This window comes from Hahnella aquatica (SeqCode), assembly GCF_965194505.1.
GTDB classification, from domain to species: Bacteria; Pseudomonadota; Gammaproteobacteria; order Burkholderiales; family Burkholderiaceae_A; genus Hahnella; species Hahnella aquatica.
In genome coordinates, this window is sequence record NZ_OZ239144.1 from 1389633 (window position 1) to 1834640 (window position 445008).

Here is a 445008-nt window from a genome sequence, read left to right on the forward strand (position 1 = left end):
TGCCGCTGCCCTACTCCAGCTTCCGAGGCCCCAAGGAGGCCCCCGGCGCAGTGCTTCCCATGGCGCAGCTCGAGGCGCTCTTGTCTCCTCTGGGGATCGGGCCCTCCGATGCCTTGGTGCTGGCCGGCTCCGGTTCGGATGCCACCGAGTTTGGCGGTGTGGCCCGCATCTACTGGACGCTGAAGGCCGCAGGCTTCAAAGACCTGGCCGTGCTCGATGGTGGACTCGGGGCCTGGATGACGGCCAAACTCCCCCTGGAGACCGGCGAGGCGAAGAAGCGGCGCCCCCAGGCCTTGGCAGGCAGCCTGCGCTACAACGAGCAACTGCTGGTGTCCACAGCCCAGGCACAGAAACTTGCCGCACAGCCCGCGGGCCAGCGGCCTGTCTTTGTCGATGCACGGCCAGAAGACTTCTTCCTGGGCCAGATGCGCCACGCCTCGGCCGCCCGATGGGGCACGATCGCGCAGGCCAAATGGCTCGACTCCGAGGAATGGTTCGTGCCCAACACGGGTCGGCTCCTCACCAAAGAGAAGCTCTTGGCCGTGGCCAAGCGCGAGGGTCTCCTGCAGCAGCCCACCGTGCAGTTTTGCAACACGGGCCATTGGGCTGCCACCAACTGGTTTGTCCTCTCAGAGGTGCTCGGCCAAGCTAACACGCTCATGTATGCCGAGTCGGTGGTGGGCTGGAGCCAGGCCGGACTGCCGATGGACAACGAGCCCAGCCGCGCCACGGCGCTGCTGTGGCAAGCCAAAGGAACCGGCATTCAACGCTAGTCACCCATGACCCGATTGCGAAAACCCAGCCTGGTGCTGCTGGGCCTTATTGGTGTGCTGGTGGTGGTCTTCCTGGCGGGGCTGCAGGCAGGCCTTCTGGTCCTCATCGGCATTGGCTTTGGCCTCATCCTTCAGGCCTGCCGATTCGGCTTCACCTCCGGCTGGCGACACTTTATTCTGCGACGTGAGGCGGCTGGCATCACTGGCCAGATGCTGCTCATGGCCGTGGCCTCCGCAGTGGCCCTGCCGCTGCTGAGCCTCTACCCCACTGAAATCTTTGGTGCCGTCGCCCCGATCAGTTGGAGTCTGCTGCTTGGCGCCTTCGTCTTTGGTGTGGCCATGCAGGTGGCAGACGGCTGCGGATCGGGAAGCCTGAACCGGGCCGGCGCAGGGGCTGCCTTGTCATGGGTGGTGCTGCCGACCTTCATTGCGGGCAGCTTCATTGGTGCCTCCCACCAGCCGGCCTGGCTTGCACTGGGCGGGCCCTTGGATGCCCTGAGCAGCGACCCGGGCCAGGGCTTCTCGGTCGACTTCCTTCAGCAGTGGGGACTGGGGCCATCCCTGGTCGTCACGCTGGCCGGCTGCGCGCTGGTCGTGTGGCTGGCCTGGCGGGCCCAAGACCGAGCCCAGCATCGCAACCTCGGGGCGGCGCTCTCCAACAAGCTGGTGGCCCACTGGCTCTTGGGGGGGCTACTGCTCGCACTGCTCTATGGCGTTCACCTGATCGTGGCTGGGCAGCCGTGGGGCATTGTCTACGGACTGGGTCTCTGGGGTGCCAAGGCCGCAGTCAGCCTGGGGCTCGACCTCGGCGCCGACCCATTCTGGTCTGCCCCCGCCCACGCACAGCGACTCATCGAGCCCATCCTCTGGGACATCACCTCGCTCACCAACATTGGCCTGCTCTTTGGTGCCATGGCCGCGGCCCGTTGGAGCATGCGCGCCACAACATCTCAAGGCGCTCGCCTTCAGTGGCACCAATGGATTGCAGGCGCACTGGCCGGCCTGATCATGGGCTACAGCGCAAGGCTCGCATTCGGCTGCAACATCGGCGGCTTTCTGGGTGGCGTGGCCTCCGCAAGCCTGCACGGGTGGGTCTGGTTTGCGATGGCCTACCTGGGTTCGATTCTCGGTGTTCGCCTCCGTTTGAAATTGGACATGCCATGAGGGGTGCCACATGAAACTCGCCAGTACCCTGCTCTTCTGGGCACTCCTGATTGGCCTGGTGGGCCTGGATTTCAGTCAGACCCAACGCACTCGGGTGGAGCCACCGCTGATCATGCTCGGCAGTGGTCAGGCCTCCAGTGGTGGGCACTGCTCTGGCCGCTGACACCACCTGCCCGCTCTGCACCGGGCCTGGGGGTCACATGGTGGAGCAGGCCACGGACTGGCGTGTGGTCCGCGTCGAGGACCAAGGCCTGCCTGGCTTTCACCGCCTCATCTGTTCAACCCATGTTCAAGAATGGCATGCCCTCAGCGCGGCCCAGCGGCTCGACATCTCCGAGGCCCTGGCCCGATGGGAGTCCTCGCTCATGGCGCGGTGGCAGCCCGACAAGTTCAACCTGGCGAGCTTTGGCAATGTCGTGCCCCACCTGCATTGGCACCTCATGCCACGCTGGCGGACGGACCCCTGGTGGCCTCAGCCGATCTGGGGTCCCAGACAGGCCGCCACCCATCGGACGTTGGAGTCGGCATCCATCACCCTCGCGATCGATGACTGGTCTGCACTGGGCACGGCCTGCGGAGCCGTTCGACAGGCCGTCTTCGTGGCGGAGCAGGGTGTGGCCGCAGAGGATGAGTGGGACGAACTCGATGCGGTCTGTCGACACCTGCTCATCGCAAATGCCCGAGGCCCCCTGGCCACAGGCCGACTGCTCTCCTTGGGCGATGGCCGCGCGCGCATCGGTCGCATGGCGGTGATGCGACCCCATCGCAAACATGGACTGGGGCGCATCGCACTCGAAGCCCTCGTCGAGGAGGCCAGGCGACTGGAGTTTGGAGAAATCATTCTTCATGCCCAGACCCATGCCCTGGGCTTTTATGGGTACTGCGGCTTCGAAGCGCAGGGGCCTGAATTCGACGAGTGCGGCATGCCGCACCGAGAGATGAGGATGCGGCTCTAAGGCTCTGCGTGGCTTGCGCGTTGAAGACGGTCCATCACCGCCTCCCAGTCGCGCGTCTGAGGGGGACACTCCAGCCAGATCTCGTCAAATCCATCCTGGTCCCAATCGTTCAAGCGTGCATAGAGCTGCTGCCCATAGGCCTGCGGCTGCGCAGGTGCGCGCAGAACTTCAACGGACACGTCTGCAGGGATTCGCGCAAACAAAGGAGCGCCAGCATCTGCTGCGTCCTCTGATAGCCACCAGACTGCAATCCGTCTGGATGCACCTTGCATGTCATTCATGCGCTCTTGCATCTCCCCGCGAGACATTAGCCAAAGCGGTGTGCGTGGCGCGTAGTGCGAGGCGAGGCTTCCAGAGACCCGCGGGGCGGCCGCTTGAATGCCTGTTTTCGTATCGGCCAGGCGAACCACCGCCTCGATGGCCTCTCGGGGAATGCCGCCGGGCCGCAGCAGTCGTGGCGGGCTCACGGTACAGTCGACAATCGTGCTCTCCAGGCCCACGGCCGAGTCCCCACCATCGAGCACGGCATCCTGGGGCCCCATGCGGGACTCAAGCCCACGAACAACATCCTGCGCGCGCGTGGGACTCACGGCACCGAAGACATTCGCCGAGGGCGCCGCAAGCCAGCCACTGCCCCCGGCCGCCGCAAAGCGGGCCAGGAGCGCCAGGGCCACCGGATGGTTCGGCACCCGCAGGCCAACGGTGTCCTGCCCTCCGGTCACCTCTGACAGGGCGAGCGGCGAGGCCGGCAGAATCAAAGTCAGCGGCCCGGGCCAGAAGGCTGCAGCCAATGCGTGGGCCGCCTCGCTCCACGCCGAGGCCAGGGGCGTGGCCTGTGCCAAGGAGGCCGCATGCACGATGAGCGGATGCCCCTTGGGCCTGCCCTTGACCTCAAAGATGCGAGCCACGGCATTGGGATTACCGGCATCAGCGCCCAGGCCATAGACCGTCTCGGTGGGAAAGGCCACCAGACCACCTGCCTTCAGAAGCTCAACCGCTCGGTCCAACGCTGTGGCCGAGAGCCGCTGCATCAGTCGAGCCGCTCGGTGATGTGGCCCATTTTTCGTCCAGGCCGAGGGTCACTCTTGCCGTAGAGGTGCAGCACCGCATCATGCCCCGATGTCAGGGCTGGCCAATTGGGCGTGACCACGGGGCCATCGGGGCCGTTTGGAAACCAAAGGTCTCCGAGCAGGTTGGTCATGCGCACCGGAAACCTCAGGCCCGTGTTCCCCAAGGGCATGCCTGTGCAGATGCGCACCTGCTGTTCAAACTGGCTCGTCTCACAAGCCTCGATGGTGTAGTGGGCAGAGTTGTGAGGCCGCGGGGCCATCTCATTGGCCACGAGCTGCCCGTCCTCGAGCACAAAAAACTCCACACACAAGACACCCACATACTGCATGGCCTGGGCAATCGACTGGGCCGCATCCTGGGCGGCCTGAGCGATGTCTGGAGAGACATCGGCCGGCACGGTGGTGGTGTGCAGGATGCCGTTGCGATGCACGTTCTCCGCCAAGGGAAAGACAGCCAGCTCGCCACTGGCCGATCGCGCCAGAATGACCGACACCTCTTGCCGAAGGGCAAGCCGCTTCTCGAGCACACAGGCCACACGGCCAAAGGCCTCAAAGGCCTTGCTCGCCTCTTGTGCAGAGACCACGGTCTGCTGGCCTTTTCCGTCGTAGCCAAGCCGACTGGTCTTCAAGATGCCGGGAAATGCATCCGGCGGCAGGGCCAACGCCTCCTGCCCAGAGCGCACAGGCCAGTGGGGCGCCACGGCCACACCGGCCGATGCAATGAAGGCCTTCTCCACCAGGCGGTCCTGTGCCCGCTCGACGCAGTCGGCCGCAGGCATGGTCTGGCCGTGCTGCGCCAGAAAGCGCAGGGCCTGAGCCGGCACATTTTCAAACTCGGTGGTGAAGACGCTCGCCCTGGCGGCGAACTGGGCCAGTGCGGTGGGGTCTTGGTAATCACCAATCACATGGTCATCGGCCAACTGGCCCGCCGGGCCCTGCGGGTCTGGGTCGAGCACGACCACGGTATGCCCCAGGCGGTGCGCAGCCTGAATCATCATCCGGCCCAACTGACCGCCACCGAGGAGTCCAATCTGCATGGGTGGGCGACTAGTTCACGGGCGCTGGTGCGCGGCCCAGGCTGGCATTCATGGAATGCGCCGCAGCCGTTTGTTGCAGACGGAACTGTTCGAGTCGATCTCGGAGCACATCGTCCTGGGTGGCCAAGGTGGCAATCAGGTGGAGTGCTGCATTGGCTGCACCGGCCTCGCCAATGGCGAAGGTGGCCACGGGAATGCCCTTGGGCATCTGAACGATGGAATAGAGTGAGTCCTCGCCCCGCAGGTATTTAGAAGGCACCGGCACGCCGAAGACGGGCACCGTGGTCTTGGCCGCCAGCATGCCCGGCAGGTGGGCAGCCCCACCAGCACCGGCAATGATGCCGCGAAGTCCGCGGGCATGGGCGGTCTCGGCGTAGCCATAGAGGGCATCGGGCATGCGATGGGCCGAGACCACACGGGCCTCGTGCGGAATGCCAAAGCGGTCGAGCATCTCCACGGCGTGTCTCATGATCTCCCAGTCGGACTGAGAGCCCATGACCACGCCCACCACAGGCATGCGCACCCCGGCAATTCGAAAGAGTGCCTCTCGGTACTTGGCTGCGGTCTTGGCCACCACATCGACGGGCAAGGCCGGCGCGGGCGCCGTCTTGCCCCAGTCGAGGGTCTCAAGGTAGTCGCGCACGAACTGCTTGTCGAAGCTCGGCGGGCTGATGCCTTCCTGGTATTGGTCAACGGGCCAGAACCGGGAGGAGTCGGCGGTGAGCACCTCATCCATCAGGTGCAGCACACCGTCTTCGTCGAGCCCGAATTCAAACTTGGTGTCGGCCACGATGATGCCCTGCTCCAAGGCGTAGGCTGCGGCCTCGTTGTAGAGGGCCAGGCTGATGCGACGAATCTCGTGGGCATGCTTCTCGCCAATGCTCGCCACCACCTGCTCAAACGAAATGTTCTCGTCGTGGGCGCCAGCCTCGGCCTTGTGGGCCGGCGTGAAGATGGGCTCGGGCAGTCGTGCGGCCATCGAGAGCCCCTTGGGCAGTGCAATGCCACAGACTGCGCCGGTGGCCTGGTAATCCTTCCAGCCGCCACCAATCAGGTAGCCACGCACCACGGCCTCGACGGGAAGTGGCTTGAGCCGCTTGGCCACCACGGCCCGGCCCCGCACCTGCTCCACCTCATGTTCCTGCACCACCGTCTCGGGGTCGATGCCCGTGAGGTGGTTGGGCACGATGTGGGCCAACTTCGCGAACCAGAACTCACTCATGCGGTTGAGCACCACGCCCTTCTCTGGAATGGGCTCGTTCATGACCACATCGAATGCGGAGAGGCGGTCGGAGGCCACCATGAGCAGCTTGTCCTCACCCACGGCATAGAGGTCTCGAACCTTTCCTCGGCCCAGCAGGGGTAGCGAGGTCAGGCTGGTCTCGAAGACCGCCGTCATTGAACGATCTGAGCCAACTGGCCCGCCTTGTATCGGGCCGCCATGTCCACCATGCTCATCGCCTTGATCCTGCTCGCCTGACCCGCGCAGCCGAACTGTTCGTACCGCGCCTTGCAAATGACTTTGGCCGCTTCGCGGGCCGGCTTGAGGTAGTCGCGCGGATCGAAGTGCGATGGGTTCTGGGCCATGTGGCGGCGGATGGCTGCGGTCATGGCCAGACGAATGTCGGTGTCGATGTTGATCTTGCGCACGCCGTGCCCAATGGCCTTCTGAATTTCCTCCACCGGCACGCCATAGGTTTCTTTCAGGTCGCCGCCGTGGGCGCGAATCTCCTCGAGCAGGTCTTGGGGCACCGAGGACGACCCATGCATGACCAGGTGAGTGTTGGGGATGCGACGATTGATCTCTCGAATACGGTCGATGGCGAGGATGTCACCCGTGGGCTTGCGCGTGAACTTGTAAGCTCCATGACTCGTGCCAATGGCAATGGCCAGGGCATCGAGCTGGGTCTGACGAACGAAGTCTGCGGCCTGCTCTGGATCGGTGAGGAGCTGGTCAGCCGTCATGGTGGCTTCGGTGCCATGGCCGTCTTCCTTGTCGCCGCGCATGGTCTCCAGCGACCCGAGGCAGCCGAGTTCACCCTCCACCGAGACGCCCTTGGCATGGGCCATGGCCACCACTGTCTTGGTCACTTCCACGTTGTAGTCGTAGCTGGCAATGGTCTTGCCGTCGGCCTCCAGCGAGCCATCCATCATGACGCTGGAAAAGCCAAGGCTCATGGCGCCCTGGCAGACCTCTGGGCTCTGGCCGTGGTCTTGGTGCATGACAATCGGCAGGTGCGGGTAGCTCTCGACGGCAGCCTCAATCAGGTGCCGCAGGAAGGCCTCTCCGGCGTACTTCCGCGCGCCCGCACTGGCCTGCATGATCACCGGGGCATCCACGGCATCGGCCGCCGCCAGAATGGCCTGGACCTGTTCCAGGTTGTTCACGTTAAAGGCGGGAATGCCGTAACCGTGCTCGGCGGCGTGGTCGAGCAACTGCCGCAGGGACACCAAGGCCATCTTTGAACTCCTTTGGGCGAAAGACGCCCATTTTCGCCCAGCTTGGCGGCTTCGCCAAACTAGGAGTCGGCCCGCTCCAGCAGGGCTGCAACCGCCGGAAGGGTCTTGCCTTCCAGGAACTCCAGGAAGGCGCCACCGCCCGTGGAAATGTAGTCGATCTGGTTGGCGATGTTGTACTTGGCAATGGCCGCCAGCGTGTCGCCACCGCCGGCAATCGAGAAGGCTGGCGAGTGCGCAATGGCCGAGGCCAGGGTGCGGGTGCCACCCGAAAACTGCTCGATCTCAAAGACACCCAGGGGGCCATTCCAGACCACGGTGCCTGCGTTGGCAATGACGCCAGCCAGCCGGGCCGCTGTGCGGGGGCCAATGTCGAGAATCATGTCGTCCACCGCGCACTGGTGGGCCAACACCTTGTTGGCCCGGGCCTGGGCGGAGAACTCGTTGGCCGTCACGATGTCTTCTGGAATGGGCACCTCGGCACCGCGGGCCCGCATGACGGCCATGATCTGGCGCGCCTCATCGAGCAGGTCCATCTCGGCCAATGATTTCCCAATCGGAAGCCCCGCCGCCGCCATGAAGGTGTTGGCAATGCCACCACCCACAATGAGTTGATCCACCTTCTGGGCCAAGGAGCGCAGGATGGTGAGCTTGGTGGACACCTTCGAGCCCGCCACAATGGCCACCAGGGGCCGGCGGGGCGCCTCGAGGGCCTTGCCCAGGGCATCGAGCTCGGCCGCCATGAGCGGGCCGGCACAGGCGATCTTTGCAAATCGCGCCAGCCCGTGGGTGGTCGCCTCTGCGCGGTGGGCGGTACCAAAGGCATCGTTTACATAGATGTCGCACAGCGCCGCCATTCTCTTGGCCAGCCCGTCGTCGTCCTTCTTCTCGCCCACATTCACACGACAGTTTTCCAGCATGACGATCTCACCTGCAGCCACCGAGAACGGTTGATCGAGCCAGTTGCTGACGAGAGGCACCTTGCGGTCGAGAAGCTCGGCCAGTCGCAGTGCGATCGGGGCCAAGGAATCCTCCGCCCGCAGCTCACCCTCATTGGGGCGGCCCAGGTGAGAGGTGACCATGACCGCTGCACCCGCCTTCAATGCATGCTCAATGGCCGGCACCGAGGCACGGATGCGGGTGTCGTCTGTGATGCGCCCAGTGTCGTCCTGGGGCACGTTCAAATCCGCACGAATGAAGACCCGCCGGCCAGCCAGCGGGAGGTCGGTCATGCGCTTGAACTTCATGAGGACTTGGCCGACATCATGGCCACGGCCGTGTCGAGCATGCGGTTGGAGAAGCCCCACTCGTTGTCGTACCAGGACAAGACCTTGATGAGCCGGCCGTCGGGCGAGACGCGGGTCTGGGTGGCATCAAAAACACTGGAGTGGGCATCGTGGTTGAAGTCCACCGAGACCAGGGGCGCGGTGTTGTAGCCCAGCACGCCCTTCAAGGGCCCTTCGCTGGCGGCCTTCAGGAGCGCATTGACCTCGTCGATGGAGGTGGCCCGGGCGGCATGAAAAGTGAGGTCGACCACGGAAACATTGATGGTGGGCACCCGCATGGCGTAGCCATCGAGTTTGCCGTTGAGGTCGGGCAGCACCAAGCCCACGGCGGCGGCGGCACCCGTCTTGGTCGGGATCATGGACATCGTGGCCGAACGGGCCCGACGCAGGTCCTCGTGATAAACATCTGTTAAGACTTGGTCGTTGGTGTAGGCATGGATGGTGGTCATGAGTCCAGACTCCATGCCAAGTGCCTCATGCAGCACCTTGGCCACCGGGGCCAGGCAGTTGGTGGTGCAGGAGGCGTTCGAGACCACGGTGTGGCTCGACCGCAGGCTGCTGTGGTTCACGCCAAAGACCACGGTGGCATCCACATCCTTGCCGCCTGGGGCGGAGATCAGAACCTTCTTGGCGCCACCGGCCAGGTGGGCGGAGGCCTTCTCCTTGCTCGTGAAAAAGCCCGTGCACTCCATGACAAGGTCGACACCGAGATCCTTCCAGGGCAGTTCGGCCGGGTTGCGATTGGCCAGGACTCGGATGCGATCCCCATTGACCACCATGGCATCGGCATCCACGGCCACCTGCCCCGGGAACCGGCCGTGGGCCGTGTCGTAACGGGTGAGGTGTGCATTGGTCTCGGGATTGCCCAGGTCGTTGATGGCCACGATCTCAATGTCGTGCCGCTTGCCGCCCTCGTAGTGGGCCCTCAGAACATTGCGCCCAATGCGGCCATAGCCATTGATGGCAACCCTTACGGTCATGTGATGTCTCCTGTGTTGAAACGCTGGTGATGAAATGGGCAGATTGTGTTGGGGCGATCAGCCTTCGAGCACCAATTGTGCCGTTTTCACCACGGCCTCTGGGGTGAGCTCGAAATGCTTGAAGAGGGCGCCAGCCGGCGCGGACTCGCCAAAGCGATCCAGGCCCACCACGGCCGCTGGCTGGTACTTCCACCAGAGGTCGGTCACGCCAGCCTCCACGGCCACGCGTGGAATGTCCTGCGGGAGCACCTGGGCCTTGTAGGCCGCAGGCTGCTGGTCGAACACCGTGGTCGATGGGATGGACACCACCCGGACCCGAACCTTTTGGGCGCGCAGCCGGGCCGTGGCCTCCATGGCCAGGCTCACCTCGGAGCCGGTGGCCATGATGACGATCTGCGGACGGGGGTCGGAGGTGAGCACATAGCCGCCCTTGGCGATGTCGCGGGCCTGCGCCGTGTCACGCACCTGCGGGGGCAGCCCCTGCCGGGAGAGCAACAAGGCCGAGGGACCATGGACATTGGCCAGTGCGGACTGCCAGGCCACGGCCGTCTCCACGGCATCGGCCGGACGCCAGACCTGGAGGTTTGGAATGAGCCTCAAGGCCGCAGGATGCTCCACCGGCTGGTGGGTTGGGCCGTCCTCACCCAGCCCGATCGAATCGTGGGTGAAGACGTGGATGACCTGTCGCCGCATCAGGGCTGCCATGCGAATCGCATTGCGGCTGTAGTCGGAGAAGGTGAGGAAGGTTGCGCAATAGGGAATGAAGCCACCGTGCAGGGCAATGCCATTGCAGATGGCGGCCATGCCGAATTCACGCACGCCGTAGCTGATGTGCTGGCCCTGCGTGAGGCCGCCCTGCTCGTCGACGGACAAGACCGAGACGCCCTTCCAATTCGTGAGGTTGCTGCCGGTGAGGTCGGCCGAACCACCCAAGAGGCCTGGCAGCCTTGGGCCGATGTCATCGAGCACCATCTGCGAGGCCTTGCGGCTCGCCACGTTGGGCGCCGATGCACACAGGGATGCAATCAGCGCGGCATTCTTCTGATCGAAGTCGGCCGGCCGTTGGCCCGCAAGCCGGGCCTCGAAGTCGGCCGCCTCCTGGGGGAAGGCCTTGCGATAGGCGGCGAGCCGGTTCTCCCAGAGGGACTGTGCAGCCTGCCCTCTGGCCTTGGCATCCCAGGCCTGATAGATGTCCTGCGGAATCTCAAAGGGCGCATGCGGCCAGTCCATGGCCGCACGCGTGAGCCGAATCTCCTCCTCGCCGAGGGCCTCGCCATGGGCCTTCGCACTGCCCGCCCGATTCGGTGAGCCCTTGCCAATCTGCGTCTTGCAAATGATGAGCGTGGGGGCGAGCCGGCCATTGCGACCAGCCTCCGCCCACTCCTTGGCCGTGGCAATGGCCAGGCTCACCGCCTGCGTATCGTGGCCATCGATGGGCCCCAGCACATTCCAGCCATACGATTCAAAACGGGCTCGCGTGTCGTCTCGGAACCAGCCCCTGACATCCCCATCGATGGAAATGCCGTTGTCGTCGTAGAGGGCGATCAGCTTGGAGAGGCCCCAGACGCCCGCAAGGCTGCAGACCTCGTGGCTGATGCCCTCCATGAGGCAGCCATCGCCCAGAAATACGAAGGTGCGATGGTCGACCACGGTATGGCCGGGCCGATTGAACTCTGCAGCCAGCAGCCGCTCGGCCAGGGCCATGCCCACCGCATTGGAGATGCCCTGGCCCAGGGGGCCGGTGGTGGTCTCCACGCCGGGGGTGACATCGACCTCTGGGTGGCCCGGCGTTTTGGAATGAAGCTGCCGAAACTGGCGCAATTCGGACATGGGAAGGTCATAGCCCGACAGGTGCAGCAGGGCATAGAGCAGCATGGAGCCGTGCCCGTTGGAGACCACGAAGCGGTCGCGATCCGCCCAGGACGGGTTGGCAGGATTGTGTCGAAGGTGGTCCCTCCACAGCGCAACCGCCATGTCGGCCATGCCCATGGGCATGCCGGGATGGCCTGAGTTGGCCTGTTGGACGGCGTCCATGGCCAGGGCGCGGATTGCGTTGGCCATCTGCTGTGGGGAGGCGTTCATGCGCTGACTTTCTTCGAGAATCGACAGAGAATGGGGATTCTACCGAGACACAACCCTTCAGCATGCGTTGAAGTTTTTGAATCTTTGGTTCAAGTTTTACTTATCTTTAGGCCGCTTCCATGCGCATTCGACTCCACCAGCCGGGCCTTGCGCCCGGGCCGCTGTGCCTTGACCCAGACAACAGCCATCACCTGATCAAGGTGCTGCGGGCCACAACAGGCACCGTGGTGACCCTGTTCGACGGCCAAGGCCTGGAGGCCGAGGCGGTGGTCGCCGACCCCAACCCCAGGCAATGCCTGGTCACGGTCTCCACCATCGAAGCCATCAGCCGAGAGTCTCCAACGCCATCTCGGCTCATCCAAGCCTTGTGCCTGGGCGATAAGATGGACTGGGTGGTGGAGAAGGCCACAGAACTCGGTGTTCAAGCCATTCAGCCGGTGCAGGCGGCGCGCAGTCAATTGCGGCTCGAGGGTGATCGGGCCGAGAAGCGTCTGCTGCATTGGCGACGAATTGCGGCCGCCGCGGCGGCGCAGTCGGGTCGCAACCAGGTGCCCACGGTGCATCCCATCCTGCGCCTGGATGCAGCGCTGGCCGAGTTCGCAGCCGCGCCGGCACCTCAGACGGGCTGGCTGCTCGACCCGTTCGCGCAGCAGACTCTTACCCAGGCGCCCCTCACAGGCGGCCTCACGATTGCGATCGGTCCTGAGGCCGGCTGGACAGACGATGAGGAGCAAACGGCCGGTGCACATGGCTTCGTGGGCGTTCGCTGCGGCCCGCGCATCCTGAGAACAGAGACCGCGGCCGCCGTGGTGCTCGCGGCCGTCGCGGCCAGAACCGGCGAGTTCTAGACCCGCAAGACCTGCCTAGCCTTGAGCCGCGCCACCATCGCCGGCGCTGGAACCCGCATTGGCCTGCACCACCGCAATGGCGGTCATGTTCACCAGCCGGCGCACGGTTGCAGAGGCCGTGAGCACGTGAACCGGCGCGGCGCATCCCATGAGAATCGGGCCGATGGCCACATTGTTGCCGGCTGCACGCTTCAAGAGGTTGTATGAGATGTTGGCCGACTCCATGCTCGGGAGCACGAGCAAATTGGCGTCGCCCTGCAGGGTGGAGTTGGGCATCAGGGCCTTGCGGAGTTCGGCATCGAGTGCCACATCGCCGTGCATTTCACCGTCGACATTGAGCGAGGGCTCCCGCTCTCGAACCAAATGCAGGACATCCCGCATCTTGCAGGCGGAGTCTGAGTTTCCACTTCCGAAGTTGCTGTGCGAGAGCAAGGCCACCCGCGGCTCCAGACCAAGGGAGCGCATGGTCTGCGCGGCCGCCATCGTGATCTCGGCCAGCGCCTCGGCCGAAGGATTCTCATTCACGTGGGTGTCGACCAGCGCAATGGTTCGATGCTGCAGGATCAGGATGTTCATGGCGGCATAGACGCTCGCACCTGCAACCCGACCAAGCACTTGGTTCACATAATGAAGGTGAAGGCTGTGGGTGCCAAAGGTGCCGCAGATCATGGCATCCGCATGCCCTTTGCGAATCATCATCGCGCCAATGAGGGTGTGCCGTCGGCGCATCTCAATCTGGGCATACTGCGCCGTGACGCCACTGCGCTCGGTCATCTGGTGATAGGTCTCCCAGTATTCGCGATAGCGATCGTCCTGCTCCGGATTCACCACCGTGAAGTCTTCACCGGGATGCATGCGCAGGCCGAACCGCTCGATGCGCTTCTCGATGACGGCAGGGCGGCCAATCAGAATCGGGGCGGCCAGGCCTTCATCCAGAACCACCTGCACCGCGCGCAGCACGCGCTCCTCCTCGCCTTCGGCAAAGACCACGCGGCGCTTCTCGGCCCGACGGGCTGCGGTGAGCAGCGGCTTCATGAAGTTGCCAGAGTGGTAGACAAACTCCTGAAGGCGGTCGACATAGGCACCCATGTCTGAGAGCGGTCGGCTGGCCACGCCATCGTCCATGGCCGCCTGGGCCACGGCCGGCGCAATCTTCACAATGAGACGGGGGTCGAAGGGCTTGGGAATGAGGTATTCCGGGCCAAAGGAGATGCCCTCGGTGCCGTAGGCGGCCGTGACCACCTCCGACTGCTCGGCCCGGGCGAGCTCAGCCATTGCACGCACGGCGGCGAGTTCCATTCCTCGGGTGATGGTGGTGGCCCCCACATCCAGTGCGCCGCGAAAGATGAACGGAAAGCACAGCACATTGTTCACCTGATTCGGGTAGTCGGTTCGACCCGTGGCGATCACCGCATCCTGACGAACGCTCTTCACCAGTTCAGGAAGGATTTCCGGCTCGGGGTTGGCCAGGGCAAAGATGATGGGCCTGGGCGCCATCTTGGCCACCATCTCGGGCTTGAGCACACCACCGGCCGACAGGCCCAGGAACACGTCTGCATCGCCGATGACATCGGCGAGTTGCCGTGCACTGGTGGGCTGACAGAAACGGGCCTTCTCTGGATCCATGAGCTCGGTGCGCCCCTCGTAGACCACGCCCTTGATGTCGGTGACCCAGATGTTCTCTTTGGGCATGCCAAGGTCGAGCAGTAAATCCAGGCAGGCCAAGGCCGCTGCACCCGCGCCGGACACCACCAGCTTGACCTTGCCGATCTCCTTGCCCACCACGGCCATTCCATTGACCAGGGCCGCCGCCACCACAATGGCCGTTCCGTGCTGGTCGTCATGGAAGACAGGAATCTTCATGCGCTCGCGAAGCTTGCGCTCGATGTAGAAGCAGTCGGGTGCCTTGATGTCCTCCAGGTTGATGCCACCAAAGGTCGGCTCCAAGGCCGCCACGGCATCCACGATCTTGTCGAGGTCTCGCTCGGCCAGTTCAATGTCGAAGACATCGATGCCCGCGAACTTCTTGAAGAGCACCCCCTTGCCTTCCATGACCGGCTTGGCCGCAAGAGGGCCAATGTCGCCCAGGCCGAGCACCGCCGTGCCGTTGGTCACCACGCCCACCAGGTTCCCACGGGCCGTGTACTTAAAGGCATTCATGGGGTCTTGCGCAATCTCTAAACACGCTGCGGCCACCCCGGGGGAATAGGCCAGGGCCAGGTCACGCTGGTTCGTGAGCTGCTTGGTGGGCTGGATGGAGATCTTCCCCGGCGTGGGGAACTCGTGGTAATCGAGGGCTTGCTGTCGGAGGATGGGATCCATGAATGGCCTAAATGGGTGATGTGGCGAAATTATGAGCCCAGCCAGGCTTTCGCAATGGCCTGCGCGGCAGTAATGGGGGTTCGGCCCGCAAGGTCCTGAATCTGATGGCGACAAGAAAATCCGTCGGCCACGATCCAGGCATCGGCTGGGGCCGAGGCCACTGCAGGCACCAGGCTTGCCTGGGCCATGGCCTTGGAGACCTCCTGGTGTTGGGGGTCGTAGCCAAAGGCGCCCGCCATGCCGCAGCAGCTCGACTCAATCGGGTGCACCTCAAAGCCCACGGAGCGCAGCGTCTCGATGGTGGGGCTCCAGGCCCCGAGCGCCTTCTGATGGCAATGGCCATGCACGTAGACCGCGCGACCATCCCCCACGGCCGGTGGCTTGAGATGGCCCTGGGCCAGCTCCGACATCCACCAGGACTCGAAGAGTTTTGCCTGACGCCCCAGTTGCTCGGCGCGCGGGCCGAGGTTCATGGTCTGCCACTCATCCTGAAAGCCAAGGACGCAGGAGGGCTCCACGCCCACCACCGGCACACCACTGGCCAGCACCGGGGCCAGTGCATCCAGAACCGCCACGGCCCGACGACGCGCGCCGTCAATATCGCCCACCGACAGGGCCGTGCGACCACAGCACAGCGGCTTGGCCGCGGCCGCACCTGAGAGCGCGACGCGATAGCCCGCCTGACGCATGAGCTGCCCAAGGGCCATCAGGGCCTCTGGCGAATAGGCTGAGTTGAAGGTGTCGGCCCAGAGCACCACATCACAGGCCTCCAGGCTCGCCCAAACGCCTGCGGCGGCATCGTCCTGGGCCTGCTGACGAAATGAAGCAGAGGCCCACTCTGGCAGTGGCCGAGTCGCCGCCACACCCGTGATGGGCTCCAAAAGGCGGGCCAGCCACGGCCACTGGTTGCGGAGGTTCAGCATCGCGCCCAAGGCCGGCGTGCGGTGCACCCGTTGGGCCAGATCGGGGAGGCTTGCGACCAGACGGTCGCGAAAGGCAAAGCCATGGCGAAGCCCCCGCTGATGGGCGGCCTCAATCTTCATGCGGGCCATGTCCACCCCCGTGGGGCACTCACGCTTGCAGGCCTTGCAGCCCACGCAGAGGTCCATGGCCTCGGCGACCTCGGGGCCTGCCAGGTCGTTCGGAAGTTGGCCACTCAAGGCCAGCCGCAGGGTGTTGGCTCGGCCACGAACCGAGTGGACCTCCTCACGCGTCACCCGATAGCTCGGACACATCACACCCGCATCGAATTTTCGGCAGTGGCCATTGTTGTTGCACATCTCCACAGCCTTGGAGAGACCGCCCGAAGGGTCCTCGCCCGATCCAGGAGGACCAATCTGAATGCCCATGGTGCCGGGGTCACCCCGCACGGATGGATCGTTTTGCACATCCCAGGCCGACCAGTCCAGCCCCGTCTTCAAGGGCATGACCCGATAGTTCGGCGGGAATCGAAAGAGGCTGCGGTCGTCCATGCGCGTGGCGCGGACAATCTTGCCGGGGTTGAGCCGATGATTTGGATCGAAGGCGTCCTTGACGGCCTCGAAGGCCCTCGTGATGTCCGGGCCAAACTGCCAGCCCACCCACTCACTCCGCACGAGGCCATCCCCATGCTCGCCCGAGAAGGCTCCCTTGAACTTGCGCACCAGGGCGGCGGCCTCCTCTGCGATGGCGCGCATCTTCTCAGCCCCATTCCGACGCATGTCCAGAATGGGCCGAACATGCAGCGTGCCCACCGAGGCGTGGGCATACCAGGTGCCCTGGGTGCCGTGACGAGCAAAGACCTCCGAGAGGCTGGCCGTGTAATCCGCCAGGTGTTCCAACGGCACTGCGCAGTCTTCAATGAAGGACACCGGCTTGCCGTCGCCCTTCAGGGACATCATGATGTTGAGGCCCGCCTTGCGGACCTCCCAGAGGGCTGCCTGCCGCTTGGGGTCTCTCATGGAGACCACCGAGCCGGGCAGGCCCAGGTCTCCCATGAGTTCCTCCAGGGCCATGAGGTCTCGGCCAAGCCGCTCGAGGTCCTCGCCGGCAAACTCCACCAGCAAGAGGGCATCGGTCTCACGCCCGCCCACGTTCACCAGGGCATCCTGAATCACGGGGGCAAAAACAGGGTTCACGCGGCAGAGCTCAATCATGGTGCGGTCCACCAATTCAACCGCCACCGGCTTGAGCACCACAATCGATGGGGTCACCTCCATCGCCTTTTGAAAGGTCGGAAAGTTCACAACGCCCAGCACCTTGGCCCTGGGAATGGGCGCAAGTGCCAGCCGGATGGACTCAAACGTGGCCAAGGTGCCCTCCGATCCCACCAGCAGATGGGCCAGATTGACGCGGCCGTCGGGGGTGTAAGGCCGTTCACTCTGAGGATCGAAGATGTCCAGGTTGTAGCCGCCCACGCGGCGCATCACCTTGGGCCAGAGGGCCCGAATCTCGGGCGCGACCTGCTGTGCAATCTCATGAAGCCTGGAGACGAGCGCCCGAAGACGCTGGCTGTTCAACTGCATCTCGGCGCCATCGCCGAAGGCCGCAAACCGGGCCAAAGTGCCGTCGTCCAGGATGGCGTCGATCGCCCGCACGTTGTGGACCATGTTCCCGTAATACAACGAGCGAGAGCCGCAGGAGTTATTGCCCGCCATGCCGCCAATCGTGCATTGAGCGGCTGTGGAGACATCCACCGGAAACCAGACACCGTGAGGCTTGAGCGCCTGATTGAGGTGATCCAGGACCATGCCGGGCTCCACCGTCACCTCGCCTGCCTCCAGGTTCAGGGAGAGCATCTTTCGCAGGTGCCGGCTGGTGTCGATGACCAGCGCCTCGCCCACGGTCTGTCCGCACTGCGAGGTGCCGCCACCGCGGCTGAGGACCGGCACGCCGGCGTCGCGGGCGACATCCAGGGCCAGGCGAAGGTCGAGGCTGGTCTCGGGCACCACCACCCCCACCGGCATGCGCTGATAGATAGAGGCATCGGTCGCATAACGGCCCCGAGAGGCAGCATCGAAGAGGACTTCGCCGCGCACCTCTTTGCGGAGTCGATCGGCGAGGCCACCTCGGCGCAAAGCACCCGCCGCACCCCCTTGAAGCACCATCCGACGGGACGGTTTTTCGAGAGACGACGGGGAATCAGCGGGCTTCATGGGGGGTGACTGGTCCATGTCGGAAAGATTACAATGGTAGATTGACTTTAAGTCCTCTCCAACGTGAACCCTTCAGCGTGAACTCCCCCGCCATGCAACGCGACTTTCCCCCTGCCATCAACCCTCGGTCCAGCCTCAACCGCGTGGGCCAAGGTCGGCACTTCCTGCAAATTCCTGGCCCCTCCAATGTGCCCGACCGGGTGCTGCGGGCCATCGATTTCCCCACCATCGACCATCGCGGACCGGAGTTCCAGGCGCTGGCCTTGCGGGTGCTGGAGGGGGTTCGTCCCCTCTTTGGCACCAAAGGTCCTGTCGTGATCTACCCTGCCTCGGGCACCGCGGCCTGGGAGGCCGCCCTGGTCAACACCATGAACCCGGGCGACAAAATACTCATGTTCGAGGCAGGCCATTTCGCGGGCCTTTGGCTCAAAATGGCCAATCGCCTGGGCCTTCGCCCAGAGGTCATCAAAGGCGACTGGAGCTTCGGCGTCCAGCCAGGCCTCATCGAGGCACGCCTCAAAGCGGACATCGCGCACGACATCAAGGCGGTCTGCGTGGTTCACAACGAAACCTCCACTGGGGTCACGTCCGACATCGGCGCGGTTCGCAAGGCGATGGACGCGGCCGGCCATCCAGCGCTTCTGCTCGTCGACACCATCTCGGCACTCGGCAGTGTGGAATTCAGGCAGGACGAATGGGGCGTGGATGTCAGCGTGGCGAGCTCCCAGAAGGGGCTCATGCTGCCCCCAGGCCTGGGCTTCAACGCGGTGAGCCAGAAGGCCCTTGCTGCCAGCGAGAAGGCCACCATGCCGCGCGCCTTCTGGGCCTGGGATGACATCCTCGAGGCAAACAAGAAGGGGTTCTGGCCCAGCACACCGAACACCAACCTGCTCTACGGCCTGGCCGAGGCCCTCGATATGTTCAACGAGGAAGGCCTTCCACAGGTATTCGCCCGCCACAAGCGGCATTCCATGGCTGCACGGGCTGCGGTGGCGGCCTGGGGCCTCGAGCTCGTCTGCCAGGCGCCTGATCTTCACAGCCCGGTGCTCACAGCGGTGCGCATGCCGATGGGCGCCGATGGCAGCCATGTCGACGCAGACCACCTCCGCCAGATCGCCCTCACGCAGTCCAACATGTCGCTTGGCATGGGCCTGGGCCAGCTCGCGGGCAAGGTCTTTCGAATTGGCCACCTCGGCGACTTCAACGACCTCAGCCTCTTGGGCGCGCTCGGTGGCGTCGAGATGGCACTGTCTGCGGCGGGGGTCCCCCACCAGCCGGGGGGTGTTCAAGCGGCGATGGCTTCTTTGACAACTTCTCGCCAGACGGCCCGTTAACTAGGCGAGCACCCGCCCCTGGGCGGCGGCGTATAGCCGCTCACGCATGCGCAACACCTTCTCTGGGTATTGGGTTTGGCCCGTAGGGCCCATGCCGACATAGGCCGACAGCGCAGCCTCAATGGTCTTGTAGCGGTCGAGGTACTCCCGCAGGATGCCGGCACCGACATCAATATTCGCCCAAGGATTGAGCGCGGCATCGGTGCCACCGTGGCGCTGGAACCGGTCCCGGTGAACCTCCGGCATCACCTGCATCAGGCCTTGGGCCCCCACCTTGCTCTCAGCCAGGGGGTTGAAGCTCGATTCCACCGCGATCACGGCCAACAGCAAGTATGGGTCCAGCCGATGCGTGGCCGCACTGGCGTAGGCCGCGAGAACAATTTGCTCCACCGCCGCCACAGACACGCGATGCTTGCGCGCAATCCATCGGGCCGCACGCCCTTGTTGCGGCGTGAGGTTGTTCACCCCAATGTAGAAGAGGGACTGGGCGGGTTCGGCGGTAAAGGCCTGCACCACGATCTGCGACCAGCCAACCACGCGTTCACGCCCAGACGCCGTGAGCACCGTCGAGAGCGCCAGCAGGACAGCCACGACCACGCCGAGCCCCCGGCGCTCCAGGAAGTCTTTTGGGTTCGGACCGGCCATGACAGGCTGTGGCTTCATGGGGTTCAGACAACCTCCTCCTCAGAGGGTTTCAACAATCCACTTTACGAGTGCATCCAAGGCAGGGGCCGCCTCTCGTGCCTTCGGATCGTTGATGATCGCTGAAAAGGCCACCCAATGACCAGCCTCGGTGAGCGCATATCCGGAGTAGGCCCTCACCTCGTCCAGAGAACCAGTCTTCACCCAGGCCCTCCCAAGCACGACACCATCCCTCAGCCTGCGCCGCATCGTGCCCTCCAGGCCCGCCGCCGGCAGGGTCTCAATCCACTCCGCGGCGCCGGGGCCGCGCAGGGCCTCCACCAAGAGCCGAGTCAGACTCTGCGGTGCGATTCGACTCCTACGGCTCAGGCCCGAGCCGTTGTCCATCACCAACTCTGGAAAGCCCAGGTTCTGGCTGGACAGCCAAGACCGGATTCGCTGCTCAGCGTCGGCCCGGGTGCCCGGCCCGCCCGTCTCTGCCGACAGGTTCAGGTAGAGGTTGCGAGCCATGGGGTTGTTGCTCAGCTTGTTGATGTCGGCCACCAGTTCTTGCAAGGGCCGTGGTGAAACCCACTCCAGCAGTGAACGCGCCTCGGCGGGGGTCGGACCCTCGCGAACTCGGCCCTGAAAACGCCCCCCCGCCGCTCGCCAGGTGGCCGAAAACAAGCGATGCGCAAACTGCAGGTGGTCATAGACCGCCACATAGGCCTCGAAGCCCGGGCAGCCCCGGCCCAAGCGCCCCTGAACCTCCAGTAGATTCGTCTTCGTGATGATTTGAATCTGGTTGCGTGAACAATCCCCACGCACCTGCTTGACCGCTGTGTTCAGACGCAGTCCGGTCAGGGCCGGCTCGATCTCACCCGTCAGGCGGCCATTGGCCGAGCGCGACAGACGGACCTTCACGGCCTTGAAATTAAGCATGGCCGCGTGCGGGGTGACGTTGTAGGGCTTGAATCCCATGCCATCGAAGGCGTTGGGGTCGCCCGCGGGCTCCGCAAAGCGTGTGCCATCGAGCACCAGATCGCCCTCGATGTGCTGAATTCCAGCCGCCCTCAGTTGAGACACGATGGCCTGAAGGTCCTCCTGAACCAGCTTCGGATCGCCGCCCCCCTTCACATACACGGAGCCCTTGAGGCGCCCGTTGTGAATCGTCCCGGTGGTCAGAAAGGTCGTCCGATGCCGATAATCGGGGCCTAGAATCGACCAAGCCGCCCGGGTGGTGATGAGCTTCTCGGTCGAGGCCGGGTTCATGGGCTCGCCAGATCGATGGCCCAACCAGCGCACCACATTGGGATTTTCACGGGTGTTGAGCACGGCCACCGAGATGCCAATGGCCCGTTCTGGGACCCCTCGGTCGGTGAAAAAGGACAAGGGCAACTGGCTGGAGGAGCTGGAAATATAGGTTTCTGCATATGAGTGTGCGCAAACACACATCATTAGGCCGGAACCCAACACCCCCCAATACCCTCGAAGCACCTGTAACACGATCGCATCACTCTCAGTGTTATTGTCATGCCCGACGGTTCATCCGTTGGGCTTCCCAAGAGGACATCATGGCACTAGAAAAAAACGAAAACTACTTTGAGCTCTCCGACGAGAACGACCGGGCCTCGGCCATCGAGGCTCAGTTCAACGAGGACGCCCTGGAGATGGCCCGCCGCAAGATCGCCCCAGAGACCAACCCCGACTTCGACGGCACCCACTGCATCGACTGCGGCGAGAAGATCATGGCCGCCCGCCTCAAGCTCGGCAAGATTCGCTGCATCGACTGCCAGACCCTGCTCGAAAAACAGTCCCGTTTCGTGACGGGCTGACCCCCCCCTTGAAAAGGGGCCTTTGTGCCCCTATCATTAGCACTCGAATGCGATGAGTGCTAACAGCGCTCTCGCCAACTCTTTTCACCAACCTTTTTTGATGGAGCAAATCCGAATGAAATTGCGTCCCTTGCACGACCGTCTCGTGGTCAAGCGTCTGGATCTGGAGCGAACCACCGCGTCTGGCATCGTGATTCCTGACAATGCGGCCGAAAAACCCGACCAAGGCGAAGTCCTCGCCGTGGGCAACGGCAAGATCCAGGAAGACGGCAAACAGCGCCCCCTCGATGTCAAGGTGGGCAACCGCGTCTTGTTCGGCAAATACGCCGGCCAGACTGTCAAGGTCGACGGAGAGGAACTCTTGGTTCTTCGCGAAGACGACGTCATGGCCGTGATCGAGTAATCACTCGAACCATACAACCCGAATACGAAGGAGAACGTTCAAATGGCAGCAAAACAAGTGATGTTTGGTGATGAAGCCCGTCAAAAGATGGTCAACGGGATCAACATCCTGGCCAACGCAGTCAAGGTCACCCTTGGCCCCAAAGGCCGCAATGTGGTGCTCGAGCGCTCCTTTGGCGCACCGAGCGTGACCAAGGACGGCGTGTCCGTGGCCAAAGAAATCGAACTCAAAGACAAGTTCGAAAACATGGGCGCTCAGATGGTCAAGGAAGTGGCCTCGAAGACCGCTGACAATGCCGGCGACGGCACCACCACCGCAACCGTGCTGGCCCAGGCCGTGGTTCGCGAGGGCATGAAGTATGTCGCCGCAGGCATGAACCCCATGGACCTCAAGCGCGGCATCGACAAGGCCACCACGGCCATCGTGGCCGAGCTCGCCAAGATCTCCAAGCCCTGCACCACCGCCAAGGAAATCGCCCAGGTGGGTTCCATCTCGGCCAACTCCGATGCAGAAATCGGTGAAATCATCTCCAAGGCCATGGAACGTGTTGGTAAAGAAGGCGTGATCACCGTGGAAGACGGCAAGTCACTCCAGAACGAGCTCGATGTGGTCGAGGGCATGCAGTTCGACCGCGGCTACCTCTCGCCTTACTTCATCAACAACCCCGAGAAGCAGGTCGCCGTGCTCGAGAACCCGTTTATCCTCCTGCACGACAAAAAGGTCTCCAACATCCGTGACCTTCTCCCAGTGCTGGAGCAGGTCGCCAAGTCTGGTCGCCCCTTGCTGATCGTCGCGGAGGATGTGGAGGGCGAGGCCCTGGCCACCCTGGTGGTCAACAACATCCGCGGCATCCTCAAGACCGTCGCCGTCAAGGCCCCCGGCTTCGGCGATCGCCGCAAGGCCATGCTCGAAGACATGGCCATCCTCACGGGCGGTGAAGTCATCTCTGAAGAGACCGGCATGACCCTCGAGAAGGCCACCCTTGCGCAGCTCGGCCAGGCCAAGACGGTGGAGATCGCCAAGGAGAACACCACCATCATCGACGGCGCAGGCGACAAGAAGAACATCGGTGCCCGGGTCAAGCAGATCCGCACTCAGATCGAGGAGGCCACCAGTGACTACGACAAAGAGAAGCTGCAGGAGCGCGTGGCGAAACTCGCCGGCGGTGTTGCAGTCATCCGTGTCGGTGCAGCCACCGAGGTCGAGATGAAGGAGAAGAAGGCTCGCGTCGAAGACGCTCTGCATGCCACCCGCGCGGCTGTGGAAGAAGGAATCGTCGCCGGCGGTGGCGTGGCTCTCCTGCGTGCACGGGCCAATGCCAAGGTCAAGGGCGACAACCCCGACCAGGAGGCCGGCATCAAGATCGTGATGCGCGCGGTGGAAGAACCCCTGCGTCAGATCGTGGCCAACTGCGGTGATGAGCCCAGCGTCGTGGTCAACAAGGTGCTCGAGCTCAAGGGCTCCAACGGCTACAACGCAGCCTCAAGCGAGTACGGCGACATGCTTGAAATGGGCGTGGTCGATCCCACCAAGGTGACGCGTACAGCCCTGCAAAACGCTGCATCCGTGGCCAGCCTGATGCTCACCACCGACTGCATGATCGGTGAGGCACCCGACGACAAGCCAGCCGGTGGCGGCATGCCCGGCGGCATGGGCGGCATGGGTGGCATGGGCGGCATGGACATGTAAGAGGAGGGTCGCCTCCTGCACTCCAAACCCGGGCCCTCGCGCCCGGGTTTTTTTTGTTGGCGTGTCACAATTCATGCCTATGCAATTCATCGATCGGTGTGAGGCCGCCTGGGCCGAAAACGGGAGCCTGCTCTGTGTGGGCCTCGACCCCGAGCCCAAACAATTTCCAAAGCCACTGCAGGGCAGCCCCACCCTGGAGGCCGTCGAGACCTTCTGCCTCGAGATTGCAGCCGCCACAGCGCCTTACTGCTGCGCCTTCAAGCCTCAGATCGCACACTTTGCGGCGCTCGGCGGCGAGCCTGTGCTCGAGCGAGTCTGCAAGTCCATTCGGTCTGCATTCCCGCAGCACCTGCTCATCCTGGACGCAAAGCGGGGAGACATTGGGTCGACCGCCCAGCACTACGCCACTGAAGCCTTTGACCGCTACGCGGCCGATGCGGTCACGGTGAACCCCTACATGGGCTCAGACAGCCTTGCCCCGTACCTGGCCCATGCCGGCAAAGGCATCTTCGTGCTGTGTCGCACGAGCAACCCCGGTGGCGATGAGCTTCAAATGCAAACTCTCCCCTCTGGCGAGCGGGTCTTTGAACACGTGGCCAGGCTTGCCGCAGAACAATGGAACCAGCATGGCCAGGTCGGGCTGGTAGTGGGTGCGACCTATCCCCATGAGGTTGGAATCGTTCGGCAGCTGGCCCCCAAGTTGCCCCTGCTGGTGCCGGGCGTGGGGGCCCAAGGTGGCGACCTGGTGAGAACCGTCGCCCAGGCTGCTACCGCAAGCGGTGGGCTCTTCTTGAACAGCTCTCGCGCCATCCTTTATGCGAGTGCAGACCACGACTGGCGTGAGGCTGCCAAGCAGGCCGCCCGGCAAACACACCAGGCCATACAGGACGCCCGTGCACAGACCAACCATTGAGCCGGTGCAGGGCCAATCGGGCGCCTGGGCGCTGCTTCAAAAAGAAATCAGGCGGTTCACCAAGGTGTCCGTCCAAACCGTTCTCGCACCGGTGGTCTCATCCCTCTTGTTTCTCGCCATTTTTGCCTTCCTGCTCGAGGGCCGACTCGAGCCCTTTCCGGGTGTGGGCTACAGCGCCTTCCTCGTGCCGGGCCTCGTGATGATGACCCTGCAGCAGAATGCATTCGCAAACACGAGTTCCAGCCTGACCCAGAGCAAGATCACCGGCACCCTCATTTTTCTCATGCTCTCACCATTGAAGCCATGGGAATGGCTGGTGGGCTACCTGGGCGGTGCGGTGGCCCGAGGCCTGGCCTGCGGCGCGGTGGTCTGGCTGGCCAGCATGCCCTTCATTCAGGTGAGCGTGACCCACTGGGGCTGGGTGCTGCTCTTCGGGCTGCTGGCCTGTCTGATCATGGGCGCGCTTGGGCTGCTGGCTGCCCTGTATGCCGAGAAGTGGGATCACGTCTCCGCCTTCCAGAACTTCCTCATCAATCCGCTCACGTTTCTCGCGGGCGTCTTCTACTCCATTCATGCGCTGCCCCCAATCTGGCAAGCCATCTCGCACTTCAATCCATTCTTCTATCTGATTGATGGTTTCCGATATGGTGTCTTTGCCCAGTCGGATGTCTCTCCGTGGCTGAGCCTCTGGGTCTGCGGCATTTTCTGCACCGTGCTGCTCGCCCTGTGCCAATTTCTCATTGCCATCGGCTGGCGCATTCGGCCATAAAGAAAACGGCCCCGAAGGGCCGTTTCCATCCGAACGCAAAACCAATTACTTCTTGGGTGCTTCTTTGCACTCTTTCTTGTCTTTGTTTTCGGCCTTCTTGCAGTCGACCTTTGCAGGCTCAGCCTTGGCAGGAGCGGCAGGTGCTTGAGCCACTGCTGCACCGGAGAAGGCAACCATCGCGGCCATCACAGCCATCGAAATCTTTTTCATATTTTCCTCGTTGTGATTTAAGAGTGAACTCAGTTCAACGAGCGCAGTCTATTCAATTCACAGTAGGTTGTGTGCTGTCTATTGTGTGAAATAGGTACGCGGCAAATATTTAGGCAAGTGAAAGCCAGGCCGCACCCAAGACGCCTGCAGAATCCCCCAGCGCATGTCGTCGAATGGGTGTCTCACAAACGCCTCCAAAAACCTGCTGAGCAATGCCCTCCGACAAGGCCTGCGGCAGCCAGTCCAGGTTCGACAACCCACCGCCCAGAACGACCACGTCAGGGTCGAGTGTCGTCACCAGTCGAGCCAGCCCTGTGGTGAGCGCATGGAGCATGGACGACCTGCAGGCCAGCGCATGCGGATCCGTCAGGTCTGCAAGAATCGAGTGGGCCGGGCGTGACTGGCCCGTGGATGCTTGGTACCGCGCCTCAATGCCACTGCCCGAGGCCAACATCTCCAGGCAGCCGACCCCACCGCACCAGCAACGCGGGCCGGCTGGGTCCACGCTGACATGACCCCACTCACCGGCAAGCCGGTTGCGGCCAACGTGCACAACGCCATCAATGACCAGACCACCCCCGCAGCCCGTGCCGAGGATCACGCCGAACACGGTCCTGAATCCCTGTCCTGCACCGGCCCGGGTCTCTGCCAGGGCAAAGCAGTTCGCATCGTTCTCCACCCGAACCGGTTGGCCCATGGCCAAGGACACCTGCCCTTGAAGGTCGAAGCCGTTGAGGCACTGGGTATTGGAATTGCGCAACAGGCCGGTGCGAGTTGAGAGGGACCCAGGCGTTCCCAGACCAATCGAGTGTGGCGCCTGGGAATGCGGCAGGCACTGCCGCGCACGATTCACCAGTGCGGTCATGGCCAGCAGAATTGCCTGTGGCCCTTCTTTCGCGGGCGTGGGCACACGGTCCCGAAACAGAACGCCGTCATCGGCGTCCAACAGAACCACCTCTGTCTTGGTGCCGCCGAGGTCGATTCCGATTCGAAACATGGACCCCATTGTAAGATCGGCCCATGCCCTTGTCCCATCTCATGCTCGTGCTCGTGATCATGGGCTTCTGGGGAACCAACTTCGTCGTGCAGTACTGGGCCGTGCACCTGGTGCCACCCACCCTCTTTGCGACCCTTCGGTTTGCGGCCGTGGCCTTTCCCCTCATCCTGCTGCTGCCGCGCCCGAATGTGCCCTGGCGACTCCTCATCGGCTATGCGGCCACGTCCTTCACCATTCAGTTCACGCTGCTGTTCCTGGCCCTTCGATGGGGCATGCCACCCGGTCTCGCCTCCTTGGTCATGCAGAGCCAGGTCCTCTTCACCGTGCTGCTCGTGGTCCTGCTGGGGGCCGAACGGCCAAGACGGCTGCAGTGGGCAGGCATTGTCCTGGGGGCGGCAGGCATGCTGCTTGTCGCGCAGGGGCTCGAGGATGGCGCCACGCTCGTGGCCTTTCTCATGACCCTCTGCGCAGCATTGTTCTGGAGCATCGGCAACCTGTTCACCAAAGAAATGGGCTCGGTGCGGGCCGGAGAACTCGTGGTCTGGGGGTCTGCCCTCGGGGCCATTGGCCTGCTGCCCATTTCACTCTGGCTCGATGGACCGCAGGCCTGGGGCGATGCCGTGGGCATGCTCCTGCAGGGGCATCCCACCCTCTGGGCATGCCTGCTCTTTAATGCCTATGGGGCCAGCGTGATTGGATACGGTGGCTGGGCCTGGCTGCTGAGTCGGCACCCCGCCACCCATGTGGTGCCCTTCACCCTCTTGGTGCCTTTCTTCGGCATGGGTTCGGCCGCCATCCTCCTGGGTGAGGCCCTGCCCGAGGGCGCCTGGCCCGGGGTGGCATTGGTGCTGCTGGGCCTGCTGCTCATTCAACTGCCCAAAACTGTTGTTGGGCGAGTGTTCGGTAAAGCTCACTAGTCTCCATCAGTTCGGCATGGCGGCCACTGGCCACGAGCTGGCCTTGGTCCAAGACCAGAATGCGATCGGCCCGTCGCACCGTGGAGAGCCGATGGGCAATCACCAACGCCGTACGACCCGGCAGCAGCCGCTCGAGGGCCTGCTGGACCGCTCGTTCTGAGACAGTGTCGAGTGCCGAGGTTGCCTCATCGAGCAGCAACAAGGGCGGGTTGCGCAGCACCGCACGTGCAATGGCGATGCGTTGGCGCTGCCCACCCGACAGGCGCAGGCCTCGCTCACCCAAGAAGGTCTGGTAGCCAGACGGCAGGGCTCGAATGAATTCATCGGCGTGGGCGGCGCGGGCCGCGGCCACCACCTCCTCATCGCTTGCATCGAGCCGCCCGTATCGGATGTTGCCCATCGCATCGTCCGAAAAAATAACGGGGTCTTGGGGCACCCAGCCAATGGCCTGACGAATGGCGAAGCCTCCCCAGTCCTGGGCTGGCCGGCCATTGAAGCGAATGCAGCCTTGGCTGGGCTGATAGAAGCCCAGCAGAAGCGAAAAAATGGTGGTCTTCCCCGCGCCCGAGGGCCCGACCAAGGCCCAGGTCTCGCCGGCCGGAATCTCAAAATTCAGACCAGACACGGCAGCATCTCGTGGACGAGACGGATATGAGAACGACACAGACTCAAAGGTCACCCCCACCACATCGCCGAGGGCCACCGAGGACTGCGATGCCCTGGCCTTCACCGTTTCAACACCATCGTCGCGTTCCATCAAGGAGACCAGCCGCTCGGTTGCGCCCACTGCACGCTGCAGGTCACCCCAGCCCTCGGCCAGTGCGGCAATCGAGCCTGCCGTGAGCACGGCATACAGAACAAACTGGGCCAACTCCCCCGCCGACATGGTGCCGGCCACCACCTCGCGCGCACCGAGCCAGAGCACAAAAACAATGACCAGAAAGGCCAGGACAATCGCCACAAAGGTCAGCGAAGATCGACCACGAATTCGCCGCAGGGCCGTTTCAAAGGCCGATTCCACGGCCAGTCCATAGCGCCGGCCCTCATAGGGCTCGCGGCCCAAGGACTGCACGGTGGTCATGGCGTTCAGGATCTCGCCCGCCAAAGCACTCGTGTCCGCCACCTTGTCCTGGCTCACCTTGGACATCTTCCGAACCCACCGGCCCAAGGCCAACACCGGCAGCACCACACCCAGCAGAAGCAGCACCATGAGCCCTGCCAGCATGGGGCTGGTGACCAGCATCATGGAGACCCCTCCCACCAGCAGCACGCTGCTGCGCAGGGCCATGGAGACACTGGTGCCCACCAGTGTCTGAACCAGCGTGGTGTCCGCCGTGAGCCGGGAGAGCACCTCGCCGGTCTGAAGGGTCTCGAAGTACGTGGGCGGGCGGCTCAGCACCGCGTCGTAGACCTTCTTGCGCAGGTCGGCCACCACACGCTCGCCGAGCCAAGACATGAAATAAAAGCGGCCCGCCGTGGCGGCAGCCAGAAACACCGACAAGGCCATGAGCACGGCAAAGGGCTCCGTCAAGCCCTCGAGTCCCGAGTCGATCAGCCCCCGAAAGGCCAGTGGCACCGAGAGCGTGGCGGCAGCGGCCAGCCCCAAGAAGAGAAAGGCCAGGGCCCATCGACCCCGATAGGCCATGGCCAAGTGGGCGACGGGTCGGAGTTGCTCGAGGGTGGAGCGGGGTGTGGATTGGGATGCAGGGGACATGGCGTCGCCCATAATACGGGGGTCACCGCTTCAAAGGATGCCCAATGCCCTACACCGCCGAGATCAGTCGCTCCAACCCAACCGCCTTCCTATTCCTGATCGATCAGTCCGGATCCATGGGTGAGCCCGTGGGGAAAACCAATCTCAGCCGGGCCGAGTTCTTGTGTGATGCCCTCAACCGGGTGGTGATGAACCTGATTGCTCGGTCATCGAAATCCGAGGGCGTTCGAAACTACTTTGAGCTGGGCGCCATCGGCTACGGCGGTCAGGGTGTTCACAATGCCTTGAAGGGGTCGTTCTCTCACCAGGTCTTTCACCCCATTTCATCCTTTGAGCGCTCTCCACTCGCGGTCGAAGACCGTGTTCAGAGAATCCCAGACGGCGCGGGCGGTGTCATCGACCAGCGGGTGAAATTTCCCATTTGGTTTCGGCCCATGGCCGATGGCGGCACGCCCATGCGCAAGGCCCTGCGAATGGCCGCAGAAGAACTGGCCAACTGGTGCGACGCCCATCCCGACTCCTATCCACCCACGGTGCTCCATGTCACCGATGGCGAGCCCACCGACGGTGACCCAGAGCCCATGGCCGAACAGATTCGTCACATCGGCACCGAGGATGGTGACATTCTCTTTTTCAATCTTCACACCAGCGATGGCAAGGCCGGGCCCATCCAATTCGGCAACAACGAGCACGAGATCAAAGACCCCTACGGGAAAAGTCTCTTTCGAATGTCGAGTGCACTGCCCCGGCTCGTGGCCGATGCCGCCCGGGAGAAGGGCTACATCGTGGAGGATGGCGCACGTGGCTTCTTCTTTAATGTCGAACCCGTCGAGATCGTGGAGTTTTTCGACATCGGCACACGGGCCTCCTCCCAGTCCTTGATGCTTCGGTAAGGGGGCCTCGGCCAGGCCATCATGCGGATCCTTCGGTCCATCAGCCTGCCCAAGGAGGCTGATTACGCGGCCTCGAATGATGATGTCTTCTTCGCAGCACCCGGCGGGCTCTCCGTGGCCATGAGTGACGGCGCCAGCGAGTCGTACGACTCTCGGGGCTGGGGCCGCATGCTCTGTGAGACCTTCAATGCCCAGTTCGAGGGCGGTGGCGATCAGCCGCTCGAAGACGACGCCGTTCGAGCCATGGTCGTCACGGCCAGGCGAGGCTTCCTCGCCTCCTTTGAAGACAAGCCCTTGTCGTGGTCTCAGCAGGCCTCATTCGACCGTGGAAATTTCGCAAGTCTGCTCGGCATCTACGAGGGGCCAAGCCTGCTCACCATCCTGGCCATTGGAGACTCCATTGCGGTCTGGCGAGAAACCAGTGGCGCCATTCGAAGCCATGCCCTCTCGGACCCAGCGGAATTCAAGCGACACCCCGTGCTGCTCTCGAGCGACAGCCGCGGCGATGCCGTTGTCTTTGAGCGAGAACGTGCACGATGGTCTGCCATTCAAATCCCAAAGGCAAAGATCGCAGGCGGGCGACTTTACCTCATGACCGACGCCATTGGTGCCGTCGTCACATCCGCCATCCAGGCCGGTCGATGGCCCGAGGCCGAACGACAGCTCTGTCAGTCCGAGCTAGACTTCAAGTACTGGGTCTCACAGCAGCGCATGGCAAAAGCCATGCGGCCAGATGACACCACCCTTGCCGTGATCACCACCCGATGAAACTGCCCAACCTCGAGCAATACCTGCGTGCCCTGCAACTGCCCGCCAGCCGCATCTTCACCGACCCCGTGCTCAAGGCCGGAAGAATTGAGACCAATGCCCTGGGCACGCCTCGGGCGCGTTCAGGAAACTTTGCACTGGTCTTCCGAATCGATTCCGGCGATCAGAGCCTGGCCATTCGATGCTTCACTCGAACCTCTCGGGAGATCGCCGCACGCTATGCCGCCATCTCCAATCTCACCCAGCGGCTGCGGCTGCCCGGTCAGCCCAGTGTCTTTCTGCCCTTTGAGTACCAGGCCAATGGCATTCTGGTCGAGGGCCAACACTTTCCCATCGTCAAGATGGGCTGGTCTGGCGGCAGAAGCCTGGGTGACTTCCTCTCGGAGCACCACCTCGACAAGGCCCGCCTTCGTCTGCTGCGCGACTCGCTTGCGAGACTCGCAGCCTTCTTAGATGCCAACGGCGTGGCCCACGGCGACATCCAGCCCGGCAATGTCATGGTCAGCGACGACGCGCGACAACTCTGGCTGATCGACTACGACGGCATGTATGTGCCCGAGCTGGAAGGCTTTGATGCGGCTGAGCTCGGCCATGTGAACTTCCAGCACCCCTTGCGCAACGAGCAGCACTTCAACGATCAGCTCGACCGCTTCTCCTTCATTCTGCTCGACACCGCACTGGCAGTCCTCATTGAGGAGCCCACCCTGTGGGAGCGCACCTACAGCGATGAGGAAGGCATCGTCTTTCGGGCGGGAGACCTCGCCCAGCCCCTGCAGTCTCAGACCTTTGCACTCACCGTGAAGATGCCCGCCGTCGCGTCCCGGGTTCGAGCCTTGGCGGAGATCTGCATGGGCCCGTTTCAGAGCATTCCACGCCTGACCGACTTCCAGGAGCAGTTTGCGGCCAGCACCGCCCCCAGCCAAGCGACTGCACCAAGGCCGGAACGGGTCTTCGAGCCCGAACAGCGTGCGGCCCGCGCAGCGGCCGATGCAGCGCCCATCAGTCCGCCGGTGTATGTGGGCTCCTACGAGGTGGTGCCTGCATCGAGTTTTGTCAAAGTGAGCCAGCAGGTGGGCAAACGCGTGGAACTCATTGGCAAGGTGGTCGATGTCCGTTCTGGCAAGTCGAGCTTTCAGGGGAAACCAGCCCTGCGGCCCTACATTTATGTGGACTTCAGCGAGCTCTCGACGGGCCGCGTGGTTCGGATCAAGATGCTTCCCGAGTTCCTGGAAGCCCATGCCACCAAGCAGGCCCAACTGCCCAGCACACGCTGGCTCGGAAAGTGGGTCACGATCTCAGAGGTTATTCAGCCAGTGCAGTACATCAAGCACCCCGCCTTTGCCGGGGGCATTGGCGAGGCGTCGGTCTGCCCAAATCATCCGGGTCAACTGCGGCTCATCTCCGAGGAAGAGGCCCGCTTTCGACTCGCATCCAACAACCAGGCGGCCAGGGCCAGGCTCAAGACCCGGGCCGTCTCCACCCGCGCTCCCAGCGCAAGCCCCCGTGGCACGCGGGTGGCCGCAAACAAGAACATGAGCATTCTGGAGCGCCTCAAGAACCTCTGAGGCCCCTGGGTGACCAGGCCCAGCCACAGCCCCATCGCCATTGGGTTGTTGTAAAATCTTGGTCTTCGGGTGATGTAGCTCAGTCGGTTAGAGCGTGGCACTCATAACGCCAAGGTCGCTGGTTCGATCCCAGCCATCACCACCACCCATCCCACACGCCCCAGGCCGTCAGGCGCAATCACCAGGTCACCCGGGTCAGCATGTAGGCCGCCAGGCAGAGCAGCAGGTAAGCAAACCAGCGCCGAAGGGTTGGCACATCGGTGCGGTGGGCTACACGGGCACCCCATGGCGCCGTGAACACCGAGGCACTGGCGAGCGAGGCCAATGCAGGCAGATAGATGTACCCCACCGACCCCACCGGCAGGTTCGCGACCGACTGACCAGCCAGGATGTAGCCCACCAGCCCGCCCAGGGCGATGGGAACGGCCAGGCCCGCCGATGTCGCCACCGCATGGTGCATCGAGATATTGCACCAAGTAAGAAATGGAATGGTGAGAAAGCCACCCCCTGCACCGAGCAGGCTCGAAATAAAGCCAATGCCGGCGCCCACGAGACCCAGCCCCAGCCGACCGGGCACATCGCGGCCTGGCTTGGGCTTCTTGCCCTTGAGCATCTGCCAGGCTGAGTAGCCCACGAATAGACCGAAGAAGCCCGCCAAAAAGGAGTCCCTCAAGGCACCCGCCGCACTGGCCCCCAGGAAGGTTCCAACGAATGCGCCCCCGCCCATGGCCCAGAGCAGATCCAGCCGAACCGCCCCATGCTGATGATGGGCACGCACCGATGAGATCGAGGTGAAGAGGTTCACAGCCAGCGAGGTTGCAATGGCGATCTTGATGACCTCGCCAGGCGGAAAATCGCGTGCCTCGAAGAGCATCACCATGAAGGGCACCATGGTCATTCCTCCGCCGATGCCCAATAGGCCTGCGAGGAAGCCCACCAGGCCGCCAACAGCCAACAAACTACTGATCAGAACAATGTCCATCGCGCCCCTTGCTGCTGCAACTGCATCATAAGCCTGGGCCCAAATGGGCTAAAATGCGGGGTTATGCAGATCAGCATCATTCCAAAGTCAGGGCGCCGCTGTTTGCACATCAGCCTTGTGGGCTGGCGGTTCAAACTGGCCATTGCCTTTGTGCTGCTTCTGGCCGTTGGCTTGCTGCGTGTGGGGTTTGGAATTGCCACGTCTGACGGCAGCAGCAGTGCGGTTCTGAGTTGGTGGAACCTCGGCCGAGAAGAGGCCGTCGCCAAGGAACTTGGCGCGCTGCGGGCCAAGATCGACCTTCTCGAATCAACACTGTCTGCCATGGAAGGCGACATTCCAAAGCCCTCCAAAGATGCCGGTCCAAGGCCGATTGCCCCTGCAGTTGCGCCGGCCAGGGCGGAGCCCGCCAAGGCCCAGCCAGGCGCGGCAGAGGCATTACAGGCCGATGTACCCGGCCAGATCGAATCCCTCCAGAACCGCATGCAGAAAATCAACCTCTCGCTTGAGCGCGTCATGTCGCACCGAGAGTCGCTGGCCATCAACCTCATCATGGGCGATGCCGTCCTGCCCATCCATGCACCGCAGACGTCGGGCTTTGGCCGCCGAATGGACCCCTTCGATGGAAACCCGGCCTTTCACCGCGGCATCGACTTCCTTGCGCCAGCCGGCACGCCGGTCTATGCCCTCAGTGCAGGCGTGGTGGAATGGATCGGCCCGCTTGGCGGCTATGGCAACGCGGTGGTCATTCGGCACAACGACCGCATCTCCAGCCTGTATGCCCACCTCGAGGGCATTGAGGTCACCACCGGCATGGCCATCCTCACGGGCAATCGCATTGCGCGGGTTGGCTCCACCGGTCGCTCCACGGGGAACCACCTCCATTTCGAGATCGAGATCGATGGTCGGGTCGTCAACCCCCGCCCCATCCTGGATCGGGTCCGAGCAAAAACTGTCACGGCCATGGCCATTCAGTAGGGGGTAGACCGTGCTCGAACCGAAGAAAAACCCCCTCATCGATGAGCCCCTCATTGCCACCTCGGCCAAGACCTTTGAGCGCGTTCGTCTGATCTACACCGTTCTCATCAGCCTGTCGGTGATCGCCCTGGTGGCCTGGCTATGGCTGCTCAGCTCCTTTGGCGAGAACATCTACGATGAGACCTGGTGGCGTCAGGCCATCTCCAAGCTCGCCAGCCAGCAGGTGGAATCATCCATCTCCAGCGAGCAGTCCAGCCAGCTCAACGATCGCGTCAAGGAGGTCACCTCCGAGAACGCAGACATTCAGTCCAAGCTGCAAAACCTCGAGCGCCTCATCCAGGCCACCCAGACCGATGTCTGGACCCGCAAGTTTGTGGCCTGGCGCGCCCCCGGAAGCGACACCATTCAGTATGAGGTGCTGATCTCAAACCCCTACCCCAAGAAGAAGCCAGACCCGGGTTCGAAAATCAAGATTCAGGTGAGGGGCCTCGACCGGCTCGACCCCTTCCTGCCTGAGGTCGGCATTCAAGAGTCTGTCCAACGCTTTAAGCTCTCGCAGCACAACATCAGCGCGCCGGAGATCGCCGAAGCCGTCAAGGGGCGATTGACCTCCAGTATCTCTCGCTATGCCGTGCTCATGGTGCTTCCAAACGAAGATCCCATGCAGACCGAAGTCGTGATCATCCCCATCACAGAACGCTCTAACTGAGGCACGGAGTCACCCATGTTCTCCCGCTCGAGTCGCACCCCCATCCAGACGGAAACGCTGGCCACACTCATTGACGCCAGCGTCTCCATCACGGGAGAGGTTCGATTCGAGAAGAGCGCTCGAATCGACGGCACGGTCACCGGCGATGTCACGGGCTCCAAAACCAAGGGCGGCACCCTCATCATCGGCGCCACGGCTGTGATCAAAGGCAACGTCTGTTGCCACAGCGTGGTGGTGCTCGGCCGCATCGAGGGTGACATCGATTCTTCACAACTGGAAATTCGATCCGGCGCCACCCTGCTTGGCGACATCTTCTACGATGTGATCGAGATCCACCAAGGGTCGTCCATCAATGGCCGTATGGTGCGCCGAGAAGGTACCGACCCAAAGGCTGCGGCGGCTACTTCTCCGACTGAATCGACGACAGGAAACGCGCCAAGGCCGGGCTGAGCGGCGGCTGTGACTTGCCCACTGGCGGGCGAGGAGATCCGGGCGCTGCATTCTTGGCCCTGGACGCCGGTGCGGCTGAAACCGTCTGGGCCTGATCATTGCGCAGGTCGGTGCTGGCTGCGGAAGACTGTGACCTTGGCCCCGCGCCTTGCGTGAGGTGCTTCGACAACACACTGTTGTAGCTGCTGAGCGGCTTTTGCACCGGCCTCACCAGGCCGCCAAGGGTCTTGCGCTGCTGATGAATCTCGTCGGCCCGACGGATGCCATCTGCAAACTTCAGGAAGTTGTCCCGCACAGACCCCTCCAGGAAGATCATGAAATTCTTGCGGAACAGGTCTCGAATCAAGACATCGTCAAACATGGGCGGCGCCAGCATGAAGGGCACGTTGAACCGGGCCTGACCAAATGCATGGTCGAGTACCTGCTCCGATTTGATTCGAGAGGGGCAGATGACCAAGGTGGGCACCGCATTGTGCTGGCGATTTTTCTGGTCGAAGACCCAGCCGTTGCGCTCCACAAATCCCGTGGTCGCCGCGAGTTCGATCTCTGAAACACCGGATGGCACCAAGACCAGGTCAAATCCCAACAGAAACTCTGGATCGGTGTGGGCCGTCCAGGTGAGGTCTGCGATCACCACATCGTAGCTCTCTGTGGCACGCCGCAGCAGGGTGCGGGCATTCAAGAGCCAGCGGCGCCCGCCGGCCTCATCAATGGGGTGGTGCTGTGTGGTGACCCCAATTTCTTTTGCATCCGACAGCCAAGTGCTCGACGACCCGTGTGGGTCATAATCGAGCAAAATGGTGCTGCGGCTTTGAATGACTTGAAACCAGGCCGCGAGATTGACAGAGATGGTGCTCTTGCCCACACCACCTTTCTGACTCACGACGATGATCTTGGTTGCAGCCATGCGCTCCGAAGTAAAAAAGGTATTTGAAATCAGGGTTTAGAGTAGATTTTTATACAGAATACTTGAAAAAAGCAAGATGCGAGAAAGCTTCCAATCCCCCGCCGTCTTCCGCCGAGAAGATTACACGCCCGCGTCGCACGCGATCATCGCCGTTGAATTGACGTTTCGCCTACACCTGGATGTCACCAAGGTGCGGGCCGACATCCAGCTCATCTCCAACAGCGGGGAGTCCGAAGACCTCGTCCTTGCAGGCGACGGGCTGGACTTCCAGGCCGCATGGCTCGATGGCGAGCCACTTCTGGCCGGCGACATCGACGTGGGCCCGAACCACTTCAAATGCCCGCAACTGAAGGCCGGCACCCTCTCCATCGAGACGCTCGTCTATCCCAGCCGAAACACCGAGCTCATGGGCCTGTATGCGAGCCAGTCCGGGCTCTACACGCAGTGTGAGTCCGAGGGCTTTCGGCGGATCACCTATTTTCTCGATCGTCCGGATGTGCTGAGCATTTACACAGTCGTGCTCGAGGCCCCAATCGACCTCTTTCCCACCCTGCTGTCCAACGGAAACCTGGTGGAGGAGACCTGCCGCAACGGCATTCGGCGTTGTGTCTGGCACGACCCCTTCCCCAAGCCGAGCTACCTGTTTGCGCTGGTCGCCGCCAACCTGCAATCCATTGACACCGAGGTGATGAGCCATAGCGGCCAGCCCAAGCTGCTGCAGGTCTACACCCAGGCGGCCGACCTCTCTCGGGCCAACTTTGCACTCGAGAGCCTGCGACGTGCCATGCAGTGGGATGAAAGGCGCTTTGGCCTCGAACTTGACCTCGAGCGGTTCATGATTGTGGCCGTGCCCGACTTCAACTCCGGGGCCATGGAGAACAAGGGCCTGAACCTCTTCAACACGAAGTACGTTCTGGCAGACCCCGACACCGCGACCGACCGAGACTTCGAGCTGGTCGAGGCCGTGATCGGGCATGAATACTTCCACAACTGGACTGGCAATCGCATCACCTGCCGCGACTGGTTTCAGCTCACCCTCAAGGAGGGGCTCACCGTCTTCCGTGATCAAGAGTTCTCTGCCGACATGCTCGCCGATGGGCTCACACCAGAGCAGGCTTTGAGCAGCCGGGCAGTGAAGCGAATTGAGGATGTTCGAACCCTTCGCGCCCATCAGTTTCCGGAAGACGCGGGCCCCATGGCCCATCCCATTCGGCCTGCCCAGTACCAGGAGATCCGAAACTTCTACACGGCAACCGTCTACGAAAAGGGTGCCGAGGTCATCCGCATGCTGCAGACCATGCTCGGACGAGCGGGCTTTGAGAAGGGCATGCGTCTCTACATCGAGCGGCACGACGGTCGGGCGGCCACCTGCGAAGACTTTGTCTCTTCCATTCTAGATGCCAACGACCGGCAAGACTGGTTCGAGCCTTTCATGCGCTGGTACGACACCCTGGGAACCCCCCGCATTCAGGTCGAGGAGCGCTGGAATCCAGAGACCGCGGAGTTAAGGCTGCGCATTCGTCAAAGCCTTGATGCCCGATCCCATCAACAGGCGCCATTGATCATGCCGATTGGCTTTGGCCTATTGTCGGCCCAGCGGCCGGGCGCCACCGTTGGGGGAGTGCCGGCTGTGCTGATCCTCGACGACCTCGAGAAGGACTTCACCTTTCACATTCCGTCCGAGAAGGGCGGCCAGAAGCCCTGGCTCTCCCTGCTGCGAGATTTCTCTGCGCCCGTCATTCTGGAGCGAGACTTCGATGCAGAGGCCATCGCCCACGCCGTTCAGCACGAGTCCGACCCATTCAATCGCTGGGATGCCTGTCAGCAACTCATGATGGCCAGCCTGCTTCCGTCGCCGCTCGTCCAAATCGACGCGGTGGCCGAGGTGCTACAGACCGTGCTCGTGCACCCTGACCTGTCCGATGCCTTCAAGGCCCTGGCCCTCAGCATACCGAGCGATGCGGTCGTGGCGGAGGCTTGGGCACAGATGCATGCGCCGGTCGACCCCAGCCTGATTCGCTCGCGCTCGATCACACTTCAGGCCTGCCTGGCGACATCCTGGGCCCCACTCTGGAAGGCGCTCGACGACCGGCTCGATGACCCCTCGGCCCAGGGGCCCTATCAGCCCAATGCCATGGGTGCCGGCCAACGCAGCCTGCGCCATCTGGCCCAGACCATGGCCAGCATCCATGCGCCCCAGCCCGCGCGGTCCGATCGCCTGCTCCAGCGCTTCCATCAGGCGAGCAACATGACCAGTCGAATGGCCGCGCTCACCGCCCTCATCAGCCTGGGCGGGCCGCAGGCCGACGAGGCCTTGGAGGCCTTCGCCACCCGTTATCAGTCCAATGCCCTGGTGCTCGACAAGTGGTTCACCGTTCAGGTCTCCACACCGCGCATGGCCGATCCCCAGGCCAATGAGGTCCTCAGTCGGGTGCAGTCGCTCCTGCAAAGCGACCGATTCGACCGCGCCAATCCAAATCGGGTGCGGGCTCTGCTGGGAGCCTTTTTCATGCAAAGCCTTGCAGGCCTGCACCGGCCTGATGGCGAGGGCTATGCCCTCTGGGCCGATGAACTGGCCAAGCTCGACCGCCTCAATGCGCAACTCACCTCTCGGCTGGCCCGCTCCCTCGATCGGTGGCGCGTATTTGAGCCCGGACGGCGTGCCCAGATGCAGGCCGCCATCGAGCGTTTATACGCCACGCCGGGCCTGTCCCCAGACACCGCAGAGGTCTGCCAGCGCTTCTTAGAGTCGGAGTAGGTCGGCTGCCTGCTGGGCGGCCACGCGGCCTTCATCGGTCTGGATCACCCAGACCTCGGCATTTGAACCCTCGGCGTGAATCGAGCCTGAGCCCTCGAGCGCTGAATGTCGATTCGCATCTATGTCCACACCCAGATGCGCAAGTCGAGCACACACGTGCTTGCGCAGGGCTGCATCGTGCTCTCCAATGCCACCCGTGAAGACCAGGGCATCCAGACCACCCAACAGGGCTGTCAGCCCACCGATCTCACGCACCACACGATGCTCAAAGAGTTTGATCGCCTCCTGGGCGTGCGGGTTGTCAGATGCGCGAAGGCTGCGCATGTCAGACGACACGCCGGAGACGCCCAGCAGCCCGGACTCCCGATAGAGCATGTGCTCCAGGCGGTTGACATCCCAGCCCTCTCGCAAGAGGGCCAGCAGGACACCTGCATCCAATGCACCCGACCGGGTGCCCATCATCAGGCCGTCGAGGGCTGAGAAGCCCATCGTGGTGGCCACGCTCTGGCCATCAACCATGGCGCAGAGGCTCGCCCCATTTCCCAGATGGGCCATGACCACACGGCCATGGGCCTTCTCGGACCGGCCCTGCAGTTCGGTGCGCAAGAAGTCATACGAAAGCCCATGAAAGCCAAACCGGCGGATGCCCCGATCGTGCAGGGCCCTCGGAATGGCAAATCGTCGCTCCTCGGGCCAGAGGCTCACGTGGAAGGCCGTGTCGAAGCAGGCCACCTGTGGCGTGTTGGGGAAGGCGGCCATGCAGGCCTTCGCACCCCGAATGTTGTGCGGCTGGTGAAGCGGTGCCAGGTCTGAAAAAGTCTCCAGGGTGGAGAGGACACCCGCATCGAGCAGCGCAGGGCCGTCGAAGACTCCACCGCCGTGCACCACCCGGTGGGCAATGGCCCGAATGGGCCTGCCGCCAAGCTGCTGCTGCAGGTCTTGTGCAAGTCGTCCAAGGGCAGCATCGAGCGCATCCAAGCCGTCCACCAGACCCTTGGAATGGGCCACGCCCACCCGGCCATCTTGAAGGTCATAGGCCGCGTACTTGAGGGTCGACGAGCCGATGTTAACGGCAAGAATCACGGGCGTTGCGCGCGGTAGGCGTGGGCGACAATCTGGGCCAAGAGGGCAGATGCCATGCGGGTCTGGGCCGTGTCAGCCCGACTCGTCAGTGCGATGGGCACTCGGGCGCCCAGCACAATTCCACTGCCCGATGCGCCTGCCAGGTACTCCAATTGCTTGGCCAGCATGTTGCCCGACTCCAAGTCGGGCACCAGGAGAATGTCGCTGTCTCCGGCCACCGAAGACGAGATGCCCTTGATGCGCACAGCCTCTGGCGAAATGGCATTGTCAAACGCCAGCGGCCCATCCATGAGGGCACCAGTGATCTGCCCTCGGTCGAGCATCTTGCAGAGCGCAGCCGCGTCAATCGTGGAGCGCATGTCTGGGTTGATGGTCTCGACGGTCGAGAGAATGGCCACCTTGGGGCACGGATTCCCAAGCATGTGGGCCAGTTCAATGGCGTTCTGCACAATGTCAGCCTTTTGCATGAGCGTGGGCTCGATATTGAGCGCCGCATCGGTGATGAACAGCGGCTTGGAATAGAGGGGCACATCGAAACGAAAGACATGGCTCATGCGCCGTTTGGTGCGCAGGCTGGGCTTCTCCAGCACCGCTCGAATGAGTTCATCGGTGTGGAGACTGCCCTTCATCAGCGCCTCCACCTCGCCAAAATCAGCCATAACGGCTGCGCGATCCGCCGCGGCATGACTGTGCAGGACCGACTCCACGACATGGCCCGAGAGGTCGATTCCAAACTCCTCGGCCAGGCTCCGCAGCCGGCGCTCCGGTGCCACAAAGACTGGATGAATCATGCCAGCCTGCGCCGCGAGAATGGCACCACGCAGGGAACCCTCATCGCAGGGGTGCACCACCGCACACCGCACAGGCTCCATGCCCTTGGCCAGGCTCAAAAGATCCTCGAGCCGATCGACTGGCTCGAGCAGTCGAAACCGCGGCGCATCGGCCAGTGGCCCGACGTGCTTGGCCGTGGGGGCGAGCACCGAGGCCTCGCCGTCCAACACGGTCTTGCCATGCTGGTTCACCACACGACAGGCCAACTGCACAGTGCCCTTCTCGTCATTCATGGCGAGCACCTCCACAGAGGCCGTGACCGTGTCTCCCACAAATACCGGCTTCATGAAACGGAAGGTCTGACCCAGGTAGATGGTGCCCGGCCCTGGGAAACGCGTTCCCAGAATGGTGGAGATGATCGAGCCCGTCCACATGCCGTGGCCCACGACCTGCTTCATCACGGACTGGCTCGCAAAAACGGGATCGAGGTGGGCGGGGTTGGTGTCTCCGGACACGGCCGCAAAGGCACGAATATCGTCTGCGGTGAGGGTTCGTGACAACGACACCTGCTGGCCCACTCGAATCTCTGCGTAGGTGGTGTTCTCGATCTGTTCTTTGGTCATGTCGTTCTCAGGCCATCATGTTGTAGCCGGCGTCCACATAAATGGTCTGGCCGGTCATGCCCGATGAGGCTGGGCTGCAGAGGAAGGTCGTCAGTGCTGATACTTCCTCAAGGCTCACCAGGCGGCCGAGTGGGCTCTTCTTGGCAGCCTCCGCCATGAGTTTGTCGAAATCCTGCAGGCCGGAGGCAGCCCGTGTGGGAACGGGCCCCGGCGAGATGGCATGCACACGAATGCCCCGGGCGCCCAACTCAAAGGCCATGTATCGCACCATGGATTCCAGGGCGGCCTTCACCGGGCCCATCAGCCCATAATTGGGAACCACCTCATTCGCACCGTGATAGGTCATGGTGATCAGGCTGCCACCACCCGACATGTGCGGCGCCACGAGCCGGCCCAGTTCTGCAAAGGAGTGGCAGGAGATGCTCATGGCCTTCTCAAAGCCTTCGCGTGAACTGTCAGTGACACGGCCGTGCAGGTCTTCGAGCGGCGCCCAGGCGATGGAATGCACCACAAAATCCAGGCCGCCCAACTGGCCAACGGCCTGCGCCACGGTGGCCTCGAGGCTGCCATCCTCGGCCACATTGCAGGTCAGCAGGGGCACCCCAAGGGGCTCCGTCACTGGGCTGGCGAAGGACTTGGCCTTCTCATTGAGGCAGGTGGCCACCAGCCGAGCACCTTGCGCATGCAGGCCCCGGACAACCGCCGCCGCAATGCTGTGTTCATTGGCCACGCCCACCACCAGGCCTCTGAGGCCGGTGAGGTCACAGAATGCAGACATGTCGACTCCCTAAAAAGAATTGGTTCGGCAGCACCAGACCGACGCCACAGGCTGGAGGTTACAGGCGCAGGGCTAGAGCCGTGATGTGACGAGCGATTTCCAGAAACGCGCCCCCAGTGGAATGAGCTGGTCGTTGAAGTCGTAGCTGGGGTTGTGCAGGGCGCACGGGCCGAGGCCATGGCCTGTGAGGCGGTGCTCACCCGAGAGGTCGCCGTTGCCCAGAAAAATATAACTGCCCGGCCGCTCCAGCAGCATGTAGGCGAAGTCTTCAGCGCCCATGGTGGGTTCCACCGGGAAGATCACCTGCTCCGAGCCCACCAGATCCCGGGCCACGGCGGCCACACAAGCGGTGGCCTCGGGATGGTTAATGGTGGGCGGATACTGACGATCGAAGGTGAGCTGCGCCTGGGCCCCGAAGGCGGCCGGGAGCTGACTACAAATTCTCGCAAGGCCAGCTTCCACCACATCCAGCGCCGCAAGGCTGAAGGTTCTCACCGTGCCACGCAGCAGGCACTGGTCTGGAATGACATTCACCGCCTCGCCCGCCTGCACCTGCGTGATGGACACCACCACGGGCTCCACGGGCTTGGAGGTGCGGGTGACCACCGACTGGAAGGCCTGGATCAGGTGACTTGCCACCAGCACGGGGTCGACCCCCAGGTGTGGCATGGCCGCATGGGCCCCCTTGCCCTTGACCAGCACCTCGATTTGATTCGAGGAGGCCATCATCGGCCCTGCATTTAGGCCAAAGGTGCCTTCCGGAAGGCCCGGCCAGTTGTGAATGGCATAGACCTCATCGCAGTCGAACCGATCAAACAGGCCATCATCGATCATGGCCTTCGCACCGCCACCACCCTCTTCGGCTGGCTGAAAAATCAAGTGAACTGTGCCCACGAAATCGTCTCGTGCATCACAGATGAGCTTGGCGCCTGCGAGCAGCATGGCCGTGTGGCCATCGTGGCCGCAGGCATGCATCTTTCCAGGGTGTCGGCTCGCATGCTCAAAGACATTCTTTTCCGACATCGGCAGGGCATCCATGTCCGCACGAAGGCCAATCGCACGACAGTCGCCGGCGGGGCCCCTGCCGCGGCCACGCACCACGCCCACCACGCCAGTGCCCCCAATGCCCACATGCACCTCATCCACAGACATCTTCCGCAGGGCGTCGGCCACGACCTCGGCCGTGCGATGCTCCTCAAACTTGAGTTCGGGGTGTGCGTGGATGTCTCTTCGGATGCGCACAAAACCATCGAAGAGGGAGTCGGACTCAGATTGGCGCCACATCGCCCAATTATCTACCAGCCGGCAGAACGCACCGAAACAATGTCCCCTCACTCGAGGATGAGACGAGACGAAGTTCTCCCCCACAGGCCACGGCAGCCCGCTCGGCCAGCGAGAGGCCCAGGCCCGTGCCCTGGATGGCCCCCACGTTCTGACCCCGAGAGAATGGTCGAAACAGCGCCGCCTGCAGTTCCACAGGAATGCCGATGCCGCGGTCTTGCACCTCCACGACCACACGCGCCCCATCGGGCTCGGTCTGCCAGCGAACCTCGATGGGCTGGCCCGCGCCATATTTAAGGGCGTTGCTCAACAGATTTCGAAGGATGAGTTCAAGCCAAATGGGATCGGCCCAGACCTGTGTGCTCCCATCGCCCCGAAGGAGTACCTGATCTCTGGTGCGACCTTCCGCCGTGCAGACCCAGGCCAGCAGGTCATCGAGCATCTCCGCGAGCACCACGTTCCGCGGGCTCGCCTCGTGCTCCCCCGACTCCAGTTGATTGAACTGAAGGGCCTCCGACAAGATCTGCTGAATGCGCCCCACCGCATCGTGCAGGTTTGAGAAGTACTGGTCCACCCGGTCGGCCATGGCCGGCGTGGCCGGCCGCGTGCAGGCCTGCAAGAGGTCTGCGCCGGTGGTCAGAACACTCAAGGGTGTTCTGAGTTCGTGGCTCAAGATTCGAATGATTCGGCTCCTGAAATCGGCCACCTCCTGCTGCTGCATGGCCAGTCGCCGTGCACCCTCCTCTGTGGCCTCAAGTCGGGCGTCGTAGACGGTGGCCAGCAGACCCGCCACATTGACCAGCATCAGCATGAGAAAAATCACCACACCCAGCCAGGCGTTCTCTGCCAGGCTTGCATAGAGGCCAGGCTCTGCGATCTCCAGGGTGGCCGTGAGGCAGACACTCTGCTCTGCAAAACGAGTCCCCGACATGGCCAGGTAGTGCATGCCGGAGGCGCCCAGGCCCAGGGCCAGTCCAACCGCCAGCAGACGGGCAAAACCAATCTTGCGTCCTGCCCGAGCAGACCACCTCAGAATTCGAAAGGCCAACAGGCTCAGGCCATAGGCCAGCAGAAAGGCCGCCAGAACGCTGCCAGGACTGTAGCTTGGCCGCGGCGAGATGGTCAGGGCGAGCATGCCCAGGTAGTGCATGGCCACGATGCCAGCGGCGGTGAGCAACGGAGCGGCGAACCCCAGCCAACGGGGCCCTTGCTGCCGCAGGCTTGCCCCCAATAGGCCCAAACTTGCCGCCATGGCCGGTAAGAATGAAAATGCCGTCATGCCAACATCAAAGGACAGCCCAATCGGCACTTGCAGGGCGAGCATGCCAATGAAGTGCATCGACCAGATCCCAGTGGCCAGAGACAATGCCGCACCCCCAGCCCAGAGCGCTCGCAGCCGGCCCGTGGCGCTCGCAGCCCGCAGGGTCATGGCAACCGCCGTCATCCCAGAGGTCGTGACGGCCAGCACCGAGAGGAACACCAGCCCAAACTGGTGGCTAAACACCATCATTTAAACCACCTCCCACAGCCATGCGAATTCTCATTGTTGAAGACGACGCCAACCTTCGCCCCCTGGAGCGTGACCTGCTGGAATCGATGGGCCATGAAGTGGACGAGGCCACCAACGCCGACGATGCCCTGGCCATGCTCCAAGGCGACCCCGACATCGAGCTCGTCCTGCTCGACCTCGGCCTGCCGCCCGCACCCCAAGACATCACCGAGGGCATTCGCTTCCTGAGTGAGGCCATGCGCTGGAACCACACCATCAAGGTGATCGTCGTGTCGGGCCAGAGCCACCCAGATGCCCTCATGCGCTGCGTGGAGTGCGGTGCATTCGACATCCTGGCCAAGCCCTTTCGGCGCCAGGCCGTCGAGACTGCACTCGCCCGCGCCCTGCTCTACAGCACAGCGAGCAAACAGCTGCGCGATCATGGCAAGAAGTACCCCGTCACCGTGGTGGCCGATGCCACCTCCGAGGAAGGCCTCAAGCTCGCGCGCGAGGAGGTGATGGTCAAGATCATCCGTTCGGTCCTGGTTGAAACCAATTTCAATGTGTCTGAAACTGCTCGCCGGCTCAACATCACCCGCGAGCACCTGTACTACTTCATGAAAAAGTACGGCATCGAGCGCCCCCCTGACCAGCACTGATTTTTAGGCCGTCAAACTTCCTGACATCAGACGTGCAGCGGTCTCGCGGCCAGACCCGCTGACCATCAGAGTCTCATCCGAAGCCATGCCAGCCCGGCACGGCCCCACAAGGAGAGACCATGACCTTTCGTTCACACATTCAATCCGCCCTGGCCCTGACGCTGGTGGCCGCCTCCATCTCCACCGCGCAGGCCGAAACCGCCAGCAGTAGTTTTCAAGTGGGCATGGAGGTCACCGCGACCTGCTCCATCACAGCGGCCGACATGACATTCAGTGGCATCACGACGGGCACTACGTCGCAGAAGGATGCAGCCGCAGACATCTCCGTTAATTGTTCCCAAGGTGCGCCTTACGCCATATCCCTGAGCGACGGTTCAAACTTCTCTGGAGGTCGACGCCTGAAGAGTGGAAACAGCTTCATCAACTATTCACTGTTCATGGACGTGAATCGCTCATCCAACTGGACCACCAGTAACACCCTTGACTTCGTCGGCTCCGGCACCACCCAAGTACACACCGTCTACGGCCGCATTCCATCGGGCCAGTCGGTGCCCAACATGGGCAGCTATGCCGACACCATCGTTGCCACCGTGAGCTACTGATGACCACCGGCCGCCAGAATCAGACCGCCTGGGGCTGGCGGTCTGGATTGCTGCTCTCGCTCCACCTGCTGCTGCCCTCGGTCGCCCATGCGGCCCTGGCTGTCACGCCACCCCAACTCCATCCCGATGAGACCGGCATCGTGGTCACCGAGGTGCAATCGAGCCTCGCGGGTCCGTCGAAGTGGTCTGTCCGCATGGTGCGCTGGCCGGCCGATGGCTCAGACCCCACCCCCGTCGAGGCCCGCATTTCACCCCGCTTCTTCAGCCTGGCCCCTGGAGGCCGGCAGATGATTCGTGCGCAAGTGCGCGATCGAAGCATCTACCACCGCCTACTGGTCGAGCAAATTCCCGAGGGTGAGGCCACCGGCCAGGGGCTCGCCTTCCGGTTTCGTTTCAGCCTTCCCGTCTATCGCCAGGCGCAAGAGCCACAGCCACTCGCACCAGCCATCCCACTGGTGGCGGGCTGTCACGCCTTTGAGAACCCCGCCTCACTGGCGGTTCGGCTCATCCTCTCACCGGATGTCCAGGGTCCTCAGACCCTCCTGCCAGGCGAGCGGGCCGAACTCTGCCGCCGCGCCCAGACTGCCTCACATCCCTGATGAGCAGACCATCCTCCGCCAGCCGTGTGGGCTGGTGGTGGCCTCCTGCGCTCACGGTCTGCCTTGCGCTCACAAGCCTTGCGGGCCTGAGGTCTGTCCAGGCCGCACCGCCTGAAACCCTCGACGAGCCGCAGTTGTTGGCGGTGGAAATCAATGGTGTTCAGATCAGTCGGGGCGCATGGGTGATGGCCGCGCGGGACCAGACCTGCTGGGTTCAGGCCGGACTGCTGTCGTCCATGGTCGACCCCGCACATGTCGAACAACACACCCTGCAGGGCGAGGCCTTCGAACGGGTGTCAGCCGACGCCGTGACCTGCGAGGTTCAAGCGGAAAGCGCTCTGGCGCAATGGCGTGTTCCAGCCCATCTCCTTCGGCAGCAGCCCCTGCGACTCGGGTCAGCCCCCGATTCGCCCTTGTCTTACGAGACCATCCCGAGCCTCGCCATAGACCTCCTCAGCGCGTCGGGTCGTTGGGGCCTGGGCCTCACCGCCAGCCACGGGCTCACACAGTTTCAGTGGCAAGAGGCGGGGCTCTCGGCCCAATGGTCTCTGGATCAACTCACACCCAGTGGCGCACAAGTCTCGCTCGGCCACCTGTCTCTCACCGAGGGACTGCTGGGCACGCCCGCCGTTCGCCAGGCCCTTCGCATCACCAGCCGGGCGCGCTTTCTTCGTCAGCACGCCACCGCCCATGCGGAGCTGCTGCTCAGCCATCCCAGTCGAATTCGCATGCTCGACGCCAACGGGCTGCAGGTCTATGCCACCAGCTTGTTGCGGCCTGGCCGCCTCCTCGTCGAGGGCTTCGGCGTGGGCCAGCACCCCGGCATCATGACCATCGAGGTCACGGGTCTGGATGGCCAACGGTCTCAGCTGCTCGTGCCCTGGGTGGGCAGCCCCCTGCTGCTTGCGCCATCGGAGCAAGTCTGGGAGCTTCAAGCCCATGCAACGGGTGCGGAGGGACATGTCCAACGCGGTCTGGGTGTTCACGAGACGCTGCGGCTCGGAGGCTCCCTTCAGGGCAGTGACCCGACCGCGCATGCCACCGTGTCGAGCCGTCGTTGGGCGGGATGGCTGGTGTCCTCCGGCCTTGGTGCCCGGTGCGCATCCCATTGCAGCGGCGAGGCCATGGCCCAGGTGCAATGGCAGCCGACACGCCAGTGGTCGATCAGCTCCGACTGGCGACACCTTCACCAAAGCAGGGGCCTTGGCGGCACACTCACCCATCAAATGGGGGCCTGGGGAAGCCTGCAGTTGCAGTGGAGCCAGGCGGCCGAACGGCTTCAAAGCCTCTCATGGACACGGCGCCTGCCTGGGCTTTCTCAGTTTCAGGTGCAGGTTCGAGACGCGCCGTTGCGCCTTGGTGGTCGGGCGCTTTTGCTCTCCATGGTGATTCCCTTCGATGACCGTCGCTCGGTTCAGGTACTCACCGAGAAGAATGAGGCCAATGGCCTCCAGCACCAGGTGGCATTTCGTCAACGTGCCAGCGGATTGCAGGGCGAATCGCTCGGTCTTGTTCGCCGATCCGGACGACTGCCGAGCCAGGAACTGCTGCTACGAAGCGAACGCTCTGAATACGACCTGCAGGTCTCTGCGCGGCAAACCGCAGACCAGCCCGTTGCAGTGGCTTATCAAGCATCGAGCCGTGTGTGGGTCACTGGCCAGGGCATTCACCTCGGACGCGTCGGTGAGCAAAACCTCCTGCTCCACGACATTGGCACGCCGGGCATACCAGTTCGGCAGCGTGGCCGTGGCCATCAGATCAGCAACGCTCGGGGGGTGGCCAGCTTCCCCAATGTGCCCGCATACAGCCGCGCTGAATTCGAGGTGGACCAGCGCCGTCTTCCATTGGGGATGGTGGCCTCGGGGCAGGCCAGCCATCTGATGACCCTGTCGCGTCGTGCCTATCGGCTTCAAACCCACGTGGCCGTGGAAACGCCGCCGAGCCTGCGGCTTCCTCACATGCCCCAACGAGACAACCCGATCCTGCAGGTGACCGATGCCAACGGCCGCCCAGTGGACTTCACAGCCGATGGGCACCTGGACTGGACAGACCAGACCAGGGGGCCACTGCGCATTCAGTTCAAAGACGGCAGCCTCTCATGCCACCGCCAGCCGGGCCTTGACACCCTGGACTGCACACCAGCCCTTAGATTGCCGCGCCCATCATTTGATTTGGAAGCCACAGTGCCAAGTCAGGAACGAACGCCAGGATGACCATGGACAGCATCATGAGCAGCACAAAGGGCATCGAGCCAATGAGAATATCCTTGATGGACACATTGGGCACCACACCCTTCAAGACATAAAGGTTCAGTCCGACGGGCGGAGTAATTAATCCGATCTCCATGTTAATGGTGAGCATCACTGCAAACCAGATGAGGTCGAAGTTGTTGGCCTCCAGAACCGGCGTGAGGATCGGCATGACCATAAGGATGATGGCCACTGGTGGCAGGAACATGCCCGCAATCAGCAAGAAGAAATTGATGGCCAGCATCAAGACCCACCGGTTGAGGCCAAGGTCGACCAGCCACTGGGCAGCCGTCTGGGTCACGTACAAGAGCGACATCATGTAGGAGAAGGCTGCGGCGGCTGCGATGATCAGCAGAATCATCGTCGACTCACGCACCGTCTCCCTGAAGATACGCCACTGAGACTCTTTCGTGCGGGCCTTGTAGATCACCACCACCAACGCCATGGCCAGGGCAGCCGAGATGGCGGCCACCTCGGAGGGCGTGGCGATGCCGCCATACATGGCATAGCCAATCATGATCACAATCATGATGAAGGGAGAGACTCGGCCCAGCCCCTCAAACTTCTCCTTCAGGGAATAACGGCGGGCCGCCAAGGCGCGGGCAGCGGCAGTGCCCGTTGGGCCGGTGATGAGGCTCGCCACCCAGGCATAGACTGCAAACATCACCACGAGCATGATCCCGGGAATGACTCCAGCCAGGAAGAGGCGGCCAATTGAGGTCTCGGTGGCAATGCCATAGAGAATCATGGTGATCGATGGCGGGATGAGAATCCCCAGGGTTCCGCCGGCACAGACCGAGCCGGTGGCCAGCCGCACAGGAATGCCGCGCTGGATCATCTCCGGAACGCCCGCCTTGCCGATCGCAGCCGCTGTGGCCGGGCTTGAGCCACTGATGGCACTAAAGAGGCCACAGGCCAAAATATTCGCAATCACCAAGCCCCCGGGCACGCGATCGAGCCAGCGGTGCAGCGACTCATAAATGTCTCTCCCCGCATTGGTGCTGCCGATGGCCGAGCCCAGAAGAATAAAGAGCGGGATGGTGAGCAGGGCAAAGGATGCGAGCTCGTCGATCATCACCAAGGGAATGTTGGCCAGGCTCGCCACACCATCAAAGGCCACCAAAAAGCCAGCAGCCACCAGGGTCAGACCCCAGGCAATCGGCAGGCCCGAGAACAAGACCACCAGGGTGACGAGGAGGATCAGACCCCCAATCTGCAGTTCATTCATGTGGGCTGCTCCTGCAGTTCTGGGCGAAAGAAGACCATGATCTCCGCCACATACTGGGCCGATGTTAAAAAGAATCCGATCGGCATGGTGGCGTAGAGCGGCCACTTATAAGGCGCCCAAACACTCTCCGTGCGCTCACCCTTCATGAACGAATCCATTGTGAATTCAAGGCCCAGGGTGCCCAAGAAAAGGGTGGCTGCAAGGCCAACCACCAAGGTGATGCCCACGAGGGTTCTTGCTGCCGATGGCGGGAGGTACACCGAGAGGAGATCCACCCCCACATGCCCCTTGGTCTTCAAGGTGTAAGGACTTGCCAGGAAGAGAGAACAGACCATGAGGAAGACACTGAGTTCCAACTCCCAAGACGTGGAGTACCCCAGGGTGCGGTAGAGCACCATCCAACAAATCACGATGGCCGCGACCGCCAGGAGAACAGCGGCCATGAGGGCCATGGCATCGCAGACCCGACTCATCCCTTGCACGTAACGTTTCATGCTCACCCACCCGTCAGAGGGCAAAAAAAAACCGGGTGCCTCGACCTAGGGGCACCCGGCAGTTCAGGTCATTACTTCTTGGCGGCTGCCTTGAGCAGTTCGTCCATGAGGCCTTTGGCCGTGGGCGAGATGGCCGCGTACTCGGGGTATGCAGTCTTCTTGGCCAGGGCGACCCAGGCATCGAACTCTTGCTTGGTCATCTCCCGCGACGTGCCGCCCGCCTTCACATACGCCTCCGCCATTTTCGATGTGGCCTCGCGCTGAACCGTCAAGAAGAATGCGTCGGACTTCTCGGCCGCCTCTTCGAAGATCTTCTTCTGCTTGGGGGTGAGCTTGTCCCAAGCCTGCTTGGACATCACCAACGGCTGAAGCAGCATCCACAGGGCACTGTCGCCACCCACGGTGGCGTGCTTGGTCTGCTCGTAGAGGCGCATCGACACGAAGGTCTCGGCGGATGTGAGGGTACCCGTGAGCACACCGGACTGCAGACCGGAGTAGATCTCGGACGAGGCCATTGCTGTCACGGAGGCACCAGCCGCCTTCAGCATGGATTCAAAGGTGGGGTCGGCCGCGCGAAGCTTCTGACCTTTCACCGAGTCGGGACCCGTCACAGGGCCAGACTTCGTGGCAAAGCCGCCTGGCGTCCACCACCAGGTGATGATGCGAAAGCCGTTCTTCTCGGAGAGGTCTTGCATCTTCTTGTAATAGCCGGTCTTCTTGAGTTCCATCGCGAAGTCGAGGTTCGGAATGGTGCCCGGCAGAATCACGGCCGAGAATTCCTTGGCCTTGCCCACGGCATAGGACATGGGGAAGATCGACATCTCGAGGGTGCCGTTCTGGAGTGCATCGAGCTGGGCGACCGGCTTGATGCCAAGCGACTGGGCGGGGTAGATGCGGAATTTGATGTAGGGATCGGCCTTCTCAACCTCTTGCACAAACAGCCGTGCAGCACGGTCGCGGCCATCGACGTTGGCCTTCCACTGGTGAGAGATCTTGATCTCCATGGCCTGGGCCTGAAGGCTGACGCCAGACAGACCCATGGCGGCTGCGAGGCCAACCAGGGCGAAAGGCCTTGCAACGGATTTAAACAATTGCTTCATGCGGAGTCTCCTTGTTTTTCTGGGGTCTTGAGCCCCTGATCATCTCGAACCTTTTGGCGCAGCGCATCAGGGAAACCCCTTCCTCGCGCGGATCCAGTCTCTCAGAATCAGCCACGACCAACAAATGGCATGTTCGTCGCAAGAATGGTCATGCTCTGAATATTTGCGGACAAGGGCAACGCCGCCATGTGCCGCACCGCCTCGGCCACATGAGACATGTCCATGAGCGGCTCGGCCTTGCGCGTGCCGTCGGCCTGCAAGGCGCCCGCTCCAAATCCCGAGGTCATCTCGGATGCGGCATTTCCAATGTCGATCTGCGAGCAGGCAATCGAGAAGGCCCGACCATCGAGCGAGAGCTGCTTGGTCAGGCCAGTGATGGCGTGCTTGGTGGTGGTATAGCCCACCGACTGAGGGCGCGGAGCATGGGCAGAGATGGATCCGTTGTTAATGATGCGCCCCCCTTGAGGCGACTGTCGACGCATCTGGCCAAAGGCGGCGCGCGCGCAATAAAAGGCGCCGTGCAGGTTCACATTCACCGACTGCTGCCAGGCCTCAATGGGCATCTCATCGATCAATGCGCCGGGCGGGAAAATACCCGCATTGTTAAAGAGCAGGTCGAGCCGGCCGTGCTGGGCGACCACCGCTGCAAAGAGCCTTTCGACATCAGCCGGCACCGAGACATCGGCGCTCACCACCGACGCCTTGGGGTGGGCCTGCGCGGTGTCGACCAACGGGGCCTCGCGCCGACCGGTGAGCACCACCGACCAGCCGTCCTCCAAGAGGGCTCGCGCGCAGGCGCGTCCGATGCCACTGCCCGCGCCCGTCACCAGGGCAATTCCGCGACTGTGTTGAGTCATGATTTACTGATCCCTTTCTTCACTTTTTTACGCAACATGACGACCCACGCACCATACGCCATCCTCTACCTGCATGGCTTTCGAAGTTCTCCCGCCTCGAGCAAGGCCGTGCAACTCAGCTCCTGGCTGGCCGAAAAGGGCGTGCCCTACGCCTGCCCAGCGCTCGACATTCATCCCAGGCGCGCCATGGCGCAAGCCCTCGAGGCCGTCGAGGCGGTCCGCGCCAGGGGCCAGCGGCCAAGGCTCATCGGCAGCTCCTTGGGTGGCTTCTACGCCAGTTGCCTCATGGAAACGCACCCGGCTCGCGAGGAATTCAAAACCTGTCTGATCAATCCGGCCTGCTACCCCGGCCGTGACCTGGCCGGTCAGGTTGGGCGGCACAAGGCTTGGCACAGCGATGACTGGCTCGAGTTCACGGCCGATGACGTGACCGATCTCACCGACATGGCCGTGGCCTTGAGCAGCCCAGAGCGTTATCTGCTCGTGGCCGCCACCGGCGACGAACTTCTGGACTGGCGCGAAATGGTGGACCACTACCCCGGCGCCCAGCATCGCGTCGTTCAAGGCTCGGACCATGGCCTCTCAGACTTCGCCGACCACTGGCCCTGCATTCAGGATTTCCTGCTGAGCGACTAGGCCTTGGGAAAGGGCACACGCCGCAGCAGCACCAGGCCCACCACAAAGAAGAGGCCCGTCACCAGAATGGCCAGCCGATGGTCATTCCCAGTGAGCCAGGTGGTGAGACCATAGGCCAGAGGGCCCATCACCGCCGCAAGGTTCACCGCCACACCCCAGTCGCCAAAGGCCTCGGCCTGGTGGTCGCGTGGTGAGAGTGCGCCCACCACCGCACGGGCACCGCTCTGCGTGGCGCCCATCGCCAGGCCCGCCAGATTCGCAGCCACCCAGAAGTGGGCCTCGGTCTCACCAAAGGCTGCAACCAGCACCATGACGATCCAGAGCACGAGGGCTCCGGAGAGGCTGCGCCGATGGCCCAACCGGTCTTGGAGCCAGCCAAAGGCGGCCGCCCCAATGCTGGCCGTGATGTTGACCACCAGCAGCAGTGCGATGGTCTGGGCCATGCCAAAGCCCATGGCCTGCTGTGCATAAATGGCCGCCAAGGTGATCACCGCCGACACCCCAGACTGGTAAAACACCACGGCCCATAAAAACTGCCGAAGGGCGCGGCCATGCGCGCCATGTCCCGAGGGATCCACTTGGGCATGCCTGCCGCGAAGCAAACGGCCCCAGGCACCTCGCCAGTCCACCTGCGCCGCCGGCTCACGCTCCTTGAGCACGGCCAAGGCTGGCAGGCCCACCAGCCAGAAGACCAGGGCCGTGATGGCCAACGACCCCGCCATGAGGTCCTGGGCCGTGGGCTGCCCCACGACACCCTGGGCCACCGAAGAGACCCAGACCAAGGAGAGCCCCAGGGTGAGCAGGCCCCCGAGATACCCCCAGGCCCACCCCCATCCCGAGAGTCGGCCAAGTGCGCCCGGGCCCGCCAGGCTGCGCATAAAACCCGCACTCAGGTCTTGGTGGGTGGCATAGGCCACATTCGAGACCAGCAGCAAGGCCGCCGCGAGCCAAAGGTCGCCCGGCCCGCATTGGGTCAGGCCCAGGGTGGCGGCGCCACAGAGCAGGGTGGCCACCAGCAGCAGAGGCCGCTTGGCACGGTGGGCATCGGCATAGGCCCCAAGAAAGGGGGCACTGAACATGACCACGAGGTAACTGGCCGAGAGCACCAAAGTCCAGACCAGTGTGGCATGGGCCACGTCATCCATCACCACGGAGACAAAGTAGGCGTTAAAGACAGCGGTGAGCACGACCGTGGTGTAGCCAGAATTGGCGAAATCCAGGCTGGCCCAGGCGAAAACCTCTCGCCGGGTCACGGGTGGATCAGGCAGAATGCTTGATTGCGAGTTCATCCTGGCGTGCTCTTCTCTAAGTGTGAACAAATAAGCGTGAACAACAAGCGTTGACCACCAAACTCTACATCCGCACCTTCGGGTGCCAAATGAACGAATACGACTCGGCCAAAATGGCCGACGTGCTGGCGGCTGCCGAGGGGTTGGAGCCCACTGACACGCCGGAAGACGCCGATGTCATCCTGTTCAATACCTGCTCGGTGCGCGAAAAAGCCCAAGAGAAAGTCTTCTCCGACCTCGGCCGGGCCCGAGACCTCAAGAAGCGCAAGCCCGGACTGATCATCGGCGTGGGGGGTTGCGTGGCCAGCCAAGAGGGCGAGTCGATCGTTCGCCGTGCACCCTACGTCGACCTGGTCTTTGGCCCCCAGACCCTGCATCGCCTGCCAGACCTCATCGCGGCCCGGCGCGCCTCTGGTCGGCCCCAGGTCGACATCTCTTTTCCCGAGATTGAAAAGTTCGACAACCTGCCGCCTGCCCGCATCGAGGGCCCCTGCGCATTTGTCTCCATCATGGAGGGCTGCAGCAAGTACTGCAGCTTCTGCGTGGTGCCCTACACCCGGGGCACGGAGGTCTCCAGGCCCACGGTGGATGTGCTCGCAGAGGTGGCCGAGCTCGCAGCGCAGGGCGTGAAAGAGGTCACGCTGCTGGGCCAAAACGTGAACGCCTTTCTCGACCACCAGGCCAAAATCGACTTCACCGGCCTGCTCGAACTCGTCAGTGAGATCGACGGCATTGAGCGCATCCGCTTCACCACCTCCCACCCCAAGGAATTCAGTCCGCGTCTCATCGAGGCCTTCGGCCGACTGCCAAAGCTCGCAGACCATGTGCACCTGCCGGTGCAGTCGGGCAGCGACCGCATCCTTGCGGCCATGAAGCGGGGCTACACCGCCCTGGAGTACAAGAGCATCATTCGGCGACTGCGGGCAGTGCGGCCTGGCCTGGCCTTGTCCACCGACTTCATCGTGGGCTTTCCCGGCGAGACCGAGGACGACTTCCAGGCGAGCATGGCCCTCATCGCCGCCTGCGGCTTTGAGAGCGCCTACTCCTTCATCTACAGCCCAAGGCCCGGCACACCCGCGGCCGACCTTGCAGACGACACGCCGGCAGCCGAGAAGCTCACCCGCCTGCAAACGCTTCAGGCCGCCATCGACCAGAACGGCCAGGCCCTTCAGGCCGCCATGGTGGGCACGCAACAGCAGGTGCTCATCGAGGGGCCTGCCAAGAAGAATCCATCGGAGTGGATGGGCCGCACCCCCAACAACCTGGTGGTGAACATCGAGGGGCATTCGCGGCTGGTGGGCCAGATCATCCCGGTGCAAATCACCCAGGCCTATGCCCACAGCCTTCGGGGCCAGGCCCTCTGATGCCCAGGCCCAGCATCAGCAAGCGTCGTCTAAGCCTGCTCGAGGGAGACAACACCCAGCTGGCCAACCTCTGTGGCCCCATGGAACAAAACCTTCGCAGCATCGAGACCAGCCTGGACATCACCATCCGTCGGCGGGGCACGGTCTTTGAGATCAGTGGCACCGATGCCCCGAGTGTCGAGGCTGGCACCAGCCTGCTCGAGCGGCTGGCCCAGCAGGCGGAGCAGCCACTGGCCATCAAGGATGTGCAGCTGGCCGTGGTCGAACAACGTCGGCCCAGCCTGGCCGCCGCCGACGAGGACAGCCACGAGGCTGGTGTCCCCATGCTTCGCACCCGCAAGCACGACCTGCGGGGCCGAACGCCCACACAGCGGGCCTACCTGCAGGCCATTCAGTCCAACGACATCAGCTTTGGGCTTGGGCCAGCCGGCACCGGCAAGACTTTTCTCGCCGTGGCCTGCGCCGTCGATGCCCTGGAGCGCGACCTCGTTCAGCGGCTCATTCTCACGCGCCCTGCTGTGGAGGCGGGCGAGCGGCTCGGCTTTCTGCCTGGCGACCTCTCCCAAAAAGTAGACCCCTACCTGCGCCCCCTCTACGACGCCCTCTACGACCTCATGGGCCTGGACCGTGTCACCAAGCTCTTCGACCGACAAGTCATTGAAGTGGCGCCACTCGCCTACATGCGTGGCCGCACGCTCAACCATGCCTTTGTCATTCTCGATGAGGCGCAGAACACCACCTGCGAGCAGATGAAGATGTTCCTCACGCGCATTGGGTTTGGCAGCAAGGCCGTGATCACCGGAGACCCCTCGCAGGTGGACCTCCCCAAGGCCCAGGCCAGTGGCCTGGTCGATGCACAGCGGGTCTTGTCTGATGTGCGCGGCATTTCATTCACACAATTCAGCAGTCGGGATGTGGTCCGGCATCCCCTGGTGGCCCGCATCGTAGAGGCCTATGACGCCGCGTCTTAGGCTGCACCTCACCGACCCCGACAGCCTTCCACTCTCGCGGCCTCGCATTCGCAGACTGCTGCTCGCAAGCCTCGATGCCACCTGCCAGAGCGCCGAGATCACCGTGGCCACCGTCGGCCGAGCCCAAGGCCGCCAGCTCAATCGGGACTACCGTGGCCAAGACCACGCCACCAACATCCTCACCTTTGCGCTCGAGCCCCTGCCCCACCTGCAGGCCGACCTGGTCCTCTGCATGCCCGTGGTTGTCGAGGAGGCCAAGCAGCAGGGCAAGCCCTTGGTGCATCACCTGGCCCACCTGCTCGTGCATGGTGCGCTGCACGCCTGTGGACTCGATCACCAGGCCGATGATGAGGCCGAGGACATGGAGGCCTTGGAGCGCCGCATTCTGATGCGGTTTCGGATTCCAGACCCCTATGGCACACTGTTGCCTGTTGCAACTTCCCATGCCCCTGCATGAACGAACCAGACCCTAGGCCCTCGGGCCTGAGTCAATTTTTCAAGCGCCTGGTCGATCGCCTCCTGAGGCGAACCGATGAAAAAGAAGAGCTTCTCGAGCAACTCCGAGAGGCCGAGGCCCACGATGTCATCGATGCCGATGCCGTCTCCATGATGGAGGGCGTGCTGCAGGTCTCCGACCTGTCTGTTCGCGACCTCATGGTGCCGCGGGCCCAGATGGATGTCATCGACATCAACGACAGCCTTGACGACATCATTGCCCTTGTCATCGAGCGGGCCCACTCTCGCTTTCCTGTCACCGATGGCAAGAAGGACAACGTCATCGGCGTGCTGCTGGCCAAGGACCTGCTCAAGGTCTTGGCCGAAGAGAGCCGCGACCTGCGAGGCCTGCTGCGGCCAGCGGTCTATGTGCCGGAATCCAAGCGTCTCAATGTCATGCTGCGAGACTTCCGGCTCAACCGAAATCACATTGCCATCGTGGTCGATGAATATGGCGGTGTGGCGGGGCTCATCACCATCGAGGATGTCCTCGAACAGATTGTTGGCGACATCGAAGACGAACACGACATCGATGAGGACGAGGACAACATCGTCGCCCTGCCACATGAGTCGGGCCAATTCCGCGTCAAGGCCATCACCAGCCTCGAGCAATTCAATGAATTCTTCGAGCTGCAACTCGAGAGCGAGCAGTCCGACACCATCGGCGGCCTGGTCACCGACCACCTCGGCCGTGTGCCACACAAGGGCGAGACCATTCTGATCCACGGCCTCTCCTTTGACATTCAACGGGCAGATGCCCGAACCGTGCAGGTGATGCTGGTCAAGCGGTCCACAGACGAATCGACCGACTCGGACAATGGATCAGACCCTGCTGGGCTGGCTCACTAGCCTCTCCTCTCTGTTGGTCCTGGCCTTGCTGCTGCACCTCTGGCAGCGGCCGGAGCACTGGGGGCCAAGGCTCGGTGCAGGCCTGCTCATCCTGCTGTGCCTGCTCGGCTTTCACTGGATCTTCATCAGCCTGCACCGCTACGGGGAGATGCCGGCCGCGGTGGCGGCCATCGCCACCTTCCTGCTGGCCTTCTATGTGGCCGGCTATGGTCTTTTGGCTGGCTGGCTCATTCGAAGACACCGCCTCGCACCCTTGTCCATCGCAGGCCTCATCACCCTGCTCGAGTGGCTGCGCGGCGAACTCTTCACCGGCTTTCCGTGGCTCAACTGGGGCTACCAGCAGATCGACAGCCCGCTCTCGGGCTACGCAGCCCTGGGGGGCGTCTATGCGGTGGTGTTGGTCACCGCCCTGTGCGCCGCCTGGATTGCCCAGTGGCGCGCACTGGGCCTCATGGGGGTGGCGGGCCTGCACCTGCTGGGGGTCTACCTGGGCACCCTGACCCACACCAGCCCCGAGGGCCAGCCCATCCAGGTGGCCCTGGTGCAGTCGGCCGTGCCCCAGCAAATGAAGTTCGACCCGGCCCACTCGGCGCAGCTGGAGGCTGCCCAACTGCAGATGGCCCTGGAGGCCAGCCGCACCGGCAGCGCGCTGGTGGTGCTGCCCGAGACAGCCTTCATTCGGCCCTGGTCTGCCCTCTCGGCCGAGACCCGGCTTCGGCTCCGAGAGATCTCGGTCTCCAGTGGCAGTGTGATCATCCTCGGGCTTCCGCTGCAAGACCCCGACGGCTGGCGCAACAGTGCCATTGGCCTCTATCCCGGCGCCGGCCTTCGACTCGATGGCTTTGAGGCGCGCTACGACAAGGCCCACCTGGTGCCCTTTGGTGAGTTCATTCCCTGGGGCTTCCGATGGTTTGTCGACCTCATGAAGATGCCCCTGGGTGACTTCACACGCGGACTGCCGGTTCAGGCCCCCATGCCGGTGGAAGGCCAGCGCATCGGCGTGAACATTTGCTTCGAAGACCTCTTTGGCGAGGAGATCATTGGGCCGCTGGATCCGCGCATTCCAGCCGAGCGCCAGCCCACCATCCTGCTCAACATGAGCAACCTGGCCTGGTTCGGCAACACCAACGCCCTGCCGCAGCACCTGGCCATTGCACGCATGCGAAGCCTTGAGACCGGGCGGCCCAGCATCCGAGCCACCAACACCGGCATGACGGCCGCCATCGATCATCGCGGTCGGGTGCAGGAGGTCTTGCCACCCATGGCCCCAGGCGTGCTGGTGGCCCGCGTGCAGGGCATGACCGGCCAGACCCCCTACAGCCGGGTGGGCAACCTGCCTGTGGTGCTGCTGGCTGCAGCCCTTTTGCTTTTGGGCTTGCGGGTGAGAAGCACCGCTAAAATGCGGCCATGAAGACCTTTCAAGATGTCATCCTGACCCTGCAGGCCTACTGGGCCAACCAGGGCTGCGCCCTGCTCCAGCCCATCGACCTCGAGGTTGGTGCGGGCACATCCCACACCGCCACGTTCTTAAGGGCGCTGGGGCCCGAGCCCTGGCGTGCGGCCTATGTGCAGCCATCGCGGCGGCCCAAGGATGGCCGCTACGGCGAGAACCCCAACCGCCTGCAGCACTACTACCAGTTTCAGGTGGTGCTCAAGCCCTCTCCTGCAGACATCCTCGAGCTCTACCTTGACTCGCTGCGCGCACTCGGCATCGACCCCAACACCCATGACATTCGCTTTGTCGAGGACGACTGGGAGAACCCCACGCTGGGGGCCTGGGGCCTGGGCTGGGAGGTCTGGCTCAATGGCATGGAGGTCACGCAGTTCACCTACTTCCAGCAGGTCGGTGGCATCGACTGCAGCCCTATCACGGGCGAGATCACCTACGGCCTGGAGCGGCTGGCCATGTACCTGCAGGGGGTCGAGAACGTCTACGACCTCACCTGGACGCAATGGCAGCAAGAGGGCCGCAGCCGCCGCATCAGCTATGGCGATGTCTACCACCAGAACGAGGTGGAGCAGTCGCGCTACAACTTCGAGGCCAGCAATGCGGCCGTGCTGCTCAGCCGGTTCGGCGAGCACGAGGCCGATGCCGCGCGCCTGCTCGAAGAAGGCCTGCCCTTGCCCGCCTATGAGCAAATTCTCAAGGCCGCCCACAGCTTCAATCTGCTCGATGCCCGCGGTGCCATCTCGGTGACCGAACGAGCGCAGTATATCGCCCGCATTCGCAACCTCTCTCGACAGGTTGCGCAGGCCTATGTCACCTCCCGAGAGCAACTGGGCTTTCCCATGTGCGAGGCCCCGTCGGCCAAGGCCGCCTGATCATGCCCACCGCCTCCACCACCCCCAGTCCGCGGCCTCTGCTGGTCGAACTCTTCACCGAGGAACTCCCTCCCAAGGCCCTGCGCGCGCTGGGAGACGCCTTCTCTCAGGGCATGCACCAGCAACTCATGAAGGCAGGGCTCTTATCCACCGACTGCACCGTGCGGGGCTTTGCAAGCCCCCGACGCCTGGGGGTGCTGCTCACGCAGGTGATCGACCAGGGCCTCACGCAGGCACGGCGCGAGAAGCTGCTGCCCGTGGGCATTGGGCTGGATGCGCAAGGCCAGCCGCTGCCCCCGCTCACGAAGAAACTTGCATCGTTCGGGCTCACGCTCGGAGAGAACCTCACGCTTGCAGACCTTCAAAGAGAACACGACGGCAAACAAGAGGTGCTCTGGGTCGACACCCAGGTGGCCGGGGCCCGGCTGCTCGAGGCCGCCCAGTCGGCACTCGAGGCCAGCATCGCAGGCCTGCCCATCCCCAAGCTCATGCGCTACCCGCGGCCCGGTCAGACCCAGGAGGAGGTTCGCTTCGTGCGCCCGGCCCACCGCCTGATGGCCCTCCATGGCGATGCGGTGCTTCCAATTCATGCCTTGGGCCTGCAGGCCGATCGCCTGACCGAGGGCCATCGGTTTCACTGCGATGGCCCGTTGTCTGTTGCATCCGCCGATGCCTATGAAGCCCTGCTTGAGCGCGAGGGGCATGTGGTGCCGAACTTCGAGGCTCGCCGTCAACGGCTCACCGAGGGCCTGAAGGCCGCTGCCGGAGGCGACACGGTGATCATGCCCGATGCCCTCATTGACGAGGTCAACAGCCTGGTGGAGTGGCCCGTGGTCTTGCAGGCGGAATTCGACAAAGCCTTTCTGTCGGTGCCGCAGGAGTGCCTCATCCTCACCATGCAGCAGAATCAGAAGTACTTCGCCTGCACGGGGCCCGATGGCCGGCTGCTGCACCGGTTCTTGCTGGTCTCGAACCTCGCCTCCAAAGACCCCGCCGTGGTCCGGCAGGGCAACGAGCGGGTGCTGCGTGCCCGGCTCTCCGATGCAAAGTTCTTCTTCGATCAAGACCGCAAGCGTCCGCTAGAAGCCCGGCTCGCCGGCCTCTCGCAGGTGGTCTATCACAACAAGATTGGCAGCCAGGCCGAACGGGTCGCGCGACTCTGCACCCTCGCAGGCCAATGGGCCGAGGCAGTGGGGGCTGCACCACAGGCCGCCAGGCGGGCCGCAAAGCTCGCCAAGGCCGACCTGCTCACCGACATGGTCGGCGAGTTCCCAGAGCTGCAGGGTGTGATTGGCCGCTACTACGCGCAGCACGATGGAGAGCCCGAGGCCATCGCCGATGCCATCGAGGGGCACTATCACCCGCGCTTTGCCGGCGACAGCCTGCCCGGCAATGCCGAGGGCCTGGCCGTGGCCCTGGCCGACAAGCTCGAAACCATCGTGGGCATCTGGGGCATTGGCCTGCTGCCCACCGGAGAGAAAGACCCCTTTGCCCTTCGGCGGGCAGCCCTTGGTGTGGTGCGTATTCTCGTGGAAGCCCGTGTGCCCGCTTCGCTGTCGCAGCTGCTGCAAGACACAGCAGCAGCCTTTGGGCCGGCAGCACCACCCGCCGAGACACTCGCTGACATTGCGGCCTTCATCACGGATCGAGCCCGTGGCTACCTGCGTGACCAAGGCTTTGATGCGGCCGCCATTGAGGCGGTGCTCGCCGAGTGCCCCAACCAGCTCGACCAGTGGTGCCCCAGGCTCGAGGCGCTGGCCCTGTTCATGAAGAGCCCCGCCGCACCGGCGCTCGCCGCAGCCAACAAGCGCATTGGCAATATTCTGAAGAAGGCGCCTGCTGCCCACCGTGCACTCGAGGAGGGCCGCCTGATCGAGCCCGCCGAGCAGCAACTGGCCAAGGCGCTTGCCCAGACCGGGCCTGCTGCTGCTGCCCACACCCTCGCAGGTCGTTATGCCGATGCCCTGGAGGGCCTGGCAGTTCTCAAGCAGCCCGTAGATGATTTCTTCGACAAGGTCATGGTCAATGCCGAAGACCCCGCTGTGCGCGAGAACCGGCTGGCCTTGCTCTCGGCCCTGCATCGGGCCATGAACCAGGTGGCAGACCTCTCACGGCTGGCCACATGACCGAACGCCAGGCTGCATCGACCCCACCCCTGGTCATCCTCGACCGCGACGGCGTCATCAATCACGACTCCGACGACCACATCAAGAGCCCCGATGAATGGCAGCCCATCGCAGGCAGCCTGGAGGCCATCACGCAGCTCCACCACGAGGGCTGGCGCATTTTCGTGGCCACCAATCAATCGGGCCTCGCCCGTGGTCTCTTCGACCTCTCCATGCTTCACCGGATTCACCAGAAAATGCGCGAAGGCCTCTCAGAGATGGGCAGCCAGGTGGACGGCATTTTCTTCTGCCCGCATGGGCCGGATGCGGGCTGTCGTTGCCGCAAGCCCGCCACGGGCCTGCTCGAAGACATCGCTGCGCGGCTCGACCAGTCCCTCGCGGGCGTGCCCCTCATCGGCGACTCGCATCGCGACCTGGCGGCCGCCGCTGCCGTGGGTGCGCGTCCCATGCTGGTGCTCACAGGCAAAGGCCATGGCACGCTGTCGGCCCACCAGAGCGGTGCAAAGGCGCTGCCTCCAGGCACCCATGTCTTCGAAGACCTCGCCCATGCGGTGTCGCACCTGCTCCACCAGACCCCTGCCCTGCCTGGCCCATGAGGCTTCTGCGGTCGTTCGTCTTTGGCCTCTTCCAGGCGGCAAGCCTGCTGGTCTGGGGCAGCCTCTTTCTGCTGCTGGCGCCTTTTTTATCCGATCACGCACGCTACCGACTGGCCATGCGGTGGCCGGGCATGGTGATCTGGGCTGCACGCCGGCTGCTCGGCATTCAGTGGCGCCTCGAGGGCCAAGAGCACCTCGAGGCGGCGCGTGGCCAGCCCATGATCGTCTGCTCCAAGCACCAGTCGGCCTGGGAGACCCTCTTTCTTCCGAGCCACATGCCGGTGCCGCTCTGCTTTGTCTTTAAGAAGGAACTCTTGAAGATCCCCTTTTTCGGCTGGAGCATTGCACTTTTGCCGATGATTCATGTCGACCGCGCGCAAGGCCGGCAGGCCTTCGAGCAGATTCAATCGCAGGCATCCCAACGGCTCGACCAAGGGTTCTGGATCACCTTCTTTCCAGAGGGCACCCGCACCCGGCCCGGTCAACGCGTGAAGTACAAAACGGGTGCTGCGCGGCTGGCCTGCAGCCTTGGCCTGCCCATCCTGCCCATCGCCCTCAATGCAGGCACCGTCTGGCCTCGCAACGCCTGGATCAAGCGGCCCGGTTGCATCACGGTGCGTGTGGGCGCGCCCATTCCCACCGACGGCCAGACCCCCGAGGCCGTCATGCAGACCGTCCAGACCTGGATCGACGAGCAGTCTGATGCACTCCATTGACATTCAAGGCGAGCAGCTGACCTGGAGCCTCACGCGCTCCAAGCGCAAGACCGTGGGCATGGTCTTCGACGCTGGCACCATCCGTGTGCGAGCCCCTCGCTGGGTCACGCTGGCCGAGATCGAGACCATCCTTCAGAGCAAGCACCGCTGGGTCAAGGCCCGGCTGCTGGAATGGCGGCATGCGGAGCAGCATCGCCTGGAGCCTGCTGAACAATGGTGCGATGGCGCCCAGGTTCAGTTCCTCGGCCAGGCCTGCTCACTGCGCCTGCTGCCCGAGATTGGCACCGTGACATGGTCGGCCCAATGTGCCGACATTCTGCTGCCCTTGTCGGCCAGTGCCTCGCCCGAGCAAGTCAAGGACATGACCCACAGCTGGATGCAGCAGCAGGCCAAGGCCATTCTGCAGGAGCGCTTAGAGACTCTGGCCGAGCGGTCCCAATGCCGGTTCACGCGGTTCTCGCTCTCCCATGCCAAGACCCGCTGGGGAAGCTGCACAGTCGATGGCCACATTCGCCTGAACTGGCGACTCATTCGCTTCAGCCTGGCGGTGATCGACTATGTGGTGGCCCACGAACTGGCCCACCTGCGCACCATGGACCACAGCCCTGGCTTCTGGGCGGAGGTCGGTGAAATCCTCCCCGGCTTTGAGGAGGGCAAGGCCCTCATCCGGCGTGCTCCACTCGAGCCGCCTTCCATACGGCCGGCCTAGATCACCAGCTGATTGGCCAGCGCCACAAACGAGGCCACCGAGACCTCCTCTGGCCGCTGCGTGGGCCGCACACCTGCGGCCTCCAGATCAAGGCGGTCTAAATAACCCAACAAGGTGTTGCGAATCATCTTGCGCCGGGTGGAGAAGGCTGCGGCCACCAGGGCCTCGTAGACGGCCCAGTCCTTCACCAGGACCTGCTCCGAGGGCAGCGGCCACATGAGCACCACGGCGGACTCCACCGCAGGTGCTGGCGAGAAGGCCGCGGGGGGCACATGCATGAGCGTGGTCATCTCGTACCGGGCCTGCAGCATCACCGACAGCCGGCCATAGCGCTTGGAGCCATGGAGGGCCACCATGCGCTCGACCACCTCCTGCTGGAGCATGAAGGTCTGGTCCAGCACACAGTGGGCCAGTGGCAGCAGCATGAAGAGAATGGGGCTCGAGATGTTGTAGGGCAGGTTGCCAACGATTCGCAGTGGCCCACCCAGTTGTGCCGACAGGGCGGCGAAGTCCACCGTGAGGACATCCTGCTCGAGCAGCGACAGGCCCTCGCCGAATCGGGCCTGCAGCATTGGGATGAGGTCACGGTCGATCTCAATGGCCGTGATGCTGCCGGCCCCCGAGACCAGGCCCGAGGTCAGTGCGCCGCGGCCGGGGCCAATCTCGACCAGCCGATCACCCGGCTGTGGGCGAACCGCCTCCAGAATGCGGGCCACCACATGACGGTCTTGAAGAAAGTTTTGGCCAAATCGCTTCTTGGCGCCGGCCTTCGTGTCAGCTGTCGTCGCGCTTGATCTCGACATAGCTGTTGGCCCGAATCTCTCGGGTCCAATCATCCACGGCGTCGGCCAGCTTGCGATCGCGCAGCGACAGACGTGCGATGAGGCGCAGGCGATCCTCGGTGAGGGGCTCCTGCTTGCGATCGAGTACTTCGATCAAGTGAAAGCCAAAGACGGTTCGAACAGGCTCGCTCACCTGCCCTCGGGCCAGGCCCAGGGCGGCCCTTTCAAACTCTGGCACCAGGTCGCCTGGGTAGGCCCAGTCGAGCTGCCCACCCTTGGCGGCCGAGCCAGGGTCTTGGGAGAAGTCTTTGGCCAGTTGCTCGAAGGCTTCCCCCAGGCCCAGGCGGCGACGCAGTTCTTGAAGCCGCCGAGTGGCCGTCTGCTCAGATGTTTGTGCGTCCACACGAATCAAGATGTGGCGCGCGCGAAAGACATCAACCACCTGGCTTCGAATGCTGCTGCGACGGTCTTCCAGTCGCAGGATGTGAAAGCCCCCGGGGCTCTGAAAGGGGCCAGTCCACTGACCCGGCTGGAGCTTCTCCACGGCCTTTAGGAAAATGGTGGGCAGCCGCTCGGCCGCGCGCCAGCCGAGGTCGCCGCCGTTGGGGCCATCGGGCGAGAGCGACAGTTCACGGGCCACCGCGGCGAAGTCCTCTCCGCCTTGGAGCCGCTGGGCCACCGCCTTGGCCTTGGCCTCAGAGTCCAACAAAATTTGCGAGACCCGCCACTCTTCAGAACGGCTCAGGCTGGCACCCTGAGCGGCCAAGAAGGCATCGATCTCTGCCTCGGAGACCGTGAGGCGGTTGTCGACCTCGCGCTCACGCAGTCGGGTGAGTAGGATCTCCTCCCGAATGTCTTGTCGAAAACGCTCGAAGGCAATTCCCTCGGACTGCAGCTGGGCCGAGAGGCCCTGAACAGACATGCCATTCTGCTCGGCAATCCGGGCAATGGCTCGGTTGAGTGTGATGTCATCCACCGACAGCCCCACCTGCGTGGCCCGCTGAAGCAGGGCCAGATCGTTGACCATGCGGTCGAGCACCTGTTCGCGGAGCCTGCTTTCCGGCGGTGCGGGCTGCTTGGCCTTGGCCATCGCCTGCCGGGCCTGGGCAAGCCTTCGCTGCACCTCAGACTCGAGAATGATCTCGTTGTTCACGACCGCCGCAACCCGCTCGAGCAAGACGGGTTGCCGGGCAGCCGGCTGGGCCATTGCAGCGCCAGTCCACAGCAGCAGACTCACTGCAGCCATCCATCGGGGTCCAAGCCTGTTGTGCATCGAGCGCCTCTTCTCTGTCTATCGGAAGTTGTCGAACTTGGCCGGCAACGGGGTGAGTTGGTTGATCATCCGGTAATTGGGAATGCTTTGCTTTAAGGCCGAGAGCGGATCCGTTCCAACCTTGGCAATGCCATTGAGTTCAACTTGGAAAAAGATTCGATTGTCTCGGCGGTCTGCGCCGGTCACATAACGCTGCACCACGGCCCGAGCCACCCAGCAGCCCCCATCGTATTCCACACCAGCCAGGGCCTCAATCAGGCCTGGTTGTTGGGTGCTGTCGGTGGTCTGCCGCTTCTGGATGGAGTGGTTGTAGCGGCCCACGGCATACCAGTCTCGAACAATGGGGGTCTGGAAGGCCAGGTCGACGGTGTTGATGGAGTTGCGCGTGAACCGGTAGGACAGGCTGACCGACTGGCCCAACTTGGGCTCGTACACCGTGCTGGCCGATGCCCCCTGCCAGCGTCTCAGGCTGCGTGTGTACTGCCCCAAGACATCCATGCGCCAAGACTTTGTAAGCCGTGCTGCCGACTCCAGGAGGATGTCAGATTCTTTGTCGGTTCGGAGCGATCCACCGGGCAGCGTGACCCGCTGGGCGCTCAGGTAGTGGGTTTGCGCCAGGGTGGCCCGAAAGAGTTCCTCGCCCGAGGACTGGCCCAGGTATCGGGTGGTCAGGGCTGCGGTCACCTGGTTCTGATCTGAAATTCGATCATGGCCGGTGAAGGACATTCCTGAGAGCAATTGCGAGAGGTTCACTCCCACGCTGCCCGAGTCGAAGACTGGATAACGGCTCTGATCGCGGTAAGGCGTGTAGGTGTAGGACAGTGTGGGCTCGAGGGTCTGCAGCAGGGAGGCCTCACCCCAGGAGGTGTCGCGCTCGAGGGTCATCTTGGTGGTGAGACTCGCCGTGGGCAGCACCCGGGAATACGACTCGGTCTGGGTACCAGTGTCGCCTACGTTGTTGGCATAAGCCCCGAGCGAACTCGACGACACCCGATACTTGTCGAGGGTACGGCTTGCACTGCCCTGGCTGCCTTGGCTGTAGTGCGTGGCATGCAGGCCAATCTTCGGCGTGACATCGAGAAAGGACAGCATCATTGGTGAGGTCACCGCGCCAGTCAGCACAAATCGGTTGCCCTCGGCCAGGGTGGGATGCCGGAATGCAGCGGCCTCCGCATAGCTGCTCCAATCGATCAACGGCCCGGCAGTGCCGCCCACTTGAATGGCCCGCTCGGTTCGGCTGGCAGCCACCTTGGGCATCCAAGAGTAAGGTGCAAGCACGGGCGCAGCCCGGTCCTGCAGCAACTGATATTCCTGGGCGGCCGCGGTCACAGCCCAGCCATACTGGTTGCTGGTGAGCGACAAGGTGGCCGGAAGGGTTCGCTGCGAGGCGGCCAGCAAGGAGCCACCGAAGTCTGCAAAGTAATCGTCGTCCGACACCCGAGTGATGTTGAGGCCCATGGAGAGGTTCGGGGCCAGACGGGTGGTGTGCACCAGGCTGCCCAAGGACCGAGACCGCCCCGCCACGCGATCGTGCGGCAGCGACTCCACCCCCACCACGCCAAGGTGGCGGTCACTCAGGTACCGAAACTCTGCTCCCAGTTGCACACCGCGCCGAGGCACCAGCTTGGGATAAAGGGTCATGTCGCGGTTCGGGGCGATATTCCAATAAAACGGCACGGTGAGTTCAAGGCCCAGGCGCGACGAATACGAGTACGAGGCCGGCAGGAGCCCTGTGCGTCGGCGGTCGGAGATGGCAAAGGAGATGTCGCCCATGTTGACCAGGGGCACGCCACCCCAGGTGAGCACAGCCCCTTGCGCATCGGCCACCTCACGAATCTGATCCACCAGCATGGTGCGCGCCTGTACCGTCCAGGCGGGACGATCCTTCGGGCAGGTCGTGTAGAGGGTGTCGATCAGGCGAGTGGCCTTGGGCTGCAGGAATTCGGCTGCCTTGGCCTGGCCACGGCCATTGATGGCCGAGATCTCGTAGGTCACATCCTCAAAGCGGCCCTGCATGGTCGAGAGCTTGAGGTCGAGCTTGGGGCCGGTGAAGAGTTCGCCCTCTCGGAAGAGTTGAACATTTCCCTCGGCTCGGATGCGATTGGGCACCAAATCGAAATCGATGCGATCAGCCTTGAGCGAGGTGCCCAGTTGCCGCATCTCTGCCCTGTTGACCAGCGTGATGGTGTCTTCGACCTGGCCATCGACGGTCTCCCCAAAAAAATACATCGGGGTCTCACTGTCGGTGAGGCCCACCCTCGCAGGGGCCTGAAGAGAGAGCCGCGGATCCACCCGGAGGCCTTGGCCGACATCTGCCCGGAGGGAGCATTCAGCAGCAAAGCTGGTTCCTGTGATGGCACCCATGAGCAGGGGCAGAACAAGGCGCATGTTCTATTATAGGAACGAAGCGTCTCCTCACATCTTTGCCCATGTCCCCCACCCCTGATCCGCGCCGCCTGGCTGCAGCCGACTGGCTCACGCAGTTTGCGCACCTCGACGTCGCAGGCCTCGCCCCAGCCTCAGCCGATGCGTCCTTCCGGCGTTACTTTCGCGTGGCCGATGCCGGTGGCGGCAGCTGCATTCTCATGGACGCACCACCCGAGCTCGAGCCCCTAGACGCCTTTTTGAGTGTGGCCAATCTCTTCGAAAAGGCGGGCCTTCGCGTGCCTCGACGCCTGGCGGTCTCGCAGGCGCAGGGCTTTCTGCTGCTCGAGGACTTTGGCAGTGAACCCTACCTGCCGCACCTCACGCCGAGCACCGCCCGGCCGCTCTACCAGTCGGCCTGGCAGGCCTTGGTTCGGCTGCAGGCCTGGGGGATCACGCAGCCCGCGGGAACCCTGGGGCTGCCCGCCTACAGTCGCACCAAGCTCCTGGACGAGATGGGCCTCTTCCAGACCTGGTATGTCGAGACCCATCTGGGCCAGACACTCTCTGCCGATGAAGCCCAGACGCTGAACCAGACCATGGCACGCCTGGCGGACCGAGCCCTCGCGCAGACGCAGGTCATCGTGCACCGTGATTTCCACAGCCGAAACCTGATGGTGCTGCCCGAGACGCTCACCCCGGATGGACAGCCCGGCATCCTCGACTTCCAAGATGCCGTGGTGGGCCCCTTGAGCTACGACCTGGTCTCACTGCTGCGAGACGCCTATGTGGTCTGGAATGAGGCCGAGCAGATTGACTGGGCGATTCGTTATTGGGAGGACGCCCGCCACGCGGGCATTGCCGTGCCATCCGACTTCGCCGAGTTCTGGGAGGACTTTGAATGGATGGGCCTGCAGCGCCAGTTGAAGGTCTTGGGCATCTTCGCTCGCCTCGCCCACCGAGACGGTAAAGAGAATTACCTCGAAGACATTCCCGCCGTGCTCGCCTACGCCACCAAGGCAGCCCACCGCTACCATGAGCTCGCCGGGCTCGCCCATCTGCTCGACCGACTGGGGAATGTCTCTCCCACGGCATTGACGCAACCATGAAGGCCATGATCCTGGCGGCTGGGCGCGGCGAGCGCATGCGCCCACTCACCGACCACACCCCCAAGCCCTTGTTGTTGGCGGGCGGCAAGCCCCTCGTGGTCTGGCACCTGGAGCGGCTCGCCCAGGCGGGATTCTCCGAGGTGGTGATCAACCTCGCCCACCTGGGTGAGCAGATCGAGTCGGCGCTTGGGTCGGGTGAGGCCTGGGGACTTCAGATTCGCTACAGCCATGAGCCCGCGGGCGCGCTCGAGACCGCGGGTGGCATCGCCACGGCCCAGCCCTGGGGGAAGACCAGAGCGCCTTTTTTACTCATCAATGGCGATGTCTTCTCCGACTGGGATGTCTCCGAGGCCCGAAAAATGGCGCAGGCCTCAGACAACACCCTGGGCCACCTGGTCTTGGTGCCGAGCCCAGCCCATCACCCGCAGGGTGATTTCGGGCTGCAGCCCGATGGCCAGGTCTGCCCGCGCGATGCCGCAGCCACGAGGCTCACCTACTCGGGCATGGCCGTGCTCTGGCCGGCCCTCTTCGACCACACACCAGCCCATGCACGCGCGCCGCTGGCCCCCCTGCTGCACGAGGCCATGGCCCAGGGCCGACTACGAGGCAGCCTGCACGCAGGCCAATGGATGGATGTGGGAACGCCTGAGCGGCTGGCCGCGCTTGACCACACCCTCGCAAGGGGGGGACCATCCCACTCATGAGCCTTGCACCACACCTGCTGCCCCTTCCCGTCTCTGGACCACCCCATGGGGAGCAGCATCGACGACGCCGAGACGCGCTCGCCCAGGCGGTGCTGCGGGCCAATGGCCAGGCCAGTGCAGTGGTGATCCTCTCCAGTGGCACGGAGATCATTCGCAACCGAGACAACCCATTCGCATTCCGCTTCAACAGCGACTTCTACTACCTCACGGGCTTTCCGGAGCCCGAGGCCTGGCTGGTGATGGTCATCAGCAGCCAGGGCGATCATCAAGACCTTCTCTTTTGCCGACCACGCGACCCAGAGCGGGAGATCTGGGATGGTGTTCGGGTCGGGCCCGAGCGCGCGGCCGAGCAGTTCGGCATGGATGCGGCCCATCCGGTGGCGCAGCTTGATGACACCCTTCGGCCCCACCTCAAGAACTGCAGCACCCTGGTGCTGCCACTGGCCGCCTCATCCGAGCTCGACCAACGCACCCGCAGCTGGATGGACCAGGCCCGAGCCCAGGCCCGTGGCGGTGTGGTCGCACCCCATCAGTTTCTCGATGCCGGCGATCTCGTGGCGGGACTGCGGCTCATCAAGGACGCGGCCGAGTTGGAGACCATGGCCAAGGCTGCAGGCATCTCTGCGGCGGCCCATGTTCGGGCCATGCGGACCACCCGGCCCGGCATGGCCGAGTATGAAGTGGAGGCCGGCCTCATTGCCGACTTCCGCCGCGAGGGTGCGCAGTCGGTGGCCTATGGCTCGATTGTGGCCAGCGGCCCGCACAGCTGCATCCTGCATCACCGTGCCGGCGACAGACGCATGCGAGCAGGCGAGATGCTGCTCATCGACGCAGGCTGTGAGCTCGATGGCTATGCGAGCGACATCACCCGAACCTTTCCTGTCTCGGGCCGATTCACCAGCGCTCAGCGCGACTGCTATGCCTTGGTGCTGGCGGCACAAGAGGCCGCGGTCGAGGCCACGCGACCTGGTGCGGCCTTCACCGACCCGCACGAGGCGGCTGTGAAGGTCCTGGCCCAGGGCATGATCGACCTGCATCTGCTGCCTGCACAAAGCATGGAGGCCGCCATCGAGTCGGGCGCCTATCGCCGTTTCTACATGCACCGCACCGGCCATTGGCTCGGGCTCGATGTGCATGATGTGGGCGACTATCGTCAGCCCCTGGCCGCAGGCATGGTGCTCACCATCGAACCTGGCCTCTACATCCAGCCGGCCGACGACGTTGCCGAAGATTTCTGGAACGTGGGCATTCGAATTGAAGACGATGCGGTGGTCACCGCCACCGGCTGCGAACTCATCACACGCGGGGTCCCCGTGGCAATCGATGCCATTGAAGACCTCATGACCCACATCACCTCATGAGCCGGCCCGCCTTGCAATTGGGGCCCCATCGGCTCCAGAACCGGGTCTTCATTGCCCCCATGGCGGGCGTCACCGACCGGCCCTTTCGGCAGCTCTGCAAGCAGCTTGGTGCCGACTATGCCGTGGGCGAGATGGCAGCCTCCAATGCCCTGCTCTGGGCCACGGAAAAAACCAGTCGACGCATCAACCACGATGGTGAGCCCTCGCCCAAGGCCATTCAGATCGCAGGCGCCGACCCCGACATGCTGGCCCAGGCCGCCCAGTTCAATGTGGCGAGGGGCGCTGAGGTCATCGACATCAACATGGGCTGCCCGGCCAAGAAGGTCTGCCACAAGGCTGCGGGCTCCGCCCTGCTGCAAGACGAGCCCTTGGTTCGAGACATCCTGGAGCACGTCGTGTCCGCAGTGCGGGCTGTGGCCGGCGACCGTGTGCCCGTGACCCTGAAGATTCGAACCGGCTGGGACCATGCGCATCGCAATGCGCCGAGCATCGCGGCCATGGCCGAGGACATTGGCGTGGCCATGCTCACCGTGCATGGCCGAACCCGGGCCGACAAGTTCATGGGCGCGGCCGAATACGACACCATTGCCGAGGTGAAATCGCGCGTGCGCATTCCGGTGGTGGCCAATGGCGACATCACCACGCCAGAGAAGGCCGCGGCCGTGCTGCGGCACACCGGTGCCGACGCGGTCATGATTGGCCGAGCGGCCCAAGGCCGGCCCTGGATCAGCCGGCAGATCCACCACTATTTAGAGACAGGCGAACAACTGCCCGACCCCACCGACGCCGACATCCACGGCTGGCTGCGTGGCCACCTGCTCGACCACTATGCCTTCTACGGCGAAGAGCGTGGCGTGCGCTCGGCACGCAAGCACATCGGCTGGTATCTGCGAGGCCTGCCGGGCAGCAAGGCCTTTCGGCAGTTGATCCTCGCGGCCGAGACGCCCGAGTCCCAACTGGCAGAGGTGGCCGCATTTTTCGAGGAGGCGCTGGCAGCATGAGGGCATCACCACCGCCAAAGCTTGAGGACGCCCTGGTGGCGAACCTCGACATCTATTTCGAGAACCTCGGCGCTCAGAAGCCCCACGCCCTCTACGACATGGTGGTCGAGGCCATGGAGCGCCCCCTCATTCGTTACGCCCTGGCCCGTTGCGACAGCAATCTGAGCAAGACCGCAGAGATGCTCGGCCTCTCGCGCAACACCCTGCGCAAGAAAATGACCCAACACCGCATTGAGATCTGAGGACACCGCATGCCCAACCTGCCAGCAGATGCCCTGACCAGCCCACGTCCGAACCGCCTGGCCGTGCGCCGTGCACTGCTCTCGGTGTCAGACAAGACCGGCGTGGTCGACTTCGCCAAGGCGCTTCATCAAAAAGGCATTCAGCTCATCTCCACCGGTGGTACCGCACAGGCCCTGCAGGCAGCTGGCCTGCCCGTCACCCCGGTGGAGGACATCACGCGCTTCCCAGAAATGCTCGATGGCCGGGTCAAGACGCTGCACCCCGCCGTGCACGGCGGCCTGCTGGCCCGCCGGGATCGTGAGGCGCACCTGCAGGCACTCGCCGCCGCGGGATTCGAGCCCATCGACCTGCTCGTGGTCAATCTCTATCCATTCGTGGCCACACTCGCCAAGCCGCAGGTGGGCTACCAGGAAGTCATCGAGAACATCGACATCGGCGGGCCGGCCATGCTGCGGGCCGCCGCCAAGAACCATGATGGCGTGGCCGTGGTGGTCGACCCACACGACTACCACTGCCTGCTCGAAGAGTTAAGCACCGATGCGCATCTTGGGTTTGCCACGCGGCAGGCACTGGCAGCCAAGGCCTTTGCCCACACTGCGGCCTACGACGGTGCCATTGCCAACTTCCTCACTGGCCTTGCGCCACTGGATGCCTCCGCGGCCAGGCCCGACAACACCGTCGAGCCACAGGCTCCCCAGTCCGCAAGTGCCCTGCCCAGAATTTTCAGCCTGCAGGTCGTTCATCGACAGACCATGCGCTACGGTGAGAACCCGCACCAAGCGGCGGCCTTCTATGCCGACCCACGCGCACCCGAGGGCTGCCTGGCCGGCTACACGCAATTGCAGGGCAAGGAACTCTCCTTTAACAACCTGGCCGATGCCGATGCGGCCTGGTCTTGCGTGCGAAGCCTGTCGGGCCCAGCCTGCGTCATCGTCAAGCATGCGAACCCATGTGGGGTGGCCCTGGGGGCCCACGCAGAGGAGGCGTATCGCAGGGCCTTCGCCACCGACCCCACCTCCGCCTTTGGCGGCATTCTTGCCTTCAATGTGGCCCTCGATGCGGCTGCGGCCCAGGCCATCTCTGGCCAATTTGCAGAGGTGATCATCGCGCCGCAGTTCAGCCCAGAAGCGCTGTCTGTCTTTGCGGCCAAGCAGAACCTTCGCCTGCTCACCGTGCCCCTGGGCAAGGACACGGCGATCGCCAGTGGCCTTGACATCAAGCGCGTGAGTGGCGGCTTGTTGCTCCAAACCCCAGATCGCAACACCCTCTCGGCAGCAGACCTGCAGTGCGTCACCCACAAGAAGCCCACGGCCGAGCAGGTCCAAGACCTGCTCTTTGCATGGAAGGTCGCCACCTGGGTCAAGAGCAATGCCATTGTCTTTTGCAGCAGCGGCCAGACCCTCGGGGTGGGCGCTGGCCAGATGAGTCGGCTCGACTCCGCCCGCATTGCCACCATCAAGGCCGAGCATGCGGGCCTGTCGCTCCAGGGGTCTGTGGTGGCCTCCGATGCCTTCTTCCCCTTTCGAGACGGCCTCGATGTGGTGGCCGAGGCGGGCGCGGTGGCCGTGGTGCAGCCCGGCGGGTCTGTTCGGGATGACGAGGTGATCGCCGCCGCCAACGAGCGCGGCATTGCCATGGTCACCACCAGCATGCGCCACTTCCGACACTGATTCATGCGGCTCATCGGCATCGACCCCGGCCTGCGCCGGACTGGCTTTGGTGTCGTGGAGATCGTGAGCCGTCAGAAGGCCATCTACCTGGGCAGCGGTGTCATTCGACCGCCCACCGACCGGCCCGAGCCGGAGCGCCTGGGCCTGCTCTATGCAGGCATGCAGTCCGTGCTCGCCCAGTACGAGCCCACGGCGGCCGTCATCGAGCAGGTCTTCGTGAATGTGAACCCGAGGTCCACCCTCTCCCTGGGGCAGGCCCGCGGTGTGGCCATAGCAGCCCTGGCGGCTGCATCGCTGCCCGTCTCTGAACTCACCCCCTTGAAGATCAAGCAGTCCATCGTGGGCACCGGCCGCGCGACCAAGGAGCAGGTGGCCCACATGGTCTGCCGCCTGTTGGGCCTTGCCCAGCCGCCGAGCGCCGATGCTGCCGACGCATTGGCCTGCGCACTGGCCTTCTGGCATGCTCAACGCCCATGATCAGTCAACTGCGCGGCACCCTCATTGGCCTGCAGCCCCCGAGCGTCATCCTCGATGTCCAGGGTGTGGGCTACGAGGTCGAGGCCCCCATGAGCACCATCTACAACCTGCCGGCCGTGGGCCAGCCGCTCAGCCTGCTCACCCACCTGGTGGTGCGGGAGGATGCCCAGCTGCTCTATGGCTTTAAGACCGAGGCCGAGCGGCATGCCTTTCGACTGCTCATCAAGATCTCGGGCATTGGTCCGCGCATTGGGCTGGCCGTGCTCTCCGGCCTCACCGTCGATCAACTCTCGCAGGCCATCAGCCTGCAAGACCCTGCCAGCCTGACGCGCGTTCCCGGCATTGGGAAGAAAACAGCCGAGCGGCTGGTGCTCGAACTCAAGGGCAAGCTTGCCCCCGCCCTGCCCAGCCCAGGGCTGTCGGGCAGGCCAGACACCACCGCGGAAGTGCTTCGCGCACTTGGCGCCTTGGGCTACTCGGAGAAAGAAGCCATGGCCGCCTGCCAGGCCCTGCCCGAGGATGCCACCGTCTCCGATGGCATTCGCCTGGCCCTAAAGCAGCTCTCACGCCTGTAGTCGAGGGTCACAGGTCGCCCGGTACACTTAGGGGCATGATCGAACACGACACCGATCGCCTCATCAGCCCCGAGCCTGCAGGTCAGCAAGAAGAAAGCCTGGAGCGGGCGCTGCGCCCCCTGTGGCTCAAGGAATACATCGGCCAGGGCAAGGTGAAGGATCAGCTCCAGATCTTCATCGAGGCGGCCCGCCAGCGGCAAGAGGCGCTCGATCACACCCTGCTCTTTGGCCCGCCGGGCCTGGGAAAGACCACCCTGGCCCACATCCTGGCCCGAGAGATGGGCGTGAACCTTCGGCAGACCTCGGGCCCCGTGCTCGAGCGGGCTGGTGACCTGGCAGCCCTGCTCACCAACCTCGAGCGAAACGACATCCTCTTCATTGATGAGATCCATCGGCTGAGCCCCGTGGTGGAAGAGATCCTCTACCCGGCCCTAGAGGATTACCAGATCGACATCATGATCGGCGAGGGGCCGGCCGCGCGCTCCATCAAGCTCGACCTGCAGCCCTTTACCCTGGTGGGCGCCACCACGCGGGCCGGCATGCTCACCAACCCGTTGCGAGACCGCTTCGGCATCGTGGCGAGGCTTGAGTTCTACAACACCGAAGACCTCACCATCATCGTCCATCGCTCGGCTGCGCTGCTGAAGGTCGCACTCAGCGACGATGGTGCGCAAGAGATCGCGCGCCGAGCCAGGGGAACGCCTCGGATCGCCAACCGACTCCTGCGCCGCGTTCGGGACTACGCACAGGTCAAGGGTGCCGCAGAGGTCAATGCCAAGGTGGCCGATGCCGCCCTGGCCATGCTCGAAGTCGATCAACAAGGCTTCGACCTCATGGACCAGAAGCTCCTCGAGGCCATCCTCGACAAGTTTGGCGGTGGCCCGGTGGGCATCGACAACCTGGCTGCCGCCATTGGGGAATCCAAAGACACCATCGAGGATGTCCTGGAGCCCTACCTCATTCAGCAGGGCTTTCTACAACGCACGCCCCGCGGCCGAATGGCCACAGCCAGTGCATGGGCCCACTTTGGCCGTCCTGCACCGGCCACCCCCTCCAATGCATCACTCTTTTCACCGTCACCGAAGGAATGACCATGGCCGCGCCCACCGCCGACCTCTCCGTTGCCACCCTTGTCCTGCAGGCGAGCCTGCCCGTTCAGCTCGTCATGGCCCTGCTGGTCTTCATGTCGATTGCCTCTTGGACCGTGATCTTTCGCAAGCTCATGGCCATTCGTCAGGCCAAACGCCAGGCTGAAGAGTTCGAGAAAGCATTCTGGTCGGGCGGTGAGCTCATGGCCCTCTACGAGCGCGTGGGACAAGGCGCCTACGGTTTTGGGCTGGCGAAAGTGTTTGAGGCAGGCATGCGTGAGTTCCTCAAGCTGCGCCAGCAGGCCAAGGCCGATCCAAGCCTCATGCTCGAAGGCGCAAGGCGCGCCATGCGGGCCAACAACCAACGAGAGTTCGACGGCCTGGAGCATGGCCTTCCATTCCTCGCAACGGTGGGATCGGTGAGCCCCTACATCGGCCTCTTCGGAACGGTCTGGGGAATCATGCATGCCTTCACCGGGCTGGCCAACATTCAGCAGGCCACGCTGGCCAGCGTGGCGCCCGGCATTGCCGAGGCCCTCATTGCCACGGCCATTGGCCTGTTCGCAGCCATTCCCGCGGTGGTGGCCTACAACCGATTCGCCACCGACCTCGATCGACTCTCCATGCGCTTTGAGAGCTTCATGGAAGAGTTCTCCAACATCCTGCATCGGCAGCACTGACATGGCCGGCCCAAGCCCTGGCGGACGCCGTCGCCGCATGATGAGTGAGATCAATGTGGTGCCCTACATCGATGTCACCCTGGTGCTGCTCATCATCTTCATGGTGACGGCCCCCATGATTGTCACCGGCAGCATCGACCTGCCCCGAGTGGGCCAGTCGGCCCAGCAGCCTGCAGTGGCCATCGAGGTGGTCATTCGCAAGGACGGCAGCCATGCCGTGCGCAAACGTGAGCAAGGTGCCAAAGAGGAGCGCGTGACCCGCTCTGAACTCCCCGATGCCGTTCGCAAACTCATGCAAGAGCCCGGAGCCCCCGTCATCATCCTGGCCGAGCGGGAGGTGCGCTACGACACCGTGGTGCAGGCCTTGAATGCCCTTCAGGCCGATGGCATCGGCCGAGTGGGCCTGGCTGTGCGGCAAGAGTAGGCCAGCCCCAGCCACGCCCATGAGCAGTCTGGCCCACCCACCTCCTTTCGCTCGGACAAGTCGGCCCGGCGAGGCCGCGCAGTCGGCCGTCTCGTTCGCTGCAGCCATGGGCATCCACCTGCTGCTGGCCGCCGCCTTGGTGGTGTCCATCGACTGGCGCACCGCGGACCTCGAGGTGGTCCAGGCAGAACTCTGGTCGAGCCTGCCCGCCGAGCGAGCGCCTACCCCGCAGGCCGAGACACCCCCACCAACACCAGCGCCCATCAAGCCAGCACCGCCGGTACCCCAGCCCACGCCACCTGTGCCGGCGCCCGACATCTCGTTGAAGAAGGCCAAGGAGGAGGCAGCCAAGCGGGAGGCTGCAAAGCGGGAAGCTACAAAGGCGCAGGAGGCCAAACAGCGTGAAGAGGCCAACAAGCGTGCTCAGGCAGAGAAGGCTGCCCAACGACAGCGCGAAGCCCTGCGTCAGGCCGAACTCGATCGCATCAACAAAAGCCTGGGCCTCGATGCCAAGGCCAAGGCGAGCAGCCAAGGGAAAGATGTCGCCTCCAAAGCCGGTGTGGCGGGCGGTGCCGAGCAAGGCGTACGCTCGGGCCTGCTGGCAGGCTACCAGGACGCCATTCGCGCCAAGATCCGGTCTCGCATTCTGGGCTTCGACCCCGCTCGAGCGCCGACCAACCCCGAGGTGATCTACATCGTGGAGCAATTGCCCACCGGACAGATCAGCGAGATTAAGTTGCAAAAGGCCAGTGGCATGCCCGAGTGGGACGCCACGGTTCGGCGAGCGATTGAACTCAGCGACCCACTTCCCAAGGCCGAAGACGGCAGTGTTGAGCGACGACTGGAACTTCGCTTTCGCCCCCTGGACAAACGCTAATGGTCCGTTGTCACACCCCCTTCGTATAATGAGGTCATGACCTCTATCCACACGGCAGCCTCCGCCCTGCGACCCCTTGCCGTCTGGGCAATCGGTCTGCTGTTCGCCAGCTCCGCCGCGGCCCAAGGCCTGCGCATCGACATCACTGGGGTGGGAGACAAGCAGATTCCCGTCGCTGTGGCACCACTGGTGCCAGCCTCACCCAACGAGCGCGTCTTTGCAGAGACCGTGCAGGAAGTCCTTGAGGCCAATCTGCGTCGCACAGGGGCATTCAACCTCCTGCCCGTGGGTCCGCAATTCCCTGTGCTCTCAGACAACACCCCGTTGTCGCAAGACCTCTTTCTTCGCTGGAAGAATCAAGGTGCCTCCGCACTGGTCGTGGGCAGCATTGCTCGACAGCCAGATGGCAAGGTCGACCTGCGCTTTCGGCTGCTCGACAACCTCAAATCCGTCGACCTGGGTGGCCTCTCACTCGTCACCGAGGCCACACAGCTCGATGCCCGGCGCTCCGCACACAAGGTGGCCGACTATGTCTACGAGAAACTCACTGGGGAGCCCGGATTCTTCTCCACGCGTCTGGCCTATGTCCGCAAGGAGGCAGGTCGACAGGTCCTGATCATTGCAGACTCTGACGGCGAGAATGCCCAGCCTGCTCTACGATCCTCGGAGCCCATCATCTCTCTGGCCTGGTCGCCCGATGGCAACAAGCTCGCCTACGTCTCCTTCGAAAGCGGGAAGGCCGTGGTCTATGTCCATGAACTCCAGACCGGCCGACGCACCGTGGTGGCCAACTACCGGGGCAGCAACAGCGCACCGGCCTGGTCACCCGATGGCAAGCAACTCGCCGTGGTGCTCACCAAAGACGGCAGCTCACAGGTTTATGTGATGAGCGCCGATGGCAGCAGCCCAAGGCGGGTGTCCCGGGCCAATGCCATCAACACCGAACCTTCTTTCTCTGCCGATGGCAAGACCATCTACTTCACCTCCGACCGCGGCGGCAGTCCGCAAATCTACAAAGTGGCGGCCGATGCCAGCAGCCCCCCCGAGCGCATCAGCTTCACAGGAACCTTCAATGCCAGGCCCATGGTGAGCCCAGACGGCAAACTGCTCGCCTTCGTGGCCAGACGAGATGGTAAGTTTGTGATCGGTGTTCGCAACCTGGAGAGCGGCGAGGAGCGTCTGGTGAGCACGGGTCCCAAGGACGACTCCCCGAGCTTTGCCCCCAACAGCCGCTGGATCATTTTCTCAAGCCGCATCAATGCGCGCGACACCCTCTCGGCTGTCTCCGTCGATGGCCGTGTGCGCACACGCATCAGCCTTGATACCGCTGGCATCCGCAACCCTGCATGGGGCCGCATGCCCTGATCCAAAGGATTCAACCCCATGACACCCAGCGCCCGATCAACACGCGCTTTTCTAATCACCCTGACCAGCGTCTTCATGGCAGGCTGTGCCTCTGTGAGCCTCGATGAACCGGATGGTCCAGGCCGCAGCAGAGGCGGCGCGGCGCCCATCGTGTCCGCCCCGGGCATGGGCGGCGATGGCGCCCGTCGAGATGCCCAAGGCCTGAGGGCCGACGAACAGGCGGTCACGGCCTCCGGGTTCACCTCGGCCGACCTTCAGGCGGCTGGATTCGATGCGGCTGGACGTGCCTCCATCTTTTTTGAGTTCGACCGCACCTCCATTCGGCAGGAGGATGTTCCCGTGATTGAACAGACGGCACGACTGATGAAATCCAACATGCGCGCCAGCCTGCTCATCGAGGGGCACACCGATGACCGGGGCACGTCGGAATACAACCTTGCATTGGGTCAACAACGGGCCGAGGCCGTGCGCAACGCCCTCTCGGTGCTGGGCGTCAATGAGCAGCAGCTCACTGCGGTCAGCCACGGGGAAGAAAAACCGAGAAGCACCGAAGCCACCGAGGCTGGCTACACCATGAACCGCCGAGCAGACCTTCAAGTTCAATGAAAACTCAGTCCCATGTTGTGGTCGCGGGGCTGATGGCCGTGTTGTCCATGCCGGTCTCTGCGCAGTTGTTTTCAGATGATGAGGCGCGGCGAGCCATTCTCGACCTAAGGGCCAAGGTTGTAGCCCTTGAGGCAGACAACCAGGCCCTGTCTGGCCGACTCGATGGCATGGCCCGTGGCCAATTGGAGCTTTTCTCTCAGATTGAGAAGCTCCGGGAAGACCTGGCAAACCTTCGGGGCACGCTGGAGCAGACCAGCCAGGCCACCACGGTGAACAAACAGCAGCAGAAGGAGCTCTTCCAGAACCTCGAGCAGCAGCTCCAGCAGGCCGATGCCCGGCTGCGTCAGTTTGAACCTCAGCCCTTTGAGATCGACGGCCAGGCGCTCACCGTCAGCCCGGGCCAGAAGCAGGCCTTCGAGGCCATCCAGGCTGCGATTGCCGCGAAAGACTTCAAGACAGCGTCGAGCCAGTTGGTGCGGTTCAACCAGAGCCACCCCACTTCCCCCTTGGCGCCCTGGAGCCTCTTTTTTGAAGGAACGGTTCACTACGCTCAGAAAAACTTTCAGAGTGCCATCCGTGCCCTGCGCAGCCTGCAGGAGCGCCATCCACAACATCCAAAAACAGCCGACGGCATGTTGACGTTGTCGGCCAGCCAGGTTGAGGTCGGCCAGACCACCAACGCGACCCAGACCCTCCAAGAAATCATCAAGCGCTTCCCGAACACGGACCAGGCCAAGACCGCCAGGTCGCGGCTGGCGAGCATCAAGCCGCCCGCCAAGAAATGATCACGCCTGCCGAGTTGCTCGAGCTGCGCCAGCAGGTCATTGGGCTTGGTCTTTTCATTGGCATTGCCTTCGGTGCCATCTCACAGGCCACACGCTTTTGCACACTCGGGGCGATCGCCGACTGGGTGGTGGTTGGCAATCGCGCCCGAATGCAAGCCTGGTGGGTCGCCATGGCCGCTGCCGTGCTCGCCACCCAGGCCTTACTGGTCGTGGGCCTGCTGGACAACGCGGACTCCTTCTACACGGCCCCGCGTCTCATGTGGGCCTCCAACCTCATCGGCGGACTCCTCTTTGGTGCCGGCATGGTGCTCGCCTCTGGCTGTGGGGTGCGTACGCTGGTTCGCATTGGTGAGGGCAGCCTCAAGGCAGTGGTGGTCTTTCTGGTGATGTCACTCGCTGCACTCATGACCATTCGGGGCCTCACAGCCATCTGGCGCTCCGAGACCGTCGAACGCCTCTACATCGACCTCGGCAGCCGACAAGACCTGCCCACCCTTCTGTTCGGTGCGGAGACGGCGGATGGCGCGGGCCGAATGGTCGTCGCCATGGTGCTGGCCGGCCTGCTGCTTTTGGCTGCATTCTGGAAGGCCCAATGGAAGAGGAGCCTTGTTCCCATGCTCGGCGCACTGGTCTTGGGCTTGCTGATTGCTGCGGGCTGGGCCACCACAGGCTGGCTGGGCTTCTTGTCGGAGCACCCCGATACCCTCGAGGCGGCCTTTGTGGCCACCAACAGCCGCAGCCCAGAGAGCCTCACCTTCGTGGGGCCGCTGGCCTACAGCCTTGAACTCCTGCTCTACTGGAGCGACCGCAGCCAGACCATCACCTTCGCCATTGCCACCGTGCTGGGCACCACACTGGGCTCGCTGGGCTCTGCCCTCGCTCGAGGTCGATTCAAGCTCGATGGCTTCAAGACCAACCAAGACCTTCTGAGCCACCTTGTCGGTGCCGTTCTCATGGGCGTCGGAGGAGTAGTGGCCATGGGCTGCACCATTGGCCACGGCATGAGTGGTCTGTCGCTCCTGGCCCTGGGCTCGATCATCAGTCTCCTGGGCATTGTGGCTGGCGCCTGGGCCACGCTCAAAGCACTCGAGCGCGTTTGACCCGTTTTCCAGCCAACGCTAGAATTGCGGGCTTCGCTTGTGCAGTTTGGGGTGGTAGCTCAGTCGGTAGAGCAGCGGACTTTTAATCCGTTGGTCGTGGGTTCGAGTCCCACCCACCCCACCATAATGTCAGGCATGCGTAGTCTCAATCCCGTGAGCCAAATTCCTCCGGCAGGCCAACAAGTACGCCTGGTTCTGGTCGCCCTTTGCATTGCCGCACTGTTGTTTGTTCCGCTGCGGGTTGCAGCAGACGAAGTACTGAGCAAAAGTCTGGTCACAAAGACTTTTTCCAATTCATTCTCCGACTGGAGTGTCTCGCTAAGAGAGTCTTACGAGATGGGCGATGCAAAAATCGCGGTCAACGGCACATACGACTGGACTCAACTCTCGCTGACCTCGATCGGCATTCTCAAGATCACACCCGAGTACCTGCCCAATCAGTTAAAGCGGCCGAAGAGACTGAGGGTGTCGGTTGAAGAAAACCAGGCCGGCAGCAACAAGACACTACAACTGACCGACGAGCAACTTCTCAGCATCATCGCGTCGTTTCAGAAGGCAATGCTGCCCGAGTACTCTGTGACGACAATCATCGACCTTATTGGAGGGGTGTCGCAGTATCACTTCACCCTCTATGAGGTCGGTCAGAATCCTCCGATGGACAGGGTGGCAATCGAGACAAAAGGCTGCTGGCAACAATGCATTCGGCGCTGAGCCGCTGCGGAAAGGCCCACGATGGGGCTTGGAGCATCCAAGATCAGTGCTGCGAATCGGCGACCACTTGGCCTACATGAGCCAGAGCATGAGCCCGGCCATGAGCACCATGCCGACATCCTCCACGATCGTCACCGTGCTCATGGGCAGGTTAAAGACCGTGCCGAGGCAGGCACACTGAATCTGGGTGCGGCGGGCCACCGCCTGAATCACACCCACGGCCGAGAATGACATGACCACGATGGTGGCCCAATGGGTGAGCACCGGATTAAAGTTGGTGAGATAGGCCACCCCAAGGGCGAGCTCCACATAGGGGTAGATGTGACCCCATCCCAGCCAGCGGGCTGCGAGCAGGTCGTACTGTGCATAGGCGGTTGCAAATGCGCTCACATTGAGCAGCTTGAAGAACGAGAACACCAGGAAGAATCCGGCCATGAAGTAGCGCATGGTCTCCATGGCATCCACACCCGCTAGGCCATGCAGACCAACCTGAACCAGCACGCTCGCACCGAGAATGAAGGCCACGATCAGCAGCAGGGGCCGATACACCGCCAAGAACGATGGGCTGGGCGGTGGCTCCAAACGGGTGGTTGCAACTCCTGGCTTGGAGGCCTGCTCTCCAGCAGGCAGCAGGCGATACGACCCCGCGGCGGCGACCGCCTGAGCCAGGGCGTTGAAATCAGCGCGGGGTTCAGTGAGGGTCACCTGCATTGGGGCCAGTGATACCGAGACGTCTGTTGCGAATGGCCGTAGGGCAGCATCCAGTTTTTTGACACAGGCACCGCAGTGGAGGCCCTCAAGTGGGTACGTGATCATGACCACATCATAATCAAGGCTCGATCGTGCCCACGTAAGATAAGGGCGTCATGAAAAAAGCCCTGGAGGTTTCCCACCAGGGCCTCTCGAAGTTCAATAGCTTTACTTCTTGGGTGCTTCTTTGCACTCTTTCTTGTCTTTGTTCTCAGCCTTTTTGCAGTCGACTTTTTCGGTCTTCTTGTCGTCCATTTTGCCACCGCCATGGCTCATGGCGAAGGCGGGGGCGGAAGCGAGAAACAAGGCTGTGGTCAGTGCAGTGATTGCGGATTTCATGGTGTCACCTTTGATGGGTTGTGAAGACATGCGATTGGATTTGCTCGAATGCATCAACAAAACCACTCGAGTTGATGAGTATGGAAAGATGCAGGCAAGGCCGTCAAGCGGTTTCGGCGTGAACGGATGACACCCATGATGAAAACCACCCTGCTCGCGCTAACAACCCTCTTAGGCTTGGGGCTGATTCAGCCGCTCTTGGCCCAGACGCGAAGCATTCCAGTTGATAGCAAAGTTCTTTTGACGTTGGACGATGCATCGGCGGCCAGTCGCAACGGCGAACCCAATGCCTCGGTGCGCGCATGGCGGGCCCGCCCCGACGACATCAGCCTGGCCACCGCCGCCGCAAAGCAAGCCTTCATCGCCGCCATGGACCAAGGCGATGCGCGATGGCTCGGCAATGCCCAGGCCATGCTCTCCCAGTGGTGGGAAGCAACCGACACACTGCCTGCGGAAACCCTTTTTGTCCGAGGCCTTGTTCGGCAGGGCTTGCACGATTTCGTCGGTGCCCAGGGCGACATTGCGCGCGCCATGCAGAAAGACCCCCAGCGGCCCGAGTACTGGTCCTGGCACTTGGCCATCGACATGGTGCAGGCGCGGCTTGATCAGGCCCAGAAGACCTGCGACCAAATCGGCCTGCGTTTCGGCCAGGCAGAGCAGCAGAGTTGCCAGGCCGTGCTGCACCAACGGGCTGGCCGGCCCAAGGAGGCCATGGCCTTGCTCAATGCACTGGCGAAGCACCCAGACCATCAAGGGCCTCGGGCAAAGGAATGGATCGCCTTTCATCGCGGCGAGGCATATCGCGTGGCTGGCGACCAGGCCCAAGCGCTCAACATTTGGCGCTCCCACATGAAGCAGACGGAGCAGCAACCCCATGGCATGCTCGTCGCAACAGTCGAGCTGCTCAACGACCTTGGCCGTCACGAGGACGCCTGGCAGCTCAACCTTCAGAGGTCTCGTTCAGATGCGCTCTTGGTGCAGGCCATTCGCTCTGCCCGTGGGCTTCAGCGCCCCGAGGCCGATGCCTTATTTGAGGAGTTCCAGCAGCGGCTGGCCCACCAGCAACAACGCGGCGACCTGATGAATGAGCGGCCCGTCATCGTCTTTCAGCTCGATGTGCTCAACCGACCAGACCAGGCGCTTGCGCTTGCGCAGTCGGCCTGGGCCACCCAGCGCGAGCCAGCCGATGCTGTCCTCTATGCAAGGGCAGCAATCCTCCAGAAGGATCATTCCGCCGCACAAACGCTGTTGGCCTGGCAGGCCCAAACAGGCTACCGCGAGCCGCGATTGGATGCGCTGTTCGACGAACTCAAGACGCTGCGCGACGGCGCCGGCGCAAGGCCAAGGCCATGACCCCTTACATCCCTTCACCGATGGAGGCCCTCAGACTCGGCCGTCTGCTCCAAGCCGGCCTGCTCCTGGTCCTATTCGCGCTCACACCAGTCAGCCCGTCGTGGGCACACTCGGGCAGCAACACCTTCATCGAACTGCGAGAGGAGCCCAGCGGTCTGGTCATGCGCGTGGACCTCCCGCTGCGAGACCTCGCCCTGACATTCGATCTCGACCTCAACCGCGACGCAGAGATCACCTGGGGCGAACTCAAGCAGCAGCAGACCATCATTGAGGACTGGCTCCTCAAAGGGCTTGCGCTTCAAACACCGAAAGGCCCCTGCCGACTCGAGGCGCCGCAATGGGCCGTGGCCGAGTATGGGTCAGACCACCACCTGAGCATCGAACTCTCAGGCGTCTGCGATGCCCGAATGGCAGAAGAACCTGTATCGCTTCGCTACGGGCTGTTCTTCGATCAGAACATCTTGCACCGGGCCTTGGTGAAGGGACGAATCGGGGATGCAGCCTGGAGTGCGGTGCTGAGCCCAGATCGCCCGCTGGCCACGCTCGACCCGAGAGAGAACAGTGCATTTGCGGTGCTCTCCGACTATCTTGTGGAGGGCGTGTGGCACATCTGGATTGGCGCAGACCACATCTTGTTTTTGCTGGCCCTGCTGTTGCCGAGCGTCTTTCAACGTCGGGGAGATCGCTTCGGCGACTGGCGTCCCTACGCCACCATCCGCCCGGCGGCACTCAATATTCTGGGCATTGTCACGGCCTTCACGGCGGCCCACTCCATCACCCTGGGCCTGGCCGTGCTTGGTGTGCTCAGCGTGCCGTCAGAGGTGGTTGAACCCGTCATTGCAGCCTCAGTCGCCATGGCGGCACTGGGCAATCTGCATCGACGAACCGTGCACTACCGGTGGCAGATTGCGTTTGCCCTGGGCCTGGTCCACGGCTTCGGATTTGCGAGTGTTCTCGAAGACCTTGGTCTGCCCTCGGAGCAGCTCGCCATCGCACTCATCGGATTCAACGTGGGTGTGGAACTCGGGCAGTTGGCCATTGTGGCGGCCTTCGTGCCACTGGCCTGGGCACTTCGGCGCACAGGCTTTTACCGCTGGGGCATTTTGGTGGTGGGCTCCATCGGCATCGCCGCCGTGGGCCTGACCTGGTTCATCGAACGGGTGATGGGCGCGTTGGCCTAAACCAGGCTCAGTGCAGCATGCGTTCGGTCTCTTCGCCTTCGGCCTTGAGCGAAAAGGCAGAGATGGTGGCCTCAAACGGCTGGGCATCCTCCGTGATGCAGAAGTAAGTGCCGTGCATGCTGCCCATGGGGCTTTGAATGCGCGTGCCGCTCGTGTACTGAAAGGATTCCCCCGGCTGCAGGTAGGGCTGCTTTCCCACCACGCCCAGGCCACGCACCTCCTGCCGATGCCCAAAGGAGTCGTCGATCACCCAATGGCGGGCAATCAGTTGTGCGGCCACATCTCCCGTGTTGGTCACGGTGACCGTGTAGGCAAAGCCCCAGAGGTTTTCCTGCGGGGATGACTCGTGGGCCAGATACTGAACGGCTACATCGATTTTGAAATGAGGGTTCGCCATGGTCGCCACTGAGTGTATGCGAAAGCGTTCCAGAACCGCTCCTGGAAGACCCCCTCCGCTCGCAACGCCCCTCAGGGCTTGGGCTTTTTAAAGGCATCTCGGAAACTGTCTGAAGTCGCCTTCATCCGCTCCTCCATGCTCTCGCAGTCGGCCACCAAGGTCATTTCAGGCTTCACCAGAATGGGGCCGGTCTCGTACTGAAAATCGGGGTAACGGGTGTTGGCAATGAGCCGAACACGCTCGGTGGGAAGCGCCTGCACCGTGGCCTTGCCCTGGTAGAACGCGGCCGTGAGCCCGCTGGGTGTGACCTTGACCATGAACGATTCATCGGAATACGGGCACTGGTTGTCGAGCCTGACCAGCACCCTCATGGGCGCATCCGGCGCCAGCAGTGCCTTCACGGGCTCCGTGAGCGTCTCGACCGACACAGCCGAGGAATCAATTTTTTCCGTGAGGGCAAAAACCCCCCAGACGCTGCCCACCGTCACAGCCACCGCAGCCACCGCAATGCCTGCGACTTTCCATGGACTCATGCCACCGTCATCGGCGGCCGAGGAACTGCTCCAGAACTCTCTGCTGCGCGGGTCCGGCTCGGGGCTGCTCGGTGGGGCCGACCCGGGCTTCTCGGATGCGCCAAGCACCTGCGTCTGCTCGCGCTCTGCTGCCAACTCCTCAACCGTTCGACCCCGAATCACCATGCCATGCACTCCTCTTTCCGAAACTCTAATGGATCTGGGGGGCGCCGACCAGCACATGCCTTATCCTGACGGCTGATTCAACCCCCGTCTCTCCTAGACCTGTATGCACACGCTCTTGTTGGCGTCGCAGTCACCGCGGCGTCTCGCACTGCTGCGCCAAGTGGCTGCCCCCTTGGGCCTGGCCGTGGACCCCTGCGGATTTCCGCCTGGCCTGGACCCGGAATCGTTGGAATCACTCCAGGCCAATGAATCTCCGCGCGACTATGTGGCGCGGGTCACGAGAAACAAGTCCGATGCCGCCTGGTCGCATCGGCTCAAACAAGGACAGCCGCTTCACCCGTTGATCACGGGCGACACCACGGTTGCACTCGAGGGCACCATCCTCGGAAAGCCCACGGATGAAGCGCATGCCAAGGCCATGCTGGAACAACTCTCGGGCCGAACACACGATGTCTTTACCGCGGTGGGCCTTCGAACAACCCACGGTTACGAAAACGCACTCAGCCACTCCCGCGTGACCTTTGCCAAGCTCCACTCCGACTGGGTGGACTGGGTGGTCGCCACGGGTGAACCCATGGACAAGGCCGGCGCCTATGCCATCCAGGGCCATGCCGGCCTCATGATTCAGCGCATCGAGGGCAGCCCATCTGGCATCATGGGGCTTCCATTGTGTGACACCACTGAACTGATTCGGGCGGCCTTGAACACCTCTGCTGCATCCCATGGCTGAGATCAACTTCTCCATCGACCGCGGCCGTTTCAAAGGCTTGAGCCTCACGGCCAGGAAGCCTGAGCGACTGGCCTACTTCGATGCCCACGACCTCACCGCACAGGAACGCCTGCTCTATCAGGTCTGGGCAAGCCCCAGCCTCAAGACCAGGGTCTTCACAGGCGGGCAGTTGGTGCTCTCGGCCGGCGAAGTTCCACACGATGCCTTTGTCCTCATCTCTGGTGAAGTGAGTCTTCAGACCGGCAACCATCAATACAAGCTTGGCCCTGGCAGTGTCATTGGCCTGGCCCAGGGGCTTGCGCATCAGCCTCTCACGCACGACATTCGAGCCAACACGGTCACGAACTGCAAGGTCATTCCCATCGATGCGGCCTGCCGCGAGATCGCGCGGATCAACCCGGGGCTCAAGGGCCTCTTTCGACTCACCCTGGGCCGCATTCTTGGGGAGGGCCAGCCCCTGCCCGACTGGCTCACCCGATAGCCATGGCCAAACGCGGCCCTCGCCAACACCCCATGGAAGTGGTCTTGGAGGATGCGGAGCGTCGCAGCGATGCCGTGCGCAGCCAGACCCAGCAGGCGGCAATCGACTTTGAGCGACTGATCTGCCTGGTGCTCGGCGCCGACGAAGTGCCTGCACAGTGGCGCCCCAAGCTCCTGGCCACAGCCGAGCCGATGCCAACGCTGCCAGCCAAACAGCCCGACCCCATTGCGCCCGACCCCATTGCGCCCGACCCCATTGCGCTCGATCCCATGGATCAACCCCATCGCGAACTCAACTCCGCCCCCAAGCCGGTCTCCAAGCCGGCTGCCTCAGCCCATCGGGAAGAAATCGCACCGCCCAGCCCAGCAGCTCGCCTCGATCTGGAGCCTACCGGCACCCGGGTCTTCTCTGCAGGGTCCATCATCTTCAAGCAGGGGGACGCCGCCAATGAGTTCTACGTCATCTCCGAGGGCAGCGTCTGTCTCTTCGATCCCACGGCACCGCAGCCCGTGGCCGAGCTTGGCCCCGGCGAGACCTTCGGCGAGCAGTCCATTCTGATCGGCGGGGTGCGAAGCCTCTCGGCCCGGGCCAACACCGAGGTTCGCGCGGTCTGCGTTCGGGCCGATGGCCTTCGGCTGGCCCTGGAACAAGAGCCTGGCCTCATCCGCCCCGTGTTCGAATCCGTGCTGCTGCAGTTGTATTTGCAGAACGATCTCACCAGCCGCGGCCACCCCGTTCTGCCCTGATCCATGGACGCCCTCTCGCCCATCCAGCTCACGCTGATCGGCCTGATCTTCGTGTGGAGTGGCTTCGTGCGCAGCGGCCTGGGCTTCGGGGGCTCCGTGCTGTCGCTGCCGTTCTTTTTATTGGTGGTCGATGACCCCCTGCTCTTTCTTCCTCCGATTGCCATTCACCTGCTGATCTTCTCGAGTTGGATCACGCTCAAGGGCTATCGACAGACCAAGGCTACCGGCGAGGGCAGCAGCAACATCGACTGGGTCTACCTCTGGAAGGCCCTCAAGGTCATGGCCATCCCAAAGCTCATTGGCGTCATCGGCCTGCTCACCATCTCCCCGCAGATCATCAGCTCGATCATCTTCGCCATCATCTCGGTCTATGCCGTGGGCTACATCCTCAATCGACGATTCGAGAGCAAGAACCCCTGGGTGGAGCGCGGCCTGCTGGCCCTGGGCGGTTATGTGAGCGGCACCTCGCTCACCGGCGCACCCCTGATCATCTCCGTGTTCGCAAACCATGTGGCCAAGCACCAATTGCGTGACACCCTCTTCGTGCTCTGGTTCATTCTGGTGGTCATCAAAATGGCCTCCTTCCTGGTTGTGGGCGTGGACCTGCAGCTCATCCATCAGCTTTGGATGTTTCCCTGCGGACTCGTGGGCCACCTGCTGGGGGAAAAACTGCATGCCCGGGTGGTGGCGGCCGAGACCCCCACCTTTTTCCGACTGCTGGGGGTGGCCCTGCTGATCACGGCCCTGGTTGGCCTGGGACGCGCTTTTTCAAACTAGCAAGTGGTAACATCTTAGGCAATTTATGAAGACTGCCTCGCGCATCATTCTTTTTACTGGGCTTTTTCTTGTTTTGGCTGGATCCATCGGGGTCCCGGCCTACGCCTCCAACCCCCCGCCGCCAGGCCTCATGGGCCTGATGCGGCAAGGCAAACTCGATGAAGCGCGGCTCGCCCTCGAGGCTCGGGTGAAGGCGTCTCCAGCAGACCTTGGCGCGGCCAACGACCTGGCCCTTTTCCTGGCCAATATGGGTGAATTCGAAGCCTCGCGCAGGGCGCTCGAGACCGCCCTGCTCTCCAACCCAGAATCTGCCACCGCCTTCCGCAACCTGCGTGAGCTCGCCAGCCAGCAGTTTGCAGAGAGTTATGCCAAGGCCATTGGCAAGACCCCCGCCAAGAAGGAGCTCAGCCTCGATTCAAACGGCTTGGATCCCATTGCCATGAGAAAGGCCATCGAGGAGGGGCGCACCGTACTGGCCGCTGCGGAGGCTGCTCGCAAGGCAGAGTTGGCACGGGTTGAACTTGCTCGGGCCGAGGCTGCCAAGGCGGATGCAGCCCGCCTGGCCGCCACCTCGCCCAAAGACGCCGATGTCGAGAAGCGCCTGATGGCCTGGGCACAGGCCTGGTCCAGAAAGGACTTCAATGCCTACTCGAGCTTCTACAGTGAAACGTTTAGCATCCCCGCCCACAAGACCCGGGCAGCCTGGTTGGCATTCAGAAAGCCCCGCATCCTTGGCAAGAAAGAAATCGTCGTGGAGGTCTCTGACATCAGCGTCACCCCCCGCTCTGCAAAAGAGTTGGAGGTGCGGTACAACCAGCGATACGAATCCGGTAGTCTCAAGGTACGCTCTCGCAAGACACAGACTTGGGTGATGGAGGACGGTGCATGGAAAATCAGAGCGGAGCAAAACTGATGACCCTGCGGCCCGCAAAGTGGCTGGTGGGACTGGTGGCCGCGAGCATGACGGTCATGCCCGGGCAGGCCACAAGGCATCCCTCGCCCGATGCACTCTTGGAAGAAGCCGCCCGCACGGCGGCCGAAGGCAACCCAGACCGGCTTGCCGAATTGGCCTCTCAGGCGGCAGCCATCGAGCCAAAGTCCCGTCTGGCCCATTGGCTGCAGGCCCAGGCCGTGTTGTCCCTGTCTGGCCAGGCCTCGGTCATTCGAAAACCAGACCAAGACCTGCTCTCCGAGGCCCGCGCCCGGGCCTATGTCCGGCCCAACGGCATGCTGCCCGACAACATCGTGTACCTGTCGCAGTCTGCCGCCATGGGCGGCTACTTGCTCTTGGCCGACCTGGCCGTCTCCCGCATTTACGTCTTCCGCTCCGAGCGCGGCGCGCCCAAGTTGGTCGACGAGTTCTACACCACGCTGGGCCAATCCGGTTCACCCAAGCTTGTTGAAGGCGACCGAAAGACACCCATCGGGGCCTACCGCCTGCTCAAAGAAATCAAGAACCCCAGGGCCGATGGTTTTCTGGGCCGGCTGGCCATGACCCTCGACTACCCCAACGCCGAGGACCGCCAGGCCAAGCGCACGGGCTATGGCATCTGGATCCATGGCGTGCCTGAGGACGTCCACGTGCGGCCTCCAAAGGCATCCGATGGCTGCCTGGCCGTGGCCAATGACGACATGGTTCGGCTCAAGAAGTACGTCGAGTACGGCAAGACCCACATTGTGATCACGCCTCAAGTGCGGTGGATCACCCCCACCGAATGGACATCCCGTGCCGTGAATGCCCGCGGCCGCATGGAGGCCAGCCTGCCTGGCACACTGGCGATCTTCGAGGTGGACGCCAGCCGGCCGGTGGTGAGCCTTCGCGAGCAGGCCGGCGAGGTGCAGCGGGTGCACTGGTCTCGCAAGCCCGACAAACTGCCCTTTGACAAAACGGGCGACCTGGCGCTCTCTCCGCTCATCAAAGAACGCCTATGACCGAGCCAACACCAGGCCCCTCCGTGTCGCGCCAAGGGGGCTGGTGGCTGGTCGGTGTCTCGGTGCTTGGCATCGGCGTGGGCTTGTATCGGGTGATGGAAGAGCCTGATGCCGCGCCCAACCTTCCCGTGGCCACTGCCGTGGCCCCAGAGCGGCCCAGCGTGGCTGTGCCACCGATTCCGGGAGGGCGCCTGGCCTCAACGCCTTCCCCTGCAACACCCCCGCCAGCACCTCCTCCAACAGCCGGTTCTCAGCGGGCCACGGGGGCCGCACCCCTCGCATCCCCAGCCGCGCCGAACCTGCTCACCGTGGGCCAGGTCGATGCCGCCGTTGAGCGTTGGCGAGCCGATTGGGCCTCCCGCGACCCGAATGCGTATCTGGCCCATTACGCATCGGGCTTCCCGGAGCGTGAGGCCTTCGCCCGCCGCAAGACGAGCCTGCTCAAGCGGGCCAGCATCATCGAGGTACAGCTGGAGGACGTTCGCACGCGCATTGAGGATGGTCGAGCCATCACCCGCTTCACCCAGTTCTATCGCTCCGACTCCTACCGCAGCAAGAACCTCAAGGAGTTGGTCTGGGTTCAGGAAGAGGGCCACCTGAGAATCCTTTCAGAGGCCTCCCTGCGTTAAGACTCCTAGGGAAAACGCCGAGGTGAATGGCGGTGACACCAAGCACTGAGACCCTAAACTGATGCGCTGTTACCCAAAGGAGCGCACACGCATGAACCGTCCCACTTCCATCAAACCATCACGTCGTCACCTCGTGCTCGGCCTGGGCCTGGCCGGCATGATCAGCCTGGCACCGGTTGCAGCCACGGCCTACCCCACCAAGCCTGTCACCATGGTGGTGCCCTTCTCCGCGGGCGGCCCCACCGACACCGTGGCCCGAACCCTGGCCCAGGCCATGGAGAAATCCCTCGGTCAGCCAGTGGTCGTCGAGAACAAGCCCAGCGCAGGCGGCATCGTGGCCCCGGCCGAGATCGCCCGCGCCACCCCCGATGGTTATCGAATCCTGATCCACCACATTGGCATGTCCACTGCACCGGCCCTCTATCGAAAGCTCTCCTACAAACCCCTGGAGGACTTTGAGCACCTTGGCCTGATCAATGCCGTGCCCATGACCCTCGTCGCCCGGCCAGACTTCCCGGCGAGCAACCTGAAGGATGCAGTCACGTATGTGAAGGCCAACGCCCAGAAGATCAATCTCGCCAACGCGGGCCTCGGTGCTGCCTCGCACCTCTGCGGTCTGATGTTCCAGTCGGCCATCAATCAGGTCCTCACCACGGTTCAATACAAGGGCACGGGCCCGGCCATGACAGACCTCATCGGCGGCCAGACCGACCTCATGTGTGACCAGACCACCAGCACCACGCCCCAGATCACCGGCGGCCGCGTGAAGGCCTTGGCCATCACCACGCCCAAGCGACTGGATGCCCTGAAGGATGTGCCCACCGCAGCCGAAGGCGGCTTCAAAGACTTTGAGCTGAGCGTTTGGCACGGCCTGTATGCCCCCAAAGGAACGCCTGCGGCCGTCACGGCCAAGCTCAACAGCTCGCTTCGTGCAGCCCTGAAGGACCCAGCCTTTGCCAAGCGCATGGCCGACCTCGGCTCCGAAGTCTTCCCCGACAACATGGCCACGCCCGCCGAGCACAAGAAGTTGCTCGCGTCCGAGACCGAGCGCTGGGGCAAGCTGATTCGCGCAGCCGGGCAGTTCGCCGACTAATTCAGCGGATCGTTTGGAATGGAAGAGGCCCGCCAAGCGCGGGCCTTTTTCATGGCCAGCACCGCCGCACGAAGCAGCAAAAAGCCGACGGCCACACCGGTGAGGTCGCCAAAAATCATGAGGGCAATCTCGTCGATGTCTCGAACATGCTCATCCCAATGCGACCAGAACAAGCCATGCAAGACAGCATTGGTCACGCTGGCCAGAACGGCCACGGCCAGGAGCATGGGAAGGGTCATGGGCAGGACATCCAGCCGAAGGCCCCAGCGCATGAGATGAACCGCCACGAGCACACCTGTGGTGGAGAGCCCCGCATGCCAAAGCGCCAGGCTGACGGGATCGTGGGTGATGAAAAGCCCACTGGCCAGAGAACCAATGAAAATGCCCAGTGCACCGGCACCACCAGCCACCATGACCGCCAACACCTTCACGAAAGCCGGCAAAAAGACGGCAGAAATTCGGTTGTGCACCACACTGAACCAGTCTGCGAACTGATCATTGAGCCAGAAGGCGGCAAAAAACAACAGGCCAAAACCCAGACCCCAGGCCCAGGCCCGGGGAGGAGACGGCAGGCCAAAGAGGCGCAGACTCAGCGCTTGAGAGTGGTCGCCCATTCCGACACGCAGCGATCAAGCTTGGCCAGAAGCCTGCGGGCCTTGGGGGTGGGGGTCACGATGCGACGGCGCGAGTCGATGACATCGACCTCCATCTCAAGATGACCCGAGCGCTCCAACAGCCCAAGCGCCTTGTGAACGGTGGCCGGAGAGGCCACGCCACATTCCGAGACGATCGTTTGAACATAAATGGGATGCCGATCGGGGTGATTGGTCGCCACCCACTCGAGCACCCTTTGGGTGCGATCATCCAGAGAGGCCAGGTCAGGGTCTGTAGAGACCATGGCCAACAACTCACGAAGGTGGAGCCATGCATTCATAAGCCAAATGATAGCAACGTTAAAGAAAAAAGCCCGGGGGTCTCCCGGGCTTTTTTGTTTAAAACGCAGGCATTACTTGCGCTTGTTGACCGCATCCTTGAACGCCTTGCCAGCCGTGAACTTCACGGTCTTGGCAGCGGCAATCTTGATGGCTTCGCCAGTGCGGGGGTTGCGGCCGGTACGAGCGGCACGCTTGCCGGAACCGAAGGTTCCGAAGCCCACGAGCTGAACGGAGTCGCCCTTGGAAACCGCCTTCACGATGGTCGCGATCAGCGCACCCACCACGTCATCGGCCTTGGATTTGGAGAGGTCTGTGGCGTTGGCCACTGCTTCAACGAGATCAGCTTTGTTCATGTTCCCTCTTTGAGTGAGAAGAGTTGTAGTTGGAACGTGGAGTGTAACAACGCTTTGGGTGATTTGTGCAAGCCCTCGGGCATTCCCTAGCGACTCTGGCAAACTCGCAGCAATGCAAGTGGAACACGAAACGTGCACCAAACCAGGGCCAGACCAGGCCTCACTGCACCCGCACATTCGCAGCTTTGTGCGGCGCCAAGGCAAGATCACATCCTCTCAACGCCAAGCCAGATCAGACTTCGCAGCGAAGTGGTCACTGTCTTTTACGGGTGAAGCCCTCTGTCTCCCCGGTATTTTCGGCAACACGAATCCCGTGGTTTTGGAGATTGGCTTTGGCATGGGAGAGACCACGGCCATCATCGCCGCACGCAATCCATCATGGAATTTCCTAGGTCTGGAGGTGTATCCCGCGGGGGTTGGCGCACTGCTTCATCGCATTGAGAAGCAGGCCATTCAGAACATTCGCATCATCGAACACGATGCGGTGGAGGTCTTGAGAGACGGCCTGGGCCCGCAGAGCCTGCATGGCATCCATCTCTTCTTCCCAGACCCCTGGCCCAAGAAGCGGCATCACAAGCGCCGGCTCATCCAGCCCAGGGTGGCGCAGTTGCTGGCCAGTCGCATTCAGGTTGGTGGCTACCTGCACTGCGCAACCGACTGGCGGCCCTACGCAGACCAGATGCTCGCTGTGCTGGGTGCCGAGCCCATGCTCGAGAACCGGTTTCCTGGCTTTGCACCGCGGCCAGACTGGCGGCCACAGACCAAGTTCGAGGCCCGTGGCCTGCGGCTGGGTCAGCCTGCGGCCGACCTGGTCTTTATGCGACGCCCCAGTCGAGCCAGCCCATCTGCCACATCAGAATGACCATGCCGCCAAACACAATGCGGTAGTAGGCAAAGCCCCGAAACGAATGCCGGCTCACAAACTGGATGAGCCAGCGCACCACCAACATCGCACTCACGAAGGCTGCCGCCGTTCCAATCAGAAAGATGGGGAGTTGATCCCAGGCCAGGATGTCGCGCTGCTTAAACAGGCTGTAGCCCGCGGCTGCAAAGATGGTGGGCACGGCCAAAAAGAATGAAAACTCGGTGGCGGCCTTTCGCGAAAAGCCAAACAACATGCCGCCGATGATGGTCGCCCCCGAGCGGCTTGTGCCGGGAATGAGTGCGAAGGCCTGGGCCAGGCCGATCTTGAAGGCGTCCATCACCTGAACGTCATCCACGGTCTGAAGTCGCACCTGCTCTGGGTGCAACGAATGTCGCCGCTCGGCCCAGAGAATCACAAAGCCACCCACCACCAGGGCGATGGCCACCGGCACCGGGCTAAAGAGGTGGGCCTTGACCAGGCCTCCAATGAGCAGACCCAGCACGGCCGAGGGCATGAAGGCCACGGCCAAATGCAGCAAGAGCCGACTCTGGCGGCCCTCGCGCAAGGCCTGAAGGAATCGCGCCCGATAGAGCCAGACAATGGCCAGCACCGCACCCGTCTGAATCGCGATGTCAAAGACTTTTGCACGTTCGTCATCAAAACCCAGCAGCGCACCAAAAAGAATCAGGTGGCCCGTGGAGGAGATCGGCAGGAACTCGGTGAGGCCCTCGACCACGCCCATGAGCAGCGCCTTGACCTCATCGGGAAGCGCGCGCAACAACGTGAGCATGTCATCCATAACTGCGCATAATAAGGGGTTCACCCAGAGGAGACCGACGCATGTCCGCCGAACTTCGCCAAGACGCCACCGAACAAGCGCGATTCAACATGATTGCCCAGCAGATCCGGCCGTGGGATGTCATGGAGCCTCGGGTGCTGGCTGCGCTCGAGGCCGTTGCACGCGAGCGCTTCGTGCCTCCGGGCCTGCGCAGCCTCGCCTTCGTGGACACCGAGATTCCGTTGCCGGAGGGTCAGTGCATGTTTGCCCCCAAGCTCGAAGCACGCCTGGCGCAAGAACTCGACCTGCTTCCCACCGACCATGTCCTGGAGATCGGTGCGGGCTCCGGGCACATGGCCGCCCTGCTCTCCATGCTCTGCGACAGCGTGATCAGTGTGGAGAGTCGGCCTCGCCTGGTGCAGATGGCCAAGGGCAATCTGGAACAGGCGGGCATTCAGAATGTCACGGTCGCGCTGGGCAATGGCCTGGCCTCGAAGGATGGCTGGTCAAGCAGCCAGTTCGATGCCGTGCTGGTCTCCGGCGGGCTGCCCATGGTGCCCGAGAGCCTCTTGGCCCTGCTCAAGCCCGAGGGCCGGCTCGTGGCCATCGTCGGAGAAGCCCCCATCATGCGGGCCGTTCGCATCCAGCGCCGTGCCAATGGTTTTGTCGAGGAAGGTCTCTTCGAGACCCTGGTGCCCATGCTCGATGGCGCACCACGGGTGGCCTCGTTTCAGTTCTAAAAGGAAAAAACACCGTGCACGCACCCGCTCGACCCTCCCGTCGCCCCCTGAGCCTTTGCCTCAGCCTGTGTTTCGTTGGCGGCCTGATGAGCCACCCCATGGGCCAGGCCCAGGCGCTCACCCTGGCCGAGGCCATGGGCCATGCCCTTGCACACGATCCCACCTACCTTGCGGCCACACAGGCCCGAGAGGCCGGGCTCGAGAAGCGGGCACAGGGTCGCGCGAATCTGCTGCCCACCATCTCTGCCACGGCCGATGCCCGCAAGTTGGACGTGGATGGTGTCGCGCGCGAACTCGACTACCGCAGTTATGTGGTGAGCCTGAACCAGCCCCTGCTCGACCTCGCGGCCATTCGAGCGGCCCAACAGGGCAGTCAGTCGGCCATTGCCGCCGAGGCGGGCTTTGGCACGGCCCGACAAGACGCCCTGCTTCGGGTGGCCGCGGCCTACTTCGATGTTCTGAATGCCCAGGAGGCCTTGAGCGTGACCCAGGCCGAGAAGAAGGCCATTGGTGAGCAACTCGAATCGGCCAAGCGGAGCTTTGAAGTGGGCACGGCCACCGTGACCGACCAGCAAGAGGCCCAGGCCCGGTTCGATCTCATCCTGGCCTCGGAGATTCGAGCCCAGAACAGCCTCAATGTGAAGCGGCAGGCCCTCAGCCTCATCATGGGCCAGAGCCTGCCCGCGAAGTTGCCCGACCTGCGGGCCAATCTTCAGATTCCCTCGCCAACGCCCATGAATGCCGAGGACTGGGTGGCCCAGGCCCGTGCTGGAAACTTCGGGGTGCTCAAGGCCCAGGCGGATCAAGAACGGGCCCGGCTCGATGTGAGTCGACAGGTGGCCGGCCACCTGCCCAGCCTCGATATCGTGGCCGCCCGGCTGCGCGGACGCGAAACCACCGCGATCGACAGCCGCTCAGACTCCAACTACGTGGGCCTGAGCCTCACCGTGCCCATCATCGCCGGTGGTGCCACCACCTCATTGGTGCGAGAGGCCTCAGCCCTGCACAACGAGGCCCGCCACAAGCTCGATGCGGCCCGCCTGGCGGCCGAGCAGACGGCCCGCGAGGCCTATCTCAATGTGGTGGCTGGCCTGGCCCAGATCAGCGCCCTGCAGGCCGCCGAGCGGTCCAGCCAGTTGGCGCTGGAGTCGAATCGTCTGGGCTATGAGGTGGGCGTGCGCATCAACATCGATGTGCTCAATGCGCAGCAGCAGCTCTTTGCAGCCCAGCGTGATCTCGCCAAATCCCGCAACGACACCCTGCTCGCAAGCCTTCAGCTGCGTGCTGCCGTGGGTGGCCTTCAGCCCGCCGATGTCGAGGCCGTGAGCCAGGTCATCAGCGCCCGATAGGTTCGGTCCACAGCACCGCGGTGCGCCTGTGCGAAGGCTGCGGCGGCCGCGGCCGATGCCGCATAGGCTTCGGGCTGCGCCACCAATTGCTCGGCTGCAGACACCCATCCTGCCGCGTCGCTCACCTCTCGGCCTGCACCGCTGCTGCGCAGTTCCCGCGCAATCGCGTGGAAATTAAACATGTGCGGCCCGAAGAACACGGGCTTGCCCTGCGCGCAGACCTCGATGGGGTTTTGACCGCCCAGGGGCAGCAGGCTGCCACCCACCAGGGCCAAGTCGGCGGCGGCCACATAGGCCGCCACCTCGCCGAGCGAATCCCCCAGCCAGCAGTCCACCGAGGCATCCAAGGCCACGGCCTCTGACCGCCGCACCACGCGCAGGCCCTCTCGAGCCAAGAGTTGAGCCACCCGATCAAAACGCTGCGGATGCCGCGGCACGACCACCAAGAGGGTGTCTGCAGGCGGCGCAGCCAGCCAAGCGCGAGCAATTTGAATCTCTTCATCGTCACGGCTGCTCACCACCAGCCAGGCCCGAGCCCTTGGCCATTGCGCGCGCCAGCCCTGGCCCATGGCGACCTGTTGGGCATCGAGCGCCACATCGAACTTGAGGCTGCCCGTGACCTGCAGTTCCCCCGCATAGCCGGCTGCGCGGAAGCGGTCGGCGTCAGACTGGCCCTGGGCGAGGATGAGGCCAAGGTGGCCCAGCGTTGGCCTGGCCAGGGCTCGAAACTGCTGCAGTTTGGTGGCCGAGCGGGCCGACAGGCGCGCATTGATGAGGGCCATGGGCACCTGGCGCGAGTGCGCCTGGGCCAGCAAATTCGGCCAGAGCTCCGTCTCCATGAGCAGGCCCACCGAGGGCCGGGCCCAATTGAGAAAACGGGTGTTGGCCCAGGGCAGGTCATAGGGCAAATAGGCCTGCACGAGTCGGCCATCGCGCAGCAGGTCCTCGAAGCACTGGGCACCCGTCTCACGGCCCGTGGGCGTGGTGTGGGTGAGCACCACCCGTGCACCGGTGCCGGCCGCCTCGAGCCAGCCTCGAATGAGCGGCTCGGCCGCCCGTGTCTCACCCACCGACACCGCATGCAGCCAGAGGGTGGTCCCGTTCTCGTCATCGAATGCCCGGCAGCCCGCCCCGCCGCCCCAGAAGCGCTCGGACCAATGCGCTCGATAGGCCGGCTGGCGTCGACCCCGCCAGAGCAAATAGCCCGCCAGCAGCGGCATCAGCAGCACACCCACCAGGGTGTAGAGGCTGCGCATCACATGAGTTCCCATCCACGCAGCACCGCCGTGACGCGGTCGACCGCCATGGCCGGTCCTTCCAAGGAGGCACCCTGCGGTGCCCAGTCGAGCCCGTATCGCCGGGCGGGCGTGGCCGTGAAGAGTCCCACCGTGGGCCGGCCCAGGGCAGCGGCCCAGTGTGTGATGCCCGAGTCCACCCCCACCACCAGCGTGGCCAGGCGCAGCACCGGCCGCAGGTCCGCCAAGGCCAGTCGGGGCAGACAGCGGCCCTGGGTCGCCTTCGAGAGCCGCATGGCGCGCTCGTACTCGGCTGGCGATCCCCAGGGGTAGACGGGCAAGAGGCCTGCCCGATAACACTGTTTTCCCAAGGCCACCCAATGGGCTTCGGGCCATTCCTTGTCGGGCCGGGAACTTCCGTGTGCGAGCACAGCCCAGCCTCGCAGGCCCAGGGCATCGTCCCGGTCGGTGAGGCCCACGGCCCGCATGGCGGCCTGCGCCTCCTCGGGCGAATGCTCATTTCCCCAGCCATGGTGAAAATGCAGGGGGCCATCGATGCGATAGCCCAGGGCCTGCGAGAAGAGCGTTCGCAGTCGGGCCACGGCATGGTCTTGCGCAGGGCTTTGCACCTTGTGATCGAGCAGCAGACTCGCCAAGGGCTCTCGAGCAGACGACCAGTCGAATCCCCAGCGGCCACCAGGCGCAACCCGGGCCCTGCTCACAAGCCAGGCGCTCTTTAGAAGGCCTTGGGCATCGATGACCATGTCGTAGGTCTGGGTCTGAATTGCATCCAAGGCTGTTCGGATCTCTGCATGCGTATCACGGGAGAACAGGGCCCGTCGCCAGCGGCGAAGGGCCACCGTGTGCACCTGGTCGACCCAGTCGCAGCTCTTCGGAATGGCGGCAAAGCCCTCCTCACTCACCCAGTCAACCACCATGTCGGGCTCATGCCAATGGGCCTCCTGAAGCGCGCACAGGCAGTGCACCAGGTCGCCAAGCGAACTGGTTTTGATCACGAGCAGGCGCCGCATTAGAAGGGCAGGGTCGCGCCGGGCATAGCCTTGAGCAGGCCCACCCGAAACTCCGACTGAATGCGCTCCAGACCCGCCTGGGTGTCGGCCTCGAATCGCAGCACCACCACCGGCGTGGTGTTCGACGGCCGTGCCAGGCCAAAGCCATCGGCGTACTCGACCCGAATGCCATCGAGGGTGAATCGCGAGACGGCCGTGGGGAAGCTCGCGGACTCGATGAGGCGGGCCACCACCGCATGGTGCTCCCCCTCGGCCGTTCTCAGCTGCAGCTCTGGCGTGGAGACCGCATCGGGCAGGGCTTCCAGCACCGCGCTGGGATCGTCAAAGCGCGAGAGAATTTCCAAGAGGCGTGCGGCCGTGTAGAGGCCATCATCAAAGCCGTACCAACGGTCGTTGAAGAAGATATGGCCGCTCATCTCACCGGCCAATGGGGCCTGGGTCTCTTTGAGCTTGGCCTTGATCAGGGAATGTCCCGTGCGCCACATGAGCGGCCGGCCACCATGGTCTCCAATCCAGCGCGACAACAAGCGGCTGCACTTCACATCAAAGACAATCTCCGAGCCCGGCCGGGCCGCGAGCACGTCGGCCGCATAGAGCATGAGCTGACGGTCAGGCCAGATCACGCGGCCTGAGCGCGTGACCACCCCCAGGCGGTCGCCATCGCCGTCGAAGGCCAAGCCCAGTTCAAGGCCTTGAGACTGCACCGTGCGAATCAGGTCTTCCAGGTTGTGAGGGTCGGCCGGGTCCGGATGGTGGTTTGGGAAGCGGCCATCGATCTCGCAAAAGAGCGGGGTCACCTCACAGCCCAGTCGGGCCAAGACCGCAGGGCCAAGTTCGCCGGCCACCCCATTGCCCGCATCCACCGCCACCCGCATCGGCCTGCTCAAGGAGACATCGCTGGCAATGCGGCCCTCATACTCGGGGCGAACATCACGGCAAGACCAAGTCCCTTGGCGCGAGACCGTGGCCACATGGTGGGCCACCAGGCCCTCATCGATGCTTGTGCGAAGCGACTGAATCGCCTCTCCGGAGAGCGTGACGCCGGCGACCATCATCTTCAGGCCGTTGTAATTGGGTGGGTTGTGGCTGCCCGTGATGGCCACGCCGGTGCCGGTGCCGAGCAGGTGGGTGGCGAAGTACACCACGGGCGTGGGCACCATGCCAATGTCGATCACATCGACCCCGGCCGATTGAAGGCCCGCCGTGAGGGCCTGGGCCAGACGCTCCCCCGAGAGCCGGCCATCGCGGCCCACCACACAGCGGGCCTGGCCCTGCATGAACATCATGCGGCCCAGCGACTGCCCAATTTGTTCCACGGCTGCATCGGTCAGCGTCTCATCGACCACACCACGGATGTCGTAGGCCTTAAAAATGGCGGGATGCAGGGCGGGTGATGCAGTCATGGCGGGAATGGTGAATGGGAATGTTGGTTGGGCGGCAGCGCAGCGCTGAAGAATCTATTTTACGATGGGCCTTATGGCCACCTATGCAATCGGTGACGTCCAAGGCTGTGGAAGCAGCCTTGAGGCCCTGGTTCACCAACTCCCCTTCCGCCCCAGGCGCGATCGACTCTGGTTTGTTGGAGACCTGGTCAACCGTGGCCCGAGGTCTGCCGATGTCCTTCGCATGGTTCGCGCAGCCGGCCCGCGTGCCACCAGCGTGCTCGGCAACCACGACCTGCACCTTCTGGCGGTCTCGTGCGGTGCTCGCAAGGCGTCATCCTCCGACACCGTCTGGGATGTCCTCGAAGACCGCGAGTCGGATGACCTGCTCCACTGGCTGCGCCACCAGCCCCTGGCCCATGTCGAGGGCCAATGGCTCATGGTGCATGCCGGCGTGCGGCCCGAATGGAGTGCTGCAGACACCATGGCCTTGGCCCAGTCCGTGGAGGCCCGCCTCCAGAGCCAGCACTGGCAAGACTTCCTGCATGAGATGTTCAACGGCGCACCCGCCCATTGGCGCGACAGCCTGCGCGGCCATGCCCGACTTCGCGCCGTGCTTAACGTGCTGTGCCGCATCCGATTCCTCGACCGCCGCGGCCATCTCGACCTCAAGTGCAAGGTTTCACCGGGAGAGTCTCCCGCGGGTTTGCTGCCGTGGTTCGAAGCGCCGGGCCGGCGCACCGCGCGCCAGACCCTGGTGGTGGGGCACTGGTCGACCCTGGGCCTACAGATGCGCGCCAACCTGCTGGCGCTCGACTCGGGTTGCGTGTGGGGTGGTTATCTCACCGCGGTCCGGCTCGAAGACCGCGCACTCTTTCAGCAGGTGGCCATCGACTGAGCGATCACGGCCTCGGCCTGGGCCGCCAGCGTGCGGCGGTCCATTTCATCGGCGCCGGCAATCGGCGGGTGAACAATGGGTCGGGCCACCAGGCCCCGGGTGCGCATGATCTGCACCATGGAGCCCACCAGGGTCATCTCGCCAATGTAGGCGGCCCGCGTGGTGGGCCACTCCCCCTGCCAGTACTGCAGTGTCAGGGGCACCACGGCCAGGCCGGGTCGGTTGGCCACCACACCGAATAGGTTGGCATGAAAGGGCAGCAGGCCCAGGCCATCGCTGGTGGTGCCCTCCGGAAAGAACATCACCCGCTCGCCGGCATCAAATCGGGCATGCACGGCCTGCACGACCCCTCGAATGGCCTGTCGGCTGCCGCGCTCAATGTAGAGCGTGCGCGAGGCCGTGACGAGCGCGCCCACCACCGGCCACTTGGCAATGTCGGCCTTGGCAATGAAGGTCACAGGCTCCAAGGCATGGGCCACGTATATGTCGAGCCAGGAGACATGGTTGGCCACCAGCAGCGCGGGGTTGGGCAGCAAGGCCTTTGGCTGGGTGGGGCCCTTCAAGGTGGGCTCCAGCCGCACGCCACACCAGAGCAGCACGCCACGGGCAAAGAGCCGAATCACGGCGCGCTGAGCCCCTGCGGGCAGGCGGTGGTGCACGACCAGTATCCAGGCCAGGCCACCCAAGACCCAGGTGCCCAGCAGCGGCAGCCGCCAGGCCACCCGCCCCCAGCCACCGCGCAATGGGGCCGCCAGGCCCTCAGCGGGCGGACTGCTCGAAGACACACCGGCCATCGACGAATGTCGCCATCACCCGTCCCTCGAGTTCACGGCCCAGGTATGGGGTGTTGCGGCCCTGCGAGAAGAGGGTGTCGTTGGTCACCACCCAGTGGGCTTGGGGGTGGAAGATGCAGAGGTCGGCCTGGCCACCCACGCGAATCTGGCCCGCATCGCGCGACAAAATGCCCGCGGGCTTGTGGGTGAGAAATCCAAGCGCCTCGGGCAGGCCCAGGCCCGACTCCTGCGCCCACTTGAGCGCCAAGGGCAGGAGCAGCTCCAGGCCAATCACACCCGCCTCGGCCTCGCCAAAGGGCAGTTGCTTGGCATCGTCATCCACGGGCGCATGGTCGGAGCAGATCACATCCACCGTGCCATCGAGCAGGCCTGCACGCAAGGCCTCTCGGTCTCGCTGGCTGCGGAAAGGTGGGTCCACGCGAAGGCTGGTGTCGTAGTCGCCAATGTCGATGTCGATCAGGTGCAGGTGGTGAACCGCCACATCGGCGGTGACGGGCAGGCCCTCGGCCTTGGCCTTGCGCACGAGTTCCACGCCCGCTGCCGAAGACAGCCGACAGACATGCAGCCGCACGCCGGTCATGCGCACCAGTTCAAAGAGGGTGAGCAGTCGGAGGGTTTCGCTGGCCACCGGAATGCCCGGCAGGCCCAGTCGACCAGCCATGGGACCGCTGTGGGCCACACCAGAGGCACCCAGCCAGGGGTCGCGGGCATAGGCCCAAATCACATAGTCGAAGGTCTTGGCGTACTGCATGCTGCGGAAAAGCACCTGGGTGTCTGCCAAGGGCCGCAGGGCCTGCGAGAAGCCCACGCAGCCGGCCTCGGTGAGCTCGGCCATTTCTGTGAGTTGTTCTCCAGCCAGGCGCAGGGTCAGGGCACCCAGCGGATGCACATGGGCCTGGGCCAGGTTGCGGGCGCGGTGCTTGAGCATCTCCACCAGGCCGGGCTCATCCAGCGGTGGGTCGGTGTCGGGCGGGCAGACAAGGCGTGTCACCCCACCGGCCACCGCCGCCTTCATTTCCGATTCGAGCGTGGCGCGGTATTCAAAGCCAGGCTCACGCAGCCGGGCCGAGAGGTCGATGAGCCCGGGGGCCACCACTGCGCCCTGGGCGTCGAGCACCCGGTCTGCGGTAAAGCCGGGCTGCGACTGGCCCGCCGGCAGAATGGCCTGAATGCTGCCATTGGCAATGAAGAGGTCCTCCAGGGCATCGCGGCCCGAGGCGGGGTCGATGACCCGAGCCCCCCGGATCACCAGGCGCGGGAAGTCGGGCTGTCGATGCGGAACCGAGATCGTCATGGCTGGGCCTTGTTGAGGATGCTCATCACGGCCATGCGAACCGCGATGCCGAATGTCACCTGAGAGAGGATCACAGACTGCGCACCGTCGGCCACGGCCGAGTCGATCTCCACACCACGATTCATGGGGCCCGGGTGCATCACGATGGCATTGGGTGCCGCGAGCCGAAGCTTCTCTTCGGTAAGGCCATAGTGCTTGAAGTATTCCTGTGGACTGGGCAGCAAAGCACCCCGCATGCGTTCGTTCTGAAGCCGCAGCATGATGACCACATCCACATCCCGCAGGCCCTCGGCCAGGCTGGTGTAGGCGCGCACACCCAGCTCCGAGAGGCCCGAGGGCAGCAGGGTGAGTGGCGCAATCACACGGATGTCGGGCACACCCAAGGTGGTGAGCGCATGGATGTCCGAGCGGGCTACGCGCGAGTGGAGCAGGTCGCCCACAATGGCCACCCGCAGGTGTTGGAAGTCGCCCTTGAAGTGCCGAATGGTGAACATGTCGAGCAGGGCCTGGGTGGGGTGTGCATGCCGGCCATCACCGGCATTCATGATGTGAATGTGCGGGGCGACCTGATTCACATGCCGGGCAATCAAGTACGGTGCACCGGACTGCCCATGCCGCACCACGAACATGTCGGCCCGCATGGCCGCCAGGTTGTCGATGGTGTCGAGCAGCGACTCGCCCTTGGCGGTGGACGAGGCATTCACATTGAGGTTCATGACATCGGCCGACAGCTTCTTGGCGGCGATCTCAAAGGTCGTGCGTGTGCGCGTGGAGTTCTCGAAGAAGATGTTGAAGATGCTCTTGCCTGCGAGCAAGTCAGTATTGCGAACCTGCATGCGCTCGAGGTCGAGGAAGTCGTTGGCATGGTCGAGGATGCCCAGGAGCACGGCCTTGGGCAGGCCCTCGGTCGAGAGCAGGTGGGTGAGTTCACCCCGGGCGTTAAGCTGAATCGACCTTGGCATCGAGCAGACCTTGCAAAAGAATGGCGGCCGCCTCTGCGTCGACCGCGTCGTCACCAGGCGCCAGTGCGGAAGTGTAGCGCTCATCCTCCAGGATGACCGGCAGCCCAAAGCGTCCATGCAGTTGGTTGGCAAACCGCCGACATCGGGCCGCAAAGGGGTGGTCTTCACCATCGGGGTAGACGGGCAGGCCCACCAAGAAGGCTGCAGGCTCCCACTCGCGAATCAACTGTGAAATGCGCGAGAAGCGATCCGTCACCGGACTGGCAGGAAGCACGCACAAGGGGCGGGCACCGCCGGTGAGGGTGTTGCCAATGGCCACCCCAATTCGCTTCTCGCCAAAATCGAAGGCCAGCCAGGTGCCGGCCGGGCGGCTAGGCGTGGCCAAAGGCCCCCGAGAGGTTGAGGGGGTCCACACCCAGCATGCGAAAGGCCGCGCCGAGTCGGTCTTCAGGCGGCATCTCGAAGAACAGCGCCGTGTCGTGCACCGGCACCGTGAGCCATGCGTTGGCCGAGAGCTCGGAATCGAGCTGGCCTGCGGACCAGCCGGAGTAGCCCAAGGCCACCAGAAAACGCTGCGGGCCCTTGCCCTTGGCACTGGCCTCGAGAATGTCGCGCGAGGAGGTGAGGCCCAGGCCCGGACTCACGGTGAGCGTGGAACTCCAGTGGCCCACGGGCTCGTGCAGCACAAAGCCGCGGTCGGTCTGCACCGGGCCGCCCACCAGCACCAACTGCTCACCCAGCGGGTGGTCTTGGGTTCGGAGATCGATTCGGTTGAAGAGGTTGCCCACGGACATGTCCGAAGGTCGATTGATCACGATGCCCATGGCACCCTTGGGGGTGTGGTCTGCCACAAACACCAACGAGCCGCCAAAGTGCGGATCGATGAGGGAGGGCATGGCAATGAGCAATTGACCCGCCACACTGGGGAAGTCTGCATCCGCGTCTGGAGACATGGCATCCTCTCCGGCCGCCTCGGCGGCATGATGATGGTGGTTGGTCCAGAGTTGACCCATGGCCTTGATTCTAACCGTTGACTGTCTTTGAAAGGAAACGTTTTGTCAGATTCCGGTTTGTCGACCCCTTCGTCATCCATGGTCACGCTGGTCTGGTGTCGGCGCGACCTTCGCCTCTCGGACCATGCCGCCCTGGCCCATGCACTCGAGCGGCCAGGCCTTTTGCTGCCCGTGTTTGTCTTCGACCCCACCATTCTGGCGCCGCTGCCGCGGCACGATCGCCGCGTGGCCTTCATCCATCAAAGCCTCTTGGAGATGCATAAAAGCCTTGCCGAATTGGGCGGCAGTCTCTGGGTTGTTCATGGTGAGCCCGAGGTGGAACTGGCGCGCCTGGCCAAGGCCGTTGGCGCCACGCACTTGGTGGCCGCCCGCGACCATGAACCGCAGGCCATCGCCCGCGATGCGCGCGTTGAAAAGACACTTCAGGCCATGGGGGTCAGCACCACCTGGGTGAAGGACCAGACCATCTTCGAGCGCCAAGAGGTGCTCACCCAGGCGGGCAAACCTTTCTCTGTCTTCACGCCCTACAAGAATGCCTGGCTCAAGGCATTCACCCCGGGCCATGCCGCTGCCCGCCCCACGGGGCCTCAGGCCCTGGCCGGCCGACTCTTGAAGACCGTAACACCTGCAATGCCGAGCCTGTCAGACATTGGCTTTGATGCCACCTCGGGCGATGACCTGCCCACGGCTGGCGGCGAGGCGGCCGCTCAGGCGTTGCTGGCAGATTTCCTGCCCCGCATGGCGCAGTACCAGGCGGCCCGAGACTTCCCCGGCGTGCGTGGGCCGTCTTATTTGTCGGTGCACCTGCGCTTTGGCACGGTGAGCATTCGGCAGTTGGTGCGCGAGGCCATGGCCCACATGGCCAGTGGCCCGAATGCCGACGGCGCCCGCACCTGGCTCTCGGAACTCATCTGGCGAGACTTCTACATGCAGATCCTGGCCAACTTCCCGCACGTGGTGCGCGGGAGTTTCAAGCCCGACTACGATGCCATTCAATGGCGCGAGCCCTCCTCGAATGACTGGTTCTTGGCCTGGTGCGAGGGCCGCACGGGCTACCCCCTGGTGGATGCCGGCATGCGGCAGTTGAACCAGACGGGCTACATGCACAACCGACTTCGAATGGTGGTGGCGAGCTTTCTCACCAAAGACCTCGGCATCCACTGGAAGCATGGCGAGACCTATTTCGCGGAGAAACTCAACGATTTCGATCTCTCCGCGAACAACGGCGGATGGCAGTGGGCGGCCTCCACCGGCTGCGATGCCCAGCCCTATTTTCGAATTTTCAATCCCGTGAGCCAGAGCGAACGGTTCGACCCCAAGGGGGCTTTCATTCGTCGCTATGTGCCCGAAATCGCTCACCTGTCGGACAAGCAGATTCATGCGCCTTGGCTGGCGGCGGGCTTTTCAGCGCAGGGCTATCCCCCGCCCATCGTGGACCATGATGCAGCCCGTCGCGAGACCCTCACGCGGTTTGCTGCGATCAAACCTCCACCATCTCAAAGTCAGACTTCTGCGCCCCACACTCCGGACATGTCCACGTGATGGGAATGTCTTCCCACTTGGTGCCAGGGGCAATGCCCTCATCGGGAAGGCCGGCGGCTTCGTCGTAGATCCAGCCGCAAATCAAACACATGTAAGTTTTCATAGGAAGGTGTCGGTCTAGAATGGCCGTATCTTAAACCAGCGCATCCAGAGACCCGTGAACCAGCCCAGCATTGCCCAGAGCCAGTCCCTCTTTGCCCAAGCACAACGCACCATCCCCGGCGGCGTGAATTCTCCAGTGCGGGCCTTTCGTTCGGTGGGCGGCACGCCGCGCTTTTTCACACGGGCCCAAGGGCCCTACCTGTGGGATGCCGATGGCAACCGCTATGTGGACACCATCTGTTCCTGGGGCCCCGCCATCGTGGGCCATGCACACCCAGAGGTGATTGCGGCCGTGCAGAAGGCAGCCGAGGGTGGCCTCTCATTCGGTGCGCCCACCCGCGGCGAGGTGGAGCTCGCCGAATGGGTGCGAGACCACTTGCCCTCGATGGAAATGATGCGCCTGACCTCCAGCGGTACCGAGGCCACGATGTCGGCCATCCGCGTGGCACGCGGCTACACCGGCCGCAACAAGATTGTGAAGTTCGAGGGCTGCTACCACGGGCATGTGGACAGCCTTCTGGTGAAAGCGGGTTCGGGACTGCTCACCTTTGGCAACCCGACCTCGGCCGGCGTGCCCGAGTCGTTTGCCAACGAGACCATCGTGCTCGACTACAACGATGTCGAGGGTGTGAAGGCCTGCTTTGCCAGCCATGGTGCGCAGATTGCCGCCGTGATTGTCGAGCCGATTGCCGGCAACATGAACCTGGTGCGGCCTGTCCCTGGCTTTCTCCAAGCCCTTCGCAGCCTGTGCAGCCAGCACGGCAGCGTGCTCATTTTCGATGAGGTCATGACCGGCTTTCGCGTGGGGGCCCAGGGCGTGCAAGGCCTCACCGGCATCAGCCCAGACCTCACCACCCTGGGCAAGGTCATTGGCGGAGGCATGCCCATGGGCGCCTTCGGCGGCCGAAAAGACATCATGCAGTGCGTGGCGCCATTGGGGCCGGTCTACCAGGCGGGCACGCTCTCGGGCAACCCGGTGGCCGTGGCCGCAGGCCTGGCCACACTGCGCATTGTGTCGTCGCCCGGCTTTTTTGAATCCCTCACCCAGACCACGGCCGATCTCATGCAGGGTCTGGTGCGCACGGCGCGCGAGGCCGGTGTGGAGGCCTTCTGCGCCGACAGCGTGGGCGGCATGTTCGGCATCTACTTCAGCAAAGCACTGCCGAAAAGCATGGCCGATGTCTCGGCCTGCGACATTCCGGCCTTCAACCAGTTCTTCCACGCCATGCTCGACCGCGGCGTGTACCTGGCCCCCTCGGCCTACGAGGCCGGCTTTCTGTCGATCCAACACGCGGGCGAACCTGCGGCGGCCATTCTGGCGGCCGCACGCGAAGCATTCGCCGACACGCAGCACCCCGCCAGATGACTCGGGGCGTCGTGGCCCATGACCGATCCCACTGCATGCATCCCTGGCCCAGCCGGTCTTGCTGCTGAACCACGACCGATCGAAGGCCATCCCACAGGAGCAGGCCGGTTTGCACCATCGCCCACCGGGCCGCTTCACCTGGGCTCGCTCGTCACCGCGCTGGCCAGTTGGCTCGATGCCAAGGCCCATGGCCTTCAGTGGTGGGTGCGCATGGAAGACCTCGACCCGCCGCGTGAACAGGCCGGTGCCGCAGCCCTCATCCTGCAGCAGCTGCGCGACCACGGCCTGCGCTGGGATGCCTGGCCCATGGCGCAGGGCGGCCGTCGCGATGGTGTGCTGTATCAATCCGACCGCCAGGCCGCCTATGCCAGTGCCCTCGCACAACTGCAGGCATCCGGCCAGGCCTTTGCCTGTAGTTGCAGCCGCCGCCAATTGGAGCAGGCGCTGGCCGATGGCCTGACCACTCGACTGGCCGATGGCGAGATTCGGTACACGGGCCACTGCCGCCTGCAGCCACCGCGGGCCGAGACACTGGGCCAAGGCCGCGCCATGGCCTGGCGTGCCATGGGCCTGGATGGCGATGACATCGTGCTCAAACGGGCCGATGGCCTCTGGGCCTATCACCTGGCCGTGGTGGTGGACGATGCCCTCCAAGACGTGCGCCGCATCGTGCGCGGCAGCGACCTTGCATCTGCACAGCCCCGGCAGGCCCGGCTTCGAGAACAACTCGGCCTGCCCGAGGTGCTGACGCTGCACGTGCCGGTGGTGGTGCATGCCGATGGCCAGAAACTCTCCAAGCAGACCTTGGCGCCCGCACTCAAGGGTGGGGATGCCGTGCAGGCACAGTTGAAGGCCGCGCGGCAACACCTGGAGGCGCACATGCCGGCCAACTGGCTCGAGCAGGTGGCGCACTGGATGCCCACCTAAGCGAAGAGGTGGTCGCGAGCGGCTGTGTTGTCCAACGGAGGCGCCAGCAAGAACGCCTCCTTCGATGGCGTCTCTTACGTGGTTTTTTCGGGCTTGCGCGTGCCGCCGAGCAGGGCGGGCACCTCTGCAGGCTTGCGGGAGATGCCAAGAATGCCCAGGCCACGCGCGGCCGGCTTGGCCGGTGGTGCCGGCGGTGCGTTGGGGTCTACGGGTTTTTCAACGTAGGGCTGCGAGAAGAGTGGGTCTGAGGGTGCCTTTGGCGGCGCGGGGCGAACCGGCACATAACGTGCCTCGCTGCGTGCCTCGGAGCGTCCTTCGCCACGGCCCTCGCCGCGACCTCCGCCATGGTCTCGGCCATACCCACGGCTGCTGCTGTCACGAGCACCCTCGCGGCCACTTCGCCCGGCGCTGCTCTCGTGGGAGACCGGTGCCGTGAGCACCAAATTGCCACGAACAAAGGACTTGCCCACCAAGGCCTCGATGTCGGCCACCGAACGCTCGTCGTCGGCCGTCATCAGCGAGATGGCCTGACCCGAGGCACCCGCCCGGCCGGTTCGGCCAATGCGGTGCACGTAGTCTTCGGCTGCGCGGGGCACATCGAAATTGATGACCGCCGGCAGTTCCGCGATGTCCAGGCCGCGGGCGGCCACATCGGTGGCCACCAGCACCTCGATCTCGCCTCGCTTGAAGCGCTCAAGCGTGGCCAGTCGATCGCCCTGGCTCTTGTCGCCATGGATGGCGTCGGCGGCAATGCCCTCACGAATGAGCTCTCGGGCCAGCCGGCCGGCACCAATCTTGGTGTTGGTAAAGACAATCACCTGCTTCAAGGCCCGGTCTTTCACCAGTTGCACCACGGCAGCCCGCTTGGCCTCGATGCGGTCGAGCTTGAAGACCTCTTGGGTGACGTTCTCGGCCGTGGCATTGCGACGGGCCACTTCGATGGAGACGGGGTTGTCCTTGAGGAAGGTCTTGCCGAGCTTGCGAATCTCGGGCGAGAAGGTGGCCGAGAACAAGAGGCTCTGACGGTTCGTGGGCAGCAGGTTCACGATGCGCTGCAGGTCGGGCAGAAAGCCCATGTCGAGCATGCGGTCGGCCTCATCGAGCACCAAGATGGAGACCTGTGAGAGGTTCACACTCTTTTGCTGAACATGGTCGAGCAGACGGCCCGGTGTGGCAATGAGCAGCTCCACGCCCGCGCGCAGTTGGGCGGTTTGCGGGTTCATGTCCACACCGCCAAAGACCACGGCCGAACGCAGTGGGGTGTGGGTGGCGTACTGGTGCACGTTTTGATAGATCTGATCGGCCAGCTCGCGGGTGGGCGCGAGCATGAGCGCCCGCACGGGGTGACGGGCCGGCGACACACTGGTGCTGGCGTGCGGCATGAGCCGGTGCAGGATGGGCAGCGTGAAGGCGGCGGTCTTGCCGGTTCCAGTCTGGGCGGCGCCCATCACATCGTGGCCTGCCATCACCTGGGGGATGGCTTGTTCTTGGATCGGCGTTGGAATTTCGTAGCCGGCATCGACCACGGCCCGAAGAATGTCTGGGTGGAGACCCAGTTCTTTAAATGACATCCCGCTATTATCGCTCACAAACGACTTCCACACCGTGCCCCTTCATCCCACGCTGCGTGCCAGCTTCCCCCTGCTGTTTGTTCTGATCTGGAGCAGCGGCTTCATCATTGCCCGCTACGGCATGCCGCATGCCGAGCCCATGACGTTTCTGCTCATGCGGTTCGTGCTCGTGCTCATGCTGCTACTGCCCATGGCCTGGCTGGCACAGGCGCCCTGGCCGCCCCGGCCCCTGGCCTGGAAGATCGCACTGGCCGGGCTCTTGCTGCAGGCGGGCTACCTCGGTGGCGTCTGGGCCGCCGTTCGCGAGGGCATGACCGCCGGGCTCGTGGCCCTCATTATGGGCCTGCAACCCATTCTCACCGCGGTGTTCTTGAGCCTGCTCAAGGAGCGCATTCGGCCGGTGCAATGGCTGGGCCTGGCCCTGGGGCTTGCGGGCGTGAGCCTCGTGGTCTGGGCCAAGCTGAGCCTGGTGGGCCTCTCGGAGCTGAGCCTGTGGCTGGCCGCCCTGGCCCTGGCCTCGATCACCATTGGCACGCTGTATCAAAAGCGGGCCTGCCCCGACTTCGACCTGCGCACCGGTGCGGCCATCCAGTTCATGGCCTCGGCCCTGGCCTGCCTGCCCTTTGTCTGGCTGCTCGAAACCCGCGAGGTCACCTGGCATCCGGAGTTGATCTTCGCGCTCGCCTGGTCGGTGCTCGCCATTTCCGTGGGCGCCATCTTCCTGCTCTTTATTCTGATTCGTGAGGGTGCGGCCACCCAGGTGACCAGCCTGCTCTACCTGACACCGCCCACCACCGCGGCCATGGCCTGGCTGCTCTTTGATGAGCCCTTCACCCTCACCACCCTGGCGGGAACCCTGGCCACCATGGCCGGGGTCTGGCTCGTGAGCCGATCGGCACGACCCGCCTAAATCGGCAGGATCTTTAGAACCGAATCCAGACCACGATGGCCACCAGGGCCACCGTGGCCCAGCCGATGCGGTCCACATACTTTTCCAGCAGATTCTCCATGCGCGCGCCACCCCAGCGCATGAGGAGCGCCACCAGATAGAAACGCCCGCCACGGCCTGCGAGCGAGGCCAGAATGAAGGGCAGCAGAGGCATGCCCGCAACGCCTGCGGCAATGGTGAAGACCTTGTAGGGTATGGGCGAGAAGCCCGCAATCAGCACGGCCCAGAAGCCCCAGTGCTCAAACCAAGTTTGCGCAGTGACAAAGGGTTCCCAATAACGGCTCTGCTCGAGCCAAGGCGCAATGGCATCGAAGGCCAAGGCCCCAATCCAATAGCCAAAGAGGCCGCCGAGCACCGAGGTCACGGTGGTCACCGTGGCAAACCACAGGGCCCGCCTGGGCTGGGCCAGGCTCATGGGTGCAAGCATCACATCCGGGGGGATGGGGAAGAAGGACGATTCCGCAAAGCTCAGGCCGCCCAAGATCCAGACCGCACGGGGGTGTCGAGACCAGGCCATCACCCGCCGGTAGAGGTTGGAGAAGACAGACTTCATGAGCGGCCATCATACAATCGCGGCATGACCGCCTTTGACTTCGAGTCGCCGCGCGCCGCCTTCCGACGGGGCATGCGAGACGCATTGGGGGCACCGGCGGCGGTGCTCTTTGCCGGCATGCTCGGCTTTGGCGCCCTGGGCCACAGCATGGGCCTGTCCTTCTGGACCACCACGGGGTCCAGCCTGCTCATGTACGCCCTGCCCGGCCAGGTGGTCTTTGTGGAGATGATGGCCACTGGCGCCTCGGCCTTTGTGGTGGCGCTCGCAGCCATGCTCACCGCGGCCCGCTTCTTTCCCATGACCCTCACAGTCATGCCGCAGATTCCTGCGGAGCAGCGCAATGGCTGGCTCTACGCCTGGGTGCACACCCTCTCCATGACAAGTTGGGCCATTGCCATGCGCGACTTCCCCCAGATGGATCCGGGCCACCGCCGCGCCTACTTCTGCGGGCTCGGCCTGGTCTGTTGGGGCGTGTCTGCGCCCGGCACGGCGCTCGGCTACCTGCTGGCCGGCCAGGTGCCACTGCCCCTCACACTGGCCCTGGTCTTTCTCAACCCCCTCTTCTTTCTGCTCACCTTTGCAGAGGTCAAGCCCCTGGCCAACCGCCTGGCCATTGTCTTGGGTGGCGTGCTGGGCCCACTGACCTACCTGGTCTCGCCCGACCACAGCCTGCTCATCACCGGCCTCATCGGCGGCAGCCTGGCCTATGCCATGGTGCGCTGGCAAGAAGCCCGCAGGCCCGCATGACCGAACTGCTCGCGCTCACCGGGGCCGTGCTCGGCACCTACCTTTGGCGAGCCCTTGGCGTCTCGTTCTCCGGGCGCATCAACACCACAAGCGAAGTCTTTCGCTGGGTGGCCTGCATCACCTACGCCATGGTGGCGGGCCTCACCCTGCGCATTCTGCTGCTGCCCGTCGGGCCGCTCGCGCAGCTCTCCATGGAGGCGCGGCTCTTGGCAGCTGGCCTGGCTTTTGCGGTCATGGTCTGGCCCAACACACGCTGGGGTGGGCTTGTGCCCGGCCTGCTCACGGGCAGCCTGGTGATCCTCGTGGCCAGTCTGGTCTAAAGTCTCGAGATGACCGCCGCCCTCGCCCCCTTTGCCGCTGCCCTGCTGCTGGCCTATTTGTTGGAGCCCATCGCACGGGGCCTGACCAAACGGGGCATGCCCCGTGCGCTCTCGAGCATTGTGGCCATTCTGGTGGGCCTGGTGATGGTGGTGGCCCTGGTCTCGATCGGTGTGCCCGTGGTGAGCCATGAGATCGGCAAACTGCAGGCCCGGCTGCCCGACCTCATTGCCACGCTCTATGCGCAGGTGCACCCGTGGTTGGCCCAGACCGGCCTGCCCATCGAAGACACCGAGGCCCTGCGGGCCAAACTCATGGCCTGGCTGGGCGACAACAAGGAGCAGGTCTCCACCACCCTCTTCTCCACCCTGCAGACGGGGCTCGGCGCACTGGTGGCCATTCTCGGCTGGCTCATCCTGGTGCCGGTGGTGCTTTTTTTCCTGCTCAAGGACTGGGCACTCATTCTGGGCAAGAGCCTTTGGGCCATTCCGCAGGCCCACCGTCCGCTGGCCCGTGCGCTCGGACAAGACATTCATGACACCCTGCAGGGCTATCTGCAGGGCCAGGTGCGCGTCATGGCGGCCATGGGCATCTACTACGCCGCAGCCCTCTTCCTGGCAGGCTTCTCGGGATGGCTCTCAATTGGCCTGCTCTCGGGCCTCTTCGTCTTCGTGCCCTACGTGGGCTTTGCGGTGTCGGTGCTCTTGGCCTTGGTCTCGGGTCTGCTTGAATTGGGCTGGGCCCACACCCTCATTGCGGTGGCCATCGTTTATGGCGGCGGCCAGTTCCTCGAGAGCTTCGTGCTCACGCCCAAGCTCGTGGGCGACCGCATCGGCCTGCACCCGCTGGGGGTGATCCTGGCCTTGGTGGTGTTTGGCAGCCTCTTTGGGTTTCTTGGCGTGCTGCTGGCCCTGCCATTGGCGGCCATTCTGGTGGCCGTGGTTCGGCAGTTCAGTCGTCGAGCGGGTCGCTCTTGAGCGGAGCCCGGGTGCTTGCAGGCAACTGCACCACCGTTCGATGCGGGTAGGGAATGTCGATGCCATGGGCATCAAAGGCCATCTTCAGTCTCCGCAGGTATTCCCGTCGAACGTTGGCCTGTTCCAGGGCCACCACCTTGAGCCTTGCCCGAATCATCACCGAGGATTCGGCCCACTGGTCCACCCCGGCGATCTCCAGGGCATCGAGGATTCGGCCTGAGTAGGCTGAATCAGCGCGAAGATCTTCCGCCGTGCGCTTCATGACCTGGAAGACGGCCTCCAACTCTGCTTCATAGCCCACTCCTACATCCACCACCGCGAAGGCGAAGTCGCGGCTCATGTTGCTCACCGAACTGATGATGCCGTTGGGGACAAAGTGCACCGCACCGCTGTAGTCGCGTAGCCGAACGTAGCGCAGGGTGAGTTCCTCCACTGCCCCCGTCTTGTCGGCAATCTCCACAATGTCGCCCACACGAATCTGGTTTTCCACCAGCATCACAAAGCCCGTGAAGTAATCCTTCACCAGGCTCTGGGCGCCAAAACCGATGGCCAGGCCGGCCACGCCCGCCGTGGCCAGAATGGGTGCAATCGAGATGCCCAATTCCGAGAGCACCAGCATGATGGTGACCACCCAAATGACCACCGAGGCCACATAGCCAAACACCCGCTCCAGCGTGGCGATGCGGCGCTGCTCCTCGGCCGAGGAGGTCTTGTCTTTGAGCCGCTGATGAAAGGCGCGCACCAGGCGGTGTGTGACGCGCAGGCTGACCCAGGCCAGCAACAAAATCAGGATGAGATTGGTCAGAGACAAGGCTGCTTCCAACCAGGCGGGCCACTGGTTGTAGCCCCATTCACGCAGAAGGGATTCAAGAGTGCTCTTTAACATGCCTGCCTTTCGTTCTCATTCATACTCTATTGGACCATCTCCATGACCATGCCCCATTCATTTCTTCGCGTCTGTGTGTTCTGTGGCTCTCGTGCCGGCATCGATGCACACTGGGCCGAGTCAGCTTCGCAGATTGGCCAGGCCATTGGGCAGCTCGGCTGGTCTCTGGTCTTTGGTGCGGGTCGCACCGGCCTGATGGGCGCGGTGGCAAGCGCCGCATTAAAGAGCGGCGCATCTGTCACGGGTGTCATTCCTCGATACCTCACGCAGACCGAGCCCCCGCTGGAGGGCCTCACCGAGCTCCTCATTGTAGAGACCATGATCGAGCGCAAGATTGAGATGGTGGCGCGCTCGGATGTCTTTCTGGTCTTGCCTGGCGGCATCGGCACCTTTGAAGAACTCTTCGAGGTCTGGACGGCCACCCAGACCAATGCCCACCAGAAGCCCATCGTCATCGCCAACCTGGCGGGCTACTTCAACGACCTCATGGACTTTGTCGAGAGCGCCCGCGAGAAAGGTTTTATCTACCCGGGTCACCTGGAGCGGGTGGTGGTGGCCGATGATGTTCCTGCGGTGATGCAGGCGCTGACGGCGTGCTCAACACCAGGGCACTTGCCGCAATCACCAGCAGCAGGCCCAACCCCATCCCAAGGGTGAGTGGCTCACCCAAGAACACAAACAAGGTTCATGCCCAGTGGACGGCCTAGGGCCTTAAGGATTGGGTGTGGTGGAAGGGGGGGCGCTGGGGGCCGCAGCAGGCGGCCGGGGTGCCAAAGGCACGCTGGGGGTGCTGCCTTGGCTGCGCGCATCAATCAGTTGGCTGCGGCCAAACCGACCGAGATCGCGCTCGGCATCGTTGCGGCCCAGGCGCACAGGACGGCCCGAGATCTTGACCTCGGCCTGCTCGGGTCGGGCCAGGACAATGTAGATCGGCATCTGCTCAAAGACCACTCGGTCTCCCGGGGCCACCGCGAACTCTCGAACCGATTCATCGGCCTGACGCACCCAAATCCAACTGCGCCCCGTGGGCACGATCTCCATGGCCGGCACGCCCGATGCAACGTTGGTCGCAGCAGTCGCGGCGGGAGCGGCGGATGAAGGCGCCGGGGGGGCGGGAGTTGGGGGCACAGCAGTTGCAGCCGGGGTTTGCGTGGGGGTGACCGCCGGTTTTGCTGCGGCGGCGGGCCCATTCGGTGTTGCGGTAGATGCGGGTGTTGCGGTAGATGCGGGTGTTGCGGGTGCTGCAGCCGCGGCAGGGGGGGAAGCAGGGGTTGCCGTGGATTGCGCGGTGGGCGAAGCTGCCGGCGCCGCACCGTCGGCCTTGGCCTCGGCCGGCGCCGGCGACCCGTGCTCGCTGCCTGCGGTGGATGCGGCGGGCTTGGACCCAGAGGACACGACCTTGCGATCGTCTCCCTGATCGGTGAAGAGCCATGCCGCCAACAAGGCCACACTGAGGAGCGCGACCAGGCCAACCCAGCCAAAGCCCGGGTTGCGCTTTCCCGGCGCAAGCCGAGACGATGGCGCGGAGGCAAGAATTCGACCAGGATCACGCTCCTGCGTTGCCAAGGCAGCCACCCTTGCAGGTGGGCTGTCCTCTGAAACACTCGCCCTCGACGCCTGGTCTGGCGCCACAGAGGTGTTCGCACTCGAAGGCGCCGGCTCGGCAGGGCTCACCGACCCCGCAGCATCGGCTCCGCGGCCCTCGGCATCAGCCCCACCAGCGACCAGGTCTTCATCTTCCATGATCGGGTCTGCTGGCGTGAAGGCCGCCACCATCTCGTCGATGGTCTCGCTTGCAAAGGCAAGGGCCTCTGCATAACGGCGAAACAACCGCTCGTAATAAAAGGGTGCATAAAAGGCATCGAGGTTCGCGCGTTCCACCGCATCCAACTGGGCCCGCGAGGTGCTCAGGGGCTGGATGAAATCGTGAAGGGTCAGGCCCAATGCAAGCCTGGCATCTTGAAGACGCTGGGCCTGAATTCGCACCAGGCTCTCATCGAATTGACGATTGGGAACGCTCATAGCCGACAGGTTATCGCACCTAAAAGAAAGCCCGCACAAGGCGGGCCTTCAAAGCAGCTCAGATCAGGGTAATTACTTAACGATGAGGTCTGCGCGGCGATTCTCTGCAAACGCGGCCTCTGTCTTGGCCTTGTTGCGGGGCTTTTCTTCGCCGTTGCTGATCGCCTCAATGCGGGCGGGGTTGGCACCAATGGCCTGCAGGCCGATGCTCACCGCCTCTGCACGCTTTTGCCCCAGGGCCAGGTTGTACTCCACCGTGCCACGCTCGTCGGCATTGCCTTCAATGACGATGCGGGCCTTGTCATCGAGGGCCAGGTAATTTCCAAAGGCCGAAACCGTGTTGTGGAACTGGGGCTTGATGTTGAACTTGTCGTAATCGAAGTAGACCGCGGGCTCCACGGCGCCCAGGCGGCCTTTGGCCAGCCAGAGGTCAGTCGTTTTCTGGGGTACGGGCTTGCTTGCAGCAGACGAGACAGGTGCAGCATCCTTGGTTTGGGGCTGGCTGGCACAACCGGCCAACAGTGCAATCGCTGCAGCGGCGACAACAACTTTCATTCTTTTCTCCTCGGTGTTCGTGGGTGAATGTCTTTCAACTTTCAGGAATATACCCGAGGAGGGCAAAAAATGGCTACGTCCGGGACGTGCGCAGATGAAATTGGCTCAGGCCAGCCGCATCGAGTCGGCCCTGCTCCCGCTTCTGCGCAGCCTCATCGGCCCGCGCCTTGGCCCGCTCACAGAGCGACTCCATCTTCTTGGCCTCGAGCTGGGCTGCGCGCAGTTCCTCACGCACCTTGCGCTCCCAGGCCATGGTCTGGTCATGCTCCAAGGCGAGGCGCGCCTCGACCTCCAACAGGTTCTGAATGAAGCGCCGAATGGACTGACTCTTCACCATTCCCGGATCCTCATCCACCGACTGCAGTTGATGCCGGTAATCGGCCATGAGGGCTGCGACCTTTTGAGCCTTGTCTTGAAGCTTGGCATGGGCCTGCTGAACCTCCACGAGCCCGCGCTGCGCGGCCACCACCTTTTGGTCGGCCAGCTTGGCCAAGAGGCCCAGGCTCTCCTCGCGCCGTTTCGTCACAGCCGCATGCCCGCAGCCCGTTGGCCAGTGGCCGCCGAGCGCTGCTGCTGGGGCGCCTCGGGCACGGCCCGGGCCGCCAGGTTCAGCAGGGTTTCACGGGTGACCTCGTAGTTCACGGGTGATTCAATGTCTTGTCGAAGGAATCCCTCGATCTCTGCACGCATTCGAATGGCCACATCCAAATCGGGGTTGGCCCCGGGCTGATAGGCTCCCACCTGAATGAGGTCTTGGTTCTGTTGGTAGATCGACCAGAGCCGTCGAATCCGATTGGCCGCCTTCTGAACCTCGGGCTCCACAAGGCCCTGCATAACCCGGGAGATCGAGCCATTCAAATCAATGGCCGGGTAATGGGCTGCATCGGCCAGCTCGCGCGAGAGCATCACCTGGCCATCGAGCGAGGCCCGCGCAATGTCCACGATGGGGTCGTTGGCATCATCGCCCTCGGCCAAGACCGTGTAGACGGCCGTGATGGCACCGTGGCCATGTCGGCCCACGCCTGCGCGCTCGATCAGGTTCGGAATCAGGGTAAAGACCGAGGGCGGGTAACCCTTGGCCGTGGGCGGCTCCCCCACGGCAAGACCAATCTCGCGCTGGGCATGGGCCACTCGGGTCAGGCTGTCGACCAGCAGCAGCACGTTCTTGCCCTGGTCGCGGAAATATTCTGCAATAAGGTGGGTGTACTGCACGGCCTTGAGCCGAAGAATGGCGGAGACATTGGCCGGTGCGGCCACCACCACCGAGCGGGCCAGGCCCTCGGGGCCCAGGGATTCCTGAATGAAGGACTGCACCTCACGGCCACGCTCACCAATGAGGCCAATCACCACCAGGTCGGCCTTGGTGTAGCGGGTGAGCATGCCCAAAAGGCTGCTCTTGCCCACGCCAGAGCCCGCAACGAGTCCAATGCGTTGGCCCTTGCCCATGGTGAGCATGCCGTTGATGGCCTTCACACCCACATCAAGTACTTCTTGAATGGGCCCACGCTCCATGGCATTCAAGGGCAGGCCATCGAGGCCGAGCACCGTCTTGCAGTCGGGCGCTGGGCGGCCGTCGAGGGGTTCCCCACGGGGGCCCACCACGCGGCCCAGCAATTCGGGGCCGAGCTGGGCATGGGCCGTGGGTTCTAAGACCCGAACGCGAGATCCGGGGCCAATGCCCTTGGTCTCGCCAAAGGGCATGAGGTAGACCGTTTGTTCCTGAAAGCCCACCACCTCGGCCTCCACGCGCTGGCCATCGTCGCCCACCACTTCGCAGACGGCCCCCAATGGGGCATGCACGCCGCGGGCTTCCAAAGTGAGGCCGACCACACGCACCAGGCTGCCCTCTCGCATGGGAGCGGGCGCACGGGTTCGAGCAATGGCCGCATCGGCCACCGCATCAAAGTGCAGGGGGCTGAGTACTTTCATCGTCGACCAATGCCATGGCCTCTTTCACGATGGCCACATTGCGAAGAAAGGAATCTGGCAGGTCATCATCGGGTGTGGCGGCCGCCGACATCAGCGCATCCCAGAGGGCCTGACGGCGGTGCTCGATGAGGTCTTCAATCATGGCCCCATTCATCGACACCTTCACGCTGCCTGCAGACAGGCTCGGGTCCGGGCGAAGGTCCATGTTCTTGGGCGCCATGGCCCCATAGGCCAGGTGCCGCTCATGGTCCGCGGGGTTCATGCGCACCACAATGGGCGCGCTGGTCTCTTGCTGGAATTCGGAGAGGCATCGCTCGACGAGCCGGGTCACGGCCTGGCCCGACAAACTGAGCTCGCCGCGCACCAGTTGTTCGGCCAGGTGCATCGAGAGCTTGAGCATTGGCTGGTAAAAGGTTTCGGTGTCGCGCGCCGCCTGGGCCAGTTGGTTGGCCAGCGCCTTCAAGTCATCGGCCGCGAGCAAGACCTCGGCCTCGAGTTCGTCCTTGGTCTGGCGCTGACCCTCTTCCAGGCCACGCAAATAGGCAGCATCTTCGGCCTCGGGGCTGGCCGCTGCAGCCCCCTCACCCAGCTCGGCCTTGGCCGCGGCATAGCCGGCCTCGAAGGCCTGTTTCACGAGCTCTTCGGTGGAGGCATCGAGGGTGGTGGTGCCTGCAACATCATCCTGCTCGGCAGCGCCCGCGGATTCGGAACTGGCCAACGCTTCCACTGAATCTGGATTGTCATCCGTGCCTTCTGAGGCATGTTCTGTTGGCGCATCCGTACCTGCAACGTCTGCGAGTGCTGGGTCTGTTGCTGCAACATCGCCGAATGCTGAATCGGCTTGCACTGCACCAACCTCCGCTGCTGCCTGTGCTTCTGCCAGCGCCTCTGCATCAGCGCCACTGGCCAGTGCATTGTTGTCTGAATGGGCATCCGCGCTGGGTTCTGTGCTGGGCTCTATGCCAGCATCGGCGGCTACTCGCGCGGCCGCATCGCCTTCTTCAACCGCTGCGCCCGCTGCGGCCAGGCCATCGGACGCCACACCATCCTGGGCCCCGATGCCGTCTTGTTCTTGTGACTGCTGTGAGGCTTGTTCGTCTTGTGCCGAGGCCTGCCCCTCTGGGCCGTCACGCTCGAGAAGGTCCACATCTGAATCGGCACCGTCATCGCCCTGCGGAATGCCGCGGGCGAACCGATGTCGTCGGATGGGCTCATCGGCATCAAACTGTGGCGAGAAGGCCGGGCCATGGCGTGTGGGGGAGAACAGCGGGCTGTCCTCCGGTCGCACCATCACCTTGACGCGGGCCTGCTCGGCCGGCGTTGCAAAATCAAACAAAATCATCGCCACGGCCTGCAAGCATCAGCTCGCCCTTGTCGGAGAGCTTCTTGGCAATCCGCATCATGGCCTTCTGTGCGTCTTCCACGTCGGTGATGCGCAGCGGGCCCTTGGCCTCCATCTCGTCGATGAACATGGCCCGTGCTCGGGTGGACATGTTTCCGAAGAACTTCTCCTTCACAGGCTCGGTCGCCCCCTTCAAGGCCACCATGAGCATGTCCTGCTCGACGTTGCGCATGAGGGTCTGGATGCTGCGGTTGTCCACGCTCACCAGGTTCTCGAAGGAGAACATGTTGTCCTGCACCTTCATGGCAATGTCGGGGTCGAGCTCGTTCAGTCCGCCCAGAATTGCAGATTCCAGGTCGCTCTTGGTGAAGTTCATGATCTTGGCCGCCGCCTTCACGCCACCAAAGCTCGACGACTTCGCCGACGAACTCTTGGAGAACTGCTCCTTCATGATGGCCTCGAGCTCCTGCATGGCCGAGGGCTGCACCGTCTCCAAGGCCGCAACCCGCTGAATCACTTCCGAGCGAATCTCGGGCTGCAAGAAGGTGAGCACGTCGGCGGCCACGTCGTAGTCACAGACCGACAAAATGATGGCAATGACCTGCGGATGCTCCAGGCGGATCATGTCCGCGATCGAGCGCGCATCCATCCAGCGCAGAATCTCCAGGCCCTTGCTCGAGGCCCCCGGCATGATTCGGCTCAGGACCGAGGCGGCCTTGTCCTCACCCAGGGCACGCTTGAGCACATTCTCAACGTAATCGGAGCTGCCCAGCCCAAGTGTGGTCTGCTTCTTGATGGTGGAGATGAAGTCATCGAGCACGGCGCTCACGGCCTCTTGGGAGAGTTCGGCCACCGATGTCATGGCTGCACCCAAGGCCTGCACCTCTTTGGGGTTCAGGAACTTGATGATGTCTGCGGCCTGCTGCTCACCCAAGAGCAGCATCAGCACGGCCGCCCGCTGGGTGGTGGTGAGGGCATCCATCTCCTCACGCACGGAATCCGGCAGGACCTCCGGACCGGCAGGCACCACCGCCGTGCCGGCGGCTTTCTCGTCTTTTTTCTCGTCAGGCATGGTCGTGATCCTAGGTTGCAGGCCGCATCATGTTCTTCAGCACGCTTGCGACACGTCCCGAGTCTTCAGAGACCAGGAAGCGGATGAGCGCAACCTTGTCATCGTAAGAGTTTGCCGTGTTCAGCATGTCGATGGAAATAGATGACTTTTTGGGCTTGAGTTTGGCCTTGATGTCTTCCAGGCTCTCGCCCTCGTCGAGTTCAATCATGCCCATCTCCGCGTCTGAGAGTTCGGTGGGGGGAGCCTGGTCGGCTGGAATTGGTTTGCCATCAGGGCCCATGACCATGCCCACCAAAGGCTTGCCATCCGGGCCAATCATTTCGGGGGGCAGCGGCTGGCCATCGGGGCCGAGCACGGGCGGCGGCGCGAGCGCGGCCTGGGCGGCGAGTTCGGCAGCCTCCTGCTCAGCCTGCATCTTGGCGAGATGCTCCATGTCCATGGTCTTGCCCGTGAGGTGGTTGATCACCGGCCGCACGATGGTCAGCAGAATCACCAGGAAGATGAGCCCAGCCAGGGCAATCTTCACGTTCTGCATCACAGCCTCGTCGGCATACCAGGGCACCGAGGTGTCTTCGGGCTCGGCAAACTTCGTGGGAACAATCGTCACCACATCGCCACGGCCTTCCTTGTAGCCCACCACGCCACGAACCAGGTTGGTGAGCCGCTCAATCTCTTCTTGGGTGTAACCATTGACCGCGCCGGCGCCACCATTCTCGGCCGTGAGGGGCTTGCCGTCCGGGCCCTTGGGGGCTGGCTTCTCATTGACGACCACCGCCACGGAGACGCGCGTGACCCCACCTTGCGGATTCTTGATGTAACGAACGGTCTTGTCGATCTCATAGTTGCGGGTGGCCCGCTTGGAGAGCGTGGTGTTCTCCTGCAGGGCATCCTGGGCCGACGCACCCGTGGCCAGGTTGGTGTCGGTGGGGGCCGGCGGGGCGTTGGTGATCGAGCCTGGCACGCCCTCGGCGTTCAAGCGCTGGCTGCGGTCTTCGGCCAATACTTCGGAGCGTGTCTTGGGGCCTTGCTTGGAGGTGTCGAAATCTTCCGTGGCAACCTCACTCTGGGTGAAGTCCAGCGTCACATCCACCTGCGAGCGGACATTGGCTTCGCCCAACACCGGAATGAGCATCTCCAGAATGCGGGCGCGGTAGGTCTCCTCCACCTGCTGCTTGTGGGCGAGCTGGGCGGCCGTGAGGCCCATCGGGGTGTTCTCTTTTCGATCGGTGAGCAGGTTGCCCAGGTTGTCCACCACCGAGACATGCTGGGCCGCCAGGTAAGGAACGCTGGAGGACACCAAATGCACAATGGCATCGACCTGGCCGGCCGTGACGGCGCGGCCCTGATAGGGGCTCACCACCACCGAGGCCTTGGGCAGGGCGCGGTCGCGCACGAAGACACTCTGCTTGGGCAGGGCCAGGTGCACGCGGGCCGATTGAATGGTGCCAATTTGCGTGATGCTGGCAGCCAGTTCGTTTTCCATGGCCTTGATGTACTTCACCTGCTCCATGAACTGGCTGGTGGTCATCGCATTCTCATTGCCCAACGCATCAATGCCGGTGGGCACCGGCTGCTTGGGAATTCCTTTGGAGGCCAGGTAAATGCGGGCCTCGTGGTATTTGTCGCCCGGCACCATGATCTGGCCGGTGGTGGGGTCGATCTTGGCATCGAAGGAGGCCATCTTGAGGGCCTCCATGGCGAGCTGCTGGTCGGTCTCGGAGATGCCCGGCATGAGCGCACGCTGCGGCGTGGGCGGGGCCTGCATCATGCTGTAGAGGGACAAAAACAGCACGAGCACGAAGAAGGCAATCAGCCCCGGCACGGCCTTTTTCACAGATGGCTGGTTCAAGGCATCGCGCACCATTTTCAGGGTGGGCGAGTTCTGGACCACGGGCAGGCTCTCGATGCTTCGTTTCACGCCAGCCACACCGCCAGCAATGGCGGCACCCGCCTGGCTTGCGGCCTGGCTTGCGGCCTGAGTGGCGGCCTGGGCCGCGTTCCCGGCCGCCGAGCCGTTGCCGGCATCCGGTACCCCCATCGGAACGGGAACACCCGCGGCCATCGCGGGGTTGGGCATGGAAGGATTGTCAGCAGCCATGGTGAGGTCCTGGTGGGTTCATCAAAAATTAGACGGGCATGTTCAAGACGTCTTCGTACGCCTTGAGCACCTTGTTGCGAATCTGGAGGGTGGCCTCAAAGGCCAGCGAGGATTTCTGCATGCCCAACACAACATCCGTCAGCGGAATGTTCTCGCCTTTCTCGTAGGCCGACCGCTGGGCCGATGAGCGCATCTGCAGGTCGTTGACCGAGGAGATTGAGTCGCGCACCACCTCACCGAAGCTGGGCTTCTTGACGGCCGGCGGCGCAATGACCGAGCCCGACTGGTCGTTGGGGTCGATGGCCGGCGCGTTCGGCATGGTGTCGGGCGCCGTAGCGGGCGGCAGCGACTGCGGCGAGATGCCCTGAGCGGCCATCGCGTTTTGAAAGAGTTGGGTCATGCCAGGCGTGGGGCTCAAGGAGGCCGGCACCGCAGGGGGTGCCACCTGAGACTGAACCTGGGCCTGGAAGCTGCGGATCTGCGCGAGCATGTCCGCAATGCCGGCGGCTTGGCTGGTGCGATCGATCATGCAGCACCTGCCATTTTGAGTTGGGCCATTTTGTAGCGCAGGGTGCGCGGGCTGATGCCCAGCATCTTGGCAGCCTCGGCCTTGGTGGGTGCGGCCTCAATGGCCCGCAGAATCATTTGGTGTTCGTTGGACTTCACCGCCTGCTGCAGCCGGATGGGCTGGGCGGGGTCCATGGCGGCGGGAAGATGGGGTGCCATCCAGGTGGCGGCCTCGGCCACCGCAGCCGGTGCATCCAGCGGAAGTTCGGTCTGAAGGGCATCGGGGTCTGGGGCCGAGAGGGCCGCCCAGGCCTGGTCATCGCCCAGGTCATCAAAGAGCAGGTGCATGGGCTCGATGTCGTAGCCGGCGCACAGCACCATGGCCCGTTGCATCACGTTGTCGAGCTCGCGCACATTGCCGGGCCAGGAATAGGCCAAGAGAATGCGCTGGGATTCCACCGTAAGGGTTGGCGTGGCCAAGCCAGGCTCGGCATGCCGGCGCAGCATCTGATTGGCCAGGGGGAGGATGTCTTCTGGCCGCTGGCGCAGCGCAGGAATGGCAAGCCGGAAGGTGCTGATGCGAAAGTAAAGGTCTTCCCGGAATTCGCGGGCCAGCATGGCCTGCTTCAAGTCTTTGTTTGTGGCGGCGATGAGCCGGAAATCGAGGTCGATGGTCTGCTGGCCACCCAGGCGGGTGAGCTTGCGCTCTTGTAGAACACGCAGCAGCTTGGTCTGCAGGTTGGCCGGCAGCTCGCCGATTTCGTCCAGGAACACGGTGCCGCCCTGGGCCTGCTCAAAGATGCCCTTGTGGTCGCGGTGGGCGCCCGTGTAGGCACCACGGTCGTGGCCAAAGAGCATGTCTTCCATCAGGTTCTCGGGAATGGCGCCGCAGTTGAGGCTCACGAAGGGGCCGTTGGCCCGGCTCGACGATTCATGGATGACGGTTGCCAGCACCTCCTTGCCCGCACCCGTGGGGCCGGTGAGCAAGGTGGTGACCGAGGCCTGCGCCACCCGCTGGGCAAGCGCCAACAGCTTTTGGCTCATGGGGTCTACGAAGACGAATGTCTTGGGCTGCTCAGCCTTGGCCTGGGCACGGGGCTTGTCGGCCGCGGGGCCGGGCACCGTGGCAATGGTGGGCTCGGCATAAGAAGGCACCACCTTCTCTGCGGCCGACACATGGGCCAGGGCCGCACGCCAGGCTTGTTCGGAATAGTCGTCTGCGGGGATCACGTGGCATGCGCCCTCGCGCATGGCTTCCACGGCCAGGCCCATTTGGCCCGGGGTGGAACGGCAGATGACCGGAATGTCTTTCTTGAAGGCCTCCACGAGCCGGCGCACCTCGGTGAGCAGTTCGGTGGAGTCCATCAGGCGCACGACCACCGTCTTGGCAGTCTTCAAGGCATGGCGCAGGTCTTCCAGGGTGCGCACGGGCAGCAGGCTCAAGCCCGCGGCTGCAAGGCGCGCGCGCTCGGTCTCACCGGCTGGCTGGTATGGATCTAGCCAGAGTGCATTGCATGCTTGGTTGTCGTTTTCGCTCACCGCAACACCCCTTTGGGAATGGTTCGGTGTGGGTTAAGCAACCGTTATGCCAAAAAGCGGCGACGGCTTTCCGACGGCAAGGTTTGTCCGGCAAGAATCGGCCATGCAAGGGATTGATCATGGGAGGCATGTCCCATAAGATATCAACGATATCAATCTTAGGTGCCCCCCCAATGGAATCACTGATCATTCGAAAAATTCCCACTCAAACCAAAGAAGCCTTGCGACGGCGGGCCGCCCTTCGCGGCCATTCGATGGAAGAAGAAGCAAGAATCATTCTGAGAGAGGCCGTTTCGGTCAGCACCCCCCCCACGCTTGGGTGGGCCACCCAATTTCGGGCCCACCATGACATTGCTGGGTTGTATGCAAAGAATTCAAAAGAGATCGATTGGGTCGACCGAGACGCCGGCCCATCCTCGGACCATCGCATCCCATCCTTTGAGTAGGCGCTCATGCTGCTGCTCGACACCAATTTGCTCTCCGAGCCACTGCGGCCCCAGCCCAATGCCGCGGTGCTGCGATTTCTCGACAGCACCCCCCTTGAGACACAGTGGGTGTGCTGTGTCTCGATCTCAGAGATGATGTTTGGGGTGTTTCGCCTCCCGGAGGGCCGCCGACGCACAGTTCTAGAGGCCAGCGTGATCGACTTGTTCGAGAATGCCTACGGCCAAAGGTGCCTGCCCATCGATGCCAGCACGGCACATCTCACAGCCCATATCCGGGCCGCTCGGGAGCGCGCTGGAAAGCCCATTTCATTGGCAGACGCCCATATTGCTGCCTGCGCGACTCAGCACAATCTCACTCTGATCACGCTGAATGACAAAGACTTCGGAGGCATTGAAGGGCTCAAGGTATTGAACCCTTTGCAGGAGTCCAGGGGCTAGTTCCCCGGGCAGTCCCGATAGCCGGAGGTTCTGCAGCGCCGCGCCATGTTCAGGGCGAGGTCGATCTCGGTTCGCTTTAACTTGAACTGCGTGAAGTTGAGGATCTCGACCGCGCCCTCATAGCCATTGAGTTGAGAGACAGTGGCCCAGGCGTGGGCTGCGACCAGGTCGGGCTTGCCCGCGGCCTCATCCATGAAGGTGTAGCCCGCCATGAACTGGGCATTCACATTGCCGCGTCGGGCCGCCTTCAGGAACTGGAACTTGGCGGCCATTTTGTCCTGCCGAATGCCTTTTCCCTCATAGAGGTGTAGGCCCATCATGTACATGGCGTCGGGCAGGTTCTGGTCTGCAGCCTTCTTGAACCAGAAGACGGCCTGGCTGTTGTTCACCTCGGTGCCATAGCCGTTGTGATAAAGCGTGCCCAGGTTGTATTGGGCCTCGGGCAGGGCTTGATCGGCCGCCCTGCGGTACCAGGACATGGCCTCGGTGTAGCTCTGGGTGACCCCCCAGCCTCGCTCGTACATGATGCCCATGTTGTTCTGGGCCCGGGGCTCACCCGAATTGGCCAGTGGCCCCCAAGACCGAAGGGCCGTGGAATAGTGCTTGCGCTCCAGGGCCGAGAGGCCTGCCTGAAGCTGGGCATTGAAGGGGCGGTTCGGGTCGTTGTCCGCCGCGGGGGCCTGGGCGTGGGCCGAAGACCATGGCGTGAGTGTGGTGATGGACAACACCGCGAGGGCCAGAGCAGCGAGAGGAGCAGACAATGTGCGCATGGCCTGATCTTAAAGCACTCAACCCTGGCTTATTGCATCCGATTCCACAGCATGCACATGAAATTTGAATCTCGCGGGACAGTTCGGCTGCTGCTGGCTTCGGTTCTGGTCAGTGGAGCCCTGCTGGCCCAAAGCGCCTGGGCCCAAAATGCGCCTGCGCCGGCTGCGCCCGGCCCGCTCGATGCCCCCGCCCTCATTCCGGCAGCCTGCGTGCCCGTGGATGGCATGACTTTTGAGCTCGCGGGCTCCGAGGCTCTGCTGGTCAGAAAAGGAGAAGAGGCTCAGGCACTGATTCATGTGAGCATGTTCCTGCCGGCAGGCATTCACGCCCTGCAATTCCCAGCGTCTGAGCTTTGCCCCGGCGGGGCCAAGAGCCACTTCATGGTAAACAATGATCTCTACACCGTTCACCGCATTAGGCTCTTCAACAATGCTGGCAACACCCGGGTGGCCGTGATCAATGAGCGGGGCACCGGCGGGACGGTGCCGGCACGCTGAGTGGCAGGCTTACTGGTGTGTTGAGACTGGCGGGCTGACCGGCGGGCTCCTCAATTTTCTCGAAAAACTGACTTTTTTCCAGTCAAAGCCTGTTTGGTCGCGACTAAAATAGCAAATTATGGAAGAAAGTCAGAAACGCTCCCCCATCGCCCGCTCCATTGCGCCTCACTTGGAGCGTGACCTCGCCACCAAGATGGTGTTTTTGTCCGGTGCGCGTCAGGCTGGTAAGACCACCCTTGCGCGTCAACTCGCCCGTCAACGCCCGGGGGCCCAGGTCTTTAACTGGGATGTTCTGACTGATCGTCGGGTGATGATGGCTCAATCTTGGGCGCCCACGGCGCCAATGCTCGTATTCGATGAACTTCACAAGATGAAGGGCTGGCGAGACTGGCTCAAGGGCGTATTTGATGGACGCGCACCTGGTCAGGCCATCCTGGTGACGGGCAGCGCACGGTTGGATGCATTTCGCCAGACAGGAGAGTCCTTGGCAGGCCGCTACTTTGCCTGGCACCTCAACCCAGTGACCATCTCGGAGTTCATGGCGGCCACCTCATCAACAGCTGAGGATGCGCTCTCCCGCATTCTGGCGCGCGGGGGCTTTCCGGAGCCGCTCTTGGCAGAACGAGTGGAGGACGCTGACCGTTGGCGGCGCCTTTATTTGGAGGGCCTCATTCGGGATGACATCCTGGAGTTCTCGCGTCTGGGAGAGGTGCGGGTGATGCAGCATTTCGTAGACCTTCTGAGGCAACGTGTGGGGTCCCCCATTTCCTTGGCATCGATGGCCAGAGACCTACAAGTGTCACCGACCACACTGCGGCGGTATCTGGACATTCTGGAAACCCTGCACATTGTTTTCCTCGTGCGCCCCGCCCACCACAACATTGCTCGAGCCTTGCTCAAAGAGCCGAAGGTCTACTTCTATGACACGGGCCTGGTCATGGGCAATGACGGTGCTCGCTTTGAGAATGCCTGCGGGGTCATGCTGTTGACCCATGTTCAGCTCCAGACGGACAGAGATGGCCGGGACATGGCGCTGCGATACATCCGAGACAAGGATGGGCGCGAGATCGATTTCTGCATCGTGCAGAACAACGAGCCCACGGTCTTGGTGGAGTGCAAGTGGGCGGACCCCGTCGTCTCAACCTATCTGCGTAAGCTGGCCGAATGCTTCCCCCAGGCCGCGGCGGTGCAGGTGGTTCGCCATCTTCGGCAGCCTGAGCAGCGTGGGCCGGTGGCCGTGGTGTCCGCAGCCGACTGGCTGGCCAATCTTTGAACTGAGCGAGTTTCAACTCAAGAATTGCCTCAGCAAGCTCGGGGTGCTCTGTTTCAGATGATCCAAATCATGCTCCATGACGGTTCAGACCGGATCGATGTCACTTCAGTAGGCCGTGCTCTCACCGACGATTCACCAGTTGGCCGTTGACATACTTCTGCAGCAAGCTGGCGGCTAGTGTCTGGTAAGGAATCCCCTCCTCCAGGGCGCGGGCCTGAAGGTTTTTCAGATCCCGGCTGGAAATGCGAATGTTCAGACGCTGGTCTTTTTTAAAGGTGGCGCTGGCAGCCGCGCGGTGGGCTTCAAGATGCCGCGCGGGATCTTTGACACGCTGCAGACTGCCTGACTCCAGGGCCTGCAGGATCTCAAGCTCTTCGTCGTCGTAGCGGGTTTTCTTCGTCATGATTTACTCCTAAATTGTCGGGTGGCTTTACGACTCGGAATGATGGTTTTTAAAAAGATCTCGGACTCGGTCTCAATAAAGGGAACGAGGAAGATGTAGTCATCGACCTCGATCATGGAAATCATCTGCCCAGGGTATTTGTCCTGGTTGGGGTGCATCACCACGGCAACTTCGTTTCCCATGCTGATTTCGAAGACGATCCTCTCAAACGATATGCCACGCTCCTCTATCAGCATCTGGTTTTTTTCTGTATTCCAGTTGTAGCTTTTTGTCGCGGGCATGTGTGCATTTTATGCACACGTTAAGGTTAAATCAAGGTGACTCCTCGATCCATTTACCGGTTAGATGCCAAGAGTCAGGCGAGCCCAGCCAACTCATAGCTTGTGCTGCGTCCACTGGCTGCGGTTTTCTGCAATACGCCTCGCGCCAGCAATTCATTGATGTCCCTGAGTGCCGTATCCTGCGAGCACTTTGCGATGGCCGCCCACTTGCTGCTGGTTAGTTTTCCATCGAAGCCATCGAGCAGTCTGTTGAGCAACTTGATCTGCCTTTCATTGAACGGCAGACCGGCCCACCGTTGCCAGAAACGCGCCTTGGACAATGTCTGGCAAAGGGTCTCGTCGGCACCCTGGATGGCGCGGAGTAGACATCCCAAGAACCACATCATCCAAGCCGTGACCTCCAGGCCGCCTTTTTGTGTGGCCTCGAGCAAGTCGTAGTAGTCCTTGCGCTCGCGCTGCATCTGGGCCGACAGGCTGTAAAAGCGCTGGGTTGATTGCTCAGCCCGCGCCAGCGCCATGTCGCTCACGGCGCGCGCCATGCGGCCATTGCCATCCTCGAAGGGGTGGATGGTGACAAACCACAGATGGGCCAAGCCCGCCTTGATCACCGGGTCGTCTTGGTTGTTCTCGTTGAACCAGCTCAGGAAGCCTTCCATCTCGACATCCAGACGATCCGCTGCGGGGGCCTCGAAGTGAACGCGTTGGCGATGCATCGGGCCTGAGACGACTTGCATCGGCCCCTGTGCGTCGTCACGCCATCGTCCAACGCGTATTTGGTTCAGCCCGCTGTAGCCAGTAGGGAACAGTGCGGCGTGCCAGCCAAACAGGCGCTGGGTGGTCAGGGCGGTGGCGTGCTGCTGGGTTGCATCCAGCACCATGTCCACCACGCCATCAACATGCCGATCGGCCGGGGCCAAGGCGCCGATGTCAACACCGAGCCGGCGCGCGATCGAGGAACGGACGGATTCGGGGCTGAGCGTTTCACCCTCGATTTCACTGGTTTTGAGCACGTCTTCGGTGAGCACTCGCAAGGCCGCCTGATCTCGCAGATCGAGGCCGAGATCGTGCATGCGGCCCATGAGGTGGCCCTGGGCCAGATGAACCTGGGCGAGCAACGGCGCCAGTCGTTCGTGGTCATACGCCCACTGCGGCCAGTCGTCTTGCTGCCAAATGTAGCGCTTATCTCCGCCTTTCATGCGGCGATTATGGATGCTTTGCGCCGCACCGTCAATCTAATCGCCGCACCTGATGCGCTGATTAGTCCTTTAGTCCGACTTTTCTCTAGCCGTTGACGTTTTGGTCATGACCAAACGAGCTTTGGCTGGAGAAAAGTCAGGTTTTGAGGGGACCTCGGCGATGCAGCCAACTTGTTTACAAGGAGTAGTAAGCGGGCGAACATACGCCCATGATGGAGACGCAAATCCAGGATCCCACCGTTATAGGGCCCACAGGCGAACTGGCCCCTGAACTCCGGTCACGAATCTCGCAAATTCGGACCCTTTGTACGCGCTATCCAGTGAGAAGCTTATCGGCCTTCGGCTCTGCGGTTACTGGCCGCTTCGAGCCGGGGAGAAGTGACATCGATTTGCTTGTTGAAATGGAGGATGTCTCACCGGTTGATTACGGTAACGCCTATTTCAGCCTTCTCGGAGAGCTCGAGGAGATGTTTACCCGACCCGTGGACCTCGTCACAACAGCATCCCTCACCAACCCATTCATTCTGAGCAACATCGAAGAAACGAAGGTCATTCTTTATGACGCCCGATAGGCGTCTCGCCTAAGGGTCGATCGACCCTTACAAAACATAAGCGTTGAACACCCGAGGCTTACAGTACCGCCTCAAGCCCTTTCTTCTCAAGCAAGCTCAATAACTTGAGCGAGGGGCCACTGGGTTTTTTATCACCTAGCTCCCACTTTTGAATGGTTGAGATGCTGGTGTTGAGAATGGCTGCAAACACCGCTTGGCTCACATGTTCTTTCTCGCGCAGCTGGCGAATTTGAAGCGCTGACAACGGTTTGACTTCTAAATTGCACAACACATCAAACTCCGACATGCGGCGTTTGCTGATCAAGCCAGCATTGCTGAGGCCCTGTGCAGTTTCATGTACTTCAGCAAGTAAGCGGCCTTTGCGTTTAGTGGTCATCGCTGCTCTCCATCAATTCAATCAATTGTCCTGTGCTCAAAGCCACAGCCAATGCCTGTTCATTCAAGTCCAGTAGGGTAGAAGCCAACTCCTGCAGCACCTTCAGTTCGGTGGCATCGATGTTCGACCGCTCGTTCTTTTCAAAGCCGAACAAGAAAATCCAACGCCGCCCAAACTTGGTTGCAACAATAGTTCTCGCGCCAGCGCTTTTACCGCGTCCACGCAGTGCCACTCGTTTCTTGAACAAATAGCCACCGAGCTTGACATCAATAAGCCCTTGAACCATCTCATGCGCGGCTCCCACAATCTCCGATGAGCTGACCTTGCTTTTGCGCATCCAACGGAGAAAGGGCTTGGTGACAAGCACTTGTAAGGTTTGAGACATAACATAGTGTTTCACTAAGTGAAATAGTTTTCAACCGAAAAATCCGATTGAGATGTCTGGGCGTCAATTTTTTTGACGTTTGACATAAGGCTGTTTGAGGGCAGCTCGAAGCCCCCAAGCCCGCCGAACTAACGCGCTGGCGCCACTCCGAGCCGTGCCTTGCGCACATAGCCCATGCAGGGGCGGCCATCCGCACCGATCACCTCCAGGCACGGTAGCGCGCGGCTCTTAAAGCCCATCTGGCGACAGGCATACGGAAGCTTTGGATCCCAGCTCACGGCAAAGTGCTGGCAGGACCAGCAGTCCGGCCGGCCATTGGCCGAGGGCACCGGGCTATTTTTTACGGAAGTAGTCGACATAGATCCGCCAGGCCACGAGGAGGCAGAAGGCCCCCAGGAAGATGTTGCCCACCATTGCCGTCATGTTGATGTCTGGCCAGTCGATCCGCACGCCTGCAAAGGCCATGAAGATGAGCGGGATGGCAAAGATCAAGTAGACGCGAATGGTGCGGCAGACCGAGCAAACGGGCTTCACGCGCTGCGTGCAGTCAGGCGCTTTGGCCTTGGCTGCAGCACCGGTGGCGCTTGTTTTCACGGTGGGCTGGCGATCCATGAGGGCAAGTGTAGGCGCTGGCTCGGCTGATTTCCAGTCAAAACCCTGCGCTGTGTCTCCTTGCCTCATGAGCCCGCATTAGCCCTGGAGCAGCTGCAGCACCGTCTGCTGACTCATGTTGGCCTGGGCCAGCACCGCCGTGGCGGCCTGCTGCATGATCTGCGTGCGGGCCAACTCGGTAGATGCCTGCGCGTAATCTGCGTCCTCGATCTGGGAGCGCGAGGCTGCCGAGTTTGTGGACACGTTGCTGAGGTTATCCATCGCATAGGTGAGCCGGTTGATCACTGCACCCATGTTGGCTCGGTTCGCGTTCACGTTGTCCATCACGCGGTCTAGCTTGCTGAGAACTGCTGTTGCATGGGCTGCCGAGCGGATGTTGTTCGTATCCGGATAGAGAATTTTTGCACCGGTGAACTGCGCCGTGACACCCGGAGATCCAGTGACGCCATCGGCGCCGCCCAGGCCCAGTTCGGCCGCGCTGGAGATCACATCGCTGTCAAACCATACCGAAAGATTCTGTCCGGCAGTATTGGTCAGCGTAAGACCTGTGTCTGTGCCCTCCACAAAAGAGGCTTTAATCCCATGCTGTGCGGTCAAAAGATTAATCGCATCTTTGACAAGAATGTTTCTTTGGTTGACCGTGTCGTTGGTACCAAAAGCCACCTCGACCTCCACCGAATTCACAAAGATTGAGTAGGTTCCGGCCGTCATTGTGGTGGTCGTGGTTGTACCTTTTGTGCTTACGAGGCCCGGGTCATCGACGTCCGCCGTAATGGCCCCGGTGACCAGCCCTCCCTTGCCGAAGTCGGCAAGATCGATGGTGATCAACTGACCAGCTGAGGCGCCCACCTGAAAGGCTAGGCGACCGGTTCGAGGCGGTGACATCTTGCCATCGGCGCTGACTACTTCGCCGCCAAACGTGCCCTCCTCAAAACCGAGTGCAGTGAAGTTGGAATCTGTATTGAAGCCATCAAATCCGGATTCGACCTTGATTCGCTCTTGTGACGTCAGGATGATTTTTCCATAAACGGTAGGGGCACCAGTGGATGCAGCAGTCGCACTTGCGATTCCAAGAACACCCGATGCATCAGTGCCCGCAGCAGTCCCCGTTCCGAGGCCAAACTCCGAGGCCTCAAGACTTGTTGCGGAAGAGTCGTACCAAATGGACAGATTGCGGCCGTCGGAGGTTGCCACGGTCACCCCACCATTACCCGTATCACGTGCGTACGCACCCGTCTGAGGCGACTGGTTATTGATGGCGGTAATGACATTGGCGCGACGAACGGATGCATCCTCACCAGCAGTCAGCGTCACAGCAATGGCTTTGCCGTTGATGTAAAGCGTCTGAGATCCACTGGCCAATGTTGTGGTGAGCGTACCTGCGGTTGAGGCCTCTCCTGCAACTGCAACGACACCCGTTTCAGATGTGTGATCATTAATTGCGTTTGTAATGGCCAGGGCGCTCGCAGATGCACTGCTGGTCAAACTCGTTGTGTCCGATTTGGTGTCATCTGCCGCCGCGGTGGCCCGAATGGCCACACCGTTGATCACAAGATCGGAGACTGTTAACGGCTTGATGTTGGCCGCCGCGGTTACAACGTCTCTGGCTCCAGCCACATAGACCGACTTGTTCTCGGTGAAATCACCTCGGGCGATATCCGGGCTGAGCGGGTTGTCGTAAACCGTGGTGATCGGCAAGCCGGAGCGGGTGACATCACCGTTTTGATCGGTCGTGATAACCAACTTGCCCTCAACAGTGGTCTCAAGTGAGTAAGTACCGCTCTGAATGCCCTCTTTCAGACCGGTTCTGGCCGCAAATACTGCTGCCGTCGAGGCTGTGTTAAATCCAACCTCAATATTCCGGCCATCTGTCGCTTCGAGACGAATTCCTTTGTTGTTCTCACCTGTATCGTATGCAACCACTCCAGTGAGGTGGGAGGCCGCATTGATGGCATCAACCACAGCAGCGCGTGTCTCGCGTGGGTTATCAAGGACCGTCGCTATCGGTGCAGACACAACACCATTGATGGTGACAGTGCCAGTAACCACGGCTCCGGATGTCATCGCCGATCCCGTCATGACCGTTGGGTTTACAACGGCGCGGACCCCTGTGTCTCCAAACTCGCGGTTGATGACAGCTGCCTTGGCAATTGCACTGCCCGCGTTATTGCTAAAGGACACCGTGTCGTCACTGGCGGCCGTGGCGTTGATGTTGTGGCCATTGATGAAGAGATCGCTCGATTCAAGCTCATCGAGAGCAAAGAAAGAGCGCTCTATGGTGCGCGTCAGCGTATGCCCAGCGGCCCAATCCGTATTTGTCCCCGAGACAGCCTGAGCGTAGGTTGCATTTCCAGAGAGGAATACGTACCCCATCGAACTCAGGGTTGAGGCGGTAATCGTAATTGTGTTGGTTGATACAGAGACAGCAGAAGTAATGTCGATCCGCGTCCCATCGAGTAGTGAGAAACTTGCAGCCCCAACGGTGGAACCCGACATGGCAACAGAGAGTGAACCACCCACCAGCCAACTGTCTGTTGCCGTCACCGAGCCGCTCGTGAGAGTTGTCGACGCCGTTCCCGAGACGTATGTAATCGTGGAATTGAACTCCGCATCGGAGGTGATCTTGTAGACAGGTCGCTCGCCGACCCGCTCGCCTGCGGAGCCGTTGAGGATCGGGAACCCATTCCACTCGGTCATATCTGCGATACGAACAATTTCTTTCTTGAGCTGCTGGAACTCAAGATCAAGGTAACTGCGCTGGTCATTTGCGTTGGTGTCGTTCACCGCCTGAATGGCCAGTTCACGCATCCGCTGGAGCATGTCCGTGATCGCGTTTGTTGCACCCTCAACCGTCTGTATCAAGGCAACCGCGTCGCCTGCGTTCCGCACAGACTGATTCAGTGCCCTGATCTGTTGGGTCATCCGAGTGGAGATCGCCATGCCAGCCGCGTCGTCGCCCGCGGAGTTAATCCGCTTGCCTGTCGACAGCTGCTGCATCGCCGTGGACAGACTCCGTCCTGTGGCCTTGAGCGCCTGCTGCGAGAACAACGCTTTGGTATTGGTGTTGATCACTGACATCTTTTTCTCCTATCGCAAGGACAATCCCCGCGAATCAATTGCCCGACTCCACCGGGCTCACTGCCAACTCAGCACGTTCTGTGCCAAACCTCTTCGAGACGCAACAAAGATCACAAGTAATTGATTAACATGAACTTTTAGACGGTCTTGCCGTCGGCGGCAAAAGGTGTCGACTTACCGGCAACCATTTGCCACTCAGGCCGTTGTGATGCCGAGCTGGGCGGAAATGGCCTTGAACTCACGCTCAAGCTCGGGGTGATTGGGGTAATGCTCATGAGCCAACATCACCGCACTCAGGGCAGCTGCTGGCTCCAATGCACAACGCAAGGCACGAACGAACATCAAATGAGTGGTGACGGGCGCCGACTCACCCTGCAGCACGAGCAGGTCATTCAGCAGGCTTACCGACTCCTCCCAATCCTCGCGCAGCATGGCCAAAAGCCCCGTGATCGCGAGAATGTCCTCACTTTGGGGGTACAGAGCCAAACCAGCCTGGCCCAAGGCATTCGCCAAATCCAGTCGCTGCTCTGTGACCAGCTTGGCAATCGTCTCTCGGATTTCTTCAGGCGAATACTTCGATACGCACTGGCCTGGGTCTTCAACCGTGACAACAGGCAAATGGGCTGCGATGATTTCTTGGTAAAGGTTGGTGTTCATGGTCTTACGCTCCCTTCGGGGTTGGATGCGACAGACCAAAGCAAACGCAATGCCAACTTTTGAGTGCTCGCCCTGTGAGAGACTAGGAACATGATTCCTTACGGTCGCCAATCCATATCCGAAGCAGATATTGCTGCGGTCGTCGAGGTGCTTCAATCAGACTTTCTTACACAGGGGCCAGCGGTTCCTGCATTCGAAGCCGCCGTTGGCACAAAGGTCGGCGCAGCCTTTTCAGTGGCCGTGAATAGCGCAACTTCGGGACTTCATGTTGCGTGTTTGGCCCTGGATGTCGGACCTGGCGACCATGTCTGGACGAGTCCAAACAGTTTCGTGGCATCAGCCAACTGTGCGCTCTACTGTGGCGCCCAAGTAGATTTTGTTGACATTGACGCCCAAACGCTCTGTATGTCGGAGCTGGCCCTGGAGGAGAAGCTGCTGCGCCATTCGAGCTTGGGCCTGCCCATGCCCAAGCTGGTCATACCGGTTCACTTTGGTGGACAAAGCTGCCACATGGCCGAAATTGCCCGCCTTGCCAACGAATATCGCTTCTTGGTGGTTGAGGATGCATCCCACGCGATTGGGGCAAGCTATCTGGGCCGTCCCGTTGGCGACTGCCAATACAGCGCCGCCACCGTATTCAGTTTTCACCCCGTCAAGATCATCACCACCGGCGAAGGAGGCTTGGTGACGACCAATTGCCCGGACCTGTTCGCTCGACTGTCACGACTCCGCACCCACGGCATCACTCGGGACCCCTCGCAAATGAGGGCCGCAGCCCCCGACGCCTGGTACTACGAGCAACTGGAGTTGGGTCTCAACTACCGCATGACAGACCTGCAAGCCGCCCTGGGCTGCTCGCAGTTGATGCGATTGGGTGCATTCGTGGCCCGGCGTCAAGCGTTGGCTGCTCAATATGAGAAAGCCTTCAGGGGGGTCACTCAAACCCAGAAGGTTCCGGAGTACACGTCATCGGCCCGTCATCTCTTTCCGATTCGTGTGCCTGCTGAGCGGCGCAGGCACACGTTTGATCGACTTCGGGACTGCGGTATCGGAGTGAATGTCCACTACATTCCCATTTACCTTCATCCCTACTATGAAAAAATGGGATTCAAAGTTGGGTTATGCCCGGCCGCGGAGGCCTTCTATTCAGAGGCCATCTCACTACCAATGTATGCAGACCTGTCGGACAGTCAACAGTCGGAAGTCATTGAAATCATTGCGACTATGCAGCCATAGACCATAACTTCTGTGTTGGCATAACTCCTGCTTCGTGGATGCTGAGTCAATTAAGTGAGTTCATCCATGGGATCTTTTGACACGCTCTGCGGCAGTTCCATCCTCCTCACCGGGGGCACTGGTTCATTTGGGCGCGCCTTTGTACGCGAGACTCTCAGGCGCTGTCCGACAATTAAGCGGCTGGTGATCTTCAGCAGGGATGAACTCAAGCAGTTCGAAATGTCCCAAGAGTTCCCAGAAGATGAATTTCCAGCCATTCGTTACTTCTTGGGCGATGTGCGAGATGAAGCACGTTTGCGACGCGCTCTTGAGGGGATTGACACCGTGGTTCACGCGGCTGCCCTAAAGCAGGTGCCGGCAGCGGAGTACAACCCCTTTGAGTTCATCAAAACCAACATTCTTGGCGCACAGAACCTTATTGAGGCCTGCTTAGATTCAGATGTAAAACGGGTGGTGGCACTCTCCACCGACAAGGCTGCTGCGCCAGTCAATTTGTATGGCGCAACCAAGCTCTGCTCAGACAAATTGTTTATTGCTGCCAACAATTTTAAAGGCTCTCGCCCAACGCGATTTTCAGTGGTTCGCTACGGAAATGTCATGGGCTCACGAGGCTCTGTCATCCCATTTTTTTTAAATCAGGCAAAAAAAGGCCGCTTGCCCATCACGCATGAGGACATGACCCGATTCAACATCAGTTTGAGTGAGGGCGTGCAAATGGTGCACTGGGCCATCGAGAATGCGCATGGCACCGAGATACTGGTGCCAAAAATCCCCTCGTACCGAATTACGGATGTTGCAAAGGCTGTGGCCCCCTCGTGCCCGACCGAGATTGTGGGCATTCGCCCCGGTGAAAAACTACATGAGGAAATGATTACGTCGAGCGACAGCCCCAACACCATAGACCTCGGCAGTTACTACGCCATTCTTCCCATGAAGAACGGCGTGGCGAAGAAGTACGCACAGTCCCACGGAGCCAAGGATGTTCCAGAGGGCTTTTCTTACAACTCGGGGAGCAATACGGAGTTCCTCTCTGTAGAGGCCCTACGAGATCTCATCAAGAAGCACATCGACCCCAACTTCGAGCCCCTTTGAAATGAAAGCGAGTCAGATTTCCCTGGGGACTGCGAACTTCGGTCTCCAATATGGGGTTAAGAACCAGAACCAACTCCCACCAGAGGAGGTAAAGAGGATTCTTGGCGCCTGCCGAGCATCTGGCGTGACCACCTTCGACACCGCAATTGGGTACGGCGAGAGCCAGAGAATGTTGGGAAGTGCGGGGTGCTTTGGGCTTGATTGCATTACCAAATTGCCTGGCCTGCCCGCCCCTGTGGAAAACATTGCAGAGTGGGTGCATAACCAGGTTGCTCAGGCCCTTCTGGATTTAAGGCGCGAAAACCTCTACGGCCTCTTACTGCACAGGCCCGGGGATTTACTCGGACCGCACGGGCCCGAGTTGGCCAAGGCAATGCACCTCGCCCAAGAGGAGTTCAATATCCAAAAGCTTGGTGTCTCCGTCTACGAACCGCAAGAGTTATTGGATTGCTGGAGGGTTTTGCAATACAACTTGGTACAGTTGCCATGCAATGTCTTTGACCAACGGTTTACCGCTGGCCCTGCAGTGGCGCACCTTCGCTCAAAAAACATTGAAGTGCATGCGCGCTCGGTCTTCTTGCAGGGCCTATTGCTCATGCCCGATATAAGTCGACCCGCCTACTTCAACCCATGGGATCATGTTTTTGAGGCTTGGCACACCCTGGTGGAGACCTTCAAGAGAACACCTCTCGAGGTGTGTCTGGCCTTCGCAAACCAACAGCGCTTTGTTGACAAGTGGGTGATTGGCGTGGACAGCGAAGATCAACTTCTTGGAATTCTAAGTGCCGGTGACGATAGTGAATTTGTGATCCCTGACGCAGCGTGGGCGCCGTTCAAAGATCTGCCGCTGGCGCTTATTTCTCCTGCCCAATGGAGCCTGCAGTGAGAGTCATCGGGATCATTCAAGCCCGAATGAGTTCGCGGCGGCTTCCAAACAAGGTGCTTCTGCCGCTTGCCAGTCAACCTAGGTTAGGCTGAAGGATTCGAGCATGCAAAATAAAAATTATCTTAAAAAGTCTTATTTTGAATCCAAAAAAAAGGATATCTCTTTGCACGAGGAAAGAACACAAGCGGGTTATCGGGAGATTAGTACTCTGATCAAACTTGGGTTAGAGATAGGTTTCAGGGCCTCCTCGGGTTCTAGTTTCTTAGATTTGGGTTGTGCTGACAAATTCTTACAGCCTGCTTGCGAGTCTGAGGGGTGGAATTATCAGGGACTCGATTATGACCAAGTCGACTTTGAGCGGGATTCCTTGCCCGTATCCGATTCATCTCTCGACATGTTCGTGAGCTTGGCTGTGATTGAGCATCTTTCAGACGCAAACAAATTCTTAAATGAAGCATCGCGTGTACTTAAACCCGGTGGCTTGATTTATCTTTCCACCCCTAATTTCCAACTCGATTTTAAAAATTTCTACAATGACCCCACGCATGTAAAGCCATATACACCGACATCTATCGCAGAGTTATTAAAGCTCCATGGGTTTTCAAATGTAGCTACCTTCCCTGGATTGCGATGTAAAGGAATTGGTTGGTATAGGGGAAGGTTTCGTTTTGCCAAAGCCTACTACCTCCTGCCATTCCGAAATGATTCAAGATTACCGGTACCCCAGCTTCTTCGTGGCCACGCTCGCTCTATATTTGCATTGGCAAGGAAGCCAACGGTATGAATTCTGGGCAACAACTGTGGAGGCGTGCCAAGAACCTGATTCCGGGCGGCAACATGCTCCTTTCCAAACGGGCGGAAATGTTTCTGCCAGAGCAGTGGCCCGCCTATTTCAGCAAGGCCAAGGGTTGTCAGGTGTGGGACCTTGATGGGAACCGCTACACCGACATGTGCATCATGGGGATCGGCACGAACACGCTCGGGTACGGCCATGCCGAGGTTGATGCGTCTGTGGCGGCAACAGTCCAGACCGGCAACATGTCGACTCTCAACTGCCCGGAAGAGGTGTATCTTGCCGAGCGTTTGGTGGCGATGCATCCCTGGGCCGACATGGTGCGCTTTGCGCGATCCGGCGGTGAAGCCAATGCCATCGCGATCCGAATCGCACGCGCTGCGTCAGGGCGCGACAATGTTGCGATCTGCGGCTACCACGGCTGGCACGACTGGTATCTGTCCGCCAATCTGAGCGACGAAGGTGGTCTTGATGGCCACCTTTTGCCTGGCCTGGACCCCAAAGGCGTGCCTCGCAACCTGCAAGGTACGGTCTTTCCGTTCAACTACAACAACTTCGAGGAACTGAAGGCGCTGGTTGACCGGCACGATATCGGCGTAATCAAGATGGAGGTCTCACGCAACCGTGGACCAGAAAACGATTTCTTGCACAAAATACGCCAGTTGGCCACCGAACGACGCATCGTGCTAATCTTTGACGAGTGCACGTCCGGTTTCCGGCAAACCTTCGGCGGCCTGCACAAGCTCTACGGCGTCGAGCCCGACATGGCAATGTTCGGCAAGGCTCTGGGCAATGGATATGCCATCACTGCAACCATTGGCCGTCGTGAAGTGATGGAGGCTGCGCAGTCCACCTTCATCAGCAGCACTTTCTGGACTGAGCGTATCGGCCCGACCGCCGCGCTCAAGACACTCGAAGTCATGGAGCGCTGTAAGTCCTGGGAGATCTTAACCAACACGGGCCTCGAAATCCGCGCCCGCTGGCAGGCGCTGGCTGAGAGGACCGGGCTGCAACTGGATCACTGGGGCCTGCCGGCCCTGACCGGCTTCACGATCAAGAGCCCCAAGGCGCTGGAGTACAAGACCCTGATTACGCAGGAGATGTTGGCCAAGGGCTATCTGGCCACGACAGGCGTCTATGTCTGTACCGACCATACGCCGGAAGTCATCGACAGCTATTTTGCGGCCCTGGAGCCCATCTTTCGCCTGATTAAGGATTGCGAGGAAGGCCGCGATGTGATGTCCCTGCTCAAAGGCCCGGTATGCCACGCTGGATTCAAGCGTCTGAACTGAGTCCTCCTTCGTGACCATGCGAATCGTATGCATCATTCAAGCTCGCATGACCTCCACTCGCCTGCCCGGCAAGGTGCTCTTGACCTTGGCCGGGCGGGAAGTGCTGGCTCACGTCCTTGAACGGCTAGCGGTCTGCGAGACCATCGACGATTTCGTTGTGGCCACGTCCGATCAGCCGTCCGACGATGTGCTTGCTCAGTGGTGCGACCGCCGTGGTGTGCAAGTTTTTCGCGGCAGCCTGGATGATGTGCTGGACCGTTACTATCAGTGTGCCCTGCAGTCTCGTGCTGATGCCGTTGTGCGCATCACGGCAGACTGTCCTGCGCTCGATCCGACAATCGTTGACGAAGTGGTCTGCGGATTCAAGGCCTGTAATTTCGACCTGTTCTACCTGGGGGGCGAATTCCCTGATGGACTGGACTGTGCAGTTTTTTCCTTTTCTGCGCTTGAGAGGGCCTGGCGAGAAGCAACCCTCCAGTCTGAGCGAGAGCACGTTGGACCGTATGTGGTGAACCATCCCGAATGGTTCCGTCTGGGCAATCTGGAAAAATTTACCGGATTGGCACATCACCGCTGGACGCTGGATGAACCTCGCGATCTTGCATTTCTGCAGGCAGTTTTTGAACGTCTGCAACGGCGTGATGGTAAGCCATTTCTGGCCGGGGACATTCTTGACCTGCTGGACCGGGAACCCGAGTTGTTGAATGCCAACCAGGGTATCGTGCGCAACGAGGGGTTGATCAAGTCGATTTCGGCAGACGGAGCGTCCGAGTGACAAACCGATGGAGCGCGGTATTTCGGGTCGACGAGTCGGCGCAAGTGGGGCGAGGTCATATGTCGCGTTGCCGGGCGCTGGCCGAAGCCTTGCTGAGAGCCGGTGCGCAAGTATCGTTCTATTGCCGCGCTGTTCGCGTCGACACGAAGTCGGCGCTCCAGCGTCAAGGCATCCAGGTCGTCGAATTGCCGGACGAAGAGGCCTTTCTCGGCAGGGACTGGAGCAGAGAGATTGTCGTCGTTGACGGCTACCAGTTCGACGAGGATTTCTGGCGACGACTTCTTGAGGCCCATCCCTGGCGAACCGTGTGCATCGACGACCTGCGCGGCGTCCGCTACGTTGCCGATTTGGTGATCTGCTACAACGAGGGTGTAGACGCCGCACAGTTTCACCTCGCGCCGGGTACCCGTCTGCTGCTGGGTGGGCGTTACCTGCTGTTGCGGCCGGAAATCAATGAGGCGGCCCGTTTGACTGACGGCCCGACCCCCCGTCGGGCCGTGATGCTTGCCGCTGGAGGTACCCGGCAGGAGCGATGGGTGATTAATATGCTTGCCCATCTGAGCCGTGTCGATCCGCGCGCCATGCTATGGGTTCTCTCGGGAAGGCGTCTGCCCGCGGGCAAGATTGTGCGCAGGGTGGGACTATGCCCTGGCAGGGTTCGATTCTTCAGCGGTCTGGAGCCTGCCGAAATGCTTCGGCTATACCGGCGGGCACGTTACCTTGTCGCGCCAGCCAGCACCGTCATGCTGGAAGCCTTCTCAGCCGGTTGCCCGCTTATTTCAGGCTGGGTCGCGGAAAACCAGCGCAACTCGCTCGGCTTCTATGGGCGCCGGGGGTTGATCGTCAATGTGGGCGATCTGCGCCGGATCACACACGGCGGCCTCATCAAGGCTCGTAGCCGTGTAAAACGGGAGGGCGGCCGCATGATTCGTCGCCAGCGCGCCTACATCGCTGCGGCGCAAACAGGCATGGAGGATATTGTTCTCGCCATCCTAACAAGAGAGAAAGCGGCATGAACATCCAATACAGGCTGTTTTCCCATATATCCTCCTAATTCAGAGACTTGCCTCCATGAAACCAATTAACCACGCTCCCCGCCGAGACCGGCCTTTCCTTATCGCCGAACTGTCCGGCAATCACAATCGCTCCAAGGCGCTGGCCATCGACCTTATCAAGGCCGCAGCCAAGGCAGGCGCCTCAGCCATCAAGCTTCAGACCTACACGCCCGCGTGCCTGACCATCCGGGGCGCATTCACTATCACGGAGCCCAGCTCTCCTTGGCTGGGCCGTGAACTATACGACCTGTACGAGGAGGCCAGTACACCCTGGGAATGGCATGAGGAGCTCTTTCAGGTCGCCCGGGAGGAGGGCGTTCCCTGCTTTTCCACGCCGTTTAGCACCAAGGCTGTGGAGTTTCTTGAAACCCTGGGCAACCCGATCTACAAGGTTGCGTCTTTCGAGATCAACCATATCCCTTTGCTCCGGTGCGTGGCCGAGACCGGAAAACCCGTCATCATGTCCACCGGTGGCTCTACGGTTTCCGAGGTCGAGGAGGCGGTTAATACCTTGCGCAAGCATGGCTGCAAGGACCTGACGCTACTGAAGTGCACCAGCGCCTACCCTGCCGATCCAAAGGAAATCAACCTGTGCACCATACCTCATATGGCTGCACTATTCGGTTGCGATGTGGGGCTCTCTGACCACACGCTGGGCATTGGCGTGGCGGTGGCGTCCATTGCCTTTGGCGCCACCTGCATCGAAAAGCACTTAACGATGTCGCGCGCCGATGGCGGAGTGGATTCCTCCTTTTCCATGGAGCCGCAGGAATTTGCCAGCCTGGTGACGGAAGCCAACCGCGCTTTCGATGCGCTGGGCCGGGTGTACTACGGTCTGGAAGATGCCGAGGCAAAGGTGAGCGCTGGCAAGCGCTCTATCTATGCAGCACGAGCCATCGCGCGTGGCGAGGTGTTTACGGAAGAAAACCTTCGTATCATTCGGCCCGGATACGGACTGCATCCGCGCTATTTCCGAGACCTCCTGGGTAAGCCCGCCAGCCGCACCATTGCGCTGGGCGAGCCCTTGGGTATGCAAGACATTTCGTAGCCAGATACGGCGGGGCAAGGGTAGGGTAATTGATGGGTGCCACATATTGCTTCAAGAACTTCACGGATCTGACCGAACAGGAGTCGGATGAGGTGCTACGAGGCCGCAACGATTCGGAAGTGCGGCTCTGGATGACATCAGATAGGGTCATCGCGCCAGATGAGCACCGGCGATTCGTGGAGTCTTTGAAAGCGTCCACCACGCAGGCCTATTTGAAGGTACAGCGTAATGGACACTTCGTCGGCGTTTACTCACTAACTGATATGCACGAAGGGTCTGCGGTTGGTGGATTCTGGGTCTCCGCCTATGCACGTCAGCGTTTGCTAAGCCTGTGTGTAGTGTTTCAAAGCATTCGTTATGTGTTCGAGACATTTCCGGTCGAAATGATTCGCGGATATCAACTCAAGAACAACAGTTCAGTTGCGAAGCTGAACGCCATGCTTGGCTTCAGACTCGATGAGACACCTACCGACGCAGATCTGCGGATGAGTTACTTGAAGCTGACGCGCGACGTTTGGTCGAGTCGGGTCTCGTCCGAAGGAAGATTGCTGAAACTCATGGAAGCGGCAGAAAGTGGCGATGAAGAATAGCATTTACAACTATTTCACGGAGACGGTTGAACGCTTCGAGGAAAAGATGGCAGTCATTGAGGGTGATCAATCATGGACATTTAAACAGTTGCAGCAAGCCACTCACTCACTGGCTGGGGTGCTACTGCAAAGAGGTGTTCCTCAGAATGCTGTTGTCGCAGTGCTTCTGAAGAAGTCATATCGCGCGGTGGTGGCTGATCTGGCTATTACCGCCATTGGCAGCGCCTATATGAATCTGGATATCAAGAGTCCTTCCGCCCGTTTGGGACAGATTCTAGATGTCATAGGTCCTTGTTTGGTGATTACAGATGCGCAGGGCTTACAGGTGTTGTCTCAGATTCCTGATCGGAAGGTTCCGGTTCTTAACATCGACGAGATTCGCTCAAACGAGATGGACCAAGTGGACAATCCCGGTGAATCACGTATGACGTCACTCATCGACACAGATCCATATTGCGTCATTAACACCTCTGGATCAACGGGCATTCCCAAGGGGGTTGTTCTCAATCACCGCAGCTTCGTCGACTTCATGCATTGGAGCGTTTACGAATTGGATGTAAATGGACGCGAGGTTGTCGGATCCTTGTCTCCTATCATCTTTGATATCTTTAGTTATGAGCTTTGCATGCTTGTATTTAAGGGGAGCACACTCTTTCTGATCGACGAGCGCTTGGCACCCTACCCGGCAAAGATACTTGATGTTCTGGAAAAGAATCGGGTTAGCTTCATTTTTTGGGTGCCAACCATCATGGTGAATATCGCTAACATGGGGCTCTTGGACAAGTTCGCGCTACGAGACCTCAAGATGGTGTGGTTTGCGGGCGAGGTATTCCCGACGGTTCACTTCAATAAGTGGTTTGATCGGTTCCCGGATGTCCGATTCGTGAATCTCTATGGGCCGATAGAGATTACGCTCGACTGCACATTTCACGTTATCCGAGAGAGAATACCCGACGATCAGCCAATTCCCATCGGACGCCCTTGCCTTAATACAGCCTTACTCGTATTGAACGAGGACGGCACAGAAACTCCGGATGGCCAGATTGGTGACCTGTATGTTCGTGGCACATCCCTCGCTATGGGCTACTACAACAATCCGGAACAGACTGCCCGGGCCTTTATCCAAAATCCCCTGAACAAGAGCTATCCAGAGACCATCTACAAGACGGGCGATCTGGTCATGTGCCTTGAGGGTAAATACCATTTCAAGGGTCGCGCCGACACCATGATCAAGCATCTGGGATATCGAATCGAGCTGGCAGATATCGAGCACGCAATAACCAGTTCGATCCCGGCTGTGCGAAATGTGTGCGTCCTCTATTCGCAAAGCAAAAAGGAGATCGTCGCATACTGCGAGCTGCGAGAAGGTCTTACTTTCCAAACGTTCCGATCGGTCTTGGGGAAGAGGCTACCTGCTTACATGATCCCAGGTCGGCTGGAGGAGGTTGATCAGATGCCCATGAATTCGAACGGTAAGATAGACCGACTGCACTTCAAAAATTTACTTGAAGGGTAAGCTGGAGACATGGAATACCGAGGTCTCGAAATTGAAATTCGACGAATGGTCGACGATGACTTTGAATTGGTTCGACCTTGGTTTGACGACCCGGAAACTAGAAAGTGGTTGAAATCGGTTTACCGCTTGGGGAGATACAACCGGATTACGCATCAATTAAGTTTGAAGCAGAGGTCTAACTATTTGTGCATTGGGCTTGTCGGCAACGTGCCAGTTGGTTTGGTTGGTCTCAGCCAAATAGATCGACTCGATCGCTCGGCGATGGTATGGTACCTGACAGCAACTAACGAAATGCGAGGGCAGGGTATTGCGACAAGGTTGGTTAATCTGATTCTTAAAGAGGCGTTTGGACCCCTAACTCTGCACTCCTTACATGCCTCGGTTGTAGAGGACAACATCGCTTCGTGCAGAGTTTTACAGAAGAATAATTTCCGCTGCATAGGAGTCCAGAGAGAAAGTCACTCTGTGGGTGGATCATTTCATGATCGTTTAATTTTTGATTTACTTATTGGGGAGCAAACTTCTTAGAGAGCGAGGGTTGGTCGAGTATGAGCACACGTTGCTTACATGAGATTCAGGAACCGAACATGGAAATTCATGCAGCGATGGGTGTGGGCGGCGCCTATTTCATTTTCCGGGAACTCTCGTTTTCATACCCAGAGGCCCGACTCTGCGGGGTTCGCATCGTGAAGGAGAATACGGTCAGTGAGGAGTTGGATACAGAACTGCGGCAGTCCGCAAGCGCACCCGACTTACACCTAGTCGGAAATGACCTATACCTGATTCTCAACGATGGGGTTTTGGAGCTAACAAAATGGAGAAATTGATGAGTAGTCGTGTTGCGAAAATCATTCATTCTGTACGGCCAGAGATTCAGTTTAATTCAGGTCAAGACACGGAACTTTTTGGCGTGCTGGATTCCCTAGACATAATTTTGATTGTCGAGGAACTGGAGAAGCAGTTGGGCATTTCTATCGAAGCGGAGCAGATCGTTCCGGAGAACTTCGCGTCGTTGCGTATCCTTGAGGCTTTCGTCGAGGGCTGCAAGCGATGAACCTGCGGTTTAAGGGGGCGCACATCCAAGGCATCCAATTGGTGTTGCCTGCGCGTGAGGTTAGTTTCGACAGCGAAGCCAACTCCTACGATTTTTCTCCGCAACAGTCGGCGAAGCTTAAGCTCGTGATGGGGTTCGACCGACGCAGAGTCGTCGCCGAAGGTGTCACTTGCTCGGACCTGGTTACCGCTGGATTTGAAGCCCTGACGCGTGACGACCTGCTTGACCTAAATACATTGGATGCCCTGATAGTCGTTACCCAGACTCCTGACTACCTCATCCCAGGGACGAGCTATGTTATCCATAGGCGGCTTGGGATGCGTCAGGATATGTTGTGTCTTGACATAAACCAGGGTTGCGCGGGGTTCATCGTCGGCCTCACGGTTGCGTTCTCGCTTTTGTATCAAAAGGGGATTCGGCGAGTGGCGCTGGTCAACGCCGACGTGGTCAGTCGTCTGGTCGCCCAGGGCGATCGAAACAGTCGCCCCATCATCGGGGATGCAGCTTCGATCACGATTGTCGACGCGACATCCGACTGCGACGAGATCTATGGGAACATCAAGGTCGATGGTTCTGGCTGGGACGCTCTGATGGTGCCGGCTGGGGGAATGAAAGTCCGACCGAGCCCTCAAACAGCCATTCCTGAGGTCGACGCAAGTGGAAATGCCAGAGCGCTTGATAACCTGATCATGAGGGGCGACGCGGTGTTCAACTTCGTCATGAAAGAAGTTCCGCCGATGATCCAGTCGCTACTTGAAGATGGTGGCGTGACGGTTTCGCAGGTGGACAGCTTTGTATTCCACCAGCCCAATCCATTCATGCTTAGAAAACTGGCCGAGAAGCTCGGTGTTCCGCAGAGCAAGATGCCCATGGACCTGGTGCGTCATTTTGGAAACTCCAGTGGCGTCAGCATTCCGGCCGTGCTTTGCACAAGCTTTGACGCGTCGTATTTTGCGCGATCGCGTTTAATGTGTCTCGCCGGATTTGGCGTCGGGTTAACCTGGGGTTCGCTGCTCATGCCTATGAGCAATATTTCTTTTGCAAGAGTATTGGAGGTTTAAATGGAAAAGCTTGTAGCCGAACTGTGTGAGATCCTTGAGGTAGTGGAAGTGCCGCTGGATGCCCGCTTTGAGGATTTACCGGAATGGGACTCCCTTAATGCGCTCAGCGTCATCGCGCTACTGGATTCATGCTATGGGATCCAGATCGACGCCGCGGGACTTCAAAAGTTTGGCAGTATCAATGAGTTCGTACAGCATGTTCTCGCCAGCCGGAAATAAGGCAGGCTACACCCTTATAACGGGGGCGACCTCAACTATCGGTGCGGCAGTGGCGCGCCGCCGGTCCTCCACGGATCGGTTGCTGCTTCACGGGCGCGACACTCAGGCTCTGGATGCCCTGGCCGCGGAATTAGGCGCTGTTACTGAGGTGCGGACTTGGTGTAGAAATCTGGCAAGCCCAGAGGGACTCCATGCGGAATTTCTCCAGTTGCTAGAGTCGGGCGACATTCACGTCGAGCGGGTTGTTCATGCTGCAGGGCATCTCAAGATACTTCCGCTTCGTTCGTTTGAACTAGTGGACACGATGACCATCTTCAATGTGAATGTGTTCAGCATTATTGAGATTCTCAGGGTTTTGGCGCGCAAACCCCACCGCGAGTACTTGCATTCAGTCGTATTGATGTCAGCTCTATTCAGCAAATTTGGAGACAAGGGTAACGCAGTTTACTCATCATCCAAGGGCGCGCTCAACAGTCTGATCAAGGGGTTAGCAGTTGAATTCCCCCAAACAAGATACAACGCTCTAATTCTTGGGGCTGTGAGAACACGCATGACCGAACATTTGTTTTCCGAAGGTGACGACAGCCAGCGTTTCGCCCGCTATTTGCTAGGCACGGGGCATGCCAACGACGTCGCCGATGCGATCAATTTCCTGCTCAAGGATGGGCTTTGGATGACCGGCCAGGAGATCTTTCTGGACGGTGGGGCATCCGTCGCCTGACTTATTTATAAAACCAAGGGTATGCAGTGGAAAGTTATCTTTTCAAACACGATGGTGAGCTGATTTCGTCGGCAGCATTACGGCGCATCTTGCGTGAGTTGCAGGCTGACCAGTGTGATGTACTCTATATCCATACCGGTATGCAGTTCGGCTTGCCCAACCTGGAGATGGGCCGATCCGGCCTTCTCGAAGCCATTGCAGAGGTGCTCTATGGGATGGCCGTGCCCACTTTGATCATGCCCTCTTACACCTTCAGTTTTTGCGATGGACAATTGTTCGACCGAGCAAAATCTGCAAGCCCGATGGGGGCTCTAAACGAGTACATGCGGGTGAGGCATCAATGGATGCGTTCTTGTGATCCACTTATGTCTAATATTTTGCATGGTGAGGAGCGCGGTCTGCTGACACAAATTGGCAAACATTCGGTCGGACGTGACTCCACATTCGATCTGTTGTCCTCCCTAAACGCGAAAGTCAAATTTCTGTTTCTGGGACCTCGCATTCACGATTGCTTCACTTATATGCATTACCTTGAGGCATTTAAACAGGTGCCCTATCGATATGACTTTACATTTACGGGCTCCATTATCGATGGAACCCGCCGCTATGAGGACAAGTACACGTTATACATTCGTGACGAAGGCGTCCAGGCGGGCGGTGGTGCGAAGATTTACGAGAATATGCTGATAGAGCGGGATTTGGCAGGATTTGAGCGCGTGGGTGGCGGGGCGATTACCGTTGTTGATCTGGATTCAGCGCGTAGTCTGTATCTTGAGCTACTTGAGATCTCGCCCAATTTCTACATCGAGGAGGTCTTCGGCCAAGCAGTACGTCCGACTTCGTTGGCGCCAAGAAAGATGGTCGCGCTTTGAGTCTATCGCGTTACGTTGAAAAATTTTGACCCTCATTGGAGTCGACCTTGAGAATCACCCACTATAGCAATTCATTCATCTCGGTAAGGACGCAAGGAGAGCACATTGTGTGCGATCCATGGATAGGTAAAGCGAATACAGGAGGCTGGCAGAGTTTTCCAGAGTTCCCTGTCGATCAACTCGCGCGTCACTTGTCAGATGCACGCTGGGTCTACCTTTCACACCTTCATGATGATCATTTTCACCCCGAGACCCTCAAGTCCCTGAATCTACTAGACCGAGAATTCATCTTAAAGCGGTTTCCAGCACCGGTGATGCGGGAGCGACTAAATAAACTCGGGGTGACGCGCATTAGAGAGTTTGATCCCTTCACGATAAATCAGGTCGGCTCCTTTGACATCGCTATCTTTCCGCAGATGACCAGCAACTCATCTGGGCTAGATGATGCCGTGAATTACGATTTAGACACGTCAATTGTCTTAAAGGCAGATGGCGAGGTTTTTTTTAACCAAGTTGACAACCCCCTTTCAACAGTTGATTTGGAAGAGGTGCGAAATTGGATCTTGAGGTCGTTGGGCCCCATCGACATCTGCTGCTTAATGAGTGGCGCTGCCAGTGAATACCCTCACCTATTTCTCGGTATTGATCAGGTCAGTGAAAAGCGGCGTATCGTAGATGAGTCGCTTACTAAACTCGTGAGATGGTTGGAATTATTGGCACCCAAGTACTACTTCCCCGCCGGCGGAACTTATTTAATTCCGGGTTGGCTGAGTCGCTTCGGGGAGAATGTTGCGCAACCGGAATTTCATGAGATACGACAACTAATTGAGAACCTAAAGCTCGAGGTGCGTCCTCTCAAACTAGAGGGTGGCTTTTCTATAGATGTATCCACACACAAGCAATTCGATCCTGATGTAAGCCCGATCGAGCCGGACTTGGAGACCGCTATTCGCATGCACAGGTCCGATCCTTATGACTACGAGACTGTTATACCTCCACAATTTACAAGGATCATTGAGATTCTGGCTACTGCTCGAGAGAACTGGTTGAGGAAAATTCAGGAAGCCGAGCTTCATGTCTCGCAGTCGATCCGATTCGAGATCTACAACGAACTTGCTCTGAGGGAGGATGGACCTGACGAAGAGCGTAGACTAGGAAGCTATCAACTTTTCGAAACGAGTAATAAAGAGGCCGGAAACCTTATAATCCACATTGACCAGCGTGCCCTGTACGGCTGCCTTACTAGGCGCTTTGTTTGGAATGGGGTACTAGGGTCACTATGCCTCTTCGAGCGAAAGCCAAATCGACACTTTCCAACGGATTTTTTTTCATTAAACTTTTTGACGCTTACCCATGATCAAAAAAAGGCCTTTTCCTCTAATTGAGGATTTGGTTCTAGAGGCCCCCATAAAGATTTCAAGTATTCTTGCCTCTCTTATTATTGACTGAATTTTTGTTTACTATGTCGAACCCATGTCCGGCGCGCTAACCTAAAATGCCTTTATTGATCGGTTAAATAGAACCTACCGACACGAAGTCTTAGGCGCTTGGCTCCTCTCTGACCGTGGAGAGGTCTGTGAGCTTATCGAGGGGTGGATGAAATATTACAACGAGGATCGGCCCCATAGGGCTAACGAGAAGTTGCCACCCGTTCAGAGCTGGCAACACCCCACACCAGTAGAAATGTCCCCCATCAGAGTTTCTACTAGACGGGGGAGACTACACAACCCCTACACTGCTGTATCTAAGAGAGATTAAGTGAAGTTCAATCGTGTTATGTTTTAGCATCACCAAGAGCGCATGCTCCGAATCAGCCAATTCAAGGAAATTTTTATGCAGAAGAACGATCGGACCCCGAATCACGATGCGCCAGGTAATCTAGTAGTCTTGTCTTCAATTGAGATTCATAATTACCTTGAGCGAGCAATTCCAGAGATAAAAATTATGGAAGAGAAAATTCTATCCTCGTCGTCTATTGCGAGTGTTCTGACGGAGATAAATCAATTAAGTGATGGCCTGGATCTCATCAACGTGTATCTAAATTCTCTTAATTCTATCGGCCTAGAATTAAGCGCCGACGTTTCAAAGCTTATTACGAACTTGTCAGAATCCGTCACGTCCCTGCACGATTTCATGCAAGACGGGGACGCTCGCTCAATGGGCGCGTCACTAACGCACGAACTGCTGCCAACCTTGGCAGAGATCCAAGTGCTCTCATTCAACTTAAGCCAGAGCAAGTAAAGGCAAATGAATCGCGAGATTGCATCCGACGCCGAGTTGGTTAAGTTCTGGGAAAAGAACAGAACTGGCGTACCTGAGGAGCACTCGCTTCATCGGTTGATTAACTCCTCTTCTCTCCCGACCTTGAGAGATGTTGGCATCAGGTTCTTCCGGAACACTGAATCAGGAGAGGTTGTTACACAGTACGTCGTCGACAAGTCGCGAAGATTGTTCTCAGAAAGCCCTTACGGAGCGCGGTCAGCTGCCCAAAGGCAGCTCGACGAGGAGTTGACCGAGGATGCCTCATCACTTACGTTCCTAGTCGTCATCGGCGTTGCATCCGGTCACTTCCTGTTGGAGTGTTCTCGGCGAATCAAGCCAGAGACGCTACTTATTGTCATAGAGCCAAATGAAGAGACCTTGAGGGCGTTTTTTTTCTGCGGGAGTTTTAATGAAGTTATCAGTAGACCAAAAACAATCTGGCTATTTGGGCAGGAACCTAACACCTGTGCGGACGCGATTACGAGCCTGATTGACCCTGTCACAGTAAAGCTCTGGAAGATATTGCATCCAGCGTCATCTGAAGATTTTTATCCAAATTTTTTGATTGATTTTCTAAGTCGCCTTAAGTCTGGAACGACGACACAAAAGCTTGGATTTCTCACGGGGCTAACCCAGGGTGAGAAGTTTTTCTCAAATTCCATTCTCAATATCTCAAATTCTATTAATTCCCTTACGGTGTCCTCGGCGAAAGGCCTGTGGCTCGGCCGGCCAGGGGTTCTTGTTGCAGCTGGCCCCTCGCTAGAGAAGCAACTACCAATACTGAGATCAATACAAGACGAGGTTCTTCTTGTTTGCGTGGGTCCGGCTTGGAAGACGTTACGGGCAGCTGACGTGAAGCCGCATTTTGTTGTGTCAATCGATCCTTTTGACCCCAATTGGACTCACTTTGAAGGACTTCAGGCAGATGGGGAGATACTTTTGACGGATTTCTGTAATAACGTGAGAATTATTGAGACGTTTGAAGGTATTCGGATGTTCTGTCACTCAGGCGATGACCGCGACGAGCTTAGCGAATTTTTCACGCGCACTAAGTATGGCAGCCTTGGAACGGGGGGCTCCGTCGCGCATACGGCTTTTAATTTTTTGCGTCACATCGGAGCTTCGCCGATTATCCTTGTCGGGCAAGATCTAGCTTACACCGGCGGTATTTCTCATGCTCGTGGACACACAGGTCGTTCGACTCTCTCGGAGGACAAGGCTCAACGACCCGACAAGTTTCGCTCGGTTCTTGCGTATGGTGGGGTAGGAACAGTTGAGACGAACGAGCAGATGGACGTCTATCGACTATGGTACGAGCGGCTCCAGGATAAGACGGGAGTCATCAACTGCACCGAGGGTGGAGCCAGGATTCAGGGCATTCCGGAAGCGGAGCTTTTGGACACGATCGAGTCCGTGGAGCGAGTCTCAAAGAAGGAACTCCTCAGATTTTCTACTCTAACACCGGTTTTTACCCCAAGTGAGGCGGAGTGCGCCCTCAACAGAATCAGAGCATTCTGTGAAGAGCTCTCCAACTTGAAGACAGATGCAATGGAAGCTTCGAAGCTTTTGGGGCGAGTTCAACGGCTATGGTCTGAGAGTGGTGGGTCACGAGATCTAGCCGAGGCCAAGATGACTTTTAACGCACAGGCTAAGAAAATTGAGAGCATCGAATCCAAGGTTGATTTGGTAATGACATCTTTTCTGCGAATTGAAACGTTCTCTCATCGCAGAGCGAGTGTACTCAGCGACGATGACGAAAGTTCGAAACTTCTGAACAATGTGATGCTTTACGAGAAGATCCCTGAGGCATGTGACCGTGCTATTAAACTTTTTGAGTTGGCTCAGGATGATATAAAAGAAAGGGTTGGTGCTATTCGCACCAACCCTTCTCACACAAGCCAGTCCTAACTTACTATTACTGCAGCAGAGCCAGTACAGACTGCTGCTGAGCGTTGGCTTGGGCCAACATCGCGGTTGCTGCCTGGCTGACGATCTGTGACCTTGCCAGCTTCGTAGATTCAACGGCATAGTCCGTGTCTAGAATCCTACTGCGGGAATCCGCCAAGTTTGTTGATGTTACCGTCATGTTATCAATGGCGGACGTCAGTCTGCTAATTGTGGCGCCAATATCGGCCCGCCCCTGATTTACAGACATAATTGCCGCATCCAGCCCCATGATCGACTTTGTGGAGTTGTCTTGGTTATTAATGTGGAGCGACTGAAGGACCTCCCAACCGCGAGTGGCGTTTGCGGTTGTCTCGACGTAGCCCAGAATACTCTGGTCTTGATCGAGGCTGTTGGTCACGGTGAAAGCTGTTCCCTTCACCACGGAGGTGAGTGTAATCACCCCGGCTGCGGAGGCCACTGCCGTAAGAACGTTTCCAAGTTCCGAGTCGAGTGCAATTGCGTCTGCAATAGCTGAGGCTAGAGAGGTGTGCAGCATATCGTTGCTGTTAATCGTCACTGAGATGACGCTGTCATTGACAGTGAACCGAACCACGGTCCCGGATAGTGCCACGCCGCCACTCAATGCCTCTGTAGATGCCTGAATGGTGATGGTCCCAGCTTGGAAGGTGGAATCGGAGTCGTGGTAGTCGCCAAAGTGATGGCGAACGATCTGACCTGCATTTGCACCAACTTGAAATGCCATCAGACCGCTTACGCCACCCGTCACGGCCGCCTCGGTGGTAACGCCTGCAACGCCTTGGTTTCCGCGGAATGTTCCATCCAGCAGGTTTACTCCGTTCCACTGCGTGTTTTTGACAATGCGGTTGAATTCAGACTTGAGGGATTGGAATTCCGCATTTAAGTATTGACGATCCTCTGAAGTGTTCGTGTCTGATGCGGACTGGACTGACAATTCACGCATGCGTTGAAGCATGTTAGTCATTTCTACCATCGAGCCTTCAGCCGTTTGCAACAGTGCGATTGCGTCATTCGCGTTTTTGACGGACATGTTCAAACCCCGCACCATGGAGCTCATATGAGTGCTGATGGCTAAGCCGGCTGCGTCGTCCTTTGCGCCGTTGATCTTCTGTCCAGTCGACAGACGCTCCATGGCAGTTGCCATATCGCGTCCAACTTTGACACCAGACTGCTGCGCCACCAAAGCTTTAATGTTTGTATTCACAACTGACATGGTCTTTCTCCTTCAATGTTAGGAAGCAATCTCAGAACGACCGATGTCTGTTCTGATGCTCTCTGAATCGGCAAGTGTTTGCCGCGCTTTAGTCGATTGATCAAAAAATGTCGTCATACAGCACGCCTTTGAGGTCCTCAATGCTGTGCGCAACCCGAATCACCACTTCGGGGGGCAACTGCCGAACCACCTCGCCGGTGGATTGCTTGCGCACCGTCACGATCTCCCGGTTCAGGCGCTCGTCGTACGAGAAGCCCAAATCTCGCTGCATTGTTTTCATCTGCTCGTTCAACTTCGCCACAGCCTCCTGAATCTGCTCGGAGAGCTTTACTGGATCGATGGAAAGCATGGGCAGCGGCTTCGAGACATCTGCCTTGGTCTCCGCCATTTTGGCTTCTGCTTTATCGGGCGGTGAGGTGACCGCGCGAACAGCCCCCGCTCCTTGGCTGCCGCTCACTTGATTAACCAGAGATTCCATAAGGCACCGCCCTTTCGAATAACGTCAAAGGGCGATGGCAGATGCCAAAACCCTTTTCTCACGTTTGAAGCATCGGAAGCGCAAACGGGAACTTGAGGGCCGAGCCTCAAATTCCGACTAAATTACTTGGGAATTGTCTGCGGACTAGTTCTTGTAGGCGGCCATCATGGCGTCAAAGGTGCCCTTTAGGCTATCTCGGGTGGCATTGGCCTGCCCAACAATGGAATCCATCACCCCGAACTGCCTAGAATATCGGGCCAACAAAGCCTCCATTCGCGTTTCCAGTGATTCGAGGTCCTTTTTGTAGCGGTCTAGCTGTTTATTTGCACTATTGGTCTGGGCCATCACCACACCGTCGGTCTTGAGCATGTCGTTGATGGTCTTGATGGCGTCCCCAGCCAAACCCCTGTTTGCCGTGCCCAACTCCGACTGGTTGTTGGTGTTGGCACTCAGGGCCAAGACCATGGCGTCGAACTTGCCCTCGAGCGCCGCGGTGAGTTCGTCGGCCTTGAGTTCCATTTTTCCCTCGCGGGTGATCGAAATGCCCAGGTCGCGAAGCGTGGAGACCTCCGTGCCGGGAGTGCTGGAGGGGCCAGTAAACAGCGCACGAATCTTGTTCCGAATGCCCCTGGCGGTGGAATCATTGGCCAATGAGCCGCTGAAGACGTCTTCGGGGTCCTCCGTGTTCTTCGGGCCCGTGAGGATATCCAGATCAGACATTGCATCGTTGTACGCGGTAACCAGGCCTTCGAACTTAGTTCGAACAGAATCGAGGTCTCGGGTAAGGGTGAGCACCTCGGCGCTGCTGGTGGTGCGTGTGAGGTTGAGTGTGACCCCAGGAATGGCATCGGTGATGTTGTTCGTGGTTCTGGTAATCGGCACCCCATCGATCTCAATAGAAGCGTCCGAGGCCGACTGAACTGAGGAAAAGGCCATGGCCGCAACGGTCGTGCCGGGAACAAAGGGTTGATCCTCGCTTACGGCCATGGTCACACCAGTGGCATTGGCCGAAAATGATGCATCGGGAGCATAACCCTCGGTCGCATCATGTGTAAACAGGAGGGTGCCGTTGCCGCTGTCGGTCAGGACACGGCCCGGGAAACTGAGGAAAGTCGCGCTGGAGTTAAGCCTCGCGTGCACCTTTGTAGCAACCTGCGCCGCGGTATCCCCCGCCTCCACATCAACTGAAACACCCGCAACAGTGATGGTGCCAGACGCAGATGCGGCACCAAAAGTCAGCTTCTGGCGTTCGGCGGTGCCGTCGCCCTTGTCACCTGTCATTGTGAAGCTACTGGCGGCACCGGTCTCACCTGTAAGCACGATCTTGAATGGATTGCTGGCGGCACCGGTATTGAGAAGCTGCGCAGTAACGCCGAGGCCGGCAGAGTTGATGGCCCCAACAACTGAGCCTGCCGTGGCGTTGGCTGCACTGATGCTGATCGTGGTGGAGTCGCCCCCATTCTTGCGAAGATAGAGGTAGAAGGGCTCCCCGCCGTTGATCGCAGTGGTCGCCGCCGCGAATCCGGTATCGGACAGGCGCCGCTGCGCCTTGGCCAGGCTTAACACCTCAACGGAATAAGCCCCGGGCAGCGCACTCGACGTCGCGGTGGCGCCAAAGGCAGTGGAACCTCCCGTCGACACAGCAAGGCTGTTGAAGTCCGTTGCATCGTTGAGGCCCTGAAATGCGGTCTTCAGATTATTCAAAATGGCCATGGCTGCGCCGTAGCCGGAGATTCGCGCCTCGGTCTTCTCAATCTTCTTGTTGATGAGATTTTCTTTGGGCGCACGCTCCGCATCGACCAGGCTCTTGGCCAAAGATTTAGTATCAACCCCGGAACCGGCGCCAAAGGCGCTCACAAAGTTGGTGTCAACTGCCATGGTGTTGAGTCGCCTGAATCATCTTGTTGGGAATCGGCCTGGCGCCGAAAACTTGAGTCATGTGCATCAGCGGATGTATTCAAAGAGGCTCAGCCTCGAAATCTGGGCAAAACTGGCCTGACTGGCCTCCAGCGCCAGCATCTGCTTTTGCATCTTGGTCACAGCCTCGGTGTAATCAAGGTCTTCTGCTTCACTGAGTACCAGCTGCAGTTGAAGCCTTGTTTCTTCCAGCACGGCGCGCTGCCCCGTCACCACATTCATGTCAGACCCCACCCGAGCGATCGAGAGGGACACACTGTCTGAAAGGTTGGTGAGCTCAGCAATGCCTCGGTTCATGTTCGCTCGATCGGAGGATCGGACCGCAGCCACCAGATCCTGAACACTTTGGAAAAAGCTCACACCAAACTGGCTGCCATCGGCATCGGTCCGCACCACGCGATCGAACACCTGAGTGCCGGTGCGGTTGGCCCTCAACTGGCGCTGATCGCCCACATCCACGAGGTTGACGGTTTCGTCGCCTTGGTAGATCACTTCGCCATCCGCCTGCTGAGAGAACGCCGGGGTAAACACCCGCGAACCACTGAATAGATACGCTCCATTGGCGTCTCGGGTGTTCGCAAAGGACAGCAGGTCTTCTTGAAGGCCCTGCATCTCAATGGCTATGATCTCTCGGTCTTTGGGGCCGTTGGTGTCGTTCGAGGCCTGAATGGCGAGTTCCTTGAGCCGGGTGAGCAGATTGCTCACCCCTTCAAGGGCAGTTTCCTCGGTCTTCAAGCGATTCTCGGTGGTTTGAATGGCCTGCTCGAAGCTCTCTTGGCGGGCGATCACGCTCTTTAAGCGTTGAATGCTCACGGCCTCCTCAGGCGCATCACTGGGCCGCAGCACATTCTTGCCGCTAGAGAGCTGGGCCTGAGACTGGGCCAACTTGGACTGGCTGGTGGTCATCTGGCTCACAGCCCGGTCGTATAGGTAAGTAGTGGAAATCTTCATGGTTTAGCCCAATCAACGAATGCCGAGAATGGCGTCAAACAGTACGCTGGCGGTTTGCATCACCTTGGCCGAGGCCTGGTAGGCCTGCTGGAACCGAATAAGATCAGCCGCCTCCTGGTCTAGGCTCACGCCAGAGACCTTGTCTCTGGCCTGCACGGCCTGGTCTTTCACGACCTCGAGCGCCTGCTTGGCAATGCCAGCCTGAAAGGCGACGTTGCCGGTGTCACCCACCAGGTTTCCGTAGGCTTCCGAGAGCGTATACGTGCCCCCCACCACACGCTGGTTCTGGAGTTCGCCCAAACGAAGGGCGGTCCCGTTGTTGCCAATGCCGTCCTGGTTGCCGTCCACCAAAAAGCGATCGCCCGCCACGGGCTCCGCATTGAGCCGCAGGGTCACGCCCCGATAACTCACGCCATGGGCAGGGTCGAAGACCCGCTCGGCCACAATGGTATTTGTGAGCACGTCCCGAATTTCGTAGGTACCCTCGCCCGTGAAAGACACCTCGAAGGGCTCTGCGCGCAGAGTCTCCACTGCATCACGGCTTCCTTCTTCGAAAGTAGCCCCAAGTCGAAAGCTTGCGCCAGACTCGCCCTGCGCAAAGACCAACAAGTCCTCTTTCACCTCTCCAACGAGGTACACACCTGTTCGAAAACCCAAGGCGGCAAGCTGATCCGTGCCACCCGTCTGGCCCAGCCCAAGCCGAATCTGACTGTCCCGGGCATCTGGATTGGACGGAATGTCCACATAGGCATCTCGAATGGTCGAGACCAGTACAGACGGCGTTGTCGATGTCGTCTTAACGGCCGCCACCAAATCGACATTCTCTTCATCGATTCGATAGGTGATGGTTACCCTGCCCTCGTGCACGGAAACAGAGCGGCCAGACTGTGGTCCGAACGCGGCAGACTCTCTTAAGGCTGCGGCAACCTTGGTGGCCACTTGATTCGCGGTCTCACCCAACACCAAGGGCACAGAGATGCCACCAACAGAAATACTTCCCTTGGCGTCCACAGCACTCGAGAAGTTGATGGCCTGCTGCTCACCGACATTCTCCATCTCGCGAGTAAAAGTTAGAGACTGTTTGGCAACTTTGTCTTCAAGAAAGTCATTGACGGTCACGGTCACGCCAAACGTCTTTGAGAACTCCTCGAGTGCGCCTCCCCGGGCATAGGCACTGGGCACACCAAGCACCCGGTTATAGCTGTGAGCATCAAAATAGGCCTTCAGGTGCGTCGCGTCGAGCGAGTACTGACCATTCGTAGCTGCCCCAAAGGCATTCATTGTCGTTCCAGGAAGAGGAAGGTCTAGGGTGACCTGATCCCCGACATCATTCGTGCGCGTCAACTGGAGCTTGGGGCCGCCCGAACCATCATCGACAAGTTTGAGTTGACCAAGTGCCACACCGTTGAGGTCGAAGTCTCCCTCGTTGTAAATCACATCGCCAATGGCAGCCTTGATGTCACCGATGGCTGTGCTGGTTACGGAGGCTGGCGTGCGCTCGATGGCGCCATACACATGGTCCAGGGTCAGTTGAGGGACTTCCTGTACGTCGGCTCGAACACCATAGAACAAGTCCATGCCCCGATAGGAATCACCTCCAGCCACATTCAAATACTGGTGAGAATATGTGGCCCCCGCCGAGAAAGTCACTCCAGCCAGGCGAGACAGACGAAGCGCCTCCTCCCCGGCCTCATCGTAAAGCGCCGCCATCTCCACATCGGTCAGCTCATCTCGGCCCAGGCGATCTTTTTCCACCTGTATCCGCTCCGCGGAGGGCTCATAGAACTGCCCCAGCAAATGGCGCCCATCGCGGGTCATCACCTGCAGGTTGAGCGGCTGGGTTCCAACCTCACCCAAAAACAGCGTGGTGTCTTTGTAGCCTGCGGGCACGATGGCAATCGGTGTGGCCTTGGGGCCACTGAAACGCACGGCCTCAGAAGCCAGAATGTTGTTGTCCAGCCGGTCGAAGTCGGGGGCGTCGCCCACCACGCTGTCGAGCCACAGGCCGCGGTCGGCGCTGAAGTCCTCAGGAGTCTCGAACAGGCTGGCGCTCACCTTGCTGGGGTTGAACTGGTTTTCAATCACCCGGAACCGTGCAGCAGCGGCCACGCGGTTGGGGTCATCCACCGCCACGCGCAGGCCAGCCGAGGGTGAGTTTGCAATGTTCAGGAACAGAATCTCGCCGTCTTTGGCCTCGCCAGAGAGATCGAGCTGAATGCCATTCAAGGCCACGCTCTTGGTGCCCGTGGTGGTCTCTCCCGACACGGTGTCGGTGAGTGTCCACTGGCCACGGCTGATGATTTCATCAATACGGCCACCGTCACTGCTGGTGCTCACCTGAAGGTTGAAGGCGCCCAACACATCGCTGGTCACCAGCAAATCGGTGCCCGTGCCGTCGTCCACATTGATCTGCAGGCCAAAGGCACCACCAACAGAGGAGCCATTACCACCCTCCAGGAACGTACGCAGCTGCGCTTGTACTTCGTCCAGGTCGATATCGGCACCCTCGGCCAGGGTGGTTCCGGCATCCGAGCCAGTCGAGAGCGCACCGGAGACGGTCAATCGCCTCTCGGCCCCGTTTAGGTTCACGGTGATCTGCTCACCCACCTTGAACTGGCCCATGAGCACCACGTTGTTGATCTGCCCGGCGTTGGCCCGGTAATCCAGCCGCAGCGTGTTGGCGGAATAGGTGGCCAAGTCCAGCACGCTGGCGCTGTATCGCACGTCCGTGTCGCCACTGTTAGAGACCATCGAGAACTGGGGGTCGATTCGGAAGAGGTCGCCGCCGTTGCGGCCTTCCAGGTCAATGCCCTCGCGGTGGATGGCATTGGCCTCAATGGCCAAGGTACGCGCCAGGTTGTCCAGCCCCGTGAAGCTGGGCTCGAGCAACTGGCTGCGGAAGTTCATCAGCCCCGAAATGCTGCCCCCGGAGAATCCAAACACGGTCTCTGCCCGGGGCGAGGCGGCATCAATCACGAGGTCTACCTTGCCCACCGACGAGGGGTTCATCACAGCCGTGACGCGCCGGAAGGTGTCGCCATTCACAATTTCTCCGCCGCTGGATGAGGCCCCAATGGACACCACCACCTGGCCGTTGCTGCGCTCGGTGACCTGCACCTTGGCAAGCGCCGCCATCTGGCGAAGAATCTCGTCGCGCTGGTCCATGATGGCCGGCGGCTGACGTTCGATGATCTTGGTCTTGCCCAACTGGGCATTGACCAGTGCAAGCTGCCCACTCAGGCTGTTGAGCGAATCGGTCTCGCTCTTCAAGGCCTCGGCGGTCTCTTGGGCCACCAGGTTCAACTGGGTATTAAGCCCCTGGAAGCGAGAGGCCAGGGCCTCGGCCTTGCTGATGAACTGGGCCCGCAGAATGATGGAAGAAGAATCGGTGGCGAGCTGCCGGGCCGAGTCAAAAAATTGGTCGAACGCCGAGAGCAGGCCCACCTCTTCATTGCCCATGATGTCCACCACGCGATTGGCGTAGTTCACCAGCGGGCCTTGGGTGCCGAGTTCGGTGTTGGCATTGCGAAGGCTGTTCTCAATGAAGGCATCGTAGAGCCGCTTGATGCCCGTGACGTTCACACCGGTGCCCAGGTAGCTCGTGCCGTAGGAGCGCGGCGCGTTTTCAATGAGACCCGCCTCTTGCCGGGTGTAGCCCGCGCTGTCTACGTTGGCGATGTTGTTGGCCACCGTGCCCAGGGCACGCTGGTAGGCCGCAACCGCGGAGCCGGCAATGGAGACGAGGTCACTCATGGCTCATGCCCCGCGCTAGCGGTGGCCCCCCATCATCTTGTTGAGATCGATGGGCAGGTTGGTCTTGGCCTTGGGCAGGGCAAGGCCCGAGGCCAGCTCCACGTTCAAGGGCAATCCTTTTAACTTTGGCGCTACAGGCAGCCCCTTCTGGGCCGATTCCTTCAGTAAGGCCATGCGCCCGGCCAACACTTCTGCGGTGGCGGGGTCGGCCGAGGGGTCCACATGAACCTGGCCCGGCTGATTGCGCTCAAAAGATTTCACGAGCATGTCGGCCAGGCCCACGCCGCCCTTCTTGGCCATCTCTTGGGCAATTTCTTGGTCAAAGAGGGCCTCGTAGGTCTTTGTGGTGGAAGACCCCATGAGGTCGCCCTCTTCGTTCGAGGCCGTGGCCTCCCGCATGGTCTTGATCATGATCTGCAGAAACATGGACTCAAACTGCTCAGCCGCCTTGCGAAGTGCCGGGTTGCTGGCGGCGTCTTTGGTCTGCGCTGCCTGGGCCCGCAACTGACCAAGGCCTTGGAAGTCCAAGGCGCTGCGGACATCTCCGGATTCGTTCACGTTCACCTTAGATCACCACCAGTTCAGCTCGCAGGCTGCCCGAAGTCTTGAGCGCTTCCAGAATGGCGATGAGGGCCGAGGGCGTTGCGCCCACTTGGTTCACCGCGTCCACAATCTGGCGAAGGTCCACACCCGGCTGGAAAAGGAACATGGGGCGAAGCGGCTCGGCCACTTCAACGTCGGCATTCTGAACCGCCTGGGTCTGGCCGCCCGTACCACCAAAGGACGGCGGCTGGCTCACCTCGTTGGTGGCGGCCACCGTCACCGAGATCGTGCCGTGGGAGACGGCTGCGGCCGTGACCTTCACATTGCGGCTGATCACCACCGTGCCGGTGCGCGAGTTCACAACGACCTTGGCTGGTGGCTCACCGGGGGTGACCTGAAGGTTCTCCACCATGCTCATGAAGGAGACCCGCTGGCTGATGTCTTGCGGCGCACGAATGGCAATGGAGACAGGGTCTAGGGCCTTGGCCACATCCCCACCGAAGGTCTTGTTGATCTCATTCACAATGGCCGTGGTGGTGGTGAAGTCCGAGGCATGCACGTTAAGCAGCACCAGCTCGGCGGTGTCAAAAGGCGTGGCCACTGAGCGCTCCACAATGGCGCCACTGGGCACGCGGGCTGCGGTTGGTACACCTCGGGTGACCCGGGAGCCCGCAGCTTCCTCGTTCACACCGGTGGCCGTGAGCGCACCCTGGGCCAGTGCATAGACCTGGCCGTCCACACCGCGCAGGCTGGTGAGGATGAGCGTGCCGCCCCGCAGGCTCTTGGCCTTGCCAATGGCCGACACATTCACATCAATTCTCTGGCCCGGCTTGGCAAAGCCGGGCAGTTCGGCCGTCACCATCACGGCCGCCACGTTTTTCACATCCAGCTTGCCGCCACTGGCGGTGTCGAAGTCCCCCAAGGAGCCATCAATGTTCACGCCCAGGCGGCCGAGCATGGCCTTCATGGAGCTTGCTGTGACAGAGACATCGGCACCATCACCCGTGCCCTCCAGGCCCACCACCAGGCCGTAGCCGAGCAGTTGGTTGGAGCGCATGCTCGCGGCCGAGGCGAGGTCTTTCACACGGTCGGCCTGGGCGGGGCCCGCCAGCAGAACGGCGAGTGCGAGCGCGGCAGCAATCCAACCGAGTACCTGGCATGCCTTGTGAACAAGGCGGTCGAGCAGAGATACGTCAGGCACCGTCTTCGAAGGTTGCACCGACGGCTGCAGAAGTGGGTTGTATGGGTCCATGGTGCGGGCCTCCATTTAGAACGGCCAGAGCTTCATGAGAATGCCGGTGCCCCAGGGCACCTTGTTGGCACTGGCCAGGTCACCCGTGCCGGTGTACGCAATCTGGGCATTGGCCAAGCGACGCGAGAACACAGTTCCGTTGGGCGCGATGTCTTCGCTGCGAACAATGCCCGCCACACGAATGGTCTCGCTGCCCTCGGAGAGGTCGAGCACCTTCTCGCCGCGCACCACCAAATTCCCATTGGAGAGCACCTGGGTGACGGTCACGGCCACAGAGCCCGAGAGGCTCGCCTGCTGGTCTGCGGTGCCCGTGGCCTCGCTGCTGATTTCGGAGCCGTCGAGCTTAAGGCCATTGGTGATGCGCCCCGCTCGATCACGCGCAAAGCCAGGCAAATTGCTCACGATGTTGGGAACCAGGCCGGCAGCCACGTCGTTCGAAGTCTCCCGAACCGCGCTGGTGTTCGTGACCCGGTTGGCCTGGGTCTGCTCATTGAGAATGACCGTGATGATGTCGCCCACGCGGTAATCCTTCTTGCGGCCAAACCAGTTGTCGTTTCGGCCGCCGTTGTAGATGGAACCGGTGACGAGCTTTTCGGGCTCGAGTGGCAGCTGAACGATGGGTGCGAACTCCTCGGCCGCCATCTTGGGCGGCGAGGAACAGCCGGCGAGCAGGGCGGCTGCGCAGACCGTGGAAAACAAGGCAACAAGGCGCATCACACGGCCTTTCAAATTAGAGGTTTTGATTAAGGAAGCGCAGCATGCCGTCGGTGGCCGAGATGCTCTTGGAGTTCACCTCGTAGGCGCGCTGGGTCTCGATCATGTTGACCATCTCTTCCACCACGTTCACGTTGGAGGCTTCCAACATGCCCTGGCGAAGAAAGCCCACACCGGCGGTGCCAGGCACCAAGACCTGGGGGGCGCCACTGGCAGCGGTTTCTTTGTAGAGGTTCTGGCCCATGGGCTGAAGGCCCGCCGGGTTGATGAACCGGGCCAGGTTGATCTGGCCGAGTTGGACCTGTCCACCCCCAGCGACGATCTCCACCGAGACAATGCCGTCTCGGCCAATCGTGATGGAGGATGCGTTGTCTGGAATGACCAGGGCGGGGTCGAGCAAGTCGCCGTTGGCAGTCACCACCTGACCGGTGGCCGAAATCTTGAAGCCCCCGTCACGCGAGTAGGCAATCGTGCCGTCGGCCTGGGTGATCTGGAAGAACCCCGGGCCGTCAACGGCAATGTCCAAAGCATTCTCGGTGTTGATCATGTTGCCCTGGGCGTGAATTTTCTCGTTGGCGAGCACTCGGGCACCGGTACCCATCATAAGGCCCGTGGGCGCCAGGGTGTCGGCACCCGTCTGGCCGCCGGCCTGGCGCACATTTTGGTATAGCAGGTCTTCAAAGACCGCTCGGTCGCGCTTAAAACCGGTGGTATTGACGTTGGCCAGGTTGTTGGAAATCACGCTCATGCGTTTTTGCTGAGCGTCGAGTCCCGTCTTCGAGATCCAGAGTGAGGCGTCCATGTCGACTTCCTTTACAGAGTTGCCCTACACGAAGCAAAAAGCGGGCCTAAAAAGGTTGCCGCTAGGCGCGCAAGAGTTGCGAGCCGCTTTCGTCGATTTCTTTGGCAGATTTGATGAATCGAATGCTGGATTCGAAGGAGCGGCTCTCATCAATGAGCTTTACCATGGCGGTGATGGGGTTCACATTGCTGCCCTCGAGGGCACCGGGAGCTACTTCCACGGCCTTGGGGCCCGTGGGGAAATCGCCCGGCTGGCGAACGCCGTCGATGAAGGGCTCGAAGAGACCATCTTCCCGGCGCACCAACACTGTTTCGCTGGCATCACGCAGCATGAGCTGGGCCACGGGCACCTCCGCCTGAGGTGCGGGCTCCGTGGGGTTGCGCACAAACACGCCGCCCTGCTTGGTGATGTTTACTAAAAAACCGGGGGGCACTGTGATGGGGGCACCGCCCTCGTCCAGCACCAAGTGGCCTTGGCCGTTTTCGAGCACGCCATTCACATTGGTCTTTAGGTCGCCGCGGCGGGTGAAGGCCACCTCGCCGTTGGGTGCCTGAACACCCATCACACCCTGCTCCAGAATGGCGATGTCGGTGGCCTGGCCGGTCACCATGAGTGCGCCCGGCGTCAGGAAGACCCGATCAATCTTTTCCATTTGCGGCGAGATGCGGGTGTCGTATCCGATGCCCTCGGTCTTGACCGCCTGCATGGCCGCCTCGTAGCTGCGCTTAAAGCCCGTCGTCGAGACATTCGCGAGTTCGTTGGCCAGCACGTGCCGGCTGGTGCGACGCTCATTGATGGAATTTAAGGCGGTGTAGGCAAGGCGATCCATGGCTTAAGTCCTATTCACTCCCGAATTAACTCCGGATGTTGATGATGGCCTGCGTCAACGTGTTGTTGGTCTCAATCGCCTTCGCGTTGGCCTGGAAGTTTCGCTGCGCCGTGATGAGTTCAATGAGTTCCTGAGTGAGGTCCACATTGGCCCGCTCGCGGGCACCGGCTCGAACTGTTCCGAAACCCGCCGTGCCGGCTTCACCGAGTGTCACAGCACCCGACTTAGAGGTGGCGTAGTAGCTGGCATCACCAATCTGACGCAAGCCCGTGGGGGCAGAGAAGTTGGCAAGAATAATTTTGGCCAGGTTCTTCTGCGAGCCATTGGAGTAGTTGGCAGACACCAGGCCGTCGTCACCAATGTCCAGGCCAATCAGGTCGCCCTCGGGGCGGCCGTTCTGGTTCTGGGCCAACACCGAAAACGGCGAGGAGAACTGGGTGGAACCGTCGTAATTGATGGAGAACTGCAGCGTGGCACCGGTGTCACCAATGGTGGTAGCCTTAAAGGCAATCGACTCGCGTGGCGAAACCAGGTTACCCGCAGTATTAAAGGTAAGTTCGCCCTTGTCTAGGAAGATGGGTGACCAAAGCTCTCGAGTCTCGTCTTCCGAGAAGTCGCCAGCCTGGGTGGTCTCGTTGCCGTCACGGTCCACATAGAGCGGCACGCCGTTGGCGTTCTCCGCCTGAGGGGGCACCAGCCAGCGCTCGGTGCTACCCCGGCCACTGGGCAGGTCTTGCAAGCCCCAAATGCTCGGGCCCGTGATTTTCAGGAAGGAGTCATCCCCCTCGGTGCCGGTCGTGATTCGAAGTTGGGTGGTATTACCAACCGTCTCATAAGTCACCCTTACGCCGTTGACCGAGCGGCCACGCGTGTCCTCCAGAGAGTTGATTCTGAACTCCAGCTCCTCACGGAACGACTCTTTCGTGAATTCTTCGCCGATGGGCAACTCGATCAGGCCCGTCACGTTGTCCACAGTCACAGTAAAGCGGTTGGTCTCAGAACTCAGCGTGAAGCGGTTGTCGAGGTTCAGGCCGATCGGCGTGCCGACCACCGAGGCCGGAAGCGAACGAACACCGCGGGTGGGAAGGTCTTCCGAAGCGGTTTCACCCGGTTCAAAAGCGAAGATGGCCTTGAATGCCTCAAAGGCGATGACATTGGCATCCGTCGAAGTCGCCGGAGTCGTTGGATAGTCGTCAGCCGTGTATCGAACCCCCGTTGTTGATGCCGTGGCAGCCACCGTTGGGTAAAGAATTTCAACGGAAGATTCGTCACCTGTAGTGCCCGAAAAGATGCTGAACGTGCCCGTGGTGGCATCAAACCGAACCCGAATGCCCGTGCGCTGATCGCTGTCGGAGTAGCGGGCCTCATATTCGCGAATAGAGTCGCCGTTGGGGATCACCAGGCCGCCGTAGCTGTCGGTCTCATCATCGATCACCGCATAGGTAGAGGTTAAGTCAAATAGTTCACTCGTTGCGGTGGTTCCGTAAGACTTGACAGAGACGGTGGTGGCTGCCTTTGGCGCGAAAAGAATCGTCTGGGATGACGGCGAGTAGGAGAACGTTGGCGCATTTGTTCCGAACCCAGTCGTGGTGTTCGATAAAGCCGCTTGCACCAGCGTCTCAAAATCCTCAATGGTCAGGGCTGAGAGGTCATACTCCGGGGTCCCGTCATTGTTGGCGTCCACGTCAATCGAGATATTCTTCTCAGTGGTGGAACCCGCATCCGTGACAACCCGCACAGTGAAAAGATTGGCTACATGATAGTTCTGGTCTGATGTGGTCGTTGAAGCGCGAAGGTCTGAGAGGTCAAAAGTTCTTAAATCCCCGTAGGCCTTGTTGATCTTTCCCTCCAGAACACGAGCCAACTCCACACCACTGAGTGGCTGCGCCGAGCTGTCAAAGAGATCTCCCAACTCGATGCGAACGGGTGTTGGGGAGCTATCGATATTGAGGCTCACGGCAATCCCGTTGGTGGCGATGGCGGCCGCCGAATAACCTGTTTCTGCAATGACTTCGTCGTACACATCAAAGGTGCCAGAGGCCAGTTTGCTCACAATCGTTCCGTCAATGGCTGCCCCGGTGTACTCTGCCGCCTGCGACGGCTCCTTGTCGGTGAGTCGATCGAGGTTAAACAGCTTGGTGATGCCCCGTGCAATGTCCTGTGGCGGAATGGCGCTCTCGGGCTGAACCTGGCCATACTTGTTCACATACAGGGCCTCGCCTTTCGGGCTCTGCGCCTGAATCAAGAACTCGTCGAGCTTGGTGTCGCCAATATAGACGTAGGTCTGCCATTTGTTCTCGGGCGCATCTGGGCTCGCACGCTGGGTCTTGGCGTAGTACACCGTGGCCAGGTATTCGTTGCCACCGGCGTCGAACACAGTCACAGCCGTGGTGAGGTTGTAGGTGGAAGGGTCGAGTGGATCAAAGGCCACGGTCTTCACTTCACCGTCGGCCGGCACGTTCAGGCTGAGTTCAATCTCGGTGGTCTCGCGGGCGTCGCCCGTGGTCGAGCGCGGAATGATGAGCTTACGAAGGTTCTCGAGGTCCGCCTTTCCGGAGGAGTCCACGCTCGCCGCCATGAGGGCCTGGTCTGCGGAGTTCACCACGGCAAATGACTCATCCAGTAAGAAGGTGCCGTTTCGGGTGTAGATGTCCTGCAGGCCATCGGCAGACTTCAAGGGAAAGAAGCCGTCACCGGTAATGGCGATGTCCAGCGAACTCGCCGAAAACTGAATGTTGCCCTGGGAGAACTCCTGAGTCACCGACTTCAAGGCCACACCCTGACCAATCACTGAAGAAGCTTTCTGCAAAGGCGAGGTGGCGAAGATGTCACCGAAGTCTGCGCGCGAGCGTTTAAAGCCAGTGGTGCCCACGTTGGCAATGTTGTTACTGGTCACACCGAGCTGGGCGGTGGCGGCATTCAATCCGGTTAGGGCGGTATAGAACGACATGGTGGTGCTCTCCTTGGAATCTGAATGCGGCCGTTAGCCGTTGATCTGTTTGACTTGACTGAAATTCACCGTGGCCCCGCTCTGGGTCTCGAGAATCAGGTCGTTGAATTCGGTGCTGTAGGTCACGCTTTTCACCACATCTGGGGTGGCAATGGGCACCTTGGTCACTTCACCGTTGAATCCATTCACGGTGGCCACGACGCGGTAGGCGCCATCCGGCATCTTTTCGCCACGGGCATTGGTGCCATCCCAACGCACGGTGACATCGCCTGGCGCCTTGCGGCCAAGCTCCTGGCTCTTCACGAGCGAGCCGTTCTTGTCATAGACCGACAGATTCACGCTGTTGGCCCCATTGGGCACGGTGATCACGCCGGCAATGGCAGCGCCGTCCTTCAGAATGGCGGGGCCATCGGGCACCGCCACGCTCTTGCCAATGAGATGCGCCCCGTTCATGAGCCGCTCACCCTTGAGCGAGGTCACCAGGTCTTTCATCTGATCGCTCATGCTGGTGGTGGCCTCCAACTGCGAGAACTGGGCCAACTGGGCCACGAAGGCTTCGTTTTCCATTGGGTCCAGCGGGTTCTGGTTCTGCAGCTGCGTGGTGAAGAGCAGCAGGAACTCACGCTGGCCCATCTCCTCGTTCTGCATCTTGGTGTAATCCTTGGTGATTCCCGAGACCGTGGGAATGGTCGCCGGCATCTGAAGGGTCGAGGCATTGATGCTCATGAACGGGTCACCTCCAGGGTTTTCATCATCAGGGCCTTGGCGGTGTTCACCACCTCGACGTTGTTCTGGTAGGTGCGGGCCGCGGCCATCATCTCGACCATCTCGGTCACCTCGTTCACATTGCTCATGAAGACATAGCCGTCTTTGTCGGCATGTGGACTGCCGGGCTCATAGACCCGCGGGTTGGGGTTCTGCACGTCCACGATCTTGTCCACCCGTACGCCGCCGACGTAGTTGGCACCGGGGTGGGTGTCTGCGGTGGAGAGCAGCGCCTTGAAGACCGTGCGCTTGGCCTTGAAGGCTTCTTGCTCGGTGGGGGCCGTGGTGTTCTGGTTGGCCAGGTTGGAGGCCGTGAGGTTCATGCGGGTGAGCTGCGCGTTGAGTGCAGTGCCCGCGATTCCAAAGATGTTGTCAATCATGGCAAGGCTCCTATGGGTCGATGCCGTTATTCACCGCGAAGGGCTTTTCGAATGCCCGAGATGCGGTTTTCCAAGAACATGAGGGTGGCCTGGTAGTCGGCGGTGGCCTTACCAAACTGGGCCTGCTCCACCGCCATCTCCACCGTGTTGCCATCGGTGGCGGCGTTGAACGGGATGCGGAACTTCAGGCCGTCGGGCTCGTTTTCAACCTTGGCAATCTCGTAGTGCCGGTTATCGGTGGCCTTGATCTTCACGCCCTCGGCCCCGGCAATCATCTTCTTGAAGTCGATGTCACGCGCCTTGTAGTTGGGCGTGTCCACGTTGGCGATGTTCTGGGACAAAATTTCGACGCGACGATTCCGAACCGCCAGTGCGCGCTCATGAATGCCAAATGCGTTGTCGAGTAATTTCATCTCAGCCTCTCTCAAGAAATGACTGGTCGGGTCGATTCATGCAACGGCCATGCCATGCCCAAAGCGGCAAGGTCTTGCCGTTGCACAGGGTCTGATTGCGTTGTTTGTGTTCGCAGGTCATCGCACGGCCAACAGTTCTTTGGTGGCAGGCCGGCGCCAGCCATTGGTCTCGGCCTTCGCCAGGGGTTCGCGCTGGGCCTGGGCCAAGGCGAACTGGGTCAGGCGCGCGTTGGCGTTCTCCACCAAGCCTTTGCGCAGAGACGCCCGGGTGATGGGTGCGTTCTGATTGCCCCCCACATGCAGGGCGGCCGCCTGAGGGCCGGGTACGCCCAGGTCGCGGTGCATCTGACGCTCGTTTCGGCCAGCGGGGTACAGAACAGTTAAATAGAGGTTGTCGAGTGAGGCGGGCTTGTACTGCTGCAGGCCGGTGTCTTCAAAGTAGCGCTCGACCAAATCCAGTTGCTCGAGCACGCTGAGATCCAGAATTTTCTCGGGCTGCTTGCCGTAGCCCGCGCTGGCGGCACCCCGGTCCGGGCCATCACAGAACTGAATGACCCCATGGCAGTTGCCGTTGGTGGCCCGCGGGTTCAGTCCATCGCTCTCCATGAGGGCCACGCGAGCAAAGTCGTCGGGGTTGAATCGGTGCTCTCGAGACATGTCGAGAATTCGGCGCTTCACCTCCGCCACCTCGCCTGTGGGGATGTAGCCCTTGGCCACGGCTCGGTCCAGCGTGCGCTCGAGCACCCGGTACTGGGTGCCGGTTCGCTCGCCAAGCACCACGGCTGCGGCCTCGTTGGCCGCCAGGGTGTCGGCCAGTCGAGGCTGGCCTGCGGCCTGTGCCAATCCACCCGGCACGGGGCCCTTCGCCATGGAGCCCCCATTGATTAGTGCAGAAAAATCAATGGTTTGGCCCGCCAGGATGCGGTCTGGATTTTGAATTTGATTGTGTTCGGCCACCGTGTGGATGCGGGCCATGAGGTCGCGGAATGGCATGCGCTGTGCATCTGCAGGCCGCATCTGGCCAAGCTGCCCCAGGGCCTGCCGTGTGAGGCCAGAAAGGGTGTCGCCGGGTTGAACATTTACTTTCATGCCGAGCGTGGAAGCGAAAGCCGTGCCAACAAAATTGGTCTGGGTTTTGCTTGAAGGCTGGCATGCAAATGAACGCTTACATACACCGTCGAGACATGCCCTGGGCCCATGAGCGCCCGCGCCTGCCACGGCTTGTCTCTTGGGGGCTCGGTTTGACCTTGGCAGCAACAAGTTTGCTGGCCACCGCCCAAGCGGCACCCAGCGCACCCAGCAGTGCTCAACCCAATTCCGCCGAGGCTGCGCTCATTGAGCAGGCCCAGCAGTGGCTCTCGGGCAGCAAGCCCGGTCAGACCGCGGACACCTCCATTGCCTTTGCTCCGCTCGATGCGCGACTTCAAATACAGGGCTGCCAGGGCCCCATTCGGTTCGACCAACCCTTCCCCAGCCAGCCGGCCAGCCTTCGGGCCCGATGCCTCAAGCCCGACTGGACGGTCTTCCTTCAGCGAACCGACGCTGCCGCCTCGGCTTCAGCCCAGGCTGCAGCCCGCCCCGCCGCCAGCCGGCCCACGCCCGCAGGCCCGTCGATGCGCAAAGTGGTGGTGGCGCTGGCCAACCTGTCGGCCAACCAGCCCGTGGACCCAGCCCTTTTTGAGTTACAGGAGCGTCCACTCGCCGGGCCTGCGAGCACCTACTTCACCACCACCGACGGCCTGGAGTTCGCCCAAGTGGTTCGGGCCATTCCGGCCGGCCAGGCCATTCGAGCCAGCGACCTTCGGCCCGCCGTGCTCGTGCGTCGGGGGCAGCCGGTGGTGCTCGCGGTGCAACGGGTGCCGGGCCTGAGCATTCAGATCACCGTGGAGGCCCTCGAAGATGGCCGCTTCGGAGACCAAATTCGCTTTAAAAACAAAGAGTCCGGTCGAATTACCACGGGCCAGGTGGTGGGCCGTGGCCAGGCCAGGGCTTCTTAAGTGTCCGGCCCCGCACCCAACCCTGACCTTTTTTCACGAATTTTCCAGTAAAGGCCTTCAGTTCCTCAAAATGGTGCCGATTCTCAAGACAACAGGTAAAGTGACGTCTAAAGGACACAACCATGGCTGATTCCATTTCCAGTTTGGGCCGCGCCGCGCGGGCAGACCTCGCGGCGGAGAACCGACTCAAGAAGATCGAAGACGACAAGCGCGACGCCGCCCAGTCGGCCTCGTCTCGCGCACCCGAACCCGCAGAAGACCGTGTGGAGCTGAGCGGCATCGACGCCCGCGCCATGGCCGCTCCGGATTTCGATGCCGACAAGGTCGAGCGCATCAAGCAGGCCATTCGCGATGGCAACTACCCCCTGGATGCCCGGCGCATTGCAGAGAGTTTTGTCTCGCTTGAACGAATGATCTCGGGTGCGGCCGAGCGATAGCCTTCCCCAAGCGGAGCGCCTGCTGGCGCTCCTAGACGCCGAGTTTGAGGCCCTTAAAATTCAGGATCTCACGGCATTTGAGTCTCATCAGTCTGAAAAAGCCGCCATCTTGCAAGAACTGGGCGCTTTGGCTCTACCCGAAGAGGGCCCCGAAGCGCAGGCCTGGGAGCCCTTCCGAGAGGTCATTCGGCAGTGCCGAGACCACCACCGCCGCAACCAGATTCTTGTGCAGCGCAAACTCGATGCCATTCGGGCCGCGCTGAAAACCCTGCAAGGGGCCGATGCGGCGAGTTCCGTGGAGGTCTACGACCGCATGGGCCGCATGAGTGTCAACCGCCGCAGCCGCGGACTGGCCGACGCTTAATCACCTGCCGCAAGCACTAAGCCTTCTCGTCGCCGGGCTCCATGCCCTTTAACCAGTAAGCCCACGACAAAATCACCGCCACCGCCGCATAGAGGTTGGGCGGAATCTCTTGGTCGATGTCAAGCCGTGCGAGCATGGCCAGCAGCTGCGGGTCTTGGGCCACATAAACCCCATGCTTGCGGGCCTCGGCCAGAATGCGCTCGGCAATTTCTTCGGAGCCCTTGGCCACCACCACCGGTGTCTTGTTCACACCGTATTCCAGGGCCACCGCCTCGCGCTTGCTCTTGAGCATCGTGAACGCTCCCCTAAGCCTTTAAATCCAGCACGGCGCCGGGTCGGGCCTCCACGGCCACGCCCTCCTCGGGCCGGCGGCCATGCAGCACCACCATGCTCTTGAGCACCAGGCCGGCACTGGTCATCTCGTCTTCGAGTTCGCCCATCGCGGCCCGGGCCCGTTTGGCCAGGTCCTCCCGTTCGGCCCACATGGTGAGCGAGATGGTGTCGGAGACCTCGATGACCGTCTTCATCCAGACCTCGCCCAGGCTCTCGCTCGAGGTGTAGAGGTTGACCACCGCCGGAGGGTTCGGGTCTTGCGGGGTGCGGCGTGGCCGAAAGAAGGAGACCAGCACCGGGTCGGCATCCCGGAAGGGAATGATGAAACTAAAGCCCAAGTCTCGCTGGGCGGAGACCCCCAAGGCATCGGCCTGGGCGCTCTCGAGCTCATGAAGCCCAGACTCCAACTGCTCACGCAGGCCGGAGACCATCTCGGTCTGCATCTGCATGAGCACCTGGCGCATGGCCAACTTCAGGTCCCCCGGGATGGCGCCGCCCTTGCCCAAGGCCGCCTCAGTAAAGAGGCCACTGGCCCGCAAGGCCTGGCGTACACCATCGGCCGAGAGTCGGCCCATGGCCGGACGTTGCGAGAGCCACTGCCCGAGCGCGTTGATGCCCACGGTGGAGGACCCCCCCTGCGCCCGCTGGGCCAGGCCGACAAAGGCTGCCCCCGAGAGCAATGAGAGCAGCCCCGAGAAATCGGCTGGCCGCAGAAAGAGGCTGGCCACGGCGGGCGAGAGCCCGCCCGCCGGTGGTGGCGCGGCGATGGGCCCAGGCAGCCCCGCCGACCCAGCGGCCCCAGCCTGCCCGGCTGCGCCGGCCGCCCCACCGGCCACCGCACCGGGGCCCGCCTGCGGCACGAGCACCATGCCCCGGCCCATCTCGGTGTAACGCAGCCACAGCACCTCGCCCGGCCGGAACTTCAGTTGGGCGGGCAGTTCGACCTCTCGGCCGTTGAGCTTGAGCAGCAAAGACTCTGCGCGGGCCTCGACCACCCCACGCACCACTTCATTGAATTTAAGCCCGAGTTCTCGGCCGACCGCATCGGCCACAGGAATCAGGCGGCCTTCCAGGTAGATGGGCAAGGGCTTGCCACCCGCCACCCCAATGGCATCGGGGCCCGTCAGCATGTGAGGGGCCCCGTCACGAAGGCTGAATCAGCGGGGGAACCGCACCCACCCGCGATGACGCTCGAAATCTTCCGCTCCCGTGGGGGCGTTGTTGGGAAGGTTCGGCACTGCATGCATCTGGCCAACCTGGGCTGAGGCCGTGCCCATGGCGCCCGACGCGCCGCGGGCAGCCGCCGAGGCAGGCATCATCTGGCCCGTGAGCACCGCATGAAGCTCCGTGGGGCTGGGCAGCCGAAGCATCACCCCAGCAATCAGCCGATTCGGATTGCCTTTGTTGAAGGCCTGCGGGTTCATGGCGGCCACCGCCTGATGCACAGCCTTGGGGTTGTAGGGGTGTGGGCCGAGGTTGGCCGCCAAAATCTTGGCCAGGGTGTCGCCCGGTTTGGTGAGCACCATGTGCCCCTGCGGCATGGCAGATGCCTCGGGGGCCATGCCGGTGCCCGGCTGCTTGGAGGGGCCCATCAAGGTGCGCAGCGCCTGGGCGGTGTCGGGCATGGGCTGGGCCTGGGCAGCGCCTGCAGTGAGCAGGCCCACCACGGCAACCGATTGAACAACAAACACGGCAACGGACAGCGATCTCATAAACAACCCTTTCAATGTAGGCATCAGAGTGGCGAGACCACAAGCTGCTCGAGTGATGCGGGGCGAGGCCCTGCGATCACCTTCACAACAGCTCGATCTTCCACCACCGACACAACCTCTGCAAGGGCCAGGCCTGCGGCCACGCCCGACTCTAAAATTCGTTTCGGCACTTGTCCAGACCGCGTGAGCAAGAGTTGCTCACCGGCGCGCAGACCGACCCTGGCGCCGCCATTGATCACCAACTCGCCGCTGGGCTGACGCTCGATCACGGGGTACTCGGGCTTGTCGCAGGCCATGTGCTGGCGGAAATCCCGCTGCAAGCCGCCCAAAGCCGTTTTTGCAATCTCGGGCTCGGCCAATTGCAACTCGGGAACATCCAAGTAACCCTTGGGCTTGCGGGTGAGTGCGAGCCGCACCTGGCGCGCAAAGACCGACTGGCCCGAGACGCGATCCGACAAGACCACTGTGAGACCCAACAACCCCTGCTCGGCCGGGGACTGCGTGAGCCCAATGGCCATGAGCGAGTCCGAGACAAAGCCCCTTGGCTGCGGCGGCAAGGGGCCCAGGTCTTGCAACTGAACCGTCACCACATAGGGTGCCTCGTCTTGGATGCGACGCACGAGCGACTCTTCATAGCGGCTCATGGTCTGACCCGAGTAGGCCTGCGACCTGGCCACCGTGAGCGACCAGCCGGTCTCGGCGGCCAACAGGCTCACCAGCTCCTGGCCAAAGCTCTGGGAAAACTGGGCGATCTGGGCATTCGAGAGAAACGGCCCTGGCACCCCGGGCAGCACCCGAAAGAGCGCATGCCGCCGGTGATTGCCCATGTCCTCGGCACAGGCCTCGGCGCTGGGCGTGGGCAGGGCCTCGAGTTCACGGCCCATGTCCACCTGGGGGGCCAGGTAGTTGTTCACGCGAACCCCCCGAACCCCACGCACCTGCACATCGGAGGTGAACCGGGCCGCCTCTTGAAGGCTGCCATTTTCATCAATCCAGGCCACGGACCGCACGCGGGTTCGGGCCTTGGTGGCGGCTTCAATGAGTTCTGCGCGAATGGCCTCGAGCCGTGCCTCGGCCGGCAGCGGGCCCGAAGGGCCCTTGGCAGACGCGCCCGACTCCGCCAGCGCGCCCACTGAGAGAAGCAACCCTGCACCCACCAGAGCGACCCATCGAGAAGCCAACGCGATCATGATCGTCCCCAGCAGGGCAGGGTCAGAACCGGATCAGCGCGGACGCTGGGCGGCGAGCTGCTCGAGATAGAGCAGGCGCAGGTCGTTGACCACGGCACCGTCCAGGGTGAGCGTGGTCTCGTAGGTGTCGTCACCCACGGGCGTGATGCTCTCCAGGCGGGCGCCGTAGATCACACCCTCGACCCGGGCCCGGAAGCTGTCGCTCTGGATGACCATGTCGGCCACCGTGGTGCGGGCATCCAACTGCTGGCCATAGACCTGCTCGGTGAGGCCCCGGTAGGCATCGAGCTTGGAGGCCCGAATGGCCATGAGCCGTTGCTGTGCGGGCAGACGGTGGTTTTGCACGCTCACCACGGCATAGCCGGTGGAGGTGAGTGCATCGCGCTTGTCGGCCATGGGCGAGGCCATGTTCACGTTGGACTTGGCCGCGGCAGCCCGGGCGCCGGTGGAGCCGGGATATTTCTCTGCCAGGGTGGGGGCCGGGGCTGCAGCGGGTGCAGGCGGCTCGACCACGGTGGCCTTTTTCTCGACCGGCATGGCCACGCAGGCCGACAAGGCCATGGCGGCCGATGAAATGAGGATTTGAATCAGATGACGCTTCATGGTGTTGGCTTCCCTAGTATCATGCCTATGGCTTAGTTTCGACCCCAATCTCGAGGGCTTTAGCCACCACAGACTTTTGAACGCACTCAATAGCATCATCGGCAGCAGCCCGCCGACTTTAAGCCTCAAGCGACTGATCGAATCGGTGGCGCACTCAGACGCCACCGTGTTGATTATTGGGGAAAGTGGCACCGGAAAGGAACTGGTGGCCAAGTCCCTGCACGACTGTTCGCCGCGCGCCGAAAAGAACCTGGTGCCCGTCAACTGCGGGGCCATTCCCCGGGAACTCATTGAGAGCGAGCTCTTTGGCCACAAGCGCGGCTCGTTCACAGGGGCGGTGGCCGACCGGGTCGGCCGCTTCGAGCTCGCCCACGGCGGCACCCTCTTCTTGGACGAAATCGGCGACCTGGCCCTGGACATGCAGGTCAAGCTGCTGCGGGCCATCCAGGAACGGGTGGTCGAGCCCGTGGGTGGTGGCAAGCCCATCAAGGTCGATGTTCGTGTGGTGGCGGCCACCCACAGAGACCTCGAGCACGAGGTGGAGGCCGGCCGATTCCGGGAAGACCTGTATTACCGGCTCAATGTGCTGCCGCTCACCACGCCCCCCCTGCGGGAGCGCCGAGAAGACATACCCGCCCTGATGCGCCACTTCTCCAAGCTGCACGCCAGCAGAGGCCTGCCCCCCATTGAGCCCACCCCCGCCCTCATCGAGGCCCTCATGGGCTACCAATGGCCGGGCAACATTCGCGAACTCTCCAACCTGATGGCCCGCTTCAGCGCCTTGTTCGCAGGCCGCAAGGTCTGCCTGGGAGACATTCCCCGCGAGATGCTGCCCAAGGGCCTGCGCAACGCACACGGCGTACAAGACATTTCACTGCCTCGGTCGGCGCCAGCAGCAACTGCCGCACCTGCAGCCGCCCGCTCTGCCGCAGTGGCCGCAGCCGACGAACACGACGCCCTGCTGGGCATCACTGCTTCAGCCGAGACCGTGGTGGCGAGCACTGCGCGCCCACTCGTGGCCCCCGGCGATTACAACCCGGTGGAGGACCTCATCTCATTGGCACAGGGAACACCGCTGGTGGTGCTCGATGGCGTGCCCTTGAAGAAGCGGCTCACCGACATCGAGCGCGCGCTCATTGAGCAGGCCTTGGAGCAGGCCGATGGAAATGTGTCGAAGACCGCCCGGCTGCTGAGTGTTCAGCGCACCACGCTCATTGAGAAGATCAACAAGTACGACCTGAAATGCAGGCCTGAGGCGGACGCCACAGGCACCGACGCGTCCTAGGGCAAGACCGGCAGGGTTCGGACGCAGTTGAGGCCACGCCGGTGCCACATGCCCCAGGCGAAATCAGCCGTCGACGATCACTTCAATGCGACGATTACGCGATCGGCCCTGGGGCGTCGTGTTGTTGTCCACCGGCCGGGTGTCGGCATGGCCACTCACACTGATGCGGTTGGGCGCAACACCGGCCCGGGCCGAGAGGAAGTCGGCCACGGCCGATGAGCGGGCCGCGGAGAGATCCCAGTTCGACTTGAACTTGGGGTTCTCAATGACCGGCACGTTGTCTGTGTGGCCCTCGACCTTCACACTGCCCTTGCCGTCGGAGATGGTCTTGCCCACCTTCTGCAACAGGGGCAAGAAGCCGGGCTGTAGGTCGGCCTGACCCGATACGAACGAGCCCTGCTCCGCCAGGCGAATCACAATCTTGGCGCCATCGCGCATGACCTCGGCCTGACCGGCTGCAATCTCTTTGGCGAGGTCGTTCTTGATGCGCTCGAACTGGGCGTCTTTCTCGGCATCGTCCATGCCCGAGCCGGCCTTGCCAGAGGCGTTCGCCCCAGCCGGTGAGGCTTGTTTGTCTGAAGGCGCCTGACGCACCTCCACCTGCGCGGTGACCTGGGCCTGCGCCTCGGCCACCTTGGCAAAAATCTCGAGTTGTTCTTGTGGCACCACACCGGCCGTTTTCTCGCCCTTTTCACCAGCGCCGCCACCGGCACCCGGGTTCTTGGCCACAGGCGGGTTCATCTGCACCACCACCTTCTGGCCCTCGGCCTTTACCTCGACCAGGCCTTTGGCCACCTCTTGAGAAAGGGCCTTTTCGACAGCCTTGGCCGCCTTTTCCGTGGCCTCATCCGATGTCTTGGTCTCGGTCTTGAGTTCCACCTCGCGCTGGGTTTCGTCGGTGGTCTGCTGGCGCACGGAGGCCACCGGCGTGGGCTCGGCCACGGCCGGCGAGAACTGCTGGGCAATGAGGCTCGTGGCCTTGGGCGGTTCGACCGTGGGAATGAGCCGCTGCACACCAAAGGAGTTCTTCAAGGAGCCCGAGATCTGCTTGAACTTGGGCACATTCATTTCAGCAAACGAGAGAATGAGCACGAAGAAGGCCATGAGCAGCGTGGCCATGTCTGCGAAGGTGGCCATCCAGGCGGGCGCGCCGACGGGGGGGCAGTCGGGGCACTCCTCGCACTTCTTCTCTTCCGGCGCCTCCGCAGCCGGCGGTGGCGCCTCCTCCTCGGCCGGAGCCGGCGGGGGCGGTGGCGCCGCGGCAGCAGCCGCCTCTTCTGGCGGCTGGCCCTCTTCCGGCTTCTTGTTCTCGTCGTCTGCCATGGAGGTTAGCCTGCGATGGCCTCAAGCTTCTTCTGATCCTTCGGCGCCACATAGCCCGCCAGAATGGTGGGCAGCATGCGTGGGTTGCCACCTTCGGCAATGAACATGAGGGCCTCGATGATCAACGCATTGTTGGTCGAGGTTGCGGCATCCAGATTGTTCACCTTGTCCATGACTGGAATGCAGAGCATGTTGGCAATCACCGCACCGTACATGGTCGTGAGCAAGGCCACCGCGAACGCAGGGCCGATCGATTTGGGGTCTGACATGTTGCCCAGCATGATCACCAGGCCCACAAGCGTTCCGATCATGCCCATGGCCGGGCCGACTTCTTTAATCGACGCCCAGACCGTGAGTGCCGTTTTGTTTTGCGCTGCAACCTGAGCGGCCTCGATCTCGAGGGCCTTTTGAATAATCTTGGGGTCGGTGCCGTCCACCATCATGCGGATGCCCTTGGCCATGAACTTGTTGCTGATGTCCTGGCCTTCGAGCGCAATCATGCCGTCTTTCTTGGCAATCTGGCCCAGCTCCACGAGCCGCTCAATGAGTTGCACGGGGGACTCCACCTTGAACTTGATGGTCTTCATGCCCGTGCCAATCGCACCAATGAATTCAGGAATGCTCGAGCGGGCCAACACGGTAAAAGCCGTGCCAAGCACCACGATGTAGACCGATGGCATGTCAATAAACGGCCCGGGGTCTCCCATGGCCATGATCACCATGGCAAAGGCACCCGCCAAACCAATGATCGTTGCGATATCCATTGCTGTCGAACTCCTACTTTAAAGAGGCTGTCGTATAGTCTTGTAACAAATCTTCATGTCAGGAAAACGTCTTGCGTCCCGATCCTCTGACACACGATAGTGCAAAAATTGTTCCAAAAACGTGGCCGATTGTCATGTTTTTTCTGGCCCTGGCGGGCTGTGCAGACACCCGAAACACCCCGCGCTGTGATGCACACTTTAAGGCGGGGGAACTGCGCGAGTATGTGCTCGAAAACGACAATGTGGTTCGCGACAGCCGCTCGGGGCTCAAATGGTTTCGCTGCGCCGCAGGCCAGACCATTCAAGGCGGCCTCTGCCTGGGCGACCCACTTCGCCTCACCTGGGATGAGGCCCATCAATATGCGCAAGAGTTCTCCAAGGCCTCGGGCAAGACCTGGCGCTTGCCCACCTACAGCGAAATGAAGGATGCGCGCGAGACCGACTGCCAGAACCCGGCCTACAACCCCAATGCCTTCCCCAACCTGCCCCTTGAGAACTTCTGGACGTCCACCGAGCAGGTTGGCACCATTGGCCAGGCCTGCCAGGTCTTTAGCTACACCGGCCATGGTCACTGCCGGGCCTTCAAACGAGATGGATATCTCCTCATGCTGGTGACCGATCAATAACGGTAGACGGGCTGGGCCGCCTTAAGGCGTGGCCGTGCCAGTCGGTCGCTCCGCCCGGGGGAAGGCCACGGACTTCTCTTGCGTGTTTCGACGTGTGGCCGCCTCCAATGCCTCCCGATAGCGCTGGCGCTCGAGCACAATCAGGGCCTCCACCTCTTTCTTCAGGGTGTCCACATTGGCGCCCACCCGCTTGAGGTCCTGCACCTCTTTGTTCACGGCCGCAATCTTTCCGCCGGTCTCACCCAGGGCCTTGGTCTGATTGGTGACCTGCCCATTCAACGACTTCACCTGCCCACTGAGGGCATTGACGTCCTGCAGCAGCTTGGCAAGCTGGGGGTCTGGCTTGGCCGGCGCCTTGGCGGCCTCGAGCAGGGCCTTGGAGGACTCTGCCGCAGTCTTCTTGATGTCTGCATCCCGCTTGGCGGCTTCTTCCTGCATGGCCTTGAGCGCCGTGCCAAGTTCCACCACCTTGGCGGAAATCTCGGTCTGGGCCGTCATGAGGCCTTGGTTCTTGCTCGACAAGACCTTGATGCTCTCACCCACGGAATCCACAGTGCCCAGGCTGTCCTTCAGGCCAATGGCCTGCGTGCCAATTTTGACCAAGAGGGCGTCGGCCTGGTTCACGCGCTGGTTGAGCTGGATGGTCATGGCAATGAGCGCACCGGCGGAGCCCAGGAAAATAAATCCGGCCACCCCCAAGAAAATGGAGGACATCTTGGTGCCGGCCTGAGAGCCCCTGGTGAGCTTGGTGGTGGCATCGGAGAGCGACTTGTGGCTAAGCGAGGCGGAGCTGGCGGCCTTGTTGGCCACCTCGGCGGCATCCAGCACAGTGGCGATGATGGCCTGCAGCTGCTCTGCCGCCTTCTCGGCCTGGCGCCGCGCCTCAATGTGCGACTTCTCCGCCGCGCGAAAGTCGGCCTCGGCCGCGCGCAGCTCCTCAATCAACTCTTCGTTGACAGGCTCCTCGCCAATGGCCTGCTCAAGCTCGTCGGCCAGCCCCTGACGCTGGTCGGCGTCCGACTCGGCATCGGAAACGGGCTCTAGAGCTTCGGAAGTTTTTTCTTCATTGGCCATTTGCTGTCCTTTCTAGTAGAGGTTGGATCGGCAGCAATGCCGACTTCTAGAGCCATCCCCTTGCGAATTTGGTCGGTGCGGCCGCGAATGTCGGTGAGCCGGGTGTTGAGCTGCTCCACGTCTTTGAACATTTCCACGGGCTGGAAGACAGGCTTGGGCACTTTGGCCAACACCTCATAGAGGCGGTGGGTGCGCTTGGGAGCCTCCGGAATCGGCTGCAGGATGAGCCGATCTCGTGCCACCAGGGCCTGGTCGAGCGGCACGAAACGGTCGCCGGCGCCACGGGCCGGGCTGCCGCCGCCCTCCATGCGGTCTTGGATGCCGCCGGGGCCTGCACCGCCGGCCATGCGGTCTTGAATGCCATCTGGGGCTCCACCACCAGCCATGCGGTCTTGAATGCTGTCGGCCGGGCCACCGCCCGCATACCGGTCCTCAATGGCCTCGCCACCGCCGGCACCCTCCAGACGGTCTTGGATGCTGTCCCAGCCACGGCCCTCGTAACGGTCGTCGACCTTGTCGCCGGCTGCGCCAGAGGCATAACGATCCTGGGCGCCTTTGCCCTCTGGACCAACCTCGAAGCGATCTCCACCCATTTTGCGTGTGTCTTTGCTCTGTGGGGTGGCCCTTCGGCCTGCAGCCGAATTGGTGCCCTCGACAAAGGTCACCTCATGGGTGCCCTCCGAACGAATGATTTCCGATTCTTTCTTGGCCATGGGCTGCTCCTGTGGTTCAGTTCGCCAGCAAGGGGCGCAAGGCCGAGGCCGGCCGCACCCACGAGTCGGATGGAACGCCCTTTCGGGCGAGGAAGGCGCGGGCCTGATCCAGCGATGCAAAGGGGCCCGAGAGCAGCACCCAGTTGTCGCCGGGTGCACCCTGCCGTGTGAGCCGAATCACACGCGCCTTGGAGAGCGTGGGATTCTGGGCCTTGAAGCGCTCCACCTCTGCGCGGGTGCCGCGTGACGCATGCTGAACATAAAAGCCTGGCGCCAGACCACGGGGCTCGGCCGTGGCCTTGGTGTCTTTGGCATCCTTTGGAGCCTGCACAGGTGCCGGCGCTGTCACCTGGGCCACTGCGCGCGGCGCGGCAATGGGATTGCGAACCGGTGAATCCTGGGGGATGGCCTCGGGCTCGCGTGGCGTGAGACCGCTCTGCCGCTGCTGTTTGAGTTCAGGTTCGCTCAACTGCTCGGGCACAGGGCCAAGCACTCGGGCATTCGAATCGGTGCGACGACGGCTGCCCTTCTCATCGGTGACCTCCCCCGCAGCACCGGCTGCCGCGGACGCAGGTTCCGCCTTGGCCGCAGCCGCATCGGTCGCATTGGAAGGCACCGCCGCAGCGCTCGGTACAGTGTTCGCGGGCGCACTGGATTCGGGTGCGCCCTTGTCGTTGTTCTCGGTGGCGCCCTTGTCTGCCTCGGCCTCGGCAGCCGCCTCACTGGCCGCACCGCCCTCTTTCTCATCGGGTGCCTTGGCCATGAGTTCCGCATCGGACTCGGTGGGCGCTGGCATCCAGGCCTTCCAAGGCTCATGCTGCACCAAGGTGATGGCTGCCGAGGCGCCCAGGGCCACCAGGCCCAAGACCAGCACGCCTGGCATTTTCTTTTTTGGCGCAGCGGAGGCCAAGGCTTGGGCTGCCCCATTGCGAGCCATGTCATCTGAATCCAAATCCATGCGCGTTGAAGCCGCCGAGTCGGGTGGGCCTTGATGACGAACGGCCCCCAGGTGGGGCTCTCGACCGGAGGCCTGAGCGGCCGCAGCCTGGGCCATGGCCGCACCAAAACCAGAGGCCGCCTGGGCCAGGGGCTTCTTGGGGGTGGGCTCATCGCCAAGCGCCTCATCGGCCAGGGCGAGCGCGCGCAGCCCTGTGCGCAGTGCCAGCGCTGCCTCAAAACCGTGAACACCGGTGGCATCCAGGAGCGCCTGCACCTCGGGGCCCATCCCCTTGGACTGGGCGTCAGTCAGTAGCGTCTTGGCCTCATCGGACGTGGGCCGCTCCACATCCCAACGCAGCGCGACTTTTCCAAAGGCCTCGATCTTCTTGTCAGCATCCTCCCCTTGCGACTGCAGCAGCAGCACCATCCGGGTATTGGCCCCAGGGAAGTCCTTCACCAGTCGAGCCAGGAGTTGAATCTCCTTCAGGCCGGTGCCCTTGCCGTCGTAGACCAGCAGCAGGCGCTGCGGGGCCGATGAGCCATCGGGCTTGATGGCCTCGGCCACGGTGAGGTCGGCCAGGATGCGATTGAAACGGGCGAGCACCGCCTCGGTGCTGTTCGGAAAGTAGACCTCCACCGCCAGTTCTCGAGACTTCCGAAGGGCGTCAGCCAGCATGCGGCCGTAGTGGTCGAGCAGCGCATCGCAGTCGCTCACCAAGATGGCAGCACGCTTGTCATCCAAGAGGCTGCGCATCAGGTAGTCGTATCGGGTCTTGTCCGAAGGCCGCATGAAGAAGGCCGTGGTCGGAATCAACTCTTCGGGAGGGGTGGGGATGTTGGTGTCCATCGCTTAAAGGGTAACGGGCTTCCCGTCGGCGTCAAACTGCATGGCTGCGGGCACCTTCGGCGTGGGCCGTGCTGGCGAGGTTCCGTCTGGCCGGGTGGTGTTCAGACCAAAGACATAGGCAATGACCTGGGCCACGGCGAAGTACAAGTCTTGGTGAATGGGGCGGTCGAGTTCCGAGGTGAAGTACAGCGCTCGGGCCAGTGGTGGCGCGGAGAAAATCTCCACGCCGCAGCGCTTGGCCTCCTCTCGAATGCGAAAGGCCAGGTGGTCTGCGCCCATGGCCACGACCATGGGCGCCCCATCACCGGCCGGGTCATAAGACAAGGCCACGGCAAAGTGTTCCGGGTTGGTCACCACCACATCGGCGTCTTGCACCTTCTGCATCATTCGGTTGGCAGCCATCTCGCGCTGACGACGGCGGATCTGGGCCTTGACCTCAGGCCGGCCCTCGATGTCCTTCATCTCGTCTTTCACGTCTTGCTTGGTCATCTTCATGCGCTCCCAGTACTGATGCTTCTGAAAAGGCACGTCAATGAAGGCAATGAGAATGAGACTGCAGGCCACCGCCAAGAAGAGCTCTCCGAGCAGGCGTCCGGCCAGGCCCATGGCAGGCTCCATGGGCATGCTCGAGAGCTTGAGGTAATCCGGCATCTGATACGACATCATCAGAAAGAGCACGATCACCACCAAGGAGAACTTCAGAATGGCCTTGCCCAGTTCCATGAGGGCATTGAGGCCAAACATGCGCTTGATCCCTGAGATGGGGTTTAACTTGTCGGGCTTGGGCGCAGCCGCCTTCCAAGAGAAATTAAAGCCGCCAGTGGTGGTGCAGCCGATGAAGGCCGCCACCACCGTGAGCAAGAACAAGGGCAGCATCACCAGGAAGCTCTCGACGGTGAACTTGGCAAAGAGTGTGGGCAAGAGGTGCGGGGTGTCGAGTGCCCGTGGGTCGATCTGAAAGCCCTGGGCAAAAATGGCCGAGACATGCTGGTAAAACCAACTGCCCGCCATGAAAAGGGCCGCCACCGAGGCGACCACCACCACCGCAGACGGCAGTTCTTTTGACTGCGCAATCTGGCCGTCTTCGCGCGCCTTCTCCAGGCGCCTGGCAGTTGGTTCTTCGGTGCGTTCGAGGTCGGAATCTTGGTCAGCCATCGATCACTCCACGCCCAAGACGATTCGAATCTGCGCAAAGGCAGCACTCCAGAGCCACTGCATGCGGCCACCCACGGCGCCCATCAAGATATAGAGCATGGCCATGCCCGCCAGAATCATGGCGGGAAAGCCCACTGCAAAAATGTTCAGGGTGGGCGCTGCACGCACCACCACGCCCAGGCCCAGGTTCACGGCCAACAGAATGACCAGAAGCGGCAAGGCCAGCAGCACCGCGCCCAGGAACATCATCGACGACCAGCCCAGGAGCTGGCCCACGGCATTCAGGCTGAGCAGCCCCTGGCCGATGGGCAGCATCTCGAAGCTCTGAATGAGGAGTTCGAGCAGCAAAACATGGCCGCCAAGGCCCAGAAAAATGAGGCTGGCCAGAATCACCAAGAAGGAGGCGATCACCGGCACGTTTCCGAGGTTCGGATCCATCATGTTGGCCATGGACAGGCCCATGGAGCCAGCGATGGCCTGGCCTCCGGTGGCCACGGCCGCGAGCACTACCTGCAGAATAAGCCCCATGAGAATGCCGATGGTGATCTGGTTCACCAGTTCCAGCAGGCCCGCGGCCGAGGTGGGATCGATGACCGGCCAGTCGAACAAGGGATAAATAAAGAAGGTGAGCACCAACGCAAACACAATGCGAATTCGAACGGTGACCGCATCCAATGACAAGACCGGCGCCACCAACAGCAATGCCGAGATTCTGGCCATGGGCCAGAGCATGGTCAGGAACCGTTCAACAACATCGGCGGCGAGGAGGGAGAGCATGCAGGGCCAATGCTGCGTGGGCTAGAGAAAGAGCCCGGGAATGCGTTGGAATATGCCGCGGCAGAAGTCCACCATGAGGTTGATCTGCCAGGAGCCAAAGACCGCCATGGCCAGACCGATGGCCACCAGTTTCGGGATGAAGCTGAGCGTCATCTCGTTAATAGAAGTGGCCGCCTGGAAAACACCAATCAGCAGGCCCACGACCAGGGCAATGGCCAGCAGCGGCAAGGAGACCAGCATGGTGACCATGAGGGCTTCTCGGGCGAGGTCGACAACGGCGGCGGTGTCCATGGAATGGCTTTCTAAATGTGCGCGTGGTTAGGGAACGGCGGGTGTCACGAAGCTGGCGGCCAACGAGCCCACGATGAGGGTCCAGCCGTCAACCAAGACGAAGAGCATGAGCTTGAAGGGCATCGAGATCATCATGGGCGAGAGCATCATCATTCCCATGGACATGAGCACGCTGGCCACGATGAGGTCGATCACCACAAACGGGATGTAGATCAGAAAGCCGATCGTGAAGGCGCTCTTCAGTTCCGAGGTGATGAAGGCGGGCACGAGGGTGGTAAAGGGCACCGACTCCGGGCCATCGAGCACAGGAGCGCGCGAGATCTCTGCAAATGCGGCAATGTCGACCTCGCGGGTCTGGGCGAGCATGAAGGCGCGAATGGGCGCCTCTGCATTGGCGAGTGCCTGGGGGAATGAAATCTGACGATCGAAGTACGGCAGCAGTGCCGTGTCATAGACCTGCCCGAAGATGGGCGCCATGATGAAGAGCGTGAGAAACAAGGACAGGCCCACGAGCACCTGGTTGGGCGGGGTCTGTGCGGTGCCCAGCGCCTGCCGAAGGAGTGACATCACGATGATGATACGCACGAAGGAGGTCATCATGAGCAGCATCGAGGGCAGCAGTGTGAGGGCCGTGATCAGGCCGAGGAGCTCGAGGGTCAGGCTGTATTGCGAGCCCTGAATGTTCACCGCGGGCAGCCCTTGGGCTTGCGCCATGGCGGGCAGGCAGGCGGCGCCAGCCAGCAGCACCATCACGACTGGCGAGAGGTGACGGGGCTTCATTTTTTTCGGAGGAACTTGGCCAGGGCCTCGGCCGCTGGCACGACGGCCTTTGGAAGGCCTTGGGTCACGGGCGCGTTCGAGGAACCCAGCGATGACACGGGGCTCAGCGAGGGGCGGGCCTCGCCTTGGCCTGCGGGCCACTCCGCCAAGGTATTGATCTGTTGCATCGACACGCCCAGCAGCAGGTCTTTGTCCCGAACTCGAACCAGCACCACACGCTGACGCGAGCCGGTGGCCAGAGACTCGATGAGCTGAATTTGTCGGCCGCTGCCCAGCGCGCCGGGCTGAAACCGGCGCAGCAGATAGAGCACCACAGCCAGCAGCCCAATGACCAGCAGAAAACTGCTCGCCATGGAGAGCCAGTCCATGCTGTTGGCGAGCCCGTTGGTCATCGAGGGGCCTCTTAGACTTGCTTGAGCCGCTCGGCCGCCGGCACCACGCGGGTGAGGCGAATGCCGTAGCGGTCGTTGACGAGCACGATCTCACCCTGGGCCACCACGGTCTGGTTGACCAGGAGATCCAGGGGCTCACCGGCCAGGCGATCGAGTTCGACCACACTGCCCTGGGCCAGGCGGAGCAAGTCGCGAATCTTCAGGGAGGCGCGGCCCACTTCAATGGAGATGGTGACCGGAATGTTCTGCAGGACTTCAGGGTCGATCTGCCCCCCTTTGCCCGAGACATCCATGTCGGCCAAGACATCGGTTTCGTTTTGTTGGTCTGCTGGGTTTTCCATGGCTTAGTCCTGTCTGGTCTTACCGGTCACGTCGTAGGAACTGCGAATCTGAATGGCCATCTGGTTGTCCTGCACGCCGACATCCGCGTCATACGAGGCGATGTTGGCAATGCGAACCTGGGCCGCATCGGGCTTTTTGAAGTACAGCAGGTCACCCACCTTGAGGTTGCGAAGGGTGTGCAGGTTGCTGGGGATGTGGCCCAGCAGCGTCTCGAGTTCCAGTGATGCCTCGAAGGTGGCCTCACGCAAGGCCTCACGCCAATTGCGCTCGGTGCTCTCGTTGCCCTCACTGGTCTGCACCCGGCTGCGCAGGACATCGCGCATGGGCTTGAGCGAGGCATAGGGGTAGACGAGATCAATGAAGGACTCCACATCGGGGTTGTCCACCTCAAAGCGGCTGAGAATGACCAGGTCGTTCTCGTCGGCAATCTGTGCGAACTGGGGATTGATCTCGGAGGTGATCATCTCCACATCGAGTTTGAGCAACGGGCCCCAGGCATCCTTGAGGCTGCGAAAGAAAACATCGAGCACGATGCCGATCACCCGGGTCTCGGTGGGGGTGAAGAGCCGGGTGGGCGGCAGGGGCCCACGGCTGCGGCCGTTGCCCAGGCCACCGAAGAAGACATCGAGCGAGGCGAAGATCATGTTGGGCTCAATCACCACGAGCGAGTTACCCCGCAATGGATTGATCCGAATCATGTTGACCGACAGCGGCGCCTTGAGTGACTTGAGATAGTCGCCGTAGCGCACGATCTCGGCCTTCATGGGGGTGATCTTCGGTGTAGACCGCAGCACCTCGACCAGGCCCAGGCGGAAGAGCCGCAGGAACCGCTCATTGATCATCTCAATGGCGCCCACGTTGATGCCCAGGGAGCTGTCTTCGCTGGCGAGGTCGTGCTTGCGCACCCTCACCTTGTTGTTGAATCCAGTCTCCGCGGGAATCGAACCATCGGCCAGCCCCTCTTGAAGGGCTGCGAGTTCTTCTTCGCTGAGCAGGCTGGGATTGGCGGCCATGTTGTGTGCCCCTGGTTACTGAACGACGAACTCGGTGAAGAGCACCTGCTCAATGCCGCCGAAGTCCTCGTATTTCTCGAGCACGGCGTTCATGGCCAGGCGGATCTTCTCGGCGAGTTCAATCCGGAAGGTGGGTTTGTCGATCTCGGCCTCGGTCACCTGACGCATGACATCCAGCGCGGCATTGCGAAGGGCGAAGTCGTGCTTCTCCATGTTCTGGAGCACCTTGTCGTCGTAGTGGGTCATGATGGCCACCGTGACCTGCATGACCTTGCGCGAGCCCGTCACGTTTGCCAGGAGTGGTCGGCCCATTTCTTTGTAGCGCGACTCAAACTTCTTCACGTCGGCCGCGTTCTTGGTGACCTTGTCCGGACCCACGGGGGCTTCTTTGGTGTTGGGAAGGGGCTTGCCATCGGGGCCGAGTTTGGGAGCGCCGTCGCCCTCGCCTTCAGCAGCCTTGGCCTCTTCGGCAGCCTTCTCGGCCTCGGCCTTCTTCAGGAGTTCTTCCACGGAGTTGGGGTCGGGCTGGCTAAAGAAGCCAGTCACGGCCAGGGTACCCACCACGGTGACTGCGAGCAGCACCAGAAGACCCACGATCAGTAGGATCAATTTCAGGGGCGATTTCTTCTTGCCGCCTTCTTGTTGCTCTTGTTCGTCCGCCATCTTCGTTTCCTTCTTGGTTAATCCATCACTGCGTCCTCACACCAGGACATCCAAACGACCATCTGAGGACGTCGGCCGAGAAGTCAACCCCTCGACCACTGCCACAGGCTGGGCATCACCTGATTGGACTGCTGACTGCGCGTTGCGATTCCGATTGTGACCCGTCTGATCGCCATTTTTTTGACGGGATGAGTCACCCACCGTCAGTGAAGCAACGTCTGTGCCAGCGCGCTCCAGTGTCTCACGCAGCCTGGGCAGGGCCTCTTGCAGGAGGTCTCGGGTGACCAGTTGACTCGCCCGGAAGGAGGCCTCCAGCTCGCCGCCCTTCCACTGCAGTTCAATTTGGATCTCACCGAGAGCCCGTGGGTGAACATCCATGTTCACCTTCCAGTTTCCTTGGGCGATCTGCTGCACCAGGCGCTGGTTCATCAGTTCACCAAAACGCTGGGCCAGCTGTTGGTTGCCTTGGCGGCCCTGGCCGCCATCGCCCGTGCTCGAACCCAGGGCACCGCCACCCAGTCGGGATGAGCCGCCCGCGGCCAGATCGCCTGCGATCCGATCCACATCGGCATCCGGCCCATCCAGGGGCAGGCTCGCGCCCAGGTCGGCCGCCTGGAGGCTCGCCAGCCGGTCAGCCGCCGTGGGCATGGGTGCGGCCGCCTCGGCCATTTTTTCAAAGACCACCGAGCGCAGCACCAGGGGGTCGAGCCGAATGCCCTCGCCCGCCATCGACTGCTCTGCCCGCTGAGACCAGACCGCCGCGGCCTGGGGGTCCAGCACTGGAACACGAATGCGGTGGGCCACAAAGGCGCCCAGGTCGGTGTTGGCCTCTGCGCCGTCGGCTCCTTCGGCAACTGTTGCAACCCCATTGGCATCGACCCCAGCGCCCGAGAGTGCCGCACGCATGGCAGCCTCGAGGCCAGTCGCAGTTGCAACCGCCGGTGTTGAGGGCGTTGTGGGCGCCCACAAACCGGGGTTCGGAGACGCGCTCGGCGCACCACCTGGGCCGCCCGCCAGCAGCCCAAGCGCCGCCCACTCGGCCTGCGCGCCCGGAATGCCCGCGAGGCCTGGCTGATCGTCGCCCTCGGCACCACCGGCCCCCAGGAGCAAGGCGGCCACCGCCGTCTCCGGAAGCCCCGCCGCCTTGGCGAAGTCCAGTAAGTCGGCATCGGTGGGGGGGTCACCCGCCACCAGCAGGGTGCCGGCGCGTCCCAAGGGAATTTCTCGCAAGGCCCCCCGGGCCGCCAATGCCTTGGTGCGCTGGGACTTGAGGTCTGTGCCAGCGTCCTCGTCGTCATTCCCCGCACCCTGGGATTTTTGAGGCGGGCGCTCACCATCATCTTGTTTGCGACGCACATCGGCAATCTCCGACCGCTCCCGCTGATCGTCCAGAGCCGCCCGTTGCTGCTGGTGCACGGCTGAAAAGGTGTCTCGAAAGTCGGGCCCATCCCTGGGGGTGGTCGGCCGGGAATCGACACGGGACGTGCTCGCAGACTCCACGGGATCGGGCAATACAGGTGCTTGAAAGAGGGTGTCCAGGGATGCATTCATGGTGGGCGTCGCGGTCAAGGGTTTCCGGTGTCTCCTAATAAGCAAGCTTCGGGCCGTTGCCACCTGGCCGATGGCACCCCATCCCAGCCGACGACCCCGGACTTGGCCCCGCCGCGTGGCACAACGGTTGCTTATAGAGGTCGGGGAGACCCAGAACGATTTTTGGCAACCGATTGATTTACTTGAGAAAAGCATAGAGACCCGCGAATGGCAAGCCTGAGTTTGTCGAGCTTACGACAGAGCGCAATGAAGTTTGAGTTCAGTGGACTGGGGATTCCGGCCCTGGTGCTGCTCATCATGGCCATGCTGGTGCTGCCCCTGCCGCCACTGCTGCTGGACTTGCTCTTCACCTTCAACATTCTGGTCGGCCTGATCATCATCATGGTGGCCATCGGGGTGCAGCGGCCGCTCGACTTCTCCTCCTTTCCAGCTGTCATTTTGCTGACCACCATGCTGCGCCTGGCCCTGAATGTGGCCTCGACCCGGGTGGTCTTGGTCGAAGGCCACACCGGCCCCGATGCCGCGGGCAAGGTCATTCAGGCCTTTGGCGAATTCGTGATCGCCGGCAATTACCTGGTTGGTATCGTGGTCTTCGGCATCTTGGTCCTCATCAACTTCGCGGTGATCACCAAGGGCGCGGGACGCGTCTCTGAGGTCACCGCCCGATTCACCCTGGATGCCATGCCTGGCAAACAGATGGCGATTGATGCTGACCTGAACGCCGGCGTGATCGACCAAGAGACTGCCAAGAAGCGCCGCGAAGAGATCTCCCAAGAGGCGGACTTCTTTGGCTCCATGGACGGTGCGTCCAAATTCGTGAAAGGCGACGCCGTCGCCGGCCTGATCATTCTGTTTGTGAACATTCTGGGCGGCATGGTGGTGGGACTGGCCCAGCACGACCTCAGCTTCAAGGAGGCCGGAGAGACCTATGTGCTGCTGACCATCGGCGATGGCCTGGTGGCACAGATTCCCGCCCTCTTCTTGTCGCTCGCCACCGCCATCGTGGTGACCCGCGTCACAACCTCCGAGAACATGACCGAGCAGGCCAAGAGCCAGCTCTCGAATCCGTCGGCCCTCTTCATTGCAGGCGGCATTCTCGGCGCGCTGGGCATGGTGCCCGGCATGCCCAGCATGATGTTCCTGACGCTCGCGGCTGCATCCACAGGCGTGGGCTTCATGGTCATGCGCAGCAAGGCCATGCCGCCAGCCCCCACCGCCGAAGAGGCCGCGGCCCAGGCGGCGGCCGATGCACCCAAAGAACTCGACTGGGACGATGTCGACACCGTGGATGTGATTGGCCTGGAGATCGGCTACGGCCTGATTCCCTTGGTGAATGCCGAAACCGGCGGCCAGCTCATGAACCGCGTCAAAGGTGTGCGCAAGAAACTCTCAGCCGAGCTGGGCTACCTGGTGCAACCGGTTCGCATTCGGGATTCCCTCACGCTCGACCCCGACCACTATCGGATCGTGATCAATGGCGTGGCCCGCGGCAAGGGCGAGGTGAAGGTGGGCCGTGAGCTCGCCATCAGCCCCGGCCAGGTCTACGGAACGCTCGAAGGCATTCCCACCAAAGACCCAGCCTTCGGCCTGGATGCCGTCTGGATCGACCCGGCCCAGCGCGACCATGCCCGAACCCTGGGCTATACGGTGGTCGATGCCGCCACGGCCATGGCCACCCACCTGAACAAGGTGCTGCGTGAAGGGGCGGCTGAACTGCTCAGCCACGACGAAACCCAACAGCTGCTCGACAAGCTTGCCAGCCGCTTCCCGAAACTGGTCGAGGAACTCGTGCCAGCCAAGCTCTCGCTGGGCGTGGTGACCCGGGTGCTGCAGAACCTGCTCGATGAGGGCGTGTCCATTCGCGACATGCGCACGATTGTGGAGGCGCTCTCGGAGTCCTGCAGCAAGACCCAAGACCCGCTCGAACTCACGACCCTGGTTCGGCCCAAGCTTGGCCGCATGATTGTGCAGGCCTTGCTCGACAGCCAAGACACGCTGGCCGTCATGACCCTCGACCCATCGCTCGAGCAGGTGCTTCACAACACCATTCAGCAGCACCGTGGCGACCCCGCCAACATCATTCTGGAACCCGGCCTGGCCGAGGGCCTCTTTCGTGCCCTTCGCGAGAGCACCAAGAAGGTGGAGGACGGTGGCAACAACGCCGTGCTCGTGGTCTCCCCCGTGCTGCGGCCCTGGCTCTCAAAGGCGGCCAAGCACCGCGCCGATGGCCTGGCCGTCATCTCTTATAGCGAAATTCCAGATGACCAGTCCGTCAAGGTCATCGAAACCGTTGAAATCACATCCAGACAAGAAGGGTGAACACCATGGAACTCCGACGCATCCTGGCCAGAGACTTACGAGCCGCCACAGAAAAGGCGGTGGCCCTCTATGGCAAAGAGGCACTGGTGATCTCGCATGAGCAGGTCAATGGACAGACCGAGGTCATCGTGGCCGTGGACCTGGAGGCCGATCCCATCGCCATGCGCCTGGCCGACCGCGAGACGACCGCACCCGCGACCGTCGATGCCGCCCGCACTCTTGCAGCCCGAGTCGAGCCCAGCTTTGCACCCATCAATTTTGGCGAGGCCCTGCAGCGCGAACTACAAGAGATCGACATGGCCATGCCCGATGAGCGGGCCGAGCCCGAGCTGAGGGCCGAGATCGACGCCACGCCCCTGCGCCTGGCCCAAGAACCCGAGGCCAACCGCGGCCGTGACCAGATTCGAGCCCGGGAGATCGTGGACCTGGTTCGTCAAGAGATGGCCATTCTGCGGCGCGACCTCCGCCTGAGCCAGTCGGTGGGAGGCTTTGGTGCCCCCATGCTCGGTGGACTGGCCGCCCAGTTCGACCAGGCCCTGCAGGCCGATCACGCACCCATTGGGCTGCGCATGCTCATCACCGACCACATTCAGTCCGCCAACAACAGCCAAATGGCGCTCTCCCAAATTGAAGAGCTGCTCAAGGGCAGCATGGGGTCGGCCGTGCATGAGGGTCCCCTGGCGGGCATTCATGTGGTGATGGGCCCCTCGGGCGCTGGCAAGACCAGCACCGTGACCAAACTCGCCGCCGAGGCCGCCCAAGGCCTGGGCACCGACCAAGTGGCCGTGCTGAGCTGGTGCGACACACGCCTGGGCGCCTGGGCACAGATTCAAATGGGCTGCGCCAAGCTGGGGGTGGACTGCTTCCGCGCCCAAGAGACCAGCCTCTTGCTGCCGCTGCTGGAGGAACTGCGCGGCCGCGCCTGCGTGATCATCGACACCCCGGGCATTGAGATGGCACGCCACCGGGCTCGTCTCGAGGAACTCATCCCCGAGGCCATTTTCCATCTGGCCCTGCCGCTCGATGCGGCCAGCCACCAGGTCGAAGGCCTGCTCAAAAAACATGCATGGTCGAGCCTCATGGTGACCAAGGTCGACGAGGCCGTGCACGGCTGGGGGCTCATTGCCGCCCTGTGCCACCGGCCCATGGCGCTCTACCCCTTCACCGGTGGCCAGGCCGATGGCACGGGCCGCCAGGCCTTTGGCACCGGGGCCTTGGCCCGCATGGCCGTCGACCACCTCGCCAAGGAGTTGGCCCATCAGGCCAAACAGACGGAGAACGATAGAATGGGAGAGGCCACTGCCCAGCTGGCCCAGGCGGCGCAGACCGTCTTGCAGGCCGGGCGAGCCTCTCTTTAATTGAATACCACCCATATGAGCACCCAAAAGAGACCAGACGTCATCGGCGTGGCCAGCGGCAAAGGGGGCGTCGGCAAGACGACCATCGCCGTGAACCTGGCCACCGCCATGGCCGCCGAAGGCCGCAAGGTGGTGCTCTTCGATGCCGACATGGGCCTGGCCAATGCGCAGATTGCACTGGGTCAGAAGGCTGCCTTTCACTTTGGGCACGTGCTCACGGGCGAGAAAACCCTGCACGAGGTCATGGTCAGCACGCCCCATGGCGTGCGCCTGATTCCTGGCGGCTCTGGCATCTCGGAGCTTGCAAGCCTGGATGCCGTGGCATCGGGCGCCATCGTGCAAGCCTTCAGCCAGCTCGAAGATGAGATCGATGCCCTGATTGTGGATGCGGCCGCGGGCATCTCCTCGCAGGTCATCACCTTCATGCGCGCGGTCGGCCGACGGCTCATTGTGGTGAAGGATGAGCCCTCCTCCATTGCCGATGCCTACGGCATCATCAAGGTGCTCGCCCAAGAAGGCGTGACCGACGAGATCTACCTGCTGCCCAACATGGTCGAAGACCAGGCCGCCGGCGCCCTGCTCCATGCCCGCATCAACGATGTGGCCAGCCGCTTCCTGGGGCTGCAGCTGGGTTACCTGGGTAGCATCGAGAACGACGAACTCATTCTGGCGGGCCTGCGCAAGAGCAAGCCCATCCTCGCCCACGCCCCGGGCAGCCTGGGCGCGCGCAACTTCAAAGACCTTTCCACCAGCATTCGTGGCCTGCCCCCCGTGCAGGGCATCGAAGGCGGCCTCTCTTTCTTCGTGGAGCGCCAGCTCTGAAAACGACCAATCCCTACGCCAGCCCGGCCGACGAGGTCGAGGCCCTGGTCTTGGGCCACCTCGACCTGGTCAAGCGCATAGCGCTCCACCTGCGGGTGCGGCTCATGTCGGTCATGGACCTCCAAGAGCTCATTCAGGTGGGCGTGATTGGCCTTCTGGAAGCAGCCAAGTCGTACGACCCCACCAAGGGGGTGCCTTTTGAACACTTTGCCCACAGCCGGGTGCGCGGGGCCATCATCGATGAGGTGCGGCGCATGTCCACCCTGCCGCGCTCGGCCGTGGCCATCCACAAGCAGCACAACGAAGAATCTCGGCAGCTCTCGGCCACCCTGGGCCGGGAACCCTCACAGGCCGAACTGGCCGCATCCCTGGGCCAGGACGTTGACGACTTCCAGACCGACCGGCGCAAGGCCGCCCAATTCCAGACGGTCTACCTGGAAGATGTGGCCGAGCAGGCCTTCAGCATCCCCGATGAGCAGGCTCGCCGGCCCGACGTCCAGGCCGAGGAATCCCAGTTTGTGGAGGCCCTGGTGGCTGCCATCGAGCAGCTTCCAGAACGGGACCGGCTGGTCATGTCCCTTTACTACGAGGAAGAGCTCAACTTAAAGGAAATCGGCTCTATACTCGACGTCTCGGAATCGCGGGTGAGCCAGATTTTGTCGGCCAACGTGAAAAAACTCCGAGCCATATTGGGGGTCGACGCCTAAGCCGCTGCGGCCCCTTTCTTGATTGAGAGGACGCATCGTGCTGGGAAAGCTGTTCGGAAGCGCTGACAAAGAGGCCATGGTCAAGGCCAAGCAGGAGTACGAGACGGCGATCAACGCCAAGGACGACTCCCGCGAGACTCGCACCATGAAGGTGCGCATGGGCCTGCGCTGCCGGGCTGTGCTCGACAAGACCTTCATCGAGGGCGCCGAGCGAACCGCCGAGCATGCCGAGGCGTGCATGCTGGCCGTGGCCAACGACGAAGAAAAACCCAAACCCCCCGCACCCAAGGCCTTCCAGCCCATCAAGTCGGTCAACGGTGAAATCCTGGCCTACCTGCCCCTGGAATTTGCCGAAGAGGTCTTCAAGATCGGCGCCGCCTACCAGCTCGAGGAAGTCAGCCCGGAGCAGGCCATTGAGCTCTGCCAGGCCGTGGCCGACAAGATTTCAGAGGCGCTCGACCTCGACCAGCCCTTTGAGGCGCTGGGCTTCCTGAAGGAGCAACTCGCCGAGGAAGATGGCGAGGAGACCGACGAGGACGACGGCCCCGAGTCCAAGTAAGCATGCCGGGCGGGCGAGTCCCGGTTCGGGCAGCGCACTGCCTCGGGCCCGGGCCTCAAGAAGCCTGCGGACGGGTCGAATTCCTCTAGACCAGTTTAGGGGCTCAACATGAACACGGTTCTTCTCTTTTCGATTTTGGTCTTGCTCGCGGTGGTGATGGTGCTCATGCTCATGGTGGTCGACCATGTCCGAGCGGTACACCAGGCCGTGGCCCCGCCCATGCCCAAGGAAGACGAACTGCGCGAGACCTTCACCCCGGCGCTCGAAGCCCCCGAGGGCGAAGGGGCCCCCGTGGATGAAAAGGCTGAAGAGCAGGCCGATGCCCAGGTGGTCCAGGAGGACAAGGCCGACCCGAGCTTTGGCACCCTGCAGGGCAAGCGCCTCTGGGACGGCATGACCGGCAAGCCCGTCGAGGGCGTGGAGCCCGAGAAAATCGAGGAACTCAAGCCCCGCTATGGCGTGATCCTCACCAAACATATTCAAGAGTTGGTGGCCGAAGGCGCCGAGCATGGCAAGGCCAGCTCGTCCAAGATCGCCTCCAATCGTCGAAAAATCAAAGGCTTGCGCGGCGTTGTGAGCTCCTGGATTCCCCAGCAGCATGCGGACGCCATCTATCAGGCTGGCTTTGACAGCGCCACGGTCACCGAGAAGAACCTCGGAGCCGTGCGCAAAGGCCTGGAAGACGTTTGTGACATCCTCTTCCAGCGCACCGGCGTGGACGCCAAAGGGGCCGCCTGGGCCCAGCGGCTGATCAACCTGCCCGGCCAAGCCCCCGCCGAGGGCGGCGATGTGCCCGCCCTGGCCATGGATGCTGGCGCCATGCCGGCCCCAGGCCTCGACATGCAGGTTCCCGCTAAAGCCGCCGCCTGATCTGCCGATTCAATCAGTGTCGGGCGTTAAAACGCCTTCACTGATTCAAACGGAAACGAGGACTCCAAGATGCGGCAAATGAGAAAAGCGATTGAGAGCTACGGTGATGTGAAGGTCTCCACCGGAGTGGCCACAGCAGACAGCGTTCAACTCATTCAGATGCTCTTTGACGGGCTGATGGAGAGCCTGAAATCCGCAGAAGGCCAGATTCGCCGCGGCGCCATCGAAGAGAAATCCAAGAGCCTGGGCCGTGCCAGCAAGATTGTGCTGGGCCTGCAGGGTGCCCTGGACTTCAACGCTGGTGGCGAGATTGCCCGCAACCTCGATGAGCTCTACGGCTACGTGACCCGTCGCCTGCTGCATGTGAACCTTCACAACGATCTCGAGGCCCTGGCCGAAGTGACCAGCCTGATCTCCGAGATTCAAGACGCCTGGGGCACGATTCCCTCGGTGCTCAACAGCCGCCCGGCACCGGTGCGCCTGGCATCCTAAGGGCAAAGGAAGGGCCCGTCTCGCGGCGGGCTACTTCCCGAACTGCTTCTTCATCTGGCTCGACGTTGCGTCAAACCGCGACGTCGAGTCGCAAATGGCGGTCAGCGTGATGCGCGGCGCGGCATCGGCCTCGTCGCCCTCGAAGTCAAACCCCTGATAACGGCTGTTGGCCACCAGCTTGATGCGCTGATTGCTCATGGCCATCACCTTGGCGGTCTTGCCTTCAAACAGTGCGGTGGGCCCATTGGGCATGACCCGCACCATGAAGGCATCATTGGCCAGTTCACATTTGTTGTCGAGTGTGACCACCACCTCGACGGGCTTGGGCGGCCCGACATCGGCGAGCATCACGTAAACAAAGGCAGCAAAGGCCCCAAGGCCTAAGAGGCTGCCGACAATCACCAGCGCTTTTTTGAGGTCATCCATACTGGTGAGTGTGCCACGGGTAAACACGGGTTTCGCTCTCGCCCCCGGCTTGGGCATCGTTGCAGCAAACCATAGGAGCCCTCCCCGTGTCGCCGAGCATTCCTCCCATTCGTTACTGGCCCTGGCTGTCGACCCTTCCCCTGGCCGCCTTGAGTCTGCCCTGGGGGCCCTGGCCCGTGCTGCTCTTCTTGGTGCTCTTTGGCCTGGGCCTTCAAGACCTTCGGCAGTCCAAGCAGGCCATCCGGCGCAACTACCCACTGACCGGCCGGCTTCGATATGCGCTCGAATCGATTCGGCCGGAGATTCGGCAGTATTTCCTCGAGAGTGACGAGGAGAAGCTTCCGTTCTCGCGCCACCAACGGGCCATGGTCTACGCCCGCTCCAAGATCCAGAATGACAAGCGGGGCTTCGGCACCATAAAAGACCTCTATGCCGGGGATGCCCAGTGGATCAGCCACTCCATGCGGCCCATCGAGGTCTCGCACGAGCAGTTGCGAGTGCCCGTGGGCAGCGACCAGTGCCGCCAGCCCTACGACATCTCCATCTTCAACATCTCGGCCATGAGCTTTGGCTCCCTGTCGGCCAACGCCATCCAGGCCTTGAACCGGGGCGCCGCCATGGGCCACTTCGCCCACGACACCGGTGAAGGCAGTGTGTCCGTTCACCATCGACAGCACGGCGGCGACCTCATCTGGGAAATTGGGTCTGGCTACTTCGGTTGTCGCACGCCCGATGGCCAGTTCGACCCAGACCGCTTTGAGGCCCAGGCCACCGAGCCGCAGGTGAGGATGATTGAGATCAAGGTCTCGCAGGGGGCCAAGCCTGGCCATGGTGGCGTGCTGCCCGGGGCGAAGGTGAGCGAGGAGATTGCGCAAGCCCGTGGCGTGGCTGTTGGCGAGGACTGCATCTCGCCGTCCAGCCACTCGGCCTTTCAAACGCCGCTCGAACTCATGGCCTTCCTGCGCCTGCTGCGAGAGCGCTCGGGCGGCAAGCCCGTGGGCTTTAAATTCTGCGTGGGCCGGGTCTCGGAGTGGTTCGGCGTGGTCAAGGCCATGCTCGAGACCAAGACCGTGCCCGACTTCATCGTGGTCGACGGAGCTGAGGGCGGCACGGGGGCCGCACCCATTGAGTTTGCCGACCACATGGGCATGCCCCTGCGCGATGGCCTGCAGTTGGTGCACAACACCCTGGTGGGCGTGGGCCTGCGCGAGCAGATCCGCATTGGCGCCTCGGGCAAGATCATCTCGGCCTTCGACATCGCCCGGTGCATGGCCCTGGGCGCCGACTGGTGCAACTCGGCCCGCGGCTTCATGTTCGCCCTGGGCTGCATTCAGTCGCGCTCCTGCCACACCGACCACTGCCCCACCGGCGTGGCCACCCAGGACCCCGTGCGCCAGAAGGCGCTGGTGGTGACCGACAAGGCCCAGCGTGTCTTTAACTTCCACGCCAACACCTTGAAGAACCTGGCGGAACTGATGGGCGCGGCCGGCCTGTCGAGGGCCGACCAGATCACGGCCGACCTGCTGATGGTGAGAGACGAGAACGGCCGGGCCCAGCCCTTGTCGACAAGCCTGGTGCGACTTGCGAGGGGGAGTCTGTTGGATGAAGGCATGCGGGCCAGCCTGCCCGAGCCCTACAAGTCAGGCTGGGAGGCCGCCAGCACAGCCCACTTCGGTGGGTAGAGAGTAGCTGGATTACGAATGACGAGAGGGATTGGTGGGCCCCCCGAGAGTCGAACTCGGCACCAACGGATTATGAGTCCGCTGCTCTAACCAGGCATGAGCTAGAGGCCCAAAAACGAAAACGGTGCCGGGCATGCGCCCGACACCGTATTTATAACGTATCGAGGAAGCTCTTGAGCTTGTCGCTGCGGCTGGGGTGCCGAAGTTTACGCAGGGCCTTGGCCTCGATCTGACGAATCCGCTCGCGGGTGACATCGAACTGCTTGCCGACCTCTTCGAGGGTGTGGTCGGTCGTCATCTCGACACCAAACCGCATGCGAAGCACCTTGGCCTCGCGCGGGGTGAGAGAGTCGAGCACCTCTTTGACAACATCACGCATGGAATCTTGCAGGGCGGCCTCGTGGGGCTGCAGCGTGTTGGTGTCCTCGATGAAGTCGCCGAGATGGGAATCGTCATCGTCGCCGATGGGCGTCTCCATGGAGATGGGCTCTTTGGCGATCTTCAGAATCTTGCGAATCTTGTCCTCCGGCATCTCCATCTTGATGGCGAGTTCGGCAGGATCGGGCTCCTTGCCCGTCTCTTGGAGCAGCTGGCGCGAGATTCGATTCATCTTGTTGATGGTCTCGATCATGTGCACCGGGATGCGAATGGTCCGGGCCTGGTCTGCAATGGAGCGGGTGATGGCCTGACGAATCCACCAGGTGGCATAGGTGGAGAACTTGTAGCCACGGCGGTATTCGAATTTATCCACGGCCTTCATGAGGCCGATGTTGCCCTCTTGGATAAGGTCGAGGAACTGTAGGCCGCGGTTGGTGTATTTCTTGGCAATCGAGATGACCAGGCGCAGGTTGGCCTCGGTCATTTCGCGCTTGGCCGCCCGGGCCCGCTTCTCGCCCTCGGTCATCTGACGGTTGATTTCCCGCAGGTCGGCCAGGGGCAGCACCACACGGGCTTGAATGTCCACGAGGCGTTTCTGAAGTTCTTGCAGGGCTGGCATGTTGCGCTCGAGCAGGGCCGCATTCGCACCGGCCGATGCGTTCACCTTCTTGGTGAAGAAATCCATGCGGGTCTCGTTGCCGCGGAAATGCTTGATGAACCATTCCTGGCTGATGCCCACCTTGTCGACGGCGAGGTTGCGAATGCTGCGCTCGGTGAGGCGAATCTCGTCGACCTGGGCGCGCAGGGTGTCGGCCAGGCGCTCGACCATCTTGGCCGTGAAGCGAATGCCCATGAGCTGGGTGCTGATGGCATCTTGGGCCTTGTTGTAGGCCGGCGAGCGATAGCCATCGTTGGTGAAGGCCTTGCGCATCTTGTCGAACTGTTTGTCGATGATGTCGAACTTCTCGAGCGAGGCCTCGCGACGCTCGGCCAGGCGGGCCGCCGTGGCGGTGTCTTCGGCAGCATCGTCATCTTCCTCGATGGCGATCTCAGCATCGGCCGCAGACAGAAGGTCTTCCTCAGGGGCGTTGGGGTCGACCAGTCCATCGACAACTTCTTCCACCCGCATGGTGCCTTCGCGGATCTTCCTGGCGTGGTCGAGGATCTCGTTGATCGTGGTTGGGCAGGATGAGATGGCGAGCACCATCTCGCGAAGGCCCGCCTCGATGCGCTTGGCAATGGCAATCTCGCCCTCGCGGGTGAGGAGCTCGACAGAGCCCATTTCACGCATGTACATGCGAACGGGGTCGGTGGTGCGGCCGAACTCGGAATCCACCACCGTGGAGAGTGCCGCCTCGGCCTCTTCCTCGGCGTCGTCGGAATCGCCAGCAGGGGTGTTGCTCGAGAGCAGCAGCGTCTCGGTGTCTGGCGTGGATTCAAAGACAGTGATGTTCCATTCCTGGAACGTGGCGATGATGGATTCCATTTGGTCGGAATCGATCTGGATGTCGGGCAGGTGGTCGCTGATCTCGGCATGGGTGAGGTAGCCACGCTCCTTGCCCAGCAGAATGAGGGACTTCAGACGCGCCTTGCGGGCCTCAAGCTCTTCGGCCGTGAGCGGCCCAGAGGGCATGAACTCGAGCAGTTTTTTGTCGCGTGATCGGCGGCCACCGCGCTTGGGGGCGACAACAACCGTTTCCACCACCGCGGCGTCGGCATCATCGCCGGCCTCATCGTCGGCCTCGGGGATGGCCTCGTCGTCTGAACCGCTCGTGGCCTTTGCCGGGCGACCCGGCTTGCCTTTCGGGCCCTTCGCTGCAGGCTTCGCAAGGGACTTGGCTGCGGGCTTTGCCGCTGGCTTCACGGCGGGCTGTTCTGCGGCCTTGCCGCTTTGCTTGGCGGCAGCGGCTTTGGTGGGAGCGGCGGGCTTGACCGCCGGCTTCGCGCTTGGCTTTGCGGCCGCTTTGGCGGGGGGCTTCGCAGGCGCTTTCGCTGCAGTTTTGGCTGCGGGCTTTGCTGCAGGCTTCGCGCTTGGCTTGGGGACTGCTGGCTTGGGGACTGACCTGAGGGCTGACTTGGCGGGGGCTTTGGCCGCCGCTTTGGCGACTGGTTTGGCCGCTGTTTTGGCGGAGGCTTTGGCCGGTGCCTTCGCAGTGGCCTTCACCACGGGCTTGGGCGCAGCCTTGCCCGCAGGCTTTGAGGCCGATTTCGCAGCAGGCTTGGGTACAGCTTTCGGCGCCACTTTGGGCGAGCTTTTTGGAGCAACTTTGGGAGTGGCTGCCTTGGCCACCACCTTGGTTGCGGCCTTGACTGTGGCTTTGACGTCGATCTTGCCACCGCGCAGCTTGGCAATGGCACTGGCCAGCGCGGCGTCCGCCGAACGGCTGGAAGACGAGGTTCCAGAGGCCTTCGCCGCAGAAGCCTTCGCGGAATTCTTCACTGCTGAATTCTTCACGGAACTCGCCTTGGTTGAGGATTTGGATTCTGATTTTTTGGGGGGCGTTTTTTTGCTTCGGGTGTCGGCCACAGTCATGACTCCACTCGCTGGGGAACCCGCAATTATACCAGAGGACCCACCAAAACCCCCTACCGCTGGAGTGATTTCCGCAAGGCCGTGATCTCTTGGTGCAGCACCCGAAGTGCGTTGCGCTGAGCAGGGTCGTCCCCCGCCTCGGCCAACTCGGCGGCACGCGCCTCCAGCGCCCTCAATTCTAGGCTTCGAGACGCTTGGGCAAATGCTTCTTGCAGTTGATCGGGCGCCCGCTCGGCCAGGTCGTCCAGGCCGGGCTCCGGCGCCATGGCCGCAGACAGCAACTGCCGAATCTCCGGGCTGGCCTCACGCTCCAGGGCTTCAAAGAGTGCCGCAAACCCGCCCCCGTGCTGGGCGACCCGGCCGGCCACCCAGTCCAACGCACGGCGCTGGTCCTCGGGCATCTCCGAACGAGCCCCTTGCGAGAGCGCATTGGCCAAGGGCGGAAGCCGCACAGCGATTTGCAGCAGGCGCAAGGAGAGCGGCGTGACCGGTGAGCTCCGACGGCCCGCCGATGGCCTTGCCGTCACCCGCGCACCGCGCGCGGGAGCCCTCTCGGAATGTTCGTTCGCGGGCGCCGCAACCCGGGTGAGACGGGCCGCCCCCAAGCTGCCCGCATCGGCCCCCAATTGCTCGGCCAGGGACTGTGCAATCTGATTGCGAAGGTCGGAGGGCGGCATGAGCGCGATGAGCCTGCGGGCCTCCACCGTGGCCGCGGCCCGACCCTCGGCCGAGGAGAGGTCCTGGCCCTCGGTGGCGCGACTGGCCAAGAAACTGCTGAGCGGCGAGGCGGCATTCACATGGGCCCGCAAGGCATCCGCGCCCATGGCTCGAACAAAGCTGTCGGGGTCGTGCTCCGGGGGCAGGAAGGCAAACCGCATCAGCAGGCGCTCTTGGGCAAAGGGCAGGGCCACCTCGAGCGCCTTGGCTGCCGCACGGCGGCCCGCGGCATCGCCATCGAACATAAACACCACCTTGCTCGTGAGCCGACTGAGCAGGCGAAGGTGATCGGGCGTGGTGGCAGTGCCCAGGGTGGCCACGGCATGGCCCAGGCCATGCTGCGAGAGGGCCACCACATCCATGTAGCCCTCCACCACCCAGACCTCACCGGCCGCCCGAATCGCCTGGCGCCCCTCGAAAAGCCCGTAGAGCGACTGGCCCTTGATGAAGAGCGGCGTCTCGGGAGAGTTGAGGTACTTCGGCTCCTCCTGGCCCAGGCTGCGGGCGCCGAACCCAATGACATCGCCGCGGCCACTCAGAATCGGGAACATGAGCCGATGGCGAAAGCGGTCGTAACGCTTGGCGCGGCCGCCCTCCTCCGAGGCGATCACAAGGCCCGCCTCCGCCAAGTCGGGGTGGTCGTAATCTCCGAAGACCGCCTGAAGGGGCTGCCAGCCCTCGGGCGCAAAACCGAGGTGATACCGGGCCGCCGTCTCGCCCGTGATGCCGCGGCCCTTGAGGTAATCGATGGCCTCGGACGACTCTCGCAGCCGGCGCTGATAGAACTTCGCGGCCGCGAGCATCCGGTCTTGCAGGCGGGCCTGCAGCTCACGCGGGGCCTTGCTCGCCTCGGAGGGCTCGGCCTCTCGGGGCACCTCGAGGCCTGACCGTCGGGCCAATTCCTCTACGGCCTGCGGAAAACTGAGGCCCGTGTGCTCGATTAAGAAGCCAATCGCTGTGCCATGGGCGCCGCAGCCAAAACAGTGATAGAACTGCTTGGACGGACTGACCGTGAACGACGGCGATTTTTCGGTGTGGAAGGGGCAGAGGCCACTGTAGTTGGCCCCCGCCTTCTTGAGTTGGACATGGGTGCCCACCAACTCGACGATGTCGACCCGCTGGAGCAGCGAGTCGATGAAAGACTGAGGAATCATGGCGTCATTGTGACGCCGAATGCGCGAAAGGCTTTAGTACTTGCGAGCAGGCAGCATCTGGCTGCGAACCCGTTTGTAATGGCGCTTCACCGCCGCAGCCTTCTTGCGCTTGCGCTCGGCCGTAGGCTTCTCGTAGAACTCGCGGGCGCGAAGCTCATTGAGCAGGCCGATTTTCTCGATGGTGCGCTTAAAGCGCCGCATGGCGGCTTCGAAGGGCTCGTTTTCTTTGGGGCGGACTAATGGCATGTGTGTTGAAGATTTCTTGGCGAAAAAGGTAAATTGTGACTGACCATGCCGAATTCCGCAAGCCAATGCCTCGTGCTGGGCATCGAAACCTCCTGTGACGAGACCGGCGTGGCCCTGCTCGAGGTGCAGCCAAGCCCCGGGGGCGGCCTGCCCACGGCCACGCTGCTGGGCCAGGCCCTCCACTCCCAGGTGGACCTCCACCAGGTCTACGGCGGGGTGGTGCCCGAGCTGGCCTCGCGCGACCACCTGCTCCGTATCCTGCCCCTGCTCGAGGCCTGCCTCGCCCAGGCCGGCCGCCAACTGAAAGACGTCGACCTCCTGGCAGTAACCGAGGGGCCCGGCCTGGCTGGCGCCCTGCTGGTGGGCACGAGTGTCACCCATGGGCTCGCGGCGGGGCTTCAAAAGCCCGTGATGGGCATTCATCACCTCGAGGCCCACCTGCTGTCGCCCCTGCTCGACCCGTCGGCCCAGGGCCTGACCTTTCCCTTCGTGGCGCTGCTGGTCTCGGGCGGGCACACCCAGCTCATGCGGGTCGATGGCATTGGCCAGTACAGCCTGCTCGGCGACACCATCGACGATGCGGCCGGCGAGGCCTTCGACAAATCGGCCCAGCTCATGGGGCTGGGCTACCCCGGCGGCCCAGAGATCGCGCGTTGCGCCGCCAGCGGCAACCCCAGCCGATTTGCCCTGCCGCGTCCACTCAAGCATCGGCCCGGCTTTGACTTCAGCTTTGCGGGCCTGAAGACGGCCGTGCTCACCCAAGTGCAAAAGCACCAACCACTCTCAGACACCGACCGGGCTGACCTCGCCGCCAGCCTGCAGGCGGCCATCGTGGATGTGCTGGTGTCGAAATCCATGGCCGCGATGGCCTCCTCTGGCTTGAAGACCCTGGTCATTGCCGGTGGCGTGAGCGCCAACCAGGCATTGCGGGCCGCCCTGACCGAACAGGCCCTGGCCCACGGTGTGCAGGTCTGCTTTCCGTCGCCGGCGCTATGCACCGACAACGGCGTGATGATTGCCTGGGCAGCCGCCCTTCGGCATGCGGCCGGCCAGGCGGGTCAGCCCGCTGGCCTCATTCGCGCTCAGCCCCGCTGGGATTTGTCCTCGCTGGGCTTGCCGGCCTGAAAGCCCTTCTCAGAGCCCCTCAAGAGCGCCCGAATGTTCGACGCGTGCCGCCACAGCAGCAAGACGGTCATGGCCAGCACCGCGACGAAGACCTCATCGAACCCGTGAAAGACCCACCACATGAGGGGTGCGGCCGATGCAGCCACCAGGGCCGAGAGCGATGAGATACGGCTGATGCCAAAGACCAGCATCCAGCACAGCAGGCAGGCCAGGCCCACCTCGGCCGACAGACCCAGCAGCACGCCCAAGGCCGTGGCCACGCCCTTGCCACCCCGAAAGCCGAAGAAGACCGGAAAGAGATGGCCCACGAAGACCGCCAAGGCCACCGAGGCCAGAAACAGGGGCGCATCGAGCTGGAAGACCATGGGCAGCAGGGCCACCGCCAGCAACCCTTTGGCTGCATCGCCCAGCAGGGTGATGGCCGCTGCAATCTTGTCGCCACTGCGCAGCATGTTGGTCGCGCCCGGGTTTCCCGAGCCGTAGCTTCTGGGGTCGGCCAGGCCGCGCAGCCGGCTCACGACAATGGCGCTCGACACCGATCCCATCAGGTAGGCCGTCACCACACCAGCGGCAACGATGAGCATCGAGGCGTTGTCATCCATGGGCGGATTATGCCCCCGGGCTAGGCACGGGGATGGTGCTGTGCATGCAGCTTGGAGAGCCGCTCCCGGGCCACGTGGGTGTAGACCTGGGTCGTGGAGATGTCCGCATGGCCCAGGAGCATCTGCACGGCGCGCAGGTCTGCGCCATGGTTGAGCAGGTGGGTGGCAAAGGCGTGGCGAAGCGCATGGGGGGAGAGGCCGGCGGGCAGGCCGGCCCGCTCGCCATAGCGCTTGATGAGCTGCCAGAAGTACTGCCGGGTCATGGCTGCGCCGCGCTCGGTCACGAACACCACCTCCGTCAGACGCGGCCCCAAGAGCATGGCCCGGGCAGTCTGCAGGTAGGCCGCCAGCCAATGACCGGCCTCCTGCCCATAGGGCACGAGGCGCTCCTTACCACCCTTGCCCACCACCCGCACCAGGCCCTCGGAGAGGCCCACCTGGTGCAGGCTCAGGCCCACCAGCTCAGAGACCCTCAGGCCCGTGGCATAGAGCAGCTCGAGCATGGCCTTGTCGCGCAGGCCCCGGGTGCTTGCCACATCGGGTGCAGCCAGCAGGGCCTCCACCTGGGCCTCGGCAGGCGCCTTCGGAAAGCGTTCGGGCTGACGGGCTGAGGCGAGGTCATGCGAGGGGTCTTCAGGCCGAAGGCCCTGTCGCACCAGCCAGCCGTAGAAGCGTCGAATGCAGGAGAGCCTGCGATTGAAGCTCGAGGCGCGCAACTGGCCGTGACGACTCTGCAGGTAGGCGAGCAGGTCGACCGGGCGAAGGTCTCGCAAGGCGGGGGCCTGCCCCTGGCCTTCGCACCAACTGGCCAGGTCGGTGAGGTCGCGTGCATAGGCGAGTCGGGTGTTGGCGGCGAGCCCCTCCTCCAACCAGAGGCCCTCGACGAACTGGGCGATCAGCGCCTCATCGGCGGCCGACACCAAGGGCTTGCTCATCGGTCGGGCGCCTGGGCCAGGGCCCAGGCCACATGTTCTCGAACCATCTCACTGGCGTGCGACGCCCTGGCCTGCAGGGCCGCACGAATCGTCTCGCAGTCGGCCAGCCGGCCCGCGCTGGCCGCGGCCCGCAGGGCATTGCCCAGGCCAATGGCCAGATTGCGCAACCAGCGCACATGGCCAATGCGGGCCATGGCACTGCCCGCATGTCGGGCGGCAAACGTCGCCTCATCCCAGGCGAAAAGGCTCACCAAATCGGCTGCATCCAGGCCATGGCGAACATCGAAGTCGGGCAGGCTCGCCGTCTGGGCATGCCTGTTCCAGGGGCAGACCCGCTGGCAGTCATCGCAGCCATAGACGCGATTGCCCATGAGCGGGCGAAGGGCCTCGGGGATGGGGCCTGCATGCTCGATCGTCAGGTAAGAGATGCAGCGCCTCGCATCGAGTTGATAGGGGCCGAGAAATGCCTGCGTGGGGCAGGCCGCAAGGCAGGCCGTGCAGCTGCCACAGTGATCAGACACCGGGGCGGTGGCCGGCAAGGGTCGGTCGGTGAGCAAGGTGCCCAAGAAGAACATCGAGCCACGGGCGCGCGAGAGCAACAGGGTGTGCTTGCCTCGCCAGCCCAGGCCTGCCTGGCGTGCCCACTCGACCTCCATGATCGGGGCCGAGTCCACACAGGCCCGATGGCCCAAGGGGCCCCATGCCTCCTGCATCCTCTTCGCCAGGGCCGCAAGCCGTTGCCGAAGCACCTTGTGATAATCGCGGCCCCGGGCATAGACCGAGACCACTGCACGGTTCGGATCGCGCACAGCCGCCTCCTCTTTGGCCTGCCAGTCCCCGGCCTCTGGGAGGTAATCCATGGTGACCATGATGGCACTGCGTGCACCCGGCAAGAGCGCGTCGTGCTGGGCCCGAAGCGGCATGTGCCGCACCAGGTAAGACATCTCCCCGTGCAGGCCCTGGGCGAGCCAGTCCCGCATTCGAGACACGGCCTCGGAGGCAGACCACTCCTGCGAGAGCGAGAGCACCCCCACGCTCGAAAAACCCAGCTCGCGCGACCAGCCTTCGAGCGCGTCCAGGTCCGAGGGATCGGTGACAATAGACGCGTGTTGGAGACCAGACATTCCATGATTGTTGACCGCCCGGCGGTTCGATTCAAACCGTGTGACGAGCCCGCCATGCTGCGCATCGCAGCCGGCCTCGCGCAGCCCGTGCTGGCGGGCCATTTGCGCGTGCTGACCCTCTCGGGCGAGCTCGGCGCGGGCAAGACGAGTTTTGCCCGCGGCCTGCTGCAGGCCCTGGGCGTGACGGGCCGGATCAAGAGTCCGAGCTTTGCCGTGGCCGAACGCTACGACCTCGATGCACTGGTGATTCACCACATCGACCTCTATCGGCTCACCGACCCTCATGCCTGGCGCAGCGCCGGTCTGCGGGAAGCCTTCTCCGAGGGCCTCGCGGTGGTGGAGTGGCCCGAGCATGGGCACGACCTGCCCAGCCCCGACCTGGCCATGCGCATCGACTGGGCCGATCCCGACGCGCCCGAGGGCCCGCGACTGCTTACCGCCAAGACCGACCAGCCCGAGGTTCTGGCCTGCCTGGCGGCCCTGGCGAGCGAGGCCCAGTCGTGAAGCGCAGGCAGCTTTTGTTGGCCTCGGGTGCGACCCTGCTGCTGGGCTTGCGCACACCGGCCCAAGCCTTGGCCGTCGTGGCGGTGCGGGTCTGGCCTGCCCCCGACTACACCCGTGTGGCCATTGAGCACGACACCGCAGGCCTCTCATTCAAAACACACCTGCTCACGGCCCCCGATCGGCTGGTGGTCGACCTCGAAGGCCTCACGCTCAACCCCACCTTGAAGGACCTCGTCGCCCGCATTCAGGCCAACGACCCCTACATTGCCCAGGTGCGTGTGGGCCAGTTTCTGCCCACCACGGTTCGACTGGTCTTCGACCTCAAGCAGACCATCAAGCCTTCGGTCTTCACCCTGCCGCCCATTGCCCAGTACCAGCACCGGGTGGTGATCGACCTCTACCCCACCGAGGAGCGAGACCCGCTGTTGGCCTTTCTCAAAAGCTATGAGAACCAGGCCACAGAGGCCACACCATCGGCACCAACGACGGCACCCGCAGCACCCGCCCCCAGCGACCGGCTGGCTGCCAAGCCCCCGACCGAGGACCGACTGGTCACGGTGGCCCTGGACCCAGGCCATGGCGGGGAAGACCCCGGCGCCATTGGCAAGCGCGGGACGCGCGAGAAGGATGTGGTGCTTCGCATTGCCCGACGACTCAAGCGAGAGATCGACAAGGAGCCGGGCATGCGCGCCTTTCTCACCCGAGACGGCGATTACTTCGTGCCCCTGGGCCGTCGCGTGCAGAAGGCCCGACAGGTTCGGGCCGACCTGATGGTGTCCATTCATGCCGATGCCTGGGTGTCGCCGAATGCGCGTGGCTCCTCGGTCTATGCCTTGTCTCAGCGAGGAGCCACCAGTGCAGCCGCACGCTGGATGGCCCAGAAAGAGAATGCCGCCGATGGCATTGGTGGGGTTCGCCTCATGGGCCAAGACCAGCAGCTCGCCCAGACCCTGCTCGACATGTCCACCACCGCCCAGATCAAAGACTCTCTGAAGCTGGGCCAGGCAGTTCTGGGCCAGATGAAGCGGGTCAACAGCCTGCACAAGCAGCAGGTAGAGCAGGCAGGCTTTGCCGTGCTGAAGGCACCCGACATTCCATCCATCCTTGTCGAGACGGCCTTCATCAGCAACCCTGAGGAAGAAAAGCGCCTGCGGGATGAGAACTACCAGCAAGAGATGGCCCAGGCGCTGCTCAATGGAATCAAGGCCTACCTGGCCCAGAACCCGCCACTGGCCAAGTCTCGGCTGATGTAGCCCCGCGCATGGCCACGATCGCACTCCTTCCAGACCTGCTCATCAGCCAGATTGCAGCCGGCGAGGTCATCGAGCGGCCAGCATCGGTCGTCAAGGAATTGCTCGAGAACGCCGTGGACAGCGGGGCGCAGCGCATCAGCCTGGCCTTGGAAGACGGTGGCATTCGTCGCATTCGTGTGCAAGACGATGGCCATGGCATTGCGGCCGACGAGCTCGGCCTGGCCGTGACACGACACGCCACCAGCAAGATTCGCTCGATGGAGGATCTCCAGCGCATCGGCAGCCACGGCTTTCGTGGCGAGGCCCTGGCCGCCGTTGCATCGGTGGCGCAGCTCACGCTCACGAGCCGCACCGCACAGGCCGAGCATGCAAGCCAGATCAGCAATGGGAGTGGGACCTGGTCGGTGGCGCCGGCTGCGGGCGGCGTGGGCACCACGGTGGATGTTCAGGCGCTCTTTCATGCCGTGCCCGCGAGGCGTCGATTCCTCAAGACACCGGCCACCGAATGGGGCCATGCCCGCGAGGCCTTTGTTCGCCAGGCCCTCATCCAGCCCGCCATTGAATGGCAGCTCAGCCACCAAGACCGGGTCGTGATGCGGCTCGCCCCCAGTGAATCCAGCCGGCGGGTGGCGCAGGTCCTGGACCTCGAAGAGGCCAGCCTTCGACGGGTCGACGAACAACGCGGCCCACTGCGACTCGAGGCCTGGCTGCAGGTGCCCACGGCCGTGTCGGGCCGATCTGAACAGCAGTACTTTTTTGTCAATGGCCGGGCGGTGCGCGACCGACTGCTCATCCAGGCCTTGCGCATGGCCTATGCCGACGTGCTCCATGGGGACCGACAGCCCACGGCGGTCGTCTCCCTGACCCTCGACCCCGAGCTGGTGGATGTCAACGTGCACCCAGCCAAGGCCGAGGTGCGCTTCCGGGAAGGGCAGGCCGTGTTTCAGGCCGTGCTCTCGGCCTGCAAGGCCGCACTGGCCAGCAGCCAGGCGCTGGCCACGGGCCTTCCCACGTCGGCCATGGCGGGCCAGGCCCCCGAGGCCACGGCCAAGGTGGCGTCCTCCTGGGGCCATCTGCAGAGCAGCATGCCCCTCTACAACGCGCTGGGTGCACCGGCCAGCGGACCATTGCAGGGTGCCCCGGGCGATGTCCAGCATGCGTTTGCAGCCGCCCCCGCGGGGCTGAACGCCAATACGGCCTGGGTGGCCGAGCCGCCCGCGCCCACAGCCGAGCAGCCGCATCCCTTGGGCTATGCGCTGGCCCAGCTGCATGGCATTTACATCCTGGCCCAGAACGCCAACGGCCTCGTGCTCGTCGACATGCACGCAGCCCATGAGCGCGTGGTCTATGAGCGCCTGAAGCAGAGCACCCAGGCCAATGTGCAGACCCTGCTCGAGCCCCCGACCATGAGAGCCACGGCCGTCGAGGTTGAGCTGGCCCAGCGTGAATCAAGCACCCTGCTCGGCCTGGGCCTGCTCGTCACGCCCCTGGGTGCCGACATGCTCGCCATTCGAGGGGTGCCCAGCCTGCTCTCACAGGTGCCACTCGAACCCCTGGTGCGCGACACCCTGCGCGAACTCGGCGAGCAGGGGTCTGCCACGGGTCTTGCGGCCCAGCGCGATGCGCTCCTGGCCACCATGGCCTGCCACGCCGCCGTGCGGGCTCATCGAAGCCTGAGCCTGCCGGAGATGAATCAGTTGCTGCGCGACATGGAGCAGACGGCCCGCGCAGACCAGTGCAACCACGGTCGGCCCACCTGGCTGCAGTGGAGCCTTGGGGACATCGACCGCCTGTTCCTGCGCGGCCAGTGACACCGCTGTTGTGCATCCTGGGCCCCACGGCCAGCGGAAAATCCAGCCTGGCCATGGCGCTTGCCCGCTCGCGGTGGCTGGGCACCGTGGAGATCGTGAGCATCGACTCGGCCTTGGTCTACACAGGCATGGACATCGGCACGGCCAAGCCCTCGGCGCAGGAGCAGGCCGAGGTGCCACACCAACTCATCGACTGCTGCGCCCCAGAAGATGTCCACTCTGTGGCCGATCACCTCGAGGCAGCACGCCAGGCCGTGGCGGAGATTCTTCAGCGGGGGCACACCCCCGTGCTGGTGGGCGGCACCATGCTCTACTTCAAGGCCATGCGAGACGGCATCGACGCCCTGCCCCGCTGCAGCAGCGAGACACGCGAACGCATTGCCCAGGCCGCACGCCGGCAGGGCTGGCCCGCCCTGCATGCCCAGCTCGCCGAGCGCGACCCTGACACCGCCGCCCGGCTCTCGCCCCAGGACGCCCAGCGCATCGCACGGGCGCTCGAGGTGCTCGAGGAGACTGGCCAAAGCCTGAGTCAATGGATTGCCAAAAGCCAGGCCGAGGGCCAAGGGCTGCCACCCCTGGGGCCCTTGCAGACCCTGGCCCTCCTGCCCGAGGACCGCAGCTGGCTACACGCACGCATTGCTCAACGGCTGGAAGCCATGGTGGCCGACGGCTTTTTGGATGAGGTGCGCGGGCTCAGAGAGAGGCCCGGCCTCACAGCCCAGCATCCGAGCATGCGGGCCGTGGGCTACCGGCAGGCCTGGGCCCATCTGAGTCGAGATCGCGGCTTTGAGTCGGTGGAGGCCTTTGCGCAGAAGGCGGTGGAGGCCACCCGTCAACTGGCCAAACGACAACTTACCTGGCTTCGCAGTTTTGAGGATGTGACCCGGGTCGATCCGCAGACCCAGTCGATGGATCAGTTGATCACGGTCTGCGCCGAGTTGGCCGGCCGCGGGCCGACCTCGCCCACGCGATAAACCCGCTCGCCATGGGCGGTGAGCGTGGCCCCCACCGCCTCGGCTGCAGACGCGGGCACGACCACCACCATGCCAAGGCCGCAATTGAAGACGCGGTGCATCTCATCGGTGGCAATCTGCCCCTCGGCCTGCACAAAGGACATCAGGGCCGGCATGGGCCAGGCCGACGCATCGAGTGTGACCATGAGGTCGTCGGGCAGCACTCGAGGAATGTTGCCCACCAGGCCACCACCCGTGATGTGGGCCAGGGCGTGCACCGACTCGGGATGGGCGCGCAGGGCCGCCAAGACGGACTTCACATACAGGCGTGTGGGTGCCATGACCAGGTCATCGAGGCCCGCCATCTGGCCCGAGCCTGGCGCGGATTCCAGCTGCACCGTGGACAAGGCCGCGCGGGTGATGGACCCGAACCGTCGCTCGAGCACGGCCCGAACCAGGGAGTAACCGTTGCTGTGAAAACCGCTGGAGGCCAGGCCAAGCACCACATCGCCAGCCGCCACCTTGCGGCCATCGAGGATCTTGGCCCGCTCAACCACGCCCACGGCAAAGCCGGCCAGGTCGTATTCGCCGTCGGGGTACATGCCGGGCATCTCGGCTGTTTCACCACCAATCAGGGCGCAGCCCGAGGCCTCACAGCCCTTGGCAATGCCGCCCACCACGGCGGCGGCCGTGTCGAGCGCCAGTCGGCCACAGGCGAAATAATCCAGAAAGAAGAGTGGCTCCGCCCCCTGAACGAGAATGTCGTTCACACTCATGGCCACGAGGTCGATGCCCACGGTGTCGTGCCGGTCCAGGGTGAAGGCCAGCTTGAGCTTGGTGCCCACGCCATCGGTGCCGGACACCAGCACGGGCTCCACCAGCCCTTTGGGCAGGCCGCACAGGGCGCCGAAGCCACCAATGCCCGCGAGCACCTCTGGCCGCATGGTGCGCTTGGCCAGCGGCTTGATGCGGTCGACGAGGGCGTCGCCGGCATCGATGTCCACGCCAGCGTCGCGGTAGGTCAGGCTGGTTGATTTTGAATTCATGGCAGAGGCTCGGAAAATTGCATTTTATGGGACAACCACTCGACTCTCCCGCGCAGCAGTTGCCCCTGGGGCTCCGCGCCCTTCCCGCCCCCCGGCGGGCCGACGGCGTGGTGGGCCGCAATGGTGCCGTGCTCGCTGCACTCGATGCCGTCTTTGCACAACAGCCCGGCCCCTGCCTGTTTCTGTGGGGTGCGCCCGGCAGTGGCAAGACCTTCTGGCTCACGGCCTTCGCGGCAGAGGCCAAGGAGCGTGCCGCTGGTGCCGCCAGTGCCAAGCTGCTTGCCTGTGGGGACCCGCAGCACAGCCACTCACCGGCACAGGCCTTGGGGCCTGGGGACAGCCCCGGCGGTCAGGCCACTGCGCCCATGGTCTGGCTCATTGATGATGTGCACCTGGCCACGGCCGAGGAGCAGGCCGCCCTCTTCACGGCCTACAACCGAGCCATGCAGGACGGCGCCCGCATGGTCTTTGCAGCCGATCGCCCCCCCAGGGACATGCCCAGCCGTGAAGACCTGCGCACCCGGCTGGGCCAGTGCCTGGTCTATGAGTTGGCCGAACTCACCGAGGAAGAGATGCGCCATGCCCTGCGAGACCGTGCGCTCGCCCTGGGCTGGCTCTCGCATCCCACCCAAGACACCTACGACCACCTCTTTGATTACCTGCTCACGCGGCTGCCCCGAAACCTCTCGCTGCTCACCGAGCTGCTGCACATGGCCGACCGCCGGGCGCTGTCCCTGCAGCGGGCAATCTCGTTGCCATTGGTGCGCAGCCTGATCGACGAGGCCCTGGCCAAGTGGCCACAACCCCTTTCCACCGCCACGGGCCCCACATGACCCCAGCATCCCAAGGCCGACTGGCCCTCTTCGACCTCGACAACACCCTCATTCCCATTGACAGTGATGTGGCCTGGGCCCAGCACCTGGTGGACCTGGGCGTGGTCGAGCGCGACTGGTACAGCCACCGCAACGACTACTTCTATGAGCAGTACAAGGCTGGCACCCTGGACATCCACGAGTTCCTCGACTTCCAGCTGGCGCCCCTGGCGGCCCATCCGCCCGAACAGCTGAAGGCCTGGCGCGACGACTTCATGACCACACGCATTCGGCCGCACCTGACGAAGGCGGCCAGGGCCCTGGTCGACGAGCACTTGAACGCGGGCGACCTGGTGGCCATCGTCACAGCCACCAACACCTTCATCACCGCGCCCATTGCAGAGGCCTTTGGCATTGCCCACCTGATTGGCACCGACCTGGAGCAAACCCCGCAAGGCCACTTCACCGGCAAGCCACTTGGACTGCCCTGCTTCCAGGCGGGCAAGATCGTACGAGTGGCCCAGTGGCTCGCCACACTCGACACCGCGCTCGAGGAGTTCCAGACCTCCGTCTTCTACAGCGATTCACGCAACGACCTGCCCCTGCTTGGCCGGGTCACCCATCCCGTGGCCGTCAACCCAGACGCCACCTTGGAGGCCCATGCCAGGGCCGAGGGCTGGCCAGTGATCCTGTTACCCTCCGAACTGTGATCAAGAAACTCCTCCGCTCCTTGGCCCGGCTTGCGCCCGGTCACTCCAAGGGCCATGCACCGGCCAACCGACACGACCCCCGAATCTTCAAGGCCAGCAAGGTTGGCATCGACCGCAGGCTGGTCTCGCAGGCTGCACTGCGCACCGTCGATGGGCTGCAGAAGGCAGGCTGGAAGGCCTATGTGGTGGGCGGGGCCGTGCGCGACCTCATGCTCGGCATGCGGCCCAAAGACTTCGACGTGGCCACCAATGCCACGCCCGATGATGTTCAGCGCTTGTTTCGACGGGCCCGGATCATCGGCCGACGCTTTCAGATCGTGCACGTCATGTTTGGGCCAGAGACCATCGAGGTCTCCACCTTTCGGGCGCTCGCGCCCAAGCACCAAGAGACCGATGCCCACGGTCGCGTGCTTCGAGACAACACCTTTGGCGAACACCACGAAGACGCCGCCCGACGCGACTTCACCATCAATGCCCTCTACTACGACCCCCTGAGCGACACGGTGCTCGATTACCACGATGGCGTTCAAGACCTTCAACGAAAAGTGATCCGCATGATCGGCGACCCGGCCCAGCGCTACCGCGAAGACCCGGTGCGCATGCTCCGCGTGGTGCGATTTGAGGCCAAGCTTCGGTTCAAGGTCGACCCGCACACCTTGGCCCCCGTCAAGGAACTCGCCGAACTCATCGAGAATGTGCCCGAGGCCCGGCTCTTCGATGAGATGGTGAAGCTGCTGCAGTCGGGCCAGGCCCTGCGGGGACTGCAGGGCCTTCGGGAGCAAGGGCTGCACCATGGCTGCCTGCCACTAATCGACCTGGTGCTCTCGCCTGAGGGCAGCAAGGAGGAGCAGGCCCTCGCCCTGCGTTTTGTGGAGCAGGCCCTGGCGGCCACCGATGCCCGCGTGGCCGAGGGCAAACCCATTTCCATTGGATTCCTATTTGCATGCCTGCTCTGGAACCCCGTGTATCGGCGCTGGCAGGCCATTCAGGCGGGTGGCGAGCGCCCCATCCCGGCCTTGCATGCCGCCATTGACGACGTGATCGACCGTCAGCTCGATGACCTGGCCATTCCCCGGCGCTATGTCTCCGACCTGCGTGAGATCTGGCTCATGCAGCCCCGATTTGAGAAGCGCGGCGGCGGCGCTGCATTTCGCCTGTTCGAGCACATTCGCTTTCGCGCGGGCTTTGACTTCCTGCTGCTGCGGGCGGCCTGCGGCGAGCTCGAACCCGCCCTGGCCGACTGGTGGGAACACTTCGTGGCCTCGGATGCCGACGACCGGCTCACCCTGGTGCAGCAGCTCGGCCGGGCTGCGAGTGGGTCAACGGCACCCAAGCGTCGGCGGCGTCGGCGCGCGAGCAGTGACCGAGGGGACACGGCGCCCGCCGCAGACTCGACGCAGTGAGCCAGGCCCGCTCGACTGTCGTCAGGCGCGCCGTCGTGGCCTTTGGGGCCAACCTGCCATGGCGCGGTTCGCCGCCAGAGCAGACCATTCGCGAGGCCGCCCGCATGATGGCAGGCCGATCCGACATCACCGCCTTTGAGGCCTCTCGGCTCTGGCACTCAACCCCCGTGAACGCCGAAGGCCCGAACTTCATCAATGCGGTGGCCCAGTTCGACACCAGGCTCACCGCCCAGGACTTGCTCGACTGGCTCCTCTCAATCGAGCGGGCCCACGGTCGAGCGCGCACGCAGCCCCTCGCACCCGGCCCCTCGGCTGCTCGAACCCTCGACCTCGACCTGATCTGGATGGCGGGCATCCGGCTCCAGACGCGCGACCTGACACTGCCCCACCCCCGGGCCACCCAGCGCGGCTTCGTGCTGGGCCCGCTCATGGACATCGCCCCGGATCTCGAGTTGCCCGATGAAGAAGGTCGGCATCAGACGGTGGCCGACTGGTGGCGCCAGCTGCCCGTCGATGCGCTGCTCTCACCCCTTGAGCCAATGCGCTAGAGTGCGTCGATGTCGTCTGTCATGACCAATGCTGCGCCCACCCGCCCCGCCTGGACAGATCGTTTTCGATCGATCGTCTTTGAGGGGCCCATTGGTGTGGGCAAGAGCTCACTGGCCCGCAAGTTTTCTGAGCGCTTTGGCTATGAGCTGCTGTTGGAAGCCCCGGAGGACAACCCCTTTCTCGAGAACTTCTACCGAGACAGCGCGCGGTACGCCCTGCAGACCCAGCTCTTCTTCCTCTTCCAGCGCATCGACCAGCTGCGCACCCTGGCCCAGCGAGATTTCTTTTCGGAGCACCTGGCGAGCGACTTCATGCTCGCCAAGGACCCACTCTTTGCAAGGCTCACCCTCAGCGAGGATGAGCTCGCGCTGCATCAGAAGATTTACGACTCTCTGCGGCCGCAGGTGCCCGTGCCAGACCTGGTGATCCTGCTGCAGGCCCCGGCCCAGCAGCTCATCGACCGCATTGCTCAGCGTGGCATCCCGATGGAGCAGAACATGTCGGCCGACTACCTCATCGACCTCACCGATGCCTACACCCAGTTCTTCCATCATTACGATGAGAGCCCCCTGCTGGTGATCAACACCATGGCCTTGAACCCCATTGAGCGTGAGGAGGACTTCGAGACCCTGGTGTCTCAGATTGCCAACTTCCGCGGCCGCAGAGCCCACTTCAACGTTCAACCATGAAGATTGTTCACACCATTGCCGAGCTTCGGGCCCAGCTTCGTGGGCAGCTTCGCACCGCCTTCGTGCCCACCATGGGCAATCTGCACGAGGGACACCTCTCGCTCATGCGCCTGGCGGCCAAGCATGGCGACCCTGTCGTGGCCTCGATTTTTGTCAATCGCCTTCAGTTCACACCCAACGAAGACTTCGACCGCTACCCCCGCACGCTCGAGGCCGATGCCCAGAAGCTCGAGGCGGAGGGGGTTTATGTCTTGTTCGCGCCAGACGAACGAGAGATCTACCCCGTGCCACAGGAGTTTCGGATCAGCCCGCCACGCGACCTTGGTGACATTCTCGAGGGCGAGTTTCGGCCGGGCTTCTTCGTGGGCGTGACCACGGTGGTGATGAAGCTCTTTCAGTGTGTGGGTCCTCAGGTGGCCGTGTTCGGCAAGAAGGATTACCAGCAGCAGATGGTGATTCGCCAGATGTGTGAGCAGTTCTCGCTGCCCACCGAGATCATCTCGGCCGAGACCATTCGGGATGCCGATGGGCTGGCGCTGTCTTCACGAAATGGCTATTTGTCTGTCCAGGAGCGCGAGGAGGCGCCCGTGCTCTACCGAACCCTGCAGGACATGCGGGACGCCTTGGCAGGGCGCTCCGATGTGACGGTGGCCGACTGCCAATTCATGGAGACCCAGGCCATGGCAGCACTGCACCAGCGGGCCTGGCAGCCAGATTACTTGTCGATTCGGCTCCAGCGCAACCTGCGCCCGCCTTCACAGGCGGACCTGGACGCACAGGCGCCGCTGGTCATTCTGGCCGCGGCGCGCCTGGGCAGCACACGGCTGATCGACAACCTCGAGGTTTAGTCGGCCCGCAGGACCATGGCGACCACCAGGCTCGCCAGGAAGACCACGGACATCACCAGCAGGAGTGGCTTGCGGGGACGGCTGGGCTGGTCATCATGCATGGTGGGTATCCCGAATCACTTGAGGACCGTCTTGAGCAGCTTGCCCATTTCAGACGGGTTCTTGGTGGTGCGAATGCCACAGGCTTCCATGATCTCGAGCTTGGCCTGCGCGGTGTCGGCACCGCCTGAGATGAGTGCGCCGGCATGGCCCATGCGCTTGCCCGGAGGCGCGGTGACACCGGCAATGAAGCCCACGATGGGCTTCTTCATGTGATCTTTGGCCCACTGGGCCGCATTGACCTCATCGGGGCCACCGATCTCACCAATCATGATGACCGCATCGGTGTCGGGGTCGTCGTTGAACATCTGGAGGACATCGATGTGCTTGATGCCGTTGATCGGGTCTCCGCCAATGCCAACCGCGGTGGACTGGCCCAGGCCCATCTCGGTCACCTGACCAACGGCCTCATAGGTGAGCGTGCCCGACCGCGACACGATGCCGATCCGGCCCTTGCGGTGGATGTGGCCCGGCATGATGCCGATCTTGATTTCCTCTGGGGTGATGAGGCCCGGGCAGTTTGGCCCGAGCAGCAGGGTCTTGGCACCCGCGGCCTTCATCTTGTTGCGCACCACCATCATGTCCCGCACAGGGATGCCCTCCGTGATGCAGATGACCAGGTCGAGCTGGGCTTCCACAGCCTCCCAGATGGCATCGGCTGCACCTGCGGGGGGCACATAAATGACCGAGACGGTTGCGCCCGTGGCGGACTTTGCATCCTTGACGCTGGCGTAGATGGGAATGCCCTCGAAGTCTTCGCCGGCCTTCTTCGGGTTCACACCCGCCACAAAACAGTTCTGCCCATTGGCGTACTCGCGGCACATGCGGGTGTGGAACTGGCCCGTCTTGCCGGTGATGCCCTGGGTAATGACCTTGGTGTCTTTGTTGATCAGAATCGACATGTTCTTGCCCTCAAGCCTTCTTGGATGCAGCGGCCACGACGCGTTCAGCGGCCTGCGCCATGGTGTCTGCAGAGATGATCGGCAGACCCGACTCGGCCAGGATCTTCTTGCCCAGGTCTTCGTTGGTGCCCTTCATGCGGACCACCAATGGCACCTTGAGGCCCACCGCCTTGGAGGCCGAGACCACGCCCTCGGCGATCACATCACAGCGCATGATGCCGCCGAAGATGTTCACGAGAATGGCCTGCACCTTTGGGTTGGAGAGCATGATCTTGAAGGCCTCGGTGACCTTCTCGGTGGTGGCGCCGCCGCCGACATCGAGGAAGTTGGCGGGCTCGCCACCAAAGAGCTTGATGGTGTCCATGGTGGCCATGGCCAGGCCCGCGCCATTCACCAGACATCCAATGTTGCCGTCGAGCTGAATGTAGGCGAGGTCGAACTTCGAGGCCTCGATCTCGGCGGGATCCTCCTCGTCGAGGTCACGCATCTCGGTGAGCTCGGGATGCCGGTAGAGGGCGTTGGAGTCGAAGTTCCACTTGGCATCGAGGGCCACCACGCGGCCATCGCCAGTGATGATGAGCGGGTTGATTTCAGCCAGGGAGGCATCGGTCTCCCAGAAGGCCTGGTAGAGGCCTTTGAGCACTGCACGGGCCGCCGGAATGGAGGCGGCGGGCACACCAATCTTGGATGCCAGGGCATCGGCGTCGGCATCGAGCAGGCCAGTGGCCGGGTCGATGAAAATCTTGTGGATCTTCTCAGGATGGCTGTGGGCCACCTCTTCGATGTCCATGCCGCCCTCGGAGGAGCCCATGAGACAGACGCGCTGGCTGATGCGGTCGGTGACCGCAGCCACGTAGAGTTCCTTCTGAATGTCGGCGCCCTCTTCAATGAGCAGGCGACGAACCTTTTGACCACCGGGGCCCGTCTGGTGCGTGACCAGCTGCATGCCCATGATCGCCTCGGCGTAGGTTCGCACCTCATCGAGTGACTTGGCCACCTTCACGCCACCGCCCTTGCCTCGGCCGCCCGCATGAATCTGGGCCTTGACCACCCAGACCGGGCCGCCCAGTGTTTTTGCGGCGTCCAGCGCGGCGTTGGTGTCGAAGCAGGCGATGCCGCGGGGCACCGGAACACCATAGCGGCGCAATATCTCTTTGCCTTGATACTCGTGAATTTTCATCTCAGACGATCCCCCTGACGTACGTGGGGATGTTAGCACGCAGGTCTAACCGGAATGGGTGCGTGGATGGGTGCGCAGTACGGCCTCGAAGGGCGCAAAGCCATTGGCTTCGAGGCGTCGGAGGGTGTCGGGTGCAAAGCCCCGACTGATGAGAAAACGGGTTTGTTTGGCGCGAGCCTCGAGGCTGTCGGGGGGCAGGCCAAAGCGCCGAGCCCAGACCTGCTGCGCCCTTGCGAGCTCCGTGGACTTGGCGGACTCGAGGGCTTCATGAGAACGATCTTGCGGAACCCCATGCTCTCGCAACTCCAAAGCCAGGCGGGCTGCACCGTAACGCTCACCACGGACTCGAACGAGAGCCTCTGCGAAACGTGCATCGGACAGAAAGCCTTTTTCGACGAGCTCATCGAGCACGGCCTCGAGGGCCTCTTCGGATTCGGCATGCGGGGCGAGCTTGCGCGCCAGCTGCTGACGACTGTGTTCTCGTCGGGCCAGGGCCGCAATGGCCCTGGACTTGAGGCTGCGAACAGCCGCCACCTGAATCAACCGTACAAGAACGACTAGGAGGCCTCTTTAAGCTCGCGGGCGGCCTTCCCACGCGGCTCTTTGGATTCCTTCACGTCTTTGGCTTCTTTGTCGGAGGCCAGTTCGAGCTTGGGCGGTGACTCGACCCTGGGTGCCACGCCAAAGTGGGCGCGAACCTTGTTCTCGATTTCATGGGCCAGGTGCACGTTCTGCTTGAGGAACTCACGGGCGTTCTCCTTGCCCTGGCCGATTCGATCGCCGTTGTAGCTGTACCAGGCGCCCGACTTCTCGACAATGTTCAGTTCGGAACCAATGTCGATGATTTCGCCCTCGCGAGAGATGCCCTCACCGTAGAGGATGTCGAAGCCGGCCGCCTTGAAGGGCGGGGCCACCTTGTTCTTCACGACCTTGACCTTGGTCTCGGAGCCCACGACTTCATCGCCCTTCTTGAGCGAACCCACGCGACGGATGTCGAGCCGCACGGACGAATAAAACTTCAGGGCGTTGCCACCGGTGGTGGTTTCGGGACTGCCGAACATGACGCCGATCTTCATGCGGATCTGGTTGATGAAGATGACGAGGGTATTGGTGCGGCTGATCGTGCCGGTGAGCTTGCGCAGGGCCTGGGACATGAGGCGTGCCTGCAGGCCGGGGAGGGAATCGCCCATGTCGCCCTCGATCTCGGCCCGGGGCGTGAGCGCGGCCACCGAGTCGATGACGATGAGATCAACCGAGCCGGAGCGAACCAAGGCATCGACGATTTCGAGCGCCTGCTCGCCGGTGTCCGGCTGGGAGATGAGCAGTTCGGAGAGGCCCACGCCGAGCTTTTGCGCGTACTGGGTGTCGAGGGCGTGCTCGGCATCGACGAAGGCACAGACCCCACCGAGCTTTTGCATCTCGGCGATGACCTGCAGTGTGAGGGTGGTCTTGCCGGAGGACTCAGGGCCGTAGATTTCGACCACACGGCCACGCGGCAGGCCACCGACACCGAGGGCAATGTCGAGCCCGAGGGAGCCGGTGGACACGGTTTGAATGTCGGGCGCGACCTCGTTCTCGCCCATGCGCATGATCGAGCCCTTGCCGAATTGCTTTTCAATTTGGGCGATGGCGGCTGCGAGGGCCTTGGTTTTTTCGGCGCGGTTTTTGGTGACTTGGTCGTCCATGGCGGTGTCCTTTGCTGAAGGTGTTGAAAGAGTACTGTATAAAAAGACAGTATTCAAGTGGTCTTGCAGGCTAGGGCACCCGGGCCGGCTTGGCCATCAGCCAACTGGTCAGCCCAGCCAGGGCCCACCAGGCCGATTGTCGTTGCACACGGATGCGCTCGCCCGCAAATTGCACGCGCTGGGCCCTGACCCCGGCCAGGGCCTGCCCCTGGCCAGCCCAGCCAAACCAAACGGTTCCCACAGGCTTGGCCGCGGAGCCACCGGTCGGGCCAGCCACGCCGGTGATGGCCGCCACACAAACCTGTGGCCTTGCCGGCTGCAACACCGCCACCAGCCCACTGGCCATGGCCCGCGCCACCACCTCACTGACCGCACCCTGTTGCGCGATCGCCTCAGTGGGCACACCCACCAGGCGCGTTTTCATGGCGTTGGAATAGGTCACGAGGCCGGCCTCGAACCAGGCGCTCGACCCCGCCAGCCGGGTCACCCAGCTCGCCGCCAGGCCGCCAGTGCACGACTCTACAAGGCCAATCGACGCCCCTTGGCGCTGGGCTGCCCAGCCCAGGGCCAGGCCCAGAAGCAAGGCCTCACGGGGTGAAACATCAAAGTCCGCGTGAAGCGGCCGCTCGGTCGTGGTCATGCCAGCCACCACCAGATGCGAAGCAGCACCGCCACCGCCATGAGCGTGAACGCGGCGGCCACCAGGTCGTCGGCCATCACGCCCCAACCGCCCTTCCATCGTCGGTCCACCCACCGGATGGGCGGCGGCTTGAGGATGTCGAAGCCGCGAAACAGCCCAAAGGCCAAGAGCTGCAGCACGCCAATGGGCATGCCTTGGGTGGCCCAGGCCACCTCTGGATCCTCCGGATGCGGCAGACAGGCCAGCACCAGCCAGAAGGCCAGGATCTCATCCCAGACCATGGCACCGTGGTCGGGCTGGCGCAAGGCTCGGCCCGTTTTCTCGCAGGCCCAGATGCCCACGACCAGGCCCACCATGAGCAGCCAGGGCCAAAACCCCCGCGGGACAAAGGCATCGATGACCACAAAGCTGGCCCAGGCCCAGAGGGTGCCAGCCGTGCCCGGGGCCATGGGCGAGAGGCCCGACCCAAATCCAAAGGCCAGCACGTGCGCGGGGTGGCGCAGGAACACCTCCCCGGGGGCAATCGGGCCGGCCACCGGCTCGGGCGCCGCCTGGGCCTTCTCATCGGCCATGGCCACCCCGTTGCTGCGACGCCTCGTCGGGCTGCGAAAAATGGGCAAAGCCCTGGGTCGGACTGGCTTCCGGCCCCAGGGGATGGCCATCTGCATCCAGCCAAGCCACCGGCGGACCGCCGTCGCCTCGGGTCAGCACCTCGCCAATGCAGTGCAGGGGCAGTGCCAGTTCCACCGACAGGGCTGCAAGGGCTGCATCTGCGCTGGGCGGGGCAGCAAAGAGAAGTTCATAGGCATCGCCACTGGCGGCGGCCCAACGTGCTTTGTCGAGGGGCGCCTGAAATTGCGAGGCCCGCGAGGCCTGCAGCTGAGGGCCCAGGCAGTGGCTCAAGGCGGTGAGGTCGACCGCGGCCTGAAGGGCATCACCACGGCGGGCAGACGAAGCGGCCACCACATGCCCCAGTTCAGAGGCCAAGCCATCGGAGAGGTCGATCGCGGCATGGGCGAGGCCACGCAGGGCCGCCCCCAGCGCGAGCCTCGGGCAGGGCCAGTCCAGTGCCGGGTCCGATCGGCCCTCGGCCACGGCCAGGCTCGCATCGCCCAGGCTGCCCGACACCCAGAGCCGATCGCCAGGCACCAGTCCATCTCGCCGCAGGGCAGTGCCCAAGGGAACCGTGCCGTAGATGGACACGGTGTAGACCTCGGGTGCGTCGGCCGGTAAGGAGACCGTGTCGCCACCCACCAGACTGCAGCCCGTCTGGCGCGCAAGGCCAAAGAGGCCCTCGGCAAAGGCCTCGAGCCAATCGTGTCGGCGGGCCCGAAGGGCCAACGAGAGGGTAAAGCCCAAGGGGGTCGCCCCCATGGCCGCAAGGTCTGAGAGATTCACAGCCAACAGCTTGTGGCCCAAGGCGGCGGGATCGACATCGGCGCGGTGATGGCGCCCCTCGACCATGGTGTCGACCGCCACCACGAGCTGCTCCCCGGGGGCCAATGGCCGGATTAAGGCTGCATCGTCTCCGATGCCCAGGGCCTGTGGATGGTCTAAGGCCGGGCCAGGCCAGGCGGCCGCGCGTCGGCCAAAGTGATCTCGAATGAGGCCGAATTCAACGGCCACGGTCAGCCGGCCGCATCTCGCGACTCATGCGGGCGAAGGCTCGGAAGCAGACGATCGAGCACGCCGTTGACATACCGGTGGCCCTCATTGCCCCCCAATGATTTGCTCAGTTCCACGGCCTCGTTGATGACCACCCGATAGGGCACCTCGGGATGCTGCTGCAGCTCGTGGCATCCCAACAGCAGAATGGCCTGCTCCACCGGAGAGACCTGCACCAGGGGCCGATCCAACGCAGGCAGCAGCGCAGCCGTGAGGGCATCACGGGCAGACAACACGCCATGCAGGCAGTCTTGAAAGTAGGCGGCATCGCAACTCGCATGCTCCTCCGACTCTTCCAGATACGTCTGAATGACCGCGGCCTGCTCGCCCGCCAACAGGTGCTGGTAAATGCCCTGCACCGCCAAGAGTCGCGAGAGCCGGCGCGTGCCGCGGCCGCTGCCGCGCGCGCCAGCCGGTGGGCGGCCAGTGGCCTGACTACTGGTCATCGTCCGAACCGAACTGCTCGTCAATGGCGAGCATGAGATTGGCCATCTCGATGGCCGCCAGGGCACAGTCGCGGCCCTTCTCATCGGCCCGCGCCAAGGCCTGTGCGTCGGTGTCAGTCGTGAGCACGCCATTGGCGATCGGCACCTGCAGGTCGTGCGACACCCGGGCAATGCCCGCCGCAGATTCATTGGAGACCACCTCGAAGTGATAGGTCTCGCCGCGCACCACGGCACCCAAGGCGATCAGGCCATCGAACTGGCCTGTCTCGGCGAGCTGCGCCAGCACGAGCGGAATCTCCAGTGCGCCCGGCACCGAGAAGACGACGATGTCGTCCTCGGCCACCCCAGCCTGCTGCAGGGCCGCCAGACAAGCGGCCTCCAGACGACGCGTGATGTCCTGGTTGAAGCGAGAGACGACCACGGCCATCCGAAGACCCTCGGCCTCCAGGCTCGGTGCGACACGTTGAACACTGCTCATGGGGAGTCCTCTCTTGGTTTCAATCGGGTTGGCGATAGCCCAGCACTTCCAGGCCGAAGCCCGCCATGCTGGGCATCTTCCTGGGCTGGGCCAGCAGAATCATTTTGCGAACTTCCAGGTCACGAAGAATGGAGGCCCCAAGCCCATAGTTGCGAAGGGCCGAACTCGCACCGGCCTTGGGCTGGCGGTGCTGCAGTTGTTCAAAGAGCCGGTCGGCCCCGGCCGCACAGTTGAGCAGCACCAGCACGCCGGGCTCGGGCTGCGCCGCCAGGTGCGAGATCGCCTGCTGCAGTGGCCAGCTGTGACGGCCCGCCTCCTCGAAGAAGTCGAGCACGGTGAAGGGTTCATGCACGCGGGCCAAACAAATGCTCGTGGGGTCGGGCACACCCTTGACCAAGGCCAGGTGGGGCTGGCCCATGGCACGGTCCTTAAAGGCCACCAGTCGCCAGTCTGCGCCCATGATGCGGACAGGCTCCTCCGACACCCGCTCCACAAGGCTCTCATGGGCGGTGCGGTGGTGGATGAGGTCTGCGATGCTGCCCAGTGGCAGGCCGTGGGCCTTGGCAAAGGCGCGCAGGTCTGGAAGGCGGGCCATGCTGCCGTCGTCGTTCAGGATCTCGCAGATCACGCCCGCCGGGGAATGGCCCGCCAACTGGGCGAGGTCGCAGCCGGCCTCGGTGTGGCCGGCGCGGGCCAGCACGCCACCGGGCTGGGCCATCAGGGGAAAGATGTGACCCGGCTGAACGAGGTCCTCGGGCTTGGCTGCAGGCGCCACGGCAGCAAGAATGGTGGCTGCACGGTCTGCCGCACTGATGCCGGTGGTCACCCCCCGGGCGGCTTCAATGGACACCGTAAATGCGGTGGCATGGGCCGAGCGGTTCTCGTGAACCATCATGGGCAGTTGAAGCTGACGGCAGCGGGCTTCCGTGAGGGTGAGGCAGATCAGGCCACGTCCAAACCGGGCCATGAAATTGATGGCCTCGGGCGTAACAGCGTCGGCCGCCATGACCAGGTCGCCCTCATTCTCGCGGTCTTCGTCGTCCACCAAGACCACCATGCCACCCGCCCGAATGGCCGCGATGAGATCGGAAATGGGCTGCAGTGGCTCAGACACGCTGCCCGCCCGATTGTCGAACCTGGAGCCGCTCCAGCAGACGAGCCATCTGGCGGGCCATGGGATCGACCTCGACATTGAGGCCGTCGCCCGGCTGACAGCCGCACAGCGTGGTGTGATTCCATGTGTGCGGAATGAGGTTGATGTCGATGTCGGTGCCCGCATCGTGGTCACGCAACTGATTGACGGTGAGGCTCACCCCATGCAGGGCCACCGAGCCCTTCTCGGTCAGGAAGGCACTGAGTTCAGCAGGCACGCGAACGGTGAGGCCCACCGACTCATCTCGGGGCGTCACGGCCACCACCGTGGCCACGGCGTCCACATGGCCAGAGACCAGATGGCCACCGAGCCGGTCCGACCAGCGCAAGGCTTTTTCGAGGTTCACCGGGCCTGGAGCGTCTAGGCCCACGGTTCGGTTGAGGCTCTCTCGAGAGATGTCCACCGCAAAGCCATGTTCATCGGGCCGAATCACCGTCATGCAGGCCCCATTGATGGCCACCGAATCACCCTCGTTCACGTCGGAGGCATCCAGGCCGCCCCAGTTCACCAGGAGCCGCAGGCCTTGGGCATCCGACCAAGCCTGCTGTGCAGCACCTGGCTGAGCCAACGACTGCGGCACCACCTCTTCAATGCGACCAATGGCCTGAACGATTCCCGTGAACATGGCGCCAGTGTATCGACTGCGTGCGTCGGGGCGCGATTAGGGCGATGTCGGGGCGACATCGAGCGTGCGTGGCGCACGCATGACCAGTCGAATCCCGTCGCCAAGACGCGCGAGATCGTGCACCCGCCAGCGCGGCGCGTCACTCGGCTGGGCGAGCGCCGCCATCGGCTCGGCCAGTCCACGCCCCTCCCCCAGCACCACCGGGGCCTGGTAGAGGAGCCACTCGTCCACCAGACCATGGGCCAGAAAGGCGCCGGTCAGCCGGGCTCCGGCCTCCACCTGCACTTCATTGCAGCCCTGCTCGGCAAGCCATTCGCAGACCACTCGAAGGTTCAGGCGACGACCATTGGCGCCGTCGTCATCAGCAGGCAGCTGCACCACCTTGCAGCCGCGGGCCTGGAGCCGGGCGAGCCGATCGGCTGCGGCCGGCGCATCCAGGGCTGCGCCCGTGAGCAGCACGGCGCCTGGCAGTCGAAAGAAGGGGGCGTCTGGGTCGGCCACAAGGCGGCCGTCGAGCAACACCCGCATGGGCTGCCGGTCGGTGGGCACCTCTCGCACATTGAGCAGGGGCTGGTCTTGTGCAAAGGTGCCCGCACCGGTGAGCACTGCACACGACCGCGCACGCCACGCATGGCCATCGGCCCGACAGGCGGCATCGGTGATCCATTTGCTCTGGCCGTTCACAAGGGCTGTTCGGCCATCGAGTGATGCCGCCGACTTGATTCGAATCCAGGGCAGGCCAGTGCGCATGCGCTTGAAAAAGCCAACATTGAGGGCCTGTGCCTGCTCCGACAAGAGGCCCACACGCACCCCGAGGCCTGCCTCTCGCAGGCGTGCGAGGCCGCGCCCCGACACGCGTGGGTTGGGATCTTCCGTGGCCACGACCACCATCGCAACCCCCGCACGAATCAGGGCTTCTGTGCACGGGCCGGTGCGGCCGATGTGGGCGCAGGGCTCCAGGGTGATGAAGGCCGTGGCGCCGCGGGCCCGCTCAGCCGCCTGCTGCAGGGCCACCACCTCCGCGTGGGGGCCGCCTGCCTTGGCATGCCATCCCTCGCCCACCACCTGACCCTCACGCACGAGCACACAGCCCACCCGCGGATTCGGCGTGGTCGTCCACAGGCCTTTTTCGGCCAGGGCCAGGGCCTGCTGCATGTGGCCCATGTCGGCGGCATCAAACATGTGATGAGCAGCCTGCGAACACTAGCGGGGGGTGCGGCCACCCTTGCGGGGGCCCACCTCTTTGAGCAGCGCTTCAAACTCGGCAATGTCTTCGAAGCTTCGATAGACCGAGGCAAAGCGAACGTAGGCGACCTTGTCGAGCCGCCTTAACTCCTTCATGACCAGCTCGCCGATGAACTGGCTCGAGACCTCGCGCTCCCCGGAGGCCGCCAGGCGCTCCTCGATGATGCGCACCGCCTGGTCGAGCACATCCATGGAGACGGGGCGTTTGCGCAGCGCCAGCCCCATGCTGGCCTTGAGCTTGCTCGCATCAAAATCGCTGCGTGAACCATCCTTCTTGACCACCGAAGGCAAGGAGAGTTCGAGGCGCTCCATGGTCTTGAAGCGCCGGTCGCAGGCCAGACAGCGACGGCGGCGGCGAATCTCGTAGCCATCCTCGGAGAGGCGGGTGTCCGTGACCTGGGTGTCCGATGAACCGCAGGCCGGGCATCGCATCTGCTGTGGCCCGAGGGGTCAGCGGTACACGGGGAAACGGGCGGTCAGCGCTTCCACCTGGGACCGCACACGGGCAATGGACGATTCATCCTCGGGCGCCTCGAGCACATCGGCAATGAGCTTGCCCACCAGCACCATCTCCTCGGTCCCAAAGCCGCGGGTCGTGCAGGCGGGCGTGCCGAGCCGGATGCCGCTGGTGACCATCGGCTTTTCAGGATCGTTGGGAATGGCGTTCTTGTTCACCGTGATGTGGGCCCGGCCCAGGGCGGCCTCGGCCGCCTTGCCCGTGACCTGCTTGGCCCGCAGGTCCACCAGCATGAGATGGCTCTCGGTGCGTCCCGACACAATTCGCAGGCCACGCCCCACCAGGGCCCCGGCAAGCGCCTGGGCGTTGTCGATGATGCGCTGGCCGTAGACCTTGAAGGAGGGCTCCAGCGCCTCGCCGAAGGCGGCAGCCTTGGCCGCGATGACATGCATGAGCGGCCCGCCCTGCACCCCAGGAAAGATCGCACTGTTGATGGCCTTCTCGTACTCGGCCTTCATGAGAATGATGCCGCCACGGGGGCCGCGAAGACTTTTGTGGGTGGTGGAGGTGACCACATCGGCATGAGGCACCGGGCTCGGATAGACACCGGCGGCGATCAGGCCGGAGTAGTGGGCCATGTCGACCATGAAGATTGCACCGATTTCCTTGGCCACCTTGGCAAAACGGGCCCAGTCGGTCTTGAGCGAGTAGGCAGAGGCACCGGCGATCAGCAGCTTGGGCCGGTGTTCACGGGCCAGGGCCTCCATGCGGTCGTAGTCGATTTCTTCACGATCATTGAGGCCATAGGGCACCACCTTGAACCATTTGCCAGACATGTTGAGCGCCATGCCATGGGTGAGGTGGCCACCCTCGGCCAGCGACAGGCCCATGATGGTGTCGCCTGGGTTCAGAAAGGCCAGAAACACAGCCGTGTTGGCCTGCGCCCCAGAGTGTGGCTGCACATTGGCGGCCTCGCAGCCATAGAGCTGCTTGAGGCGATCGATGGCCAGCTGCTCCACCACGTCCACATGCTCGCAGCCCCCGTAGTAACGCTTGCCTGGGTAGCCCTCGGCATACTTGTTGGTGAGCTGAGAACCCTGTGCCGCCATGACCGCCGGGCTCGCATAGTTCTCGGAGGCGATCAGCTCGATGTGGGCCTCCTGTCGGGCATGCTCGGCCGCAATGGCTGCAGCAAGGTCTGGGTCGGTCTGGGTATAGGTCTGGGCACGGTCAAACATGGGATGTCCTGTAAGAGGGTTGAGACAGCGGCACAGCAGGGGCCTTCGATGGCGCAAGCGCACACCACAAGAACCAGAGCATGCCAAAAATCAGATGGGCAGTCAGAAGGTGCATCGGCTGGGCCACCAGCGGAAAGCCCAGGTGATTGAGCGCGCCACCCAGCAGCATCTCAAAGACGACCAAGGCCAGGAGCAGCCAGACCATGCGCCCGAGCGGCCCCTGGCCATGGGGCGATCGAATCACCCGCCAGACCAGCCAGGCCACCAAGGCCAAGACCACCCAAGAAAACGACCGATGCACATACAAGACGTAGGGCACGGCCTCGATCCAGTCGGCGCGACCCACATCTTGGGCGGCCCGGGCGATGAGGTCGACGCTCTCGCGAATCTGAATGCCAAGAAAAATCTGCAGGGTCAGGGCCGCCAGACTCCAGAGCACCAACTGCCGAAACCAGCTCGGCAGGGCTGCATACGGAACCGCTGCAACCGGGTCGGGCGGCGGCGCCCGGCCGCTCGGGCCCTCGCCCTGCCAGCGCGAGGCGGTGGCCTTGACCACCGCGTAGATGAAACACATCTGCACCAGGAAGGCCCCCGTCATGTGCAAGGACACCATGACCGGCCGCAGGTTACTCGCCACCACCATGGAGCCAATCCAGCCGTTGAGGCAGACAAAGAACAGGCCTCCCAAGGCCGCCCAGAACACCACAGCCCCCTGCGCCCGAATGCGCCAGGCCAGGGCCACGGTGGCGATCGACATGAGACCGATGGTCACCCCCACCAGTCGATTGACAAACTCGGTCCAGGTCTTCACCGGATCGAAGTCGGCCGTGTCGTAGCCACGCGCGGCGTAGCGCACCCGCCAGTCGGGCGGCAGCTGTGCCTCTTGGGTGGGCGGAATGAGCTTTCCGAAGCAGGTGGGCCAGTCGGGGCAGCCCATGCCAGCGCCGGTGGCCCGAACGGTGCCGCCCACGAGGATCAGAAAATAGACTGCGGCAATGGTGGCCACCGCCACCCGTAGAAATTGACGTGTGCGGGAATTCATTCGATCTCCACTTTGGCGAATCGCCGTTTGCCAACCTGCACCACATACTGCCCTGCCTGAAGCGACAGACCACGGTCTTCAACCCGACTGCCGTCGACCCGCACCCCACCCTGCTCAATGTTGCGAAAGGCCTCTGCATTCGAGGGCACCAGTCCCGCCTGCTTGAGCACCTGAACGACCCCGAGCGGGCCCGCACCAAGTCGAATCAGCGCGAGGTCGGCGGGGGCCTCGCCCTGCTTGAAGCGCGCCTCGAAGCTGGCCAAGGCCGCCAGCGCAGCCGAGCGGCTGTGAAATCGCTCCACCAGTTCGAGGGCGAGGTCGACCTTGATGTCTCGGGGGTTGCGGCCCGCCTGGGCCTCGGCCTGCAGGGCCTCGATCTCGAGCAGGCTTCTGCGGGACAAGAGCAAGTAGTAGCGCCACATCAGGGTGTCACTGATCGACATGAGCTTGCCAAACATGTCCTCCGGGGCATCGGTGATGCCCACCGTATTGCCCTTGCTCTTGCTCATTTTCTCCACCCCGTCGAGGCCTTCGAGCAGCGGCATGGTCACCACGCACTGGGGTGACTGGCCCGCATTGCGCTGGAGTTCGCGGCCCATGAGCAGGTTGAAGGTCTGATCGGTGCCACCGAGCTCGACATCGGCCTTCAAGACCACCGAGTCGTAGCCCTGCATCAGGGGATACAGGAATTCGTGCACCGAGATGGGGGAGCCCGACTTGTAGCGCTTGGTGAAGTCATCCCGCTCGAGCATTCGGGCCACGGTGGACTGGGCTGCCAGACGGATCATGCCCGTGGCGCCCAGGGGCTCGCACCACTCGGAATTGCGCCGAATGTCGGTCTTTGCGGGGTCGAGCACGAGGCTGGCCTGCTCGAAGTAGGTCTTGGCATTGGCCGCGATTTCTTCCGCCGTGAGGGGTGGGCGGGTCGCATTGCGCCCGGTGGGGTCTCCGATGAGCGCCGTGAAGTCACCAATCAGAAAGATGACCTGGTGGCCGAGGTCTTGAAACTGGCGCAGTTTGTTGAGCACCACCGTGTGGCCCAGGTGCAGGTCTGGCGCGGTGGGATCCAGGCCAAGCTTGACCCGCAAGGGCAGCCCGGTCTGCTCCGACCGCACCAATTTCTCCTCGAGCTCGGATGCCACAAGGATGTCATCGGCTCCCCGGCCAATGACAGTCAAGGCATGAGAAACCCCGGGAGACAGCGAAGCAATGGACATGGTCTGGCCGCTTAAAAGCTAGAATTTTACTTGTGATGACCCCGCGCGCTCGAAAGACCTGGATCTTCGGCTCCACCGGCTTTGGCTTGGCCATGGCGCTGATCACGGCGCTTGGCGTCTCGCCCCTGTCGGAGGCCGAGTCCCGGGCATTGGCCACCCCCACCGTTCAGGCCATTCCCCTGCCCTCGCTCGAGGCCCAGATCGAGGCCCTGTCAGCCCACGGGCTCGAACTCGCCAGGGAGGATGAGGTCCGCGCCACCGACAACATCGAACGCCTGCTCTCCCGCATGGGTGTGCGCGACCCGGAGGCGCTGCGTTTCCTAAACAAGGATCGGCAGGCACCGGCCGTGCTCAGGGCCAACAGCGGGCGCATTGCCCTGGTCCACACCGACCTCCAAGGCCGCCTGTTGCGGCTCCAACTGCTCAATGGGATGGATGCCTGGGTGGTGGAGCGGGCGGGCGAGAACAAGTTTGAGATTCGCACGGCGCGCCTTGGAACCGAACGCCAGGTGGAGCACCGCTCGGTGGTGGTGGGCAGCTCCTTCTTCGGGGCCATGGACCAGGCGGGCGTGCCCGATGGCATCACCGATGAGATCGTGAGCCTCTTTGAATCCGACCTCGACTTCCGCCGGCAGGTCAACCCCGGCGACAAGATCCGCGTCATCTTCGAGACCGAGAAGGTGGCCGGCCGGGACATCGGCGACTACCGGCTGATTGCGGTTCGCTTTGAGGCCTCCGGAGAAACCTACGAGGCCATGCGGTTTAGCACGGCCGACAACAAGCGTGGCAACTTCTACGACGCAGAAGGCAAGTCGGTCAAGCGCGGCTTCCTGGCCGCCCCCCTTCGCTACACCCGGGTGAGTTCGACTTTCTCGAGCTTCCGGCTGCACCCGCTGTTTGGCGACCCGCGGGCCCACCGTGGCGTGGACTACGCAGCGCCCATCGGCACACCGGTGCGCTCGGTTGCCGACGGCACGATTGTCGAGGTTGGCCGCAACGGCGGCTACGGCAATGCCATCGAGATTCGACACAACCAACGCTACAGCACCTATTACGCCCACCTGTCGGCCTACGCGGGCCGGCCCAGGAAGGGGCAGCAGATACGCATGGGCGAGGTCATCGGTTATGTGGGCGCCACCGGCTGGGCCACCGGGCCACACCTGCACTATGAATTCCGTGTCCAAGGCCGCTCGGTCGATCCCACCAAGATCGCCAAGGAGAACCCCCAAGTGCCCAGCCTCAAAGGGGCCGACCTCGTGGCCTTCCAGGCCGTGGCAGAAGACCTGCGCAAGCGGCTCTCGCTGCTCGACAGCGTCAACACGGCGACAGCGCCCAGCCCTTGAGATTCATCGGCGTCATGACCGGCACGAGCCTCGATGGGCTCGATGCCTGCCTGATCGACTGCCAGCCCGATCGCATGGAGCGCATCGAGAGCTGTTCCCACCCCATGCCGGCCAACCTCCAATCGCAGCTGGCCAGCCTTCTCGAGGACAACACACCGCTTGCCCTCGATGCCGCCGCGCGGGCGGGCGTGGCGCTCTCAGATGCCGTGGCAGACCTGGTGAAAGACCTCCTCGGCCGCACGGGGCTTGCGCCACAGGCCATCACCGCCCTCGGCGTCCATGGCCAGACGGTTCGTCACGCACCCACCCAGGGCTACAGCCTTCAGTTGTTGCATGCACCCCGACTGGCCGAGCGCACAGGCATTGCCGTGGCCTTCGACTTTCGAAACCGAGACATTGCCGCGGGCGGGCAAGGGGCACCACTGGTGCCGCCCTTTCATGCCGCCATGGTCTGCCAGTCGAGGCAGGCGCCGGCCGCCGCAGGCGCCGTGGCGGTGCTCAACCTGGGCGGCATTGCCAACATCAGCTGCTTTGAGATGCGGGCAGCCACGCAAGATGGTGGGGCGGGCGGCGATCAGCCCCCCGAAGGCCGCCTGATTCCCGAGACCCTCGTGGGCTTTGACACTGGGCCCGCCAACACCCTGCTCGACCGTTGGGCGCAGCGCCACATGGGCAAGCCCTTCGACCCACACGGCGCCTGGGCGGCCCAGGGCACGGCCTGCCCAGCCCTGCTGGCCCAGTGCAAGTCCGATGATTTTTTTCAAAGGCCACCGCCCAAAAGCACGGGCCGAGACCACTTCCACCTGGCGTGGCTGACGCGTCAGATTCAGGCGCTTGGCGAGGCCGGCAGCCGCCTGGCCCCCGTGGATGTGCAGGCCACCCTGCTGGCGCTGACTGTCGACACCGTGACCGAGGCCCTGCCCCCCGGCCTGCAAGCCCTCTGGGTTTGTGGCGGCGGTGCGAAGAACGACGCCCTCATGCAGGCCCTCTCACGCCGCGTGCCCGTGCCCGTGCGCACCACCGATGCACTCGGCTGGCCAAGCCAGGACATCGAGGCGGCCGCGTTCGGATGGTTGGCCTGGCGGCTTCACCAGGGCCTGCCGGGAAATGTGCCCGCGGTGACGGGGGCCCAGGGGCCCCGACTGCTGGGCTGTTGGGCGCCGGCCTAGGCCAGCCTGTCGTCGAGCCACTCCAGCCAGTGGCGCACCGGAATGTCGGTGCCACCCGCCAGATGCCCAATGCAGCCCACATTGGCCGAGAGAATCACCTCAGGAGACGGCGCAGACAAGGCCGAGACCTTCCGAGCCAAGAGCGCCTTGGAGATGGTGGGCTGAAGCACCGAGTAGGTGCCTGCCGACCCACAGCACAAATGACTGTCGGTCACCGGCGCGAGCTCTGCCCCCAACGCCTTGAGCAGGGTCTCCACCTGGCCACGAATCTGCATGCCGTGCTGCTGGGTGCACGGCGGGTGATAGACCACACGCTGGGCGGGCCGACCCGAACTTGAGACCAGGGCCACCAGGGCCGCCTGGTGCTCGGCCAGGAGTTCAATGGGGTCCTTCACCAAGGCCGCAATCTTCGCCGCACGATCGGCATAGGCGGGGTTGTCCTTGAGCAAGTGGCCGTAGTCCTTCACCATGACACCGCAGCCAGAGGCATTGACCACGATGGCGGCCACGTCGCCCTTCTGGACCTCGGGCCACCAGGCGTCCACATTTCGACGCACATCCTCCAGTGCCCCGTGGGCATCGGCCAGGTGGTGCTTGACGGCACCACAGCAGCCCGATCGACCAACCACCTCTGCGGAGAAGCCCAGTGCATCGAGCACGCGGGCCGTGGCTGCATCAATCGCGGGAAACATGGTGGGCTGCACGCAGCCCTTGAGCAGCAACACGCGGCGCGCATGCTGGCGCGAGGGCCAGGCGCCTGGTGCGGCCGCGCGCGGCAGTTTGGCCTTCAAGGCCGATGGCATGAGGGGGCGAAAGACCTGGCCCAGCCGATAGGCGGGTGCAAACCAGGCCGAGGTGAGCCCCCAGCGCAGCAGGCCTCGCAGCAGGCCCTGCAACAAGGGCCGGCTCACCCTTGACTCGACGAGCTCGCGGCCGATGTCCACGAGACGGCCATAGGCCACCCCAGACGGGCAGGTGGTCTCGCAGTTGCGACAGGTCAGGCAACGATCGAGGTGGGTCTGGGTCTGCTGGGTGACGGTGTGCCCCTCGAGCATGTCCTTGATCAGATAGATGCGGCCGCGCGGACCATCACGCTCATCGCCCAGCAGTTGATAAGTGGGGCAGGTGGCGGTGCAAAAGCCACAGTGGACACACCGGCGAAGGATGTCTTGCGCCTCGGTGCCGGCCTTCGTGCCTGCCACCCAGCTGGCCAGTTGAACGTCCATGTTGGTCTTGTGCCTCGTTGCGTGTCAGAGGCCGGGCAGCAGCCGGCCAGGATTCCAAAGCCCCGCGGGGTCGAGCTCTTGCTTGAGCCGCTGGTGAATGCCGCCCAGGGCTGGCGACAGCGGGGTAAAGACACCCGCCTGCCGTGAAGCCTCCGATGAGGACCGGTACAGGGTGGCATGCCCCCCCAATTGCGTGGCCGCCAATCGAACGGCCGTGGCGGACTCACTGGCCCGCACCCATCGCAGGCCACCGCCCCACTCCGTGAGCAGGGTCTCGCCCAACGGGAAGACATCGGCACGGGTGGGCAGGCTCACCCGCCAAAGCGAGAACGGGGGCTCGGGCAGCGCAAAGACCCCATGGGTTTGATCCCGCAGGCTCAGCCAAAATGCCTTGGCCTGATCCTGGGCCATCTCATGGCCAAATCGCTCCACGGCTGAAGACACTGCCGCTGCGGCCCCCGCAAAACGCAGGTGAAGCTGGCCGCCCTGATTGGGCAACCAGGCCGTGGCCGACAAGGGCAGTGGCTCGGCAGACCAGGCATTCACGCGCTCGAGGGCCTCCGCCTGGGCCATCGGCAGTTGCACGGTGGCCGATGCCGCGGGCTCAGGGAGAACCTTAAGGGCGACATCCAGAATGAGCCCCAGAATGCCCATGGCGCCGGTGTGCAAACGCGACAGGTCGTAGCCCGCCACGTTCTTCATGACCGTGCCACCATAGCGCATCAACTGGCCATCGGCATCCATGACGGTCATGCCCAACACAAAATCTCGGCAAGGCCCCGCGGCGAATCGGCCCGGGCCCGAGAGGCCCGAGGCCACCATGCCGCCCACCGTGCCCCGGCCCGCGACCGCGCCATGAAACCTTGGGGGCTCAAAGGCCAGCCGCTGGCGTTTCTCAGCCAGCACCGACTCCAGGGTTTCAATGGGCGTGCCGGCCCTCACCACCACCACCAACTCGGTCGGGTCGTGGTTCACCACGCCCGAGTAGGTGGCGGTCTGCAGCACGCCATCGCCCTGGGGCGGCTCACCATAAAAGGATTTGCTGCCGTGGCCCTCGATGCGAAGCGTGCTGGTCTGGGCCCGTGCCTGGGCCACTTGATCGCGCGCCTGTCGGATCCATTCGGCAGCCGAGGCGTCGGCTGTGTCGTGGGAGAGGCCCATCTCAGAAACGTGAGAGCTCGGGAAACTTCAGGGCGCCACGGTGCACATGCTCCCGGCCAAACTCTGCACAACGAGACAGTGTGGGAATGGCCTTGCCCGGGTTGAGGAGGCCATCGGGGTCGAAGGCCCGCTTCACCGAGAAAAAGCTCATGCGTTCCTGGGGCGAGAACTGCATGCACATGGTGTTGATCTTCTCGATGCCCACACCGTGCTCACCCGTGACCGTGCCGCCATAGTCCACACAGATCTCGAGAATCTCCGCGCCAAAAGCCTCGGTGCGTTCAAACTCGCCCGGCTTGGTGGCATCAAACAGAATGAGTGGGTGGAGGTTGCCGTCGCCGGCATGAAAAACATTGAGGCAGCGAAGGCCATATTTCTGCTCGAGTTGGGCAATGCGCCGAAGCATCTCTCCCAGGCGTCTGCGGGGGATGGTGCCATCGATGCAGTAGTAGTCTGGCGACACGCGGCCAGAGGCTGGGAATGCATTCTTGCGGCCCGACCAGAACCGCAGGCGTTCAGCCTCCGACTGCGAGACACGCAGGTCTGTGGCCCCGCTGCCCGAGAGCACCGCCTGCATGCGTTCAATTTCTTCGGCCACTTCATCGGGCGTGCCATCGGACTCACACAGGAGAATGGCCTGGGCGTTGAGGTCGTATCCCGCATGGACAAACTCCTCGACCGCCGCCGTCATACCCTTGTCCATCATCTCCAGGCCGGCTGGGATGATGCCCGCCGCGATGAGATCGGCCACGGCCTGGCCTGCCTTCTCGACATCGTCGAAGGAGGCCATGATGACCTGGGCCAAACGGGGCTTGGGCACGAGCTTGACCGTGACCTCGGTGGTGATGGCCAGCATGCCCTCAGAGCCAATCAGCAGGGCCAGCAGATCCAGTCCCGGAGAATCGAGGGCCTCACTGCCCACCTCGATCACCTCGCCCGAGAGCGTGAGGCCTCGGATGCGCAACACGTTGTGGACCGTCAGGCCGTACTTCAGACAGTGAACCCCACCGGAGTTCTCGGCCACATTGCCCCCGATGGAGCAGGCGATCTGCGAGGAGGGGTCGGGGGCGTAATAAAGGCCATGGGGCGCGGCCGCCTCACTGATGGCCAGGTTGCGCACGCCCGGTTGAACGCGGGCCAGCCGGGCCAGTGGGTCGATGGAGAGAATTTGATTGAAGCGAGCCAACGAGAGCACCAGGCCACCCCGATGTGGCGTGGCCCCGCCCGAGAGGCCGGTGCCCGCACCTCGGGCCACCACCGGCACGTCATGGGCCTTACAGACCCGCAGAACCGCCGCGGCCTCGGATTCGTTGAGCGGCAGGGCCACGGCCACCGGAATCTGCCGGTAGCCCGTCAGGCCGTCACACTCGTAGGGCCGAAGCGACTCCTGGTCGGTGATCAGCCGATCGGCCGACAGGGCCTTGGCCAAGTCCGCCAGAAACCCCCGCCGCTTTTCGGGCGGCATGGGCTGGCTGATGTCGGCAAACCGGAGTTCGCCGAGCTGCAGTTCTCGGGGCGCGTTCACAACCGCTAGTGTAGAACCGGATCACGCCTTGGGCGGCTCAATCTCGAAATTCGCCAGGTTCTCGATGGCCTTGATCATGGCCGAGTGATCCCAGCCGGACCCCCCTCGGGCGGCCAGGCTGTTGAAGAGTTCCTGCGCGGTGGCCGTGTTGGGCAGCGAGACACCAAGCGCCCGGGCACTGGAGAGCGCCAGGTTCAGGTCTTTCTGGTGGAGGCTGATTCGGAAGCCCGGGTCGAAGGTGCGCTTGACCATACGCTCCCCATGGACTTCCAGAATCTTGGAGGATGCAAAGCCGCCCATGAGGGCCTGGCGGACCCGTGCAGGATCGGCCCCGGCCTTGGCTGCAAAAACGAGGGCTTCTGCCACCGCCTCGATGTTGAGGGCCACGATGATCTGGTTGGCCACCTTGGTGGTCTGGCCCGCACCGTTCTCACCCACGAGGGTGATGTTCTTGCCCATGAGCTCGAACAGGGGCTTGACCCGATTGAAGACCGCCTCATCGCCACCCACCATGATGGTCAGCGTGGCGTTCTTGGCCCCAACCTCGCCACCCGAGACGGGCGCGTCGAGGTAGTCGCCGCCAAGGCTACGGATCTTGGCTGCAAACTCCTTGGTGGCAATGGGAGAGATGGAGCTCATGTCGACCACCACCTTGCCCTTGGAGACGCCCTCGGCCACACCATTGGCGGAGAACAGCACGGCCTCCACATCAGGGGTGTCCGGGACCATGGTGATGATGATGTCGGCCTTCTGGGTCACAGCCTTGGCGGTGTCGCAGACGGTGGCAGACGAGCCCGCCACCCAGGCTGGCATGTCGCCGATGGTGTTGAGAAACAGCTGATGGCCGGCTTTTTGGAGGTGCTCTGCCATGGGCGCACCCATGATGCCCAGGCCGATGAATCCGATTTTCATGCTCATGTGAATGCTCTCCTCAGATGCAATGTGGGGTGAATGAATGGAATGCGGGGGCGATGGCCAACCGGGGCGCTGCGGCCATCAGGCGGTGAGTGACTTGCGCCAGCCGAGGCCGTCAACCGTGGCCGCCTTGGGCTTGTACTCACAGCCGATCCAGCCGGTGTAGCCAATCGCATCGATGTGCTTGAACAGGAATGCGTAGTTGAGCTCACCGGTGCCAGGCTCGTTGCGGCCCGGGTTGTCGGCCAACTGGAGATGGCCGATCTGGGGGAGCCGGTCGCGCAGGGTGGCTGCAATCTCGCCCTCCATGCGCTGCGCGTGGTAGATGTCGTACTGAATGAACAAATTGTCTGCGCCAACCTCTTTGAGAATGGCCAAGGCCTGGTCCGCTCGGCTGAGGAAAAATCCCGGGATGTCGAAGGTGTTGATCGGCTCAATGAGCAGGCGAAGCCCCGCCTTCTTCAACTCACCTGCGGCAAACCGAAGGTTCTCCACGAAGACACCGTGGGCCTGCTGGGCACTCACCCCGTCGGGCAGCTTGCCCGCCAAACAATTGAGCTGACCAACCTCGAGCACCTTCGCATAGGAAATGGCCTTGGCCACGCCCGCCCGGAATTCGTCCACCCGGTTGGGGTGGCAGGCGATGCCTCGCTCACCCGCCGCCCAGTCGCCGGCGGGCAGGTTGTGCAACACCAGGGCAAGCTTGTTGCCCTTGAGCTTGGCGCGGATGTCTTCAGCCGCAAAGTCGTAAGGAAAGAGGAACTCGACCGCCTCGAAGCCGGCCTGCGCAGCCTGCTCGAATCGGTCCAAGAACGGAACCTCGTTAAACAGCATGGTGAGGTTGGCAGCAAACTTGGGCATCGATGTTCCTCTGTGGGTTGGTGATCCAGCGTGTGGGCGGCCTGGAATTATTCCAGAAGGCCGGCACGCTCCAGGCCTTGAGGGCCCTCGGGGTGAAGGCACTCAATGGCCTCGAACTCATTGACCTTGTCGATCTCGGTGCCCATCGAGATGTTGGTCACGCGCTCGAGGATGATTTCCACCACCACCGGCACACGGAATTCACGGGCCATGGACTGGGCCTGTTGCAGGGCCGACTGGATCTTCTCTGGGTCGGTGACACGCAGGGCCTTGCAGCCCAGCCCTTCGACCACCATGAGGTGATCCACGCCATAGGGCTTCAAGGTTGGATCCGACACGTTCTGATTGTCGAAGCTCAACTGGACTTGATAATCCATGTTAAAGCCCCGCTGAGACTGTCGGATGAGGCCGAGGTAGCTGTTGTTGACCAGCACCTGCACATAGGGCAAGGAGAATTGTGCGCCCACCGCCAGTTCCTCGATGAGGAATTGGAAGTCGTAGTCGCCCGCGATTCCCACCACCGTGCGGGTGGGGTCGGCCGCCACCACGCCAAGGGCAGCCGGGATCGTCCATCCCAGGGGGCCTGCCTGGCCGCAGTTGATCCACTGCCTCGGACCGTAGACGCGCAGGAACTGGCCAGCCGCAATCTGAGACAGGCCAATGGTCGACACGTAGATGGTGTCACGCGGGAAGGCTGTATTCATCTCCTCATAGACGCGCATCGGTCTGATCGGCGTCTCGGTGTAGTGGGTCTTGCGGCCCATCAGGCGCTTGCGCTCCTCGCAACGGGCAGACCAGTCGGAGAAGTCTTTGGCCTTGCCGGCCGCCTTGCGCTCCTTGACGATGGCAATGAACTGCTCGAGCGCGGCACGGGCATCCGAGACCACGCCGTAGTCGGGCGTGAAGATGCGCCCGATCTGGGTGGGCTCGATGTCCACGTGCACAAACTTGCGGCCCTTGGTGTAGGTGTCGACCGAGCCCGTGTGCCGGTTGGCCCAACGGTTGCCGATGCCCATGACGAAATCGCTGGCCAAGAGGCTGGCGTTTCCATAACGGTGGCTGGTCTGAAGGCCGACCATGCCGGCCATGAGGCGGTGGTCATCGGGGATGCAACCCCAGCCCATCAACGTGGGGATGACCGGCACGCCGGAGAGTTCTGCGAATTCGACCAGGAGGTCGGCGGCATCGGCATTGAAAATGCCGCCACCGGCCACGATCAGCGGCTTGTCTGCGGCCATGAGCATGTCGATGGCCTTTTCGGCCTGCCGACGGCTCACCGTGGGCTTGAATGCGGGCAGGGGCTCGTAGGTGTCGATGTCGAACTCGATCTCGGCCTGCTGCACGTCAATGGGAAGGTCGATCAGCACAGGGCCTGGACGGCCAGACCGCATGAGGTGGAAGGCCTGCTGGAACACCCGGGGCACGAGGCCTGGCTCGAGCACGGTGGTGGCCATTTTGGTCAGCGGCTTGGCAATGCTGGCGATGTCCACGGCCTGGAAGTCCTCTTTGTGCAGACGAGCCCGCGGGGCCTGACCCGTGATGCAGAGGATGGGAATCGAGTCGGCCTGGGCGGAGTAGAGGCCGGTGACCATGTCGGTGCCGCCAGGGCCCGACGTGCCGATGCAGACGCCGATGTTGCCGGCCTTGGCCCGGGTGTAGCCTTCGGCCATGTGCGAGGCACCCTCGACGTGGCGGGCCAGGATGTGCGTAACAGACTGTCGCTCCCGAAGGGCAGCATAGAGTGGGTTGATGGCGGCACCAGGCACACCAAAGGCCTGCACCACGCCTTCTTTTTCCAGCACCATTGCAGCAGCCATTGCGGCGGTCATTTTGGCCATGTTCGTCTCCTTTGAGTTGGACAACCAATGGGCTGATTTTGTTGGCTCTCGGTAGTGAACTGAAGCCCCCTTCGCTGCATTTGCCTTATTCCTTTGTGGAATAATTGGCCATGGACCAACTGCAAGCCCTTCAAGCCTTTGTTCGCGTGGTCGACCTGGGCTCCTTCAGCAAGGCTGCGGCCGAGGCGGGGGTTGGACAGCCCGCCATCACCAAGGCCGTCGCACACCTCGAGGCCAAACTGGGTTCTCGGCTGCTGCATCGCACCACCCGAGGGGTCTCGGTCACGGAGGTCGGGGCGCTCTATTACGAACGTGGCCGCGAGATCCTGCATCAGGTGGAGGAGGCGCAGAACCAGGTGGCCGCCATGCGCCATGAACTCCATGGCGTCATTCGGATTAGCACCTCGGTGGCCTTCGGTCGCCGAGTGCTCGCACCCCTCATCATCGAATTTCTCAAGCAGCACCCTGGCCTTCAGATCGACCTCTCCTTCGAGGACCGCTACATCAACCTGCTCGAGCAGGGCATCGACGTCGCCATCCGCATGGGGCGACTGGCCGACTCCAGCCTCGGCTCCCGATACCTCGGGCTCAATCCGTGGGCGGTGGTGGCCTCACCGAGCTACCTCAAGGCCCGAGGGCGGCCCAAGCTGCCCCAGGAGTTGCAGCAGCACAGTGCCCTCATCTACAGCACCGTGCAGGGTGATGCGCGCTGGCAGTTCACCGGGCCCAAGGGCGAGGAGCGCACGGTCACGGTTCAAGGCCCACTTCGATCCAACAACCTCGCCGCCCTGCTCATGGCCGCACGCGAAGGCATGGGCATTGCGGCCCTGCCGCGCTATGTGGCCCACGGATCCCTTCGGTCTGGGCAGGTTCAGGAACTGCTCGCAGACTGGCGCATGCCGTCTCAGGAGGTCCATGCGGTCTACCCCTCCCCCAAACTATTGCCCACAAAGGTTGGACTGTTGTTGAGCTGGCTGCAGAGCCAATTCCAAGACAATTGGTGGGCCCGACCATGAACACTCGACACCGCCTCTCTCGCATCACCACCCGCTCGGGTGACGATGGCTCCACCGGCCTGGCCGACGGCACTCGACTGCCCAAGCACCATGAGCGCATCGCCGTGTTGGGCGACCTCGACGAACTCAATAGCCAGGTGGGTGTGCTTCGGGCCGTGCTCTCGGCGGAGTGCCCAGGCCAGGCCGAAGCCACCCGTCTCGATGCCATGCTCAGTCACGTCCAGCACGACCTCTTCGACCTCGGTGGTGAAATCAGCCTGCCCGGAGAGGCCCTGCTCAAGCCCGAGCGCGTGTTGGCGCTCGACGAGTGGCTCCAAGACCTCAACGGCCAGCTGGCGCCGCTGCGCGAATTCATTCTGCCCGCGGGCTCGATGGCCACGGCCACAGCCCATGTGGTGCGAACAGTGACCCGGCGCGCCGAGCGAAGCCTCCTGTGGCTGGTGGAGCGGGAAACCTCCGATGCCCGCCGTGCGGCGCTCGCCCGGGAGGCCGGCCCGCAGCATTACCTGAACCGACTCTCCGACCTCATGTTTGTGATGGCCCGCTCGATTGGACGCATCGGTGGCAGACCAGAGGTCTACTGGCGCCGGGAGTCGGACCGGCCGCAGAACAACAAGGCCGCTTCTTAGGCGGCTGCCTTGGCGGCCACGGTGCGTCGAGCAGACACGCCCTTGGCCAGGTTCTCGAGAATGCGCAGGCTGTCGTCCCAGCCGATGCAGCCATCCGTGATGCTCTGGCCATAGGTGAGGTCGGCCAGGGTCTGGCCGGGCTGCAGGTCTTGCCGCCCAAAGACCAGGTGGCTCTCCACCATCACACCAAAAATACGGGTCTCGCCGGCCGCGAGCTGGGCCGCAATGTTCTCGGAGACGGGGAGTTGATTCTCTGGCTTCTTGCTGGAATTGCCGTGGCTCATGTCGACCATGAGCTTACAAGGTGCCTTGGCCGCAGCCGCCGCCTCGCAGGCCGCCTGCACACTGGCGGCATCGAAGTTGGGCTGCTTGCCGCCACGCAGAATCACATGACAGTCTTCGTTGCCGGCCGTGGCCACAATGGCCGTTCGGCCCTCGCTGGTGACGGACAGGAAATGATGGGGATGGGAGGCCGCCTGAATCGCATCAAAGGCGATCTTTAGGTTGCCGTCGGTGCCGTTCTTAAAGCCCACGGGACAAGACAGGCCAGAGGCCAGCTCCCGATGCACCTGCGACTCCGTGGTGCGCGCGCCGATCGCCCCCCAGGCCACGAAGTCTGCGATGTACTGCGGCGAAATGACATCGAGAAACTCGACGCCCGCGGGCAGACCAAGGTCGTTGATCTCGGAGAGCACGGACCGACCCTTGCGCAGGCCTGTGTTGATGTCAAAGCTGTTGTCGAGGTGCGGATCGTTGATCAGCCCCTTCCAGCCCACCGTGGTTCTGGGCTTCTCGAAGTAGACCCGCATGACAATTTCGAGCTGGTCTTTGAAGCGCTCACGCTCGGCCACAAGCCGTTGCGCGTACTCCATGGCGGCTTTCGGGTCGTGGATGGAGCAGGGGCCAATGATCACCAGCAGGCGGTCGTCCTGGCCATGCAGAATGCGATGGATCGCCTGCCGCGCGGCAGAGACAGTCTGCTCAGCCTTGGCCGAGACGGGCAGCTCGGCCACCAATTGATCGGGGGTGGCGAGTTCTTTGAGGGCGCGAATGCGCAGGTTGGCAGTGGAGGAGGTCATCCCCTATTTTAGCCCGTCCCGCCCACCGTGAGCCCCTCCAGGCGCAGCGTGGGCTGGCCGACCCCCACGGGCACGCTCTGGCCCTCCTTGCCACAAGTGCCAATGCCGGGGTCGAGCGACAGGTCGTTGCCAATGCGGCTCACCCGGGTCAGTGCATCGGGGCCATTACCAATCAGCGTGGCGCCCTTGACGGGATACTGAATCTTGCCGCCCTCGACCCAGTAGGCCTCGGAGGCAGAGAAGACAAACTTGCCGCTGGTGATGTCCACCTGGCCGCCGCCGAAATTGACGGCATAGAGGCCGCGGTCGAGCGAGGCGACAATCTCTGCCGGGTCGTCCTTGCCCGCGAGCATGAAGGTGTTGGTCATGCGGGGCATGGTCAGGTGGGCATAGGACTCTCGACGTCCATTGCCCGTGGGGGCCACACCCATCAGCCTGGCATTGAGGCTGTCTTGGAGGTAGCCGCAGAGAATGCCGTCCTCGATGAGCACATTGCGCTGGGTGGCATTGCCCTCGTCGTCCACATTCAGGGAGCCGCGGCGGCCTGGCAGGCTGCCATCGTCGATGACAGTCACGCCCCTGGCCGCAACCCGCTGGCCCATGCGCCCCGCGAAGGCCGATGAGCACTTGCGATTGAAGTCTCCTTCGAGGCCATGGCCCACCGCCTCGTGCAGCAGCACACCCGGCCAGCCTGGCCCGAGAACCACCGGCATCTGACCCGCCGGCGCAGGCCGTGACTCGAGGTTGACCAAGGCTTGGCGAACGGCCTCTTTGGCGTGCCCTGTGAGCACCCCGGGCGTGAAGAGGCCGAAGTCGGCCCGGCCACCGCCGCCACTGGAGCCTTGCTCGCGACGGCCGTTGGCCTCCACGATCACCGAGACCGACAGCCGAACCAGAGGCCGCACATCTGCAGCCAGCCGGCCATCGCTTCGCAAAATGAGCACCACATCGAATTCACCAGCCAAAGAGGCCATCACCTGCACCACACGGGGGTCTTCAGCCCGTGCGATCCGCTCGACCGACATCAGCAAGGCCACCTTGTCCTCGGATGACAGGGCCTCGAGCGGATCGGCCACGCCATACAGGCTGGACGTGCCTTTGCCCTGAAAGAGTTCGCGCTGCCGAGCCAGTTTGCTGCGATGGTCGGTGACCCGCTGGGGCATGGCGCGGCCGCCCGACCGGGCGATGGTGCGCGTGGTGAGCGCCGCCTCGTGCAGGGCCGCTGGGCTCAGGGTGTCGCTGTAGGCAAAGGCCGTCTTCTCGCCAGAGATGGCCCGCACGCCCACGCCCTGATCGATCGAAAAGCTGCCGGATTTCACCATGCCCTCATCCAGGCTCCAGGCCTCGGACTTGGTGTATTGGAAGTACAGGTCGGCATGGTCCACCTTGTGGCCATGAATCTCGGCCAGCGCCGCGTGGCAATGGGCCTCTGTGAGCCCGTGGGGCTCCAACAGAACTCGGTTGGCAATGGCCAACGATGCGATGGCGGAATCGGCTGGTGTCATGAGTCAGTCTTCCTTGGTGAGGCCCACGCGACGATGGGCCAGTGCAGGTAAGTTTAGGCGAACGGCCGCCGTGCGTTGTGGGTCAACCACACCTGAGACAATGCCTTCGCCCGTGGCAAGGCGCTCGACCACCTCGCCCCATGGGTCAATCAGCATGCTGTGCCCCCAGGTGCGTCGGCCGTTCTCGTGCAGGCCACCCTGGGCACTGGCCAATAGCCAGCACTGGTTCTCCACCGCCCGCGCGCGAAGCAGGAGTTCCCAGTGGGCCCGCCCGGTGGTCTCGGTGAAGGCGGCCGGCACCACAATGAGGTCCAGTGGCTCGGGCTGTGCAAGGCGTCGGAAGAACTCCGGGAAACGAATGTCATAACAGACCGACAAGGCGGTTCGGCCTGCTGGTGTCTCACAGGCCACTGGGGCTGCACCCGCCAGAATGGTCTGGGATTCATCGTAAGACTCCTGGCCCTGCTGGAATGAGAAGAGGTGAAGCTTGTCGTAACGGGCCACCAAGGCACCCTGCACATCAAAAACCAAGGTGGCATTGAACACACGGGCCGGGTCTGAGGAGGCCAGGGGCACGGTGCCACCGATCAGCCAGACGCCACTGAGACGGGCCGCCTGAGACAGGGCGGCCTGAATGGGCTGGGCCGCGCCGGGCTCGGGTGCGGATGCACCGATGGGCCACGCCTGCTCGGCCACACGGCATTTGTCCCGGGGGTCTGCGCCCATCAGGCAGAAGTATTCGGGCAGCAGCACCATGCGGGCACCGGCTTTTGCCGCCTGGGCCACCAGGGCCGACATGCGCAGCAGGTTCTGGGGCACCGACTGGCCCGAGACCATCTGCACCGCCGCCACTCGCGTGGATGCCATCATGGCCTGCCCACCGAGCCGGCTGCCCCGTCGGCCGTCCCAGCTTGGCCCTCGGCCCCTGGCGGTGCGCGCCGAGGGAGTTCCTTCACCACAGGGTCAGACCAAGGCCCCGTCAGTTCGTACTCGTAGGCCAGCACCTTGCGCAATGGATCCCGCAGCACGTACTGGGCCAGAAAACTGCCCAGGCCGATGGCCGGGTTCACCAAGGCATAGCCCAGCGAGGCCAGCCCAACATTGAGCTCCGGCAACACCAGAACTCGAATCTGCTGGGTCTCGTCCATGATGGAGGCCGTTCCCTCAATGAAGACCGAGGCCTGTACGCCAACCACCCGCAGGTTCTCTGTGCGCACATCCCCTTGCGAGAACAGGAGGTCTCCCCTCACCCGCTCATAGGCAAAGCCCGCCGAGAAGATGTCGCGAAAATCGAGTGTGATGCGCTTGGGCAGCGACTGGAGGTTGACCACACTGACCAACTTGGAGAGGCCCGGCTCGGCCTTGAGGAACTGACCCTGCTGGAGGTCGAGTGCGAGCTGGCCAGCCAGTTGGGGCACACGAAAATCAATCGGCGCACCCGGCCAGCGCAGTTGCCCCTTGACCTGGCCCGGTGTTGCCCGCAGCAGGCCCGGATGACCCAAACGGGTGAGAAGGCCCTCGCTGCTTTTAATATCCAGCACCAAATCAAGGCTGGTCTGAGACTTGCCAGCCTGCTGTGGGGCTGCCTCCCAGCGGCCACTGCCCCGCAGGCTGGCATCGGGATTGTCGATCACCACCGACCGTATCTGCCAGGCCGCCTCCTGCAGCGATGGTGCGGCGTCGAGCGTGAGCCGACCAAACTGTTGGGGCCCTCGGCGAAAATCCTCGACCACCAAGTCCACGCTGGGCCAACGCCGGGCCTGACTGATGGCGGTGAGCGACTGCAGGTCATCCTCCGCAGCCTCGCCAGCCGACAGGCTGCTCGGGCCGCGGCTTGGGGAGAGCCATAGGCGACTGAGCCGCGCGGTGATGGAACCCCTGGAGGCCGCCCCTCGCCGGCTTGACTGTGCATTGGGCTGCCAATTCAGGCGGCCCACCGCCTCCTGAGACTGCAGGTCCACCACCCAGGCGCCCGCCTGCTGGGCCACCTGGGCCTGAACGGTCGACAGGGCGGTTCCACCATCGAGCTCCAGGCGGCCGGCGCTCAACTCAATGCGGGTCAAGCCCCCTGTGAGCGAGGAACCTTGGCCTGGCGCAGGCGTGACCACCCGACGATCCAGTGCATCGAGCCAGCGCCCCAGATGCAGCCTGGGTGCGGCCACCCGCACGACGGTGCCATCTGTGCTCGGCTCGGCCAGCGGCAGGCCCAGGCTCACCAGCCCCTTGGATCGTCCCGTTGCACCCGGACCCGGGCGGCGCTGCTCCACCAAGGCCTGCAGGGGTCCCTTGTCGGTTCGCAAGGTCCATCGGGCCACGCGACTGCCCGTGGCGGAAAGGCGCTGGGCCAGCCCCAGCCGCAGGCTCCAGTCTTCATCAGACAGCTTGCGGGCCGGCACAGGAAGCCTCACCGACAAGCCCTTGAGGCTCGACTGCGCATCGAGGTCCACCTGGCCTGGCCGAATCAACACCGACACCTCGTAGGGCGTGCGGCCGGCGAGCACGCCCCGAAACGGGAAATCCAAGGCGCTGCCCAACCAGGTCTCTAGTGCGCCGCCCTCGAGCGAGCCCGTCACGGCCAGTCGCGTCTCTCGAGACTCCGCAGGCCGATGGGCCAGTTGCAACGGCCCTCCCAAGGCCTGCCCCCGCCAGTCCAAGGTCACCAGGCCTCGGTCCGAAAACCGCAGCGAGCCGCTCAGGCCAGAGACCGCTGGAAACCCGCCCGCCAGGAACAGGTCAGCGCCTTTGACCGTGAGCAGTCCGTCGGCCGTGGTCTTGTCGGTGTCGTGAAGGTCGACCGTGAGGGCCAGGTCGAGGCTGGCAGGCCCTTTGGCCTGCGCATCCACGGTGAGGTCGCCGAGCATGCTGCGCACCGGGGATTGATTCACCGCCGCCAACAAGCTGGGCAGGTCGCTCTCAAAGCGGCCTTTGAGAGCCAGCATGGGCTGGCTCGCCAGCACATCGGCAATCTCACCTTCCACCGTCACCAGTGGGTTTCCCAGCATGCGCGCCTGGCGGCTCGAGACCGTCATCTTCGAGCCGTCGAATCGGAGGTCTACAAAGGCGCCATCAATGACCGGCCACTGTCGGGCGAAATGGAGTTGGAGATCTTCAAAGCGCAGCCGCGCCTGAAAGCTGCCCGTTCCAGGCTGGCGAAATGGGAAGTCGGCCAAGGGCCCATCGAGCGACCAATTCCCAGACACCGGGCGGCCCGACTCAAAGGCCCGGGCAATCCAGGCGTGGGTCTCATCGCCCAGGGCCCGGGGCAAAAGCGCGGCCACCCGTGTTGGGACCAGCCCGCCCACCGTGCCCTTGAGGCTGGCATCGCCCAGCCCTTGGCCACGGTATCGCCACCGACCCGACACATCCAAGACCAGGCCTTCGTCAGACACATTGAGCCCCTGAAGCGCCACATCCACCGCAGCGAGCCTGGGCCAGGGCCCTGTGCCCTCACCAGCGGCCAGTTGGAGGGCAGACCACTTCAAGGAACCCGACACAGAGGCCATGGCCAGACGCGGCTGCCGCATGAAAGCATCAGAGGCGATCGACAGGCCCTCACTCTGGATGCTGAGACTGCCCCGCACCCCATTGGCCACCAGCGAGCCACTCAAACCAGACAAGGCCGGCACCTGTGGCAGTCCCTCCTGGCTCACATCGTCGAGCCGGGCACGCATCTGCAGCCGCGGAAGGTCTCGGGCCAGATCCACCTGGGTCAGGTCGGGGAGTGCGCCCTGCCAGCCCAACTCCATTTGAGACAGCCGCCCACCCATCTTGAGGCCCGGCAGACGCCGCGCCAGGAGTTCCGACAGGGGCGAGAGCGCCACCGCATCCAACCCAATCACGGTCTCATCCCCCCGAAGGTGCAGGGCGAGGCCCTGAAGGTCTATCCGCCCCGCCGCCGGTTCACCGGGGTCGTCGCGTGCATCCCGCCAGTGCAGCTCGGTTCGGCCAATGGCCACCGGCCCTTGCTCGGCCAACAAGGCCATCAGGCCAGGTCCATCGGGGGGGGGCTGCGCCAGCAGAAAACCAGCAAGACGAATCTCACCATTGGCCTCTCGCGCCAGGGTGATCTGCAAACGCTCCAAGGCCAGCCGAGAGAAGACTGGCTGGCCTGCCCACATGGAGAGCAGGCTGCGCAGGCCGAAGTCGGCCCGAAGTTGGTCGGCCTGGGCCAGGAGGTCGCCCTGGGCTGAGCGCAGGCTGATGCGTTCCACCTCGATGGTGGGTATGAATAGGTCCCGCCATTGGGCCGAGGCGCCGAAGGCATCGAGCCGGTGACCCTCCGCAACCAAGTATGGTGACGTCTGCTCGGCCAGCGCCACCGGGTCATTGAGGAGATCTGCGACCTTGGGCCAGACCACCCAGCGAAAGCCCATGGCGGCCAGGGCCAGCAACAACGCGATCGCCACGACCAGCCAGATGAGCCAGCGCGCCCCTCGGTGCAGCCACCACCTCAAGGACGCCTGCGCCATGGAGGGCGGCAAGGTCTGAGCGCGTGGCGGTGGCATGATCCAAATTCTGGCACAGCCCACCCCTCCCAGGAGACGCATCCACCATGGCCTTGCACCACGCCTATGAGATCGCTGCCGAGCATTCCGGCTTTGCACGGCGATCCCTGGCGCGGCTCGATGCGGCAGGCCTGCTGATGGATCCCGCCAAGGCCATCACGGAGCTGCAACTCAGAGAGCACCTGGCAGCCCACTGGCGAGGGATCACCGAGCCGTCCCACGATGCAGCGACGAGCCTGCGCCAGTTTCGCAACAGCGCCCTGCTGGCGATCATGGCCAGAGACTTGGCAGGCCTCTCCAACCTCTCCGAGAACCTCTCGTCCATCAGCGCACTTGCAGAGCAGACCATTCAATTGGCCTATCAGGCGGCCACCCAAGGACTTGCAGCCCGGCACGGCACGCCACAAGACCCGCGCGGACATCCCGTCGACCTGCTCATTGTTGGGATGGGAAAGCTGGGGGGCCATGAGCTCAATGCCTCCTCCGATGTCGACCTCATCTACCTCATCCCAGACGACGGTCAGACCAGTGGCGTGCCCCTTGAAGACGGCGCAATGGGTGGGCAGATCGACCTCAGCAGCTTCTTCGGCAAGGTCGCCCGACGCATGTCGGCCCTCTTGGCCGAGCCCACTGCGGAGGGCTTCGTTTTTCGCGTGGACCTGCGGCTGCGGCCCAACGGCGATGCCGGGCCCGTGATTTGCAGCCTGGCCATGCTCGAGGATTACCTCATCGTTCAAGGCCGCGAATGGGAACGCTATGCCTGGATCAAGGCCAGGGTGGTGAACCAGCCTGTCTTCCAGAGCCCTGCCCTGTTTGAGGCCAGCCTGGAGGCCTTGGAATCCATTCGCCGCCCCTTTGTCTTTCGGCGCTACCTCGACTTCAATGCCCTGGCCGCCCTTCGCGAACTCCACGGCCAAATCCGAGAAGAGGCCGAGCGTCGGAGCCAGCGCCGTGAGGCCAGACTCGCCGGCAGCCGCGCACCGGTGGACGTCAAGCTTGGCCGCGGCGGCATTCGAGAGATCGAGTTCATCGCCCAGTTGTTCCAATTGATTCGCGGCGGCCGGGAGGAGCGACTGCGGGACCGCAGCACACGCCGTGTACTGACGACCCTCGGAGAGCAAGGCCGCCTGAGCGACGATGAGGTGCGGGACCTCCAGGAGGCCTATGGCTTTTGGCGACGGCTGGAACACCGGCTCCAGTACGACGAGGATGCCCAGACCCATGTGCTCGGCGGCTCGGCCAGCGCCTATGATCGGGCCGCCCGGGCCATGGGCCTGACCGATGCAGACGCACTGGCCGAGGCCATCCTGATCCACCAACAGCGGGTGTCGGCCCTCTTTGACAAGCTCTTTCGACGCGACGACACCACGCAGGCAGACCCATCGGAGGAGCCCCGGCCCCGACCGACGGACCGCGAGAGCCGAATGGGCCGGGTCAAGGCGCTCATCGAGCAGCATGCCAATGCAAGCCAACAGCCCATATTGGTTCGTCAGGGGCTTGAGGCCTTGCTGGAGTCGCTCGGCCGCCGGGCCTCGTATCTCGCCCTCTTTGACGAATATCCCGAGGCCATGGCGCGCGTGGCGCGCGTGGTGGAGTCGTCCTCCTGGGCGGCCGACTACCTGCGTCGACACCCCATCGTGCTCGACGAACTGCTCGACAGTCGCACCCTGATGGACCCGCCCGACCTGGCGGCATTCGCCCTCGACCTGGAGCGGCACATGTCGCAGGCGCGGCTGGGGGACGCGCCAGATGTGGAGCGGCAGATGGACCTTCTTCGCGAGGCCCACCATGCGCAGACCTTCCGACTCCTGGTGCAAGACCTCGAGGGCCTGTGGACCGTGGAGCGCCTCTCAGACCATCTCTCGGCCCTGGCCGACTGCCTGATTCGAGCCACGCTGCATGCGGCCTGGGTGGCCACCCCGAGGAAGCACCGGGACACGCCCCGCTTTGCCGTGATTGCCTACGGCAAGCTCGGGGGCAAGGAACTGGGCTACGCCTCCGACCTCGACCTGATTTTTGTGCACGACGATCCACACGAGTTGGCCCAAGAGCGTTATGCACGCCTGGCCCAGCGAATGAATGTCTGGCTCTCGACCACCACGGCGGCGGGCAGCCTCTTTGAGATCGACCTGCGCCTGCGGCCCAATGGGAATGCGGGCCTGCTGGTCTCTGACCTTACCGGCTTTATTCAGTACCAGAAGGAGCAGGCCTGGGTCTGGGAGCACCAGGCACTCACCCGCGCGCGTTTCTGCGCGGGGGACCCAGAGATCGGCCAAGCCTTTGAATCGGCCCGCATCGAGATTCTGCGCATGCCGCGCGACCAGGCGGGGCTTCTCGAAGAAATTCTGGCCATGCGAGACAAGATGCACGACGGGCATCCCAACCCGAGCGGGCAGTTTGACCTCAAGCACGACACCGGTGGCATGGTGGACATTGAGTTTATGGTGCAGGCCTTGGTGCTGGGCCATGCCCACGAGCATCCTGGCCTCACGGACAACCTGGGCAACATCGCACTGCTGCGTCGGGCCGCCGACCTCGGCCTGATCTCGAGGCCTTTGGCCGATGCCACGGCCGATGCCTATCGCCGATTTCGGCAGCACCAGCATCGCATCCGACTCTCTGGCGCGGCCTCGGCCCGGGTCGAGGCCGGCCTCTTGCAGGCCGAGCGGACTGCCGTGGAGGCCCTCTGGGCAGAGGTCTTCTCGGCTGCGCCCGAGACCATTCGGCCCCTGGCGGCGATCCGGCAGCGCACTGGGTAGAATCGACTCCTTCTCGAACCCCTTTGGAGCAACACGATGTCGATGGCAGATCGTGATGGATGGATCTGGATGGATGGCAAGCTCGTGCCCTGGCGAGATGCCAAGATCCACGTGCTGACCCACACCCTGCACTACGGCATGGGCGTCTTTGAAGGGGTTCGTTGCTACGAGACCCCCACCGGCAGCGCCATCTTTCGACTCAAGGCCCACACCCAACGCTTTCTGAACTCGGCCAAGATCTTTCAGATGAAGGTGCCCTTCGATGCCGCCACCCTCGAGGCGGCCCAGGTCGAAGTGGTCAAGGCCAATGGGCTGAAGTCCTGCTACCTGCGGCCCATTGCCTGGATCGGCTCAGAGAAGCTTGGCATCGCGGCCGTGAACAACACCATTCATGTGGCCATTGCCGCATGGCCCTGGGGCGCCTACCTGGGCGAAGATGGCCTCAACAAGGGCATTCGGGTCAAGACATCCTCCTTCTCCCGGCACCACGTGAATGTCTCACTGGTTCGCGCCAAGGCCTGTGGCTACTACATCAATTCAATCCTCGCCCACCAAGAGGTCGCGGCACAGGGCTATGACGAGGCCCTGCTGCTCGACACAGATGGCTATGCCTCCGAGGGCTCCGGCGAGAATCTGTTCGTGATTCGCAACGGCAAGGTCTACACGCCAGACCTGGCCTCGTGCCTCGATGGCATCACGCGAGATGCGGTGATCACCATCGCCCAAGACCTCGGCCTCAGTGTCATTGAAAAGCGCATCACCCGCGACGAGATCTACTGCGCCGATGAGGCCTTCTTCACGGGCACGGCCGCAGAGGTCACGCCCATTCGCGAGCTCGACGATCGGGTCATCGGCGAGGGCGCACGCGGTCCGATCACCACCAAGATCCAGTCTGTCTTTTTTGATGCGGTCAGTGGCAAGGCGCCGGCCTACGCCCACTGGCTTGCAGTCATCTGAGGAACGCGTTCATGACCACGTCCGCAAGCCCATTGCCCATCGTCATTCAGGCGGCAGACCTCCCGGCCCACTGCCCCAATCCGGCCATGCCGCTGTGGTCAAGCCACCCCAAGGTCTTCCTGGAATTCGACCATGGCCAGGCCACCTGCCCGTACTGCGGCACCCAGTACCAACTGGCAGAAGGCGCCGTTGCTGGCGGACACTGACAGCTGTCTGGTGGTGGGCCCGCAGTGGCTCGGCGACGCAGTCATGGCCCAGCCCCTGCTGGCGGATCTGGCCCGTCGCGGGCCCGTGGATGTTCTCAGTCTCGCAGCACTCGCACCCGTCTATCAGGCCATGCCGGGGGTTCGACGGGTCTGGCCTGTGGAATGGGCCCGCGGCAAGCTCGAATGGTCGGCCCGGCGCGCGCTGGCCCAGAGCCTTCGGCCAGAGGCCTACCAGCGGGCTGTCGTCTGCCCCAACAGTTGGAAGGCGGCCCTCGTGCCCTGGATGGCCGGCATTCCCCAGCGCCGAGGCCTGTGCGGTGAATGGCGACTGGGTCTGCTCAACGACATTCGGCGGCCACAGGCCGACACCGCCCGTGGCCCATCCCAGCCTGCTCAATACGCGGCCTTGGCCGACACACCCGAGTCCGCCCTTCGGGCCGCACCAGTACTCCATGCGCCCACCGCACCTGCCCGGGCCGAACGGCCAGACACGGCGCACACAGATGCCGCGAACCTGCCAGGGCTGCTGGTGATCTGCCCGGGTGCGGCCTATGGGCCTGCCAAACAGTGGCCCGCTGAACACTTCGCCGCCGTGGCCACCGACTGGCTCGAACACGGCGGGCGGGTGGCGATCCTTGGCACCGGGGCCGACCGAGACACCCAGGCCGTCATCGCAGGCCTCATTCCAGTTGCACTGCAAACGCGCCTTGAACAGCGGGCTGGCGAGACGAGCCTGGTTCAGGCCATGGCCATCCTGTCCGATGCCCAGGCGGTGGTGAGCAACGACTCCGGCCTTATGCATGTGGCCGCAGCCCTGGGGCGGCCGGTGATCGGCATTTATGGCTCCACCGACCCGCAGCACACACCCGCCCGCGGACCCGCTGTCAGCCTCGTGTCTGCGGGGCTTGGCTGCAGCCCCTGTTTCCAAAGAACCTGCCCCTTGCAGACCACCGCCTGCCTCAAGGACATCGCGCCAGAGCTCATCCTGCAACTGCTTCCTCCACGCAAAACAGGGCCGTGAGTTGGCAGGCCGAGCGTCGAATCCTGCTCAACGGGTAGAAGACGGTGGTTTTTCGTTCATGAGTTCGGTTCGAAACGTGGCCAGTCGGGCATCCATCCGCGAGAGCAGCAGAAAGTCAGGGTCCTTCTGCTTGCGGCCCCGCTCGAGCTGGTCCACCGCAGCCGCCCAAGCCCCCAGCAAGGCGTAAGCCTCCGCAGCAGCCAGGCTCGCAAGCACAGGCCGGCCCTGCGCCTCGGCCGCGCGGCCCAGCAGGCGCCAGCCTTCCAGGTCCTCGGGAAAGGCGCCGGTGTAGCGCTGCGCACGTGCCAGGGCGTCCGTGAGATTCCCCGCCTCGAGGGCCGCCTGACCCGCATTGCGAATGAGGGCTCGGGCCGTGATCGAGCGTGGGTGCGAGGCGGCGAGTTGATCCCCCAGGCGCAGGGCAACGGCCCAATTCCCTCGCCCCATCTGCAAAGCCTGCTCAAGCCGGGCCGCCATCGGAACCAGGCTGGCCTGCTCGGCATCGGGCAGGGCCCGAATGGCCTCCAGGAGCTGCGGCACCAAGGCCAGGCCCTCCTCAAACTGGCGAAGGGTCAGGGCAATCCAGCCAAGGCCATACAAGAGTCGCGCACGTGCCGCGGCCGAGAGCGCCGGCGCCGCGAGGCTGGCCCGCCAGCTCACTTCCAAGGCGCGCAGGGCATCCACCGAAGGGTCCTGTCGGACCCGCAGCCGCATCTGCAACCAGCCAAACTCCACCGCATCGGCCACCGGCCCTTGCGCCGCACGCAACTGCAGGCGCGAGGCCACATCGGTGATTCGCTCCGCCGTCAGCGGGTGGGTTCGCATCCAGCCAGGAGCATCGGTCTCGGCAAACCGGTAGGCCTTGGCAAGCCGCTCAAACAGCGCACGCATGCCCTCGGGATCAAATCCAGCCCCCTCCAGCAGTGAGAGTCCGACACGGTCGGCCTCGCGCTCGGCATCGCGCGAGAAGGCGAGCTGTTCACGCACGGCCACCGTCTGCCCCAAGGACAGCACCCCCGCAGCCGCATCGGGACTGCTCGAGGCAGCCAAGGCGGCCAGGATGGCTGCAGCCATCATGACGCCGGTGGACTGCCGCTGCTGCCCGATCATGCGTGAGATGTGGCGCTGGGTGACATGGCCGATCTCGTGGGCCAGCACCGACATCAGTTCGGATTCGGTCTGGGCCTGCACGACCAGCCCGGTGTGCACACCAATGTAGCCACCCGGCAGGGCGAAGGCATTGATGCTGCGGTCCTGGAGGGCGAAGAGCCGGAAGGCCTCTGGCGCAAGGCTCGCACCGGGCAGCAACAAGCCCTGGGCCACGGCGGTCTGCAGGAGGCGCCACGACTGCGCCTGGAGATAGTCCTCGAGCTCGGGGTCATCGAGCACCACCCCGGCCCGACGAATCTGATGAAAGATGCTGCGGCCCAGGCGCCGCTCGGCGGGCAAGGAGAGTTCGTCGACCGTGGCCTCCCCCAGGGCCGGCAGGTTTGCACTGGACTGGGCCGATACGGGTGTCCACGGCAGGCCGATCAACAGGGCCAAGGCCAAGCCCAGGACCCCGGCAGGAGTCCAGCCAAGCCGCGGGCCACGCCTTGAAGTCTGTGTTGTCATCTCGTTCTATGATGACATTATGAAAAAGCAGGCCTTCGAATGAACGAACTCACGCACTTCAACGAGCAGGGCCAGGCCCACATGGTGGATGTCGGTGGCAAGCCCGACGCAACGCGCGAGGCCACGGCCACGGGCGTCATTCGCATGAAGCCGGAGACACTTGCGGTGATTCAACGCGGCGAGGCCGCCAAGGGCGATGTCTTGGCGGTGGCCCGCATTGCCGCCATTCAGGCCACCAAAAAAACCAGCGACCTCATCCCCTTGTGTCACCCCCTGGCCATCACCAAGGTGGCGGTGGAACTCCGATGTGAGCCAGACCATCAGGCGGTTCGATGCACGGCGACCGTTGGACTCACCGGCAAGACGGGCGTGGAAATGGAGGCCCTCACGGCAGTGCAAGTGGGCCTGCTCACCGTCTACGACATGGTCAAGGCCATCGACCGCGGCATGGTGATCGGCGATGTGAAACTGCTGGAGAAGTCTGGCGGCCGAAGCGGCCACTGGCAGGCCGACTCAGAATAAGAAGGTTGCCAGGCCCAAGAAGAACAGAAAGCCCATGGAGTCGGTGGTAAAGGTGAGTAGCACCGACGAACCCAGGGCTGGGTCACGCCCCATCCGATCGAGCGCCAAGGGCACGAGCAGCCCCACCAGCGCGCCCACCAGCAGGTTCAGCATGATGGCCATCATCATCACGAGGCCCAGCAAGGGCCCCTGGGCCGTGTCGGCATAGAGCAGCCAGGCAAAGGCGCCCGCCACCGAGCCCCAGACGAGGCCGTTCAAGCCCGCAATCGACAACTCCTTGGCAATCAGGCGCCGCACATTCGACCCACTCACCTGGCCCATCGCCAACGAGCGAATGAAGAGGGTCATGGTCTGGTTGCCCGAGTTGCCGGCAATGCCCGCCACAATGGGCATGAGGGCCGCCAGGGCCACCACCCGCTCGATCGTGCCCTCAAAGGCACCGATCACGCGCGATGCAAAAAATGCCGTGCACAGGTTGAGGGCCAGCCAAAGCCAACGGTTCTTGGCCGAGGCCCAGACGGAGGCAAAGAGGTCCTCCTCCTCGCGAAGGCCGGCCTGGGCCAGCACCTCAGCCCCACTCTCCTCCTGAATCACATCAACGACCTCCGAGATGGTCAGGCGACCCACCAGCCGCCCGGACTCATCCACCACGGGCGCGGAGACAAGGTCGTAGCGCTGAAAGGCCTGGGCTGCATCGATGGCCTCATCGAGCACATTGAGTGAGAGGGCATCACGCCGCATGACATCGGCCACCAAGGTTTCGGGCTCGTGCACCAGCAGCTTGGCCAGGGGCAGCAGGCCCTGCAGCACCTCCTTGCGATCCACCACAAAGACCTGGTCGGTGTGGTCGGGCAGGTCTTCGAATCGGCGCAGATAGCGCAGCACCACCTCCAGGGTGACATCGTCTCGGATGGTGACCATTTCAAAATCCATGCGGGCCCCAACGCTGTCCTCGGGGTAGGACATGGCCGCGCGCAGCTGCTCACGCTCCTCGATGGTCAGGCCCTGCTGAACCCGCTCCACCACCTCGGCCGGCAGCTCATCGGCCAGGGCCGCGAGGTCATCGGTGTCGAGTGCCTGGGCCATTCGAATGAGGGCCTCACGGGTCATGCGCTCGATGATGCTGGCCCGCACGGGCTCGCCGAGCTCCACCATGACATCGGCATGCAGCGCATCCGGCACCAGCGACCAAATCAGCATCCGCTGCTCCAGCGGCAGTCCCTCCAGGACACAGGCCACATCGGCCGCATGCAGGGCTCGAATCTTTGGCGAGAGCGCAGCCAATTGCTGCTTGGCCACCAACTGCTCCACCAGGCCCTTGCGGGCATCATCGCCCGCAAGCTGCTCGCGATGCACAAGCTCGGCCTCCACTCGAAACCGGTGCAGCAGGGACTGAATCTCCTCGAGGGCGTGCGGTCCTGCCTCGGGGTCTCGCATCTGCAGGCTCGTGTTCATGCGGCCTGCTCCAACAGGCCTCGCAGCTGTTCCAGCACAGGCCCCGTCTCGGGCCGTCGGCCCCGCCAGGCAGAAAAACTCTCGGCCGCCTGTTCCACAAGCATGCCCAGGCCATCGGCCACCAGTGGGGCACCGGCATCCCGTGCGGCCTGAAGAAATGGCGTGAGGCCAGCGCCGTACATCATGTCCACCACGAGCTGGGCACCCGCGAAGAGCCCTTGGTCGATGGCCAGGTCGTCACCCTGAAGGCTTGCGGCCGTGGCGTTAATGATCAGGCTTGGCACAAAGGGACGGTCGGCCGCATGGCCCGTGGCCAAGGGCGCCAGCGACGTTGCAAACACCGAGGCCGCCGCATGGTCGGCGGCCACGGCCAGGGCCCGATCCAGGCTGCGATTGGCCATCCAGATGGGGCCAGCGCCGGCATCCAGCAGGGGGCCCACGACACCACGGGCTGCGCCACCGGCCCCCAGGATGAGAATCGAATGGCCTGCCAGAGACGCCACCGCCAACAGCCGTTGAATGTCGCGAACCAGGCCCGCACCGTCGGTGTTGTCGCCCTGCCAGCCTTGATCGATTCGGATCAGGGTGTTGACCGCCTGGGCACTGCTGGCCCGTGGGCTGATGGGCCAGCCCCGCTCCTGCAGCAGGGCAAAGGCCACCTCCTTGAGGGGAATGGTGAGGTTCATGCCCCGATAGCCCTCCTGGGCCAGGCCGTCGAGCCGCTCGGCCAGTTCAGATGCGGCCACCTGAAGGGCACCGTACTGCATCGGCTCATCGAGTTGCTCGGCAAAGGCCTGGTGAATGGCCGGGCTCTTGCTGTGGGAGATGGGGTCGCCGAGGACCGCATAGCGGTCGACCTCGACGGTGGAGATCACCCGAACCCCTTTGGCCTCGATGCTCACCTCCAGACCATCGGCCCGAAGCAGTCGCACCTCGACCTCGGTGCCAGGCGCCAACTGCGACCACTCCGACACCCGAACGCTGATGGGCGCCGCACGCAGCCGGAACTGCCCTTCCTGTCGCGTGGCCACAGCCTCGACGATGAGTGGCTCGGCGGCCTCAGACAGTTGCCAGAACTCGCCCGCCTGTCCGGCCCGCTGGCCAAGCCAACGAATGCTCCAGTAGCGCTCCATCCACGCCTGAAACTCTGCGTAGCGGTCGTACCGGGCCTCGAAGTGGGCCAGGTCTGCGAAGAGTCCCGCATCACCGGGACGAAAGGCCGGGCGGCCATGGCCAAGAATCGACAAGAGCTGCCACTGGTTCACCAGGTCCGCATACCGGCGCAAGGGTGAGGACGACCATGCATAGTGGGACACCCCAAGGCCTTGATGGGCCCCGGGCTGTGTCTGCATTCGCACCCGGCCCATCGATTGGCAACGGTAAATGCCCGGCAGCTGGCCCAGGGCGATCGTCTCCCCCCAAATGACATTCGTGAGAATCATGAACTCGGAGACCAGGATGTCGACCGGCGAGCCCCGGGCCCGCAGGCCGAGTGTGGCCGCTCCGTGCCCATGCGCCACGGCATCTGGATCATCGGCATCCCAGTCCACACCCACCGAAAAATCGCTGCGACCCACCGGCTCTGGGCGGCCGCGCACGGCCTCACGGCCGGCCCGCAGGCCGCAGGCGAGTTGGTACAAGACGGGCAGACCCTCCCACGGCAGATCCGCTGCAGCGCCGTCGGCCGCGGCCGCCGCCTGCTCCAGACGATGCTCCCAATCCCCGTGTCGGATGTTGCGTGCCACCCAGACCTGCTCCACGCGACTCACATGCCGCTGCCGCGCACCTGCGGCATCAAACTCCACATAGAGCGACACGGCAGGCACCCAGCGGCCTTCATCCAGTGAGGCGAGCGAAATCAGGGGTTCCGCCAGCATTGTGAACTTCTCACCCGGGCAGTAGGCCGTGGAGGCCCGCTCACGGGCGCGGTCGGCCACGGCACTGCCAGGCTTGAGCAGCAGGCCTGGGGCCGCAATGTGCACGCCCACGCGCCAGCCCCCATCGGCCAGCGGCTCCAGGGAGAAGCCATCGTCGACCTCGGTCGTGGCGGCATCGTCAATGGAGTAGACCTGTGGGCTCGCCTTTGGCAGGGCGGCCAACAAAGCCTCGCGCTCTGCAGCCAGCCCACTGGCCTCGGCCTCAGAGAGGGTCGCCTCGGCACCCTGCGGATAACACTCGGCCAGCAGCCGACCACGATGCAGGGCGTAGGCGGAGGGAATGCCGCCCAGGCCCAGCAGCAGCCGGGCAGGCGTCTGCTGCAGGTGATGGGCCGCAGCCTCCAAGGCCTTGAAGGCGACCGACTGCTTGTCTGGGTTGACCAACAGCCGCATGGCCTGGTCCGCCACAGCCGTCGGCAGGTCGCCTGTACGCAGCGCAGCCTCGATGGCGTCCTGCTCGGCCTGGCGCTGCTGCTTCTTGAGCGCGCTGGCCCGGGCTGCCTCCAGGGCCTCCGCGGGGGCAGGCCGATAGACACCCCGGCCTTTCTTGTAGAAATGCATCGGAGACCCGTGCAAGGCCAGGATGAGGCCCGCCTCATCCACAGGCCGGCACGACGCGCCAAAAACTTCTCGGGCAAAGGCGGAGGCGGCGAAATCTTCTGTGGGTGCACAGTCCCAGAGAAAGTCGGCCTCCAGGCCCTCGGCCACCTGCTGGGCTGCCTCCAGAAATGCTTCTACAGCCGGCTGCTCAAAACTCACCAGCACCTGATTGGCCTTGAGCTTGAGACGCCGCCCAGAGACCAGGCTCACCTGCAGGCTCGCATCCGACTGGCTCAACACGGATGCCGTCTTGAATGCACCCGACTCCTCAAAGAAGACATTCACCAGCGCGTCCTCAGCCCGCCCGCGATGACAACTCGGCCAGCAGACGCTCATGGATGCCACCGAAGCCCCCATTGCTCATGACCAAGATGGCATCGCCTGGCCGAGCGGCCGCGACCACCTGGGCCACAAGCGCTTCGAAGTCTGGGCTCGACGATGCCCGCGAGCCCAGCGGCGCAAGGGCCTCATCCAGTGGCCAGTCCAGGCCACCCGCAAAGCCAAAGACCAGATCGGCCTGCACCAGAGACTCGGCGAGCTTGGCCCGCATGACCCCCATCTTCATGGTGTTGGACCGGGGCTCGAGCACCGCCAGAAGCCGTGCACCTGGCTTCAACTGAGGGCGCAGGCCCGAGAGGGTGGTCGCGATGGCCGTGGGGTGATGGGCAAAGTCGTCGTAGACCGTCACCCCGCCCGACGTGCCTCGGACCTGCATGCGCCGCTTCACACCCTGAAAGGATGAGAGGCCTTCGAGCAGGGTGGGCCAGGGCACACCGCAGGCCTGCACGGCGAGCAAGGCCGCCAGGGCGTTGGCCCGATTGTGTGGGCCCCACAATGGGCTTCGGGCCTGTGCCACCGTGCGGCCATCCTGCAGAATCGAGAAGGCTTCAAAGCCCGACTCGGCCGTCACATCCGAGCCAATCGACCAGCCCGCAGCGTCGAGGAAACGAGTCACCGGGGTCCAACAGCCCCGCTCCAGCACACGCGCAATTGCGGGCGCCTCGGCATTGACCACCAGATGCCCTTGCGACGGAAGGGTGCGAATCCAATGATGAAACTGGGTCTCGATGGCCGCCAGATCCGGAAAGATATCGGCATGGTCGAACTCCAGGTTGTTCACAATGGCCACCTCGGCCCGGTAGTGCAACAGCTTGGAGCGCTTGTCGAAAAATGCCGTGTCGTACTCATCGGCCTCGATCACAAACCAGCCATCCTGGGCACCCGGGCGGGCCGAACAGCCAAAATCCTCGGGCACACCACCAATCAAAAAGCCGGGGGCCAGGCCGGCATGCTCCAGCAGCCAGGCGGCCAGCGAACTGGTGGTGGTCTTGCCGTGGGTGCCCGACACCGCCAGCACGCGGCGATCGCCCAGCAAATGCTGCGACATCCATTGTGGTCCCGACACCATGGGGAAGCGGCCATTGAGCAAGGCTTCAACCAGGGGTTGGCCGCGGCGCGCCACATTGCCAACCACCCAGAGGTCGGGGCGGAGCGCCAGTTGGTCCACCTCGAAGCCCTCCACGAGATCGATGCCAGCGGCACGAAGTTGATCGCTCATCGGAGGGTAGACATGGGCATCGCAGCCCGTGACCCGATGGCCCATGGCCTTGGCAATCTGGGCCAGGCCGCCCATGAAGGTTCCGCAGATGCCGATGATATGGAGGTGCATGGTGCATTGTAGCGAGCGGCATAATGGGCTCCCATGGGCCTTCGAGACGAAATCGCTGCCGCGGCTGCGCAACTGATTGCCGATGATGGGCTCAGTTATGAGCAGGCCAAGCGCAAGGCCTACGAAGGCCTCACCGGTGGTCGAGGCCACCGCATCGCACGCGAAGACCTTCCCTCCAACGCGCAGGTCGAAGACGCCCTGCGAGAGCACCTCGCCCTCTACCATGCCGACACCCAGCCTCAGCGCCTGCAGCACTTGAGGGCGGCGGGCCATCGACTCATGGTCCTTCTGGAAAACTTCGAGCCATGGATTGGTGGGGCCGTGGTCAATGGCACCGCCACGGAACACTCCGGCCTGCACCTCATTTGCCGCACGAGCAGCGCCAAGGAGTTGGGGATCTTCCTCATCAACCATGGCCTGGATGTCGACGCCGTTGAATGGCCAGGCCGCCCTGGGCGACAAGGCCCAGACGAAGCCCTTGCCTTCACATGGGAAAATGAACCGGTGGTGATTCGCGTCACCGATGATGTGAGCGCCCTCAAGCATGCGGGCGCCATTCACCGACAATCTCTTGAGGAGCTCCTATGACACGGCGCAGTCACCTGCTCTGGATCGGCGTGATCGTCTTGGCCCTGCTGGCTGGCATGAGCCTTGGATACTGGCGTCAGGCGCCCAAGCTCGACATCCCCCCGGCCAATTGGGTCTTCGAGTTGCAGTACCCGCAGATGATCAATGGGCAGACGGAGACAACCCGCGTGGCCGAGCACCGCGGGCCGCTGACGGTGGTCAACTTCTGGGCCACCTGGTGCGCACCCTGCATCGAGGAGATGCCCGAACTCTCCCGAGTCCACCAAGACATGGCACCCCACACTGCCAAGGTCATTGGCCTTGCCGTCGACTCCCCGAGCAATGTCAAAGGCTTTCTCGAGCAGCATGGCGTGAGCTACCCGATTCTCTTGGTGGGGGGCGCTGGTACCGAACTGGCCAAACGGCTCGGCGCGCGAATTGACGCCCTGCCCTACACCGTCCTGATCGATGACAGGGGCGTTGTGCGCCGCCAGAAGCTGGGAAGGATCAAAGAAGAAGAGCTCAGAAGCTGGCTAAAAGAAAGTCAGTAACAAGAAATTAGCTGTTCGGGTACACTGGCGGCCATGTTGACCACCCGCCGCCCTTGGTGAGCACCAAATCTCTGTTCTGGGTCCTCCACGGACCCAACCTCAATCGTCTGGGGCAGCGTGAGCCGTCGGTCTATGGCACCACCACCCTCGACGAAATCAACGCCTCACTGGAGGCGCTGGCGAAGTCTCATCAGGTGGACCTCGCCTGCCACCAGAGCAACCATGAGGGCGTCCTGATCGACCTCATCCACCAGGCCTCCGAGCAGGGGGTGACGGGCATTGTGATCAATCCGGCCGCCTACACCCACACCAGCGTGGCCCTGCGAGACGCATTGGCCACTGTGCAGATTCCCTTCGTGGAGGTGCACCTCTCGAATGTCCACCGGCGAGAGCCCTTTCGGCACCAATCGTACTTTTCAGACCTGGCGCAGGCCGTGATCTGTGGGCTCGGCCCGCAGGGATACACCGCCGCCCTCACCTTCCTCATTGGTCAACTCGACAGGAGACCCCATGGACCTCAGAAAGCTTAAGACCCTCATCGACCTCGTGGCGGAATCGAACATCGCCGAACTCGAGATCACCGAGGGCGAGGGCAAGGTTCGAATCGTGAAATCCGGCCCGCCGATGGTGGCCGCGCCTGCGGCCCTGCAGGCTGCCGCTCCCGCGATGGCCGCCGCACCCATGCCCGCACCGACCGCTCCCGCGCCCCCACCCGAGGCGGCACCCGCAGTCCCGGCGCCGGAGGACGCCTTCCCGTCGCCGATGGTGGGCACCTTCTACCGCGCCTCTGCACCCGGCGCGGCAGCCTATGTCAACGTGGGCGATGTCGTGGAAGTCGGTCAGACCCTTGGCGTGATTGAGGCCATGAAGCTGATGAATGAGATTCCCTCCGACCGCGCCGGGGTGGTCAAGTCCATCCTGATTGAGAACGGCCAGGCCGTGGAGTTCGGACAGTCCTTGTTTGTGATCGCCTAGTTCGAGCGCGTCATGGCCCTATTCGAGAAAGTGCTCATCGCCAATCGGGGGGAGATCGCCCTCCGAATCCAGCGCGCCTGCCGGGAACTCGGCATCAAGACGGTGGTGGTGCATTCCACCGCCGACACCGAGGCCAAGTACGTCAGGCTTGCCGACGAATCGGTCTGCATCGGCCCGCCCCCCTCCCGCGAGAGCTACTTGAACATTCCGGCCATCATTGCGGCAGCCGAGGTCACGGATGCAGAGGCCATCCACCCCGGCTACGGCTTTCTCTCTGAGAATGCCGACTTTGCCGAGCGGGTGGAACGAAGCGGATTCACCTTCATTGGGCCCTCGCCAGATGTCATTCGCATGATGGGCGACAAGGTTGCAGCCAAGCGGGCCATGATTGCCGCTGGTGTGCCATGCGTGCCGGGCTCTGAAGGCGCCCTGCCAGACGACCCCAAGGAGATTGTTCGTTGTGCCCGGGCCATTGGCTACCCCGTCATCATCAAGGCCGCCGGCGGCGGCGGCGGTCGGGGCATGCGGGTGGTGCACACCGAGGCGGCCCTCATCCATGCTGTGCACACCACCAAGTCGGAGGCGGCCGCCGCATTCAACAATCCCGAGGTCTACATGGAGAAGTTCCTCGAGAATCCGCGGCACATCGAAATTCAGATCATGGCCGATCACCATGGCAACGTGATCCACCTCGGCGAGCGCGACTGCTCCATGCAGCGCCGCCATCAGAAGGTGCTCGAAGAGGCCCCTGCGCCCCAGCTCTCCGAGAAGCTGCGCGACAAGGTCGGGGCTCGGTGTGCCGAGGCCTGCAAGAAGATCGGCTATCGCGGCGCTGGCACCATTGAATTCCTCTACGAGAACGGTGAGTTCTATTTCATTGAGATGAACACCCGCGTTCAGGTGGAGCACCCAGTCACGGAGCTCATCACTGGTCTCGACATCGTGCAGGAGCAGATCCGTGTGGCCAGCGGGGAGCGGCTTCGGCTGCGCCAGAAGGATGTCCAGTTCAAAGGCCATGCCATCGAATGCCGCATCAACGCAGAGGACCCATTCAAGTTCACGCCCTCGCCCGGGCGCATTCAGTCATGGCACATGCCCGGCGGCCCAGGCATTCGAGTCGATTCACATGCCTATGCGAGTTACCTGGTGCCACCCCACTACGACTCCATGATCGGCAAGATCATCAGTTACGGCGACACCCGGGAGCAGGCCATCGCTCGCATGGCCATCGCCCTGTCTGAGATGGTGGTCGAGGGCATTCAGACGAACATTCCGCTGCATCGAAAGCTCATGCGAGACACCCACTTTCGGGACGGCGGCACCTCCATCCACTACTTGGAATCCATGCTGGCGGATGAGGCCTAGGCCTTGACCTGGGAATTGGTCTTCGAACTGCATGCAGACCAGGCAGACCTCGAGCCACTCACCGACGCACTCCTCGAGCACGGCGCACTCTCGGTGTCGGTCGACGACCTTCTGGCCGGCAGCGAGGCAGAGCAGCCTCAGTTTGGCGAGCCCGGCGCCGACATTCACATGCGGCCATGGCCCGTCAGCCGCGTCCGAATACTCATCTCCGATGCGCTCGAGCCACAGGCCTGGTGGCAGTCTCTGACAATCGCCCTCCCCGTCTTGGCCGCCAGCCCCATGCAGGCCCATGCCGTAGAGGAGTCTGACTGGGTCACCCTGTCCCAGTCGTCCTTTGAGCCCATCGTGATTCGGGACACCCTCTGGGTGGGCCCTCACTGGCACACCACCCCAGATGCGTTTCTTCGCGCACCACGTTGGCACTTGTCGATCGACCCCGGAATGGCCTTTGGCACCGGCGGCCATCCCACCACCCAGCTCTGCCTCGAGGCCTTGCTCACCATCTTCTCCCAGCCCCGCCAGGCCATTGCCGAGAGCCCAGCCCGGGTGCTGGACCTGGGCTGCGGCTCTGGCATTCTCGCCATTGCAGCGGCGCGACTTGGTGCGAGCCATGTGCTGGCGGTCGACATTGATCCCATGGCCCTGGAGACCACCCGCCGCAATGCTGAAATCAATGGGGTTGGCTCGCAACTGGCCGTGGCCGATGCGCGCACCCCCATCCCCAATCCATTCGACCTCGTCGTGGCCAACATCCTTGCCCAGCCGCTCAAGGTGCTGGCCCCCATGATCCTGGGCGCGGTCGCGTCCCACGGCGGGCTGGTGCTCTCCGGACTGCTCACGCGTCAGGAAGACGAGGTGCGGGCAGCCTATGCCGCGATCGACCCCCAGCAGCAGAACAAGATGATCTCCCTGGGCTCCCGCGACGGCTGGCTCTGCCTTGGCTTCTGGCCGACTGGCGTGAAAGCCCCCGACTCCCTCTCACCCCTCTCATAAGGCTTTTTGAACATGGCAATTCAAGTCAGTGGCAGCGTCGCCTTCGACACCATCATGGTTTTTGAAGGACGATTTGCGGAGCAGATTCTTCCAGACCAGGTGCAGATGCTCAACGTGGCATTCCTGGCCCCCTCCATGCGTCAAGAGTTCGGTGGCTGCGCGGCAAACATCGCCTACAGCCTTCGGGCCCTGGGTTCGAATGTGCGTGTCATCGGCGCCATTGGTCGTGACGGTGGGCCTTACCGGTCTCGCCTGGAGGCTCTGGGCGTGGACTGCTCAGGCCTACTCGAGCGTGAAGACTGCTTCACCGCACAGGCCTTTATCACCACCGACCTCGACGACAACCAGATCACGGCCTTTCACCCCGGTGCCATGAACCACGCCCACGAGAAGGCGGTCGTCTCAGACGACAACGGCCTGGGCATTGTCTCGCCCAATGGCAAGTCCGCCATGCTCACCCATGCCCAACAGTTTCACGAGCAAGGCATTCCGTTCGTCTTTGATCCGGGCCAGGCCATGCCCATCTTCGAGGCCGACGAGCTCGAAGGCCTCATTCGGCAGGCCAGTTGGCTCGCTGTCAACGCCTACGAAGGGGAAATGCTCAGCCGCAAGGTCGGCCAGCCACTCGAGCAGGTCGCCACGTGGCTCAAGCCCCACGCGCGAGGTGGGCTCATCATGACCCAAGGTGCGGCTGGCGCCACCATCATCATCAATGGCCAGCGGCGCAGTCAGCCTGCTGTGTCCGTCTCCACGCCTGTAGACCCCACCGGCTGTGGCGATGCCTTCCGGGCTGGCCTGCTCCATGCGCTCTCGAAGGGGCACAGCCTGGAGAAGGCCGTCTCGCACGGCATTGTGCTTGGCGCCATCAAGGTTCAGTCTCGGGGTGGACAAAACCACGCTGTGTCTGAAACCATGGTGGCTGACATGCTGTCCAAGTGGTCATAGGTTCATCACTTTCTTTGGAGCAAACCATCATGTCCCATTCCCCATCCAAGCGTTTTCCACAATTGGCCTGGCCTGCTGTGCTCATCACCGCCCTGCTGGCCACCGGCTGCGCCACCCAGAGCAATTCCGGCACGGTCTACCGTGCTGGTGAGGCACAGGTTGAGCAGGTGGTCCGAATGGCGGTGATCGAATCCATCCGAGCCGTCACGGTGCAGCGTGACAGCAAGGGCGGTGGACTCATCGCAGGTGCCGTGGTGGGCGGGGTGGCTGGCTCCTCGGTCGGTGACGGCAAAGGCAGCACGATCGCCAGCGTGCTTGGTGCCGTGGGCGGCGCCATCGCCGGCCAGATGATCGAGGAGCGCGGCAATCAGCGGCCGGGCCAGGAGATCACCCTCCGATTCGACACCGGAGAGCGTCGTGTCATTGTGCAAGAGGCAGATCCAGCGCTGCAGGCAGGTGCTCGGGTGCGCGTGGTGGGAAGTGGCTCGGCGGTGAGAGTCTCGCCGCAGTAAGCGGGAAGTGGGGCCTGGGGTTTAGAGCCCCGGCAGGCCCAACAGGGCCGCCGACAAGGAATGCTCCACGCGCTCGTGGACCGTGAGCATGACCTGCAGGAGCAGAAACACCACAATCGGTGAGAAGTCGAGGCCCGATGGTGCTCCACGGTGAATGAGTTGCCGAAGCGGTCCCATGAACGGCTCCACCATCGCGGCCAGCACCGGACGAATCTGCTCTGCCGCAGGGCTTGCGCCAAACCAGCTCATCAGGACGTGGGCGATCACAAGCAACACCAAGAACCGCAGCCACCAGCCAATCACCCAGGCCAGGGCGAGCAGCAGCATGGCCACGGGGGTGGGCAGGCCAGCCTCAGCCGCATCAGCCACCGGGGCGAAATCTGCGGCGAACAAGGCCCATTTGAGCATGGCTGCCACGAGAGACACCAGGCAGGCCGCCAGCAGACTCGAGGTGTCCAGGCCTGCCATAGGACGAACCACCCGGCGCATGGGCAAGACAAGCCAATTGGTGAGTCGAAAACAGAGTTGCGTCAGGGGGTTGAGGGGTGAGACACGAAGCCACTGAAGGTAGGCTCGCAGAAGACAGGCCACGCATAGCAGGCCAGAGGCAGCCCGAATGACCATCCAGAGAAGATCAACGGCCATGAGAGAAAAAAGCCCCGCCGGTTCGCGGCGAGGCTTTTAGACAACGGACGCCGAAATTAAGGGCGACCACCAACCGGAAATGGCCATGTGCTGGAGATGGGCGCCGCAGCGGGTGCGACGACCTTCTTGGCAGCAGGCTTTTTGGCCGGTGCCTTTTTAGCAGCAGGCTTCTTAGCAGGTGCTTTCTTAGCAGCAGGCTTTTTGGCCGGTGCCTTTTTAGCAGCAGGCTTCTTAGCAGGTGCTTTCTTGGCTGCAGGCTTTTTGGCGGGTGCCTTCTTAGCAGCCGGCTTCTTGGCTGCAGGCTTCTTCTTGGCTGCAGGCTTCTTCTTGGCTGCTGGCTTTTTCGCTGCTGGCTTTTTCGCTGCTGGCTTCTTGGCCGCGGGCTTCTTCTTGGCTGCTGGCTTTTTGGCTGCAGGCTTCTTCTTGGCGGCCGGCTTCTTGGCTGCTGGCTTTTTGGCTGCAGGCTTCTTCTTGGCGGCCGGCTTCTTGGCTGCTGGCTTCTTGGCGGCTGCCTTCTTCGCTGCGGGTTTGGCTGCTGACTTCTTCACTTCAGGCTTGTCAGCCTTCGCCGCCTTCTTTGCTTTCTTCTTTGCTGCCATTTTCATTCTCCTTCAGGCCGACTCCGTCGGCGGTTACATGGGAGATTCGAACCTGGTGGCTCGAACCATTCATTTGCGCAAGCCGTCGAACCTTTGCCTGCCTGTCGACAAAACCAACGCCAATGAATCCTGTTGAGTGGGCCCGAAGGAGGGAATCAGCAAATGGCTATTCCCAACTGAGTGCGCCCCCCGTTTGATACTCGATCACACGGGTCTCGAAAAAGTTACGTTCCTTCTTAAGGTCGACCATTTCCGCCATCCAGGGGAATGGGTTCTCCTCGTTTCCAAAAATGGGGTCCAGGCCAATCTGCTGGCAGCGGCGGTTGGCGATGTAACGCAAGTAGCCTTTGAACATGGCGGCATTGAGGCCCAGCACGCCACGGGGCATGGTGTCTTCGGCGTAGCGGTACTCCAGCTCCACCGCCTTGACGAACAACTCGCGAAGCTCCGCCCGGAACTCTGGCGTCCAGAGGTGAGGGTTCTCGAGCTTGATGGTGTTGATGAGGTCGATGCCAAAATTACAGTGCATCGACTCGTCGCGAAGGATGTACTGATACTGCTCGGCCGCACCCGTCATCTTGTTCTGGCGGCCAAGGGCCAGAATTTGGACAAATCCAACATAGAAGAACAGACCCTCCATGATGCAGGCAAAGACAATCAGGGACTTGAGGAGCTGCTGGTCAGTCTCTGGGGTGCCGGTCTTGAAGGCGGGGTCGGTCAGGGTGTCGATGAAAGGAATGAGGAACTCGTCTTTGTCTCGAATCGAGGCGACCTCGTGATAAGCGTTGAAAATCTCGCCCTCTTCGAGGCCGAGCGACTCCACAATGTACTGGTAGGCGTGGGTGTGGATGGCCTCTTCGAAGGCTTGACGCAGCAAGAACTGACGGCACTCCGGTGCCGTGATGTGCCGATATGTGCCCAGCACAATATTGTTGGCCGCCAGGCTGTCGGCCGTCACAAAGAACCCAAGGTTGCGCTTCACAAGCCGACGCTCGTCATCGGTGAGACCGTTGGGATCTTTCCAGAGCGCAATGTCTCTGGACATGTTGATTTCCTGGGGCATCCAATGGTTCGCGCAGCCCGAGAGGTATTTCTCCCAGGCCCATTTGTACTTAAAGGGCACCAACTGGTTGACGTCGGTGCCTCCATTGATGACCCGCTTGTCCTCCACGCGCACACGGCGCTCGACATCGAGATCGGCATCAGGGATTGGAGAGGGAACGGGACCCCGCGACAGTGGCTCTGTCACCGAGGGGAGCGCTTTGGGCGCGATGGTCGTCGTGGTGGTGTCTTCCCAGTTCAGCATATCGATCTCACTTTCTTCATTAGGTCAGTGAGATTCGGTCAATGAACACAGACCGAATCATGATGGAAGCAAGAAAACTCTGCAATTGTTTTCTTGCTTTCTTATAAAAAAATTTCGTATGGATGCAACACCTGCCCTCACTACTGGCAGGCCTCGCAATCCGGGTTGTCGATGGAACAAAACTTCACATCGGAACCAATCACAGCCCCACCCGTGGAGATTGGATTTGCTGCAGCCGTGAGTGCTGAAGCGCCGCCCTGCATGCCACCCGAGACCGGCACTGCGTTGAGCTGCCCCGTGTTGAGGGTGGACTTCTCCGCATGGGTCGCACCCATGGTGCGGAGGTAGTAGGTTGTCTTCAGGCCACGCAGCCAGGCGAGCTTGTAGGTCTCGTCCAGCCGCTTGCCCGATGCCCCGGCCATATAAATGTTGAGTGACTGCGCCTGGTCGATCCATTTCTGACGACGGGCTGCGCACTCGACCATCCAACTGGTGTCCACCTCGAAGGCGGTGGCATAGAGGGCCCGAACCTCGGCGGGAATGCGGTCGATCTTGGAGAGGCTGCCGTCAAAGTACTTGAGGTCGGAGACCATCACCTCGTCCCAGAGCCCCAACTCTTTCAGATCACGAACCATGGCCTCATTGACCACCGTGAACTCGCCCGAAAGGTTCGATTTCACGTAGAGGTTTTGATAGGTGGGCTCAATGGAGGCCGAGATGCCCACGATGTTCGAGATGGTGGCCGTGGGGGCGATGGCCACGCAATTGGAGTTGCGCATGCCGTGAGCCTTGATGCGGTCTCGAAGGGCAGACCAATCCAGACGGGCGGAACGATCAGCCTCGAGATAGCCACCCCGCTCCTTGGCCAGGAGGTCCAGGGAGTCGAGGGGAAGGATGCCTCGGTCCCAGAGAGAGCCCTTGAAACTCGAATAGGCACCGCGCTCCTGGGCGAGGTCGGTCGAGGCCCAATAAGCCTGGTAGCAGACGGCCTCCATGGAGGAGTCTGCAAACTCCACTGCAGCCTGGGAGCCATATGGAATGCGCATGGCATGCAGGGCCTCCTGAAAGCCCATGATGCCGAGGCCCACCGGACGGTGACGGACGTTGGACGCCCGGGCCTTGGCCACCGCGTAGTAATTGATGTCGATGACGTTGTCGAGCATCCGCATGGCCACAGACACCGTCTTCTTGAGCTTGTCGGTGTCGAACTCCAGGCCTCCGTTGGCAGACGGCCGCAGGTGCTGAACCAGATTGACCGAGCCCAGGTTACAGACGGCGATCTCGGACTCATTGGTGTTGAGCGTGATCTCGGTGCAGAGGTTGGAGCTGTGCACCACCCCGACATGCTGCTGCGGGCTACGAATGTTGCAGGGGTCTTTGAAGGTGATCCAGGGGTGCCCGGTCTCAAAGAGCATGGTGAGCATCTTGCGCCAGAGGGTGGTGGCCTGAACCGTCTTGAAGAGACGAATCTCGCCACGGGCAGCCTTTTCCTCGTAGGCCCCATAAGCCTCCTCGAAGGCCTGACCATACATGTCGTGCAGGTCTGGCACATCGGAAGGCGAGAAGAGCGTCCAGTTGCCGTTTTCCATCACCCGCTTCATGAAGAGGTCTGGAATCCAGTTGGCGGTGTTCATGTCATGGGTGCGGCGGCGGTCGTCTCCGGTGTTCTTCCGAAGCTCGAGGAACTCCTCGATGTCCATGTGCCAGGTCTCCAGGTAGGTGCAGACCGCCCCTTTTCGCTTGCCGCCCTGGTTCACGGCCACGGCCGTGTCGTTGACCACCTTGAGAAACGGAACCACGCCCTGGCTCTTGCCGTTGGTTCCTTTGATGTGGCTGCCCAAGGCACGAACGGGAGTCCAGTCGTTGCCGAGCCCCCCGGCATACTTGGCCAGCAAGGCGTTCTCCTTGATGGCCTCATAGATGTCGTCGAGGTCATCGCCCACGGTGGTGAGGTAGCAGGACGACAGTTGTGAGTGCGTGGTTCCACTGTTGAACAGGGTGGGGGTGGAGCTCATGAAGTCGAAGCTCGAGAGCAGGTCGTAGAAGGCAATCGCCTTGCCCTCGCGGTCGAGCTCATTGAGGGCCAGTCCCATGGCCACCCGCATGAAGAAAACCTGCGGCAGTTCGATTCGACGGCCCTCCCCGGTAAAGGGGTCGTTGCGGTCGATGAGGAAGTAGCGGTCGTAGAGGGTCTGCAGGCCGAGGTAGTCGAACTGCAGGTCGCGCTCAGGCTGCAGGGCATCCGCGAGTCGGCCCAGGTCGAACCGGGACATGTCCTCGTTCAGTAGCCCAATCTCGACACCCTTCTTGATGAATCGGGGGAAGTACTCGCGCGTGCGCGCCGCCACCTCAGCCGGTGTGACGTCGGCCTGCAGGACCTCCTTGCGAACGGTGTGCAGAAGCAGGCGGGCACTGACTTTGGCATAGGCGGGATCCTTTTCGATGAGGGCACGGGCGGCCAGAATGGCTGACTTTTCAACCTCCTCCACGGGCACACCGTCGTAGAGGTTTTTGAGGGTGTCTTGAAGGACATCCTGAACCTGAACATGGGCCTCAAGCCCCAGGCAGGCCGCCGACACCATCGAGGCCAGCCAGGCCTCATCGAGCGGGACCTTGCGGCCATCAACGAGCATGCGAAGGCCATGGCTGGGCTGGGCTGGCTCAAGCTTCATGTTCGCAGCCCGCTCCTGGGCGCGACGCTCTCGGTAGAGCACATAGGCCCTGGCCACCTCATGCTCGCCGGAGCGCATCAGGGCGAGCTCGACCTGGTCTTGGATGTCCTCGATGTGGATGACCCCGCCGGCCGGCAGACGGCGCATCAGGGCCGCAGCCACCTGCTCCGTCAGGGATTCAGTGATCTCGCGAACACGGGCACTGGCGGCACCCTGGCCGCCCTGGACCGCAAGAAACGCCTTGGTGAGGGCCACGCTGATCTTGGGAGCCTCAAACCGAACCACGGCACCGTTGCGACGAACCACCTTGATGTCTTGGAGGGTGGCTGCAGCAGACAAAACGGCTGGCGACGGCGCTCCCACCATCATGGATGCCGACGCTTCTTGCCGTGTGGCCAATGTGGCTGATTCAATTCCCCGCTGCATGGGTCGTTCCTCCCTAGAACACTACAGGTAGTAAAAAAATAGCTGTTTGAGTACTAATTCTAGTAGTCCAAGCGGATGAGGGGCAAGGCGAATCACAGGGGAAATCCCTTGTTTTCCACGATTACCGGTGAGAAGGCCCGCGACGTCTCACTAGATTTTTTTTCGCCGAGGTTTTTCGGGCGCTCACGGGATGTTTCGCCCGCTGACCCCCCGCCCAGGCTCGATCAAGACATCAGGAAAAAAAGTGTGGCGGTGGCTGCCGATGCAGCGGTGTCTTGCACAAACGCAACAATTGATGCAGGTGATCCCAGTCGAAGCGAGGGCCGGGGTCTGTCTTGCGGCCCGGTGCAATGTCCGAGTGGCCAGCGATGCTCACGCAGGAGGGATGGGCCTGTTGAATGACCCGACAGAGCTCGGCCAGCCGCTCAAGCTGAACAGGCTCATAGGCCAGTGCATCGCAGCCCTCCAGTTCCACGCCAATCGAAAAATCGTTGCAGCCACTGCGGCCCATGAACGAGGACACGCCGGCATGCCAGGCCCGATCGTGACAAGAGACATATTGAATCACCAGGCCGTCGCGTCGAACCAAAAAGTGGGCCGAGACCCTCAGGCCCTCCAAGGCGGCAAAGCTCGGGTGCGCAGCGCAGTCGAGCCGCCCCAAGAAGAGGTCCGTGACGTGGTCGCCCTCGAAACAACCCTCGGGCAGGCTGATGCCATGCACCACGATCAGGTCGAGGCTGGCCCCAAGAGGCCTCGCATCGGCGTGTGGCGATGGCGCGTGGACGAGGCATGGTGCCGGGCCAATCCAGCCGTCTGCCCCCAGGGCATCAAAGGCCTGCATGGTCCTTCCCGCAATACGGCTCGCCCAGGTGCCAGACCGCGTCATCCGATGGCAGGTGAAGGCCGCACCGCTTGCAGGAGACCAAGGACGCCGGGGGAGGCACCTGCTCTGGCGGGGGCGGGGGTGGGGCGGGCTTCTTTTTGCCAAGCGCAAGGCGCAGCATGAAGAGCGCGATCCCCACCAAGACCAGGATCGTAAGGATGCGTCCGAACATCAGGCCACGATGAAAATTTCAAGCACAAATCGGCTGCCCACGTAGGCCAGCAGCAGCATGGCAAAGCCTCCGAGCACAAACCGAGCCGCCACACGACCCCGCCAGCCCATGCGGCCTCGGCCCAGCAGAAAGACACCGACCATCACCCAGGTGAGCAGGGTGAAGAGGGTCTTGTGGTCAAAACGCAGCGCGGGCAGGCCGGCATCTAAATTGACCACCATGCCGGTGAGCAGGGTGAGGCTCAGCAGGGCAATGCCCACCATGGCGATGCGGGCCAGGGTCTGGTCCATCTCGAGCAACGGCGGCATCTCTGTCCACCAGCCGTCTTGCAGCTGACCTCGGTGCAGGGCCTTCTCCTGGGCCAGCATGAGAAGCGCATGGCCCGAGGCGATGGCAAAGCAACTGTAGGCCAGCATGGCCGTGAGGATGTGACCCCGGAACAGCACGGACGGATGCTCGAGCAGGACGACCCCAGGGAACCAGCCCGGCAGCAGCACCGCAATGGCGGCCAGCGGAAAAATCGACACGGCCAGCCGAGGCAGGTGATGGAACCAGGACTCCACCCAAAGCAGGATCACGGCCAGCCAGAACATCCAGGACACGGCGGCTGCAAACCCAAACTGAATTGCGCCTTCAGAGAACCAGCCGGGCAGCAACACAAGGCCCTGCAAGAGAATGGTGAAGCCTGCCAGGGCATGGCGTCCGAGGCGCCATGGCGCCGCCGGCCGCTGCGTGCCAGCCAAGAAAAGGGCGCCGTAGCCCGCTGCCACGAGCCAAGGCGCAACTCCGTACAATGAGGCAGACATGGGCCCGAGTGTAGCGCAGGCCCACAGGAGCCCGCATGCTGGAAAGCCTCACCAACCGACTCACCCGCGCACTCAAGACCATCAAAGGAGAGGCCCGCCTGACCGAGGCGAACACCTCCGAGATGCTGCGCGAGGTGCGGCTCGCACTGCTCGAGGCCGACGTTGCACTGCCGGTCGTCAAAGGATTTGTGCAGGCGGTTCGCGAGAAGGCCCTCGGGCAGGAGGTGCTCAACAGCCTGACCCCCGGGCAGGCGCTGGTGGGCGTGGTTCATCGGGAGTTGGTCGAGCTCATGACCGGCCAGAAGGCCAGCACGGCTGGCCCCACGGGCCTGAACTTGGCCCAACAGCCACCCGCCATTGTGCTCATGGCCGGCCTGCAGGGTGCGGGCAAGACCACCAGTGTGGGCAAGCTGGCCCGATGGCTCACCACGCGGCACAAGAAGAAGGTGCTCACCGTCTCCTGCGACATCTATCGGCCAGCGGCCATTGAGCAGCTGCGAACCGTCACAGCGCAGGCTGGGGCCGACTTCTTCCCCAGCGATCCAGGCCAGTCCCCGGTGGCCATCGCGCGGGCGGCGGCCGACTGGGCCCGACGCCACTATCACGATGTTCTGCTGGTCGACACCGCGGGCCGCCTGGCCATCGACGAGGCGATGATGACCGAGATCGCCGAACTCCACCGAAGCCTCGCCCCCATCGAGACACTCTTCACGGTCGATGCCATGCAGGGTCAGGACGCCGTGCGCACGGCAGAGGCCTTCAAACAGACCATCCCGCTCACCGGCATTGTGCTGACCAAGGTTGATGGCGATGCCCGGGGCGGCGCCGTGCTCTCGGTCCGGGCCATCACAGGCTGCCCTGTTCGGTTCGTGGGAACGGCAGAAAAGCTCGATGGCCTGGAGGCCTTTGATCCCGAACGTTTTGCCCAGCGCATCCTTGGCATGGGCGATGTCCTTGCCCTGGTCGAGCAGGCACAGCAGACCATGGACCTCCAGTCGGCCGAGAAGATGGCGGCCAAGCTCAAGTCTGGCGCCCGGTTCGACCTCAACGATTTCAAGCTGCAGATTGGCCAGATGAAATCCATGGGCGGCCTCTCAAGCCTGGTCGACAAACTGCCCGCCCAAATGCAGCAGGCCGCAAAGGCCGCAGACCTCTCCCATGCCGACAAGTCTGTGGGCCGCATGGAGGGCATCATCAACGCCATGACCCCGGCCGAACGGGCCAACCCACAGGTGCTCAAGGCCAGTCGCAAGCGGCGCATCGCAGCCGGCTCCGGTGTGCCTGTACAGGAGGTCAACCGCCTGCTCAATCAGTTCGAGCAGATGCAGGACATGATGAAGAAAATGCAAAAGGGCGGCCTGGGCAAGATGATGCGTGCCATGGGCGGCCTCAAGGGCATGGGCGGCGGATTTCCTGGCCTCGGGCGCTGAGGCGGCCCTCAAGCCCAAGTCTGGGCCGGTGGTGTCAACTAAGCCTGGGCCAGCAGCGCCGTGACGGCCTCCACCAGGTTCTCGGTGCTCGCCTCGGATGACACCATGCCACGCCGCAGCAGCAACTCCAGCCGTCCCTCTTTCAGAGAGCGTTCCCCCAGGGTGACCCGCACCGGCACCCCAATCAATTCCCAGTCCGCAAACATGGCGCCGGGGCGCTCATCACGGTCATCGAGCATCACGTCGACGCCTGCGGCGAGAAGGCCCGCATAGGCCTGCTCCCCCGCGGCGCGGACGAGCTCCGACTTGGCCGCACCCACAAGGCAAATCACCACCTCGAAGGGGGCGAGGCCGCGAGGCCAGATGATGCCCTTGTCGTCATGGTTCTGCTCAATGGCCGCACCCACAATGCGCGTCACCCCAATGCCATAGCAGCCCATTTCCATGAGGCAGGGCTTGCCCGTCTCATCGAGCATGCTCGCCCGCATGGCCTCGGAGTACTTCGTGCCCAGATAGAAGACATGGCCCACCTCGATGCCCCTTTGAATCGAGAGACGGCCTTGGCCATCGGGCGAGGCATCACCGGCCAACACATTTCGGATGTCGGCCACCCGCGCGGGCTCTGGCAGGTCGCGGCCCCAGTTCACACCCCGTCGGTGGGCATCGGGCTGGTTTGCGCCCACCACGAAATTGGACATCTGGGCCACCGTGCGATCGGCCACCACCTGCACCGATGCGGACAGGCCCACCGGGCCCAGAAAGCCTGGCGGAGAGCCAAAGGCCCCGAGAATCTCTTCTGGCGAGGCAAAGCGCCAGCCCTCCGAGAGGCCCGGCAATTTACTCACCTTCACCTCGTTCATCTCGTGATCTCCACGAAGCAGCAGCAGCCAGATCTGCTGGTCACGACCCGCCGCAGCATCTGCATCCACGGCCAGCACAATCGACTTCACGGTCTGCGAAAGGGGGAGTCCGAGCAGATCGGCCACATCCTCGCACCGCGTGGTGGCGGGGGTTGCAACAACCGACATGGATTCGATGGCGGGACCCCTGGCAGCCGCAGGCGCGACGGCCTCTGCAAGTTCGATGTTGGCGGCATAGTCGGACGCAGGGCAAAAGGCAATGGCATCCTCCCCCGTGTCTGCGATCACCTGGAATTCATGGGAGCGGGAGCCCCCAATGGCACCCGTGTCGGCCGCCACAGCCCGATAGGCCAGACCGAGACGATCGAAGATGCGTCCGTAACAGACGAACATGTTGTCGTAGCTTCGCTCGGCCCCCGACACATCCTTGTCGAAGGAATAGGCATCCTTCATGATGAATTCGCGGCCTCGCATGACGCCGAACCGGGGGCGGCGCTCGTCACGAAACTTGGTTTGAATCTGATAGAAGTTCTTGGGCAGTTGCTTCCAGCTGCGAATCTCTTGGCGAGCAATGTCTGTCACAACCTCTTCCGAGGTCGGCTGCATGGCGAAGTCGCGGCCGTGACGATCCTTCAGGCGCAGAAGCTCCGGGCCCATTTTGTCCCACCGGCCCGTCTCCTGCCAGAGTTCCGCCGGCTGGACCATCGGCATGGAGAGTTCAATGGCGCCTGCGCGATTCATCTCCTCGCGGATGATGGCCTCGACCTTGCGAACCACACGCAGCCCAAGGGGCATTTGCGTGTAAATGCCCGCACCCAGTCGGCGCACCATGCCTGCTCGCAGCATCAGCCGATGACTGGCAACCTCTGCATCGGAAGGGTCTTCTTTGAGGGTCTGGAAGTGAAATTGGCTGGCACGCATGGTCTTGTCAGAGTGGGGCTTCGTATAATGGGGCGATTATGCTGGATGAACATGGTTACCGCCCCAACGTTGGCATCATCCTGGTCAACGACCAGCGTGAGGTCTTTTGGGGCAAACGGGTGCGCGAGCAGGCCTGGCAGTTTCCGCAGGGCGGCATCAAGCAGGGAGAAGACCCTGTGGCGGCCATGTATCGCGAACTCACGGAAGAGACGGGCCTGCTGCCTGAGCATGTCGAGATCCTTGCGCGCACCCAAGACTGGCTGCACTACGATGTGCCCAACCGCTGGGTTCGACGCGAGTGGCGAGGCCTCTATCGTGGCCAAAAGCAGATCTGGTTCTTGCTCAAGATGCTCGGAGAAGACCACCACATTGAACTTCGGTCTGGCAGCGAGAAGCCGGAATTCGATGCCTGGTGCTGGCACGATTTCTTTGTGCCGCTCGATTCCGTGATCGAGTTCAAACGCAATGTCTACTGGATGGCCATGTCTGAACTGGCCAGCTACCTCTTCTCTCCAGAAGAGGTCAGCACCAGGTTGTCTCGGTGTATGAGCTCCGGCTCTTCCACAAAGCCCAAGACCGCCTCGATCTGAGACGAGGGGAGCCCCTTGATGCGCCGGGCCTCGTGGGCGGCGTAGTTCACAAGGCCGCGTGCGATCTCTCGGCCCTCCGGGTCCAGGCAGGCCACCACATCACCACGCTCGAACTGCCCGCCCACCGACACCACGCCAACCGGCAGGAGCGATTTTCCGCCGCGCAGGAGCACGTCGGTCGCGCCAGCATCCAGTGACAAATGGCCCCGAAGCTGCAGGTGATCGGCCAGCCACTGCTGACGGGCTGAACGCATCGGCACATCGGCCAGCAGCAGGGATCCAATCGGCTCCAATGCGGCCAGGCGCAGCAGCACATCGGGCTCATGGCCACTGGCAATGACCGTATGAGCGCCACTGTGCGAGGCCCGTCGAGCCGCCTGAACCTTGGTGGCCATGCCGCCCGTTCCGATGTTGGAGCCTGCGCCCCCAGCCATGGCCACGATGCCTGGGTCGTTGGCGGAGACTTCACTCAGCAGCGTGGCCGACGGATCGCGCCTGGGGTCGCCCGTGAACAGGCCGGGCTGGTCGGTGAGGATGACCAGCAGGTTTGCCTCGAGCAGGTTGGTGACCATGGCGGCCAGCGTGTCGTTGTCACCGAGCTTGATCTCTTCTGTGACCACCGTGTCGTTCTCGTTGACGATGGGCACGATGCCCAGGTCGAGCAGGGTGCTGAGGGTCGACTTGGCGTTGAGGTAACGCCTGCGATCGGCAATGTCCTCGTGGGTCAGCAGCACCTGTGCTGTTTGAATGCCATGAACAGAAAACCCAGCCTCATAGGCCTGCGCGAGCCCCATCTGGCCCACGGCTGCAGCGGCCTGAAGGTCGTGGATGGCATGCGGTCGGCTGGCCCATCCCAATCGTTTCATGCCCTCCGCGATCGCACCACTGGAGACGACGACCACTCGGCGTCCTTGCTGACGTAGGCCCGCAAGCTGGCCCGCGAACTGGCCAATGGCCTTGGCATCGACGCCGCGCCCCTGGTTGGTCACGAGGCTCGAGCCCAGTTTCACGACCCAGCAGCCGGCCTCCTCAATGTGTTGTAACGAGCGCATCACGCCCCCTCCAGTGTCGACCCTTCTTGGGCCTGGGCGTTCACAAGCGCCTCATGCTGCAGCAATGCCTGACGGTCGATCTCATCCTGAACGGCATAGAGCAGTGGTGCCAGCCCCTCGCGTGTCAGGGCCGAGACCATGTGAACGGGGCCCTTCCAGCGCAGCTTTCGTTGCAGCTTGCACAGACGGGCATCACGTTCAGTATCACTGAGCATGTCGGCCTTATTGAGCACAAGCCAGCGGGGCTTGTCGAGCATGGCCGGGTCGTAGGCAGTCAGCTCTGCCACGATGGTGCGAATGGACTGGGCCAGACTCGTCACCGCCGCATCGGTGTCCTCGGCCTCGGTCGGCGCGAGGTCTACAAGGTGCAGCAGCAGGCGGGTGCGCTGCAAGTGCCGAAGAAACTGATGCCCAAGGCCAGCCCCCTGGGCCGCACCCTCAATGAGGCCAGGGATGTCGGCCATGACAAAGCTGCGGCCCTCATCGGTTCGCACGAGACCCAACTGGGGGTGCAGCGTGGTGAATGGATAGTCGGCAATCTTCGGACGCGCATTGGAGGCCGCCGCCACCAGGGTGGACTTGCCCGCGTTGGGCAGGCCGAGCAGGCCAACATCTGCCAAGACCTTGAGCTCGAGCCGAAGGCGGCGAGCCTCACCCAGTTCACCCGGCGTGCACTGTCGCGGCGCCCGATTGATGCTGGACTTGAAATGCAGGTTTCCAAGGCCACCCTGGCCGCCTTTGGCCAGCAGAATTTTCTGATCGTGATGGGCGAGATCCCAGAGCAGTTCGCCGGTCTCGGCATCCAAAATCGTGGTTCCCACCGGCATGCGCAGAACAATGTCGGCCGCGCCAGCCCCATAGCGGTCGGAGCCCTGGCCCTGTTCACCGTTTTTGGCGCGGTGAAGCCTGGCGTAGCGGTAGTCGATCAGGGTGTTGATGTTCCGATCGGCGATGGCAAAGATGGAGCCACCGCGGCCGCCATCGCCGCCGCTCGGACCACCCTTGGGGATGAATTTTTCACGACGAAAGGCGGCCACACCATTGCCACCCTTGCCTGCGTGAACTTCGATCACGGCCTCGTCAATGAACTTCATTGGCCTGCGATCCTCTGGAGGGCGGGCACCAAAGGCGCCGCCAGCGGCTTATTCCGCGATGATGCTCACGGTGGAACGCTTGAGTGGGCCCCGAACCGAAAAGGCCACCTTGCCATCGACCAGCGCAAACAGGGTGTGGTCTTTGCCCATGCCCACATTCACACCAGGATGAAACTGCGTGCCCCGCTGGCGAACAATGATGCTGCCGGCCGAGATCGACTCGCCACCAAAGCGCTTCACACCAAGCCGTTTGGCCTCTGAGTCGCGCCCATTTCGCGTCGAGCCGCCGCCTTTTTTCTGTGCCATGTCGTCTGCTTCCTAATGGATCAAGAGACCACGGAACCGTCGGGCTTCACAACCGTCTGGATTTCGATCTCGGTGTAATTCTGGCGATGGCCTTGGGTCTTGGCGTAATGCTTGCGGCGACGGTGCTTGAAGATTCTAATTTTCTCACCGCGGCCGTGCGACTTCACCATGGCCTTCACGCTTGCGCCAACCAACATGGGGCTTCCAACCTGCAGGCCTTCGCCTGCGCCAATGGCCAGCACATCGGTGAGCACAACCTCTTGGCCTGGCTCGGCCACCAAGGTCTCCACCCTGAGCACATCGCCCGGGCTCACCCGATACTGTTTTCCACCGGTTTTGATGACTGCGTACATCGTAGGTCCCCTGCTGGATAGACGATCAAAAGCCCACCATGATAGTGCAGGGGGAATGCAAACGCAAGACGATTCGGGGGTTGGTACAGTACGGCATGCAAGTCGCGACAAAGCCCAACCGCTACCAAACCATCCTGCAGACCCTAGCCCCCGACATGGCCGAGGTCGATCGGGTGCTCACCAACCGCCTGCAGAGCGACGTGCCCTTGGTCCGTCAGGTGGCGCAGTACATCATTCAGGGTGGCGGCAAGCGGATGCGGCCGGTGCTGGTCATCCTGAGCGCACGCGCCCTTTTTGCCCACCAGCAGGCTCACCAGCAGGCCCAAGGCCGCATGGTCACCCTGCCGGCCAGCGCCGTGGCCGACCTGGCGGTGATTGTGGAGTTTATTCATACCGCCACCCTGCTGCACGACGACGTGGTCGATGAATCCGGCATGCGCCGCAGTCGCCAGACCGCCAATGCCATTTTCGGCAACGCTGCAAGCGTGCTGGTGGGCGACTTTCTCTATTCCCGGGCCTTCCAAATGATGGTGAGCATAAACTCACTTCCCGTCATGGCGGTGCTCTCGGAGGCCACCAACGTCATTGCCGAAGGCGAAGTCTTGCAACTGATGAACTGCCAGGACCCAGACGTCGATGAGGCCCGTTACCTGCAGGTCATCCGCTTCAAGACTGCCAAGCTCTTTGAGGCCTCCGCCAGCCTGCCAGCCGTGCTGGCAGGTGAGCCCGCGGCGCTGGTCGAGGCCTTCGCAGCCTACGGTCGGCACATCGGCACGGCCTTTCAGCTCACCGACGACATCCTGGACTACAGCGGCGATGAGACGGAGATGGGCAAACAGTTGGGCGACGACCTTCGGGAGGGCAAGCCAACCCTGCCACTGATTCGGCTCCTCTCCAACGGCAGCGCCAGCGACCAGGCCCTGATTCGAGCGGCCATCATCCAGCCGGAGTCGGCCGACATCGAGGCCGTGATTGGTCGGGTGCGGGCGTCCGACGCCCTTCTTTACGCCAGGGACGTGGCCGAGCAGGAATGCCGTCGAGCCCGCGAGGCCCTGGCCCCCTTGGCCGATTCCGAGGCGAAAACATCCCTGCTAGACTTGGCCTCCTTTGTACTTGAGCGCCAGGGTTGACTCCCTGTAATCGCCGTCGGGGTGTAGCTCAGCCTGGTAGAGTACTGCGTTCGGGACGCAGGAGTCGGAGGTTCGAATCCTCTCACCCCGACCACTCCGCAAGCATTGCTGATAAGGAATCAACAACCGCTTGAGCGACCTCCCGTTCTGGGCACAGGCCCTCGCCATCGTCGTCCTTCTGCTGATTTCGGCCTTCTTTTCGATGTCCGAGACCAGCCTCATGGCGGTGAATCGTTACAAGATGCGGCACCTGGCCTCGCAGGGTCGGCGCAGCGCCAAGCAGGTCATTCGACTGCTCGGCAGAACAGACCAACTGCTCGCCAGCATTCTCTTGGGCAACAACCTCGTCAATGCGGCACTCACCACGCTGATCACAGCCACCGCCATCCAGACCTTTGGCAACGAAGACTCGGTCCTGGCCGTGGCCACCGCCATTGCGGCGGGATTGCTGATCATATTCGGGGAGATTCTGCCCAAGACCATCGGTGCGAACCGGGCCGAGGCAGCAGCCATGGGCAGCAGCCATGGCCTGATTCCAGTGATTTACCTGCTTCGGCCTTTTGTTTGGGTTCTCAATGGCCTGATCTCCGTCCTCTTGCGGCTCTTTCGAGTCTCATCGCCCAGCAACCGCTCCGAGGGCATGACCACCGACGAGCTCCGAACAGCGGTGCTCGAGAGCGCGGCCTTCATTCCGAGCCAACACCGCAGCATCCTGCTCAACCTCTTCGACCTGGAAGACCTGCGTGTGGACGACGTCATGGTGGCCAGGGGCCGAATCGAGGCGCTCGACCTCGAAGACGACGAGGCCACCCTGATCGAGCAGATCTCCACCTGCTTTCACAACAACCTGCCCGTCTACCGCGGCGAGCTCCATCAGATCGAAGGCATCCTCCACGTCCGCAAGGCCCTCACCATGCTGGCCCACGACGACTTCAGCAAGGAGCGGCTCATCGAGGCCCTCACGCCCGCCTATTTCATTCCGTCGGGCAGCAAGCTCTTCTCCCAGCTGACCCACTTTCAAAGCAACCGTCAGCAGCTCGCCCTGGTGGTGGATGAATACGGGGAGGTCGAGGGGCTGCTCACCCTGCAGGACATCATCGAGGAACTGGTGGGCGAATTCTCCGGCCAGGACCCTCAACGACAGGCAAAATCACTGCAGTGGTCCTCAGACGGCACCGCCGTCGTGGAGGGCGCGAGCCTCGTGCGGGACATCAATCGGCGGCTCGACCTCAGCCTGCCAGTCGATGGCCCCAAGACCATCAACGGCCTGATCCTTGAGCAGTTGCAAGACATCCCCGAGGCCAACCTGGGCCTGAAGATCGGCAACACGCCGTTGGAAATTGTTCAAATTCAAGACCGCATGATTCGACGCGTCCTGCTCCACCGGCCATTGGCCAGCACCCAGCCCGACCCCGAGTCCGACCATGAATGAGTGGTCAACACCGAGCGGCATGGCCACGATTGGCACGCCCCTGCTGATGGCCGCCCTCATGCCCGTGATGCTGGGCTTGTGGCTTCGTTGGAGTCGGGCAGAACTCGTGCGCTGGGTGTCGCCGGGCCAGGGCCAATCCGCCTCGCAACTCAGCGCTGGCTGGGCGGTGCTGGCCACGGTGGTCGGACTGCTGATCGGTCTGCTCTCGGTGAGCCTGCCCACCGCCGCACCGCTGTCCATGGCCTTGTCCCTGACCCTCTTGGTCAGCGGCCTCATGGCAGCCTCCCGAATCGACCTCCTCACCCAGTTGCTGCCCAACCGCATCACATGGGGGCTGCTGGGCGTGGGCCTGGCGGTCAGCCTGCTCCCAAACTGGCCCACGACGCCCGAGGCCTCAATCACGGGCGCACTGCTTGGCGCGGGCCTGGTGGCATTCATCATGTGGGCCTGGCCTCGGCGCGCATCCCAAGATGCCGCGATGGGCCGTGGAGACCTTGCACTCCTGGCTGCCCTGGGTGCCTGGCTCGGACCCCTGGCACCCTTCGCCGCCCTGGGCCTCGGGGCCCTGCTGATGCTGCCGCTGGTGGCCTGGGGCCTCTGGCGGCAGAAGTGGTCGGGCCAAACCCAACTGCCCTTCGGCCCGGCGCTCTGCATCGGCGGGCTGCTCACCCCACTGCTCACATAATGATCAAAGCCGCTCCCGCCCGAGTCGTGGTGCTCACCGGCGGGATTGGCGCCGGAAAGTCGATGGCCATGACCAGCTTTGAGCGGCTCGGTGTGGCCTGCCTCGACGCAGACGACATCTCTCGCCAACTCACAGCAAGCCACGGAGAGGCCATGGCCGAGATCATCTCGCGCTGGGGGCCCGAGGTGGCCTGCCCGGATGGAAGCCTGAACCGTGCCGTCATGCGAGACCTCGTTTTCAGGGAACCCCAAGCGCGACAAGCCCTGGAGGCCATCCTCCACCCCAAAGTTCAAGCACGTGCCCAGGCGTTCTTCCAGTCCTGCAGGGCGCCTTATCTGGTGTACGTGGTGCCGCTCTGGTTTGAGATTCACGGATTCCAACGCCCAGACTGGGTCTGGCGAATCGTGACCATCATCGCACCACTGCAGGCAAGGCTGGATCGGCTCGACCGCCGCTCGCCCATGCCCACGGATGTCCTCGAGGGCATTCTCCAGCGCCAGTCTGATGACCAGACCCGGGCTGCAGGAGCCGACCACATCCTTCACAATGATGGCATCCCGGCCGCGCTCGACCAGCGCGTGGTCGCCCTCCATGCCCAGCTCAAAGACGATGCAACGGTCCATTCCAGCTGAGATCAGACATAATGCGCGGATGGACTCTTCTGTCGATCCGCCCGCCACTGCAGGCCTTCAGGTCTTTGAGTTTCCCTGCAACGAGCGGGTGAGAACCATGCTCCGGCTTGAATGCCTGAGCCACCGCTATAGCCTGCTCAAGAAGCAAGACTGTTCCGCATCCCACGAGGCGGCCCTGGCCACCCTCTTCGAGCTCTACGACCTTCTCTCCAATCGCAGCGACATCAAGAACGAATTGCTCCAAGAACTCGAGCGCCAACGGCAGCAACTTGCCAAGTTCGAAGGGCTTCCCGATGTCTCCAACGATCGGCTTCAGGCGGTCATTGGCGAGATCGGTGCCATCTTTGCTGCCCTGGGAGATGTTCGGCTTCGCCTCGGTGCCCACATGAATGAGCTCGAGTTCCTCATGGCCATCAAGGGCCGAGCGGGCATTCCCGCGGGCAACTGCGGCTTCGACCTCCCAGCCTTGTCTGTCTGGCTCAAACGAGATGCGGCGAGCCGCCGAGGGGCCCTCGAAGAGTGGGTTCGGCCGCTTCAGCCATTGCTCGACGCCGTCGACCTCGGCCTCAAGCTGCTGCGCCAGGGTGCATCGCCCGTGGCATACGACGCACAGAATGGTTCCTTCGAACTCAGCCTCAGTGGCCAGCAGATTCGTCTGATTCGCATCGAGACACGCGACCCGCAAGAGCTTGTCTGCGATGTCAGTTCAAACAAGTATGTGGTGGCCATCCGATTCCGCAAGCTCGATGCATCCCTCAAGCTGCAGCCCATCGCTGGCCATACGGCCTTTGAACTGACGCTCTGTGACTTCTAGCCCGCTCTAGCACGGGCAGGGTGGCTGGCAGGACGGGAAACGGTGCCGGCCCATCCAGGCGAATCCAACACAACTGCTGGCCCTCCAGTCCGGCCTCTGCAGCCAAGTGCATCAACTGGCCTGCGGCCCTCCAGCGTGTAACCCAAAAGAAATGAAGCCTCACATGGGCATGGCTGTAGGCATGTGTGGCCGACCAGCCAAAGCTGGCCTGCTCCACCGACACGCCCAGCTCTTCTTGAAGCTCGCGGGCCAGGGCATCCTCGAGTGACTCATTGGGCTCCTGTTTGCCACCCGGGCATTCCCACCAGCCCGCATAGACTTTGCCGAGTGGTCGGCTGGCCAGCAGCACTTGTTGCCGATCCTCGGAGAGGATCAGACCCGCCACCACACGGAGCTCAGGCGCTGTGTCCATGGTGGCTGGCGGCCCAGTCCTTGGCAAAGGCAAGGGCCACGCGGCCAGAGCGCGACCCCCGGGCGGTGGCCCACTGGAGCGCCTCTCGCCGGGCCGCCTCATGGTCGGCCGCAGGAACGCCATGCACGGAGAGCCAATGCGAGACGATGTCCAGGTAGTGGGTCTGGCTGAAGCTGTGAAAGGACACCCAGAGGCCAAATCGCTCCGACAGCGAGATGCGCTCCTCCACGGTCTCGCCAGGATGAATCTCACCATCGGCATCGGTGTGGGCCGACAAGTTGTCGCGCATTGACTCGCTCATGAGATGCCGACGGTTGGACGTTGCGTAGACCAACAGGTTGTCGGCCTGGGCAGACAAGCCACCATCGAGAACGGTCTTGAGTGCCTTGTAGGCGGCATCGCCTGTCTCAAAGGAGAGGTCGTCACAGAACAGAATGAACCGCTCTGGCCGACCATGAACCTGGTCGGCGATCTCGGGCAGGTCGACCATGTCGGACTTGTCCACCTCGATGAGGCGCAGGCCTCTCGCACCGTAAGCCGTCAGGCAGGCCCGCACCAGAGACGACTTTCCGGTGCCCCTGGCACCGGTGAGCAGGACGTTGTTTGCCGGTCGGCCCGACACGAACTGCTCGGTGTTGCGAACCACACGCTCGGCCTGGGACTCAATATGGCAGAGGTCGGCCAGCGAAATGCTTGCAAAGTGCTGCACCGGCACGAGGGCCGCGGTGGGGCCCAAGGCTGCCGGGCGGCGAACCCAGCGAAAGGCCCATTGGCTCGAAAAATCCACCGGTGCTGGCGGCTGCGGCAGCATGGCGTCGAGCTTGTGCAGAACCCGCACCAGGCTCGCACGCCAGTCTGAATCAGGATCGATAGTCGGCATTGATCGTGACGTAATCGTGAGAGAGGTCACAGGTCCAGATGGTGGCCGACGACTGCCCACGGCCCAGTCGAATCTCCACCTCAATCTCTGCAGGCGCCATGACGGCCTGGCCATCAGCCTCGGTGTAACTCGGCGCTCGTCCGCCGTCTTGGGCCACCAGCAGGCCATTGATCCGCACCGAGACCAGATTGGTGTCGAAGTTCGGCAGGCCGCTGTAGCCGACGGCGGCCAGGATACGGCCCAGGTTGGGATCGCTGGCAAAGAAGGCCGTCTTCACCAGCGGGGAGTGGGCCACGGCATAAGCAACCTGCCGCGCCTCCAAAGCCGAGCCAGCATCCTGAACCCGGATGGTCATGAATTTCGTGGCACCCTCACCGTCTCGAACGATGGCCTGGGCGAGGCCCTCGGCCAGTTCAAACCATGCGGCCTCAAAACGAGTCCAGTCGGATGCGGCCTGCCCTGTCCCGTGGGGTGACAGGACCACGCCCGACTGGCCCGTGGCCACCGTCACATAGGAGTCGTTGGTCGAGGTGTCACCATCGACCGTGATGGCATTGAAGGAACGATCGGCTGCGGCACGCGTGAGTGCCGCCAGGACCGCTGTGTCCATGGCGGCATCGGTGGCCATGTAGCCCAGCATGGTCGCCATGTTGGGACGAATCATGCCGGCCCCTTTGGAGATGCCCGTGATGACCACCTCACCATTCGAGAGGCGCACCCGCCGGCTCATGGCCTTGGGCTGGGTGTCTGTGGTCATGATGGCCTGCGCAGCATCGAGCCAATCGGCCTCAGGGGCAGCGGCCGCCTGCACGAGCCCCGCCTGAAGTTTGTCCATGGGAAGGTGTTCCAGAATCACCCCCGTGGAGAAAGGCAGGACCTGCTCAGCCGCCACGCCCAGGGACTGCGCCACCCAGTCACAGGTCTGCTGGGCATTCAAGAGGCCTTGCCGGCCGGTTCCAGCATTGGCGCAGCCGGTGTTGACCACCAAGGCCCGGATGGCTTTCCCGCTGGCAAGGTGGGCACGGCAGACCTGAACCGGTGCCGCACAAAAGGCATTCTGGGTGAAGACACCCGCCACCGTGCTGCCCTCGGCAAGCCTCATGAGGAGGAGGTCTTTTCGGCCAGACTTCCGAATGCCGGCACTCACCACCGAGAGAGAGACCCCCGCCACAGGGAGCAGCGAGGCTCGATCGGGTGGCGGGAGTTGAACGGGCACTAGCTCAGCGCCCCATGGCACTGCTTGTATTTCTTGCCCGAGCCACAGGGACAGGGGTCGTTGCGGCCCACCTTTGGAAAGCTGCGCCGCGTCGGCACGGTGGGCTCGGATTCGGGCTGCGCGTCGGGGCTTGCACCAGCATCGTCTGGCGCAGGGACACCCTCGAAATCGGCGTGGGTGTAGGAGACCGCCTTGGGCTCAACCGGGGCTGCAGCCTGGGCCGCCTGGGCGACCTCTTCCTCGGTGGCCACTTGAACATTCAGAAGGGTGCGGGTGACATCATCCCGAACACGACCCAGCAACTGCTCAAAGAGCCCGAATGCCTCACGCTTGTATTCCTGTTTGGGGTCTTTCTGGGCATAACCCCTCAGGTGAATGCCCTGACGCAGATGATCCAGCGCAGCCAGGTGCTCACGCCAGTGGGCATCGATGTGCTGCAGCAAGACCGAACGCTCAAACTCCAGAAAAACACCCGGTGGCAGCTGGCCCAGTTTGTCCTGATAGGCCTTGTCGGCCGCCTCGCAGATACGGGCCACAAGGTCGTCGTCATCGAGTTCGTCCTCGGACTCGAGCAGGCTCACCAATGGAACCTCCAGCCGATACAGTTCGCGAAGGGCCTGCTCCAGGCTGGGGAGATCCCACTGCTCCTCGATGCTCTCCATGGGCACGTGCAGCCGGGCCAGTGCTGTCAGTGCACCATGCCGAAGCCCGCCCACGAAGGCACTCAAGTCTTCCGATTCCAGCACCTCATTGCGCTGGGCGTAGATCATCTGGCGCTGCTCATTGGCCACGTTGTCGTACTCCAAGAGCTGCTTGCGAATCTCGAAGTTGCGGTTCTCGACCTTGCGCTGCGCACTCTCAATGGAGCGGGACACCATGCCGGCCTCGATGGGCTCACCGCGCGGCACCCCCAGACGGGCCATGATCGACTTCATCCGCTCGCCCGCAAAAATGCGAAGCAGGGGGTCGTCCATCGAGAGATAAAACCGAGAAGACCCTGGGTCGCCTTGGCGGCCCGCGCGTCCACGCAATTGGTTGTCGATGCGGCGCGACTCATGCCGCTCCGTGCCGATGATGTGAAGTCCACCCGCGGCCAGCACTTGGTCGTGCAGAGCCTGCCAGTCGGATGCATCGGGGCGGCCACCCAGAACAATGTCGGTGCCTCGGCCAGCCATGTTGGTGGCAATGGTGATCATGCCCGGCCGTCCGGCATTGGCCACAATCTCGGCCTCACGCTCGTGCTGCTTGGCATTGAGCACCTGATGAGACAGGCCCGCGGCGGTCAGTTGCTCAGAGATGCGCTCGGAATTTTCGATCGACGTGGTGCCCACCAGCACCGGCTGTCCTGACGCATGGCAGCGGCGAATGTCCGCAAGAATGGCTTCGAACTTTTCTTCGTCGGACCGGTAGATCTGATCTTGGAGGTCTCGCCGCACCATGGGGCGGTGGGTTGGAACGATGACGGTCTCCAGCCCATAGATCTGCTGGAACTCAAAGGCCTCGGTGTCGGCCGTTCCCGTCATGCCCGCGAGCTTTGCGTACATGCGGAAATAATTCTGGAAGGTGATGGAGGCCAGGGTCTGGTTCTCGGGCTCGATGGCCACCTGCTCCTTGGCCTCCACGGCCTGGTGCAGGCCGTCAGACCAACGCCGGCCGGGCATGAGCCGACCAGTGAACTCATCGACGATCACCACCTGCCCTGCCTGCACCACATAGTGCTGGTCTCGGTGATAGAGCGCATGGGCCCGCAGGGCCGACAGCAGATGGTGGAGCAAGGAGACCTGCGCCGAGTCGTAGAGGCTGGCCCCCTCGGGCACCAGCCCACGCTCGGCCAACAGCTGCTCGGCCTTCTCGAAGCCGGCATCCGAGAGGTGAAGCTGCCGAGACTTCTCATCCACAAAGTAATCGCCGGGGCCGTCCTCGGTGGGCTGTGGGTTGAGCATGGCTGGCAGCCCATTGAGCTGCTGGTAGAGCTGGGTGCTGTCGTCGGCCTGGCCTGAAATGATCAGGGGTGTGCGGGCCTCATCGATGAGGATGGAATCAACCTCGTCGACCACGGCAAAGAAAAGTCCGCGCTGGGATCGCTTGGCCCGCTCGGTGACCATGTTGTCACGGAGGTAATCGAAGCCAAACTCATTGTTGGTGCCGTAGGTGATGTCGGCCTGATAGGCCGCATGCTTTTCTTCAGATGACAGGCCCGACAAATTGATGCCAGTGGTCAGTCCAAGGAAGCCGTAGAGGCGGCCCATCCATTCGGCATCTCGGCGTGCCAGGTATTCATTGACGGTGACCACATGAACACCCTTGCCCGCCAGTGCATTGAGGTAGGTGGGAAGGGTGGCCACCAGGGTCTTTCCCTCACCCGTGCGCATCTCAGAGATCTTGCCCTCGTGGAGCACCATGCCACCCACCAGCTGGACATCGAAGTGCCGCATGCCCAAGGCACGCCGACCTGCCTCTCGGCAGACCGCGAAGGCCTCGACCAGCAGACTGTCCAGACTGGCCCCTTGGGCAATGCGCGCCCGAAAGTCATCTGTCTTGGCCCGAAGGGCCTCATCAGAGAGGGCTTGGAGGGCCGGCTCTTGGGCGTTGATGAGGGCCACGCGGGACTGGTACTTCTTCAGCAGGCGGTCATTTCGGCTGCCGAAGACCGAAGCAAGGAGTCGACTAAACATAGGGGTGCTAGCGTAGCATGAGGCCATGACGCGCCCGATCCAAGACGCCCTGCGATCCATCCCTGGCTTCGACCGACTTCAGGAGGCCGAGGCCATGACCCGGCAGGTTCAGGAGGCGCTTCGGCGCAATGGCCACGGCGCAATGGTCAGCCACGTCTTCTCCGCCCATCGGTCCGACCCCAGCCAGGGCATCCGTGGATCTCGGCTGGTCGTGGTGGCCCAGCACCAGGCTGCCATCGCAAAGCTCAAGCTCGTGAGCGCACCACTGCTGTCTCAACTCCAGTCGATGGGGCTGGGCCTACAGTCGATTCACGTGCGCGCGCCAGTGGCCATCACACAATCGGGGGTGCCCCTGCCACCCGCACGCCCACCCGTGCCTGCCATGGCGCGAAAGCGACTGCTCGATTCGCTCTTGGGGGATGGGGAGTTGTTGGGCCCTTAGGCCCAGGACCACTGCCGAGCCCAGGCCGGCGGCGCATGGGCCAGGTCTTCAAAAGACCGCTCCCGCCAGGCATCCGTCTGGCTCAAAAGCGCCCGCAGCAGCTGATTGTTCAGGGCGTGGCCCGACTTGAAGGCACGGTAGGCGGCCATGAGGGGCCGGCCCAAGAGATAGAGGTCGCCAATTGCATCGAGTGCCTTGTGCATGGCGAACTCATTGGGCTGGCGCAGGCCGCCCGGGTTCAGAATGCGGTGGTCATCCACCACGATGGCATTGTCGAGGCTGCCACCAAGGGCAAGCCCCTTGGCCCGCAGGTGGTCCACATCCCGAACAAATCCAAAGGTGCGTGCACGGGCAATCTCTTGGACAAAGGCGTTCTTCTCGAAGTCCACAGAGACGTCCTGGCCGGTCTGGTCCACGGCCGGGTGTTTGAAGTCGATGGTGAAGTCGAGCCGAAAACCAAAGTAGGGCTCAAGCCGTGCCCATTTGTCGCCGTCGCGCACCTCGATGGGCTGAAGCACCTCGACAAAACGCTTGGGTGCCGACTGCTCCTCCACGCCGCTGCTTCGAATCAGGTGAACAAAGGTCGCCGCGCTGCCATCCATGATGGGGATCTCGGCCGCATCGACCTCCACCGTGAGGTTGTCGATGCCCATGCCCGAGAGGGCTGACATGAGATGCTCCACAGTGGCGACGCGGACATGGCCATCGGCCAGGGTGGAGGCCATTCGAGTGTCGCCCACGGACGCGGCCCCAGAGGCAATCTCGTTGGGGCCGGTGAGGTCGGTTCGACGAAAGACAATGCCGTGGTCTGCGGGCGCGGGCACCAGGCCCAGGCGCACCCGCTGGCCACTGTGAAGGCCGATGCCTTCCACAGAGACCGGCGTCTTGAGGGTGCGCTGACGAAGCATGCAGGCTGGCGATCAGAGCTTGGCGAGGACCGCCTCTGCGCTGCTGACTTCAAATTTGCCTGGGCCTTCAATGGCCAGGTCTTGGACGATGCCGTCCTGAACGATCATGGCGTAGCGGTTCGAGCGAATGCCCATGCCACGGCCGGTGAGGTCCAGGGTGATGTCGATGGCCTTGGAGAACTCGGCATTGCCATCACCGAACATGCGAACCTTTCCACGGGTGCCGAGCTCTCGGCCCCAGGTGCCCATGACGAAGGCATCATTCACAGCAATACACCAGATCTCATCAACGCCTTTGGCAAACAACTGGTCGGCAAGGGCCACATAGCCGGGCGCATGCTTGGCCGAGCAGGTGGGCGTGAAGGCACCTGGCAGGCCAAAGATCACAATCTTCTTTCCGCGAACAAGGTCAGACACCTGAAAGCCATTGGGGCCCACGGCGCAGCCAGGGGTCTCTTCTTCGATGAACTCGTAGAGGGTGGAATTGGGAAGGGCCTGACCAATTTGAATGGGCATCTGAAACTCCGTTGGGGACAAGGATGAACAACACCCGGATCCGACAGGCAGGTCAGATCCGGGTTCCGAAGGAGACAGTCTAGTGCAGGTTCGGGTCAGTCCGCCTGCTTGCGAAGGAAGGCAGGAATGTCGAATCGGTCCATGCCGCCCTCCTCCAGGGCAATGACACGTGCGGCCGCCTCGCTCTTGGCGGGCTGGCGCCAAATGGCCGGACGGTCGTAGTCCTGGTAGTTACCGGCTGCGGGCGTGGGCTCCACCTCCGAACCAAAGTTCACGGGCGCGCCCACTGCATCGTCGGTGCCAGTTCGTGCCATGGGTGCGGCCGCGGTGCTGCGGACCAGGCTGGGTCGGCGTTTGGACGCACCAAGGCCCGTGGCCACCACCGTGACCCGCATGTCATCGCCCAAGGCCTCGTCGTAGACCGTGCCAAAAATAATGGTGGCATCCTCGGCGGCAAAGGTCCGAATGGCCTCCATGGCCACCTTGGTCTCCTTGAGCTTGAGGGTGCTGCTTGCCGTGATGTTCACGAGAATGCCGCGAGCACCCGAGAGGTCGACACCTTCGAGCAGGGGGCTACGCACGGCCTGCTCTGCCGCGATGCGAGCCCGGTCTGGGCCCGAGGCCGTGGCCGTGCCCATCATGGCCTTGCCCTGCTCACCCATCACCGTCTTCACATCCTCGAAGTCGACGTTGACCAGGCCTTCCACATTGATGATCTCTGCGATGCCCGCCACCGCGTTGTGCAGAACGTCGTCGGCGGCCCCGAAGGCCTCCTTCTGGGTCACCTCGTCACCCAGCACCTCTTCCAACTTCTCGTTGAGGATCACGATGAGCGAGTCGACCTTGCCCTCGAGTTCGGCCAGGCCCTGCTCGGCAGCCTTCATTCTGCGGCCGCCCTCGAAGGAGAAGGGCTTGGTCACCACGGCCACGGTCAGGGCACCCAGCTCCTTGGCAACCTCGGCCACCACGGGTGCTGCGCCCGTGCCGGTGCCACCGCCCATGCCGGCGGTAATAAAAACCATGTGTGCGCCACGAAGGGCCTCGGCAATCCGCTCACGCTCCGACTCTGCGGCCGCCTTTCCCGCCTCCGGCTTGGCACCCGCACCGAGTCCTGAGGCACCGAGCTGCAGGGAGAGATGCCCCTCGGCCTTGGCCAGCGCTTGGGCGTCTGTGTTGGCACAGACAAACTCCACGCCCGAGACCTTTCGGCGAATCATGTGGTGCACCGCGTTGCCGCCCGCACCGCCCACCCCAATCACCTTGATCACGGTGCCCAGGGTTTCTGTTTCTAACATTTGAAAGCTCATTGCATTTCTCCTTCGAAAGAGGACCTAAAAGTTGCCCACAAACCAAGACTTCATCCGCGCCAAGGTGTCCCGGAAGGATCCGGTCTGCCTGTCCACCTGTGTGCCGCGGAGCCACTGCACTCGCGCCTGCTCAAGCAGCCCCATCGCCGTGGCATAACGGGGACTGCCCACCACGTCCGCGAGGCTGCCCCGATAACTCGGTTTGGCCACACGGACTTGTTTCAAGAAAACGTCTTCGCCGAGCTCCACCATGCCGGGCAGTTGCGCACTGCCCCCCGTGAGCACGACACCGCCAGAGAGCAGTTCCTCAAAGCCGCTCTCGCGGATCACCTGAGAGACCAATGAGAAGAGCTCTTCCACACGCGGCTCAATGACCGCGGCAAGCGACTGTTGCGACAACATCCGCGGGCCGCGGTCGCCAAGACCCGGCACCTCAAAGCCAGCGGTCGGGTCGACCAGGGTCTGCTTGGCCACGCCATGGCGGCACTTGATCTCTTCGGCGTCCTTGGTGGGCGTGCGAAGGGCCATGGCAATGTCGTTGGTGATCTGGTCTCCAGCAATCGGAATGACGGCGGTATGCCGAATGGCGCCGCCCGCAAAGATCGCGATGTCGGTGGTACCCCCGCCAATGTCGACCAGGGCCACACCGAGTTCGCGTTCATCGTCGGTCAGGACGGCCAGGGAGGAGGCCAAGGGCTGCAGCATGAGTTCCTGCACCTCGAGGCCACAGCGTCGAATGCACTTCACAATGTTCTGGGCGGCACTCACGGCCCCCGTAACAATGTGCACGCGAACCTCCAGGCGAACACCGCTCATGCCCAGGGGCTGACGGACATCCTCCTGGCCATCGATGATGAACTCCTGCGGCAGCACATGCAGCACCTGCTGGTCGGCCGGAATGCTCACGGCCGTGGCGGTCTCAATGACCCGATCCATGTCGGCCTGGCTGACCTCCTTCTCCTTGATGGCCACCATGCCCGACGAGTTGAAGCTGCGGATATGACTGCCCGCAATGCCCGTCCAGACCGATGCGATCTTGCAGTCGGCCATCAGCTCGGCCTCTTCCAGGGCCTTTTGAATCGAGGCCACGGTGGAGTCGATGTTGACGACCACCCCCTTCTTGAGGCCGTCACTCTCGGCCTGGCCCAGGCCAATGACATCGAGCCGATCTCCATCGAGCTGGCCCACGATGGCCACAATTTTGGAGGTCCCGATGTCGAGACCGACAAACAGGTTCTTGGAGTCACGTGTCATGAGGGAATTCCTGTTGAAAGTGGCGCAGACAGCTCACAGCCGATGCGGGGGGGCTGGCCTTTTGCGCGGTGGGCGCCGCCTGCCCCATGGACACAGCGCGATAGGCGTATCCATTGGCATATCGAAGGTCAACGGCTGTGGGCCGCTCACCGGCCTCGCGCGCGAGACGCTCCTGGAGCCAATCCCGACTCTCCAAGAAGTGCCCGAGCCGCAGACGCCAGTCGGCACCCAGGCTGTCTCGGCCAAGCTCCACTGACATGCCGGACGACAAGGTCAGACGCCAGGCGAAATGTGGGGTGAGCATGACCCCGGTGAGGTCTGCTGGCCCGGCCTTGGACGCCTCCATGAGGCTCTGAATGTCGAGGGCTCGGCCGAGCACCCGCGACTCGGTTCCGATCGGCCCCGAGAGTGCGGGCAGCAGGCAGCCGTAGACCCGTCGCGCATCCTCGTGTGCCGCCGATTCCTCACCCAGGAAGAGCTCACCCTGCTGGTTAAAGAAGCGCCCATCCTCCCAGCTGGCCAGGGGCTGATGCTCCTCCACCCGAACCAACAATCGGTTGGGCCAGATGCGGCGAATGCTGACCTGACGGACCCAGGGGTGGGCTGCAAGCCGCGACTGAATCTCGTGGAGCGGGGCCGTGAGGGTGGTGCCAGACAGCCCATTGGCAAAGGCCAGGCGAATGTCTGCCTCTTGAACGTGCCGCATGGGGGCGCCCACGGCCTGCACCTCCACCATGCGCAGGGCAAAGGCTGGTCGACTCGCCAGCCAATGTCCGAGACCGAGCACGAGCGACAGCCCCGCAGCCCAGACCAGGGCGCTGCTCAGGCGCTGCAAGGCCAGGGGGGAATGCCAGAGGCTGCGAAGGCTATCCACGCGAGGCGCCCTCCAGCTTGGTGCGTGCAGAGGCAAGGATGGTCATGACCAGTTCGTCGTAGTCCATGCCAACAGCCTGGGCCGCCATCGGCACCAGGGAATGGTCGGTCAGGCCGGGAATGGTGTTGATCTCCAGCAGCATGGGCGTTGCCGAGACGCCGTCCCAAAGCAGGTCGACTCGCGCCCAGCCCTCGCAGCCGATGGCCTCGAAGGCAGACTTCGCCAAGGCCTGGAAATGCTCGGCCTGCTTGGGCGGCAAGGCTGCTGGGCACAGGTAACGGGTGGCATCGCCGAAGTATTTGTTCTGGTAGTCGTATCGGCCATCGGGAGCCTGAATCTCAATGACCGGCAGGGCCCGTAAAGGTCCAGCCGCCCCCCCACCAAGCAGGGCAATGGTGAATTCGCGCCCCGAGACAAAGGCCTCGGCCATCACGGCTGTGTCGTGCTCTGCAGCCAGGGTCACGGCCTGCCGGAACCCAGACCAGTCGGTCAGTTTGGTAAAGCCAATCGAGGATCCTTCGCGCGCAGGCTTGATGGCCAGGGGCAGTGAGAGCCCTGGCCCCAGCGTGGAGGGATCGGTGCTCGAGGTCACGAGCTGGTGGGCCGGTGTGGGAATGCCCATCGAGGCCCAGATTCGCTTGGTCAGCGACTTGTCCATGGCCACAGCCGAGGCCATGACGCCGGAGCCCGTGTACGGCAGGCCCATCCACTCGAGCACCCCCTGCACGGTGCCGTCCTCTCCGAATCGCCCATGCAGGGCAATGAAGACCGCATCCACGCCTTCGGTGCGCAATTCCTCCAATGGACGTTGCGCGGGATCAAAGGCCACGGCGGCCACACCACGACGTGCCAGTGCGGCCAGCACGCCAGCGCCCGTGCGCAAGGAAATTTCGCGTTCAGCAGAGCGCCCGCCCAGCAGGACGGCCACCCTCCGGTAGGGCATGTGCACCATCAGTGGCGCCCTCCCTGGGCCTGTAGCCGACCGGCCAGGCCACCAATCGTGCCCGCCCCCATGGTCACGACGACATCATCGTCTCGAACCACACCCTCGAGCAGGCCCGCGATGTCATCCACGGTCTCCGCGAAAATCGGGTCGACACGGCCAAGCTGGCGAATGGTGCGCGCCAGGCTTCGGCCATCGGCCATTGCCAACGGGGCCTCGCCCGCGGCGTAGACCTCCGAGAGCACCAGCACATCGACCGTGGACAGCACCTTCACAAAGTCTTCAAAGAGGTCGCGGGTCCGGCTGTATCGATGCGGCTGAAACACCAGCACCAGGCGACGCCCCGGGAACGCACCCCGAACGGCCTCGAGCGTGGCCCGAACCTCGACCGGGTGATGGCCGTAGTCATCGATGAGTTCCACCTGGGCCTGGCCAATCTGTGTGCGGCCCCAGCGTTGCAGCCGACGGCCAACACCCTTGAACTGAGAGAGTCCCGCAGCAATGGCCGCATCGGTGACACCCAGTTCGGTGGCCACCGCGCAGGCCGCCAGTGCATTCAGAACATTGTGCTGGCCTGGCAGGTTCAGCCGCACCGACAAGGGTGCATGGCCCTCGCGGAGCAGGTCGAAGGCCATGCTGAAGTCGCCCGCCTGAATATTGGCTGCGCGAACATCGGCATCGGCAGATAGGCCATAGGTAAGAACCGGCCGCGAAACGAACGGGATGATCTCGCGCACGTTTGCATCATCGACACAGACAATCGCCTCCCCGTAGAACGGCAGGCGCTGGGTGAAGGCGATGAAGGCCTGCTTGAGCTTGGCCATGTCATGGTCGTAGGTCTCCATGTGGTCGGCATCGATGTTCGTGATCACCGCCATCATGGGCATGAGGTTCAGAAAGGATCCATCAGACTCATCGGCCTCGGCCACAAAGGCATCACCCAGGCCAAGCCTTGCATTGGCACCCGCACTGTTGAGCCGACCACCAATGACGAAGGTTGGGTCCAGGCCACCCTCGGCGAGCAGAGAGGCCACCAGGCTTGTCGTGGTGGTCTTCCCATGGGTTCCTGCAATGGCAATGCCCTGCTTCATGCGCATGAGTTCACTGAGCATGAGGGCACGCGGCACCACCGGTATCTTCTTGGCCCGGGCCGCCTGCAGCTCGGGATTGTCAGACTTCACGGCTGTGGAGATGACCACCACATCGGCACCCTCGATCTTCTCGGCCGCATGGCCCAGATGGATGGTGGCGCCCAGTGAGGCCAGTCGCTCGGTGGCTGCATTGGGATGGAGGTCTGTGCCCTGCACACGGTAGCCCTGGTTGATCAGAACCTCAGCAATGCCAGACATGCCCGAGCCGCCAATGCCCACAAAATGAAGGCAACGAATCTTGTGCTTCATGGCCGTCCCTCCGCCTGCATCAGGGCCTCGCAGAGGTCGAGCATCCGAGCCTCCACCGCCTTGGGCTGTTGGCCTTCCAAGGCCTGGGCGGCCTGCAGAAGCACCGCCCGGTCGAGGCCACGAAGCCGCTCGGAGAGGCGGGCCTCAAAGTCCTTGCCCTGTGGAACCAGCCATGCGCCGCCTGCAGCCACCACGGCGGCCGCGTTGGCGGTCTGGTGGTCATCAATGGCGTGGGGCAGTGGTACATAGACTGCGGGCAGGCCCACGGCCGTCATCTCCGCCACGGTAGAGGCACCCGCACGGCAGACGGCGAGGTCTGCCCAGGCATAGACCGCAGACATGTCGTCGATGAACGGCAGCACCTCGGCAACCAGGCCAGCCTGGGCATAACGTGCCTGGCAGTCTGGCTGGCCAGCCGGCCCAGACTGGTGACGAACCTCGAATGCAATGCCCTCCTTGGCCAAGGTGGCCAGTGCGGCAGGCAGGCCCTCATTGAGTGGCCGGGCGCCCAGGCTGCCCCCGAGCACCAGGAGCCGCAGCGGCCCCGTGCGCTCGGCCATGCTGCTTCGGGCCGCACCCAACGCGATCAGCTCTTGCCTCACCGGATTTCCAATCCATTGGCTGTTGCCGGGTGCGAACCGTGTCTTCTCAAAGCTCACCACCACCGCCTGGGCCCACCGGGCAATCCATCGGTTTGCGGTGCCCATGACTGCGTTCTGCTCGTGCACCATCACGGGCCGACCCATGAGACGTGCGACCACGGCCACCGGAAAGCTCACATAGCCACCAAAGACAATGACCAGTCGGGGGGAGGCCTTGCGCATCCAAGCCCAGCAGCGCAGCATGGCCCGCAGCAGGCCAAAGGGCATCTGCAGCAAGGCCCAAAGCCCGCGTCCCCGAAGGCCCTGGAAGTCGAGTTGCAACAGGGGCATGCCGGCCTGCGGCACCACCCGTGCCTCCAGACCACGATTGGACCCCACCCAGCTCGGGCCATGGCCTCGGGCCATGAGTCCTTTGGCCACGGCCAGCGCCGGGAAGACATGACCGCCCGTGCCACCGGCGGCGATGATCACCTGGGCGCTCAACTGAAGGCTCCCATGCGATGCCGTGGTCGCACCATGCCGGCGGATTCCTGAATGGGGGTGCCGCGAATTCGCGCTCGATTCTCCATGTCGATTCGAACCAGCAGGCCCATGGCCATACAAACCGCGAGCATGGAACTGCCGCCGTGGCTGATGAAGGGCAGCGTAAGCCCTTTGGTGGGCAGCAGCCCTGTGTTCACACCGGCATGAATGAAGGTCTGCAGGCCGATCCAGACCGCAATGCCCTGTGCCACCAGACCGGCAAAGAGACGTTCCTGGGACATGGAGACGCGGCCAATTTCCATGGCCCGCCGGATCAAATAGGCGAAGGTCAGCATCACGGCGAGCACCCCGACAAATCCGAGCTCTTCACCGATCACCGCGAAGATGAAGTCGGTGTGCGGCAGGGGCAGGTGGCCCAGTTTGGCAATGCCCGTGCCCAGTCCAGACCCAAAGAGCCCACCGTGGCCAAATGCAATCAGGGCACCACAGAGCTGATAGCCCGTGGTCTGAACATGGTCTGGTGCACAGGGGCTCAGGTAGGAAAAGAGCCGATCCAGCCGCCACGGGGTGATGTAGACCATGAAGGCGAAGAAGCCGGCCATGAGAATGACCAACGGGACAATGACCCGAAGGCTCATGCCGCCCAAGAACAGAACGGTGGCCACGGTGCAGGTGATGACAATGGTCGAGCCGAGGTCGGGCTGATAGAGCAGCAGGAGAATCACCAGGAGCATCAGGCCTCCAATGGGGGCCAGGCCACGCAGCAGGTCAGACTGCATGCGCTCTTGGCGGCGCACGGCATAGGCGGCTGCGAAGACCAATGCAAAGAGCTTCATCAGTTCTGCCGGCTGCAGTGTGATCACGCCCAGGGGAATGGCACGCACCGCGCCATCCTTGATGAAGGCGGCCCCACCAATGAGCTTGATGCCAGCGACCACCACCAGCAGCGCAATTCCCAGCACGAAGGCCCAGGCCGAGAAGCGTTGCCACTGGCTGATGGGGATCGAGAGCAGGATCCAGAAGACGAAGAGGCCCACCAGCAGATGGGCCGGATGGCCTCGCATGAGCCGCCAGATGCTCGGGGCCTGTTCCGAGCCCGGCAGCGGGAGATTGGCGGAATAGACCATCACCAGACCGAGCATGAGCAGGCCCAGAAAGACGCCCATGAGGCGCCAGTCGGGCGGGGCCGGCCGCAGGACGTTGCCGAACCGGCTCAGCATGGCTGGCCTTCCTGCTGCGCGATCTCACGCGCAGCCTCCACAAACACGGCCGCCCGATGGGCGTAATTCCTGAACATGTCGAAGCTCGCGCAGGCCGGCGAGAGCAGCACCGTGGCATGGCCCGTGGACTCGGCCAGTTCATTCGCCTTGGCATGCGCCCAGCGCACCGCCTGGGGCAGGTCATCCGACTCCTGTGGCGATTGGCCGCGGGCCCGCAGCGCCTGGGCCAAGGCGGGGCCGTCTCGTCCAATGGTGGCCACCGAACAGCCTTTCTGTGCCAGGGCCTCCACCAGGCGCGAAAAATCCTGGCCCTTGCCATCGCCACCCACAATCACCACCAGGGCGCCGCCGAATGCCTTGAGGGCGGCCAGGGTCGCATCCACATTCGTGCCCTTGCTGTCATCCACAAAATCGACGGGGCCAATCGAGAGAACCGTCTCCAGGCGATGGGGCTCTCCGCGGTACTCACGCAGTCCACGGAGCAAGGCCGCCAGGTCCTGGGTCACCGTGAGGGCCAGCCCAAGGCTGGCCATCGCATTGCGAAGGTTGTGTGGCCCCGGAATGCGCAAGGCCGCTGCAGGCATCAGTCGCACCAAAGGCTCGGCTGCACTGGCCCGATGAACCAGCCAGTCGAGGCCCTCGTGGGCCACACCCAGGCCAGGCTCCGCGGCACCCAGTGGCGAGACGCCATAGCCAAATCGCTGGGGGGTCGCCTGCGACACATGGACTGCAATGGCCTCGGCCAGTGCTGCGTCGTCCCGGTCGACCCAGATGCTCTGCGCGGTGCAGGGCAGGCCAAAAATGCGCAGCTTGGCCGCGCGGTAGTCCTCGAGGTCGAGGTGCCAGTCGAGGTGGTCTTGGTCCACATTGAGCAGCACCGAGGCGGTGGGTGTGAATCGGTTCGCCAATGCCAACTGAAAGCTGGAGAGTTCGAGCACCCAGACCGCGGGCATCTGCCCGGCATCCTCTCGCATCATGAGGGCCTGCAACAGCGATGGGCTGACATTGCCAGCCACCTGCACATCCATGCCAGCCACACCCAGAAGGTGGGCCAGCAGCATCACGGTGGTGGTCTTGCCGTTGGTGCCAGTGACGGCCAACACTGGGGGCCTGGCCAGGGCCAGCTCGACCGCCTCCGCCGAGGCACCAGGGCTCGAGGCCAACCGAGAGATCGCCCAGTCAAAGAGGTCAAGCTCCTGCACGATGGGAATGCCTCGCGACAGGGCGGCAGCCCGCAAGGCCGCAACGGAGCCCAGCCGGTCCGGGTGGGGTGATAGGCCGGGCGTGCCCACCACCAAGTCCACACCGTCGAGCCACTGGTCCCCGAAGGGCATCGACTGCCCCCAGCGACAGTCCACGCCATCCGGGTCGGGGCTGGCCGGCTGCGCCCGGCTGTCGATGAGCCGAACCCGCATGCCCTGACGAACCAGCCAACGCGCCGTGGCCTGGCCAGACTCTCCGCCGCCGACCACCAAGGCCTGACGGCCTCGCCAATCGTGGCCGGCCTCCCAGTTCCAGGTGGGCTGCATCTCGTTCATGGCTATCGAATCTTCAGGGTGGCAAGCCCTGCCAGCACCAGCATCATGGTGATGATCCAGAACCGAACCACCACCTGAGTCTCCTTCCAGCCCGATTCCTCAAAGTGGTGATGCAAGGGCGCCATCCGCAGGATGCGTCGGCCCTCTCCAAATCGTCGTTTGGTGTATTTGAAATAGGCCACCTGCAGCATCACCGAGAGGGTCTCGGCCACGAAGACACCGCCCATCACAAAGAACACAATTTCCTGCCGCACCACAATGGCCACGGCACCCAAGGCCCCACCGAGGGCCAGTGCACCCACATCTCCCATGAAGACCGTGGCGGGGTAGGCGTTGAACCACAGAAAGGCCAGGCCTGCGCCCACCAGGGCTGCACAGAACACGGTGAGTTCACCGGCGCCTGGAATGTGGGGCAGCAGCAGGTACTTCGAAAAGACGGCGTTGCCCGCCACATAGGCAAAGACGCCCAGGGCCCCGGCGATCAGCACGGTGGGCATGATGGCCAGGCCATCCAGGCCGTCGGTCAGGTTGACCGCATTGCTGCTGCCCACGATCACGAAGTAAGACAGCACCACGAAGCCCCAGACGCCCAAGGGATAGGCCACACTCTTAAAAAAGGGAACGATGAGGTCGGCCTGGGATGGCAGGGTCAGCTCCAGGCCATTGTTGAGCCAGGTGAGGAACAGCTGCCAGGCCTGCTCATTGGAGTTTCCAGACACGGCAAAGGCCAGCACGAAGGCGGCGACCAGGCCAATCACCGACTGCCAAAAATACTTCCAACGACCGGGCAGGCCCTTGGGATCCCGATAGACCACCTTGCGATAGTCATCCACCCACCCCACCGCGCCGAGGCCCAAGGTGATGAGCAGCACCACCCAGACAAACCGGTTGGCAAGGTCTGCCCAGAGAAGGGTGGTCACCCCCACCGACAACAGGATCAAGGCGCCACCCATGGTGGGGGTGCCCGCCTTGACCAGATGGGTCTGTGGACCATCATGGCGAACGGCCTGCCCAATCTTCAGTTCGGTGAGACGCCGAATCACCCAGGGGCCCAAGAGCAGGCCGATGGCCAGGGCCGTCAGGGTGGCCATGACCGCGCGCAGTGTGATGTAGCCGAACACCCCCAGGCCACGGATCATGGGCTCGAGCAGGTCAAACAGAAAGAGCAGCATCGTGCGGATCCTTGGTCATGAGTGGGTCGATGAGGCGTTCCATGCGCATGAAGCGAGAGCCCTTGACCCAGACTATGGGCGTCAGGCCGCTGGCCTGCTGGCATCGGACCCAGTCCGAGACCCCCGCAAGCCATTCGTCAAAGGTCTCGGCTGACGCGGCCAGTCCGGTCCGACGGCCCGCGGATTGCATCGCCTCACCCCAGAGGAAGAGGCGGTCAATGCCCAGCGTCTGCGCATACGCAAGCACTTCGTCGTGAAAGGCGGGGCCGTTCTCACCCACCTCCCCCATGTCACCCAGGGCCATGGCCACTGGACGGGTGGCGGCGGACAGGGCCAGCATGGCCGCCCGAACCGAGTCAGGGTTGGCGTTGTAACTGTCGTCGATGAGACTGCCACCGCCCGGCAGTGGCAGCACACGCCCGCGGCCACGCACGACCTCAAATGCAGAGAGCCCCTCCGTGATCTGTGCATCGGAGAGGCCCATGGCCACGCCCACCGCGGCGGCGGCCGCAGCATTGCGCGCCAGGTGGGCACCAAAGCCCGCCACCTGAATGCCATGGAGCACATGGCAGCCACGGTCCGCGCTCAGCCGAGACAAGGAGAAGGCCACCGGGGCAAGGCTCGTGGGGTTGGCCAGCATCTCGAGCTCGCAGTCGGTCTGTGGGTCTGCGGCATCATCGGCCAGGCCAAATCGAATCAGACGCTGCGCACTGGTCTGCTCCCGCCAAATGGCCTCATGGTCTGGGTCACGGGGCACCACCGCCACCGCACCCGAGGCCATGGCCTGAAAGACCATGCCGTTTTCTCGGGCACAGGCCGCCACACTGCCCATGAACTCCTGGTGCTCGCGCTGGGCATTGGTCACCACCGCCACCTCCGGGGCCGCCATGGCGGCAAGGGCAGCAATCTCGCCCGGGTGGTTCATGCCGATCTCCACCACAGCCAGTTGATGCCGAGGCCTGAGCCCCAAGAGGCTCAATGGAAGCCCAATCGCATTGTTCAAATTGCCGGGTGTGGCCCAGCTCGCCGAAGGTCCGACGGCAGCCCGCATCACTGCGGCCACCATTTCCTTGACCGTGGTCTTCCCGTTCGAGCCCGTCACGGCAACCAGCCGACCCGGCCAGGCCCGGCGCCAGGCGGCCGCCAGCGCACCCAGGGCGGCCACGGTGTCGGGCACGAGCAACAAGGGCAGGCCCTTGGGTGGATTCGCCGGTGGACGAGCCACCACCGCCGCAACAGCACCCTGGGCCCCCACCGCGTCTAAAAAGTCATGGCCATCGAAGCGCTCACCCGCGATGGCGACAAACAAGGCGCCGGCGGAACATCGCCGGCTGTCGATCGAGACGCCCGCCATGGCCGCGTCGGCTGCATCGGGCGGCACCAGCCACCGCGCGGTCGTGAGCCCCGCTTCCTTTAGGGCCGGCACAAGATCGCGCAGCAACCAAGGCGCGCGCCAGGCCCGAAGGGCCGCCGCAGCCACAGCCGCCTCATCGAAGGCCAGGGTCTGGCCCTGCAGCACCTGGGTCTTCTCGTGACCCTTCCCACAGAGCAGCACAATGTCGGCCGGCCTTGCATGGTCGAGGAGCTGCGCAATGGCCTCTCGCCGGTCCTCGCACGAATGCACCTTCAGCCGCTGGCCCGCCGGCACACCCGCCAGAATGTCTTGAAGAATGTCCGCCGTGGCCTCTGAGCGGGAATTGTCGGCAGTGAGCATCACCAGGTCGGCCGCCTCGGTGACGGCCGCGCCCATCAGTGGACGTTTGGTTCGGTCGCGATCGCCACCGCAGCCAAAGAGCACGAGCAGCCGGCCCGATCGAGCCTGGGCCAGCGCTCGCATGGCCTCTAGCAGCACCGAGAGGGCCTCTGGCGTGTGTGCGTAATCGATCAGAACCATGGGCCTTGGCTGGTCGTCCTCGATGCGAACGGGCTCGAGTCGTCCAGCGGGCAGGTCCAGGCCCTCGAGGACCTGAGTCGCCTCGGCCATGGACCAGCCCAGCGACAGCATCAGCCCCCCCATGAGGCCTGCATTCTCAAGGTTGTGCGTGCCCCAGGTGGGAATCACCAGTCGAGTGTGGGTCTCTCCCACCGTCCAACGACAGTGCAGTCCGGCATCATCCACCGACTCGGCCACCAAGGTCTGGGCTGCCTGCGAGTCTGTGGTGCAGCCGACCCAGGTCACGGATGGCGCCTGCGAAATGGCCTGGGCCAGAATCTGCCTGGGTGCGTCGGTGGCAAGCTGGAGTTGCTCCATGGCCACCACCGATGAGACGCCCGGCAGGCGCATGAGCAAAGCCTTGGCCTCGGCATAGGCGGTCATGGTGCCGTGGATGTCCAGGTGCTCATGGCTGAGATTGGTCACACCCGCGGCTCGCAGTCGACAGCCCGCGAGTCGGCCTTGAACGAGTCCAATCGAACTGGCCTCCAGAAAGACCCAGGTCACGCCGAGGTCTCGCAGCCTGGCGAGCACTTCTTGAAGATCGACCGCATCCAGAGACGTGAGGCCAGGGCCCTGCATGACCTGCTGCTGCGCGGTGGCCAGAGAGTCCGATGCGCTCGGCTCAAAGCGGGTGACGCCAAGTGTGCCAATGCTGGCGGTGGAGACGCCCAGTCGGGCCAGCCCCTGCGCGAGCCCGTGCACCACCGACGACTTTCCGTTCGTGCCGGTGATGGCCACCAGGCCCATGGCCGAGGATGGATCACCATGAAAGCCGCTGGCCAGCCAGCCACTGCGAGCAGCCAGATCATCGAGGGTCACACAGTGTGGGGCCCAGTCGGAGGCAGGCCGACCTTCAAGCCAGGTGGTGACTGCCGGCGCACGGGCCGAGTCATAGACCAGGCCAAATGGCTGCCGAGATGCTGCGGCCTCCAAAAGGGCGTGAAGGCCATGCCGCTGGCCAGGCCGCAGCACATACCAATCCAAGGGCGTGAGCATGCTGGTGTTGGCCAGCATCCGGCCACCCGGCGACTGCTCGCGCAGTTGCACACCGAGTGCCATGGCCTGCTGGTCCACCGCGTGGGTCATCAGCGCGCGCCCTCGGCGACCCGCAGGAGGTCTGGAAGAATTCGAATCGAGGGGTCTGGTGACATCTGCATGCGGCGAAGGCTCTCGGCCGCGATCTCTGCAAAGATCGGGGCCGCAACCTCGCCTCCGAAGTAGCCCCCTGCCGTGGGCTCATCGACCATGACGGCGATCACCACGCGCGGCGCATCGGCCGGCACAAAGCCCGCGAAGGACGAGATGTAGCGGTTTTTCGCGTAGCCACCGCGCTCCGGCTTGTGTGCCGTTCCTGTTTTGCCGGCCACCCGAAAGCCCTGCACGCGTGAGCGCGGTGCCGTGCCCTCAGGCCCTGTGGCGCGCTCAAGCATTTGACGCATCTGGGCCGTCGTCTGACTCGAGAAGACGGGGTCGCCGACCACCGGGCCATCGACCGGCGTGATGCTCAATGGTGCGAGATCGCCGTCCCGTGCAAAGACGGTGTAGGCCCGAGCCAATTGCAACAAGGACACAGAAATCCCATGGCCGTAGGACATGGTGGCCTGATCGATGGCCACCCATGACTGCCAAGGCCGCAGTCGGCCCGAGATCGTCCCAGGCAACTGAATGGGGACGGGGCTGCCAAAGCCGGAGAGTCGATAACGCTCATAGAGCGTCTGGGCCGGCAGGCGCAGCGCGATCTGTGCTGTTCCCACATTGCTCGACTTCTCAAGGATCTCGCTCACGCTCAAGGGGCCGAGCTTCTTGGTGTCGCGGATGGTTCTGCCTGAAATGGTCATGAAGCCAGCGGCCGTGGGCAGCACACTGGAGGGACGAACGAGGCCCGCATCCATGGCGGTGGCAATCGAGAATGGCTTGAGGGTCGAGCCTGGCTCGAAGCTGTCGGTCACGGATCGATTCCGAACATGGGCAGGGTCGAGCCGTTGGCGCTGGTTGGGATCGAAGGACGGGGCATTGGCCATGGCCAAGAGCTCGCCCGTTCGCGCATCGATCACCACGGCGGCGGCAGCCTTGGCCTGGTGTCGTTTCATGGCGTCTTGAACCGCACGGTGTGCAATCGACTGAATGCCGGCATCGACCGACAGGCGCACATCCTCGCCTGGGGCGGCCGACCGTGACTGACGCTGCCCCACCACCTGGTTGCGTCGGTCCACCAAGACACGCTCGGTGCCTGCACGGCCTTTGAGCGTGTCGTCAAAGGCGCGCTCCACGCCCTCTTGGCCTCGGTCCTCTGCGTCGGTAAAACCAATCAAGTTGGCAAAGCTCTCGGCATGCGGGTAGTGACGACGAAACTCTTGCTCCAGGTCGAGGCCCGGCATGCGCAGCTGGCGAATCCGGTCTGCCTTTTCGAGGTCGAGGCCCGAGGCAAGGTAGAAGTATGTCTTGTTCGCCTGCAGCTTCTTCTGCAGGGCGGGCTCGCTCAGTCCCAGGAGTTTGGCCAACTCGGGCATGCGGGGATGCTGGGGCTTGATCTGAGACCGCACCACGCCCAGCCGATACTCGGGGATGCTCACGGCCAGCGCCTGGCCATGACGATCAAGCAGTCGGCCACGGGCGGCCGGGATGTCCCGCACCCGCTCGTAACGGTTCTCGGCCCGCCGTTGCCACTCCTCCACATTCAGGTGCTGCAGGACAAATGCCTTCACCAGCACCGCCCCAAAGGCCCCCATGAGCCCAATCAGCACAAGCCGACTTCGCCATGCCGTGGCCCGCCAGGTCAGGATGGAGTTGGGCTTGGCGTTCAACGCGCCCCCTGCGGCCGAAACTCACTGGTGTCGGCCGGACGAATCGGCACCATGCCAAGGCGGTCTCGAACCAGGCCATCGATTCGCGCGGGCACCCCGAGGGCCGCCCGCTGCACCGCCAGGGTTTCGATGTCGGACTGCAGCTGCTGACCCAGGCGATCGAGACGCTCCATTTGGGCATAAAGCCGGCGCTCCTGGTAGCGGGCATGCACCAAGGACAAGGCCGAGGCCACCAGCAAAATACCCAGGAGCAGAATTCGGCCGGTCATGCTGCTGCCCGTTCCATGATTCGCAGCACCGCGCTGCGAGCCCGTGGGTTCGCCGCACACTCCTGCGCCGTTGCACGGCACCGAGAGACCTCGCGCAGGGCAGATGACTGGGGTGACTGCGCATCGCGCAAGAGGGCATACCGTGCACGGGTCATGTCGGCCGTGCGCGGCGGCTGCACAGGTCGGCTCGCCTGCTTGACGCGACGATCTTCTAGCGAGTGAAAGCTGATGATCGCGAGACGCCCACCCGCGCGCAGCACGATGGGCGCTGACGCGAGGAGCGTCTCCAGTTCGTCGAGCTCCCGATTGAGATGAATCCGTATAGCCTGAAAGGTGCGAGTGGCCGGATGGTGGCCGGGCTGCGTGCGAGCGCCCTTCTTCGCATAGACCTGCGCCACAAGTTGTGCGAGTTCACCCGTTCGAAGCAGGGGCTCGGCTTGCCCGCGAGCCGCCGCCTCGCGGCGAGACACAATCGCCCGCGCAATCGGGCCAGAATACCGTTCGTCGCCATCTTCTTTGAGCACCTCCTCTAAGTCATCGGGATCCACCACGGCAAGCCACTGGGCTGCCGTCGGGCCCGTGGTCGGGTCCATCCGCATGTCGAGTGGCCCGTCGCGCGTAAAACTAAATCCACGGTGAGCCTCATCCAGCTGCGGGGAGGACACCCCCAGGTCTGCCAGCAGGCCGTCCACCATCGAGAGGCCGAGCTTGTCGAGCACCGGCTCCAGGGATGAGAAGGGGGCGTGGCAGAGCGTGAATCGAGCGTCTTGGATGACCTGGCCGGCGGCCACTGCATCGGGATCGCGGTCAAATGCCACGAGCCGCCCCGATGGCCCAAGCCTGGCGAGCAGCCCTCGACTGTGGCCACCGCGACCGAAGGTCAGGTCGACATAAGTGCCATCCGGTCTGATCTGCAGTCCCTCCAGGCTCTCCTCGAGCATGACGGGCTGGTGGTGCGAGGCCTGCACCGGATCGGTCCGGCCCAATCACGCGGCCCCCTTCAATTTTCGCGAGCGCACGGCTTCCTTGTGGGCCGAGAGTCGGCCTGCATCCCAGATTTCAAAGTGTGGGCCCACCCCGAGAAGCATGACCTCGCGACTGATGCCAGCCCCCTCGCGCAGCACGGGGTTGATGAGCACACGGCCAGCCGAATCAATCTCGGGGCGATCACTCAGGCCCATCCAAAACCGACGGCGCTCATCGTCAGACTCATCGTCGGTGAGCCCATTGACCCGCTGCAGCCAAAGGTTCGGGGTCATCAGCAAGAGACAGCCGTTGTCACTCTCCATGAGCACCAATTCACCGCCCGCATCGGCCAGCAGCGCCTCCCGATGCCGCGTGGGAACGGTCATCCGCCCCTTGGCATCCAGGCTCAATGCTGTGATTCCGACAAACTGCTGGTTCAAGAGAGACCCCCTGTTTGGGCGTGACATGCCAGACGCAGGGACAAATCCCCACAAATATGCACTTTTTCACACGATTTCCCACTTTAGGGAAAAGGTCAAACGGGGTCAAGCCAGCATGCAGCATGCGGGGTAAAAGGGAAGCGGGTCTGTAGGCCGGATTCTGTTACGGGGCAGGCCATGGGCCCGCCCTATGGCGACCATCCATCTAGGCCCTTCATTGCTGAAGGGCTCAAGCCACCGACCCGCGCACATGAGGCGGAACACCCTTTCGGGGCCCGAGGGCCCGTCGTGCGCCTACTTGGTGTTGCTCCGGGTGGAGGTTGCCGCGTTTCACGTCCCCATTGTTGCCAACGGTTACTCGTCTCTGTGGCCCTATTCCTCGCCTTGGGTGGGCAGGTGCCCACTTGCTGCGTACGGCCGTTAGCCGTCACCCTTTCCTGTGGAGTCCGGACCTTCCTCTCCTGGCATGCCAGCAGCGGTCGCCCAACCCACTTCCCAGGGTCATGATAACGGCCTTAGGCCCGCGAGGACACGATGCCTGCGAAGGTCCAGTCGATCGTCTCGCCCCCCAGCAAGGGCACCACCTGGTCGCCTCCGAAGCGGCACGACCTCGGCACGACCTGCGGTTCTCGTTTCAAGGCCACCTTCTGCGTCGAGCGGGGCAGGCCATAAAAATCGGCCCCGTGATGGCTCGCAAATGCCTCGAGCCGATCGAGGGCCCCCTGGGCCTCAAATATGCCGGCGTACAACTCCAAGGCCGTGAGGGCCGAGAAGCAGCCCGCGCAGCCACAGTCGGACTCTTTGAGATGCCTGGCATGCGGGGCCGTATCGGTGCCCAAGAAGAAGCGTGGATGGCCACTGGTGGCCACCTTCAGGAGGGCCTCACGATGGTGCTCGCGCTTGAGCACTGGCAGGCAATACAGGTGTGGCCGAAGCCCCCCCTGAAATAGGCTGTTACGGTTCAGCAGCAGGTGTTGCGGCGTGATGGTGGCCGCAATGTCGCCGCTGGTCTGGCGCACATAGTCGGCCGCCTCGGCCGTGGTGATGTGTTCGAAGACAAGCCGCAGGCCGGGGAAATCTCGACGCATCGGTTCGAGAATGCGATCGATGAACAAGGCCTCTCGATCGAAGACATCGTCATGCTGCCCGGTGACCTCGCCATGCAGGCACAAGACTGTGCCCAGCCGCTCCATCTCGGCCAGGGCAGAACGGCAGTGACGCAGGTCGGTCACACCGGAATCTGAATTGGTGGTGGCCCCCGCCGGGTAGAGCTTGAAGGCCAAGACCACGCCACTGTCCTTGGCCGCCCGAACGGTGTCCGGGCTCGTGTGGTCGGTGAGGTAGAGGGTCATCCACGGTTCGAAGGGCAGCCCTTGGGGCAGGCTGGCAAGAATGCGGCTGCGGTAGGCCACGGCCATCTCCGCCGTGACCACGGGAGGCTTGAGGTTGGGCATGACCAGTGCACGGCCAAACTGCCGCGCCGTGGCGCCCACCACATCGCCGAGCACCTCGGCATCGCGAAAGTGCACATGCCAATCGTCTGGCCGATCGATGACCAGTTGTGTCGTCATGTGATCAGGATGGCCCGGTAGTCATTGACATTCGTGAGGGTCGGGCCGGTGGTGATCACCTGGCCCAGCGGTTCAAAGACGGCCAGGGAGTCGTTGCGATCCAGGGCGGCCCGCGCGGAGACCCCTCGGGCCTGTGCCTCAGCAAGCGTCTGGGGGGAGAGCAGCACCCCCGCATGCGGGCTCGAGCCGTCAATGCCATCGGTGTCTGCTGCAATACCATGAACGGCATGGGCCACGCCCAGACCGTCGACCGACAATGCCATCGACAGCAAATACTCCGCACACCGCCCGCCTCGGCCCTGGCCACGAACCGTCACCGTGCACTCCCCGCCAGAGATGAGGGCCACGGGTTTTTGAACCAGGGCATCGCGGCCCTCTGCGATCTCCCGCACCCAGGAGGCCAGACCCTGGGCCACATCTCGTGCCTCGCCGGTCACAGAGTCGCCCAACAGAACCGGCATCACACCTGCGGCGCGAAAGACCTCACCGGCCGCCGCCAGGCTCTGGCGTGCGGTGGCAATCAGGCAGGTGGTGACATGCGAGAGTCGGGCATCTCCGGGCTTTGGGGTCTCCGGCACACGCCCGGCCAGGCCGGCCTGCAGATGGGCCTGGACGGCCTTGGGAGCCGTGACACCCCAGCGGGCCAGAATATCAATCGACTCTTGATAGGTGGAGGCATCGGCCGAACACGGGCCCGAGGCAATGGCAGAGGGGTCATCGCCCACCACATCGGAGATTACAAGCGCCCAGACCGGTGCGCGTGAGGCCAAGGCCAGTCGACCACCCTGGATGCGGGAGAGGTGCTTGCGCACAATGTTCATGTCGGTGATCGGCGCACCACTGCGAAGGAGGTCTTGGGTGAGCTGCTTGAGGTCGGCCATCGAGATGCCCTCGGCTGGCAGCGAGAGCAGGCTCGAGCCACCGCCAGAGACCAATGCAATGAGGGCATCGTCCGGGCCGAGGGCCGAGACTCGCTCGAGAATCTCGTGAGCCGCCGCCTCGCCCGCCGTGTCGGGCACGGGATGGCCCGCCTCCACACAGCGGATGCGTTGAAGCGGCAGGCCGTGGGCGTATCGGGTGATGATCACACCCTCCAGTGCGGCATCGGCAGGCCAGGCGGCCTCCACGGCCGCAGCCATGGAGGCTGCCGCCTTGCCGGCGCCGACCACCAGGGTCTTGCCAGCCGGTGGGCGGGGCAGGTGTGCGGCCACGATCTTCATGGGGTCCGCGGCGGCCACCGCCGCCTCATAGCTCTGCCGCAGGAGGCCAGACCAGTCCTGGGGGGTGCTCATGCCTGGGAGACCCGATCGGCAATCGCCTTGCCCACGGTGACCGTGTCGGCCTCACCGCCGAGGTCTCGGGTCTTGGGGCCACTGCGCAGCACATCCTCAATGGCCCGAAGGATTGCGTCGTGCGCATCGGCATGGCCCAAAAACTCCAGCATCATGGCGCCAGACCAGATCTGACCAATGGGGTTTGCAATGCCCTTGCCATAAATGTCCGGTGCCGACCCATGCACTGGCTCAAAGAGCGACGGAAAACGACGCTCCGGATTGAGGTTGCCGGAGGGCGCGATGCCAATGGTCCCGGTGCAGGCTGGCCCGAGGTCCGACAGAATGTCGCCAAAGAGGTTGCTGGCCACCACCACATCGAACCAGTCGGGGTGAAGAACAAAGTGGGCCGAGAGAATGTCGATGTGGTACTTGTCGTGCTTCACATCGGGGTAATGCTTGGCCATCTCCTCCACCCGGGTGTCCCAGTAGGGCATGGTGATGGCGATGCCATTTGATTTTGTGGCGGCCGTGAGGTGCCTCTTGGGCCGTCGTTGGGCCAGGTCGAATGCAAACTTCAAGACACGGTCGGTACCGAAACGGCTAAAGACCGACTCCTGCACCACCACCTCGCGGTCGGTGCCGGCAAACATGGTGCCACCCACGGCCGAATACTCACCTTCGGTGTTCTCACGCACCACATAGAAGTCAATGTCGCCAGGCTCGCGGCCCACCAACGGACAACGAACACCCGGCATCAGACGAACCGGGCGCAGGTTCACATACTGGTCAAACTCCCGACGAAATTTAATCAGGGACCCCCAGAGCGAGATGTGGTCGGGCACCGCCGCCGGCCAGCCCGCAGCGCCATAGAAGATGGCGTCATGGCCACCGATGCGCGCCTTCCAATCGGCCGGCATCATCTCGCCGTGCTGCAGGTAGTAATCGCAGCAGGCAAAGTCGAAGTGGTCGATCTTGATCGAAATATTGAAGCGCCGCGCCGCGGCCTCGATGACCCTCAGGCCCTCTGGCACAACCTCTTTGCCGATGCCATCACCGGGGATGGCTGCGATTCGATGAGACATGTCGTGGTCCTCGGGATCAAACCAAAATTGTAGCCTGCAGGCCGCTGCGGCCTTGGCCGAGCGGCCACATGGCGCTGGGCCAGCACGGCTGATCTAGTGGGCGAGTATCTTGCTGAGGAAGTCAATGGCCCGCGGATGCTGCGGTGAATTGAAGAAGACCTCTGGGGGGGGCCTGCTCCACGATCCTCCCCGCATCCATGAAGATGACCCGATCGGCAACCTCTCGTGCAAAGCCCATCTCGTGGGTGACGCAGATCATGGTGGTGCCCTGCTTGGCCAAGGCCACCATGACATCGAGCACCTCCTTGACCATCTCTGGATCGAGTGCACTGGTGGGCTCATCAAACAGGAGCACGTCGGGCTTCATGCAGAGCGCCCTTGCGATCGCAACACGCTGCTGCTGCCCGCCCGAGAGTTGGCCCGGATACTTCTCCGCCTGCTCGGCGATCTTTACCCGCTCCAACTGAACCATGGCCTCGCGCTTGGCCTCATCCTCTGCCACGCCCCTCACCTTGATGGGCGCAAGGGTGAGGTTCTCGAGCACCGAAATGTGCGGGAACAGATTAAAGCTTTGAAAGACCATGCCCACGCGGGCCCGCACCTGGTTAATTGACTTCAGGTCGGTGGTCAGTTCGGTTCCCGCCACCGTGATGCGGCCTTTCTGATAGGGCTCGAGCGCATTGACGCAACGAATGAGTGTCGACTTGCCGCTGCCGGAGGGCCCGCAGACCACGATCTTCTCGCCGTTTTGAACCTCGAGGTTGATATCGTTCAAGACCTGAAAGCTGCCGTACCACTTAGAGACGCTTTCGAACTGGATCATGGCCATGGTGCATTCACTCCTTTAACGTCGGGCGGCAGCAAAGTCGCGTTCGAGCCCACGGGCATAACTGCTCATGGCACTGCAAAAGACCCAGTAAATCAGGGCAACAAAAATAAATCCTTCAATGTAAAAGGCGCGCCACTCTGGGTCTCCAAGGGCAAGGCGCAGGCTTCCAAAGAGCTCGTACATGCTCACAATGGTGACCAGCGAGGTGTCCTTGAAAATGGCAATGAAACTGTTAACCAGGGGCGGCACCACCACCCGGAAGGCCTGCGGCAGGACAACTCGCGTTTGAATCAGCCAATAGCCCATGCCCAGCGCCTGGGCCGCCTCAATCTGGCCCTTGGGCACACTGTTGATGCCCCCTCGAATCACCTCGGCCTGATAGGCGGCACTGAAAATAATGAGGCCTACGGCCACCCGCAGCAGCACGTCTGGATTGGTCCCGCTGGGCATGAACAAGGGGAACATGAAGCTCGCCATGAAGAGCACGGTGATCAGGGGCACGCCACGAATGATCTCGATGAAGCTCGTGCAGACCGCCCGAATGAATGGTAGCTCGGAGGTTCGGCCCAGGGCCAGCAACACTGCCAAGGGGAGCGAGAGGATGTTGCCAAGAATGGCCAGCAAGAGGGTTAAGGCCAGTCCCCCCAGGCGCTCAGTCGGAACGTGGCTCAGGCCGGCGAACCCACCCACCATCAGGGCCACCGAGCCCACCAGCACGAGGGCTGCCGCAATAAAGGTGGAGGGCCGCCAGAGCTGCCGCTGGCAGATGGCAATACAGGCGGCCACCATGAGCAGGCTGGCCACCACCGGTCGCCAGGCCTCTTCGAATGGGTAACGCCCAAAAATAATGAGCTTCCACTTCTCGCCCACCACACCCCAGCAGGCACCCTCGCCACGCGCCTCCCGGCAGGCATTGAGATCCACTGCGAAGACGGCGTTGAACAGCCCCCACGGCAGGAGCGCGCTGGCCATCCAGACAAACAGCACCAAGAGGCTCAGGGTGATGGCGGTGTTGAGCCGGCCTTTGAAGAGTGCCTTGAAGGTCTCGGACACCTCAACGCTCCTTGAGCCGCGTGGCCTGCTCAAACCGATTCATGAGAAACGATGTCAGCAGAGACAGGCTGAGGTAGACCGCCATGATGATGGAGATGGCCTCCACCGCCCGGCCCGACTGGTTCAGGGTGGTGGTGGCGATGCTCACGAGGTCTGGGTATCCGATGGCAATGGCCAGACTGCTGTTCTTGGTGAGGTTGAGGTACTGATTGGTGGTGGGTGGAATGATGACCCGTAAGGCCTGCGGCAGCACCACCAGCTTCAATTGCTGCCACCGGGTGAAACCCAAGGCGGCGGCGGCCTCGGTCTGCCCCTTGGGCACGGCCAGAATGCCAGCCCGAATGATTTCGGCAATGAAGGCGCTGGTGTAGATCGACAGGCCCAGCAGCAGGGCAATGAACTCCGGCGAAAGGGCCGCACCCCCCACCAGACCGAAGGCGCCCATCTCGGGATACTCGAGTGCTGGGAAGGCTCCTGCCAGAAACCATGGAAATTGCAGGCCGTTCTTGCTCAAGAACACATGGGGCAGCAGTTGAGCGGGCGTCTCGGTGTCGGGAAGCGCCACTGCCAGCGTGAGGTACCAGAAGATCAGTTGCAGCAGCAGGGGCACGTTGCGTATGAACTCAACAAACTGCCGGCAGAGCCAGACGAGCAAGGGGTTGGGTGAGAGGCTGCCCACAGCCACCAGAAGGCCCAGAAGGCTCGCCAGCACGATTCCAATCACCGCAACACGAAGCGTGTTGATGAGCCCCACCACAAAGGCCCGCACGTAACTGCTGTCGGCGTCGTATTCAATGGCCCGCTCGGCAATGTCAAAGCCCGCCGGGCCCAACAAAAAATCGTAGCCAAAATCGATGCCCCGCTGGGCAAGGTTGGCATTGAGGTTGCCCACCAGAATCCAGAGGCCAACGGCCAACAAGGCAAACAGAAGAGCCTGCCAGACCATGGCGCGAAGGCCGGGCTGGTTCAACACAAGCAACTCCGCGGGGCAGGACGGGGCATCAGAGGCCGTCTTCTCGGGTGTTTAAAGGAAAGCGGGAGGGGCAAGACTGCCCCATCCCGACAGAAGTCGGCCCACCCCTCAAGGCCTCAACTCAGGCGCCCAAGGGGTTGGGCCCGCAACATCAACTAGCGAATGGGTGGAGCGTACTGCAGGCCGCCGTTGGTCCAAAGGGCATTCTGACCACGGTCAAGCTTCAGGGGTGTCTTCTTGCCCACGTGCCGCTCAAAGACCTCGCCGTAGTTGCCAACCTGCTTGATCACCCGGTAGGCCCACTGGGCATCGGTGCCAATCGACTTTCCAAAGTCGTTGTTGCCCTGGCCCAGCAGACGCTGAATTTCCGGGTTGGCGTCCGACCGCATCTGATCCACATTGCCAGCGTTCACGCCGAGTTCCTCGGCCGTGATCATGGCGAAGTGAACCCAGGTCACGAGTTTGGACCAGGCCTCATCGCCCTGACGGGTGACCGGGCCCAAGGGCTCCTTGCTGATGATCTCGGGGAGGATGATGTGGTCGTCGGGCACCTTGGTGTCGTTGGCACGAATCGCGGCGAGTTGGGACGCATCCGATGTGAACACCTTGCAGCGGCCTTCGTTGTAGTTGGCAATCACGACCTTGAGGTCCTCCGCCACCACGGGCTTGTAGGTCATTTTGTTCATACGGAAGTAGTCGGCCAGGTTCTTCTCAGTGGTCGTGCCGCTCTGGACACAAATGGTGGCGCCCTTGAGTTGCTTGGCAGACTTCACCTTCAGGCTCTTGGGAACCAGAAAACCTTGGCCATCAAAGAAATTTGTTGCGCCAAAAGTGGTTCCCAACTGGGTATCGCGGCTCATCGTCCAGGTGGTGTTGCGGGCCAGCACATCGATCTCGCCAGACTGCAGGGCCGTGAAGCGCTGCGCAGCACTCAGGGGCACATACCGAACCTTGTTGGCATCGCCCAGGGCAGCCGCAGCAATGGCCCGGCAGTAGTCCACGTCAAAGCCAGTCCACTTGCCATCGCTGCCCGCGATGCCAAAACCACCAAGTCCAGAGTTCACACCACAGGAGACCTCTCCTTTTTTCTTGATCGACTCCATGGTCTTGCTGGCCATCGCGGGGGCGGCGGCGACCAGTCCAGCGGCCAGGGCCACGGTCAACAGTTTCTTGCTCAGCATTCGTCAGTCTCCTCTAGGGTATTTAGACGTCACAGCCATTGCGAAAACAGCGGTTACGAAAAACGTTCGGCCCCACAGTGTGCCCCAGTGGCCACACCAAAATGCGCGGCCTCGGGAAAATACTGAGCCCAGCCTTGGTGCAGGCCAAACCCAGCAGCCCGAAGGCTGCCTGCAGACGCCCTTAAGGGTCCGTCTGCTGGGCCTGGCGGGCCTGCAACTCCCAGAGTTCGGCATAGCGCCCACCCCGAGCGATCAGCTCGCCATGCCGGCCCTGCTCCACCAGTCGGCCCTGCTCCAGCACCAGGATCTGATCGGCATCCACGATGGTGGAGAGCCGGTGGGCAATCACCAGGGTGGTGCGGCCCTGAGAGACTTCTCGAATCTCTTGCTGGATGACCCGTTCCGACTCCGAATCCAGGGATGAGGTGGCTTCATCGAACACCATGATGCTTGGCCGTTTGAGCAAGGCCCTGGCGATGGCCACGCGCTGCTTTTCCCCGCCCGAGAGTTTCAAGCCGCGCTCCCCAACCATCGTCTCCAGGCCATCGGGCAGCTTGTCGATCAGCGCCCCCAGGTGGGCCGCCCGGGCAGCCTCCACGACCTCCTCTGGCGCCGCATCTGGCCGGCCATAGCGAATGTTGTAGGCCAGCGTGTCATTGAAGAGCACCGTGTCCTGGGGGACGATGCCGATGGCCTTGCGCAGGGAGGCCTGGGTGACGGTGTCGATGGGCTGACCATCAATCAGGATTCGGCCTGCATCCGGGTCGTAGAAACGATAGAGCAGCCGCGAGAGCGTGGACTTTCCAGCGCCGGAGGAGCCCACCACGGCGGTGGTTCGTCCAGCCGGCAGGCGAATCGACAGGCCATCAAAAATGGGTCGCCGGGCATCGTAGGCGAAACGAACCGAATCGAAGGCCACCTCACCCTGAGCCACCACCAAGGCCTGGGCCTCTGGCCGATCGGCCACCTCACGGTTCTGGGCCAGCAGCGCAAACAGCCGTTCCATGTCCACCACGCTCTGCTTGATCTCCCGATAGAGCACGCCCAGAAAATTCAGGGGGATGTAGAGCTGGATGAGGAATGCGTTGACCAGCACGAGGTCGCCCAGCGTCATCGTGCCCGCCTGAACACCCGCCACCGCCTGCCAGACCATCAGGGTCACGGCCACGGCAATGATCAAACTCTGGCCCACATTGAGAACCGACAAGGAGGTCTGGCTTCGAATGGCAGCCTCCTGCCAATTCAAGAGGCTCTTGTCGTAACGGGCAGCCTCAAAGGCCTCGTTGTTGAAGTACTTGACCGTCTCGTAATTGATCAAGGAATCGATGGCCCGCGCGTTGGCCCGCGAGTCGAGCTCGTTCATCTCACGGCGGAAATGGGTGCGCCACTCGGTCACCAGAATGGTGAAGGCCACATAGGCCACCAGTGCGGTCAGGGTGATGAGGGCAAAGATCGGCTCGTAGTGGTAGGCCAGCCAGCCCGTGACCAGCAAGACCTCCACCAGGGTGGGCACCACACTGTAGAGGGTGAAGTTCACCAGGGTGCCCACACCGCGAGAGCCCCGTTCAATGTCGCGGGTCAGGCCGCCGGTCTGGCGCTCCAGGTGGAACCGCATCGAGAGGCTGTGCAGGTGCCGGAACACGCGCAGGGAGATGTCTCGCACGGCACCCTGGGTGACCCGAGCAAACACGACCTCCCGCAGCTCATTGAAGAAGGTGGCCGCAAGCCGCATGAGGCCATAACCCACGATAAGGCCAACGGGCAGGGCGAGCATGGCCGTGCTGGGATTGGCCAGGCCATCGACAATCTCTTTGAGCACCACCGGGACGCCCACATTGGCCACCTTGGCCAGGAGCATCGCGCACAGTGCCACCACGATGCGAATCCGATAGGCCAGCAAATACGGCAGCAGGGTGCGAATCACCGGCCACGTGCCCTGCGGCGCTGTGGGCGGCGGCGGGAAACGGGCCGCCAGGGTGGGGTCGAACGGCGGGGCGCTATTGGTGTGGTGTCTCATGGGGCTTTCATTCTAGTGAGGCGGCGGGGGCACAGATGCAATCCAGCCCTCGAGTGGGTCGAGGTTGTCGGGAAGGCCAAATCCCGGTGTGCGCGCGGCCAACACGGCCTGCACTGCACAGAGCAGGGCATCGAGTAGGTCTGCACTGCCCTCCTCCACCAGCAAAGACCACCAGGCTGCATCGGCCTTCACATGCAGGCCCAGGCCAAGCCGATCCTCCACCAAGGCAGACACAATCGCCGCGCGCTGCAGGCGGCGCTCGGCCGTTTGTTTGGCGGGGCTGTCGCTCTTGTAAGAAGCCTTGGTGATCTGCCGCGCCAAATGGCCCGGGTAGGCCTCCAGGGCAATGCGCGCATCGGAGGGAAAGTCTTCCAAGGCACACGCCCTGGGCCATTGGTGGGCGGGGCACCACAGGCCAGCGGCCAGCAGCAGGGGCGCGCCCGTCTGCATCATCCAGGCCACTGGCGGATTGGTCCAACGCATGGCCGGGCTCGAGCCGGCGAGCCGGTCGACGCGGCGCCATGCAAACTTCTGCCCGACGGGCCGGGCCTGACACCACTGCCGAAAACGGTCTCGCAACGCTTCACGAGGCTGCCGCCCAAAGAATTCGACAAAGCCGGGCCAGTCGGTGGGCCAGCCGCTCGCCTCAATCAGGCTGCGGGGCTGGCCAAAGGGAAGGTCGAAGCCCCCGAGCCAAGGCCCCGGGCGCTCAAGAAAGGTCGCGAAGTCCGAGAGACTGGCCAAGGCTGCCATGTCGAGAAGTTCGAGTCGATCGGCACCGCCGGCCGCCGCGGCAGACCAGGCCATGGCGGCCACTGTGATGGGCTTTCGACGTGTTGGGGCGCAACTGAAGTCGACCCCAAAGACAAGCCTCATGTCTGCCGGGTCACCAATTGACGAATGGCCTCGGCATTGGTCCATGAGAAACAGGTCTCGGCTGCGGCCCGCCAGTCGAGCCATTGATGCCGCAGGTGCTCACGGGGTGAGAGCTGAACGGGCTGTTCCGACGGCACCATGAGGGAGAGCACGTGTTCGGTGTTGTGTGTCACACCGGGGGCATATCGGTGCCGCCAGTGGGCAAAGATCTCGAAGACCTGGGTGAACTCCCAGTCATCGAAGCGATCCGTGGGACAGTCGATGCCGGTCTCCTCCCAGACCTCCCTGCGGGCCGCCTCCAACACCGGCTCATTGGGCGCATCGAGACTGCCGGTGACCGACTGCCAAAAGCCTGGATGGTCTGCACGCTCGAGCAACAAGATCCGGTGCTGATGGTCGTGAATGACCACCAAGACAGACTCCGGCACCTTCCAAGGCCGATCGGCCGTCATGCCTGCAACATGCCGCGGGCCGCCAGCAGGGCCGTGAGCGCCACCGCAAAGGTCATGATCAGCACAAACCCAAAGATGGCGGCCGACAACATGCGGGCCGCCTCCACCTCTGAGGACTCCCCGATGGCCATGAGTCGTCTGGCATGAAAGGCTGGCACCGCCGCCACCGAGGCCCAGACCGAGGCCACCGGCACCCAGCCATATAAGCCCGCCAAGGCCAGCAGAAAGCTGGCCACATACACCGTGAGCGCGGCCTGGCGCGTGGCCTGTGAACCAAGCTGCGAGAGAAAGAGTTGATGACCCATCATGACCACCCCCAGCACCAGGGCAAAGACCATGCTGGCCCGCGTTGGGCCGGCTGAAAAGATGCCGTGGACGCCCGTGACGATGATGGCCGACCAGCCGAAACGGCCCAGCATCTGCACGGGCCGAGGCCAGCCCTGAATATCCTCAAGCCAGGCCTTCGCATATCGACGCACCAGCAACTGCCCAACGAACAGGCAGCCCACGATGAGCAGGGCCAGAGGCCAGGGGCCGGTGAAGGAGGCCGGATTCTCTGATGCCAGCCAGGCCGTGGAGAGTCCCAGGACGACTGCCAAGGGTCCGTACGCCAGGGCGCGGCGGTGACCGATGGCAGTGGGGCTGATCATGCGACGACTTTGGGCGCCTCGCGAAGCCGGATGTGAAGCTCCCGCATCTGTTTTTCGTCTGCAGCAGACGGAGCCTGCGTGAGCAGGCACTGGGCCCGCTGGGTTTTCGGAAAGGCAATGACGTCTCGAATCGAATCCGCACCGGTCATGAGGGTGACGAGTCGGTCGAGGCCAAAGGCCAGACCCCCATGCGGGGGTGCACCGTACCGCAGGGCATCGAGCAAGAACCCAAACTTGAGCTCAGCCTCCTCGGCGCCGATCTGCAGGGCCCGGAAGACCTTGGATTGCACCTCTTCTCGATGGATACGAATAGAGCCGCCACCCAGCTCCCAGCCGTTGAGCACCATGTCGTAGGCCTTGGCCAGGCAGGCACCGGGGTCCGACGCGAGGAGGTCTTCATGGCCGTCCTGGGGCGCCGTGAAGGGATGGTGAACGGCGGACCATCGGCCAGACTCCTCGTCGAATTCGAACATGGGGAAATCCACCACCCACAGAGGCTGCCAGCCAGCCGTAAACAAGCCCTGCGCGCGGCCGAAGTCGCTCAGGCCAATCTTCAAACGCAAGGCGCCCATGGCATCGTTGACCACCTTGGCCTTGTCGGCACCGAAGAAAATGATGTCGCCCGAGGTGGCACCGGTTCGAGCGAGGATGGCCGCCAGGGCCTGGTCGTGAATGTTCTTGGTGATCGGGGACTGCAGGCCCTCTCGGCCTGCGTCAATGTCGTTGACCTTGATCCAGGCAAGCCCCTTGGCGCCATAGATCTTCACGAACTCGGTGAAGGCATCGATGTCTCCTCGGCTCAGTGCGGCACCACCCGGCACACGAATGGCCACCACACGGCCATTGGCAAGGTTCGCAGGCTCTGAGAACACCTTGAAGTCGACATCGCGCATGGCATCGGTAAGCTCGGTGAAGGCCAGCGACACCCGCAGGTCGGGCTTGTCAGACCCAAAACGCTGCATGGCCTCGGCATACGGCATCACCGCGAACGGGTTGGGCAAGGCCACGCCAAGGTTGTCGGCGAAGACCTCCCGAATCATCGACTCAAAGAGGCTGCGGATCTCGATCTCCGTCATGAAGGAGGTCTCGCAGTCGATCTGGGTGAACTCGGGCTGACGGTCTGCCCGCAGGTCTTCGTCCCGGAAGCATTTGGTGATTTGGTAGTAGCGGTCGAAGCCCGCAACCATCAGGAGTTGCTTGAAGAGTTGGGGCGACTGCGGAAGGGCAAAGAACGAGCCCGCGTGAACCCGAGACGGCACCAGATAATCTCGCGCGCCCTCGGGGGTGGACTTGGTGAGCATGGGCGTCTCAATGTCGACAAAGCCCTGGGCATCCAGGAAGCGACGCACGCCCATGGCCACCTTGTACCGAAGCCGCAGGTTGTGCTGCATCACCGGCCGGCGAAGGTCGAGCACCCGATGGGTGAGCCGTGTCGTCTCGGAAAGATGCTCATCATCGAGTTGGAAGGGTGGTGTGACAGACGGATTCAAGATCTCCAACTCGCGGCAGAGCACCTCAATGCCGCCACTGCGCATGTTGGCATTGACCGTGCCCTCTGGACGCCGACGAACCAGGCCCGAAATTCGCACACAGAACTCATTTCGGAGCGACTCTGCCAAGGCGAAGACCTCGGCCCGGTCGGGGTCGCAGACCACCTGGGCGATGCCGTCGCGGTCGCGCAGGTCGATGAAGATCACCCCACCATGGTCGCGCCGCCGATGCACCCAGCCACAGAGGGTCACGGTCTGGTCGAGTTGGTCGAGGTCGAGGGTTCCGCAGTAATGAGTCCGCATGGCGATCAGGGCTTCGTAGAAGTGGGGCGCAGGAGCGCACTGGTCTGGGCCGCGGCCGGCGGCACGGTTCCCATGGAGACCACATATTTCAGGGCCGCATCCACGGGGATGCTCAAGGGGATGACATCGCCCTTGGGCATCATCAGGAAAAATCCAGAGGTGGGGTTGGGCGTGGTCGGCACATAGACACTCACGCAATCTGGGGGCAGCAGCGAGGCCACCTCGTGGCTGGGCGAGCCCGTGACGAAGGCAATCGTCCAGGCGCCGGGACGCGGGTACTGGACCAGCACGGCCTGACGAAAGGCCTGTCCGTTGGGCGCAAGGATGGTGTCACTGACCTGCTTCACAGAGGAGTAGATGGACCGCACCAAGGGGATGCGGGCCAAGAGGGCCTCCCAGAGGGTGACCACCCGGCGGCCCAGCAGGTTTGCCGCCAGCACGCCCGTGACGAAGACCACCAGGGCCACGGCCACCACCCCAAAGCCTGGGATGTCCACCCCAAAGAGGGCCTTGGGGCTCAGGGCGATGGGCAGCACGCTGTCGAGCGTATTGACGACAAAGCCAAGCACCCAAACGGTGATGCCAATCGGAAGCCAGATCAGCAATCCAGTGATGAAATAGCGTTTGAACATAGGATCTTCGAACAAAAAAAACGCCGCAAAAGCGGCGTTTTGAACCGGATACTAAGTGTACTCGGCTTAGAACGGGATGTCGTCGTCAAGGTCGTCGAAGCCAGAGGCCTTGCCGCCCGAGCGGCCTTGGCCTGAACTGGGGCTCGAGGGCATGTCATCCGACGGGGCCCCTTGGCCACCACCCCCACCACCGCCACCGCCACCGCCTTCACGGCCACCGAGCAGTTGCATCTGGTCGGCCACAATCTCGGTGGTCTGACGCTCTTGGCCTTGCTGATCCTGCCACTTGCGCGTGCGCAGCCGACCCTCGACATAGACCGGCCGACCCTTCTTCAGGTACTCGCCTGCAATCTCTGCAAGCCGGCCAAAGAAGACGACGCGATGCCATTCCGTGTCCTCCTTCATGTCGCCGCTCGACTTGTCCTTGTAGCGGGATGTCGTGGCAATCGAGACATTGGCAATGGCGCCACCGTCTGGGGAGTACCGGACCTCTGGGTCTCTGCCCAGGTTGCCCATGAGAATGACTTTGTTCACTGATGCCATGCAAATGCTCCTTGAAATAAAAAAGGGCCACCACCCTAACGGGGTGGCTGCGGGCCGACTATCCGACGGCCGATGGACGATCGAACGAGGCCCGACGCGACCCGATCTCTCTGAGACCCAGGGCGACCACGAGCCAGAATAACAAGATCAAGAGGCAGACCATGAAGATGCCGGCGACCCCGTGCCGACCGGCCACCCAGCCCCCCATGGCGCCGCCCACAAACAAGCCCAATGACTGGGCGGTTGTGTAGAGGCCCAAGGCCATGCCACGAGACTGCTGGGGTGCCACACGAGACACCCAGGACGGCAGCAGGGCCTCCAGCAAATTAAAGCCCACCATGAACACCCAAATGGCAAGTAACCAGTGCCACATGGCACCCGCCCCCAGGAAGACACTCATGGCCGTCATGAGCACCCCAATGCCCAGCAAGAAGGCAAACCGAAAACGACCCTTGCGCTCGGCCCAGAAGACAATCGGAACCATTGCCGCGAAAGACAAGAGGAGCAGCGGCAAATAGACCATCCAGTGGTCGGCCAGGGGCAGGCCCTGACTGTCGAGGCCCAGCGGAATGGCCACGAACATGGCCGTCTGGACCGCCATCATCGAAAAAATGCCCACGTGCAGGCGGTTGAGCTGCCCCAGCCGCAGCAGGTCGGCCACACGCAGACCCGGCCCGCCCAGGGCGCAGCCCACCTTGGCCGCAGGCGGAATGCGCCAGACCACCAGACAAGCTGCTCCGGCAAGAGAGGCCGTGAGCAGGAAGAGTCCAGACAGTCCGTAGTGCCCAAAGACCACGGGTGCCAGCACCAGAGAGATCGCAAAGGACAGGCCAATCGCACCGCCGACCATCGCCATGGCCCGGGCCCGAACCTCGTCACGGGTGAGGTCTGCCAGAAAGGCGCTCACTGCTGCAGAGACCGCACCAGCACCCTGAATGGCTCGGGCCACCACCAAGGCCTCAATCGTGGGGGCCACGGCTGCCAGCAGGCTTCCGGCGGCAAAGACCAGAAGCCCAAAAATGATCACCGGCTTGCGGCCCAATCGGTCGGAGGCCATGCCAAATGGAATCTGAAGGGCCGCCTGGGTGAGCCCATACACACCCAAGGCCAGTCCCACGAGGGCCGGGTCTGTCCCGCCCGGGAGGTCGCGCGCACCAACAGCCATGACGGGCAGCATGAGAAAGAGGCCCAGCATGCGCAGGCCAATCACGCTGGAGAGGGACAGGCTGGCCCGACGCTCGGCTGGGGTTAGCGCAAGGGGTGCATCGGCTTGAACAGACATCGTTCGCTATAGTAGTTGATTGACCTTTTGGCACGCCCCATGACAGACAGTCGTTTCATTCGCGTCAGAGGTGCCCGAACCCACAACCTCAAGGGCATCGACCTCGACATTCCCCGAGATGCCTTCGTGGTGATCACAGGGGTGTCTGGGTCTGGCAAATCATCGCTGGCCTTTGACACCCTCTATGCGGAGGGCCAGCGTCGCTACGTGGAATCGCTCTCCCCGTATGCCCGGCAGTTCCTGCAGTTGATGGAACGTCCAGATGTCGACCTCATCGAGGGGCTCTCACCAGCCATTGCCATCGAGCAAAAGGCCAACAATCACAACCCTCGGTCCACCGTGGGCACCGTGACAGAAATCGCCGACTACCTTCGCCTCCTTTTTGCAAGGGCCGGCACGCCGCACTGCCCTGAGCACCCCTCGCGACGACTGGCCGCCCAGACCTTGACCCAAATGGTGGACCAACTGCTCGAGCAGCCCGCCGAGAACAAGGTCAGCCTGCTGGCCCCCATTCAAATGCAGCGGGCCGGTGACCTGCATCCGGTCATCGATGGCCTTCGTGCCCAAGGCTTTGTTCGGGTGCAGGTGCAGGTGGGAGACGGCCCCATCGAAGACCATGTCTTGGATGCCATGCCTGCCTGGCCAAGCCACCTGCCCATCAGCCTGTGGGTGGTGGTCGACCGGCTCAAGGTCAAGCCCACCAGTCGGGAGCGGCTGAGCGAATCGTTGGAGACCGCCATGCGGCTGGGCCGCGACCAGGCCCTGGCCATCTGTGAGCCTCCCACAGACACCGGGGCCACTGAACGGCTCCGTCTCTCGCCACACCTGGCCTGCCCAGACTGTGGCCACACCCCCGGGCCATTGGAGCCGAACCTGTTCTCATTCAATTCCCCGGCAGGGGCCTGCCCCACCTGCGACGGCCTGGGCGAGGAGACCTGCTTCGATCCCGAGCGAATTGTGCAATTCCCGCACCTGTCGCTCGCCTCTGGAGCCATTGCGGGCTGGGACCAGCGCAATGCCTTTGCCTGGTCCATCCTGCAGAGCCTTGCCGAACAAGAGGGCATTGACCTCGACGCACCGTATGAATCCCTGCCGCCCAAGGTCCAGGACCTCCTGCTGCATGGGTCTGGTGAGCGCAGCCTGGCCCTGCGCTACCCACTGGACCGTGGCCGAAGTGTGGTGAAGCAGGAGCCCTTCGAGGGGATTCTCCCCAACCTTGCACGTCGATGGTTGGAGACCGACAACGCGGCCGTCCGAGAGGAACTCTCCAAGCTGCGCAAGACCCGGACCTGCAGTGCCTGTGGAGGGAGTCGGCTTCGGGCCGAGGCGCGGGCCGTGCGTGTGGGCGAGCCAGGCCATGACACCGATCTGCCCAGCCTGCTGGCCATGCCACTGCAGGCGGTGCATGACAGCCTGGGCTGTCTCGAGCTCAAGGGTGTGCATGCCGCCGTGGGCGAGCGACTCCTGGGCGAAATCCAGTCGAGGCTCTCTTTTCTAATCGATGTCGGGCTCTCTTACCTCAGCCTCGACCGGGGCGCCTCCACGCTTTCTGGCGGAGAGTCTCAACGCATTCGGCTCGCCAGCCAGATTGGTGCGGGGCTCAGTGGCGTGCTCTATGTCTTGGATGAGCCGTCCATCGGACTTCACCAGCGCGACAACGACCGCCTCCTGGCCACCCTTCGCCGACTCCAGTCGCTGGGGAATTCCGTGGTCGTGGTCGAGCACGACGAGGACGCCATTCGTGCAGCCGACATGGTGGTGGACATGGGGCCCGGTGCCGGGGTGCATGGCGGGGAAATTGTGGCCCAAGGCAGCCCCAAAGAGATCATGGCCACGGCGGGCTCGCTCACCGGCGACTACCTCGCAGGCCGCCGAGGAATTGACCTGCCCCGACACCGCAAGCCGCCGGGTGAGCGGGCCATTCGGATTCGAGGTGCGCGAGGCCACAACCTTCGCAACCTGCATGTGGACATTCCCATGGGGCTCATGGTCTGTGTCACCGGCGTCTCCGGCAGCGGAAAGTCCACCCTCATCAACGAGACCCTTGCACTGGCGGCTGCCCAGGTCATCAATGGCGCCCGGGCCCAGCCCGCGCCGGTGGATGCCGTTGAGGGCCTGGAGCATGTCGAGCGCCTGGTCTGTGTCGACCAGAGTCCCATTGGTCGAACCCCCAGGAGCAATCCCGCGACCTACACCGGCCTCTTCACCCCCATTCGAGAGCTCTTCGCAGGCTCGGCCACGGCCCGCGAGCGCGGCTACGACAGCGGCCGTTTCTCCTTCAATGTCAAAGGCGGCCGCTGCGAGGCCTGCCAGGGCGACGGACTTGTGAAGGTGGAAATGCACTTCCTGCCGGACCTCTTCGTGCCCTGCGATGTCTGCCGCGGGAGCCGATACAACCGCGAAACGCTGGACGTCCGCTACCGGGGCAAGACCATTGCCGAGGTGCTGAGCCTCACGATTGAAGAGGCTCGGCAGTTCTTCGCGGCCATCCCCGCCGTGGCCCGGCGGCTCGACACCCTGGCCGAGGTGGGCCTGGGCTATCTGCGACTGGGCCAGAGTGCGACTTCACTGTCGGGTGGCGAGGCCCAGCGCATCAAGCTTGCCTGCGAGTTGAGCAAGCGAGAGACGGGCAAGACCCTCTACCTGCTCGATGAGCCCACCACCGGCCTTCACTTCCACGACACCGCACTGCTGCTGAAGTTGCTCGGGCAATTGCGCGACGCTGGCAACACCGTGGTGATCATTGAGCACAACCTCGATGTCATCAAGGTCGCAGACTGGGTCATTGATCTCGGGCCCGACGGGGGCATGGAGGGTGGGCAGGTCATGGCCCAGGGCACACCCGAGGACATCGCAGCCCACCCGGAGAGCAAGACGGGCCACTACCTGGCCCGCCTCTTCAAGCCGGCGTCAGTTCACCAGTCCGCGGCCTAGCACCGCCAACTGGCCATCGGTACCTGGCCTGGCCACCACGAACTCGCCCATCGACACCGAACTGCCCGTGAGGGCCGAGATCACGACCTGATGGGTCACCCAGACCTCGAGGCCGGTTTGAATCTGGGCGGCAACGGCTCGGGCCTCGGCCAGTTGGGCGTCTCGATTGCCATGGCCCTGGAAGAATGAGTTGAGCGCTGTCCATGGCTCCACACGCACCCGAGGGCCGAAGGCAGCCCGCGCGGTGTCCAGGCAGCGGCACCATTGACTCGACCGCACCCGTGTGGGACGCAAGCCCTGCGACTGCATCCACCGTCCGAACCGCTCCGACTGGGCCAGGCCCTCGCGGGAAAGATTGCGCTGGGTGCTGCAGTCGTCCACTCGAAAGGAGGGCGGATCTCCAAAGCCGGGCTCGGTCTCGGCATGCCGCATGAGAATGACCACGCCTGGCTCACGCAGCGCTGCCAAAAGACGCTCATCCACGCTGCCCACGGCCGGCACAGACCAGCCGAAGGCAAAAGCCAAAAGTATCCAAATCGAGTTTGCTAATCTCATGTCATGACCACGATCTCTGCGCACCTCCACCGGGACACCGGCTGCATCACGACCCTGAGCAACGGACGCCACACCTGGGCATCCGATGTGCCCACCACCTATGGCTCACACGATGCCGCACCCGACCCGCACGACCTGCTGGATTCGTCGCTGGCGGCCTGCACCGTGCTCACGCTTGAACTCTACCTGCGGCGCAAGGCCGATTGGAAGGTTGACCGCATCCGATGTGAGGTGGAACGACTGGCCGAAACCAAGTCAGCCGACGGCCAGGTTCGATACCAAGTGCGCCGTGCCATCGAGGTCACGGGCGACCTCACGGCCGAGCAGCACGACCGGCTCATTGAGATCGCCAACAAGTGCCCCATCCACCGCCTCATGACCGGCAGCATCGAGATTGAAACCATCGTGCGCGACCCATCTGCCGATGCGCCGCGCAGCAGCCCCGCCTAGCGGGGGAGGTCGGAGCGGCCCATGAGGAATTCATCCACGGCCCGGGCCGCCTGGCGGCCTTCTCGAATGGCCCAGACCACCAGAGACTGACCCCGGCGCATGTCGCCCGCTGCAAAAACCTTGGGCACGCCCGTCACATAGGCCTTCTCGCCCTCGGTGGCCGCCTTGGCATTGCCGCGGGCGTCCTGATCCACGCCAAAGGCCTCCAAGATCGAACCCACGGGGGAGACAAAGCCCATGGCCAGCAGCACGAGGTCGGCCGGAAGCACCCGCTCGGTGCCGGGCACCTCCTGCATTTTTCCGTCCTTCCAGGCCACCTCACAGGCCTGCAGGCCCACCACGCGGCCGTTTTCGCCAATGAATGATTTGGTGGCCGTGGCAAAGGCCCGCTCGCAGCCCTCCTGGTGGCTCGACGAGGTGCGCAGCTTGGTGGGCCAGTAGGGCCAGACCAGGGCCTTGTTCTCGTGCTCGGGGGGCATGGGCATGAGCTCGAACTGGGTGACGCTCTTGGCACCATGCCGATTGCTGGTGCCCACGCAGTCAGAGCCAGTGTCACCCCCGCCGATGACAATCACATGCTTGCCATCTGCGCGAATCTGTTTCGGGAAGGGGTCGCCCGCATTGACCTTGTTCTGCATCGGCAGAAACTCCATGGCGAAGTGCACGCCGTCGAGCTCACGGCCAGGCACGGGAAGGTCGCGAGGCTGCTCGGCACCGCCGGCCAGCACCACTGCATCGAATTCCTCGAGCAGGGCCTTGGGCGAGATGGTCTCTTTGGCCCAGTTGGTGACCTTGGTGTCCTTGGGAAGGTCGGCCACCAGCACGCTGGTTCGGAAGACCACACCCTCGGCCTCCATCTGTGCGACCCGCCGATCGATGTGGAGCTTCTCCATTTTGAAGTCGGGAATGCCATAACGAAGTAACCCGCCAATGCGATCATTCTTCTCCAACACCACCACATCGTGGCCTGCACGGACGAGCTGCTGGGCAGCGGCCAGGCCGGCCGGCCCGGAGCCCACCACGGCCACTCGACGGCCTGTCTTGTGTGCGGCTGGTCGGGGCACCACCCAGCCCTCGACCCAGCCGCGATCGATGATCGCGTGCTCGATCGACTTGATGCCCACTGCGTCGTCGTTGTAGTTCAGGGTGCAGGCGGCCTCGCATGGCGCTGGGCAGATGCGGCCGGTGAACTCAGGAAAGTTGTTGGTCGAGTGCAGCACCTCCAGGGCAGCCTGCCACTGGTGCCGATAGACCAGGTCGTTAAAGTCGGGAATGATGTTGTTGACCGGACAGCCATTGTTGCAAAACGGAATGCCGCAGTCCATGCAGCGCGCCGCCTGTGCGCTGGCCTGCTCGGGTGCCAGGCCAATGACAAACTCTTTGTAGTGCTTGAGCCGGCTCGTCGGGGCCTCATAGCCCTCCTCGATTCGCTCGAGCTCTAGGAATCCCGTTGCTTTTCCCATGATGTGTCCTTGAGGGTGGTTCAGACGCCAACCGGCTGTTGTGAGGATGTCGCTGCAGCCTGACGGGCATGAATTTCAGCTAGGGCCCGCTTGTACTCCGCCGGGAAGACCTTTACAAAACGGGCCCTGGCCTTGGGCCAGTCATCGAGGATGTCCCGGGCCCGGGCGCTGCCCGTCCAACGCAGGTGGTCCTCGAGAAGACGACGCAGTTGTTGCTCGTCCGTCATGCCACGGTGCCAAATAGCCAGGTCGATGGTCTTCTTCTGGTCTGCATCCGAGAGCACAGGCTCGAGCTGCACCATGGCCATGTTGCAGCGGCTGGCAAAGGTGCCGTCTTCATCGAAGACATAGGCAATGCCGCCCGACATGCCCGCCGCAAAATTGCGGCCCGTCTGGCCCAGCACCGCGACGGTACCGCCGGTCATGTATTCGCAGCCATGGTCGCCGGTGCCCTCGATCACCGCGGTGGCTCCCGAGAGCCGAACTGCAAAACGCTCTCCCGCCACGCCACGGAAGAAGGCTTCGCCGGAGGTGGCGCCATAGAGCACCGTGTTGCCCACCACGATGTTCTCGTGGGCGGCACCTCGGAACTCGATGGACGGCCTCACCACGATGCGGCCACCCGAGAGGCCCTTGCCGGTGTAGTCGTTGGCATCGCCAATGAGATAGAGGGTGATGCCCTTGGCGAGGAAGGCCCCGAAAGACTGGCCACCCACACCCTCGAGCTGGATGTGAATGGTGTCGTCTGGCAGGCCATCGGGATGCCGACGGATGAGTTCGCCCGAGAGCATGGCGCCCACGGTGCGATTCACATTTCGGGCCTGCTCGATGAAGTGCACCTTCTCGCCGCGTTCAATGGCTGCGCGTGACTTTGTGATGAGGACTTGGTCGAGGGCCTTCTCGAGGCCATGGTCTTGGCGAGACAGGTGGCGACGGCTGTTCTCATCGGCACCCTCGGGCACCGCGAACAGGCGGGCGAAGTCAAGGCCCTTGGCCTTCCAATGCTCAATGCCCTTGCGGGTGTCGAGCAGGTCCACGCGGCCCACCAAATCCTCGAAGCGGGCAATGCCCAGCTGGGCCATGATCTGCCGCACCTCCTCGGCCACGAAGAAGAAGAAGTTCACCACATGCTCGGGCTTGCCCTGGAAGCGCTTGCGAAGCACTGGGTCTTGGGTGGCCACGCCCACCGGGCAGGTGTTGAGATGGCACTTGCGCATCATGATGCAGCCCTCAACCACCAGGGGTGCCGTGGCAAAGCCCATTTCGTCAGCACCCAGCAGGGCGGCAATGACAACATCGCGGCCGGTCTTCATCTGGCCATCGGCCTGAACCCGAATGCGGTCGCGCAGCCCGTTGAGCACGAGGGTCTGCTGGGTTTCGGACAGGCCAATCTCCCAGGGAGATCCTGCATGCTTGATCGAGGACAAGGGCGAGGCGCCTGTTCCACCGTCGTGGCCTGCAATGACCAGGTGGTCTGCCTTGGCCTTGGCCACGCCCGCGGCGACCGTGCCGACCCCCACCTCCGAGACCAGCTTGACCGAGATGTCGGCCTGGGTGGCCACGTTCTTGAGGTCGTGAATGAGTTGGGCCAGGTCTTCGATCGAGTAAATATCGTGGTGGGGCGGTGGCGAGATGAGGCCCACACCTGGCACCGAATGGCGAAGGGTTCCGATGTACTCGGAGACCTTGCCACCGGGAAGCTGGCCGCCCTCACCGGGCTTGGCCCCCTGGGCCATCTTGATCTGGACCTGATCGGCCGAGACCAGGTACTCCGTGGTCACCCCGAAACGGCCGGAGGCCACCTGCTTGATTTTCGAGCGCAGGCTGTCGCCCTCCTCGAGGGGGTAGTCCGATTCAATCTGGGCTGCGCCCAGCACATCCGACAAGGTTGTGCCCGCCTTGATTCGGATGCCCTTTAATTCTTCGCGGTAGCGGCGCTTGTCCTCCCCGCCCTCGCCCGTGTTGGACTTTCCACCGATTCGGTTCATCGCCACGGCCAGCGTGGAATGGGCCTCGGTTGAGATAGAGCCCAGGGACATGGCACCCGTTGCAAAGCGCTTGACGATCTCTGCTGCGGGCTCAACCTCCTCGAGCGGAATGGCCTTGTTGGGGTCGACACGAAACTCGAAGAGCCCACGCAGGGTCATGTGGCGACGGCTCTGATCGTTGATGATCTGGGCGTACTCCTTGAAGGAGGAGAAATTGCCCGAACGCGATGCATGCTGCAGCTTGGCAATGGCATCGGGTGTCCACATGTGGGCCTCGCCCCGCACGCGCCAGGCATACTCGCCGCCCGTGTCGAGCATGGTGGCCAACAAGGGGTCGGCGCCAAAAGCCGCCTGGTGGGTTCGGATGGCCTCTTCGGCCATCTCGAAGATGCCAATGCCTTCCACCGTGGTCGGCGTGCCGGTGAAGTAGCGGTCGATCGTGACCGTGTTGATGCCAATGGCCTCGAAGATCTGGGCCCCGCAGTAGGACATGTAAGTGGAGATGCCCATCTTGGACATGACCTTGGCCAGGCCTTTGCCAATCGCCTTGATGTAGTTGGCGATGGCCTTGTCGGCGCTCAGGTCACCCGAGAGCTCGGCATGGATGTCCACGATGGTCTCCATGGCCAGATACGGGTGGACCGCCTCTGCGCCATAGCCTGCAAGCACTGCGAAGTGATGGACCTCGCGGGCCGAGCCCGTTTCGACCACCAGGCCGGCGGAGGTTCGACGGCCTTCACGCACGAGATGCTGGTGAATGGCCGACAGGGCCAAGAGCGCAGGAATGGCCACCCGTGTAGGACCGACCGCACGGTCGCTGATGAGGAGAATGTTTGCGCCTGCGGTGATGGCCTCCATGGCCTCGGCGCAGAGCGTGGCCAGGCGCGCTTCCACGCCCTCCTTGCCCCAGGCCACCGGGTAGGTGATGTCGATGACCTGGCTGCGAAACTTTCCACGGGTGTGCTGCTCGATGTCGCGAAGCCTGCGCATGGCGGCGAAGTCGAGGATGGGCTGACTCACCTCGAGCCGCAGCGGCGGGTTGACCTGGTTGATGTCGAGCAGGTTGGGCTTTGGCCCGATGAAGGAGTTGAGCGACATGACAATCGCCTCACGAATCGGGTCGATCGGCGGATTCGTGACCTGGGCAAACAACTGCTTGAAGTAGTTGTAGAGCGGCTTGTTGCGATCGGACAGCACCGCCAGGGGCGAGTCGTTGCCCATGGAGCCCACCGCCTCTTCTCCAGCCTGGGCCATGGGCGCCATCAGGAACTTGAGGTCTTCCTGGCTGTAGCCAAAGGCCTGCTGTCGGTCGATGAGCGAGACCGCATGGGCCTCGGGCGCATTGCCCACCTCAGGCGCCAGCGCATGGAGCTCCACCCGAACGTTGTCAATCCATTGCTTGTAGGGCCGTGACTTCGAGAGGCTGGCCTTGAGCTCCTCGTCGTGGATCATGCGGCCCTGGTCGAGGTCGATGAGAAACATCTTGCCGGGCTGCAGGCGCCATTTGCGAACAATCTTGCTCTCGGGCACGGGCAGCACGCCCGACTCTGAGGCCATGATCACGAGATCGTCGTCGGTGATGCAGTAGCGCGAGGGCCGCAGGCCGTTGCGGTCGAGGGTCGCACCAATCTGCCGGCCATCGGTGAACACAATGGAGGCAGGGCCATCCCAGGGCTCCATCATGGCCGCGTGGTATTCGTAAAACGCTCGGCGGCCTTCATCCATGGTGGTGTGCTGCTCCCATGGCTCTGGGATCATCATCATGACGGCGTGGGCCAGCGGATAGCCGGCAGCCACCAGCAGTTCCAGGCAGTTGTCGAAGGTGGCTGTGTCGGACTGGCCTGGAAAACTGATGGGGTAGAGCTTTTGAAGGTCGGCCCCCAGCACAGGAGACGCCATCACGCCCTCGCGGGCGCGCATCCAGTTGTAGTTCCCCTTGACCGTGTTGATCTCCCCGTTGTGGGCCACCATGCGGTAGGGGTGGGCCAGCGGCCACTCGGGGAAGGTGTTGGTGGAGAAACGTTGATGCACCAGGGCCAGGGCCGACTGACAGCGTGGGTCGGCAAGGTCTTTGTAGTAAATGCCGACCTGATCGGCCAGCAGCAAGCCTTTGTAGACAATCGTGCGGCTCGACATCGAGGGCACGTAGTACTCCTGGCCGTGCTGGAGTTGCAGCGATTGAATGGCACTGGAGGCCGTTTTGCGAATGACGTAGAGCTTGCGCTCCAGGGCGTCCTGCACCACGACATCGGCACCTCGGCCAATAAAAATCTGACGAATCAAGGGCTCTTTCGCGCGCACCCGCGGCGACATGGGCATGCCGGCATCCGTGGGCACATCGCGCCAGCCCAGCACCACCTGGCCCTCGGCTGCCACCGCCCGCTCTAGGGCCCGCTCACAGGCCAGGCGGGAGGCGTGCTCCTTCGGAAGGAAGACCATGCCAACCCCGTACTCGCCCGGTGGCGGGAGGGTGACGCCCTCTTTTTGCATCTCCTCGCGCAGATAGGCGTCGGGAATTTGAATCAGGATGCCGGCGCCATCGCCCATGAGGGCGTCCGCGCCCACCGCGCCTCGGTGGTCGAGGTTCTTGAGAATCAAGAGCCCCTGCTCAACGATGCTGTGCGACTTCTGGCCCTTGATGTGGGCCACAAAGCCCACACCACAGGCGTCGTGCTCATGGGCGGGGTTGTAGAGGCCGGCTGAAAACATGGGGTGCTCCCGAACGAAATGAATTTGAGGGGGCAATTATCCAGGGCCGGCCCATGGGGTGCAAAGGAAAAGGACCTCCAAACCCCTTCGAGGATGGATTTTAATTGGGGTCAGAACAAATAAAAGACGGCGAAAGCAACGCAGCCCATTAAATTAGGGACACATCAAAATTCGTGAGACTTGGATCCAATGGGGTCTTGCCCGCAGGGCGGCCACGCGGCCGCACGACCCAGGCCTCGCGCTCCTCGGCCGGCAGCCGCGTCCAGGCCTCTCGCCCCAGGAGCGGCCAGCCCATCGACAGGCCACGGGCCACCCCGTCGAGCACCCTGGGCGACAAAGGTTCTCGCAGCAGTCGCATAAATGCCGCCTCTCGCTCGAAAGGCGTGTTGCCCAGGGCCCAGTAACCCTGCACCGGCTTGATGTTCACGAATCGGGCGGGGGGTTGCTGGCCCGCGAGCAGCCCTGCACTCGACCATAGCCAGTCCAGGGGGTCCCCGCAGAGACCCGCCCGCACAGACTGCCAGGCCATCCAGACCAGGGCGTCGACCCCATGGGCCGACGGATCCACCCAGTAGCTTCGATACCGGCCCGCCCAGGGCGTCCCGGATCGTCGCCATCGGGCATTGAACCGCCGCACATAACGCCGGCCCACCTGCTGGACGACATCGGCCATGGCGCGGGGCCGTTGTGGCGTGACCAGCCAGTGGGCCTCACGGCCCACCACCGCCCAGCCATGCACAAAGAGACCCAGGCCCAAGGCGGCCTCAAAGAAAATCTGCTCGTAGGCCTCTCGGTCCTCCGCATCCAGGCAAAAAGAGGCGTCCCCGTGGCCCGACTGGGCCAGGTGGTAGCAGCGTCCGGCCACCACCTGACGAGGGCGCCGTGCCACTCCTGATCCTCAGGCGGCGAGCTGCTGGCTCTGGGCGATGGCCTGCGCAACCACCGGCGCGGGCACCGGCTGGAGGGCCGCATCGCCGAGACCCTTGAGCACGATGTAGCGCACCTGACCAGCCGCCGCTTTTTTGTCGTGGGCCATCCACGCCAGGTAGGCCTCGCTCGACCAATCCGGGGGCACCACGGGCAGGCCAGCGGCTGCCACCAGGCGCCGAATGCGATCTCGGTCGGCCACGGCCAATTGGCCCAACTGCTCCGACAGACAGGCCGCCATGACCATGCCACAGCCCACGGCCTCGCCATGAAGCCACTGGCCATAGCCCATGCCAGCCTCAATGGCATGGCCAAAGGTGTGGCCGAAATTTAGAATCGCGCGACGGCCAGACGACTCTCGCTCATCCTGTGCCACCACCATGGCCTTGATCTGACAAGACCGCTCGATCGCATGGGCCAGGGCTGCAGGGGCGCGGGCCCGCAGGGCGGGCATCTGCGCCTCGAGCCACTCAAAAAAGGCTCGGTCCAGGCTTGCGCCGTACTTGATGATCTCCGCCAGGCCCGCGGAGAGTTCCCGCTCGGGAAGGGTCTGCAGCACGGTCATGTCAATGAGCACGGCCTGCGGCTGGTAGAAGGCACCGATCATGTTCTTGCCCAGGGGATGATTCACCCCGGTCTTGCCGCCCACGGATGAATCCACCTGAGACAGCAAGGTGGTGGGCACCTGCACGAGGGCCACGCCACGCTGGTAACAGGCTGCGGCAAAGCCAGCCATGTCACCCACAACACCGCCGCCCAGGGCCACCACGGTGGCGCCCCGCTCCATCCGATGCTCCATCATGGCGTCGAAGACCGTGCCCAGCACCGCCATGGTCTTGTGGACCTCACCGTCCGGAAGCGTGATCAGGATGGGCTCCAAGCCCTCCTGCCGAAGCGTTGCCAAAAGGCGATCGGCATACAAAGGGCCCACGGTATCGTTGGTGACCACGGCCACCTGCCGGCCGGCCACGACCGAGCGCCACAGGCTGCCCTGGCCCAGAAGCCCCTCACCAATCCAGATGGGGTAGCTGCGATCACCCAAAGACACATTCACCGTGGCCATGAGGCCGGGCAAGGTTGTCGGGGAGCGTTGCTGGAACGTCTCTTTGTTCATGTCACGTCCTTTTCGGAGGGTGCGGCCAGGCCCTCGGCCACCAGCCGCGCTTCGATCTGGCCAAGCACCTGGGCCAAGGAGCCTTTGGTGCTCGAGACCACATGGTCTGCCAGGCCACGGTAGATCGGGTCGCGAACCGCATGCAATTCCTCAATTTTGGCGCGCGGATCGTCGGCCTGGGTGAGCAGGGGCCGGGATTGGTCAGTCTTCAAGCGCGTCCAGAGCAGCCGAGGGTCGGCCTCCAGGTAAATCACAAAGCCTTTGGAAAGGGCCTGCTGGTTTTCGGGCGCCATCGGGGCACCGCCCCCGGTGGTCACGATAAGGTCTTGTCGGGCCATGATCTCGTCGACCACTTTGGACTCCCGCCGCCGGAAACCCTCCTCGCCCTCCACCTCAAAGATAACGGCCACCGAGGTGCCGCATCGCTGCTCGATCTCTTGGTCGGTGTCCACCATGGCTCGTCCGATTCGCTGCGAGAGTCGCCGACCCACGGTCGTCTTGCCCGCACCCATCAAGCCGATGAGAACGATGTTTCGATGTGCGTCCATCTTCGGGGTCTGAGTCTATCAGGCGATACACTTGTGGCGTATGCGCCTGCTTCTTAAAGCCCTCGCCGTGGGCTTCTTCGGTCTCATCGCCCTGGCTGGGCTGGTGGGGCTCGTCTGGGCCATGGCGTCGCCTCGACTGCCCGAGGTTCTCGCCCTGTCCGACTACCGCCCGAAGCTGCCCCTGCGGGTCATGACGGCCGACGGTGTGCTCATTGGAGAATTCGGTGAGGAACGGCGAAGCGTGGTGCGCTTCAACGAGGTACCCCGCTCCCTCATCGATGCCATCTTGGCCGCCGAGGACGACCGCTTCTTCGAGCACAGCGGCATCGACATCCAGGGCATCTTCCGGTCGGCCGGCGCCAACCTCATGTCTGCCAGCAAGGCCCAGGGCGCGAGCACCATCACCATGCAGGTGGCGCGCAACTTTTATTTGTCCTCCGACAAAACGTTCTTGCGCAAGATTTATGAAGTCTTGCTCGCCCTGAAGATTGAGCAGCAGCTCACCAAATCGCAGATTCTCGAGCTCTACATCAACCAAATCTTCCTGGGCCGCCGGGCCTACGGCTTTGCATCGGCCGCCCAGATTTATTTCGGCAAGCCCATTCAGCGACTCACCATCGCCGAGGCGGCCATGCTCGCGGGCCTTCCCAAGGCGCCATCGGCCTTCAACCCCGTGGTCAATCCTCGGCGGGCCAAGGCGAGACAGGAATACATCCTCGGGCGCATGCGCAAGCTTGACATGATCAGCGACGGCCAATTCGTGAAGGCCATGAAGGAGCAGCTTCGCGTGATCGGGCGCAGCGACGACTACAGCATCAACGCGGCCTATCTGGCCGAGATGGTTCGACAGCAGCTCTACAGCGAGTTTCAGGAGGGCACCTACAGCCGAGGCCTCACGGTCTTCACCACGATTCGGGCCGATGAGCAGCGCGCCGCCCACGCAGCCCTGCGCAGCGCCCTGATAGAGTTCGACCGCCGTCAGGGCTGGCGGGGGCCCGAGGGCCGGATTGAACTCCCCGCCAACCGGGCTGAAGAGATCGAAGATGCTGTGGAAGATGCCTTGGCCGATCGCCCAGACAGCGACGGGCTCTTCACGGCCGTGGTCACCAGCACGCTGGCCCAGGAGGTTCGTGTCATGCGTGCGCGGGGCCGCGAGTTTGTCATTGGTGCCGAAGGCCTCAAGTTTGCCGCCAAGGGGCTCGAGCCCAACGCGCCTGCAAACTTAAAGATTGGTCGGGGCGCCATTGTTCGCATTGCGCTCATGGCCAGCGGTGAATGGGAACTTACCCAGGTTCCCTTGGTTGAGGGCGCCTTCGTGGCCCTGCAGAACGACACCGGGGCGGTGCGCGCCCTGGTGGGAGGCTTTGACTTCCGGCGCAGCAAGTTCAACCACGTGACCCAGGCCTACCGTCAGCCAGGCTCCACCCTGAAGCCTTTCATTTATGCGGCCGCCCTGGAACGGGGTTACTCGGGCACCACCCTCATCAATGACGCCCTCGTCACCTTCGATCCTGGCATCACCGGAGGCCAGGAGTGGAACCCCAAGAACTACGACGGCCAGTACGACGGTGCCATCACGCTTCGGCAGGCCCTGGCCAAGTCCAAGAACATGGTCTCGATCCGACTGCTTCACGCCATCGGGCCACGGGCCGGCCAGAACTACCTCAGCCGTTTCGGATTTGAATCCTCCAAGAACCCGCCCTACCTCACACTGGCCCTCGGTGCGGGCGCTGTCACCCCCATGCAAATGGCCACCGGCTATGCGGCCTTTGCCAATGGCGGCTATCGGGTGACGCCCTACTTCATCGACCGCGTCATCGATGAACATGGCAACCTGCTCTCACGCAATGAGCCTGCCAGGGCCGGAGGGGACGCGCCCCGAATCATCGATGAACGCTATGCCTTCATTGCCCACTCCCTGTTGCAGGAGGTGGTTCGGTCCGGGACGGCACGAAAGGCGCTCTCCCTGGGCCGAACCGATCTGGCGGGCAAGACAGGCACCACCAACGACGCGCAGGATGCATGGTTCGCGGGCTACCACAGCCAGTTCGCGGCCGTGGCCTGGATTGGCTATGACCAGCCGCGCTCCCTGGGCGAGCGGGAGACCGGTGGTGGGCTCGCCCTGCCGGTCTGGATCTCATTCGTATCCGAAACCAGCAAGCGCATTCCACAGCGGGCATGGCCCGTTCCTGCGGGTGTGATTCGGATCGGCAACGAGTACTACACCAGTGGCAACCTGCCGGGTGTTGGCGTGGAATCACTTGGCTTTGCGGCGGGAGATGCCCCCGGAGACGTCGCCCCTAGACCCCCCGGCGGCAACTGAATCAGGTGAAATGAAGTCCCGTGAGGGCCCGAGCATGCGAGAGCGTGACCGCCTTGAATTCGCCATGTCCTCGCGTGTCCTCCCAGTGGTCGTCGTGCCAGACAAAATGATGTGCACCCTGCCTGGAGGCCAGCCAGAGCTGTTGCGTGGGCGCCTGTGCATTCACGATGATCGACGGGCCGGACTCCAATTCCACTTCCAGAACAGGCCCGCTGCGATGGCACTCGAGGGCAAGGTCGTGTTCTGAGTTCCATCGGTCCACGGTGTCTTCCAGCCAGCGAAAGGCCGCTTCTATTTTTTGAAGATAATCGGATTCGTTCATACTCAAGCGATGGTTTCGTTCATGTGCAAGAAGACTAACCGCTGCCCTCCCCGCGCGCTGCAACCAACCCTTCGCGCCATCGGATTTTGCCTGGTGGTGGCCACCATGGGCTGTGGGCAGAAGGGCCCCTTGGTCATGCCCACCCCCCAGTATCCGGCGCCCGCCGCGCCGGGGGCTCCTTCCAGCACCACCCCGTGACCCTTGAGTCCAGCATCCTGCCGGACGCCTTCGGTCGGGATGCCGAGGGCCAGTTGCACTGCGAGGGCCTGCGCCTCTCCAGCCTGGCGCAGGCACACGGCACCCCCCTCTATGTCTACAGCGCCCGGGCCATCCGGCAGGCGTATCGCGCCTTTGCCGCCGCAGCCTCTGCCGAACAGCCCCTGTCGGTCTGTTATGCCGTCAAGGCCAACCCCACCCTCGGCATTCTCAAGCTTCTTGCGCAAGAAGGTGCAGGCTTTGACATCGTCTCCGAGGGTGAATTGTTTCGAGTGCTCAAGGCAGGCGGACAGGCCAGCCAGTGTGTATTCTCGGGTGTGGGCAAGCGCGACCAAGAACTCGCCGAAGCCCTGCGCGCGGGTGTGGGCTGCATCAATGTCGAGAGCATCGATGAGCTTCACCAACTGTCGGCCGTGGCCAGCGCAAGCGGGCAGCGTGCGCCCATCTCCATTCGAGTCAATCCCGACATCGACCCCAAGACACATCCCTACATTTCCACTGGCCTCAAGGAGAATAAGTTCGGCGTGCCCATCGGAGAGGCCCTCGACGCCTACCGGCTTGCCCATACCCTGCCGGGCCTTGAGATTCATGGAGTCGATTGCCACATTGGCTCGCAGATCACCTCACTGCCGCCCTTCCTGGAGGCCACGGAGCGGGTGCTGGCCTTCGTGGACACCTTGGCTGCTGAGGGCATTCAGGTTGCGCACATCGACCTGGGCGGCGGCCTGGGCATTCGTTACCACGATGAGTCGCCCCCATCGGCCACAGACCTGCTCGAGGCCGTCAAGGCCTCTGTGGCCGGCTGGTCCAAAGGACGTCAGCAGCCGGTGCCCAGGCTGGTCTTCGAGTTTGGCCGTGCCATTGTCGGGCAGGCCGGCGTGCTGCTCACACAGGTCTGCTTTCTCAAGCCCGGTGCGTCAAAGAACTTCGCCATCATCGATGCGGGTATGAATGACCTCATGCGGCCGGCCCTCTATGAAGCCTGGCACGAGGTCTTCCCCGTCTCAAGCCATTCAACCGCCCCAACCCTGCAGTGGGATGTGGTGGGGCCGGTCTGCGAGAGTGGCGACTGGCTGGCAAGAGACCGCGCGTTGTCGCTGGTCCGAGGCGACCTGCTCGTGCTGGCCTCGGCGGGTGCTTATGGATCCTCCATGGCCTCGAACTACAACAGCCGGCCACGGCCCGCAGAGATTCTCATCGAGGAGGACGGCGAGGTCCAGGTCATACGGGCCCGCGAGCGCCTCGACGATTTGATCCGGGGCGAACCCGTCTAAGCATCACAATGATCATCAGGGCCAGCGCCGCGAGCGCTGGCTCGAGGAAGTCGTTCTTACCCGCCTTGTGCAGCACGTAATGCACAAGGGCCAGGCCCACCACGGGCCAGACCAAACGGTGCAACATTTTCCAGTTCTTGCCAAGCCTGAGCATGCTCCATCGGTTGGAGGTCAACGCCAGGGGCAGCATGATCAATAGCGCCAGAAGACCCACCGTCACAAATGGCCGCTGGAAGGCGTCGACCACGAGTGCGGGCCAGACCAGGTCGTGCTCAAACTGGGCATAGGCCAGGAGATGAATGCCCGCATAGAAGATGGCCCAGAGGCCGAGCATGCGCCGGGCCGCCAGCACGCCCGGCCAGAGGGTGCGCTGGAGCACCGGCACGAGCAGCACCAGCCAGAGCAGCACCAGGGTCTGTCGACCAAGGCCCCGAAGAATTTCCTCTTGGGGATTGGCGCCCAGGCTGTCGAGCAGCAGGCGCACCAAAAGCTCGAGCAGTGGCCCCGCAGCCCAGCACCAAAGGCTTAGGTAGAGCGGGTTAATAGAAACGGCGGAGGTCCATCCCGGCATAGAGCGAGGCCACCTGCTCTGCATACCCGTTGAACGGCAGGGTTGGACGACGGGCGCTCAGGATGCCGTCTTCTCCAATGCGACGCTCGGTGGCCTGAGACCATCTGCGATGCGGCACAGCTGGGTTCACATTCGAGTAGAAGCCATATTCCTGGGGTGCCGCCGCGGACCAACTGGTGAGCGGCTCGCGCTCCTGGAACTGAATGCGAACGATCGACTTGCTGCTCTTGAAGCCGTACTTCCAGGGCACCACGAGCCGAACCGGCGCGCCGTTCTGTGCGGTGAGTTGGTGTCCGTACAAGCCAAAAGAGAGCAGCGTGAGCGGGTGCTGGGCCTCATCGAGCCGCAGGCCTTCGACATAAGGCCAGTCGAGCACGGGTGAGCGCAGGCCCGGCATCATCTTCGGGTCGGCCAGGGTGGTGAAGGCCACATACTTGGCCGAGCCCAGGGGCTGAACCCGCCGAATGAGTGCAGACAGGCTGTAGCCCATCCACGGGATCACCATGGACCAGCCCTCGACACAGCGCATGCGGTAGGTGCGCTCCTCCATGGGTGCCAACTTGAGCAGCTCTTCGATGCCGATGGTCTGGGGCTTGGCCACAAGGCCACCAACCTCGATGGCCCATGGGCTCGTCTGGAGCCGCTTTGGGGCATGCCGGGCGGGGTCAGACTTCCCAGTGCCGAACTCGTAGAAGTTGTTGTAACTGGTGACGTCGTCCCAGGGGGTGAGCTTCTCGAGGATGACGGGCCCCGCCGCCTTCCCGGGAAGGGGCGGCGGCTTGACCGCCGAGGCGCGCGCAGGGACGCCATGGCCGAGTCCGGCGCCGGCCAGCAGGCCCGCTGCAATGAATTGTCGGCGGGCCCAAGCCCACTGCGGCGTGATGAAAGGCTCGAGGGCCTCGCCTCGAAGGTTGCGCGTGACCTTAGAGCGCACCATACGAATGCAGACCGGACAGGAACATGTTCACGCCCAGGAATGCAAAGCCGGTGATGAGCAGGCCCACAAGAGACCAGTAGGCCGCGAATGTTCCACGCAGCCCCTTCATGAGCCGCAGGTGCAGCCAGGCCGCGTAGTTCAGCCAGACAATCAGCGCCCAGGTCTCTTTGGGGTCCCACTGCCAGTAAGTGCCCCAGGCTTCAGCGGCCCAGAGGGCCCCCAGAATCGTGGCCACGGTGAAGAAGGCAAAGCCGATGGCAATGGCCCGGTACATGACATCGTCGAGCACCTCGAGTGAGGGCAAGGCCTCCGCAATTCGACGCCGCCCGAGAATCACGCCGCCGACAAAGACAGCCGAGATGCCGAAGTAAAGCGCCCAGAAATCAGAGAAGCCTGAGCGGCTGAAGGCCAGGGGCTCCAGGCAGAGCAGCACGCCTAGAATGAAGAGCGGGGCCAAGGCCTTCCAATTGGTGGCCGCGGAATGAACCTTGATTAGGTAGGCAAAGGCCACCATGGCCGCGATGGAGAAGGTGCCGTAGCCCACAAAGTTGGCGGGCACATGAATCTTCATCCACCAGGACTGCAAGGCCGGCACCAAGGGCTGAATCTCGTGGGCCGAACGCGTCGCGGTGTACCAGAGCAAGAAGGCCACGGCGGCCACGATGATGAGCGACACAAAGGCGCCCATGCTGCGGTTGCGGTAGCGCTGCTCATAGAAGAGGTAGAAGAGGGCTGTCATGACGGCAAACAGCACAAAGACCTCGTAGAGGTTGCTCACCGGAATATGGCCCACATCTGGAGAGATGAGGTAAGACTCGTACCAGCGCACAAGCATCCCCACAAAGCCCATGACGCAGGCTGACCAGGTGAGTACCGAACCGGCCCAGAGCGCGGTGGCACCCCGGCTCAGCACGCCCAGCCAGTAAAAAGCGCAGCTCAGCAAAAAGAGGGCTGACATCCACAGGATGGCGGTCTGGGAGCTCAGGAAGTACTTGAGGACAAAGCTGGTCTCGGCCCTGGCAATGTCAGCCCCGTAGGCTGCAATGCCCAGGAGCGCCAGCACACCGCATCCCACCATGTACGGGCGCATGGCAGGCCACAGCCAGCCCAGGAACACGATACTGGGCACACAAGACCAGAGGATCACCTTCTCATAGATGTCCATGAAGTTGCCGTACTGCTGAGTGGCATAGGCCGCACCGGCGAGCAGAAGCACGGCAAAGGCGGCGTCGAGCCAATTGAGCCGCCCTCCACCCACAGGGGTGAGTTCAGCCGCGGAGAGGTCTTGCATCACCGATGTGTTCATGGCGTTTTTCCTTTGGACGGTTCCCCTAAGACAGACTCAAGGGCCTTGAATTCTCGTTCGAAATCGAGGGATTGGCGAGGGGACGAGGCCGCCACCCGCAGGCCCTGGCCCTCACCCTCAGGACGCATCCAGACCCAGACACGCCGCTCCTGCACGTAGAGCATGGCGAAGATGCCCAGCACCAGCAAGAGGCAGCCGAAGTAGACCGTGGACTGGCCTGGTGACCGGGTGACCTGAAAGACCGAGGCCTTGACCTCTTGAAAGTCCGCCATGGTGACCAACAAGGGGGACTCTAAGAGCTTGGCATCGCTGTATGCTGTGAGCGCTCGCTGTGCGTAGGTCTGATAGTCCTCCATTGTCGGCAGCCGGGCCAGACCATCACGCTGCCGAGCCGCCTGCCAAAGTTCCCAAAAGGCACCGCTCAGCATGCGCACCACCACATCGGCCGCTTGTTCCCGCTCGGCCACGGGCACCGTCTGCTCCATGATGGCCGCCAGGTTGGTCAGGCCACCCTCGGCCAGTGCGTCCAGGGCCCGAATGGCGCTCTGGGTGAGCGCATCCTGAAGGTTTCCTGGGGCGGCGCCCCGGGCGAAGGCCCGGGCTGCAGCCAGCCGGGCCGCTGGGTCGTCCATGGCGGCCCGAATTCGCAGGAACTCCTGCAGAGAGTCGTCCTGGTCGGCCGGGATGCGCAGGTAACGGAATGACTCGTCGGGAGACTCCCGCATGCCGGTGAGAAAGACCCGGCTGCCATCGAGCTCAAAGGGCAGCATGTAGCTGTGATATTCCCGGGCCTGCCCGGCAGCATCGCGCAGTTTGTAATTGAAGCTCGGGCCCACATTCTGAAGGCTCGCATTCTTCTCGCTGTTGACCGCTGGCGAGAGGACCGAGGCCACGTGCTCCTGGAAGGCATCGGTGCGGCCCGGTCCGTCGGCCAGACTCTCGACGTTGATGGGTTTGAAGCCATTGATCTCCAGGCCCATCGTCTCGTCGCCACCCCTCAGGGGAATGGACTGGCCCACACGCAGGTCGATGTCCAGGGGCTTTCGAGATGGGCCCTTGAGCGGATGGGCCAGCAGCTTGAGGGCCGATCCCCCGTCATCAAAGCTCGACTGGTAAATGGCAATGCCGTCGTGGATGAGGGGCTTGTTGACCTCGATGGTCGTGGTCTTGGTCTCGCCCGTGTTCTTGTCTCGCAGGATGACGTCACTGGCAAAGAGCTTGGGCATGCCGGTGGAGTAGTACTCCACCCGGAAGGCCTTGAGCTCAAGCTCAAAGGGGAGGTCGAGCAGAAAGGCCCCCTTGGGCTGGTTGATCACCGCCAGGTCTGAACGCTCACCCTCAGGGATGAGCAGGTTGGCCCGGTAGGTCGGGGTCGACTGAGGCAGCTTGGACGAGGCAGGAACGGTCTCGTTGGTGACCGAGGCGAGTTCGACCGGGGTCTTGTCCCACCACCAGGCCATCACGCGCGTGGGCACCTCACTGTCGAGCAGCCCGCCCAAGGAAATGACCACAATCGACAGGTGGGCCGCAATGTAGCCGAGCCGACCTGCACCACCCTTCTTGGCCACCAGCACGGGCATGCCCGCGACGGACTCGGACGGCTGCCGCACTTGGTAGCCCCGCTGCTTGAGCCAGTCCGAGACGCGCGACACCTGGGCATCGGCCTGCGCCTTGGGCTGGGCTGGTAAGGCGAAGCGTTGACGGAAGGCCGCAAAGGCAGACTCGCGAACCTGCATGCGCCAGGCCCGAGCCTCTTTGATCATCTTGGGGGTGTTGCGGGTCACGCACAGGCTGGTGGAGACCAGCATCAGCACCATCACCAACAAGAACCACGGCGCGTTGTAGACCCGGAAGAGGTCGAGCTTGGAAAAGACCTCCGCCCAGAAGGCGCCAAACTGGTTGACGTAATTGATGGGCGGGGAATTCTGGGTCACGATCGTGCCGATCGCGCTCGCGATGCACACGATGGTGAGCGCCGAAATGGCAAATCGCATGGAGCTCATGAGCTCCACCAGGCCTCGAAACCAGGCGGCCCCTGATTGGAGTTGAAGGCCCTGGGTCCGAGAGGCCAGTGCCTCTCGGTCGAGCTCCTCCTCGGAGACGAGTGGGGGGTTAACGGAGTCCGGCGACGTAGACAGAAACGGCCTCTATCTCACGATCGGACAACTGCGACGCAATGGTCATCATTTGGGCACTGTTGGCTCGCTGGCCCGATCGGAAGGCCACCAACTGCGACTTGGTGTAGTCGGCATGCTGGCCAGAAAGACGGGGGTACTGGGCTGGGATGCCGGCACCATTGGGCGCGTGGCAGCCCACACAGGCGGGAATGCCGCGCTGGGGCACACCACCGAGGTAGACGCTGCGGCCCAGCGGCAAGAGCTCTTTGTTCTGCGCATAACTGGGCTTGATGGGCTGGGCTGCATAGAAGGCCGCAACGTTCCGAATGTCTTCGTCGGAGAGGGTGGCCGCAAAGCCCGCCATGATGGCATTGTCTCGCTCGGCCTTTTGAGCACCTGGCTTGACCTTGAAGTTGTGGAGTTGCTTGGCAATGTAGTCTGCATGCTGGGCGGCCAGGATGGGATTGGCTGGCGAGGCGCTGTTGCCATCGACTGCGTGGCAGGCGGCGCAGACCGCTGCGGCAACGGCCTGGCCCTTGGTGATGTCGGCCTTCGGCGCAGTCGAGGGGCCAGCCGCCATGGCCACACTCGCGAGGCCCGAGGCAGCAACAAACGGAAGGGCCCTGAGAAGGCTGAGGGTGCGAGTGCTAGACATGTCAAACTCCAAGGATGGTGAGGGTTGTAATAATCCCTTAGTTTAGAACATCCGACCCGATTGCAAGCCTTGACCACTCTGCCCCACGGCCCTATGTCCCGCCAGGGAACCCCAACGGATCCAGGCCAGTCGAACCTCGCTTCGACGGTTGCCGGGCCCAGCCTCGCGCGCCTGCTCGCAGAGGTCTCCTTTTTGCAGAGCGCGGCCAAGGTGTCTGAACTTCCGGGTGGCGGTACGCCCGAAATCGCCATTGCCGGGCGCAGCAATGCCGGAAAATCCACGGCCCTCAATGTGCTGTGCCAGCGCCGCAAGCTTGCCTTTGCCAGCAAGACGCCGGGGCGTACGCGGCTCATCAATCTGTTCGCACTGTCCTGCCTCGAACAGGACGTCGGGCGTCTCGTAGACCTTCCGGGCTATGGCTACGCCAAGGTTGATGCCCAGACCCAGCGCCGCTGGAAGGCCGAGCTGAGCCGGTATTTGGAGAGCCGGCCCAATCTGGTTGGGCTCATTCTCGTGAGTGACATTCGCCACGCGCTGGGCCCGCTCGACCAGCAAATGCTCGACTGGTTCGGCCCCCGGGGGCTGCCTGTGCATCTGCTGCTCACCAAGGCCGACAAGCTCAACCGTCAAGAGCAGACCAAGGCCTTGAAGTCCGCCCTGGCCCAAATTCAGAATGCCGGCCCCCGCTGGGGCGGCGGCCTGACCGCCTCCACCTTCTCGGGCCTCAAGCGCACCGGGCGTGAGCCCGTGCTCGAGCGGATCACCGACTGGCTCGGCCTCACGCCCCCTCCATTGGCCGCCGCATCGGCCCCCGCCATCCCCACCAACCAGGAGCCCACTCGATGACCAAGCATGTGTCCATCCTCGCGCCCTATCCGCTGGGCCGCCCCCGCCGCAACCGCCGCGATGACTGGTCTCGCCAGTTGGTGCAAGAGAACCGACTCAGTGTGAAAGACCTGATCTACCCCGTCTTTGTGGTCGATGGCCAGGGCAGGTCCGAGGCGGTCGCCTCCATGCCGGGGGTACACCGACAGAGCATTGACCGGCTCGTCAGAACTGCTGAGAAGGCCCAGGCACTCGGCATTCCTCTGCTGGCCCTATTCCCGGTGATCGATGCTGGTCTGAAGGACCCCTCGGGCCGTGAGGCCTTCAACCCAGATGGCCTCGTGCCCCGGGCGGTTCGGGCCATCAAGGCGGCCTGCCCAGGCCTTGGGGTCATGACCGATGTGGCCCTCGACCCTTACACCAGCCATGGCCAGGACGGCGTGATCGACGACCAGGGTCGCATCCTCAACGACGAGACGGTGGCCATTTTGTGTCAGCAGGCCGTGATGCAGGCCCAGGCCGGCGTGGACATGGTGGCGCCCTCCGACATGATGGATGGCCGCATTGGCGCCATTCGAGCGGCCTTGGAGGCCCAGGGCCTCATCCACACTCGAATCATGTCGTATGCGGCGAAATACGCCTCGAACTTCTATGGCCCATTCCGCGAGGCCGTGGGTTCGGCGGCCAACCTGGGGGGCTCGAACAAGAAGACCTACCAAATGGACCCCGCCAATGGCGCAGAAGCCCACCGAGAGGTGGCACTCGACATTTCCGAAGGCGCAGACATGGTCATGGTCAAGCCCGGCATGCCCTATCTGGACGTGGTCTACCGAATCAAATCGAGCTTTGGAATGCCCACGTTTGCCTACCAGGTGAGCGGGGAATACGCGATGCTGAAGGCTGCAGCGGCCAATGGCTGGCTCGATGAAGAGGCCACCGTGATGGAGGCCTTGATGTGCTTTAAGCGTGCAGGCGCAGATGGTGTGCTGACTTACTCCGCCCTGGATGCGGCCCAGTGGCTTGCGAGCCGCTGAGGGTTCCGAGAGGCGCGGCGGCGCCAAGCCTCTCGGGAAGACAACGCCTTAAGACCGGCAGGCCTTAGTTGGCCTCGACAACCTCGCCGGCCTCGGGACGATCCACCAGTTCCATGAGGGCCATGGGCGCGTTGTCGCCCTGACGAAAGCCCCACTTCAGGATGCGGCAGTAGCCCCCTGGACGGCTGGCGTAACGCGGGCCAATTTCCTCGAAGAGCTTGACCACGATCTCGCGATCACGCAGCCGATTGAAGGCCAGCCGCTTGTTGGCCAGGCTGGGGTTCTTGCTGATGGTGATCAGGGGCTCCACCACCTTGCGCAGCTCTTTGGCCTTGGGCAGGGTGGTCTTGATGGCCTCATGCCGCAGCAAGGCATTGGCCATGTTGCGGAACATCGCAGATCGATGGCTCGAGGTGCGATTGAGCTTGCGCAGGCCGTGACGGTGACGCATGACGTTTCTCCTTCGTGTTTAGCGTTCGATGCCGGCCGGTGGCCAGTTCTCGAGTTTCATGCCGAGGGTCAGGCCGCGTGAGGCAAGCACCTCTTTGATTTCGTTGAGCGACTTGCGGCCGAGGTTCGGTGTCTTTAAGAGTTCGTTCTCGGTGCGCTGGATCAGGTCGCCGATGTAATAGATGCTCTCGGCCTTCAGGCAGTTCGCAGACCGCACAGTGAGCTCCAGGTCATCGACAGGGCGCATGAGCATTGGGTCGACCTGGGCAGACCGGCTGGCCTCGGCGGCAGGCTCACCACCCTCGAGCGCTGCAAAGACCGAGAGCTGCTCGACGAGAATTCGGGCGGACTGCCGCACGGCATCTTCAGGGTCGATCACCCCGTTGGTCTCCACCTCGATGACGAGTCGGTCGAGGTCTGTCCGCTGCTCCACACGGGCGCTCTCCACGGCATAGCTCACGCGGCGCACCGGTGAGAAGGAAGCGTCGAGCACGATGCGGCCAATGGAGCGTGTGGACTCATCGCCAATGTCGCGCAGGGTGCCCGGCACATAGCCACGGCCCTTTTCCACACGGGCCTGAAGCTCCAGGCGAACATCGTCGGAGAGGTTTGCAATGACGTGATCGGGATTCAGGATGGTGACATCGTGGGGGAGGTCGAAGTCGGCAGCCGTGACCACACCCGGGCCCTGCTTGCGCAGCGACAACAGCACGTCTGCACGGCCCTCGAGACGAAAGACCACGCCCTTGAGGTTCAGGAGGACATCGACGACATCTTCCTGGACACCCTCAATGGTGGAGTACTCGTGCACAACACCAGCGATCTGAACTTCGGTGGCGGCATAGCCCTCCATGGAAGAGAGCAGAACGCGACGAAGGGCGTTGCCGAGGGTGTGTCCGAAGCCGCGTTCAAACGGCTCCATGACGATCTTGGCGGTGTGGCCGCCCATGGGCTCGACTTCAATGATGCGGGGCTTGAGAAAAGCGTTCAGCATGTGGTTCCTTGTCAATCGAATCGATTAGCGGGAGTAGAGCTCAACGATCAGGCTCTCGTTGATCTCGGCTGAGATGTCGGCGCGGTCCGGCGCCTGCTTGAAGACCCCTTCCATTTTTTTGGTGTCTACGGTCACCCATCCCGGAAAGCCGCTCTGCTCTGCGAGCTCCAGTGAGGAGGCAATGCGAGCCTGGCCACGGGACTTCTCCACGATGGAGATGACATCGTTCGGCCGCACCTGCGCCGAAGGGATGTTGCAGGGCTTTCCATTGAGCAGAATGGCCTTGTGACTGACCAGCTGACGAGCCTCGGCCCGGGTCGAGCCAAAGCCCATCCGATAGACCACGTTGTCGAGCCGCGACTCCAGGAGTTTCAACAGGCTCTCGCCGGTGTTTCCTTTTTTGAGGGAGGCCATGGCGAAGTAACGGCGAAACTGGCGCTCCAGCATGCCGTAGATGCGCTTGACCTTCTGCTTCTCACGCAGCTGCTTGCCGTAGTCGGACGTGCGAGCACCCGAGGTGCGCCCATGCTGACCAGGCTTGCTGTCTTGTTTGCACTTGGAGTCAAGGGACCGACGGGCGCTCTTGAGGCCAAGGTCGGTGCCTTCACGGCGAGATAATTTACAACGAGGACCAACATAACGTGCCACTTCGATTTCCTTTTTCGAAAGCCAAGGCCGAGTTCATCGGCCTTGGAATGTCTGGCCAAGCCAGACGGTGGGCTTACTGGTGAATGTGACTTAGATACGGCGACGCTTGGGCGGCCGGCAGCCGTTGTGGGGCACCGGTGTCACGTCGGAGATCTGGGTCACGCGCATGCCGAGCGAATTGAGCGCCCGGACGGTGGATTCACGACCAGGACCGGGGCCCTTGATCCGAACTTCCACATTCTTCACACCACACTCCAATGCCACACGGCCGGCCGCCTCGGCCGCCACCTGGGCAGCAAAGGGCGTGCTCTTGCGACTTCCCTTGAAGCCAGCGCCGCCAGAGGTAGCCCATGAGAGCGTGTTGCCCTGACGGTCGGTGATGGTGATGATGGTGTTGTTAAACGACGCATGAATGTGCGCGACCGCGTCGGTCACATTCTTGCGAACCTTCTTGCGGGTGCGCTGATTGGCAGATTGCCCTGCTTTGGCCATGTCTTTCTCCTACTTATTTCTTGAGGGTGATGCTGCCTTTGCGCGGACCTTTGCGGGTACGGGCATTGGTACGGGTTCGTTGACCACGGACCGGCAGGCCCTTGCGATGGCGCAGGCCACGGTAGCAGCCAAGGTCCATCAGGCGCTTGATCGACATGGAGATTTCGCGACGCAGGTCACCCTCGGTGGTGAACTTGCCGATCTCGGTGCGCAGCCGATCGAGTTCATCATCGGTGAGGTCTTTGACCTTCTTCGTGGGCGTGACACCCGCGGCCTGACAGATCAGGCGTGCGCGAGGGCGGCCAACACCGTAGATGGCGGTGAGGCCAATCTCTGTGTGCTGATGGCTGGGAATGTTAATTCCGGCGATACGGGCCATGTGGGACTTCCTCCTTAACCTTGGCGCTGCTTATGACGCGGGTCCGTGCAGATCACACGCACGACGCCGTGCCGCTTGATGATTTTGCAGTTGCGGCAGATGCGCCGGACGGATGCAAGAACTTTCATGATGATTCCTCTTTTACTTCGCTCTAAAAACGATTCGGGCTCGGGATAAATCGTAAGGTGTCAGTTCAACGGTGACCTTGTCTCCTGGAAGAATGCGGATGTAATGCATGCGCATCTTCCCGGAGATGTGCCCCAACACCACATGGCCATTTTCGAGTTTGACGCGGAAGGTGGCATTGGGGAGGTTCTCCACAATCTCACCCTGCATCTGGATGGCATCGTCTTTTGCCATTACTGACCCATCCCTCTGAAGTTGGCCTTCTTCATGAGACTCTCGTACTGCTGAGACATCACATACGACTGAAGTTGGGCCATGAAGTCCATGGTGACCACCACGATGATCAGCAGTGAGGTGCCGCCAAAATAGAACGGCACGTTGTACTGGAGCACCAAGAACTCGGGCAGCAGGCAGACCAGCGTGATGTAGATGGCGCCAACAAGGGTCAGACGCATGAGGATCTTGTCGATGTAACGAGCGGTCTGGTCGCCCGGGCGGATGCCTGGAATGAGGGCTCCACTCTTTTTCAGGTTGTCGGCCGTATCTTTGCTGTTGAAGACCAAGGCCGTGTAGAAGAAGCAGAAGAAGATGATGGCGCTGGCGTAGAGGCCGATGTAGAGCGGTTGGCCTGGCGACAAGGATGCTGCAAAGTCGGAGAGCCAACGCATGCCGCCATCGGGGCCCCCACTAAACCACGAGGTGAGCGTAGCTGGGAACAGAATGATGCTCGAGGCAAAGATGGGCGGAATCACGCCGGCCATGTTCAGCTTGAGCGGCAGATGAGAGGTCTGACCCTGATAAATCTTGTTGCCCACCTGGCGCTTGGCATAGTTCACCAGAATGCGACGCTGGCCGCGCTCCACAAAGACCACAAAGGCTGTGACCAGCACCACCAGGACGATGATGAAGAGCATGGCCAGGGCGCTCATGGAACCGGTGCGAACCAGTTCAAACAAGCCGGCCAGGGCACCAGGTAGGCCCGCCACAATGCCCGCGAAGATGATGATAGAGATGCCATTGCCCAGGCCACGCTCGGTAATCTGCTCGCCCAGCCACATGAGGAACATGGTACCGGTCACAAGCGAGACCACGGTGGTGAAACGAAACATGAGGCTTGGATCGATGACCAGTCCCGGCTGTGATTCCAATGCCACGGAAATGCCGATGGCCTGCACAATAGCAAGCACCACCGTGCCGTAGCGCGTGTACTGGGTGATCTTGCGGCGGCCGGCCTCGCCCTCTTTCTTGAGGGCCTCGAGCGTGGGTGAGACCACGGACATGAGCTGCATGATGATCGAGGCCGAGATGTACGGCATGATCCCGAGGGCGAAGACGGTGAAGCGTGAGAGCGCACCGCCAGAGAACATATTGAAGAGGCCGAGAATGCCGCCAGCCTGAGACTGAAAGAGCTTGGCCAGTTCTTCTGGATCGATTCCCGGAACCGGAATATGCGCACCAAGGCGATAGACGACCAGGGCCAGCACCAGAAAAATCAGGCGCTTGCGCAGGTCGGCGAATTTATCGGCTTTGGGCAGCATTAGAGTCTTTGGGTCTCGTGGCTTTTAGGCGTTAGGCCGCCTTGTTCTTCGGCGGCAGCTTGCGGACCTTCTCGGCAGCCACCGGCAGGGTGACCGAACCACCAGCCGCCTCGATGGCAGCCTTGGCACCGGCCGTCACGCCCAGACCGGTCAGGCTCACCTTGCGGCTGATGGAGCCCGACAGAATGACCTTGGCATGGCGTGCGAGCTCAGAGACAACCCCTGCCTGCTTGAGTGCGAGGAGGTCGATCTGGTCGATGGGAAGCTTCTGAATTTCAGACAGACGCACCTCTTCGGTGAAACGCCCGAAGGGTGCAGTAAATCCACGCTTGGGAAGGCGACGATGCATGGGCATCTGACCACCCTCGAAGCCAACCTTGTGGAATCCACCGGAGCGAGACTTCTGGCCCTTGTGGCCGCGGCCTGCGGTTTTTCCAAGGCCCGAGCCAATGCCCCGGCCAACCCGCTTCTTGGCATGTGTCGCACCTTCAGCCGGCGCGATCGTGTTGAGTCGCATGGAGTCTTTCATGACGAGCCTTAAATGATTTGAACCATGTAGGAGACCTTGTTGACCATGCCGCGCACAGCGGGCGTGTCTTCAAGGACGCGGGTCTGATGCATCTTCTTCAAGCCCAGGCCCAACACCGTTGCACGGTGATCGGACCGGGTGCCTGCAGGGCTGCGCACCAGCTTCACAGTCAGAGTGGGTTTGTTCATCTTGCGTCCCTTAGTTCAGGATCTGTTCAATGGACAGGCCGCGCTTGTTGGCCACATCGGCCGGCGTGTGCATCTGCTTGAGGCCATTGAGGGTGGCGCGAACCATGTTGTAGGGGTTGCTCGAGCCAAGGCTCTTGGCCACCACGTCGCTCACGCCCATGACCTCGAAGATGGCCCGCATGGGGCCGCCTGCGATGATGCCCGTGCCCTTGGGGGCTGGTGAGATGAGCACGGTGGAGGCGCCATGCTTGCCCATGACGGCGTGGTGAAAGGTGCCGCCCTTCAGGGGCACACGCAGCAGTTTGCGGCGGGCCTCGTCCATGGCCTTCTGAACGGCCACCGGCACCTCACGGGACTTTCCCTTGCCCATGCCGATGCTGCCGTCGCCGTCGCCCACCACGGTGAGCGCAGCAAAGCCGAGGATGCGCCCGCCCTTGACGGTCTTGCTCACGCGGTTGACGGCGATCATCTTCTCGCGAAGGCCGTCATCGCGCTCTTCGGTGTTGACCCGTGCCTGCATTTTTGCCATGTCTTGTGTCCTTTGTGTCCGCTTAGAACTGCAACCCGCCCTCGCGGGCTGCGTCTGCCAATGCCTTCACGCGTCCGTGATAACGGAAGCCCGCGCGATCGAATGCGACCGATGAGATGCCAGCGGCCTTGGCCTTCTCGGCCACGCGCTTGCCGACCAGCACAGCCGCGGCCACATTGCCGCCCTTGCCTGTCTGGGAGGCCAGCTGCGCACGCACCTCGGCCTCGACGGTGGAGGCCGAGACCAGCACTCTCTCGCCGGTCGGGTCGGTGATGGCCGCGTAGATGTGAAGATTCGTGCGATGCACGGAGAGCCGATGCACGCGGAGTTCGTGGATCTTGGCCCGTGCCTGCCGTGCCCTGCGAAGTCTTGATTGGTTCTTATCCATGGATGCGGTTCCTGAGTCGATGACTCGACGTTATTTCTTCTTGGTTTCTTTGATCTGAACGACTTCGTCGATGTAGCGAACACCCTTGCCCTTGTAAGGCTCGGGCGGACGGAAGGCGCGCACCTCGGCAGCCACCTGACCCACCCGCTGCTTGTCGATGCCCTTGATGACAATTTCCGTGGGTGTTGGCGTCTCGGCCTTGATGCCCTCAGGCAGGGCGTAGTCGACGGGGTGCGAGAAGCCAAGGGCCAGGTTGAGCGACTTGCCCTGGGCTGCAGCCTTGTAGCCCACGCCGATGAGGCTGAGCTTTTTCTCAAAACCCTTGGACACGCCGTGGACCATGTTGGCCACCAGGGCCCGGAGGGTTCCGCTCATGGCCTTGGCATGACGAGAGTCGTTGACGACCTTGAAGACCAGCTGGCCAGACTCATTTGCAATGGTGACCTCGCCCGTGAGGGGCTGGGTGAGCACGCCCAACGGGCCCTTGACCGTGATGGACTCGGCCGAGAGTTGAGCCTCAACGCCAGACGGCAGTGCAACCGGATACTTTGCGATGCGTGACATGATTCGTGCCCCCTTTACGCCACGATGCCAATGACTTCGCCGCCCATGCCGGTGGCACGTGCCTTGCGGTCGGTCATGAGGCCTTTGGAGGTGGACACGATGGCCACGCCCAATCCGTTCATGACGTTTGGAATGGATTCGCAGCCCTTGTAAACCCGCAGACCAGGCCGTGAGACGCGCTCAATGCGCTCGATCACGGGGCGGCCAGCGTGGTATTTCAGGCTGATCTCGAGGTCGGCCTTGGGGCCCTCTTGACGGACCTGGTAGCCGTCGATGTAGCCCTCATCCTTCAGGAGAGTGGCGATGGCCACTTTGATCTTGGAGGACGGCATTTGCACCGAACGCTTTTCCACCCGCTGCGCATTGCGAATGCGGGTAAACATGTCGGCGATGGGATCGTTCATGCTCATAAGATGAGACCCTTTTTAACTCTGTACTTGGTTGTGCAAACGGTTACCAGCTGGCCTTGGTGAGACCAGGGATCTCACCGCGGAAGGCAGCCTCACGAATCTTGGCGCGGCCAAGGCCAAACATCTTGAACGTGCCACGCGGGCGTCCCGTGAGCTGGCAGCGGGCGCGAAGGCGCACGGGGCTGGCATTGCGGGGCAGTTTCTGGAGCGTGAGGCGTGCCTCGTAACGCTCTTCTTCTGATTTGGACTGATCGTCGATGATGGCCTGAAGGGCCGCACGCTTTGCCGCGAACTTCTTCACGGTGGCCATGCGCTTTTTTTCGCGATTGATGAGGGAGAGCTTTGCCATGTCTGTCCTAGGTCAGGATTTGAACGGGAACCGGAAGGCAGACAGGAGTGCCTTGGCCTCTTCGTCGGTCTTTGCGGTGGTGGTGACGCTGATGTTGAGGCCCCGGACGGCATCGACCTTGTCGTACTCGATCTCGGGGAAGATGATCTGCTCTTTCACGCCAATGTTGTAGTTGCCACGGCCATCGAAAGACTTTCCGGAGATGCCGCGGAAGTCGCGCACGCGGGGCAGTGCAATGGTGACAAACCGGTCGAGGAACTCGTACATGCGGTTGCCACGGAGGGTGACCATGCAGCCAATGGGGTAACCCTCACGGATTTTGAAGCCAGCAATCGCCTTGCGGGCCTTGGTCACCACGGGCTTTTGACCCGCGATCTTGGTGAGGTCAGAGACGGCGTTCTCGATGACTTTCTTATCGGCGATGGCCTCTCCGACACCCATGTTGAGGGTGATCTTCGAGAGGCGCGGCACCTCCATGGCGCTCTTGTAGCCGAACTTGGTCATGAGCTCCGGGGCCACCTTGTCGCGATAGATTTCTTGCATGCGTGACATTTGGATTCCTTTGGTGCGCGAGGCTTAGGCGTTGCTGATGGCGGTGGGAACGGCGGCCTTGTTGGAGGCAAATACCCGTTGCTTCTCACCGTTCTCGGCAATCTGGATTTGGACGCGATCAGCCTTCTGGGTGGCCGCGTTGTAGATGGCCACGTTTGACTGGTCGATGGGCATGGTCTTGTCGACGATGCCGCCCTGCTGACCCTTCATGGGATTGGGTTTGGTGTGCTTCTTCACGATGTTCACACCCTCCACCACCAGGTGCTGATCGTCGACACGGCGCAGCACCACGCCACGCTTGCCCTTGTCACGGCCGGTGATCACGATGACTTCGTCGCCTTTGCGAATCTTGTTCATGGTCTGATCTCTACTCTTGTTAAATCACTTCAGGGGCCAAGGACACGATCTTCATGAACCGCTCACTGCGGAGTTCACGGGTCACTGGGCCAAAGATGCGTGTTCCGATGGGCTCAAGCTTGGCATTGAGCAGCACGGCGGCGTTGCCATCGAAGCGAATGAGTGAGCCATCTGGGCGGCGAACGCCCTTGGCGGTTCGAACCACCACGGCGTTGTAGATCTCGCCCTTCTTCACGCGGCCACGGGGGGCTGCGTCTTTGATGGACACCTTGATGACGTCCCCAATGCCAGCATAGCGGCGCTTGGATCCACCCAACACTTTGATACACATGACCGAACGGGCGCCGGTGTTGTCGGCGACGTCCAGACGCGATTGCATCTGAATCATGATTCCTGATTCCTCAGTTCAACATACAAAACAAAATGGAAGGACCTGCTCCCAACTTGTCTGAGCAGACATCAACTTCAGAAACACGCTCAGATAGTTTTGGGCCCGTTAACGGGAAGACAATCGAGAACAGCCCTCTACTATAACCTACAAATGCTTTAAACCACCACGGCCTTGCTGATCAGCTTGGTCACTGCCCAGGCCTTGGTCTTCGAGATGGGCCGGGTTTCGGAGATCTCGACGGTGTCGCCCATTTGAATGCCTTCTTGCTCTACGTGGGCGTGGTATTTCTTGCTGCGGCCCATGAACTTGCCGTAAATGGGGTGCTGAATCCGGCGCTCAACAAGCACCGTGACAGTCTTTTGCATTTTGTCGCTGACGACTCGGCCCACCAGGGTCCGAGTAAGGGAGGCGGTCTGGGTCATGCCGAAGTCCTTTGACGAAGGAGGGTGCGAACACGGGCAATGTCACGGCGAACATGACCCAACTGGGACGTGTTGGTGAGTTGCTGGGTACCGTGCTGCATGCGCAGGTTGAAGTGAGCCCTCAGCAACGACTCCAATTCCTGTTGGAGTTCGGTGTCGTTCTTGGTGCGAAGTTCAGAGGCTTTCATGTCTCGGATTCCTTGAATTAACGGCCCACCTGGCGAACCACGAAGGTGGTGGCCAAGGGCAGCTTGGCAGCGGCCAGACGAAACGCTTCACGGGCCAGGGTCTCATCGACGCCGTCCATCTCGTAGAGCACCTTGCCGGGCTGAATCTCGGCCACGTAGTACTCCACGTTGCCCTTGCCGTTGCCCATTCGAACCTCGGCAGGCTTTTGTGAAATGGGCTTGTCCGGAAAAATGCGGATCCAGATGCGGCCACCGCGCTTGATGTGGCGGGTCATGGCACGACGGGCAGCCTCAATCTGGCGCGAGGTGAGGCGGCCGCGGCCGGTGGCCTTGAGTCCGAATTCACCAAACGACACATTCGCGCCACGCGTGGCCAGGCCTGTGTTTCGACCTTTTTGTTCTTTCCGATACTTTCGGCGTGAGGGTTGCAACATAGAGAACCTCTGGCTTGTCTGGTTTAGGTTGCGGGCTTGTCTGCGGCCGGTGTGGCAGCGACCTTGCGAACACGTTTCACGGCAGGCTTTGCATCGCCCTCAGGGGCTGCGGCGGCAGGAGCATCGCCCTCGGCCTTGACCCTGCGGGGCGCCGCGGGCGCTCGACGTGGCTTCTTCTCATCTTTGGGCTCGGCCATCGGGGGCTCTGCAGAAACCGGCGCATCGGCACGGCCAAGGGTGTCGCCCTTGTAGACCCAGACCTTCACGCCAATGATGCCGTAGGTGGTGTTGGCCTCGGCAAAGCCGTAATCGATGTCGGCCCGGAGGGTGTGAAGGGGCACGCGGCCTTCGCGATACCACTCGGTTCGGGCAATCTCGGCACCGTTCAGGCGGCCCGAGCTCATGATCTTGATGCCCTGAGCGCCAAGGCGCATGGCGTTCTGCATGGCCCGCTTCATGGCGCGGCGGAACATGATCCGCTTTTCGAGCTGCTGGGTGATGTTCTCTGCGATGAGCTGGGCATCGACCTCTGGCTTGCGAATCTCTTCGATGTTGACGTGCACAGGCACGCCCATCATGGTGGAGAGCTGGGTCTTGAGGGCCTCGATGTCTTCGCCCTTCTTGCCAATCACAACGCCGGGGCGGGCGCTGAAGATGGTGATCTTGGCGTTCTTGGCGGGACGCTCGATGAGCACGCGGCCCACAGCAGCGCTCTTGAGGCGCTTCTTGAGGAAGTCTCGGACCTTAATGTCTTCATTGAGCATCTTGCTGAAGTCGCGGGGGTTGGCGAACCAACGTGACGACCAGTTGCGGGAAACAACGAGACGGAATCCGGTGGGATGTATTTTTTGACCCATGTCTGGCCCTTAGTTACCGACGGTGATGCAGATGTGGCAGGTCGGCTTTTCGATCCGAACGCCACGGCCCTTGGCTCGTGCGGAGAAGCGACGCAGCTTGGTGCCACGCTCCACGGTGATGGAGGTGACCTTGAGCTCATCGATGTCTGCGCCATCGTTGTGCTCGGCATTGGCAATCGCCGACTCGAGAACCTTCTTGACGATCACCGCCGCCTTTTTTGGGGTGAAGGCCAGGGTGTTGAGCGCCTGCTCAACCGGCTTGCCTCGAATCAGGTCGGCCACGAGCCGGCCTTTCTGGGCCGAGAGGCGAACGCCCCTGAGTTTTGCGGAAGTTTCCATGTTTGTCCTCTGGTCTCTGCTCGGGGCCGGTTACTTCTTGGCCTTTTTATCGGCGGCATGACCCTTGAACGTGCGGGTCATGGCGAATTCGCCGAGCTTGTGGCCGACCATGTTGTCTGTCACGTAGACAGGCACATGAAGACGGCCGTTGTGAACGGCGATGGTCAGGCCCACGAATTCCGGAAGAATGGTGGACCGACGGGACCAAGTCTTGATGGGGCGCTTGTCCTTGGACTCGACCGCAATCTCGACTTTCTTGAAAAGGTGGTCGTCTACAAACGGACCTTTTTTGGCAGAACGTGACATCTGTGCTGGTTCCTTTAGGGCTTATTTCCGCTTGTGACGGCTGGTCACAATCATGGAGTTGGTGCGCTTGTTGCGGCGGGTCTTGTAGCCCTTGGTGGGGGTGCCCCATGGGCTGACGGGCTCACGGGCCTCGCCCGTTCGACCCTCACCACCACCGTGTGGGTGATCGACAGGGTTCATGGCCACACCGCGCACGGTTGGACGAATGCCACGCCAACGAATGGCGCCGGCCTTGCCGTACTGACGCAGGTTGTGCTCGCCATTGCTCACCTCACCCATGGTGGCCCGGCACTCGATGTGAACACGACGAATTTCGCCGGAGCGCAGGCGAACCTGGGCGTAGGTGCCTTCACGGGCCAGAAGCTGCGCACTGCCACCGGCCGAGCGAGCCAACTGGGCTCCCTTGCCTGGCACCATCTCGATGCAATGGATGGTCGAACCCACAGGGATGTTGCGAATGGGCAGGGTATTGCCCGCACGAATGGGTGCCTCGGCGCCGTTCATGAGTTCGGTGCCCACTTCGACGCCCTTCGGCGCGATGATGTAGCGGCGCTCGCCGTCTGCGTAGCAGAGCAGGGCAATGTGGGCGCTGCGGTTGGGGTCGTACTCGATGCGCTCGACCTTGGCAGGGATGCCATCCTTGAGGCGACGAAAGTCGATGATGCGATAGTGCTGCTTATGGCCACCGCCACGATGACGCGTGGTGATGCGGCCAAGGTTGTTGCGGCCCGCAGTCTTGGACTGGTGCTCGGTGAGTGCCTCGAGGGGACGGCCCTTGTAGAGATGCGGGTGCGTCACCTTGACCATGGCGCGCTGGCCAGCCGAGGTGGGCTTGAGTTTAACGATGGGCATTACGTGGCCTCCCCAACGAAGTTGATTTCCTGGCCCTGGGCCAGGCTGACATAGGCCTTGCGGGTGTCGCGCCGACGGCCGCTGGTCTTGCCGTAACGCTTGGCCTTGCCTTTTTGGTTGAGCACCCGAACGGTGTCGACCTGGACCTTGAACATGAGTTCAACGGCGGCCTTGATTTCGGGCTTGGTGGCATCCTGCAGCACACGAAAGGCCACCTGGTTGTTCTGCTCACCAATCTGGGTGCTCTTCTCAGAGACGATTGGCGAGAGCAGGATCTTCATGAGGCGTTCCTGGTTCATGCAAACATCTCCTCGAAGCGGGCCAGTGCAGCACGGGTCATGAGCACCTTGTCGAAATAGACCAAGGAGACTGGATCTGCGGCCTCGGGCTCGATGACGGCAATGCTCTGAAGGTTGCGAGAGGCCAGGTACAAGGACTCATCGAGGTTGTCGGTGATGAGCAGCACGGAATCCATGCCCATCTGCTTGAGCTTTGCGGCCACCAACTTGGTCTTGGGGGCCTCGACCTCAAACTTCTCGACGATGGCCAGGCGACCTTCACGGGCCAGTTGCGACAAGATGGAGCGCACACCGGCGCGATACATCTTCTTGTTGAGCTTGTGACTGAAGTTCTCGTCGGGCGAGTTCGGGAAGACCTTGCCACCGCCACGCCACAGGGGGCTGGAGGCGCGGCCCACACGGGCACGGCCCGTGCCTTTTTGGCGCCAAGGCTTGCGGGTCGATTTGTTGACCTCGCTGCGATCCTTTTGAGCGCGGTTGCCGCTGCGAGCATTGGCCTGATAGGCCACCACGACCTGGTGCACGAGGGGTTCGTTGAAGTCGCGGTTAAAGACGACATCGTTGGCCTGCACCGTGCCGGCGGACTGGCCGGCTTCGTTTAAGAGCATGAGTTCCATATTGGCGAGCCCCTTATGCCTTCGCAGCCGAGCGAACGGCTGGACGAATGATCACGTGGCCGCCCTTGGAGCCGGGCACCGCTCCCTTGATCAGGACGAGCTGGCGAGCCGTGTCCACACGAACCACTTCAAGGTTCTGGCTGGTGCGACGTACCGCGCCGTCGTGGCCAGGCATTTTCTTGCCGGGAAACACGCGGCCTGGGTCTTGGGCCATGCCGATGGAGCCGGGCACGTTGTGGGACCGCGAGTTGCCGTGGGAGGCACGCTGGGAGGCAAAGTTGTGCCGAGCAATGGTGCCAGCAAAGCCCTTGCCCTGCGTGGTGCCGGTGACGTCGACCATCTGGCCGGGCGTGAAGATCTCGACCGTCAGGTGCTGACCGGCAGCCACATTGGCCAGTGCTTCAGCCGACACGGGAAATTCACGCAGCAACTCGCCGGCCTGAACGCCAGCCTTGGCGAGGTGGCCTGCCTGCGGTTTCAACACACGGGAGGCGCGCTTAACGCCAAAGGCAACCTGAACGGCGCTGTAGCCGTCGGTCTCGGTTGACTTGATCTGGGTGACGCGGTTGTCTGACACATCGATCACGGTCACGGGGATGGTGTCGCCCTCGTCCGTGAACACACGGGTCATGCCAAGCTTGCGACCTAAAAGTCCAAGGCTCATTTTTTCTCCGATCCCAGCTGCGATTGGCTGGGGCTGATTAAATTCCAAGTGCTTGTTGCTGGATCTCCCCTGTTCCGCTCGCAAGCGCAACAGGAAAGCCCGCTAGTCTATTACACAACTGGCCGATCTTCCAAATGCGGCATTACTGCAGCTTGATCTCCACATCCACGCCGGCGGGAAGGTCGAGTTTCATGAGGGCATCGACTGTCTTTTCGGTGGGGTCGACGATGTCCATCAACCGCTGGTGGGTGCGAAGTTCGAACTGGTCGCGTGAGGTTTTGTTCACGTGGGGGCTGCGCAGAATGTCGAAGCGACGAAAGCGAGTGGGAAGGGGCACCGGGCCTCGAACCACCGCACCAGTGCGCTTGGCTGTGTCGACAATCTCGAGTGCAGACTGGTCGATCAGCTTGTAATCGAACGCCTTGAGACGAATGCGGATTTTCTGTTGCATGCTGGGTCCTTGGGTTATTCGATCACTTTGGCGACGACGCCTGCGCCGACGGTACGGCCGCCCTCGCGGATGGCAAAGCGCAGGCCCTGCTCCATGGCAATCGGAGCAATCAGGGTGACCACCATCTTCACATTGTCACCAGGCATCACCATCTCCGTGCCCTCAGGCAACACCACCGAGCCCGTGACATCGGTCGTGCGGAAGTAAAACTGCGGACGGTAGTTGTTAAAGAAAGGCGTGTGACGACCACCCTCGTCCTTCGAGAGCACATACACCTCACATTCAAACTTGGTGTGCGGCGTGATCGAACCGGGCTTGGCCAGCACCTGACCACGCTCGACCTCCTCACGCTTGGTGCCACGCAGCAAAACGCCCACGTTGTCACCCGCCTGACCCTGGTCGAGCAGCTTGCGGAACATCTCCACGCCCGTACAGGTCGTCTTGACCGTGGCCTTGATGCCCACGATCTCAATCTCTTCACCCACCTTCACCACACCACGCTCCACACGGCCCGTGACCACCGTGCCGCGGCCCGAGATCGAGAAGACATCCTCAATGGGCATCAGGAAGGCGCCATCAATGGCGCGCTCAGGCGTGGGAATGTAGGAGTCCAGGGCCTCGGCCAGCTTGAGAATCGCCCCCTCACCAAGCTCGCCCTTGTCGCCCTCGAGCGCAAGCTTTGCAGAGCCCTTGATGATCGGCGTGTCATCGCCAGGGAAGTCGTACTTCGAGAGCAGCTCGCGAACTTCCATCTCCACGAGCTCGAGCAACTCCGCATCGTCGACCATGTCGCACTTGTTCAAAAACACAATGATGTAAGGCACGCCCACCTGGCGGGCCAACAAAATGTGCTCACGCGTCTGGGGCATCGGACCATCGGCGGCCGAACACACCAAAATGGCACCGTCCATCTGCGCCGCACCCGTGATCATGTTCTTCACATAGTCGGCATGGCCCGGGCAGTCCACGTGCGCATAGTGACGATTGGCCGTCTCATACTCCACATGCGCCGTGTTGATCGTGATCCCACGAGCCTTCTCCTCCGGCGCCGCATCAATCTGGTCATAGCCCTTGGCCTCACCACCAAACTTAGACGACAACACCGTCGTGATCGCAGCCGTCAACGTCGTCTTCCCATGGTCCACGTGACCAATCGTCCCTACGTTCACATGCGGCTTGGTCCGCTCAAACTTGCCCTTGGCCATGATGCTTTTCCTTTCTAAATATTATTTGGTTCGGCTCGACATGACTGCTTCAGCCACGTTCTTGGGAGCCTCGGAATAGTGCTTGAACTCCATGGTGTATGTCGCACGACCCTGGGTCAGAGACCGAAGGGTTGTGGAATAACCAAACATCTCGGCCAAGGGGACCTCTGCCTTGATGGTCTTGCCGCCGCCGGGAATGTCATCCATGCCCTGCACCATGCCACGGCGTGACGAGAGGTCACCCATGACGGTACCAGCGTAATCTTCGGGGGTTTCCACCTCCACCGCCATCATGGGCTCGAGCAGCACGGCATTGGCCTTGCGCATGCCATCCTTAAAGCCCATGGAAGCAGCCAGTTCAAAGGCAATCTGTGAGGAGTCGACGTCGTGGTAGGAGCCGTCGAACAGGGTGACCTTGATGTCGACCACCGGGAAGCCTGCCAGTACGCCCGCATTCATGGTGTCGAGACAGCCCTTGTCGACCGAGGGAATGAATTCGCGGGGCACGACACCACCCTTGATGGCATCGACAAACTCATAGCCTTTGCCTTCTTCTTGGGGGTCGAGCTTGAGCCAGACGTGACCGTACTGGCCCTTGCCGCCCGACTGCTTCACATACTTGCCCTCGATCTCGACCGACTTGCGAATGGTTTCGCGGTAGGCCACCTGAGGCTTGCCCACCGTGGCCTCGACGCCGAACTCACGCTTCATGCGGTCGACGATGATCTCGAGGTGCAACTCACCCATGCCTGAGATGATGGTCTGGCCAGATTCTTCGTCTGTGCGCACGCGGAAGGATGGGTCTTCCTTGGCCAGGCGATTGAGCGCAATGCCCATTTTTTCCTGGTCGACCTTGGTCTTGGGCTCAACCGCCTGGGAGATCACGGGCTCGGGGAACTCCATGCGCTCCAGAATGATTTCAGCGTCTGGATCGCAGAGGGTCTCACCGGTCGTGACTTCTTTGAGGCCCACGGCGGCGGCGATGTCGCCGGCCAGAATCTCAGAGATTTCTTCACGGTTGTTGGCGTGCATCTGGAGCAGACGGCCGATGCGCTCCTTCTTGCCCTTGATGGGGTTGAGCACGGTGTCACCAGACTTCAGCACGCCGGAGTACACCCGAATGAAGGTGAGTTGGCCCACGAAGGGATCACTCATGAGCTTGAAGGCCAGCGAGGCAAATTTTTCTTTGTCATCGGCCTTGCGCTCAGCAGGATTGCCGTCGGGGTCCGTTCCGCTGACGGGAGGGATGTCCACGGGGCTGGGCATGAACTGGATGACAGCATCGAGCATGCGCTGAACGCCCTTGTTCTTGAAGGCCGTGCCACAGAGCATGGGCTGAATTTCGCCCGCGATCGTGCGGTCACGCAGGCCCTTCATGAGTTGCTCTTCAGAGAGCTCACCGGACTCGAGGTAGGTGTTCATGAGGGTTTCGTCCGACTCGGCGGCCGCCTCAATCATCTTCTCGCGCCACTCATCGGCCTGGGCCTGGAGTTCCGCGGGAATATCGGTGTAATCGAACTTGATGCCCTGGCTGGCCTCATCCCAGAGGATGGCCTTCATCTTGATGAGGTCGACAACACCCTTGAAGTTCTCTTCGGCACCGATGGGCAGCACGATGGGAACGGGATTGGCCCTCAGGCGGGTGCGCATCTGCTCGTAGACCTTGAAAAAGTTAGCGCCAGTGCGGTCCATTTTATTCACGAAGGCCAGACGGGGAACCTTGTACTTGTTGGCCTGGCGCCAGACCGTCTCGGACTGAGGCTGAACGCCACCCACGGCGCAATAGACCATGCAGGCGCCATCGAGCACGCGCATGGAACGCTCCACCTCAATGGTGAAGTCGACGTGTCCCGGGGTGTCGATGATGTTGATCCGGTGCTCGGGCAGGGAGCCGTCCATGCCCTTCCAGAAGGTGGTGGTGGCCGCAGAGGTGATCGTGATGCCTCGCTCCTGCTCTTGTTCCATCCAGTCCATGGTGGCGGCGCCATCGTGCACCTCACCGATTTTATGGTTCACGCCCGTGTAGAACAGGATGCGCTCGGTGGTGGTGGTCTTGCCAGCGTCGATGTGAGCGCTGATGCCGATGTTTCGGTAGCGCTCGATCGGAGTCTTACGGGCCATGTGGTGTCCTTGGGAATTCGTGTGGTGAGCCGGCTTAGAACCGGAAGTGCGAGAAGGCCTTGTTGGCCTCGGCCATGCGATGCACCTCGTCGCGACGCTTAACGGCGCCGCCCCGGCCTTCTGCGGCCTCAAGGAGTTCACCGGCCAGGCGCAGGTTCATGGATTTCTCGCCACGCTTCTTGGCGGCCTCGCGCAGCCAGCGCATGGCCAGGGCGGAGCGACGGGCTGGGCGAACTTCAACGGGCACCTGATAGTTGGCACCGCCCACGCGACGGCTTTTGACTTCCACCATGGGCTTGGCGTTGGTAAGGGCCTGCTGGAAGATTTCGATGGGGTTCTTCTTGGCCACCCGCTCGATGTGATCGAAGGCGCCATAGACGATGCGCTCTGCAACAGCCTTTTTGCCGTGGAGCATCACCACATTCATGAACTTGGAGACTTCTTCGCTGCCGAACTTTGGATCGGCCAGAATGATGCGCTTGGGCACCTCGCGACGACGGGGCATGTTCTTTCCTTTATTGGTTCAGTTGGGTTTGACCCAGCCCGCTTGGCCAATCGCTTGGCCGCAGACCCTTACTCCACCGCGCACCATTGCACGGTGGTCTTGGTACGACTTAAGACTTCTTCGGGCGCTTCGCGCCGTATTTCGAGCGCGACTGCTTCCGATCCTTCACGCCCTGCAGGTCGAGTGACCCGCGAACGATGTGATAACGAACACCTGGGAGGTCTTTGACACGACCACCACGGATCAGGACCACGGAGTGCTCCTGGAGGTTGTGGCCTTCACCACCGATGTAACTAATGACTTCAAAGCCATTGGTGAGGCGAACCTTGGCCACCTTTCGCAGCGCCGAGTTCGGCTTCTTCGGGGTCGTGGTGTAGACCCGCGTGCAGACGCCGCGGCGCTGGGGGGATGACTCCAGCGCAGGGCTCTTGCTCTTGATAGTCTCGCTGGTGCGCGGCTTGCGCACCAGCTGGTTGATCGTGGGCATTTCAGCTTCCTTGGGTTAATTCTGATGAAATCTGGGAAAAGCCCACGATTTTTGGGCTTTTCCCATTGGCTGTCAAGCGGATTCCCCTGCGTCGGTTTCTGTGGCGGCGTTTTCAGATGCGTCGTCGCCACCCGAGAACAGGGCCTCGGCCTCAATGGCTGCCTGCTCGGCCAAGGTTTTGGCCTCGGCCGCCTCCGCAGTCTCCCGCTCCTTGCGGGCGCGGTGGTAAGCCAGGCCCGTTCCGGCTGGGATCAGTCGGCCGACAATCACGTTCTCCTTGAGGCCACGCAGGTCGTCTTGCTTGCCCATGATGGCCGCCTCGGTCAGCACCCGGGTGGTCTCCTGGAAGGAGGCCGCCGAGATGAAGGAGTCGGTCGAGAGTGAGGCCTTGGTGATGCCCAGCAGGAGGTTGTCGTGCATGGCGGCGCGGCCACCGTCGGCCACCACACGGTCGTTCTCCTCGAGCAGCTCGGAGCGCTCCACCTGCTCACCCGGAATGAATCGAGTGTTGCCCGGGTCGGAGATCTGCACGCGGCGCAGCATCTGGCGAACAATCACCTCGATGTGCTTGTCGTTGATCTTCACACCCTGGAGTCGGTAGACGTCCTGGACCTCATCAACGATGTAGCGCGACAGGGCCTCGATGCCCAAGAGGCGAAGGATGTCCTGCGGATCGGCCGGGCCGTCCACAATCATCTCGCCCTTGTTCACGATCTGACCATCGTGGACCAGCACGCTCTTTTCCTTCGGGATCAGGAACTCCTGGGCCACGCCGTCCATGTCGGTGATGACCAGACGCTGTTTGCCCTTGGTGTCCTTTCCGAAGGAGACGGTGCCCGTGACCTCGGCCAGCATGCCAGCATCCTTGGGTGAACGGGCCTCGAAGAGCTCGGCCACACGGGGCAGACCGCCGGTGATGTCGCGGGTCTTTTGGGATTCCTGCGGAATTCGCGCAAGCACCTCGCCCACAGCGACCTCCTGGCCATCGCGCACGGTGATCAGTGCACCCACCGGGAAGCTGATGTTCACCGCATGGTCGGTGCCCGCGATCTTCACCTCGTCGCCGCCTGCGATCAGCTTGACCTGGGGGCGAACGCCCTTGCTGGCTGCGCTGCGGCGCTTGGCATCGATGACCACGAGGGTCGACAGGCCAGTGACGTCGTCGATCTGCTTGGCCACTGTGACGCCCTCTTCCACATTCTCGAAGCGAATCTGGCCGGCGTACTCGGTGATGATGGGACGGGTGAGCGGATCCCAGGTGGCCAGAATGGCACCGGCCTTCACCGCATGGCCATCGACCATGGACAGCGTGGCGCCATAAGGAACCTTGTGACGCTCACGCTCACGGCCGTTGTCGTCGACGATCAAGACCTCACCCGAGCGAGAGATGACGACGGGCTCTTTCTTGGCGTTGGTGATGTAGCGCATCGTGGGGGTGAATCGGATCACGCCGTTGGACTTGGCCTCAATGCTCGACTGGGCTGCTGTTCGCGAGGCTGCACCACCGATGTGGAAGGTGCGCATGGTCAGCTGCGTGCCGGGCTCGCCAATCGACTGGGCTGCAATGACACCGACGGCCTCGCCCACGTTGACCAGGTTGCCGCGGCCAAGGTCGCGGCCATAGCACTTGGCGCACAGGCCAAACCGCGTGCCGCAGGTCAGCGGGGTGCGCACGCGCACCTCGTCCACGCCCAGGCGCTCGATCGCATCGACGGCATCCTCGTCGAGCAGGGCACCCTCCTCGATGAGGGTCTCTTGGGTTTCCGGGTTCACGACCTCGCTGGCGGTCACGCGGCCCAGGATGCGATCGCGCAGGGCCTCGATGACCTCACCACCCTCGACCAAGGCCTTCATGGTGATGCCGTTGTCGGTGCCACAGTCATCCTCAATGACCACGAGGTCTTGGGTCACATCGACCAGTCGACGGGTCAGGTAGCCAGAGTTGGCGGTCTTGAGCGCCGTGTCGGCCAGACCCTTTCGGGCGCCGTGGGTGGAGATGAAGTACTGCAGCACATTGAGGCCCTCACGGAAGTTCGCCGTGATGGGGGTCTCGATGATGGAGCCGTCGGGCTTGGCCATGAGGCCTCGCATGCCCGCGAGCTGCCGAATCTGGGCTGCCGAACCACGGGCACCCGAGTCGGCCATCATGTAGATGGAGTTGAAGGACTCTTGGCGAACGTCGTGGCCTTTGCGGTCTTTGACGACCTCGCCGGCGAGCTGGTCCATCATGGCCTTGCCCACCTGGTCGCCTGCACGGCCCCAGATGTCCACGACCTTGTTGTAGCGCTCGCCCGATGTCACCAGGCCCGAGGCGTACTGCTGCTCGATCTCTTTGACCTCGGTCTCGGCCTTGGCAAGGATGTCGACCTTTTGCGCCGGCACGAGCATGTCATCCACACAGATGGAGATGCCAGCACGGGTGGCCAGTGCAAAGCCAGACTGCAGAAGCTTGTCGGCCAGGATCACGGTGGCGCGCAGGCCACAGCGGCGGAAGGAGGCGTTGATGAGCCGTGAGATCTCTTTCTTCTTAAGGGCCTTGTTCATGTTCGTGAAGGCCAGGCCGGCGGGAAGAATCTTGGAGAGCAGTGCGCGGCCCACGGTGGTCTCGTAGCGCACCAGTTTGGTGGTGGACTCACCGCTCGCCCGGTCGATCTCGGTCTCTTCAATTCGCACTGTGATCTTGGTGCCGAGCTCCACCTCTTTCGAGGCGTAGGCACGCTCCACTTCCGAGACATTGGCCAGGAACATGCCCTCGCCACGGCCGTTGACCTTCTCACGGGTGGCGTAATAAAGGCCCAGCACGATGTCCTGCGACGGAACGATGGATGGCTCGCCGTTGGAGGGGAAGAGCACGTTGTTGGAGGCCAGCATCAGGGTGCGGGCTTCCATCTGGGCCTCGAGCGACAGTGGCACGTGAACGGCCATCTGGTCGCCGTCGAAGTCTGCGTTGAAGGCGGCACAGACCAGGGGGTGCAGCTGAATGGCCTTGCCCTCGATGAGCACCGGCTCAAAGGCCTGGATGCCCAAACGGTGGAGGGTCGGGGCACGGTTGAGCATGACGGGATGCTCGCGAATGACTTCCTCAAGGATGTCCCAGACCTCGGGCACCTGCTGCTCCACGAGCTTCTTGGCCGCCTTGATGGTGGTGGCCATGCCACGCAGCTCGAGCTTGTTAAAGATGAAGGGCTTGAAGAGTTCGAGCGCCATCAGCTTGGGCAGGCCGCACTGGTGCAGCTTGAGCGTGGGGCCCACCACAATGACCGAGCGGCCCGAGTAGTCGACCCGCTTGCCCAGCAGGTTCTGACGGAAGCGACCGCCCTTGCCCTTGATCATGTCGGCGAGCGACTTCAGGGCACGCTTGTTGGCACCCGTCATGGCCTTGCCACGGCGACCATTGTCGAGCAGGGAATCGACAGACTCCTGCAGCATGCGCTTCTCGTTGCGCACGATGATCTCAGGCGCGCGCAGCTCGAGCAGGCGCTTCAAGCGGTTGTTTCGGTTGATGACACGACGGTAGAGGTCGTTGAGGTCGGAGGTGGCGAAACGGCCACCGTCGAGCGGCACCAGGGGGCGCAGTTCGGGAGGCAGCACAGGCAGCACCTGCATGACCATCCAGTCGGGCTTGACGCCCGACTTGTGAAAGCCCTCCAAGACCTTGAGCCGCTTGGCGATCTTCTTGATCTTGGCGTCGGAGGAGGTCTCGGCGAGGTCCTTGCGGAGCTGCTCAATTTCGCGCTCGAGGTCGATGGACGACAGCAGGGCGGCCACGCCTTCGGCACCCATCTGGGCCACGAATTCGCCGTCGCCATACTGCTCGACCTTGGCGAGGTAGTCGTCCTCGGACATGATCTGACCGCGCTTGAGCGGGGTCATGCCGGGCTCCACCACCACATAGGCCTCGAAGTACAGAACCCGCTCAATGTCACGCAGGGTCATGTCGAGCACCATGCCGAGGCGGCTGGGCAGAGACTTCAGGAACCAGATGTGGGCCACGGGGCTGGCCAGCTCAATGTGGCCCATGCGCTCACGGCGCACCTTGGCCAGCGTGACCTCCACACCGCACTTCTCACAAATGACACCGCGGTGCTTCAGGCGCTTGTACTTGCCGCACAGGCACTCGTAGTCTTTGACGGGGCCAAAGATCTTGGCGCAGAACAGGCCATCACGCTCGGGCTTGAAGGTCCGGTAGTTGATGGTCTCTGGCTTCTTGACCTCACCAAAAGACCAGGAACGGATCTTGTCGGGAGAGGCAAGGCCGATGCGAATGGCATCGAATTGCTGATCCTGCTGAACCTGCTTGAATAGATCGAGTAGCGCTTTCATATTCTCAGTTCCTTTGTGATCAGTGGCGTTCGAGATCGATGTCAATGCCCAACGAGCGGATCTCTTTGACCAGCACGTTGAACGATTCCGGCATGCCAGCGTCGATCACGTGGTCGCCCTTGACGATGTTCTCGTAGACACGGGTTCGGCCAGCAACGTCGTCTGACTTGACGGTGAGCATTTCCTGCAGGGTGTAGGCCGCACCATAGGCCTCGAGTGCCCAGACCTCCATCTCGCCGAAACGCTGGCCGCCGAACTGGGCCTTGCCGCCCAAGGGCTGCTGCGTGACCAGCGAGTACGGGCCGGTGGAGCGGGCATGCATCTTGTCGTCCACCAGGTGGTGCAGCTTCAGCATGTGCATGTAGCCCACGGTGGTGGTGCGGTCGAAGCCGTCGCCGGTGCGACCGTCATAGAGCTGAACCTGGGTGCGGGTGACGGTGAGGCCCACCTTGGCGGCCACATCATCGGGATAGGCGAGCTGCAGCATCTGCCGAATCTCGTCTTCCTTGGCGCCGTCGAACACCGGGGTGGCAAAGGGCACGCCATCCTGGAGGTTCTGTGCAAGCTCGACCACCTCGACATCCTTGAGGCCAGCGATGTCTTCGGGCTTGCCCGTGGCGTTGTAGACGCTCTCGAGGGCCTTGCGAAGCTCGGACACCTTGGCCTGACGCTCGAGCATCTCACCGATGCGCTGGCCAAGGCCCTTGGCGGCCCAGCCCAGGTGGGTCTCGAGAATCTGGCCCACGTTCATCCGTGAGGGCACGCCCAAGGGGTTGAGCACGATGTCGACTGGGCGGCCATCGGCCATGTAGGGCATGTCCTCCACGGGAACAATCCGCGAGACCACACCCTTGTTGCCATGGCGGCCGGCCATCTTGTCGCCCGGCTGCAGACGACGCTTGACGGCCAGGTAGACCTTGACCATCTTGAGCACGCCCGGGGGGAGTTCATCGCCCTGGGTGAGCTTGCGGTGTTTCTCTTGATAGGCGAGGTCGAACTGGTGGCGCTTTTGCTCGAGCGACTCCTTGAGGCCCTCGAGCTGCTGGGCCGCCGTCTCATCCGAGAGTCGAATGTCGAACCAGTGGTAGCGGTCGAGGTCGGCGAGGTAATCGGCCGTGATGGGCGATCCCTTGGCGAGCTTCTTGGGGCCGCCATTGGCAGGCTGGCCGAGCAGAAGCTTTTCGATCCGCTGGAAGGCGTCGGTCTCAACGATGCGAAGCTGGTCGTTGAGGTCTTTGCGATAACGGCCAAGCTCTTCATCGATGATCTGCTGGGCCCGCTTGTCGCGCTGAATGCCCTCACGGGTGAAGACCTGCACGTCGATGACGGTGCCGCTCATGCCCGAGGGCACGCGCAGGGACGTGTCCTTCACGTCCGAGGCCTTCTCACCAAAGATGGCGCGAAGCAGTTTCTCTTCTGGGGTCAGCTGGGTCTCGCCCTTGGGGGTGACCTTGCCCACGAGCACGTCGCCGGCCTGCACCTCTGCACCGATGTAGACCACGCCCGACTCATCGAGCCGGCCGAGCTGGCCTTCGGAGAGGTTGGAGATGTCTCGTGTGATTTCCTCCGGCCCGAGCTTGGTGTCGCGCGAGAAGACCGAGAGCTCCTCGATGTGGATCGAGGTGTAGCGGTCTTCGGCCACCACACGCTCAGAAATGAGGATGGAGTCTTCGAAGTTATAGCCGTTCCAGGGCATGAAGGCGACCAGCATGTTCTGGCCCAGGGCGAGTTCGCCCAGGTCGGTGGAGGCGCCATCGGCCACCACATCGCCACGCACCACGACATCACCCTTGGTGACCACGGGACGCTGGTTGATGTTGGTGTTCTGGTTGGAGCGGGTGTACTTGATCAGGTTGTAGATGTCGACACCCGACTCGCCTGCACGTGTCTCGGCATCATTCACCCGAATCACGATGCGGCGTGAGTCGACATAGTCGACCACACCGCCACGGCGGGCCTGCACCACGGTGCCGGAGTCGACGGCGCAGGTGCGCTCAATGCCGGTGCCCACCAGTGGCTTCTGGGGCCGCAGGCAGGGAACGGCCTGGCGCTGCATGTTCGATCCCATCAGGGCGCGGTTGGCATCATCGTGCTCGAGGAAGGGAATGAGCGACGCTGCCACCGAGACAATCTGCGAAGGCGCCACGTCCATGTATTCCACACGGTCGGGGCCCGACAGGGTGGTCTCGCCATTGACACGCACCGACACGAGGTCCTCGAGCAGGCGGCCCTTGCCATCCATTTCGGCATTGGCCTGGGCAATCACATAACGGCCTTCTTCAATGGCCGAGAGGTACTCGATCTGGTCTGTCACCACGGCATTGACCACCTTGCGATACGGCGTCTCAAGGAAGCCATACTCATTGAGGCGGGCATACAGGGCCAGTGAGTTGATCAGGCCGATGTTCGGGCCTTCTGGCGTCTCGATGGGGCAGACACGGCCATAGTGAGTGGGGTGCACGTCGCGCACCTCAAAGCCGGCGCGCTCCCGGGTCAGGCCACCAGGACCGAGTGCGGACACGCGGCGCTTGTGGGTGATCTCAGAGAGCGGATTGGTCTGGTCCATGAACTGCGAGAGCTGGGAGGACCCAAAGAACTCGCGAATGGCCGCTGAGATGGGCTTGGAGTTGATGAGGTCGTGAGGCATGAGGTTGTCGGCCTCGGCCTGGCCCAGACGCTCCTTGACTGCACGCTCCACCCGCACCAGGCCGGAGCGGAACTGGTTCTCTGCAAGCTCACCCACACACCGCACGCGGCGGTTGCCGAGGTGATCGATGTCATCGATCTCACCGCGACCGTTGCGCAGCTCCACAAGCACCTTGATGGTGTCGAGGATGTCCTCGTTGGAGAGGGTCATCGCGCCGAGCACCTCTTCACGGCCCAGGCGGCGGTTGAACTTCATGCGGCCGACCTTGGAGAGGTCGTAGGAATCCTCACTGAAGAAGAGCCGGTTAAAGAGTGCCTCGACAGCATCTTCCGTGGGCGGCTCGCCCGGACGCATCATGCGATAGATGGCCACCCGAGCCGAGAGTTGGTCGGGTGTCTCATCGAGCCGCAGGGTCGAGGAAATATAGGGGCCATGGTCGAGGTCGTTGACGTAGAGGGCCGAGAACTCGCGCACCTTGGCGTCGCGCATCTTGGCAAGCAGTTCCTCAGTAATCTCATCGTTGGCCTTGGCCATCAGTTCGCCCGTCTCTGGGTCGATGAGGTTGGTGGCCACCACACGGCCCAGAAGGTAGTCGTCCGGCACGGAGATGCGCTTTAAGCCCGCCTTCTCAATGTCGCGGATGTGCTTGGCGTTGATGCGCTTGTCTTTGGGAACGACAACATTGCCGTCCTTGTCGACGATGTCAAAGCGCGCCTGCTCGCCCTTGAGCCGCTCGGCCACGAGTTCCATCTGGGCGCCCTGGGGCATCAGCTGGAAGTGGTCGAAGGCAAAGAAATGCGCCAGGATCTGCTCGGGCGTGAGGCCCAGGGCCTTCATCAGGATGGTGACGGGCATCTTGCGACGACGGTCGACTCGGAAATAGAGAATGTCCTTGGGGTCGAACTCGAAGTCGAGCCAGGAGCCACGGTAAGGGATGATTCGGGCCGAGAAGAGCAGCTTGCCCGAGCTGTGGGTCTTGCCCCGGTCGTGCTCGAAGAATGCGCCCGGCGAGCGGTGCAGTTGACTCACGATGACACGCTCGGTGCCGTTGATCACGAAAGAGCCGGTGTCGGTGACCAGGGGCATCTCGCCCATGTAGACCTCTTGCTCCTTGACCTCTTTGATCGTAGGCTTGGCCGCCTCGCGGTCGAGGATGACGAGCCGCACGCGCGCGCGCAGTGGCGCTGCAAAGGTCAGGCCTCGCTGCTGGCATTCCTTCATGTCGAAGGGGGGCATGCCGAGCTGATAATGCACGAACTCGAGCCGTGCCATGCCGTTGTGGCTGGAGATCGGGAAGATGGACTGAAAGGCCGCCTGGAGGCCAGACTCGTCTCGAGCATCCGGGGCCCTGTCGGCCTGGAGGAAGTCTCGATAAGACTGAAGCTGGGTCTCGAGCAGATAAGGAACCTCCAACACCGGTGGGCGTTTTGCAAAGCTCTTGCGGAGGCGTTTCTTTTCAGTAAAGTTGTAGGCCATTCGGGTCCTCGGGGTCTGAAAAAGAAGGGACTGACTTGACGATGTGGGCCTTCCATTGAAAGCCGCCATTGCGAAGACAGCCCCACCGGGCCAACGGCCCGGGGCGGCTGAATAAACGACTACTTGACTTCGACCTTCGCGCCGGCTTCCTCGAGCTGCTTCTTGAGGGCGTCGGCATCGGCCTTGGAGACACCTTCTTTGACGGCCTTGGGTGCACCGTCCACGAGGTCTTTGGCTTCCTTCAGGCCCAGGCCAGTGGCAGCACGCACCACCTTGATGACCTCAACCTTTTTGTCGCCAGCGGCCGCAAGCATCACGGTGAACTCGGTCTGCTCTTCAGCAGCCGCGCCACCCGCGGCTGCGCCGCCGCCAGCAGGCGCTGCAACAGCCACAGCCGTGGCTGCGGCGGACACGCCGAACTTGTCTTCCATCATTTTGATGAGCTCGGAGAGCTCCAGAACACTCATCGAACCAACTGCATTCAGGACATCTTCTTTGGTCATTGCCATGTTTAAAACTCCAAATAAAGGTTCAAAAGGTCGTGGTTGTTAGGCGCCAGCCTGCTCGCGCTGATCCCGAACAGCAGCGAGGGCCCGCACAAACTTCGTGGGCACCTCGTTGAGGGTCTGCACAAACTTGACGGTGGGCGCCTGCATGGTGCCGAGCAGCTTGGCCAAAAGTTCTTCGCGCGAGGGCAATGCGGCCAAGGCCTTGATTGCATTTGCGTCGACAGTGCTGTTGGGCAGCGCACCCGCTTTAATGACCAGCCGATCGTTGGCCTTGGAGAAGTCCTGAAGGACTTTCGCCACAGCAACGGGGTCTTGCGAGACACCGTAGATCAGCGGACCAACCATTTGGTCGGACAGCTTCTCGAACGGGGTTCCCGCAACGGCACGGCGCACCAACGTGTTCTTGAGAACGCGCAGGTAGACGCCCGACTGCCGGGCCTTGCGGCGGAGCTCGGTCATGCTGGCAACATCCAGACCACGGTACTCCGCAACCACAATTGCTTGCGCTGTTGCCACCTGGGCAGTGACGTCGGCAATCATGGCTGCCTTTGCTTCGCGGTTTAATGCCACGGTTTGCTCCTACAAAAGCCTCGCAGGCCAATGGCCCTTGAGGCGGTTGAAACCGGCGACCTTCGAACCTTCCGGCGCGGCCCATAAGGGCCTTGCCTTGTGTCTTCCGGGACCGCCATCTGCGTTGGGCTCAGTTCAACCTGAAATTAAGCGATGCCCCAACGGTCTTTGACAACCTGTTGGCCCCGCGCAGCACTGCCGCAAGGCCAACAGCCCAAAGTCTTCTATGCAGCCTGCTGCCCCAGCAGCGACTGCGTTTCCACTCGAATGCCGGGACCCATGGTCGTGGAGACGGCCACCTTGCGAAGGTAGACGCCCTTGGACGACGAGGGCTTGGCGCGGTTGAGGGCATCAATGAGCGCCACAAGATTGCTCTTTAATGCGCCAACCTCGAACGAGGCCTGACCGATCGTGCAATGGATGATGCCGGCCTTGTCGGTGCGGTACTGCACCTGGCCTGCCTTGGCATTCTTCACGGCCGTGGCCACATCCGGGGTGACCGTGCCCACCTTGGGGTTCGGCATGAGCCCGCGGGGGCCAAGGATCTGACCGAGTTGGCCCACCAGGCGCATGGCATCTGGCGAGGCAATCACGATGTCGAAGTTCATCTGGCCGGCCTTGATCTGCTCGGCGAGGTCTTCCATGCCAACGATGTCGGCACCTGCGGCCTTGGCCTGGTCGGCCTTCTCGCCCTGGGCGAACACGGCCACACGGGCGGTCTTGCCGGTGCCGGCGGGCAGCACCAGGGAGCCCCGCACGAGCTGGTCTGATTTCTTGGCATCGATGCCGAGCTGAACCGCCACATCGACGGACTCGGTGAACTTGGCCGTGGCGCAGGATTTGGCCAGGGCCAGGGCCTCATCGGCGGTGTATGTCTTGGTGCGGTCGACCTGGGACCGAACCGCTGAAATGCGTTTGGAGAGTTTGGCCATGATTAGAGTCCCTCTACCGTGATGCCCATGCTGCGGGCGCTTCCAGCGATGGTCTTGACCGCCGCATCGAGGTCGGCGGCCGTGAGATCGGGCTGCTTGGTTTTTGCGATGTCTTCGCACTGGGCGCGGGTGATCGAGCCGACCTTGTCGGTGTGGGGCTTGGCAGAGCCCTTGTCGATCTTTGCGGCCTTCTTAATGAGGATGGACGCCGGTGGCGTCTTCATCACGAAGGTGAATGTCTTGTCTGCGAAGGCTGTGATCACGCATGGAATGGGGAGGCCCGGCTCCATGCCTTGGGTCTGGGCATTGAATGCCTTGCAGAACTCCATGATGTTCAGACCGCGCTGGCCCAGGGCTGGGCCAATGGGTGGCGACGGATTCGCCTTGCCTGCAGGAACCTGCAGCTTGATGTAACCAATGATCTTCTTTGCCATGACGGCTCCTATTGCGAGTACATGCGCGGGGCCCTACTTCTCAGCCCTGCTCCTCAAAAACCGGCCGATGCTTCCGGCCGGGCCACTGCTAGAGTTTCTCGACCTGACCAAACTCCAGTTCCACTGGTGTCGAACGACCGAAGATCGTGACCGACACCCGCAGACGATTCTTTTCGTAGTTCACTTCCTCGACGTTGCCGTTGAAGTCGGTGAACGGGCCTTCCTTGACGCGGACCACCTCGCCCACCTCGAAGAGCACCTTGGGCCGAGGCTTCTCAACCCCCTCTTGCATCTGGGCCATGATCTTGTCGACCTCGGCCTGTGAGATGGGGGTGGGCTTGCTTGCGGTGCCACCCACAAAGCCGGTGACCTTGTTGGTGTTCTTCACCAAATGCCAGGTCTGCTCATTCATGTCCATTTCCACCAGCACGTAGCCTGGAAAGAAACGACGCTCCGAGAGGGCCTTCTGGCCGCCACGAATCTCGACCACCTCTTCGGTGGGCACCAGAATCTGGCCGAATTGATCCTGCATGCCTGCACGGTCAATTCTTTCTTGGATGGCTCGGGCCACGCTCTTCTCCATGCCTGAAAAGGCATGTACGACGTACCAACGTTTGGTCATGGTCACTTCCATCCCAACAACAAATCGTAGAGCACCCATTCCAGCGACTTGTCGGTCAGCCAGAGAAAGAGCGCCATCACAAACACAAATACGAAAACGATGCCGGTGGTCTGGAGCGTCTCCTTGCGGCTGGGCCAATGAACCCGCCGCGCCTCAGCCTGGGCCTCACGGGCAAAGCCCATGAACACGCGGCCAGACGGGCTGGCCAGGCCAAGCACCAGTGCCACCACAATGCCCGCCACCATAGAGCCCAGGGCTGCCAGTGCAGAGGAATCACCCTGCGTGTGGTAGCCCACCACCCCTGCAATGAAGGCAAGCACAGACCCCGCCAACATGAGTTTGTTGGACAGGCTGCTGGTGGAGACGTCGGTGACGGTGCTCATGGCGCGAGGTTGTCTGGGATCGGAGGGTTGGCAGGGGCAGAGGGAATCGAACCCCCAACCTTCGGTTTTGGAGACCGACGCTCTGCCAGTTGAGCTATGCCCCTAGGCTCCGATAGACCAGACAAATCCTTTTACTCGATCACTTTGGCGACGACGCCTGCGCCGACGGTACGGCCGCCCTCGCGGATGGCAAAGCGCAGGCCCTGCTCCATGGCAATCGGAGCAATCAGGGTGACCACCATCTTCACATTGTCACCAGGCATCACCATCTCCGTGCCCTCAGGCAACACCACCGAGCCCGTGACATCGGTCGTGCGGAAGTAAAACTGCGGACGGTAGTTGTTAAAGAAAGGCGTGTGACGACCACCCTCGTCCTTCGAGAGCACATACACCTCACATTCAAACTTGGTGTGCGGCGTGATCGAACCGGGCTTGGCCAGCACCTGACCACGCTCGACCTCCTCACGCTTGGTGCCACGCAGCAAAACGCCCACGTTGTCACCCGCCTGACCCTGGTCGAGCAGCTTGCGGAACATCTCCACGCCCGTACAGGTCGTCTTGACCGTGGCCTTGATGCCCACGATCTCAATCTCTTCACCCACCTTCACCACACCACGCTCCACACGGCCCGTGACCACCGTGCCGCGGCCCGAGATCGAGAAGACATCCTCAATGGGCATCAGGAAGGCGCCATCAATGGCGCGCTCAGGCGTGGGAATGTAGGAGTCCAGGGCCTCGGCCAGCTTGAGAATCGCCCCCTCACCAAGCTCGCCCTTGTCGCCCTCGAGCGCAAGCTTTGCAGAGCCCTTGATGATCGGCGTGTCATCGCCAGGGAAGTCGTACTTCGAGAGCAGCTCGCGAACTTCCATCTCCACGAGCTCGAGCAACTCCGCATCGTCGACCATGTCGCACTTGTTCAAAAACACAATGATGTAAGGCACGCCCACCTGGCGGGCCAACAAAATGTGCTCACGCGTCTGGGGCATCGGACCATCGGCGGCCGAACACACCAAAATGGCACCGTCCATCTGCGCCGCACCCGTGATCATGTTCTTCACATAGTCGGCATGGCCCGGGCAGTCCACGTGCGCATAGTGACGATTGGCCGTCTCATACTCCACATGCGCCGTGTTGATCGTGATCCCACGAGCCTTCTCCTCCGGCGCCGCATCAATCTGGTCATAGCCCTTGGCCTCACCACCAAACTTAGACGACAACACCGTCGTGATCGCAGCCGTCAACGTCGTCTTCCCATGGTCCACGTGACCAATCGTCCCTACGTTCACATGCGGCTTGGTCCGCTCAAACTTGCCCTTGGCCATCTCTGACTCCTAGTCATTAACTGGTTGTTGAACATCAACTCATAAACTGTGGTGCCCATGACGCGGATCGAACGCGTGACCTCTCCCTTACCAAGGGAGTGCTCTACCACTGAGCCACATGGGCCAAACCTACAAAAACAGCAAATCTTGGAGCGGGTGAAGGGAATCGAACCCTCGTCGTAAGCTTGGAAGGCTTCTGCTCTACCATTGAGCTACACCCGCACGCCCCAATGGTGGAGGAGGTTGGATTCGAACCAACGTAGGCGTGCGCCAACAGATTTACAGTCTGCCCCCTTTAGCCACTCGGGCACCCCTCCACGACGAACCCGTAACTATCCATCTTTCAGGTGAGACTGTCAAATAAGGCCTGGGGCTAGAAGACGCTCCGGATGGCCAGAAAATCAAGGGCCCGGCCGCCGGGCTCGCTGTACAAAATGCGCACTGGGAAGTGGCGGTCGGCCGGGTCCAGCCAGAGGTCAATTTGACCCATTCGCCGGGTCTGAAAAGGATCGCTCGTCACCCGAAGTGCGGTCACCAGAATGCCCCCGGGCAGCACCAAGTCCTCCGGGTCGCCCACCTGAAAGGCCACGGTGCGAAGTTCTTTGTGGGTGGCCAAGGGAATCTCGAATCGTTGGCCGGGCTCAAGCCCTCTGGGTTGCGACTCGCCAATCCAGGCCAGTTGAAAGGCCACGCTCAGGCGGTCTTGCAGGCCTTGCGGCGCAGGGATCACCGGCGCATCGGCGGCCAATTGCGCGGTGTTCGCGGTCGGGTCGAATCGGCTCTCGGCGGGCGGGCGGCGGGGCGTGTTCTGTTTGAACCGGGTGGGCACCAGGCCATCGGGCCCGAGTCGGCCCGCGCTCATGAGTTCCACCGGCTCGGACACAAAGACAGACAGCCAGCCAATCGCCTTGGCTGTGAGCGTGAGTGTGTACTCGCCTGGGTTCGGATATTCCAGGCGAATTTCGCCCCGACCGAGGGGTTGGCCATCGAGTGCGTGCACACCCCAATAGGCCTCCACGGCCAGCACACCCGGCTTGGGCATCTCGGCAGCCCGTGGCCTGGGGATCGGTGACGATTCGGTGGTCGATGGGGCTGGATCGGGCTGCGGTGGGCTTGGCCCGATGGGGCTGGACTCGGCCGCAGGCGGCGAAAAGGGAGGCACGGCCTTGGTCTGCGGCGAGGGCTGCACCGGTGGCGGCGGCAAGACCCACGACACCTCCACGGGCGAGGGCTCTTGGCTGGGCAGCAGACGAATCCAGCCCACCAAGGTGTCTGAAAGCCATGCCAGCACGAGCACATGCAGCAGCAGCACCGCCGCCAGGCTGGTCCAGAAAATACGCGTCGTTCTCACGAATTTCACCTTACACTCGTTGCATGCAAAACCCGAGTGATCCCTTTGCCTTCCTGAGCGCTTGGCCCGGATTTTCCTCGGGTGGCCTGGGCCAGATGCCCTCAGCGGCCATGCCCACCATGGACATCGACGAGCTCGACAAGCGCATCGCGGACCTGAAGGCCGTGGATCAATGGCTCAGCCTGAACCTGCAACTTCTGAAAACAACCATCCAGGGCATGGAGGTGCAGCGGGGCACCCTGGCCCAGTTAAAGGCCATGCAGTCGTCCATGCAGGGCCCGGCCGAGGATGCTGGCCACCAGGCCGGCGCCCTGTGGGCCAACTTACAGAGTCAGTTCAATCAGATGGTGGCTGCAGCCCAGGCCGGCGCGGGCAACGATTCCAAGGCCAACACCACCGCGGCCAAGCCCGCGAAAGCAACAAAGAACGGCGCAGGCAAGACCAGCTCGGGCGAGCCCAGCCGGGCCAAGAAAGCGTCGTCTAGTCGCGCGAGCGGTTCCGCCAAGACCCCACGGCCTCGGTCAGGTCCGACAGGTTCGTCACCACCTTGACGCCATCGGGGATGCGCCGCTGACGCAGGGCCTGCGAGCGGCCACCCGCCCAGATGTCGATGCCCAACGGCAGTTTGGTTCTCAGTTCGGTGAGGCCTTGAATCACCATGGTGGGATTGGCCACAGACGAGAATGACAAGGCCACCACGTCAATCTCTTGGGCCTTGGCCGCCAGGGCGATGTCCCAAATCGGGGTCTGCACGCCAAGCGACACACATCGGCAGCCTTCGAGTGCGAGCAGTGCCTCGACCATCAGAATGCCCATGCCGTGAGACTCGCCTGGGAAGGTGGTGAGCAGCACCTTGGGCTGGGAGGCCGGGTGCGGGATGGTGCTGATGGCACTGCGCAGCACCACTTGCATGCTTTCGGTAAAGAGGTGTTCTTCGTAGATCTCGAGTTGGCCTCGCGCCCAGGCATCGCCGACTTGGTCGATCAGGGGTGCCACCACCTCGGTCACAAATCGGGCCAGACCATGGCGCAGCACGCGCTGGCCAAGTTGGCGGCGCAACTCTTCCACGTGGTGCGCACGCACGAGTTGCATGAAGAGGTCGAGGTCAGCCATCTGATCTTGCGTGGGCGGCGGAAAGCCCGACGGGATCTGTTCAGAGAGGCTTCGCAGCACGTCATCTGAAAGGCCTATGATCTTGCCTGGCCGATGGCCTGCATCGAGCAGCCGACGCAGCAGCCGAAGTCGGTCGACTTGATCAAGTGTGTAGATCCGCTCACCAAACGGATCGCGTTGTGGAATTGGAAAGCCGTACCGACGTTCCCAAACGCGCAGGGTGTCTTTGGAAAGCCCCGTGTCGCGCTCGACTGCCGCAATGCTCAAATAAATCGGTGACTGGACGGCTTGGTCCATGTTGTTGCCCCCGAAAAACCTTACTTGTCGTAGACAAGTGTTTGACTTAATACTTCCCCCGCCCATAGTATAGGGCTTCACTTTTGGCTTGGCTAGGACAATTTTTTGCGAACATCCGTCAATCGATCCGGGGCATCCTTTGCAGCATTTCACCGTCGCCCGGCCCACATGCAAGTGTTGGCGGCCGGCTTGGTGCTGGCTGGGCTTGTGCTTGCGCAGTCGGCCTGGGCGGCCTGCGCGCCGCTCCTTAACAAGACCTTCCCGCGCCTACAAGACGACGCGCCCCAGAACCTCTGCCAGTATCAAGGGCAGGTGCTGTTGGTGGTGAATACGGCAAGCTACTGCGGGTTTACCCAGCAGTACGAGGGGCTCGAGGCCTTGCAACGCCAGTACGGTGCAAAAGGATTTACGGTGCTCGGATTCCCATCGAACGACTTCGGCAATCAAGAGCCAGGCACCAACCAGCAGATCGCCGAGTTCTGCACCAACACCTTCTCGGTGAAATTTCCAATGTTTGCCAAGACCAGCGTGAAGGGTCCGTCCGCCAACCCTTTGTTCAAGGAGTTGACCCGACAGTCGGATGCGCCGGGCTGGAACTTCCACAAATATCTAATAGACAAAGAGGGCCGTCTGGTTCGCAGCTATGCAAGCCAAGTCGCCCCAAACAGCCAACGACTCAAGTCCGATATCGAGGGCCTGATCGCAAAGGCACCCACCCCCTCCACCGCTGCCACGCGAAAGGCGACCCCATGAACGCACCCGAAAAATTCCAGTCCTGCAACCTGCCCGATGTGCAGTCTTCCCGGGACACGCGTCGGCTCGCCATTCAGCAGGTGGGCATCAAGGATTTCAAGCACCCGGTGATGGTGCAGACGGCCAACGGGCCGCAGCCCTCGGTGGCCACCATTGAAATGACCGTGGCCCTGCCCGCCGAAGAGAAGGGCACGCACATGTCGCGGTTCATCGAGGTCTTCCAGAACCATGAAGAGGCACTGGACTTCGCAAGCCTGAACCACTTGATGGATAAGATGCTCGAGCGCCTCGATGCCCAAGAGGGCGCCATGCACGTGGCCATGCCCTACTTTGTGCGCAAAACAGCACCCGTCTCGGCCGTGGCCTCCATGATGGACTACGAGATCAAGTGGTCAACCCAGGTCAAGGCAGGCCAGCGCGTCACCACGCTCACCGTGGTCGTGCCGGTCACAAGCCTGTGCCCCTGCTCCAAGAACATCTCCGACTACGGTGCTCACAACCAGCGCTCGCACGTCACCATCGCAGCCGAACTCGGCGCGAGCATGTCGGTCGAATCGCTCATTGGTGTGGCCGAAAAGGCCGCCAGCTGTGAGCTCTGGGGCCTGCTCAAGCGTCCGGACGAGAAGTACGTCACCGAGCGGGCCTACGACAACCCCAAATTCGTGGAAGACCTCGTAAGGGACGTGGCCATGGCCTTGGTGGCCGACGACCGCATTGCCGCCTTCACCGTGGAATCCGAAAACTTCGAGTCGATTCACAACCACTCGGCCTACGCCCGCATCGAGCACCGCGCCGCTGCCCAGGCCTGACACCATGGCCCCGTCGCGTCCCCACTGGGTGGTGGTTGGCAGTGGCATTTCGGGCTTGTCCGCCGCCTGGCATTTGCAAGGCCAGGGGCAGGTCACCATCCTCGAGGCCGAGCACCGCCTGGGCGGTCACACACACACCCGGCATGTGACCCTCGAAGGCATTCGGGCCCCGGTGGACACTGGCTTCATCGTCTTCAACCACCGCACCTACCCCGAGCTCTTGGCCTGGTTCGAGGTGCTCTCTGTTGAGACCCATCCAGCCGACATGTCCTTCTCGGTCTCGGCCCGCGGCGGCCGGTTCGAGTGGGCAGGCCACAGCATTCGGGGCCTTTTTGCCCAGCCCGCCAACCTACTCAAGCCCAGTTTTTGGCGCATGCTGGCGGACATCCTGCGGTTTAACCGCCAGGCCCCCAAAGACCTGCTGGCCATGGAGTCTGGGGCCAAGCCCGCCTGCAGCCTTGGGGCTTACCTAAAGGCAGGCCACTACAGCCAGTCCTTTGAATACGGCTACCTGCTGCCCATGGCCGGGGCCATTTGGTCTTGCCCGGCCGCGCAGATGCGCGCCTTTCCCTTTCAAAGCTTCACCCGCTTTTGCGTGAACCATGGGCTCTTGCAAATTGCCAATCGGCCGCAGTGGTACAGCCTGCTGGGTGGCAGTCATCAGTACATCGATGCCTTGAAGGCGCACTGTGCCCAACAAGGCGAACCACTCGACTGCCGCACCAGTCACGCGGTCGAGGCCGTGAGCAGCCTGCCCAATGGCCGCAAGCGCATCGTGGGCACGAACCGACAAACCGGCGAGCGCTTTGAGATCCTGGCCGACGGGGTGATCCTTGCCTCTCACTCGAATCAGTCGGCCGCCATGCTCGAGGCGGCCCAGCATCCCGCGGCCGAGCCGCTTGCTGCCTTTCGCTATGAGGACAACACGGCCTACCTGCACACCGACACGCGGCTCATGCCCCGGCGCCGTGCGGCCTGGGCCGCCTGGAACTACTTTGCCGATGGCGTGCCGATCGACCCGCACAGCCCAGCCCAGCCGGGCACCAGCCCACGGGTGTCCGTGACCTACTGGATGAATGTGCTGCAGTCCTTGCCCTTTGTGCAGCCCATTCTGGTGAGCCTGAACCCCGAGCGGCCACCGGCCATCGAGCACCAGATCGAGACCATCCGCTATGCCCACCCCGTCTTTGACCAGGCGGCCATGGCGGCCCGAGAGACCATTCGAAGCCTTCAAGGCCATGAGCAGATCTGGTTTGCTGGTGCCTGGATGGGCTACGGCTTTCATGAAGACGGCTTTCGCTCGGGCCGGGAGGCTGCACAGGCCCTGCTGGCCTGGCATGCCCAAGACCAGGCCCCCACCGAAGGCACCCGACTGGCCGCATGACCCAGCCCACCGCGCCCCGCCAGCACCCTCGGCTGATGCGAGGCGAGGTCATTCACACCCGCATCACACCGGCCCACCACCACTTTCGAACCAAGGTGACCGTGATGCAGTTGCCACTGGTCTCCATGGCGGCCCACCAAGACACCGGCAATTGGGCCTGGGGCCTGGATCGGGCGGCGCTGCTCCAGGTGAAAACAAAAGACCACGGCGATGGCCGCCCCCTGCTCGATTGGGCCCGGGCCCAGCTCGAGGCGGCGGGCATTGAGGGTGTGGATGGCGAAATCTGGCTGAGCTGCCTGCCGCGCAGCATGGGCTATGTCTTCAAGCCGGTGAGCTTTTGGTTTTGCGAGAACCGAGCCGGCGAGACCTTGGCCATCATTGCCGAGGTGAACAACACCTTTGGCGAGCGCCACGCCTATGTGCTCGATTGCGGGCAGGGCTACCGGGCCGGCCGCACCCTCGGGCACGACAAGAACTTCTATGTCTCACCCTTTTTTCCTGCGCGTGGCCAGTACCAATTTCGCTTTCACCACCTGGCCCATGGCCATGGTGCTGCCCTGGCGCGCATCGAGGTCATCGAGCCGCAGGGGCCTGCACTCATCACGAGCATCAGCGGCCAGACCCGCCCGCTGACCCAGGCCACGGCGCTGGCCGCATGGGCACTCCACCCTTTTCAGAGTTTGTCGGTGATCCTACTGATTCACTGGCAGGCCCTTCGACTTTGGATCAAACGTGTGCCCCTGGCACCCAGAAAGGAGAACCCCGCATGAGCAGCCCAGGGCTGACCGCACGGATGGTGCTCAACATGTTGCGCAACATTCAGATCGGCGAGATTCGTCTCATCACACCGGCTGGTGAACACCAGTTGCAGGGTCTGCAGCAGGCCGACCTGGCCCCGCAGACCTTTGAGATTCGCCGCTGGCGCGCCTTTGAGCGCGCCCTGCGCCGAGGAGACATTGGCTTTGGCGAGTCCTTCATGGATGGCGACTGGACCACGCCCGACCTGCCCGGCCTGCTGCGCACGCTGGCGGCCAATCGGCAGGCCTTGGACAAAGCCATTGTTGGGCACCGCTGGCTGCTGCTGCTCGACCGCATCGGCCACCTGCTTCGCAGCAACTCGACCAAGCGGGCCAAGAAGAACATCGAGGCCCACTACGACCTCGGCAACGACTTCTATCGGCTCTGGCTCGACCCCACCATGACTTACTCGAGCGCCATCTACACCGACCGTGAGATGCGTGGCGAACTGCCCACCGACTTGTCTGGTGCGCAGAACCGCAAGATGGACCGCGCCCTCTCGATGCTGGGCCCCCTGGGGCCCGAGAGCCAGACCCTCGAGATCGGCTGTGGCTGGGGTGGTCTGGCCATGCGCCGGCTTCAACAGCCCGGCCGCCACCTGGGCATCACCCTCTCGGTGGAGCAAAAGGCCTGGGCCGAGGAGCACCTGGCCGCCCAAGGGCTGCAAGACCGCTGCGAGATTCGTCTGCAGGACTACCGCCACACCGATGGCCGCTTCGACGGAATTGTGTCCATCGAGATGATCGAGGCCGTGGGTGAGGCCTACTGGCCCACCTACTTCAACACCCTGCACCGCTGCTTAAAGCCCGGTGGCCGCGCGGTGGTGCAGGCCATCGTCATTCGAGACGACCTCTTCCCCCGGTACCGCAAGGGCCTGGACTTTATTCAGAAGTACATCTTCCCCGGCGGCATGCTCTTGTCGCGTCAGGCGATTGAGTCGGTGTCGGCCAAGGCTGGCCTGCGGGTCGTGGATGAGTTCGCGTTTGGCCAGCACTATGCGCGCACCTTGCGCGACTGGTACGACCGATTCAATGCCAAGGAAGATGAGATTCGTGCGCTTGGCTTTGATGACCGATTCATGGCCATGTGGCGGTTTTATTTGTCGTATTGCGAGGCCGGCTTCTACACCGGCGACCTCGATGTGCTGCAGGTCTGCTTTGAGCGCTAAGGCCACTCGCACCGCCGCAGGCGTGCCGGCGCCCTCCCGCCGTTTGCTGTTGGGAGGGTTCACCTGCGGCCTGCTTGGCGCTTTCCTGGCGGGCAGCACCATGTTTGTCACCATCCCGGCCCGAGCCATGAACGCGGTGGGCAAGGGCACCCTTCGTGTCTGGGGCTTTAAGGTCTACGACGCCGAGTTGCTCGCGACTGCACCGGGCCCAGACCTGCAAGACCTCGATCGGCTTTTTGCTCGGCCATTCGCACTTCGCATTCGTTACGCCCGCGAGATTCAATCGCGCGCACTGATCGATCGCACCATCGACGAGATGCAGGCCCTCGGGGCCGGCACCGCTGAGCAGCACAAAGCCTGGACCCAGGCGCTAAACAGCATCTTCCCCACGGTTCGCGAGGGCGATGAGCTGGTTGGACAGCATGTGCCCGGCCTGGGCGCGCGCTTTCAGTTCAATGGCCGGCCCGTGGGCGAGGTGGCCGATGAGGCCTTCTCGCGGGCATTCTTCCGCATCTGGCTCGACCCCAAGACCAGTGCACCGGGCCTGCGCAAGGCACTGCTCGGCCTTGCAACACCCTGAGGACATCTCCCGGGCGCAGGTGCTGCGCTACGGGCTGCCAGGCATGGCCCTGGCCTCTGCTGCACTTCCACTCTATTTGGTAACGCCCCACCTCTATGCAGGGGCTGTGGGCCTGCCGCTCGCCTGGGTCGGACTGTGCCTTATGGCCACACGGCTCATCGATGCGATCACCGATCCCATCATTGGCCGCTGGATGGACAAGACCCCCGGGCAGCGCTTTGAGCGCTGGATGCTGCCGAGTCTGGCCCTGCTCTGCCTTGGCATGGTGCTGCTGCTCTCGCCACCCGGGGGCTGGTCGAGTGCGGCGCTCATGGCCTACATGACGGCCTGCGCACTCCTGGTGTCGTTGTCCAACAGTGCGGCGGGCCTGGCCCACCAGGCCTGGCTCGTGAGCTGGACGCCAGAACCCGCAGTGCAGGCACGGCTGGTCACCAGCCGTGAGGGCTTCACCCTGGTGGGTGTGATGGTGGCGGCTGTGCTGGCCAGCCAGTCGAGCCTCACGGGCCTGCTGGGCTGGGTGCTGCTCGCCGCCTTGCTGGGGGGCCTGGCCCTGCGGGGGTTGCCCGGCCAGCCGAGCAGCAGTGGTGCTCGGCCAGCAGCGGTGTCGGTCTGGCAAGGGTTTCGTCTGCTCGACACCCCAGGCCGCGGCCTGCTGGGTGTGATGGGCCTCAACGCCCTGGCCAATGCCATTCCGGGCACCTTGTTCCTCTTTTTCGTGGCGGACCAACTCGGCCTTGCCCAGCAGACGGCGGGTGTTCTGCTCATGGCCTACTTCTTGGCCGCGGCGGTCTCCATGGTGTTCTGGCAACGACTGTTGCGACAACACCCGGCCGGCCGCATCTGGCAGGCCTCGGTGGTGGTCTCGATCCTCGCCTTTGTCTGGGCGAGCCAGCTTGGCGCGGGCGACCTGTGGCCCTTTGCCGTGATCTGCCTGGTCACGGGGTTCGCGCTCGGGGCCGAGCTCACCTGCCCTGCCCTGCTGCTGGCGGCGGCCATTTCAAGGTCGGGCCAGCGTGGCCAGCACGAGGCCCTCATCATGGGCCTGTGGACGCTTCTGCAGAAACTCGCCCTGGCCCTGGCGGCCGGGCTGGTTCTGCCCCTGCTTGCTGGCCTGGGCTACACCCCGGGCACGGGCCACAGCCTGGCCCTGCCCTTGGCCTATGCCGCCTTGCCCTGCGGGCTCAAGCTCGCAGCCCTTTTGATGTTCCGACGACTGGAGTCCAGACCATGATGCTCAAACGAATTGCACTGCTTGCGGCGGCCGCCGCCATGATTGGCCTACAAGGCTGCGCGGGCCCATCGGTCGAGCGCTACGCCCAAGAAAAGCCTGCGCTGGACCTGGCCCAATATTTCCAGGGTCGCACCACGGGCTGGGGCATGGTCACCGACCGCTCCGGTGAAGTCACAAGACGCTTTGTGGTGCAGATCGATGGCCGCTTCGAAGGCAACACGGGGGTGCTCGACGAGACCTTTGAATGGTCGGATGGCGAGAAACAGAAACGCATCTGGCGCCTCGAAAAACTTGGCCCCAACCGCTGGAAGGGCACGGCCGATGACGTGGTGGGAGAGGCCACCGGCGAGATCGCGGGCAACGCACTCCATTGGCGCTACACCTTGGCTGTGCCGGTCAAGGGAACCGTGATCAACATGGCCTTTGATGACTGGATGGTGCTGATCGATGACAAGGTCATGCTCAACCGCGCCACCTTCAGCAAGTTTGGCATTCGGCTCGGTGAGGTCACCCTCTCATTTCAGCGGCCCTAACAGCCCATGCCCTTGAATCAACCCATCCCAAGCCTTCGGGGCCGCACCGTCTGGGTGGTGGGCGGCTCGGCCGGCATTGGCCAAGCCCTGGCGCAACAGGCCCTGGCGCAGGGCGCTCGCCTGGTGGTCTCTGGGCGCCGGGCGCAGACACTCTCTGAGGCCTTCCCCTCGGCGGATGTGCGGCGAGAGGTCTTGAACATCACGGAGCGCGGCGGTGCCCAGCGGGTGCTCGATGCACTGGCCGCCGATGGCTGGCTGCCGGACCTGGTCTTCTGGGTGGCGGGCGATTACAAGCCGCAGCCCATTGCAGACTTCCAGGTGGAGGATGCTCGCCAGGTGGTGGAGACCAACCTCTTGGCCTGCTACGACGGGCTTCGCGCACTGCTCAACCATTGGCTGCCACTGGCGCCCGGCCGCCTGGCCCAAGGGGTTCCAAGGTTTCACATCTGCTGGTTCTCAAGCGTTGCGGGCTACCGCGGCCTTCCACTGGCGCTGTCTTACAGCGCCAGCAAGGCGGGCTTGAACGCCATGGCTGAAACAAGCTTCGTAGAACTCAAGCCCAAGGGCATTGATGTCTCGCTGGTCTGCCCAGGCTTTGTGAAGACCCGGCTCACCGATGGAAACGACTTCAAAATGCCCGCACTCATCTCCATCAATGAAGCCGCAGAGCAGACGCTTCGGGGGCTCGCCAAGGGTGAGTTTGAAATCCATTACCCCAAGCGCTTTACCTGGTTCATGAAGTTGCTAAGGGTGCTGCCCCACCGGCTTTTTTTCTGGCTCATGGGGAAGACGCTGCGCTAACGGGGGATCCACACGGTGAAGCGATCTTCTAGCCCGCCACCGACTCATGCATGCTCAGCCGCACAGACAACAGCACCGCAGAATCCACAGGCGAGCAGCGGCGGGCGTTGTCGAGCAGATTCGACACAATCACCCGCAGCCGCTCCACACAGCAGGCACAAGCCCAACATAAGGCGTGGAAGAACGGAAAAGGGCGTGGTCATGGCGGTTGGCCCTCATTATCATTGAGCATGACCATTGCGCCGAGCCCAGACGACTTCCTAAAGGCCGCTGCCAACCTCGGGCCGCACAGCCTCAACACACTGGTGGCCCACTACCACCCCGAGGCCCGGTTTCAAGACCCCTTCCAAACCGTCACGGGCCGCGAGGCCATTGCAGCCGTCTATCGGGGCATGTTTGCCAACCTCATCGAGCCCCGGTTCACGGACCTGGCCGTGGCGGTGGCTCCCGCCGGCCCGCCTTCACCCAACCCTGCCGGCAGCCCGGGACCTTGCTGGGCGGTGCGCTGGGTGTTTCGTTTCCGTGTGAAGCCAGGCGCACCCGAGCAGGCCATTGCCGGCACCAGCTGGCTGTGGCTGTGCCCCGAGACAGGCCTGATTCAAGAACACCAAGACCATTGGGACGCCAGCGAACTCTTTGCAGCCTTCCCTGGCCTGGGCTGGGCGGTTCGCAGCCTCAAAAGACGCATCGCAACAGTGGGACATGTCACGGAAAAGACTTGAATCGTTTATAGAATGGGCACGTGAAGACCATACACTCCGACCAAATGCTCTACCCCGAACTCTTTCGCGCCTTCGAGCGGGTTCGATGGGATCTCGACAAAGACATCGACTGGGCCTCTTTTGATGCCAGCCTGCTCTCTGACGAGCAGGCCCTCACCATCAAGATGAACGCCATCACCGAGTGGGCGGCCCTGCCCGCCACCGAGATGTTCCTGCGCGACAACCGCCACGACAGCGACTTCTCGGCCTTCATGTCGGTCTGGTTCTACGAAGAACAAAAACACAGCCTCGTGCTCATGGAATACTTGCGCCGGTTCAGGCCAGAGATGGTGCCCACCGAGGCTGAACTGCACGCGGTGCGCTTTGAGTTCGACCCAGCCCCCGCCCTCGAGACCCTGATGCTGCACTTCTGCGGCGAGATTCGGCTCAACCACTGGTACCGCTGTGCAGCCGAATGGCACACCGAGCCGGTCATCAAGCAGATCTACGAGACCATTGCCAAGGACGAAGCCCGCCATGGGGGCGCCTACCTGCGCTACATGAAGAAGGCCCTTCACCAGGTTGGCGACAACGCCCGGTCTGCCTTTGCCAAGATTGGCGTTTTAATGGCCTCAGCCAGTCGCACGGCCAAGGCCCTGCACCCCACCAACCTGCACGTGAACGAATCGCTCTACCCGAACGACACCGTGCAGAGCCGCCTGCCCGAACCCGGCTGGCTCGAGCGCTGGCTCGACGAGCAGATTCGGTTCAACACCGACTGGGAAAAGAAGGTGGCCGAGCGCATCTTGCACAACCTGAGCCTGCTCTTTGAGCGGCCTTTCGAGAGCGTGCAAGAACTCAACCGCTTCCGAAAGGAAATCAACCGCGGCCTGGCCAGCCCGGATACGCAGCCCGCTTGACCAGCCCACTGCCCTTTCTCAACAAGATTCACTCCGGCTCGGGGGTTGACGATGCCCCGAGCGCAGGCCTGCTGGCGGCACTGGCCGCCCTGCCCAGGCCAGTGGTCTTCACCAACGGCGTCTACGACCTGCTTCACCGTGGCCATGTGACCCTGCTGGCCCAGGCCCGGGCCGAGGGTGCCAGCCTGGTGCTGGCGCTCAACAGCGACGCCTCGGTCCGGCGCCTCAACAAGGGCGCAGACCGCCCCATCAACAGCCTGGAGGACCGCATGGCCGTGGCCGCCGCCCTGGGCTGCGTGGATGTGGTCACGAGTTTTTCAGACGACACGCCGCTCGCGCTCATTCTGGCCACACGGCCCGATGTGCTGGTCAAGGGCGGTGACTGGGCGCTCGAGGACATCGTGGGCGGGGCCGAGGTGCGCAGCTGGGGCGGGCGGGTCTGCTCGATTCCCTTTGAGCACGAACGCTCGACCACGGCCACCCTGGCCCGCATTCGGGGGCATGAAGCCCCAGGGCCTTCAACGACTTAAACCGGGTCGTGGGCCAAGGCCCGCTGGAGCCCCTGAAACACGAGGTCTGGCACATGCAACGCCGGGGCCATGGCCTGTTGCAGCTGGTGATGCAGGCGGTCATGGGCCTCGAGCCAGCCCTGGGCGTGGCCCCCATGCACCAACACGCAGTGCGCCCGGGGCAGCCCAAGCAAAGGGCTCACCTGGGCCAACTCAATGCCCATGGCAAGCGCCTGGGCCGAGTCGCGCGGCCAGCCGCGCTCAGACAACGCCTGGGGCGGCGCCTCAAAGAGCGGGCCCAATGCGGCCGTGCCCTGGGCGAGTGCCTGGCGCATAAGGTCAAAGCCCGGAAGAATCACGCCACCCTCAAAGCGCCAGGCCCCTGAGACGCGCGCGATGGAGTCCATCACCGTGGCCGTGCCCGCCGAGACAACCAACACATGCTCGGCCTGCGGGTCGCGCGAGGCGACGGCCGCCACCGCACCCAGGGCAGCCACCCAGCGGTCCGACCCCAGCTGCGAGGGGTCGCAGTAATCGTTACCAAGGCCGGCCTGCTCTGAACGGGAGCAGACACGGCACACGGGGGAGCCCGTGGCCCGCTCGGCCCACTGCACCAAGGCCTCAGCCTGGTCGCACGGCCCCACCGACACCAGCGCCGCGCGGCACGGCAGGCCCTGCTCATCCAGGGCCATGAGCCCAGGCACACAGGCCTCGGCGAGCTCAGACACCAAGGCAGCCGCGGGGCGGCCGGCGGCGACCAAGGCCCCCTGCCCCAGCGCACCACCCTCGTCCGAGCACAGCTGCCACTTCAGGCGGCTGTTGCCCAAGTCCAACAACAGGCTGGCTGCCGGCAGCTTCAAGGCCCAACCGGCCGCAGAGAGACCGCACCCAAGGCCCGCTCCACCAGGGCCCCATTGGCCAGGCGCAGGCGCAGCCGTCCATCTGGCGTCACGCCCTCGGAGCGCCCTTCCAACTGTTCTTGCACGCCCACCAACACGATCTGTGCCCCCAGGTGGGCATCCCAACGTGCATACGACTGGGCCAAGGCCTGAGCATCGAGCTGCGGCGCCATGGCGAGCGCGGCCACGGCATCGACCAGCGGCGCGACCCAATCGGTCACCTGCAGGGCAGGGTCGGCGGCCTCGAGCAGCCCCATGGCTTGGAGCCCCTCGGGCATGGGCACACGCCATCGGCCATTGAGGCCCATGCCGGCCACCAGCCAGGCCTGGGCACCGAGGTTCAAACGCTGCACCAGCACGCCGCCGGCCTTGCGGCCATGGCAGTAGAGGTCGTTGGGCCATTTGAGGGCGAGCCCCTTGGCCGTCTCGGCCGGCAGCCGGGGCTCAAGGGTTTGAAGAACCTGCAGGGCCAGCCACGTGGGCCAGGGCGGCAGCGCACCAAACGGCAGACCAAGGTGGATTTGATCGACATGCTCGGGCCAGGCCAGGCTCATGGCCAGGCCATCCCCACACGAGACCCACTGGCGCCCGTGCTGGCCCACGCCGGCCTGCTGATCACACGAGACCAGCACAAAGGGGGCCGTGGCCAGGCCCTGTCGAACCCGCTCCACGGCCAAGAGATGGGTGGAGGCCACCCCCGAGCACTGCTCAATCGGCCACATGCTTGGCATCATACGGAGATGGACCATTGGATGCGCGAACGCGTGGGGTGGGAGCGCTGGTTGGTGGGCGTGGGCCTGCTCGTGGCCCTGGCCCTCATCAGCCTCTACCCCTACACCGGCTGGACCTGGCCTGCCAGTGGGCATCCGTTCGCCTTTTTGTTCGAGCCACCGCCCCGCTACCGAACGAGCTTCGACCTCTGGACCAACCTGCTGGCTTACCTGCCCGTGGGTGCCGTCTGGGCCAACATCTTCCGAAGCCGCGGCATCGGGCGGGCGGTGCTCTGGGCCACGCTCGTCGGCCTGGCCTGGTCACTCAGCATGGAGGCCACCCAGTCGTTCTTGCCCAATCGTCGGGCCCAATGGCTCGACCTGCTTGCCAACGGTCTGGGGGCACTGCTGGGAGCGGCCGCCTGGGCCTTGATGGCGCGGCGACTGCGCCAACGGGCCGCCATTCGGCGTGCCCATGTCTGGGGCAGCGGGCCCATCAGCCTCACGGGTGCCACAGGCCTCACCCTGCTGTGGCTCTTTGCACAGGCCGCCCCCACCCCGCTGTGGCTCGCCTTTGGCGACATCCTGCCGCTGGAATTGGCCATCCGCCCCTTCGGGGCCGAAGGGGCCGCGGCAGGCTCCACCTGGCCGCTGGGCGAGGGCGAGCGCATCTTCACCGAGGCAAGCCTCGTGGTATGCGCCCTGCTGGGCCTGGCCATTCACCTGAAGCTGGGGCTGTCTGGCCAGCACCGCCAGTGGCTGCGCCAAATTGCGGGCAACTGGGCCTGGGTCATCACCCTGGCCCTGCTCATTGGCGTGGGCTCGCGCATGGCCTGGGTGCTGCTGCTGCAGCCCCACCCCCTGGCCCACGACACCTTCTGGGTGGGCCTGGAGGCCTGGTTCAGCCCTGGGGTGCAGGTCGGCCTGCTGCTGGTGGCCCTGCTCGGCGCTGCCGTGGCCTTTCTGGGCCCGCTGGGCCTGTGTGGCCTGGGCATGGCGCTGGCCCTGCTCTTGGCCATGCTGGCCTCTGGCCTGCCCAATGCCGACACCGAGCCCAATGTGATCGTGGTCCTGGCCCAAGGCCAGTGGATCAACCTGCGAGGCCTGGCCGCCTGGGCTGCCGCCCTATGGCCCTTTGTGTCGGTGGGCTGGCTCGCCCTTTGGCTGCTCAAAAGCCGCCGTACACTACGCCGATGAGCCGATTCAAACACCATGTCTTCTTTTGCACGAACCAGCGCGATGCTGGCGTGGACTGCTGCAACAACTGCGGCGCAACCGACCTTCAAGCCTATGCGAAAGACCGCATCAAGGCGCTCAAGCTCAATGGCGAGGGCAAGGTGCGCATCAACAAGGCGGGATGCCTGGACCGATGCGACTTCGGGCCGGTGATGGTGGTCTATCCGGAAGGCATTTGGTACCAGTATGTCGACCAGAGCGATGTCGATGAGATCATCGACCAGCACCTGGTCAAGGGCCTGCCGGTGGAGCGCCTGCGGATCGCGTGAACGCCCAGACAGAAGTCCACCTCATTGACGGGCCAGCAGGCCCGCTGGATGTGGCCCTGGACCGGCCCAGTGGCCCGGCAGCCGGGCTGGCCGTGCTGGCCCACCCGCACCCCCTCTTTGGTGGCACCCGAGACAACAAGGTGGTGCAGACTATCGCGCGTGCACTCCTGGCCCGAGGGCTGCTCTGCCTGCGCCCAAATTTTCGTGGCGTGGGCCAGAGTGCCGGCGAACACGACAACGGCCAGGGCGAACAAGACGACCTCTGGGCGACCTGGGTCTGGGCGGAACAGACCTTCGGCCCGGAGGTGGGCGAACGGCGCTGGATGGCGGGCTTTTCCTTTGGGGCTGTGATGTCCACCCACCTGGCGGCCCAGTGGGAGGCTGGCCGCGCGAGCCGCGGCCTGGGCGCCCTGCCCCTGGGGGTGTGCCTGCTCGTGGGCCTGGCCACTGAACGCATGACCCCTGCCGCGCCCTGCGCGGTGACCCGAATGATTCACGGCGAGACCGACGATGTCGCCAGCCTGGCCGGCGCCCTGGACTACGCACGACCGCATCAGCAACCCATCTTGGTCTTGCCCGGTGCGGGCCACTTCTTTCACGGCATGCTGCCCGAGCTGCGCAGCCTGGTGACCATGGCGGTGGCCGATGCCCACTGAGCCGCGCGGGCAACGGCCCCGAGCGCTACTGGCCCTGGCCTTGGCGGGCTTGTTGTTCACGACCTTGTTGGCCGCTCCCACCCGATGGGCCCAGGCCCAAACGGGCGCCACCCCCGCAGCAGCCAACAATTGGCCTGCCCCCAGTGGGGTGTCGGCCAAGGCCTGGATCCTCATCGACCTGAGCACCGGCCAGTCACTGGCCGGAAGCCGCGAGAGCACCCCGACCGAGCCTGGCGGCCTCTCGGTCTTGATGACGGCCTACCTCAGCTTCAATGCCTTGCGCGAGCGTCAAATCCGAATGCAGCAGGTGCTGCCCGGCCCCAATGAGGACGAAGTGCCCGCAGGCCCGCGCATGTTCCTTGGCCCCGATGGCGCCAAGGTGCGGGACCTGCTCACGGGCCTGATGCTCATGGGCGCCCACGATGCCGCGGTGAGCCTGGCCAAGGGCATCTCGGGCTCCGAGGAAGCCTTCGTGGCACTCATGAACCAGACCGCCGAGCGGCTGGGCCTGCGCAACACCCGCTTCACCAATGCCAGTGGTGCACGCACCGAGAACCCTTCTGCGCAGACCACCGCCCAGGAGATGGCCGCCCTGGCCATTCAGCTCTACGTGGAATTTCCCGAGGCCTTTCAAATTGCCAACCAACGGGAAATCACCTTCAACGGCATTCGGCAGACCAACCGCAACCGGCTCTTGTGGCTCGACCGAAGCGTCGATGGCCTGATCGCCATCGACCACCCCACCCAGGCCTCTGGCCTGGTGACCGCTCAGCGGCCCCAACCCATTGGGCCCCGCGAGCAAATGCAGCGACGCCTGATGGTGGTGGTGCTGCAGTCGACCTCCGCAGAGGTGCGGGCCCAGGAGACCCTGGAGCTCCTGAACTTTGGCTTCCAACAGTTCGATGTCGTGCGGCTTTTTGCGCGCAACGCCATCGGAACGGAGCTCGAGGTTTTCAAAGGCATTCGCTCCAAGCTCAAGACCGAGTTCCGACAGGACGTTCTGGTGGCCGCACCCCGCAAGCGATTCAATGAGCTGCGCACAGAACTGCAAACGGGCGCGGGCCTGGTGGCCCCGGTGACGGCCGGCCAGCGGGTGGGCAGCCTGCGCATTTTCATGGGCCCGTTGCAGATCCACGAGGTGGACCTCGTGGCCGCAGAGTCTGTGAAATCGGCTGGCCTCCTGGGCCGGGCCATCGACAGCGTGCGGCTCTGGGCCCGCGCACCCTTTCATGCGCCCAGCACTGCAACCCCGTAAACACTCGGCATCAGCCCACACATGAGCCATCCCTTCTTATGAGCCACCCACTCTTTCCAGCCGACCTCGACCCCCAGGCACCCGCCTTTCTCAACGGCCGCTGGCTTGCCCTCTCGGAGGCCCAGGTCTCGGTGCTCGACCGCGGCTTTCTTTTTGGCGATGGCATCTACGAGGTGGTGCCGGTCTACAGCCGCAAGCCCTTTGCCTGGGCCGAGCACCTGGGCCGGCTGCAGCGCAGCCTCGCGGAGCTCTCACTGGCCCACGCCACGGCCGATGTCGACTGGGACGGCATTGTGCAGGGCCTGATCGAGAGGGCCCCCACCGACGACCAGTTCATTTACCTGCAGGTCACCCGCGGCGTGGCACGCCGTGACCACAGCTTTCCCAGGCCTGCCGTGCCGCCCACCGTCTTTGCCATGGTGAGCCCACTCAAGCGGCCTGCTGCATCCGATCGCGACGTCGGCCTCAAGGCCGTTCGCATGCCCGATCAGCGCTGGCTGCGATGTGACATCAAGTCGGTGGCCCTGCTGGGCAATGTGCTGGCTCGGGAGGCTGCGGTGGCCCAAGGCGCCCATGAGGCCATCTTGTTTCGCGATGGCCTGCTCACCGAGGGTGCGGCCTCCAACATCTGGGTCGTGCGCCAAGGCCAGTTGCTCTCGCCACCACGCTCCAACCAGCTGCTGGCCGGCATTCGCATGGCCATCCTGCCAAGGCTGGCCGAAGCGGTGGGCGTGCCCTTTGAATCGCGGGCCATCTCGGAGGCAGAGGTGGTTGGGGCCGATGAACTGCTCATGAGTTCGGCCACCAAAGAGGTGCTGCCCATCACACAGCTCGACGGCCAGGCCGTGGGCCAGGGCAGGCCGGGGCCTGTGTTTCAGGCACTGAGGGCTGCATACGACGACGCCATTGCGGCGCATCGGGCCTGACTGGGCCAGGCACCATGGATGAACACGACAGCCCCGACACCACGCCAGACAGCCTGTTTGGCTTTCCCTGCGCCTTCCCCATCAAGGTGATGGGTGAGCGTCGCGACGACTTTGCCCAGACCATTGTGGCGGCCGTGGCGCCGCTGACCGGCCCCTTGTCGGCCGACCAGGTGGAGATCCGAAGCAGTCGGACTGCAAAGTACCTGAGCCTCACCCTCATCGTGCAGGCCCAGTCCAGAGCCCAACTCGATGAGATCTATCGAACCCTGACCAGCCACCCCATGGTCAAGCTTGTGCTCTAGGCCGTCATGATTCGTCGGCAAATTCAGTTAGCGGACTATGCCGACGTGGCCCGTGAGATGCAGGCCTTCGCCGATGGCCGCACCCCGGAAACACCCGATGAAATCTGGGCCATCGAGGTGGCGCCGGTGATCACCCTGGGCCTGGCGGCCAACCCAGACCATGTGCGTGCGGCCGGCGAGATTCCGGTGCTCAAGACCGATCGTGGCGGGGAGGTGACCTTCCACGGGCCTGGGCAGCTCATTGTCTTTCCCTTGATCGACTTGAAGCGTCGCGGCGGCCTGGTGCGCGAGACGGTCTTCCAGTACGAGCAGATCGTGATCGACTGGGTGAGCAGCCTGGGCCTGGCCACGGCCTGCCGGTGGCCGGGGGAGCCCGGCGTCTATCACCGGCGGCCGGATGGCGACCTGGAGAAATTCGCAGCCCTGGGCTTGAAGCTGCGACGCGGCTGCACCACCCACGGACTGGCCATCAACCTGGACATGGACCTGAGCGCCTTCGACCGCATCAACCCGTGTGGCCATGCTGGCCTGCGGGTCACAGACCTGGCTACACTGGGGCATCGCGTGGGCTGGCAGGCCGCAGCCGATGCCCTGTGCGCACGATTTGAAGATGCCTTTGGAACATGACTGACACCGCCCAACAACGCCTGCTCGACCAAGGCCCACAAAAGCCGCATCCCAAGCTCAAGGGCGCGGCCAAGACCGCCAAGATTCCCATCAAGGTGATTGCGCCGCAGGCGCCATTGCCCAAGCCCGACTGGATTCGGGTGAAGGCCGCTTCGCCCAACAGCCGCTTTACGGAGATCAAATCGATCCTGCGCGCCCACCAGCTGCACACCGTGTGTGAGGAGGCCTCCTGCCCCAACATTGGTGAGTGCTTCGGCAATGGCACGGCCACCTTCATGATCATGGGTGACAAGTGCACCCGGCGCTGCCCGTTCTGTGACGTGGGCCATGGCCGCCCGGATCCACTTGATGAAGCCGAACCCGCCAACCTGGCCAAGACCATTGCGGCCCTGGGCCTGCGCTATGTGGTGATCACCAGCGTGGACCGTGACGACCTCAAGGACGGCGGCGCCCAGCACTTTGTTCATTGCATTCAAGCTGTTCGAGCTGCCTCACCCCAGACCCAGATTGAGGTGCTGGTGCCCGACTTCCGTGGCCGGCTCGATCGGGCCATGGGCATCCTGGAGGCCGCGCCTCCAGATGTGATGAACCACAACCTTGAGACCGTGCCCCGGCTGTATCGGGCGGCGCGGCCGGGTTCGGATTACCAGCACTCGCTGAACCTGCTCAAGACCTTCAAGGCCCGCGTGCCCGGCGTGCCCACCAAGAGCGGCATCATGCTCGGCCTGGGCGAGACACTGGACGAGGTACTCGCCGTGATGCAGGACCTGCGAGCCCACGATGTCGACATGCTCACGGTGGGCCAGTACCTCGCGCCCTCAAATGCCCACCTGCCGGTGACGCGTTACGCGACCCCGGAGGAATTCAAAACCATTGAGGCGCAGGCCCAGGCCATGGGCTTTGTGCATGCTGCGGTGGGGCCAATGGTGCGCTCGTCCTACCATGCGGACCAGCAGGCCCATGGGGTGTTACAGGGGGTCTAGGCGAGTGATTTGGTGAGCCAGCGACGCAGATTCTCAAAATCCGGCTCGCCCACAAAACGCTTGTAGACCTGGCCCTTGGCATCGACCACAAAGGTGGTGGGCGTGACCGAGACATCGCCCCAGGCCTTGGCCCACTGGTTGTCCGTGTCGTGGAGCACCCAGAAGGGCAGTTGCCGATCTTCCACGAACCGCTGCAGGAACTCGGGGCGGTCGTAGTGCATGGCCACAGCCAGGGTGCGAAACCCCTTGGCCTCAAAGGCCTGGTGCAAAGACACGAGCTCGGGCATCTCACGCACACAGGTCACACAGCTGGTGGCCCAAAAATTCACCAGGTAAGGCCGGCCCCGCAAGGCCTGGGTGGACACGGCTTCGCCCGACAGCGTTTGGCCAGAGACCAATGGGGCGGGCGTTCTGCGCGTGGCCCAGGCACCGATGGCCGCCAACCCGCCCGCGGCCCCAAACCCCAGCAGCAGGTTGCGGCGGGTGATCATCGGACGGGCATGACCTGCGGTGCACCCGCTGGCGGCGGCACGGGCTGGGTGGACGGTGTGCCCTTGACCTCGGGCGCGGGCTTGCCGCCCTGAAGGGCCGTGTCGATGGCTCGGGCCTGCTCCTCGGTGATCACCTCAAAGGCCTGCACCACGCGGCGCACGCCTGGCACCCGGGAAACAATTTCGGAGGCCCTGGAGGCCTCGCGGGGAGCCACCACCCCCATGAGGTAGACGGTGCTCGACTCAGTGACCACCTTGATGAGGTTGCCATTGAGATCGCGGGCATCAAGAAGGGTGGCCTTCACCCGTGTGGTGAGCAGCACATCGCGGCCGTAGGTGGTCACGCTCGCGGGCAGGCCCACGATCAATTCATTGATGACGGTTCGCACGTTCTCGATGCGGCCAACGATCTGGCCCACCTCGGTCTTGGTGGCCTGGTCGGGCACAAAGCCCGTGATGAGCGCCGTGCGGTTAAAGGACGTGACGCTGGCGGTCACGGCTGCATCGCCCTTGAACCGCTCACGCAGCCGGTTAAAGCCTTTGAGTTCGATGGCCTGGTCTTCGGCCTGGGCCCCGGTGGTGCGGCGATCGGAGATTGACAGCGCGCCCACCACCATGCCGGTGGCGGCCAACGGGAAGCAGCCCGTCAGGCCAGAGGAGACCGCCAAAGAACCCAGTCCGAGCAGGCAGACACGACGCGTAACCATACGAACTCCTAGAAGGTGATGCCCGATTATAGAAGCCTGCGTGTCGGTGCGGTGCACGTGCATGACGGCTCAGCGGGCCGTTTCATCGAAGGCGTTTTGTATCCAGCACCACTGGCCTGCCTCGTGGGCCATGAGGTCGAACCGGCAGGCGGGCGCTGGGCCACCGCGGGCCGCAAGCCAGGCCCGGGCGGCACGAAGAATGCGCCGACGCTTGGCCAGGGTGACCGAGGCCAGGGCTCCTCCAAACGACAAACTCGCGCGCATGCGCACCTCCACAAAAACAATCACAGCCCCATCGACCATAATCAGATCGATCTCACCAAACGGATAGCGGACCTGATGGGCCAACTGCCTCAACCCCTGCGACGTCAGCCAGTCAGACGCCTCCCACTCCTTGTCGGTTCCCTCTTGTTGTCTCGGACTTGGCATGCAGACCTCCTCTGAAAGCCTGGAGCCTGGTCTCTACTTGGTGGCCACGCCTATCGGCCACATGGGAGACATCAGTGGCCGTGCGCGCCAGCTTCTGGAGCAGGCCGAATGCCTGTGTGCCGAGGACACGCGGCGGCTGCGCCAATTGCTCAACGCCCTGGGGCTGCCCGTCGATGGTCGACGCCTCACGGCCGTGCATGCCCACAACGAACAGGAGCAGGCCGAGGGGCTGATCGAGGCGGGGCTCTCGGGTCAGCGGGTTGTCTTGGTCTCGGATGCCGGCACGCCGGGTGTGGCCGACCCCGGTGCGCGGTTGGTTCAACGGGCCTGGGCGCGAGGCCTGCGGGTGATTCCCGTGCCGGGCCCGAGCGCACTCACGGCGGCAGTGAGCGTGAGTGGCTTTCTCATCTCAGAGGAGCACCCGCTGAGCTTTTGGGGGTTTTTGCCGGCCAAGGCCGCGGGCCGGCGAGCCACACTCGAGCGAATGCGACAGGCCGGCGGTGTGGTGGTGACATTTGAGGCGCCGCATCGCATCGAGGCTGCCCTGCAAGACGCCGCCTCGGTGCTGGGGGAGACCACGCCCACCCTGCTCGCCCGCGAGATGACCAAGGCCTTCGAGACCCTGCACCGTGGCACCCTGACCGACGTCATGGCCCAGCGCAGCGCCCGACTGGCATCGGACCCGGACAGCAATCAGGGTGAAATGGTCTTGGTCTTTGACCTGCCAAGTGCCGCGCAGACCCAAGGCGCACGCACGGCATCGGCACAGGAGTGGGCCAGGCTGCTGTCGGCAGAGCTGCCGGCCTCCGCAGCCGCCAAGTTGTTGGTGAAGGGCCTGGGCTTGGAGCGCGCCGAGGCCTATCAGATGGTGACCTCGCTGGCTAAGCGCGGACCAGCGGACGCGCCTTCGCAATGAGGTGATCGACCACGGCCATGGCCCGTTGATGGCTGCCACCAACCATGGATGGGGCGGTCACAAAACGGCCATGAATGGTGAAACGAGGAACGCCCTCCACCTCGTGGGCGGTCATCAGCGCAGTGGCGCGGCGCATGTTGCTGGCCACTGCGGGTGATGCCCAGGCCTTCTCGAAGCGAGCACCATCGAGGCCTGCCGAGCGAGCCCATTCAAAAATTTCCGCAGGTGTGACCAGGGGCTTTCGGCCCAGGTGGATGGCTGCAAAGGCCTTCTCATGCGCGGCCTCGGGGGCCATGAGGGCCTCCAGGGTGTAGAAGAGTTGCTGCTGGACATTGCCTCGAAAGGCCACGTGCACCTTTCGAAAGAGAACATCGGACGGCAGTTTGTCCTGCCATGCCTTGATGGCGGGCTCCATGGCATAGCAATGGGGGCATGCATACCAAAAAAACTCCAAGACCTCGACCTTGCCGACTGCGGCGGTGGGCACGGGTTTGGCGAGCACGCGAAAGTCGATGCCTTCGTCGATGGGTGCAGCCTGAAGGCTGTTGGACGCAAGGCCTGCCAGCAGGCCCGCGGGCAGCAGGCGTGAGAGGGCCAGTGCCGAGCCAGTGGCCAGGCTACGTCGACGATGGGAATTCGGGGCTTGCATAAGACGGTGCTCCTTTACTGGGCGGGCAGAACCCGGACCACGGTGGATTCCAATCCGTTTTCAGACAGACCAACCTTGGTGCGGTTCAACACCTCAAAGTCTGAGAAGGGGCCAAGCCGAACACGGTGAAAGACCGTGCTGTCTCGACGGACCTGAGACACCGAGGCCTCAAAGCCCAGGATGGCCAGGCGTGCCCGCATCTGATCGGCCTCATCCACCGAGCGGTAGGCGGCGACCTGCAAAAAATACGTGGTGCCGGGGGGTTCGGCCAATGGAGCCCCCTTGGGGTCGGCCAACGGGGGTGGCGGTGGGGGCGCCACGGCCTCTGGTGGCGGTGGCGGCGGCTCGGCGGGCTCTGGTGCGGCAGAGGGCTCCGAAGATGATTTCTTGGCAGCCACCGGTGGCTCGGGCTTTCGCAGGCCACGGTCTTCAAATGGCGGCGGTGTGAGGGTGATGTAGGCCGCCACAGCGGCCGCCACAATCAGACCCACGGCCACACCGGCTGAGAAGCTCACGATGCTGCCGCCGCTGCCGGCCGGGCCGGCTTGGCGAGGGTTGTCTGGATTCCGAGCGTTGGCCATGGTGGGATGCTACATCTTGTTGGGCGCGCGAACACCGAGGATGTGCAGCCCAGAGGCCAGCACCGTGGCCGTGGCCACCAGCAGCAAGAGCCTGGCCTGGCGCAGTTGAGCCTCTTCCACCAGCACGCGGTCTGCGTTGTAAAACCCATGGAAGGCCGCGGCGAGTTCGCGCAGGTAGAAGGCCACCAGGTGGGGAGCGTGCTCGTTGGCCGCCTGGGCCAAGAGGTCTGGATAGCTGGCCAGGCAGGCGCACAGGGCCAAGGCCTTGGGTGAATCGAGCCGTGCCAGGCAGGCCTCACGGGCTGATGCCGTCAGGCCCTGGTCCCAATCGGGCCCGGCCTGCGCCAGCACGCTCTGAATACGGGCGTGGGCGTATTGAACGTAATAGACCGGGTTCTCGTCGGATGCCGACAGGGCCAGGTCGACATCGAACACAAATTCCGAGTCGGCCTTGCGAGACACCAGAAAGAAGCGAACCGCATCTCGGCCGCGGTCGGGGTCTGGCTCTGCTGCGTCGGCCACCTGGCCCGACCAAGTGATGAGGTCGCGCAGGGTGACATACGAGCCCGCGCGCTTGGAGATCTTCACCTCCTCACCGTGGCGCATCACGGTGACCATCTTGTGCAGGATGTAGTCGGGGTACTGTGAAGGCACGCCTTCGCCGAGCGCCTGCAGGCCTGCCCGCACACGGGCGATGGTGCCGTGGTGGTCGGAGCCCTGAATGTTCACCGCCCTGGCAAAGCCACGGCGCCACTTCTGCAGGTGATAGGCCACATCGGGCACAAAGTAGGTGTAGCCCCCCTCGGATTTGCGCATCACCCGATCTTTGTCGTCGCCATGGTCGGTGGTGCGCAGCCAAAGGGCACCGTCTTGCTCATAGGCGCTGCCGTTGTCCACGAGGCGGGCCACCACGGCCTCGACATGGCCATCGGTGTAGAGCGACGACTCGAGGCTGAACTGGTCGAATCCAACCCCAAAAGCCGCCAAGTCCAGGTCTTGCTCGTGGCGTAGATAGGCCACTGCGAATGCGCGAATGGCCGAGAGGTCTTCGGCGTCGGCCTGGCCCACCACCGTCGTGCCCTCGGCCGTCGTGACCGATTCGCCCGACAAATACGCCTGGGCAATCTCGCCGATGTACTCGCCGCGGTAACCGTCGGCCGGAAATGCGGGGTCGTCTGGGCCTAGGCCCTTGGCACGGGCTTGCACGGAGCGCGCCAGGTTCTCGATCTGGGCACCTGCATCGTTGTAGTAGAACTCGCGATGCACGCAGGTGCCCTGCGAGGCCATCAGCCTCGCCAGGCTGTCGCCCAGGGCCGCCTGTCGGCCATGGCCCACATGCAGCGGGCCCGTGGGATTGGCCGACACGAACTCGAGCAAGAGGCGGTCTTGTGCACGCATGGGCCGATGGCCGAAGGCATTGGCCTGTTCGAGCACCACCCCCACCACGGCCGTCTTGACGGCCAACTGAAGTCGAAAGTTCACAAAGCCTGGGCCGGCCACCTCGGCCGCTGTGAGCCATACGCGAAGGCGATCATCTGCCGCAATTCGGTTCACCCACTCCTGGGCCAGCACGGGAGGCTTCATCTGCCAGGGCTTGGCCAACTTCAGCACCAGGCTGGTGGCGAGGTCGCCGTGCTCAGGCTGCTTGGGCTGCTGCAGGCTGGTGGTGAGTTCATCGACAGACAGCGCAAGCCCAGCGCCTTTGGAGGCGGCCAATTCCATCAGGTTGTCGTGCAGGGCCTGGCCGAAGGCCTGGCGTTGAAGGGGCAGCATGGCGGCGCTTAGAGGCGGTAGGCCGTGTGGATCATCAGCTTGGCACTGGCCTTCATGGCCAGTTGAACGGGCCGAGGGAGGTCCGCGCCACCCATGGAACGAGCATCGGCACCGTGCTCGGCCTCATCGATCATCATTTGGGTGACCACGGCCCGAGACCGCGCGTCTTCTGGCGGCAGGGCAGACAAATGGCCCTTGAGGTGCGCCTCGACCTGACGCTCGGTTTCAGAGACAAAGCCCATGCCCTGTGCGGCGGGAAGTCGGCCCGCCACCAGGCCCAGGCAGAAGGCGCCTGCATACCAGAGCGGCGAGAACAGGCTGGGGCGGCTGTCCAGGGCCGTGAGGCGCCGGCGTGTCCAGCGCAGGTGATCGGACTCCTCGCGTGCTGCTTCGAGAAGCGCACGGGCCTGCTGTGGAGATTCGGTGGACAGGGCCTGGCCTTGATACAGGCCCTGGGCGGCCACCTCGCCTGCGTGGTTCACACGCATGAGGCCCGCCGCATGGCTGCGCTGTGCGTCGTTCAGGGAGGCTTCCGGCAGGGCCTGACCGGGCATGGGCCGGCCGGTGCCCGAGGGATCGGTGGTGAGCGTCTTTAGTGCATTGTCAAAGGCACTAAAGACCCGATCGAGGGCCGAGAATTGGATCAAGCCTGTTACTGCTGGAAGTTGGCACCGGCACTGTTGGCCAGGTGGGCCACGGCCTTGCCGATCTCTGCATCGGTGTAGGCACCACCACCTTGCGCGCCCATGGCGCCCTTGCCCTTGAGTGCAGAGGTGAGCAGGGCGTCGTAGCCCTTGGGAATGCGAGAGGCCCAGGCGGCTTTGTCACCGAACTTGGGGGAGCCCAGCACACCAGAGGTGTGGCAGCCCGCACAGGCGGCTGCGTACACCTGGGCACCGGTTCGAATGATCGCGCTTGCGGCTGCAGAAGCGGCGGGCGCTGCTGCGCCGGCCTCCGGCGCGGTGGCCACGCGGCCCACGGGCTTGATGCGCTCTGAAATGGACTCGGCCGTGAGGGCTGAGCTGCCCGCACCAACCTTGGGTGCCGCCGCGATGTATTTGGTGAGCAAAACGATGGCAGCAATTGGAACGATGAAACTGAGTACCACCACCACGATGAGTTGTTTGGGGGTTTTGATCAGGCTGTCGTGTTCGCTCATGGCAAGGTCTCTGTGGAGTCTCAAAGGGTGGAGACGCGTATTATAGAAGGCTATGCGTCTGTAGCTCAGTGGATAGAGTATTGGCCTCCGAAGCCAAGGGTCGCAGGTTCGATTCCTGCCAGACGCGCCACGGCCGCCAAAAGTTCACGAGGCGTTCATCAGGGGTTCATCAAGAAAATCCCAGCGGGTCGACCTCCAGGGCCACATCCACCGCGCGGTGGGCCTGGGCCCAGTGGCCAAGACCGTCGAGCAGCACGTGCAGGCCCGCGCGCTCCGTACATTCCAAAATGATCTGCCAACGGGTCTTTCCCGCCTGACGCTCGGGGTACCTCGGCGTCGGTGGGTACACCGTCACTCCCAGACCGTGTCGAATCGACTCCGCCTGACACCAGGCCTCACAGGCCTTTGCAGCCTCCACGGCCGCATCACCCCGAGCATGCGAGAAGCGCACGGCGGCCAAGTGCGAGAACGGTGGCAGGCCTGCAGACTGCCGCTCTTGCAAGAGCTGTTGCCAGTGCCGACGGTGCGCACCCGGCGAGGGATCGGCCAAGGCGAGCAACAAGGGGTGGCTGGGATAGCGGGTCTGAATGATGACCTCGGCACCTGCAAGGTGGCGCCCGGCTCGGCCGGCCACCTGCAGCAGGTTGGCGAACAGCCATTCAGGCGCTCGGAAGTCTGGGTTGGCGATCTGGGCATCGGCGTCGACCACGATCACGCGCTTGAGGGCGGGGAAGTCGTGGCCTTTGGCCATCATCTGGGTGCCCACCAGCAGATTCACCTCGCCGCGACGGATCTGTGCCAGGGCCTCCTCGAAGGCCGCCTGGCTTCGGATGGCGTCGCGGTCCATGCGCAAGAGCTTGGCCTGTGGCAGTCGCGACTGCAGGGCCTCCTCGAGCTGTTGGCTTCCGCGGCCGAAGGTCTCCAGGCTGGGATTCCCGCAGTCCGGACACGCCTTTGGCGTGGCCGACTGGTGGCCGCACCGGTGGCAAACGAGCCGCCAGCCCGCCTTGCGCTTGTGCAGGACTGCGGGCGTGGAGCAGTCTGGGCAGGGCGCTGTCCATCCGCAGGCCTCGCAGTTGAGCACTGGCGCCCAGCCCCGCCGATTCAAGTAGACCAAGGCTTGCTGCCCCTCGGCCAGGGTCTGCTCGAGTGCGCGCCAGGCGCTCGGTGCCAGTCCCTCCTCGGCCCGCTCCACGCGAAGGTCGATGAACCGAACCGGCGCAGGCATGGTGCCGGTGGCCCGCGCATCCAGGCGCAGTGAGACCAGGCGGCCCTGGGCCACCTGGGCCTGCATCTCAAGGCTGGGGCTGGCCGAGCCCAGGAGCAGGGGGATGCCGAGGTCTTTCGCACGCCAAAGGGCCAGGTCCCTCGCGGAATAACGCAGGCCCTCGAGCTGCTTGTAGGAGGCGTCGTGTTCCTCGTCGACCACGATCATGCCCAGGCCGGGCAACGGGGCCAGAATGGCCATGCGTGTGCCCACCAGAATCTGCAGTTGGCCCAAGGCCGCGGCAAGCCAAATGACGGCGCGCTGGCGGTCCGTGAGGCCGCTGTGCAGCACGCCCACCCGATGGCCCGGAAAGGCCTGGGCCAGGCGTGTCTGCAGCTGTGGGGTGAGGCCGATTTCTGGCACCAGAAAGAGCACCTGCTGGTCCGGAGCCGCCTGCAGGCGTTGGGCCATGAGTTCGAAGTAGACCCGTGTCTTTCCAGAGCCTGTCACCCCGTGCAGCAAGGCGGCCGCAGGGTTGGGTTGTTGGACATGCGCCTCGAAGGCCTTCACGACGGCGGCCTGGTCTGGCGTGAGGGCTGGCCATGCGTCTCCTAGGCCTGCTGCGTCGCCATGGGGCTGGGCCTGTTCGTCCGGCAGTTCGAGTGCATCGAGCCCTTGGCCAAGGCAGGCCTCCAGGCTCGAAGGCCGCAAGCCGTCCTTGGTCGGGCGTTGGCGGTGGGTGGCCGGCGCGCGCAACCAGCCGGGCAGCATCGTGCCCATGACCTGCCCAACCGACCGGTGGTAGTAACGGGCCGTGAAGCCCAAGAGGCGCAGCATGGGGGAGGACAGCCTTGGCAGGGCCAGGCGTTGCAGGGCTGGGCGCACCGCATAGCCCAGGCCGTCGATCGTGCCTGGGTCGACATCCTGGGTGGCCACGATCAGGCCCACACGGCTGCGTGTCCCCACCGGCACGAGCAGCCAGTCGCCGGCCTCAAGGCCGCTGTCGGTGTCGCCGCTGAGGCCCGACGGTGGCGCAAGATAGCTGAGCGGGCCAAGGCCTGGGGTGTCGACTGCAACATCCAGCAGTCGCGTGGTGGGCTTGCCCGTGAGGGCTGACATGCGCGCTGCGCTCAGGCGGCCTGCTGGCGGCTGGCCTTTGCAACAGCCTCCACGAGGCATGTGACGTGGTCGATGGGCGTGAACTGCGAGATGCCATGACCCAAATTAAAGATGTGGCCTGCACCCGCCGAGAGCTTTCCAAAGCTGTTGACCACCTTGGTGGCCTCGGCCTCGATGTGCGCAGGCGTGCCGAGCAGAACGGCTGGATCCAGGTTGCCTTGCAGGGCGCAGCGGTCGCCGATCAGGCGGCGGGCTTGCCCAAGGTTGGCCGTCCAGTCGAGGCCCACGCCCTGGCAGCCGGTGGCCGCAATGCGCTCCATCCACTGGCCACCACCCTTGACGAACACGATGACCGGGGTCTGCGGATGGCGGGCCCGCAGGTCGCGCACAATGGTCTCCAGGGCTTGCAGCGAGAAGGCATCGAAGGATTGGTCTGCCAGCAGCCCACCCCAGCTGTCGAAGAGCATGATGGCCTGCGCACCCGCGCGCACCTGCATGTCGCAGTAGTCGGTGACGGCATGGGTGAGGCGCTTGAGCAGGGCCTGCACCAGGTCTGGGCGGCTGTAGACCCATTTGCGCACCGACAAAAAGTCGTCGGAGCTGCTGCCGCCGGCGAGCATGTAACAGGCCAGTGTCCATGGGCTGCCCGAGAAGCCAATGAGGGGCACGCGGCCATCGAGGGTTTTGCGAATGAGTGCAACCGCATCGCCCACATAGGAGAGGGCCTCGGCCATGTCGACATTGGGCATGGCCGCAAGGTCGGCCTCGGACTCAATCTTTCGGTGAAAGCGCGGGCCTTCCCCCTCCACGAAATGCAGGCCAAGGCCAAAGGCATCGGGGATGGTGAGGATGTCCGAGAACAGAATGGCCGCATCCAGGCCGTAACGATCAATCGGCTGGAGGGTGACCTCGCAGGCCAGCTCGGGGTTCTTGCACAAGGCCAGAAAGTTGCCGGCCTTCTTGCGGGTGGCGTTGTACTCCGGCAGGTAACGGCCCGCCTGGCGCATGAGCCAGACCGGAGTTCGTTCCACCGGCTGCCGGGCAAGGGCCCGTAAAAAGAGGTCGTTGGTCTGGGCCAAATCTAGGGGTGCCGCGGGCCGCTTACTTGCGGCTTCTGAACTGCTTTAAGGCGGCGAGCTGGGCCGATGCGATGGCCAGCTCCGCCTGGGCGGCTGCGAAATCGATGTCGGTGTTGCGATTGGCAAGCGCTGTTTCGGCATCCTTGCGCGCCTGCTCAGCCTTGGCCTCATCGAGGTCTTTTCCACGGATGGCCGTGTCGGCGAGCACCGTGACCACACGAGGCTGCACCTCCAAGATGCCACCGGCCACAAAGATGAGCTCTTCTTGGCCATTGACCTTGATGCGAACCGTGCCAGGACGAATGCGGGTGATGAGCGGGATGTGCCCCGGCAGAATGCCCAGCTCGCCCTGCTCTCCGGGAAGGGCCACAAACTCGGCCTCCCCAGAGAAGATCATCTCTTGGGCGCTGACAACGTCGACTTGAATGGTTCCGGCCATGGGGCATGGACTCCGATTGAATTATTGAAGCGTCTTGGCCTTCTCGAAGGCCTCTTCGATGCCGCCAACCATGTAGAAGGCCTGCTCCGGCAGGGCGTCGCACTCGCCATCGACAATCATCTTGAAGCCACGGATCGTCTCGGCCAGCGTGACATATTTGCCCGGCGAACCCGTGAAGACCTCGGCCACGTGGAAGGGCTGCGACAAGAAGCGCTGAACCTTACGGGCGCGGGCCACGATGAGCTTGTCATCGGGCGAGAGCTCGTCCATGCCCAGAATGGCAATGATGTCGCGCAGCTCTTTGTAGCGCTGCAGGGTCTGCTGCACCTTGCGCGTCACCGAGTAATGCTCCTCGCCCACCACGTTGGGGTCGATCTGGCGTGAGGTGGAATCGAGGGGGTCTACGGCCGGGTAGATGCCCAGGGAGGCGATGTCCCGTGAGAGCACCACGGTGGCGTCGAGGTGGGCAAATGTTGTGGCAGGCGATGGGTCGGTGAGGTCGTCGGCTGGCACATAAACGGCCTGAATGGACGTGATCGAACCCACCTTCGTGGACACGATCCGCTCCTGCAGACGGCCCATTTCCTCGGCCAGCGTGGGCTGATAGCCCACAGCCGAGGGCATCCGGCCCAGCAGTGCCGAGACCTCGGTACCGGCCAGGGTGTAGCGATAAATGTTGTCCACGAAGAAGAGAATGTCGCGGCCTTCGTCACGGAAGCGCTCGGCCATGGTGAGGCCGGTGAGCGCCACGCGCAGTCGGTTGCCCGGGGGCTCGTTCATCTGACCAAAGACCATGGCCACCTTGTCGAGCACGTTGGAGTCTTTCATCTCGTGATAGAAGTCGTTTCCTTCACGGGTACGCTCACCCACGCCTGCAAACACCGAGAGGCCCGAGTGCTGCTTGGCGATGTTGTTGATGAGCTCCATCATGTTCACGGTCTTGCCCACACCAGCACCACCGAAGAGGCCAACCTTGCCGCCTTTGGCAAACGGGCAGATCAGGTCGATCACCTTGATGCCGGTCTCGAGCAGCTCGACCGATGGGGAGAGGTCTGCAAATTTCGGGGCGGACTGGTGGATCTCGCGCAGCTCGTCGCAGGGAATGGGGCCGGCTTCATCGATGGGGCGTCCAAGGACGTCCATGATTCGGCCCAGGGTGCCCTCGCCCACCGGCACAGAGATTCCCTTGCCGGTGTTGTTCACGGGCATGCCGCGTCGAATGCCGTCGGACGATCCCATGGCAATGGTTCGAACCACACCATCACCGAGCTGCTGCTGCACCTCGAAGGTGAGTCCCTTTTCGATGAGGTCGTGCTGGGCGGAGTCGTCCAGGGTGAGGGCATCGTAAATGTTGGGGATGCCGTCGTGTGGGAACTGGATGTCGACCACCGCACCAATACACTGAACAATCTTGCCTTGTGCCATGCTCATTTGAGGGTCCTCTTCTCTCTAAACGTTTGTTAATTGCATGTGGGCGCGGGGCTTACACCGCCGCCGCACCGCCCACGATTTCCGACAATTCTTTGGTGATGGCGGCCTGGCGCGCCTTGTTGTAAGACAGCTGCAGGCTTTCGATGAGCTGTTTGGCGTTGTCCGAGGCGGCCTTCATGGCCACCATGCGGGCGCTCTGCTCGCAGGCCATGTTCTCGGCCACCGCCTGGAACACCACCGACTCCAAGTAGCGGGTCAGCAGCTCGGAGAGCACCACCTCTGCATTGGGCTCGTAGAGGTAATCCCAGTCGTGATTGGGATCGGTCCGCTCCAGACGGTCGTCGGTCAGGGGCAGCAGTTCCATCACGGTGGGGTCTTGCTTCATGGTGTTCACAAACTGATTGGACGCCAAGAACACCGCATCGAGCTCACCGGCCGCAAAGGCGTCGAGCTGAACCTTGACGGGACCAATCAGCGTGTCGAGCTTCGGGGCGTCGCCCAGACCAATGACGTGGCTCACCACCTTCGAGCCCATGCGGCTGAAGAAGCCAAAACCCTTGTTGCCAAACGCCGTGACCTGCACGCTGGCCCCAGCGGCCTCCCACTCCTTCATGCGGGTCACCACTTGGCGCAGCAGGTTGGTGTTGAGGCCACCGCACAGGCCTTTGTCGGAGGTGATCACGATGAGCCCAATGCGCTTGATCTCTTTGCGCCGGGTCATGTAGGGGTGCACGAACTCCGGTGTGGCATGGCTGAGGTTTGCACAGATGGCACGAACCTTTTCCACATAGGGGCGCCCAGCACGCATGCGCTCCTGCGCGCGGCGCATCTTCGAGGCCGCGACCATCTCCATGGCCTTGGTGATCTTGCGCGTGTTTTGAACGCTCTTGATCTTGTTGCGTATCTCTTTTGAGCCTGGCATGGGGAGTCCTTAGTAGGCGCCGGTCTTCTTGAAGTCTTCGATGGCCTTGCGCAACTGGGCCTCATGGTCTGCCGAGAGATCCTTGGCGGCTTCGATGGCATCGGCCAGCGCGCCATGCTTGTTGCGCACGTGGTCGCGCAAGGCCCGCTCGAAGGCACTGGCCTTGGCGACATCGACGTCGTCCATGTAGTTGTTGTTCACCGCGAACAGGGTGAGCGCCATCTCCCAGATCTTGAGCGGCTGGTACTGGGGCTGCTTCATGAGCTCGGTCACGAGGCGGCCACGCTCAAGCTGCTTGCGAGTGGTCTCGTCGAGGTCGGAAGCAAACTGAGCAAAGGCAGCCAGCTCACGGTACTGGGCCAGGGCCAGACGCACGCCTGCGCCCGTGTCCTTGCGCTTCATGAGCTTGGTCTGGGCCGCACCACCCACACGCGACACTGAGATACCGGCGTTGAGTGCGGGACGAATGCCAGCGTTGAAGAGGTCGGTCTCTAGGAAGATCTGACCGTCGGTGATCGAAATCACGTTGGTGGGCACGAATGCAGAGACGTCGCCAGCCTGGGTTTCAATGATGGGAAGGGCTGTGAGTGAACCGGTCTTGCCCTTGACGGCACCATTGGTGAACTTCTCAACGTATTCCTCGTTGACCCGGGCGGCCCGCTCGAGCAGGCGGGAGTGGAGATAGAAGACATCGCCAGGGAACGCCTCACGGCCCGGCGGGCGGCGCAGCAGCAGTGAGACCTGGCGGTAGGCCACGGCCTGCTTAGAGAGGTCGTCGTAAATGATGAGGGCGTCTTCGCCACGGTCGCGGAAGTATTCGCCCATCGTGCAGCCGGAATAGGCCGACAAATACTGCATGGCAGCCGACTCCGAGGCCGTGGCGGCCACCACAATGGTGTAGGCCATGGCACCCGTCTCTTCGAGCTTGCGCACCACGTTGGCAATGGTGGAAGCCTTCTGACCAATCGCCACGTAGACGCAGGTCATGTTCTGACCCTTCTGATTGATGATCGTGTCGACGGCCACCGCGGTCTTGCCGGTCTGACGGTCGCCAATGATCAGCTCACGCTGACCACGGCCCACAGGCACCATGGAGTCCACGGCCTTCAGACCGGTCTGAACCGGCTGCGAGACCGACTTGCGGTAGATCACGCCGGGGGCGACCTTCTCGATGACGTCGGTCATCTTGGCATTGATGGGGCCCTTGCCATCGATGGGCTGGCCCAGTGCGTTCAGCACGCGGCCAATGAGCTCTGGGCCCACGGGAACATCCAGAATGCGGCCGGTGGCCTTGACCACGTCGCCCTCTGAGATCTCGGTGTACTCCCCCAGCACCACCGCACCAACGGAGTCGCGCTCGAGGTTGAGGGCCAGGCCGATGGTGTTGTTGGGAAACTCCAGCATTTCGCCTTGCATCACATTCGAGAGGCCATGGATGCGGCAAATGCCGTCGGTGACCGAGACCACCGTGCCCTGGTTGCGGGTGTCCGCGGCCAGATTGAGGCCTTGGATTTTGCCCTTGAGCAGTTCACTAATTTCAGAGGGGTTCAGTTGCATTCAAATTGCTCCTAGTTCATCAGGGCGGATGTCATCTTGGCGAGCTTGCCGCTCACCGATGCATCGATCACTTCGTCGCCAATCGAGATCCTCACGCCGCCGATCAGGCCCTTGGCCTCTTCGGTGGTGAGGGTCACGGCCTGGCCGTATTTTTTTTCAAGCAACGCCTTGAGTTCGGCCTGCTCGGCCGCGGACAAGGCAAAGGCTGTTTCCACCCGGGCCGCCAAGGTGGCATTGGCTGCGTTCTTGAGCGCCTCAAAGAGTGTGGCGATCTCTGGCAGGGTGGAGAGCCGGCCGTTCTCGGCCAGCAGCTTCACAAAGTTTTCCAATGGGCCAGTGAGGCCACCTGCGGCATCTGAAAACAATTTGGCGAGCTGGTCTGGCCCCACAGACGGATTGCCGTAGAGCGACTGCATGGCATCGTCAGCCGCGATGGCAGCCAGCCGTCCGAGTGCGGCAGACCATGCAGACATGGCCGCTGCATCAGCGCGGGCCACCGCGAAGGCGGCCTCTGCGTATGGCCGCGCAATGGTTACGACTTCCGCCATATCAGAGCTCGTTCTTCAAGTGCTTGAGCAGGTCTGCATGGGCCTTGGCATCGACTTCTCGGCGCAGGATCTGCTCCGCGCCCTTGACCGCCAAGGTGGCCACCTCGTCACGAAGGCTGTCGCGCGCAGACTGAACCACCGACTCGGCCTCCTTCTCGGCCGCCTCACGGGCGGCTGCAACGATGCGGGTGGCCTCGGACCTGGCCTGCTCGATGAGGAGGTTGGCCTGCTTTTCAGCCGACGCACGGACCTCACCAGCGACATCCTTGGCCTTGCCCATTTCCTCGGCAGCCCGACGCTCAGCCATGACCATGTCGGTCTTGGCCTTGTCGGCCGCGGCGAGGCCTTCGGCGATTTTCTGAGCCCGCTCATCGAGCGCCTTCATGATCGGGGGCCATACAAATTTCATGGTGAACCAGGCCAGTACAAAAAATACGACCAGCTGGGCGACCAGGGTTGCGTTCAGATTCACAGCGCAGTCCTCACAGAGTCTTGATCAGAGCCCGTCTTATCCAGCAAACGGATTCGCGAAGGCAAACATCATGGCGATGCCCACGCCGATCAGGAAGGCCGCGTCGATCAGACCAGCCAGCAGGAACATCTTGGTCTGCAGCTCATTCATCAGCTCTGGCTGACGGGCCGAGGCCTCGATGAACTTACCGCCCATGAGACCAATTCCAATACAGGCGCCGATGGCACCCAGACCAATGATCAGACCACAAGCCAGCGCGACAAATGCAACGTTCGTCATAACAACTCCTCAGAGGGGAAACAAAAAAGAAACGACAGCGGAAAAGGAAAAGACAGACTTCATTCGACTTAGTGCCCTTCGTGGGCCTGGCCGATGTACACCAGCGTTAGCATCATGAAAATAAAGGCCTGCAGCGTGATGATCAGGATGTGGAAGATGGCCCAGATGGAGCCAGCAATCACGTGGCCGATGAAGCCGAATGCGGTGGCGGTGCCGCCCAGCAGGGCAATCAGAATGAAGATGAGCTCGCCGGCATACATGTTTCCGAAGAGCCGCATGCCGAGCGACACGGTCTTGGCCAGGAACTCAATGATATTGAGGCCCAGATTGGCCAGCCACAAGGCGGGATGCGAGCCAAAGGGTGCACAAAAGAGCTCATGCAGAAAGCCACCCACGCCCTTGATCTTCAGGTTGTAGTAGATCATGAGCACGAACACGCCGAGCGACATGCCGAGCGCGCCGTTTAAGTCCGCCGTGGCGACAATGCGGTGGTACTGGATGTATTGGTCAAGGCCGGTGGCACTGAAGACAAAAGCAGGAAGGTCGACCGGCAGGAGGTCCATGGCGTTCAAGAAGAAGATCCAGACAAACACCGTGAGGGCCAAAGGCGCGATGAAGCGGCGGTCGCCATGAACAATGCTCTTGGACTGGTTCTCGACCATTTCCACGAGGATTTCCACCAGGGCCTGGAAGCGCCCGGGAACGCCGGCGGTGGCCATGCTGGCTGCGCGCCACATCAAAAACACGGCCAGGGCCCCGAGGGTCACCGACCAGAAAATGGTGTCGAAATTGATGATCGAGAAATCAACGATGGCCGTCTGTGGCTTGCCCGTATTGGTGAGGTGTCCCAGGTGATGGACAACATATTCCCCAGCAGTCGGCGCTTGCATAGCGGCCATAGTCTTCCTCGTCGACGTTCGTTACTTCGTTTCAACGGACTCCGGCGCCTGCCGAAGCCTACGATCAATTCGTTGGGCGTCTTGCTGACGAACCGCCCGATTCAATACCCAAGGGGCCACAAAGATCGACAGGGCTGCCACGGCAATTCCGAGCAGCAGGGCTGGCCAGACCAAGCCCTCGAACCATGTGGCCACCGAGGCCAGCAGGACGACGGACAGCATCATTTTGAGAAGCTCGCCAACCATCCAAACAACCACCGCCTGATTCGGTAAAGCCAACTGCAGTCGCCAGGCAAACAGGAGGTTGGGCAGCACGATGGACAGGCCGCCGAGCAAAACGCTCCAGCCCGTTAGCGCCGAGTGGAGTGCGGCCAACACGGCACACACGGCCACCAAGACCCCCTGAACAACTGGCACCCTGATCATTTGATTCTTGTCTACCAGCCGCCTTGGTTAAGCCTGTGGAGTGTAAAGGGCGCAAGCGTCCATTGTCAAAAACCCTCAGTGTTTGCCGGGACGAGCCGCTGCAGGAGGCCCTCAAATTCCTCGGGGCTGTTGAACTGCACCCGCAACTCCCCGCCGGCCCCTTTGGGCTTTAAGGCCACCACCAGCCCGAGCTGGTCAGACAGCACCTCTTCCATGCGACGCCAGTCGGCACTCGCCTCGGCTGCAGCCGCGCGCTTGGCGCCACTTGGCTTGCTCACACCGGATGCGCCTGCCAGCCGGCGGGCGCGCTCCTCCACGTCCCGAACAGACAGCCCCTGGGCCACAGCCAACTCTGCCAAGGCGCGCTGCTGCGGGGCGGGCAGGGTCAGCAGCACTCGGGCATGCCCTGCCTCCAATTGGCCTTCGCGCAGGTAGGCCTGCACGGCCTGGGGCAGTTGCAAGAGCCGCAGCAGGTTGGTGGTGGCACTGCGCGAGCGGCCCACAGCCTGGGCGGCCTGCTCATGGGTCAGCCCGAACTCCTCGATGAGCCGGGAAATGCCCTGCGCCTCTTCAAGCGCCGAAAGGTCTCGACGCTGCAGATTCTCGATGAGCGCCATGGCCAGGGCGGTTTGGTCGTCCACCGCCTTGACCACAGCGGGAATTTCCGTAAGCCCGGCGAGCTTGGTGGCGCGGAAACGGCGCTCGCCGGCGATGATCTCGTAGGCGACGGTGTCGGTTCCGGTGCTGATGGGCCGCACGACGATGGGCTGCAACACGCCCTGCCGACGGATGGAATCGGCAAGCTCCTCAAGCCCCGACTCATCCATGACCTGCCGAGGCTGGTAACGGCCTGCTTGCAACGCCGTGAGCGGCAAGGACACCAGACCATCGGTGGCCTCCTGCATGGGCGTGGAGGCGCCCAGCAAGACTTCTAAGCCGCGTCCGAGGCCTTTTTTCTTCAGGCTCATTGCGCCACCTCCTGGACCGCTGCTGCGCCACGCACCATGCCCATTCGCGCCACGAGCTCCTGGGCAAACGACAAGTAGGCCTGGGAGCCCCGTGAGGCTGGGTCGTAATCGAGGCCGGACTGACCATGGCTGGGGGCCTCGGCCAGGCGGACATTTCGGGGAATCACGGCCTTGAACACCTTCTCTGCGAAGTGCCGCTCGAGCTGGTCGCTGACCTGCTGAGAGAGGGTCATGCGAGGATCGAACATGACCCGCAGCAGGCCAATGATTCGCAGCTCTCGGTTCAGGCCCGCATGGACCCGCTTGATCGAATTGACCAGGTCGGAGAGGCCCTCGAGTGCAAAGTACTCACACTGCATGGGGATCACCACCCCGTGGGCGGCGCACAGCCCATTGAGGGTCAGCAGCGAGAGCGATGGGGGGCAGTCGATGACCACAATGTCGTAGTCGGCGGTGATGTCAGCCAGGCCTTTGGCCAGGCGGTGTTCGCGATCATCGAGATCGACCAGCTCCACCTCGGCACCAGCCAGGTCTCGGTTGGCGGGCAAGAGGTCGAAGCCGCCGGGGGTGCTCACACGCACGGCGGCCGCCCCCGCCAGCCCCACGAGCATGGGGTAGACCGACTGTGTCAGGCTGCTCTTGTCGATGCCGCTGCCCATGGTTGCATTGCCTTGGGGGTCGAGATCGACCAGCAAGGCCCGAAAGCCCAGGCGCGCCATGGCCGCAGCCAAGTTAACAGCCGTGGTGGTTTTGCCCACCCCGCCCTTTTGATTCGCCACCGCAAAAATATGTGTCTTGCGGGGTGTGATGGTGGTCATGCCTGCGCCCTCCGAATCCATATGAGATGTCTGTCCCCAGCCTGCCCCGGCACGCTCACCGGTTCAATCGATGCCAGGGCATACCGGGACGCATGCTCTGGATGTATGTACACACTACTTGACAAGCCTTTTATTTCACTAAGTTTTCCTGCCATGTAAAGCCAGCAAGTGCCTGGGCCCGCGTGCTGCCAAGTCAACCCAAGAAAGTCCTCCAGGGCCGCAAACGCCCGCGACGCAATGATCGCATAGCCTTGAAGAGGGGCCGCCGCAACCAGCCCAGACCCCGACTCCACCGACTCTTGAAAGACGCTCACGCGGCCCGACAGGCCCAAGTCTCGTGCGGCCCTGCGCAAGAAGGCTGCCTTTCTGGCCACCCGTTCCACCAAATGAACCTGCAGGCTGGGCGCCACCACGGCCCAAGGCAGGCCAGGAACGCCGTTGCCACTGCCGACATCCAGGATGACCGGGTTCGGCTGGTCGCCCAGGTGATCGAGCAGGCTTGGCCAGGCCACCAACGCATCCAAGATGTGACGTGGCACAGACGCCTCTGCCCCAACGGCCGTGATGTTGTGCACAGCATTCCAGCGAGACATGCCCTCCAGAAAGGCTGCGAGTTGGTCGGCCTGCACCTGGGAGAGTGGCCGGGCCTGCGAGACCGGCAACTGTTGCCACGCCCGAAGGATCTCACTGGATGCAAGACCTCCCATTTACGCTGCGCGCTCAACCGCCCGACCCCGTCCCATCCGTTTGAGGTGAATCAAGAGCAGCGAGATCGCCGCGGGCGTGACGCCAGGAAGCCGGCCCGCCTGGCCGACCGTGGCGGGCCTTGCGGCCACCAGCACTTGCCGCACCTCCACGGACAATCCACGAACCGCGGCGTAATCCAGGTCCTCTGGCAATGGCGTGTCTTCCTGGGACTGACGACGCTCGATCTCATCCTCCTGGCGCTGGATGTAGCCCTCGTACTTGAATTGAATGTCGACCTGCTGGGAGACCGCGGCGTCCATCACATGAACGTCTTCGGGTGGCAGCAGGCCCAACAAGGCCTCCAACGAAATGCCCGGCCGGCGCAGAAGCGCGGCCAAGGAGGCCTCTTGGCGGGGTGGCTCTTGGCCAAAGACCGATGCCAGTTGCTCAGCAGACAGCCGACTGGGATGCAGGTGAACCCGCTTGACCCAGTCACTCGCCTGGTCGATGGCCGTTCTCTTCGTCTCGAATGCGGCCCAACGGGCGTCGTCCACGAGACCCATGGCCCGTCCAATGGCCGTGAGCCGCAGGTCGGCGTTGTCCTCGCGCAAGCTCAGGCGATACTCGGCCCGACTGGTGAACATCCGATACGGCTCCGTCACCCCGCGGGTGACCAAATCATCCACCAGCACGCCCAGATACGCCTCATGCCGCCCCGGCGTCCATGGGGGAAGCTCCCGTGCCTGCCGCGAGGCATTGAGGCCAGCCAACAAGCCTTGGGCTGCCGCCTCCTCGTAACCCGTCGTGCCATTGATCTGGCCGGCAAAGAAGAGCCCAGCAATGTCCTTGGTTTCCAGGCTGGGCCGCAAATGACGTGGGTCGAAGTAGTCGTACTCAATGGCATAGCCTGGGCGCACGATGTCCGCAGCCTCCAGGCCCTTCATGGAGCGAACGATGCCGAGCTGGATGTCGAAAGGAAGGCTGGTGGAAATGCCGTTGGGATAGACCTCGTGGGTGGTCAAGCCCTCGGGTTCCAAATAGATCTGATGACTGCTCTTGTCGGCAAACCGATGAACCTTGTCCTCGATGGAGGGGCAGTAACGAGGCCCAACCCCTTCGATCACGCCGGTGAACATGGGCGAGCGATCGAGCCCACTGCGAATCAGGTCGTGGGTGGCCGCCGTGGTGTGCGTCACCCAGCAGGGAATTTGCCTGGGATGCATACCCGCGTCTCCCATGAAGGAGAAGACCGGAACCGGGTCGGTGTCGCCCGGCTGCTGCGCAAGCACCTGCCAATCAATCGTTCGACCATCCAGGCGTGGTGGCGTCCCCGTCTTCAGGCGGCCTTGCGCCAGCCCGAGTTCTTTCAGACGGTGTGAGAGGGCCACGGCCGGTGGGTCCCCTGCCCGGCCAGCCGAATAATGGTCTAAACCAATGTGAATTCGTCCATTGAGAAAAGTGCCAGCCGTCAGCACGACCGTTGGCGCCCGAAAGACCACACCGGTTTGGGTTCGAACGCCCGTCACGCGATCGCCCGACACCAGAATGTCGTCAACCGCCTGGGCGAAGAGCATCAGATTGGGCTGGTTCTCCAGACGCGTCCGAATCGCCTGGCGATAGAGCACCCGATCGGCCTGGGCCCGTGTGGCCCGAACCGCGGGGCCCTTGGAGGCGTTGAGAATCCGAAACTGAATGCCCGCCTCGTCCGTGGCAATGGCCATGGCCCCACCCAAGGCATCGATCTCTTTCACCAGGTGACCCTTGCCAATGCCGCCGATCGACGGATTGCAGGACATCTGGCCGAGCGTCTCCAAGGCGTGGGTCACAAGCAGCGTTGCGGCGCCGGAGCGGGCCGCGGCCAAGGCGGCCTCCGTGCCGGCATGGCCGCCACCCACCACAATCACGTCGAATGGCTTTGGATAGTTCACGTTGCTTCGGGCTTGGCCTGGCGGCGCGTTTGTGTCAAAGGGAGGCCGATTATAGGCGACCCTCGTCCCTTTGGACAGGGTCGATGCTCAGAAACGAGCGGATGGGGTTTGTTTCACGTGAAACCATGTTTCACGTGAAACAACTCGATCAGCGCAAGCCGGCGACCGTGACGTACTTCGTCTCGAGGTACTCGTCCAACCCTTGACGAGCGCCCTCACGGCCGAGACCAGACTGCTTGACGCCGCCAAAGGGCGCCACCTCATTGGAAAAGGCTCCTGCATTCACCGAGACCATCCCGGCCTCCAGCGCATGCGCCACACGGAACACGCGGCCGACATCCCGTGCATAGAAATACGCAGCCAGGCCAAACTCTGTCGCGTTCGCAGCCTCGATGACCTCTGCCTCCGATTCAAATGGGAAAATTGGGGCCACGGGACCAAAGGTTTCCTCGCGCGCGATGCGCATCCGCGCCGTGGCACCCACCAACACCGTCGGCTCAAAGAACAGCCCGCCAAGTCGATGCCGGGTGCCACCGCGAAGCACGCGCGCGCCGTGCGCCAAGGCGTCTGCCAAATGAGCCTCCACCTTCTCAACGGCGGCCTCCTCGATCAAGGGGCCGATCTGAGCGCCCTCCCCCAGGCCGGAACCAACACGAAGCGTCGCAACCCTGGCGACCAACTTCTCGGCGAACGCCGCCACCGCACCCGACTGCACATAAATTCGATTGGGGCAGACGCAGGTCTGGCCTGCATTGCGAAACTTTGCGGCCATGAGGCCTTCCACGGCGGCATCCAGGTCCGCGTCGTCGAAGACAATAAATGGCGCATTGCCGCCGAGCTCGAGCGACAACTTCTTCACCGTGGGCGCACACTGCTTGTAGAGCAGCCGCCCCACTTCCGTCGACCCGGTGAACGAGAGCTTTCGCACCCGGGGATCCTCACAGAGCACCCCCCCAATCACGGGTGCAGCATCAGCATCGCCCACCACCACATTGAAAATGCCTGCCGGAAAGCCCGCCCGCTGCCCGAGCTCGGCCAAGGCGAGCGCCGTGAGCGGCGTGGCCTCGGCGGGTTTGACGACCACCGTGCAGCCCACCGCCAATGCGGGGGCACACTTGCGCGTGATCATGGCTGCGGGGAAATTCCAAGGCGTGATGGCGGCCGCCACGCCAATGGCCTCACGAAACACAAACAGCTCTCGGTCAACACTCGGCGAGGGAATGATTTCCCCGTATGCGCGACGTGCCTCCTCGGCAAACCACTCCACGAAGCTCGCGGCATACAAGACCTCTCCCTTGGCCTCCGCTAAGGGCTTGCCCTGCTCCCGGGTCATGAGCATGGCGAGATCGTCTGCGTGGGCAAGAATGAGCCCATGCCAGGCCCTGAGGACGGCCACGCGTTCTTTGGTGGACCGTGCCCGCCAGGCCGGCAAGGCTGCCGCAGCAGCATCCACCGAATCACGCGCCTCCTGCGCGCCCATGTTGGCCACCTGTGCAATCGCCTCACCCGAGGCGGGATCGGTCACAGGAAACCGTCGACTCGACACAGCACCACGCCAGGCGCCGGCAATCAGGCCGTCGGAGCACAAAAGCGAAGGGTCTTTGAGGACAATAGCCATGGACGTGCTCACTTCATCGTGGGCATGACGAACTCTGCCCCACCCCGAATGCCCTTGGGCCAACGCTGCGTGATCGCCTTGTAACGGGTGTAGAACCGAACACCCTCCGGGCCATGAATGTGATGGTCGCCAAACAGAGAATCCTTCCAGCCTCCAAAAGAGTGAAATGCCATGGGCACCGGAATGGGGATGTTGATGCCCACCATGCCAATCTGTACCCGGCTGCCAAACTCCCTGGCTGTGTCGCCGTCACGCGTGAACAAGGAGACACCATTGCCAAAGGCATGGCCGTGAATAAGGGTCAGGGCCGACTCAAAATCAGGCACACGAACCACGCTGAGCACGGGACCAAAAATTTCATCCTGGTAGATCGACATGCTGGGCTTGACGTGGTCAAAGAGCGTTGGGCCAATGAAAAAACCCTTCTCGTGGCCTGCCGGCTTCTGGCCACGACCGTCGAGCACGAGGGTTGCGCCCTCACCCACACCCGCATCCACGTAACCCGTCACCCGCTCCAAGTGCGCCTGGGTGACCAGGGGGCCCATCTCGGCACCCGGCAGGTCACCGGGCAGCACCCGAATGGCACGAGCCTTCTCCGTGAGCCTGGCCACGAGGGCGTCGGCCACACTGCCCACCGCCACCGCCACAGAGATGGCCATGCAGCGCTCACCCGCAGAGCCATATGCCGCCCCAATGAGGGCATCCACGGCCTGGTCGAGATCTGCATCGGGCATCACCACCAAGTGATTCTTCGCGCCGCCCAGGGCCTGACAACGCTTTCCGTGGCCAGTGGCGCGTGCATGAACCGCCTTGGCAATGGGGGTGGAACCCACAAAGCTCACCGCCGCCACGTCGGGGTGATCGAGCAGAGCCTCCACCGCCGTGACACCGCCCTGCACCACCTGAAAAACACCATCCGGCAGCCCAGCCGCCTTCAAACCCTCGGCCATGAGCAGAGACGCCGACGGGTCTCGCTCGGATGGCTTCATCACGAAAGTGTTTCCACAAGCAATCGCAACGGGGAACATCCACATGGGCACCATGACGGGGAAGTTAAACGGGCTGATGCCCGCGCAAACGCCCAGCGACTGGCGAACACTCCAGGCATCGATCCCACCGCCCACCTGTTCGGTGTATTCACCCTTGAGCAACTGCGGAATGCCGCAAGCAAACTCCACCACCTCCAGGCCGCGCTGAATCTCCCCCTTGGCGTCGTCGAGCGTCTTGCCATGCTCGGAGGTGATGGCCATGGCAAGGTCATCCCGATGGCTTTCAACCCACTCCTTGAATTTAAACATCACGCGGGCGCGCTTTACCGAAGGAGTGGCCGCCCACTCTTTGTAGGCTTTCGCAGCGCCTTTGACCGCCAAGTCCACGGTCTCTGCACTGGCCAGGGCCACGGTCGAGGCCGCCGCGCCCTTGGCCGGATTGAACACTGGCTGCGAGCCATCGCCCACGCCCGCCTGTCGCTGACCATTGATCCAATGAACAATCTGTGTGGTGCTTCCCATCAAAACATCTCCCAAGTCGTCCAACCCATTCGCAGAATCATCCCCGCCAAGAGGATGAGAAAGAACTGTCTTACAAAGCCACTGCCCTTCGTCACAGCCATTCGGGTGCCGAAGGTCGAACCCAAAATATTGCAGCAGGCCATGACCACCGCCGTGACCACCAAAATAGCGCCCGCCGGAAGAAAAAAGACCAATGCCGCCACATTGGTGGTGGCATTGACCAACTTGCTGTTGGCCGACGCGTGCAAAAAGTCATACCCAAAAAACCGCACAAACACGAAGATCAGGAATGCTCCGGTGCCTGGGCCAAAAAAGCCATCGTAAAACCCAATCACACCACCCGTAAGCCCACCCGCAACCCAGGCCGCCCTGCCTGATAACCGGGGCGCATGCACCATCCCCATGTCACGGCGACGCAATGTAAAGGCCGCCACCAACACCAACAAGACCAGCACCAAGGGCTGTGCCCAGGCCCTTGGCAGCAGGCTCACCACGCTCGCACCCAACCAGGCAAAGAGCCCCGCCATGGCCACGGCCGGCGCAGCCACACGCCAATCAAGTCGGACCACCCGAATGTAACGCCACGCGGCCCAGCCTGTTCCCGCAATCGACGAAAACTTGTTGGTGCCATGAAGGCTTGCCGTGCTCGCACCAGGGTAGCTGCCAAACAACGCGGGCAATTGGATCAGCCCACCGCCGCCCACCACGGAGTCCACAAAGCCAGCCGAAAACGCCGCCAACCCCAGAAACACCAACAGCCCAAGGCTCTCGTCCACCATCGATCCCCTATGACCCCCACATGCATGAAGGGATCAGTCATCATGTCGACATGAACAGCCTGCCCCGAGCCCGCCATTCTATAGGGCTCACCATGGGTGATCCGTCCGGCATTGGCCCAGAGATCTGCCTGACCATCCTGGCCGAGCCACGCTCGCAGCAGGCCCCTGCACTCGTGCTTTACGGAGACGCCACGCACCTGGCAGAACTGGCCCAGCGGCTGAAGATTCCGCACGACCCATCCCAGTGGGTGCACACCGGTGGCGAGGGCGCCTATCCTGTTGGGGTCGACCATGCGGCCAGCGGCGAGGCTGCGCACCGGGCCATCCTGAAGGCTCATTCAGACGCGATGACCGGCCACATCCAGGCGATGGTGACCGCACCCATTTCAAAAAAGGCCCTGCACCTTGCGGGGCATCCTTGGCCAGGCCACACCGAGCTGCTGGCCCACCTCGCAAACCCGGCGCAACCGCCTGCCGTGCGCATGATGCTGGCCAACGATCAACTCACCGTCGTGCTGGATTCGATCCACACACCCCTTCGCACCGCCATCGACGCCCTCTCGGTGGAACACCTCCAAGAAACCATCCAGATCGCAGCCCAAGCAGCCACCCAGACCCTCGGGCTTGCAAAGCCACGCATCGCCGTGGCAGGTCTCAACCCCCACGCCTCTGAGGGCGGCGCATTTGGAGACGAGGAGACCCGCCTCATTGCGCCCGCCATCCGAGCCGCCCAGGCCCTCGCACCACATTGCCAAATGTCAGGGCCTTGGCCAGCAGACACGGTCTTCATGCGTGCCTGCAAAAAGAACCCCCTCGGCCAAGCCTTTGACCTGGTGGTCTGCCTCTACCACGACCAAGGCCTCATCCCGATCAAGCTCAACGGGCTGGATGACGGCGTGAACATCACCATTGGCCTGCCGTACATCCGAACCAGTGTCGACCACGGCACGGCCTTCGACATTGCCGGTCGGGGTTGCGCGAGCGCCAAATCACTCGAATCTGCCGTTAGACTCGCCTCACAATGGCTCTCCTGATTCTCTCGACCGGTGGCACCTTTGAGAAGGTTTACCGACCCGACGAAGGACGGCTCTGGTTCACTGAGAGCCGCCTCTCCCAATGGGCGCAGCAGTGTCGTCTTCCAGCCAACACGCGCACCGAGGTGCTCATGCTGGTCGACAGCCTGGACATGACCGATCTGCAACGAGACCAGATTACTGATGCAGTGGCGCACGCCGCAGAAAATCAGGTGGTCATCATCCACGGCACCGACACCATGGTGAACACGGCCCAAGCGGTGATGGGCTGCAAGCGTCCAGATCAGGTCGTGGTCTTCACCGGGGCCATGGTGCCCGCCAGCCAGCCAGAATCAGATGCGCTCTTTAACTTGGGCATGGCCGTGGCCACCGCCCAAGCGATGGCGCCAGGCACGTACGTCTGCATGTCGGGGCAAATCTTTCCAGCAGAACAGGTGAAAAAGAACAAGGCCTTGGCACGCTTTGAAGCCTCACTTCCCAATGCAGAATGAGCCAAAGATCTCGCCAAGGAGGACATCGGGATGCAGCGCCCCGGTGAGGGTGGACAACTGCTGCTGTGCCAGCCAAAGCTGCTCAGCCAACAGCTCTGCCTCGGACTCCCGCAGGTGGGCCGCGGCCAGCACCAGCGCGGCCTGAACCGCTTCGAGTGCAAGCACATGGCGCTTGCGGGCGCCCCAAGGCGCCTCCCCCTCTGAAAACCAGCCAGCCCGTGCACTCAACTGCGCACGCAGTCCATCCAGCCCTGCACCCGTCGTGGCCGACACCCAATGATGATGACCCTCGGGCGAGACCCTGGCCTGCGGCAGCAGATCCACTTTGTTGTGCACGTGCCAGACATCCTGGGCCTGTCCGCCCTGCGCCTTCCAGGCTGACATGAGCGTCTGCGCCAACACGGCGTCGGCAGGCACCACGCCGGCCGCATCTTCCACAAACAGCAACAGGTCGGCCTCTTGCACGGCCAGCCACGTGCGGGCCACACCCATCTGCTCAATGGGATCATCCGCCTCGCGCAAGCCCGCCGTGTCAGTGACATGGATGGGAATGCCGCCCACCATCAAGTCATGGTCGATGCGGTCTCGAGTCGTGCCTGCAAAGGGGGTGACGATGGCAAGCTCGCGCTCGGCCAGGGCATTCATCAGCGAAGACTTGCCCACATTGGGTGGCCCCACCAACACCACGCGCAAGCCCTCTCGTAGCGCCGCACCGCGCGCAGATGTCGCGAGCACCTGTGCCACCCGTTGCTGCAGTGCCGTCAGTCGCCCCGGCACCCCCTCTTGATCCAGAAAAGGCTCGTCCTCCTCGGGGAAATCCAGACAAGCCTCCACGCGCATGCGAAGGTCGGTGAGTTCGGCCTGCAAGGACGCCACGGCCTGGCTAAATCCACCTTGCAGAGACACCATCGCCGCCTTGGCCGCCGCGTGTGACCGGGCAGCAACCAGATCTGAAATGGCCTCGGCCTGGAGCAAGTCCAACCGATCGTTCAAGAAGGCGCGCTGACTGAATTCGCCTGGCGCGGCCAGACGAATGGGGTGTGTTGGCGTTTGAGCAGACAAACAAGCCGAGAGGACTCGGTCCAACACGGCCAGGCCGCCATGGCCCTGCAGCTCTAGAACATCTTCGCCGGTGAAGGAATTCGGGCCAGGGAAATAGAGCGCAAGGCCTTCATCCACCACCTCGCCCTCGAGCGTGCGAAATCGTCGCAGCCGTGCCTCACGGGCCGGCACCGGTGCCGACAACACCACCGACATCACCCGCTGAACACCCGGGCCAGAGACCCGCACCACACCCACCGCGCCCGGCGTTAACGCCGTGGCGATGGCCGCAATGGTGTCAGACGACATTCATCCGCTTCATGATCAACCACTGCTGCGCAATGGAGACCACGTTGTTCACCAACCAGTAGAGCACCAGGCCCGACGGGAAGAAAAAGAAAAAGACCGAGAACACGATGGGCATGGCCATCATGACCTTGGCCTGCAAGGGGTCCGGCGGTGCTGGGTTGAGCTTGGTCTGGATGAACATGGTGATGGCCATGACGATCGGCAGGATGTAATACGGGTCTGGCGTTGAAAGGTCGGTGATCCAAAGCGCCCATGGCGCGTTTCGCATCTCCACGCTTGCCAACAACACCCAATAGAGTGCCAGGAATACAGGGATCTGAATCAGAACCGGCAGGCAGCCACCCAGAGGGTTGATTTTTTCGGTCTTGTAGAGCTCCATCATGGCCTGGTTCAACTTGGCCTTGTCATTGCCATAGCGCTCTCGCAAGGCCACCAGCCGGGGAGCCACGGCCTTCATCTTGGCCATCGACTTATAGCTCGCGGCCGACAGCGGATAAAACAACAGCTTAATCAGAATGGTGAGCAGCACAATGGCCCAGCCCCAGTTGGCCACCACCTTGTGCAGTTGCTCCAACAACCAATAAATCGGTTGGGCCAAGAAAGTCAGAAAGCCGTAATCAACCACCAAATCGAGACCAGGCGCCAAGGCCTCCAGCGTACGCTGTGCCTGTGGACCCACATACAGGGTGGCATCGTGTGTTTGCTGGGCCCCGGGTGACACGGGCGCAAAGGCCTGAATCAGGCCAGCGGCATATAAATTTTCGCCCACTTTGCGGGTGTAGAACTCCCTTGGGGCGTCATTCTTCAAGACCCAGGCTGCCACAAAGTAGTGCTGGACAATGGCCATCCAGCCGTCATTGGCCTGCCGAACAAAGTCTTGTCGGCCTTTCTCAATGTCTGAAAAGTCAATCTTCTGGAACTTGCCCTGGTCGGTGTAAATGGCGGGGCCCGTGAAGGTCATGTAGAACTGGCTCTCACCAGGGGGCGCGTTTCCATTTCGTAGGAATTGCAAATACAAATTGGGCGCAAGGGTGTCTGCGCCCGTATTGAGCACCGTATGGGAGATTCGCACCGCGTGCCCAGTGGGCTCAATGGAGATGGTCTTCAGCAGCTTCAGACCACCTGATTCCGATGCAAGCACCACGGTGCGCTTGGGGTCTTGGTCTGACTTGAGAGGCTGAGGCGAAAACACCAGTGTGTGATTGGGGTAGGTGTCTGCTCGGCCCGCACCGGCCACCAAACCCGACTGGGCCTCGTAGCGGCGCTCTGTTCGACCGTCGAACAGTCGGACCACGCCGTCGTCATAGTTGTCAGACTGCTGGTCCAGCAACCTGGCCGTCACGAGATTGCCACCCAGGGTGCTGACTTCGAGATACAGGTCTCTGTTTTGCAGAACAATGACCTGGCCCTTGGCGGCCTCTGGCAACACGGGCGCAGCCGCTGCAGGCGGCGGTGCTGTGAGGCTGGGGGTGGGCAGCGTTGCCGCTGGAACGCTTGCACTGGCCACACCCGGGGCTGGCGCGGTTGCGACTGCGCCCACACCGGTTCCCACCGCGGGTGCCGATGCGTCGCTGCCCGTTGCCACCGCCCCCGCAGGCGAAGACGCATTCTGTGTCATGGACTGACGTGTCCACGCGTCCCACAGCAGAAATACAGATCCAATAAAAACCATCAATAAAATTGTGCGACGCGTGTCCATGTTGCCCTTACTGATTCGAAGATGAAGATGTGGGTGGAGAGGGAACAGGATCCCAGCCTGAACCGCCCCATGGGTGGCACCGACACAGGCGTTGGCAAGTCAAACGCCCACCCGTCCAGAGGCCGTGTTCTTGAAACGCTTCCATTGCGTAGTTGGAACAACTCGGTTCAAAACGACACCGAGGCCCCAGGATGGGCCTGAGGCCTATCTGATAAGACCAGATGGCCGCTCGCACAGCCCAAATCAACATGTTGACGGCACCTGGGATACAGACTTGGGGGTTTGAAGGCCTCGCTGAAAGAGGCCGCTGAGCAAGAGCCATTGTTGATGACGCTCCTGCGGCGTGGCGAGCGCCACCTTGTGTCGCACACGAAGCAACACCGACTGGGGCTCCAGGCCGTGTTGATGCATCAAGACACGAGACCAGCGCTTCACTTTATTTCGAGCCACCGCGGAGCGGATGCACTTCTTGGGAACGATAAGCCCGAGTCGAAGCACCGGTGCGGCACTGGTGTGCAAGGCATACGATCCAGAAACAGCCACTGGACGCGTCGACAGCAACGCACCGATTTCAGCCGGGGACCGAAGGCTTTCGAGTGCCAAATCGGCCAGCCTTGAAAAGCTTAGACAGCCAGGCGCTTGCGGCCCTTGGCGCGACGAGCACGGATCACGGCACGGCCGCCACGGGTTTTCATGCGGACCAGAAAGCCATGGGTTCTTTTGCGGCGAACCACGGAAGGCTGATATGTGCGTTTCATTTAAAGCAACTCCTATGGGTGAACCGTCAAGTGTAGCCTGTCAACAGGGTTTTCCGCAAAAATTACTGCCAGCAAGCCCTGTGGATAACTATCCGCCTCGGGTAGAATACGGCC

At 62.8% G+C, this 445008-nt stretch carries 454 protein-coding genes, 9 tRNA genes, 1 other RNA gene and 3 pseudogenes (1 of these 467 cut by a window edge); 184 read left to right on the top strand and 283 right to left on the bottom strand.

Features of this window, described 5'->3' with window-relative positions; genetic code table 11:
- The 4 genes in view from AC8GDA_RS07185 to AC8GDA_RS07200 are tightly spaced (at most 10 nt apart) and all read left to right on the top strand, a layout consistent with a single transcriptional unit that may run on beyond the window.
- Window positions 1-773 carry the 3' portion of a sulfurtransferase gene (locus AC8GDA_RS07185; protein ID WP_506555853.1) on the top strand. The gene continues 241 nt to the left of window position 1, outside the view, so only the last 773 of its 1014 coding nucleotides appear in the window; its start codon lies beyond the left edge, outside the window; it ends in the stop codon at window positions 771-773.
- 6 nt (window positions 774-779) lie between these two features.
- A complete protein-coding gene (locus AC8GDA_RS07190; protein ID WP_506555854.1) occupies window positions 780-1937 on the top strand; it encodes a YeeE/YedE family protein in 1158 nt (385 codons plus the stop codon).
- A 10-nt stretch (window positions 1938-1947) separates the two neighbouring features.
- Window positions 1948-2100: a hypothetical protein gene (locus AC8GDA_RS07195; RefSeq protein ID WP_506555855.1), complete on the top strand. Its 153-nt coding sequence runs from the start codon at window positions 1948-1950 to the stop codon at window positions 2098-2100.
- Window positions 2078-2893, top strand: a complete 816-nt coding sequence (locus tag AC8GDA_RS07200) for a GNAT family N-acetyltransferase (RefSeq protein ID WP_506555856.1) — start codon at window positions 2078-2080, stop codon at window positions 2891-2893. The genes AC8GDA_RS07195 and AC8GDA_RS07200 overlap by 23 nt, the downstream gene beginning before the upstream one ends.
- On the opposite strand, the gene AC8GDA_RS07205 is transcribed toward AC8GDA_RS07200, so the two are convergent.
- The 8 genes and pseudogenes from AC8GDA_RS07205 to tkt form a co-directional block, all read right to left on the bottom strand.
- Window positions 2890-3924: an L-threonylcarbamoyladenylate synthase gene (locus tag AC8GDA_RS07205; RefSeq protein WP_506555857.1), complete on the bottom strand. Its 1035-nt coding sequence runs from the start codon at window positions 3922-3924 to the stop codon at window positions 2890-2892. The two genes, AC8GDA_RS07200 and AC8GDA_RS07205, sit on opposite strands and share 4 nt — an antisense overlap.
- On the bottom strand, window positions 3924-5000 hold the full coding sequence (locus tag AC8GDA_RS07210) for a 5-(carboxyamino)imidazole ribonucleotide synthase (RefSeq protein WP_506555858.1): 1077 nt from the start codon (window positions 4998-5000) through the stop codon (window positions 3924-3926). The genes AC8GDA_RS07205 and AC8GDA_RS07210 overlap by 1 nt, the downstream gene beginning before the upstream one ends.
- Window positions 5001-5010: 10 nt before the next feature.
- A complete protein-coding gene (purE, locus tag AC8GDA_RS07215; RefSeq protein WP_506557217.1) occupies window positions 5011-5517 on the bottom strand; it encodes a 5-(carboxyamino)imidazole ribonucleotide mutase in 507 nt (168 codons plus the stop codon).
- 6 nt (window positions 5518-5523) lie between these two features.
- Window positions 5524-6399: pseudogene (locus tag AC8GDA_RS07220) on the bottom strand (phosphoribosylaminoimidazolesuccinocarboxamide synthase); the annotation flags it as partial.
- Window positions 6396-7460, bottom strand: coding sequence for a class II fructose-bisphosphate aldolase (gene fba, locus AC8GDA_RS07225; RefSeq protein WP_506555859.1), 1065 nt, complete (start codon window positions 7458-7460; stop codon window positions 6396-6398). The pseudogene AC8GDA_RS07220 and the gene fba, both read right to left, overlap by 4 nt.
- 59 nt (window positions 7461-7519) lie before the next feature.
- Window positions 7520-8704, bottom strand: coding sequence for a phosphoglycerate kinase (locus AC8GDA_RS07230; RefSeq protein ID WP_506557218.1), 1185 nt, complete (start codon window positions 8702-8704; stop codon window positions 7520-7522).
- Window positions 8701-9723, bottom strand: coding sequence for a type I glyceraldehyde-3-phosphate dehydrogenase (gene gap, locus AC8GDA_RS07235; protein ID WP_506555860.1), 1023 nt, complete (start codon window positions 9721-9723; stop codon window positions 8701-8703). Before gap ends, AC8GDA_RS07230 begins: the two co-directional genes overlap by 4 nt.
- 57 nt (window positions 9724-9780) lie before the next feature.
- Window positions 9781-11805 (bottom strand): transketolase, encoded by a 2025-nt coding sequence (gene tkt / locus AC8GDA_RS07240; RefSeq protein WP_506555861.1) that lies wholly within the window; start codon window positions 11803-11805, stop codon window positions 9781-9783.
- Window positions 11806-11924: 119 nt separating this feature from the next.
- Between tkt and AC8GDA_RS07245 the strand changes: the two genes are divergently transcribed.
- Window positions 11925-12653 (top strand): 16S rRNA (uracil(1498)-N(3))-methyltransferase, encoded by a 729-nt coding sequence (locus AC8GDA_RS07245; RefSeq protein ID WP_506555862.1) that lies wholly within the window; start codon window positions 11925-11927, stop codon window positions 12651-12653.
- Window positions 12654-12668: 15 nt separating this feature from the next.
- Here the strand turns inward: AC8GDA_RS07245 and AC8GDA_RS07250 are convergent, their stop codons facing one another.
- Together AC8GDA_RS07250 and AC8GDA_RS07255 are read right to left on the bottom strand one after the other, a co-directional pair.
- The gene (locus AC8GDA_RS07250) at window positions 12669-14975 is read right to left on the bottom strand and encodes an NADP-dependent malic enzyme (RefSeq protein ID WP_506555863.1); all 2307 of its coding nucleotides are present in this window, start codon (window positions 14973-14975) and stop codon (window positions 12669-12671) included.
- Window positions 14976-15004: 29 nt separating this feature from the next.
- Window positions 15005-18061 carry an FAD-binding and (Fe-S)-binding domain-containing protein gene (locus AC8GDA_RS07255; protein ID WP_506557219.1) on the bottom strand — a complete coding sequence of 1019 codons (3057 nt, stop codon included), beginning with the start codon at window positions 18059-18061 and terminating at the stop codon, window positions 15005-15007.
- 140 nt (window positions 18062-18201) lie between these two features.
- Here AC8GDA_RS07255 and AC8GDA_RS07260 point away from each other — a divergent pair, with 140 nt between their 5' ends.
- A complete protein-coding gene (locus AC8GDA_RS07260) occupies window positions 18202-19443 on the top strand; it encodes a pyridoxal-phosphate-dependent aminotransferase family protein (RefSeq protein WP_506555864.1) in 1242 nt (413 codons plus the stop codon).
- Here AC8GDA_RS07260 and AC8GDA_RS07265 read toward each other — a convergent pair whose 3' ends face one another.
- Both AC8GDA_RS07265 and dacB read right to left on the bottom strand, forming a co-directional pair.
- Complete coding sequence (locus tag AC8GDA_RS07265; protein ID WP_506555865.1) at window positions 19444-20106, bottom strand: transglycosylase SLT domain-containing protein; 663 nt, start codon at window positions 20104-20106, stop codon at window positions 19444-19446.
- A 21-nt stretch (window positions 20107-20127) separates the two neighbouring features.
- Window positions 20128-21456, bottom strand: coding sequence for a D-alanyl-D-alanine carboxypeptidase/D-alanyl-D-alanine endopeptidase (gene dacB, locus AC8GDA_RS07270; RefSeq protein ID WP_506555866.1), 1329 nt, complete (start codon window positions 21454-21456; stop codon window positions 20128-20130).
- A 182-nt stretch (window positions 21457-21638) separates the two neighbouring features.
- On the opposite strand from dacB, the gene AC8GDA_RS07275 reads away from it, so the two are divergent.
- The 5 genes from AC8GDA_RS07275 (at window position 21639) to AC8GDA_RS07295 (ending at window position 25673) form a co-directional block, all read left to right on the top strand.
- Window positions 21639-21899, top strand: a complete 261-nt coding sequence (locus AC8GDA_RS07275) for a TraR/DksA C4-type zinc finger protein (RefSeq protein ID WP_506555867.1) — start codon at window positions 21639-21641, stop codon at window positions 21897-21899.
- A 115-nt stretch (window positions 21900-22014) separates the two neighbouring features.
- On the top strand, window positions 22015-22302 hold the full coding sequence (groES, locus tag AC8GDA_RS07280; RefSeq protein WP_506555868.1) for a co-chaperone GroES: 288 nt from the start codon (window positions 22015-22017) through the stop codon (window positions 22300-22302).
- 42 nt (window positions 22303-22344) lie between these two features.
- On the top strand, window positions 22345-23991 hold the full coding sequence (groL, locus tag AC8GDA_RS07285) for a chaperonin GroEL (RefSeq protein WP_506555869.1): 1647 nt from the start codon (window positions 22345-22347) through the stop codon (window positions 23989-23991).
- A gap of 79 nt (window positions 23992-24070) precedes the next feature.
- Window positions 24071-24904 carry an orotidine-5'-phosphate decarboxylase gene (gene pyrF / locus AC8GDA_RS07290; RefSeq protein ID WP_506555870.1) on the top strand — a complete coding sequence of 278 codons (834 nt, stop codon included), beginning with the start codon at window positions 24071-24073 and terminating at the stop codon, window positions 24902-24904.
- Entirely contained in the window at window positions 24885-25673 is a 789-nt protein-coding gene (locus AC8GDA_RS07295) for an ABC transporter permease (RefSeq protein WP_506555871.1), read from the top strand. The genes pyrF and AC8GDA_RS07295 overlap by 20 nt, the downstream gene beginning before the upstream one ends.
- Before the next feature lie 45 nt (window positions 25674-25718).
- Here AC8GDA_RS07295 and AC8GDA_RS07300 read toward each other — a convergent pair whose 3' ends face one another.
- Together AC8GDA_RS07300 and AC8GDA_RS07305 are read right to left on the bottom strand one after the other, a co-directional pair.
- Complete coding sequence (locus AC8GDA_RS07300; protein ID WP_506555872.1) at window positions 25719-25883, bottom strand: hypothetical protein; 165 nt, start codon at window positions 25881-25883, stop codon at window positions 25719-25721.
- 109 nt (window positions 25884-25992) lie between these two features.
- On the bottom strand, window positions 25993-26880 hold the full coding sequence (locus AC8GDA_RS07305) for an ROK family protein (RefSeq protein WP_506555873.1): 888 nt from the start codon (window positions 26878-26880) through the stop codon (window positions 25993-25995).
- A 23-nt stretch (window positions 26881-26903) separates the two neighbouring features.
- Between AC8GDA_RS07305 and AC8GDA_RS07310 the strand changes: the two genes are divergently transcribed.
- On the top strand, window positions 26904-27797 hold the full coding sequence (locus tag AC8GDA_RS07310; RefSeq protein ID WP_506555874.1) for an EamA family transporter: 894 nt from the start codon (window positions 26904-26906) through the stop codon (window positions 27795-27797).
- Here the strand turns inward: AC8GDA_RS07310 and AC8GDA_RS07315 are convergent.
- The gene (locus tag AC8GDA_RS07315) at window positions 27745-29511 is read right to left on the bottom strand and encodes an ABC transporter transmembrane domain-containing protein (RefSeq protein ID WP_506555875.1); all 1767 of its coding nucleotides are present in this window, start codon (window positions 29509-29511) and stop codon (window positions 27745-27747) included. The two genes, AC8GDA_RS07310 and AC8GDA_RS07315, sit on opposite strands and share 53 nt — an antisense overlap.
- Before the next feature lie 44 nt (window positions 29512-29555).
- Here AC8GDA_RS07315 and AC8GDA_RS07320 point away from each other — a divergent pair, with 44 nt between their 5' ends.
- The 4 genes from AC8GDA_RS07320 to AC8GDA_RS07335 all read left to right on the top strand — a co-directional run bounded on the left by AC8GDA_RS07320 (window position 29556) and on the right by AC8GDA_RS07335 (window position 32882).
- Window positions 29556-30404 (top strand): VWA domain-containing protein, encoded by an 849-nt coding sequence (locus AC8GDA_RS07320; protein ID WP_506555876.1) that lies wholly within the window; start codon window positions 29556-29558, stop codon window positions 30402-30404.
- Between the two features lie 21 nt (window positions 30405-30425).
- The gene (locus tag AC8GDA_RS07325; protein ID WP_506555877.1) at window positions 30426-31172 is read left to right on the top strand and encodes a hypothetical protein; all 747 of its coding nucleotides are present in this window, start codon (window positions 30426-30428) and stop codon (window positions 31170-31172) included.
- On the top strand, window positions 31169-32737 hold the full coding sequence (locus tag AC8GDA_RS07330) for a protein kinase family protein (RefSeq protein WP_506555878.1): 1569 nt from the start codon (window positions 31169-31171) through the stop codon (window positions 32735-32737). Before AC8GDA_RS07325 ends, AC8GDA_RS07330 begins: the two co-directional genes overlap by 4 nt.
- Before the next feature lie 68 nt (window positions 32738-32805).
- A tRNA-Met gene (locus AC8GDA_RS07335) sits at window positions 32806-32882 on the top strand.
- Window positions 32883-32915: 33 nt separating this feature from the next.
- Here AC8GDA_RS07335 and AC8GDA_RS07340 read toward each other — a convergent pair.
- The gene (locus tag AC8GDA_RS07340) at window positions 32916-33719 is read right to left on the bottom strand and encodes a sulfite exporter TauE/SafE family protein (protein ID WP_506555879.1); all 804 of its coding nucleotides are present in this window, start codon (window positions 33717-33719) and stop codon (window positions 32916-32918) included.
- Window positions 33720-33782: 63 nt separating this feature from the next.
- Between AC8GDA_RS07340 and AC8GDA_RS07345 the strand changes: the two genes are divergently transcribed.
- Genes AC8GDA_RS07345 through AC8GDA_RS07355 form a run of 3 tightly spaced genes read left to right on the top strand, consistent with a single transcriptional unit; the run spans window position 33783 to window position 35853 of the window.
- Entirely contained in the window at window positions 33783-34694 is a 912-nt protein-coding gene (locus AC8GDA_RS07345; protein WP_506555880.1) for a M23 family metallopeptidase, read from the top strand.
- A 10-nt stretch (window positions 34695-34704) separates the two neighbouring features.
- Window positions 34705-35403: a hypothetical protein gene (locus tag AC8GDA_RS07350; protein ID WP_506555881.1), complete on the top strand. Its 699-nt coding sequence runs from the start codon at window positions 34705-34707 to the stop codon at window positions 35401-35403.
- A 15-nt stretch (window positions 35404-35418) separates the two neighbouring features.
- On the top strand, window positions 35419-35853 hold the full coding sequence (locus AC8GDA_RS07355; RefSeq protein WP_506555882.1) for a bactofilin family protein: 435 nt from the start codon (window positions 35419-35421) through the stop codon (window positions 35851-35853).
- Here AC8GDA_RS07355 and AC8GDA_RS07360 read toward each other — a convergent pair.
- A complete protein-coding gene (locus tag AC8GDA_RS07360) occupies window positions 35804-36760 on the bottom strand; it encodes a ParA family protein (RefSeq protein WP_506555883.1) in 957 nt (318 codons plus the stop codon). The genes AC8GDA_RS07355 and AC8GDA_RS07360 overlap by 50 nt on opposite strands.
- A 76-nt stretch (window positions 36761-36836) precedes the next feature.
- On the opposite strand from AC8GDA_RS07360, the gene pepN reads away from it, so the two are divergent.
- Window positions 36837-39518: an aminopeptidase N gene (gene pepN / locus AC8GDA_RS07365; protein WP_506555884.1), complete on the top strand. Its 2682-nt coding sequence runs from the start codon at window positions 36837-36839 to the stop codon at window positions 39516-39518.
- Here the strand turns inward: pepN and AC8GDA_RS07370 are convergent.
- The 5 genes from AC8GDA_RS07370 to AC8GDA_RS07390 form a co-directional block, all read right to left on the bottom strand.
- A complete protein-coding gene (locus AC8GDA_RS07370) occupies window positions 39504-40601 on the bottom strand; it encodes an acetate/propionate family kinase (RefSeq protein WP_506555885.1) in 1098 nt (365 codons plus the stop codon). The genes pepN and AC8GDA_RS07370 overlap by 15 nt on opposite strands.
- Window positions 40598-41995 (bottom strand): bifunctional enoyl-CoA hydratase/phosphate acetyltransferase, encoded by a 1398-nt coding sequence (locus AC8GDA_RS07375; RefSeq protein ID WP_506555886.1) that lies wholly within the window; start codon window positions 41993-41995, stop codon window positions 40598-40600. The genes AC8GDA_RS07370 and AC8GDA_RS07375 overlap by 4 nt, the downstream gene beginning before the upstream one ends.
- 7 nt (window positions 41996-42002) lie before the next feature.
- On the bottom strand, window positions 42003-42773 hold the full coding sequence (gene fabI, locus AC8GDA_RS07380; RefSeq protein WP_506555887.1) for an enoyl-ACP reductase FabI: 771 nt from the start codon (window positions 42771-42773) through the stop codon (window positions 42003-42005).
- 72 nt (window positions 42774-42845) lie between these two features.
- On the bottom strand, window positions 42846-44057 hold the full coding sequence (locus AC8GDA_RS07385) for a M20 aminoacylase family protein (protein ID WP_506555888.1): 1212 nt from the start codon (window positions 44055-44057) through the stop codon (window positions 42846-42848).
- 7 nt (window positions 44058-44064) lie between these two features.
- Entirely contained in the window at window positions 44065-45564 is a 1500-nt protein-coding gene (locus tag AC8GDA_RS07390; protein WP_506555889.1) for a sensor histidine kinase, read from the bottom strand.
- Window positions 45565-45584: 20 nt separating this feature from the next.
- On the opposite strand from AC8GDA_RS07390, the gene AC8GDA_RS07395 reads away from it, so the two are divergent.
- The 4 genes from AC8GDA_RS07395 to AC8GDA_RS07410 all read left to right on the top strand — a co-directional run bounded on the left by AC8GDA_RS07395 (window position 45585) and on the right by AC8GDA_RS07410 (window position 49616).
- Window positions 45585-46202 (top strand): response regulator, encoded by a 618-nt coding sequence (locus AC8GDA_RS07395; RefSeq protein WP_506555890.1) that lies wholly within the window; start codon window positions 45585-45587, stop codon window positions 46200-46202.
- Between the two features lie 119 nt (window positions 46203-46321).
- Window positions 46322-46804 (top strand): Csu type fimbrial protein, encoded by a 483-nt coding sequence (locus AC8GDA_RS07400; RefSeq protein ID WP_506555891.1) that lies wholly within the window; start codon window positions 46322-46324, stop codon window positions 46802-46804.
- Window positions 46804-47403 carry a fimbrial biogenesis chaperone gene (locus AC8GDA_RS07405; protein WP_506555892.1) on the top strand — a complete coding sequence of 200 codons (600 nt, stop codon included), beginning with the start codon at window positions 46804-46806 and terminating at the stop codon, window positions 47401-47403. Before AC8GDA_RS07400 ends, AC8GDA_RS07405 begins: the two co-directional genes overlap by 1 nt.
- Window positions 47403-49616, top strand: a complete 2214-nt coding sequence (locus AC8GDA_RS07410; RefSeq protein WP_506555893.1) for a hypothetical protein — start codon at window positions 47403-47405, stop codon at window positions 49614-49616. Before AC8GDA_RS07405 ends, AC8GDA_RS07410 begins: the two co-directional genes overlap by 1 nt.
- Here the strand turns inward: AC8GDA_RS07410 and AC8GDA_RS07415 are convergent.
- From AC8GDA_RS07415 to AC8GDA_RS07430, 4 genes are all read right to left on the bottom strand, one after another.
- Window positions 49549-50880 (bottom strand): TRAP transporter large permease, encoded by a 1332-nt coding sequence (locus AC8GDA_RS07415; protein WP_506555894.1) that lies wholly within the window; start codon window positions 50878-50880, stop codon window positions 49549-49551. The two genes, AC8GDA_RS07410 and AC8GDA_RS07415, sit on opposite strands and share 68 nt — an antisense overlap.
- Window positions 50877-51374, bottom strand: coding sequence for a TRAP transporter small permease subunit (locus AC8GDA_RS07420; protein WP_506555895.1), 498 nt, complete (start codon window positions 51372-51374; stop codon window positions 50877-50879). Before AC8GDA_RS07420 ends, AC8GDA_RS07415 begins: the two co-directional genes overlap by 4 nt.
- Window positions 51375-51445: 71 nt before the next feature.
- On the bottom strand, window positions 51446-52474 hold the full coding sequence (locus tag AC8GDA_RS07425) for a TRAP transporter substrate-binding protein (protein ID WP_506555896.1): 1029 nt from the start codon (window positions 52472-52474) through the stop codon (window positions 51446-51448).
- A 107-nt stretch (window positions 52475-52581) separates the two neighbouring features.
- Window positions 52582-53331, bottom strand: a complete 750-nt coding sequence (locus AC8GDA_RS07430; RefSeq protein ID WP_506555897.1) for an SDR family oxidoreductase — start codon at window positions 53329-53331, stop codon at window positions 52582-52584.
- A 36-nt stretch (window positions 53332-53367) separates the two neighbouring features.
- On the opposite strand from AC8GDA_RS07430, the gene AC8GDA_RS07435 reads away from it, so the two are divergent.
- Window positions 53368-53967 carry a YqiA/YcfP family alpha/beta fold hydrolase gene (locus tag AC8GDA_RS07435; RefSeq protein WP_506555898.1) on the top strand — a complete coding sequence of 200 codons (600 nt, stop codon included), beginning with the start codon at window positions 53368-53370 and terminating at the stop codon, window positions 53965-53967.
- Here the strand turns inward: AC8GDA_RS07435 and AC8GDA_RS07440 are convergent.
- On the bottom strand, window positions 53964-55256 hold the full coding sequence (locus AC8GDA_RS07440; protein ID WP_506555899.1) for an MFS transporter: 1293 nt from the start codon (window positions 55254-55256) through the stop codon (window positions 53964-53966). The genes AC8GDA_RS07435 and AC8GDA_RS07440 overlap by 4 nt on opposite strands.
- Before the next feature lie 50 nt (window positions 55257-55306).
- Here AC8GDA_RS07440 and miaB point away from each other — a divergent pair, with 50 nt between their 5' ends.
- The 10 genes from miaB to AC8GDA_RS07490 are packed head-to-tail and all read left to right on the top strand — an operon-like array spanning window position 55307 to window position 65404.
- Complete coding sequence (miaB, locus tag AC8GDA_RS07445; RefSeq protein ID WP_506555900.1) at window positions 55307-56620, top strand: tRNA (N6-isopentenyl adenosine(37)-C2)-methylthiotransferase MiaB; 1314 nt, start codon at window positions 55307-55309, stop codon at window positions 56618-56620.
- Complete coding sequence (locus AC8GDA_RS07450) at window positions 56620-57591, top strand: PhoH family protein (RefSeq protein ID WP_506555901.1); 972 nt, start codon at window positions 56620-56622, stop codon at window positions 57589-57591. The genes miaB and AC8GDA_RS07450 overlap by 1 nt, the downstream gene beginning before the upstream one ends.
- On the top strand, window positions 57575-58048 hold the full coding sequence (gene ybeY / locus AC8GDA_RS07455; protein ID WP_506555902.1) for an rRNA maturation RNase YbeY: 474 nt from the start codon (window positions 57575-57577) through the stop codon (window positions 58046-58048). Before AC8GDA_RS07450 ends, ybeY begins: the two co-directional genes overlap by 17 nt.
- Window positions 58045-58935, top strand: a complete 891-nt coding sequence (locus tag AC8GDA_RS07460; RefSeq protein WP_506555903.1) for a CorC family transporter — start codon at window positions 58045-58047, stop codon at window positions 58933-58935. The genes ybeY and AC8GDA_RS07460 overlap by 4 nt, the downstream gene beginning before the upstream one ends.
- Window positions 58904-60346: an apolipoprotein N-acyltransferase gene (gene lnt / locus AC8GDA_RS07465; RefSeq protein ID WP_506555904.1), complete on the top strand. Its 1443-nt coding sequence runs from the start codon at window positions 58904-58906 to the stop codon at window positions 60344-60346. The genes AC8GDA_RS07460 and lnt overlap by 32 nt, the downstream gene beginning before the upstream one ends.
- On the top strand, window positions 60343-61257 hold the full coding sequence (gene glyQ / locus AC8GDA_RS07470; RefSeq protein WP_506555905.1) for a glycine--tRNA ligase subunit alpha: 915 nt from the start codon (window positions 60343-60345) through the stop codon (window positions 61255-61257). Before lnt ends, glyQ begins: the two co-directional genes overlap by 4 nt.
- Before the next feature lie 2 nt (window positions 61258-61259).
- A complete protein-coding gene (gene glyS, locus AC8GDA_RS07475; RefSeq protein ID WP_506555906.1) occupies window positions 61260-63383 on the top strand; it encodes a glycine--tRNA ligase subunit beta in 2124 nt (707 codons plus the stop codon).
- Window positions 63380-63979 carry a D-glycero-beta-D-manno-heptose 1,7-bisphosphate 7-phosphatase gene (gmhB, locus tag AC8GDA_RS07480; protein ID WP_506555907.1) on the top strand — a complete coding sequence of 200 codons (600 nt, stop codon included), beginning with the start codon at window positions 63380-63382 and terminating at the stop codon, window positions 63977-63979. Before glyS ends, gmhB begins: the two co-directional genes overlap by 4 nt.
- Window positions 63976-64695, top strand: coding sequence for a lysophospholipid acyltransferase family protein (locus AC8GDA_RS07485; RefSeq protein WP_506555908.1), 720 nt, complete (start codon window positions 63976-63978; stop codon window positions 64693-64695). Before gmhB ends, AC8GDA_RS07485 begins: the two co-directional genes overlap by 4 nt.
- Window positions 64682-65404, top strand: coding sequence for a M48 family metallopeptidase (locus AC8GDA_RS07490; protein ID WP_506555909.1), 723 nt, complete (start codon window positions 64682-64684; stop codon window positions 65402-65404). The genes AC8GDA_RS07485 and AC8GDA_RS07490 overlap by 14 nt, the downstream gene beginning before the upstream one ends.
- Here AC8GDA_RS07490 and rsmA read toward each other — a convergent pair.
- From rsmA to AC8GDA_RS07505, 3 genes are read right to left on the bottom strand one after another with little or no spacing between them, the layout of a single operon-like run.
- Entirely contained in the window at window positions 65401-66207 is an 807-nt protein-coding gene (gene rsmA, locus AC8GDA_RS07495) for a 16S rRNA (adenine(1518)-N(6)/adenine(1519)-N(6))-dimethyltransferase RsmA (RefSeq protein ID WP_506555910.1), read from the bottom strand. The two genes, AC8GDA_RS07490 and rsmA, sit on opposite strands and share 4 nt — an antisense overlap.
- A complete protein-coding gene (locus tag AC8GDA_RS07500; RefSeq protein WP_506555911.1) occupies window positions 66179-67432 on the bottom strand; it encodes a peptidylprolyl isomerase in 1254 nt (417 codons plus the stop codon). The genes rsmA and AC8GDA_RS07500 overlap by 29 nt, the downstream gene beginning before the upstream one ends.
- 45 nt (window positions 67433-67477) lie before the next feature.
- On the bottom strand, window positions 67478-69847 hold the full coding sequence (locus AC8GDA_RS07505) for an LPS-assembly protein LptD (protein ID WP_506555912.1): 2370 nt from the start codon (window positions 69845-69847) through the stop codon (window positions 67478-67480).
- A gap of 41 nt (window positions 69848-69888) precedes the next feature.
- On the opposite strand from AC8GDA_RS07505, the gene AC8GDA_RS07510 reads away from it, so the two are divergent.
- The 18 genes from AC8GDA_RS07510 (at window position 69889) to AC8GDA_RS07595 (ending at window position 84599) form a co-directional block, all read left to right on the top strand.
- The gene (locus AC8GDA_RS07510) at window positions 69889-70932 is read left to right on the top strand and encodes an aminoglycoside phosphotransferase family protein (RefSeq protein WP_506555913.1); all 1044 of its coding nucleotides are present in this window, start codon (window positions 69889-69891) and stop codon (window positions 70930-70932) included.
- A complete protein-coding gene (gene murU, locus AC8GDA_RS07515) occupies window positions 70929-71636 on the top strand; it encodes an N-acetylmuramate alpha-1-phosphate uridylyltransferase MurU (protein WP_506555914.1) in 708 nt (235 codons plus the stop codon). The genes AC8GDA_RS07510 and murU overlap by 4 nt, the downstream gene beginning before the upstream one ends.
- On the top strand, window positions 71633-72997 hold the full coding sequence (locus AC8GDA_RS07520) for an aminopeptidase P N-terminal domain-containing protein (protein WP_506555915.1): 1365 nt from the start codon (window positions 71633-71635) through the stop codon (window positions 72995-72997). Before murU ends, AC8GDA_RS07520 begins: the two co-directional genes overlap by 4 nt.
- Before the next feature lie 11 nt (window positions 72998-73008).
- Window positions 73009-73998 carry a tRNA dihydrouridine synthase DusB gene (gene dusB, locus AC8GDA_RS07525; RefSeq protein ID WP_506557220.1) on the top strand — a complete coding sequence of 330 codons (990 nt, stop codon included), beginning with the start codon at window positions 73009-73011 and terminating at the stop codon, window positions 73996-73998.
- Window positions 73995-74240, top strand: coding sequence for a helix-turn-helix domain-containing protein (locus AC8GDA_RS07530; RefSeq protein ID WP_506555916.1), 246 nt, complete (start codon window positions 73995-73997; stop codon window positions 74238-74240). Before dusB ends, AC8GDA_RS07530 begins: the two co-directional genes overlap by 4 nt.
- A 9-nt stretch (window positions 74241-74249) precedes the next feature.
- Window positions 74250-75911, top strand: a complete 1662-nt coding sequence (gene purH, locus AC8GDA_RS07535; RefSeq protein ID WP_506555917.1) for a bifunctional phosphoribosylaminoimidazolecarboxamide formyltransferase/IMP cyclohydrolase — start codon at window positions 74250-74252, stop codon at window positions 75909-75911.
- A gap of 3 nt (window positions 75912-75914) precedes the next feature.
- Window positions 75915-76388, top strand: a complete 474-nt coding sequence (gene ruvC / locus AC8GDA_RS07540) for a crossover junction endodeoxyribonuclease RuvC (RefSeq protein ID WP_506555918.1) — start codon at window positions 75915-75917, stop codon at window positions 76386-76388.
- Complete coding sequence (ruvA, locus tag AC8GDA_RS07545) at window positions 76385-76963, top strand: Holliday junction branch migration protein RuvA (RefSeq protein ID WP_506555919.1); 579 nt, start codon at window positions 76385-76387, stop codon at window positions 76961-76963. The genes ruvC and ruvA overlap by 4 nt, the downstream gene beginning before the upstream one ends.
- A 35-nt stretch (window positions 76964-76998) precedes the next feature.
- A complete protein-coding gene (ruvB, locus tag AC8GDA_RS07550) occupies window positions 76999-78054 on the top strand; it encodes a Holliday junction branch migration DNA helicase RuvB (protein ID WP_506555920.1) in 1056 nt (351 codons plus the stop codon).
- Window positions 78055-78056: 2 nt separating this feature from the next.
- On the top strand, window positions 78057-78731 hold the full coding sequence (gene tolQ, locus AC8GDA_RS07555; protein ID WP_506555921.1) for a protein TolQ: 675 nt from the start codon (window positions 78057-78059) through the stop codon (window positions 78729-78731).
- Window position 78732: 1 nt separating this feature from the next.
- Complete coding sequence (locus AC8GDA_RS07560; RefSeq protein ID WP_506555922.1) at window positions 78733-79155, top strand: ExbD/TolR family protein; 423 nt, start codon at window positions 78733-78735, stop codon at window positions 79153-79155.
- Window positions 79115-80032, top strand: coding sequence for a cell envelope integrity protein TolA (tolA, locus tag AC8GDA_RS07565; RefSeq protein ID WP_506555923.1), 918 nt, complete (start codon window positions 79115-79117; stop codon window positions 80030-80032). Before AC8GDA_RS07560 ends, tolA begins: the two co-directional genes overlap by 41 nt.
- A 36-nt stretch (window positions 80033-80068) precedes the next feature.
- On the top strand, window positions 80069-81397 hold the full coding sequence (gene tolB / locus AC8GDA_RS07570) for a Tol-Pal system beta propeller repeat protein TolB (protein ID WP_506555924.1): 1329 nt from the start codon (window positions 80069-80071) through the stop codon (window positions 81395-81397).
- An 18-nt stretch (window positions 81398-81415) separates the two neighbouring features.
- Complete coding sequence (locus AC8GDA_RS07575) at window positions 81416-82003, top strand: OmpA family protein (protein ID WP_506555925.1); 588 nt, start codon at window positions 81416-81418, stop codon at window positions 82001-82003.
- Complete coding sequence (gene ybgF / locus AC8GDA_RS07580; protein ID WP_506555926.1) at window positions 82000-82788, top strand: tol-pal system protein YbgF; 789 nt, start codon at window positions 82000-82002, stop codon at window positions 82786-82788. The genes AC8GDA_RS07575 and ybgF overlap by 4 nt, the downstream gene beginning before the upstream one ends.
- Window positions 82785-83888, top strand: coding sequence for a YeeE/YedE family protein (locus AC8GDA_RS07585; RefSeq protein WP_506555927.1), 1104 nt, complete (start codon window positions 82785-82787; stop codon window positions 83886-83888). Before ybgF ends, AC8GDA_RS07585 begins: the two co-directional genes overlap by 4 nt.
- Before the next feature lie 48 nt (window positions 83889-83936).
- Window positions 83937-84012: transfer RNA gene (locus AC8GDA_RS07590), tRNA-Lys, on the top strand.
- Window positions 84013-84023: 11 nt separating this feature from the next.
- On the top strand, window positions 84024-84599 hold the full coding sequence (locus AC8GDA_RS07595) for a hypothetical protein (RefSeq protein WP_506555928.1): 576 nt from the start codon (window positions 84024-84026) through the stop codon (window positions 84597-84599).
- 72 nt (window positions 84600-84671) lie between these two features.
- Here AC8GDA_RS07595 and AC8GDA_RS07600 read toward each other — a convergent pair whose 3' ends face one another.
- Both AC8GDA_RS07600 and AC8GDA_RS07605 read right to left on the bottom strand, forming a co-directional pair.
- The gene (locus AC8GDA_RS07600) at window positions 84672-85415 is read right to left on the bottom strand and encodes a heavy-metal-associated domain-containing protein (RefSeq protein ID WP_506555929.1); all 744 of its coding nucleotides are present in this window, start codon (window positions 85413-85415) and stop codon (window positions 84672-84674) included.
- Between the two features lie 102 nt (window positions 85416-85517).
- Window positions 85518-85688: a hypothetical protein gene (locus AC8GDA_RS07605; protein ID WP_506555930.1), complete on the bottom strand. Its 171-nt coding sequence runs from the start codon at window positions 85686-85688 to the stop codon at window positions 85518-85520.
- Between the two features lie 135 nt (window positions 85689-85823).
- On the opposite strand from AC8GDA_RS07605, the gene AC8GDA_RS07610 reads away from it, so the two are divergent.
- Window positions 85824-87041: a tetratricopeptide repeat protein gene (locus AC8GDA_RS07610; protein ID WP_506555931.1), complete on the top strand. Its 1218-nt coding sequence runs from the start codon at window positions 85824-85826 to the stop codon at window positions 87039-87041.
- Window positions 87038-88222: a HupE/UreJ family protein gene (locus tag AC8GDA_RS07615; protein ID WP_506555932.1), complete on the top strand. Its 1185-nt coding sequence runs from the start codon at window positions 87038-87040 to the stop codon at window positions 88220-88222. The genes AC8GDA_RS07610 and AC8GDA_RS07615 overlap by 4 nt, the downstream gene beginning before the upstream one ends.
- 7 nt (window positions 88223-88229) lie before the next feature.
- On the opposite strand, the gene apaG is transcribed toward AC8GDA_RS07615, so the two are convergent.
- Together apaG and AC8GDA_RS07625 are read right to left on the bottom strand one after the other, a co-directional pair.
- Window positions 88230-88619: a Co2+/Mg2+ efflux facilitator ApaG/CorD gene (gene apaG / locus AC8GDA_RS07620; protein ID WP_506555933.1), complete on the bottom strand. Its 390-nt coding sequence runs from the start codon at window positions 88617-88619 to the stop codon at window positions 88230-88232.
- Window positions 88620-88690: 71 nt separating this feature from the next.
- Window positions 88691-89317 carry a hypothetical protein gene (locus AC8GDA_RS07625; RefSeq protein WP_506555934.1) on the bottom strand — a complete coding sequence of 209 codons (627 nt, stop codon included), beginning with the start codon at window positions 89315-89317 and terminating at the stop codon, window positions 88691-88693.
- A gap of 103 nt (window positions 89318-89420) precedes the next feature.
- Between AC8GDA_RS07625 and AC8GDA_RS07630 the strand changes: the two genes are divergently transcribed.
- The 8 genes from AC8GDA_RS07630 (at window position 89421) to AC8GDA_RS07665 (ending at window position 95705) form a co-directional block, all read left to right on the top strand.
- The gene (locus AC8GDA_RS07630; RefSeq protein ID WP_506555935.1) at window positions 89421-90047 is read left to right on the top strand and encodes a Maf family protein; all 627 of its coding nucleotides are present in this window, start codon (window positions 89421-89423) and stop codon (window positions 90045-90047) included.
- Window positions 90040-90528: a cyclic nucleotide-binding domain-containing protein gene (locus tag AC8GDA_RS07635; RefSeq protein WP_506555936.1), complete on the top strand. Its 489-nt coding sequence runs from the start codon at window positions 90040-90042 to the stop codon at window positions 90526-90528. The genes AC8GDA_RS07630 and AC8GDA_RS07635 overlap by 8 nt, the downstream gene beginning before the upstream one ends.
- A gap of 2 nt (window positions 90529-90530) precedes the next feature.
- On the top strand, window positions 90531-91274 hold the full coding sequence (locus AC8GDA_RS07640) for a cyclic nucleotide-binding domain-containing protein (RefSeq protein WP_506555937.1): 744 nt from the start codon (window positions 90531-90533) through the stop codon (window positions 91272-91274).
- A gap of 3 nt (window positions 91275-91277) precedes the next feature.
- The gene (locus tag AC8GDA_RS07645; protein WP_506555938.1) at window positions 91278-92051 is read left to right on the top strand and encodes a TSUP family transporter; all 774 of its coding nucleotides are present in this window, start codon (window positions 91278-91280) and stop codon (window positions 92049-92051) included.
- Between the two features lie 25 nt (window positions 92052-92076).
- Window positions 92077-92964 carry a L,D-transpeptidase Cds6 family protein gene (locus AC8GDA_RS07650; RefSeq protein ID WP_506555939.1) on the top strand — a complete coding sequence of 296 codons (888 nt, stop codon included), beginning with the start codon at window positions 92077-92079 and terminating at the stop codon, window positions 92962-92964.
- Window positions 92937-93983: a L,D-transpeptidase family protein gene (locus AC8GDA_RS07655; RefSeq protein WP_506555940.1), complete on the top strand. Its 1047-nt coding sequence runs from the start codon at window positions 92937-92939 to the stop codon at window positions 93981-93983. Before AC8GDA_RS07650 ends, AC8GDA_RS07655 begins: the two co-directional genes overlap by 28 nt.
- Complete coding sequence (locus AC8GDA_RS07660; protein ID WP_506555941.1) at window positions 93980-94612, top strand: L,D-transpeptidase Cds6 family protein; 633 nt, start codon at window positions 93980-93982, stop codon at window positions 94610-94612. The genes AC8GDA_RS07655 and AC8GDA_RS07660 overlap by 4 nt, the downstream gene beginning before the upstream one ends.
- 91 nt (window positions 94613-94703) lie before the next feature.
- Complete coding sequence (locus tag AC8GDA_RS07665) at window positions 94704-95705, top strand: tripartite tricarboxylate transporter substrate binding protein BugD (RefSeq protein ID WP_506555942.1); 1002 nt, start codon at window positions 94704-94706, stop codon at window positions 95703-95705.
- On the opposite strand, the gene AC8GDA_RS07670 is transcribed toward AC8GDA_RS07665, so the two are convergent.
- The 3 genes from AC8GDA_RS07670 to AC8GDA_RS07680 all read right to left on the bottom strand — a co-directional run bounded on the left by AC8GDA_RS07670 (window position 95702) and on the right by AC8GDA_RS07680 (window position 96993).
- Entirely contained in the window at window positions 95702-96319 is a 618-nt protein-coding gene (locus AC8GDA_RS07670) for a hypothetical protein (RefSeq protein WP_506555943.1), read from the bottom strand. The two genes, AC8GDA_RS07665 and AC8GDA_RS07670, sit on opposite strands and share 4 nt — an antisense overlap.
- A complete protein-coding gene (locus AC8GDA_RS07675) occupies window positions 96295-96639 on the bottom strand; it encodes a winged helix DNA-binding protein (protein WP_506555944.1) in 345 nt (114 codons plus the stop codon). Before AC8GDA_RS07675 ends, AC8GDA_RS07670 begins: the two co-directional genes overlap by 25 nt.
- A 72-nt stretch (window positions 96640-96711) precedes the next feature.
- Entirely contained in the window at window positions 96712-96993 is a 282-nt protein-coding gene (locus tag AC8GDA_RS07680) for an HU family DNA-binding protein (protein ID WP_506555945.1), read from the bottom strand.
- 112 nt (window positions 96994-97105) lie between these two features.
- Between AC8GDA_RS07680 and trmB the strand changes: the two genes are divergently transcribed.
- Window positions 97106-97855 carry a tRNA (guanosine(46)-N7)-methyltransferase TrmB gene (gene trmB, locus AC8GDA_RS07685; protein ID WP_506555946.1) on the top strand — a complete coding sequence of 250 codons (750 nt, stop codon included), beginning with the start codon at window positions 97106-97108 and terminating at the stop codon, window positions 97853-97855.
- On the opposite strand, the gene AC8GDA_RS07690 is transcribed toward trmB, so the two are convergent.
- The gene (locus AC8GDA_RS07690; protein WP_506555947.1) at window positions 97809-98657 is read right to left on the bottom strand and encodes an undecaprenyl-diphosphate phosphatase; all 849 of its coding nucleotides are present in this window, start codon (window positions 98655-98657) and stop codon (window positions 97809-97811) included. The genes trmB and AC8GDA_RS07690 overlap by 47 nt on opposite strands.
- 41 nt (window positions 98658-98698) lie before the next feature.
- Here AC8GDA_RS07690 and AC8GDA_RS07695 point away from each other — a divergent pair, with 41 nt between their 5' ends.
- Window positions 98699-99376, top strand: a complete 678-nt coding sequence (locus AC8GDA_RS07695; protein ID WP_506555948.1) for a protein-L-isoaspartate O-methyltransferase family protein — start codon at window positions 98699-98701, stop codon at window positions 99374-99376.
- A gap of 86 nt (window positions 99377-99462) precedes the next feature.
- Window positions 99463-100725, top strand: coding sequence for a TolC family outer membrane protein (locus AC8GDA_RS07700; protein ID WP_506555949.1), 1263 nt, complete (start codon window positions 99463-99465; stop codon window positions 100723-100725).
- Here the strand turns inward: AC8GDA_RS07700 and AC8GDA_RS07705 are convergent.
- From AC8GDA_RS07705 to AC8GDA_RS07715, 3 genes are read right to left on the bottom strand one after another with little or no spacing between them, the layout of a single operon-like run.
- Complete coding sequence (locus tag AC8GDA_RS07705) at window positions 100677-101996, bottom strand: 3-deoxy-D-manno-octulosonic acid transferase (RefSeq protein ID WP_506555950.1); 1320 nt, start codon at window positions 101994-101996, stop codon at window positions 100677-100679. The genes AC8GDA_RS07700 and AC8GDA_RS07705 overlap by 49 nt on opposite strands.
- Entirely contained in the window at window positions 101981-102991 is a 1011-nt protein-coding gene (waaC, locus tag AC8GDA_RS07710) for a lipopolysaccharide heptosyltransferase I (RefSeq protein WP_506555951.1), read from the bottom strand. Before waaC ends, AC8GDA_RS07705 begins: the two co-directional genes overlap by 16 nt.
- Complete coding sequence (locus AC8GDA_RS07715; RefSeq protein ID WP_506555952.1) at window positions 102991-104394, bottom strand: phosphomannomutase/phosphoglucomutase; 1404 nt, start codon at window positions 104392-104394, stop codon at window positions 102991-102993. Before AC8GDA_RS07715 ends, waaC begins: the two co-directional genes overlap by 1 nt.
- 73 nt (window positions 104395-104467) lie before the next feature.
- On the opposite strand from AC8GDA_RS07715, the gene AC8GDA_RS07720 reads away from it, so the two are divergent.
- Window positions 104468-105271, top strand: coding sequence for a symmetrical bis(5'-nucleosyl)-tetraphosphatase (locus AC8GDA_RS07720; RefSeq protein ID WP_506555953.1), 804 nt, complete (start codon window positions 104468-104470; stop codon window positions 105269-105271).
- Here AC8GDA_RS07720 and AC8GDA_RS07725 read toward each other — a convergent pair.
- The 5 genes from AC8GDA_RS07725 to AC8GDA_RS07745 are packed head-to-tail and all read right to left on the bottom strand — an operon-like array spanning window position 105250 to window position 109274.
- The gene (locus AC8GDA_RS07725; protein WP_506555954.1) at window positions 105250-106065 is read right to left on the bottom strand and encodes a lysophospholipid acyltransferase family protein; all 816 of its coding nucleotides are present in this window, start codon (window positions 106063-106065) and stop codon (window positions 105250-105252) included. The genes AC8GDA_RS07720 and AC8GDA_RS07725 overlap by 22 nt on opposite strands.
- A complete protein-coding gene (locus tag AC8GDA_RS07730; protein ID WP_506555955.1) occupies window positions 106031-107359 on the bottom strand; it encodes a dihydroorotase in 1329 nt (442 codons plus the stop codon). Before AC8GDA_RS07730 ends, AC8GDA_RS07725 begins: the two co-directional genes overlap by 35 nt.
- On the bottom strand, window positions 107356-108321 hold the full coding sequence (locus AC8GDA_RS07735) for an aspartate carbamoyltransferase catalytic subunit (RefSeq protein WP_506555956.1): 966 nt from the start codon (window positions 108319-108321) through the stop codon (window positions 107356-107358). The genes AC8GDA_RS07730 and AC8GDA_RS07735 overlap by 4 nt, the downstream gene beginning before the upstream one ends.
- Window positions 108299-108706 carry a Holliday junction resolvase RuvX gene (ruvX, locus tag AC8GDA_RS07740; RefSeq protein ID WP_506555957.1) on the bottom strand — a complete coding sequence of 136 codons (408 nt, stop codon included), beginning with the start codon at window positions 108704-108706 and terminating at the stop codon, window positions 108299-108301. Before ruvX ends, AC8GDA_RS07735 begins: the two co-directional genes overlap by 23 nt.
- Window positions 108693-109274 (bottom strand): YqgE/AlgH family protein, encoded by a 582-nt coding sequence (locus AC8GDA_RS07745; RefSeq protein WP_506557221.1) that lies wholly within the window; start codon window positions 109272-109274, stop codon window positions 108693-108695. The genes ruvX and AC8GDA_RS07745 overlap by 14 nt, the downstream gene beginning before the upstream one ends.
- Before the next feature lie 138 nt (window positions 109275-109412).
- On the opposite strand from AC8GDA_RS07745, the gene AC8GDA_RS07750 reads away from it, so the two are divergent.
- Window positions 109413-110876 carry a cryptochrome/photolyase family protein gene (locus tag AC8GDA_RS07750; protein WP_506557222.1) on the top strand — a complete coding sequence of 488 codons (1464 nt, stop codon included), beginning with the start codon at window positions 109413-109415 and terminating at the stop codon, window positions 110874-110876.
- Here the strand turns inward: AC8GDA_RS07750 and AC8GDA_RS07755 are convergent.
- Entirely contained in the window at window positions 110815-110979 is a 165-nt protein-coding gene (locus AC8GDA_RS07755) for a rubredoxin (protein WP_506555958.1), read from the bottom strand. The genes AC8GDA_RS07750 and AC8GDA_RS07755 overlap by 62 nt on opposite strands.
- Before the next feature lie 69 nt (window positions 110980-111048).
- On the opposite strand from AC8GDA_RS07755, the gene hemL reads away from it, so the two are divergent.
- Together hemL and gluQRS are read left to right on the top strand one after the other, a co-directional pair.
- Window positions 111049-112344 (top strand): glutamate-1-semialdehyde 2,1-aminomutase, encoded by a 1296-nt coding sequence (gene hemL / locus AC8GDA_RS07760; protein WP_506557223.1) that lies wholly within the window; start codon window positions 111049-111051, stop codon window positions 112342-112344.
- A gap of 18 nt (window positions 112345-112362) precedes the next feature.
- Window positions 112363-113271 (top strand): tRNA glutamyl-Q(34) synthetase GluQRS, encoded by a 909-nt coding sequence (gene gluQRS / locus AC8GDA_RS07765; protein ID WP_506555959.1) that lies wholly within the window; start codon window positions 112363-112365, stop codon window positions 113269-113271.
- Window positions 113272-113345: 74 nt separating this feature from the next.
- Here gluQRS and AC8GDA_RS07770 read toward each other — a convergent pair whose 3' ends face one another.
- The gene (locus AC8GDA_RS07770) at window positions 113346-114842 is read right to left on the bottom strand and encodes a DEAD/DEAH box helicase (protein WP_506555960.1); all 1497 of its coding nucleotides are present in this window, start codon (window positions 114840-114842) and stop codon (window positions 113346-113348) included.
- A gap of 34 nt (window positions 114843-114876) precedes the next feature.
- On the opposite strand from AC8GDA_RS07770, the gene AC8GDA_RS07775 reads away from it, so the two are divergent.
- Complete coding sequence (locus tag AC8GDA_RS07775) at window positions 114877-115752, top strand: DMT family transporter (RefSeq protein WP_506555961.1); 876 nt, start codon at window positions 114877-114879, stop codon at window positions 115750-115752.
- A 13-nt stretch (window positions 115753-115765) separates the two neighbouring features.
- Here the strand turns inward: AC8GDA_RS07775 and AC8GDA_RS07780 are convergent, their stop codons facing one another.
- Window positions 115766-116344, bottom strand: a complete 579-nt coding sequence (locus AC8GDA_RS07780) for a YqaA family protein (protein WP_506555962.1) — start codon at window positions 116342-116344, stop codon at window positions 115766-115768.
- Window positions 116345-116368: 24 nt separating this feature from the next.
- Here AC8GDA_RS07780 and AC8GDA_RS07785 point away from each other — a divergent pair, with 24 nt between their 5' ends.
- Genes AC8GDA_RS07785 through AC8GDA_RS07795 form a run of 3 tightly spaced genes read left to right on the top strand, consistent with a single transcriptional unit; the run spans window position 116369 to window position 118386 of the window.
- On the top strand, window positions 116369-117091 hold the full coding sequence (locus AC8GDA_RS07785; RefSeq protein WP_506555963.1) for an AzlC family ABC transporter permease: 723 nt from the start codon (window positions 116369-116371) through the stop codon (window positions 117089-117091).
- Complete coding sequence (locus tag AC8GDA_RS07790) at window positions 117088-117411, top strand: AzlD domain-containing protein (protein WP_506555964.1); 324 nt, start codon at window positions 117088-117090, stop codon at window positions 117409-117411. Before AC8GDA_RS07785 ends, AC8GDA_RS07790 begins: the two co-directional genes overlap by 4 nt.
- Window positions 117412-117420: 9 nt before the next feature.
- Window positions 117421-118386, top strand: coding sequence for an AI-2E family transporter (locus tag AC8GDA_RS07795; RefSeq protein WP_506555965.1), 966 nt, complete (start codon window positions 117421-117423; stop codon window positions 118384-118386).
- Here the strand turns inward: AC8GDA_RS07795 and AC8GDA_RS07800 are convergent.
- Entirely contained in the window at window positions 118361-119272 is a 912-nt protein-coding gene (locus tag AC8GDA_RS07800; protein WP_506555966.1) for a mechanosensitive ion channel family protein, read from the bottom strand. The two genes, AC8GDA_RS07795 and AC8GDA_RS07800, sit on opposite strands and share 26 nt — an antisense overlap.
- A gap of 42 nt (window positions 119273-119314) precedes the next feature.
- Here AC8GDA_RS07800 and AC8GDA_RS07805 point away from each other — a divergent pair, with 42 nt between their 5' ends.
- Complete coding sequence (locus AC8GDA_RS07805) at window positions 119315-119929, top strand: LOG family protein (protein WP_506555967.1); 615 nt, start codon at window positions 119315-119317, stop codon at window positions 119927-119929.
- A gap of 54 nt (window positions 119930-119983) precedes the next feature.
- Here the strand turns inward: AC8GDA_RS07805 and AC8GDA_RS07810 are convergent, their stop codons facing one another.
- The 9 genes from AC8GDA_RS07810 to AC8GDA_RS07850 all read right to left on the bottom strand — a co-directional run bounded on the left by AC8GDA_RS07810 (window position 119984) and on the right by AC8GDA_RS07850 (window position 130336).
- Window positions 119984-121294: a helix-turn-helix domain-containing protein gene (locus AC8GDA_RS07810; protein ID WP_506555968.1), complete on the bottom strand. Its 1311-nt coding sequence runs from the start codon at window positions 121292-121294 to the stop codon at window positions 119984-119986.
- 72 nt (window positions 121295-121366) lie between these two features.
- Entirely contained in the window at window positions 121367-121849 is a 483-nt protein-coding gene (locus tag AC8GDA_RS07815) for an OmpA family protein (protein ID WP_506555969.1), read from the bottom strand.
- A 73-nt stretch (window positions 121850-121922) separates the two neighbouring features.
- Window positions 121923-122375 carry a flagellar FliJ family protein gene (locus AC8GDA_RS07820; RefSeq protein ID WP_506555970.1) on the bottom strand — a complete coding sequence of 151 codons (453 nt, stop codon included), beginning with the start codon at window positions 122373-122375 and terminating at the stop codon, window positions 121923-121925.
- On the bottom strand, window positions 122372-123778 hold the full coding sequence (locus AC8GDA_RS07825; protein WP_506555971.1) for a FliI/YscN family ATPase: 1407 nt from the start codon (window positions 123776-123778) through the stop codon (window positions 122372-122374). Before AC8GDA_RS07825 ends, AC8GDA_RS07820 begins: the two co-directional genes overlap by 4 nt.
- Window positions 123750-125120 carry a FliH/SctL family protein gene (locus tag AC8GDA_RS07830; RefSeq protein ID WP_506555972.1) on the bottom strand — a complete coding sequence of 457 codons (1371 nt, stop codon included), beginning with the start codon at window positions 125118-125120 and terminating at the stop codon, window positions 123750-123752. The genes AC8GDA_RS07825 and AC8GDA_RS07830 overlap by 29 nt, the downstream gene beginning before the upstream one ends.
- Entirely contained in the window at window positions 125107-126192 is a 1086-nt protein-coding gene (gene fliG / locus AC8GDA_RS07835) for a flagellar motor switch protein FliG (RefSeq protein ID WP_506555973.1), read from the bottom strand. Before fliG ends, AC8GDA_RS07830 begins: the two co-directional genes overlap by 14 nt.
- A 10-nt stretch (window positions 126193-126202) precedes the next feature.
- Complete coding sequence (gene fliF / locus AC8GDA_RS07840) at window positions 126203-128290, bottom strand: flagellar basal-body MS-ring/collar protein FliF (RefSeq protein ID WP_506555974.1); 2088 nt, start codon at window positions 128288-128290, stop codon at window positions 126203-126205.
- Between the two features lie 28 nt (window positions 128291-128318).
- Window positions 128319-128819 carry a flagellar hook-basal body complex protein FliE gene (gene fliE, locus AC8GDA_RS07845; RefSeq protein ID WP_506555975.1) on the bottom strand — a complete coding sequence of 167 codons (501 nt, stop codon included), beginning with the start codon at window positions 128817-128819 and terminating at the stop codon, window positions 128319-128321.
- The gene (locus AC8GDA_RS07850) at window positions 128816-130336 is read right to left on the bottom strand and encodes a sigma-54 dependent transcriptional regulator (protein WP_506555976.1); all 1521 of its coding nucleotides are present in this window, start codon (window positions 130334-130336) and stop codon (window positions 128816-128818) included. Before AC8GDA_RS07850 ends, fliE begins: the two co-directional genes overlap by 4 nt.
- A 173-nt stretch (window positions 130337-130509) precedes the next feature.
- On the opposite strand from AC8GDA_RS07850, the gene AC8GDA_RS07855 reads away from it, so the two are divergent.
- Both AC8GDA_RS07855 and AC8GDA_RS07860 read left to right on the top strand, forming a co-directional pair.
- Window positions 130510-130782 carry a FitA-like ribbon-helix-helix domain-containing protein gene (locus AC8GDA_RS07855; RefSeq protein WP_506555977.1) on the top strand — a complete coding sequence of 91 codons (273 nt, stop codon included), beginning with the start codon at window positions 130510-130512 and terminating at the stop codon, window positions 130780-130782.
- Window positions 130783-130788: 6 nt separating this feature from the next.
- Entirely contained in the window at window positions 130789-131220 is a 432-nt protein-coding gene (locus tag AC8GDA_RS07860; RefSeq protein ID WP_506555978.1) for a type II toxin-antitoxin system VapC family toxin, read from the top strand.
- On the opposite strand, the gene AC8GDA_RS07865 is transcribed toward AC8GDA_RS07860, so the two are convergent.
- Entirely contained in the window at window positions 131217-131990 is a 774-nt protein-coding gene (locus AC8GDA_RS07865; RefSeq protein WP_506555979.1) for a tetratricopeptide repeat protein, read from the bottom strand. The genes AC8GDA_RS07860 and AC8GDA_RS07865 overlap by 4 nt on opposite strands.
- Before the next feature lie 57 nt (window positions 131991-132047).
- On the opposite strand from AC8GDA_RS07865, the gene AC8GDA_RS07870 reads away from it, so the two are divergent.
- Entirely contained in the window at window positions 132048-132488 is a 441-nt protein-coding gene (locus AC8GDA_RS07870; RefSeq protein ID WP_506555980.1) for a hypothetical protein, read from the top strand.
- Between the two features lie 118 nt (window positions 132489-132606).
- Entirely contained in the window at window positions 132607-133761 is a 1155-nt protein-coding gene (locus AC8GDA_RS07875; protein WP_506555981.1) for an ATP-binding protein, read from the top strand.
- A gap of 121 nt (window positions 133762-133882) precedes the next feature.
- Here AC8GDA_RS07875 and AC8GDA_RS07880 read toward each other — a convergent pair whose 3' ends face one another.
- The 3 genes from AC8GDA_RS07880 to AC8GDA_RS07890 form a co-directional block, all read right to left on the bottom strand.
- A complete protein-coding gene (locus AC8GDA_RS07880) occupies window positions 133883-134164 on the bottom strand; it encodes a hypothetical protein (RefSeq protein ID WP_506555982.1) in 282 nt (93 codons plus the stop codon).
- A complete protein-coding gene (locus AC8GDA_RS07885; RefSeq protein ID WP_506555983.1) occupies window positions 134161-134445 on the bottom strand; it encodes a BrnT family toxin in 285 nt (94 codons plus the stop codon). The genes AC8GDA_RS07880 and AC8GDA_RS07885 overlap by 4 nt, the downstream gene beginning before the upstream one ends.
- Before the next feature lie 74 nt (window positions 134446-134519).
- Window positions 134520-135641, bottom strand: coding sequence for a Fic family protein (locus AC8GDA_RS07890; RefSeq protein ID WP_506555984.1), 1122 nt, complete (start codon window positions 135639-135641; stop codon window positions 134520-134522).
- A gap of 209 nt (window positions 135642-135850) precedes the next feature.
- On the opposite strand from AC8GDA_RS07890, the gene AC8GDA_RS07895 reads away from it, so the two are divergent.
- Window positions 135851-136213, top strand: coding sequence for a nucleotidyltransferase family protein (locus tag AC8GDA_RS07895; protein WP_506555985.1), 363 nt, complete (start codon window positions 135851-135853; stop codon window positions 136211-136213).
- Between the two features lie 58 nt (window positions 136214-136271).
- Here AC8GDA_RS07895 and AC8GDA_RS07900 read toward each other — a convergent pair whose 3' ends face one another.
- The 6 genes from AC8GDA_RS07900 to AC8GDA_RS07925 form a co-directional block, all read right to left on the bottom strand.
- Window positions 136272-136589, bottom strand: a complete 318-nt coding sequence (locus tag AC8GDA_RS07900; RefSeq protein WP_506555986.1) for a helix-turn-helix domain-containing protein — start codon at window positions 136587-136589, stop codon at window positions 136272-136274.
- Complete coding sequence (locus tag AC8GDA_RS07905) at window positions 136579-136926, bottom strand: type II toxin-antitoxin system RelE/ParE family toxin (RefSeq protein ID WP_506555987.1); 348 nt, start codon at window positions 136924-136926, stop codon at window positions 136579-136581. The genes AC8GDA_RS07900 and AC8GDA_RS07905 overlap by 11 nt, the downstream gene beginning before the upstream one ends.
- Window positions 136927-137102: 176 nt before the next feature.
- On the bottom strand, window positions 137103-137303 hold the full coding sequence (locus tag AC8GDA_RS07910) for a hypothetical protein (RefSeq protein WP_506555988.1): 201 nt from the start codon (window positions 137301-137303) through the stop codon (window positions 137103-137105).
- A gap of 4 nt (window positions 137304-137307) precedes the next feature.
- Entirely contained in the window at window positions 137308-137586 is a 279-nt protein-coding gene (locus tag AC8GDA_RS07915) for a hypothetical protein (RefSeq protein ID WP_506555989.1), read from the bottom strand.
- Between the two features lie 78 nt (window positions 137587-137664).
- Window positions 137665-140664, bottom strand: coding sequence for a flagellin N-terminal helical domain-containing protein (locus tag AC8GDA_RS07920; RefSeq protein WP_506555990.1), 3000 nt, complete (start codon window positions 140662-140664; stop codon window positions 137665-137667).
- Between the two features lie 195 nt (window positions 140665-140859).
- Window positions 140860-141321, bottom strand: a complete 462-nt coding sequence (locus AC8GDA_RS07925) for a tetratricopeptide repeat protein (protein ID WP_506555991.1) — start codon at window positions 141319-141321, stop codon at window positions 140860-140862.
- Between the two features lie 90 nt (window positions 141322-141411).
- Here AC8GDA_RS07925 and pseC point away from each other — a divergent pair, with 90 nt between their 5' ends.
- The 22 genes from pseC (at window position 141412) to AC8GDA_RS08035 (ending at window position 159701) form a co-directional block, all read left to right on the top strand.
- A complete protein-coding gene (pseC, locus tag AC8GDA_RS07930; protein ID WP_506555992.1) occupies window positions 141412-142557 on the top strand; it encodes a UDP-4-amino-4,6-dideoxy-N-acetyl-beta-L-altrosamine transaminase in 1146 nt (381 codons plus the stop codon).
- 66 nt (window positions 142558-142623) lie between these two features.
- Window positions 142624-143649, top strand: a complete 1026-nt coding sequence (gene pseB, locus AC8GDA_RS07935) for a UDP-N-acetylglucosamine 4,6-dehydratase (inverting) (protein ID WP_506555993.1) — start codon at window positions 142624-142626, stop codon at window positions 143647-143649.
- A gap of 1 nt (window position 143650) precedes the next feature.
- On the top strand, window positions 143651-144535 hold the full coding sequence (locus tag AC8GDA_RS07940; RefSeq protein WP_506555994.1) for an aldo/keto reductase: 885 nt from the start codon (window positions 143651-143653) through the stop codon (window positions 144533-144535).
- 26 nt (window positions 144536-144561) lie between these two features.
- On the top strand, window positions 144562-144627 hold the full coding sequence (locus AC8GDA_RS07945) for a hypothetical protein (protein WP_506557224.1): 66 nt from the start codon (window positions 144562-144564) through the stop codon (window positions 144625-144627).
- 11 nt (window positions 144628-144638) lie between these two features.
- Entirely contained in the window at window positions 144639-145319 is a 681-nt protein-coding gene (locus tag AC8GDA_RS07950) for a class I SAM-dependent methyltransferase (protein ID WP_506555995.1), read from the top strand.
- A complete protein-coding gene (locus AC8GDA_RS07955) occupies window positions 145316-146620 on the top strand; it encodes an aminotransferase class III-fold pyridoxal phosphate-dependent enzyme (protein WP_506555996.1) in 1305 nt (434 codons plus the stop codon). Before AC8GDA_RS07950 ends, AC8GDA_RS07955 begins: the two co-directional genes overlap by 4 nt.
- 46 nt (window positions 146621-146666) lie before the next feature.
- On the top strand, window positions 146667-147395 hold the full coding sequence (locus AC8GDA_RS07960; RefSeq protein ID WP_506555997.1) for a cytidylyltransferase domain-containing protein: 729 nt from the start codon (window positions 146667-146669) through the stop codon (window positions 147393-147395).
- Between the two features lie 59 nt (window positions 147396-147454).
- Window positions 147455-148411 (top strand): hypothetical protein, encoded by a 957-nt coding sequence (locus AC8GDA_RS07965; protein ID WP_506555998.1) that lies wholly within the window; start codon window positions 147455-147457, stop codon window positions 148409-148411.
- A 55-nt stretch (window positions 148412-148466) separates the two neighbouring features.
- Window positions 148467-149498, top strand: coding sequence for a pseudaminic acid synthase (gene pseI, locus AC8GDA_RS07970; protein ID WP_506555999.1), 1032 nt, complete (start codon window positions 148467-148469; stop codon window positions 149496-149498).
- A gap of 32 nt (window positions 149499-149530) precedes the next feature.
- Window positions 149531-150088, top strand: coding sequence for a GNAT family N-acetyltransferase (locus AC8GDA_RS07975; protein WP_506557225.1), 558 nt, complete (start codon window positions 149531-149533; stop codon window positions 150086-150088).
- Window positions 150078-151604 carry an amino acid adenylation domain-containing protein gene (locus tag AC8GDA_RS07980; protein ID WP_506556000.1) on the top strand — a complete coding sequence of 509 codons (1527 nt, stop codon included), beginning with the start codon at window positions 150078-150080 and terminating at the stop codon, window positions 151602-151604. The genes AC8GDA_RS07975 and AC8GDA_RS07980 overlap by 11 nt, the downstream gene beginning before the upstream one ends.
- Window positions 151605-151613: 9 nt before the next feature.
- Window positions 151614-152132, top strand: a complete 519-nt coding sequence (locus AC8GDA_RS07985) for a GNAT family N-acetyltransferase (RefSeq protein ID WP_506556001.1) — start codon at window positions 151614-151616, stop codon at window positions 152130-152132.
- A 59-nt stretch (window positions 152133-152191) separates the two neighbouring features.
- Complete coding sequence (locus AC8GDA_RS07990) at window positions 152192-152431, top strand: hypothetical protein (RefSeq protein WP_506556002.1); 240 nt, start codon at window positions 152192-152194, stop codon at window positions 152429-152431.
- A complete protein-coding gene (locus tag AC8GDA_RS07995; protein ID WP_506556003.1) occupies window positions 152431-152658 on the top strand; it encodes a phosphopantetheine-binding protein in 228 nt (75 codons plus the stop codon). Before AC8GDA_RS07990 ends, AC8GDA_RS07995 begins: the two co-directional genes overlap by 1 nt.
- The gene (locus AC8GDA_RS08000) at window positions 152655-153719 is read left to right on the top strand and encodes a 3-oxoacyl-ACP synthase III family protein (RefSeq protein ID WP_506556004.1); all 1065 of its coding nucleotides are present in this window, start codon (window positions 152655-152657) and stop codon (window positions 153717-153719) included. The genes AC8GDA_RS07995 and AC8GDA_RS08000 overlap by 4 nt, the downstream gene beginning before the upstream one ends.
- Complete coding sequence (locus AC8GDA_RS08005; RefSeq protein ID WP_506556005.1) at window positions 153720-153938, top strand: acyl carrier protein; 219 nt, start codon at window positions 153720-153722, stop codon at window positions 153936-153938.
- A complete protein-coding gene (locus AC8GDA_RS08010) occupies window positions 153916-154659 on the top strand; it encodes an SDR family oxidoreductase (RefSeq protein WP_506556006.1) in 744 nt (247 codons plus the stop codon). Before AC8GDA_RS08005 ends, AC8GDA_RS08010 begins: the two co-directional genes overlap by 23 nt.
- Window positions 154660-154685: 26 nt before the next feature.
- Window positions 154686-155531, top strand: coding sequence for an AAC(3) family N-acetyltransferase (locus AC8GDA_RS08015; protein WP_506556007.1), 846 nt, complete (start codon window positions 154686-154688; stop codon window positions 155529-155531).
- 47 nt (window positions 155532-155578) lie between these two features.
- Window positions 155579-156916, top strand: coding sequence for an MBL fold metallo-hydrolase (locus AC8GDA_RS08020; RefSeq protein WP_506556008.1), 1338 nt, complete (start codon window positions 155579-155581; stop codon window positions 156914-156916).
- A gap of 118 nt (window positions 156917-157034) precedes the next feature.
- On the top strand, window positions 157035-157289 hold the full coding sequence (locus AC8GDA_RS08025; protein ID WP_506557226.1) for an integrase core domain-containing protein: 255 nt from the start codon (window positions 157035-157037) through the stop codon (window positions 157287-157289).
- Between the two features lie 75 nt (window positions 157290-157364).
- Entirely contained in the window at window positions 157365-157772 is a 408-nt protein-coding gene (locus AC8GDA_RS08030; RefSeq protein ID WP_506556009.1) for a DUF8042 domain-containing protein, read from the top strand.
- 6 nt (window positions 157773-157778) lie between these two features.
- Window positions 157779-159701, top strand: coding sequence for a motility associated factor glycosyltransferase family protein (locus tag AC8GDA_RS08035; RefSeq protein ID WP_506556010.1), 1923 nt, complete (start codon window positions 157779-157781; stop codon window positions 159699-159701).
- A 7-nt stretch (window positions 159702-159708) separates the two neighbouring features.
- Here AC8GDA_RS08035 and AC8GDA_RS08040 read toward each other — a convergent pair whose 3' ends face one another.
- The 15 genes from AC8GDA_RS08040 to AC8GDA_RS08110 all read right to left on the bottom strand — a co-directional run bounded on the left by AC8GDA_RS08040 (window position 159709) and on the right by AC8GDA_RS08110 (window position 177768).
- On the bottom strand, window positions 159709-160932 hold the full coding sequence (locus tag AC8GDA_RS08040; protein WP_506556011.1) for a flagellin N-terminal helical domain-containing protein: 1224 nt from the start codon (window positions 160930-160932) through the stop codon (window positions 159709-159711).
- A 100-nt stretch (window positions 160933-161032) separates the two neighbouring features.
- Window positions 161033-161320 (bottom strand): flagellar protein FlaG, encoded by a 288-nt coding sequence (locus tag AC8GDA_RS08045; protein ID WP_506556012.1) that lies wholly within the window; start codon window positions 161318-161320, stop codon window positions 161033-161035.
- A 234-nt stretch (window positions 161321-161554) separates the two neighbouring features.
- Window positions 161555-163288 (bottom strand): flagellar filament capping protein FliD, encoded by a 1734-nt coding sequence (gene fliD, locus AC8GDA_RS08050; RefSeq protein WP_506556013.1) that lies wholly within the window; start codon window positions 163286-163288, stop codon window positions 161555-161557.
- Between the two features lie 66 nt (window positions 163289-163354).
- Window positions 163355-164278 carry a flagellar hook-associated protein FlgL gene (gene flgL / locus AC8GDA_RS08055; RefSeq protein ID WP_506556014.1) on the bottom strand — a complete coding sequence of 308 codons (924 nt, stop codon included), beginning with the start codon at window positions 164276-164278 and terminating at the stop codon, window positions 163355-163357.
- Between the two features lie 12 nt (window positions 164279-164290).
- Window positions 164291-168031, bottom strand: a complete 3741-nt coding sequence (flgK, locus tag AC8GDA_RS08060; protein ID WP_506556015.1) for a flagellar hook-associated protein FlgK — start codon at window positions 168029-168031, stop codon at window positions 164291-164293.
- A gap of 15 nt (window positions 168032-168046) precedes the next feature.
- Window positions 168047-168589, bottom strand: a complete 543-nt coding sequence (locus AC8GDA_RS08065; RefSeq protein ID WP_506556016.1) for a rod-binding protein — start codon at window positions 168587-168589, stop codon at window positions 168047-168049.
- Window positions 168590-168596: 7 nt separating this feature from the next.
- Window positions 168597-169826, bottom strand: a complete 1230-nt coding sequence (locus tag AC8GDA_RS08070; protein WP_506556017.1) for a flagellar basal body P-ring protein FlgI — start codon at window positions 169824-169826, stop codon at window positions 168597-168599.
- A gap of 15 nt (window positions 169827-169841) precedes the next feature.
- Entirely contained in the window at window positions 169842-170540 is a 699-nt protein-coding gene (locus AC8GDA_RS08075; protein ID WP_506556018.1) for a flagellar basal body L-ring protein FlgH, read from the bottom strand.
- A 16-nt stretch (window positions 170541-170556) separates the two neighbouring features.
- The gene (flgG, locus tag AC8GDA_RS08080; protein WP_506556019.1) at window positions 170557-171342 is read right to left on the bottom strand and encodes a flagellar basal-body rod protein FlgG; all 786 of its coding nucleotides are present in this window, start codon (window positions 171340-171342) and stop codon (window positions 170557-170559) included.
- Between the two features lie 61 nt (window positions 171343-171403).
- Complete coding sequence (locus AC8GDA_RS08085; RefSeq protein ID WP_506556020.1) at window positions 171404-172171, bottom strand: flagellar hook-basal body complex protein; 768 nt, start codon at window positions 172169-172171, stop codon at window positions 171404-171406.
- 25 nt (window positions 172172-172196) lie between these two features.
- A complete protein-coding gene (locus AC8GDA_RS08090; protein ID WP_506556021.1) occupies window positions 172197-175121 on the bottom strand; it encodes a flagellar hook-basal body complex protein in 2925 nt (974 codons plus the stop codon).
- Window positions 175122-175154: 33 nt separating this feature from the next.
- Window positions 175155-175847, bottom strand: a complete 693-nt coding sequence (locus AC8GDA_RS08095) for a flagellar hook assembly protein FlgD (protein ID WP_506556022.1) — start codon at window positions 175845-175847, stop codon at window positions 175155-175157.
- Entirely contained in the window at window positions 175844-176266 is a 423-nt protein-coding gene (gene flgC, locus AC8GDA_RS08100) for a flagellar basal body rod protein FlgC (RefSeq protein WP_506556023.1), read from the bottom strand. The genes AC8GDA_RS08095 and flgC overlap by 4 nt, the downstream gene beginning before the upstream one ends.
- A 26-nt stretch (window positions 176267-176292) precedes the next feature.
- Window positions 176293-176679 (bottom strand): flagellar basal body rod protein FlgB, encoded by a 387-nt coding sequence (gene flgB / locus AC8GDA_RS08105; RefSeq protein ID WP_506556024.1) that lies wholly within the window; start codon window positions 176677-176679, stop codon window positions 176293-176295.
- 117 nt (window positions 176680-176796) lie between these two features.
- A complete protein-coding gene (locus tag AC8GDA_RS08110; RefSeq protein WP_506556025.1) occupies window positions 176797-177768 on the bottom strand; it encodes a hypothetical protein in 972 nt (323 codons plus the stop codon).
- A 68-nt stretch (window positions 177769-177836) separates the two neighbouring features.
- Here AC8GDA_RS08110 and flgA point away from each other — a divergent pair, with 68 nt between their 5' ends.
- The 3 genes from flgA (at window position 177837) to AC8GDA_RS08125 (ending at window position 179477) form a co-directional block, all read left to right on the top strand.
- Window positions 177837-178676 (top strand): flagellar basal body P-ring formation chaperone FlgA, encoded by an 840-nt coding sequence (gene flgA, locus AC8GDA_RS08115; protein WP_506556026.1) that lies wholly within the window; start codon window positions 177837-177839, stop codon window positions 178674-178676.
- A 122-nt stretch (window positions 178677-178798) separates the two neighbouring features.
- Entirely contained in the window at window positions 178799-179113 is a 315-nt protein-coding gene (gene flgM / locus AC8GDA_RS08120; RefSeq protein ID WP_506556027.1) for a flagellar biosynthesis anti-sigma factor FlgM, read from the top strand.
- Window positions 179097-179477, top strand: coding sequence for a flagellar protein FlgN (locus AC8GDA_RS08125; protein ID WP_506556028.1), 381 nt, complete (start codon window positions 179097-179099; stop codon window positions 179475-179477). The genes flgM and AC8GDA_RS08125 overlap by 17 nt, the downstream gene beginning before the upstream one ends.
- A gap of 16 nt (window positions 179478-179493) precedes the next feature.
- On the opposite strand, the gene AC8GDA_RS08130 is transcribed toward AC8GDA_RS08125, so the two are convergent.
- The 5 genes from AC8GDA_RS08130 to AC8GDA_RS08150 are packed head-to-tail and all read right to left on the bottom strand — an operon-like array spanning window position 179494 to window position 183315.
- The gene (locus AC8GDA_RS08130) at window positions 179494-179769 is read right to left on the bottom strand and encodes an EscU/YscU/HrcU family type III secretion system export apparatus switch protein (protein ID WP_506556029.1); all 276 of its coding nucleotides are present in this window, start codon (window positions 179767-179769) and stop codon (window positions 179494-179496) included.
- 13 nt (window positions 179770-179782) lie between these two features.
- On the bottom strand, window positions 179783-180940 hold the full coding sequence (gene fliK, locus AC8GDA_RS08135) for a flagellar hook-length control protein FliK (protein WP_506556030.1): 1158 nt from the start codon (window positions 180938-180940) through the stop codon (window positions 179783-179785).
- A 27-nt stretch (window positions 180941-180967) separates the two neighbouring features.
- The gene (locus AC8GDA_RS08140; RefSeq protein ID WP_506556031.1) at window positions 180968-181522 is read right to left on the bottom strand and encodes a LysM peptidoglycan-binding domain-containing protein; all 555 of its coding nucleotides are present in this window, start codon (window positions 181520-181522) and stop codon (window positions 180968-180970) included.
- Between the two features lie 23 nt (window positions 181523-181545).
- Window positions 181546-182712 (bottom strand): hypothetical protein, encoded by a 1167-nt coding sequence (locus AC8GDA_RS08145; RefSeq protein WP_506556032.1) that lies wholly within the window; start codon window positions 182710-182712, stop codon window positions 181546-181548.
- A 33-nt stretch (window positions 182713-182745) separates the two neighbouring features.
- Entirely contained in the window at window positions 182746-183315 is a 570-nt protein-coding gene (locus AC8GDA_RS08150) for an LPP20 family lipoprotein (protein WP_506556033.1), read from the bottom strand.
- Window positions 183316-183391: 76 nt separating this feature from the next.
- Here AC8GDA_RS08150 and AC8GDA_RS08155 point away from each other — a divergent pair, with 76 nt between their 5' ends.
- Window positions 183392-184600, top strand: coding sequence for a sigma-54 interaction domain-containing protein (locus tag AC8GDA_RS08155; protein WP_506556034.1), 1209 nt, complete (start codon window positions 183392-183394; stop codon window positions 184598-184600).
- Window positions 184601-184663: 63 nt separating this feature from the next.
- On the opposite strand, the gene AC8GDA_RS08160 is transcribed toward AC8GDA_RS08155, so the two are convergent.
- Complete coding sequence (locus AC8GDA_RS08160; RefSeq protein ID WP_506556035.1) at window positions 184664-185923, bottom strand: flagellar motor protein MotB; 1260 nt, start codon at window positions 185921-185923, stop codon at window positions 184664-184666.
- A 5-nt stretch (window positions 185924-185928) separates the two neighbouring features.
- Window positions 185929-186687 (bottom strand): MotA/TolQ/ExbB proton channel family protein, encoded by a 759-nt coding sequence (locus tag AC8GDA_RS08165; protein WP_506556036.1) that lies wholly within the window; start codon window positions 186685-186687, stop codon window positions 185929-185931.
- 134 nt (window positions 186688-186821) lie between these two features.
- On the opposite strand from AC8GDA_RS08165, the gene AC8GDA_RS08170 reads away from it, so the two are divergent.
- Complete coding sequence (locus AC8GDA_RS08170) at window positions 186822-187313, top strand: Lcl C-terminal domain-containing protein (RefSeq protein WP_506556037.1); 492 nt, start codon at window positions 186822-186824, stop codon at window positions 187311-187313.
- 21 nt (window positions 187314-187334) lie between these two features.
- Here AC8GDA_RS08170 and AC8GDA_RS08175 read toward each other — a convergent pair whose 3' ends face one another.
- The 12 genes from AC8GDA_RS08175 to AC8GDA_RS08230 are packed head-to-tail and all read right to left on the bottom strand — an operon-like array spanning window position 187335 to window position 197868.
- Window positions 187335-188387, bottom strand: coding sequence for a hypothetical protein (locus AC8GDA_RS08175; protein ID WP_506556038.1), 1053 nt, complete (start codon window positions 188385-188387; stop codon window positions 187335-187337).
- On the bottom strand, window positions 188354-189100 hold the full coding sequence (locus AC8GDA_RS08180; protein ID WP_506556039.1) for a hypothetical protein: 747 nt from the start codon (window positions 189098-189100) through the stop codon (window positions 188354-188356). Before AC8GDA_RS08180 ends, AC8GDA_RS08175 begins: the two co-directional genes overlap by 34 nt.
- Window positions 189101-189116: 16 nt before the next feature.
- Window positions 189117-190886, bottom strand: coding sequence for a hypothetical protein (locus AC8GDA_RS08185; RefSeq protein WP_506556040.1), 1770 nt, complete (start codon window positions 190884-190886; stop codon window positions 189117-189119).
- A gap of 3 nt (window positions 190887-190889) precedes the next feature.
- Entirely contained in the window at window positions 190890-192041 is a 1152-nt protein-coding gene (gene flhB, locus AC8GDA_RS08190) for a flagellar biosynthesis protein FlhB (protein WP_506556041.1), read from the bottom strand.
- Between the two features lie 3 nt (window positions 192042-192044).
- The gene (gene fliR, locus AC8GDA_RS08195) at window positions 192045-192818 is read right to left on the bottom strand and encodes a flagellar biosynthetic protein FliR (RefSeq protein ID WP_506556042.1); all 774 of its coding nucleotides are present in this window, start codon (window positions 192816-192818) and stop codon (window positions 192045-192047) included.
- A 21-nt stretch (window positions 192819-192839) separates the two neighbouring features.
- Window positions 192840-193109: a flagellar biosynthesis protein FliQ gene (gene fliQ / locus AC8GDA_RS08200; RefSeq protein WP_506556043.1), complete on the bottom strand. Its 270-nt coding sequence runs from the start codon at window positions 193107-193109 to the stop codon at window positions 192840-192842.
- A gap of 27 nt (window positions 193110-193136) precedes the next feature.
- The gene (gene fliP, locus AC8GDA_RS08205; RefSeq protein WP_506556044.1) at window positions 193137-193889 is read right to left on the bottom strand and encodes a flagellar type III secretion system pore protein FliP; all 753 of its coding nucleotides are present in this window, start codon (window positions 193887-193889) and stop codon (window positions 193137-193139) included.
- Entirely contained in the window at window positions 193886-194281 is a 396-nt protein-coding gene (gene fliO, locus AC8GDA_RS08210) for a flagellar biosynthetic protein FliO (protein ID WP_506556045.1), read from the bottom strand. Before fliO ends, fliP begins: the two co-directional genes overlap by 4 nt.
- 11 nt (window positions 194282-194292) lie before the next feature.
- A complete protein-coding gene (fliN, locus tag AC8GDA_RS08215; RefSeq protein WP_506556046.1) occupies window positions 194293-194622 on the bottom strand; it encodes a flagellar motor switch protein FliN in 330 nt (109 codons plus the stop codon).
- Between the two features lie 3 nt (window positions 194623-194625).
- Window positions 194626-195636 carry a flagellar motor switch protein FliM gene (fliM, locus tag AC8GDA_RS08220; protein WP_506556047.1) on the bottom strand — a complete coding sequence of 337 codons (1011 nt, stop codon included), beginning with the start codon at window positions 195634-195636 and terminating at the stop codon, window positions 194626-194628.
- Between the two features lie 15 nt (window positions 195637-195651).
- The gene (locus AC8GDA_RS08225; protein ID WP_506556048.1) at window positions 195652-196299 is read right to left on the bottom strand and encodes a flagellar basal body-associated FliL family protein; all 648 of its coding nucleotides are present in this window, start codon (window positions 196297-196299) and stop codon (window positions 195652-195654) included.
- A gap of 36 nt (window positions 196300-196335) precedes the next feature.
- Window positions 196336-197868: a flagellar hook-length control protein FliK gene (locus tag AC8GDA_RS08230; protein ID WP_506556049.1), complete on the bottom strand. Its 1533-nt coding sequence runs from the start codon at window positions 197866-197868 to the stop codon at window positions 196336-196338.
- A 189-nt stretch (window positions 197869-198057) separates the two neighbouring features.
- On the opposite strand from AC8GDA_RS08230, the gene flhA reads away from it, so the two are divergent.
- From flhA to fliS, 7 genes are all read left to right on the top strand, one after another.
- Entirely contained in the window at window positions 198058-200169 is a 2112-nt protein-coding gene (gene flhA, locus AC8GDA_RS08235) for a flagellar biosynthesis protein FlhA (protein WP_506556050.1), read from the top strand.
- Window positions 200170-200174: 5 nt separating this feature from the next.
- A complete protein-coding gene (locus tag AC8GDA_RS08240; protein ID WP_506556051.1) occupies window positions 200175-201527 on the top strand; it encodes a hypothetical protein in 1353 nt (450 codons plus the stop codon).
- 15 nt (window positions 201528-201542) lie between these two features.
- Window positions 201543-202349, top strand: coding sequence for a MinD/ParA family protein (locus AC8GDA_RS08245; protein ID WP_506556052.1), 807 nt, complete (start codon window positions 201543-201545; stop codon window positions 202347-202349).
- 50 nt (window positions 202350-202399) lie between these two features.
- Window positions 202400-203056, top strand: coding sequence for a FliA/WhiG family RNA polymerase sigma factor (locus AC8GDA_RS08250; RefSeq protein ID WP_506556053.1), 657 nt, complete (start codon window positions 202400-202402; stop codon window positions 203054-203056).
- Window positions 203057-203093: 37 nt separating this feature from the next.
- Window positions 203094-203615: a hypothetical protein gene (locus AC8GDA_RS08255; protein WP_506556054.1), complete on the top strand. Its 522-nt coding sequence runs from the start codon at window positions 203094-203096 to the stop codon at window positions 203613-203615.
- 108 nt (window positions 203616-203723) lie between these two features.
- On the top strand, window positions 203724-204485 hold the full coding sequence (locus tag AC8GDA_RS08260; protein WP_506556055.1) for a hypothetical protein: 762 nt from the start codon (window positions 203724-203726) through the stop codon (window positions 204483-204485).
- Between the two features lie 78 nt (window positions 204486-204563).
- A complete protein-coding gene (fliS, locus tag AC8GDA_RS08265) occupies window positions 204564-204977 on the top strand; it encodes a flagellar export chaperone FliS (protein WP_506556056.1) in 414 nt (137 codons plus the stop codon).
- Window positions 204978-205007: 30 nt separating this feature from the next.
- On the opposite strand, the gene AC8GDA_RS08270 is transcribed toward fliS, so the two are convergent.
- Complete coding sequence (locus AC8GDA_RS08270; protein ID WP_506556057.1) at window positions 205008-205403, bottom strand: hypothetical protein; 396 nt, start codon at window positions 205401-205403, stop codon at window positions 205008-205010.
- Between the two features lie 86 nt (window positions 205404-205489).
- On the opposite strand from AC8GDA_RS08270, the gene AC8GDA_RS08275 reads away from it, so the two are divergent.
- A complete protein-coding gene (locus AC8GDA_RS08275; RefSeq protein ID WP_506556058.1) occupies window positions 205490-207085 on the top strand; it encodes an FMN-binding glutamate synthase family protein in 1596 nt (531 codons plus the stop codon).
- A 32-nt stretch (window positions 207086-207117) separates the two neighbouring features.
- On the opposite strand, the gene AC8GDA_RS08280 is transcribed toward AC8GDA_RS08275, so the two are convergent.
- From AC8GDA_RS08280 to rpsU, 4 genes are all read right to left on the bottom strand, one after another.
- Window positions 207118-207196: transfer RNA gene (locus AC8GDA_RS08280), tRNA-Ile, on the bottom strand.
- A gap of 40 nt (window positions 207197-207236) precedes the next feature.
- Complete coding sequence (gene rpoD, locus AC8GDA_RS08285) at window positions 207237-209630, bottom strand: RNA polymerase sigma factor RpoD (RefSeq protein ID WP_506557227.1); 2394 nt, start codon at window positions 209628-209630, stop codon at window positions 207237-207239.
- Window positions 209631-210049: 419 nt separating this feature from the next.
- Window positions 210050-211867, bottom strand: a complete 1818-nt coding sequence (dnaG, locus tag AC8GDA_RS08290) for a DNA primase (RefSeq protein WP_506556059.1) — start codon at window positions 211865-211867, stop codon at window positions 210050-210052.
- Between the two features lie 33 nt (window positions 211868-211900).
- Window positions 211901-212113 (bottom strand): 30S ribosomal protein S21, encoded by a 213-nt coding sequence (gene rpsU / locus AC8GDA_RS08295; protein ID WP_506556060.1) that lies wholly within the window; start codon window positions 212111-212113, stop codon window positions 211901-211903.
- A gap of 45 nt (window positions 212114-212158) precedes the next feature.
- On the opposite strand from rpsU, the gene tsaD reads away from it, so the two are divergent.
- Window positions 212159-213238, top strand: a complete 1080-nt coding sequence (gene tsaD, locus AC8GDA_RS08300; RefSeq protein WP_506556061.1) for a tRNA (adenosine(37)-N6)-threonylcarbamoyltransferase complex transferase subunit TsaD — start codon at window positions 212159-212161, stop codon at window positions 213236-213238.
- On the opposite strand, the gene plsY is transcribed toward tsaD, so the two are convergent.
- Genes plsY through queG form a run of 3 tightly spaced genes read right to left on the bottom strand, consistent with a single transcriptional unit; the run spans window position 213196 to window position 215899 of the window.
- Entirely contained in the window at window positions 213196-213840 is a 645-nt protein-coding gene (plsY, locus tag AC8GDA_RS08305) for a glycerol-3-phosphate 1-O-acyltransferase PlsY (protein ID WP_506556062.1), read from the bottom strand. The two genes, tsaD and plsY, sit on opposite strands and share 43 nt — an antisense overlap.
- A 20-nt stretch (window positions 213841-213860) precedes the next feature.
- The gene (xerD, locus tag AC8GDA_RS08310) at window positions 213861-214775 is read right to left on the bottom strand and encodes a site-specific tyrosine recombinase XerD (RefSeq protein WP_506556063.1); all 915 of its coding nucleotides are present in this window, start codon (window positions 214773-214775) and stop codon (window positions 213861-213863) included.
- Window positions 214772-215899: a tRNA epoxyqueuosine(34) reductase QueG gene (gene queG / locus AC8GDA_RS08315; RefSeq protein ID WP_506556064.1), complete on the bottom strand. Its 1128-nt coding sequence runs from the start codon at window positions 215897-215899 to the stop codon at window positions 214772-214774. The genes xerD and queG overlap by 4 nt, the downstream gene beginning before the upstream one ends.
- Window positions 215900-215902: 3 nt before the next feature.
- Here queG and tsaE point away from each other — a divergent pair, with 3 nt between their 5' ends.
- Genes tsaE through miaA form a run of 4 tightly spaced genes read left to right on the top strand, consistent with a single transcriptional unit; the run spans window position 215903 to window position 220441 of the window.
- Window positions 215903-216403 carry a tRNA (adenosine(37)-N6)-threonylcarbamoyltransferase complex ATPase subunit type 1 TsaE gene (gene tsaE, locus AC8GDA_RS08320; protein ID WP_506556065.1) on the top strand — a complete coding sequence of 167 codons (501 nt, stop codon included), beginning with the start codon at window positions 215903-215905 and terminating at the stop codon, window positions 216401-216403.
- Window positions 216400-217656: an N-acetylmuramoyl-L-alanine amidase gene (locus AC8GDA_RS08325; protein WP_506556066.1), complete on the top strand. Its 1257-nt coding sequence runs from the start codon at window positions 216400-216402 to the stop codon at window positions 217654-217656. Before tsaE ends, AC8GDA_RS08325 begins: the two co-directional genes overlap by 4 nt.
- An 8-nt stretch (window positions 217657-217664) precedes the next feature.
- Window positions 217665-219467, top strand: a complete 1803-nt coding sequence (gene mutL, locus AC8GDA_RS08330) for a DNA mismatch repair endonuclease MutL (protein WP_506556067.1) — start codon at window positions 217665-217667, stop codon at window positions 219465-219467.
- Window positions 219464-220441: a tRNA (adenosine(37)-N6)-dimethylallyltransferase MiaA gene (gene miaA / locus AC8GDA_RS08335; RefSeq protein ID WP_506556068.1), complete on the top strand. Its 978-nt coding sequence runs from the start codon at window positions 219464-219466 to the stop codon at window positions 220439-220441. The genes mutL and miaA overlap by 4 nt, the downstream gene beginning before the upstream one ends.
- On the opposite strand, the gene purM is transcribed toward miaA, so the two are convergent.
- Entirely contained in the window at window positions 220381-221466 is a 1086-nt protein-coding gene (purM, locus tag AC8GDA_RS08340; RefSeq protein ID WP_506556069.1) for a phosphoribosylformylglycinamidine cyclo-ligase, read from the bottom strand. The genes miaA and purM overlap by 61 nt on opposite strands.
- 26 nt (window positions 221467-221492) lie before the next feature.
- On the opposite strand from purM, the gene AC8GDA_RS08345 reads away from it, so the two are divergent.
- The 6 genes from AC8GDA_RS08345 to panC are packed head-to-tail and all read left to right on the top strand — an operon-like array spanning window position 221493 to window position 226477.
- Window positions 221493-222299 carry a DnaA ATPase domain-containing protein gene (locus AC8GDA_RS08345; RefSeq protein ID WP_506556070.1) on the top strand — a complete coding sequence of 269 codons (807 nt, stop codon included), beginning with the start codon at window positions 221493-221495 and terminating at the stop codon, window positions 222297-222299.
- Entirely contained in the window at window positions 222296-222988 is a 693-nt protein-coding gene (locus AC8GDA_RS08350) for a histidinol-phosphatase (RefSeq protein ID WP_506556071.1), read from the top strand. The genes AC8GDA_RS08345 and AC8GDA_RS08350 overlap by 4 nt, the downstream gene beginning before the upstream one ends.
- Window positions 222985-224391 (top strand): polynucleotide adenylyltransferase PcnB, encoded by a 1407-nt coding sequence (gene pcnB / locus AC8GDA_RS08355; protein ID WP_506556072.1) that lies wholly within the window; start codon window positions 222985-222987, stop codon window positions 224389-224391. The genes AC8GDA_RS08350 and pcnB overlap by 4 nt, the downstream gene beginning before the upstream one ends.
- Complete coding sequence (gene folK / locus AC8GDA_RS08360; protein ID WP_506556073.1) at window positions 224388-224939, top strand: 2-amino-4-hydroxy-6-hydroxymethyldihydropteridine diphosphokinase; 552 nt, start codon at window positions 224388-224390, stop codon at window positions 224937-224939. Before pcnB ends, folK begins: the two co-directional genes overlap by 4 nt.
- 9 nt (window positions 224940-224948) lie before the next feature.
- Window positions 224949-225629: a deoxynucleoside kinase gene (locus AC8GDA_RS08365; RefSeq protein ID WP_506556074.1), complete on the top strand. Its 681-nt coding sequence runs from the start codon at window positions 224949-224951 to the stop codon at window positions 225627-225629.
- Complete coding sequence (gene panC, locus AC8GDA_RS08370; RefSeq protein WP_506556075.1) at window positions 225626-226477, top strand: pantoate--beta-alanine ligase; 852 nt, start codon at window positions 225626-225628, stop codon at window positions 226475-226477. Before AC8GDA_RS08365 ends, panC begins: the two co-directional genes overlap by 4 nt.
- Before the next feature lie 116 nt (window positions 226478-226593).
- Here panC and sucD read toward each other — a convergent pair whose 3' ends face one another.
- The 16 genes from sucD to tyrS form a co-directional block, all read right to left on the bottom strand.
- The gene (gene sucD, locus AC8GDA_RS08375) at window positions 226594-227478 is read right to left on the bottom strand and encodes a succinate--CoA ligase subunit alpha (protein ID WP_506556076.1); all 885 of its coding nucleotides are present in this window, start codon (window positions 227476-227478) and stop codon (window positions 226594-226596) included.
- Between the two features lie 10 nt (window positions 227479-227488).
- Complete coding sequence (gene sucC / locus AC8GDA_RS08380; protein ID WP_506556077.1) at window positions 227489-228658, bottom strand: ADP-forming succinate--CoA ligase subunit beta; 1170 nt, start codon at window positions 228656-228658, stop codon at window positions 227489-227491.
- A gap of 45 nt (window positions 228659-228703) precedes the next feature.
- Complete coding sequence (gene recX, locus AC8GDA_RS08385) at window positions 228704-229192, bottom strand: recombination regulator RecX (protein WP_506556078.1); 489 nt, start codon at window positions 229190-229192, stop codon at window positions 228704-228706.
- A gap of 23 nt (window positions 229193-229215) precedes the next feature.
- A complete protein-coding gene (recA, locus tag AC8GDA_RS08390) occupies window positions 229216-230343 on the bottom strand; it encodes a recombinase RecA (RefSeq protein ID WP_506556079.1) in 1128 nt (375 codons plus the stop codon).
- Between the two features lie 70 nt (window positions 230344-230413).
- Window positions 230414-230983 carry a CinA family protein gene (locus AC8GDA_RS08395; protein WP_506556080.1) on the bottom strand — a complete coding sequence of 190 codons (570 nt, stop codon included), beginning with the start codon at window positions 230981-230983 and terminating at the stop codon, window positions 230414-230416.
- The gene (locus tag AC8GDA_RS08400) at window positions 230980-231555 is read right to left on the bottom strand and encodes a phosphatidylglycerophosphatase A family protein (RefSeq protein WP_506556081.1); all 576 of its coding nucleotides are present in this window, start codon (window positions 231553-231555) and stop codon (window positions 230980-230982) included. Before AC8GDA_RS08400 ends, AC8GDA_RS08395 begins: the two co-directional genes overlap by 4 nt.
- The gene (thiL, locus tag AC8GDA_RS08405; RefSeq protein WP_506556082.1) at window positions 231545-232609 is read right to left on the bottom strand and encodes a thiamine-phosphate kinase; all 1065 of its coding nucleotides are present in this window, start codon (window positions 232607-232609) and stop codon (window positions 231545-231547) included. Before thiL ends, AC8GDA_RS08400 begins: the two co-directional genes overlap by 11 nt.
- Before the next feature lie 2 nt (window positions 232610-232611).
- Window positions 232612-233094, bottom strand: coding sequence for a transcription antitermination factor NusB (gene nusB / locus AC8GDA_RS08410; RefSeq protein WP_506556083.1), 483 nt, complete (start codon window positions 233092-233094; stop codon window positions 232612-232614).
- Window positions 233084-233572 carry a 6,7-dimethyl-8-ribityllumazine synthase gene (gene ribH / locus AC8GDA_RS08415; RefSeq protein WP_506556084.1) on the bottom strand — a complete coding sequence of 163 codons (489 nt, stop codon included), beginning with the start codon at window positions 233570-233572 and terminating at the stop codon, window positions 233084-233086. Before ribH ends, nusB begins: the two co-directional genes overlap by 11 nt.
- Window positions 233573-233591: 19 nt before the next feature.
- Entirely contained in the window at window positions 233592-234629 is a 1038-nt protein-coding gene (gene ribBA, locus AC8GDA_RS08420) for a bifunctional 3,4-dihydroxy-2-butanone-4-phosphate synthase/GTP cyclohydrolase II (protein ID WP_506557228.1), read from the bottom strand.
- Between the two features lie 49 nt (window positions 234630-234678).
- Window positions 234679-235350, bottom strand: coding sequence for a riboflavin synthase (locus AC8GDA_RS08425; protein ID WP_506556085.1), 672 nt, complete (start codon window positions 235348-235350; stop codon window positions 234679-234681).
- A 36-nt stretch (window positions 235351-235386) separates the two neighbouring features.
- Window positions 235387-236532 carry a bifunctional diaminohydroxyphosphoribosylaminopyrimidine deaminase/5-amino-6-(5-phosphoribosylamino)uracil reductase RibD gene (gene ribD, locus AC8GDA_RS08430; protein WP_506556086.1) on the bottom strand — a complete coding sequence of 382 codons (1146 nt, stop codon included), beginning with the start codon at window positions 236530-236532 and terminating at the stop codon, window positions 235387-235389.
- 21 nt (window positions 236533-236553) lie between these two features.
- On the bottom strand, window positions 236554-237027 hold the full coding sequence (gene nrdR, locus AC8GDA_RS08435) for a transcriptional regulator NrdR (RefSeq protein ID WP_506556087.1): 474 nt from the start codon (window positions 237025-237027) through the stop codon (window positions 236554-236556).
- A gap of 18 nt (window positions 237028-237045) precedes the next feature.
- Window positions 237046-238290 (bottom strand): serine hydroxymethyltransferase, encoded by a 1245-nt coding sequence (gene glyA, locus AC8GDA_RS08440; RefSeq protein WP_506556088.1) that lies wholly within the window; start codon window positions 238288-238290, stop codon window positions 237046-237048.
- On the bottom strand, window positions 238283-239332 hold the full coding sequence (locus AC8GDA_RS08445; protein ID WP_506556089.1) for a COX15/CtaA family protein: 1050 nt from the start codon (window positions 239330-239332) through the stop codon (window positions 238283-238285). Before AC8GDA_RS08445 ends, glyA begins: the two co-directional genes overlap by 8 nt.
- On the bottom strand, window positions 239329-240549 hold the full coding sequence (tyrS, locus tag AC8GDA_RS08450) for a tyrosine--tRNA ligase (protein WP_506556090.1): 1221 nt from the start codon (window positions 240547-240549) through the stop codon (window positions 239329-239331). The genes AC8GDA_RS08445 and tyrS overlap by 4 nt, the downstream gene beginning before the upstream one ends.
- Before the next feature lie 35 nt (window positions 240550-240584).
- Here tyrS and AC8GDA_RS08455 point away from each other — a divergent pair, with 35 nt between their 5' ends.
- Together AC8GDA_RS08455 and AC8GDA_RS08460 are read left to right on the top strand one after the other, a co-directional pair.
- A complete protein-coding gene (locus AC8GDA_RS08455) occupies window positions 240585-241892 on the top strand; it encodes a peptidoglycan DD-metalloendopeptidase family protein (RefSeq protein WP_506556091.1) in 1308 nt (435 codons plus the stop codon).
- Window positions 241893-241906: 14 nt separating this feature from the next.
- Window positions 241907-243061 (top strand): anhydro-N-acetylmuramic acid kinase, encoded by a 1155-nt coding sequence (locus AC8GDA_RS08460; RefSeq protein WP_506556092.1) that lies wholly within the window; start codon window positions 241907-241909, stop codon window positions 243059-243061.
- Here AC8GDA_RS08460 and glcF read toward each other — a convergent pair.
- The 6 genes from glcF to gcl all read right to left on the bottom strand — a co-directional run bounded on the left by glcF (window position 243058) and on the right by gcl (window position 250587).
- On the bottom strand, window positions 243058-244287 hold the full coding sequence (glcF, locus tag AC8GDA_RS08465) for a glycolate oxidase subunit GlcF (protein WP_506556093.1): 1230 nt from the start codon (window positions 244285-244287) through the stop codon (window positions 243058-243060). The genes AC8GDA_RS08460 and glcF overlap by 4 nt on opposite strands.
- Window positions 244288-244311: 24 nt before the next feature.
- Complete coding sequence (glcE, locus tag AC8GDA_RS08470) at window positions 244312-245448, bottom strand: glycolate oxidase subunit GlcE (protein WP_506556094.1); 1137 nt, start codon at window positions 245446-245448, stop codon at window positions 244312-244314.
- Between the two features lies 1 nt (window position 245449).
- Complete coding sequence (locus AC8GDA_RS08475; RefSeq protein WP_506556095.1) at window positions 245450-246973, bottom strand: FAD-linked oxidase C-terminal domain-containing protein; 1524 nt, start codon at window positions 246971-246973, stop codon at window positions 245450-245452.
- A gap of 21 nt (window positions 246974-246994) precedes the next feature.
- Entirely contained in the window at window positions 246995-247891 is an 897-nt protein-coding gene (glxR, locus tag AC8GDA_RS08480; protein WP_506556096.1) for a 2-hydroxy-3-oxopropionate reductase, read from the bottom strand.
- A gap of 78 nt (window positions 247892-247969) precedes the next feature.
- Complete coding sequence (hyi, locus tag AC8GDA_RS08485; protein ID WP_506556097.1) at window positions 247970-248749, bottom strand: hydroxypyruvate isomerase; 780 nt, start codon at window positions 248747-248749, stop codon at window positions 247970-247972.
- A gap of 47 nt (window positions 248750-248796) precedes the next feature.
- Window positions 248797-250587, bottom strand: a complete 1791-nt coding sequence (gene gcl / locus AC8GDA_RS08490) for a glyoxylate carboligase (RefSeq protein ID WP_506556098.1) — start codon at window positions 250585-250587, stop codon at window positions 248797-248799.
- 110 nt (window positions 250588-250697) lie between these two features.
- On the opposite strand from gcl, the gene AC8GDA_RS08495 reads away from it, so the two are divergent.
- Window positions 250698-251603 carry a LysR family transcriptional regulator gene (locus tag AC8GDA_RS08495; protein WP_506556099.1) on the top strand — a complete coding sequence of 302 codons (906 nt, stop codon included), beginning with the start codon at window positions 250698-250700 and terminating at the stop codon, window positions 251601-251603.
- Complete coding sequence (locus tag AC8GDA_RS08500; RefSeq protein WP_506556100.1) at window positions 251600-252232, top strand: cob(I)yrinic acid a,c-diamide adenosyltransferase; 633 nt, start codon at window positions 251600-251602, stop codon at window positions 252230-252232. The genes AC8GDA_RS08495 and AC8GDA_RS08500 overlap by 4 nt, the downstream gene beginning before the upstream one ends.
- Here AC8GDA_RS08500 and AC8GDA_RS08505 read toward each other — a convergent pair.
- From AC8GDA_RS08505 to AC8GDA_RS08520, 4 genes are read right to left on the bottom strand one after another with little or no spacing between them, the layout of a single operon-like run.
- Window positions 252229-253311, bottom strand: coding sequence for a 3-deoxy-7-phosphoheptulonate synthase (locus AC8GDA_RS08505; protein WP_506556101.1), 1083 nt, complete (start codon window positions 253309-253311; stop codon window positions 252229-252231). The genes AC8GDA_RS08500 and AC8GDA_RS08505 overlap by 4 nt on opposite strands.
- An 8-nt stretch (window positions 253312-253319) precedes the next feature.
- Complete coding sequence (gene tldD / locus AC8GDA_RS08510) at window positions 253320-254816, bottom strand: metalloprotease TldD (RefSeq protein ID WP_506556102.1); 1497 nt, start codon at window positions 254814-254816, stop codon at window positions 253320-253322.
- Between the two features lie 3 nt (window positions 254817-254819).
- The gene (locus tag AC8GDA_RS08515; RefSeq protein ID WP_506556103.1) at window positions 254820-255686 is read right to left on the bottom strand and encodes a carbon-nitrogen hydrolase family protein; all 867 of its coding nucleotides are present in this window, start codon (window positions 255684-255686) and stop codon (window positions 254820-254822) included.
- Window positions 255683-259321: a YhdP family phospholipid transporter gene (locus tag AC8GDA_RS08520; RefSeq protein WP_506556104.1), complete on the bottom strand. Its 3639-nt coding sequence runs from the start codon at window positions 259319-259321 to the stop codon at window positions 255683-255685. The genes AC8GDA_RS08515 and AC8GDA_RS08520 overlap by 4 nt, the downstream gene beginning before the upstream one ends.
- A gap of 47 nt (window positions 259322-259368) precedes the next feature.
- Between AC8GDA_RS08520 and glnE the strand changes: the two genes are divergently transcribed.
- From glnE to waaF, 4 genes are read left to right on the top strand one after another with little or no spacing between them, the layout of a single operon-like run.
- Window positions 259369-262080: a bifunctional [glutamate--ammonia ligase]-adenylyl-L-tyrosine phosphorylase/[glutamate--ammonia-ligase] adenylyltransferase gene (gene glnE / locus AC8GDA_RS08525; protein ID WP_506556105.1), complete on the top strand. Its 2712-nt coding sequence runs from the start codon at window positions 259369-259371 to the stop codon at window positions 262078-262080.
- A 36-nt stretch (window positions 262081-262116) separates the two neighbouring features.
- Window positions 262117-263037, top strand: coding sequence for a branched-chain amino acid transaminase (locus AC8GDA_RS08530; protein WP_506556106.1), 921 nt, complete (start codon window positions 262117-262119; stop codon window positions 263035-263037).
- 11 nt (window positions 263038-263048) lie between these two features.
- Window positions 263049-263243, top strand: a complete 195-nt coding sequence (locus AC8GDA_RS08535) for a zinc-finger domain-containing protein (RefSeq protein ID WP_506556107.1) — start codon at window positions 263049-263051, stop codon at window positions 263241-263243.
- The gene (waaF, locus tag AC8GDA_RS08540; protein ID WP_506556108.1) at window positions 263227-264264 is read left to right on the top strand and encodes a lipopolysaccharide heptosyltransferase II; all 1038 of its coding nucleotides are present in this window, start codon (window positions 263227-263229) and stop codon (window positions 264262-264264) included. The genes AC8GDA_RS08535 and waaF overlap by 17 nt, the downstream gene beginning before the upstream one ends.
- A 27-nt stretch (window positions 264265-264291) precedes the next feature.
- On the opposite strand, the gene AC8GDA_RS08545 is transcribed toward waaF, so the two are convergent.
- Window positions 264292-265878: a M48 family metalloprotease gene (locus AC8GDA_RS08545; RefSeq protein ID WP_506556109.1), complete on the bottom strand. Its 1587-nt coding sequence runs from the start codon at window positions 265876-265878 to the stop codon at window positions 264292-264294.
- Window positions 265879-265917: 39 nt separating this feature from the next.
- Here AC8GDA_RS08545 and moaC point away from each other — a divergent pair, with 39 nt between their 5' ends.
- The gene (moaC, locus tag AC8GDA_RS08550) at window positions 265918-266400 is read left to right on the top strand and encodes a cyclic pyranopterin monophosphate synthase MoaC (RefSeq protein WP_506556110.1); all 483 of its coding nucleotides are present in this window, start codon (window positions 265918-265920) and stop codon (window positions 266398-266400) included.
- Here moaC and mgtE read toward each other — a convergent pair.
- Genes mgtE through mpl form a run of 3 tightly spaced genes read right to left on the bottom strand, consistent with a single transcriptional unit; the run spans window position 266392 to window position 272061 of the window.
- Entirely contained in the window at window positions 266392-267855 is a 1464-nt protein-coding gene (gene mgtE, locus AC8GDA_RS08555) for a magnesium transporter (protein ID WP_506556111.1), read from the bottom strand. The genes moaC and mgtE overlap by 9 nt on opposite strands.
- Window positions 267852-270728 carry a shikimate dehydrogenase gene (gene aroE / locus AC8GDA_RS08560; protein ID WP_506557229.1) on the bottom strand — a complete coding sequence of 959 codons (2877 nt, stop codon included), beginning with the start codon at window positions 270726-270728 and terminating at the stop codon, window positions 267852-267854. The genes mgtE and aroE overlap by 4 nt, the downstream gene beginning before the upstream one ends.
- Entirely contained in the window at window positions 270688-272061 is a 1374-nt protein-coding gene (gene mpl, locus AC8GDA_RS08565) for a UDP-N-acetylmuramate:L-alanyl-gamma-D-glutamyl-meso-diaminopimelate ligase (RefSeq protein ID WP_506556112.1), read from the bottom strand. The genes aroE and mpl overlap by 41 nt, the downstream gene beginning before the upstream one ends.
- A 33-nt stretch (window positions 272062-272094) precedes the next feature.
- On the opposite strand from mpl, the gene AC8GDA_RS08570 reads away from it, so the two are divergent.
- From AC8GDA_RS08570 to AC8GDA_RS08605, 8 genes are read left to right on the top strand one after another with little or no spacing between them, the layout of a single operon-like run.
- Window positions 272095-272649, top strand: a complete 555-nt coding sequence (locus tag AC8GDA_RS08570; RefSeq protein ID WP_506556113.1) for a hypothetical protein — start codon at window positions 272095-272097, stop codon at window positions 272647-272649.
- A complete protein-coding gene (locus AC8GDA_RS08575) occupies window positions 272646-273179 on the top strand; it encodes a TlpA family protein disulfide reductase (RefSeq protein ID WP_506556114.1) in 534 nt (177 codons plus the stop codon). The genes AC8GDA_RS08570 and AC8GDA_RS08575 overlap by 4 nt, the downstream gene beginning before the upstream one ends.
- A gap of 56 nt (window positions 273180-273235) precedes the next feature.
- Window positions 273236-273709, top strand: coding sequence for a type II 3-dehydroquinate dehydratase (aroQ, locus tag AC8GDA_RS08580; protein WP_506556115.1), 474 nt, complete (start codon window positions 273236-273238; stop codon window positions 273707-273709).
- Window positions 273690-274154, top strand: coding sequence for an acetyl-CoA carboxylase biotin carboxyl carrier protein (gene accB, locus AC8GDA_RS08585; RefSeq protein WP_506556116.1), 465 nt, complete (start codon window positions 273690-273692; stop codon window positions 274152-274154). Before aroQ ends, accB begins: the two co-directional genes overlap by 20 nt.
- 12 nt (window positions 274155-274166) lie before the next feature.
- Window positions 274167-275519 (top strand): acetyl-CoA carboxylase biotin carboxylase subunit, encoded by a 1353-nt coding sequence (gene accC / locus AC8GDA_RS08590; RefSeq protein WP_506556117.1) that lies wholly within the window; start codon window positions 274167-274169, stop codon window positions 275517-275519.
- 3 nt (window positions 275520-275522) lie between these two features.
- Window positions 275523-276512 carry a 50S ribosomal protein L11 methyltransferase gene (locus AC8GDA_RS08595; RefSeq protein ID WP_506556118.1) on the top strand — a complete coding sequence of 330 codons (990 nt, stop codon included), beginning with the start codon at window positions 275523-275525 and terminating at the stop codon, window positions 276510-276512.
- A gap of 12 nt (window positions 276513-276524) precedes the next feature.
- Window positions 276525-277457 (top strand): carbohydrate kinase family protein, encoded by a 933-nt coding sequence (locus AC8GDA_RS08600; protein WP_506556119.1) that lies wholly within the window; start codon window positions 276525-276527, stop codon window positions 277455-277457.
- A gap of 29 nt (window positions 277458-277486) precedes the next feature.
- On the top strand, window positions 277487-277969 hold the full coding sequence (locus AC8GDA_RS08605) for an outer membrane lipoprotein (RefSeq protein ID WP_506556120.1): 483 nt from the start codon (window positions 277487-277489) through the stop codon (window positions 277967-277969).
- Between the two features lie 21 nt (window positions 277970-277990).
- On the opposite strand, the gene AC8GDA_RS08610 is transcribed toward AC8GDA_RS08605, so the two are convergent.
- The 7 genes and pseudogenes from AC8GDA_RS08610 to AC8GDA_RS08640 form a co-directional block, all read right to left on the bottom strand.
- Window positions 277991-278614, bottom strand: coding sequence for a YggT family protein (locus AC8GDA_RS08610; protein ID WP_506556121.1), 624 nt, complete (start codon window positions 278612-278614; stop codon window positions 277991-277993).
- A gap of 56 nt (window positions 278615-278670) precedes the next feature.
- Window positions 278671-279213, bottom strand: coding sequence for a histone H1-like repetitive region-containing protein (locus AC8GDA_RS08615; protein ID WP_506556122.1), 543 nt, complete (start codon window positions 279211-279213; stop codon window positions 278671-278673).
- A 166-nt stretch (window positions 279214-279379) separates the two neighbouring features.
- Window positions 279380-280399, bottom strand: a pseudogene (locus tag AC8GDA_RS08620) (ribonucleotide-diphosphate reductase subunit beta); the annotation flags it as partial.
- Window positions 280400-280659: 260 nt separating this feature from the next.
- The gene (locus AC8GDA_RS08625) at window positions 280660-283617 is read right to left on the bottom strand and encodes a ribonucleoside-diphosphate reductase subunit alpha (protein WP_506556123.1); all 2958 of its coding nucleotides are present in this window, start codon (window positions 283615-283617) and stop codon (window positions 280660-280662) included.
- 232 nt (window positions 283618-283849) lie between these two features.
- Window positions 283850-284458: a 1,6-anhydro-N-acetylmuramyl-L-alanine amidase AmpD gene (ampD, locus tag AC8GDA_RS08630; protein ID WP_506556124.1), complete on the bottom strand. Its 609-nt coding sequence runs from the start codon at window positions 284456-284458 to the stop codon at window positions 283850-283852.
- Entirely contained in the window at window positions 284445-284672 is a 228-nt protein-coding gene (locus AC8GDA_RS08635; protein WP_506556125.1) for a PP0621 family protein, read from the bottom strand. Before AC8GDA_RS08635 ends, ampD begins: the two co-directional genes overlap by 14 nt.
- A complete protein-coding gene (locus AC8GDA_RS08640; protein WP_506556126.1) occupies window positions 284672-285478 on the bottom strand; it encodes a cytochrome C assembly family protein in 807 nt (268 codons plus the stop codon). The genes AC8GDA_RS08635 and AC8GDA_RS08640 overlap by 1 nt, the downstream gene beginning before the upstream one ends.
- Before the next feature lie 35 nt (window positions 285479-285513).
- On the opposite strand from AC8GDA_RS08640, the gene ffh reads away from it, so the two are divergent.
- Complete coding sequence (ffh, locus tag AC8GDA_RS08645; RefSeq protein WP_506556127.1) at window positions 285514-286908, top strand: signal recognition particle protein; 1395 nt, start codon at window positions 285514-285516, stop codon at window positions 286906-286908.
- 38 nt (window positions 286909-286946) lie between these two features.
- Here the strand turns inward: ffh and AC8GDA_RS08650 are convergent, their stop codons facing one another.
- Window positions 286947-288689, bottom strand: a complete 1743-nt coding sequence (locus AC8GDA_RS08650; protein ID WP_506556128.1) for a proline--tRNA ligase — start codon at window positions 288687-288689, stop codon at window positions 286947-286949.
- Between the two features lie 38 nt (window positions 288690-288727).
- On the opposite strand from AC8GDA_RS08650, the gene AC8GDA_RS08655 reads away from it, so the two are divergent.
- Entirely contained in the window at window positions 288728-289279 is a 552-nt protein-coding gene (locus AC8GDA_RS08655; protein ID WP_506556129.1) for an RNA pyrophosphohydrolase, read from the top strand.
- On the opposite strand, the gene proB is transcribed toward AC8GDA_RS08655, so the two are convergent.
- Genes proB through rplU form a run of 4 tightly spaced genes read right to left on the bottom strand, consistent with a single transcriptional unit; the run spans window position 289189 to window position 292084 of the window.
- Entirely contained in the window at window positions 289189-290331 is a 1143-nt protein-coding gene (proB, locus tag AC8GDA_RS08660; RefSeq protein WP_506556130.1) for a glutamate 5-kinase, read from the bottom strand. The genes AC8GDA_RS08655 and proB overlap by 91 nt on opposite strands.
- Entirely contained in the window at window positions 290331-291425 is a 1095-nt protein-coding gene (gene obgE / locus AC8GDA_RS08665; RefSeq protein WP_506556131.1) for a GTPase ObgE, read from the bottom strand. The genes proB and obgE overlap by 1 nt, the downstream gene beginning before the upstream one ends.
- 48 nt (window positions 291426-291473) lie before the next feature.
- On the bottom strand, window positions 291474-291731 hold the full coding sequence (rpmA, locus tag AC8GDA_RS08670) for a 50S ribosomal protein L27 (protein WP_506556132.1): 258 nt from the start codon (window positions 291729-291731) through the stop codon (window positions 291474-291476).
- Between the two features lie 20 nt (window positions 291732-291751).
- Window positions 291752-292084 (bottom strand): 50S ribosomal protein L21, encoded by a 333-nt coding sequence (gene rplU / locus AC8GDA_RS08675; RefSeq protein WP_506556133.1) that lies wholly within the window; start codon window positions 292082-292084, stop codon window positions 291752-291754.
- Between the two features lie 95 nt (window positions 292085-292179).
- On the opposite strand from rplU, the gene AC8GDA_RS08680 reads away from it, so the two are divergent.
- The 6 genes from AC8GDA_RS08680 to zapD all read left to right on the top strand — a co-directional run bounded on the left by AC8GDA_RS08680 (window position 292180) and on the right by zapD (window position 296777).
- Window positions 292180-293214 (top strand): polyprenyl synthetase family protein, encoded by a 1035-nt coding sequence (locus AC8GDA_RS08680; protein WP_506556134.1) that lies wholly within the window; start codon window positions 292180-292182, stop codon window positions 293212-293214.
- 17 nt (window positions 293215-293231) lie between these two features.
- Window positions 293232-293308 (top strand) — tRNA-Pro (locus tag AC8GDA_RS08685).
- Window positions 293309-293344: 36 nt separating this feature from the next.
- Entirely contained in the window at window positions 293345-294646 is a 1302-nt protein-coding gene (locus AC8GDA_RS08690) for an HlyC/CorC family transporter (protein ID WP_506556135.1), read from the top strand.
- Complete coding sequence (locus AC8GDA_RS08695) at window positions 294639-295331, top strand: prepilin peptidase (protein WP_506556136.1); 693 nt, start codon at window positions 294639-294641, stop codon at window positions 295329-295331. The genes AC8GDA_RS08690 and AC8GDA_RS08695 overlap by 8 nt, the downstream gene beginning before the upstream one ends.
- Window positions 295331-295963, top strand: coding sequence for a dephospho-CoA kinase (gene coaE / locus AC8GDA_RS08700; RefSeq protein ID WP_506556137.1), 633 nt, complete (start codon window positions 295331-295333; stop codon window positions 295961-295963). The genes AC8GDA_RS08695 and coaE overlap by 1 nt, the downstream gene beginning before the upstream one ends.
- A gap of 19 nt (window positions 295964-295982) precedes the next feature.
- Entirely contained in the window at window positions 295983-296777 is a 795-nt protein-coding gene (gene zapD, locus AC8GDA_RS08705; RefSeq protein WP_506556138.1) for a cell division protein ZapD, read from the top strand.
- Here zapD and AC8GDA_RS08710 read toward each other — a convergent pair.
- The 4 genes from AC8GDA_RS08710 to secA are packed head-to-tail and all read right to left on the bottom strand — an operon-like array spanning window position 296719 to window position 301960.
- On the bottom strand, window positions 296719-297189 hold the full coding sequence (locus AC8GDA_RS08710; protein WP_506556139.1) for a (deoxy)nucleoside triphosphate pyrophosphohydrolase: 471 nt from the start codon (window positions 297187-297189) through the stop codon (window positions 296719-296721). The genes zapD and AC8GDA_RS08710 overlap by 59 nt on opposite strands.
- Complete coding sequence (locus AC8GDA_RS08715) at window positions 297173-298069, bottom strand: ATP-binding protein (protein ID WP_506556140.1); 897 nt, start codon at window positions 298067-298069, stop codon at window positions 297173-297175. The genes AC8GDA_RS08710 and AC8GDA_RS08715 overlap by 17 nt, the downstream gene beginning before the upstream one ends.
- Window positions 298050-299285, bottom strand: a complete 1236-nt coding sequence (gene argJ / locus AC8GDA_RS08720; protein ID WP_506556141.1) for a bifunctional glutamate N-acetyltransferase/amino-acid acetyltransferase ArgJ — start codon at window positions 299283-299285, stop codon at window positions 298050-298052. The genes AC8GDA_RS08715 and argJ overlap by 20 nt, the downstream gene beginning before the upstream one ends.
- Entirely contained in the window at window positions 299285-301960 is a 2676-nt protein-coding gene (gene secA, locus AC8GDA_RS08725) for a preprotein translocase subunit SecA (protein WP_506556142.1), read from the bottom strand. Before secA ends, argJ begins: the two co-directional genes overlap by 1 nt.
- Before the next feature lie 25 nt (window positions 301961-301985).
- On the opposite strand from secA, the gene AC8GDA_RS08730 reads away from it, so the two are divergent.
- Complete coding sequence (locus AC8GDA_RS08730; protein WP_506556143.1) at window positions 301986-302402, top strand: hypothetical protein; 417 nt, start codon at window positions 301986-301988, stop codon at window positions 302400-302402.
- Here the strand turns inward: AC8GDA_RS08730 and lpxC are convergent.
- From lpxC to AC8GDA_RS08890, 32 genes and pseudogenes are all read right to left on the bottom strand, one after another.
- Window positions 302399-303310, bottom strand: a complete 912-nt coding sequence (lpxC, locus tag AC8GDA_RS08735) for a UDP-3-O-acyl-N-acetylglucosamine deacetylase (protein WP_506556144.1) — start codon at window positions 303308-303310, stop codon at window positions 302399-302401. The genes AC8GDA_RS08730 and lpxC overlap by 4 nt on opposite strands.
- Window positions 303311-303322: 12 nt before the next feature.
- On the bottom strand, window positions 303323-303826 hold the full coding sequence (locus AC8GDA_RS08740; protein ID WP_506556145.1) for a peroxiredoxin: 504 nt from the start codon (window positions 303824-303826) through the stop codon (window positions 303323-303325).
- Window positions 303827-303921: 95 nt separating this feature from the next.
- A complete protein-coding gene (gene ftsZ, locus AC8GDA_RS08745) occupies window positions 303922-305133 on the bottom strand; it encodes a cell division protein FtsZ (protein WP_506556146.1) in 1212 nt (403 codons plus the stop codon).
- Between the two features lie 24 nt (window positions 305134-305157).
- Window positions 305158-306387 (bottom strand): cell division protein FtsA, encoded by a 1230-nt coding sequence (gene ftsA / locus AC8GDA_RS08750; RefSeq protein WP_506556147.1) that lies wholly within the window; start codon window positions 306385-306387, stop codon window positions 305158-305160.
- A complete protein-coding gene (locus AC8GDA_RS08755) occupies window positions 306377-307261 on the bottom strand; it encodes a cell division protein FtsQ/DivIB (protein ID WP_506556148.1) in 885 nt (294 codons plus the stop codon). Before AC8GDA_RS08755 ends, ftsA begins: the two co-directional genes overlap by 11 nt.
- Window positions 307254-308213 carry a D-alanine--D-alanine ligase gene (locus AC8GDA_RS08760; RefSeq protein WP_506556149.1) on the bottom strand — a complete coding sequence of 320 codons (960 nt, stop codon included), beginning with the start codon at window positions 308211-308213 and terminating at the stop codon, window positions 307254-307256. The genes AC8GDA_RS08755 and AC8GDA_RS08760 overlap by 8 nt, the downstream gene beginning before the upstream one ends.
- The gene (murC, locus tag AC8GDA_RS08765) at window positions 308213-309604 is read right to left on the bottom strand and encodes a UDP-N-acetylmuramate--L-alanine ligase (protein WP_506556150.1); all 1392 of its coding nucleotides are present in this window, start codon (window positions 309602-309604) and stop codon (window positions 308213-308215) included. Before murC ends, AC8GDA_RS08760 begins: the two co-directional genes overlap by 1 nt.
- A complete protein-coding gene (murG, locus tag AC8GDA_RS08770; protein WP_506556151.1) occupies window positions 309601-310689 on the bottom strand; it encodes an undecaprenyldiphospho-muramoylpentapeptide beta-N-acetylglucosaminyltransferase in 1089 nt (362 codons plus the stop codon). The genes murC and murG overlap by 4 nt, the downstream gene beginning before the upstream one ends.
- On the bottom strand, window positions 310686-311909 hold the full coding sequence (locus AC8GDA_RS08775; protein ID WP_506556152.1) for an FtsW/RodA/SpoVE family cell cycle protein: 1224 nt from the start codon (window positions 311907-311909) through the stop codon (window positions 310686-310688). The genes murG and AC8GDA_RS08775 overlap by 4 nt, the downstream gene beginning before the upstream one ends.
- Window positions 311903-313447 carry a UDP-N-acetylmuramoyl-L-alanine--D-glutamate ligase gene (gene murD, locus AC8GDA_RS08780; protein WP_506556153.1) on the bottom strand — a complete coding sequence of 515 codons (1545 nt, stop codon included), beginning with the start codon at window positions 313445-313447 and terminating at the stop codon, window positions 311903-311905. Before murD ends, AC8GDA_RS08775 begins: the two co-directional genes overlap by 7 nt.
- A 2-nt stretch (window positions 313448-313449) precedes the next feature.
- A complete protein-coding gene (gene mraY / locus AC8GDA_RS08785) occupies window positions 313450-314619 on the bottom strand; it encodes a phospho-N-acetylmuramoyl-pentapeptide-transferase (protein WP_506556154.1) in 1170 nt (389 codons plus the stop codon).
- Entirely contained in the window at window positions 314600-317641 is a 3042-nt protein-coding gene (gene murE / locus AC8GDA_RS08790; protein WP_506556155.1) for a UDP-N-acetylmuramyl-tripeptide synthetase, read from the bottom strand. Before murE ends, mraY begins: the two co-directional genes overlap by 20 nt.
- A complete protein-coding gene (locus tag AC8GDA_RS08795; RefSeq protein ID WP_506556156.1) occupies window positions 317641-319359 on the bottom strand; it encodes a peptidoglycan D,D-transpeptidase FtsI family protein in 1719 nt (572 codons plus the stop codon). The genes murE and AC8GDA_RS08795 overlap by 1 nt, the downstream gene beginning before the upstream one ends.
- On the bottom strand, window positions 319356-319628 hold the full coding sequence (ftsL, locus tag AC8GDA_RS08800; RefSeq protein WP_506556157.1) for a cell division protein FtsL: 273 nt from the start codon (window positions 319626-319628) through the stop codon (window positions 319356-319358). The genes AC8GDA_RS08795 and ftsL overlap by 4 nt, the downstream gene beginning before the upstream one ends.
- Complete coding sequence (rsmH, locus tag AC8GDA_RS08805; protein ID WP_506557230.1) at window positions 319625-320569, bottom strand: 16S rRNA (cytosine(1402)-N(4))-methyltransferase RsmH; 945 nt, start codon at window positions 320567-320569, stop codon at window positions 319625-319627. Before rsmH ends, ftsL begins: the two co-directional genes overlap by 4 nt.
- A gap of 45 nt (window positions 320570-320614) precedes the next feature.
- Window positions 320615-321034, bottom strand: a complete 420-nt coding sequence (locus AC8GDA_RS08810) for a division/cell wall cluster transcriptional repressor MraZ (protein ID WP_506556158.1) — start codon at window positions 321032-321034, stop codon at window positions 320615-320617.
- A 133-nt stretch (window positions 321035-321167) separates the two neighbouring features.
- Window positions 321168-321529, bottom strand: an RNA gene (gene rnpB, locus AC8GDA_RS08815) — RNase P RNA component class A.
- 20 nt (window positions 321530-321549) lie between these two features.
- Window positions 321550-322605: a dihydroorotase gene (gene pyrC / locus AC8GDA_RS08820; protein ID WP_506556159.1), complete on the bottom strand. Its 1056-nt coding sequence runs from the start codon at window positions 322603-322605 to the stop codon at window positions 321550-321552.
- Window positions 322602-323897 carry a glycerate kinase type-2 family protein gene (locus AC8GDA_RS08825; protein WP_506556160.1) on the bottom strand — a complete coding sequence of 432 codons (1296 nt, stop codon included), beginning with the start codon at window positions 323895-323897 and terminating at the stop codon, window positions 322602-322604. Before AC8GDA_RS08825 ends, pyrC begins: the two co-directional genes overlap by 4 nt.
- A complete protein-coding gene (locus tag AC8GDA_RS08830; RefSeq protein ID WP_506556161.1) occupies window positions 323894-324961 on the bottom strand; it encodes a tartrate dehydrogenase in 1068 nt (355 codons plus the stop codon). The genes AC8GDA_RS08825 and AC8GDA_RS08830 overlap by 4 nt, the downstream gene beginning before the upstream one ends.
- 93 nt (window positions 324962-325054) lie before the next feature.
- Window positions 325055-325784 (bottom strand): annotated as a pseudogene (locus AC8GDA_RS08835) (amino acid ABC transporter ATP-binding protein).
- A 21-nt stretch (window positions 325785-325805) separates the two neighbouring features.
- Entirely contained in the window at window positions 325806-326843 is a 1038-nt protein-coding gene (locus AC8GDA_RS08840) for an amino acid ABC transporter permease (RefSeq protein ID WP_506556162.1), read from the bottom strand.
- Window position 326844: 1 nt separating this feature from the next.
- A complete protein-coding gene (locus AC8GDA_RS08845; protein WP_506556163.1) occupies window positions 326845-327816 on the bottom strand; it encodes an amino acid ABC transporter permease in 972 nt (323 codons plus the stop codon).
- 155 nt (window positions 327817-327971) lie between these two features.
- The gene (locus tag AC8GDA_RS08850; RefSeq protein ID WP_506556164.1) at window positions 327972-328997 is read right to left on the bottom strand and encodes an amino acid ABC transporter substrate-binding protein; all 1026 of its coding nucleotides are present in this window, start codon (window positions 328995-328997) and stop codon (window positions 327972-327974) included.
- A gap of 181 nt (window positions 328998-329178) precedes the next feature.
- Window positions 329179-331014 carry an ABCB family ABC transporter ATP-binding protein/permease gene (locus AC8GDA_RS08855; RefSeq protein WP_506556165.1) on the bottom strand — a complete coding sequence of 612 codons (1836 nt, stop codon included), beginning with the start codon at window positions 331012-331014 and terminating at the stop codon, window positions 329179-329181.
- A gap of 12 nt (window positions 331015-331026) precedes the next feature.
- On the bottom strand, window positions 331027-331890 hold the full coding sequence (locus tag AC8GDA_RS08860) for a DUF429 domain-containing protein (RefSeq protein ID WP_506556166.1): 864 nt from the start codon (window positions 331888-331890) through the stop codon (window positions 331027-331029).
- Window positions 331887-332342, bottom strand: a complete 456-nt coding sequence (gene nudB / locus AC8GDA_RS08865) for a dihydroneopterin triphosphate diphosphatase (RefSeq protein ID WP_506556167.1) — start codon at window positions 332340-332342, stop codon at window positions 331887-331889. Before nudB ends, AC8GDA_RS08860 begins: the two co-directional genes overlap by 4 nt.
- Complete coding sequence (locus AC8GDA_RS08870; protein WP_506556168.1) at window positions 332339-332992, bottom strand: hypothetical protein; 654 nt, start codon at window positions 332990-332992, stop codon at window positions 332339-332341. Before AC8GDA_RS08870 ends, nudB begins: the two co-directional genes overlap by 4 nt.
- Window positions 332989-334791 (bottom strand): aspartate--tRNA ligase, encoded by a 1803-nt coding sequence (aspS, locus tag AC8GDA_RS08875; protein ID WP_506557231.1) that lies wholly within the window; start codon window positions 334789-334791, stop codon window positions 332989-332991. Before aspS ends, AC8GDA_RS08870 begins: the two co-directional genes overlap by 4 nt.
- Complete coding sequence (locus AC8GDA_RS08880) at window positions 334791-335417, bottom strand: DUF502 domain-containing protein (protein ID WP_506556169.1); 627 nt, start codon at window positions 335415-335417, stop codon at window positions 334791-334793. The genes aspS and AC8GDA_RS08880 overlap by 1 nt, the downstream gene beginning before the upstream one ends.
- A 66-nt stretch (window positions 335418-335483) precedes the next feature.
- Window positions 335484-335960, bottom strand: a complete 477-nt coding sequence (gene ssb / locus AC8GDA_RS08885) for a single-stranded DNA-binding protein (protein WP_506556170.1) — start codon at window positions 335958-335960, stop codon at window positions 335484-335486.
- A gap of 58 nt (window positions 335961-336018) precedes the next feature.
- Window positions 336019-337242, bottom strand: a complete 1224-nt coding sequence (locus tag AC8GDA_RS08890; RefSeq protein WP_506556171.1) for an MFS transporter — start codon at window positions 337240-337242, stop codon at window positions 336019-336021.
- A gap of 39 nt (window positions 337243-337281) precedes the next feature.
- Between AC8GDA_RS08890 and uvrA the strand changes: the two genes are divergently transcribed.
- Entirely contained in the window at window positions 337282-340176 is a 2895-nt protein-coding gene (uvrA, locus tag AC8GDA_RS08895; protein WP_506556172.1) for an excinuclease ABC subunit UvrA, read from the top strand.
- Here uvrA and AC8GDA_RS08900 read toward each other — a convergent pair.
- The gene (locus tag AC8GDA_RS08900; protein ID WP_506556173.1) at window positions 340153-340731 is read right to left on the bottom strand and encodes a histidine phosphatase family protein; all 579 of its coding nucleotides are present in this window, start codon (window positions 340729-340731) and stop codon (window positions 340153-340155) included. The two genes, uvrA and AC8GDA_RS08900, sit on opposite strands and share 24 nt — an antisense overlap.
- Before the next feature lie 3 nt (window positions 340732-340734).
- On the opposite strand from AC8GDA_RS08900, the gene AC8GDA_RS08905 reads away from it, so the two are divergent.
- Window positions 340735-341181 carry an OsmC family protein gene (locus AC8GDA_RS08905; RefSeq protein WP_506556174.1) on the top strand — a complete coding sequence of 149 codons (447 nt, stop codon included), beginning with the start codon at window positions 340735-340737 and terminating at the stop codon, window positions 341179-341181.
- Here the strand turns inward: AC8GDA_RS08905 and AC8GDA_RS08910 are convergent.
- From AC8GDA_RS08910 to AC8GDA_RS08930, 5 genes are all read right to left on the bottom strand, one after another.
- Window positions 341178-342644 (bottom strand): glutamate synthase subunit beta, encoded by a 1467-nt coding sequence (locus AC8GDA_RS08910; protein WP_506556175.1) that lies wholly within the window; start codon window positions 342642-342644, stop codon window positions 341178-341180. The genes AC8GDA_RS08905 and AC8GDA_RS08910 overlap by 4 nt on opposite strands.
- A 20-nt stretch (window positions 342645-342664) precedes the next feature.
- Complete coding sequence (locus tag AC8GDA_RS08915) at window positions 342665-347341, bottom strand: glutamate synthase-related protein (RefSeq protein WP_506556176.1); 4677 nt, start codon at window positions 347339-347341, stop codon at window positions 342665-342667.
- A 148-nt stretch (window positions 347342-347489) separates the two neighbouring features.
- On the bottom strand, window positions 347490-348230 hold the full coding sequence (locus AC8GDA_RS08920; RefSeq protein WP_506556177.1) for a transposase: 741 nt from the start codon (window positions 348228-348230) through the stop codon (window positions 347490-347492).
- 9 nt (window positions 348231-348239) lie between these two features.
- Window positions 348240-349331 carry a 3-dehydroquinate synthase gene (gene aroB / locus AC8GDA_RS08925; RefSeq protein WP_506557232.1) on the bottom strand — a complete coding sequence of 364 codons (1092 nt, stop codon included), beginning with the start codon at window positions 349329-349331 and terminating at the stop codon, window positions 348240-348242.
- 47 nt (window positions 349332-349378) lie between these two features.
- Window positions 349379-349930: a shikimate kinase gene (locus AC8GDA_RS08930; RefSeq protein ID WP_506556178.1), complete on the bottom strand. Its 552-nt coding sequence runs from the start codon at window positions 349928-349930 to the stop codon at window positions 349379-349381.
- A 40-nt stretch (window positions 349931-349970) separates the two neighbouring features.
- Between AC8GDA_RS08930 and AC8GDA_RS08935 the strand changes: the two genes are divergently transcribed.
- A complete protein-coding gene (locus tag AC8GDA_RS08935; RefSeq protein WP_506556179.1) occupies window positions 349971-352253 on the top strand; it encodes a penicillin-binding protein 1A in 2283 nt (760 codons plus the stop codon).
- A gap of 1 nt (window position 352254) precedes the next feature.
- Here the strand turns inward: AC8GDA_RS08935 and cyaY are convergent, their stop codons facing one another.
- The gene (gene cyaY, locus AC8GDA_RS08940) at window positions 352255-352575 is read right to left on the bottom strand and encodes an iron donor protein CyaY (RefSeq protein ID WP_506556180.1); all 321 of its coding nucleotides are present in this window, start codon (window positions 352573-352575) and stop codon (window positions 352255-352257) included.
- Between the two features lie 9 nt (window positions 352576-352584).
- Here cyaY and lptM point away from each other — a divergent pair, with 9 nt between their 5' ends.
- Together lptM and lysA are read left to right on the top strand one after the other, a co-directional pair.
- Entirely contained in the window at window positions 352585-352773 is a 189-nt protein-coding gene (gene lptM, locus AC8GDA_RS08945) for an LPS translocon maturation chaperone LptM (RefSeq protein WP_506556181.1), read from the top strand.
- A complete protein-coding gene (gene lysA / locus AC8GDA_RS08950) occupies window positions 352770-354065 on the top strand; it encodes a diaminopimelate decarboxylase (protein WP_506556182.1) in 1296 nt (431 codons plus the stop codon). Before lptM ends, lysA begins: the two co-directional genes overlap by 4 nt.
- Here lysA and msrQ read toward each other — a convergent pair.
- The 5 genes from msrQ to AC8GDA_RS08975 all read right to left on the bottom strand — a co-directional run bounded on the left by msrQ (window position 354013) and on the right by AC8GDA_RS08975 (window position 359651).
- The gene (gene msrQ / locus AC8GDA_RS08955) at window positions 354013-354636 is read right to left on the bottom strand and encodes a protein-methionine-sulfoxide reductase heme-binding subunit MsrQ (protein ID WP_506556183.1); all 624 of its coding nucleotides are present in this window, start codon (window positions 354634-354636) and stop codon (window positions 354013-354015) included. The two genes, lysA and msrQ, sit on opposite strands and share 53 nt — an antisense overlap.
- Window positions 354605-355573 (bottom strand): protein-methionine-sulfoxide reductase catalytic subunit MsrP, encoded by a 969-nt coding sequence (gene msrP / locus AC8GDA_RS08960; protein WP_506556184.1) that lies wholly within the window; start codon window positions 355571-355573, stop codon window positions 354605-354607. Before msrP ends, msrQ begins: the two co-directional genes overlap by 32 nt.
- A complete protein-coding gene (gene ccsB / locus AC8GDA_RS08965) occupies window positions 355560-356879 on the bottom strand; it encodes a c-type cytochrome biogenesis protein CcsB (RefSeq protein ID WP_506556185.1) in 1320 nt (439 codons plus the stop codon). Before ccsB ends, msrP begins: the two co-directional genes overlap by 14 nt.
- On the bottom strand, window positions 356876-358882 hold the full coding sequence (locus AC8GDA_RS08970; RefSeq protein ID WP_506556186.1) for a cytochrome c biogenesis protein ResB: 2007 nt from the start codon (window positions 358880-358882) through the stop codon (window positions 356876-356878). The genes ccsB and AC8GDA_RS08970 overlap by 4 nt, the downstream gene beginning before the upstream one ends.
- A 109-nt stretch (window positions 358883-358991) precedes the next feature.
- Complete coding sequence (locus AC8GDA_RS08975; RefSeq protein ID WP_506556187.1) at window positions 358992-359651, bottom strand: c-type cytochrome; 660 nt, start codon at window positions 359649-359651, stop codon at window positions 358992-358994.
- 93 nt (window positions 359652-359744) lie between these two features.
- Here AC8GDA_RS08975 and yihA point away from each other — a divergent pair, with 93 nt between their 5' ends.
- Together yihA and hemB are read left to right on the top strand one after the other, a co-directional pair.
- Window positions 359745-360497 carry a ribosome biogenesis GTP-binding protein YihA/YsxC gene (gene yihA, locus AC8GDA_RS08980; protein ID WP_506556188.1) on the top strand — a complete coding sequence of 251 codons (753 nt, stop codon included), beginning with the start codon at window positions 359745-359747 and terminating at the stop codon, window positions 360495-360497.
- Window positions 360494-361510: a porphobilinogen synthase gene (hemB, locus tag AC8GDA_RS08985; protein ID WP_506556189.1), complete on the top strand. Its 1017-nt coding sequence runs from the start codon at window positions 360494-360496 to the stop codon at window positions 361508-361510. Before yihA ends, hemB begins: the two co-directional genes overlap by 4 nt.
- Window positions 361511-361574: 64 nt before the next feature.
- On the opposite strand, the gene rplQ is transcribed toward hemB, so the two are convergent.
- From rplQ to AC8GDA_RS09220, 47 genes are all read right to left on the bottom strand, one after another.
- Window positions 361575-361961, bottom strand: a complete 387-nt coding sequence (gene rplQ, locus AC8GDA_RS08990) for a 50S ribosomal protein L17 (protein ID WP_506556190.1) — start codon at window positions 361959-361961, stop codon at window positions 361575-361577.
- An 18-nt stretch (window positions 361962-361979) separates the two neighbouring features.
- Window positions 361980-362954 carry a DNA-directed RNA polymerase subunit alpha gene (locus tag AC8GDA_RS08995; RefSeq protein ID WP_506556191.1) on the bottom strand — a complete coding sequence of 325 codons (975 nt, stop codon included), beginning with the start codon at window positions 362952-362954 and terminating at the stop codon, window positions 361980-361982.
- Window positions 362955-362978: 24 nt separating this feature from the next.
- Complete coding sequence (gene rpsD, locus AC8GDA_RS09000; RefSeq protein WP_506556192.1) at window positions 362979-363602, bottom strand: 30S ribosomal protein S4; 624 nt, start codon at window positions 363600-363602, stop codon at window positions 362979-362981.
- A 90-nt stretch (window positions 363603-363692) separates the two neighbouring features.
- A complete protein-coding gene (gene rpsK, locus AC8GDA_RS09005) occupies window positions 363693-364094 on the bottom strand; it encodes a 30S ribosomal protein S11 (protein ID WP_506556193.1) in 402 nt (133 codons plus the stop codon).
- Between the two features lie 13 nt (window positions 364095-364107).
- Entirely contained in the window at window positions 364108-364473 is a 366-nt protein-coding gene (gene rpsM, locus AC8GDA_RS09010) for a 30S ribosomal protein S13 (protein ID WP_506556194.1), read from the bottom strand.
- Between the two features lie 14 nt (window positions 364474-364487).
- Window positions 364488-364601 carry a 50S ribosomal protein L36 gene (gene rpmJ, locus AC8GDA_RS09015; RefSeq protein ID WP_155281786.1) on the bottom strand — a complete coding sequence of 38 codons (114 nt, stop codon included), beginning with the start codon at window positions 364599-364601 and terminating at the stop codon, window positions 364488-364490.
- A 13-nt stretch (window positions 364602-364614) separates the two neighbouring features.
- On the bottom strand, window positions 364615-364833 hold the full coding sequence (gene infA / locus AC8GDA_RS09020; protein WP_506556195.1) for a translation initiation factor IF-1: 219 nt from the start codon (window positions 364831-364833) through the stop codon (window positions 364615-364617).
- Window positions 364833-366137: a preprotein translocase subunit SecY gene (secY, locus tag AC8GDA_RS09025; RefSeq protein WP_506556196.1), complete on the bottom strand. Its 1305-nt coding sequence runs from the start codon at window positions 366135-366137 to the stop codon at window positions 364833-364835. The genes infA and secY overlap by 1 nt, the downstream gene beginning before the upstream one ends.
- A 31-nt stretch (window positions 366138-366168) precedes the next feature.
- A complete protein-coding gene (gene rplO, locus AC8GDA_RS09030; RefSeq protein WP_506556197.1) occupies window positions 366169-366654 on the bottom strand; it encodes a 50S ribosomal protein L15 in 486 nt (161 codons plus the stop codon).
- Between the two features lie 20 nt (window positions 366655-366674).
- A complete protein-coding gene (gene rpmD / locus AC8GDA_RS09035; RefSeq protein WP_506556198.1) occupies window positions 366675-366854 on the bottom strand; it encodes a 50S ribosomal protein L30 in 180 nt (59 codons plus the stop codon).
- A 10-nt stretch (window positions 366855-366864) separates the two neighbouring features.
- On the bottom strand, window positions 366865-367383 hold the full coding sequence (gene rpsE, locus AC8GDA_RS09040) for a 30S ribosomal protein S5 (RefSeq protein WP_506556199.1): 519 nt from the start codon (window positions 367381-367383) through the stop codon (window positions 366865-366867).
- Between the two features lie 22 nt (window positions 367384-367405).
- On the bottom strand, window positions 367406-367771 hold the full coding sequence (gene rplR, locus AC8GDA_RS09045; RefSeq protein ID WP_506556200.1) for a 50S ribosomal protein L18: 366 nt from the start codon (window positions 367769-367771) through the stop codon (window positions 367406-367408).
- A 30-nt stretch (window positions 367772-367801) separates the two neighbouring features.
- Complete coding sequence (gene rplF / locus AC8GDA_RS09050; protein ID WP_506556201.1) at window positions 367802-368335, bottom strand: 50S ribosomal protein L6; 534 nt, start codon at window positions 368333-368335, stop codon at window positions 367802-367804.
- Between the two features lie 14 nt (window positions 368336-368349).
- Window positions 368350-368745: a 30S ribosomal protein S8 gene (gene rpsH, locus AC8GDA_RS09055; RefSeq protein ID WP_506556202.1), complete on the bottom strand. Its 396-nt coding sequence runs from the start codon at window positions 368743-368745 to the stop codon at window positions 368350-368352.
- 43 nt (window positions 368746-368788) lie between these two features.
- Complete coding sequence (gene rpsN / locus AC8GDA_RS09060; protein ID WP_506556203.1) at window positions 368789-369094, bottom strand: 30S ribosomal protein S14; 306 nt, start codon at window positions 369092-369094, stop codon at window positions 368789-368791.
- Window positions 369095-369106: 12 nt separating this feature from the next.
- Window positions 369107-369646: a 50S ribosomal protein L5 gene (gene rplE, locus AC8GDA_RS09065; RefSeq protein ID WP_506556204.1), complete on the bottom strand. Its 540-nt coding sequence runs from the start codon at window positions 369644-369646 to the stop codon at window positions 369107-369109.
- A gap of 24 nt (window positions 369647-369670) precedes the next feature.
- Window positions 369671-370003: a 50S ribosomal protein L24 gene (rplX, locus tag AC8GDA_RS09070; RefSeq protein ID WP_506556205.1), complete on the bottom strand. Its 333-nt coding sequence runs from the start codon at window positions 370001-370003 to the stop codon at window positions 369671-369673.
- 19 nt (window positions 370004-370022) lie between these two features.
- Window positions 370023-370391 (bottom strand): 50S ribosomal protein L14, encoded by a 369-nt coding sequence (rplN, locus tag AC8GDA_RS09075; protein ID WP_506556206.1) that lies wholly within the window; start codon window positions 370389-370391, stop codon window positions 370023-370025.
- Between the two features lie 158 nt (window positions 370392-370549).
- Window positions 370550-370816 carry a 30S ribosomal protein S17 gene (gene rpsQ, locus AC8GDA_RS09080; protein WP_506556207.1) on the bottom strand — a complete coding sequence of 89 codons (267 nt, stop codon included), beginning with the start codon at window positions 370814-370816 and terminating at the stop codon, window positions 370550-370552.
- Window positions 370813-371004 (bottom strand): 50S ribosomal protein L29, encoded by a 192-nt coding sequence (rpmC, locus tag AC8GDA_RS09085; protein WP_506556208.1) that lies wholly within the window; start codon window positions 371002-371004, stop codon window positions 370813-370815. The genes rpsQ and rpmC overlap by 4 nt, the downstream gene beginning before the upstream one ends.
- Window positions 371005-371021: 17 nt before the next feature.
- A complete protein-coding gene (gene rplP / locus AC8GDA_RS09090; protein WP_506556209.1) occupies window positions 371022-371438 on the bottom strand; it encodes a 50S ribosomal protein L16 in 417 nt (138 codons plus the stop codon).
- Window positions 371439-371461: 23 nt separating this feature from the next.
- Window positions 371462-372295, bottom strand: coding sequence for a 30S ribosomal protein S3 (rpsC, locus tag AC8GDA_RS09095; RefSeq protein WP_506556210.1), 834 nt, complete (start codon window positions 372293-372295; stop codon window positions 371462-371464).
- A 9-nt stretch (window positions 372296-372304) separates the two neighbouring features.
- Window positions 372305-372634 (bottom strand): 50S ribosomal protein L22, encoded by a 330-nt coding sequence (gene rplV, locus AC8GDA_RS09100; protein ID WP_506556211.1) that lies wholly within the window; start codon window positions 372632-372634, stop codon window positions 372305-372307.
- Between the two features lie 30 nt (window positions 372635-372664).
- Window positions 372665-372940: a 30S ribosomal protein S19 gene (gene rpsS / locus AC8GDA_RS09105; protein WP_506556212.1), complete on the bottom strand. Its 276-nt coding sequence runs from the start codon at window positions 372938-372940 to the stop codon at window positions 372665-372667.
- A gap of 21 nt (window positions 372941-372961) precedes the next feature.
- Entirely contained in the window at window positions 372962-373792 is an 831-nt protein-coding gene (gene rplB / locus AC8GDA_RS09110) for a 50S ribosomal protein L2 (RefSeq protein WP_506556213.1), read from the bottom strand.
- Complete coding sequence (gene rplW / locus AC8GDA_RS09115; RefSeq protein WP_506556214.1) at window positions 373792-374091, bottom strand: 50S ribosomal protein L23; 300 nt, start codon at window positions 374089-374091, stop codon at window positions 373792-373794. Before rplW ends, rplB begins: the two co-directional genes overlap by 1 nt.
- On the bottom strand, window positions 374088-374708 hold the full coding sequence (gene rplD, locus AC8GDA_RS09120) for a 50S ribosomal protein L4 (RefSeq protein ID WP_506556215.1): 621 nt from the start codon (window positions 374706-374708) through the stop codon (window positions 374088-374090). Before rplD ends, rplW begins: the two co-directional genes overlap by 4 nt.
- 13 nt (window positions 374709-374721) lie before the next feature.
- The gene (gene rplC, locus AC8GDA_RS09125; protein ID WP_506556216.1) at window positions 374722-375372 is read right to left on the bottom strand and encodes a 50S ribosomal protein L3; all 651 of its coding nucleotides are present in this window, start codon (window positions 375370-375372) and stop codon (window positions 374722-374724) included.
- Window positions 375373-375514: 142 nt separating this feature from the next.
- On the bottom strand, window positions 375515-375823 hold the full coding sequence (gene rpsJ, locus AC8GDA_RS09130; RefSeq protein ID WP_506556217.1) for a 30S ribosomal protein S10: 309 nt from the start codon (window positions 375821-375823) through the stop codon (window positions 375515-375517).
- A 14-nt stretch (window positions 375824-375837) separates the two neighbouring features.
- The gene (tuf, locus tag AC8GDA_RS09135) at window positions 375838-377028 is read right to left on the bottom strand and encodes an elongation factor Tu (RefSeq protein ID WP_506556218.1); all 1191 of its coding nucleotides are present in this window, start codon (window positions 377026-377028) and stop codon (window positions 375838-375840) included.
- Between the two features lie 21 nt (window positions 377029-377049).
- Entirely contained in the window at window positions 377050-379149 is a 2100-nt protein-coding gene (fusA, locus tag AC8GDA_RS09140; protein ID WP_506556219.1) for an elongation factor G, read from the bottom strand.
- Window positions 379150-379183: 34 nt separating this feature from the next.
- Window positions 379184-379654, bottom strand: a complete 471-nt coding sequence (gene rpsG, locus AC8GDA_RS09145; RefSeq protein ID WP_506556220.1) for a 30S ribosomal protein S7 — start codon at window positions 379652-379654, stop codon at window positions 379184-379186.
- 109 nt (window positions 379655-379763) lie between these two features.
- The gene (rpsL, locus tag AC8GDA_RS09150; RefSeq protein ID WP_506556221.1) at window positions 379764-380141 is read right to left on the bottom strand and encodes a 30S ribosomal protein S12; all 378 of its coding nucleotides are present in this window, start codon (window positions 380139-380141) and stop codon (window positions 379764-379766) included.
- Between the two features lie 72 nt (window positions 380142-380213).
- Window positions 380214-384464 (bottom strand): DNA-directed RNA polymerase subunit beta', encoded by a 4251-nt coding sequence (gene rpoC, locus AC8GDA_RS09155; RefSeq protein WP_506556222.1) that lies wholly within the window; start codon window positions 384462-384464, stop codon window positions 380214-380216.
- A 19-nt stretch (window positions 384465-384483) separates the two neighbouring features.
- Window positions 384484-388587 (bottom strand): DNA-directed RNA polymerase subunit beta, encoded by a 4104-nt coding sequence (gene rpoB, locus AC8GDA_RS09160; RefSeq protein ID WP_506556223.1) that lies wholly within the window; start codon window positions 388585-388587, stop codon window positions 384484-384486.
- Window positions 388588-388706: 119 nt separating this feature from the next.
- Window positions 388707-389096 carry a 50S ribosomal protein L7/L12 gene (gene rplL / locus AC8GDA_RS09165; protein WP_506556224.1) on the bottom strand — a complete coding sequence of 130 codons (390 nt, stop codon included), beginning with the start codon at window positions 389094-389096 and terminating at the stop codon, window positions 388707-388709.
- Window positions 389097-389135: 39 nt separating this feature from the next.
- On the bottom strand, window positions 389136-389666 hold the full coding sequence (gene rplJ, locus AC8GDA_RS09170) for a 50S ribosomal protein L10 (RefSeq protein WP_506556225.1): 531 nt from the start codon (window positions 389664-389666) through the stop codon (window positions 389136-389138).
- Between the two features lie 224 nt (window positions 389667-389890).
- The gene (gene rplA, locus AC8GDA_RS09175) at window positions 389891-390598 is read right to left on the bottom strand and encodes a 50S ribosomal protein L1 (protein ID WP_506556226.1); all 708 of its coding nucleotides are present in this window, start codon (window positions 390596-390598) and stop codon (window positions 389891-389893) included.
- A 2-nt stretch (window positions 390599-390600) separates the two neighbouring features.
- Complete coding sequence (rplK, locus tag AC8GDA_RS09180; protein WP_506556227.1) at window positions 390601-391032, bottom strand: 50S ribosomal protein L11; 432 nt, start codon at window positions 391030-391032, stop codon at window positions 390601-390603.
- An 88-nt stretch (window positions 391033-391120) separates the two neighbouring features.
- Window positions 391121-391654, bottom strand: a complete 534-nt coding sequence (gene nusG, locus AC8GDA_RS09185; protein WP_506556228.1) for a transcription termination/antitermination protein NusG — start codon at window positions 391652-391654, stop codon at window positions 391121-391123.
- A gap of 2 nt (window positions 391655-391656) precedes the next feature.
- Window positions 391657-392037 carry a preprotein translocase subunit SecE gene (secE, locus tag AC8GDA_RS09190; protein WP_506556229.1) on the bottom strand — a complete coding sequence of 127 codons (381 nt, stop codon included), beginning with the start codon at window positions 392035-392037 and terminating at the stop codon, window positions 391657-391659.
- A 28-nt stretch (window positions 392038-392065) separates the two neighbouring features.
- Window positions 392066-392141, bottom strand: a tRNA-Trp gene (locus tag AC8GDA_RS09195).
- 27 nt (window positions 392142-392168) lie between these two features.
- On the bottom strand, window positions 392169-393359 hold the full coding sequence (gene tuf, locus AC8GDA_RS09200) for an elongation factor Tu (RefSeq protein WP_506556218.1): 1191 nt from the start codon (window positions 393357-393359) through the stop codon (window positions 392169-392171).
- Between the two features lie 49 nt (window positions 393360-393408).
- Window positions 393409-393483: transfer RNA gene (locus AC8GDA_RS09205), tRNA-Thr, on the bottom strand.
- 24 nt (window positions 393484-393507) lie between these two features.
- Window positions 393508-393581 (bottom strand) — tRNA-Gly (locus AC8GDA_RS09210).
- A gap of 9 nt (window positions 393582-393590) precedes the next feature.
- Window positions 393591-393676, bottom strand: a tRNA-Tyr gene (locus AC8GDA_RS09215).
- Window positions 393677-393732: 56 nt separating this feature from the next.
- Window positions 393733-394710, bottom strand: coding sequence for a DUF3108 domain-containing protein (locus tag AC8GDA_RS09220; RefSeq protein WP_506556230.1), 978 nt, complete (start codon window positions 394708-394710; stop codon window positions 393733-393735).
- A gap of 23 nt (window positions 394711-394733) precedes the next feature.
- Here AC8GDA_RS09220 and AC8GDA_RS09225 point away from each other — a divergent pair, with 23 nt between their 5' ends.
- The gene (locus AC8GDA_RS09225; RefSeq protein ID WP_506556231.1) at window positions 394734-395261 is read left to right on the top strand and encodes a PhaM family polyhydroxyalkanoate granule multifunctional regulatory protein; all 528 of its coding nucleotides are present in this window, start codon (window positions 394734-394736) and stop codon (window positions 395259-395261) included.
- Here AC8GDA_RS09225 and AC8GDA_RS09230 read toward each other — a convergent pair.
- Complete coding sequence (locus AC8GDA_RS09230; RefSeq protein ID WP_506556232.1) at window positions 395191-396120, bottom strand: MerR family transcriptional regulator; 930 nt, start codon at window positions 396118-396120, stop codon at window positions 395191-395193. The genes AC8GDA_RS09225 and AC8GDA_RS09230 overlap by 71 nt on opposite strands.
- 168 nt (window positions 396121-396288) lie before the next feature.
- Between AC8GDA_RS09230 and AC8GDA_RS09235 the strand changes: the two genes are divergently transcribed.
- The 12 genes from AC8GDA_RS09235 (at window position 396289) to AC8GDA_RS09290 (ending at window position 406328) form a co-directional block, all read left to right on the top strand.
- On the top strand, window positions 396289-396873 hold the full coding sequence (locus AC8GDA_RS09235; protein WP_506557233.1) for a glutathione peroxidase: 585 nt from the start codon (window positions 396289-396291) through the stop codon (window positions 396871-396873).
- A complete protein-coding gene (gene folE2, locus AC8GDA_RS09240; RefSeq protein WP_506556233.1) occupies window positions 396870-397682 on the top strand; it encodes a GTP cyclohydrolase FolE2 in 813 nt (270 codons plus the stop codon). The genes AC8GDA_RS09235 and folE2 overlap by 4 nt, the downstream gene beginning before the upstream one ends.
- A 4-nt stretch (window positions 397683-397686) precedes the next feature.
- Window positions 397687-399066 carry an NAD(P)/FAD-dependent oxidoreductase gene (locus AC8GDA_RS09245; RefSeq protein WP_506556234.1) on the top strand — a complete coding sequence of 460 codons (1380 nt, stop codon included), beginning with the start codon at window positions 397687-397689 and terminating at the stop codon, window positions 399064-399066.
- Entirely contained in the window at window positions 399063-399836 is a 774-nt protein-coding gene (locus AC8GDA_RS09250; protein WP_506556235.1) for a DUF1365 domain-containing protein, read from the top strand. The genes AC8GDA_RS09245 and AC8GDA_RS09250 overlap by 4 nt, the downstream gene beginning before the upstream one ends.
- The gene (locus AC8GDA_RS09255) at window positions 399833-401032 is read left to right on the top strand and encodes a class I SAM-dependent methyltransferase (protein WP_506556236.1); all 1200 of its coding nucleotides are present in this window, start codon (window positions 399833-399835) and stop codon (window positions 401030-401032) included. Before AC8GDA_RS09250 ends, AC8GDA_RS09255 begins: the two co-directional genes overlap by 4 nt.
- Before the next feature lie 100 nt (window positions 401033-401132).
- Window positions 401133-401612 (top strand): chalcone isomerase family protein, encoded by a 480-nt coding sequence (locus AC8GDA_RS09260; protein WP_506556237.1) that lies wholly within the window; start codon window positions 401133-401135, stop codon window positions 401610-401612.
- Complete coding sequence (locus tag AC8GDA_RS09265; protein ID WP_506556238.1) at window positions 401599-402843, top strand: MFS transporter; 1245 nt, start codon at window positions 401599-401601, stop codon at window positions 402841-402843. The genes AC8GDA_RS09260 and AC8GDA_RS09265 overlap by 14 nt, the downstream gene beginning before the upstream one ends.
- Window positions 402840-403376: a DUF3833 domain-containing protein gene (locus AC8GDA_RS09270; protein WP_506556239.1), complete on the top strand. Its 537-nt coding sequence runs from the start codon at window positions 402840-402842 to the stop codon at window positions 403374-403376. The genes AC8GDA_RS09265 and AC8GDA_RS09270 overlap by 4 nt, the downstream gene beginning before the upstream one ends.
- A 6-nt stretch (window positions 403377-403382) precedes the next feature.
- Entirely contained in the window at window positions 403383-404177 is a 795-nt protein-coding gene (locus tag AC8GDA_RS09275) for an SDR family NAD(P)-dependent oxidoreductase (RefSeq protein WP_506556240.1), read from the top strand.
- Between the two features lie 230 nt (window positions 404178-404407).
- Entirely contained in the window at window positions 404408-404899 is a 492-nt protein-coding gene (locus AC8GDA_RS09280; protein ID WP_506556241.1) for a nuclear transport factor 2 family protein, read from the top strand.
- Between the two features lie 44 nt (window positions 404900-404943).
- Window positions 404944-405798: an acyl-ACP desaturase gene (locus tag AC8GDA_RS09285; protein WP_506557234.1), complete on the top strand. Its 855-nt coding sequence runs from the start codon at window positions 404944-404946 to the stop codon at window positions 405796-405798.
- A gap of 26 nt (window positions 405799-405824) precedes the next feature.
- Window positions 405825-406328, top strand: coding sequence for an adenylyltransferase/cytidyltransferase family protein (locus tag AC8GDA_RS09290; RefSeq protein ID WP_506557235.1), 504 nt, complete (start codon window positions 405825-405827; stop codon window positions 406326-406328).
- On the opposite strand, the gene AC8GDA_RS09295 is transcribed toward AC8GDA_RS09290, so the two are convergent.
- Both AC8GDA_RS09295 and AC8GDA_RS09300 read right to left on the bottom strand, forming a co-directional pair.
- On the bottom strand, window positions 406325-407167 hold the full coding sequence (locus AC8GDA_RS09295; RefSeq protein WP_506556242.1) for a type III pantothenate kinase: 843 nt from the start codon (window positions 407165-407167) through the stop codon (window positions 406325-406327). The two genes, AC8GDA_RS09290 and AC8GDA_RS09295, sit on opposite strands and share 4 nt — an antisense overlap.
- Window positions 407164-407928 carry a biotin--[acetyl-CoA-carboxylase] ligase gene (locus AC8GDA_RS09300; RefSeq protein ID WP_506556243.1) on the bottom strand — a complete coding sequence of 255 codons (765 nt, stop codon included), beginning with the start codon at window positions 407926-407928 and terminating at the stop codon, window positions 407164-407166. Before AC8GDA_RS09300 ends, AC8GDA_RS09295 begins: the two co-directional genes overlap by 4 nt.
- Window positions 407929-407946: 18 nt before the next feature.
- Here AC8GDA_RS09300 and AC8GDA_RS09305 point away from each other — a divergent pair, with 18 nt between their 5' ends.
- Genes AC8GDA_RS09305 through lipA form a run of 8 tightly spaced genes read left to right on the top strand, consistent with a single transcriptional unit; the run spans window position 407947 to window position 414170 of the window.
- Window positions 407947-409113, top strand: coding sequence for a VanZ family protein (locus AC8GDA_RS09305; protein ID WP_506556244.1), 1167 nt, complete (start codon window positions 407947-407949; stop codon window positions 409111-409113).
- Window positions 409110-409421 carry a (2Fe-2S) ferredoxin domain-containing protein gene (locus AC8GDA_RS09310; protein ID WP_506556245.1) on the top strand — a complete coding sequence of 104 codons (312 nt, stop codon included), beginning with the start codon at window positions 409110-409112 and terminating at the stop codon, window positions 409419-409421. The genes AC8GDA_RS09305 and AC8GDA_RS09310 overlap by 4 nt, the downstream gene beginning before the upstream one ends.
- Entirely contained in the window at window positions 409418-410077 is a 660-nt protein-coding gene (locus AC8GDA_RS09315; protein WP_506556246.1) for an alpha/beta hydrolase, read from the top strand. The genes AC8GDA_RS09310 and AC8GDA_RS09315 overlap by 4 nt, the downstream gene beginning before the upstream one ends.
- Window positions 410067-411332, top strand: coding sequence for a D-alanyl-D-alanine carboxypeptidase family protein (locus AC8GDA_RS09320; protein ID WP_506556247.1), 1266 nt, complete (start codon window positions 410067-410069; stop codon window positions 411330-411332). The genes AC8GDA_RS09315 and AC8GDA_RS09320 overlap by 11 nt, the downstream gene beginning before the upstream one ends.
- Before the next feature lie 38 nt (window positions 411333-411370).
- Window positions 411371-412258, top strand: a complete 888-nt coding sequence (locus AC8GDA_RS09325) for a D-amino acid aminotransferase (RefSeq protein ID WP_506556248.1) — start codon at window positions 411371-411373, stop codon at window positions 412256-412258.
- 14 nt (window positions 412259-412272) lie between these two features.
- Window positions 412273-412560 carry a YbeD family protein gene (locus AC8GDA_RS09330; protein WP_506556249.1) on the top strand — a complete coding sequence of 96 codons (288 nt, stop codon included), beginning with the start codon at window positions 412273-412275 and terminating at the stop codon, window positions 412558-412560.
- A 6-nt stretch (window positions 412561-412566) separates the two neighbouring features.
- A complete protein-coding gene (gene lipB / locus AC8GDA_RS09335) occupies window positions 412567-413187 on the top strand; it encodes a lipoyl(octanoyl) transferase LipB (RefSeq protein WP_506556250.1) in 621 nt (206 codons plus the stop codon).
- Window positions 413184-414170: a lipoyl synthase gene (lipA, locus tag AC8GDA_RS09340; protein WP_506556251.1), complete on the top strand. Its 987-nt coding sequence runs from the start codon at window positions 413184-413186 to the stop codon at window positions 414168-414170. The genes lipB and lipA overlap by 4 nt, the downstream gene beginning before the upstream one ends.
- Here lipA and AC8GDA_RS09345 read toward each other — a convergent pair.
- From AC8GDA_RS09345 to AC8GDA_RS09355, 3 genes are all read right to left on the bottom strand, one after another.
- The gene (locus AC8GDA_RS09345) at window positions 414167-414661 is read right to left on the bottom strand and encodes a TlpA family protein disulfide reductase (RefSeq protein WP_506556252.1); all 495 of its coding nucleotides are present in this window, start codon (window positions 414659-414661) and stop codon (window positions 414167-414169) included. The genes lipA and AC8GDA_RS09345 overlap by 4 nt on opposite strands.
- Window positions 414658-415368 carry a BON domain-containing protein gene (locus AC8GDA_RS09350; protein WP_506556253.1) on the bottom strand — a complete coding sequence of 237 codons (711 nt, stop codon included), beginning with the start codon at window positions 415366-415368 and terminating at the stop codon, window positions 414658-414660. Before AC8GDA_RS09350 ends, AC8GDA_RS09345 begins: the two co-directional genes overlap by 4 nt.
- A gap of 69 nt (window positions 415369-415437) precedes the next feature.
- Complete coding sequence (locus AC8GDA_RS09355; RefSeq protein ID WP_506556254.1) at window positions 415438-415797, bottom strand: YraN family protein; 360 nt, start codon at window positions 415795-415797, stop codon at window positions 415438-415440.
- Here AC8GDA_RS09355 and rsmI point away from each other — a divergent pair.
- On the top strand, window positions 415796-416713 hold the full coding sequence (gene rsmI, locus AC8GDA_RS09360) for a 16S rRNA (cytidine(1402)-2'-O)-methyltransferase (RefSeq protein WP_506556255.1): 918 nt from the start codon (window positions 415796-415798) through the stop codon (window positions 416711-416713). The genes AC8GDA_RS09355 and rsmI overlap by 2 nt on opposite strands.
- Here the strand turns inward: rsmI and AC8GDA_RS09365 are convergent.
- Genes AC8GDA_RS09365 through AC8GDA_RS09385 form a run of 5 tightly spaced genes read right to left on the bottom strand, consistent with a single transcriptional unit; the run spans window position 416679 to window position 420875 of the window.
- Window positions 416679-417362 (bottom strand): thiol:disulfide interchange protein DsbA/DsbL, encoded by a 684-nt coding sequence (locus tag AC8GDA_RS09365; protein ID WP_506556256.1) that lies wholly within the window; start codon window positions 417360-417362, stop codon window positions 416679-416681. The two genes, rsmI and AC8GDA_RS09365, sit on opposite strands and share 35 nt — an antisense overlap.
- A gap of 14 nt (window positions 417363-417376) precedes the next feature.
- Window positions 417377-417943 carry an SPOR domain-containing protein gene (locus tag AC8GDA_RS09370; protein ID WP_506556257.1) on the bottom strand — a complete coding sequence of 189 codons (567 nt, stop codon included), beginning with the start codon at window positions 417941-417943 and terminating at the stop codon, window positions 417377-417379.
- Window positions 417944-417952: 9 nt separating this feature from the next.
- A complete protein-coding gene (argS, locus tag AC8GDA_RS09375; RefSeq protein ID WP_506556258.1) occupies window positions 417953-419716 on the bottom strand; it encodes an arginine--tRNA ligase in 1764 nt (587 codons plus the stop codon).
- 8 nt (window positions 419717-419724) lie between these two features.
- Complete coding sequence (gene coq7, locus AC8GDA_RS09380) at window positions 419725-420360, bottom strand: 2-polyprenyl-3-methyl-6-methoxy-1,4-benzoquinone monooxygenase (protein ID WP_506557236.1); 636 nt, start codon at window positions 420358-420360, stop codon at window positions 419725-419727.
- Window positions 420361-420368: 8 nt separating this feature from the next.
- Entirely contained in the window at window positions 420369-420875 is a 507-nt protein-coding gene (locus AC8GDA_RS09385) for a c-type cytochrome (protein ID WP_506556259.1), read from the bottom strand.
- A gap of 54 nt (window positions 420876-420929) precedes the next feature.
- On the opposite strand from AC8GDA_RS09385, the gene AC8GDA_RS09390 reads away from it, so the two are divergent.
- Window positions 420930-421005 (top strand) — tRNA-Arg (locus AC8GDA_RS09390).
- Window positions 421006-421044: 39 nt separating this feature from the next.
- On the opposite strand, the gene priA is transcribed toward AC8GDA_RS09390, so the two are convergent.
- The 18 genes from priA to AC8GDA_RS09480 form a co-directional block, all read right to left on the bottom strand.
- On the bottom strand, window positions 421045-423261 hold the full coding sequence (gene priA, locus AC8GDA_RS09395; RefSeq protein WP_506556260.1) for a replication restart helicase PriA: 2217 nt from the start codon (window positions 423259-423261) through the stop codon (window positions 421045-421047).
- A complete protein-coding gene (hemE, locus tag AC8GDA_RS09400; RefSeq protein ID WP_506556261.1) occupies window positions 423213-424280 on the bottom strand; it encodes a uroporphyrinogen decarboxylase in 1068 nt (355 codons plus the stop codon). Before hemE ends, priA begins: the two co-directional genes overlap by 49 nt.
- A gap of 22 nt (window positions 424281-424302) precedes the next feature.
- Window positions 424303-424719 carry a F0F1 ATP synthase subunit epsilon gene (locus tag AC8GDA_RS09405; RefSeq protein WP_506556262.1) on the bottom strand — a complete coding sequence of 139 codons (417 nt, stop codon included), beginning with the start codon at window positions 424717-424719 and terminating at the stop codon, window positions 424303-424305.
- A gap of 21 nt (window positions 424720-424740) precedes the next feature.
- Window positions 424741-426144: a F0F1 ATP synthase subunit beta gene (atpD, locus tag AC8GDA_RS09410; protein WP_506557237.1), complete on the bottom strand. Its 1404-nt coding sequence runs from the start codon at window positions 426142-426144 to the stop codon at window positions 424741-424743.
- Window positions 426145-426202: 58 nt separating this feature from the next.
- Window positions 426203-427072, bottom strand: a complete 870-nt coding sequence (gene atpG, locus AC8GDA_RS09415) for a F0F1 ATP synthase subunit gamma (protein ID WP_506556263.1) — start codon at window positions 427070-427072, stop codon at window positions 426203-426205.
- A 9-nt stretch (window positions 427073-427081) separates the two neighbouring features.
- Entirely contained in the window at window positions 427082-428629 is a 1548-nt protein-coding gene (gene atpA, locus AC8GDA_RS09420; RefSeq protein WP_506556264.1) for a F0F1 ATP synthase subunit alpha, read from the bottom strand.
- Window positions 428630-428640: 11 nt separating this feature from the next.
- Window positions 428641-429177: a F0F1 ATP synthase subunit delta gene (locus tag AC8GDA_RS09425; protein ID WP_506556265.1), complete on the bottom strand. Its 537-nt coding sequence runs from the start codon at window positions 429175-429177 to the stop codon at window positions 428641-428643.
- A 1-nt stretch (window position 429178) separates the two neighbouring features.
- Window positions 429179-429649, bottom strand: a complete 471-nt coding sequence (locus AC8GDA_RS09430) for a F0F1 ATP synthase subunit B (protein WP_506556266.1) — start codon at window positions 429647-429649, stop codon at window positions 429179-429181.
- A 36-nt stretch (window positions 429650-429685) separates the two neighbouring features.
- On the bottom strand, window positions 429686-429928 hold the full coding sequence (gene atpE / locus AC8GDA_RS09435) for a F0F1 ATP synthase subunit C (RefSeq protein ID WP_506556267.1): 243 nt from the start codon (window positions 429926-429928) through the stop codon (window positions 429686-429688).
- Window positions 429929-429996: 68 nt separating this feature from the next.
- Window positions 429997-430827 carry a F0F1 ATP synthase subunit A gene (atpB, locus tag AC8GDA_RS09440; protein ID WP_506556268.1) on the bottom strand — a complete coding sequence of 277 codons (831 nt, stop codon included), beginning with the start codon at window positions 430825-430827 and terminating at the stop codon, window positions 429997-429999.
- A 21-nt stretch (window positions 430828-430848) separates the two neighbouring features.
- Window positions 430849-431253 carry an ATP synthase subunit I gene (locus AC8GDA_RS09445; RefSeq protein WP_506556269.1) on the bottom strand — a complete coding sequence of 135 codons (405 nt, stop codon included), beginning with the start codon at window positions 431251-431253 and terminating at the stop codon, window positions 430849-430851.
- Between the two features lie 65 nt (window positions 431254-431318).
- On the bottom strand, window positions 431319-432221 hold the full coding sequence (locus AC8GDA_RS09450) for a ParB/RepB/Spo0J family partition protein (RefSeq protein WP_506556270.1): 903 nt from the start codon (window positions 432219-432221) through the stop codon (window positions 431319-431321).
- Window positions 432218-433039 carry a ParA family protein gene (locus AC8GDA_RS09455; protein WP_506556271.1) on the bottom strand — a complete coding sequence of 274 codons (822 nt, stop codon included), beginning with the start codon at window positions 433037-433039 and terminating at the stop codon, window positions 432218-432220. The genes AC8GDA_RS09450 and AC8GDA_RS09455 overlap by 4 nt, the downstream gene beginning before the upstream one ends.
- Window positions 433036-433746 (bottom strand): 16S rRNA (guanine(527)-N(7))-methyltransferase RsmG, encoded by a 711-nt coding sequence (locus AC8GDA_RS09460; RefSeq protein WP_506556272.1) that lies wholly within the window; start codon window positions 433744-433746, stop codon window positions 433036-433038. Before AC8GDA_RS09460 ends, AC8GDA_RS09455 begins: the two co-directional genes overlap by 4 nt.
- Window positions 433747-435654: a tRNA uridine-5-carboxymethylaminomethyl(34) synthesis enzyme MnmG gene (mnmG, locus tag AC8GDA_RS09465; RefSeq protein ID WP_506556273.1), complete on the bottom strand. Its 1908-nt coding sequence runs from the start codon at window positions 435652-435654 to the stop codon at window positions 433747-433749.
- Between the two features lie 148 nt (window positions 435655-435802).
- On the bottom strand, window positions 435803-437272 hold the full coding sequence (locus AC8GDA_RS09470; RefSeq protein WP_506556274.1) for an NAD-dependent succinate-semialdehyde dehydrogenase: 1470 nt from the start codon (window positions 437270-437272) through the stop codon (window positions 435803-435805).
- 8 nt (window positions 437273-437280) lie between these two features.
- Window positions 437281-438783 carry a CoA-acylating methylmalonate-semialdehyde dehydrogenase gene (locus AC8GDA_RS09475; protein WP_506556275.1) on the bottom strand — a complete coding sequence of 501 codons (1503 nt, stop codon included), beginning with the start codon at window positions 438781-438783 and terminating at the stop codon, window positions 437281-437283.
- Window positions 438783-439562 carry a sulfite exporter TauE/SafE family protein gene (locus AC8GDA_RS09480; protein WP_506556276.1) on the bottom strand — a complete coding sequence of 260 codons (780 nt, stop codon included), beginning with the start codon at window positions 439560-439562 and terminating at the stop codon, window positions 438783-438785. Before AC8GDA_RS09480 ends, AC8GDA_RS09475 begins: the two co-directional genes overlap by 1 nt.
- A gap of 50 nt (window positions 439563-439612) precedes the next feature.
- On the opposite strand from AC8GDA_RS09480, the gene pdxA reads away from it, so the two are divergent.
- Both pdxA and AC8GDA_RS09490 read left to right on the top strand, forming a co-directional pair.
- Window positions 439613-440596 carry a 4-hydroxythreonine-4-phosphate dehydrogenase PdxA gene (pdxA, locus tag AC8GDA_RS09485; RefSeq protein ID WP_506556277.1) on the top strand — a complete coding sequence of 328 codons (984 nt, stop codon included), beginning with the start codon at window positions 439613-439615 and terminating at the stop codon, window positions 440594-440596.
- Window positions 440584-441087, top strand: coding sequence for an asparaginase domain-containing protein (locus AC8GDA_RS09490; protein ID WP_506556278.1), 504 nt, complete (start codon window positions 440584-440586; stop codon window positions 441085-441087). The genes pdxA and AC8GDA_RS09490 overlap by 13 nt, the downstream gene beginning before the upstream one ends.
- Here AC8GDA_RS09490 and mnmE read toward each other — a convergent pair.
- From mnmE to rpmH, 5 genes are read right to left on the bottom strand one after another with little or no spacing between them, the layout of a single operon-like run.
- Window positions 441067-442437 carry a tRNA uridine-5-carboxymethylaminomethyl(34) synthesis GTPase MnmE gene (gene mnmE / locus AC8GDA_RS09495; RefSeq protein WP_506556279.1) on the bottom strand — a complete coding sequence of 457 codons (1371 nt, stop codon included), beginning with the start codon at window positions 442435-442437 and terminating at the stop codon, window positions 441067-441069. The genes AC8GDA_RS09490 and mnmE overlap by 21 nt on opposite strands.
- Window positions 442427-444136 (bottom strand): membrane protein insertase YidC, encoded by a 1710-nt coding sequence (gene yidC, locus AC8GDA_RS09500; RefSeq protein WP_506556280.1) that lies wholly within the window; start codon window positions 444134-444136, stop codon window positions 442427-442429. Before yidC ends, mnmE begins: the two co-directional genes overlap by 11 nt.
- Window positions 444137-444143: 7 nt before the next feature.
- Window positions 444144-444458, bottom strand: a complete 315-nt coding sequence (gene yidD / locus AC8GDA_RS09505) for a membrane protein insertion efficiency factor YidD (RefSeq protein ID WP_506556281.1) — start codon at window positions 444456-444458, stop codon at window positions 444144-444146.
- Window positions 444380-444739, bottom strand: coding sequence for a ribonuclease P protein component (locus AC8GDA_RS09510; protein ID WP_506556282.1), 360 nt, complete (start codon window positions 444737-444739; stop codon window positions 444380-444382). Before AC8GDA_RS09510 ends, yidD begins: the two co-directional genes overlap by 79 nt.
- A gap of 20 nt (window positions 444740-444759) precedes the next feature.
- Complete coding sequence (gene rpmH, locus AC8GDA_RS09515) at window positions 444760-444894, bottom strand: 50S ribosomal protein L34 (protein WP_155281502.1); 135 nt, start codon at window positions 444892-444894, stop codon at window positions 444760-444762.
- Window positions 444895-445008: the final 114 nt, after the last annotated feature.

Excerpts from the sequence above, each read along its gene's own strand:
- AC8GDA_RS07995 (WP_506556003.1), top strand. The coding sequence starts at position 152,431 with ATGAGTAGTCGTGTTGCGAAAATCATTCATTCTGTACGGCCAGAGATT.
- rplL (WP_506556224.1), bottom strand. The coding sequence starts at position 389,096 with ATGGCAATGACCAAAGAAGATGTCCTGAATGCAGTTGGTTCGATGAGT.
- AC8GDA_RS08350 (WP_506556071.1), top strand. The coding sequence starts at position 222,296 with ATGACCCCAGCATCCCAAGGCCGACTGGCCCTCTTCGACCTCGACAAC.
- AC8GDA_RS07695 (WP_506555948.1), top strand. The coding sequence starts at position 98,699 with ATGTCCGCCGAACTTCGCCAAGACGCCACCGAACAAGCGCGATTCAAC.
- rpsU (WP_506556060.1), bottom strand. The coding sequence starts at position 212,113 with ATGCCATTAGTCCGCCCCAAAGAAAACGAGCCCTTCGAAGCCGCCATG.
- AC8GDA_RS07520 (WP_506555915.1), top strand. The coding sequence starts at position 71,633 with ATGAGCCTTGCACCACACCTGCTGCCCCTTCCCGTCTCTGGACCACCC.
- AC8GDA_RS08970 (WP_506556186.1), bottom strand. The coding sequence starts at position 358,882 with ATGAGCTCCATGCGATTTGCCATTTCGGCGCTCACCATCGTGTGCATC.
- AC8GDA_RS08615 (WP_506556122.1), bottom strand. The coding sequence starts at position 279,213 with ATGGCAGCAAAGAAGAAAGCAAAGAAGGCGGCGAAGGCTGACAAGCCT.
- tsaD (WP_506556061.1), top strand. The coding sequence starts at position 212,159 with ATGCCGAATTCCGCAAGCCAATGCCTCGTGCTGGGCATCGAAACCTCC.
- AC8GDA_RS07395 (WP_506555890.1), top strand. The coding sequence starts at position 45,585 with ATGCGAATTCTCATTGTTGAAGACGACGCCAACCTTCGCCCCCTGGAG.
- AC8GDA_RS08070 (WP_506556017.1), bottom strand. The coding sequence starts at position 169,826 with ATGGACCCATACAACCCACTTCTGCAGCCGTCGGTGCAACCTTCGAAG.
- fliG (WP_506555973.1), bottom strand. The coding sequence starts at position 126,192 with ATGCCTGACGAGAAAAAAGACGAGAAAGCCGCCGGCACGGCGGTGGTG.
- rsmI (WP_506556255.1), top strand. The coding sequence starts at position 415,796 with ATGCAGACCTCCTCTGAAAGCCTGGAGCCTGGTCTCTACTTGGTGGCC.
- rpsM (WP_506556194.1), bottom strand. The coding sequence starts at position 364,473 with ATGGCCCGTATCGCCGGAATTAACATTCCCAGCCATCAGCACACAGAG.
- AC8GDA_RS07630 (WP_506555935.1), top strand. The coding sequence starts at position 89,421 with ATGCACACGCTCTTGTTGGCGTCGCAGTCACCGCGGCGTCTCGCACTG.
- AC8GDA_RS07300 (WP_506555872.1), bottom strand. The coding sequence starts at position 25,883 with ATGAAAAAGATTTCGATGGCTGTGATGGCCGCGATGGTTGCCTTCTCC.
- groES (WP_506555868.1), top strand. The coding sequence starts at position 22,015 with ATGAAATTGCGTCCCTTGCACGACCGTCTCGTGGTCAAGCGTCTGGAT.
- yidC (WP_506556280.1), bottom strand. The coding sequence starts at position 444,136 with ATGGACACGCGTCGCACAATTTTATTGATGGTTTTTATTGGATCTGTA.
- AC8GDA_RS08260 (WP_506556055.1), top strand. The coding sequence starts at position 203,724 with ATGAACACGGTTCTTCTCTTTTCGATTTTGGTCTTGCTCGCGGTGGTG.
- rpsE (WP_506556199.1), bottom strand. The coding sequence starts at position 367,383 with ATGGCAAAAATGCAGGCACGGGTCAACACCGAAGAGCGCGATGACGGC.
- AC8GDA_RS08650 (WP_506556128.1), bottom strand. The coding sequence starts at position 288,689 with ATGCGTGCCAGCCAATTTCACTTCCAGACCCTCAAAGAAGACCCTTCC.
- AC8GDA_RS07585 (WP_506555927.1), top strand. The coding sequence starts at position 82,785 with ATGATCACGCCTGCCGAGTTGCTCGAGCTGCGCCAGCAGGTCATTGGG.
- AC8GDA_RS08915 (WP_506556176.1), bottom strand. The coding sequence starts at position 347,341 with ATGTTTTCAGCCGGCCTCTACAACCCCGCCCATGAGCACGACGCCTGT.
- AC8GDA_RS07770 (WP_506555960.1), bottom strand. The coding sequence starts at position 114,842 with ATGTCATTTAAAGAACTGGGTCTCCACCCAGACATTCTTCGGGCCGTG.
- AC8GDA_RS07700 (WP_506555949.1), top strand. The coding sequence starts at position 99,463 with ATGAGCCACCCCATGGGCCAGGCCCAGGCGCTCACCCTGGCCGAGGCC.
- ftsL (WP_506556157.1), bottom strand. The coding sequence starts at position 319,628 with ATGACCGGCCGAATTCTGCTCCTGGGTATTTTGCTGGTGGCCTCGGCC.
- AC8GDA_RS08640 (WP_506556126.1), bottom strand. The coding sequence starts at position 285,478 with ATGTCTGCCTCATTGTACGGAGTTGCGCCTTGGCTCGTGGCAGCGGGC.
- secA (WP_506556142.1), bottom strand. The coding sequence starts at position 301,960 with ATGTTTAGTCGACTCCTTGCTTCGGTCTTCGGCAGCCGAAATGACCGC.
- AC8GDA_RS08655 (WP_506556129.1), top strand. The coding sequence starts at position 288,728 with ATGCTGGATGAACATGGTTACCGCCCCAACGTTGGCATCATCCTGGTC.
- panC (WP_506556075.1), top strand. The coding sequence starts at position 225,626 with ATGAAGATTGTTCACACCATTGCCGAGCTTCGGGCCCAGCTTCGTGGG.
- purH (WP_506555917.1), top strand. The coding sequence starts at position 74,250 with ATGCCCAACCTGCCAGCAGATGCCCTGACCAGCCCACGTCCGAACCGC.
- murC (WP_506556150.1), bottom strand. The coding sequence starts at position 309,604 with ATGAAGCACAAGATTCGTTGCCTTCATTTTGTGGGCATTGGCGGCTCG.
- rpsK (WP_506556193.1), bottom strand. The coding sequence starts at position 364,094 with ATGGCCAAAGCAGGGCAATCTGCCAATCAGCGCACCCGCAAGAAGGTT.
- AC8GDA_RS07505 (WP_506555912.1), bottom strand. The coding sequence starts at position 69,847 with ATGCGCCTTGTTCTGCCCCTGCTCATGGGTGCCATCACAGGAACCAGC.
- moaC (WP_506556110.1), top strand. The coding sequence starts at position 265,918 with ATGAACGAACTCACGCACTTCAACGAGCAGGGCCAGGCCCACATGGTG.
- ribD (WP_506556086.1), bottom strand. The coding sequence starts at position 236,532 with ATGTTTGATGCCGCCGACATGGGCCACATGCAGCAGGCCCTGGCCCTG.
- rpsC (WP_506556210.1), bottom strand. The coding sequence starts at position 372,295 with ATGGGTCAAAAAATACATCCCACCGGATTCCGTCTCGTTGTTTCCCGC.
- AC8GDA_RS09385 (WP_506556259.1), bottom strand. The coding sequence starts at position 420,875 with ATGAGCGAACACGACAGCCTGATCAAAACCCCCAAACAACTCATCGTG.
- AC8GDA_RS08010 (WP_506556006.1), top strand. The coding sequence starts at position 153,916 with ATGTTCTCGCCAGCCGGAAATAAGGCAGGCTACACCCTTATAACGGGG.
- AC8GDA_RS07355 (WP_506555882.1), top strand. The coding sequence starts at position 35,419 with ATGTTCTCCCGCTCGAGTCGCACCCCCATCCAGACGGAAACGCTGGCC.
- AC8GDA_RS08760 (WP_506556149.1), bottom strand. The coding sequence starts at position 308,213 with ATGGTGCACATGCCCTACCGGAGGGTGGCCGTCCTGCTGGGCGGGCGC.
- pdxA (WP_506556277.1), top strand. The coding sequence starts at position 439,613 with ATGAACAGCCTGCCCCGAGCCCGCCATTCTATAGGGCTCACCATGGGT.
- AC8GDA_RS08910 (WP_506556175.1), bottom strand. The coding sequence starts at position 342,644 with ATGGGAAAAGCAACGGGATTCCTAGAGCTCGAGCGAATCGAGGAGGGC.
- glyA (WP_506556088.1), bottom strand. The coding sequence starts at position 238,290 with ATGTTTGACCGTGCCCAGACCTATACCCAGACCGACCCAGACCTTGCT.
- AC8GDA_RS08635 (WP_506556125.1), bottom strand. The coding sequence starts at position 284,672 with ATGTTCGGACGCATCCTTACGATCCTGGTCTTGGTGGGGATCGCGCTC.
- AC8GDA_RS07830 (WP_506555972.1), bottom strand. The coding sequence starts at position 125,120 with ATGATTTTGTTTGATTTTGCAACGCCGGCCGAGCAGGCCCGCGTCAAG.
- AC8GDA_RS08610 (WP_506556121.1), bottom strand. The coding sequence starts at position 278,614 with ATGGCCGTTGATCTTCTCTGGATGGTCATTCGGGCTGCCTCTGGCCTG.
- AC8GDA_RS08170 (WP_506556037.1), top strand. The coding sequence starts at position 186,822 with ATGTTTTTTCTGGCCCTGGCGGGCTGTGCAGACACCCGAAACACCCCG.
- tsaE (WP_506556065.1), top strand. The coding sequence starts at position 215,903 with ATGATTGTTGACCGCCCGGCGGTTCGATTCAAACCGTGTGACGAGCCC.
- AC8GDA_RS07690 (WP_506555947.1), bottom strand. The coding sequence starts at position 98,657 with ATGGATGACATGCTCACGTTGTTGCGCGCGCTTCCCGATGAGGTCAAG.
- flgB (WP_506556024.1), bottom strand. The coding sequence starts at position 176,679 with ATGAAATTACTCGACAACGCATTTGGCATTCATGAGCGCGCACTGGCG.
- gluQRS (WP_506555959.1), top strand. The coding sequence starts at position 112,363 with ATGACCGATCCCACTGCATGCATCCCTGGCCCAGCCGGTCTTGCTGCT.
- AC8GDA_RS08095 (WP_506556022.1), bottom strand. The coding sequence starts at position 175,847 with ATGAGCATCAATGCCTCGACCCTTCAGATGCCGGCGACCATTCCCACG.
- AC8GDA_RS08775 (WP_506556152.1), bottom strand. The coding sequence starts at position 311,909 with ATGCTGAGCCGGTTCGGCAACGTCCTGCGGCCGGCCCCGCCCGACTGG.
- AC8GDA_RS08445 (WP_506556089.1), bottom strand. The coding sequence starts at position 239,332 with ATGAATTCCCGCACACGTCAATTTCTACGGGTGGCGGTGGCCACCATT.
- AC8GDA_RS08040 (WP_506556011.1), bottom strand. The coding sequence starts at position 160,932 with ATGTCAGTTGTGAATACAAACATTAAAGCTTTGGTGGCGCAGCAGTCT.
- AC8GDA_RS07440 (WP_506555899.1), bottom strand. The coding sequence starts at position 55,256 with ATGAACTCGCAATCAAGCATTCTGCCTGATCCACCCGTGACCCGGCGA.
- folE2 (WP_506556233.1), top strand. The coding sequence starts at position 396,870 with ATGAACGCACCCGAAAAATTCCAGTCCTGCAACCTGCCCGATGTGCAG.
- AC8GDA_RS07400 (WP_506555891.1), top strand. The coding sequence starts at position 46,322 with ATGACCTTTCGTTCACACATTCAATCCGCCCTGGCCCTGACGCTGGTG.
- AC8GDA_RS07600 (WP_506555929.1), bottom strand. The coding sequence starts at position 85,415 with ATGATCACGTACCCACTTGAGGGCCTCCACTGCGGTGCCTGTGTCAAA.
- lipA (WP_506556251.1), top strand. The coding sequence starts at position 413,184 with ATGACTGACACCGCCCAACAACGCCTGCTCGACCAAGGCCCACAAAAG.
- AC8GDA_RS08860 (WP_506556166.1), bottom strand. The coding sequence starts at position 331,890 with ATGAGGCTTGTCTTTGGGGTCGACTTCAGTTGCGCCCCAACACGTCGA.
- AC8GDA_RS07990 (WP_506556002.1), top strand. The coding sequence starts at position 152,192 with ATGGAAATTCATGCAGCGATGGGTGTGGGCGGCGCCTATTTCATTTTC.
- AC8GDA_RS09225 (WP_506556231.1), top strand. The coding sequence starts at position 394,734 with ATGCAAAACCCGAGTGATCCCTTTGCCTTCCTGAGCGCTTGGCCCGGA.
- rpsQ (WP_506556207.1), bottom strand. The coding sequence starts at position 370,816 with ATGACCCAGACCGCCTCCCTTACTCGGACCCTGGTGGGCCGAGTCGTC.
- AC8GDA_RS07855 (WP_506555977.1), top strand. The coding sequence starts at position 130,510 with ATGGAATCACTGATCATTCGAAAAATTCCCACTCAAACCAAAGAAGCC.
- glnE (WP_506556105.1), top strand. The coding sequence starts at position 259,369 with ATGGCCTTGCACCACGCCTATGAGATCGCTGCCGAGCATTCCGGCTTT.
- glcE (WP_506556094.1), bottom strand. The coding sequence starts at position 245,448 with ATGGGCCTCTCCCACGACACAGCCGACGCCTCGGCTGCCGAATGGATC.
- AC8GDA_RS08085 (WP_506556020.1), bottom strand. The coding sequence starts at position 172,171 with ATGGATCGCCTTGCCTACACCGCCTTAAATTCCATCAATGAGCGTCGC.
- mnmE (WP_506556279.1), bottom strand. The coding sequence starts at position 442,437 with ATGTCGTCTGACACCATTGCGGCCATCGCCACGGCGTTAACGCCGGGC.
- AC8GDA_RS08605 (WP_506556120.1), top strand. The coding sequence starts at position 277,487 with ATGTCCCATTCCCCATCCAAGCGTTTTCCACAATTGGCCTGGCCTGCT.
- atpA (WP_506556264.1), bottom strand. The coding sequence starts at position 428,629 with ATGCAACTGAACCCCTCTGAAATTAGTGAACTGCTCAAGGGCAAAATC.
- AC8GDA_RS08225 (WP_506556048.1), bottom strand. The coding sequence starts at position 196,299 with ATGGCGGACGAACAAGAGCAACAAGAAGGCGGCAAGAAGAAATCGCCC.
- rplV (WP_506556211.1), bottom strand. The coding sequence starts at position 372,634 with ATGGAAACTTCCGCAAAACTCAGGGGCGTTCGCCTCTCGGCCCAGAAA.
- tuf (WP_506556218.1), bottom strand. The coding sequence starts at position 393,359 with ATGGCCAAGGGCAAGTTTGAGCGGACCAAGCCGCATGTGAACGTAGGG.
- AC8GDA_RS09300 (WP_506556243.1), bottom strand. The coding sequence starts at position 407,928 with ATGTGGCCGATTGAGCAGTGCTCGGGGGTGGCCTCCACCCATCTCTTG.
- accC (WP_506556117.1), top strand. The coding sequence starts at position 274,167 with ATGGCCCTATTCGAGAAAGTGCTCATCGCCAATCGGGGGGAGATCGCC.
- AC8GDA_RS07275 (WP_506555867.1), top strand. The coding sequence starts at position 21,639 with ATGGCACTAGAAAAAAACGAAAACTACTTTGAGCTCTCCGACGAGAAC.
- rpmJ (WP_155281786.1), bottom strand. The coding sequence starts at position 364,601 with ATGAAAGTTCTTGCATCCGTCCGGCGCATCTGCCGCAACTGCAAAATC.
- yidD (WP_506556281.1), bottom strand. The coding sequence starts at position 444,458 with ATGGCTCTTGCTCAGCGGCCTCTTTCAGCGAGGCCTTCAAACCCCCAA.
- AC8GDA_RS07625 (WP_506555934.1), bottom strand. The coding sequence starts at position 89,317 with ATGGTGATTCGGGGTCGAACGGTTGAGGAGTTGGCAGCAGAGCGCGAG.
- infA (WP_506556195.1), bottom strand. The coding sequence starts at position 364,833 with ATGGCAAAAGACGATGCCATCCAGATGCAGGGTGAGATTGTGGAGAAC.
- AC8GDA_RS08035 (WP_506556010.1), top strand. The coding sequence starts at position 157,779 with ATGAATCGCGAGATTGCATCCGACGCCGAGTTGGTTAAGTTCTGGGAA.
- AC8GDA_RS07955 (WP_506555996.1), top strand. The coding sequence starts at position 145,316 with ATGAATTCTGGGCAACAACTGTGGAGGCGTGCCAAGAACCTGATTCCG.
- AC8GDA_RS08935 (WP_506556179.1), top strand. The coding sequence starts at position 349,971 with ATGCGCCTGCTTCTTAAAGCCCTCGCCGTGGGCTTCTTCGGTCTCATC.
- AC8GDA_RS07375 (WP_506555886.1), bottom strand. The coding sequence starts at position 41,995 with ATGACCAAAGAACAGATCGAGAACACCACCTACGCAGAGATTCGAGTG.
- flgL (WP_506556014.1), bottom strand. The coding sequence starts at position 164,278 with ATGAAGATTTCCACTACTTACCTATACGACCGGGCTGTGAGCCAGATG.
- aroB (WP_506557232.1), bottom strand. The coding sequence starts at position 349,331 with ATGGCCACGGTGAATGTGTCTTTGGGTGATCGCAGCTACCCCATCTGG.
- fba (WP_506555859.1), bottom strand. The coding sequence starts at position 7,460 with ATGGCCTTGGTGTCCCTGCGGCAGTTGCTCGACCACGCCGCCGAGCAC.
- lipB (WP_506556250.1), top strand. The coding sequence starts at position 412,567 with ATGATTCGTCGGCAAATTCAGTTAGCGGACTATGCCGACGTGGCCCGT.
- AC8GDA_RS09445 (WP_506556269.1), bottom strand. The coding sequence starts at position 431,253 with ATGATCAGGGTGCCAGTTGTTCAGGGGGTCTTGGTGGCCGTGTGTGCC.
- AC8GDA_RS08270 (WP_506556057.1), bottom strand. The coding sequence starts at position 205,403 with ATGGATGACCTCAAAAAAGCGCTGGTGATTGTCGGCAGCCTCTTAGGC.
- AC8GDA_RS08175 (WP_506556038.1), bottom strand. The coding sequence starts at position 188,387 with ATGGCCAATGAAGAAAAAACTTCCGAAGCTCTAGAGCCCGTTTCCGAT.
- ybeY (WP_506555902.1), top strand. The coding sequence starts at position 57,575 with ATGACGCCGCGTCTTAGGCTGCACCTCACCGACCCCGACAGCCTTCCA.
- fabI (WP_506555887.1), bottom strand. The coding sequence starts at position 42,773 with ATGTCTGCATTCTGTGACCTCACCGGCCTCAGAGGCCTGGTGGTGGGC.
- rplA (WP_506556226.1), bottom strand. The coding sequence starts at position 390,598 with ATGGCCAAACTCTCCAAACGCATTTCAGCGGTTCGGTCCCAGGTCGAC.
- AC8GDA_RS08110 (WP_506556025.1), bottom strand. The coding sequence starts at position 177,768 with ATGAAAGTAAATGTTCAACCCGGCGACACCCTTTCTGGCCTCACACGG.
- flgK (WP_506556015.1), bottom strand. The coding sequence starts at position 168,031 with ATGAGTGACCTCGTCTCCATTGCCGGCTCCGCGGTTGCGGCCTACCAG.
- AC8GDA_RS07205 (WP_506555857.1), bottom strand. The coding sequence starts at position 3,924 with ATGCAGCGGCTCTCGGCCACAGCGTTGGACCGAGCGGTTGAGCTTCTG.
- murD (WP_506556153.1), bottom strand. The coding sequence starts at position 313,447 with ATGAACGAGATGCAGCCCACCTGGAACTGGGAGGCCGGCCACGATTGG.
- AC8GDA_RS07900 (WP_506555986.1), bottom strand. The coding sequence starts at position 136,589 with ATGACCACTAAACGCAAAGGCCGCTTACTTGCTGAAGTACATGAAACT.
- AC8GDA_RS09310 (WP_506556245.1), top strand. The coding sequence starts at position 409,110 with ATGAGCCGATTCAAACACCATGTCTTCTTTTGCACGAACCAGCGCGAT.
- AC8GDA_RS07605 (WP_506555930.1), bottom strand. The coding sequence starts at position 85,688 with ATGAAATCCGCAATCACTGCACTGACCACAGCCTTGTTTCTCGCTTCC.
- AC8GDA_RS07800 (WP_506555966.1), bottom strand. The coding sequence starts at position 119,272 with ATGTTAAAGAGCACTCTTGAATCCCTTCTGCGTGAATGGGGCTACAAC.
- murU (WP_506555914.1), top strand. The coding sequence starts at position 70,929 with ATGAAGGCCATGATCCTGGCGGCTGGGCGCGGCGAGCGCATGCGCCCA.
- AC8GDA_RS09490 (WP_506556278.1), top strand. The coding sequence starts at position 440,584 with ATGGCTCTCCTGATTCTCTCGACCGGTGGCACCTTTGAGAAGGTTTAC.
- rpmD (WP_506556198.1), bottom strand. The coding sequence starts at position 366,854 with ATGAACAAACCCACTCTGACTGTGAAGCTGGTGCGCAGCCCTGCAGGC.
- groL (WP_506555869.1), top strand. The coding sequence starts at position 22,345 with ATGGCAGCAAAACAAGTGATGTTTGGTGATGAAGCCCGTCAAAAGATG.
- AC8GDA_RS09250 (WP_506556235.1), top strand. The coding sequence starts at position 399,063 with ATGACCCAGCCCACCGCGCCCCGCCAGCACCCTCGGCTGATGCGAGGC.
- pseC (WP_506555992.1), top strand. The coding sequence starts at position 141,412 with ATGATTCCTTACGGTCGCCAATCCATATCCGAAGCAGATATTGCTGCG.
- AC8GDA_RS07940 (WP_506555994.1), top strand. The coding sequence starts at position 143,651 with ATGAAAGCGAGTCAGATTTCCCTGGGGACTGCGAACTTCGGTCTCCAA.
- rplN (WP_506556206.1), bottom strand. The coding sequence starts at position 370,391 with ATGATTCAGATGCAATCGCGTCTGGACGTCGCCGACAACACCGGCGCC.
- AC8GDA_RS08530 (WP_506556106.1), top strand. The coding sequence starts at position 262,117 with ATGTCGATGGCAGATCGTGATGGATGGATCTGGATGGATGGCAAGCTC.
- AC8GDA_RS09365 (WP_506556256.1), bottom strand. The coding sequence starts at position 417,362 with ATGCAAGCCCCGAATTCCCATCGTCGACGTAGCCTGGCCACTGGCTCG.
- AC8GDA_RS07905 (WP_506555987.1), bottom strand. The coding sequence starts at position 136,926 with ATGCGCAAAAGCAAGGTCAGCTCATCGGAGATTGTGGGAGCCGCGCAT.
- rpmC (WP_506556208.1), bottom strand. The coding sequence starts at position 371,004 with ATGAAAGCCTCTGAACTTCGCACCAAGAACGACACCGAACTCCAACAG.
- AC8GDA_RS07245 (WP_506555862.1), top strand. The coding sequence starts at position 11,925 with ATGCGCATTCGACTCCACCAGCCGGGCCTTGCGCCCGGGCCGCTGTGC.
- ruvC (WP_506555918.1), top strand. The coding sequence starts at position 75,915 with ATGCGGCTCATCGGCATCGACCCCGGCCTGCGCCGGACTGGCTTTGGT.
- AC8GDA_RS07885 (WP_506555983.1), bottom strand. The coding sequence starts at position 134,445 with ATGCCCGCGACAAAAAGCTACAACTGGAATACAGAAAAAAACCAGATG.
- AC8GDA_RS07705 (WP_506555950.1), bottom strand. The coding sequence starts at position 101,996 with ATGGGAACTCATGTGATGCGCAGCCTCTACACCCTGGTGGGTGTGCTG.
- ampD (WP_506556124.1), bottom strand. The coding sequence starts at position 284,458 with ATGCAGGCCTTTGATGCCCTGGGGGCAGACGGCTGGATTGGCCCGGCA.
- hemB (WP_506556189.1), top strand. The coding sequence starts at position 360,494 with ATGACCAAGCATGTGTCCATCCTCGCGCCCTATCCGCTGGGCCGCCCC.
- glxR (WP_506556096.1), bottom strand. The coding sequence starts at position 247,891 with ATGAGCATGAAAATCGGATTCATCGGCCTGGGCATCATGGGTGCGCCC.
- AC8GDA_RS08740 (WP_506556145.1), bottom strand. The coding sequence starts at position 303,826 with ATGCCCATTCAAATTGGTCAGGCCCTTCCCAATTCCACCCTCTACGAG.
- AC8GDA_RS07640 (WP_506555937.1), top strand. The coding sequence starts at position 90,531 with ATGGCCAAACGCGGCCCTCGCCAACACCCCATGGAAGTGGTCTTGGAG.
- flgM (WP_506556027.1), top strand. The coding sequence starts at position 178,799 with ATGGCTGATTCCATTTCCAGTTTGGGCCGCGCCGCGCGGGCAGACCTC.
- AC8GDA_RS08150 (WP_506556033.1), bottom strand. The coding sequence starts at position 183,315 with ATGAAGCGTCATCTGATTCAAATCCTCATTTCATCGGCCGCCATGGCC.
- AC8GDA_RS07260 (WP_506555864.1), top strand. The coding sequence starts at position 18,202 with ATGCAACGCGACTTTCCCCCTGCCATCAACCCTCGGTCCAGCCTCAAC.
- AC8GDA_RS07825 (WP_506555971.1), bottom strand. The coding sequence starts at position 123,778 with ATGAAAGTACTCAGCCCCCTGCACTTTGATGCGGTGGCCGATGCGGCC.
- AC8GDA_RS09320 (WP_506556247.1), top strand. The coding sequence starts at position 410,067 with ATGCCCACTGAGCCGCGCGGGCAACGGCCCCGAGCGCTACTGGCCCTG.
- rpsS (WP_506556212.1), bottom strand. The coding sequence starts at position 372,940 with ATGTCACGTTCTGCCAAAAAAGGTCCGTTTGTAGACGACCACCTTTTC.
- rplO (WP_506556197.1), bottom strand. The coding sequence starts at position 366,654 with ATGCGACTCAACACGATCGCGCCGGCTGAAGGTGCGACACATGCCAAG.
- AC8GDA_RS08395 (WP_506556080.1), bottom strand. The coding sequence starts at position 230,983 with ATGACCACGACCGAGCGGCCGCTTCACGCGGACTTTGATGTTTCACCC.
- AC8GDA_RS08145 (WP_506556032.1), bottom strand. The coding sequence starts at position 182,712 with ATGATCGCGTTGGCTTCTCGATGGGTCGCTCTGGTGGGTGCAGGGTTG.
- rplB (WP_506556213.1), bottom strand. The coding sequence starts at position 373,792 with ATGCCCATCGTTAAACTCAAGCCCACCTCGGCTGGCCAGCGCGCCATG.
- rplF (WP_506556201.1), bottom strand. The coding sequence starts at position 368,335 with ATGTCACGCATCGCAAAGTATCCGGTTGCACTGCCGTCTGGCGTTGAG.
- AC8GDA_RS08185 (WP_506556040.1), bottom strand. The coding sequence starts at position 190,886 with ATGGACACCAACATCCCCACCCCTCCCGAAGAGTTGATTCCGACCACG.
- AC8GDA_RS07870 (WP_506555980.1), top strand. The coding sequence starts at position 132,048 with ATGAAATTTGAATCTCGCGGGACAGTTCGGCTGCTGCTGGCTTCGGTT.
- ftsA (WP_506556147.1), bottom strand. The coding sequence starts at position 306,387 with ATGACACGTGACTCCAAGAACCTGTTTGTCGGTCTCGACATCGGGACC.
- zapD (WP_506556138.1), top strand. The coding sequence starts at position 295,983 with ATGGACTCTTCTGTCGATCCGCCCGCCACTGCAGGCCTTCAGGTCTTT.
- AC8GDA_RS09275 (WP_506556240.1), top strand. The coding sequence starts at position 403,383 with ATGCCCTTGAATCAACCCATCCCAAGCCTTCGGGGCCGCACCGTCTGG.
- rpsL (WP_506556221.1), bottom strand. The coding sequence starts at position 380,141 with ATGCCCACGATCAACCAGCTGGTGCGCAAGCCGCGCACCAGCGAGACT.
- nusG (WP_506556228.1), bottom strand. The coding sequence starts at position 391,654 with ATGACCAAACGTTGGTACGTCGTACATGCCTTTTCAGGCATGGAGAAG.
- AC8GDA_RS08515 (WP_506556103.1), bottom strand. The coding sequence starts at position 255,686 with ATGATGGCATCCACGCGAGTGGCGGCGGTGCAGATGGTCTCGGGCCAG.
- AC8GDA_RS07195 (WP_506555855.1), top strand. The coding sequence starts at position 1,948 with ATGAAACTCGCCAGTACCCTGCTCTTCTGGGCACTCCTGATTGGCCTG.
- AC8GDA_RS08505 (WP_506556101.1), bottom strand. The coding sequence starts at position 253,311 with ATGACCTCCTCCACTGCCAACCTGCGCATTCGCGCCCTCAAAGAACTC.
- AC8GDA_RS09405 (WP_506556262.1), bottom strand. The coding sequence starts at position 424,719 with ATGGCCGGAACCATTCAAGTCGACGTTGTCAGCGCCCAAGAGATGATC.
- rplQ (WP_506556190.1), bottom strand. The coding sequence starts at position 361,961 with ATGCGTCACCGTCACGGCCTGCGCAAGCTCAATCGCACCTCGAGCCAT.
- AC8GDA_RS07305 (WP_506555873.1), bottom strand. The coding sequence starts at position 26,880 with ATGTTTCGAATCGGAATCGACCTCGGCGGCACCAAGACAGAGGTGGTT.
- flgG (WP_506556019.1), bottom strand. The coding sequence starts at position 171,342 with ATGGACGCCTCACTCTGGATCTCGAAGACGGGACTCGACGCTCAGCAA.
- AC8GDA_RS07805 (WP_506555967.1), top strand. The coding sequence starts at position 119,315 with ATGACCATGCCCCATTCATTTCTTCGCGTCTGTGTGTTCTGTGGCTCT.
- atpB (WP_506556268.1), bottom strand. The coding sequence starts at position 430,827 with ATGGCCGCTATGCAAGCGCCGACTGCTGGGGAATATGTTGTCCATCAC.
- AC8GDA_RS08345 (WP_506556070.1), top strand. The coding sequence starts at position 221,493 with ATGGGACAACCACTCGACTCTCCCGCGCAGCAGTTGCCCCTGGGGCTC.
- AC8GDA_RS08825 (WP_506556160.1), bottom strand. The coding sequence starts at position 323,897 with ATGAGCACCCCCCAGGACTGGTCTGGCCTCCTGCGGCAGAGCTATGAG.
- AC8GDA_RS08005 (WP_506556005.1), top strand. The coding sequence starts at position 153,720 with ATGGAAAAGCTTGTAGCCGAACTGTGTGAGATCCTTGAGGTAGTGGAA.
- atpG (WP_506556263.1), bottom strand. The coding sequence starts at position 427,072 with ATGCCAGGCTCAAAAGAGATACGCAACAAGATCAAGAGCGTTCAAAAC.
- rpmH (WP_155281502.1), bottom strand. The coding sequence starts at position 444,894 with ATGAAACGCACATATCAGCCTTCCGTGGTTCGCCGCAAAAGAACCCAT.
- AC8GDA_RS08520 (WP_506556104.1), bottom strand. The coding sequence starts at position 259,321 with ATGCCACCGCCACGCGCTCAGACCTTGCCGCCCTCCATGGCGCAGGCG.
- AC8GDA_RS07980 (WP_506556000.1), top strand. The coding sequence starts at position 150,078 with ATGAAGAATAGCATTTACAACTATTTCACGGAGACGGTTGAACGCTTC.
- AC8GDA_RS07560 (WP_506555922.1), top strand. The coding sequence starts at position 78,733 with ATGGCCGGCCCAAGCCCTGGCGGACGCCGTCGCCGCATGATGAGTGAG.
- rplC (WP_506556216.1), bottom strand. The coding sequence starts at position 375,372 with ATGAGCCTTGGACTTTTAGGTCGCAAGCTTGGCATGACCCGTGTGTTC.
- AC8GDA_RS07745 (WP_506557221.1), bottom strand. The coding sequence starts at position 109,274 with ATGTCTCCAGACGCGGATGCAGACTTCCCCAGTGTGGCGGGTCAATTG.
- AC8GDA_RS07615 (WP_506555932.1), top strand. The coding sequence starts at position 87,038 with ATGACCCCTTACATCCCTTCACCGATGGAGGCCCTCAGACTCGGCCGT.
- ruvA (WP_506555919.1), top strand. The coding sequence starts at position 76,385 with ATGATCAGTCAACTGCGCGGCACCCTCATTGGCCTGCAGCCCCCGAGC.
- AC8GDA_RS08880 (WP_506556169.1), bottom strand. The coding sequence starts at position 335,417 with ATGTTCAAACGCTATTTCATCACTGGATTGCTGATCTGGCTTCCGATT.
- AC8GDA_RS08730 (WP_506556143.1), top strand. The coding sequence starts at position 301,986 with ATGACGCGCCCGATCCAAGACGCCCTGCGATCCATCCCTGGCTTCGAC.
- AC8GDA_RS08575 (WP_506556114.1), top strand. The coding sequence starts at position 272,646 with ATGACACGGCGCAGTCACCTGCTCTGGATCGGCGTGATCGTCTTGGCC.
- pepN (WP_506555884.1), top strand. The coding sequence starts at position 36,837 with ATGCGAGAAAGCTTCCAATCCCCCGCCGTCTTCCGCCGAGAAGATTAC.
- AC8GDA_RS08995 (WP_506556191.1), bottom strand. The coding sequence starts at position 362,954 with ATGCTGAACGCTTTTCTCAAGCCCCGCATCATTGAAGTCGAGCCCATG.
- xerD (WP_506556063.1), bottom strand. The coding sequence starts at position 214,775 with ATGAGCAAGCCCTTGGTGTCGGCCGCCGATGAGGCGCTGATCGCCCAG.
- AC8GDA_RS08165 (WP_506556036.1), bottom strand. The coding sequence starts at position 186,687 with ATGGATATCGCAACGATCATTGGTTTGGCGGGTGCCTTTGCCATGGTG.
- AC8GDA_RS07675 (WP_506555944.1), bottom strand. The coding sequence starts at position 96,639 with ATGAATGCATGGCTCCACCTTCGTGAGTTGTTGGCCATGGTCTCTACA.
- AC8GDA_RS09350 (WP_506556253.1), bottom strand. The coding sequence starts at position 415,368 with ATGGTTACGCGTCGTGTCTGCCTGCTCGGACTGGGTTCTTTGGCGGTC.
- AC8GDA_RS08425 (WP_506556085.1), bottom strand. The coding sequence starts at position 235,350 with ATGTTCACGGGAATCGTTCAGGCCATTGGTCGCATTGAAGAGGTGGTG.
- AC8GDA_RS08870 (WP_506556168.1), bottom strand. The coding sequence starts at position 332,992 with ATGATCAGCCCCACTGCCATCGGTCACCGCCGCGCCCTGGCGTACGGA.
- AC8GDA_RS09280 (WP_506556241.1), top strand. The coding sequence starts at position 404,408 with ATGACCATTGCGCCGAGCCCAGACGACTTCCTAAAGGCCGCTGCCAAC.
- ffh (WP_506556127.1), top strand. The coding sequence starts at position 285,514 with ATGCTGGAAAGCCTCACCAACCGACTCACCCGCGCACTCAAGACCATC.
- AC8GDA_RS07255 (WP_506557219.1), bottom strand. The coding sequence starts at position 18,061 with ATGGTGCTTCAAGGGGGTGCGGCGGGTGCTTTGCGCCGAGGTGGCCTC.
- AC8GDA_RS07730 (WP_506555955.1), bottom strand. The coding sequence starts at position 107,359 with ATGACGATCTCGGTTCCGCATCGACAGCCCGACTTCCCGCGCCTGGTG.
- AC8GDA_RS07230 (WP_506557218.1), bottom strand. The coding sequence starts at position 8,704 with ATGAAGTTCAAGCGCATGACCGACCTCCCGCTGGCTGGCCGGCGGGTC.
- AC8GDA_RS07985 (WP_506556001.1), top strand. The coding sequence starts at position 151,614 with ATGGAATACCGAGGTCTCGAAATTGAAATTCGACGAATGGTCGACGAT.
- AC8GDA_RS07210 (WP_506555858.1), bottom strand. The coding sequence starts at position 5,000 with ATGCAGATTGGACTCCTCGGTGGCGGTCAGTTGGGCCGGATGATGATT.
- ruvB (WP_506555920.1), top strand. The coding sequence starts at position 76,999 with ATGATCGAACACGACACCGATCGCCTCATCAGCCCCGAGCCTGCAGGT.
- AC8GDA_RS07450 (WP_506555901.1), top strand. The coding sequence starts at position 56,620 with ATGCCCAGGCCCAGCATCAGCAAGCGTCGTCTAAGCCTGCTCGAGGGA.
- AC8GDA_RS08365 (WP_506556074.1), top strand. The coding sequence starts at position 224,949 with ATGTCGTCTGTCATGACCAATGCTGCGCCCACCCGCCCCGCCTGGACA.
- sucD (WP_506556076.1), bottom strand. The coding sequence starts at position 227,478 with ATGTCGATTCTGATCAACAAAGACACCAAGGTCATTACCCAGGGCATC.
- mutL (WP_506556067.1), top strand. The coding sequence starts at position 217,665 with ATGGCCACGATCGCACTCCTTCCAGACCTGCTCATCAGCCAGATTGCA.
- nudB (WP_506556167.1), bottom strand. The coding sequence starts at position 332,342 with ATGACGGCCGATCGGCCTTGGAAGGTGCCGGAGTCTGTCTTGGTGGTC.
- rplE (WP_506556204.1), bottom strand. The coding sequence starts at position 369,646 with ATGTCACGCATGCAAGAAATCTATCGCGACAAGGTGGCCCCGGAGCTC.
- AC8GDA_RS07875 (WP_506555981.1), top strand. The coding sequence starts at position 132,607 with ATGGAAGAAAGTCAGAAACGCTCCCCCATCGCCCGCTCCATTGCGCCT.
- AC8GDA_RS08535 (WP_506556107.1), top strand. The coding sequence starts at position 263,049 with ATGACCACGTCCGCAAGCCCATTGCCCATCGTCATTCAGGCGGCAGAC.
- AC8GDA_RS08180 (WP_506556039.1), bottom strand. The coding sequence starts at position 189,100 with ATGGCCAAGAAAGAATCGGAAATCATTCGTTCGGAGGGCACCCATGAG.
- fliF (WP_506555974.1), bottom strand. The coding sequence starts at position 128,290 with ATGGCTGCTGACAATCCTTCCATGCCCAACCCCGCGATGGCCGCGGGT.
- AC8GDA_RS09235 (WP_506557233.1), top strand. The coding sequence starts at position 396,289 with ATGCAAGTGTTGGCGGCCGGCTTGGTGCTGGCTGGGCTTGTGCTTGCG.
- rpsG (WP_506556220.1), bottom strand. The coding sequence starts at position 379,654 with ATGCCCCGTCGTCGCGAGGTGCCCAAGCGCATCATTCTGGCCGATCCA.
- AC8GDA_RS07390 (WP_506555889.1), bottom strand. The coding sequence starts at position 45,564 with ATGATGGTGTTTAGCCACCAGTTTGGGCTGGTGTTCCTCTCGGTGCTG.
- AC8GDA_RS07190 (WP_506555854.1), top strand. The coding sequence starts at position 780 with ATGACCCGATTGCGAAAACCCAGCCTGGTGCTGCTGGGCCTTATTGGT.
- lpxC (WP_506556144.1), bottom strand. The coding sequence starts at position 303,310 with ATGCTTCGTCAGCGCACCCTCAAGACGCCGGTCTCTGTGGAAGGCATC.
- ribH (WP_506556084.1), bottom strand. The coding sequence starts at position 233,572 with ATGAGCAGTGTTCAACGTGTCGCACCGAGCCTGGAGGCCGAGGGTCTT.
- AC8GDA_RS09480 (WP_506556276.1), bottom strand. The coding sequence starts at position 439,562 with ATGGTGGACGAGAGCCTTGGGCTGTTGGTGTTTCTGGGGTTGGCGGCG.
- AC8GDA_RS07755 (WP_506555958.1), bottom strand. The coding sequence starts at position 110,979 with ATGAAAACTTACATGTGTTTGATTTGCGGCTGGATCTACGACGAAGCC.
- AC8GDA_RS07865 (WP_506555979.1), bottom strand. The coding sequence starts at position 131,990 with ATGCGCACATTGTCTGCTCCTCTCGCTGCTCTGGCCCTCGCGGTGTTG.
- rplR (WP_506556200.1), bottom strand. The coding sequence starts at position 367,771 with ATGGATAAGAACCAATCAAGACTTCGCAGGGCACGGCAGGCACGGGCC.
- proB (WP_506556130.1), bottom strand. The coding sequence starts at position 290,331 with ATGCGCTCGTTACAACACATTGAGGAGGCCGGCTGCTGGGTCGTGAAA.
- AC8GDA_RS07500 (WP_506555911.1), bottom strand. The coding sequence starts at position 67,432 with ATGGCTGCAGTGAGTCTGCTGCTGTGGACTGGCGCTGCAATGGCCCAG.
- AC8GDA_RS09345 (WP_506556252.1), bottom strand. The coding sequence starts at position 414,661 with ATGATCACCCGCCGCAACCTGCTGCTGGGGTTTGGGGCCGCGGGCGGG.
- accB (WP_506556116.1), top strand. The coding sequence starts at position 273,690 with ATGGACCTCAGAAAGCTTAAGACCCTCATCGACCTCGTGGCGGAATCG.
- AC8GDA_RS07680 (WP_506555945.1), bottom strand. The coding sequence starts at position 96,993 with ATGAACAAAGCTGATCTCGTTGAAGCAGTGGCCAACGCCACAGACCTC.
- pseI (WP_506555999.1), top strand. The coding sequence starts at position 148,467 with ATGAAACCAATTAACCACGCTCCCCGCCGAGACCGGCCTTTCCTTATC.
- AC8GDA_RS07880 (WP_506555982.1), bottom strand. The coding sequence starts at position 134,164 with ATGACGAAGAAAACCCGCTACGACGACGAAGAGCTTGAGATCCTGCAG.
- murE (WP_506556155.1), bottom strand. The coding sequence starts at position 317,641 with ATGACCCACGCGGTGGACCAGCAGGCCATGGCACTCGGTGTGCAACTG.
- AC8GDA_RS08240 (WP_506556051.1), top strand. The coding sequence starts at position 200,175 with ATGGAACTCCGACGCATCCTGGCCAGAGACTTACGAGCCGCCACAGAA.
- lptM (WP_506556181.1), top strand. The coding sequence starts at position 352,585 with ATGGTTTCGTTCATGTGCAAGAAGACTAACCGCTGCCCTCCCCGCGCG.
- gap (WP_506555860.1), bottom strand. The coding sequence starts at position 9,723 with ATGACCGTAAGGGTTGCCATCAATGGCTATGGCCGCATTGGGCGCAAT.
- AC8GDA_RS08130 (WP_506556029.1), bottom strand. The coding sequence starts at position 179,769 with ATGCTCAAGAGCAAGCGCGAGGCGGTGGCCCTGGAATACGGTGTGAAC.
- atpE (WP_506556267.1), bottom strand. The coding sequence starts at position 429,928 with ATGACGAACGTTGCATTTGTCGCGCTGGCTTGTGGTCTGATCATTGGT.
- AC8GDA_RS07320 (WP_506555876.1), top strand. The coding sequence starts at position 29,556 with ATGCCCTACACCGCCGAGATCAGTCGCTCCAACCCAACCGCCTTCCTA.
- AC8GDA_RS07950 (WP_506555995.1), top strand. The coding sequence starts at position 144,639 with ATGCAAAATAAAAATTATCTTAAAAAGTCTTATTTTGAATCCAAAAAA.
- AC8GDA_RS07510 (WP_506555913.1), top strand. The coding sequence starts at position 69,889 with ATGTCCCCCACCCCTGATCCGCGCCGCCTGGCTGCAGCCGACTGGCTC.
- AC8GDA_RS07920 (WP_506555990.1), bottom strand. The coding sequence starts at position 140,664 with ATGTCAGTGATCAACACCAATACCAAAGCGTTGTTCTCGCAGCAGGCG.
- AC8GDA_RS09330 (WP_506556249.1), top strand. The coding sequence starts at position 412,273 with ATGGATGAACACGACAGCCCCGACACCACGCCAGACAGCCTGTTTGGC.
- AC8GDA_RS07915 (WP_506555989.1), bottom strand. The coding sequence starts at position 137,586 with ATGGATCGCCAGCCCACCGTGAAAACAAGCGCCACCGGTGCTGCAGCC.
- AC8GDA_RS08495 (WP_506556099.1), top strand. The coding sequence starts at position 250,698 with ATGGACCAACTGCAAGCCCTTCAAGCCTTTGTTCGCGTGGTCGACCTG.
- fliE (WP_506555975.1), bottom strand. The coding sequence starts at position 128,819 with ATGATCGATCGCACCAGCCAAGCCGCCGGCATTGCGGACATGCTCGCG.
- rplP (WP_506556209.1), bottom strand. The coding sequence starts at position 371,438 with ATGTTGCAACCCTCACGCCGAAAGTATCGGAAAGAACAAAAAGGTCGA.
- AC8GDA_RS07415 (WP_506555894.1), bottom strand. The coding sequence starts at position 50,880 with ATGAATGAACTGCAGATTGGGGGTCTGATCCTCCTCGTCACCCTGGTG.
- trmB (WP_506555946.1), top strand. The coding sequence starts at position 97,106 with ATGCAAGTGGAACACGAAACGTGCACCAAACCAGGGCCAGACCAGGCC.
- pyrC (WP_506556159.1), bottom strand. The coding sequence starts at position 322,605 with ATGACGACACAACTGGTCATCGATCGGCCAGACGATTGGCATGTGCAC.
- ssb (WP_506556170.1), bottom strand. The coding sequence starts at position 335,960 with ATGGCATCAGTGAACAAAGTCATTCTCATGGGCAACCTGGGCAGAGAC.
- flgC (WP_506556023.1), bottom strand. The coding sequence starts at position 176,266 with ATGATTGACAACATCTTTGGAATCGCGGGCACTGCACTCAACGCGCAG.
- tolQ (WP_506555921.1), top strand. The coding sequence starts at position 78,057 with ATGGCCGCGCCCACCGCCGACCTCTCCGTTGCCACCCTTGTCCTGCAG.
- ftsZ (WP_506556146.1), bottom strand. The coding sequence starts at position 305,133 with ATGAGCTTTCAAATGTTAGAAACAGAAACCCTGGGCACCGTGATCAAG.
- mpl (WP_506556112.1), bottom strand. The coding sequence starts at position 272,061 with ATGCACCTCCATATCATCGGCATCTGCGGAACCTTCATGGGCGGCCTG.
- AC8GDA_RS08160 (WP_506556035.1), bottom strand. The coding sequence starts at position 185,923 with ATGGCAGACGACGAGAACAAGAAGCCGGAAGAGGGCCAGCCGCCAGAA.
- AC8GDA_RS08625 (WP_506556123.1), bottom strand. The coding sequence starts at position 283,617 with ATGCAGCGGGGAATTGAATCAGCCACATTGGCCACACGGCAAGAAGCG.
- AC8GDA_RS07890 (WP_506555984.1), bottom strand. The coding sequence starts at position 135,641 with ATGAAAGGCGGAGATAAGCGCTACATTTGGCAGCAAGACGACTGGCCG.
- flgA (WP_506556026.1), top strand. The coding sequence starts at position 177,837 with ATGAACGCTTACATACACCGTCGAGACATGCCCTGGGCCCATGAGCGC.
- AC8GDA_RS07655 (WP_506555940.1), top strand. The coding sequence starts at position 92,937 with ATGGAAAATCAGAGCGGAGCAAAACTGATGACCCTGCGGCCCGCAAAG.
- AC8GDA_RS09325 (WP_506556248.1), top strand. The coding sequence starts at position 411,371 with ATGAGCCACCCACTCTTTCCAGCCGACCTCGACCCCCAGGCACCCGCC.
- AC8GDA_RS07610 (WP_506555931.1), top strand. The coding sequence starts at position 85,824 with ATGATGAAAACCACCCTGCTCGCGCTAACAACCCTCTTAGGCTTGGGG.
- apaG (WP_506555933.1), bottom strand. The coding sequence starts at position 88,619 with ATGGCGAACCCTCATTTCAAAATCGATGTAGCCGTTCAGTATCTGGCC.
- rplK (WP_506556227.1), bottom strand. The coding sequence starts at position 391,032 with ATGGCAAAGAAGATCATTGGTTACATCAAGCTGCAGGTTCCTGCAGGC.
- AC8GDA_RS07975 (WP_506557225.1), top strand. The coding sequence starts at position 149,531 with ATGGGTGCCACATATTGCTTCAAGAACTTCACGGATCTGACCGAACAG.
- AC8GDA_RS09455 (WP_506556271.1), bottom strand. The coding sequence starts at position 433,039 with ATGACCACCATCACACCCCGCAAGACACATATTTTTGCGGTGGCGAAT.
- tolB (WP_506555924.1), top strand. The coding sequence starts at position 80,069 with ATGACCTCTATCCACACGGCAGCCTCCGCCCTGCGACCCCTTGCCGTC.
- AC8GDA_RS07530 (WP_506555916.1), top strand. The coding sequence starts at position 73,995 with ATGAGGGCATCACCACCGCCAAAGCTTGAGGACGCCCTGGTGGCGAAC.
- pyrF (WP_506555870.1), top strand. The coding sequence starts at position 24,071 with ATGCAATTCATCGATCGGTGTGAGGCCGCCTGGGCCGAAAACGGGAGC.
- AC8GDA_RS08905 (WP_506556174.1), top strand. The coding sequence starts at position 340,735 with ATGACCACGATCTCTGCGCACCTCCACCGGGACACCGGCTGCATCACG.
- recA (WP_506556079.1), bottom strand. The coding sequence starts at position 230,343 with ATGGACGACCAAGTCACCAAAAACCGCGCCGAAAAAACCAAGGCCCTC.
- fliO (WP_506556045.1), bottom strand. The coding sequence starts at position 194,281 with ATGACCAACGGGCTCGCCAACAGCATGGACTGGCTCTCCATGGCGAGC.
- glcF (WP_506556093.1), bottom strand. The coding sequence starts at position 244,287 with ATGGACGTTCAACTGGCCAGCTGGGTGGCAGGCACGAAGGCCGGCACC.
- AC8GDA_RS08500 (WP_506556100.1), top strand. The coding sequence starts at position 251,600 with ATGAACACTCGACACCGCCTCTCTCGCATCACCACCCGCTCGGGTGAC.
- AC8GDA_RS07725 (WP_506555954.1), bottom strand. The coding sequence starts at position 106,065 with ATGGCCGGTGTGTCTTCGAGCAGTCCGCCCGCTGAGGGCCTGGCGGCC.
- AC8GDA_RS07575 (WP_506555925.1), top strand. The coding sequence starts at position 81,416 with ATGACACCCAGCGCCCGATCAACACGCGCTTTTCTAATCACCCTGACC.
- hyi (WP_506556097.1), bottom strand. The coding sequence starts at position 248,749 with ATGCCCAAGTTTGCTGCCAACCTCACCATGCTGTTTAACGAGGTTCCG.
- rpoC (WP_506556222.1), bottom strand. The coding sequence starts at position 384,464 with ATGAAAGCGCTACTCGATCTATTCAAGCAGGTTCAGCAGGATCAGCAA.
- AC8GDA_RS08695 (WP_506556136.1), top strand. The coding sequence starts at position 294,639 with ATGAATGAGTGGTCAACACCGAGCGGCATGGCCACGATTGGCACGCCC.
- flhB (WP_506556041.1), bottom strand. The coding sequence starts at position 192,041 with ATGGCTGACCAAGATTCCGACCTCGAACGCACCGAAGAACCAACTGCC.
- AC8GDA_RS09230 (WP_506556232.1), bottom strand. The coding sequence starts at position 396,120 with ATGGACCAAGCCGTCCAGTCACCGATTTATTTGAGCATTGCGGCAGTC.
- yihA (WP_506556188.1), top strand. The coding sequence starts at position 359,745 with ATGTCCCGCCAGGGAACCCCAACGGATCCAGGCCAGTCGAACCTCGCT.
- AC8GDA_RS07325 (WP_506555877.1), top strand. The coding sequence starts at position 30,426 with ATGCGGATCCTTCGGTCCATCAGCCTGCCCAAGGAGGCTGATTACGCG.
- AC8GDA_RS08715 (WP_506556140.1), bottom strand. The coding sequence starts at position 298,069 with ATGCCGACTATCGATCCTGATTCAGACTGGCGTGCGAGCCTGGTGCGG.
- ribBA (WP_506557228.1), bottom strand. The coding sequence starts at position 234,629 with ATGGTGGTCTTGGTGGACGACGAAGACCGCGAGAATGAGGGCGACCTG.
- AC8GDA_RS07310 (WP_506555874.1), top strand. The coding sequence starts at position 26,904 with ATGCCCTTGTCCCATCTCATGCTCGTGCTCGTGATCATGGGCTTCTGG.
- AC8GDA_RS07360 (WP_506555883.1), bottom strand. The coding sequence starts at position 36,760 with ATGGCTGCAACCAAGATCATCGTCGTGAGTCAGAAAGGTGGTGTGGGC.
- AC8GDA_RS07810 (WP_506555968.1), bottom strand. The coding sequence starts at position 121,294 with ATGAGCGTTCCCAATCGTCAATTCGATGAGAGCCTGGTGCGAATTCAG.
- AC8GDA_RS07345 (WP_506555880.1), top strand. The coding sequence starts at position 33,783 with ATGCAGATCAGCATCATTCCAAAGTCAGGGCGCCGCTGTTTGCACATC.
- AC8GDA_RS07420 (WP_506555895.1), bottom strand. The coding sequence starts at position 51,374 with ATGAAACGTTACGTGCAAGGGATGAGTCGGGTCTGCGATGCCATGGCC.
- AC8GDA_RS07410 (WP_506555893.1), top strand. The coding sequence starts at position 47,403 with ATGAGCAGACCATCCTCCGCCAGCCGTGTGGGCTGGTGGTGGCCTCCT.
- AC8GDA_RS07265 (WP_506555865.1), bottom strand. The coding sequence starts at position 20,106 with ATGAAGCCACAGCCTGTCATGGCCGGTCCGAACCCAAAAGACTTCCTG.
- AC8GDA_RS07965 (WP_506555998.1), top strand. The coding sequence starts at position 147,455 with ATGTCGCGTTGCCGGGCGCTGGCCGAAGCCTTGCTGAGAGCCGGTGCG.
- AC8GDA_RS09355 (WP_506556254.1), bottom strand. The coding sequence starts at position 415,797 with ATGCCAAGTCCGAGACAACAAGAGGGAACCGACAAGGAGTGGGAGGCG.
- rpsH (WP_506556202.1), bottom strand. The coding sequence starts at position 368,745 with ATGAGCATGAACGATCCCATCGCCGACATGTTTACCCGCATTCGCAAT.
- AC8GDA_RS07425 (WP_506555896.1), bottom strand. The coding sequence starts at position 52,474 with ATGAAGCAATTGTTTAAATCCGTTGCAAGGCCTTTCGCCCTGGTTGGC.
- glyS (WP_506555906.1), top strand. The coding sequence starts at position 61,260 with ATGCCCACCGCCTCCACCACCCCCAGTCCGCGGCCTCTGCTGGTCGAA.
- AC8GDA_RS08850 (WP_506556164.1), bottom strand. The coding sequence starts at position 328,997 with ATGCTGAGCAAGAAACTGTTGACCGTGGCCCTGGCCGCTGGACTGGTC.
- mgtE (WP_506556111.1), bottom strand. The coding sequence starts at position 267,855 with ATGAACACGAGCCTGCAGATGCGAGACCCCGAGGCAGGACCGCACGCC.
- AC8GDA_RS07750 (WP_506557222.1), top strand. The coding sequence starts at position 109,413 with ATGGTCACGCTGGTCTGGTGTCGGCGCGACCTTCGCCTCTCGGACCAT.
- AC8GDA_RS08400 (WP_506556081.1), bottom strand. The coding sequence starts at position 231,555 with ATGGCCGATGAGAAGGCCCAGGCGGCGCCCGAGCCGGTGGCCGGCCCG.
- AC8GDA_RS09255 (WP_506556236.1), top strand. The coding sequence starts at position 399,833 with ATGAGCAGCCCAGGGCTGACCGCACGGATGGTGCTCAACATGTTGCGC.
- AC8GDA_RS07815 (WP_506555969.1), bottom strand. The coding sequence starts at position 121,849 with ATGAAAGTTGTTGTCGCCGCTGCAGCGATTGCACTGTTGGCCGGTTGT.
- AC8GDA_RS07665 (WP_506555942.1), top strand. The coding sequence starts at position 94,704 with ATGAACCGTCCCACTTCCATCAAACCATCACGTCGTCACCTCGTGCTC.
- AC8GDA_RS09285 (WP_506557234.1), top strand. The coding sequence starts at position 404,944 with ATGCTCTACCCCGAACTCTTTCGCGCCTTCGAGCGGGTTCGATGGGAT.
- AC8GDA_RS08890 (WP_506556171.1), bottom strand. The coding sequence starts at position 337,242 with ATGTCTGTTCAAGCCGATGCACCCCTTGCGCTAACCCCAGCCGAGCGT.
- AC8GDA_RS07960 (WP_506555997.1), top strand. The coding sequence starts at position 146,667 with ATGACCTCCACTCGCCTGCCCGGCAAGGTGCTCTTGACCTTGGCCGGG.
- msrP (WP_506556184.1), bottom strand. The coding sequence starts at position 355,573 with ATGGTGCGCTCTAAGGTCACGCGCAACCTTCGAGGCGAGGCCCTCGAG.
- waaC (WP_506555951.1), bottom strand. The coding sequence starts at position 102,991 with ATGCGGCGCCTGCTCGTGATCAAAACCAGTTCGCTTGGCGACCTGGTG.
- AC8GDA_RS07860 (WP_506555978.1), top strand. The coding sequence starts at position 130,789 with ATGCTGCTGCTCGACACCAATTTGCTCTCCGAGCCACTGCGGCCCCAG.
- AC8GDA_RS08045 (WP_506556012.1), bottom strand. The coding sequence starts at position 161,320 with ATGGCGGAGACCAAGGCAGATGTCTCGAAGCCGCTGCCCATGCTTTCC.
- AC8GDA_RS08030 (WP_506556009.1), top strand. The coding sequence starts at position 157,365 with ATGCAGAAGAACGATCGGACCCCGAATCACGATGCGCCAGGTAATCTA.
- AC8GDA_RS07645 (WP_506555938.1), top strand. The coding sequence starts at position 91,278 with ATGGACGCCCTCTCGCCCATCCAGCTCACGCTGATCGGCCTGATCTTC.
- AC8GDA_RS09305 (WP_506556244.1), top strand. The coding sequence starts at position 407,947 with ATGGACCATTGGATGCGCGAACGCGTGGGGTGGGAGCGCTGGTTGGTG.
- AC8GDA_RS08600 (WP_506556119.1), top strand. The coding sequence starts at position 276,525 with ATGGCAATTCAAGTCAGTGGCAGCGTCGCCTTCGACACCATCATGGTT.
- AC8GDA_RS08245 (WP_506556052.1), top strand. The coding sequence starts at position 201,543 with ATGAGCACCCAAAAGAGACCAGACGTCATCGGCGTGGCCAGCGGCAAA.
- pseB (WP_506555993.1), top strand. The coding sequence starts at position 142,624 with ATGGGATCTTTTGACACGCTCTGCGGCAGTTCCATCCTCCTCACCGGG.
- AC8GDA_RS07340 (WP_506555879.1), bottom strand. The coding sequence starts at position 33,719 with ATGGACATTGTTCTGATCAGTAGTTTGTTGGCTGTTGGCGGCCTGGTG.
- rpoB (WP_506556223.1), bottom strand. The coding sequence starts at position 388,587 with ATGGCCTACAACTTTACTGAAAAGAAACGCCTCCGCAAGAGCTTTGCA.
- coaE (WP_506556137.1), top strand. The coding sequence starts at position 295,331 with ATGATCAAAGCCGCTCCCGCCCGAGTCGTGGTGCTCACCGGCGGGATT.
- fliD (WP_506556013.1), bottom strand. The coding sequence starts at position 163,288 with ATGGCAGTTGACACCAACTTTGTGAGCGCCTTTGGCGCCGGTTCCGGG.
- rsmH (WP_506557230.1), bottom strand. The coding sequence starts at position 320,569 with ATGCTCGAGGAGAGCCTGGAGGGACTGCAGATCAGACCGGATGGCACT.
- AC8GDA_RS09270 (WP_506556239.1), top strand. The coding sequence starts at position 402,840 with ATGATGCTCAAACGAATTGCACTGCTTGCGGCGGCCGCCGCCATGATT.
- AC8GDA_RS09425 (WP_506556265.1), bottom strand. The coding sequence starts at position 429,177 with ATGGCGGAAGTCGTAACCATTGCGCGGCCATACGCAGAGGCCGCCTTC.
- AC8GDA_RS09475 (WP_506556275.1), bottom strand. The coding sequence starts at position 438,783 with ATGGGAAGCACCACACAGATTGTTCATTGGATCAATGGTCAGCGACAG.
- AC8GDA_RS08545 (WP_506556109.1), bottom strand. The coding sequence starts at position 265,878 with ATGACAACACAGACTTCAAGGCGTGGCCCGCGGCTTGGCTGGACTCCT.
- AC8GDA_RS08455 (WP_506556091.1), top strand. The coding sequence starts at position 240,585 with ATGACCCCGCGCGCTCGAAAGACCTGGATCTTCGGCTCCACCGGCTTT.
- fliM (WP_506556047.1), bottom strand. The coding sequence starts at position 195,636 with ATGGCCGCCAATCCCAGCCTGCTCAGCGAAGAAGAACTCGCAGCCCTT.
- rsmA (WP_506555910.1), bottom strand. The coding sequence starts at position 66,207 with ATGTCGAGATCAAGCGCGACGACAGCTGACACGAAGGCCGGCGCCAAG.
- sucC (WP_506556077.1), bottom strand. The coding sequence starts at position 228,658 with ATGAAAATTCACGAGTATCAAGGCAAAGAGATATTGCGCCGCTATGGT.
- AC8GDA_RS07925 (WP_506555991.1), bottom strand. The coding sequence starts at position 141,321 with ATGAACACCAACCTTTACCAAGAAATCATCGCAGCCCATTTGCCTGTT.
- AC8GDA_RS09460 (WP_506556272.1), bottom strand. The coding sequence starts at position 433,746 with ATGGGAGGTCTTGCATCCAGTGAGATCCTTCGGGCGTGGCAACAGTTG.
- tuf (WP_506556218.1), bottom strand. The coding sequence starts at position 377,028 with ATGGCCAAGGGCAAGTTTGAGCGGACCAAGCCGCATGTGAACGTAGGG.
- rplX (WP_506556205.1), bottom strand. The coding sequence starts at position 370,003 with ATGAACAAGATTCGCAAAGGCGACGAAGTCATCGTGATCACCGGCCGT.
- rpsN (WP_506556203.1), bottom strand. The coding sequence starts at position 369,094 with ATGGCAAAGCTCTCCCTCATCAATCGCGAAAAAAAGCGCATGGCCACC.
- fliS (WP_506556056.1), top strand. The coding sequence starts at position 204,564 with ATGAGAAAAGCGATTGAGAGCTACGGTGATGTGAAGGTCTCCACCGGA.
- AC8GDA_RS07780 (WP_506555962.1), bottom strand. The coding sequence starts at position 116,344 with ATGAAGTCTGTCTTCTCCAACCTCTACCGGCGGGTGATGGCCTGGTCT.
- AC8GDA_RS08460 (WP_506556092.1), top strand. The coding sequence starts at position 241,907 with ATGACCGGCACGAGCCTCGATGGGCTCGATGCCTGCCTGATCGACTGC.
- rplU (WP_506556133.1), bottom strand. The coding sequence starts at position 292,084 with ATGTACGCAGTCATCAAAACCGGTGGAAAACAGTATCGGGTGAGCCCG.
- fliQ (WP_506556043.1), bottom strand. The coding sequence starts at position 193,109 with ATGGACACCGCCGCCGTTGTCGACCTCGCCCGAGAAGCCCTCATGGTC.
- nusB (WP_506556083.1), bottom strand. The coding sequence starts at position 233,094 with ATGACCAGTAGTCAGGCCACTGGCCGCCCACCGGCTGGCGCGCGCGGC.
- AC8GDA_RS07315 (WP_506555875.1), bottom strand. The coding sequence starts at position 29,511 with ATGTCCCCTGCATCCCAATCCACACCCCGCTCCACCCTCGAGCAACTC.
- AC8GDA_RS09260 (WP_506556237.1), top strand. The coding sequence starts at position 401,133 with ATGTTTGTCACCATCCCGGCCCGAGCCATGAACGCGGTGGGCAAGGGC.
- AC8GDA_RS08090 (WP_506556021.1), bottom strand. The coding sequence starts at position 175,121 with ATGTCGTTCTATACCGCCCTAACCGGATTGAATGCCGCCACCGCCCAG.
- AC8GDA_RS07795 (WP_506555965.1), top strand. The coding sequence starts at position 117,421 with ATGACCGCCGCCCTCGCCCCCTTTGCCGCTGCCCTGCTGCTGGCCTAT.
- nrdR (WP_506556087.1), bottom strand. The coding sequence starts at position 237,027 with ATGCGATGCCCGGCCTGCGGTTCATCGGACACCCAGGTCACGGACACC.
- AC8GDA_RS08855 (WP_506556165.1), bottom strand. The coding sequence starts at position 331,014 with ATGAGACACCACACCAATAGCGCCCCGCCGTTCGACCCCACCCTGGCG.
- AC8GDA_RS07595 (WP_506555928.1), top strand. The coding sequence starts at position 84,024 with ATGCGTAGTCTCAATCCCGTGAGCCAAATTCCTCCGGCAGGCCAACAA.
- queG (WP_506556064.1), bottom strand. The coding sequence starts at position 215,899 with ATGTCTGGTCTCCAACACGCGTCTATTGTCACCGATCCCTCGGACCTG.
- plsY (WP_506556062.1), bottom strand. The coding sequence starts at position 213,840 with ATGGATGACAACGCCTCGATGCTCATCGTTGCCGCTGGTGTGGTGACG.
- rpsJ (WP_506556217.1), bottom strand. The coding sequence starts at position 375,823 with ATGCAACAGAAAATCCGCATTCGTCTCAAGGCGTTCGATTACAAGCTG.
- AC8GDA_RS09450 (WP_506556270.1), bottom strand. The coding sequence starts at position 432,221 with ATGAGCCTGAAGAAAAAAGGCCTCGGACGCGGCTTAGAAGTCTTGCTG.
- tldD (WP_506556102.1), bottom strand. The coding sequence starts at position 254,816 with ATGACACCAGCCGATTCCGCCATCGCATCGTTGGCCATTGCCAACCGA.
- purM (WP_506556069.1), bottom strand. The coding sequence starts at position 221,466 with ATGAATTCAAAATCAACCAGCCTGACCTACCGCGACGCTGGCGTGGAC.
- fliN (WP_506556046.1), bottom strand. The coding sequence starts at position 194,622 with ATGGAAAACCCAGCAGACCAACAAAACGAAACCGATGTCTTGGCCGAC.
- tolA (WP_506555923.1), top strand. The coding sequence starts at position 79,115 with ATGGCATCGGCCGAGTGGGCCTGGCTGTGCGGCAAGAGTAGGCCAGCC.
- AC8GDA_RS07405 (WP_506555892.1), top strand. The coding sequence starts at position 46,804 with ATGACCACCGGCCGCCAGAATCAGACCGCCTGGGGCTGGCGGTCTGGA.
- AC8GDA_RS08930 (WP_506556178.1), bottom strand. The coding sequence starts at position 349,930 with ATGGACGCACATCGAAACATCGTTCTCATCGGCTTGATGGGTGCGGGC.
- aroE (WP_506557229.1), bottom strand. The coding sequence starts at position 270,728 with ATGAGCGTCTGCTGGCCGAGTTGTCATCGCGGGCGGGCTGAGGACGCG.
- AC8GDA_RS07735 (WP_506555956.1), bottom strand. The coding sequence starts at position 108,321 with ATGCCAAGGTCGATTCAGCTTAACGCCCGGGGTGAACTCACCCACCTG.
- AC8GDA_RS07715 (WP_506555952.1), bottom strand. The coding sequence starts at position 104,394 with ATGACTGCATCACCCGCCCTGCATCCCGCCATTTTTAAGGCCTACGAC.
- AC8GDA_RS08975 (WP_506556187.1), bottom strand. The coding sequence starts at position 359,651 with ATGTCTAGCACTCGCACCCTCAGCCTTCTCAGGGCCCTTCCGTTTGTT.
- secY (WP_506556196.1), bottom strand. The coding sequence starts at position 366,137 with ATGCTGCCCAAAGCCGATAAATTCGCCGACCTGCGCAAGCGCCTGATT.
- AC8GDA_RS07785 (WP_506555963.1), top strand. The coding sequence starts at position 116,369 with ATGACCGCCTTTGACTTCGAGTCGCCGCGCGCCGCCTTCCGACGGGGC.
- msrQ (WP_506556183.1), bottom strand. The coding sequence starts at position 354,636 with ATGCCGGGATGGACCTCCGCCGTTTCTATTAACCCGCTCTACCTAAGC.
- AC8GDA_RS07385 (WP_506555888.1), bottom strand. The coding sequence starts at position 44,057 with ATGTGGCGCCAATCTGAGTCCGACTCCCTCTTCGATGGTTTTGTGCGC.
- gcl (WP_506556098.1), bottom strand. The coding sequence starts at position 250,587 with ATGGCCAAAATGACCGCCGCAATGGCTGCTGCAATGGTGCTGGAAAAA.
- mraY (WP_506556154.1), bottom strand. The coding sequence starts at position 314,619 with ATGCTGCTCTTTCTGTTTGACCTGCTCGAGCCCATGATCCGTGGCCTG.
- AC8GDA_RS07250 (WP_506555863.1), bottom strand. The coding sequence starts at position 14,975 with ATGGATCCCATCCTCCGACAGCAAGCCCTCGATTACCACGAGTTCCCC.
- AC8GDA_RS09245 (WP_506556234.1), top strand. The coding sequence starts at position 397,687 with ATGGCCCCGTCGCGTCCCCACTGGGTGGTGGTTGGCAGTGGCATTTCG.
- rpmA (WP_506556132.1), bottom strand. The coding sequence starts at position 291,731 with ATGGCACAGAAAAAAGGCGGCGGCTCGACGCGAAATGGGCGCGACTCA.
- AC8GDA_RS07635 (WP_506555936.1), top strand. The coding sequence starts at position 90,040 with ATGGCTGAGATCAACTTCTCCATCGACCGCGGCCGTTTCAAAGGCTTG.
- AC8GDA_RS08680 (WP_506556134.1), top strand. The coding sequence starts at position 292,180 with ATGCAAGTCGCGACAAAGCCCAACCGCTACCAAACCATCCTGCAGACC.
- ybgF (WP_506555926.1), top strand. The coding sequence starts at position 82,000 with ATGAAAACTCAGTCCCATGTTGTGGTCGCGGGGCTGATGGCCGTGTTG.
- rplW (WP_506556214.1), bottom strand. The coding sequence starts at position 374,091 with ATGAACCAGGAACGCCTCATGAAGATCCTGCTCTCGCCAATCGTCTCT.
- atpD (WP_506557237.1), bottom strand. The coding sequence starts at position 426,144 with ATGGCACAAGGCAAGATTGTTCAGTGTATTGGTGCGGTGGTCGACATC.
- AC8GDA_RS08900 (WP_506556173.1), bottom strand. The coding sequence starts at position 340,731 with ATGAGATTAGCAAACTCGATTTGGATACTTTTGGCTTTTGCCTTCGGC.
- tyrS (WP_506556090.1), bottom strand. The coding sequence starts at position 240,549 with ATGTCCATTGCTTCGCTGTCTCCCGGGGTTTCTCATGCCTTGACTGTC.
- lnt (WP_506555904.1), top strand. The coding sequence starts at position 58,904 with ATGGATCAGACCCTGCTGGGCTGGCTCACTAGCCTCTCCTCTCTGTTG.
- AC8GDA_RS08140 (WP_506556031.1), bottom strand. The coding sequence starts at position 181,522 with ATGAGATCGCTGTCCGTTGCCGTGTTTGTTGTTCAATCGGTTGCCGTG.
- uvrA (WP_506556172.1), top strand. The coding sequence starts at position 337,282 with ATGACAGACAGTCGTTTCATTCGCGTCAGAGGTGCCCGAACCCACAAC.
- fusA (WP_506556219.1), bottom strand. The coding sequence starts at position 379,149 with ATGGCCCGTAAGACTCCGATCGAGCGCTACCGAAACATCGGCATCAGC.
- fliR (WP_506556042.1), bottom strand. The coding sequence starts at position 192,818 with ATGCTCTCCCTCCTCGCCGCCGATGTTGTTGAACGGTTCCTGACCATG.
- dnaG (WP_506556059.1), bottom strand. The coding sequence starts at position 211,867 with ATGATTCCTCAGTCTTTCATCGACTCGCTGCTCCAGCGGGTCGACATC.
- AC8GDA_RS07330 (WP_506555878.1), top strand. The coding sequence starts at position 31,169 with ATGAAACTGCCCAACCTCGAGCAATACCTGCGTGCCCTGCAACTGCCC.
- AC8GDA_RS08830 (WP_506556161.1), bottom strand. The coding sequence starts at position 324,961 with ATGTCTCATCGAATCGCAGCCATCCCCGGTGATGGCATCGGCAAAGAG.
- AC8GDA_RS07720 (WP_506555953.1), top strand. The coding sequence starts at position 104,468 with ATGGCCACCTATGCAATCGGTGACGTCCAAGGCTGTGGAAGCAGCCTT.
- AC8GDA_RS07650 (WP_506555939.1), top strand. The coding sequence starts at position 92,077 with ATGAAGACTGCCTCGCGCATCATTCTTTTTACTGGGCTTTTTCTTGTT.
- rplD (WP_506556215.1), bottom strand. The coding sequence starts at position 374,708 with ATGGAACTCATGCTCTTAAACGAAGCCGGCCAGTCCGCCGGCACGGTG.
- AC8GDA_RS07430 (WP_506555897.1), bottom strand. The coding sequence starts at position 53,331 with ATGACTCAACACAGTCGCGGAATTGCCCTGGTGACGGGCGCGGGCAGT.
- flhA (WP_506556050.1), top strand. The coding sequence starts at position 198,058 with ATGGCAAGCCTGAGTTTGTCGAGCTTACGACAGAGCGCAATGAAGTTT.
- priA (WP_506556260.1), bottom strand. The coding sequence starts at position 423,261 with ATGCCTCGTGGAGGCTGTTGCAAAGGCCAGCCGCCAGCAGGCCGCCTG.
- AC8GDA_RS07460 (WP_506555903.1), top strand. The coding sequence starts at position 58,045 with ATGAACGAACCAGACCCTAGGCCCTCGGGCCTGAGTCAATTTTTCAAG.
- AC8GDA_RS08570 (WP_506556113.1), top strand. The coding sequence starts at position 272,095 with ATGGGCCTTCGAGACGAAATCGCTGCCGCGGCTGCGCAACTGATTGCC.
- secE (WP_506556229.1), bottom strand. The coding sequence starts at position 392,037 with ATGAGCACCGTCACCGACGTCTCCACCAGCAGCCTGTCCAACAAACTC.
- fliK (WP_506556030.1), bottom strand. The coding sequence starts at position 180,940 with ATGCTGACGGGCCCCGATGCCATTGGGGTGGCGGGTGGCAAGCCCTTG.
- AC8GDA_RS07790 (WP_506555964.1), top strand. The coding sequence starts at position 117,088 with ATGACCGAACTGCTCGCGCTCACCGGGGCCGTGCTCGGCACCTACCTT.
- cyaY (WP_506556180.1), bottom strand. The coding sequence starts at position 352,575 with ATGAACGAATCCGATTATCTTCAAAAAATAGAAGCGGCCTTTCGCTGG.
- fliP (WP_506556044.1), bottom strand. The coding sequence starts at position 193,889 with ATGAAGCCCCGTCACCTCTCGCCAGTCGTGATGGTGCTGCTGGCTGGC.
- ccsB (WP_506556185.1), bottom strand. The coding sequence starts at position 356,879 with ATGAACACATCGGTGATGCAAGACCTCTCCGCGGCTGAACTCACCCCT.
- AC8GDA_RS07435 (WP_506555898.1), top strand. The coding sequence starts at position 53,368 with ATGACGACCCACGCACCATACGCCATCCTCTACCTGCATGGCTTTCGA.
- AC8GDA_RS09370 (WP_506556257.1), bottom strand. The coding sequence starts at position 417,943 with ATGGCCAACGCTCGGAATCCAGACAACCCTCGCCAAGCCGGCCCGGCC.
- glyQ (WP_506555905.1), top strand. The coding sequence starts at position 60,343 with ATGAAGACCTTTCAAGATGTCATCCTGACCCTGCAGGCCTACTGGGCC.
- argS (WP_506556258.1), bottom strand. The coding sequence starts at position 419,716 with ATGCTGCCCCTTCAACGCCAGGCCTTCGGCCAGGCCCTGCACGACAAC.
- obgE (WP_506556131.1), bottom strand. The coding sequence starts at position 291,425 with ATGAAGTTCATTGACGAGGCCGTGATCGAAGTTCACGCAGGCAAGGGT.
- AC8GDA_RS07670 (WP_506555943.1), bottom strand. The coding sequence starts at position 96,319 with ATGGGCGACCACTCTCAAGCGCTGAGTCTGCGCCTCTTTGGCCTGCCG.
- AC8GDA_RS07485 (WP_506555908.1), top strand. The coding sequence starts at position 63,976 with ATGAGGCTTCTGCGGTCGTTCGTCTTTGGCCTCTTCCAGGCGGCAAGC.
- AC8GDA_RS07660 (WP_506555941.1), top strand. The coding sequence starts at position 93,980 with ATGACCGAGCCAACACCAGGCCCCTCCGTGTCGCGCCAAGGGGGCTGG.
- AC8GDA_RS08075 (WP_506556018.1), bottom strand. The coding sequence starts at position 170,540 with ATGCGCCTTGTTGCCTTGTTTTCCACGGTCTGCGCAGCCGCCCTGCTC.
- AC8GDA_RS09470 (WP_506556274.1), bottom strand. The coding sequence starts at position 437,272 with ATGGCTATTGTCCTCAAAGACCCTTCGCTTTTGTGCTCCGACGGCCTG.
- purE (WP_506557217.1), bottom strand. The coding sequence starts at position 5,517 with ATGCCTGTGGTGGGCGTGGTCATGGGCTCTCAGTCCGACTGGGAGATC.
- gmhB (WP_506555907.1), top strand. The coding sequence starts at position 63,380 with ATGACCGAACGCCAGGCTGCATCGACCCCACCCCTGGTCATCCTCGAC.
- tkt (WP_506555861.1), bottom strand. The coding sequence starts at position 11,805 with ATGAACGCCTCCCCACAGCAGATGGCCAACGCAATCCGCGCCCTGGCC.
- AC8GDA_RS08710 (WP_506556139.1), bottom strand. The coding sequence starts at position 297,189 with ATGGACACAGCGCCTGAGCTCCGTGTGGTGGCGGGTCTGATCCTCTCC.
- AC8GDA_RS07490 (WP_506555909.1), top strand. The coding sequence starts at position 64,682 with ATGCACTCCATTGACATTCAAGGCGAGCAGCTGACCTGGAGCCTCACG.
- AC8GDA_RS07895 (WP_506555985.1), top strand. The coding sequence starts at position 135,851 with ATGATGGAGACGCAAATCCAGGATCCCACCGTTATAGGGCCCACAGGC.
- AC8GDA_RS08000 (WP_506556004.1), top strand. The coding sequence starts at position 152,655 with ATGAACCTGCGGTTTAAGGGGGCGCACATCCAAGGCATCCAATTGGTG.